The sequence below is a fragment of the Pseudomonas sp. MBLB4123 genome (assembly GCF_051904775.1).
Taxonomy (GTDB): Bacteria; Pseudomonadota; Gammaproteobacteria; order Pseudomonadales; family Pseudomonadaceae; genus Aquipseudomonas; species Aquipseudomonas benzenivorans_B.
Genome location: NZ_CP196711.1, coordinates 3489724 through 3943650 on the forward strand (window position 1 = coordinate 3489724; position 453927 = coordinate 3943650).

Below are 453927 nucleotides of genomic sequence, written 5' to 3' on the forward strand. Positions count from 1 at the left end.
GGCCCTGGGCGACAACAACATCGACGCCATGACCTATTTCGTCGGCCATCCCAACGGCGCGATCCAGGAGGCCACGACCATCACCGACGCGGTGCTGGTGCCGATCGATGGCGCCGTGGTCGACAAGCTGCTGGCCGAACGGCCCTACTACAGCCAGGCCAGGATTCCCGGCGGGCTGTACCGGGGCAACGATGCCGCGACGCCCTCGATCGGCAGCAAGGCGCTGCTCGCCACTACCGCAAAGACCGACCCGCAGCTGGTCTATCAGCTGGTCAAGGCGGTGTTCGAGAATTTCGAGCGCTTCCAGCGTCTGCACCCCACCTTCGCCGAGCTCAAGGCCGAAGAAATGATCGAGGTGGGGCTGAGCGCACCGCTGCACGAGGGGGCCGTGCGCTACTACAAGGAGCGCGGCTGGCTGCAGTGAGCCAGGTGCGTCCCGGGCACCGGTCGCGCGCCGGTGTCCGGGGCGTGCTTCGGCTTATTGCCCGGGGCCGCCTGGCTGGCGGCTGGCGGCGAGAATGGCCGCGCTGTCCACCGGCTCGTCATCCAGCGGCAGGCGCTTGAGGGTGTCGGAGGTCAGGCGCAGCTGTTCGATGTACAGCTGGCACCGGTCGCAACGGCGCGTATGCAGCATGACCGCCATACGGGTGCGCCAGTTCAGGCGGCGGTCGATGATGTCCGATCCCAGTTCCGTCATTTCCTGGCAGCTCAGCATGTCCCTACCTCCTCATAGTGTTCGAGCATCGCATGCATGCGTTGCCGGCCGCGATGCAGCAGGACGCGGACATTGCCTTCGGCCAGTTTCAGGGCCTGGGCGATCTCGCTGAATTCCAGGCCCGCGACCTCGCGCAGCAACACCACCGATTGCTGGTCCTTGGGCAGTTTGTGCAGGTGCTCGCGGATGCACTGGTACAGCTCGGCTTCGCTGAGCAAGGCCTCCGGCGAGTCGTGATGCCAGCCGGCCGGCGGATGGTTCCAGGCGCCGTCCCGGTCGAAGCGGCCCGTCAGGGGCGAGCCGCCGTCGGCGCCCCAGGCGTCCCAGGCGACTTCCCGTTTGTATTTGCGCAACAGGGCCCGCGCCTCGTTCAAGGCGATGCGCGCCAGCCAGGTGCGCAGCCTGGCGCGACCCTCGAATTGGCCGATGGCGGCGAAGGCCTTGATCCAGGTTTCCTGGGCCACGTCCCTGGCCAGGTCGGGGCCGGCCAGGGGGGTGGCCATGACGACCAGAAAGCTGTGATGGGCCTCGATGGCCGCCGCGAAGGCCTGCGGGTCCCCTCGCTGCATGCCGCGAATCAGCTGTTGCTCGTCGTCCATCGGGTCCTCCTGGGCAGCGGCTGCCGCAGTGGGTGGGTACTCCTCAATGCGATCCACCTGGATATTCGAAGGTTTCGGCTTGGCGCTTGTTACACCTTTCGTCCGGGCTGGCTTCGGGGCGCGGCGGAGGTCACTCGCCGGCCACCTCTTCCACCTTCAGCGCGCCCGTCTCGCCGGCCTCCAGCACCACATAGGCGCTGCTGCAGAACAGCGAGTTGAGGCGCTTCATGTCGCTGATCAGCTCCAGGTGCAGGGCGCTGGTCTCGATGCTCTGCACCACCTGACGATGCAGGCGGCCGACATGGGCATGGGCCAGGCGCCGCTCGCGGGCGCGGAAGCGGCGCTTCTCGCGCAGCAGCTGGCGGGCGCTCTCGGTGTCGCCGGAGAGCAGCACGTTCAGGCCCAGGCGCAGGTTGGCCATCAGCTGGGCATGCAACTCGGTCAGCTCCTCCAAGCCGCTCTCGGAGAAGGCATGGCGTTGGGCGGTCTTCTCGTCCTGCACCTTGCCGAGCATGCGCTCGATGATGTCGCCGGCCTGCTCCAGATTGACCGCCCACTCGAGTATCTCCGCCCAGCGCCGGCTGTCCCGTTCGCTGAGGGCGTCGTGCGGCACCTGGGCCAGGTACAGCTTGACCGCGCTGTACAGGGCGTCGACGTCGTCGTCCAGGCGGCGCAACTCCTTGCTCAGGGCCGGCTGGTTGCTGCGCAGCACCTCCAGCAGATGGCGCAACATGGTCTCGATCAGGTCGCCGATGCGCAGGGTCTCGCGCACCGCCCCGGCCAGCGCCAGGCTGGGAGTGCCCAGGGCGGTGCGGTCGAGGTGGCGCGGGCGGGCCACGCCGCTGTCCTCGGCGCGATCCGGCAGCAGCCAGTTGCAGAAGCGTGCCATGGGCCCGACGCTGGGCAGCAGCACCAGGCAGCGCAGGCTGTTGTAGAGCAGGTGGAAGCCGACCACCAGCTCCGCCGGGCGCCAGTTCAGGCTGTCCAGCCAGGCCACCAGCGGATCGAGCAGCGGGATCACCAGCAGCAGGCCGAGCAGCTTGTACAGCAGGCTGCCCAGCGCCACCCGGCGCCCGGCCGGGGTCTGCAGGCTGGCGGTGAGGAAGGCCAGCAGGCCGCTGCCGATGTTGGCGCCGATGACCAGGCCGATGGCCACCGGCAGGCTGATCAGGCCGGCGCCGGCCAGGGTCGCGGTGAGCAGCACGGCGGCCAGGCTGGAATAGGAGATCAGGGCGAACAGCGCGCCGACCAGGGCATCGAGCAGCAGGTCGCCGGTCAGCGAGGCGAACAGCACCTTGATGCCGTAGGCCTGGGTGATCGGCGTGGCGGCGCTGACGATCAGCTCCAGGGCCAGCAGCATCAGGCCCAGGCCGATGCCGACGCGGCCGAGCTGGCCGGCACGGCTCTGCCGCCGCGAGAGGAAGAAGATCACCCCGAGGGTGATCAGCAGCGGCGACAGCCAGCCCAGGTCCAGGGTCAGCACCCGGGCCATCAGCGCCGTGCCGACGTCGGCGCCGAGCATGATCGCCAGGGCCGGGGTCAGCGCCATCAGGCCCTGGCCGACGAAGGAGGTGACCAGCAGCGCGGTGGCGTTGCTGCTCTGCACCAGGGCGGTGACGCCGATGCCGGCGACGAAGGCCATGGGCAGGCGGTTGACGTTGTGGCTGAGCACCTTGCGCAGGTTGGAGCCGTAGACCCGCAGGATGCCGGTCCGAACGATATGGGTGCCCCAGATCAGCAAGGCGATGGCCGAGAGCAGATTGAGCAGGGTCAGCATCGTGCATCTCCCTGTCGCGGGCCGCCCAAGCAGGGGCGACAACCGGGTGCGGCGCAGGCGGCCACGGGACGAGCCTGTGGCAGGCAGCGCAGGTGCGTGGCAGGCCCGGAGGCGATGATTTTTTTCCCGGACCCTACTTAAGCTGTAGCCGGCGAATGGCCGCTGCGCCAGCCGCTGGTCGCCCTTGGGCCGGTTCAGCTGGGCGTGCGCGTGGCCAGAGCCACCAGGCCGGCGGCTCTTGGATCGGGGGCCCAGACCCCAGGCGCCGCGGCCGGCGATACGCCGCCGTGTGGCCGCGCCTGGGGCAACTCGGGCGGCATCCGTCGGGCTCCGGACAGCACCCAGCTGGCGACACAGGCTGTCGGCCGAGTCCGTCATGCTCGCCGAACTGGTAACCTAGCCCGACCGAACGGATGCGACCGCTCCCCATGCTGACGCTCTACCACGCACCAGACCTTGAGACCCTCGGCGAGCTGGCCACCACCCTGCTCGCCCAGCCGCAACGCGAGCCCTTCGCGCCGGCGCGGGTGGTGGTGCCGAGTCAGGGCATCGGCCGCTGGCTGACCCTGCAGCTGGCGCGCAGCCAGGGCATCGCCATGCAGCTGGAGGTGCAGCTGCCCGCGGCCTTCGTCTGGGAACTGTCGCGGCTGGTGCTCGGCCAGTTGCCGGAGCAATCGGCCTTCACCCCCAGCACCCTGGCCTGGCGCCTGTATGACTGGCTGTGCGAACCGGGCCAGCTGGCCCAGGCGCCGCGCCTGGCGCATTACCTGGACGGCGGCGACGAGCGTCGACGCCTGTCGCTGGCCGCCAGGATCGCCGACGTTTTCGACCAGTACCTGCTGTACCGCGACGACTGGCTGGCCGCCTGGGAGCGCGGCGAGCTGCTCGAGCTGGGCCCCGACGAGGCCTGGCAGGCGCTGCTCTGGCGCGAGCTGACCCGTGACGGCCATCCGCACCGCGCGCGCCTGCTCGACGACCTGCTGCGCCGCCTGCACGACCAGGCGCCCCTCGCCGGCCTGCCCGAGCGCCTGCTGGTGTTCGGCATCAGCGCCCTGGCCCCGCACCATCTGCGCGTGCTCGAGGGCCTGGCCCGGCACACCGAGGTGGTGGTCTTCGCCCTTAACCCCTGCCGCGAGGCCTGGGGCGAGATCCGCGATATCCGCGAACTGGCCCGCCAACCCCAGGGCGCAGCGGATGCTCAGGCCATGAGCCCGGACGACTGGTATCTGGATGTCGGCCACCCCCTGCTGGCCAGCCTCGGCAAGCAGGGCCGGGACTTCTTCGACAGCCTGTTCGCCCTGGCCTCGGCCGAGGGCGCCCAGGAGCTGGGCCTCTACTCCGAAGACGCCGAGCTGCACGACGCCAGCCTGCTGCAGGCGCTGCAGAACGACATCCTGCGGCTGCGCACCCGCGCCCCGGACGAGCGCCTGGTCCTGCGCGAGGACGACCGCTCGCTGGAGCTGCACGTGGCCCATTCGCCGCTGCGCGAGGTGGAGATCCTCCACGATCAGCTGCTCGCCCGCTTCCAGGCCGACCCGGAGCTGAGCCCGGACCAAGTGGTGGTGCTGACCCCGGACATCGAGCGCTACGCCCCCTATATCGAGGCGATTTTCTCTGCCAAGACAGGCGCGCCGCGTGAGGGCGTGCCGCGGTCGGCCGCCCCACGGATGGCCGCCCCGAGGATTCCCTTCAGCCTGGCCGACCGCAGCCTGCGCGCCGAGGTGCCGCTGATCGAGGCCTTCCTCGGCCTGCTCGCCCTGCCCGACAGCCGTTTCAGCGCCGAGGAGGTCCTGACCTGGCTGGAGCAGCCGGCCCTGGCCCGCCGTGCCGGCATCGAGGCCGAGGACCTGCCGTTGCTGCGCGACTGGCTGCGCGAGGCCGGTGTGCGCTGGGGCCGCGACGCCGGCCACCGGGCCCAGCTCGGCCTGCCGGCGGATGCCGCCTTCACCTGGCGTCAGGGCCTGGATCGCCTGCTGCTGGGTTTCGCCGCGCCGCCGCAGCTGGCCGGGGCGCGGGCGCCGCTGCTCGGCGCCAGCTGGCCGCTGGATGCCCTGGAAGGTGCCCGCGGCCAGTTGCTCGGGCGCCTGTCTGCCTTCGTCGAGCGCCTCGCCACCTTGGCGCAGAGCCTGCAGCGGCCGCGCCCGCTGGCCGACTGGGCCGAAACCCTGCGGGCGCTGATCGACGAGCTGTTCGACGAACGCGAGGCCGGCGACAGCCTGTTGCTGCTGTCCAAGGCCTGCGCCGGCCTGGCCGAGCAGGCCGCGGCCGCCGGTATCGAACGGCCGCTGGAACTGGCGCTGATCCGCCAGCAGCTGACGGCGGCGCTGGAGCAGGGCAGCGGCGCCTCGGGCTTTCTCACCGGCGCGGTGACCTTCTGCACCATGGTGCCGATGCGCAGCCTGCCGTTCCGTCAGGTCTGCCTGCTCGGCCTGGACGATGGCGCCCTGCCCCGGCGCACCCCGGCCGCCGGCTTCGACCTGATCGCACAGAAGCCCAGGCGCGGCGACCGCGCCCGGCGCCTGGACGACCGCTACCTGCTGCTCGAGACCCTGCTCTCGGCCCGCGGCGGTCTGTACCTGAGCTACGTCGGCCGCGACCCGCGCAGCAACGCCGAGCTACCGCCCTCGGTGCTGGTCAGCGAGCTGCTGGATGCGGTCGACCTCACCGCGGTCTGCGCCGACGGCAGCAAGGCCAGCAGCCATATCCGCCTGGAACACCCGCTGCAGCCCTTCGCGCCCGGCAACTTCGCCGGGGCACGCCAGGCCGGTTTCGCCGCGCCCTGGTTCCGCGCGGCCCAGCGCCTGAGCGAGCCGGTCGCGGCCCCTGCACCCTTCGCCAGCGCCCTGCCCGCGCCCGGCCCGGACGGGCCGGGCCGCGACCGGCCGGGCGGCGATCCGCTCACCCTGGAACCGAGCCAGCTGATCCACTGCTTCAAGCACCCGGCGCGCTACCTGCTGGAGCAGCGCCTGGGCCTGCGCCTGGCGCAGAGCGAGGAGGCCCTGGCCGGCGACGAGCCCTTCAGCGTCGAATGGACCAGCCAGCACGGCCTGCGTCAATTGGCCCTGCAGGCCGTCGAGCGTGGCTGGAGCGAGGCCGAGGAGCGGGCGCTGGCCGCCGCCTCCGGCTGGCTGCCGGTGGGCGAACTGGGGCAGGCCCACTGGGGGCAGATCCGCGGACCGATCCGCGCCTTCGCCCCGACCCTGTTCGACGAGCGTCCGACGGACACGCCGCAGCCGCTGCTGGTGGACATCAGCCTGGCCGGCGTGCGCATCCACGGCTGGCTCGACGGGGTGACCGCCAGCGGGCTGTTCGACTACCGCCTGCGCAGCCTCGGCGCCTGGGAGCTGGCGCCGTTCTGGCTGCGCCACCTGCTGCTCAATTGCGCCGCGACCCCGGGCATCGCCCGCGACAGCCGTCTGTTGTCGCCGAAGAACGAATGGCGCCTGGGGGCGTTGGACGATCCCCAGGCGCTGCTCGAGCCCTGGCTCGCGGCCTACCAGCGCGCGCTGTGCGAGCCCCTGCCGCTGCTGGCCAAGTGCAGCCATGGCTTCGCCCACAAGTGGCGCAACCCGGGGCGCAAGGAGCCGCTCGAGGCGGCGCGGGCCGAGGCGCGCGTCATGTGGCAGGGCAACGACTTCATGACCGGCGAGTGCCAGGACCCCTGGAATGCCCTGGCCTTCCGCGACCGCGATCCCCTGGACGAAGCGTTCGAGGCCCTGGCCGAGCAGCTCTACGGTCCGCCCCTGGATGCCCTGCAGGGCGAGGAGGACGAGGCATGAGCGGCGCCAGCCTGGACCTGTTACAGGACAGCTTCGCCGGCCGTTCGCTGATCGAGGCCAGTGCCGGCACGGGCAAGACCTGGACCCTCACCGCGCTCTATGCCCGCCTGCTGCTGGAGCGGCAGCTGTCGGTGTCGCAGATCCTGGTGGTGACCTTCACCACCGCCGCCACCGCTGAGCTGCGCGAGCGCATCCGTCTGCGCCTGGCCGAGCTGCTGGCGGTCTACGAGCAGGGGCCGGGCGAGGATGCGCTGCTCAACCGCCTGCACGCCCGCTACCCGGACGCGGCCAGCCACCGGCGCCTGCTGCTGGCGGTGCACGGCTTCGACGAGGCGGCGATCTTCACCATCCACGGTTTCTGCCAGCGCGCCCTACAGGATGCGGCCTTCGAGGCCGGCGGCGACTTCGACAACGAGCTGACCCAGGACGACCGGGAGATTCTCGACGCCCTGCTCGCCGACCTCTGGCGCCACGAGCTGGCCGCCGCCGAGCCGGAGTGGGCGGCCTTCCTGGTGCAGCAGAGGCTCACCCCCCAGGTTCTGCGCCAGCGCCTGCGCGGTCACCTGGGCAAGCCCTACCTGCGTATCGAGCCCCGGCCCGGCGCCCAGGCCGATCTGGCGCCCCTGCGCGCGGCCTGGCAGCAGGCGCGGGACGCCTGGCTGACGCACGGCGGCGCCTGGCTGGAACAGCTCAAGGCCTTCGACGGCTTCAAGAGCAACATGGTCGACGCCACCAAGCTGGGCGCCTGGCAGGCCGAACTGGACGGCTACTTCGGCGATGCGGCGGCGCTGTTCGGCAAGGTCGAGGGCCTGCGCCGGCTGAGCCGCGAGGGCCTGCTCAAGGCCAGCAAGAAGGGCGCCGCGACGCCGGCCAGCCCCCTGGCAGGCGCCCTGCAGGACCTCTGCGACGCGCTGGAGGCGGCGCTGCCGGAGGCCGAGCAGCGCCTGATCGCGCTGCAGGTGCGGCTGATCGGCCAGCTCAACGAGCAGCTGCCCCTGCGCAAGGCCGCCCAGCGCCTGCTGGCCTTCGACGACCTGCTCAACCGCCTGCAGCAGGCGCTCTATGGCGAGGGCGGCGAGCAGCTGGCGCAGACCCTGCGCGCGCAGTACCCGCTGGCCCTGATCGACGAGTTCCAGGACACCGACCCGGTGCAGTACCAGGTGTTCCGCCGTATCTACGCGAGCCAGGGCGACCTGTGCTTCGTCGGCGACCCCAAGCAGGCCATCTACGCCTTTCGCGGCGCCGACCTGGCCACCTACCTCAAGGCCCGCGACGAGGCGGCGCGGCAGTACAGCCTGGCCACCAACCATCGCTCCACCCCCGAGCTGATCGCCGCCCTCAACCAGCTGTTCGACCGGCCCCGGCCCTTCGCCGAGGAGGGCCTGGCCTATCCGCCGGTGGGCGCCAGCCAGCGGCCGCGGCCGCGCCTGGTGTTGCCGGAGGAGGCCGAGGCGCCCCTGGCGCTGGTCTGGCTGGACGACGAGTACCTGAGCAAGGGCCAGGCCGGCGCCCTGGCGGCCCGCGACACGGCGCGGCGCATCGCCGCCGTGCTCAGCGCCAGCGGCATTGGCCAGGCCTATTTCGAGCATAGCGGCGAGCGCACGCCGCTCAAGGGCGGCGATATCGCCGTGCTGGTGGCCAGCCATCGCCAGGCCGCCGAGGTGGCCGCCGAGCTGGCCGCGCGCGGGGTGCCCAGCGTGCGCCGCGGCAAGGAGAACGTCTGGCACAGCGAGGAGGCCGAGGCCCTGGCCGCGGTGCTGGCCGCCTATGCCGAACCGGGCCGCGAGGGCGCCCTGCGCTACGCCCTGGCCAGCCGCCTGCTGGGCCGCAGCGCCGCCGAGCTGGCCGCCTGCCAGGACGATGCGCGGGCCTGGGACGAGGAGCGCGAGGCCGCCGAACGCTACCATCAGCTGTGGCAGCAGCAGGGCTTCATGCGCGCCTTCCGCGCCTGGCTGGACGAGCAGCGGGTGGCCGAGCGCCTGCTGGCGCTGGTCGACGGCGAGCGGCGGCTGACCAACCTGCTGCACCTGGCCGAGCTGCTGCAGAGCGAGAGTCTGCAGCGCCCGGGGCTGGAGCAGCTGCTGGCCTGGTTCGAGGCCCAGCGCCGCGCCGAGGCCCACGGCGAGGATGCCCTGCTGCGCCTGGAGAGCGATGCCGAGCGGGTGCAGATCGTCACCATCCACACCTCCAAGGGCCTGGAATACCCCCTGGTGTTCTGCCCCTACCTGTGGGACGGCGCCCTGCTGCGCCAGTTCGAGGACATCAGCTGCCATGCCGACGACGGCACGCCGCTGCTCGACCTGGGTGGCGAGCACCTCGACCGCCATCGTGAGCGCGCCCGCCAGGAACGCTTCGCCGAGAAGCTGCGCCTGACCTACGTGGCCCTGACCCGCGCCCGCGACCGCCTGTGGCTGCACTGGGGGCCGGTGGACTGCAAGCCGAAGAAGGACGGCAGCCTCGGCGACTCGGGCCTGCACAGCAGCGCCCTGGCCTGGCTGCTGCACGGTCGCCGGCTGCCGGGGGAGGATGCCCTGGGCGAGCTGGCCGCGCACCTGCAGAGCCTGGGGCCGGCGCAGCTGCGCGGGGAGATCGAGCAGCTGGTCGCCGCCAGCCAGGGCCGCATGGCCGTACAGCCGTTGTTCGCGGGCGAGGCCAGCGCCGCCGGCGAACGCCGCGCGTCGCCACCCGAGCAGCTGGCCAGCCTGCAGCGCAGCCTGCACAGCGCCTGGCGCATCGGCAGCTTCTCCGGCCTGGCGGCCGGTATGCATATGGAGGCGCCGGACCGCGACACTCTCGCCATGCCCGCTGCCAGCGAGCCGGGCAGCGGCTTCTTCGCCTTCCCCCGTGGCGCCCGTGCCGGTACCTGCCTGCACGCCATCCTCGAGGACTGGGCGCGGGGCAAGGCGCCCCTGGCCGAATTGGTCGCGCCGGCGCTCAGCGGTCACGGCATCGATGCCGACACCTGGGGCGAGATCGCGACCCAGCAGTTGCAGCGGGTCATCGAGACCGACCTGGACGGCAACGGCCTGAGCCTTGCCGGCTTGGAGCCGGCGCGGCGCCTGCCCGAGCTGGGCTTCACCTTCCCGGTGGCCGGCCTCGAGGTGGTCCGTCTGCGCGCCATTCTCGGCGACCCGGCCCATGGCCTGCCGGCGCCGATGCGCGAGGCCGCCGTACGCCTGGAGTTCGACAGCCTCAAGGGCTTTCTCAAGGGCTTCATCGACCTGACCTTCGAACACGACGGGCGCTGGTACATCGCCGACTACAAGTCCAACTGGCTCGGCCCGGATGCCGGCCATTACCAGGGCGAGCAGTTGCTCCAGGCCCTGGCCGCCGAGCACTACTACCTGCAGTACCTGATCTACCTGGTGGCGCTGCGGCGCTTCCTGCGCCAGCGCCTGGCGGATTTCACCGATGCGCAGCTGGGCGGCGCCTACTACCTGTTCCTGCGCGGCATGCCGGGCGCCGGGGTGTACTTCGCGCGCCCGGCCGATAGCCTGCTCGATGCCCTGGATCGGCTGTTCGAGGAGGGACGCTGATGGTCATCGACGACCTGCCCCTCGGTCCCCTGCAGCGCGCCCTGGTCGCCAGCCTGCAGCGCCTCGATCCGGCCGCCGAGCCGTTGGTGCTGGCCTCGGCGGCCCTGCTCTGCGGGGTGCTGGAGCAGGGCGACGTGTGCCTGCCGCTGGCGCGCCTGGCCGGCCAGCGGCCCTGGCCGGAGCAGGACTTCGCCCTGCCGCCGCTCGGCGCATGGCGCCAAGCGCTGCAGGCCTCCTCGCTGGTCGGCGAGACGGGCGCCTTCGTCCCGCTGATCCTCGCCGGCGAGCGCCTCTACCTGGCCCGCTACGAGGCCTACGAACGCCAGCTGGCCGAGCAGCTGCTGGCCCGCGCCGGCGACCGCCCGGCGGTGGACGAGGCCCGCCTGGGCGAGAGCCTGGCCCGGCTGTTCGCCTTCAATAGCGAGCAACCGGACTGGCAGCGCCTGGCCGCGGCCCAGGCGGTGCGCCGGCGTCTGGCGGTGATCTCCGGCGGCCCCGGCACCGGCAAGACCACCACCGTGGTGCGCCTGCTCGCCGCGCTGCTGGAGCAGCCCGGCGGGGACAGGTTGGCCATCGGTCTGGCCGCGCCCACGGGCAAGGCGGCGGCGCGCATGGCCGAGGCGATCCGCACTGCCAAGACGTCCTTGCCGGTCGACGCGGCGATCAAGGCGGCCCTGCCGGAGGAGGCGCGCACCCTGCACCGCCTGCTCGGCAGCCGCGGCGACAGCCCGGCGGTGCGCCACCACGCCGGCAATCCCCTGGCCCTGGACGTGCTGGTGGTGGACGAGGCCTCCATGGTCGACCTGGCGTTGATGGCCAAGCTGGTCGAGGCCCTGCCGCCCCAGGCGCGGCTGATCCTGCTCGGCGACAAGGACCAGCTGTGCGCGGTGGAGGCCGGCGCGGTATTCGCCGAGCTGTGCGAGGGCCGCGGCTTCGACGCTCAGGCAGCCGCCGAGCTGCAGCGGATCACTGGCCAGACTGTGCCGGTGGCCGTGCCCGGTTCGCGCCTCGGTGACGCCGTGGTGCTGCTGACCCACAGCCACCGCTTCGCCGGGGACAGCGGCATCGGCGAGCTGGCCCGGCGGATCAACGGTGGCGATGTGCCCGGCACCCTCGCCCTGCTCCAGGAGGCCCGCGAGGACCTGGCCTGGAACGCCCGGCCGACCCCGCAGGAGCTGCTCGAACGCCTGGACCGCGGCTACGCGCCCTACCTGGCGGCGGCCAAAAGCGGTGAGCCGGCCGCCGCCTTCGCCGCGTTCAACGCCTTTCGCGCGCTGTGCGCCCAGCGCGAGGGCGTCTGGGGCGTGGCCGGCATCAACGAGGCGCTGGAGGCGCGGATCAAGCGCCGCGGCCAGGTCGCCGGGCGCGAGCGCTGGTACGTCGGCCGGCCGGTGATGGTGCGGCAGAACGACTACGCCCTGGGCCTGTTCAACGGCGACATCGGCCTGTGCCTGCAGAGCGACCACGGCCTGCGGGTCTACTTCGAGGGCGAGGACGGCTACCGCCCCTTCGCCCCGGCACGCCTGCCCAGCCACGACAGCGCCTTCGCCATGACCGTGCACAAGAGCCAGGGCTCGGAATTCGCCGAGGTGCTGCTGGCGCTGCCCGAGCAGCCCAGCCCGCTGCTGACCCGCAGCCTGTTCTACACCGGCATCACCCGCGCCAAGCAGAAAGTCGAGATCTGGGGTCTGGCGCCGCGCCTGGCCGAGGCGGTGAGCACCCGCGCCGAGCGGGCGGCGGGTCTGGCCGAGCGCCTGAGTTTGGCGGCGCCGCGGCCCGCGCCGGCGGCGCCCGTGGCTGGCGGGCAGGGCCAGCTCGATCTGTTCTGATTGGCCGAGGTGCGGTTCAGCCGCCCTGGCCCTGCTGCAGCTTGCGTTGCAGGTAGTCGGTGCCGAAGTCGATCTTCAGCTCGGTCCACACCGGCAAGTGGTCGGACAGCTTGTAGGTGCGCCATTCCAGATAGCGCTTCAGCGATTGCTCGGGCAGGTAGTGGGCGTGGTCCTGCTCCCGATAGACCTGGTCGAAGAAGGGGAACACCCCGGCCCTGGCCAGTTCCAGTTGATGGCTGACCTCGGGCGCCAGCAGCGAGATCTGATCCAGCGGCTTGTTCAGCTTGGCGTTGGTGTACTGCCCGAGCAGCCGGGCGGGAACCTGGAAGTCGCCGCGGCCGAGGGCGAGGAAGGTCTGGTCCTGGGTGCTGAACACGTTGAAGTCGCCGAGCAGGATGGCGTTGGGGGCCCAGCGATCCCTGGCCTTCATCCGTTGCAACAGCAGCTTGACCACCGCCTGGGCTTCCCTGACCCGTTGCGGGTCGTCGGCCCTGTCCTGGCCGTAGTAGAAGTGCTGGGTGCACAGGGTGAACTTGAACCAGCCGGCACGAAACCCCGCCAGGTAAGGTGTACGGGCGAAGGCGAAGTCGGCGACCAGGCGATCGCCTTCCTTGCGCGTCGGTGGGATGAGCTCGCCGGCCAGGCCGCCGAACGACAGCTTGCGCGAGTCGTAGATGAAGGCGTGGCGCTCGCCATTGCCCTGGCGGCCGAGGGTCACGTCCGACACCAGATAGCGCCACCAGCGGCCGAGCAGGCCCATCAGCTGGTCCAGGGCGTCGAGGTTGTCCTGGATCTCCTGGATGGCGATGATGTCGAAGCGCGACAGCACCTCGGCGATGTAGAACAGCGGCTCGGCTTCGCGACCACCGGACTTGTTGCCGCCGAACTCGCGGATGTTCCAGGTGGCGAGCAGCAGGGTCTGGTCCAGGGTCTTGCCGGGAATGGCCTGATCCAGCGCCCCCTTGAGCCGCAGCAGGCCCTCGGCCGTGCGCCGGTCGGCGGCGGTACGGGTATCGAGGCGGTTATAGAACGGCATATGGCACTCCTTGTGCTGGGGTTCCTGGCGCCCGCCCGCTGGGCCGGCGCCCTGAGGACGCTAGCCCAGCGGGCGGGTGGGGGCAAGCTAGCCGATGAGCAGCAGCAACAGCGGCAGAGTGGCCGCCGCCAGCAGGGTCTGCAGGGTGATCAGCCCGGCCATCAGCTGGCTGTCGCCGCCGAGCTGGCGGGTCAGCACGTAGGCGGTCGGGGCGGTCGGCAGGGCGAAGAACAGCAGCAGCACCGTGCTCTCCATCGCCGGCAGCTGCAGGCCGCGGGCCACGCCCCAGGCCAGCAGCGGCATGGCCAGCAGGCGCAGCAGGCTGTTGCCGGCCAGGGCCGGGATCTCCCCGCCCAGCTGCTCGGGCTTGAGCGCCGCGCCGACGCAGAGCAGGCCCAGCGGCAGGCTGGCGGCGGCCAGCAGGCTCAGCAGGCGATCGCTGCCGCCCGGCAGGCCGAGGCCGCCGAGGTTGACCAGGGCGCCGCCGAGGCAGGCGAGGATCAGCGGGTTCTTGAGGATCGGCAGCAGCAGGCCGCGGGCGCTGACGCCGCGTTCGGCGGTCAGCGACCAGACCGACAGCACGTTCACCGTCGGCACCATCAGCGCCAGCATCAGCGCCGCCAGGGTCAGGCCCTCCTGGCCGAACAGGCTGGCCACCGCGGCCAGGCCGAGGTAGGTGTTGAAGCGCAACGCGCCCTGGGTGAAGGCGCCGAAGCGCGCCGCACGCCAGCCGCGCAGGCGGCGCAGCAGCAGCAGGGCGAGCCAGGCCAGGCCCAGGCCGAGCATGACCGCCAGGGCCAGCCGCGGCAGCGCCGGGTTATCCAGGGGCGCCGTGGCCAGGCTGCTGAACAGCAGGGCGGGAAACAGGATGAAGTAGTTCAGCCGTTCGGCGCCGGGCCAGAAGGCCTCGTTGGGGAAATCCAGGCGGCGCAGGTAGTAGCCGGCGACGATCAAGGCGAACAATGGCCACAAGGCCAGCAGCAACTCCAGCACGACAGTCCCCGTCCGTGATAAACGGCCATATTGGCCAGCCGCCCAGCGCGGCGCAAGGGCCGGGCCGGGCCAACCCAGAGGAGGAGCAGGCGATGAGTGAAGTCCACAGCGGCGGCTGCCAGTGCGGCGCCCTGCGTTACCAGTTCGAGGCGCCGTTGCGCGACATCGCCCACTGCCATTGCGCGGTGTGCCGGCGCAGCGGCGGCGGCATCGTCACCACCTGGGTCACGGTGCCGCTGGCCAGTTTCCAGTGGCTGGCCGGTACGCCCAGGGAATATGCCTCCTCCGCCAGCTGTACCCGCAGCTTCTGTCCGACCTGCGGCGCCCAGTTGACCCTGTTCACCACGCTCAGCCCCGAGACCCTGGACGTGACGGTCGCCACCCTGGATCACCCCGAGCAGGCTCCGGCCGAGCGGCATATCTGGGTGCAGAGCCGCCTGCCCTGGCTGCATCTGGACGAGCAGCTGCCGCAGGAGCAGCGGGAGTCGCTGCCCTGAGCGCTGCGTTGCCCGGGCGCTCAGGGCAACTGCAGGCCGCCGCCGGCCTGGTGCAGCGCCCGCAGCTGCGCGCGTAGCGCCGCCAGGTTGGCCTCACCGGCCTGCAGTTCGGCCAGCAGCGCCGGTTCCAGCAGCTGGCGCACCTCGCGGTCGAGGTCGTCGCTGAGGCGGCGCAGCCGGTGCTGGCGGCTCTGGCTCTCGGCCTCCAGGTGCCGTCGCTCGTCGGCCTGGGGCAGGCCATAGCCGCTGTCGAGCAGCTCCGCCGGGCGGCTCAGGAAGCCGCTGCCGGCGAGGATCTGCTGCAGGGCGTCGCCGGCCTTGCGCACGCCCGGCTGCGTGGCGCGCGGGTCGCCGAGGTAACGGCGCTTGAGCTGATCCTGGGCCAGCAGCAGCTGGCGGCGCAAGGCGGCCTGTTCGAGCAGCAGCAGCGCGGCGCTGGCGCGCAGCTCGGCCCGGGGGAACCAGGCGCTGCGTTCGGCGGCCGGCAGCGCCAGCCAGTCCTCGACCCGCCGCTGCCTTATCGGCAGCAGTTCCTGCAGCACGGCGAACATCGCCTGGTAGCGGTCGCGGAAGGAGTCGAAGCGGTAGCCCAGACGCAGCGCCTCGCGCGGGTCGTCGAGCACCCCGGGGTCGGCCAGGCCGCGGGCCACCAGGCCGTCCAGCAGGCCGTTGGGCAGGATGCTGTCGAACGCCTGCAGCTGCGGCGACTGGATGCCGCTGCGCAGCAGCTTGAGGGTCTCCACCGCGCAGTTGTTGGAGATGAAGTAGTAGTCGCCGTCGTAGCTCCAGTGCTGCTCGGCGGCGCGGGTCACCAGCGCCTCCAGCTGGCGGCGTTCCAGGCGCAGCGGCACCGAGGCCAGGCTGCGCAGCTCGACCTTGGTGTATTCCTCGATCACCTGGGCCAGGGGCAGGACGAACAGCCGCGAGGGGTAGGCGCCGGTCAGGCCGTCCCAGCTGGACAGCTGCAGATCGCCGACGAAGGCGCGGTAGGACAGCACCAGGTGCTGCTCGAGGTCCAGGCGGCAATCCGGCCCGCGCGGCCGGCCGGGGGCGCAGATCACCAGGCGCAGCATGCTGTGGCCCCAGCGGCTGGCCCAACTCTGGTTGGCCTCGGCGAGCAGGTAGTCGATCTGGTAGACCCGCTCCGGGTCGAGGCTGGCCAGGGGCTGGCGGGCGAAGTCGCCGCCGGCGTTGAGGTAGGCGTAGCCCTCGCTGCAGGGCCGCTGGTGCGGCGGTGCCCAGGCGAAGTGGGTGCGCCAGTAGCGCGCCAGCGAGGGGCGGCGGCAGGCGTAGTCGGGGTCGAGGAGGAAGTATTCCAGGTTCACCGCGACGAACTCGCGCGGGTTGCTCAGTTCGTAGACATCCGGGCTGCGCACGCGCTGGGCGTTGTTGTGCTCGCGCTGGCCGCGGCTGCCGATCCGCTGCGGCCAGCCGGCCAAATCGAGCAGGTAGGGATCGTCGCTCAGGGTGAAGCGCCGCGCGGTCTGGCCGCGGCAGGCGTCGGGCAGGCCGACCGCGCCGAGGCTGGCGGCCAGGCGCCGGCAGCGCTGCAACTGGCGTCGCTCGCTCGCCGGCCAGAGCTGCGCGCGGTCGTACAGGTGGGTGAGTTCGTGCACCAGGGTGGCCAGCAGCTCGCGGCGCTGGCTGCCGTGGGGGCGGCCGGTCTGCTGGTGGGCGGCGCTGCCATCGCTCAAGGCCGGGAGCAGGGCGGCATTCAGTTCGATGCCGCTGAAGCGTCCGGCGCGGCCGTAGACCGTCGCCGGCATGCTCCGCCAGCGCACCGCCACGGGGCGATCCAGGCGCTCGCGCAGCAGGGGCGGCAAGGCGTCGAGGGCTTCGTCCAGCAGTGCCTGGCTGGCTCTGCGCTGTTGGCGGTCGAGGTCGTCGCCGTCCAGCATCAGGCGCAAGGCGGCCTCGCTGCCGGCGCTGGCGAGCAGCGCCGTGGCCAGTAGCCAGATGCGCGCCAGGTTCACAGGGCGAGGATGGCTTCGGCCAGCTCCAGGTCGGAGGCGGACCGGGTCTCGGGGGCCTGGCGGCGGATGGCGCTCAGCGCCGCTTCCAGGTGGGCGCCGCGAATGGCGCCCTGGCTGGCGACGAAGCTGGCGGCGTCGTCGCGGGCCTCGGCCACCACCTTCATGTCGCGGATCGAGGTGGTGGTGTCCGAGGTGAAGTCGAGGCTGCGGTCCAGCGCACGGACGATGATGTTGCTGGTGGCGACCAGGGTCTGCGCCTGGGCACTGCCGGCGGCCAGGATGAGGCAGGCGATGGCGGCGAACAGCGGACGGGGCATGGGTGGGCTCCGGGTAGAGGGCGGTGACGATTGGACGAGTTGGCACGCCGACGGTTCCGCGTGCAGGCAAGGGGGCGGCGATCTAGGCTCGGCCGAAGGCTAGCCCCCGGCCGGCGTGTGGCGAAACCCGGATGTGCGAGGTCAGAGGCTGAGAATCACCCTGGCCAGCTGCAGGTCGTCGGCGCGTAGGTCCGGGTTGTGCTGGCGGATATGCTTCAGGGCCGCCTCCAGGCGCACGCCACGGATGGCGCCCTGGCTGGCGACGAAGCTGGCGGCATCGTCGCGGGCGGCCAGGACCACCTTGTCGTCGCGCAGCGAGGAGGTGGCATCGGAGCTGGCCTCCGCGGTGCCGGCCAGGGAGTTGCCGATGGCATCGGTGGTGCCGACGAAGCTGGAGGCCGTGGCGCTAGCGGCCAGCGTCAGCAACGCGGTCGCACAGAGAAGATGGAAGGCTGTCATGATCTAGCTCCTTAGAAGGCAAGGGTGGCTCAGCAGGACTATGTAGAGGTCTAGCCTAGCTCAAGCTCACAGGCAGCAGGCAGTTGATGGCGCTTTGCCCTGGTTTACCGGCCGCCGTCGGGGGACGGGATGGTGTTGTCAGTAATGAATGGGATTTAGTTTTTGCCACTGATCAGGGGCGAAAACTTTGTGTAAACTGCGGCATTGTCCGATTGGTGGCCAATGTCGCTGTTTTGGTCATATTCCGCCTGAGTGGCTTCCCTGCGTATCCGCGAGAAGCCCCGATGAGGCGGGCTTCTCTTGGTATGGAAACTAATAACAATTAATTGTGCGGACCGGTGCTCGACTGCCCGGCGGTGAGAGGAGTTGTACTCGCGACATGATCATTCTTGTTGGGTCGAAGATCGATCAGGCCAGTATCCAGGCTTCGCTCGGTAAACCGGAATACAGTTATTTCTTCCTCATGAAGGATTTTCTCCCGGCGCTTGAGCAGTTCGGTAGTGTGCGTATCGTCAATAGCACCGACCAGGTCGAGGCACTGTGTGCGGAGCATCGCACAACGGGCGAGCCGGTGGTGTTCTTCAGTTTCAGTCCACCCCATCAAGTCCCGCTAGGGTTGAGTTGTCCCACTGTCGCGGTTTTTGCCTGGGAGTTCGACAGCCTCCCGTCTATTGCTTGGGATGAAAATTCGCAGAACGACTGGCGCCATGCCTTTGCCAGGCTGCAGGGTGTCATATGTACCAGCCAGGAAACCGCCAGGTTGGTCGAACAGGTTACGACCAACGGCCTCCCGGTTGCCGCTTTACCGGCGCCTATCTGGAATCGTTACGCCGATCTCGGGTCGGCAAACGGTTTACCTGTCGATCTTGGCAGTCGCCAGTTTCTTTTCCGTGGGACGGCCATCGACAGCCCCGTCCTGGGGTTGTCGGCGGACGGTCTGGTGCGTAAGCCAGAAGCGGTCGTGGAGGCCAAGCCACAGCCAGTGGAGGTGCCGCCCGGGCGCCTGGCCGAGGCCTGGCAACTGAGTAAGGCCTTGTTGCAGGGGTGGTGGCAGGAGGTGCGTCTGCCTGTAGGCTCCGCCGCCGATGCTTCGCTAACCACCGATGCTGCGCTCACCGTCAGCGTGCCCCAACCGGCGCCGGGCGAGGAGCCGGCGAGCGACCTGTCATTACAGTCGATTGAGGTGAGGGGGCTGGTCTATGTAACCGTGCTGAATCCGGCCGACAGCCGCAAGAATTGGGTCGAGCTGATTACTGCATTCTGCTGGGCCTTCAAGGAGAGCGAAGATGCCACGCTGATCGTGAAGATGACCCATCACGATCTCGAGTACTACCGCATCGTGCTGATGACCCTGTTATCGAGGTTGGCTCCGTTCCGCTGCCGCGTGCTCGTGCTGCATGGCTTTCTCGAGGATGACCAGTATCGCGCACTGATTCGTGCCTCGACCTATTACGTAAACGCCTCTTCGGGTGAAGGCTTGTGCCTCCCTCTCATGGAGTTTCTCTGCGCGGGCAAGCCGGCCATCGCGCCGGTTCACACCGCGATGGCCGATTATATCGACGATCAATTGGCATTTCCCTTGAAGTGTTCGCTGGAACCATTCTGTTGGCCCCATGACCCCACAGGCATTTTCACGACCCATCGTCATCGATTGAACTGGCAGTCGCTGGTCGAGGCGTATAGGGCCAGCTATGGGGTCGCCAAGTCTGTTCCCGATCACTATCGCGCTATGTCGCGGCAGGCCTTTTCGCGAATGCAGACGTTCGCCTCGGTCGATGTGGTGGCAGCGCCACTGGGTGCACTCCTCGAGAGCGTCATGCGAGAGCGCGAGCAGCCAGCTGTGCTATCGCTGCATGGGAGCATGGCGCCATGAAATTCTTGATCTACTCCGAGGTCACCGCCGAGCGCATAGCCAACAGCATGGGCCTGCCGGAGTACAGCTATTACTTCGTGCTGCGCGACTTTTTGCCCGTGCTCGAAGAGTTGGGCCAGGTGATAGTCGTCGAACGCCCCGAGTTGGAGGTCGATCGTCTCTACGATGAGGGCCGCGCCTTGGGTGAGCGATGCCTTTTCCTCTCGTTCTCTCCTCCACATAAGACGTTCCTGGGACTGCGCTGTCCAACCCTGCCGGTATTCGCCTGGGAGTTCGACAGTATTCCCAACGAGCACTGGCTGGATGAAGTCCAGCAGGATTGGCGTCATGTATTAAGTGCTTGCGGCAGCGGTATCACTCACTCGCAGATGGTTGTCGACGCCGTGCGCCGGGAGTTGGGGGCACAGTTTCCCATCGTTTCGATCCCGTCCCCGGTATGGGATAAGTTCACCGCCTTACGAGAGCGCCGTGGTGAGTTACCGCTGACGGCACCGATTAGGCTCCAGGTCCGCTCGGGCGTAGTGGTCGATAGTCATGACCCCAGCCTTAGCCCCTATATCTTTGGCGAGAATGCCGCGGCCAGGGTGGTTCAGGCGATTCGTGAGCATGAGAGCGCCTTGGCTCGACAGCCGTCAGGCCCGAATGCAGCAGCGGTACCGCAGATTCGACAGCAGTCCCGCTACCTCGTCACCCGCCGCTATCTGGGAGAGTGGTACCTGAAGGTGCTGTGCCCACTGTTGCCTTTCCTGCCAAAGGGGCGAGGCAAAGACGGATCGCAGGTCGAACTGGTGGGGGAGGACCAGGGTAAGCAGTTGGAGCCGCGCAATACTGTGGAGCCACCACGCCCGCCAGTGGCGGGGATGACTCCGAAGATGCCGGAGTGGCTGCCGGTAGCGTCCACTCTGGAGCTCTCGGGGGTGATCTTTACTGCGTTATTCAACCCCTACGACGGGCGCAAGAACTGGGCGGATATGCTGACTGCATTTTGCTCCGCGTTTCGCGATACCTCCGATGCCACCTTGGTATTCAAGCTGGGCCACCGTGAATACCAATCCGCCATGCACGACATGCTGATCTGGATGGCGCGCATGCCCAAATTCAAGTGCCGGGTGGTCCTGCTCCATGGATATCTGGAGGGCAGCGAGTTCGATAATCTGGTTCGGGCGAGTGCTTTCGCGGTCAATGCCTCACACGGCGAGGGCCAGTGTTTGCCCTTGATGGAATTCCTCTCCTGCGGCAAGCCAGCGATTGCGCCCCGTCATTCGGCCATGATCGACTACATCGACGAGAGCGTAGCCTTCGTGGTCGACAGTTGGCTGGACGCTACCGCTTGGTCCCACGATCCGCGCCTGGCGTACCGGACGCAGCGGCACCAGATCAATTGGGAGTCCCTGCGGGATGCCTACCTGGCTGCATATCGCTGCGCCAAGGAAGAACCCGAGCGCTATAGGCAACTTGCCCACAATGCCATTGAGCGCATGCAGCATCACTGTTCCCGTGAAGCCGCATCGCAGACGCTGTCTGCCTTTCTTCGGCTCGACCAGAAGGCCTATGCATGATGCGAATGTTTGATTGGTGGCGTCGGCTGACTGGTTTGGGTGCGACGCGCGGCGTTACGTCTCCCGTACCGACTGCGGCGTCCGACTATGTGGACTCCCGCGATTGTGGTTTGGTGGACGCAGTGCAGAGTGGCTGGTTCCTGAACTCCAGTGATGAGCTGTTTTCCGGTTTTGCCATCGGCCCGCAGGACGTGGTGTTGGATGTGGGATGCGGAGCGGGCGGGGCGACTTTATTTAGCGCCAACCGAGGGGCGCACGTGGTGTTCACTGACGTGGTGCCGGAAAAAATCGAGGCGTTACGGCAGAGACTAGTGGACAGCCCGGCCCGGGCCGTCGAAGGTCTGGTATCCGATAGCAGTCCACTTCCGCTGGCGGACGGCTATGCGACCCGGGTGATTGCCCTGGAAATGCTTGAGCATGTGGTTGATCCGGCGGCCGTACTGCGCGAGCTGCTTCGAGTGGGGCGCCCCGGTGCGTTGTATCTGCTGGCGGTGCCTGACCCGGTGGGCGAACGCATTCAGCAGGACTGCGCTCCCTCGCACTATTTCGAGCCGCCGAACCATATCCATATTTTTGAGCGAGATGCCTTCGCCCAGGTGGTCGCAGATGCTGGGTTAGTCATCGAGCGGCGTTCGTCCTATGGATTCTACTGGAGCATTTGGATGCTGATTTACTGGGCGCAGCTTCGCGCATCCGGCGAGCAGCTCGCCGGCGAAACCCATGATGTGGTGCATCCGCCCTATTCGCCGCTGCTCGACGATTGGGCCAGTCTCTGGCATCGCCTCATCCAGATACCCGAATTCAGCTCGGTCAAGCAGCATCTGGATCGCCTGATGCCGAAGAGTCAGGTCATCGTTGCGCGCAAACCTGATTGATCGGCGCTATCAAGGCCATCAGTCTCCTCACAGGAATCCAGACATGCTGAACCGGCTCAAACGCCTGTTATCCGCCACTCCCGCCCTCCTGCTTGCGCCAGAGCCGGTGCCACGGGTGCCTGCGCCCGTCGAGGCCGAGCAGATCGATATCGGTCTGGTGGATATCCACCTTAGTGGCTGGCTGCAGAACGAAACGGGAGAGCTGGTCAGAGGTTTTGCCATTGGCCCCGAAGATTCTGTGCTGGATATCGGCTGTGGCGAGGGCGGCTACGCCCTCTTCAGCGCCCGGCAAGGTGCGGAAATGATTCTCGCCGATGTCGATGCCGAGAAGCTCGAAACGGCCCGCCAGCGCTTGCAGGCGGAAACGGCGCGCAGTGTGCAGACGCTGGTAACGGACGCCAATCCAATTCCGTTGCCCGATGCGAGGGTCAGCAAGGTCGTCGCCATGGAGGTGCTGGAGCATGTCGACGATCCGGCGCAATTCATGGCGGAGCTAGTACGGGTCGCCAAGCCGGGGGCGCAGTTTCTATTGAGCGTTCCCGACGAAGTCATCGAAGGCGTGCAGCAGCACATAGCGCCGTCCGTCTACTTCGAGAAGCCCAACCATATTCGGATCTTCAAGCGGGGTGAGCTGAAGCAGCTGGCGGTCGAGGCAGGTCTAGTCGTCGAGCACAGCATGCAGTATGGCTTCTACCACTCGGTCTGGTGGTCGCTGTATTGGGCCTGTGAGAATCAACCGCTGACGCCGCCCTGGCATCCCTTGCTGGAGAACTGGTCGGAAACCTGGTCGAAGCTGCTGTCTCTGCCGGCGGGGCCGCGAATCAAGGCGGCGTTGGACGCGGTGATGCCCAAGAGCCAAGTTGTCGTCGCGCGCAAGCCTTGAGCCAAGCGATTAGGATGAACAATAGAATCGAAGATATCGAGTTGCTACGCGGTATTGCCGTGCTGTTTGTCGTGATACATCACGCCAATGCCAATCTGATCAGTTGGACAACTCCGGCATTGGCGCGCTTCTACGGTCATTTCGGTGGCTGGGTGGGCGTCGATTTGTTCTTCGCCATATCGGGTTATGTCATTGCGCGAGATCTTGTTCCGCGTCTACAAGGTCAACGGGACTCCGGTGCCATGCTGCGAATTACCTTGTCGTTCTGGATACGGCGGGTATGGCGGCTGCTGCCTTCGGCATGGTTGTGGCTCGTAGTAACGTTGATCGCGACTCTGGCGTTCAACTCATCTGGAGTCTTTGGCACGCTGCAAGCTAATCTTGCCGCCACATTGGCTGCCGTTTTGCAGGTTGCGAATGTGCGGTTCGCCCAGGCATTTATGCAATGGGAGTATGGGGCCAGTTTTGTCTACTGGAGCCTCTCCCTGGAAGAGCAGTTTTATCTGCTGTTTCCCCTCCTGATCGTGCTCAGTCGTCGTCTATTGCCCTACGCGCTGGGAGCACTGGTGTTGTTGCAGTTTTTTTCTATGCGGACACCGCTGCTCATGATGTTCCGCACAGATGCTTTGGCGTTGGGAATATTGATAGCCCTGTGGACCGGACACCCCTCCTACCAATGGTTCAGACCATCCTCTCTGATCCGTGGCTGGCGCGGACCGGTCTTCCTGCTTGCCGCACTAGTTGGTCTCGGCGCCCTCGGCGCCGATCAATACCAGATGCTATCCGTTCGCATCGGCTTGATCGCTGCGCTGTCTGCGGCACTGGTCTGGGGAGCCTCCTGTGATGGTGGCTGGCTCTGGCCCGATGGTGCTTTCAAACGGCTCATGATCTGGTTGGGGACGCGTTCATATGCCATCTACCTGATACATGTCCCGGCCTTTTTCGTTACTCGTGAGTTTTGGTTCCGCCTGTATCCGGAGCAGCAGGGTTTTGGCGACGAATTTTTTTATCCCTTCGTGATGGGCGCAGCGGTGCTGATTGTCGGACTCAGCGAACTCAACTACCGGCTGATCGAGTGTCCATTACGCGAGCGCGGCAAGCGAATTGCGCAGCGCTTGCTGCACAAGCAAGAGCTTTGCGGCCGCATGGACCTCCCGCTAAAAAGTCACTAGCAGAAACTAACCGCCAATCATGCAGCAAGGGTGACCTTCGTCATGCAATTCATTTCCTACGCGCAGAATTTCGAAGATGTGATGTTGTGGCGTGCTCTAAAGCTATTTGGGCCGGGCTTCTACTTAGATGTAGGGGCCAACCACCCAAGCCAGGACTCAGTTACCCGCTCGTTGTACGAGCGCGGTTGGCGCGGCATCAATATCGAGCCGGTGCAGCACTACCATGCGGCGCTATGTCGGGAGCGCCCGGAGGACGTGAATTTGTGCCTGGCAGTCGGTGACCGGGAGGAGGAGCTGGAGTTCTTCGAGTCGCCCGATACCGGACTGTCGACGTTGAGCCCGGAGATGGCGGCGCTGCAGACGGCTTCGGGTATTCCTTTCCTTCAGCGCAAGGTACGAACGAAACGGCTTGCCGATATCTGTGCAGAGCACGTGCCGGCGGAGGCCTCGCTGCATTTCCTAAAAATTGATGTGGAAGGTTTCGAGCGTCAGGTCCTGCAGGGCATGAATTTTCAGCGATGGCGGCCGTGGATCATTTTGATCGAATCCGCCTTCGACAAGACGCCCGAGTGGGAGGAGCTGATTCTGCAGGCGGGCTATGAATCGTCACTGTGCGATGGGATCAATCGCTACTACGTCGCGGCAGAGCGGAGCGAACTGCTGGTGCCGTTGGCGTTGCCGCCGAACATTCTCGATGAGTTCCAGCTCTGTCGAGGACACCGGCTGAGTCACCCGGCAGTGGATTCCCATGCCTCGAGCAGTTCGCTGCACGGCGAACTGCTCGAGGCCCAGCGTCGGGCCCGCTTGGCGGAATCGCAGCTGGCTGCGATCTATGGCAGCCGGTTGTGGCGCGTCGTGCGTCTGCTTGATTGGCTCCGCAGCGGCATGAGGCGACTCGGTCTCTCTAACTGAGTAGGTTGGCAGTGCACAGTCACACCGGGTGGTAATGGGGCCTCATGGGCGGCAACAAGGAGAGAGTTTCAGTGGGTAAATTGCTCGTTACTGGCTTAGGAGGCTTTGTCGGTGGTCACCTGCAGTCGCGGTTAGCCAGCCAAGATGGGGGCGATTGGCAACTCATCCCCGAGCGGCCCCATGACCTTACCGACGCGGCGACGCTGGATGCTTGGATGGCGGAGGAGTGCCCGGACGCGGTCATCCACCTGGCGGGGCAAACCTTTGTGCCTGAGGCCTTCCGTGCCCCCGAACGCACCTTGCAAGTCAACCTGTTGGGGACGCTCAATCTGCTACAGGCGCTTAAGCGCAGGGGCTTCGAGGGCACGTTCCTCTACGTCAGTTCGGGCGACGTATATGGCCAGGTCGACGAAGACGCGCTACCGATCATCGAGACGCGAGTGCCACAGCCGCGCAACCCTTACGCCGTTAGTAAAGTTTCCGCCGAACTGCTGTGTCAGCAGTGGAGCTATTCCGAGCCTTGGCGCATCATTGTGGTACGCCCGTTCAATCATGTCGGTGCGGGGCAGAGCGAGTCGTTTGTGATCTCCGGCGTGGCTCGGCAGTTGGCGCGAGTTCGCCTTGGGCTGCAGGCCCCTCGACTGGAGGTGGGTGATATCGATGTGAGCCGCGACTTTCTGGATGTGCAGGATGTCATCGAGGCTTATCTGCGGCTGTTGAAATACGGACGGAATGGTGAGGTTTACAACGTCTGTTCGGGGCAAGAGCGTCGGGTTAGAGACCTGATCATGGAAATGATCGAGGAAGCGGGAGTCGAGGTGGAGTTGGTGCAGGATCCTGCCCGCCTGCGGCGGGCCGAGCAGCGTCGCGTTGTCGGTAGCGCTGACAAGCTGAGAAGAGAGACTGGGTGGAAACCTGGCATAAATTTCAAGGAAACCCTGCGCAGAGTGCTCTCTGACTGGGACGCAAGAGAGCGATAAGAATGAATAAGAGTGCATTGATTACGGGGCTCACCGGCCAGGACGGCGCCTATCTTGCAAAACTGCTGCTGGACAAGGGATATCAGGTTCATGGTCTGGTGGCCCGACGCAGCAGCGATACACGCTGGCGCTTGCGCGAGCTGGGCATCGAGTCAGACATCGCCTATCTGGATGGCGATCTGGCGGATGCCAGTTCGGTGCAGCGCGCCATGCTCAAGGCACGCCCGGATGAGGTGTACAACCTGGGCGCGCAGAGTTTCGTCGGCAGCTCCTGGGACCAACCAATCACCACGGGCATCGTCGACGGCCTGGGCGTGACCCATGTGCTTGAGGCGATTCGCCAGTTCAGCCCGCATACCCGTTTCTACCAGGCTTCGACCAGCGAGATGTTCGGCCTGATCCAAGCCGAGCGGCAGGACGAGAATACCCCGTTTTATCCACGCAGCCCCTATGGTGTGGCCAAGCTCTATGGTCACTGGATCACCGTGAACTACCGAGAAAGCTTCGGTCTGCATGCGTCCAGCGGCATCCTGTTCAATCATGAATCGCCACTGCGTGGCATCGAATTCGTCACCCGCAAGGTCACCGATGCGGTGGCGCGGATCAAACTGGGCAAGCAGCGGGAGCTGCGTCTGGGGAATATCGACGCCAAGCGCGACTGGGGCTTTGCCGGCGACTATGTCGAGGCGATGTGGCTGATGCTGCAACAGGACCAGGCCGATGACTATGTGGTGGCCACGGGTGTAACCACTACTGTGCGGGAAATGTGCCGGATCGCCTTCGCTCATGTGGCCCTGGATTACCAAGAGCATGTGGTGATTGACCCGGCCTTCTTCCGTCCCGCGGAGGTGGAGGTGTTGCTGGGCAACCCGGGCAAGGCCGAACGGGTCCTGGGTTGGGCACCGAAGACCAGCCTGGAGTCCCTGATCCAGATGATGGTGGAAGCCGACCTCAAGCGCGTGTCCAAGGAGTGAGCCCATGCTAGTGCCCGTGATCCTCTCCGGCGGCGCCGGAACCCGACTGTGGCCCGTATCCCGTGAAGGGCAGCCCAAGCCTTTCATGTTGCTGCCGGATGGCGAATCGCTGCTGATGAAGACCTATCGGCGCGCCGCGGAGCTGGTGGTCAAGGGAGGGGAGATTGTCACGGTGACCAACCGGGACTACTACTTCCAGAGCAAGGATCACTTCTTCGCTGCTAAGTTGCCGCAGCAGCATGCGCACTTCATCCTCGAGCCGATGGGCCGCAACACCGCGCCCGCCATAGTGGCAGCGGCGCTGGTACTGCGTGAGCGGCACGGCGATGATGTGACGATGCTGGTAATGCCCGCCGACCATCTGATCAAAGGCACCGAGGCCTTGGCTGCGGCAGTCGAGCAGGCCGCCGCGCTTGCCGCGGATGGCTATCTGGTGACCTTCGGTGTTCGCCCTACGGCGGCGGAAATCGGCTTTGGTTATATCGAGGCGGGCGCCCAGTTGGATCCGTTTGGTGCAGCCGAGGTCGAGCGTTTCGTCGAGAAACCCGATCAGCAGACCGCAGAACACTACCTGGCCAGCGGCAAATTCCTGTGGAACTCAGGCATGTTTTGCTTCACCGCTGGCACCTTGCTGCGGGAGTTGGAGCAGCATGCACCGCAGCTGCTCCAACTGGCGACGGTGTGCGTTGCGGCCAGTCCGGCCCAGGAGTTGGGAGCAATGCTGCAGCAGGAGCTCAATAGCGAGCACTTTGCCGCGCTGCCGGATGTGTCGATCGATTACGCCTTGATGGAGTATTCGGCGAAGGTCGCGGTGGTGCCGGCCGCTTTCGAGTGGAGCGACATCGGTTCCTGGGGCGCGCTGAGTAGCCTGGTCGAGGCCGATGCGCAGAACAACCGTGCCGCGGGCAACGCGATCTTCGTCGACAGCCGCAACACTTTCGTGCAGAGCGAGGGGCGGCTGGTGGCCGCGGTCGGCGTCGAGGACCTGATTGTGGTCGATACGGCCGACGCGATCCTGGTGGCTCATGCAGATCGCGCTCAGGATGTCCGGCAGGTGGTGAAGCGCCTGAAGGACAACAATCACGATGCCTATCGCCTGCACCGCACCGTGAGCCGTCCGTGGGGGACTTACACCGTTCTGGAGGAAGGTCCTCGGTTCAAGATTAAGCGCATTATGGTCAAGCCCGGCGCCGCTCTCTCGCTACAGATGCACCATCATCGCAGCGAGCACTGGGTGGTGGTGCAGGGCATGGCGCGGGTGATCAATGGGGGCGAGCCGCGGCTGGTCAGTGCCAACGAGTCCACCTTCATACCGGCGGGACACCGGCATCGTTTGGAAAATCCTGGAGTCATTGACCTGGTTATGATCGAGGTGCAGAGCGGTGAATACCTCGGAGAAGACGATATCGTCCGTTTCGAGGATCAGTACGGCAGGAGCAATTGATGGCGATCGGCATGGCGCACGCGGTCTGGAACTACCGCGGATTCGTTCTTGGCAGCGTTAAGCGGGAATTCCAGACCCGTTACCGCAATTCTTTGCTCGGCGCTGCCTGGACGATTCTCAACCCGCTGTCGATGATAATTGTCTACACGGTGATCTTCTCGCAATTGATGAAGGCCCGGCTGCCCGGTGTGGACAACAGTCTGGCCTATGGTATCTACCTGTGTGCCGGGATTCTTGCCTGGGGCTTTTTCGCCGAGGTGATCGGACGTAGCCAGTCGGTTTTTCTCGAACATGCCAACCTGATCAAGAAGCTGAGTTTTCCGCGCATCTGCCTGCCGCTGATCGTGGTGCTCAATGCCGGCGTGAATTTCGCGATTATCTTCGCACTGTTTCTCGGCTTTCTGCTGGTGATGCAGAACTTTCCCGGTTGGGTGGTATTGGGGGTGATCCCGGTGCTGGTCATTCAGATCGCATTCTCGATCGGCTTGGGCATCATCCTTGGGGTGCTCAACGTGTTCTTCCGTGATGTCGGGCAATTTGTCGGCATCTTTCTGCAGTTTTGGTTCTGGTTCACGCCCATCGTCTATCCGTTGTCGATTCTCCCCGAAGGGATTCAGCCGCTGCTCGGTGGCAACCCGATGGCACCGCTGATCGCCGCGTACCAGGGCATTTTCGTGTATGGGCACTGGCCGGACTGGTCGGCGCTCTGGCCGACCGCCGTACTAGCGGCGGTGCTCTGCCTGATGGGCATGCGCCTGTTCCGCAAGCGCTCCGGCGAAATGGTGGATGAACTCTGATGGGCAGTATTCAGGTTACGCAACTGGGCAAGGCCTACAAGCAGTACCCCACGCGCTGGGCGCGCCTGGCCGAGTGGCTGATCCCCTTTTCGCCGCTGCGCCATCAGTTGACCTGGGTGCTACGTGACATCTCCTTTCGCGTCATGCCTGGCGAGGCACTGGGCATCATCGGGGTCAATGGCGCGGGCAAGAGCACGCTGCTGAAGATGATCACCGGCACTACTCAGCCGAACGCCGGGCAGATCCAGATTCAGGGTCGGGTCGCCGCCCTGCTGGAGCTGGGGATGGGCTTTCACCCGGACTTCAGCGGCCGCCAGAATGTCTTCATGGCGGGCCAGCTGTTGGGGCTGAGCATGGAGGAGCTGCACGCGCTGATGCCTGAGATCGAGGCCTTTGCCGAGATCGGCGACTATATCGACCATCCGGTGCGTACGTATTCCAGCGGGATGCAGATGCGCCTGGCCTTCAGCGTGGCGACGGCACGGCGCCCGGATGTGCTGATCGTCGACGAGGCGCTAGCGGTTGGCGACGCCTATTTCCAGCACAAGAGCTTCGATCGCATCCGCGAATTCCGCAAGGCCGGCACCACCTTGCTGATCGTCTCGCATGACCGACAGGCGATTCAGTCCCTCTGCGACCGCGCCATTCTGTTGGTTAACGGTCGCCTGGCGCTGGAGGGTGCGCCGGAAGAGGTGATGGATTTCTACAGCGCCATGCTGGCCGAGCGCGAGCAGCAGACGGTGCGGCAGGAGCGCCTGGCGAATGGCAAGGTGCGCACTATTTCTGGAACGGGCGAGGCCGGCTTTGCCGATATCGCACTGCTCAATGCACAGGGGCAACGAGTCGAAGTCATCGAGGTGGGTAGCCAGGTCACCCTTGAGGTAACGGTCGACGTTAAGGTCGATATCCCGCGCCTGGTTCTCGGTTTCATGATCAAGGATCGCATGGGCCAACCCATATACGGCATCAATACCCACCGTCTGGGGCAGGCCCTAGAGTCGGTGAGGGCCGGTGAGCGCATCGTTTATCGCTTCAGCTTCCCCGCGGCGCTGGGCAAGGGAAACTATTCGATTGCGTTGTCGTTGTCGCGATTCGACTCCCATCTGGACACCAATTACGAATGGCGAGATTTCGCCCTGGTATTCCACGTCATCAACGTCAAACAGCCAGATTTCGTCGGCTGTACCTGGCTGGATTCACGCACGGCGATCGAGCGAATGACGCCCGTTGCTGAGCTCATGGAATAACAGGAACCTGACGGCAGACCATGCGTTTTCTTATCGAATGTACCTATGTGTTCGAGCACCCGCAGGACAACTCCGGTATTCAACGGGTCGTGCGCAACATCATCAAGCAGTTGGACGAGCTGCCGGGCGGAGTCGAATGCGTGCCGGTGATGATGAATGGTGGGCAGCTATATCGCGTGTTGAGCCTGGCGCCGCTGAAGGCAGCCAAGGGTGCGCCGCTGCGCCAAGGCTGGATCATTCAATTGGATCACGCGCGAAACCGTTATTGGTGGTGGCACTCACGCCTGGAGCGCCTATGGCCGTTCCGCTCTTCTACGATGGCGCGGCGCCTGCTGTACTGGCCGTGCAAGCTGGCGAGCGCGGCGATTGTCCTGCCGCTACGCGGCCTGTTGTGGCTCAATCGCAATGCGCAGCCGGCTCCGCAGAGAGCCGTGCCGTTGCAGGTACGTGACGACGATCAGTTGCTGCTGCTCGACTCTTCCTGGCACGCCGATTTCTTTGAGCTGGCGGAGCGCCTCAAACAACAAGGCGTGGGCATTGTTTCGGTCATCTATGACCTGATCCCGTTGACCCATCCGCAGTTTTGCGATGACGGCTTGGTGAGGGTTTTCGATCAGTGGTTCGACTGGATCGCCAGGACTGCCGATGGCTTCATGGCGATCTCCAAGACCATCAGCGAGCAGGTCGAGCGTGAGCTGCACAAGCGCTTAGAGCCCGACCAGGCTGCCCGTCGTTGGCATGGCCATTTCCACCTGGGCTCCGAACTGGACCTGAATCGTGCCGGTGCGCCACTTCATTCGCAGCTACGGCGGGTCTTCGCTCAAGGCGAGCCGGTCTACCTGATGGTTAGCACCATTGAGCCACGCAAGAACCATGACTACCTGCTCGACGCCTTCGAGCGACTCTGGGCGCAGGGCTCGAGGGTGCGGCTGTGCATCATCGGCAAGGTTGGCTGGAAATGTCAGGCGCTGATCGAGCGGATTAACCGGCATCCGATGAAGGACCAGCGCCTGTTCATGTTTAACGAAGTCAACGACAAGAGCTTGGAGTTTTCTTATTCAAATGCCAGGGCGCTGGTCTTTCCTTCCTATGTCGAGGGTTTTGGCTTGCCGCTGGTCGAGGCTATGCAACGTGGCTTGCCGGCCATGGCCAGCGATATTCCGGTATTCCGCGAGATTGGCGGCGAGTTCATGGCGTACTTCGATGTAACCGACCCGCAATCGCTGGTCGAGTTGATCCTGGCGTTCGAGGCGTCGGGGCGCTTTCCCGCGTTGCGGCCGCTCGCCGACTGGCAATGGATCGACTGGCACGAGGCGGCTCGGCAGTTGATTGGCGGGACGCTGAGCGGTATTGAGCTGACCGGGAGGGCGCCTGCGGCGGTGATGCATGCGGATCGCCCTTAACGCCCGGATACTGCAGGCGCCACGTACCGGTATCGGTCAGTATCTGTCCGAGCTGATCGGCGCCCTGCACGACGAGTCGCAGCTCGAGCTGGAGTTGTTCCATGGTTGGGGCTGGAGCCGTCAGCTGCCGCCAGCGGCGCTGCCCGGCTACAGCCAGTGGGCGACGCTGGCCAAGCAGGTTCCGGGGGCGTATCGGATTCGCCGCTGGCTCGACCAGCGCCGTTTCGACCGAGGTGCTGGCCGGCGTGGGGTGCAGCTGTATCATGAACCCAGCCTATGGCCTCTGGATTTCGCCGGGCCTATGGTGATGACTCTGCACGACCTGACCCACCTGCACTACCCGGAGACGCAGCCGCGTGACCGCCTGGCGGAGATCGAGCGCCGCGTCGGGCTGGCGGTCGAGCGGGCGCAGTGCATTCTCACGGATTCGCAGTTCGTGGCGGATGAGATCAGCCGGCACTATGGCGTGGGGGGCAGTCGGCTGCAAGTCGCTCCCCTAGGCTATGCCCAGCGGTTCCACCCGCGCGAGGCTGAGTGGCTCGATGTCCGGCTGGCACCTCTCGGGCTCTCGCCTGGCGGTTATCTGCTGTGCGTGGGCACGCTGGAGCCGCGCAAGAATCTATCCCAGGCACTGCGTGCCTATGCGCGGTTGCCTGAGGCCGTGCGCGTGCGCTTCCCATTGTTGATCGTCGGTATGGCCGGTTGGCGTAGCGAAAGCTTTGCCGCCGAGTTGCAGCTGGCCTTGGCCACGGGGCAGGTGCGCGTGCTCGGTTATCAGAGCGACGAGGCCCTGGCCGAGTTGCTGGCCGGCGCGCGTTTGCTGCTGTTTCCCTCGCTGTACGAAGGTTTCGGCCTACCGGTTTTGGAGGCGATGGCCAGCGGCGTGCCGGTGGTGTTGTCGGCACGGGCGGCGTTGCCCGAGGTGGCGGGGACTGCCGGCACCTATGTCGAGCCGGGAGATGACCAGGGTTGGTGCGAGGCGATTCTCAGGCTGATCGACGATCAAGCCGAGTGGCTGGCGTGTCGGGCACAGGGCTTACAGCAGGCACAACGCTTTTCCTGGAAACGCTGTGCGCGTATCACGGCTGCCGTTTACCGGCAGACGTTGGAGCATTGAATGCGGGTTCTGCACTTCTTCAAGACCTATATGCCGGAGTCCGTGGGCGGCATCGAGCAGGTGATATACCAGATCTGCCAGAGCGGCATTCCTCATGGCATCGAGAGCCAGGTGTTGACGCTCAGTGCAGATCCGCAGCCGCGCGAGTTGATGGTGGCGGACCACCGGGTGCATCGAGCCCAGTTGGATCTGCAGTTAGCGTCCACCGGCTTTTCCTATAGCGTGCTGGGGCGTCTGAAGGCATTGGCCGCCGAGGTGGACCTGGTCAATTACCATTTTCCCTGGCCATTCATGGATATCCTGCACTTCCTCGCCCGGATCAAGAAGCCGACGGTAGTCACCTACCACTCGGACATCGTCCGTCAGCAGAACCTGCTGAAGCTCTACCGGCCTCTGATGCACCGCTTCCTGCGCAGCGCCGACCATATCGTCGCCGCTTCACCCAACTACCTCGAAACCAGCAAGGTGTTGTCGTGCTACCGGGACAAGACCTCGGTCATACCCTATGGCCTGGACAAGGCCGCCTATCCGGTGCCTTCCTCGGAGCGGCTTCGGCAGTGGCAGCAGTGCTTTGGTTCGCGTTTTTTCCTGTTCGTCGGAGTGATGCGCTACTACAAAGGGCTGCACATTTTGCTCGAGGCGGTACAGGGCACCGCCTATCCGGTGGTCATCGTCGGCGCTGGTCCGCTGGAACTGGAGCTACGAGCTCAGGCCCAGGCCCTGGGGTTGCATCACGTGCATTTTGTCGGGCGTCTAGGAGAGGAGGACAAGGTCGCCCTCCTGACACTCTGCTCGGCCATCGTGTTTCCTTCTCACCTGCGTTCCGAGGCATTCGGCATCTCCCTGCTAGAGGGGGCGATGTACGGCAAGCCAATGATCTCCAGCGAGATAGGTACCGGCACCAGCTACATCAACGTGCACGGCCAGACCGGATTGGTCGTGCCGCGGAGCAATCCCCCGGCCTTCCGCGAAGCCATGCGCACGCTGTGGGACAACCCGGCGCAGGCGACGTGGATGGGTCAGCAGGCAGCACGGCGCTACGAACAATTGTTCACGGCCGAGCGTATGGGGCTGCAGACAGCAGCCCTCTACCGTGAGCTGCTGGTGCGCAAGACTATGGCAGGTTGAAAGCCGGTTGATCGGCTCGTTGTTCGTAACGCGCTCAGCGCCAGAACGGCTTCTCCAGTTCGCGTCGACGGTCGGCTGGAGTGATGCCGCTGTCCATCAGCAGGCGCTCATCGAGCGCGGCCAGCTGGCGGCGGGTACGGGCGTTGCGCAGCCAGAGGGCCAGGGTGGCGTGCAGTCGGCCGAGCGGCTGGGTGTGGCTGGGCTGAAGGGGCAATGTGCTGGTGCTGAGGGTGCGCTCCATGACAGTCGACCTTCCCGCCTCGGGCGGGTGTGAGGTATGGGACACCATGTTCGCGCCCCCTGTGAACAGTTGGCAGCTACAGCGAGGTCAAATTGTATTGGTGCAGTCTTCGGTAATTTGGAACTGTTCTGCTGTTCGGTCGGATAACTGTTCCACAGCCGTGCGGATGGCCCGCCACAAATGACGAGCCCCGCCGACGCGGTGCGTGGGCGGGGCTCGTCTGCAGAGCGGGTCGACGCAGGCCGTGGCGCTTAACGCCAGAACGGCTTGCGCAGCTCGGCGAAACGCTGGCTCTCGCTGATGCCGGCATCGGCCAGCAGGCGGGCATCCAGGCGCGCCAGCTGGCGGCGGCTGACGATGCGGCGCTGCCACAGCAACAGGGTGGCGGCGATGCGCAGCGGCAGGGAACTGGTGGCAGGGGCAGCGCTGTGTTCGAAGAACAGGTCGGAACTGAGGGTGCGTTCCATGGTGACATCCTTCCGCTTGTGGCGGGTCTAGAGAGTGTTTTGCCTGGTGCCTATATTCCGCTTTTGCCAAGGGATTCTGTAGTCACAGCTATTGGTAATTACGGGCCTATTAGATAGTTTGCTTTGTAACTGTTATGCCTGTTTTCGTAAAAATTGTACCGCACAACAGTTGGCTATCGCGTATTTACCAGAAGTCCTGGTTGATTGACCTGTATCTATCGAATTTTTCAGTGACTGCCTGCCGGTACAGTTGCAAATTGATTGCTCGATGCCATTGACTCCGTGTTCAGAAAATATTCGCGCCTGTCGGGTGGTTTGGGGTTATCTGTACTGGCTTGGGCGGCTCTTCCGGCAATGAAAAAGGCTATGTCCCAACGATGTGTTGCAAGAACTAATCTGAAAGGCAGGCATCCGCTCGGGAGGTCTGCCCATCATGGACACTCAAGCCTTTCACCACTGGCTGGCTCAACTAGGCCAGCTCAGCCCCCAGCAGAAATCCACGCTTCATCAAGCCCTGCAGAGCCCGCCCACAACAGCGGTGCTTGATGACCTGCCGGCGCTGCAGAGTTGCCCGCATTGCCAGGCCGCTGCGAGATACCTCGCGCCCTGGGGGTGGTCGCGTGGTCTGCGTCGCTATCGCTGCCGTAGCTGCCGACGGACGTGTACCGCGTTGTCGGCAACCGGCCTTGCCCGCCTGCACTACCCCGAGCGCTGGAAAGACTATGCCCAGGCACTGATTAATGGGCTGAGCGTGCGCAAGGCTGCCAAGGCGTGCGGCATCAGTAAGAACACCGCGTTTCTCTGGAGGCACCGTTTCCTGGCGGCAGCCGCCGAGCATCACGCCACCCATGAGAGCGGGATTGTCGAAGTGGATGAAACGTTCTTTCTGGAGTCATTCAAAGGTCAGCGACGCTTACCGCGGCCGCCGCGTAAACGGGGCGGGGTCAGCGTGACCCGCGGCACGGGGAAAGATCAAATCCCGGTGATGGTGGTGCGCGACCGGGAGGGCCATACCGCCGACTTCAAGTTGGCCAAGCTCGATGCCCATCATGTCCGCGAGGCGCTGATGCCGCTGATCGACCAGGAGTCCGTGCTGTGCACTGACGGAGCGGCGGTCTATGCCAGTTTCGCCCGGGTGCAGGGCATCACCCATCAGGTCGTGCATGCTCGCCCCGGCCAGCGCGTACGCCAGGGCGCCTTCCATCTCCAGAACGTCAATGCCTACCACAGTCGACTGAAGAACTGGATGACCCGCTTTCATGGCGTGGCCACCCGCTACCTCCCGAACTATCTGGGCTGGCGCCGTATGCTGGAGCGCTATCAGCACGGCATTCGGCCGGTTCACTGCATCCAGGAGGCGGTAGGACGAACCATGCAACACGCTATTGGGACATAGCCATGAAAAAGCCCGGCACGGGGCCGGGCTTTTTCAGCGAGGGTGAGGTCAGTCGACGGCCTTGACCATGTCCTCGATGACCTTCTTGGCGTCGCCGAACACCATCATGGTCTTGTCCATGTAGAACAGCTCGTTGTCCAGGCCGGCGTAGCCGCTGGCCATCGAGCGCTTGTTGACGATGATGGTCTTGGCCTTGAAGGCCTCGAGGATCGGCATGCCGGCGATCGGCGACTTCGGATCGTTCTTCGCCGCCGGGTTGACCACGTCGTTGGCGCCGAGCACCAGCACCACGTCGGTCTGGCCGAACTCGGAGTTGATGTCTTCCATCTCGAACACCTGCTCGTAGGGCACCTCGGCCTCGGCCAGCAGCACGTTCATGTGCCCCGGCATGCGCCCGGCCACCGGATGGATGGCGTACTTCACGGTGACGCCGCGATGGGTCAGCTTCTCGGCCAGCTCCATCAGCGCGTGCTGGGCGCGGGCCACCGCCAGGCCGTAGCCGGGCACGATGACCACGCTGTCGGCGTTGGTCAGCAGGAAGGCGGCGTCGTCGGAAGAGCCGGACTTCACCGGGCGCTGCTCCTGGCTGCCGGCCGCCGGACCGGCATCGGTATCGCCGCCGAAACCGCCGAGGATGACGTTGAAGAACGAGCGGTTCATCGCCTTGCACATGATGTAGGAGAGGATCGCGCCGGAGGAGCCGACCAGCGAACCGGCGATGATCAGCATCGAGTTGTTCAGCGAGAAGCCGATACCGGCCGCGGCCCAGCCCGAGTAGCTGTTGAGCATGGACACCACCACCGGCATGTCGGCGCCGCCGATCGGGATGATGATCAGCACGCCGATGACGAAGGCCAGGGCCACCAGCAGGGCGAAGGCGCTGAGGTTGCCGGTGAAGGTGAACACCAGGCCGAGGCCGATGATCGCCAGGCCCACCGCCAGGTTGAGCAGGTGCTGGCCGGCGAACTGTACCGGTGCGCCCTGGAACAGGCGGAACTTGTACTTGCCCGACAGCTTGCCGAAGGCGATCACCGAGCCGGAGAAGGTGATGGCACCGATGGCCGCGCCGAGGAACAGCTCCAGGCGGTTGCCGGAGGGGATGGCCTCGCCCAGGGTCGCGACGATGCCCAGCGACTGCGGCTCCACGACTGCGGCGATGGCGATGAACACCGCGGCCAGACCGATCATGCTGTGCATGAAGGCGACCAGCTCGGGCATCTTGGTCATCTCGACGCGCTTGGCCATGACGGTGCCGACGCTGCCGCCGACCAGCAGGCCGACGATCACGTAGCCGATGCCGGCGGTGGCCATCTCGGCCCCCAGCTTGTAGATCAGGCCGACCGTGGTGACGATGGCGATGGCCATGCCGACCATGCCGAACAGGTTGCCGCGGCGCGAGCTGGTCGGGTGCGACAGGCCCTTGAGCGCCTGGATAAAGCAGACGGACGCCACCAGATAGAGAAGAGTGATCAGGTTCATGCTCATGGTCAGTGCTTCTCCGCGGGCGCGGCAGCCGATGCTGCCTTGGGCGCCTTCTTCTTGAACATTTCCAGCATGCGCCGGGTGACCAGGAAGCCACCGAACACGTTGACCGCGGCCAGGGCCACGGCCAGGGTGCCCATGGCCTTGCCCAGCGGGGTCACGGTCAGGGCCGCGGCCAGCATGGCGCCGACGATGACGATCGCGGAAATCGCGTTGGTCACCGCCATCAGCGGGGTGTGCAGGGCCGGGGTGACGTTCCACACCACGTGGTAGCCGACGTAGATCGCCAGCACGAAGATGATCAGGTTGTAGATGCCATCGGAAATCAGATCCATGTCCCTGCTCCTTAGCCGTTGTTGCGCACGACTTGGCCGTCGCGGCACATCAGGCACGCGGCGACGATGTCGTCTTCGAGGTTGAGGTGGAACTGGCCGTCCTTGTCGATGACCAGCTTGAGGAAGTCCAGCAGGTTGCGCGCGTACAGCGCCGAGGCATCGGCCGGCACCATGGCGGCCAGGTTGCTGTGGCCGACCAGGGTCACGCCGTGCTGGATGACCACCTGTTCGGCGACCGTCAGCGGGCAGTTGCCGCCCTGGGCCGCGGCCAGGTCGATGACCACCGAGCCCGGCTTCATCTGCTCGACGGTGCTCTCATGGAGCAGCGTCGGTGCCTTACGACCCGGAATGAGGGCAGTGGTGATGACGATATCGGCCTGCTTGGCGCGCTCGTGCACCGCCTTGGCCTGGCGCTCCATCCACGACTGCGGCATCGGCCGGGCGTAACCGCCGACGCCCTGGGCGCACTCGCGCTCCTCGTCGGTCTCGAAGGGCACGTCGACGAACTTGGCGCCGAGGGACTCGATCTGCTCCTTCACCGCCGGACGCACGTCGGAGGCCTCGATCACCGCGCCCAGGCGCTTGGCCGTGGCGATGGCCTGCAGGCCGGCGACGCCGGCGCCGAGGATCAGCACGCGGGCGGCCTTCACCGTGCCGGCGGCGGTCATCAGCATGGGCATGAAACGCGGGTAGTGGTTGGCCGCGAGCATCACGGCCTTGTAGCCGGCGATGTTGGCCTGGGACGACAGCACGTCCAGGCTCTGGGCGCGGGAGGTGCGCGGCGCGGCCTCCAGGGCGAAGGCGGTGATGCCGCGGGCGTTCATGCGCGCGATGGTCTCGTCGCTGAACGGGTTGAGCATGCCGACCAGCACGGTGCCGGTCTTCATGTGCGCCAGTTCGGCGTCGGTCGGCGCCACCACCTTGAGCACCAGGTCGGTGCCGAAGGCTGCGGCGTCGCTGCCGATGGAGGCGCCGACTGCCGCGTAGGCGCTGTCCGGGATGCTGGCGCTGACCCCCGCGCCGCTCTGTACGGTTACCTGATGGCCTTGGCCGATCAGCTTCTTGATGGTCTCCGGCGTCGCGGCTACCCGCGTCTCGCCGGCTTGGGTTTCGAGAGGAACACCGATGTGCACTTCTTTTCTCCTGCGTGATCTTTTTAGTGAACCGGCGCACTACGGATGGCACGCGGGCAATGGGGAGGATCAGCACAAACCCACCCTAGCAGATGCTGCTGCGAGGGCAGGGCGCGGCATTTTGCAGGCGAAGCGCGGGGGCTTCAAGGCGTTCTGGAGTAAAACCTGGCGATAACTACAGGTCACGCTTTGACTTCATGGCCAGTTTTCCCGGGCGAGCCCTGCTGCACCGGCGCCTGCGGATCGATTAACGGGTTTTGCGGTGGCTATCGGTATCCTCGACATGAATCAGGGTTCATCACTCTGCCGGCTGTCTCGTCCGTACAGGGTCCGCCCCACGGGTTGCTAGGGCTGGACGCGGATGCCGCGACGAAGAGCAGGGCTGGCAAAGGGTAACTCAGCGAGTAGGGCTGTAGCCTGCAAGATAATTGACTACGGGGTCAGCTCTGCTGCAGGACGGAGCCTAGCGGCCCCGCGGCGTCGGCGATGGCGTTATTGGCAAAAAGAATGTCGCCGCGCCAGGGGCGAGCTACATGCCCAGGGTCGGCGCGAGGCGCTATTACAGGCCGTTGGCCGCGGCATATTGCCGCGCCTCGGCCACCAGCCAGTCGCGCAGGCGCTGCAGGGCGGCGGACTCCACCTTGCGTTCGGGTATCACCAGGTAATACGCCTTGTCGCTGCGGCAGGCATGTTCCAGGGCCAGCACCAGGCGGCCCTCGGCCAGCTCGCGCTGGATCAGGAAGGGCGGGATCAGCGCCACGCCCATGTCGTGCATGGCCGCCTGGGCCAGCATGGAGAACAGCTCGTAGCGCGGCCCGCCGAGGTCCCGCGGCACGCTCAGCCCCAGCGAGGCGAACCACTGGCGCCAGGCATAGGGGCGGGTGGTCTGCTGCAGCAGCGGCAGCCCGGCGATCGCCTCGGCGCCGAGGCTGGTGCGGCCGCCGAGCAGGGCCGGGCTGCACACCGGCATGGCGTTCTCGCGCATCAGCGGGTGGGCGGCGGTGCCCGACCAGTCGCCGTCGCCGAAGTAGATGGCCGCGTCGAAGTCGGTGTCGGCGAACAGGAAGGGCCGGGTGCGGTTGGTCAGGTTGACCGTGACCTGCGGGTGCAGACGCTGGAAGTCCTTGAGGCGCGGCAGCAGCCACTGGGTGCCGAAGGTCGGCACCACCGCCAGCTCGATGCTCATGGCCCCCTGCTGGCCCATCACCGCCAGGGTGTCGCGTTCCACCGCGTCGAGTTGGGCGGCCACCCGCCGGGCATAGGCCAGCCCGGCCTCGGTCAGCTTGACGCCGCGCCGCGAGCGGCGGAACAGCTCGACGCCGAGAAACTCCTCGAGGCCGGCGACCTGGCGGCAGATGGCGCTCTGGGTCAGCGCCAGCTCCTCGGCGGCCTTGGTGAAGCTCTGGTGGCGGGCGGCCGACTCGAAGGCGACCAGGGCGGCGGTGCTGGGGATCTTGCGACGCATTTGTGCGGCACCCTCACTTTGTTTCGCATTCTTAGGCGTTAAAGGCCGTTACGAAGTGAGTTTATCGCACAGTTAGGTGCGAATAACTCGTTTGCCCGCAGCGCCTGGCAGGCCTAGGATCGACCGATACCCGCGTGGCTGGGGCGCCGCCGCTCCCGTCCCGCCGCTTCACCGACCCGACTCGAGGTGTTTCCCCATGGCCAAGGCAAGCTTCAACTGGATCGACCCGCTGCTGCTCGACCAGCAACTGACCGAAGAAGAGCGCATGGTGCGCGACAGTGCCCAGCAGTTCGCCGCCGACAAGCTGGCCCCCAGGGTGCTGGAGGCCTTCCGCCACGAGCACACCGATCCGGCGATCTTCCGCGAGATGGGCGAGACCGGCCTGCTCGGCGCCACCATCCCCGAGGCCTACGGCGGCAGCGGCCTGAACTACGTGAGCTACGGCCTGATCGCCCGCGAGGTGGAGCGGGTCGACTCCGGCTACCGCTCGATGATGAGCGTGCAGTCCTCCCTGGTGATGGTGCCGATCTTCGAGTTCGGCAACGAGGCGACCAAGCAGAAGTACCTGCCCAAGTTGGCCAGCGGCGGGCTGATCGGCTGCTTCGGCCTGACCGAACCGAACCACGGCTCCGACCCGGGCGCCATGGTCTGCCGGGCGAAGAAGGTCGAGGGCGGCTACCGCCTGTCCGGCAGCAAGATGTGGATCACCAACAGCCCGATCGCCGATGTGTTCGTGGTCTGGGCCAAGGACGACGCCGGCGAGATCCGCGGCTTCGTGTTGGAGAAGGGCTGGGCCGGCCTCTCCGCCCCGGCCATCCACGGCAAGGTCGGCCTGCGTGCGTCGATCACCGGCGAGATCGTCATGGACAACGTGTTCTGCCCCGAGGAAAACGCCTTCCCCGAGGTGCGCGGCCTCAAGGGCCCCTTCACCTGCCTGAATTCCGCCCGCTACGGCATCAGCTGGGGCGCCCTGGGCGCCGCCGAGTTCTGCTGGCACACCGCCCGCCAGTACACGCTGGACCGCCAGCAGTTCGGCCGCCCGCTGGCCGCCAACCAGCTGATCCAGAAGAAGCTGGCCGACATGCAGACCGAGATCACCCTGGCCCTGCAGGGCTGCCTGCGCCTCGGCCGGATGAAGGACGAGGGCACCGCCGCGGTGGAAATCACCTCGATCATGAAGCGCAACAGCTGCGGCAAGGCCCTGGACATCGCCCGCCTGGCCCGCGACATGCTCGGCGGCAACGGCATCAGCGACGAGTTCGGCGTGGCCCGCCATCTGGTCAACCTGGAGGTGGTCAACACCTACGAGGGCACCCACGACGTGCATGCGCTGATCCTCGGCCGCGCCCAGACCGGCATCCAGGCGTTCTTCTGACGCCCGATGGGTTACGCCGCCCTGCGGCCAGCCCACCCTGCGCCCGTTGCCGTTTCCAGCTCTTCACGAGGTCTACCCATGTCCGGCGCCCTGTCCCATATCCGTGTACTCGACCTGTCCCGCGTACTCGCCGGGCCCTGGGCCGGGCAGATCCTCGCCGACCTCGGCGCCGAGGTGGTCAAGGTCGAGCGCCCCGGCAGCGGCGACGACACCCGCCACTGGGGCCCGCCCTACCTCAAGGACGCCCAGGGCGAGAACACCAGCGAGGCGGCCTATTACCTCGCGGCCAACCGCAACAAGCAGTCGCTGACCCTGGACTTCACCCAGGCCGAGGGCCAGCGCATCGTCCGCGAGCTGGCGGCCAAGGCCGACATCCTCATCGAGAACTTCAAGGTCGGCGGCCTGGCGGCCTACGGCCTCGACTACCAGAGCCTCAAGGCGCTCAACCCGCGGCTGATCTACTGCTCGATCACCGGCTTCGGCCAGCACGGCCCCTATGCCAAGCGCGCCGGCTACGACTTCATGATCCAGGGCCTGGGCGGGCTGATGAGCCTGACCGGCCGCCCCGAGGGCGAGGAAGGCGCCGGGCCGGTCAAGGTCGGCGTGGCCCTGACCGACATCCTCACCGGCCTGTACTCCACCGCGGCCATGCTCGCCGCCCTGGCCAGCCGCGAGCAGACCGGCGAGGGCCAGCACATCGACATGGCCCTGCTCGACGTGCAGGTGGCCTGCCTGGCCAACCAGGCGATGAACTACCTGACCACCGGCACGCCGCCCCGGCGCCTGGGCAACGCCCACCCGAACATCGTGCCGTACCAGGACTTCCCCAGTGCCGACGGCGATTTCATCCTCACCGTCGGCAACGACGGCCAGTTCCGCAAGTTTTGCGAGGTCGCCGGCCTGACGGCTTTGGCCGACGACCCGCGTTTTTCCACCAACCAGGCTCGCGTGGCCCATCGCGCCGAGCTGATCCCGCTGATCCGCCAGGCCACGGTGTTCAAGACCACCGCCGAATGGATCGCCCAGCTGGAGGCGGCCGGGGTGCCCTGCGGGCCGATCAACGACCTGGCCCAGGTGTTCGCCGATCCCCAGGTGCAGGCCCGCGGCCTGCGCGTCGAGCTGCTCCACCCGCTGGCCGGCAGAGTGCCCCAGGTGGCCAGCCCGATCCGCCTGTCGGCCACCCCGGTGCAGTACCGCAACGCGCCGCCGCTGCTCGGCGAGCACAGCGAGCAGGTGCTGCAGCGCTGGCTCGGACTGGACGCCGAGCAGGTCGCCGCCCTGCGTCGCGCCGGGGTGGTCTGAGCCGTCTCAGCCCGGCTGGCCGTCGACCCGCGGCTGGCAGAACAGGCCGGCGTAGTGGCGCAGGAACAGGGCGAAGCCCAGCAGCCAGCAGGCGCCGGACAGCCACAGCCCGGCGGCCGGCAGCCAGGGCACCAGCAGCACCCGCAGCAGGGCCGCCAGGTGCAGGCTGGCGAAGACCCAGGTCATGGCCGGCGCCGGCTGCAGCGGCCGGCCGGTGTGGCCCAGGCTGACCCGCGCCAGCATCGCCAGGATCATCCCGCCGACCGCGCCCACCGCCAGGGCGTGATAGCCCAGGCTGGCCTGCGGCTGCAGGCCCAGGTGCCAGAGCGCCAGGCCCAGTGCGGCCAGCGCCAGCCAGGCATAGGCCAGGTGCTGCGACCACAGCAGCGGCACGCGCCAGATGCCGGGGGCGTACCAGCGCCGCAGGCGCAGGCCGTGCAGCAGTGCCAGGGCCAGCAGCGGCAGCGCCAGCCAGGGCCGTGGCTGCAGGCCCAGGCCGGCGGCCAGCAAGGCGGCGATCAGCAGCGACAGCAGCAACACCAGCAGGTCCAGGCGCGGCTGCGGCGTCGTGGCCTGCAACTGGCCCAGGCCGCGCTGGGTGAAGAAGGGAATCACCCGGCCGCCGATCAGCCCGACCAGGCTGCCGATCAGCCACAGCCCGGTGAGCGCGCCGCGCCGCTGCAGGGCCTCGTCGCCCAGGGCCAGGCCCTGGAGCAGCAGGTATTCGCAGGCGGCGAGGGCCAGCAGCACGCCGACTATGGGGTAGTTGCGCCGCTGCCGTGCCGCCCACAGCTGGCGGCCGAGCGACAGGGCCAGCAGCGGCAGAAAGGGCAGTTGCAGCGCCAGCAACAGCGGCAGCGGCGCCCCGCCCAGCCAGGCCAGGCGCGCCGCCAGCCACAGGCCGAACAGCGCCGCCAGTGGCCGTCCGGCCAGGCCCGGGCGGCCGGTCCAGTTCTGCACGGCGGTCAGCAGGAAACCGGCGATGATCGCCACGCCGAAGCCGAACGGCAGCTCGTGGCGGTGCCAGGCCAGGCTGCCGCCGACCGGCTGCCAGGCACCCAGCCAGCCCTGCAGTGCGGCCAGCCACAGGCTCAGCGCCAGCACGGCGAAGACCGCGCCGCCGAGGAAGAAGGGGCGAAAACCCAAACGCCAGAGCGGCGCGATGGCCAGCGCCTGAGCGCGATCATGCAGCAGCACAGCAGGGGCCCTCCAAACGCATGAGACGGTGCTGCGCCGCCAGGCGCAGCACATAGCCGAGCTTGAGCAGACTCGGGCCGAGGATCACCAGGCTGTGGGCGGCCACCTGAGCGGGCAGGCCCAGGTGGCCGTCCAGGCCGTAGGCGCCGAACAGGCCGGCCAGCAGCAGCGCCCGCTCGGGGCAGTCGAACAGAGTCATCATGCTTGCCTCCCGGGCCAGGGCCCCTTGGCTTAACTGTCCAGCGCGGCGGCCGGGCCGAAGAACTCGTAGTGGCTCTGGCTGGCCGGCACGCCCAGCTCGGCCAGATGGCGCTTGACCATCGCCATGAACGGCTTGGGCCCGAGGAAGTAGGCGTCCAGGTCGCGCTCGGCCGGCAGCCAGGCGTCCAGCTGCTCGCGGCTGAGCAGGCCCTGGGCGTCGGCCGCATCGCCCTCGCGCGGTTCGCTGTAGCACACGTAGTGTTTCAGCTGCGGGTGCTCGATGGCCTGGCCCGCGACCCAGTCGCCGAAGGCATGCACCCCGCCGTGGCGGGCGCAGTGGATGAAGTGGATCGGCCGGCCGCTGGCGCGCGCCGCCTCGAGCATGCTCAGCGCCGGGGTGATGCCGACGCCGGCGCTGATCAGCACCAGCGGCTTGCTCGACGGCCGCAGCACGAAATCGCCGGCCGGGGCGAACAGCTCCAGGCGCCCGCCGACCTGCAGGCGGTCGTGCAGGTAGTTCGACACCCGTCCGCCGGGCTCGCGCTTGACGCTGATGCGGTATTCGCGGCCGTTGCCCAGGGCCGACAGCGAATAGTTGCGGCGCAGCTCCTCGCCGTCCAGCCACAGGCGCAGGCCGATGTACTGGCCGGGCTGGAAGTCCAGCAGCGCACCGCCATCCTCGGGGGCCAGGTACAGCGAGACGATCTCCTCGCTCTCCACAACCCGGCGCGCCAGGCGGAAGCCGCGGGCACCGCGCCAGCCGCCGGGGGCCTCGGCATTGGCGGCGTAGGCCTTCTCCTCGGCGCCGATCAGCAGCTCGGCCAGCTGGCCGTAGGCGGCGGCCCAGGCGTCGATCACCGCGTCGGTGGCGATCTCGGCGCCGAGCACCTCGCGGATCGCCCGCAGCAGGCAGCTGCCGACTATCGGGTAGTGCTCCGGGAGGATCTGCAGCGACACGTGCTTGTTGACGATCTGCCCGACCAGCGGGCCGAGGGCCTCGAGCCGGTCGATATGCCGGGCGTACATCAGCACCGCGTTGGCCAGGGCCCGTTGCTGTTGGCCGCTGGCCTGGTGGGCCTGGTTGAACAGCGCGCGCACCTCGGGGTATTCGGCGAACATCAGCTGGTAGAAGTGGCGGGTCAGGGCCTCGCCGCCGCTTTCCAGCAGCGGCACCGTGGCTTTGATCAGGGTGCGGTGGTCGGCGCTGAGCATCGGTGATATTCCTCTGGGCTGGGGCGGCGCCTGGCGCAGTGGGCCGGGCGGGCGTGGCGTGATAACGTGGTTGCACCCTGGCTATCGCAGGACTCGTGCCAGGATTTATTTCCTTTATTTTCAATGACTTATTTATATTGCTGTCTTTATGACAGCGATGCTCGAAGAGTCTTAATGACTCGATGTGGTCCTTATGACAGCAAATGCCCTGCTCACCGCGTTGATCCCGCTGGTCGCCGACCTGTCCCGCGAGCTGCCCGAGGCCGAGCGCTACCGGCGCCTGCTCGAGGCCCTGCGCCAGTTGCTGCCCTGCGATGCGGTGGCCCTGCTCAGGCTCGACGGCGAGGTGCTGGTGCCGCTGGCGGTCGAGGGCCTCAGCGCCGACACCCTCGGCCGGCGCTTCAAGCTGGCCGAGCATCCGCGCCTCAAAGCCCTGCTGGAGCGCCGCGGGCCGACCCGCTTCGCCGCCGACTGCGGCCTGCCCGACCCCTACGACGGCCTGGTGGAGGGCCACCAGGGCCAACTGGAAGTGCACGACTGCCTGGGCTGTCCGCTGTACCTGCAGGAGCGCCCCTGGGGCCTGCTGACCCTGGATGCCCTGGACCCGGCGCGCTTCGGCAGCGTCGACCTGGACAGCCTGGCGGCCTTCGCCAGCCTGGCCGCGGCCACCGTGATGGCCAGCGAGCGGATCAACGGGCTGTTGCGCCGGGTCGAGGACGAGCACCGCCTGGCCGAGGTCTACAAGCAGGCGGCCGACCAGCATCCGGCCCGCGAGCTGGTCGGCCAGAGCGCCGCGCACAAGCGGCTGTTGCAGGAGATCGCCCTGGTCGGCGACAGCGAGCTGACGGTGCTGATCGGCGGCGAAACCGGGGTCGGCAAGGAACTGGTGGCCGAGGCCATCCACGCCGCCTCGCCACGGGCCCAGCGGCCGCTGATCAGCCTGAACTGCGCCGCCCTGCCCGACACCCTGGTGGAGAGCGAGCTGTTCGGCCACGTGCGCGGTGCCTTCTCCGGGGCGCTCAGCGAGCGCAGCGGCAAGTTCGAGCTGGCCGACGGCGGCAGCCTGTTCCTCGACGAGGTCGGCGAACTGCCGCTGGCGGTGCAGGCCAAGCTGCTGCGGGTGCTGCAGAGCGGCCAGCTGCAGCGGGTCGGCTCGGACCGCGAGCACCGGGTCAACGTGCGGGTGCTGGCGGCGACCAACCGCGACCTGGCCGAGGAGGTGCGCGCCGGACGCTTTCGCGCCGACCTCTACCACCGCCTCAGCGTCTACCCGCTGCGGGTGCCGGCGCTGCGCGAGCGGGGCCGCGACGTGCTGCTGCTGGCCGGATTCTTTCTCGAGGAGAATCGCGCGCGCCTGGGGCTGCGCAGCCTGCGCCTGGGCGGCGATGCGCAGAAGGCCCTGCTGGGCCACGACTGGCCGGGCAACGTGCGCGAGCTGGAGCACCTGATCGGCCGCGCCGCGCTCAAGGCCCTGTCGGCCTGCGCCGAGCGTCCGCGCATCCTCAGCATCGACGCCGCGGCGCTGGACCTGCCCGGCAGTCAGGAACCGCGCGAGGTGAGCGCGCCGGCGCCGGCCCAGGTGTCCGCCGGCCTGCCGCTGCGCGCCGCCGTGGATGCCTACCAGAAGCAGCTGATCGGCGCGGCCCTGGCCCGTCACGCCAACAAGTGGGCCGAGGCCGCCCGCGAACTGGGGGTGGACCGCGCCAACCTGCTGCGTCTGGCCAGGCGCCTGGGCCTGAGGTAAGCGGGCGCGGCTTTACTTTATATATGGCTATCCATATATTCTGACGTCCATATATGCCGTCGGCGATAGCCGCGCCACACTCTGCGAGATCGCCATGCACGAACCCCTGACGCCGCCGGCCCTGTTCAAATGTCTGGCCGACGACACCCGCGCGCGGCTGATGCTGCTGATCGCCGGCGAGCAGGAGCTGTGCGTGTGCGAGCTGACCTGGGCCCTGGCCGAGAGCCAGCCGAAGGTCTCGCGGCACCTGGCGCAGCTGCGCGCCGCCGGCCTGTTGGCCGACCGGCGCCAGGGCCAGTGGGTCTATTACCGCCTGCATCCGGCCCTACCGGACTGGGTGCGGACGCTGCTGCACGGCACCCTGGAGGCCAACCGGCCCTGGCTGCGCGCCGCCGAACACCGCCTCGCCGCCATGGGCGAGCGCCCCCAGCGGCTTTCCGCCTGCTGTTAATTCCGTCCCGTCCATACGAGAGAACGACATGAGCATCAAAGTAGGTATCAACGGCTTCGGCCGCATCGGTCGCCTCGCCCTGCGCGCCGCCTGGGACTGGCCCGAGCTGGAGTTCGTGCAGATCAACGACCCGGCCGGCGATGCCGCCACCCACGCCCACCTGCTCAATTTCGACTCGGTGCACGGCCGTTGGCGGCACGAGGCGGGCAGCGACGGCGACGGCCTGCTGATCGGCAACAAGCGCATCCCGGTCAGCGCCAACAAGGCCATCGCCGACACCGACTGGAGCGGCTGCGACCTGGTGATCGAGGCCAGCGGCAAGATGAAGACCGTCGCCGTGCTGCAGGCCTATCTGGACCAGGGCGTGAAGCGCGTGGTGGTCAGCGCCCCGGTCAAGGAGGCCGGCGCCCTCAATGTGGTCATGGGGGTCAACCAGGACCTGTTCGACCCGGCCGCGCACCGCATCGTCACCGCCGCCTCCTGCACCACCAACTGCCTGGCGCCGGTGGTCAAGGTGATCCACGAGGCACTGGGCATCCGCCACGGCTCGATCACCACCATCCACGACCTGACCAACACCCAGAGCATCCTCGATCAGCCGCACAAGGACCTGCGCCGCGCCCGGGCCAGCGGCATGAGCCTGATCCCCACCAGCACCGGCTCGGCCACCGCCATCGCCGAGATATTCCCGGAGCTGCGCGGCAAGCTCAACGGCCATGCGGTGCGCGTGCCCCTGGCCAACGCCTCGCTGACCGACTGCGTGTTCGAGGTCGAACGCGCCACCACGGTGGCGGAGGTCAACGCCCTGCTCGAGGCCGCCGCCGCCGGCCCGCTCCAGGGCATCCTGGGCTACGAGGAGCGGCCCCTGGTGTCCATCGACTACCGCAGCGACCCGCGCTCCTCGATCATCGACGCCCTGTCGACGATGGTGGTGGGGGGCACCCAGGTCAAGCTGTACGCCTGGTACGACAACGAGTGGGGCTACGCCAACCGCACCGCCGAGCTGGCGCGGCTGGTCGGCCTGGCCGGCTGATCGCGACTCCCGGCGCCGGCGCACCGACTATGGGGTCGGCCGCCGTACGCCCCAGCCTACGGTGGCCCCGCAGGATGGGTTGAGCGCAGCGATACCCATCGTAACTGCCCATGCACAGGACGCCTTGAATGCACGCCTTGTCCCGCCTGGCCCCCGAGGTCCGCCAGTATCTGCTGGTGACCGGCAACTACTGGGCCTTCACCCTCACCGACGGCGCCCTGCGCATGCTGGTGGTGCTGCACTTCCACGGCCTGGGCTACTCGCCGCTGCAGATCGCCGCGCTGTTTTTGTTCTACGAACTGTTCGGCGTGGTCACCAACCTGGTCGGCGGCTACCTGGGCGCGCGCCTGGGGCTCAATCGCACCATGAACCTCGGCCTGGCCCTGCAGGTGCTGGCCCTGCTGATGCTCACGGTGCCCGGCGCCTGGCTGGGCATGGCCTGGGTGATGGCCGCCCAGGCCCTGTCGGGGATCGCCAAGGACCTCAACAAGATGAGCGCCAAGAGCGCCATCAAGCTGCTGGTGGCCGATGGCGGCCAGGGCCGGCTGTACCACTGGGTGGCCCTGCTGACCGGCTCGAAGAACGCCCTCAAGGGCGTCGGCTTCTTCCTCGGCGGCGCGCTGCTGGCCCTGCTCGGCTTTCGCGGCGCGCTGCTGGCCATGGCCGCGGTGCTGGCGCTGATCTGGCTGGGCAGCGTCGTCAGCCTCGGCCGCGACCTGGGCAGGGCCCGCGCCAAGCCGAAGTTTCGCGAGCTGCTGTCCAAGAGCCGGGCGATCAACGGCCTCTCGGCCGCCCGATTGTTCCTCTTCGGCGCCCGCGACGTATGGTTCGTGGTGGCCCTGCCGGTGTACCTGAGCACGGTGTTCGGCTGGGACTTCTGGCAGGTGGGCGGCTTTCTCGCCCTCTGGGTCATCGGCTACGGCCTGGTGCAGACCCAGGCGCCACGGGTCACCGGCACGCGCCGCGGGCGCCTGCCCGACGGCCGCGCCGCCTGTGCCTGGGCCCTGGCCCTGGCCGGGCTGCCGGCGGCCATCGCCCTGGGCCTGCAGGGCGGACTGTCGGCCGAGGCGGTGCTGCTGGGCGGCCTGCTGGCCTTCGGCGCGCTGTTCGCGGTGAACTCCTCGCTGCACAGCTACCTGATCGTCTCCTACGCCCGGGAGGACGGGGTGTCGCTGGACGTCGGCTTCTACTACATGTCCAACGCCCTCGGCCGCCTAGTCGGCACCCTGCTCTCCGGCTGGGTCTACCAGGCCCACGGCCTGGCGGCCTGCCTGTGGATCTCCAGCGCCTTCGTGCTGCTGGCGGCGCTGATCTCCCTGGCCCTGCCGCGGCACGCCACGGACGGCTAGAGAGCGAATCCCTGCCGCAGAACGACGAAAGGCCCAGGTTTTCACCTGGGCCTTTCGCTTGAGATGGCGCATCCGGCGGGATTCGAACCCACGACCCCTCCTTCGGAGGGCAATGCGGTACAGGTATTTAGGTTGGCGGCAAAGGTTCAAAAGTGCCTCTAAGTACCGTCCTGAAAGGCTTTGGCCTTATCTCGCTGCCTGCAGTATATAGCTCTTAGCGGTATCTAAGGGTGGTTATCTAGGGCACAAAAAACGAAATTGGCCCCAGCGATTTTGACACCTAGCCAGCCCCTAGCTCGTCCTCCCACCTTCTCACCGAACCTGAATTTCGACAAAGCGGCTGGCGGCCTAGGGACAGCGACTTAGCCCAGCATGGTCATAGGTATTAACACTATCAGTAAGGCCTGCCGCTTTGGGCTTCCCCCGCGTCCACACAAACCCGTTTTGCTGCCCTCTGCTGTTGCTTTTACATGTAGGCAACCCAGGAGTGCGTAAGCCCCAACGTTAGCAATGCTTTTCTGGTGGGAGACTCTACCCTCGCAGGGGCCAAGGCTGTGCAAGATGCGTCGAGGTTAGTGCGGCAGCTAGCTCACTCGCCCTTGGCGTTTATCTCGGCGGAGACCTTGCCAAACGACTCCCAGTGGCCAACCAGCTCATCCACGCGATCAGGAATGCGCGGTGACTTACTGAGCACAAGACAGCGGGTTGTGCCCACATACTCCTCAAGGAGGTAGAGCGTATCCCCAACGTCGACGCCCATTTCCTGCAGAACGTCGTCGGGCAGGCGAATGGCGCCATCGCCTTCCCAGTCCTCGATCACCACATAATGTTTCATCGTGACTCCAGAAGCCGGTTGGATGAGGTGTCTGCAAGGGGAGGCGGCGGCAGGCCGCTGCCAACTCAGTCCTGCGGCGCAGGCCGGCAGCATAGCAAAGAGCGGGCAGGCTCAGAGAGTGGTAACGAACGCGCCGATCCAGCCACTGCTGCCGGCGGGCGAAAACTCACCCAAGCAGCTCAACTGCGCGAGCACCCGAAATGGGGCGTCAGGAATGCGCACAATCGATTCAGACCACGAACAGAGCGATACCAGATGCCAGGCACTTACCCGCCGCATGACGCGCCAAATGACGCTACAATCATGCCATATGTCGCACGTGGAGAAATGCGCTATGGTTTCCGCCGACACTCGCACCCGCAAGGCGGCATCCGCCGCCCGTAAGCCAACGGAATACCTTTTCCAAAGTGATTCTGACCAGCTCAGTCCGGTCATGGTCTACAGGCTCACGGTCAAAGGCTTCGACCTGAAAGACGTGCAAGACATGCTTGCGATTTCTGATCTGTATTCGACGAAGAAGATCATGAGTCGCATTGTGGGCAAGTCCATCAGGACGATCCAGCGCCAGGGCAGCAAGCAACCAGCACACCTCAATTCCCAACAGAGCGCCGTGGCCTTCCAGTACGCGAAGGTGCTGGAGCACGCGATCAATGTGTTCGGTACTCAGAAGTTGGCCGAAGAATGGCTAGGGCGCCCTTGCAAGTATCTGGACGGCGACGTGCCGCTGGACGTTATCGACAATCCGATGGGGTTTCAGGCAGTCGAGGATTATCTGGAGCGCATCGAGTACGGGGTCTATCAGTGAACCCACTTCCCTGGTCTGGCTCATGGTACGCATGGCGCCTCGACCGCGAGCTCTACAAGGACACCTGGGACAGTGGCATGGGTGCCCACAAGCTGGGTGGCCGCTGGAACCCTCCGGGGCGAAACGTTGTGTACGCATCGGCAGACCCCGCAACCGCCATCCTGGAGGTGGCGGTGCATGTCGGCTTCGATGCGCTGGATACGGTTGCGCATGTGCTCACATGCTTCGAAGTGCTCGATCATAGCCTTATCAAGGTCGTACAGCCCGAAGATGTTCCCAATCCTATCTGGCTGACGAGTGCATCCGCTTCACCTAACCAGCAGAAGTTTGCAGACGCCCTGCTGGCCGAGCATCCGTTCGTACTGATCCCATCCGCCGTCACTCGCCACTCTTGGAACTTGCTTGTCAGTCGCGAGCTGGCCGAGGGCAGGTATCGAATGATCAGCCAAGAGCGCTTCGGCCTGGATACGCGACTCGTTAAGGTCTGAGCGGCTTGGCACTGGCTGAGCCAGCAGTGTCTTTCAGGTGAATGCCCTCAGATTGCGTGACAGCTCTTCACGTAGCCGTAGCACCAGGACGTGTACCGGCCAGAACAACAGGCCCTACCTGTTCCCCTGATTGACAACGCCCCAGCCTACGGCACAGCAACCAAGCCAGTGAAAGCTCACTTGGGTTTTAAACTGACGCCGCTCTTTTGGAGTAGGAAACGACGGAATACCGCAGGGAAATACAAATATTTCCATGCCACATCCAGCTATTCCACAGACAGGACATCGAGACTGTGCTCTATAGCCACCGTGGCTGCGCTGGATTGCCGCAGGATGCCAGTGGCAGTCCCGCAAAAACCACTGAGCCACCACATCCGCTCACTGGAACCTCTTCGCCGAACTAGCCAAATACACCCAGGTTACGGCAGATCCCTCCGCCAAATCGCCGATATCCAGCGTGCGCCCCCGGAATAAATCGCGAAACCTCGACTGGGCTGGCCTTTCACTCACTCTATTCGGAATGACGCAGCCCCTGCCGGCTATTAAATGGGGCCACCTTCCAGGACAAATACGTATCATGAGGCAGCGGGTTCGCTTGGTAAGCTCGTGCTCAGAAAACCCTTGTCAATGTGGCCGTCATGGAAGAAAGCGCGCAGCAGCGTTCAGAACGCTATGTATCCGCCCGCAGCCAGCACCCCGCGTGGCTTTTGCTCGCCTCGCGTCGTGCTCCGCTCGTATTGGGTTGCCTGCGGACACTTTTCGAGCGGGCGCACGATGGGATCCCCATGGAGGATGCGCTGCAAGCGCTGTCCGAAATGCTGGCTGCTTATGCCAGCCAGGAGCTTTACGAGATCGACCCGGATGCAACGCATCTCCAAGCAGGTCGTGAACTTCGTGAATGGATCAAGCGGCGTCTGGTCGTAGAACGAGAGGGCCGTATCTACGCCACCGACGCGTTGGAGTCCGCCATCCAGTTCGTCGATTCGCTGGATAGCCGGATCATGACCTCCACGGCATCTCGCCTTTCGGTGGTCCAGCGCGAGATCGAAAACCTGGAAACGGGTCTGAACCCCAGCCCAACTGGCCGTATTGCCAGCCTGCGCCGCCGAATCCAGGATTTGGAGCACGAGCTAGCGCAGGTAGAAGCTGGCCACGTAGTCGTGCTGGATGAAGCGCAGGCGATAGAGGGCATACGCGAGGTATATAACCTGGCCACCAGCCTGCGCGCGGACTTTCGACGAGTTGAAGACTCTTGGCGCGAGGCGGATCGCGCCCTTCGACACTCCATCATCAGTGAGCAGTCTCACCGTGGAGAGATCGTCGATCGGTTGTTGGATGGGCAAGATGCTCTACTCAACACACCGGAGGGGCGTGTCTTCGAAAGCTTCCAGCAGCAACTGAGGCAGTCCGCTGAGCTGGAGGCCATGCGTGAGCGCTTGCGCACCATCCTTCGTCACCCAGCGGTTCCAAAGGCGCTGAATCGTCCACAGCAACGTGAGCTACGTTGGCTGGCGTTACGCCTGGTTCGGGAGTCGCAGGCTGTGCTCCAGGCGCGCGCCCGAAGCGAGCGCGATGTCCGCGGCTTCATGAAGACGGGGCTGGCCGCCGAGCATCATCGCGTCGGACAGTTACTCAACGACTTCTTCAATCTAGCGCTCAGCGTCGACTGGCAACGTCAGTCAGAACGCCGGAAGCCTGCATGTTTACCACCAGTTGGCGTAGCCATTACCGGTGTCCCGGCAATCGAGCGTCTCCGCTTCAAGACTCTGGATGACGATGATACGGGCGAGCTGGATCTGAGTTTGAAGCCTGCGGTGTTGGAGCAGATTGATGATGACTTCTGGGATGCCTTCGACGGGCTGGATCGTGAAGCGCTGATTCATGACACCCTGGCTGTGCTGGTGGAGCAGGGTCGCCCTGTGAGCCTCGTGGAGCTTGCGTCTTTGCTTCCACCTACTCACGACTTGGAAACCTTTGCGCTCTGGCTGGCGATGGCACGCGAGGCAGGTATCGAGGTGCTGACAGAGGAGCGTCAGCTTGTGGAGCTAGTTGACGAGGATGAGCAACGCTGGCGCTTCAATCTGCCTTATGTCGGACTCGACCACGAGGCACTCAAGGACATCGATTGGGAATTGTGAGCATGGCAGGGATCTTCGATCGAATTGCAGGCGCCTCTGGCGCCGACGAAACGGAGCTGACGGTGGAGCCCATGGCGTTGGATGACGGCATGGATGATGAACAGCCTGTCATGAGCGCCGCTGTACAGGTCGATGAGCGCCGGACGCCGCAACGGGTACGTGAGGCCGTACAGGAAATGCTCAAGTACGGGCTGCTGGAAGAAAGCCACAAGCCCAACCTGTATCGCTCAGCACTTTCCAATATCGAGGCGGTCGACAGAATCCTGGAGCCGCTCGACCTTGCCATGGGAGTCGACGAGGTTCGGGGGCTGGTGTTTGTTATCGTTCGCCAGGGTGAGGTGGCCGAGCAGGATGACTGGTCGCACCCCCTCGTGCGTCGGCAAAGGCTGAATCTGGAGCAGTCTCTGCTGATAGCCATTCTGCGACAGCATTTCATCGCCTACGAACAGGAAAGCGGTACGGGCGCCAGTCAGGCACTGGTAGCGGTTGATGAGCTGATTCCCCAATTGCAGGTTTACCTGGGCGAACTGGGCAGTGAGGCGAAGGAGCGCAATCGCATCATCACGCTGCTAGACCAGCTCAAGGGGCATGGTTTGGTGTCGGCTCTGGACGCCCATGATCGCGTCATCATTCGCCCCATCATCACTCACTTGGCGAACCCGGAGAACCTGCAGGCTCTGGTGGCATGGCTGCGCGAGCAGGTGGAGGGTGCGGCTACGCCGGCTGCCGGTGATGGGGAGGACGAGGTGTGAAGCAAGCACTACTCTGGCGTGACAGCGAGACGTTTATTCTCACCAGCATCGAACTCTATAACTGGGGCGGCTTTCAGGGCTATCACCGTGCCGAGATCGATCCTTCCGGTACCGCCGTGATCGGCCCGACGGGGAGCGGTAAAACGACGCTGGTGGATGCTTTGATGACCTTGCTGTGCGCCAATCCGCGCTACAACCTGGCCTCCACGGGTGGGCATGAGAGCGACCGCGATCTGGTGTCCTATGTGCGGGGCGTCACCGGCCCTGGGGACGGGGGGGTGGAGCAATCTCATATCGCTCGCCAGGGTAAGACGGTCACCGCCATTGCCGCCACGCTCGAGCGTGATGGTACGCAGGTTCGACTGGGCGCTGTGCTCTGGTTCGAGGGCACAAGCTCCTCGGCATCGGATCTGAAAAAGCTTTGGCTGTTAAGCGAGTCCCCCGAGCAGACTCTGGAACACTGGCTCAGCCAGCATCACGCAGGCGGTATGCGGGCTCTGCGTCAGATGGAGAAGGATGGGACGGGTATCTGGCCTTATCTCAGCAAGAAAGCCTACTTGGCCAGGCTAAGGGATTACTTCGAGGTCGGTGAAAACGCATTCACCTTGCTCAACCGCGCTGCCGGCCTGAAGCAGCTCAACAGTATTGATGAGATCTTTCGCGAGTTGGTGCTGGATGACCGCTCCGCCTTCGAGCGGGCTGCCGAGGTCGCCAGCAGCTTCGATGATCTAACTGACATCCACCGAGAGCTGGAAACCGCTAGAAAGCAGCAGCGCTCATTGCAACCGGTCGCCGATGGCTGGGAGCGTTACAGGGCCTTGCAAGAACAGCTGCAAGATAAACAAGCCCTCGAAGGCATCCTTCCAGTCTGGTTCGCCGAGCAGGGGTATCGCCTATGGTTGGCTGAAACCAACAGGCTTGAGACGGAGTACAAACAGGCCGAACTGGATCAGGAGCAATGCAGGAGTCAGCTTGAGATCCAGAAGGGTGTGGTCGATCAACATCGCCAGAGCTACCTGCGAGTAGGTGGCGCAGGGATAGATCAATTACGCGGGCGCATTGCTGATTGGGTCCGGGAATGCGATAAGCGCCGCCTGAAAGCCGAGCAATACCAACGCTTGGCCAAGGGGCTTGGACTAGCGGATGAGTTATCGGCCGCTGCTCTCAAGGAGAATCAGCAGCAGATCGCGGCACGCCTGGAAATACTGACCCAGCAAATTACTGACGCGCGTCAGAAGGCGTTCGATGCAGGTCTCGTTCAGCAGGAACTCAATGGCCGCCTGCAGCGCTTACAGCAGGATCGTGCTGAGGTTGAGAGACGGCCAGGATCGAACCTGCCCGGGCATTTTCATGCTTTTCGAGGTGATCTGGCGCAGGAGCTTGGCGTCGATGAGTCGGCCTTGCCTTTCGTTGCCGAGCTGGTGCAGGTCAAGCCCGAGGAGCTGACCTGGCGGGGTGCCATCGAGCGGGCAATCGGTAGCCACCGGCTCCGTATCCTGGTGCCGCAGGGCTCATCCCAGAACGCACTGCGTTGGGTGAACCAACGGCATAACCGCTTGCATGTGCGCTTGTTGGAGGTCAAGGAGCCGTCGTCGCGCCCTGTGTTCTTCGACGATGGGTTTACCCGCAAGCTGAGCTTTAAGGAGCATCCGTACCGAGAAGCTGTAAAGGCACTACTGGCGGACAATGACCGCCACTGCGTCGAAAGCACGGAGCAATTGCGTCATACCCCTCACGCCATGACAGCCCAGGGGCTGATGTCGGGCAAAGAACGCTTCTTCGACAAGCAGGATCAGAAGCGCCTGGATGAAGACTGGCTGACCGGCTTCGATAACCGCGACCGCCTGGCTTTCTTGGCCGAGCAGATTCACGAGATCAATGAACAGCTCGCGCCTGCCAAGCTGGCCTTGGATGCCGCGCAGGACGATGTCCGTCAGCTGGAGACTCAAGCTTCGCTGCTGAAACGCGTTGAAGAACTGCAGTTCGAGGATATTGATCTGCCGGGCGCGGAGAGTCAGCTGGAATCGCTGCGTACGCAACTGGCCACCCTGACGCGCCCCGATTCTGACCTTGCCATGGTCAAGGTCGAACTGGATGAAGCCGAGACCCTGCTGGAGTCTCTGGACCAACAGCTCCGCCAACTGATCGAGCAGTGCGTTCAGTTAAAAACACAGTTTGACCAGGCCGCATCCGCTACCCGTAAGGCATATAACGGCGCGGAAAAAGGGCTGAACGATACGCAGCGTGAACTAGCGAAAGAGCACTTCCCTACTCTGGCCCCGGAAGACCTCGGCGACATTATCGAGTTGGAGCGCAAGCATACGCGTGAGCTTCAACAGCAGCTCAAATCGCTCGGCGAAAAATTGGGTCATGAGCAAACAGAGCTAGCCAAACGAATGTCCGACGCCCTGAAGGTCGATACCGGCGCGCTTGCAGAGGTCGGGCGAGAACTGGTGGACGTACCAAGGTATCTGGAGCGTCTGCGTGTGCTGACCGAGGAAGCCCTGCCCGAGAAACTCAAGCGCTTTCTGGAATACCTCAATCGTTCCTCGGATGATGGCGTCACCCAGTTGCTCAGCTATATCGACCATGAAGTCTCGATGATTGAGGAGCGCCTGGATGACCTGAACAGTACGATGCAGCGTGTCGACTTTCAGCCCGGACGCTATCTGCGCTTGGTCGCGAAAAAGGTCATTCATGAAAGCCTTCGCACCTTGCAACAGGCTCAGCGTCAACTGAACTCGGCGCGTTTCATCGATGATGAAGGCGAGAGCCACTACAAGGCATTGCAGGCGCTCGTTGGCCTGCTCAAGGATGCTTGCGAGCACAGCAGGAATCAGGGCGCCAAGGCGCTGCTGGATCCGCGCTTCCGCCTGGAGTTCGCGGTCTCGGTGATCGATCGCGAAAGCAGGAGTGTCATCGAAACCCGAACAGGTTCTCAGGGGGGTAGTGGTGGCGAGAAAGAGATCATCGCCTCCTATGTGCTGACCGCTTCCCTCAGCTATGCGCTCTGTCCCGACGGCAGCAGCCGGCCGTTGTTCGGCACCATCGTGCTCGACGAGGCGTTCTCGCGCAGCTCCCATGCGGTTGCCGGTCGGATCATCGCAGCGCTGAGGGAATTCGGCCTGCATGCTGTCTTCATCACGCCCAACAAGGAAATGCGCCTGTTGCGCCACCATACGCGTTCGGCAGTCGTCGTTCATCGGCGCGGCGTGGAATCCAGTCTGGTTTCCTTGAGCTGGGAAGCTTTGGATGAGCATCATCAACAGCGCATCAAGGCCATGCATGAAGTCGCCCACTGACATCAGTCGCAGCCTGGCCAGACAATGGCAGCGCTCCAGCGTACGCTTGGAACGCTTGCTCAATCCCGCTAGCTGGCCGCAAAGCCTCAACATAGGCAAGCCTTCGGCACGTCTGTTCACTGACAACATCCAGGCGGTACTCCGGCATGTGGAGAACTGGCGGAGCGTGAACGTGGGTAAAGTCGACTGGGAGCCCGTCAGCTACCGAGCAGGGCTGTCCCCCATTTCCTTGCCGATGCGTTGGCACTTGCGTAGCCCCTCCGAATGGATTGCCGCGAGCGATGATCCAAGGGTCAGCCAGGAATACGCTCAACTCGAGTATCTGGTCGAGCAGGTAGACAGTGCCTTTCATGCGCTGCTGGTGGCACAACGGAGCTTGTGGTTGACGAAGCCGTCTGAAGAAGTCGTCGCCACGGCGCGACTCGCCACCCGGTTGTCGCCAGGCTGTGCCCGAGGCCGTCCGCTGCGCCTGCTTGCCGAGCACGGCGTAGACACCAAGTTTTTCGAGCGCAACGCCAGCTTGCTGACCTGGCTCCTCGACGAGCGCTTCGGAGGCGCGGCATCCGAGCAAGGCCTGACGACTTTTCTGGATGCCTTTGAAGAAAGCAGCCACTGGGTTCTGGTCGTTCCCCTTCAGCCTGAGCTGTTGCCCTTCAAGCGGCTCAGACTCACCACTGCGGAACTGGCCGAAACCCCACTTCCCGGTTCGCGATTGCTCGTGGTGGAAAATGAGCAATGCATTCACTTGCTGCCTGAGAACTTACCGGACACCCTGGCTGTGCTGGGCTCAGGACTCGATTTGCAGTGGCTAGCGTCCGCGCACCTGGCCGGGAAACAGATCGCATACTGGGGCGATATGGATACCTGGGGCTTGCTGATGCTGGCGCGAGCGAGACTCCATCAACCAGCAGTCGAAGCACTATTGATGGAGCAAGAGCTGTTTGAACAGCACTCACCGGTGAGCGCAGTCGTCGAGCCGACCAAAGCTCTGGATTCGGCCCCACCTGGTTTGCTGCCTGACGAAGCGGACTTCTATCGGTATCTGCTGGTGCAAGAACGAGGACGTCTCGAGCAGGAGTACCTGCCAAAGGAACAAGTTGAGCGCGCTATCGAGCAGTGGGCTCGAAAGATCCCTGTATAGAGCGGCTGGCGGTGGGCTCAATAGCCCTGTAATCCTGAGACCGCCTACCCTTAAACCACAGCCTTCAGATATGCCTTCTCTGACATTTCCAACGTTGATCGCTTTAGGCGGCCGGTTTTCAGCGTTGGTCTGCAACGAGTCTTTCCACCTCGTCGACGATCTCAGCTGCGGTGCAGCCCAGGGGGTTAGCTAGCTTGATCAGGGTGGTGATCGTTGGCTGGTTGATGCCCCGTTCCATCAGGCTGACGTAGTTACGCTGCAATTCCGCCTCATGGGCCAATTGCTCCTGGGTGAATCCTGCTTCGACACGCCGTCTGCGCAGGACCTTTCCGAACGCCAATCCGACTTCCACAGATGACTCCCCAAAAGGGAGGACTATCTGGGCGGCGTCATCTCTGGTCTTCACAGTATATTGTGAATTTGGTAAAACGTGACCTCATGGCATGACGTCACCCCAGCGAATTGCAGGGCTGCCTTCCTACATGCCGTCTTCGTAATCGGCTGTAATTCAGTGCAAACGATTAATTTCCGATAAATAAGCAGTTAAATAGAAGGATGTTAAAAGTATATGAGGATTATTGGCATAGCTGCTTATGTGTCATTTGCATTTTTTTTGCAATCAGGAGCCTTCGCTGGCGAAACTGGAGTTCAGCAACTTGTTAAAAGATGCGAGGCTGCTTCCAAGGCTCGCGGGTCCTCACCTGCGCTCTGTTCGTGCACGTTGGAAAGAATGCAGGAGTATGGGTTCACTGATTCGGAGATTGTTAATTTTTCTCGACGAGACTTTAAGCCAAAGGATCTACATGAAACTGAACGCCATATGGATTACAGCATTAAGATTCGATTAATAGCAGGACAATGCGGCTGATTAGCTTTTCCACAGTCGTCAGTCTGGTCGTACGTCATTGATTATGTGATTTGCCGTAAAGGATTTTATGCGGAACTTTTCTAGGTTTGTTTCATTAGCTCTTGCTAGCTCTATTTTTGCTGGTTGCGGCAGTGAGGATTTCACAGGTGCGTATCGTTATAAGATACCCGGTAGCGAGCGGGTAATGGTTCTCAACGTTCACGGTGATGAGGCCGAGATATTTGGAGAGGATGTGAACGACGGTCGCATCAAACCGCTGGTTAAAATGGATGTTTCAGTAAAAGATAAAAAGTTACTCCTTGATGATGTTAATAGTTCCGAGCGATTGGCCCTCACGCGAAATGTAGATGAGCAGAGTGTCGATTGTCTCAACTGCAAGGTGCTTGGCATCAATGACGTATCGGTTTGGAAGTATGACCCTCAAGGGCCCTATGACGTAGAGCAGATGCTGAAAGACCAAGCACTCAAGGATGAAGAAGCATTAAATGCCGAACTGCTCAAGATGCAGGAGCAAATTTATGAGCAGGCCCAACGAGACGAAGAAGCGGCCAAGCTAGGTCAATATGAAGGGGATTGGGTTTATCAAAGGACATCGAAACAAGACCCCCTTATTATCATGACTATCTGGCAAAAAAGTCAGATTAAACGCTGGTCGTTCCGCTTTGAAACCATGGATCGAATAGGGCAGGAAGTACCAGGGTTCGAGGTTTCAGATGTTGGATTGAAGATCAAAGTTGGCTCTGAGAGCCTCCTATACAGCCTCAGCCCTGATAAGAAGATATTGACCTGCACGAACTGCAACAGACCTGAGCGCTGGGTCAAAGCTGACCCCAAGAAAGACCTCAGCGATCGCCATTACGCTCGACAGATGGCTGGCAACCCATAGTCCCTCCTGGGGCTCCCTTGTCCGAACTTGGACTGGACAGGAGGCTTTCTAGGCGTTTGTCCCTCAGATTTTTTGAGGTTGTGCTAATGCTTCAAGCAGCCTGTACGTTGGTGACCAGGAGTAAGCGATGAGCATCGTGGATGCTCATCGCCGCCCCCTCCACTGCGAGCAGCGGAGCAAGGAGGCGTCATTTAGCCATGCTCACGCTATTCCCAAGCGGCCAGATTTTAAGGCAGTAGGACGGCTGCGTCGGAAATCCATAAATATTTCATCCTCATTTCCCAATCTGGGAACTGACGAAATTTGCGGCATCTGCGTTAGCGCAGCGGAACATCGAGTTACCGTGTGTCTCGTAAGTAATCGGGAGCGCACGCTGATGAGATGGTTTTTCGTGGTGATGCTTTGCGGTGGTGCAGGTCTCTGGCTAAGCGCCCAATATCAAGTTCCGCAATGGTTGCTTTGGCTGCTGCTGGCGCTGGGAACCACGATATGGGGCCTGGCCAAGTGGATGGAACAGCAGGAGGCTGAGACGGAGCGCGATCATGATCGCAGGTGCTGATCAGGATTGGGCCGTATGGGATCTCCCAATGGCCGCAGCGCTGAACTACGCGCTGTGTGGTGGACGATGGTGAGCCAGCTATCCGGGACTTTGAGTTCATGGCCAGGAGATAACGAGATTGACTCTTCCTTATGAAAGAACACGCGCCATCGTCAAAACAGAGGAGTTCCTGCGTGAACTCTCCCGTCATTCGGGGTTACCGCAGGATATCCGCAGCTATGCGAAAAGCCTGCTCAGGCACTATCCATCTGCCGACCAGATTTTCTCGCTGGGGCGCCTTGAGGAATGTCTGGTAAACGAAGCGCTTGAAGATGAATACCGACGGCGGGTGATCGCCTTCCACCAGCCGCTGCTCTGCTCGTCGCTGGAGTCGACTCGATAGCGATGTCCCGCCCAAATTTTGAACCGCCGGTGTCTCACCTCGTCGCGCAGCGGCTGAAGCATCTGCGCAAGGGGAGGCCTTTCAGCATCAGGTGTCTTGCAGAGCTTGGTTCGAGCTCGGCCATCTCCAAGGCAGTCGCCCAACTTGTTCGCCGTGGCGAGCTTGAGCATGTGTATCGTGGCATCTACATGCGGCCGAAATACAGCCAGTACACCGGTCGGGTTCATCGTCCTGGGCCTTGGGACGTGGTGAATCTGATTGCCAGGCAGAACCGTTGGAAGCTGCAGATCCACGGCGCTGATGCCGTGAGGCGATTCGGGCTGAGTACACAGATGCCAGTCATTCCGATCTATTACACGAGCGGCCCCAGCCGATCGCTATTTGTGGGGAAGGCCGAGATCAGGCTCGTGCATGCTGCTCCGATGGTGATGCAGTGCGCAGGAACCAAAGTGGGGATGACCATCAGCGCTCTGTTTTATCTCGGCAAAGGTGGTACTACGCCGGAGTGTGTTGCTGTAATCAAAAAAGCTCTTAGCCCCGAAGACCTGAGCAAAATAGTGGCCTGCAGAATGCCGAAATGGATGCGCGCAGCGCTGGAGACAACATGAGCCGGTAAGAAGCAGCCAGACACTCCGTTTGGCTGCCTATCCCTCTATCAGGGTCGGACCTGCATCTATTGCTGGCTGCCCTTCTCCATATTTATCCGCGCCCTGCGGATATAGCTCACCGACACGCTGAGCCGGCGGGCGATCTCGGCGTCGGAAAGGCCCCCGAACTCCGAGATAATTTCGGGTGTCATTTCGGGCAACGGTCGCTTGTACGCTTGTATTCCAAGCTCCCTACGCATTTTTTTGACCGGAAAATTACTGACGCCTAAACGGTCAGCGACTTCTGTATCCGGCATCATCCCCAGTAGAGCTATGGCTTCGCTAGTCCAAATGTCCTCCAGTGGTTTGAAACGCTCACGACTGATCTTTGACTCTGGGATCTTCAGCTCCGCTCTCGCACGCTTGATTCGCTTGATGGAAACACCAAATCTTTTTGCCAGTCGGTAATTGGTTTCCTTCGCCAGTTGCACAATCAAATCAGGTGACAGCTCGGTGTCTTCGGGGCAGAACCCAAGAATGTTATTTGATTGGCGAAATCGTCGAACGGTGCTGGCGCCCAGCCCAAAGCGCCTGGCCACCTCCCGATCGCTCATTTTCCCAACGCATGCTTTCCAGTCATTCATCGTGCTCTCTCCTAATACATGAGACGACCAGGCAATTATTTGCGTGGCCTTGTATTCAGAGTGCGACTTTGAATACCCCCGGCTTACCAAGCTGCATAGCGAGGCATTGTTTGTAGCACCTGGGCCAGTGCGACCAATACCAAAATCCGCGCATGCGCGGATTTTTGAATGAGCGGGCCGCATGACTCTGATCTCAACCGTCCAGTCAAGATCAGCTAGTAGGCCAGCAGGTCTGTCTCGTAGCGCCGCTTTAGAATGGCCTTGGGCATATTGGATGTATCGATATGACGATTTTTCCGCGCATGCGCGGGATTTTGAACAACTCAAAAATAAAATTGCCTGGCGCGTAGCTCTACCCCCAAAACCAGTGGCCTTGGGACTTTCACTATCAGGTAGTAATCCAAAAAGTGAGAGCCCGTAATGCTAGATACATCCAATCATTCGGCGAGTGGAGATCAGCCACACATCAGCCCTGACTCACGGCATGCACAGCTGCTAGCGTTGGCTGCAGATGCTGGGCGTGATGTTGGTGTGATAGCGGAGATGCTGAGGTTTCTAGATGTTCATCCGCAGCTAATTGATTTCCCCCGAGTCATGCAGGGGTTTGTGAATGCGCTTGATGCCATGGACGTACCGCCGGAGCTCAGCCTAGGCGCGTGCGATTTCAGAGCCTGGCGGGACGAGTGCTGTTGGATTATTTCAATCCGAAACAATCCTGATTTTATTGCGGCTTTGGGCTCCATGTTTTACCAGGGAGATGAGCGGCGTACGCGTAACCCGGTCATCGGTAGGGGTGTACAGGAGCACGCGTTCCCATACGCGACACTGTGGCACGAACCTGCGGATTCAGAAAGCGAGCAGGATTACTACCGTCTTATTGGGCAGCTGCTTGTGGCCTATCAGCAAAGGGCGGATGGCCTGGGGCTGCGCGGGCAGAGATACAGCGCTTACCTTGAACTCCGAGCGCTCTGCGCACTGCAGATACTGTCTATACCAGATGATCTCAATATATGGTCCAGCTCTGCCGTATTTGCGCAGGGCTGCCGCCAATTCGACGCCGGCAGTTCAATCGATTACCTAGCAGAGTACTACCCACCAATAGTTCGTCTCGCTCGCTACCTAGGTGGTGAGGAACCGCCAGAACGTCACGGTGGCGGTGGCCATCGTCAGCATGGCGGTTCAAATAGCGCAGGCCTAGGTGTGCTGATTAGCCAAGGGGCTACCGAGTTCCCGCTCGAGGATCCAGACGACCCTGATTTGCTCCCTGGATATATAAGCTTCGTGGCGCATCAACCGCTAGACGATGATTTAGATGAAGCACTGCCGCTGGGCGAAATAACCGCGGCGCGCGAAATATGTTTGATCGATACAAGAGGTGATGTCAGACCATATGTAGCTGAATTGCTCAGCCATGAGGGCATGCTCGCTCATATTGCTCGCAGTCGGCAGTATTTACCGTTTGGCTACAACCTGCTCACGCAGTATGAGCTAGCGAACCTCCTATTTGGAGTCACTGATGAATTTATGCTCTGTAGGGAACGTATTCGTACTGCGCCAGCATTGGCGCAGATACAGATCCGGAGGCGCTTGGAGGCACTGCTGGTGCTTCATCTCATGCTGTGGTTTGGTCGATCGGTTGAGGACTGCAAAAAGCTGTGGATAGCTGAGCGGAATGCGCGTCCGAGCAAGGTGCTGGAGTTGGTTCTGGCTGATGAGGCAGGGCCGGCGGAGTTCAGATTTTTTGCACCGACACCGGACTATGCAGCGGAAGAGCACTTGCCTCGAGAGGCCGTTCGAGAGTCTCAACCAGTAATCGCGGTACCAGATATGGTTGGGACAGCTGCGCTCGTTATGGCAGTCCGGGACCTGTCGCCGGTGAACGGTTCTGCCATTATCACCTGCAAGGTCAAAGACCTAGAGCGTGAAATCCGCACCTTGTTGAGCGAGCTTGGGGGCGAAGATCCTCGCTACACGATGCACAAGGTGCGCTCCTATCTACATCGCCAAATCATCGCGGACACTCACGATGTGGTTGCAGCCACCATGTTATCGGGCATGCCTTGCCTATCAGCTAATACGCCACTGTATTACAGCCAGTACAGCATTAACTATTTACGAGGCCTTTATCGCCAGTCAGTTCAGAAGGTTTTAAATGCGGTTTATGCCACCGTGGGCCTGGAGGCTCCAAGTGCCCCGATGCCCGCTGTTCCGGAGGCGGCTGTTGGTGCCCGCAACTGCCTAAGGTTGGATACGGTAAAAGCCAATCTCCAGGCGTTGCTGGCTGTGTTGCGTAAGCGCCCACGTAACGATATTCAGCAACTGGTTCATTGGCACAACTGTCTTTCGCTGTGGACGGTTCAGATGTTTTTTATGGCAACTGGATGTCGAGCCATTCGTAACCCGTTGAAGCAGACAGACGAATTTGGATCGCGCGGCGGGCACAGCGCGCTGGGTGACAAGGGCGCAGATGATGGACATATGAGTCGTCTCGTGGTGTTGCCTGACCTGTTAAGGCGACAGTTACAGGCCTATAAGGCTCACTGCAGTGCAATTACCGCACAACTTGAGTCTCATCTACTCCAGCTGCCGGCCCCTACTAACGGTTTTTTTATCCGGTTAGCCGACGGGGGATATCTTTTCTACGAGGAAATTCGGCCGCTCCACATCAAAGCTGTAATGCGCCAGATTGAGGGTTTCACACCTCATCCAGTGAATGGATTCCGCAAACTGTTAAGAACAGAGCTCGCCGAGCGCGGATGCCCACCTGAAACACTGTCGGCTTTCATGGGCCATTGGCTGAGTGGCGAAGAGCCACAAGATATTTACTCGAGCTTTTGCCCACGTACTTATGTCCAAGGCCTTCATACCTACTTGTTGCCACTCATGCGGGAGATCGGTTGGATGGTTCGCAACAGCCACTTGGTTGCGGAGGCTGATGTATGAACAGCTCACGACTTTCGGATGAGATGCTGTCTGTTGTCTGGAGTCCGGATAAACATGATCCAGAGTGGAAAAGTGGATATCTTCTGACGCTCCAGGAATACTGCAAAAGCTCCGGTAACAGCATCGGGGAATGGCTCTGCGGGCAACGTTCGCTGCGAAGCTTTCCCCTTAAAGAAATGCGTAATCTCGAAAATAAACTTGAAAGCACAGCATTACGCAACGTTCTACTAGATATAACAACTCGTGCGCAGCAGTTTAATCCAAATTTGCCGCTTGCTCTAAGAGCGATCGAAACGCAGCGCCGCCCTAATCCGATTAATCCAGACCTGTACACCGCAGAGAATCTGTCGGCCAGTCAAGACATGGTTGATTCGCTGGAGCGCGCCATCAGGCGTGATCTAGAACAACTCACGCCCATTGAGCGGATTGGGCTGCTTCTTCTGAGTGCTGCCTACTACGGTGCCCTGATGGACATTCCCCAGCTGAATGCGCTGACTCAGCTTGAGCCGGGTCAGGCGCTTTGGAACTCTGAAATCCCAGAATTCCGGCTGAGACTGTCAATCCGAGGTCAACCTGAAGCTGAAGACCGGCAATGGTTTGCAGACCCGATAACGCTGGCATTTCTATCGCGCTGTGCTGAAGATCTAGCCGAGAACCGGTCTTACTTGGCTCGAAAGGACGGGAAGTTAAAGTGTATTCAAGCGGCGCTGGCCACAGGAGAAATTTGCCCTGATAACCAGCCAGCCTCTCTAGAACGAGTGTTTGAGTTGCTGCATATCGAGCGTCAAACACAGTTGCCACAGCTGCTAATAAATTACGCTACAAGATCCAAATTTGTGTCGCACTCTGTTTTGTCGGACTCATGGCAGCATTTGAACGGGAATGCACCAGTACCAAGAAGCGAAGAGAAACATAAACGGAAAAAGCACCGATTTCGCAGGCCCGAACAAAATGTTCCCGAGTGGTTAACGGTATTGTGCCGAAAAGTCCGCAAGCGGCAAATTGCAGCATTCGAAAATGAGCAACCAGCTAGAGCCCTTGAAGCGCTTATTGGCGACTGGGCGTCATTTCTGCTTCACGGTCGCTCGTTCTATGGCAACCCATTACAGCCGAAAACAGTGGCCAACTATTTGCGGGATGTTGGTGTTAGGTTGGACAATATACTCTCTGTTGAATCGATCCTGGATGTTCCACTGGATGCGCTGGAGGAACTCTATGAGCAGATGCTCGAAGCTCAACCCACAGCTCCTATGAGGAGAAACCTAGCCAAGGGGCTGTTGGAATTTCATGGCTATCTACAGCAAAGATTTGCGTATCCACCTATCAGTCCCTATGCGGCATTGGGTATTGGGAAAACACCTCAGTTCGTCGATGCCCAGATCATCAGCGAGGAGCAATATAGCCTAGCGTTGCGAGATCTAGCTGCAGGCCCGTTGAGCCAGCGTTCGCCACGCCTCGCAATGGTCGCGCAGGTGATGCTGATTTTCGGTTTTCGCCTAGGTCTGCGTCGTAATGAGGCGCTGAAATTGCTGCGTCGTGATCTGCAATTACCTGCGCTGTCTGTTGAGCGTGCCGCTGCAGTAAGGCGTAGACATCTGACCCTCAAGCCGTTGTCGCCTGAGCGATTGATTGCTCCTGAACGACCGGTCAACCTGCATGTTCGACCACATGCTCAGCGTGCGTTAAAAACACGTAACTCGACAAGGACGCTACCACTTCATGTTTTGCTTGAGCCAGATGAGTTGCAGCTCATCGAGCGCCTGGCCCGGCTGCGCGATGATGAAGAGCTGAAGGGGCCATATTCGGAATTTTTGTTCTGTATCCCGGAATTCCAAACTCTATGGGTATCTGAATCGACACTGATGCCGGCTATTCATGACGCACTACGCCGTGTCACTGGGTGCAGCGATGTGCACTTTCACCACCTGAGACATTCGGCCGCGACTTGGCTGACGCTTAAGCTGGCCGCTTCAGCCCTCGGTGTTAGTCAGTCGGTTGGATTGCTGTTCTGTCAGCATGCGCAAACCATGAATTGGCTGCTGGACACAAAACGGTTCAACCGAGCCTTTCTTCACTCCCCGGAGGCCGCCAGCCGACGGGTGATCCATATCACCAGCGCTGTGCTCGGGCATGCGAGTCCCAAAACATCCCTACTGCACTATGTTCATTGCATGCCATGGTTATCGGCGCTGTGCTGGCAGTGGAATCCTGAATTTTGGCCGCCTGGCCATGTCATAGCGCAAATTGCCCAAGTCAGTTTGCCAAACAAGCCTGACGACCTACCTGCACCAGGCCTGCCTGCAGAGATTAGGCACATGCAGAGAATCATCGGCCGCATGCGGGTCTATAGGCGCAGCAACCAAGGAAAAGTTAAGCGTCCGCTGATTTGCCATCAGAGGAGTGACGGTGGATGGGCACTGACGAGAATGAATGACATTTCATCCATGCTCGCGTACCAGGCTTACGCGGAGGCATCGGGGCACTCGGTCAATATGGACTGGGTAGAGTTCTCCGAATCGGATCGATTAGCCATGTTGGAACGGGCGAGATACATCAGCCATCTCGGTAAGCATCGCCTGCAGAGCCCAGCAACCTCTGACTCAGATCATAGAATTGAGCTTGTCCCAAGACCGCCTAGGCACGGAGGTCTGGCTGGGGTAGCCGCCTATGCGGATCAACTCTATCGCCTGCTAAGCGGCCGGCATAGAGCCAAAGCTAGTCGAGTGCTGGACGACTTCGTGGAGCGCTGCTGGGCGAGTGAGACGACACTGCGCTTCTACTCCGGTAGGGATGATCAGAGTGCCCGTGAGTACCTGTGGCTGCTATCGGAACTGGGCATCCCTTTGGCTGATACTGAGTTCATCGTTTACGATGAGCGCACGTCCAGGCAAACCAAAAGCCGTTGGCGCACGGTTCTGGGAAAACCTCGTTTGAGGTTCATTGAACAAGTCCCGGAGAATCGAAGCAGTCAGAACAGCCACATAGGCATTCGAGTGATGCTGCGTTTGCCAGGTGCCAAGCCCACTGCTCAGGAGCAGAACCATCACTCCGGCGCCGCCTTGCGCTACCTGATGTTGATGGCTTCCATCGACTGGCATTTCCGTGCCTGACCAAGCCCGGATGGCATTCAGCCCGCCGGATCATCCTGCAATTCCAGCAACTCTCCCACCTGGCAGTTCAGGTACTGGCAGATCGTTTCCAGGTCCTTGAGCTCCACCCTCTGCGCGGTCTCGTGATAGAGCCGCGTGAGGGTTCCGCGGTTGATCCCCGTGTCCCTGACCACGTCACTGATCTTCAGTTTCCGCTCGCCCAGTAAGCGAGACAAATGGCACTTGACCATCACAATCTCCAAAAAATGATCTTCAGAAGATCATTTTGTCCTTGCAAAGCTCAAAATGAGCGTTATATTGATCTGCAGGAGGTCATTATGAGTGTTCAGAAGCTCATAAGAATCCGCTGTCGTTCAATTTAGCAGAGAGGGCATATCCATGTCTCACACATACCTGACTACCGAAGAGCTGGCCACGCGCATGAGGTACGACGCGCGCACCATCCGTAATCGCTTGAAAGATTCAGTCCTGCTCGAAGGAATTCACTACTTCCGTCCCTTTGGCGGCCGCAAGATTCTTTTCATCTGGGAAGCTGTCGAAGAAGACATGCAGAAATTCTCGCGGGCTTCTGGGCTGGTTCCGATGGCTGGTGGAGGCATCTGCCATGGGTAAGATTCGTGCCCGTGCCGACAACGAAAAGTTGTTCTTTGACTTCACCTACCTGGATCAGCGCTGCCGCGAGCAGACCACGTTGCCTGATACGCCTGCTAACCGGAAAAAGCTGGAGAAGATCCTTGAGCGCATAGAGGCGGAAATCACCCTCGGCTGCTTCGACTACGCAACCTACTTCCCTCAAAGCAGTAAAGTACAAGAGATCAGTCGGCTGCAGGCTGGCTGTACATCGCTGAAAACACCACTGTTCAAGGATTTTGCCGAACTGTGGTTTGAGGAGATGAGGGTCGAGTGGCGTGATACGCACGCCAAAACCGTGCGCCTTACCCTTGATAAGCATTTGCTGCCTGAGTTCGGCAAAAAAGAGGTCAGCGCCATCACCAAAGCAGAGCTTCTGTCATTCCGCTCGGCACTCGGCAAAGTCCCCGGGCAGAAAGGTCAGAGTCTGACAGCGACGCGAATCAACCACATCATGACGCCATTGCGCATGATCCTTAGTGAGGCAGCTGACCGCTTCGAGTTTACCTCGCCATATCTCAACATCAAATCACTGAAAGTCCCCAAGACAGACGTGGAACCCTTCACCTTGGATGAGGTGCTGCAGATCCTCAGCATAGTGCGTGAGGACTTCCGCAACTACTACACCGTGCGCTTTTTCACAGGCATGCGGACGGCCGAAGTTGATGGCCTGCAATGGAAGTACGTCGACTTTCAGCGGCGGCAGATTCTGATCCGTGAAACCTGGGTGGGCGGCAAGCTCGACTACACCAAGAACGACGGTTCACAGCGTGAGATCGATATGTCCGAGCCGGTCTACCAGGCGCTCCTCGGCCAGCGGGAGAAAACCGGCAGCGGACAGTTTGTCTTTAGCACCCGCGAAGGTACGCCGCACGCATACCGCAACATCAACGACCGGGTTTGGTATCCGCTGCTGCGTCACCTGGGTTTGCGCAGGCGGCGTCCCTACCAAACCCGTCATACGGCCGCGACCCTCTGGCTGGCTGCAGGCGAAAACCCGGAGTGGATCGCCAGGCAGATGGGACACTCCACCACCGAGATGCTGTTCCGCGTCTATTCGCGCTATGTCCCCAACCTGACTCGCCGCGATGGCAGCGCCTTCGACAACCTGATTAAAGCCAATCTCAAGGCCTGAGGAGCTTCCATATGAAACTGATCAAACGTGACAACGTGACCCCTCTGCATTCATCGATGGAGGCCCGCGAGCATAAGTACCTCAAGCATCTGGCTTCCGCCATGAGTCACTACCTTGAGAACCCCCATGGCACCGAGCTTATTTGCATCCTCGGCTCCGGCTACGAGAAGGATAATCGGCATGCCCTCGAAACCTGGGTCGCCTACCACCGCAACGAAGTTTTCGAGAAGCGCCTGGAGGGTCGCAGTCCGCTGGACTATCTGATCGAGAAGCTTGAGAGCCTGTTGGGTAACTAAGTTCGAAAGGGGCCGAAAGGCCCCTTCATTGTTCTACCCTGGCAGTGGCGAGACTATTCCATTCATTCGCCAATCTTCGTTTGGGTTGGGTTACCGCCCCCCCTGCCGGCCACAGCTCAACTTGAACATGTAGTCAGGCATGTAAGGACCCGGATCGACGGATTGGTTTACTATCCAGGGCGCGAACCAGAGCACATTTTTCTCCTGCCTGCTGATGGGCAAGAGGGGGCGGGAGTATAGGGACAGTGGTAAAGAAGCAGCTCATATTGGCCAGCTGGGTGGGCGGGAATGATCTCAAAGCAGTTGCTGGTGCTGAGGCTGGCCCGATTCTGGCGACCCTGAACACTGTGGCTGTTGATAAAGTTGAGCTGCTTTGTTCATACCCCGCCGAGCGCGTTGAACTCTACCTGGCCTGGCTGCGCCAGCAGGTCGATGTAGCAATCACCGCGCATTACGTTTCCCTGTCTTCTCCCGTTCATTTCGGGGAGATCTACCAGGCCGCCAGCCAGCATTTAAAACGCCTGAGTACTTCCAGTAATCAGCTTACCATTCTTCTCAGTCCCGGCACACCGGCCATGCAAGCAGTGTGGATTCTGCTGGGGAAAACACGCTATCCGGCGACCTTCTACCAGTCGTCACTTGAGCAAGGCGTGCAGCAGGTCGAAGTGCCTTTCGAGATCGCGGCCGAATATGTGCCGGCCGCCGACACCATCAGTACCGACAAGCTGGTTCAGCTCGCCGGGCTGGATGCCCCCGTGGATGCAGCCTTCGACAGCATCGTGACGCAGAGCGAGCGCATGCTAGCGCTCAAGGCTCAGGCGCAGATACTCGCGGCGAAGCAGGTCCCAGTGCTGATTTACGGCGAAACCGGCACCGGCAAAGAGCTGTTTGCCCGCGCCATTCACAACGCCGGTCCACGTTCTGCAGCGCCCTTTGTTGCGGTGAACTGCGGAGCCATCGTGCCGGAGCTGATCGACTCCACCTTGTTTGGCCACAAGAAGGGCGCATTCACTGGCGCTATTGCGGATCGGCCCGGGGTGTTCCAACAGGCCCATGGCGGAACGCTGTTTCTGGATGAGTTCGGTGAGCTAACGCCGGATGTGCAAGTGCGCCTCTTGCGCGTACTGCAGGAAGGCACCTTTACCCCGGTAGGCTCCAGCCAGGAACTCAAGGTCGATGTGCGGCTGATCACCGCCACTCACCGCAACCTGATGCAGGAAGTTGCTCACGGGCGCTTCCGTGAAGACCTGTTTTATCGCATCGCTGTGGGTGTGCTGCACCTCCCGCCGCTCAGAGAGCGCGAAGGTGATCTGCTGTTACTGTCGGAAAAGCTGCTGGCCGGCATTGCCAGTCAGGATGCCAGCCTCGGCGATAAGAAAATTTCCGCAGAAGCAAAAAATCTTATCCTTCAGTACCCATGGCGTGGCAACGTTCGCGAACTGCAATCCACCTTGTTGCGCGCGGCTCTCTGGTGTTCGGGCGATCTGATTGCTGCTCATGATATCGAGCAAGCGCTGTTCAAATTGCCCCACGCACAGGCCGATGTACTGGCCATGGATGTTTCGCAAGGCATTGATCTACAACAGGTAATCGCCGAAGTGGCCGGGCATTATCTGCGCAAAGCGCTGACGCTTACCGGCAATAATAAGACCCGTGCGGCCAGCCTGCTAGGCCTCAAAAGCCAGCAAACGCTGAGCAATTGGATGGAAAAGTACGGCATCGAATAAAAACTTGGCACGGTCCTCGCTCTAGGGCCCTCATGGACAGAATCGCCTACATGAAATCAGTCAACTTCGAGTTTCTCCGCACCGGCAATGAACTGCTGGCAAACCTCGCTGGCCTCGCCGAAGCCGTTCTGCATATCGACCCGGGCAGTGCGCTCACTCGCCTGCGCAGCTTCGCCGAAGAGCTGACCAAAGCCATCTACAAGGAAGAGCTGCTGCCGCGTATGCCGCAGTCAACCTTCTACGACCTGGTGAAAAACTCGGTGTTCACCAATTGCGTCAGCAAGCCGCTGGTTCACCAGATCAACTTCCTCCGTATCCAGGGCAACGATACTGCTCACGGCGCTGAAGGTGACCTGCGCAATGCACAACTGGCACTGAAGACCGCCCATCAGCTGGCCATGTACATGGCCATCAAGTACTACGGCACCGCACAGACCGATATTCCGCCCTTTGCCGAGGTGCAGGATCCGACCGCGACCCTCGTCCGCCTGCAGAAGACCGTCTCCAGCTACGAGAAGGAACTCAATCAGCAGCAGGAAGAGCTGCAACGCGTCATGGAGAAGCTTGAGCAGGAACGCACCCGCAATCTCGACAAGCTGGAACCACCTGCCAAGCCGGATCAGCAGAAGCGTCAGCAGCAGAGCCAGAAGGTAGCCGACAGCCTGCAGTGGAACGAGGCCAAGACCCGCGCCCTGCTGATCGACGCCATGCTGGTGCAGGCGGGCTGGGATATCAGCAATCCCTCGCAGGTCGGCCAGGAAGTGGACGTCGACTTCCCCGATAACGTTTCCGGCAAGGGCCGTGCGGACTACGTGCTATGGGGTGATAACGGTCAGCCGCTGGCCGTGATCGAGGCCAAGAAATCCGGCAATGTCAGCCTGCAGGCCGGGCGCGAACAGGCGCGCATGTATGCCGACGGCTTCGAGCGCATGGGCATGCAACGCCCGGTGATTTTCTACAGCAACGGCTACGAGACCTTCATTTGGGACGACGCGCAGTACAACACCTACCGCCCGGTGTATGGCCTCTACAGCAAGGACAGCCTCGAATACCTGATCTACCAGCGCCAATATCGCAAACCGGAGCTGGAGCGTCATAACCCGGATCTGAACATCGCTGACCGCCCCTATCAGATCGAAGCCATTAAAACGGTTGCCGCTCACTTCCAGAATCAGCGCCGCCGCGCGCTGATCATCCAGGCCACCGGCACGGGCAAGACTCGCGTGGCCATCGCCTTGGCCGAGCTCCTGCTGCGCACCGGTTGGGCTAAGCGTGTGCTGTTCCTGTGTGACCGCAAGGAGCTACGCGTACAGGCCGATGATGCCTTCAAGCAGAACCTGCCCAGCGAGCCGCGCTGCGTGATTGGTGAAACCAACAAGGTAGACCAGACCGCCCGCGTCTACATCGCCACCTACCCGGGCATGATGAACCGCTTCGCCCAGCTCGATGTGGGCTTCTTCGACCTGATCATTGCCGACGAAAGCCACCGCAGCATCTACAACAAGTACCGGGACCTGTTCGATTACTTCGATGCCCTGCAGGTAGGCCTCACCGCCACTCCGGTGAAGTTCATCAGCCGCAACACCTTCGACATGTTCGACTGCGAGACCACCGACCCGACCTTCGAGTTCGGCCTCGATGCCGCCATCAACAACGATCCGCCTTACCTGGTGCCGTTCCGCGTCAAAGACCTCACCACCGACTTCCTGCGCGATGGCATCCACTACAACGACCTGAGCGAGGAACAGCAGCGCCAGCTCGAAGAAGACCTCGGCGAGGAGGAGGCCAAACGCACCACCATCGCCGGCAAGGACATCGGTCGCAAGATCTTCAGCGAAGACACCGACCGCATCATCCTGGAAAACCTGATCAACAACGGCATCAAGGACGAGACCGGCTCACTGGTCGGCAAGACCATCGTCTTCGCCCAGCGTCAGGACCATGCCGAGCACCTGGAAAAGCTCTTCTGCAAGCTCTACCCGCAGCACGGCAGCAAGGTCTGCAAGGTCATCCACAACCAAATCCCGCACGTGGATACCCTGATCAAGGAATTCAAAAAGCCGGACAACGACTTCCGCATCGCCATCTCGGTGGACATGCTCGACACCGGCATCGACGTGCCCGAAGTGGTCAACCTGGTCTTCGCCAAACCGGTCAAATCCTGGGTGAAGTTCTGGCAGATGATCGGTCGCGGCACACGCCTGCGCCCCAACCTGTTTGGTCAGGGCAAGCACAAGACCGAGTTCCTCATCTTCGATCATTACGGCAACTTCGACTTCTTCGAGCAGGAGTACGAAGAGCCGGACGACCAGGGCGGCAAGTCGCTCCTGCAGACCACCTTCGAAGCGCGCCTGGAGCTGGCGCAGGCCGCTCTCAAGCACAACCATGCTGCTGCCTTCGATGTCGCCATCGAGCTGCTGCGTGCCGACATCAACGACCTGCCGGAGAGCAGCGTTGCCGTCAAACGCGAGTTGCGTGCCGTGCACCAGTTGCAGCAGGGCGACCAGCTGCAAAAGTTCGACGCCAAGATCCAGCACCTGCTGGCGACCACCATCGCTCCGCTGATGTCGGCTCGTGTGCTGCGCGACAAACATGCCACCGCGCTCGACAAACTCATCGCCGGTATCGAGCGCTGCCTGGTGGAACAGGCCAGCTGTTTCGAGGATGGCAAGATCACCCTGCTGGAAGAGATCGACAAGCTCGCCATCAACATCCAGGCCGTGCGCCAGAAGGATGCCCTGATCGCGGAGGTTCGCAGCGCGGACTTCTGGCTCAACGCCAACGTGGGCAAGCTGGAGCGCGCCCGGCAGGAGCTGCGGGGCATCATGAAATACCGCCAAACCGGTGGCACGGACGGTTATGCCATGCCCAGCACAGGTACCCGTGATACCGGCGTAGAGGTTAATGAGCGCAAGGTCACCATTGCCGGCGCCAACGAGGCGCTGGCTTACCGTCGCCGCCTCAAGGACATCCTCGACGGCATGCTGACCGCCAACCCGACCCTGCAGAAAATCCACAAGGGCGAGCCGATTGCCGAACAGGAGTTGAACTCGCTGACCTCGACCATCCTCACCAGCCACCCCGGCGTCAGCCTGCAGGTGCTCAACGAGTTCTATGGCCGCACCGCCAGCGAGCTGCAGTTGACCGTGCGCGAGCTGATCGGCCTGGATGTACAGGCCATCGAGCAGCATTTCGCCCAGTTCCTGCATACCCACCCCAGCCTCACGGCCCAGCAGGTGCGCTTTATGAACCTGCTGAAAAGCTACATCGCCCAGCACGGCAGCATCGTCATCGAAAAGCTCTACGACGCTCCATTCTCCAGCATTTCCCACGAAGGCATCGACGGTGTGTTTAGCCCTGCCGATGTGGGTGAGCTGGTGGCCGTGCTCAAGCCCTTCTTGCGCGGGGAAACCCCGCCCACCAGTCACTAGGAGTGCACATGCAAGCCAGTCAATGGACTACCGATATCTTCGTTATCACAGCTGTACTCGCACTGGCTTGTACGTTGCTGGGTTATTTCTTCTCGGCATTGCGTCAGGGCCGGCAACTCAGTCTGCTGGCGGCCCAGCTTGAGCGGGCTCAGCAGGCTCAAGCGACTGCAGCCGCAGACAGTGTTGCGCTAAGTAATCAGCTCAAGGCCGCAGAAGCGCGCACCCATGAGCTGCAGGTCGCAGAAAGCACCCTGAAAGCCAAGCTGCAGGCCGCCTTCGACAATGAGGCACGCCTGAATAAGGAGCAGCAAGAGAGCAAAGATGCTCGCACTGCATTACAGGTGAAGCTGGACGATACGAGCAGGCAGCATCACGAAGCTGCCAAGCGCCTAGAAACAGCCCAAGCCGAAGGCCGCGCTCTGCAAGAGCAAACCAATGATCTACGAGATCGCTTGGCTGCTGCGCAATCGATCAGCACCTCGCTGCAAAGTGAGCGCGACACCCTCAAGGACGAGCTGGCAAATCTGGATGCCAGCGCCAAGGTGGCCGCAACGGGCGAGCGAGAGGCCCGTGAGCAACTGGCTGAAACTCGCCAGAAGATGGCCACTCAGGCTCAGGACTACAACGAGCTGCTGGGGCGTTATCAGCCGCTCAGTAATCAACATGCCGAGCTCAAAACGTCTCTACAGAAGCGTGAGGAACTGGTAGCTGAGTTGCGAGACCGTCTGGCCCAGTCCCAGACCACTAACGAGCAGCTGCATGCAGATCGTGATCGCCTGAAGGATGAGCTGGCCACCGAGGGCAAGCGCGCCAAGTCGCTGGAGACCTCCGAGCGCGATGCACGCGAGCAGTTGACTGAAACCAAGCAGCACCTGACTGAGCAGGTAAAAGCGTTCGGCGAACTTCAGGGGCGTTTCAACACGCTGTCATCCGAGCACACCGAGCTCAAAACCACGCTGAGCCAGCGCGAGGAGAACTTCCAGGAGCAGATGACGCAACTGGCCGATGCGCGCAAGTCGCTGACTCAGGAGTTCGAGAACCTGGCCAACAAGATTTTCGAGGAGAAGGGCAAGACCTTCACCCAGACCAGTCAGACCAGTATCGACGGGATGCTCAAGCCGTTCCGCGAGCAGATCGAAGGCTTCCAGAAGCGCATCAACGAAGTTCACGATGCGTCCCTGCAGGGCAACACCAGTCTCAACTCTGAAATCAAAAAGGTGTTGGAAATCGGCCTGCAGATGAGCAAAGAGGCCAACAACCTCACCTCCGCGCTCAAGGGCGACTCCCAGCAGCGCGGCGCCTGGGGCGAGGCGCAACTGCGCCGCACGCTGGAAATGAGTGGCCTGATCGAAGAGGCACACTACGAAGTGCAGAGCGCCTTCAAGGATGCCGAAGGTAAGAGCAAGCAGACCGATTACCTGATCAAGCTGCCCGATGGCAAACACATCATCATCGATAGCAAGGTCTCACTGGTTGCCTACGACCGTGCTGTTTCCGCGGAGACCAGCAGTGAGTCTCAACAGGCCATGGTTGAGCACGTCAAAGCGGTTCGCCGGCACATCGATGACCTGGCTTCCAAGGATTACACCAACCTCGTTGGGATGCGCAGCCCCAGCTTCGTGCTGATGTTCATGCCCATCGAGCCGGCCTACATCGAGGCTATGAAACACAACAAGGATCTGTTCGAGTACGGCTACAAGAAGGGCATCGTCCTGGTTTCCCACACCACCCTGATCCCGATCCTGCGCACCGTTTCCAACCTGTGGATGATCGAGCGCAGCAATGCCGAAGCGCGCGAGATCAGCGAGAAGGCCGGCGAGATCTACAACCAGGTCTGCACCGTGGCCGAGCGCCTCGGTAAGCTGGGAGGCACCCTCAATACCGTGAGCAACCACTACAACGACACTGTCAAGGCACTGGCGGGCAAGCAAGGCCTGTACGGCAAGGTGGAGCGCTTCAACAAGTTGTCGGCCAAGGTCAGCAAGACGCTGCCGGCGCTGGAGCCAACCCATATGGATTTCGAAAGCGAGCGACTCTCGCTGATCGTCGAGGCGCTGGACGAAGTGGATGACTCCGCCGCAGAGCTGCCACAGCAGATAAATCACAACGGTCACGACAGCGAAGCGCTGCCGCAGGTCTAATCCCCCATTTTTTTACGAGAGAAGTACCTCGCATGCTCACCGGCAAAATCCGCAACGATATCGACAAGCTCTGGGAAAAGTTCTGGACCGGCGGCATCACTAACCCGCTGACCGTGATCGAGCAGATCAGCTACCTGATGTTCGCCCGCATGCTCGACATGCAGGAGGACGTGGCCGAGCGCAAAGCCAACCGCACCGGCAAAGCCTTCGACCGCCTGTTCCCCAATACCCCGGACGGCCAACTGCTGCGCTGGAAGAACTTCCGCAACATGAGCGGCAAGGAGCTCCACAGCCACCTCAAGCAGAAGGTCTATCCGTTCTTCGCCCAACTCGGCAGCGCCGAGGGCGAGGGTGGCGAGCGTGAAGGCCTCGGCCATATCAGCGAGTACATGCAGGACGCCGATCTGGAGATCAAGAACGAGTCCGTACTCACCTCCGCCGTGGAGATGGTCAACGAGCTGCCGCTGACCCAGAGCGACGTGAAGGGCGATATCTACGAATACCTGCTGAGCAAGCTCACCACCGCCGGCATCAACGGCCAGTTCCGCACGCCGCGCCATATCATCGACGCGATGATCGAGCTGATTGCCCCGCAGCCCACCGAAGTGATCTGCGACCCGGCCTGCGGCACCGCCGGCTTCCTGGCCCGCACCATGGAATACCTCAACCGCGTGCATTCCAGCCCGGAAGGTACTTTCAGCGACGAAGACGGCAACCGGCATTACTCCGGCGACCTGCTCGAACCCTACCGCCAGCACATCAACAGCCAGATGTTCTGGGGCTTCGACTTCGACACCACCATGCTGCGCGTCTCCAGCATGAACATGATGCTCCACGGCGTGAACGGCGCGAACATCCGTTACCAGGACTCCCTGAGCAAATCCATCAAGGAGCACTACCCACGTCAGGAACAGGACTTCTTCGATGTGGTGCTGGCCAACCCGCCGTTCAAAGGCAGTCTGGACGAAACCAACACCAACCCCGACGTGCTCGGCCTGGTAAAAACCAAGAAGACCGAGTTGCTGTTCGTCGCCCATATCCTCCGCTCGCTCAAGCTCGGTGGCCGCGCCGCCGTGATCGTGCCGGACGGCGTGCTGTTCGGCTCTTCCAAGGCTCACCAGCAACTGCGCCAGGAGCTGCTCGACAACAACCAGCTCGAAGGCATCGTCAGCCTGCCCAGCGGCGTGTTCAAACCCTACGCCGGCGTCAGCACCGCCATCCTCATCTTCACCAAGGGCGGCACCACCGAGCGTGTGTGGTTCTACGACCTGCAGGCCGACGGCTACTCGCTGGACGACAAGCGCACCGAGCTGAAAGGTGAGGGCAGCAACGACCTGCCCGACGCCATCGCCCAGTGGCACAAATACCGGCAGATGGTCGAGAGCAACATCAGCGCGAGCACCGTCAATACCCTGTTCGGCGATAAGCGCAAAAAGGCCTTTGTCGTGCCAGCCGAGGACATCGCCGCCAACAAGTACGACCTCTCCATCAACCGCTACAAGGAAGTGGAGTACCAGCAGGAACAGTACGAAGACCCGAAGGTGATTCTGCAACGGCTGAAAGGGCTGGAGCAGGAAATTCTGGCGGATCTGGATGAGCTGGAGGGAATGCTATGACTTGGCCAACGGCTAGGCTTGGCAGCCTGTTATTGGACATTCAACCGGGTTTCGCATCTGGAGAGGAGTCGGACTCTGGAGTTCTTCAGGTAAGGATGAATAATGTCAAGCCAGAAGGGGCTTGGGACTGGACAAAAAAGAGATATGTACCTGCCACGATCAGGCAAGTTGAAAGGTACTCTTTGCAGTTCGGAGATGTTCTATTTAATGCCACCAACAGCGCTGAGCAGGTCGGAAAGTCTGCCTTGTATAGTGATCATGTTGAGGAAGTGGTTTGTTTCAGTAATCACTTTCTAAGGTTAAGGGTCGATTCGGAGCGGCTTTTACCTGAATACCTCGTTCGTTTTTTGGGTTGGCTGTGGGGGCGGCGTGTATTTGAGAATATGGTTAATGCATGGGTTAACCAGGCTACTGTGAGAAGGGAGGATCTGGTCGAGTTAAGGATCCCCCTCCCTCCCTTGGCTGAACAGAGACGGATTACCGCCATCCTCGATAAGGTCGACACCATCCGCCGCAAACGCCAGCAAGCCATCCAGCTCGCCGACGACTTCCTCCGCGCTGTGTTTATGGACATGTTCGGAGATCCGGTAACCAATCCGAAGGGTTGGATGGTGAAGAAGATAAAGGAACTCTGCATGGTTCGTGGAGGTAAGCGTATCCCCAAAGGAGACTCTTTAGTTAAAGAAGATACGGGGTTCCCATATATTAAGGCTGGCAATATAAAATCCGGACAGGTTACAACCAAAAACCTTGAATATGTACCTCCGCATGTGAGGAAGGTTATTGAGCGATATACGGTTGATGAAGGGGATATATGTATTACGGTAGTTGGGGCAAACATCGGAGATGTAGGGATTGTGCCTAAAGAGCTTCATAAAGCCAGCCTTACCGAGAATGCAAATAAAATTATTATCCGAGATGGCGCTGTTCTGTCTTCCTGGTATTTGTCATTTTTTCTTCAGACTGATTTTGTTCAAAGTCAAATAAAATCAAAAACCATGGCGGTAGGGGTTCCAAAGTTAGCAATTTTTCGGATTGAAGAATTAGATTTCATTCTCCCTCCCAAAGAGCTCCAGGATAAATTTTCACATATTGTTAGTGCAATATATGGGCTGCGTGAAAGTTTGCAAAGTAGTAACTCACTATCGCAGCTAGAGTTTCAATGCCTCAACCAAAAAGCCTTTCGAGGTGAGCTGTGATAAGTCCAATGCGTTTACTTGCGCCTCCCTGTGCTTGGGGCTTCGCCCTAGCCTGGGGATGTGATTCCACCGCATACGTCTCCGGCCAGCTGTAGATAAGGAAATCCCCATGCGCCTCAAGTCCGTCAAACTCAGCCATTTTCGCGGCTACCGCACCACCACGGTTATTCCCATCGACGAAGCCATGACTGGCATCGTCGGCCGAAATGACTTTGGCAAATCGACCATCCTCGAAGCGTTGGCGATCTTCTTCGACAGCGGCGACGTCAAGGCCGACAAGAGCGATATGAACTGTTTCAGTCTGGCCGAGGGTGCCGAGCAGTTCGAGATTGCCTGTGAGTTTGACGGTCTGCCTGAGGCGCTGGTACTGGATGAGAATGCCGAGACTTCCTTGGCGCAGGAGTATCTGCTCAACGCCGAGGGTGCGCTGGAGATCGTCAAAACCTTCAAGGCCAGCACCGGCAAGCAGGAACGAACCGCCATCCGCTGCCAGCACCCTGCGGATGAGGCGCTGGCTGGGCTGCTGAGCCTAAAAATGGCCGAACTGAAAAAGCTCGGTGAGCAGCAAGGCGTTGCCGAGCAAGTGGCAGACAAACGTGTGGCTTCACAGTGGCGGCAGGCTATCCGTACGGCAGCACAGCCGATCGCCTGTCAGGAGAGGCTGCTCGACGTCAGCAAAGGGCTTTCGACCGACAGCAAATCCATCTGGGAAAAGGTCGAGGGCCAGCTGCCCACCTTCGCCCTGTTCAAGGCGGATCGTGAAAGCAGTGATGGCGACGCCGAGGCCAAAAACCCGCTGCAGCAGGCGGTCAAGGAGGCGCAGGCTGCACTGCAGGATCAGATCAGTGCGCTGGAGCAGCAGATCGAAGCCAGTGTGCTGGATGTTGCTGAGCGCACCCTCGACAAGCTGCGGGAAATGGCCCCCGAGCTGGCCAACGAGCTGACCCCGCGCTTCAAGGAAAAGCCCAAGTGGAGCTTCAGCTTCACCCTGGATGGTGAGAACGGTATCCCCATCAACAAGCGCGGCAGCGGCGTGCGCCGCCTGATCCTACTGAACTTCTTCCGCGCCGAGGCGGAGAAGGCGGTGGTGGGCACCCAGCGCAATGTCATCTACGCCATCGAAGAGCCGGAGACCTCCCAGCACCCGAACTACCAGATGATGCTGATGAAGGCGCTGCTGGAGCTTTCCAACCAGCCCAACCGGCAGATCATCGTCACCACCCACGTTCCCGCCCTGGCCGGCCTGATGCCCATCGACGGCATCCGTTACGTCACCAAGGATGAGAACGGCATCCCTATCGTCAAGATGCCCAATGACGATGTGCTCAAGGAGGCTGCCGAGAGCCTGGGCGTACTCCCCGAAACAGGGATGGAGCGGGCGAAGGGCGTCGTGCTGGTAGAAGGTAAATCAGACGTCACCTTCCTCCGCCATGCGGCCAACACCCTGAAGGCTGGCGGGCATCTCCAATCCAGTCTTGAGGATGCCGGCGTCGTTCCGATTCTGATTGGCGGCTGTGGCAGCGTGAAACACTGGGTCACCCTCAATCTCGCCGATGACCTCGGGCTCCCCTGGTGCGTATTTCTGGACTCGGACATTGGTGGCAGCCCAGAGCAGGTCGCCTCTATTGCGAAGCGCAAGCAGGAAGTAGAAGGAATAGGCAGGTCTTTCTATTCCACCCGCAAACGGGAAATCGAGAACTACCTGTGCCCTGACATGATTGATGCGCGAACCGGGGTTAGGGTGAATTTCACCGACACCTGCGACGCGAAGAAAATCATCGGTAAAGCAGTGGGTATCAAGGGCGATGATCTGATCGACAAGCTCTGGCCGCATATGACTGCTGAACAAATTCTCCAGCGCTCGATGTACCAAGAGGGTGCTGAGCAGCGCTCGGAGCTTAAGGAACTAGTCGAGAACCTGCTGGCCTTGGTCTCTTGAGCCGAACTCGGTATGAAAACCAATCGAAAGCAGATTGGTCTGCCTGCGCGGTGCAGAGGCTGCGTGAGCGTATGCATCGGCTGAGCCATTGCCATCTAAAAATTACAAATAAGACATTTGCCGGCCTTAGGCCGAGCTAGGGCATTAAAATATGCGAATTACAGAAATCGCCCTCACCAACTTTCGTTCCTTTCAGGCCACCCAAGCCATCCCGCTGGCGCCGGTGACCTTGATGTTTGGCCCTAATAGCGTCGGCAAAAGCTCGGTGCTGCAGGCGCTGTTTTATCTGCAGCAAATCCTCGCCAAAGGCCACTGCGACCCGCAGCGCATTGATGTGCTGGGCGAAAAACACATCGGCGGCTTTGCCAGTTTGGTGAATGGCGGCGATCTGAATAAGCGCATTGTAATCAAGCTTCATGTCGGAAAAGACGACAGCATCGGCGCCAGTTACAACCAGCTGTATGAGCTGATCAACGAGGATTTTGGCCTCACCGTCGACAGCCCAACCTCCGATGCCGCACGCTTTGCTGTGGAGTTGCATATCGCCTGGTCTAAATCAGCCGAAACCGCCTATGTGGCCTGCTACAAGCTGTGGCTGGACGATACGCTGATCGCTGAACTGACCAGCGATGCGGGGATGAAGCAGCCGGTGCTGGCCTGGCTCAATTACCAGCATCCCGCTTTGCTGGCCGAACTTGATTTGGACGAAGCTCCGGAGCGCGAAGCCGAAGGCTTTGTAAGCGTCTTCCATGAGCTATTAAACGCTCAGCGCCCCATTCAGCAAGTCAGCCGCCGCGATTCCTGGCATTTGCCTGAAATGACCTTTGCCCATGCCGAGCTGGGTTTTAAAGGCTTTGCTGGCGCCTTACCGCTGCTGGGCAAGCGATTGGAAACCACCGTCGAACACGACGACCCGCGTATCACCACACGGCTGCATGAAATTCTCTCGGATGTGTTGGTAGCTCCGTTAGATAACCTGCTGACACTGCTTAATCAGAGTCTGTGCATCGGCCCGCTGCGCATGGTGCCCGATGCCTTGCGCCAGCCTAATCCTTACCCCGAGCAGAAAGACTGGTACAGCGGCGCGGCTGCCTGGGATGTGGTCAGCTCGCTCAGCCGCCAGCACAAAGCGCCCGCCTTGCTGGCCGAGATTAACCAGTGGATGGGGCATCTCGGCCTGGGCTATTCACTGCGTGCAAAGTCGGTGGTGAGCAAGGTGGTGTATTCCGGTGGTGACGACAGTTTGGGCGAGTTGCGCGCCATGCTCGATGCGCATGGCGATAAGCTCGAAATCAGCTTCAGCGGTGCTGATGAGGAAGGCAATCCGTCAGAGCAGAAGGCGCCTATAGACATGGAGAAGCTGAAAGCGCTTCTGCAGGAGCTAGCGCCTGATAGCGCTGCCCCTAAGGGTGCCGTTATTGAGCAAGTGCGCAATCAATGGGCGCTGTGGGATGACTCGCGGCAGTGCGAGGTAGCCTTCTCCGAGGTTGGTGTGGGGATTTCACAGCTGTTTCCGCTGATTGTGGCGGCTGTGGTGGCGCGCCAGGGGCTTGTGACCTGCGAGCAGCCAGAGCTGCATGTACATCCACGAATTCAGGTGGGCATAGGTGATTTGCTCACCCAGGCCAATCGCCAATGCAGCTTCCTGATCGAGACCCACAGCGAACATTTGATCTTGCGGATCTTGCGGCGTATTCGCGAAAGCACAGAGGGTGAGCTGCCTGATGGCCTGAAGCCGCTGGCACCTGAGGATGTTTCAATCATCTACCTCGACACGGCAGCAGGCGGTGTAAAGGCCAAGCGTATCGAAATTGATCGCGATGGCGAGTTCACCAGCCGATGGCCCAATGGCTTTTTTGCTGAGCGCAGGGAGGAGCTTTTGTGATGATTTATGAGTATGCGCTTGAGCCGACTGTTCTAGCAGCCTGGGCATCAAATGATCGTGACTATGCGGAGTTTCTTCGCGAATACGGGTTGGGCACACCAAGGCTAGTCAGTAGCTTTCCAAAGAAAAAGGTATCAAAACTTCGTAGCTACTTGCTTCAGCATAGTCCCCAAGATACCCAGTCACTGTCTGGGCGGCGTTATACAGAAATGGTAACTAAGTTAACCGAGTCCGTTGTTATTAGGGATGTGGCCGATCATCAAACTTCCGTTTGGTCAGAAGCTGTGGTCAGCGAAGACAATCGAGCCCCATTCGGCGTGATTTTGTCTTCGTCTGCTATTTGTGCAAAAAACAACATCACTCCTGATAGCATGTATTTGCCAGGGAGCACCTGGAATCATTGTGGCCAATTAAGTATACAGCGTACCAATGCAGGGCTTTTATCCGTAGTTGGCAACCTAGTGCGCCTATCTACAAAGTATATTTTGATTATTGATCCATTTGGTTGGTCGGACGAGGCTATAGGCTTTGTCCGATATATGATTAATTCTATCCTCTCTAACCGTCTTGCGGATGAACTCCCCAAGGTGATTCTTTTCTATAAAGAGAAACGCGGGAGCAAGAATGCTGGCAGTGGAAGTCCAGCAGCTGATCACGTCAAAAATCGCATTATGCAAGATATGACCGTGGGGCTTGGAGGTCTGCAATTTGAGGTTTTTGAACTGAGGGAAGCAGCCGAAAGCGATGTTTTTCATAATCGTTGTATTTTGACGGAACATGGTGGAGTGTTAACAGGTCACGGCATTGGTGTTTCAAATAACGAAGCTCATACAGATGAAGCAATATTAATGAGGGCAGAAATTTATCAAAAGAAGCTGCTGCAATTTATTGAGGAAAAATGTTTTGATGTTGTATCAATGTCCTAATGGGCGGTTGAGATTTTTATGCAATAGCAATTACCTGGTTGCGGCTTGGTGGCAAGCTTAAGCAAGCCGGCAGTGATAATTAGCAAAATATTCTTAGGTAAAGTCATGTATGGCGAAGGTCATTCCAGGCATTGAAAGGGCCAAGCTCTCCAAGCAGCCGCCAACTGAAGGGGAGCTGTTTTTGCTTACTTACCTGGAAGAGCATTTCGACCCAGATGCTGAGGTTTATTTCCAGCCTTGCTTTAACGGTGAGCGCCCTGATGTCGTAATCATCAAGGAAGGTGTCGGCGCCATAATTATTGAGGTCAAGGACTGGGATCTTGCCAGCTATAGAGTTGATGTTAAAAACCAGTGGCGTTTGGCTAAAAATAATGCATTATTGAGGTCGCCTTTCGCTCAGGTCTTTTCATATAAGCAGAATATTTTTGAAGTGCACACAAATGGTCTGCTCGACAAAAGCATGGCCAGTGAAACATTTTACGGCCTGATAAAGGTTTATGTGTACTTTCACAATGCTACCAAAAATGAGATTGCAGCGTTTTATGAGCCGGCAATAAGTGCGTTGCGGAATGAGCTGAATAAACTTCAGCAGGAGTTTCGTGGGCAAAAAGTCGTTTATGAAAGATATGAGAGAAAGAGAATCTATCTTTCTAGTAAAATCAAACAGATAGATCGCGATGTAGGGTCTTTAGCCATTGCGCGAGACTCGTTGAAAAAGATTAGCTTTTCAGGCGGCAAGCAGAACCCTCAGTTTGAGGAGGGCGTATATGCAGAGCTTATGCGCCTGCTGCAGCCCCCATTCCATTACGCCAATGAAGGAAAGCCCATCCTCTACACAAAGCCACAGGCGCGGCTATCCGAGAGCGTAGAAGGCGCCCGGGCCAAGGTGTGCGGAGTGGCAGGGTCGGGTAAAACCTCCGTCTTGGCGAAGCGTGCCGTGAATGCGCACAAGCGCCATGGCGAGCCGGTGTTGATACTTACATTCAATCTGACGCTTCGCATGTTCATCAGAGACAAAATTAGTGAAGTTCGCGAAGACTTCAGTTGGGGTGCTTTTCATATAGTTAATTACCACAAATTTATGAGTGCGGCCCTAAGCAGTGCTGGAATCGATGTGAAGGTTCCAGAGGGTTTGGTGGACCCCAGTGCATACCTTGAAGAGCATTATTATTCGAATGAAGCTATTTTAGATAATTATGCCGTCGACAGGTACAAGACCATTCTCATTGATGAGGCTCAAGACTACAAGCCTGAGTGGCAGCGAATCATAAGAAAGAATTTCCTGGCTGAAGATGGAGAGATGGTTCTGTTTGCGGATGAGAAACAGAATATCTATGATCGTGCTGTTGATGAGGAAAAAAGAGCAAGCATAATCTCCGGTTTTGGGCGCTGGCAGCGTCTGTCTAAAAGCTTCAGATATAAGCAGGATTCTCCGGTATTGCAGTTGTCTGTAGCCTTTCAGAAGCAGTTCCTTTCAGAGAAATATGTTTTTGATGGGGATGAGTCTTATCAGCAAACCGCTTTTCTTCCAGGGATTGGGTTGAGTGCCGTAGGGACATGGTCAGCTGAGAGGTTGCTTGATGTTGCTGAACTCATTGTCGCTATTGCGAAGCGCGAAGGCATTCATCCGAATGACATCACCATTGTGTCGTCAAGGGAAGATGTTCTGAGGGAGGTCGATTTTGCTATCCGAAAAGGGCCGCGGCATCAGGAGCGTACGATTACAAGCTTTGCCTCGAAGGAAGATGTTGAGAGCGTTCGCGAAAGACGGCTTGAACGTACGAAAGAGAAAAAGGAGTTGCGTCAGTTGAACTCCAGTCGTAAGCAAGGCTTCAATCTGAATAGCGGCGTAATGAAGTTATCGACTCTTCATAGCTTTAAAGGTTTTGAATCGCCAACGGTCTTTGTGATCGTTAACGATCTGGATGGGCCGGAACTTGTGTACACAGGCTTGACCAGGGCAAAAGAAAACATTGTCCTGCTGTTGCCAGATGGTGGTCGATACTTTGATTTCTTTTCGCGATATCTCGAAGGCGTTAGCTCGTACATGCAGCATTCAAGTGCTCTCTGCTCAGCGGAGTGATGTGTGTTCTTTTTGCGCGTGGCGTTTGCTTGATTTTTTGAGATTTTTCTAGAGGTTGCATGAGAAATCATAAGGCTCGATTTTTTATTGCTGCAATCATCGCGGCGGCGCCAAGTTTGGTCTTGGGGGCTTTTTCGTTGCTTGGCTTTGCCCCTTGGGGGCGTACAAGTCTAGAGATGCTTTTTTCGTGGCGGTAATTTACTCAGTCGTTCATGTATTTTTTGCTCTGCTCATTATGGTGGTGACCAGAAAAGTCAACGCACTCTTGCCCTCAATTATATTGGGCGTACTCGTGGGTGGCGCGATTAGCTTGCCACTTGGCACGGCCATGAGAATGGAAGGCTATGAGCGAGCGGGTGAGCGTGCTGTACCACTGATCAATGCGATACAGCGTTGCATTAGTGAAACAGGAGCACCACCTCAGCGTTTGGATCAGTTGATGCCAACTTACATCACCTCGCTACCAGAAGATGTACCGCCATTTGAGATCGTTACGGGCGAGAGGGCTGCTAAGAGTTTCTATCAGAATGACTGGGCTTTGGTTTTTAACGCAGGCAGCGGTCTGAACTGGGATGCTCTTGTCTACTTGCCTAAGAAAAATTATCAGGACATCGGCTCTAAAACCCTGCTCGGAGACTGGGTTTACCTTCATGAGTAATTGACGGAGATCCGCGGGCGTCAGCATTGCTGGTAGGCTTGAATAGAGATGGGTAGCTCCCTCCATAGAAAATTGGCGGTTGATCTTGCCGAAGCCGGTCATGCACTTCTCCACTAAGTCTCGAATTTAGAATTGATAGTTGTTTTGGACGAATCCAGAGCAGAAACGGACATCTGCTCAAACTGCTTATTGTCCCGTTGGTTGCGGAGGAGCTTCAGCAGTCATGGTCGGCGGTTGAGCCAGGCCTTAAGCCGAGTCCAGATGCTACGGGAATGCGCAGTCGCACTCTGGCCACCAGTAGCGGATCCGGGGAACTCACGACGCGCTTCATGCAGCGAGCCATAATGCGCAGCTTTGGCCTTCTTATCGCGTAGACGCTCCGCCTCTATCTGGCCTTGCGACCATGGCCCCGCCTCCAAAACTCGACTCCGCTGGATCACGTAGTGCGACCGGCACTTCTGATTCCAGTTGCCTACGGAGGGATGAAGCGAGATGGACTCACCATCGAACGTCATCCGCCAGTCGGTCGGCGTGAATGGGGTCACCACGCGGTCCCCGCAACCGCAGCAGCACGAGTGCACTGCGGTTGCGTAGTCCATCGAGATGTACAAGATGCCAGGCTCCAACTCGCGTGGAACGCTTCGCACAAAACGATGTTCCAGACTCAGATGGCGCATCATGATTGGTCTCCGTTGAGCAACATGCTCCCATCGGTCGTGTACGTGCTGTGATGCTCGCTCTCTAGGTCGCGGTAGAATCCGCGGAGCTTTTTCCACTTCACGACTGCGAGGCAAGCATTTAAGGCGTTCAGGTCGGCCACCTGGATATTGGATGCGTACACGTCCTGGCCTCCGCCACCAGCGAAAGAGATGCGCCCTGCGTGGACATGCTCGCGTTTCGCCGGCGTGCTCGTCGTCACCCGCAGAATGCCGCCCAAGCTACCGTTGCTAAGTTCAAGCCCCATCCCGACGTCGATAAATGGCACACCAAGTGCTTCGAGCTTCGCCACCACGGCGCGCTTTTCCTCACCCGCGTCCATGCTGATGAACGCAAACGTGATGCCGTCAAGCAGCCCCAGCGTCTCCGTTTTCATCTTTACGGGGTGAGCCACGATCCCGCGATGCATCCGTTCATAGATGCCCTTCAGGTAGTGCACCTTTTTGGGGGCGTCCCGCAACTCCTCGAGCGATGGCGCCCCGGGCGCGCGGAACGCGTTGTGGGAAAGAAAGTCGTCATCGTCGAAGAGCCGGATTTCCCTCACCGGCGTTTTCGCGACCAGATCGAGGATGTACCCACCGGTACCACCTGCGCCGAGGATGCCCACCACCTCACCTTCCAGCTTGCTAGCTAGCGCGCCCAGGCCTACCCGGCTGGATGCTGTATCGAGATAGTTGAAGGCGCTGGGCTCATTCTCATCATCAGCGCCACGGATCAGCCGTGGGCTGATACCGGGCTGCAGGACGGCCGCCGGGCCGGCCAAGATGGTCGCGTAGGTAGCCATCTTGGCGTAGTAGTCCGGGTAGCCATCCGGGTTGGGTTTACTGGAAAAGCTGTGCCTTGCGGTGAGCCCGTAACCGAGGTCGGTGTTGGGCGACGCATGGGAGATGCCTGGCAAGGGCGTCCCATTCGCGCTGCAGGGGAAGTCGCCGTCCCAGTGGATTACGTGTGTCTCTGGCTTGCGCGTCCGGTCCCCGGCCAAGTCAAGGTTGGACACCAGCGTGCCGGTGCGCACACGACATTGAGCGTCGACATAGGGCACTTCCAGCATGACAAGGAGACTCCCCTGAATGCGAACGAAGTAGCCCTCCGTACGCAACCGGGCCAGGTCGGCATTAAGACTGAACAGTTCGTGTGACATTGAAAATTGTCCCCTGTTTTTTTACTTCAACGGAGCCACCCTCAGCGAGTTCACCAGCGCGGGGGTGCGAGGCAGCATTGCGGTATGTCATCGAGAACTTGACGTTGGTCTCTGCCGGCGCGTTCGGATGGGACAACTTGACCACCTGCTCGAAGGTGACATGCTTGTCCGGCACAATCTCTTCGACAGCATTGACCACGATGACGTAGCCCTTTTGCGGCCTTAGGGCGGTGATAAACCGCTCAATGCCAGGGTTGTCGAGATTGATCCTGTCATCCGACTCGATGAGGATGTCTTCGCCGCCCCGTACTTCCAGGAAGATGGCCTCTTCGGCCGAGGCTTCGGCTAGGTCATACAAGACGCTGCCCAACAGCTCCGGGTGACCCCAGGCCATCTGGCGATCGTTCAAAGAGAACTTGAAGTCGCGGTCGGACTTGAACGCAATGAAGCGCTCAGCCCCCTTGCCTCGCAGATCCACTGTCTCGTCGAGACGAACGTCCTCAAAATCGCCCGAGGCGAGAAGTGCATAGAGTAGATAGTCGCTTCGGCGATCGAGCCCCGCGCTGTCCAGGATTTGCCGGCCGGTGGGTACCGGGTCAGGCACGTCGATGTTGCGGAAGGTCAGTCCTTCCAAGCCGAAGCGGATGCGATAGGCGCCGGCCTCTCGCAGTGGACGATCCTCACGGATCGCGTCACCAACGTCGTCAAACGGAGAGTTTTTCATATGGTCCTCTAAAGTGTTGCGACAGAATTTTTTCTGCCTTCAACTCTCTAATCGGACCCAGCGACTGCCGCCGGTAAACTTTTTTCAGAATTGTTTTGAGAGGGTTCCAGGGGGGATAGCACCACACACGAAAAAGGCCGGGCAGTTCGGGCAAGTGGCGTCCGAAGTGTTTGTTCGGAACTGGCCGTCTCGGATGCCGCGGAAAATCTCGCCCAATTTTTCTTGGCGATTGCTCAACTCTTTGGGACTGAGTTTCAACGGCTTGCTTTCAGCATCAGCTAGGTAGACCAGTTCCAGCTCGGCACCCGGGAACTCCGCCTGGGCCGCTAGTACAAATGCAGCTGCACCGACGTCCTTGCTGTCACGGCTGGGCGCATGGCCAGTTCTCACCCGGCGTATGGCCCGCTTTCCGTCTTTCACGAGGACATCATCCGGTGTTACTTCGATCTCATGGCCGTCTAGCACAATTCGCAGCGGGGTCGGAGCTTCAACCTGCGCGCCAGCCCTCGATGCCAGGAAGTATTGGAGCATGGTGGAGGCTATCGCATGGTAGTCATCGAAATAGCCATGTTCATGAAGCCCCTGAGCCGCGAAGGCCTGAGAAAGCAGGTCCTCCCACTCAGCACTAGAGCTGCCCTGCGCGACGATCTTCCGGTAGACCTCACGAATCGCTTCATGCATACGCATAAATGAACTCATGCCGCGCCGGCCACCCACCTGAAGCAAGTGTGTGTAGAGGAATCGCCGTGCACACGATTCGTAAAGCGCGACCGCATCTGAGCTGAACCGCGGGGTTCCCGAGAAGACGATGGGTATTTGCGTATCGTCCGGGGCAGGAGGTAATACAGTAGTAGGCGTGACGGCGCGTCGTTGAGCTGGCCCAATGCGATCCAGGAACTGCGACAGCGGCCTGGTCCGCCTATTCGATGTTGAGGTCGCTCCGTAAAACGCCAGACGTGTCTTCGCCCGGGACATTGCGACGTAGAACAAGCACTCCTGCTCTTCGTTGTGGGCCGCCCGTGCAATATCCTCTGCGCTCCCTTGACCACCTGCGAGCATGCCTGCGGGTGGGGGACACTTTGATGTCCGAAGCGCCCCGGGGATAGAGTCCTTATTGACGCCGGTAATGTGAACCGCTGGAAATTCCAACCCTTTCGAGCCATGGATAGTCATCAGGCGAACCGCATCAATCCCCTGGGCAGCCGTGGGTAGTTGCCTCAAGTCTCTATCGTCCCGAAGACGCAGCAGTCTCCTCACGCGATCAGAAAGCCGCTGGATCGGGAGACCCTGGCCGTTCGGCTGCGCCCGAACGAAGTTCATGAACTGCCAGATTGCGATGCCCTGAGCCTGGTCCGAGACGCTGGCTGAAGAAGCGATGCGGGCTGCCTGTCTAGTCCGGTCGAGCAGAAGGGTTGCCAGCACGGTCCAAGGTTGGGAGGTCGCGTCGAAGCCTGCAAGAGCTGCATTGAGGGAAGACAGAGCAGTCTGACCAGCAGGTGTCAGTTCAGCTGGAGTGCTAAGTCGCCAAGCGCCAGGTTCCGCGTCGGTACCTCGTAGATGCTCGAAGACACAAACAGCGTCCTCCAAGCTCATGGCGAATTCTGGCCAGCAAGCCGTCCGGATCATCCCCATCGCGCGCCGATCCACGAGTAGCGATAGCACCGCGACGAGGTCTTTTACTTCCGGACGCTCAAACAGGCTGCCCAGGAAAAGCACTGGAATGCCGGCACGCTCGAGCTCACGTCCGACTTCCGAAAGTCGATCGTTGCCCCGGCAAAGGACTGCCTGGTCCCGATACCGATAACCTGACTTACGAAGCTCTTGAATGCCATCAGCGATAGCCGAGGTCAGCAGGGAGGCATTGTCCACTGTGATGATTTCGGGCAGATTTCCGCTTGGACCTCTATCCGCCTCAAGGGCCTCTTCTCCATCAGCTGCGGACATACCTGCAGCAAAAGCAGAAAAGGCATGGACAACTTCAGGGGTGGAACGGTAGTTGATTTTCAGGCTGTCCCGTACCGCGCCAGGGAAATCTTGGCAACCGAAGCGGGCCATGTTGAACGAAGAGGCGCCGCGGAACCGATAAATCGACTGCTTGGCGTCCCCCACCACCCAGACGTTATTGCCTGACGGCTTCAGTGTCGCAAGAAGCCGAACGCTACTGTGGTTCACGTCCTGATACTCGTCGACCAGAATATGGTCATAGTCGCTCTGCAACTGCCTTCGAACGGCTTCATCGCTCTCCAGTAGTTGAACCGGGCGCATAACCAGGTCACCAAAGTCGACACACTGAGCGAGTGTTTTGAGCTCTTCATAGCGAGCGTAGACCTTGGCAACTTCTGCCGCTTTCTCCGCAGCCTCCACCTCGCTCGGGTTACTCGCCGCGTTAGCCATTGCATTGGCTAGCGCAAGATAGCCCGCCGCATCAACAACTTCATCCTTGGCGCGTGAGACCGCGGTCAGGATTTCAGCAGCCGTCTGAGATGGATCATAAAGGTTGCGATAGTGGGTCAGGCCTAGCCGAGGAAATTCGTTTTCAAGCAGTTCTACTGCTTCGGTTCGGTCCATCAGGCGGGGATCGACCGGAAGGCCACATCGGTCGTTGAATCGTCTGAGGATGTCCAGTCCAAAGCTATGGAAGGTCCCAATGCAGAGCGCTGCGGCTTCCGCTGGCCGCTTCAGCGCGATCCGCTCGGACATCTCCGCAGCGGCCTTGTTCGAGAAGGTCAAGAGAAGGATACGTCTTGGATCTACCCCCTCATCCAACAAGCTCTCAACTCGCGCCACCAGCGTGCGGGTCTTCCCGGTGCCTGGTCCAGCTTGGAGAAGGAACGCGTCCCCGCGATGGTTGGCTGCCGTTTTTTGCTTCTCGTTGAGTGGAATTTCGACAGGCGCTTCTACTGCAACTACTGGCACAGGGGGGAGCAAAAGCGCATCAAGCATCTGCTGTGCGACGACCTCGAAGGGTGCACCCAATCGGTTTGCAATCTCCGAGCAGGTCTGGCCTTGAGTGACGTGCAAATCGAAGACTCGCGACCGTGGCAGCAGCAGCTCTCTCGCGAAGAGGTCCATCTGGACTTCTCGGCGCTGCCGTCGGCTGTAATCGACTACGCGCTCCATGCCAACTGGCGCAGCCTCAGAGGTTCGCGCTGGATCGATCTGAAATGCTGATTCCTCCTCTTCCTCACCATCGCCTAGCTCGGCGTGCCCGATTTCATGGGCGACGAGAAAGGCTTGCTCGAACGGTGTCCCTAAGTCCTCATGAACAATCAGCTGCAAGGCGGGATCAAACGTTGCGCGCGCCCCGTCCAGGATTGAAGCGCCAGGGAGGCACCTTTCAACCGTGATGCCCAGCTTCTCCGCTATGTATTCGGCGAACTGATAAGGAGACCATGGATCGCTGCCGTGTTCGACTGCTTCATGATGCAAGCGCTTCGCGTGCTGGCGAGCGAGTTCTAGTTGGTCCATGGTCAGTCATCGTCGTGGAGCAGTCGTGAAATGCGTTCCTCATCCATCCCCGCCTCTCTTAAAAGGCGTTCAAGCGGGACTTTCTCGGCCGGGGCTGGCTTGTCATCCGACTTGTTTGCACGAAGCGCTGATGCCTGCGCAGGCAAGAGGAGAAACGACTGAACAACAGAGACTGATGTTTGTAGCGCGTTAGCTAAGCGCCCGAGGAACCGGCTTGGCAACGTCGCAACATCTATTCGTCGCTCGCGAATGGCGACGCCGACCTGCATGGGTAATCCGAGAGCTTTGGCTGCTGCAGCGAAGGTCTTTGGCGAGGCGGCCTGCAGGATTTCCACCGTGACTACGGACTCGCGGAGCCGGCCCATTTTAGCGCTCACGGCGGCGAGCTCTTGTGCGCTGAGCGGAAGGTCCTCGTCGACTTGCCGGGAAAGCTCTCTGGCGAGATCGACAAGGTCGGCAGCGAACTGGGGATAGTCGGCAAGATACTTTTTGAGCACCTCGGACCCTGGCTCGAAATCCATCGCGAAAGCGTTCATGACGTCTTCGCTAGAAATTGGTGAACGCTTAATCATCACAGTTTTCCCTTGCGTTCAAGGCGCAGTCGCAGAGTCGCAAAGGCCTTGTCGCGGTGTGTACGGATGGTTTTCTCGCTCTTGCCTAGTGCTTTGCTTATGGTGACAGCAGAGGGGTCTTGCGAGTCGATGGGAATCTCTTGGCGCCACATTTCGACGATTCTTCTTTGGAGTTCAGGCAGACTATCAATCTCTTCGTCGAGCCGTAGCCGGTAAAATTTTTCGTCGAGCTCGCGGGGGTCAAAAGGGTCGTAGGCACCAATTGCCTCGTCCAGGGCGCTGTAAGCACCATCCTCATCCGTGCCCAGCTCTTCACTCTGGCTATCACGCTTCCAATGACGATCACTCGCATCCTTACGGTCTTTGGCGATGGCCGAGTTAAAGTTTATCTCGTAGTAATCCAGGCGATTGTCATACGCTGCCCGGTCGCTAAGCAGCAGATCAACGAAATGGTCGACGACATCATCTCGGATGTTTGCCTTGGTAAGTGAGGCTGTGGCCTCGCCTGCATTCTCGGCGCGAGGCAGGAGAAGGTAAACGCGCTGGAGTAGGAGCTCAGTTAGCCTTTCGCGATGCATCCCGGCTCCCACGTTCCGCACAAAGTGCACCAACACCTCCGGTGAGACAAAGCCGGGGGAGGTGCGAGAGCAAATGGACGCTCTGCGCTCAAGTTCGGAGGGGCTAACGGCCGTCAAATCATGAATTTCGGCTTCGACGGCCGGACGCCGCTGATACAGCGTTCCATCAAGTTTGATCTTGCGAAGGGGACGCGCCACGGCTACTCCTTTGTCTGCTAAAGCCTTCCGTGAGGTACTCCACAAAATGTAACACCAGAGCACTGCTTGATGCTGCTGCCAGCCGCTGCATAGACAGGTTTTTTGGTTAGTTGGCGATGACCGATGCTGCTATGCGGCTGGTGGGGCGGCGAGCTAGTACTCGCGCAGCCGCAGAGGCGCGGGATGTGAACAGGCCGTGTGGCACGGTTTAGGCACAGAATCGGCACAGCCCGAAAACCAACCTCAAAAGGGCCGTTTGGGCAGTACTCATTGCCTGTTGCGAACGTCGCCAGAATTAGCTTCGGCGCTAGGATTGGTTGGTGCGGAGTGAAGAATCGGGCCTCTGTAAAAAAAGCCCAATAAATCAAATAGATATGGCGCACCAGGCGGGATTCGAACCCACGACCCCCGCCTTCGGAGGGCGGTACTCTATCCAGCTGAGCTACTGGTGCGTATGTGTTGCGGCGGTCTATTTGACCATTAGCTGACACCCTTCTCAACTCGACGAGTATTGCCTTCGGAGGGCAGTACTCTATCCAGCTGAGCTACGGATGCGTTGCGGGGCGCAATCATACGCATCTGGCCGGCGGGCGTCCATGCCGGGCGTCGTTCGCGATTCTGCACGGAGCCCGGGCGCCACGCTGGCTCTCAAGGCCGGCGACAGCTGGCTCTATGTGCCGTTAATTTTTTCGAACAGCCTATTGCCCTTTACCCGTGGCACCCCTAGGATTCGTTTGAGATTTCAAACGCTCAGGGTGAAACTGTGTGGAACCCTGTGCGCCGTTTGCCGTCCGAAGGCGGAACAGGCCGAGGGCACCGCCATCGGCGGCGTAACGAGCATAAACTTTTCGATGGGCGCAGGCCCCCAGCAACAACCGTCCGACGCCCGGGTGTCGGGATTTGAAGGAGACTGCCATGCAACTTAAAGACACCCAGCTGTTCCGCCAGCAGGCCTATATCGACGGCCAATGGCTGGACGCGGACAGCGGTCAGACCATCAAGGTCAACAACCCGGCCACCGGCGAGATCCTCGGCACGGTGCCGAAGATGGGCGCCGCCGAGACCCGTCGCGCCATCGAGGCCGCCGACCGCGCCCTGCCGGCCTGGCGCGCGCTGACCGCCAAGGAGCGGGCGACCAAGCTGCGCCGCTGGTTCGAGCTGCTGATGGAGAACCAGGACGACCTCGGCCGCCTGATGACCCTGGAGCAGGGCAAGCCGCTGGCCGAGGCCAAGGGCGAGATCGCCTACGCCGCCTCCTTCATCGAGTGGTTCGCCGAGGAAGCCAAGCGCGTCTACGGCGACGTGATTCCCGGCCACCAGCCGGACAAGCGCCTGATCGTGATCAAGCAGCCGATCGGCGTCACCGCGGCCATCACCCCGTGGAACTTCCCTGCGGCGATGATCACCCGCAAGGCCGGCCCGGCCCTGGCCGCCGGCTGCACCATGGTGATCAAGCCGGCCTCGCAGACGCCGTTCTCCGCCCTGGCCCTGGTGGCCCTGGCCGAGCGCGCCGGCATTCCCAAGGGCGTGCTCAGCGTGGTCACCGGCAGCGCCGGCGAAGTCGGCGGCGAGCTGACCGGCAACCCCATCGTGCGCAAGCTGTCGTTCACCGGCTCCACCGAGATCGGCCGCCAGTTGATGGCCGAATGTGCCCAGGACATCAAGAAGGTGTCCCTGGAACTGGGCGGCAACGCGCCCTTCATCGTCTTCGACGACGCCGACCTGGACAAGGCGGTGGAAGGCGCGCTGATCTCCAAGTACCGCAACAACGGCCAGACCTGTGTCTGCGCCAACCGCATCTACGTGCAGGACGCGGTCTACGACGCCTTCGCCGAGAAGCTGGCCGCCGCCGTGGCCAAGCTGCAGATCGGCAACGGCCTGGACGAGGGCACCACCACCGGCCCGCTGATCGACGAGAAGGCCGTGGCCAAGGTCCAGGAGCACATCGCCGACGCGGTGGGCAAGGGCGCCAAGCTGCTCACCGGCGGCAAGCCCCATGCCCTGGGCGGCAGCTTCTTCGAGCCGACCATCCTCACCGAGGTGCCCTTGACTGCGGCGGTGGCCAAGGAGGAGACCTTCGGCCCGCTGGCGCCGCTGTTCCGCTTCAAGGACGAGGCCGAGGTGATCGCCATGTCCAACGACACCGAGTTCGGCCTGGCCTCCTACTTCTACGCCCGCGACCTGGGCCGGGTGTTCCGCGTGGCCGAGGCCCTGGAGTACGGCATGGTCGGCATCAACACCGGGCTGATCTCCAACGAGGTGGCGCCGTTCGGCGGGGTCAAGGCCTCCGGCCTGGGCCGCGAGGGCTCCAAGTACGGCATCGAGGACTACCTGGAGATCAAGTACCTCTGCCTGGGCATCTAAACGCGACTAGGCTCCACGGGGCGACTCAGCCCCTGGGGGTGTAGCGACATTACTTCCTGTGACCGGGAGGACCGCAGCAGTCGATCATCGTATGCTGCTGCGGCCCTGACCCGGTCGTTTCATCCTTGAACCACGCCGCACGATGAGCGGCGAATGAGGAACGCCATGAGCAAGACCAACGAATCCCTGATGCAACGCCGCACCGCCGCCGTACCCCGCGGCGTGGGCCAGATCCATCCGATCTTCGCCGACCGCGCGGAGAACGCCACGGTCACCGACGTCGAGGGCCGCGAGTTCATCGACTTCGCCGGCGGCATCGCGGTGCTCAACACCGGCCACCTGCACCCGAAGATCATCGCCGCGGTGCAGGAGCAGCTGACCAAGCTCAGCCACACCTGCTTCCAGGTGCTGGCCTACGAGCCCTATGTCGAGGTTTGCGAGCGGGTCGCCGCGCGGGTGCCGGGGGACTTCGCCAAGAAGACCCTGCTGGTCACCACCGGCTCCGAGGCGGTGGAGAACGCGGTGAAGATCGCCCGCGCCGCCACCGGCCGCGCCGGGGTCATCGCCTTCACCGGCGGCTACCACGGCCGCACCATGATGACCCTGAGCCTGACCGGCAAGGTCGCGCCCTATTCGGCCGGCATGGGCCTGATGCCCGGCGGCGTGTACCGCGCCCAGTATCCCTGCGAACTGCACGGCGTCAGCACCGACGACGCCATGGCCAGCATCGAGCGCATCTTCAAGAACGATGCCGAACCCCGCGACATCGCCGCGATCATCATCGAGCCGGTGCAGGGCGAGGGCGGCTTCTACGTCGCGCCCAAGGCCTTTATGCAGCGCCTGCGCGCCCTGTGCGACCAGCACGGCATCCTGTTGATCGCCGACGAGGTGCAGACCGGCGCCGGGCGTACCGGCACCTTCTTCGCCATGGAGCAGATGGGCGTGGCCGCCGACCTGACCACCTTCGCCAAGTCCATCGCCGGCGGCTTCCCCCTGGCCGGGGTGTGCGGCAAGGCCGAGTACATGGATGCCATCGCCCCGGGCGGCCTGGGCGGCACCTATGCCGGCAGCCCGATCGCCTGCGCCGCCGCCCTGGCGGTGATGCAGGTGTTCGACGAAGAGAACCTGCTGGAGCGCTCCAAGGCGGTCGGCGAGCGCCTGGTCAGCGGCCTGAAGGAGATCCAGGCCAAGCACAAGGCCATCGGCGACGTGCGCGCCCTGGGCTCGATGATCGCGGTGGAGCTGTTCGAGGACGGCGACCTGCACAAGCCCAACGCCGCCCTGACCGGGCAGATAGTCGCCAAGGCCCGCGACAAGGGCCTGATCCTGCTGTCCTGCGGCACCTACGGCAACGTGCTGCGCGTGCTGGTGCCGGTCACCGCGCCGGACGCCCAGCTGGACAAGGGCCTGGCGATCATCCAGGAGTGCTTCGACGAACTCGCCTGAATCTCACCAGACCAGGCGTTTCTTGGACCCGCTTCGGCGGGTCTTTTTTTGCCCGCATTAAGCCAGGGGCCGGTGGGTGAAAACCGGTGCTTCGCGGCATGGCGCATTCAATGCTGGCGTAACAGCTCGTGCAGAATATCCAGCGCCGGGTCGATGTCCTGCGCTTCGATGGCGCCGAAGCCGAACAGCAGCCCCGGCATGCCTGGGCCCTCGGCGTAGAAGGGGGCGAGGTCGAGCAGCAGCACGCCGCGCTCGGCCAGCTGTGCGCACAGCCGGGTGCAGTCCAGCGGCTGGCGCAGGCGTGCGGCCAGGTGCATGCCGGCCACTGCCGGCAAGGCCTCCAGCCAGGGCGCCAGATCGCCCGCGAGCCGGCGCAGCAGGTGCTGACGCCGCCGGGCGTACTCGCGCTGCAGGCGCCGCGTGTGCTGGGCGAAGGCGCCGTTGCCGATGAAGTGCGCCAGCGCCAGCTGTTGCAGGCTCTCGCTGTGCTGGTCGGCCAGCTGTTTGGCGGCCGTGAGTTCGCCGCGCAGGGCGGCGGGCATCAACAGGTAGCCCAGGCGCAACTCGGGGAACAGGGTCTTGGAGAAGGTGCCGATATAGGCGACGCGGCCTTCGCGGTCGAGGCTCTGCAGGGACTCCAGTGGCCTCCCGTCGAAGCGGTACTCGCCGTCGTAGTCGTCTTCGATGATCAGCGCCTGGCGACGGCGCGCCCACTCCAGCAGCGCCAGGCGGCGGGGCAGGCTCATCGGCTGGCCCAACGGAAACTGGTGCGAAGGCGTCACGTAGACCAGCTTGGCCTGCTCCGGCAGGCAGTCCACGCGCAGCCCTTCCCGGTCCACCGGTACGCCGAGCACGCGGGCGCCGGCGGCCTCGAAGGCCAGGCGGGCGGGTGGATAGCCGGGCTCCTCGACCACGGCCAGGTCGCCCGGTGTCAGCATCACCCGCGCCAGCAGGTCGATGGCCTGTTGCGCGCCCTGGCTGACCAGGATGTCCTGCCAGTGGCAGCGGACCGCCCGGTTGACTGCCAGGTAGCGCGAGATCGCCAGGCGCAGCTCCGGGTTGCCGAGGGCCTCGGCATAGAAGGCCGGGCTGCGCGCCTGCAAGCGCAGGGCACGCTGCAGGCAGGTGCGCCAGGCGTCGAAGGGGAAACGGCGCTTATCGGTGGTGCCGCCGGCGAAGCTGTAGCGGGCCGGCCGATGCGCGGGCATGCGCCAGCCGGCGGCGATGGCTCGCCAGCGCGGGTTGGCCTGCAGGGCCGCCGTCGGCATGGGTGGGTGCTCGGGCGGCGCCAGCTGGCTGCTGACATAGGTGCCGCTGCCGACCCTGGCCTGCAGAAAGCCCTCGGCGGCCAGCCGTTCGTAGGCTTCGCCGACGGTCTTGCGCGACACCGTCAGGCGTTCGGCGAGAAAGCGCATCGGCGGCAGGCGATCGCCCGCCGCCAGGCGGCCGTCGAGGATGGCCGCGCGCAACTGCCGGTAGAGCTGGCCGGCGAGGTCTTGGCGGCCGTCGAGGGCGAGATGCAGTTCCACGGTAATGGCTACCTGAAAAATCTAATAATTGGCTATTCGTCGGGGCCAAAGCGCGACTTAGAGTAACGCCATGGTTCGCAAGGGGCGAGCCCAGGAACGAAGAGGAATAGACCATGAGCGCCCGTATCAACTGGTACAAGCAGTCCCCGGCGGCCTACGAAGCGATGCTCGGCCTGGAGCGGGCCCTGGAGACGTCCAGCCTGGAACTGTCCCTGCTGGAACTGCTGCGCCTGCGCGCCTCGCAGCTCAACGGCTGCGCCTTTTGCGTGAACATGCATGGCAACGATGCGCGCCGGGCCGGGGAAACCGAGCAGCGCCTGCAGTGCCTGAGCGTGTGGCGCGACACCGGTTTCTTCACGCCGCGCGAGCGCGCCGCCCTGGCCTGGACCGAGAGCCTGACGCTGCTGGCCGAGCAGGGTGCTCCGCAGGCGCAGTTCGAGGCCCTGCGCGAGCACTTTACCGATAAGGAAGTGGTCGACCTGACCCTGGCCATCGGCACTATCAATGCCTGGAACCGCTTCGGGGTCGGCTTTGCCCTGGAGCCCGAATAAGGCATGCGTCACGCCGCGACTGTCGACGCGCTGCTCTGAGACCGCGCAGAGCGGGACCCGCTACGGCGGGTCTTTTTTACCCCTTGCCCGCCTGGTCGATGGGCCCCGGGTGTCCGTGCCGGGCTCGCGCGCAAACACTAGCTGACGCCGTGAAAGGCCCGGTTTAGACTGCGCGGCCTTATCCAGACGAAGTGCATGGAATTGCCCGGATCGACGCCCGAGCCGGCCCGGCTCAAGCATTCGCCCCCCGCCCTGCCGAAGCCCCGTGGCGCCCTCCGGCACGCTACGGCGGGCAGGGCATGACCGCCCAGCTCGCCGCCCCCGAGATCCTCATCGCCGAGGCCGACCCCCCGGCCCTGCCCTATATCCTCATCAGCAAGCGTCTGGATGCCGCCAGCGTGCGTGCGGTGCGGCCCCTGGCGCCGACCGCCTACCTGGGCCGGCCCTTCAATGCCGAGCGTCTGCGTTTGCGCCTGCGCGAGGCCTGCGCGAGTTGATCGCGGCCTTCTACCGGCTCTCCAGCGGGGTGTTCTCCCGCGAGGCCCTGGTCCTCAACCTGACCGGGCTGCTGCTCAATCTGCCGCCGGAGCAGACGCCGAGCGACCTGCGCAGCGCCCGTTGCGTCAGCCTGCTGCGCCTGGACCCCGAGCTGCTGCTGCTGCTGCGCCTGCCGCCGGCCTAGGGCCGGCCTGGCACGGGCTGGCCGAACAGGCTGCGGGCGAAGACCAGGGTGCCGACGCCCCAGGCGCCGTTGAGCAGGAAGCCGATCAGGAAGCGCCCCGGCAGCTGGCGCAGATCGAAGCCCAGGCCCTTGAGCGGAAACACCAGCAGCAGCGCCACGCCGGTCAGGGCGATGCCGCCGAACAACAGGGCCTTGAGCCAGGGCTGCGGCGCGCCGGGTCGCCAGCGCAACAGGCCGAGCATCAGCATGCCCCAGACACCGCCCCAGAACGCCGCGGACAGCCAGGCCGGCACTCCCAGCGGCCAGGTGGCCTGGACGCTGAACGGGGCGAACGGCACCACGCCATAGGCGTGCAGCAGGCCCAGCAGTGGCTGATGGAAGCAGGGCACGGCGAGGAAACCGGCGAGAAAGAACAGGCTCAGGCGTCCCATGGACGACCTCCTTGGCGGGGATGCGGGGGCGATTCGGTCGCTACACGATTGGTATAACAAATCGCCGGGATGTAGCGGGCGGCTTGTAACAAAAGCGCCGGAGCCTCCTCTATAGTCCATATTTGCCAAGGAGTTACCCGTGCGCGCCATGCTCCCCCTGCTGGACCGGCTGGCCTTTCCGGCGATCCGCCGCGGCCATCTGGAGGCCCTGCAGATCAACCTGACCTATCGCTGCAACCAGCGCTGCCTGCACTGCCACGTCAATGCCGGGCCGACCCGCAGCGAGGCGATGACCGACGAGAGCCTGGCGCTGCTGCACCGGGTCATCGACGCCCACCCGGTGCATACCCTGGACCTCACCGGCGGCGCGCCGGAGATGCACCCGCGCTTTCGCGAGATCGTCACCCATGCGCGTCGCGAGGGCCTGCGGGTGATCGACCGCTGCAACCTGACCATCCTGAGCGAGCCGGGCTACGAGGACCTGGCCGAGTTCCTCGCCGAGCAGGGCGTGGAAGTCACGGCATCCTTGCCCTGCTACTCGCGGGACAACGTCGACAAGCAGCGCGGCGACGGCGTGTTCGACGCCAGCATCAAGGGCCTCAAGCAGCTCAACGCCCTGGGCTACGGCCAGGACGGCAGCGGCCTGCTCCTCAACCTGGTGTACAACCCCCAGGGGCCGCGCCTGCCGCCCCCCCAGGCGGCGCTGGAGGCCGACTACAAGCGCCACCTGCTGGAGGACTTCGGCATCCACTTCAACCATCTGCTGTGCATCACCAACCAGCCGATCGCCCGCTTCGGCAGCACCCTGGTCAGCAAGGGCCAGTTCAACGCCTACATGCAGCTGCTGCGCGACAGCTACCGCCCGGAAAACCTCGACACGGTGATGTGCCGCAGCCTGGTCAGCGTCGACTGGCAGGGCTACCTGTACGACTGCGACTTCAACCAGATGCTCGAGCTGCCGCTGCAGCTGCAGGGCCGGTTGATCGGCCGCGAGCGCGCGCACCTGCGCGACCTGCTGGACGGCTCGCTGGACGGCAACCCCATCGTCACCCGCGACCACTGTTTCGCCTGCACCGCCGGCCAGGGCTCGAGCTGCGGCGGCGCCCTCGACTCTTAAGGACTGACACATGGACGGAAACAGCGTGATCGGGCTGTTCTTCTGGGGCTTTCTGCTGGCCTACGGGGTGCTGATGCTGGCCCTGGCGCCGCGGGCGGTGACGCTCGGCGGCTTCTTCAACGGCGAGGACGGCCAGGGCCGCAGCGCGGCGCCCTGGCTGCTGACCTCGAGCATCTTCATCAGCTGGATCTTCGCCAAATCGGTGACCAACGCCGCCAACCTGGGGGCCAGTTACGGCCTGGTCGGCGGCCTGGCCTACGCCACCTACTGGCTGTCGATCCCGCTCACCGGCCTGGTGATCTACCGCCTGCGCCGGCGCTTCGCCGCCAGCGGCCTGGTGGGCTTTCTCGGCAGCCACTACGGTCGCGGCGCGGCCCTGGCCTTCTCCGCGGCTATCCTGATTCGCCTGTTCAACGAGGTGTGGAGCAACACCGCGGTGGTCGGCGGCTACTACGGCGACTCCGGCAGCGCCGAGTTCATCGGCGCCGCCCTGCTGTTCACCGCGGTGACCCTGGCCTACAGCCTGCGTGGCGGGTTGCGCAGCTCGATCCTCACCGACGCGGCGCAGGCGGCGATCTTCCTCGTCGCCCTGATCTGGGTGCTGGGCCTGGTGCTGCCGCAGCATTCGCCGGCCGAGCTGGCCAGCACCAGCCACTGGGCCCTGGACGCCGGCGTCGACCTGCTGCTGGTCGCCGGCCTGCAGATCTTCAGCTACGGCTTCCACGACCCGGTGCTGACCGACCGCGGTTTCATCAGCGAGGAGCGCACCATGCGCCGCTCCTTCATCGTCGCCGGGGTGCTGGGCTTCGTCGCCATCCTCGCCTTCAGCCTGATCGGCGTACATGCCCAGCTGAGCGGCATCGCCGCCTCGGACAACGTGCCGGCGGCCCTGGCCAAGAGCCTGGGCATAGGCGCTTTGCTGGTGATGACGGTGGTGATGGTCTCGGCGGCCGGCTCGACCCTGGACTCGACCTTCTCCAGCCTGGCCAAGCTGGCCGGGCGCGAGCTGCCGTTGCTGGCCGGCCGCGACCTGGGACAGAAGGCCATCGGCGTGGGCATGGCGGTGATGGTGCTGTTCGCCCTGCTCGGCAACCTGCCGATGATCGCCGGCACCGACATCCTCAAGGCCACCACCATCAGCGGCACCATGGTCATCGGCCTGGCCCCGGTGTTCATCCTCCACGGCCTGGTGCGCCCGACCCGGCTGGGCTTCCACCTGAGCTTCTGGTGCGGCCTGGGCCTGGGCCTGGCCCTGACCCTCGGCTGGATTCCCCAGGCCTGGGCCATAGGCGAGGGCAAGTACGCCCTGCTGCTGGGCACCAACCTCTATGGCCTGGGCCTGTGCGCCCTGGGCTATCTGCTGCCGGGCCTGCTGCGAGGGCGCAGCTGATGCGGCTGGGCAACTCCATGCTCTACGGCCTGGGCCTGGTCGCCCTGGGCTATCCGCTGCCCGGCCTGCTGCGGGGGCGCCGCTGATGCGCGCCGGGCGCGACTGCCCGCTGGACTACCGCCTGCCGCGCGAGGCCTTCGCCGGCGCGCCGCTGTTCGAGTGCGCCAGCCTCTACGTGGTCGGCGGCCTGTACGGCAACCGCCAGGCCCTGGCCGCCCTGCAGCGCTTGCTGGCCGACGAGCCGGGGGCGCGGGCGGTGTTCAACGGCGATGCCCACTGGTTCGACCGCGATCCGGCGGTGTTTCGGGCCGTGGAACAGGGCCTGGCCGGCCACCTGGCCCTGCGCGGCAACGTCGAGACCGAGCTGGGTCGCGACGCCGACAGCGGCGCCGGTTGCGGCTGCGCCTACCCGATGAGCGTGGATGACGCCGTGGTGGCGCGCTCCAACGCCATCCAGGCCGAACTGAACGAAACCGTACGGGGTCTGCCGGGGATGGCCGCGCGTCTGGCGGCGCGGCCGCCCTGTGCCCTGGTCGGTGTCGGCGGCCGGCGGGTGGCCATCAGCCATGGCGACGAGCGCTCCCTGGCCGGTTGGGATTGCGCCCGTGAGGCCCTGGCCGAGCCGGCGCGTCGACAGCAGCTGGATGCCTGGTTCGCCGCCAGCGGCGTGCAGGTGCTGGCGACCAGTCACACCTGCGCCGCCGTCGCCCTCGACCTGGCCAACGGCGCGCTGATCAACAACGGCGCCGCCGGCCTGCCGAACTTCGCCGACGGTCGCTACGGCCTGCTCAGCCGCATCGCCACGCGGCCGCATCCGCAGGCGCTGTACCGCTGCGAGCGCGCCGGCCTGTTTATCGAGGCCCTGGCGCTGCACTATGACCACGACGCCTTCGTCGCCGACTTCGACCGCCAGTGGCCGGCGGGCAGTCCGGCGGCCCTGTCCTATCGCGCGCGGGTGCTGGGCGCCGGCCTGGAGCCGCCCGCGGCGGCCCTGCTCGGCGGCTTCTCCCCGTGTCACCGTTCCTGCGCACTGGAGGCGCCGAACCCATGAACCCGCGTAAATTGTTGCTGGTCGCGGTCATCCTCGGCCTGATCGCCGCCTTCTTCGCCTTCGACCTCGGCCAGTACCTCAGCCTGGAGGTGCTCAAGGCCCAGCAGGCGGCGCTGAATGCCCAGGTCGCGGCCAGTCCCTGGCAGGCCGCCGGGCTGTTCTTCCTCGGCTATGTCGCGGTCACCGCCCTGTCGCTGCCCGGCGCGGCGCTGATGACCCTGCTGGCCGGCGCCCTGTTCGGCCTGTTGCAGGGGTTCATCCTGGTGTCCTTCGCCTCCACCCTGGGCGCCAGCCTGGCCATGCTCAGCAGCCGCTTCGTGCTGCGCGACTGGGTGCAGGGGCGCTTCGGCCGGCGCCTGGCCGGCATCGACGCCGGCATCGAGCGCGAGGGGCCCTTCTACCTGTTCGCCCTGCGCCTGGTACCGCTGTTCCCCTTCTTCCTGATCAACCTGGCCATGGGCCTGACCCGCCTGCCGCTGCGCACCTTCTGGTGGGTCAGCCAGGTCGGCATGCTGCCGGGCACCCTGGTCTACGTGAACGCCGGCCGCGAACTGGGCCAGCTCGAGACCCTGGGCGGCATCCTCTCGCCCGGGCTGCTCGGCGCCTTCGTCCTGCTCGGCCTGTTCCCGCTGCTGGCGCGCAAGCTGCTGGCGCTGCTCGAGGCGCGCCGGGTCTATGCCGGCTGGAAAAAGCCCAAGCGGTTCCAGCGCAACCTGCTGGTGATCGGCGCCGGCGCCGGCGGCCTGGTCAGCGCCTATATCGCCGCCGCGGTGAAGGCCAGGGTCGGCCTGGTGGAGAAGCACCGGATGGGCGGCGACTGCCTGAACACCGGCTGCGTGCCGTCCAAGGCGCTGCTGCGTTCGGCCAAGCTGGCCCACGAGTTGCGGAAGGGCGAGGCCCTGGGCCTGAGCGGGGTGAGCGGCGAGGTGGATTTCGCCGCGGTGATGCAGCGCGTGCAGCGGGTCATCGGCGACATCGCCCCCCACGACTCGGTGGAGCGCTACACCGGCCTGGGGGTCGAGGTGATCGAGGGCGAGGCGAAGATCACCTCGCCCTGGACGGTGGAGGTGAACGGCGAGACCCTGAGCAGCCGCAACCTGATCATCGCCGCCGGGGCGCGCCCGCTGGTGCCGAAGATTCCCGGCCTGGAGCAGGTGCAGGCCTACACCTCGGACAGCATCTGGACCCTGCGCGAGCGACCGCGCTGGCTGCTGGTGCTGGGCGGCGGGCCGATCGGCTGCGAGCTGGCCCAGGCCTTCCAGCGCCTCGGCAGCCAGGTGATCCAGGTGGAGATGGCCGAGCGCCTGCTGCCGCGCGAGGACGACGATGCCAGCGCGGCGCTGCTGGCCAGCCTGCAGGCCGATGGCGTCGACGTGCGCCTGCAGCACCAGGCCGAGCGCTTCGAGCTGGTCGACGGCGAGCAGCGCATGGTGGCCCGCCGCCTCGACACCGGCGAGCAGGTGACCATCGCCTTCGACTGCCTGCTGCTGGCCCTCGGCCGGGTGGCCAACGTTAGCGGCTACGGGGTCGAGGAGCTGGGCCTGAGGCTGCGCGACAACGGCACCCTGGAGACCGACGAGTACCTGGCCACGCGCTTTCCCAACATCTACGCGGTGGGCGACGTCACCGGTCCCTACCAGTTCACCCATGTCGCGGCGCACCAGGCCTGGTACGCCGCGGTCAACGCGCTGTTCGGCCCCTTCAAGCGCTTCAAGGCGGACTACCGGGTGATCCCCTACTGCACCTTCACCGCGCCGGAGGTGGCGCGGGTCGGCCTCTCCGAGGGCGAGGCGCGGCAGCAGGGGGTGGCCTACCAGGTCACCCGCTATGGCATCGACGACCTCGACCGGGCCATCGCCGACGAGGCCGCCCACGGCTTCGTCAAGGTGCTCACCGAGCCGGGCAAGGACCGCATCCTCGGCGTGAGCATCGTCGGCGAGCAGGCCGGCGAACTGCTGGCCGAGTACGTGCTGGCGATGAAGCACGAGCTCGGCCTGAACAAGATCCTCGGCACCATCCACAGCTACCCGACCCTGGCCGAGGCCAACAAGTACGCGGCCGGCGAGTGGAAGCGCGCCCATGCGCCCCAGGCCCTGCTGCGCTGGGTCGAGCGTTTCCATACCTGGAGACGGGGATGAACCGGGCTCTGCTGTTGGCCCTGGCCCTGCTGCCGTTGCTGGCCGTCGCGGACGAGGATGGCGCGGCGGGCAATCGACTGACGCTCTGGACGGCCGGCCCGCCGACGGCCGAGTGGTCGCCGCCCTGGCGGGTGGCCGACATCCCCAAGCTCAAGGCGCCGACCCGCAGCCTGGTCGAGCGGGACGGCCGCCTGGTGCTGCACATCGACGCCGCCGCCGCCGCCGGCGGCCTGTTGCATCCGCTGGACCTGCCCGGCGACCGGCCCTGGCGGCTGAGCTGGCAGTGGCGCAGCGAGCGGCGCCTGGAGCAGGCGCGCTTCGCCACCCGCGAGGGCGACGACTATGCCGCGCGGGTCTATGTGCTGCTCGACTATCCGCTGGACAGCCTGCCGTTCCTGACCCGGCAGAAGCTGCGCCTGGCGCGCACCTTCTACGACCCCAGCCTGCCGGCGGCGACCCTGAGCTACGTCTGGGACAACCGCCGGGCGCCCGGCAGCCACGCCCGCAGCGCCTACACCGAGCAGGTCGAGATGCGCGTGCTGCGCGGCCCCGAGGCGCCGCTCGGGCAGTGGCTGAGCGAGCGCCGCGACCTGCGCGCCGATGCCGTCGCCGCCTTCGGCAGCGCGCCGTCGCGCATCCTCGGCGTGGTGTTCGCCGCCGACAGCGACAACACCGGCGAACGCGCGCAGAGCTATTTCGCCGAACCCCGCCTGCAGCCCGCCGCGCCTTGATTGAGCCTTGCGCCACGGCACCTGCTGCCGCCATCCTCTGCGCCTGGCCAGTCTTGAAGAACCGATAGCGCGATGAACCACTATGACCTGATCCTGCTCGGCGCCGGCCACGCCCACCTCGGCGTGTTGCGCCGCTGGGCCCTGGTCGAGCGGCCGCCGGGGCGCATCGCCCTGCTCAGCGCCGGCCCGCAGGCCTGGTACTCGGGCATGCTGCCGGGGCTGCTGGCCGGGCGCTTCGCCGCCGAGGACTGCCGCATCGAGCTGGACCCGCTGTGCCGCGCGGCCAAGGTCGAGCTGCTGATCGGCGAGGCCGTGGGCCTGGAGCCGGCGCAGCGTCAGGTGCGCCTGGCCGACGGCCGGGAACTGAGCGGACGCTGGCTGTCGCTGAACCTCGGCGCCGAGGTCGCCTGTCCGCCGCAACGGGGCGCGGCCATGCAGGTGCTGGCGGTCAAGCCCTTCGCCGATTTCCTCGCCGGCTGGCACGCCTGGCAGGCCGAGCCGCAGCCGCTGGCGATCCTCGGCGGCGGCGCGGCGGGGGTCGAACTGGCCCTGGCCCTGGCCGGCCAGGTGCCGGAGTTGTCGCTGTTCTGCGCCGGCCAGCTGCTCGACGGGCATAACGCCGGGCTGCACCTGCGCGCCTGGGGGCACCTGCGCCAGCGCCGGGTGCGGGTGCGCGAATACTGTCCGGTCAGCCTGATCGACGGCGAGCGCCTGCTCAGCGGCGCGGAGCCGGTCTGGCGCGGCAGTCGCCTGCTTCTGGCCAGCGGCGCCCGGGCCTTGCCCTGGCTGACCCGCAGCGGCCTGGACTGCGACGAGGGCGGCTTCGTGCGCATCGGCGCGACCCTGCAGAGCCAGTCCCATGCCGCCATCTTCGCCGTCGGCGACTGCGCCAGTCTGCCCGGCGCGCGCAAGAGCGGGGTCTACGCGGTGCGCCAGGGGCCGGTGCTGGCGGCCAATCTCGCCGCCGCGCTGCGTGGCCAGCCGCTGCGCCCTTACCGGCCGCAGCGGCACAGCCTGGCGCTGCTCGCCACCGGCGATGGCGGGGCCCTGCTGGGCTGGCGTCAGTGGAGTGCCGGCGGCCGCTTCTGCGGGCGCTGGAAGGACTATCTGGACCAGGGCTTCATCCGCCGCCATAGCCTGCCGGGCTAGCAGGCCGTTGAAAAACTACCTACGTTGGCAATACTGCGTTAAAAACGGCCTCAAAATGCTCATTTACAGCACGTAAACTCCGCTTTTCCGGCCGTTTTCGCCTTGTCTTGCCTGCCTCGCCTACGTTTTTCAACGGCCTGCCAGGGCCGGTGCTGTCGCGACCAAAGGCCAACAGCCCTCCTAGACCAAAGTGCGATGGTCGCGCCTGGCCGACCGTGCTCGAATCGTTGCGCCCGGGGGCCTCGTCGCCGGCACCGCAGAACGATAAGCACGGGGTTTGCCATGAGTAATGCCGCCATTCGCCAGTCGCGCGCCTGTCTGCTGCACGCCCTCGGCCTGATCGCCTCGCTGTGGCTCGCCGAGCGGCTGCAGTTGGCGCCCTACGCCGCCGTGCCGCTGCTCCTGGGCGCCGCCCTCTGGCCCTGGCTGGGGGCCTGGCGGCGGCGCCAGGACAGCACCGCCACGGCGGACGAGGGGCCCGGCGGCTTCGCCGAGCTGAGCCGCACGCTGTCCCGGCACACCTGCCACAACGCCCTGTCCGCCGCCCAGGTGGCCCATGCCGTGCAACAGCTGGCGGCCAAGCTGCAGTCGCAGCTCGGCGCCATCGCACAGGTCAGCCAGGGCGCCGAGGCCATCACCCACACCGAGCAGGACAGCGCGCGGCGCGCCGAGCAGACCCTGGCGGCCGCGCAGACCGTGCGCCAGAACAGCGCCAGCGGCCAGCAGGCGGTGCAGCAGGCCATCGCCCGCATGCAGCAGCTCAGCGCCCAGACCGCCGCCAGCCGCGAGCTGATCGACGGCCTGGGGGCGCGCACCGAGCAGATCGAGCAGGTCACCCAGGTGATCCAGTCGATCGCCAGCCAGACCAATCTGCTGGCCCTCAACGCGGCCATCGAGGCGGCCCGCGCCGGCGAGCAGGGCCGCGGTTTCGCGGTGGTCGCCGACGAGGTGCGCCACCTCGCCGCACGCACCGCCAGCGCCACCGAAGAGGTCGGCCAGATGGTCGCCGACATCCGCCAGCAGAGCGCCGCGGTGGTCAGCCATATCCAGCACCAGGCCCGCGAGTTGGAACAGGCCGCCGGCCAGGTCGAGCAGACCGGTACGCAGCTGCACGGCATCGCCGACCTGGCCCAGGACGTGGAGCGCCAGGTGGCGCAGATCAGCGCCGGCACGGCGAACAATCACGAGCGCCTGGCCAGCCTGGCCGTCGCCGTCGAGCAGCTGCGCGGCGACGTGCGCGCCAGCGAGGGCCAGACCCGCCGGCTCGGCGACTCGGCGGCGCAGCTGGTCGGCCAGGCCGAGGCGGTCAGCGAGAAGCTCGCCGAGGTGAGCCTGGACGACTATCACCAGCGCATCTACGACCTCGCCCGCGAAGGGGCGGCGGCCGTCGCCGCGCAGTTCGAGGCGGACGTGGCCGCCGGGCGCATCGCCCTGGACGACCTGTTCGACCGCCAGTATCAGGCCATCGCCGGCAGTGTTCCGGCCAAGTTCAAGACCCGCTTCGACGGCTATGCCGACCAGGTCCTGCCGGTCATCCAGGAGCCCTTGCTCAAGCGCCACGAGGGCCTGGTGTTCGCCATCGCCAGCACGCCGCAAGGCTATGTGCCGACCCACAACACTGCCTTCAACCATCCTCCGACCGGCGACCGCGCGGTGGATACGCTCAGGAGCCGCAGCAAGCGCCTGTTCGACGACCGCACCGGGCTGCGTTGCGGCAGTCATCAACAGGCGCTGCTGCTGCAGACCTACATGCGCGATACCGGCGAGCTGATGCACGACCTGTCGGTGCCGATCTGGGTCCAGGGCCGCCACTGGGGTGGCCTGCGTCTGGGTTACAAGCCGGAGCCCTAGGTCCTGTACGAGAAGTGCCCGCGCTCGCTGCTGCTGCGTGAAAAACCGCCTCGCCTGACCGTCCCTCGACGGCTCTTCGTCCAGAACCCGGGCGGGAGAGGCTGCCGGCAAATGTTTAGCCGATTGCAATCCGAGCGTATGAATAATCCGATTTAAAGCCCGCCCGGCGTCGTGCGAGGCTGTTCGCCATGACTTCGTCGCCCGCGTTTTTCGCCCCGTTCCGTGACTGCCCGCGCCTGCGGGAGGGCCAGCGCCTCGGCGCCGAGCGGGCCAATTCGAGGCTGCCGGCGATACTCGCCTTCTGGGCGCTGTGGCATTGCCGCCATGCGCGCCCACCGGATGCCGCTCTCGTAAGCCGTCCATGACCTCGGCCGCTCAGCGGCGGCCGCTTCATCCGTCTCGCCCGTCCTGCGCCTGCCCAGCAGCGCCGCGGTGCGGGCACCGCGCCCGCCGGGCGCTTACGAGAGTCCCCCATGTCATTCGCTGCCGTGCAAGAGGCCGAGGCATTCCTCGCCCATCACCCCGATATCGAACTGTTCGAGCTGTTCATCCTCGACGCCAATGGCGTGCCCCGCGGCAAGCTGCTGCACCGCGAGGAGCTGCTCGCCGTGTACCGCAGCGGCCGGCCGCTGCCCAGCACCATCCTCGGCCTGAGCATCCACGGCGAGGATGTCGAAGACACCGGCCTGGTCTGGGAGGTCGGCGACATCGACTGCCGCGCCTATCCGTTGGCCGGCAGCCTGGTGCGCCTGCCCTGGCGCCAGGTGCCCACCGCCGCGCTGCAGGTCGGCATGCACCCCGAAGAAGGCCTGCCGGCCACCGTGGCCGACCCGCGTCATGTGCTGGTGCAGGTGATCGAGCGCCTCGAGGCCGCGGGCTATCACCCGGTGATGGCCTGCGAGCTGGAGTTCTATCTGCTCGACCGGCAGCGCGATGCCCAGGGTCGCCCGCAGCCTGCGCGGGATGCCGACGGCGGCCGGCCGCGCAGCACCCAGGTCTACGGCCTGCGCGAACTGGAGCAGCTCGAACCCTTCCTCGCCGACCTCTACGCCGCCTGCAAGGCCCAGGGCATTCCGGCGCGCACGGCGATCTCCGAGTACGCCCCCGGCCAGGTGGAAATCACCCTGGAGCACGGTCCGGCGCTGGCCGCCATGGATCAGGCGGTGCGTTACAAGCGCCTGGTCAAGGGCGTGGCGCACCGGCACGGGATGCAGGCCTGCTTCATGGCCAAGCCCTTCGATCACCTGGCCGGCACCGGCATGCACATGCACGTCAGCCTGGCCGATGCCCGGGGCGCCAACCTGTTCGCCGGCCTGCCGGACGACCTCGACGGCCCGGCCGGCAGCCTGCTCAAGCAAGCCCTGGGCGGTCTGCTCGAGAATCTGCTGGATTCGCTGCTGCTGTTCTGCCCCAACGCCAACTCCTACCGGCGCTTCCAGGCCAACAGCTATGCGCCGCTGGCGCCGACCTGGGGTGTGGACAACCGCACCGTGAGCCTGCGCGTACCGGGCGGGCCGGCCGCCAGCCGGCATATCGAGCACCGCATCTGCGGCGCCGACGCCAACCCCTACCTGGCCGCCGCGGCGATTCTCGCCGCCATCCACCACGGCATCTGCGCGCGGCTCGACCCGGGCGCGCCGGTCGAGGGCAACGGCTATGCCCAGGCCAAGGAATTGCTGCCGACCGACTGGCTGACCTCCATCCAGGCCCTGGAGCGTTCGGCCTGGGCCCACGAGGCCCTGGGCGTGGAATTCCTGCGGGTCTACCTGGCCATCAAGCGCGCCGAGTACCGCCAGTTCATGGGCGAGGTCGGCGAGCAGGACTGGCGCTGGTACCTGGCCAACGCCTGAGGCGAATTGCGCGGCGTCGGGCGGCCAGCCTACGCCCGACCCCAATATTTCCGGGCCGCGCCTGGCGCGGCCCTACGGCGGCCCGGCCGCCCGACGACAAGGACCAGACGATGAATGCCATCACCCCTCCCGTAACCCCGGCCGCCGAGCGCTGCCCGTCCTACTACAGCGCCAGCCTCAACCAGGAAACCGCCTACCCGACCCTGCAGGGCCGCCACCGCGTCGATGTGGTGATCATCGGCGGCGGCTTCACCGGCGTGGCCAGCGCCGTCGAGCTGGCCGAGCGCGGCCTCAAGGTGGCCGTGGTCGAGGCGAAGAAGATCGGCTGGGGCGCCACCGGGCGCAACGGCGGCCAGGTCACCGGCAGCCTGTCCGGCGACGCCGCCATGCGCAAGCAGATGCGCAACGGCCTGGGGGAGGAAGTCGACGACTTCATCTGGCGGCTGCGCTGGCGCGGCCACGACATCATCGAGAACCGCGTGGCGACGTACGGCATCGCCTGCGACCTCAAGCGCGGCCACCTGCATGCGGCGATGAAGCCCAGCCACATGGCCGAGCTGGAAGACGCCTACGAGGAAGCCGTGCGCCGCGGCATGGGTGCGGAGGTTCGTCTGCTCGATGGCGCCGGGGTGCGCGAGCAGCTGGGCAGCGAGCTGTACTGCGGGGCGATCAGGAACGACCGCAACCTGCACCTGCACCCGCTCAACCTGTGCCTCGGCGAGGCCCGCGCGGCCGAGGGCCTGGGCACGCTGATCTTCGAACACTCCGAGGTGCTGGAGATCGTCCACGGCGCCAACCCGGCGGTGATCACCGCCGGCGGCCGCATCGACGCCCAGCAGGTGCTGCTGGCCGGCGACGTCTATCACAAGCTCGAACCCAAGCGCCTCAAGGGCCTGATCTTCCCGGCCATGGGCGGCATCGTCACCACCGCGCCGCTGGGCGAGCTGGCGCAGCAGATCAACCCCCAGGATCTGGCGGTCTACGACTGCCGCTTCGTCCTCGACTACCATCGCCTGACCGCCGACGGCCGCCTGCTGTTCGGCGGCGGCGCCAACTACTCGGGGCGCGACTCGCGGGACATCGCCGCCGAGCTGCGCCCGGCCATCGAGCGCACCTTCCCGGCCCTCAAGGGCGTGGCCATCGACTTCCAGTGGAGCTGCGCCATGGGCATCGTGATGAACCGCATCCCGCAGCTCGGCAAGCTGTCGGACAACGTCTGGTACTGCCAGGGCTACTCCGGCCACGGCATCGCCACCAGCCACGTCATGGGCGAGATCATGGCCGAGGCCCTGACCGGCACCCTCGGCCGCTTCGACACCTTCGCCGCCTGCCGGCAGATCAAGGTGCCCCTGGGCGAGCAGCTGGGCAACCCGATGCTGGCGGTCGGCATGTGGTACTACCAGCTGCTGGAGAAGCTGCGCTGAGTCGAGGTAGGGCGTTGAAGCTGCAGGGTGGTTTGCTAGGGCCGGGCCGATAGTTGCCAGGGGAGGGCGACTATCGGCCATTACCAGCCAGATATATGTATCTACGACATCGAGACCGACTCAGCGATTCGTGCTGCCTCATGTGGGCTCGTGTTGTATAGCTAGTTTCGTTGAGACAAAATGCCATCAGCGAGTGAGCGAGGGAGCGCGAAGGCTGTCATGAGATCGAAATTTCTCGCCTCCGCCCCCTCAATTTTGTCCAGAACATGTCAGCTGATTGAGTTAGAGATAGTAGGAGTGCAACGGGGTGCTGAGCGAAGAAGATAAAAAACTTTCAGTTGTAATTTTCAGCTTACTTAGAAATGCAACTAGTCAGCAGGTCGTAAAGGATTTCTTGAAAGGCAAAAACGTTCCGACCTCCGGTAACTGGGACGAACTTTATGAGAAGCGCATTTTGCCTGCGCTCAATCAAGCAAAATTCAGCGTAAAAGACTTACGTGAACTTCTCCAATCAGTCGAAGAGTTTGGGCGCCAGCACACCTTCCTGTATCGATGCACTCCTCAGCGGGCCAAGGCATTAATTAACCCTAATCGAGTAGTTGCGATCGCTAAAGACGAAAAGCTTGATGATCTATTTGATACGCCGCTGGATATCTATCTTCCAGAAACTCCGACTATCGTTGATATCAGAATATTGCAGCATGGCGCACATGATCCAGTCAGCTTAACAATTAAGATTGTCGAAAAACGCCTAATTAAAACCTTTCAGTCAGAAGTGATCGATCGCGAAGCGGGTGAGATAACCAAGAAGTACAGCTTTACCGAGAAGCGTGCAGTAAATGTCGCCACTTTAGATCACGAAGGGCTCCTCGAGCTTCGAATTGCATCCCAAGATAACTCTACTAAGTACACTGAATTAGTAAGGGTCATGCAGAACTGTATAAGCAAATTTATTCCGCAGGATGGCTTTAGCGCGGTCTCACTCAGTGCGGCGAAAGATAAAATCCATAAAAATCGCGCAACCCTTTCGAGTGAGTTCAGATATAGTAATTCGACAGCGGTGAACGATTTAGGAGCTGTGCTGCAAATTTCGTCTTCCTCTCAAGAGGACAACCTTTCGTCTGATAACGGATCGATGACCGCAATCGACAGCTTCTTGGCTAGTGATGGCCACGTTACGGGGACGAATGTTTACGCTAAACTACCCGGAACGACTCCTCAGCGAGAAATTCATTTGTTGCTAAGTGGCGATGTTAATGAATTTGCTGTTCCTGTAGCATGCTCCGCCGGAGATTACTCTTATGTACGCGGAAAAGTTATCGCCCTTAATTCGTAAATTTCCTCAAGATGCAGAGGCTTTACGAAGAATGGAAAAATTTCTGGAAGATTTTGAAGCCAGAAGGGCCGGCGACCTTTTTCGGATAAGACTTAGCTCGGCGAGGATGTTTGATATCCTGCAGGCGGGAAGCATTTCTCGCTTGTCTAGAGTAATCACTATATTGCTGGAAGGGGAAGTCTTTCGCAGGCAGCTCTTGGTTCGAGTCCCTTCCGGCGGAGGGATAACATTCTCATCATACGCGGAGCTTCCTGAGGTCGTTCGAGACCCTGTAAAAGATATAGAAGTCTTCGTTACTGAAGAAAACATCGAGCCCTCTTATATCCTGGTGACGAATGCGCCCCGCTGAAATTGTTGAGCTTGTTAATGAGACATGGAATAACTCAGTACCCAGCAAGAGGCTTCGACAACTTCAGCTTGTTCGGCAGCAGATTCCAGAAGAGCACCTAGAGTTATTTGACAGTCTGACAGACTCCAAGGTTTCTGGAGTACAAGACAGCCCATCCGCAACCGTCGTCATTTTAATTCATGGCATTCAAACGGATGGCGCTTGGCATAGCTTGGTTGAGAAGGAGCTGAGCACGCTTCCTTACACCAATGTTCACGGTCTTGGATATAATTTCGTATCTGCTTTTCAACTTGCTTCCCCAGTCCGCAGCGCTCCTATAAAAAAAGTCACGCAAGACATTAGGGATGCGAGATCTATGGAGCCCAATGCGAAATTCATAGTTATTGCACACAGCTTCGGTAGTTATATATTGAGCAGAATTTTGGCCACCTCTCCCGATATAAAATTCTCCCGAATAATTCTGTGCGGATGCATTATTCCAACGAGTTATCGCTGGGGCTTGTATACCAAGGAGATGGAAAGAAAGTCAATATTAAACGATGTAGGTACGCGAGACTTTTATCCGGTCTTGGCGACTTTCTCAAGCATTGGCTATGGCAGTTCAGGGAGAAAAGGGTTTCAAACTCCAATAGTTAAGGACAGATTCTTTAATTATGGTCACAGCGACTTCTTCGAACCTAAATATAATCACATTTCGACGTATTGGAAGCCGTTCATTTCTGACGGTGAAATAATCGAGTCCGAATGGGATCAAAACAAGCCGAAGCTTGGCATTGGAACAAATCTAATGTCTCACCCGTGGATTGGTCGGGTAATATTTTTCGGCACCATCCTCATAGGAATTGGCCTATTTGTAAGGTGGTGGTTTTCATAAACTATTGAATGCTGAGTTTTCGTGCCGCTAACTGGCAGTTTTTGGCCGGTTGCTGCCCGATCCGACAGGCCGCTCCGGGCCGATCTCCGCCTTGCACTCCCCGGGCGCGCTTAATGCCAGGCCCCTTAACAGGCCGTGCCGCTCCGCACCCATAAATGGCCGGTCTAGCGCACGGAGTGGTCGCCGTCCGCCAGCGGACGGCGGCTCGGCGCTGGCTGCACCGTGCGCCGGGCCGCCTCGCGGTCTTCGACGAAGCCGACCGGCGCCGAGCCGTCGGCGTTGTGCTGGAGTATCTCGCTGGGCTGGCCCTGCTCGTCGAAGAACACCTGGCCGAGGCCGGCGCCGTTCCACAGGCGTTCGCCGGCCCGGCTGCGGCTGGGGATGCGCGGCACCACCTGCAGGCGGCGGCGCTTGGTCAGCCAGTTGAGCGGCGAGCGCGGCGAGTAGAGCCAGCGGTTGAGGCGGTCGAACCAGTCCAGCAGGCGCCGTGGGAACTCGTTCTTCAGGCCGCTGCTGGTGATCTGCCAGATCTGCGGGGCGCTCTTGCGGTGGCGGATCAGCACCCGGTAGACGAAGGAGTAGTGCACGTCGCCGGACAGCACCACGTAGCAGCCCGGGGTGCGCGAGTGGCGGAAGATGTTGAGGATCACCCGGGCGGCGCCGCGATGGGCCATCCAGTTCTCCGCATCGACCAGCAGCGGGTGACCGCACCAGGTGAAGACCCGCTGCACCGCCTCGATCAGCTTGACCCCGAAGATCGGCGCCGGCGACACGATGATCGCCGCCGGGTGGTCGAGCAGCGCCTGTTGCAGCTCGCACAGGCCCTCCCAGTCGAGCAGCCCGGACGGCCGCTGGGGGTGGCGTTCGCTGCGCCAGCGCCGGGTGCGGGTGTCCAGCACCAGCAGCGCCGGCTCGGTCGGCAGCACGTAATGCCAATGGTGGAAGTGCAGCAGGCGGTCGATCAGGGCGTCCTGGGCGGCGCCGTCCAGCTGGTTGCGTCCGTTTCGCCCGGCGCCCATGGCCTGGAATTGCTCCAGCGCCTCGGCGAACACGTCCGGGTCGTTGCCCCAGCCCTGGCACAGCAGGTAGCCGATCAGCGCGTTGCCGATGATGCGCCGGGAGAAGGGGTGGCCGTAGGCGGTTTCCTCCCACTGCGCCGAGAGGTTCCAGTCGTCGGTGACGTCGTGGTCGTCGAAGATCATCAGGGTCGGCAGGTGGGCCAGGGCGCGGGCGACGCCGCCGAGGCCGTCGCGGAACGCCTCGATACGGCCCCGTTCGTCCTCGTAGCGCCGCGCCCGCTCGGCATCCAGGGTCGGCCGGCCGCTGCCGAGCAGGGTCCAGGGCGTCGGCGACCAGACCAGCAGGTACATGGCCAGCACCTCGGCCAGGGTCACCAGGTGGTTGTCGGCGCTGCTGGTGGTGAAGATCGGCTTCCTGACCCCGCCGAAGAAGCGTTCGCGCAGGCCGACGTTGCTCTGCAGTTCCGGCAGCAGTTCGCTGCGTTGGTAGTAGCCGAGCGCATGGCCGTAGAGGGCGTCGCTGTCCTCGACCAGGGCGCCCTCCAGGCGCTCGCCGAACAGCCCCAGGCGCGCGATCAGCTGGTGGATGGCGCACAGCATGGGCCCGGCGACGTCGTCGGCGTAGATCTGGTCGCCGCTCATCAGCAGCAGCGCCGGGCGCTGTTCGGGCGCCGGCCGTGCGGCCAGCAGGCGGTCGGCGCACAGCAGGCCGTCGGCCGCGGCGTGGTGCGGCTTGCGGCAGGAGCCGTGGAGCAGCTGGTCGATGCGCGTACGCAGCACGAAGTTCGGCCGCTCGGCGCCGTCGTACAGCAGGTGCGGCGCCCAGTCGGCGATGCCTTGCACGGGCGCGTCGTCGCCCTCGAGCAGCAGGTCGTAGTCGATCTGCACGTCCCGGGGTAGCGGCTGCTCGAGGCGCAGGTCGATCAGGTGGACGAAGGCCCGCTCGCCCACCTGCAGCACCCGGCAGCGGTCGGCGTCCAGCGGGTAGTCGGTTTGCCCCGCGCCGGCGTGGCTCAGGCGCAGGCGCAACGACAGCGCCCGCGAGCCGACCAGCCAGAGCACCAGGCGCTCGGATTCCAGGCGGCGCAGCAGGGGGCCGGCCAGCACCGCCGGCAAGGCGTTGGAGGGAGCGGCGCTGGGCGGCTGTGTCGGCATCGGGCTGGGGCTCCTGGGGGCGTGGGGATAGACCATGGCCTGTGGCGAGCGTTCGGCCCGTCATTGTTTCCGCGTGTGGCTGCGCCCGCCGCTTAGCGCGCCGCCTGGCGCAGGCGCGGCAGGTCGAGCAGTTCGATCTCGCCGTAACTCAGGCGCAGGATGCCCTGGGCCTCCAGCTCCTTGAGGATCTGGTTGGTGGTCTGCCGGGAGATCGCCAGCATCAGGGCCAGCTGCTCCTGGGCCAGGTGGATGACCCGACGTGGCTCGCCCTCGCCGTAATTTTCGGCGATCAGCAGCAGGCGCCGGGCCAGGCGCGGCGCGGCCGGCAGCAGGCTCATCTCCTCCAGGGCGATAAACGCCAGGCGCAGCTTCTGGCTCATCAGCAGGGCGAAGTCGCGCCAGTAGCGCGGCTCGCGTTCGAGCAGGGCCAGCAGCTCGGCCTGGGGCACCAGCAGCAGGGTGCTGGGGCACTCGGCGAAGGCGTCGTGGGTACGCGGCTGGCCGTCGAACAGGGAGATCTCGCCGAACCAGTAGGGCGGCTCGACCAGGGTCAGCAGCGCCTCCTTGCCGTCGGGGCTGACCGCGCCGACGCGCATGGCCCCTTCCAGCACCGCGTACAGCCCGCTGGGCGGGTCGCCGCGGCGGAACAGGCGCTGCCCGGCCTCCAGGCGCTGCTCCCGGGCGGCGGCCAGCAGGGCCTGCTGCAGGGCCTCGGGCAGGGCGGCGAACCAGTGGCCGCCCCGCAGGCGGGCGCGCTGGGCATCGTTCATCGGCGATCTCCGTTGATTTGTCGGCTAGCCGACAGAGGGGCGCGGTGGGCCGGGGCCATCATCATCCGACCCGCCCGCCACGAGGACAAGCCCGATGAAGACCCTGGTCGAATACCTGAGCCAGTACGCCGCCTACCACCGCGACCGGCGCAATATCGCCAGCCACTTCATCGGCATTCCGCTGATCGTCCTCGCGGTCGTGGTGCTGCTGTCGCGGCCGGGCCTGGAGGTGGCCGGCCTGTGGCTGTCGCCGGCGGCCCTGGCGGCGTTGGTGGCCGCGGCCTTCTACCTGCGCCTGGACCTGCGTTTCGGCCTGCTGATGGCCGCCCTGCTGGGGCTGTGCCTGTGGGCCGGCATGGCGCTGGCGGCCCAGGCCACCGGGCTGTGGCTGAGCGCGGGCCTGGGGCTGTTCGTGGTCGGCTGGGTCATCCAGTTCGTCGGCCACTATTACGAGGGACGCAAGCCGGCCTTCGTCGACGACCTCATGGGGCTGGCCATCGGGCCGCTGTTCGTGGTGGCCGAGGCGGCCTTCCTCCTCGGCCTGCGCCGCGAACTGGAGCGGGCGGTGGTCGAGCGCGCCGGGCCGACCCGCATCCAGGCGAAGCGGGCCTGACCCGGCGGCGTGCTTCAGCGGCTCTGCGCCATCCACTGCTGGGTCAGGGCGCGGCTGTGGCGGTCCACGGTGATGGGCGCGAAGGGCCGGCCGGACACGCTCTGCAGGGTGTTGCTCTTGCTGTTCATGTCGCTCAGGGCGGCCTTGAGGTATTCCCAGCGCACCCTGAGCTTGGCCAGGGCCGGATCGGCCTTGGCATCCAGCGCCGCCAGCTCCTGGTCGACCGCCGGCACCAGCAGGCGTTCGTCCTGGCCGAGGTAGGTGTCCGGCTGCTCGCGGGCGATCTCGAAGCTGCCGATATAGGAGCGGCTGAGGTACTGCACGGCGAGGTACTCGACCTTGGCCGACAGCTCGCTGTCACCGGCGTGCGCTAGCTGGCGCGCGGCATGCAGGAACTCGCGCAGCGCCTTGGCCAGCTCCTGGGGATAGCCCCAGGGCACGTTGTCCTCGCTGGGGCCAAAGGAAACGCCGCGGCGCAGCTGGGTAACAAGCTCCAGGTGGCTGGCGCGCAGGGCGTCGCTGCTCTGCGGCAGGCTCTGCACGGCGGCGGCGAGGGTCTGGATGTCGTTCTCCAGGCGTTGCCGGTGGCTGTTCTGGAAGCCCTCGCCGCGCAGCAGCAGCAGGCTGCTGGTGGCGCGGCTGGCATAGGCCTGGACCTGGGGGCTCGCCGCCTCGGCGACGGCCAGTGGCGGCAGGCTGACGAGGACGCCGAGCGTCCAGAGCAATAGCGGTCTGAGTAGCGACTCGAAGCGCATCCGGGGTGCTCCTTGTTGTTGTTGTGAGCAGTGCGGAACTGGGAGCCGTGGCAGGCCCCGTCCGCAAGAGTAGCGCCAGGGCCGGCTAGGGGCATGACCCGAAAGAGTGATTTCGTCGGAAAGTGGGCGCGCCTGGTTCAGTCGGACGCCAGCAGGGAGACCGACTTGATCTGCAGCCACAGCCCCTGCTGGCGGTGGATGCCCAGGCGGTCGAAGGAGTAACGGGTGATGCGGGCGATCAGCCGCTCGTCGCCGACCCTCAGGTTGACCAGCACCTGCGCCTGCTCGTCCAGCACCAGCCAGTGCTCGACCCGTGCCGGCAGCAGGTTGAGCAGGCTGCTGCCCTCGGCCCGGTTCAGGCTCAGGCTGACGTCGCGGGCCTTGACCTTGATGCGCACGCGCTGGCCCGCAGGCAGCGGGCCGTGGCTCAGCTGCAGGCGGGCGTCGCAGCCGCCGAGCTCCAGGCTCAGCAGGCGATAGGCCGGGTCATAGGCGCAGACCCGGCCCTCCACCACCGCCTCGGCGTCGTCCTCGAGGATGAACGGCAGGTCGGCGCGCAGCAGGGTCTCCTTCAGCGGGCCGCTGGCCTGCACCCGGCCCTGCTCCAGGACCACCAGGTGATCGGCCAGGCGCGCCACCTCGTCCGGCGCGTGGCTGACGTAGAGGATGGGGATCTCCAGCTCGCGGTGCAGGCGCTCCAGATAGGGCAGCACCTCCTGCTTGCGCCTGTGGTCCAGGGAGGCCAGCGGCTCGTCCATCAGCAGCAGGCGCGGGCTGGTCAGCAGGGCGCGGGCGATGCCGACGCGCTGGCGCTCGCCGCCGGACAGGCGCTCGGGCATGCGTTCGAGCAGCGCGGCGATGCCGAGCAGCTCGGCGGCCTGCTCCAGACGCACCCGGCGCTCGCCGGCGGCGATGCGCTTGAGGCCGAACTCCAGGTTGCCGCGCACCGACAGGTGGGGGAACAGGTTGGCGTCCTGGAACACATAACCCAGGGGGCGTCGGTGGGGGGCGAGGAAGCGGCCGCCTGCGCTGTCCTGCCACAGCTCGCCGTTGACCCGCAGATAGCCCTCGGTCGGCCGCTCCAGGCCGGCGAAGCAGCGCAGGCAGCTGGTCTTGCCCGAGCCGGAGGGGCCGAACAGGGCGCTGATGCCGCGACCCGGCAGGCGCAGGTCCAGGTCCAGGGCGAAGCCGGGATGCTCGATGCGAAAGCGCGCCCGGATCAGCCCGTCGCCGTTGGCTGCGGCGGCCGTGACCGCGTCGCGTCCACGTGGCCGCCAGATCATCGCCAGGCCCTGCGCGCCTGGCCGCTGGAGTAGAGCGCCAGCAGCACGATGAAGGAGAAGGCCAGCATGCCGCCGGCCAGCCAGTGGGCCTGGGTGTACTCCAGGGCCTCGACATGGTTGTAGATCTGCACCGAGGCCACCTGGGTCCGGCCGGGGATATTGCCGCCGATCATCAGCACCACGCCGAACTCGCCGACCGTATGGGCGAAGCCGAGGATGGCGGCGGTGACGAAGCCGGGCCGGGCCAGCGGCAGGACCACGCTGAAGAAGGCGTCCCAGGGCCCGGCGCGCAGGGTCGCCGCGGCCTCCAGGGGCGCGCGGCCGATGGCTTCGAAGGCGTTCTGCAACGGCTGCACGACGAAGGGCAGGGAGTAGATCACCGAGCCGATCAGCAGGCCGGCGAAGCTGAAGGTCAGGGTGCCGAGGCCGAGGCCCTGGGTCAGCTGGCCGATGAAACCATGGGGCCCCATGCTCACCAGCAGGTAGAAGCCGATCACCGTCGGCGGCAGCACCAGGGGCAGGGCGACGATGGCGCCGACCGGCCGCTTCAGCCAGGAGCCGGTGCGCGCCAGCCACCAGGCGATGGGCGTGCCCAGCAGCAGCAACAGCAGGGTGGTCAGCGACGCCAGCTGCAGGGTCAGCAGGATGGCGTCGAGGTCGGCTTGGCTCAGGGGCATGCGGGGCCTGCGCTAGAGCGAGTAGCCGTAGGCGCGGATGATGGCGGCCGCCGGCGGACTCTTGAGGTAGTCGAGCAGGGCCGCGGCGGCCGGGTTATCGGCGCCCTGTTTCAGCAGCAGGGCGTCCTGGTGGATCGGCTGGTACAGCGTCGCCGGCACCCGCCAGGCCGAGCCTTCGGCGATCTTGCCATCGCGGTAGACCTGGGACAGGGCGACGAAGCCCAGTTCGGCGTTGCCGCTGGCGACGAACTGCAGGGTCTGGCTGATGCTCTGGCCCTCGACCAGTTTGCCCGCCACGGCCTGGTGCAGGCCGAGCTTTTCCAGCACCTGGATGGCGGCCAGGCCGTAGGGGGCGGCCTTGGGGTTGGCCAGGGCCAGGTGGCGGAAGTCGCCGTCCCTGAGCACCCGGCCCTGGTCATCGACATAGCCCGGCCGCGCCGACCACAGCACCAGGGCGCCGGTGGCGTAGGTGAAGCGCGAGCCGGGCACGCCCAGGCCCTCGCGCTCCAGGCGCGCCGGGGTGCTCTGGTCGGCGGCCAGCAGCAGCGCGAAGGGCGCGCCGTTGCTGATCTGCGCATAGAGCTGACCGGTGGCGCCGTAGGCGGCGAGCACCCGGTGGCCGCTGTCGGCCTCGAACTGGCGGGCGATGGCCTGCATGGGTGCGGTGAAGTTGGCGGCCACCGCCACCTGCACCTCGCCGGCCAGGGCGCTGCCGCTCAGCAGACCGGCGGCCAGGCTGGCCAGTGCTCGCAACAGAACGTGACGCATGGGGGCTCTCCGGCTGGGCCGCGACGCTCGACGCGGCGGGACTGGGGTTCGCTGCGGCCGCCGGAACCGGCGGCGCAGGCTGCATCTTGGAAATAGCTGACTGCCGAGTCAAGCGCGGGTTGCCCTGCCATCAGGCGCGGCGCCAGACGCTGGCCAGCCACGGCTGCTGGGCGCGCGGCAGGCCGGGCGGACGGTAGTAGTGTTCCAGCTCGTCGAAGCCGGCGGCCCGCAGCAGCGCGCGCCAGTGGTCGAGGTCGTAGTAGGCGCCGTAGCGCTCGCCGTTGAAGCCCTCCCGGTTGTCGCCGCGGGGGTTGGAGCTGAACAGCACGCCGCCGGGCTTGAGGGTGGCGTGCAACTGGCCGAGCACCCGGGGCAGCTCCTGGCGGGGGACGTGGAACAGCACGGCGTTGGCGAAGATGCCGTCGAACTGCCCATCCGGCAGCTCGAGGGCCAGGAAGTCCTGGCGCCAGACCTCGCAGCCGCTGTCGGCGCGGGCCATCTCGACGAAGCGCGGGCAGCCGTCCAGGCCGACCGCGCTGTGGCCCAGGGCCGCGAAGGTGCGCAGGTCGCGGCCCGGGCCGCAGCCGAAGTCGAGGATGCGGTAGGGTGGCTCGCCGCGGATATGGCGCAGCAGGGCGGCGATGTTCTGGCTCACGTCGTGGTCGCGGGTGCCCTCGCGAAAACCCTCGGCGTGGTCCTGGTAGTGGGCCAGGGTCAGGGCGCTGATCTGCTGCAGTTGCTCGGCATCGTAGGGCATGGGACGGGGCGGCCGCTGGACGAGAGGAAGGCCTCTATTTAACCCCATCCAAGGACCGGGCGGGAGTTCGCACCACGACGCCGGAGGCCTGTAACACGGCGTCTGGCGCCACGGGTTATAGTGCGTCACCCCGCCCCCGACTGGACGCCCACCCATGGCCGAGCCCGCCGAACACGCCCCGCCGTCCTCCGTCAGCCTGCTGCAGGCCCTGGCCTTCTGGCTCAAGCTGGGGTTGATCAGCTTCGGCGGCCCGGCCGGGCAGATCGCCATCATGCACCAGGAGCTGGTCGAACGGCGCCGCTGGATCTCCGAGCGGCGCTTCCTGCATGCCCTGAACTACTGCATGTTGCTGCCGGGGCCGGAGGCCCAGCAGCTGGCCACCTACATCGGCTGGCTGCTGCACCGCACCTGGGGCGGGCTGATCGCCGGGGCGCTGTTCGTGCTGCCCTCGCTGCTGCTGCTGATCGGCCTGTCCTGGGTCTATATCGCCTTCGGCGATGTGCCGCTGGTGGCCGGGATCTTCTACGGCATCAAGCCGGCGGTCACCGCCATCGTGGTGCAGGCGGCCCTGCGCATCGGCGCGCGGGCGCTGCAGAACCACTGGCTGTGGGCCATCGCCGCGGCGGCCTTCGTCGCCATCTTCGCCCTGAATCTGCCCTTTCCGCTGATCGTCCTCGGCGCCGCGCTGCTCGGCTACCTGGGCGGCCGCCTGTTGCCGGCGCAGTTCAGCGTCGGCGGCGGCCACGGCGCGGCCAGGCCGTCCTACGGCCCGGCGCTGATCGACGACGACACGCCGACGCCGCAGCATGCGCGTTTTCGTGTCTCGCGCCTGGCCCTGATCCTCGCCGTGGGCGCCGCCCTGTGGCTGCTGCCGATGGCCCTGCTGTGCGCCCTGTACGGCTGGCAGGGGACCCTGACGCAGATGGCCTGGTTCTTCACCAAGGCGGCGCTGCTGACCTTCGGCGGCGCCTACGCGGTGCTGCCCTATGTCTATCAGGGCGCCATCGGTCACTACGGCTGGCTGAGCCCGGCGCAGATGATCGACGGCCTGGCCCTGGGCGAGACCACGCCGGGGCCGCTGATCATGGTGGTGGCCTTCGTCGCCTTCGTCGGCGCCTACCTGCAGCCGATGCTGGCCGGCGACGCGGCCTTCCTCAGCGGCGCGCTGGCCGCCTGCCTGGTCACCTGGTTCACCTTCCTGCCGTCGTTTTTGTTCATCCTCGCCGGCGGCCCGCTGGTGGAGTCGACCCATGGCGAGCTGAAGTTCACCGCGCCGCTGACCGGCATCACCGCCGCGGTGGTCGGGGTGATCCTCAACCTGGCGCTGTTCTTCGCCTACCATGTGCTCTGGCCCCAGGGCTTCGCCGGCGCCTTCGACTGGCCCTCGGCGCTGATCGCCCTGGCCGCGGCCGTGGCGCTGCTGCGCTACAAGCGCGGGGTGGTGGAGGTGCTCGGCGCCTGCGCCCTGGCCGGGCTGCTGCTGCACCTGGCCCTGGGCTGAGCAACCTTCCGGCCGCGCCGCCGGCTCAGAGAAACCAGCGGTATTCCCGGGCGCTGACCTCGTGCATGAAGGCCAGGTGGTCCTGGCGCTTGTTCTCGCAATAGACCATGACGAACTCGCTGCCCAGGCCCTGGTTGACCGCCGGGTGCGCGCGCATGGCCGCCACGGCCGAGAGCATGTCCTGAGGGAAGTCGATGCCGCTGGCACGGTCGTCGTTGAGCGGGGCGATGGGCTCGCGGGCGGCGTCCAGGCCGTGTTCCATGCCGGTGAGAATGGCGGCCAGCACCAGGTAGGGGTTGGCGTCGGCGCCGGCCAGGCGGTGTTCGATGCGCAGGTTCTTGCCGTCCGACTCGGGGATGCGGATGCACGCGTCGCGGTCCTCGAAGCCCCAGCTGGCGCGGCTGGCGGCGTTGACCATGGCGCCGTAGCGGCGGAAGGCGTTGTGGTTGGCGGCGAAGATCGGCATGCAGTGGGGCAGCAGCTCCAGGCAGCCGGCCACGGCGTGGCGCAGCGGGCGCTGCTGGTCGGCGGCCAGCAGGTTGCGGCCGTCCCGGTCGTACAGGCTGACGTGCACGTGCATGCCGCTGCCCGGGGCGTCCAGGTAGGGCTTGCTCATAAAACTGGCCCGGTAGCCGTGTTTGAGCGCCACGCCGCGGCTGCTGCGGCAGAACAGGGCGGCCCAGTCGGCGGCGCGCAGGCCGTCGTCGCAATGGCCGAAGTTGATCTCGAACTGCCCCGGGCCGAGCTCGGCGGTGATCACGTTGGCGTCCACCCCCTGCTCGTTCGCCGCCAGGACCATCTCGTCGAGCACGTCCGAGAAGCGCGACAGGCGCTCGATATGCATGTTCGGCTGGTCGTCGGCGTCGTCGCTCAGCGGGTCGCGGGGGAACTGCGGCAGGCCGTTCTCGAGCTTGCGGGCGAACAGGTAGAACTCCAACTCGAAGGCCACCACCGGGCGGATGCCGCGGGCCTCCAGGCGCGCCAGCACCCGGGCCAGCACCTCGCGCGGCTCGAACTCGATGGGCGCGTCTGTGCCGTCGGAGCTGATCAGCATCTGCCCGAGGGGCTGCTGCTCCCAGCGCACCGGCTTGAGGGTGCCGGGGATCAGGCGGCGCGGCGCGTCCGGGTCGCCGTCGGCGAAGCAGTAGTCGCCGATCGGGTAGAGGCCGCCCTGGACGCCCAACAGCACGCAGTTCTGCGGCAGTTTCAGGGGGCTGCCGGCGGCGACCTTCTCGAGCATGTCGATGGGGTAGCGCTTGCCGTAGAAGTGCCCGGGGATGTCCAGGCTGATCAGGTCGACGTAGCGCACCGCGGGGTGCTGGGCGCGGAAGGCGCGCACTTCGCTGAGCAGGTCGGGGAAACTGGGGGTCGTGGTCATGGCGTGGGGTCCTGCGGGCCTGGGTTAGCGGAACACCCAGAGCACCCGCGTCGGTTGGTCGGTGAGGTTGGCGTAGCGGAACTGGGTGTGCGGCGGCAGCTGGAAGCCGTCGTTGGGGCCGAGGCTCACCGGCTCGTCGCTGCCCTCCAGCCAGATCGTCAGCTCGCCCGCGAGGACGAAGCCGCCCTGCTCGTCGCTGTCGTTGAGGTGGCCCTCGCCGCTGTTGGCGCCGGGCTCCAGGTGGCTGTCGAGCATGGAGAAGCCGGCCGCCATGTGCGGCGACACCAGCACGTCGGTGATGCCGCCGCCGTAGTACAGGGTGCGGCGCTCGCCGGGGCGGGTCACCCAGGGCAGCGCACGCGGCTTGCTCAGGCTGTAGAAGTAGGTGGTCGGCACCCCCAGGGTCTCGCTGATCGCGGTGAGGTCGGCGACGGTCGGCCGTGACAGGCCGCGCTCGACCTGGGAGAGGAAACCCACCGAGCGGCCGATGCGCTCGGCGAGTTCGCCGAGGGTGAGGTTCTTGTGCTTGCGCAGGTCGCGAATCAGGATCGCCAGACCTTCGATTTCTTCTTGCATGTCCATGTCGTTGTCCTCGATTCGGTTGCCGGAAAACGCTGGGCGCCGTTCCTGTCCAGGGGTCAAATCACGTCGCGCAGCCGGTACCAGGCCTTGCCGGCGGCCTCCAGCGGCGCGGCCAGCAGGGCGCCGCCGGGGAAGCGCGGGTTGTCCAGGGCCTGGTACAGCGCCAGCAGCCCGTCGTCGCCGAGGATGGCATCGCTCACCGCCCGGGCGCCGGCCAGGGTCGGCAGCACGCCGTGGCCGGAGAAGCCCTGCAGCCAGTAGCGTTGGCCCTGGCGGCCGATGTCCGGGGTGCGCTTCATGCTGCAGTCGATGTGCCCGCCCCAGGCGAACTCCAGCTCGACCCCGCGCAGCTGCGGGAAGACCCGCTCCAGGTAGGGGCGGGTGGCCGCGGCGACGTCCTTGGGGATGCCGCCCAGGTAGGTGCAGCCGCCGCCGAACAGCAGGCGCTGGTCCGGGGTCAGGCGGAAGTAGTCGGGGACGAACTGGTTGTCGATCACGCAGCTGTCGTGGGGCAGCAGCGAGCGGGCCAGCTCGGGGGCCAGCGGCGCGGTGGCCACCTGGTAGGAGCCGACCGGCAGCAGGCGCCCGGCCAGGCGGCGGTCGAGGCGGTCGATATAGGCGTTGCAGGCCAGCACCAGGACGTCGCCGCGCACCTCGCCGCGCTCGGTGCGGGCGACGTAGCCGGCGGCGGTCTCGCGGTAGTCGAGCACGCGGCTCTGTTCGTAGATGCGCCCGCCGGCCCGCTCGATGGCCGCGGCCAGGCCCTGGGCCAGTTTCAGCGGGTTGAGGTGGCCGGCCTCGGGGTCGTAGAGCGCGGCCAGGTAGCGCGGGCTGGCGATCCACTCGCTCAGCTCCTCCCGGGCAATCAGGCGCAGATCGTGGTAGCCCCATTTCTCCTCGGCCTCGATCCGCGCCTGTTCCAGCTGGCCGACGCGGCGCTGCTGCACCGCGGCCCACAGGCTGCCCTGGCGGTAGTCGATGGCGAAGCCATGGCGCTGCGGCAGCTCGCGCAACTCGGCGGCGGCCCAGCGCATGCTGTCCCACAGGCGGCGGCTGCGCTCCTGGCCCAGGGCCCGCTCCAGCGGCGGCATGTCGCAGGACCAGCCGAGCAGCGCCTGGCCGCCGTTGCGCCCGGAAGCCGCCCAGGCCACCCGGCTGGCTTCCAGCAGGCACACCCGCTTGCCGGCCAGGGCCAGGCGCAGGGCGCTGTGCAGGCCGCTGAAGCCGGCGCCGACGATCAGCACCTCGCAGTCTTCGTGGCCGCTCAGGGTCGGGCGCAGGGGGATGGCGGCGGGAAAGGTGCCGGCGTAGTAGCTGGCTACATGCTGGGCGGACTGCTTGAACATGGCGGCCTCATGAAATAACTAAATATTTATTTCATGAAAATATACGCCATAAAATTCATGCAGCCAAGCCGCGGGTCGATCGACCCGCGGCAGCGTCGCTCATTCGGCCTGGCGAACCTGGTTGCGCCCGCCGTTCTTCGCCGCGTACAGCGCGCGGTCGGCGCGCTCCAGCAGTTCGCCGGCGCTGCTGTCGAGGTCGGTGCAGGCGATGCCGGCACTGAGGGTCACGGTGAACTCAACGCCCTCGGCGATGAAGCGCAGCCCGGCGAAGCGCTCGCGGATTTCGTCGAGAATCCGTTGGGCCTGCGCCGTCGAGCAATCCGGCAGCACCGCGAGAAACTCCTCGCCGCCGTAACGGCCGAGGCTGTCGATGCGCCGCAGGCGCTGGCGCAGCAGGTTGGCCAGGGCGCGGATGACGTTGTCGCCGGCGGTGTGGCCGTAGTTGTCGTTGACCTTCTTGAAGTGGTCGATGTCCAGCATCACCACGCTGGCGCGGTTGCCGCTGCGCCGGGCGCGCTCCAGCTCGATGGCCACCTGCTCCTTGATGTCGGCGTGCTTGAGCAGCCCGGTCAGGCTGTCGCGGGACAGGGCGTTGCTCAGCAGGCGGGCGCGCTGGGCGCGGGCGAACACCGTGGTGACCAGGGCGTTGTCGGACAGCGGCTTGGTGACGAAGTCGTCGCCGGCCATCATCAGTGCGTTCATCTGCCGGGCGATATCGGTTTCCGCCGACAGGTAGATGATCGGCACGCGCAGCCAGTCGTCGTTGAAGCGGATGATCTGGGCCAGCTCGGGACCGGTGCAGCCGGGCATGTTGACATCCAACAGCACCACTTCCGGGTTGAACTCGCGCATGCGCTGGAAGATGTCCGCCGGGTCCTGGGTCATCTCCACCAGCATGTTGGCGGCGCGCAGCACCAGGCTGTAGCGGCTGGCCAGTTCATGGTCGTCGTCGATGATCAGCACCCGGTAGGGCTCGCCCTGCTGCTGGGCGAAGCAGCGCTCCAGGCGGTTTTCCAGCTGGGGGATGTCCACCGGCTTGGTGAAGAAGCCGGTGGCGCCGACGCGCACCGCCTCCAGGTGGGTGGCGAAGTCGTCCTGGGTGCTGATCACCAGCACCGGCAGGGGCGCGTCGAGGCGCCGCTGCAGGGCGGCGGCGTAGGTCAGCCCGGTCTGCTGCGCGCCTTCCAGGTTGACGTCGACGATCAGGGCGTCGGGCAGGCGCTGGCCGATGGCGGCGTCCAGCGCCTCGATGGTGGCGAAGTGTTCGGCGTGGTAGCCGAAGTTGCTCAGGGTCAGGCGCATGTTCTCGCCGACGCAGGCCTCGTCCTCGAGGATGTAGATCCACTGCTCCTCGCGGTCGGCACGGCCGCTCCTGGGCATGGCCGGCGGGCTGTTGCTCGCCGGTTCGGCCTGGTACTGCTGGCTTGTCAGCTGCTGCAGGTTGTCGATGAAGCTGTGCAGGCCTTGCTGCTTCTGTTGCAGGCTGGCCAGGCACTGTTCGGCCTGCAGCTCCAGCTCGCGGGCGCGTTCGCCGAGGCTGGCGAAGCCGAAGGTGCCGGCGGTGCCGGCCAGCCTGTGCAGCTGGTCGCGCAGGTTGTTGAGGTGGCGCTGTTGCTCGTCCGGCGTGCAGGCGTGCAGCAGCTGCTGGGCCTTGTCGGCCAGCTGCGGCAGCTCCTGTTTCAGGCGTTCGGCGAACTGTTCGCCGAGCTGCTGCAGGTGGCGCTGCAGCTCGGCGCCCGCTTCGGTGCGCTCAACCATGGACCTGGCTCCAGATCTGTCGCACCTGGGCCGCCAGCTGCATCGGGTCGAAGGGCTTGATGATCACGTCGCGGGCGCCCAGGCTGCGATAGTGCTGGATCTCGGCCGGCTGCACCTTGGCGGTCATGAAGGCCACCGGGATCAGGTCGATGTCCACCAGCGTGCGCAGCCGCTCCAGGGTCTGCGGGCCGTCCATGCCGGGCATCATCACGTCCAGCAGGATGAAGTCGGGGGCGAAGCCCTGGATCTGGTCCAGGGCCTCCTGGCCGGACGAGCAGCTGAGCACCTTGAAGCCGCCGACGGCCTCCAGGGCGACCTTGGCCACGGCCTGGATCGAGGTGTCGTCTTCCACGTGCAGGATGCGGTTCAGTTCAGGCATGCCGGTTCTCCTTGGCGGGCAGTAGGCGGCCGAGCAGTTGCAGGAAGTGTTGCGCATTGCCGCGCGACTTGGCTAGGGCGGCTTCCACCCGGCCGAACTGCTCGGCAGGCAGTTCCTGGGCCGAGAGTACCACCACCGGCAGCTCGGGATGCTGCTGGTGGAGTTCTTCGAGCAGTTCCACGCCATTGCCGTCGGGCAGGCCGAGATCCAGCAGCACCAGGTCGAAGCGGCCCTGTTGCAGGCGCTGGCGCGCCTCCTTGAGGCTGCCGGCGGCGACGAACTCGGCCAGCCCACGGCCCTGCTCGGCGATCACCAGGCGCAGGTCGGCGTCGTCCTCGATGTGCAGCACCCGGGGTTGCCCCGGCAGCCCCTGCAGGGCCAGGCGAATGCGGCTCAGCAGGCGCTGCGGATCGAACGGCTTGTCCAGCCAGTCGATGGCCTGGACGCCGCCCTGCAACTTCAACCGCCCGTCTTCGCAGGCGGCAGAGATCACCAGTACCGGCAACTCGGCGGTGGCCGGGGCGTCGCGCAGCTCGCGGATCAGTTGCAGGCCGTTGCCGTCCGGCAGGCTCAGGTCCAGGGTGAGGGCGGCGAAGGGCTGCTGCGCCAGGCGTGTCCGCGCCTGCTGCAGGCTGGCGGCGAGCACCACGCGGTAGCCGGCCTGGCTCAGCAGCTGGTCCAGCAGCTGGGCGATATCCGCGTCGTCCTCGACCACCAGCAGGCAGGGGCGCGGGTCGTTCTCGCCGTCGGGGCCGGGCTCGGCGTGGGGCGCATCCAGGGTGGACAGCTCGAACCAGAAGGTGGCGCCCTGGCCTTCGACGGAGTCGAAGCCGATGCGTCCGCCCAGGCGCTCGATCAACTCCTTGCTGATGGCCAGGCCCAGGCCGGTGCCGCCTTTCTGTCGGCTGTCGGTGGCGTCGGCCTGGGAAAACTTCTGGAAGATCCGGGCGCGGAACTGCTCGGCGATGCCGGGGCCCTGGTCGGATACGCTGATCCGTACCCGCTGGCCCCGCATCGCGGCACTGAGCTGCACCTGGGCGCCGCGGGGGGAAAACTTGATGGCGTTGGAGAGGAAATTGGCCAGCACCTGCTGCACCCGCATGGCATCGGTGCGCACCCGCACTTCGGGCGCCGGGCCCTGTACCAGGTGCACGCCGTGCTGGTCGGCGTAGGCCTGGTTGCTGACCCGGCTGTCGTCGAGCAGGGTGCGCAGCGCCAGGTCCTCCAGCTCGAAGCTCATCTTGCCGGCGACCAGTTTGTCCATGTCCAGCAGGTCGTTGATCAGGTGGCTCAGGCGCAGGCTGTTGTGGTGGGCGATCTCCAGCATCTGCTGCATCTCCGCCGGCAGCTGGCCCAGGGCGCCGCCCTGGATCAGGCCGAGGGAGCCGGCGATCGAGGTCAGCGGGGTGCGCAGCTCATGGCTGACCGCGGAGACGAACTCGCGCTGCAGGCGCTCGATGCGCCTGTGCTCGGTGATGTCGTGCATCACCGCGACCGCGCCCAGCTGGCGGCCGTCCGGGGCGTACAGCGGGTCGGCGTTGGTGGTGACCAGGCGCGGCGCCTGGCCCTTGGCGACTATGCTGATCTCGCTCTGGCGCACCCGCTCGCCGCGCAAGGCGCGCAGCAGCGGGACCCGCGCGCTGTCCAGCGGGGTCAGGCCGTCGGCCTCGAACAGGTCGTAGTATTCGCCCCATTGCTCGGGGGGCAGCTGGCCGACGTCGGTGCCGTGCCATTGCCGGGCGGTCTCGTTGAACAGGGTCAGGTTGCCCTGGGCGTCGCAGGCGACCACCCCCTCGGCCAGGGCCTCGAGCAGGCGCCGGTTCATTTCCTCCTGCCGCTCCAGCTCCGCCTGCTGCTGCATGCGCGCGCTGATATCGGTGAGCACGCCGTGCCAGACCACCGAGCCATCGCCCTGACGCTGCGGGGTGGCCTTGCCTTCGACCCAGATCAGGCCCTTGCGCGGGTGCTGTACACGGTACTGCTGCTGCCATTGGCTGAGCTCTTCGGCCGAGCGCAGGATGGAGGCGGTAACGGCCGCGCGGTCGTCCGGGTGGATGGCGGCGAAGATCGCCGTGCTGCGGGCGCGCACATCCCCGGGAGCCAGGCCGTAGATGTCCTCGATGCCTGCGCTGGCATAGGGGAACAGCACCGTGCCCTGGCTGTGCAACTGGGCCTGGAACACCATGCCCGGTATCTGCGCGGCGATGTGGCGCAGGCGCCGCTGGGCCGCCGCGAGCGGGCTGAGGTCCTGGGCGATGATGACGAAGCCGAGCAGCTGGTCGACGGGGCTGTGGATCGCCGAGATGGTCAGCAGCAGCGACAGCCGGCTACCGTCCCGGTGCGGATAGGTACACTCGAGCGGCTCGTCTTGGTCGCACGCGGCGCTCGCCAGCAATGCCGCCAAGTCGCTGGCCGCGCCCGCCGGCGGCTCGTCGCCGGCGCTATGCCCGGCCAGCTGCGCGGCGCTGAGCAGGGTGGGCACCAGCGGCTGGCCGAGCAGCTGGTGCTGGCGGTAGCCGAGCAGCTGCTCGGCGGCCGGGTTGATGCTGATGATGCTGCCGGCCGGGTCGGTGGTGACGATGGCGCTGCCGGCGCTGCTGAGGATCGCCCGTTGCAGCGCGGCCTGCTCGACCTGGCGGCGATTGCTCAGGCGCAGCTCGCACAGCTGCACGACCTGTCGGGCCAGGCGCTGCAGGCCGTCGCGTTGCTGCGCCGTCAGTTGGCGCGGGCGGCTGTCGATCACGCACAGGGTGCCGAGCCTGTGGCCGCTGCCGGTGGTCAGCGGCATGCCGGCGTAGAAGCGGATATGCGGCGCGCCGGTGACCAGCGGGTTGTCGTGGAAGCGCGGATCTTCCAGGGCGTTGCCGACCTCGAAGAGCCGGTCGGCGAGGATGGCATGGGCGCAGAAGGCGAATTGGCGCGGCGTTTCGCAGGCATCCAGGCCGACCCGGCTCTTGAACCACTGCCGTTGCTCGTCGACCAGGGAAATCAGGGCGATGGGGGTGTCGCACAGCTGGGCGGCGAGCTGGGTGAGATCGTCGTAGGCCTGTTCGGCCGGGCTGTCGAGCAGGGCGTACTGGCGCAGCTCGGCGAGCCGCGCGGCTTCGTCGATGGGCAGGGGCGCGCCGCTGGGCATGGGGCTCATCTGCAGGTCCTCTGCGGGCCAAGGGGGATAGTGCGCTCCGCTCGCGGGGGCCGGCGATGCTGGGGATCAGTGCGCGGTGTCATGGTCGTTGGCCTCGGTTGTGTGCGGGCTGGACGCGTCGCGCAGGCAGCGCTCCAGGGTGCCCAGTAACTGGGCGTTGCTGAACGGCTTGTCCAGCCAGGCGATGGCGCTGCGGTCGTCGAGCAGCTTGCGGCCCTCGTCGCAATAGGCCGAGATCACCAGGATCGGCAGCGTGCGGGTGGCCGGGTTGGCGCGCACCTCGCGGATCAGGGCCAGGCCGTGGCCGTCGCTCAGGCGCAGGTCGAGGGTCATGGCGGTGTAGTGCTGTTCGGCCAGACGCGACAGGGCCTGAGCCTCGCTGAAGACGCTGTCGACCCGGTAGCCGGCATGGCCGAGCATCGCCTGCAACAGGTGGACGATGCTCGGCTCGTCCTCCACCACCAGCAGGCGCGGTGCGGTCGTGTGCTGATCAGGCGCCATCTGCTGCACCTCGAGCAGGGGCAGTTCGAACCAGAAGGTCGCGCCTTCGCCGGGCAGCGAATGGAAGCCGACGCTGCCGTCCATGCGCTCGATCAGCTCCTTGCTGATCGCCAGGCCCAGGCCGGTGCCGGCCTGCTCGCGGCGGTCCGAGCCGTCGGCCTGGGCGAACTTCTGGAAGATGCGCGCGTGGAACGCCTCGGGTATGCCGGGGCCGCGATCGCTGACGCTGACCCGCACCCGCTGGCCGCGCAACTCGCTGTGCAGATGCACGCCGGAGCCGCGCGGGGAAAACTTGATGGCGTTGGAGAGGAAGTTGGCGAGTACCTGCTGCAGGCGCACGGCATCGACCCGCACCCAGATGTCGCCCGGTTGGTCGAGGGCGAAAGACACGCCGTGCTGCTCGGCGTAGGCCTGGTTCGCGGCCAGGGCCTCCTCGATCAGCGGCTTCAGCGGCTGATTCAGCAGGTCGAAGGTCATCCTGCCGGCCTCCAGTTTCTCCATGTCCAGCAGGTCGTTGATCAGCAGGCCGAGGCGCTGGCAGTTCTGCTGGGCGATTCGCAGCATCTGCGCCATCGGCGCCGGCACTGCGCCGATGGCGCCGCCATTGACCAGGCCCAGGGCGCCGGAGATGGAGGTCAGCGGGGTGCGCAGCTCATGGCTGACGGTGGAGACGAACTCGCTCTTCAGGCGTTCGATGCGTTTGCGTTCGCTCAAGTCGAGCATGGTGCCGCTCAGGCGCTGCAGCCGGCCCTGGGCATCGCTCTGGATATAGCCGCGCAGCAGCACCGGCACCTGGTGTCCGCCGCGGTGCTGCATGCTCGCTTCGCGGCTGAACCACTCGTCGCCGGCGTCCGCCGCCTGGCGCAGGCCGTCCTGCAGGGCGTCGAGGTCGGCGGGCAGCATCAGTTTCAGCCAGTGCTGGGCGGGCTGCGGGCGCTCGTCGGGGGGGTAGCCGAGCATCTCCCAGGCGCGGGCCGAGGCGAACAGGCTGCCGGCCTGCGGGTCGATGTCCCACCAGCCGTCATTGCTGCCCTTGAGCACCAGGCGCTGGCGCTCCTCGCTCTGGCGCAGGGCCTCGGCGTTCTGGCGGATCTGCTCGGTCATCTTGCGCGCCAGGGCCTCGGCCTGCTCCCGGCGCAGGGTCAGCAGCGAGGCCAGCACGAACAGCAGCAGGCTGACGCCGAGGCCCAGCAGCATCAGGGGCCCGGCATTGTGGTAGCTGTCCTCGAAGGCCGGCAGGCTGGCGAAGGTCAGGGTCCAGCGCTGGCCGTAGAGTTCGAGCTGCAGCCGTTTGCCGAACTCGGGGGCGCGTCGAGCGTCGCCCTCCCGGGTGCTGAACAGCAGGGCCTCGGTCTGCGGCTCGGCGCCGTCGTAGATGCTGAAGTCCAGCTGCGGGGCCTGGTGGCCGAGGATGCCGGCCATCAGGTCGTCCATCCGATAGGGGCTGTAGACGATGCCGCGCAGGGCCGCCAGGCGTTGCTCGGAGCCATCCAGGGGCAGGCCCGGGCGATACACCGGCACGTACATCAGCAGCCCGGCCTGGACCTTGCCGTGGGTCTCCTGCAGCAGGGTGACCCGGGCGGTGATGCGCGTCTTGCCGCTGCGCGCGGCGAGCAGCATGGCGTCACGGCGGGTCGATTCGGACAGCATGTCGTAGCCGAAGGCGGCCAGGTTGCGACCGCTCAGGGGTTCGAGAAAGCGGATCGAGCTGTACAGCGGCCGCTCACCGGGCGGGTGCAGGCGGAAGTTGAGGAAGCCTTCGCCGCGTATCGCGGTCTCGTACTGCGCCACCTCTTCGGGTTGCAGCATCTGGGCGTAGCCGACGCCCTGGATGCCGGGGTAGTGGGCGGCCAGCGCCAGGCGCTGGTAGTAGGTGCGCCACTCGCGGCGGTCGACCTGCTGGCTGGCGTCGAACAGACCGGCGGCGCCCAGGAGGATCTGCTCGTGATCCTTCATGCGCTTGCCGATCGCCTCGCTGACCTCGCTCGCCAACTGGTCGAACTGACGCAGGGCGGCGAGGTGCTCGCGTTGCTGCAGGTACAGCCAGCTGGCCAGGTTGGCCAGCAGGGCGATGGCCAGGACCGCCCAGGCCAGGGCGTTGCGCCGGCTGAAGAGGGCCTGCAGGCTGGCGTCGCGCAGACTAGGGGAGGGGGTGTTCATGGCTGTTCCTTGGCGAGGTGCCGCTCCGGGGGGCGGCACCGGCTTCCGTGTGCTGTCTGGCAGCGCGAAGGCTGGCGCAGGGGCGGCGTCATGGCGGCTGTCCCTCGCTGGCGTCGACCCGCGGCAGTTCCAGCCAAAAGATAGCACCCTGGCCTTCCACGGAGTCGAAACCGATCTGCCCGCCCATCTGTTCCACCAGTTCCTTGCTGATCGCCAGGCCCAGGCCGGTACCGCTCTGCTGACGGCTGTCGGAGGCGTCGGCCTGGGCGAATTTCTGGAAGATCCGCGGGCGGAAGGCGGCCGCGATGCCCGGGCCGCGGTCGCGCACGTGCAGGCGTAGCCACTGCCCGCGGCGCTCGGTGAAGAGTTCCACGTCCGTCCCCCGCGGGGAAAACTTGGCGGCGTTGGCCAGCAGGTTGCTCAGCACCTGTTGCAGGCGGCGTTCGTCGACCCGCACCCAGTCCGGGCAGGCGCCGATCTGTCTGAGCCGCACCCCGTAGTCGGCGGCATAGGCCTGGTTGGCCTGCAGCGCCTGTTCGATCAGCGGCTGCAGGGCGTGGGTCCGGCAGTCGAAGAGCATGCGCCCGGCTTCGAGCTTGCCGATGTCCAGCAGGTCGTTGATCAGCAGGGCCAGGCGCTGGCTGTTGTCGCCGGCAATCTGCAGCATCTGCCGCATGGCGGCGGGGACTTCGCCGAGGGCCCCGGCATTGATCAGCTCCAGCGGGCCGCGAATGGCGGTGAGCGGGGTGCGCAGTTCATGGCTGACGGTGGACACGAATTCGTTCTGCAGGCGCAGCAGGCGCTTGCTCTCGCGAATGTCCTGCAGGTGGAGGATCCACCTGGGCTGCTCGGGGGCATCGTCGTCCAGTGCGGCGGCGCTGAGTTCGATGTCGATGGGCTCGCCCTGGGCGTCGAACAGGCACAGCTGGCGGCCGCGCGCCTGTCCTTCGCCCCCCTCGGCGAGCAGCCCGTTGAGCCCGACCTCCAGCTCGGCGCCGCCGAACTGGGCGAGACGGTGGCCGACCAGGCTGCCCGGCTCGCGTTGCAGCAGGCGGCACAGGGTGCGGTTGACGGACAGCAGGCGACCCTCTGCGTCGAGCAGGGCCAGGCCCTGGGGGGCCTGCTCGAAGGCCCGGCGGAACTGCCGCTGGCTCTGGTTGAGGGCCAGCAGCAGGCTGGCCTGGCGGTGCTGGCCGTGCAGGGTCAGGCCGATCAGCGCGCTCACTGCCAGGGCCAGGCCCCAGCCGAGCACGCGCAGCCAGAGCAGACTCGAGGGCTGGGTCTGGGCCTCGCGGGCTTCGAGCCGCCAGTGGGCGCCGGCCAGGCGTACCTGCAGGGCCACGGTAGGGGCGCCGGCCGGGTCATGGCCCTTGATCAGGCTGGCCGCCCCGGCTTCGTCGAGGCGTTCGAGGCGGATCAGCAGGTCGAGCTGGCGCGCCACCTGTTCGACCCGCGCATAGAGGCGGTCGAAGTCGATCACCGTGCTGATCAGCCCCCAATAGCTGTCGTTACCGAGGAACACCGGCACCCGGTAGATCAGCCCGTTGCCACCCTGGACCAGCTGCAACGGGCCGTCCAGTCCCGGTTCGCGGCTGGCGATGACGCGCTGCACCGCCGGCCATTGCTGGGGCTGGTCGGGGTAGTAGAGGCCCAGCGCGCGCTCGTTGCCGGCCAGGGGGTAGACGAAACTGATGCGGTTGTCCGGTGCCAGACCGATGTTGCGGATATGCCGGCCCTGGCGTAGCAGGCCATCGAGCCAGGGCTGAAGCTCGGGCGAGTGCACCTGGCCCTGGCGCGCGCCGATATAGGAGGCCAGGCCGGTGGCCAGGTGCAGGGTGGCGTTGAGCTCGCTGAGCAGCACCGCGCGCACCTCGCCGGCGCGGGCGGTGAGGCGCTGCTGGGCGGTTTCGAGCTGACGCAGGGCATATTGCTGCAGCAGCAGTTCCACGCCCAGGCCGAGCAGCAGCAGCAGGCCGAGGCTGATCGCCCAGTTCAGCGTGCGCCGTCGTCGCGACTTGGCGCTCTGGCGGGCCAGGCCCGTCATGTCGCGACCTCCGGCAGCTCGAACCAGAAGGTGGCGCCCTGGCCCTCGACCGAGTCGACGCCGATGCGCCCGCCCATGCGTTCGATGATCGCCTTGCTGATGGCCAGGCCGAGGCCGGTGCCGCCCTTGGTGCGGGTATCGGTGGAATCGGCCTGGGAGAACTTGCCGAACAGGCGCTGCTTGAAGCGTTCCGGCACCCCCGGCCCGCGGTCGCGCACGCTGACCCGCACGCCGCCCGCGCAGGGCTGCGCGTCCAGCTCGACCACCTGGCCGGGAGGGGAGAACTTCGCCGCATTGGACAGCAGGTTGGCCAGCACCTGCAGCAGGCGCTGCGCGTCGACCCGCACCCAGGGCGTGTCGGCGCCCTCGCGCAGCTCGAGGGCAACCTCCAGCTGCCGGGCATAGGGCTGGTTCTGCTCCAGGGCCTGCTCGAGCAGCGGCCGCAGGTCCTGCCCGCGCAGTTCGAAGTGCATCTGCCCGGCGGCCAGCTTGTCCATGTCCAGCAGGTCGTTGATCAGCGCGCTGAGGCGCTGGCAGTTGCCCTGGGCGATCGTCAGCATCTGCTGCATGGTGGCGGGCACCTCGCCCAGCACGCCGCCGTTGATCAGGCCGAGGGAGCCGGCGATGGCGGTCAGCGGGGTGCGCAGCTCGTGGCTGACGGTGGAGACGAAGTCGTCCTTCATCCGCTCGATGCGCTTGCGCTCGCTGATGTCGCGGATCACCGCGATAAAGCGCGGTTCGTCCTGGTGACTGATCTGCGACACGGCCAGCTCCAGGGCGAACTGCTCGCCGTTGCTGCGCTGTCCGGCCAGTTCGCGCACGCTGCCGATCAGGCGCGCCTCGCCGCTGCGGCGGTAGCGCGCCAGGTAGTCGTCGTGGGCCGAGCGCTCGGGCTCCGGCATCAGCAGCTTGACGTTCTGCCCCAGCACCTGCTCCAGGCTGTAGCCGAACAGCTGCTCGGCGGCGCGGTTGAAGGTCTCGATGCGGCCGAACTGATCGATGGTGACGATGGCGTCGAGGACGTTGTCGAGCAGGGTGCGCAGGTAGTGCTCGCGCTCGCGGATGGCCCGCTCGGCGGCGACCCGCTCGCTGAAGTCCTGCACCTGGGAGACGAAGTGCACCGGCTGGCCCTGGCCGTCGCGCACCAGGGAGACGCTGAGCAACACCCAGACGGTCTCGCCGCGCCGGTTCAGGTAGCGTTTCTCCATCTGGTAGGCGTTGATCCGGCCCTGCAGCAGGTCCTCGACGTTGTGCAGGTCGGCCTGCAGGTCGTCGGGGTGGGTGATGTGCTGGAAGTCGGTGCGCAGCAGCTCGTCGCGGCTGTAGTCGAGCATGCGGCAGAGCTCGTCGTTGACCTCCAGCCACTGGCCTTGCGGGGAGACCAGGGCCATGCCCTGGGGGGCGGTGCTGAAGGCCGTGCTGAAGCGCTGCTGGCTGAGCTTGAGCTGGTCCTCGACCGCCTTGCGCGCGCTGATGTCCCAGATGAAGCCGGAGATCCACAGCAGCTGGCCCTGGCTGTCGTACTCGCCGCGGCCCTTGCCGCGTACCCAGACCTCGTGGCCGTCGGCATGGCGCAGGCGGTAGGTCAGCTCGAAGGTTTCCTGGCGGGCGAGGGCCTCGAATATCCGGTAGGTATCCGGCAGGTCGTCCGGGTGGATCAGGCTGGCGTAGCTGCGCCGACGGTTGTCGACGAAGTCGCTGGCCGGGTAGCCGCACAGGTTGAGGATCTCCTCGCTGATATAGCGCATGGTCCACTCGACATCGTTGTCGCAGCGGTAGACCACCCCCGGCAGGTTGCTGACCATGCCGCGGAAACGGCTCTCGCTCTTCTGCAGGGCACGGGTGGCCTGCTGCAGTTCGCTGATGTCGCTGGCGATGCCGAGAAAGCCGCTGATCTCGCCGGCGCCGTCGCGGATGGCGCTGACGGTCAGGTGCACCGTGCGGGTCTGTCCGTTCTTGCGCACATAGGTCCACTGCCGGGTCTCGGGTTCGCCGCGGCGCGGGTTATGCACGAACACCTCGAAGCCTGTCACCGCGCGCCCCTCGGCCTGGGCGAGCTCGGCGCTGCGCTGTTGCATCTCGCTTTCCAGGTGGAACAGCGCCGGCGTGCTGCGGCCGACCATCTCCGCGGCCCGGTAGCCGAGCAGGCGTTCGGCGCCGGAGTTGAACAGGGTGATCAGGCCGCTGGGGTCGGTGGCGATGATCGAGACCCCGGTGGCAGAGTCGAGCACCGCCTGGAGGAAGCTGCGGGCCCGGTGGATCTCCAGGTCGCGCTGCTTGCTGTCGCTGATGTCCTGTACGGTGCCGAGCAGGCGCAGTGGCCGGCCCTGCTCGTCCGGCTGCAGGCGTCCCAGCTCGTGGATCCAGCGGATTGCGCCGTCGGGGCGGGCAATGCGGTAGACCACCTCGTGCCCGCCGCCGGCCTCGGCCAGGCGCTGGCTGGCCTCGACCAGTTCGCGGTCCTCGGGGTGCACGCACTGGTAGAAGGCCGTCATGCTGGGGCTGAAGTGCTGCGGGTCCTGGCCGAAGATGGCGAAGATGACATCGGACCAGTGTGCCTGGCCGCTGTGCAGGTCGACTTCCCAGTGGCCCAGGCGGGCGATCCGTTGGGATTCGTTGAGGCGCTCCAGCAGCGCCTGGCGCGCCTGGGCCTGGCGCTGGCGCTCGAGGGTGGCGCCGACCCAGCGGGCGAACAGCCGCAGGAACTCCCTATCGGCCTCGTCGAAATGCTGCTCGCGGGCGTGGGCGGCGGAGAAGTTGAGGGTGCCGAAGCGCCGACCGCCGACCCAGATGGCGATGCCGATATAGGTCTCCAGGGCGAACTGCCGGTAGCAGGGGTGGCCGGCATGGGACGACTGCGCCATGTGCGCGATGGCCAGTACCTCGTCGCTCTGCAGGGTGAGGCTGCAGTAGGTCTCGCCGAGGGCGAAGCGCTGGCCGTCCTGCAGGCCGCCGTCTGGCGAGACCTGGACCAGCACCCGGTAATCCTCGCCGTCGATCTGGCTGATGATCGCCAGCGGCAGCTGGTAGAAGCGCGCGCCCAGGTGCAGCGCCTGGCGCAACTGCTCCTGACTGCTGCGTTCGGGCAGTGCGGCAATCTCGTTGAGGGCGCGCAGCGCGCCCTGCTGGCGTTGCAGACGCAACTGCTCGTGTTCGCGCTGGCGGTCGCGACGCAGCGCATCGATCAGTTGGCCGAGGGTGGCGAGCAGCGGATGGAGCTGCTCGATCAGCTCGTGGGGATAGCCGTCGACCCGGTTGAGCAGGCCGAGCAGGCCGACCAGTTGCCCACGACTGAAGATCGGCAGGCCGGCGGCGGCCTGCAGGGGCGGGTGCGTCGTCGGCAGGCCGCTGGGTTGCCGGGGGGCGAGCGGCGAATTGACGATCTGTGGCTGGCCACTGTCCAGGACCTGGCCGAACAGGCTGTCCAGGTCGCGAATTTCCAGGCTTGCGGGCTGGGCCTCGGCGCACGCCGACTGGTCGGCCAGGTCGCGCAGCGCATAGGTGCGTACATAGGGCCGGCCGTCGGCGTCGTGCAGCACCTCGCCGATAAAGCCGTAGGGGCTGGCGCTCAGTTCGAGGATGCGCTGCAGCAGGTCGGCGAACACCTGGTACTGGTTTCGCGCGTCGATGTAGGCGGCCTGGGCCTGGGTAATGATGGTCAGCAACTGGCGCGCCTGCTCGCTCTGCTGGTGCTTGTCCAGCAGCGCGTGCTGGTGCCGCTGCATCAGCGCCCGGGTGCCGTTGCGGGTGGCGAACAGCAGCAGCAGGAGCAGGGCTTCGGCGCCGAGCCAGGCCAGCAGCCACTTGCCGATCAGCCGCTTCTTCTCCTCCTGGTGGCGGGCGAACAGCTCGCTGACATCGCGCCAGACCAGGGCCATGGCCTTGGCTGGCGCGGCATTCGGTTGGCGGTACGGGTAGCCGGACAGGACGATCTGGTTGAGCAGGTAGGTATGGCCGTCATCGGCGATCAGCTTGAGGGTCGTGCCGGTGTCCGGGGTCGGCAACAGCCGCTGTCGTTGCCAGCGACGCACCTCTGGGCGGGAGGCGTCCAGCAGGTACCAGAGCTGGTCCCGGGCGGGCAGGCCGCGCAGGCTCTCGCCGCTGTCCGGCGATTCGAGCAGGTTGTGACGAACCAGCAGGGCGACCCCGGCGTCCAGCTCCAGGTCGAGCTGCCGCAGGTCGTTGAGCACGCCGAGCCCCACCTCGATGGCGCCGACCGTGGTCGTCTCGTCGGCCTGCTCCACCTGCAGCGGCACGACGGCCCGCATGCCCAGGTTGCCGGGCGCCAGGCCGAGGCCGGAGCGGCTGCGGCCATCGTCGAGGACGTCGCGCAGCATCGGTCGCCCGGCGGCCTGGTGGTCGCCGAAGACCTTGGGCTGGTGTACCCGCAGCAGCACCTCGGCGCTAGGCGCCAGGTGCACATAGAGGCGGAAGGGGTGACCGGCTTGCAGGCTGCGCCAGCGTGGCGCCAGGCGGGTGTACAGCTGATTGCGGATATAGCCGAGGCGGGCGTCGCGGGGTCCCTTGCCCTCGCGCGCCAGCACCTGGGCCTGGCGCACCAGCTCCACGACCCAGGCGTCGGCGGCGATGGCATCGGCGAGTATCTGCGCCTGCTCCCGCAGGCGCTCCTGGCTGCCTTGCTGGGCCAGGCGCTGCAGTTCACCCTGGCGGGTCATCTGCAACTGCCACAGGGCTTCCCGTTCGCGTAGCGCCTGCCAGCCGAGGGCGCTGAAGAGCAGGGCGAGGAGCAGGCTGCCGCCGACCACTATCCAGTGAATGGTGTTGGCTTTGGCGGCTGGGCTCATCGACGACATCCTGGGGTGGGCGCTCCGCTCACGGCCGTGCTCAGCTCAGTCCGGCCAGGCGTCGCAGGCGGGCCAGGTCGTCGTTGTCGGGTTCGGGGTGCTGCTCGCAGACGGCCAGGCGCATGACGATGGTTTCTCGTTTGACGTTATTGCTGGCCAGACCATAGCAGGCGCCGATCAGCTCGCGTAAGGCGGTCGGCAGGCGCCAGTGGGCCTTGAGGCGAAAGGCTAGTTCGTTGCTCCACTGATCCAGTGCCTGTTGCAGCTGCTCCGTGTCCAGGGGCTGGCCGCCGTCCTTCCAGAGTTGCGCCTGCTGCAGCACGCACAGTTCGCCGATGCGGTGCAGCGTTGCGGCGCACTGCAACGGGGCAGGGTCGAGTTTGGCCTGTTCGGCGAGCCGGGTCACCCGTTCGGCGAGGCGCTCGACCTGCTCGAGGTAGGCCTGGGCCTGCAGCTTCAGCTCGCCATCCTCCAGTTCGGCGGCTGGGCGCAGGCCCAGGCCCAGGCCCAGGTTGCGGCTGGTGACCGGGCCGAGGATCTGCAGGGCCTCGGCCAGGCTCATGCAGGGGCGGTTGCTCCGGTTGTACTGGCTGTTGTTGGCGGCGGCGACCAGGCGCGCGGTCAGCGCCGCGTCGTGCCGCCAGCGTTCGCAGAGCTGCTGCAGGCTCGGCGGCTCGTCGGCATCGGCCTGCAGACCGTCGAGCATGCCGGCCTGCAGGGGCAGGTCCAGGGCGCTGGCCGGCAGGTCGCCCAGGTACGCGATGAAACTGTCGGCGGCGGGCGCCGCGGCCGCCGCCTCGGCCTCGGTGGCCGGCAGCAGTTTTTCCAGGCATTCGAGCACCTTGGGCAGCTGGAACGGTTTGCTGATGAAGGCGCTGATGCCCAGGCGGCGCATCTCCAGCACGCTGTCGCGGTCGGCCCGCCCGGTCACCATCAGCAGCGGTACCTGGGGATTGTCGCGGCGGACCTGTTCGAGCAGGTGGGTGCCCTGGTCGTCCGGCAGGTTCCAGTCGGAAATCACCAGGTCGGCGGTATGCTGCTGCCAGTCGAGCAGGGCCTCGGCGACGCTGCCCAGGCACTTGACCTGGGCGGCCGGGCGCAGGCTGAGGACGACCTGCTTGAGCAGGTCGGCGATCCAGGGGTCGTCTTCGAGAATCATCACGCGCATGGCAGCTCCTTGCTCTCTTCGGCCGGATGTCCGGTCCACCGTCGCCGCATCAGAGCGCGCCCAGTGGTTCGTTGGTGAGGGTCGCCGGGTCCGCCGCACGGCCGATCCGCTCGGCCGTGACCGGCCGGCCGAAGTGGTAGCCCTGACCGTAGTCGCAGCCGAGCTGGCGGAGGAACTCGACCTGCTCCGGCCGCTCGATGCCCTCGGCCACGACCCGCAGCTCCAGGCTTTGGCCCAGGGCGATCACCGCGCGGGTGATCGCCGCATCGTCGCTGTCGTGGGGCAGGCCGCGCACGAAGCTCTGGTCGAGCTTGAGCTTGTGCACGGGCAAGCGCTTGAGGCGGGCCAGGGAGGAGTAGCCGGTGCCGAAGTCGTCGATGGCCAGGCCCACGCCCAGCTGGCGCAGGCGTTCGAGCCGCAGCAGGGCGGCGTCGGGGTTCTCCATGACAGCGCTCTCGGTGACTTCCAGTTCCAGGCAGGCCGGGTCCAGGCCGGTCGCGGCCAGGACCCGGGTCACCTGCAGGTCCAACTCGCCGCGGTTGAACAGCCGAGCGGAGACGTTCACCGCGACGAATTCCAGCCCGGCGCCGGCCGCTTGCCAGGCGACCATCTGCCGGCACGCCCGCTCCAGCACCCAGGCATCGATGGCGCCGATCAGGCCGCTGTCTTCGGCGATCGGGATGAACTCCGCCGGCGGCACCAGGCCGCGCTGCGGGTGCTGCCAGCGCACCAGGGCCTCGACGCCGACCAGACGGCCGTCCTGCAGGTCGTGCAGGGGCTGGTAGTGCAGGCGCAGCTGTTCGTTGTCCAGGGCCTGGCGCAGGGCGCCGACCAGTTCGACCCGTTGCCGGGCGTACTGGGTGAGCGCCTGGTCATAGAAGGCGAAGCCTTCGCGGCCGTTGCTCTTGGCCTTGAACAGCGCCGAATCGGCGTTGCGCAGCACCTGCTCGACACTGTCGATGGCCTCGGGGAACAGGCTGATGCCGATGCTGGCGCCTATGTACAGCTCCCGGCCGGCGAGGAGGAAGGGGCTGGCCAGGCTGTGCAGCAGCTGCTGGGCCAGGTCGGCGGCCTGGTCGGGGCTGGCGCATGGTTCGCAGAGCAGGCCGAACTCGTCGCCGCCCAGGCGTGCCAGGGTCATGCCGTCGCTCAGCTGGGCGGCGAAACGCTCGCCGACAGCCTGCAGCAGCAGGTCGCCGACGTTGTGGCTGAGGCTTTCATTGATGTGCTTGAAGTGGTCCAGGTCGATCAGCAGCAGCGCACCGTGGGACTGCGTGCGGGTGGTGCGGTCGAAGGCGTGGGCCAGGCGCTCGGTGAACAGCAGGCGGTTGGGCAGGTTGCTCAGGGGGTCGTAATGGGCCAGCTGGTTCAGCTCCCGCTCGGAGCGTTTGAGGGCGCTGATGTCGGAAAACACCGCGACATAGTGGCCGATCCGCCCCTGCTCGTCGTGGATCGCCCGGATGCAGTGCCACTGCGGGTAGATCTCGCCGCTCTTGCGCCGGTTCCACACCTCGCCGCTCCAGCTGCCGTGGCGCTGCAGGGCCTCCCAGAGGGCGTGGTAGAACGCCCCGTCATGCCGTCCCGACTTGAGCAGACTGGGGCGCTGGCCAAGGACTTCCGCGGCGCTGTAGCCGGTGATGCGGCTGAAGGCCGGGTTGACGTGGACGATGCGCTGCTCGGCGTCGGTGACCAGCACCCCTTCCTGCGTGGACTCGAAGACCGCGGCGGCCTGGCGCAGGCTGTCTTCGCTGGCGCCGAGGTCCCGGCTGGAGCGGGTCAGCCGATGCTGCTGGACGCGCAGCAGCCCATACAGCAGGGCGCCGCTGAGCAGGACGAACAGCAGGCCCTTGACCGATTGCAGGCGGCTCAGTTGGGCATTGCTGAGCTCCAGGGCGGCGAGCCAGCTGTCGCCGAGCAGAACCCACAGGCCGGCAGCCAGCAGGTAGAGCAGGGTGAGGCGCGAGGCGCCTAAGCGTGTGTTCATGGAGGGGCGGTCAACTCCTTTGGCGTGCAGTGCAGTATAGAGACAGGCGCAGCCGCGTCATTCTTATCCAAAAGACCAACTGGTTTTCTGTCTGAGGTCAGGGATAATGCTCAGCGGCCTGATACTTTGGAACAGGCCGCGCCACTTTTGCAGAGGTACTCGACCCCATGTGGTACAACGGCTTTCTCGACCTGTCGGTCTGGCAACTGATCGCGGTCACCCTGGTGCTGACGCACGTGACCATCGTCAGCGTCACCGTCTACCTGCACCGCTACTCGGCGCACCGCGCCCTGGAACTGCACCCGCTACTGAAGCATTTCTTCCGCTTCTGGCTGTGGCTGACCACCGGCCAGAACACCCGCGAGTGGACCGCCATCCACCGCAAGCACCACGCCAAGTGCGAAACCCTCGACGACCCGCACAGCCCGGTGATCAAGGGCCTGGGTACCGTGCTGCGCAAGGGCGCCGAGCTGTACCAGGAGGAGGCGAAGAACGCGGAAACCCTGCGCATCTACGGCAAGAACTGTCCCGACGACTGGATCGAGCGCAACCTCTATTCACGCTACCCGATCGGCGGCGTGACCCTGATGGCGATCATCGACCTGGCCCTGTTCGGCGTGCTCGGCATGACCGTGTGGGCGGTGCAGATGATGTGGATTCCGGTGTGGGCCGCCGGGGTGATCAATGGCCTGGGCCATGCCGTCGGTTACCGCAACTTCGAGTGCCGCGACGCGGCCACCAACCTGCTGCCCTGGGGCATCCTGATCGGCGGCGAGGAGCTGCACAACAACCACCACACCTACCCGAACTCGGCCAAGCTGTCGGTGCGCAAGTGGGAGTTCGACATGGGCTGGGCCTGGATCAAGCTGTTCAGCCTGCTGGGGCTGGCCAGGGTGCAGCGGGTGGCGCCGATCGCCCATCGGGTCGAGGGCAAGCGCCAGCTGGACATGGACACCGCCATGGCCATCCTCAACAACCGTTTCCAGATCATGGCCCAGTACCGCAAGCTGGTGATCGGCCCGTTGGTCAAGCAGGAGCTGCTCAAGGCCGACGCCTCGGTACGCCACCAGTTCCGCCGTGCCAAGCGCCTGTTGGCCCGCGAGCCGAGCCTGCTGCAGGACAGTCAGCAGCTGCGCATCGACGCCATGCTGGCGCAGAGCCATGCGCTCAAGGTGATCTACGAGAAGCGCCTGGCCCTGCAGCAGATCTGGGCCAAGACCAGCTCCAACGGCCACGAGATGCTCGAGGCGATCAAGCAGTGGGTGCACGAGGCCGAGGCCAGCGGCATCCAGTCCCTGCGCGACTTCGCCGAGCAGCTGCAGAGCTACTCCCTGCGTCCGGCCGCCGCGCACTGAGCGGCCCGCGCCGCATCTGCCAAGCCCGCCGTACGGCGGGCTTTTTCGTTGTGACGCTCTATGCTGAGGGTATTCCCCCAGCAGTCTTCGGAGCGGCTCTATGGACGAGCACAGTCCTATCCCGGTCGAATTGGAGGAGCTGACCCTGGCGTTGTTGCATTGCCGTTCGGAAGTGGCACGCCTGCGTGAGCGCGAGCAGCTGTTCAGTACCCTGCTCGGCAGTGTCAATGCCGTGCTCTGGGCCTTCGACTGGCAGCAGCAACGGGTGATCTATGTCAGTCCGGCCTACGAGCAGATCTTCGGCCGTTCGGCCGCCTTGCTGCTGGCCGACTACGACGAGTGGCGCAACTGCATCTATCCGGATGACCTCGACTATGCCGCCGAGAGCCTGGCCAAGGTGTTGGACGTCGGTGCGGTGGAGAGCCGCGAGTACCGCATCATCCGCGGCGACGGACAGTTACGCTGGCTCAACGACAAGTGCTTCATCAGCCACCAGAGCGCCGCGGGACAGGCGCAGATCATCGTCGGCATCGCCGAGGACATCACCGAGAAGAAGCGACTGGAGGGGGAGCTGCACCGCCTGGCCACCACCGACGTGCTGACCCAGAGCAGCAACCGCCGGCACTTCTTCGACTGCGCCCTGGGCGAGTTCGAGCGCGCCCGCCAGTTCGGCACGCCCTTGGCCTTTCTGTTGCTCGACATCGATGACTTCAAGCAGATCAACGACAGGTACGGCCACCAGATGGGCGACCGGGTGCTGCAGCGCCTGGCCCAATGCGGCGCCTCGGTGTTGCGTCGTGGCGACCTGTTCGGGCGCATCGGCGGCGAGGAGTTCGCCGCCCTGTTTCCCGGCTGCGAGCCGGCACTGGCCGGGCAGATCGCCGAGCGTCTGCAGCGCGAGGTCAAGCGCCTGGGGTTCGCGCACCAGGGCAAGTCGTTCGGCATCACCATCAGCCAGGGCCTGACCAGCCTGGAGCGCAGCGATCAGAGCCTGGATGCGCTGTTCGCCCGCGCCGATGCGGCCATGTACCTGGCCAAGCGCCAGGGCAAGAACCAGATCGTCCGTGGCTAGCGCCAGCTTATGGCGATAATCCGCCTATGGCGCGCTTCGAGTGGGCGGAAAGCCGCCCACTCGCCGTGGCCCCTCGGCCCCTCGCGGCCCTGACACAGCTGCCGCCCCCTTGAGCCAGAGCCTTTCTTAGGTGCGCCTTGGCTTCTGGCACAGTATCTGCCTATGGCTCTTCAGACCCAAGCCGGCCCCCTGGGCTGGCGCACAATAACAATGAAGAGACCCGCGCCGATGAACCTCTCCTGCTGCTGTTCCATCGCCCCCAGGCCCGCTCCATTCGCCCGCGGTCGGCGGCCCGTCCCGCGCCCCTGAAGCATCCTCGCCCAGCCTCGTTCCATCGTCCCGGACAGCCTTATGACGGCCGCCCAGGGCGGGGCGCTGTGGCGATCGGATTCGGCTCGCGCCTGCCTCTTCGTTGCGAAGCCTGCGCCGGGCCGGTGTGTCACCCCTAAAACACTGGAGTAAATCACGATGAGAAAGACCACCCTGGCACTGGCCATCGCCGCCGGCACCCTGTCCCTGAGCCCGCTGGCCCAGGCCGAGTTCATCAAGGACAGCAAGGCCAGCCTGGAGGCGCGCAACTTCTACTTCAACCGCGATTTCCGTCAGGACAGCCGGCCGACCCCGAGCCAGGCCAAGCAGGAAGAGTGGGCCCAGGGCTTCATCCTGCGCATGGAGTCGGGCTATACCGAAGGCACCGTGGGCTTCGGCCTGGACGCCATCGGCATGCTCGGCTTCAAGCTGGACTCCGGCGACGGCACCGCCGGCAGCGGCCTGCTGGTGCCCGATCAGTCGTCGGGCGGCTCCCAGGACTACTCCTCCGACCTGGCCGTCGCCGCCAAGGTCAAGGCCTCCAAGAGCACCCTGCGGGCCGGCAGCATGCAGTTCAAGAACATGGCCATCGCCTCCAGCGACAGCCGCCTGACCCCGCAGGTGTTCAAGGGCGGCCACCTGGTTTCCCAGGAGATCGATGGCCTGACCCTGGATGGCGGCTACCTGCGCGAAGTCAACCACCGCAACTCCGGCGACTTCGAGGACATCGCCATCACCCGGGGCGGTCAACGCGGCATCACCACCACCGGCGGCACCACGACCGATTCCTTCCAGTTCCTCGGCGGCAGCTACAAGCTCACCCAGGACCTGACCGCGTCCTACTACCACTCCAACCTGGAGGATCTGTACAAGCAGAACTCCTTCAACCTGGTGCATGTGCTGCCGCTGGGCGACAAGCAGAGCCTGAAGACCGACCTGCGCTATGCCCGCTCCACCGACGACGGCTCGCGCAGCAACGTCGACAACAAGGCCCTCGGTGCCATGCTCACCTACGGCCTGGGCGGCCACAGCTTCGGCCTGGGCTACCAGAAGATGAGCGGCGACACCGGCTTCGCCTACATCAACGGCACCGACCCCTTCCTGGTCAACTACGTGCAGATCAGCGATTTCGCCAACAAGGACGAGAAGTCCTGGCAGGCGCGCTACGACTTCAACTTCGCCTCCATCGGCATCCCCGGCCTGACCTTCATGACCCGCTACCTGACCGGCGACAACGTCGAGCTGGGCGCCAATCGTTCCGAGGGCAAGGAGTGGGAGCGCGATACCGAGCTGATGTACGTGTTCCAGGAAGGTGCGCTGAAGAACCTCGGCGTGCGCTGGCGCAACGCCGCGGTGCGTTCCAACTTCGCCAACGACATCGACGAGAACCGTCTGATCGTCAGCTACACCCTGCCGCTGCTGTAAGGCGTGTCCCGTCCGCGACGGGATACGGACACGACCGGGTAGTTGCATCCTGCCCGGTCGTGACGAGGCACGCAGAAGCCCGCCAACTGGCGGGCTTCTGCGTTTCGGCCTGCTGGGTGAGCGCAGTTGCGGGCGGATGACCGAAGCGGGACGGTCTTGCCATATACTTTATAAAAAAATATATTGTCATTGCATTAAATGAGCGAGCCGCCATGAACGCCCCCCTACCGCCTCTGGATATGCAGCTGCTGCGCGCCAATGCCGAGGCCGCCGGCCAGCTGCTCAAGGCCCTGGCCAACCCCGACCGCCTGCTGCTGCTCTGCCAGCTCACCGAAGGCGAGCGCAGCGTGGGCGAGCTGGAGGCCCTGCTCGGCATCCAGCAACCGACCCTGTCGCAGCAGTTGGCGGTGCTGCGCCGCGAGGGGTTGGTGGCCACCCGCCGCGACGGCAAGCAGATCCACTACCGGATCAGCAGTCCGGCCGCCTCGGCGGTGCTCGACACCCTGTACCGGCTGTTCTGCGCGGGCGATGCGTCATGAGCATCGCCGGGGGCGCCACCGCCGGGGTCGCCATCGACTGGCTGCACTTCAGCCCCTGGTCGTCCCTGGCCGGCGGCGCCCTGATCGGTCTGGCCGCCACCCTGTTCGTGCTGGGCAACGGGCGCATCGCCGGTATCAGCGGCCTGCTGGGCGGCGTCCTGGAGGGCGGCGAGGGGCGCGGTGAGAAGGCCTTGTTCCTGCTCGGCCTGCTGCTGGCGCCGGCGCTCTGGAGCCTGTTCGCCACGCTGCCGGCGACCGAATTCGAGGGCGGCTGGCCGGGTGTGCTGGTGGCCGGTCTGCTGGTCGGCATCGGCACCCGCTACGGCTCCGGTTGCACCAGCGGTCATGGGGTCTGTGGCGTGGCGCGCCTGTCGCCGCGCTCGCTGGTGGCGACGCTCGTCTTCATGGCCAGTGGTTTTGCCACGGTGTTTGTCCTGCGTCATCTATTCGGAGGCTGAACGTGCGCCCACTCACCGCATTGCTCGCCGGCCTGCTCTTCGGCCTCGGCCTGCTGCTGTCCGGCATGGCCAATCCGGCCAAGGTGCTCGGCTTCCTCGACCTGGCCGGGGCCTGGGACCCGTCGCTGCTGCTGGTCATGGCCGGGGCCATCGGCGTCGCCGCCGCGCCCATGGCCTGGGCCAGGGGCCGCTCGCGCTCGCTGCTCGGCGCGGCCATGCGGTTGCCGGCCGGGCGCGAGCCGGACCGCCGGCTGATCGGCGGCAGCCTGCTGTTCGGCATCGGCTGGGGCGTCGCCGGCATCTGTCCCGGTCCGGCGCTGGTGATCCTGCCCAGCGGCCAGGGCCAAGCCGTGCTGTTCGTGCTGGCGATGCTGGCCGGGATGCTAGTGTTCTCTGTCCAGCAGCGTCGCCGCCGCACCTGAGGAGTCGTCATGTCGCCCGAAATCACCGCCTTCTTCGATTCGGCCACCTCCAGCTACAGCTATGTGGTCAGCGATCCGGGCAGCAAGCGTTGCGCCATCATCGACCCGGTGCTGGACTACGACGCGGCCGCCGGGCGCATCTCCTACGCGGGCGCCGAGCGCCTGGTCGCCCATGTGCGTGAGCAGGGCCTGACCCTGGACTGGTTGCTGGAAACCCACGTGCATGCCGACCACCTGTCCGCCGCCGCCTACCTCAAGCGGGAGCTGGGTGGCCGCCTGGCGATCGGCGCGCGGGTCACCCAGGTGCAGGACAGCTTCGCCCGGCTGTTCAACCTCGGCCGGGAGTTCGCCACCGATGGCCGTCAGTTCGACCGGCTGCTGCAGGACGGCGAGTGCCTCGGCATCGGCGGACTCGGCGTGCGGGCCCTGCATACCCCGGGGCACACCTCGGCGTGCATGAGCTACCTGATCGGCGACGTCGCCTTCGTCGGCGACACCCTGTTCATGCCCGACTACGGCACCGCCCGTTGCGACTTCCCCGGGGGCGATGCGCGGGCGCTGTACCGCTCGATCCGCAGACTGTTCGAGCTGCCCGGGGCGACCCGCCTGTTCCTGTGTCACGACTACAAGGCGCCGGGGCGCGAGCACTACCAGTACCAGACCACGGTGGCCGAGCAGCGCGCGCACAACGTGCAGGTGCGCGAGGGCATCGACGAGGACAGTTTCGTCGCCATGCGCCGCGCCCGGGATGCCGAGCTGAAGATGCCGGCGCTGATGCTGCCGGCCGTGCAGGTGAACATGCGCGCCGGCGAGCTGCCCCCTGCGGAGGACAACGGCACCCGCTACCTGAAAATCCCGTTGAACCTGTTCCGATGAAGTGGCGTCCGGACTGGCTGCGCGGCTACGACCGCCGGGTGGCCGGCCAGGATGGCCTGGCCGCATTGATCGTCACCCTGATGCTGATTCCCCAGAGCCTGGCCTACGCCATGCTCGCCGGGCTGCCGCCGCAGACCGGCCTGTATGCCAGCATCCTGCCGCTGCTGGCCTACGCGTTGTTCGGCTCCAGCCGCACCCTGGCGGTCGGTCCGGTGGCCGTGGTGTCGCTGATGACCGCCGCGGCCCTCGGTCCGCTGTTCGCCCCGGGCAGTGCCGAGTACCTGGGCGCGGCCATGCTGCTGGCCCTGCTGTCGGCCCTGCTGTTGCTGGGCATGGCGTTGCTGCGCCTGGGCTTTCTCGCCAACTTCCTCAGCCATCCGGTGATCTCGGGTTTCGTCAGCGCCTCCGGCCTGCTCATCGCCGTGGGCCAGCTCCAGCATATCCTCGGCATTGCGACGACGGGCCAGGCGCTGCCGCAGCTGTTGCCGGCGTTGTTCGAGAACTTGCCGCAGACCCATCTGCCGACCCTGGCGATCGGCGCCGGCAGTCTGCTGTTTCTCTGGTGGGCGCGGAGCCGTCTGCAGTCGCTGTTGCTGGCGTGTGGCGTCGCTCCGCGGCTGGCGGCCAGCCTGGCCAAGGCCGGGCCGGTGCTGGCCATCGTCGTGGCGGTGCTGCTGGTCGGCGCCCTGCAGCTGGAGCAGGCCGGGGTGCGGGTGGTCGGCAGCATTCCCAGTGGGCTGCCGCCTCTGACCCTACCGCCTCTGGACCTGGCGCTGATGGCGCAGTTGCTGCCGGCCGCGGCACTGATCAGCCTGATCGGTTTCGTCGAATCGGTGTCGGTGGCGCAGACCCTGGCGGCCAAGCGCCGCCAGCGCATCGCCCCGGACCGCGAACTGCTCGGCCTCGGCGCGGCCAACCTGGCGGCGGCGCTCAGCGCCGGCATGCCGGTGACCGGCGGTTTCGCCCGCTCGGTGGTCAACTTCGAGGCGGGCGCGCAGACGCCCATGGCCGGCGTGTTGACCGCATTCGGCATCGCCCTCAGCGCGCTGCTGCTGACTCCCTGGCTGCACGACCTGCCCCAGGCGGTGCTGGCGGCGGCGATCATCGTCGCGGTGCTGGGCCTGGTCGACCTCGGCGCGCTGCGCCACACCTGGCGCTATTCCCGCCAGGACGGCGCGGCGCAGGCGGCCACCCTCGGCGGCGTGCTGCTGCTCGGGGTCGAGGTGGGCATCCTGCTGGGCGTCGGCCTGTCGCTGCTGCTGTTCCTCTGGCGCACCAGTCGTCCGCACATGGCGGTGGTCGGCCAGCTGCCGGGCAGCGAGCACTTTCGCAACATCCTGCGCCATGCCGTGGTGCAGAGCCCCAGCGTGCTGTCGCTGCGGGTCGACGAGAGCCTGTACTTTCCCAATGCGCGCTACCTGGAGGAGCGCATCGGCGAGTTGATCGCCGCGCGGCCCCAGGTACGCCACCTGGTGCTGATGTGTTCGGGGGTCAACCTGATCGACGCCAGCGCCCTGGACAGCCTGGCGGCCATCGCCGAGCGCCTGCGCAGCGCCGGCGCGCAACTGCACCTGTCGGAGGTGAAGGGGCCGGTGATGGACCAGCTGCAGCGCGCGGACTTTCTCCAGGGCTTCGGCGGCCAGGTGTTCACCAGCCAGTATCAGGCGCTGCAGGCGCTGGACCCGGACTGCGCCGAGCGGGCGCTGCGACAGACGGCCTAGGTTGGCTGGCGGGGCCAACCCGGGCCCGGGGGCTCAGCGCCGTTGCGGCGCCGGCTGCTGCTGGGTGATGCAGTGGATGTTGCCGCCGCCGAGGAGGATCTCCCGGCCGGGCACCAGCACCACCCGGTGCTCGGGGAACAGGCGCTGGAGGATGGCGCGGGCCTCCTCGTCCTTGGGGTCGTCGAAGCTGGGCGCGACGATGCCGCCGTTGACGATCAGGAAGTTGACGTAGGAGCCGGCCAGGCGCACCGCCGGGCTGCGTTCCTGGCTGCCGGCGGCGAGGTCGACCCCGGCACATTCCTCGGCGCTGGCGTGAAGCGGGCCGGGAATCGGCATCTTGTGCACGATCAGCTGGCGGCCGCGGGCGTCGCGGGCCTGCTCCAGCACGGCCATGGCCGCCTGGCAGCGCGGGTAATTGGGGTCCTGCGGATCGTCGGTCCAGGCCAGCAGCACCTCGCCGGGGCGCACGTAGCAGCAGAAGTTGTCGACGTGGCCGTCGGTCTCGTCGTTGAACAGGCCGTCCGGCAGCCAGATCACCGTATCGATGGCCAACTGCTCGCGCAGCTTCAGCTCGATCGCCCCGCGGTCCAGGTGCGGGTTGCGGTTGCGGTTGAGCAGGCACTCCTCGGTGGTGATCAGGGTGCCTTCGCCGTCGACGTGGATCGAACCGCCCTCGAGCACGAAGCCCTCGGTGCGGTAGCGGGCGCAGCGCTCGATCTCGAGGATCTTGCTGGCCACCTGGTCGTCGCGGTTCCAGGGGAAATACAGGCCGCCGTCGAAGCCGCCCCAGGCGTTGAAGGCCCAGTCCACGCCGCGCACCTCGCCCTGCTCGTTGCAGACGAAGGTCGGCCCGGTGTCGCGCACCCAGGCGTCGTCCGTGCTGATCTCGACCAGGCGGATGGCCGGGTGGGCCAGGCGCGCGCGGGCGTTCTCGTACTGCCCGGCCGAGACGCAGACGGTCACCGGCTCGAATTCGGCGATGGCGCGGGCCACCGCGGTGAAGGCGGCCTGGGCCGGCTTGCCGCCCAGGCGCCAGTTGTCCGGGCGCTCGGGCCAGACCATCCAGGTCTGGGCGTGGGGTTCCCACTCGGCCGGCATGCGGAAGCCGTCGGCGCGGGGGGTGCTGTTCAGTGCAGTCATTGGGTCACCAAAACGTGGAACTGGCTAGGGTGGAGTGGCCCGCACAGGTCGGGCCGCGTAGGTTAAGCGTAGCGCTAGCCATAGTCGGGTGGCGATGGGTAGCGGCGCCGTGCGCCTCGACCCACCCTACGGGTCATCTGGCGATCAGGACTCCAGGGCGCCGTCCAGGGTCTTGAGCGGGCCGTAGAGGTTCGGCCGGCGGTCGCGGAAGCTGCCCCAGGCGCTGCGGATGTGCTCCAGCTGGTCGAGGTCGAAGCGGTGCACCAGCACGCCTTCCTCGGTCTGGTTCAGTTCCTCGACCTTCTGGCCGAACTGGTCGGCGATGAAGGAGCTGCCGTAGAAGGTGATGTGGTAGCCGTCCTGGTCCTCGCGGCCGATGCGGTTGCTCGCCACCAGCGGCATCAGGTTGGCGCCGGCGTGGCCCTGCTGCACGCGCTGCCAGTGGTCGCGGGAGCTGATGGTCGGGTCATGGGGCTCGCTGCCGATGGCGGTGGGGTAGAAGAGGATCTCGGCGCCGAGCAGGGCCATGCTGCGCGCGCACTCGGGGAACCACTGGTCCCAGCAGATGCCCACGCCGATCTTGGCGTAGCGGGTGTTCCACACCTTGAAGCCGGTGTCGCCGGGGTTGAAGTAGTACTTCTCGTGGTAGCCGGGGCCGTCCGGGATGTGGCTCTTGCGATAGATGCCGAGGTTGCTGCCGTCGGCGTCGATGATCGCGATGCTGTTGTAGCGCGCGCGCCCGGCCAGCTCGAAGAAGCTGATCGGCAGCACCACCTGGAGTTCCTTGGCGACCTTCTGGAAGTGGGCGATGGCCTCGTTGGCCTCGACCGGGGTGGCCAGCTGCAGGTAGTCCGGGTTGGGCTTCTGGCAGAAGTAGGGGGTCTCGAACAGCTCCTGGATCAGGATGATCTGCGCCCCCTGGGCGGCGGCCTGGCGCACCAGCTTCTCGGCGTTGGCGATATTGGCGGCGCGATCCCAGGAGCAGGCCATCTGGGTGGCGGCGACGGTAACGATGCGGGACATGGAACACCTCGTAGGAACGATGAGCGGTGGCCGCAATGAGTCAGCGGGCGGCCGATGACGATGCCGACTCGACGGGCGTGGGCTTGTCGAGCGGTTGTGGATTTATAACCGATAAAAATCGGCTTTTAAAGCGGAAAATTATTTAAAGAAAATATAATTATCGGTTAAGGCGGATATATATCGATATTTGTCGAAGGGAAGTGGGCCTGTCACCGGAGGCGGCAGGCAGCGCCTGGCGCCGCCTAGTCGGGTAGCAGTGGATGGGCTCGCTTCGGCAGGCAGGGCGGCAGGTAGAGGCCCAGGTAGGCGTCGAACACGCGCATGCCCTCCTCGGCCAGGCGCGGGCTGATCTGGCCGTGCAGCTGCACCGAGCGGGCGTAGACGCGGTCGCCCAGCTCCATGGCCAGGGCGAACACGTCGACATCCTCCGGCAGTGGCGGCAGGACGAAGTGGCGCTGGAACAGCGCCTGCATCAACTGGCCCAGCTCGATGTCGTGCTGGCGGTCGGCCTGGGTCACCTCGGCCAGGCCGTGCTGGGCGAGGATCAGCTGACGGGCGGCGGCATCCTCGGCGTAGATCGCCAGCATGCGCCGCTCGACGATGCGCGACAGGTCGCGCCAGGCGTCCAGCTCGGCGTGGGCCACCGGCGCCTGCAGGCTGGCGCGAAAGGCGGCGTGGATGTCCGCGGTCAGGGCTTCGAGCAGCGCCGGCACGCTGGCGAAGAAGTGGTACACCGAGGACGGCGGGATCGCCGCGCGCTCGGCCACGCTGTAGATCGACAGGCCGGCCACGCCCTGTTCGGCGAGCAGTTCGCGGGCGGCGGCGAGGATCACGGCGATGCGCGCCTGGCTGCTGGCGCGGGGTTTGCGGGCGGTGGCGGGGCGCGGCATGGCGGTCTTCTCGGCAGGGGACGGCTTATTGGACGCCAGCCGTCGTCCCGGAAGCAAGCCGCAGGCGCCCCGGCCGGGGCTCAGGGGCCGTCGCGAAAGCGCGTCCAGACCCGGTCGCGGACGACGGCGTGCTTCTCCGGCATGGCCGTCAGGGCGTACAGGCGGCGCTTGGTGTCGCGATCCGGGTAGAGCCCGGGCTGGCTGCGCAGGGCCGGGTCGAGGAACGCCTGGGAGTCGGCATTGCCGTTGGGGTAGAGGGTCTCCTCGGTGATCCGGGCGGCGACCTCGGGTTGCAGCAGGTAGTCGATGAGGCGGTGGGCCAGGTCGGCGCGGCGGGCGCTACGCGGGATCACCAGGTTGTCGATGAACAGCACCGAGCCCTCGTCCGGCACCACGAAGCGCACCGGTTGGCCGGCGTCGGCGGCGGCCAGGGCGTCGCCGACCCAGGCCATGGCCAGGCACAGGCGGCCGTGGTTGAGGTCGTCGATGTAGCGCTCGCTGTCGATGTAGCGCAGGTGGGGGCGCAGGCCGTCGAGCACGCTGGCGGCGCGCTCGATGCGGCTCGGCGCGCTGCGCGTCAGGTTGCGGCCCTGGTAGTTGAGCAGCAGCGACAGGGTCTCGTCCGGCGCATCCAGCAGGCTGATGCCGCAACTGGCCAGGCGTGCGCTCTGCGCGGCGTCGAACAGCAGGCTCCAGCTGTCCGGCAGCGGCCCGCCGAACGCGGCCTCGGCCTGCGCCGTGTTGATGGCCAGGCCCACCGCGCCCCACAGGTAGGGCACGGCATGGCGATTGTTCGGGTCCGCCGCGGCCAGCTTGCTCAGCAGCTCCTTGTCCAGGTGGGCGCGGTTGGGCAGCAGGGTGAAGTCCAGCGGTTGCAGGGTGCCGGCCGCGATCAGGCCCGGCAGTTCATCGTTCGACGGCACGGCGAGGTCGATGGCGTCGCCGCTGGCCAGGGCCTGGTCCAGTTCGGCGTCGGTGCTGAAGGTGCGGTATTCGACGCGGATGCCGGTTTCGGCCTCGAAGTCCTTGAGCACCTGTGGGGCGATGTAGTCGTTCCAGTTGTAGAAGCGGATGACCTCCTCGGCGCCGGCCAGCAGCGGCGTCAGGGCAAGCAGCAGCGAAGCAAACAAGCGGGGCATGGGCGTCTCCCTGTCAGCATGGTGGTCCACGCCATCCGGCGCGGCCGTCGGGTGCGGCAAGCGCAGGCCGGCCGTTGCCCGCCCGCGCGACAGGCGAGCAGGATGCGACGGGTCCGGCTGAATAGAACGACGCCGGCTCGAGGCCGGCGTCGGGGGTGTTGCTTACACGGTGTGCAGGTACCAGTTGTACTCGAGGTCGGAGATGGTGGTCTCGAACTCCTCCAACTCGGCTTCCTTGCACGCGACGAAGATGTCGATGTACTCGGGGCTGATGTACTTGTTCAGCACCTCGCTGTCGTCCAGTTCGCGCAGGGCATCGCGCAGGTTGTTCGGCAGGCTCTGCTCCAGCTGCTCGTAGGAGTTGCCCTCGATCGGCTCGCCCGGCTCGACCTTGTTGGTCATGCCGTGATGAATGCCGGCGAGGATCGCCGCCATCATCAGGTAGGGGTTGGCATCGGCACCGGCGACCCGGTGTTCGATGCGCACCGCATCGGCACTGCCGGTCGGCACGCGCACCGCCACGGTGCGGTTGTCCAGGCCCCAGCTCGGCGCGTTCGGCACATAGAACTGGGCGCCGAAGCGGCGGTAGGAGTTGACGTTCGGGCAGAGGAAGGCCATCGACGCCGGCATGGTGTCGAGGATGCCGCCGATGGCGTGGCGCAGCACGTCGCTCTGCAGCGGGTCCTCGGAGGTGAAGATGTTCTTGCCGGTTTCCTTGTCGAGCAGCGAGATGTGCACGTGCAGACCGTTGCCGGCCTGGCCCGGATAGGGCTTGGCCATGAAGGTCGAGTCCATCTCGTGGTCGTAGGCGATGTTCTTGATCAGGCGCTTGAGCAGCAGCGCGTAGTCGCAGGCCTTGAGCGCATCGTTGGTGTGATGCAGGTTGACCTCGAACTGCGCCGGGGCGCTCTCCTTGACGATGGCGTCGGCCGGCAGGGCTTGCTCCTTGGCGGCTTCGAGCATGTCCTGCAGGCAGTCGACATACTCGTCGAGGTCATCGATCAGGTAGACCTGGGTCGAATGCGGGCGCTTGCCGGAGATCGGCGAACGCGGCGGCTGCGGACGGCCGTTCACGTTCTCCTGGTCGATCAGGTAGAACTCCAGTTCGAAAGCGGCGCAGATGGTCAGGCCTAGTTCGTCGAACTTCTGCACCACCTGGCGCAATACCTCTCGAGGGTCGGCGAAGAAAGGCGTGCCGTCCAGCTCGTGCATGGTCATCAGCAGTTGCGCGGTGGGGCGCTTCTGCCATGGCTCGTTGCTCAGGGTATTGGGGATGGGGAAGCAGATACGGTCGGCGTCGCCGATATCCAGGCCCAGGCCGGTGCTTTCCACCGTGGAGCCGTTGATATCCAGGGCGAACAGAGAAGCCGGCAGGTTGATGCCTTTCTCGTACACCTTGTGAAGGCTGGCGCGCTCGATGCGCTTGCCGCGCACCACGCCATTCATATCTGCAATGAGAAGGTCGACGAACTGGACCTCAGGATGTTCCTTAAGGAACGCGTTCGCTTCATTAAGCTGAACGGCACGCGGGGGTACCGACATGATGCAACACCTTTTTTGTTAAAAATATCAATCATGCAACTGCACGACTGTGAGTCAATCCTAAACACCTAGCGCTGTCAAGCGAGGCGTATTCTGCCCTAAAAAAGGGCCGTGCGGCCAAATATTAGGGCGTTTCAGGGCGCGCAGCGCCAGTGCTGGCGTGCCGCCCGGCGGACTGTGTTCAATTTTTTACATGGCTATTGTGTAAAAAAATGAACAAGGCTAAGCTCGGCTCAAACCCATAACAGCAATAAAACGGGTGTCCCATGTCGCACCTGCCGTTGATCGGCGTCACCGCCTGTACCAAGCAGATCGGTCTGCATCCCTACCATATAACCGGCGACAAGTATGTTCGCGCCGTGGTCGTCGGAGCCGGTGGCCTGCCACTGATCATCCCCGCCCTGGGCGAACTGATCGACCAGCCGTCGCTGCTCGATAATCTGCACGGCCTGCTGTTCACCGGCTCGCCGTCCAACGTCGAACCCCGTCATTATAGTGGCCCGCCGAGCAGCGCCGGCACTCAGCACGATCCGGCGCGTGACCGCACCACGCTGCCGCTGATCCGTCAGGCCATCGATGCCGGCATCCCGGTGCTGGGCATCTGCCGCGGCTTCCAGGAGATGAACGTGGCCTTCGGTGGCAGCCTGCACCAGAAGGTGCATGAGCTCCCCGGGATGATGGACCACCGCGAGCCGCAGGACGCGCCGCTCGAGGTGCAGTATGCCCCCGCTCACCCGCTGCAGGTGCAGCCGGGCGGGCTGCTCGCCGGCCTCGGCTTGCCGCGCGAGATAGAAGTCAATTCCATTCATGGCCAGGGCGTTGAGCGTCTGGCGCCGGGCCTTCGCGTAGAAGCACTGGCGCCTGACGGGTTGATCGAAGCCTTCTCCGTCGAAGGTGCGCCGAGTTTCGCCCTCGGGGTGCAATGGCACCCCGAGTGGCAGGTAGGATCCAACCCGAATTATCTCGCCATCTTCCAGGCCTTTGGTGAGGCTTGCAGGAAGAGGGCGGGGCAACGCTGAGCCGACTATAAAGGAAACGGCTCTTTCCAACCCTGAGGTCTCTATGAGCGCCAAATTGGACCAGCTTTCGAGCTGGCTGAAAGAACGCAAAATCACCGAAGTCGAATGCCTGGTCAGCGATCTTACCGGTATTGCCCGTGGCAAGATTTCGCCGACCAACAAGTTCCTCGACGAGAAGGGCATGCGCCTCCCCGAGAGCGTGCTGCTGCAGACCGTCACCGGCGACTATGTCGAGGACGACGTCTACTATGAGCTGCTCGACCCGGCCGACATCGACATGGTCTGCCGTCCGGACGAGAACGCCGTGTACCTGGTGCCCTGGGCCATCGAGCCGACCGCCCAGGTGATCCACGACACCTACGACAAGCAGGGCAACCCCATCGAGTTGTCGCCGCGCAACCTGCTGAAGAAGGTGCTCAAGCTCTATGCCGACAAGGGCTGGAAGCCGATCGTCGCGCCGGAGATGGAGTTCTACCTGACCAAGCGCTGCGGCGACCCGGACTTCCCCCTGGAGGCGCCGTTGGGCCGCTCCGGGCGGCCGGAGACCGGCCGCCAGTCGTTCTCCATCGACGCGGCCAACGAGTTCGATCCGCTGTTCGAGGACATGTACGACTGGTGCGAGCTGCAGGGCCTGGACCTGGACACCCTGATCCACGAGGAAGGTCCGGCGCAGATGGAGATCAACTTCCGTCACGGCGACGCCCTGCAATTGGCCGACCAGATCCTGGTGTTCAAGCGCACCATGCGCGAGGCCGCGCTCAAGCACGATGTGGCGGCCACCTTCATGGCCAAGCCGATCACCGACGAGCCGGGCAGTGCCATGCACCTGCACCAGAGCATCATCGACCTGGAGACCGGACGGAACATCTTCTCCAACGACGACGGCTCGATGAGCGAGCTGTTCCTCCACCACATCGGCGGTCTGCAGAAGTTCATCCCCGAGGTGCTGCCGCTGTTCGCGCCGAACGTCAATTCGTTCCGCCGCTTCCTGCCGGACACCTCGGCGCCGGTGAACGTCGAGTGGGGCGAGGAGAACCGCACCGTCGGCCTGCGCGTACCGGACTCCGGCGCGCAGAACCGCCGGGTGGAGAACCGCCTGGCCGGCGCCGACGCCAACCCCTATCTGGCCCTGGCCGCCAGCCTGCTGTGCGGCTATATCGGCATGGTCGAGGGCATCGAGCCGAGCGCCCCGGTGGTGGGCCGCGGCTACGAGCGGCGCAACCTGCGCCTGCCGCTGACCCTGGAGGCGGCGCTGGAGCGCATGGAGACCTGCGAGACCGTGAAGGAATACCTGGGCGGCAAGTTCGTCAGCGGTTATGTCGCGGTCAAGCGCGCCGAGCACGAAAACTTCAAGCGGGTGATCAGCTCCTGGGAGCGTGAGTTCCTGCTGTTGTCGGTCTGAGTGAGCGGGGGCCGGTCGGATCGTCCGGCCCCCGAGCAATGCATGCAATCTGAGGTGGCTATGAGCAAACCCGTGAACAACCCGAAAACCCGCGAATGGCAGGCCATGAGCCGCGAGCACCACCTGGCGCCGTTCAGCGACTACCAGCAGCTGGCGGAGGTCGGCCCGCGCATCATCACCAAGGCCGAGGGCGTGTACCTGTGGGACAGCGAGGGCAACAAGATCCTCGACGGCATGGCCGGCCTGTGGTGCGTGGCGGTGGGGTACGGGCGCGAGGAGCTGGTCGAGGCGGCCAGCAAGCAGATGCGCGAGCTGCCGTTCTACAACACCTTCTTCATGACCGCCCACCCGCCGGTGCTGGAATTGGCCAAGGCCATCGCCGAGCTGGCTCCCGCCGGCATGAACCACGTGTTCTTCACCGGTTCCGGCTCCGAAGGCAACGACACCATGCTGCGCATGGTCCGCCACTACTGGGCGCTCAAGGGCAAGCCGAGCAAGAAGGTGATCATCAGCCGAGTCAACGGCTACCACGGCTCCACCGTGGCCGGCGCCAGCCTGGGCGGCATGAAGTTCATGCACGAGCAGGGCGACCTGCCGATCCCCGGCATCGAGCATATCCCGCAGCCTTACTGGTTCGGCGAAGGCGGCGACATGTCGCCGGACGAGTTCGGCGTCTGGGCCGCCGAGCAGCTGGAGCAGAAGATTCTCGAGGTCGGCGAAGAGAACGTCGCCGCCTTCCTCGCCGAGCCGATCCAGGGCGCCGGCGGGGTGATCATCCCGCCGGACAGCTACTGGCCGAAGATCCGCGAGATCCTCGCCAAGTACGAGATCCTGTTCGTCGCCGACGAGGTCATCTGCGGCTTCGGCCGTACCGGCGAATGGTTCGGCAGCGACTACTACGGCAACACCCCGGACATGATGACCATCGCCAAGGGCCTGACCAGCGGTTATGTGCCCATGGGCGGGCTGATCGTGCGCGACGAGATCGTCGAGGTGCTCAACCGGGGCGGCGACTTCAACCACGGCTTCACCTACTCGGGGCACCCGGTGGGCGCCGCCGTGGCCCTGGAGAACCTGCGCATCCTGCGCGACGAGAAGATCGTCGAGCGGGTCCGGGAGGAGACGGCACCCTATTTGCAGAAACGCCTGCGTGAATTGGCCGACCACCCGCTGGTGGGCGAAGTGCGCGGCGTCGGCATGCTCGGGGCCATCGAGCTGGTCAAGGACAAGGCCAGCCGCGGGCGTTTCCCGGGCGAGCTGGGCGTGGGCATGATCTGTCGCGGTCACTGCTTCGACAACGGCCTGATCATGCGCGCGGTCGGCGACACCATGATCATTTCGCCGCCGCTGGTGATCGGCAAGGCGGAGATCGACGAGTTGGTGGAAAAGGCGCGCCTGTGCCTCGACCTGACCGCCAAGGCCGTATTGAACTGAGTGCCAGACCGTTAGCGTTCCAGGCCCCTTAGGCCTGAAAGTTGTAAAGAGTGCCATGACCTTGCCAGACTGCATCCGTGCGTTGGCCAGGCTCACCGGGAGGTGGTGCAGTGAGGCTGCGCCACGTTCCGGAATACTTCTACGACAACAGGAGCTGTACGCATGAAAAGATTCGGCAAAACCCTTCTCGCGTTGTCCCTGGCGGGCGCCGTCGCCGGTGTCGCCCAGGCCGAGGACAAAGTGCTGCACGTCTACAACTGGTCGGACTACATCGCCGAGGACACCCTGGACAACTTCCAGAAGGAAACCGGCATCAAGGTGGTCTACGACGTCTTCGACAGCAACGAGACCCTGGAAGCCAAGCTGCTCTCCGGTGGTTCGGGCTACGACGTGGTGGTGCCGTCCAACCAGTTCCTCGCCAAGCAGATCAGGGCCGGCGTGTTCCAGAAGCTGGACAAGTCCAAGCTGCCGAACTGGCAGAACCTCAACCCCGACCTGATGAAGGCCCTGGAAGCCGCCGACCCGGGCAACCAGTACGCCTTCCCCTACCTGTGGGGCACCACCGGCATCGGCTACAACCCGGCCAAGGTCAAGGCCGCCCTCGGCGTGGACAAGATCGACTCCTGGGAGGCGGTGTTCAAGCCGGAGAACATGGAGAAGCTCAAGTCCTGCGGCGTCGCCATGCTCGATGCACCGGAGGAAATCTATGCCGCGGCGCTGCACTACCTGGGCAAGAACCCCATCGCGCAGAGCCCGGCGGACGTGAAGGCGGCCGAAGAGCTGCTGCTCCAGGTACGTCCCCACGTCACCTACTTCCACTCCTCCAAGTACATCTCCGACCTGGCCAACGGCAACATCTGCGTAGCGGTCGGCTGGTCCGGCGACGTGTTCCAGGCCCAGGCCCGCGCCGAGGAAGCGAAGAACGACGTGCCGGTGGCCTACGCCATTCCCAAGGAGGGCGCCGCCACCTTCTTCGACATGATGGCCATCCCGGGCGATGCCAAGAACGTCGATGAGGCCTATACCTTCCTCAACTACATCCTCACCCCGGAAGTGATCGCGCCGATCTCCGACTACGTGGCCTATCCGAACGGCAACAGCGCCGCCACGCCGCTGGTGTCCGAGGAAATCCGCAACAACCCGGGCATCTACCCGACCGAGGAAGCCTCGAAGAAGCTCTACACCTTCACCGAGCTGAGCCCCAAGGTGCAGCGCGCCATGACCCGCAGCTGGACCAAGGTCAAGTCGGGCCGCTAAACACACGCAGCCACCCAGCCTCCGGCGGGTCCGTCCGCCGGAGGCCCTAACAATAAGAAGGAAGCTTGTATGCGTTGTTCGATTCTTCCGGCCGGCCCATCGGCCGCGCCTATCGGAGGTGCGTGTTCACGCGCCGGACTGTCCGCCGCCTGGCTGCGCCGGGTCATGGCCGTTGGCTGGCCCTAAGCCGCTCAACAGCCGCAGTCTTTTCCGATAAAGTGCCGGCCCTTTTGCCCATGGGCCGCTGATGAAAGAGGACCTACGCATGCGCATTTCCCTCGGCAAGACCCTCGCCACAGGCGCCCTGACCCTCGGCCTGACGACCCTGGCCCAGGCGGCAGGAACCGTCCATATCTACAACTGGAGCGACTACATCGGCGAAACCACCCTGGCCGACTTCGAGCAGGCCAGCGGGATCAAACCGGTGTACGACGTCTTCGATTCCAACGAGACCCTGGAAGGCAAACTGCTGGCCGGCCGCTCCGGCTACGACCTGGTGGTGCCGTCCAACCATTTCCTCGGCAAGCAGATCAAGGCCGGCGCCTTCCAGAAGCTCGACCGCAGCCTGCTGCCGAACTGGGACAACCTCGACCCGGCGCTGCTCAAACAGCTGCAGCGCAACGATCCGGGCAATCAGTATTCGGTGCCCTACCTGTGGGGCACCAACGGCATCGGCTACAACGTCGAGAAGGTCAAGGCGGTGCTCGGCGTCGACAAGATCGACTCCTGGGCCACGGTCTTCGAACCGGAGAACATGCAGAAGCTCAAGGGCTGCGGCGTGGCCTTCCTCGATTCGGCCGACGAGATGATCCCGGCGGTGCTCAACTACCTGGGCCTGGACCCCAACAGCACCGAGCGCGCCGACTACCAGGCCGCCGAGGCCAAGCTGCTGGCCGTGCGCCCCTACGTCACCTACTTCCACTCCTCCAAGTACATCGGCGACCTGGCCAACGGCAACATCTGTGTGGCCGTGGGCTTCTCCGGCGACATGCTGCAGGCCGCCGACCGCGCCGAGGAGGCCGGCCGGGGCATCGAGATCCGCTACGCGATCCCCAAGGAGGGCGCCAACCTGTGGTTCGACATGCTCGCCATCCCCGCCGATGCCGGCAACGTCGAGGAGGCCCACGCCTTCATCAACTACCTGCTGGAGCCGGCGGTGATAGCCGGGATCAGCGATTACGTCGGTTACGCCAATCCCAATACCAAGGCCGGTGAGTTGATGGATCAGGACGTACGCAACGACGAGGCGGTGTACCCGCCGCAAGCGGTTTTGGACAGGTTGTATATCTCGGCGGAGCTGCCGACCAAGGTGCAAAGGCTGATGACCCGTAGCTGGACCAAGGTCAAATCAGGCCAGTAAAAATTCAAACGCCCGGCCGCAGGGGTTGGGCGCTATTTTCCGGGAGTTTTGGTAATGGCAGTTGCTTCTAGTGCCTATAAGAAGGTCCTCGAGGGCGATCAGCAGCCCAAAGAGGTACTGGTCAAGATCGAACGGGTGACCAAGAAGTTCGACGAGACGGTCGCCGTCGACGACGTCTCGCTGACCATCAACAAGGGCGAGATCTTCGCCCTGCTCGGCGGCTCCGGCTCCGGCAAGTCGACCCTGCTGCGCATGCTCGCCGGCTTCGAGCGGCCCACCGAGGGGCGCATCTTCCTCGACGGCGAGGACATCACCGACATGCCGCCCTACGAGCGGCCGATCAACATGATGTTCCAGTCCTACGCGCTGTTCCCGCACATGAGCGTGGCCGACAACATCGCCTTCGGCCTCAAGCAGGACCGCATGGCCAAGGCCGAGATCGACGCCCGGGTCGAGGAGATGCTCAAGCTGGTGCACATGACCCAGTACGCCAGGCGCAAGCCGCACCAGCTCTCCGGCGGCCAGCGCCAGCGCGTGGCCCTGGCCCGTTCGCTGGCCAAGCGACCCAAGCTGCTGCTGCTCGACGAGCCCATGGGCGCCCTGGACAAGAAGCTGCGCTCGCAGATGCAGCTGGAACTGGTGGAGATCATCGAGCGGGTCGGGGTGACCTGCGTGATGGTGACCCACGACCAGGAAGAGGCCATGACCATGGCCCAGCGCATCGCCATCATGCACTTGGGCTGGATCGCCCAGATCGGCAGCCCGGTGGACATCTACGAGACGCCCACCAGCCGCCTGGTCTGCGAGTTCATCGGCAACGTCAACCTGTTCGACGGCCAGGTGGTCGAGGACATGGAGGGCCATGCGCTGATCGACAGCCCGGACCTGGAGCGCAACATCTTCGTCGGCCACGGCGTCAGCACCTCGGTGCAGGACAAGAGCATCACCTACGCCATTCGCCCGGAGAAGCTGCTGGTCACCACCGAGCAGCCGACCTGCGAGCACAACTGGTCGCGTGGCACCGTGCACGACATCGCCTACCTGGGCGGTCACTCGGTGTTCCACGTGCAGCTGCCCAGCGGCAAGATCGTCCAGTCCTTCGTCGCCAATGCCGAGCGCCGCGGCGCGCGGCCGACCTGGGACGACGAGGTCTTCGTCTGGTGGGAGGACGACAGCGGGGTGGCGTTGCGCTCATGAACATTTCCCGAAGCATCAACCGTCGGCTGCCCAAGGGCCGCCACTTCGTCATAGGCGTGCCCTTCGTCTGGCTGTTCCTGTTCTTCCTGCTGCCCTTCGCCATCGTGCTGAAGATCAGCTTCGCCGAAGCCGACCTGGCCATCCCGCCCTATACGGAGATCTACGCCTGGGCCGACAACCAGCTGTCGCTGGTGATCAACCTGGGCAACTACATCTTCCTCAGCGAGGACGAGCTGTACCTGGCCGCCTACCTCGGCTCGTTGCAGATGGCCTTCTTCAGCACCCTGCTGTGCCTGCTGATCGGCTATCCGATGGCCTACGCCATCGCTCGCGCGCCCAAGGAAATGCAGACGGTGTTCCTGTTGCTGATCATGATGCCGACCTGGACCGCGATCCTGATCCGCGTCTATGCCTGGATGGGCATCCTCAGCAGCAACGGCCTGCTCAACAGCCTGCTGCTGAGCCTGGGCCTGATCGACACGCCGGTGCGCATCCTCAACACCAACGTCGCGGTGTACATCGGCATCGTCTACTCCTACCTGCCGTTCATGGTCCTGCCGCTCTACGCCAACCTGGTCAAGCACGACCAGAGCCTGCTGGAGGCGGCGGCGGACCTCGGCTCGAGCAACTTCAACAGCTTCTGGAAGATCACCGTGCCGCTGTCGAAGAACGGCATCATCGCCGGCTGCATGCTGGTGTTCATCCCGGTGGTCGGCGAGTTCGTCATCCCCGAGCTGCTCGGCGGGCCGGAGACCCTGATGATCGGCAAGGTGCTGTGGCAGGAGTTCTTCAACAACCGCGACTGGCCGGTGGCGGCCTCCCTGGCGGTGGTGATGCTGGCGATCCTGATCATCCCGATCATCCTGTTCAACCGTAACCAAGCCAAAGAGATGGAGGGCAGGGTATGAAGAAGCTCTCTGATACTGCGCCAAGCATCCTGTTCAACCGGCTTCCAACCTGGAACCGAGCGAAGGAAATGGAGGGTCGCGTATGAAGCGCCTGAATTTCTCCACCCTCATGCTCTGGGCCGGGCTGGTGTTCATCTACCTGCCGATGGTCATTCTGGTGATCTACTCGTTCAACGGCTCGCGCCTGGTCACGGTATGGGGCGGCTGGTCGGTGAAGTGGTACGTCGGCCTGCTCGACAACACCCAGCTGATGAATGCGGTGATGCGCTCCCTGGAGATCGCCCTGTATACGGCCATCGCCGCCGTTGCGCTCGGGACCCTGGCGGCCTTCGTGCTGACCCGGGTGACCCGCTTCAAGGGGCGCACCCTGTTCGGCGGCCTGGTCACAGCGCCCCTGGTGATGCCCGAGGTGATCACCGGTCTGTCGCTGCTGCTGCTGTTCGTGGCCATGGCCCAGCTGATCGGCTGGCCCGCCGAGCGCGGCCTGCTGACCATCTGGATCGCCCACACCACCTTCTGCACCGCCTATGTGTCGGTGGTGGTGTCGTCGCGTCTGCGCGAGCTGGACCTGTCCATCGAGGAGGCGGCCATGGACCTGGGCGCCAAGCCCTGGAAGGTGTTCTTCCTGATCACGGTGCCGATGATCGCGCCGTCCCTGGCGGCTGGCGGCATGATGTCCTTCGCCCTGTCGCTGGACGACCTGGTGCTGGCCAGCTTCGTCTCCGGTCCCGGCTCCACCACCCTGCCGATGGAGATCTTCTCCGCCGTGCGCCTGGGGGTGAAGCCGGAGATCAACGCCGTGGCCAGCCTGATCCTGCTGGCGGTGTCGCTGGTCACCTTCATGGTCTGGTTCTTCGCCCGGCGTGCCGAGGAGCGGCGCAAGCGCGCCATCCAGCAGGCCATGGACGAAACCACCGGTGCCAGCCAGCAGAAAGGCCCGGACGGCCGGCGCGATCCGTCGCAGCAAGCGGCGGTGGCCTAGCGGGGCGGGGCCTTCACGAGAGAGGGAAAAGGGTCACTGTGGTGGCCCTTTTTCTTTGGGGCCGGGCGGCCGCTGCGGCCGGCTCACGGCGCTGGCGCGTCGGACCAGTCGCAGAAGCAGCCCACCGCCAGGGTATTGCTGGCATCGACCGCGCGCCCGGCGGCCAGGGCCTCGAGGATGGGCTCGATGAAGCTGTTGCTCGCGTTGCAGGTCAGGCCTTCGCTGTAGGGGCCGAAGTAGGCCAGGCGGCCGCTGCGGTCCCAGATGGCAACCGCCGGGCTGGCCGGTATGTGCGCGACCCCGGGCAGTGTCGGCAGCGCCTGCAGCTTCTCCAGGCCGGCCGGCAGCCGACCTCGGCTGCCGGCCTTCTGCACCGCGTAGAAGGCCACGCCGCGGGGGGCGAACTGGTCGATCAGCTCGCCCAGGTGCTGCTGGTTGCCGACGTTGCAGGGGCAGGCCGGGTCCCAGAAGTGCACCAGGCGAATCGGCCCGGGCCCGGCCAGCTCGTCCGGCAGGCGCAGCTCGGCGCCGGAGAACAGCGCCGCCCGTTCGTCGAAGGGGCGCAGGTAGCGCCCCTCGAACCAGCGCACGGCGCTGAACAGGGCGGCGGCCCCGACCAGGGTGAGCAGGCAGGCGAGCAGGGTCTTGCGGCGGGGGCGGGGCATGGCGTGGCGATCGCGAAAAGGGCGCCTAGCTTGCCACGATGCGCACTTGAGCTGAACATCTGCGCGCGGCTGCGGCACAATGCCGCTGCGCCGCCGTCTCCGTCCGGCCACAGGGAGCCTTAATGCCAGAGCCTTTCAACCCCGATCACCTGCGCCCGCTGTTGCGACCACTGGCCGCGGGCACGCTGGAGTTGCCGGCGATACAGGCCTATCGGGCGTTCTACGGTATCGACCTGGGACGGCAGCATGCCCATCTGGACAGCCGTCTGGGCAGTTTCCCGGTCGCCGGCTACCAGATCGCCGCCCAGCTCTGGGCGCCGCCCCAGCCACGGGCGACCCTGTTGCTGGTGCACGGCTACTACGATCACATGGGGCTGTACCGCCATGTGATCGACTGGGCGCTGGGCATGAACTTCGCGGTGCTCGCCTGCGATCTGCCGGGCCATGGCCTGTCCAGCGGCCCCCGGGCCAGCATCGACGACTTCGCCGAATACCAGCAGGTGCTGGTCGGGCTGCTCGACGAGGCGGCGCAGCTGGGGTTGCCGCAACCCTGGCACCTGTGCGGGCAGAGCACCGGCGGGGCGATCCTGCTGGACTACCTGCTGAGCGGCGCGCCGCGCCCCGAGGTGGGCCAGAGCATCCTCCTGGCTCCGCTGGTGCGGCCACGGGCCTGGGCCTGGTCGAAGCTCAGCTATCGCCTGCTCAGCCCCTTCGTCAAGGCGATACCCCGGCGTTTCAGCGAAAACTCCCACGACGCCGAATTCATCGATTTCGTGCAGAACCGCGACCCCTTGCAGCCGCGCAACCTGCCGACCGCCTGGTTCGCCGCGCTGGCCCGCTGGGTGCCGCGGATCGAGGCGGCGCCCCGCAGCGCCGCCAGCCCGCTGATCGTCCAGGGCGAGGCGGACATGACGGTGGACTGGGGGCATAACCTCGAGGTGCTGCGGGAGAAGTTCGCCGCGCCCCAGATCCTGTGCCTGCCCGAGGCGCGCCATCACCTGGCCAATGAGGTGCCGGCCTTGCGTCAGCGCTACTTCGACTTTCTCCGCGAGCGGGTTGCCTGAGGGCTCAGATGCCCTGGGGGGCGGGCTCCAGCTCGGCGGCGCTCTGCCCCACGGCCAGCCCGGCCCGGACCGCCGCCAGGGCCGCCTGGTAATAGGCCTGGCCGGCGGTGGACTGGGCGAAGTCGACGAACTCCTCCAGTTCCGGGTCGGACAGCTCGCGGTAGACGTGCAGCAGGGTGTTGTCCAGGTCTGCGCCGATCTGCTCGATCAGGTGCTGGCGCTGGCTGTCCAGCAGGGTGTGGGCGGCGCCGCCGCCGAGTAGCCCGGGGAGCATCTGGCTGAGGCTGTCGGCGGCCACCCCGGCCAGGGCCAGGCTGATCTCGGCGCCGGCTTCCTCGGCCGGCAGGGCCTGGGCCAGGTGGCGGATCAGCAGGCGTCGGGTGGCGCTGGCCTCGCCGCGCGGCAGGCCGTCGGCGTGCAGCGCCAGTTGCTCGCGGCTGGTGGCGAGCAGCTCGGCGGCGACCACCTTGCGTCCCAGCGGCGACTGAAAGAACTGCAGCGCCGGCGCCGGGTCGGCCAGCTGCTGGCGCAGGCTGAACTGCGCGCGCTGGTCCATCGCCCGCGGGTCGAAGCGGCGGTTGCTGTTCTCCACCAGGGCCTGGTACACCGCCGGCGGCAGGGTGCGCCGATAGCGTTCCTGGGCGGCGCGCAGGGCGTCGTTGAAGTGTGCCCGTTGTTGCGGCCAGCCGGCGGCCTGGTACAGCTGCAGATGGGTGTCGGCCAGGCTCGGCAGGCTGAAGATCAGCAACAAGATGACGCAGAGGACACGCATACTGACTCCTGGGTAGCGGGCGGCTATTTTCAATGGCCGAACGATGCTTGTCGAGGCGCTCCGCCCTGCCACGCTGTAGAATCGCCGGCATGCCTACCGACGCCCATGATCTGCCCCTCTCGAACATAGTCGACGACCTAGCCGAACAGGGCTGGTCGCTGCGGCCGCTGTTCGTGCCTAATGCTCTGACCCTCGAACTGGCCGATGAGTGCCGTCGGCGGGCGGCACGGGGCGCCCTGACCCCGGCCGGCGTCGGCAAGGCCCAGGAGGTGCGCGAAGGCATCCGCGGCGATCGCATCGAATGGCTGGACGCCGGCCAGTCGGCGGCCTGCGACGGCTACCTGGCGCTGCTCGACGAGCTGCGCCTGGCCCTCAATCGCGAGTTGTTCCTGGGCCTGGAGGATTACGAGAGCCACTTCGCCCTCTATCCGCCCGGGGCCTTCTACCAGAAGCACCTGGACCGCTTCCGCGACGACGACCGTCGCGCGGTGTCGGTGGTGCTCTACCTCAACTCGGACTGGCAGCCCGAGCATGGCGGCGCCTTGCGCCTGTACCTGGCGGACGGTTCGACCCGCGACATCGCGCCCGAGGCCGGCAGCCTGGTGGTATTCCTCTCGGCGGAGATGCTCCACGAGGTATTGCCGACCAGCCGCGAGCGCCTGTCGCTGACCGGATGGTTCCGCCGCCGCGGCGCCGATCCGCTGTAACTGTGTAGAGGAGGAGCGATGCAGAAGATCTTGGTCAGCCGTTGCCTGCTCGGCCATCCGGTGCGCTACGACGGCGGCGCCCACGGCCCCTTCGGGCTGCTCGAGCGCTGGCAGGCCGAGGGTCGCGTGGTGGCCCTGTGTCCGGAGGTGGCCGGTGGCTTGCCGACGCCGCGGCCGCCGGCGGAAATCCCCGGTGGTCAGGGCGGCCAGGTGCTCGACGGCCTGCTGCCGGTGCGCAGTGTGGACGGCGAGGACTTCACTGCCGCCTTCCTCGCCGGGGCGCAGCAGGCGCTGGCACTGGTCGAGCGGCACCAGATTCGCCTGGCGTTGCTCAAGGCGCGCAGCCCCTCCTGCGGCAACCGCGAGAACTACGACGGCAGCTTCAGCGGGCGCAGGGTCGCCGGCGAGGGGGTGACCGCCGCGCTGCTGCGTCGCGCCGGTGTGCAGATCTTCAGCGAGGAGGAGCTGGCCGAGGCCGAGGCGGCGTTGCGCCGACTGGAGGCGGGTTGAGCGAGCGCTCGGCGAAAGCGAAAAGGGAGACCCATGGCCTCCCTTTTTCGTGGCGCGGCGCGGCTTAGAACAGCACGCGGCTGCGGATGGTGCCGCGCACGTGCTGCAGCTTCTCCAGGGCCAGGTCCGAGTACTCGGCGTCGACGTCGATCACCACGTAGCCGACCTTGTCGTTGGTCTGCAGGAACTGGCCGGAGATGTTGATGCCGTTGTCGGCGAACACCTTGTTGATCTCGCTCATCACCCCCGGTACGTTGGCGTGGATGTGCAGCAGGCGGTGCTTGCCCGGGTGCGAGGGCAGGGCCACCTCGGGGAAGTTGACCGAGGACACCGAGGTGCCGTTGTCGCTGTACTTGACCAGCTTCTCCGCCACTTCCAGGCCGATGTTGGCCTGCGCCTCGGCGGTGGAGCCGCCGATGTGCGGGGTCAGGATCACCCGGTCCAGGCCGCGCAGCGGGCTGGCGAACTCTTCCTCGTTGGACTTGGGCTCGACCGGGAACACGTCGATGGCGGCGCCGATCAGGTGTTCGTCCTCGATCGCCGCGGCCAGGTGGTCCAGTTCGACCACGGTGCCACGGGCGGCGTTGATCAGGATGCCGCCCTTCTTCATGGCGCGGATTTCCTTCTCGCCGATCATCCACTGGGTCGAGGGCAGCTCCGGCACATGCAGCGAGACGATGTCGCACATGCCCAGCAATTCGTGCAGGTTGCCGATCTGCGTGGCGTTGCCCAGCGGCAGCTTGGTCACCACGTCGTAGAAGTACACCTGCATGCCCATGGCCTCGGCCAGCACCGACAGCTGGGTGCCGATCGAGCCGTAGCCGACGATGCCGAGCTTCTTGCCGCGGATCTCGAAGGAGTTGGCCGCGCTCTTGATCCAGCCGCCGCGGTGGCAGGAGGCGTTCTTCTCCGGGATGCCGCGCAGCAGCAGGATGGCCTCGGCCAGCACCAGTTCGGCCACCGAGCGGGTGTTCGAGTAGGGGGCGTTGAACACCGCGATGCCGCGCTCGCGGGCCGCGTGCAGGTCGACCTGGTTGGTGCCGATGCAGAAACAGCCGACCGCCACCAGCTTGCTCGCGCAGTCGAAGACCTCGGCGGTCAGCTGGGTGCGCGAGCGGATGCCGATGAAGTGGGCCTCGGCGATCTTCTCTTTCAGTTCGTCGCCTGACAGGGCGCCCTTGTGGTACTCGATGTTGGTGTAGCCGGCGGCCCTCAGGGTGTCCACGGCATTCTGGTGGACGCCTTCGAGGAGAAGGAACTTGATCTTGCTCTTGTCGAGAGAGGTCTTGCTCATCGGAGTACCTGTTGTCCCACAAATAGTGTCAGGAAAGGCGTCAGCGGCAGCGCTGACCGGAGCCGCCAAATCGGTGCCGGGGGCACGATTCACGGGGTGCGTATGCTAGCATGATCTCCTTTTTCCATGCTTGGTTACGACCTGAATGGTTCTCAGGGCGACCATGAATCGATTGAGAGTTCACTAGATGACCCCAGCTGCCCTGATCGAAGAACTGCAGACCCTGGTCGAGCCCGGCAAGGTGCTCACCGACGCCGACTCCCTCGCCACCTACGGCAAGGACTGGACCAAACACTTCGCCCCGGCGCCCAGCGCCATCGTCTTTCCCAAGAGCATCGAGCAGGTCCAGGCCATCGTGCGCTGGGCCAACCGGCACGGGGTCGCCCTGGTGCCGTCGGGCGGGCGTACCGGGCTGTCCGCCGCGGCCGTGGCGGCTAACGGGGAAGTGGTGGTCGCCTTCGACTACATGAACCAGGTCCTCGCCTTCAACGAGTTCGACCGCACCGTGGTCTGCCAGCCGGGGGTGGTCACCCAGCAGCTGCAGGACTTCGCCGAAGACCAGGGGCTGTACTACCCGGTGGACTTCGCCTCCGCCGGTTCCAGCCAGATCGGCGGCAACATCGCCACCAATGCCGGCGGGATCAAGGTGATTCGCTACGGCATGACCCGCAACTGGGTGGCCGGGCTCAAGGTCGTCACCGGCACCGGCGAGCTGCTCGAGCTGAACAAGGACCTGATCAAGAACGCCACCGGCTACGACCTGCGCCAGCTGTTTATCGGCGCCGAAGGCACCCTCGGGTTCGTCGTCGAGGCCACCATGCGCCTGGACCGCGCGCCGCGCAACCTCACCGCCATGGTCCTCGGCACTCCGGATTTCGACTCGATCATGCCGGTGCTGCATGCCTTCCAGGGCAAGCTCGACCTGACCGCCTTCGAGTTCTTCTCCGACCGCTGCCTGGACAAGATCCTCGACCGCGGCGACGTGCCGGCGCCCTTCGAGACCCGCACGCCCTTCTATGCGTTGCTGGAGTTCGAGGCGACCACCGAGGAAGTGGCCGAGGCCGCCCTGGCCACCTTCGAGCATTGCGTCGAGCAGGGCTGGGTGCTGGACGGGGTGATGAGCCAGAGCGAACAGCAGCTGCAGAACCTGTGGAAGCTGCGCGAGTACATCTCCGAGACCATCTCGCATTTCACCCCGTACAAGAACGACATCTCGGTCACCGTCTCCAAGGTGCCGGCCTTCCTCGCCGACATCGATGCCCTGGTCAACAGCAACTACCCGGATTTCGAGGTGCTCTGGTACGGCCACATCGGCGACGGCAACCTGCACCTGAACATCCTCAAGCCGGACGCGCTGAGCAAGGACGAGTTCTTCGCCAAGTGCGCCACGGTGAACAAGTGGGTGTTCGAGGTGGTGCAGAAGTACAACGGCTCGATCAGCGCCGAGCACGGCGTCGGCATGACCAAGCGCGATTACCTGGGCTACAGCCGCTCCGAGGCGGAGATCGGCTATATGAAGGCGATCAAGGCGGTGTTCGACCCCAACGGCATCATGAACCCCGGGAAAATTTTCCCGCTCTGACCCCTAGGGTGGGATCGACCCAGGTCTTTTCCACCATGACGAACACCGGGTGGGGAACGCTGAGCGGTTTTCCGCCCTCAGGTCGAGGATCGCTCCATGAGTTATCAACACCAATACACCGACGGCACCCCGATCCACTTCCCCCTGGGCAAGGTGGTGTGCATCGGCCGCAACTATGCCGAGCACGCCAAGGAGCTGAACAACCCGGTGCCGAGCGAGCCCCTGCTGTTCATCAAGCCGGGCAGCTGCGTGGTGCCCCTGGAGGCGGGTTTCGGCATTCCCGCGGACCGCGGCGCGGTGCACTTCGAGGCGGAGATCGCCGTGCTGATCGGCAAGCCGCTGTCGCGCACGCCGGACACCGAGGAGGTGCGCGACGCCATCTCCGGCTTCGCCCCGGCCCTGGACCTGACCCTGCGCGAGGTGCAGGCCCGGCTCAAGGAGCAGGGCTACCCCTGGGAAATCGCCAAGTCCTTCGACGGCGCCTGCGTGCTGGCGCCCTTCGTGCCGGGCGATGCCGTCGAAGACCTGGGCGATATCGGCATTCGTCTGGCCATCAACGGCGAGGTACGCCAGGACGGCAATAGCCGCGACATGCTCAATCCCATCCTGCCGTTGATCCGGCACATCTGCGGCCACTTCAGCCTGCAGCCGGGCGATGTGGTACTCACCGGCACGCCGGTCGGCGTCGGCCCCCTGCACCGGGGCGACGAGCTGGTGCTGGAGCTGCCCGGGCAGTCGCGCTTCGCCAGCCGGGTGCTGTAACGGCTCATGCGTCGAGGCGCCCGCCGGGCGCCTTCTATCGCGGTAATCGAACCTTAAAGGCTCTTCGCTAGTCTGATGGTCGTCCGTTACCGAGCCCTGTCCGATGTCCCAGCCCCTGTCCCTCCTGTTATCCCCGCGCCGCCTGCTGTTGTTGGCCCTGGTCGTCCTGGCGGCGGCGTCGATCGACTACCTGCAGTGGCACAAGCGCGCCTACTTCTGGTTCAAGCAGCAGGGCCTGAGCCTCGCCGAGCAGCAGGCGAGCATCTGGTTGCCGGGCTATCGGGCGGTGCTGCAGGGCAAGCCGCTGGCGGGCCTGGAGGATGACGAGACCTCCGGGCTGACCTATCACCCGGGCAGCGACACCCTGTTCACCGTCACCGGCAAGAATCCGCAGCTGGTCGAGTTGTCGCTGGACGGCGAGGTGCTGCGGCGCATCCGTCTGACCGGTTTCGCCGACCCCGAGGGGGTCGAGCTGGTGGCCGACGGCCGCCTGGCGATCATCGACGAGCGCCAGCGCAAGCTGACCGCCTTCGATCTGCCCGATGACGCCCTGAGCATCGATGCCGCCGACTACCCGGCCGTCGACCTGGGCTTCGCCGACGCCGGCAACAAGGGCTTCGAGGGCATCGCCTGGGACTCGCGCCGCCAGCGCGTGCTGCTCGGCAAGGAGCGCTCGCCCCTGGGCCTGTTCAGCCTGCCCTTTCCCGGCGAGGACGGCGCGGTCGGCGCCCTGCAGCCCGTGCCGGCGCCCAACCTGTTCGTGCGCGACATCTCCTCGCTGAGCTTCGATGCCCGCACCGGGCATTCGCTGCTGCTCTCCGACGAGTCGCAGCTGCTGCTGGAGCTGGATGGCGAGGGCGAGCCGGTCAGCTTCATCAGCCTGGGCGGCGGCCGCAACGGCCTGGGCCGGGGCATCGAGCAGGCGGAGGGCGTAGCCATGGACGCGGCGGGCGCCATCTACATAGTCGGCGAACCCAATCTGCTGTACGTGTTCAAGCGGCCGGCGGACAGCTAGTCCGCCGCACCGCTTTGGCTGGTGCCTGGCGGCGCGGCTCAGCGCGCGAGGCGCTTGACCCCTTCGGCGGTGCCCAGCAGCAGCAGGTCGGCCGGGCGGGCGGCGAACAGGCCGTTGGTGACCACCCCGACTATGTTGTTGATCTGCGCCTCCAGCCCGACCGGATCGACGATCGACAGGTTGTGCACGTCGAGGATCTGGTTGCCGTTGTCGGTCACCACGCCCTCGCGGTACACCGGGTCGCCGCCCAGCTTGACCAGCTCGCGGGCCACGTGGCTGCGCGCCATGGGGATCACCTCCACCGGCAGCGGGAAGGCGCCGAGCACCGGCACCAGCTTGCTGGCATCGGCGATGCAGATGAAGGTCTTGGCCACCGCCGCGACGATCTTCTCGCGGGTCAGGGCGGCGCCGCCGCCCTTGATCAGGTTGAGGTGCTCGTCGCTCTCGTCGGCGCCATCGACGTAGAACTCCAGGTCGCTGACCGCGTTCAGCTCGTACACCGGGATGCCGTGGCCCTTGAGGCGCGCGGCGGTGGCCTCGGAGCTGGCCACCGCGCCGTCGAATTCCATCCGGTGCTGGGCCAGGGCGTCGATGAAGCAGTTGGCGGTGGAGCCGGTGCCGACGCCGACGACGCTCTTGGCATCGAGCTGGGGAAGGATGAAGTCGACGGCGGCCTGGGCGACTGCCTGTTTCAGTTGATCCTGGGTCATCGCGGTTTCTGCGCCTGATTGAAGTCGGGAGGCGCGAATTATAGCCGTTTGCGCCGGCAAAACCCCGCCATTCGTATGGTCGCTCGGCGCAGGCCTGGGGTAGACTCCGGGGTCCCCTAGCGCAACCGCCTGCGAACTCGCCATGCTCGAACAATACGTCAAGAAGATCCTCACCTCGCGCGCCTACGACGTGGCGGTGGAAACCCCCCTGCAAGCCGCCAACCAGCTCTCCGAGCGTCTGGGCAACCAGATCCTGCTCAAGCGCGAAGACCTGCAGCCGGTGTACTCCTTCAAGATTCGCGGCGCCTACAACAAGCTGGCCCAGCTCAGTGCAGAGGAGCAGGCCCGTGGCGTGGTCACCGCCTCGGCCGGCAACCACGCCCAGGGCCTGGCGCTGGCGGCCAAGGTGCTGGGGGTCAAGGCGACCATCGTGATGCCCAAGACCACCCCGGAGATCAAGGTCAACGGCGTGCGCTCGCGCGGCGGCCGGGTGGTGTTGCACGGCGACAGCTTTCCCGAGGCCCTGGCCTATTCGCTGAAGCTGGTGGAGGAGAAGGGCTACATCTATATCCACCCCTACGACGACCCGCACACCATCGCCGGCCAGGGCACCGTGGCCATGGAGATCCTCCGTCAGCATCCCGGCCGGCTGGACGCCATCTTCGTCCCGGTGGGCGGCGGCGGCCTGATCGCCGGCATCGCCGCCTACGTCAAGTACCTGCGCCCGGAAATCAAGATCATCGGCGTCGAGCCGGACGACTCCAACTGCCTGCAGGCCGCCCTGGCCGCCGGCGAGCGGGTGGTGCTGCCGAGCGTCGGGCTGTTCGCCGACGGCGTGGCGGTGGCGCAGATCGGCGAGCACACCTTCGCCATCTGCAAGGACCACGTCGACGAGGTGATCACCGTCAGCACCGACGAGATCTGCGCGGCGATCAAGGACATCTACGACGACACCCGCTCGATCACCGAGCCGGCCGGCGCCCTGGCCGTGGCCGGGATCAAGCGCTACGTCGAGCGCGAAGGCTGTACGGGCCAGGTGCTGGTGGGCATCGAGTCGGGCGCCAACGTCAACTTCGACCGCCTGCGCCATGTGGCCGAGCGCGCCGAGCTGGGCGAGAAGCGCGAGGCCATCATCGCCGTGACCATCCCCGAGCAGCCGGGCAGCTTCAAGGCCTTCTGCGAGGCGATCGGCAAGCGCCAGATCACCGAGTTCAACTACCGCTACCACACCGATCAGGAGGCGCACATCTTCGTCGGCGTGCAGACCCACCCGGACAGCGACCCGCGCGCGGCCCTGGTGGCCAGCCTGCGCGAGCAGGGCTTCCCGGTGGTCGACCTGACCGACAACGAGCTGGCCAAGCTGCACATCCGCCACATGGTCGGCGGCCATGCCGCGCGGGTCAGCGACGAGGTGGTGCTGCGCTTCGAGTTCCCCGAACGCCCGGGGGCGTTGTTCAACTTCCTGCAGCGCCTCGGCGGGCGCTGGAACATCTCGATGTTCCACTACCGCAACCACGGCGCCGCCGACGGCCGGGTGGTCGCCGGCCTGCAGGTGCCCCAGGCCGAGCGCCATCTGGTGCCGGCGGCGCTGGACGAGATCGGCTACCCCTACTGGGACGAGAGCGACAATCCGGCCTACAAGCTGTTTCTCGGCTGAGCCGGCACGCACGGGAGGCGTGAATGGAACCCTATCAACTGCTGAAGATTGCCCACGGCCTGCCCGCCATCCTGCTGTTGCTCGGCGTGCCGGCCCATGTGGTCATGCTGTGGAAGGCCGCCCGCGGCGGCGATGCGGCCGTGCTGCAGCGCAAGCTCCGGCGTACCCGCCTGATCAGCCTGCCGCTGCTCGGCCTGCTGGCCTTGAGCCTGCCGCTCAGCGGCTGGTGGCTGGTCGACCTGGCCGGCTGGCCGCTGGGGCAGACCTGGCTGCTGGCCAGCAACCTGCTGTTCGTCGTGCTGCTGCTCTGCGGCCTGCTGCTGGCCGGGCGCCTGAGGGCCTGGCAGGCCCTGGGGGAGGCGCCGGCCCCCGCCGGGCTGCTGCGCCTGAGCGCGCTCTACGCCGGGCTGGGCATGCTGGTGTTGCTGCTGATCCTGGGGTTGATGGGCGCCAAGCCGGCTTGAGTGAATGTTGGAGACAAGAACGCCGCCTCGAAGGGCGGCGTTCTGCGTTACGCGGGGGCGCTTTCTAGCGCAGCGAGATGATCGGCCAGCCGCGGCTTTCTGCTTCGGCGCGCAGCTTGGCGTCGGGGTCCACCGCCACCGGCCGCGTCACCCGCTCCAGCAGCGGCAGGTCGTTCAGCGAGTCGCTGTAGAAGCAGCTGTCGTCCAGGCTCAGGCCGGTTTCCGCGAGCCAGCGATCGAGCCGGGTGACCTTGCCTTCCTTGAAGCAGGGCACGTCGGTGGTGCGTCCGGTATAGCGGCCGTCGGCCATCTCGCACTCGGTGGCCAGCAGGGTGTCGACGCCCAGGCGCTTGGCGATGGGGCCGGTGACGAAGCGGTTGGTGGCGGTGATGATCAGCAGCCGGTCGCCGGCGGCACGGTGCTCGGCCAGCAGGGCCTCGCCCTTGGCCAGGATGATCGGCTCGATGCAGTCGCGCATGAATTCGCGGTGCCATTGTTCGAGCTGGGCCATCTCGCTACGGCCGAGTATCTCCAGGCTGAAGTTCAGGTAGTCGCGGATGTCCAGGCGGCCGGCCAGGTAGTCCTCATAGAAGGCATCGTTGCGCGCCTTGTAGGCCACCCCATCGAGGATGCCTCGCTCGCACAGGTAATCGCCCCAGGCATGGTCGCTGTCGCCACCGAGCAGGGTGTTATCGAGGTCGAATAGGGCCAAGCGCACGCGGATCACCTTTCTCTTGCAGAAGCCTAGGGGCGCCAGAATAGCGGCTTTTCCGGGCTATTCCTACTTGGCGGACGGCCGCGTTGCCGCTGTCGCGGGCTTTGTGGAACAATGCCGAAACATGCGTTTACGAGGTTGTACGCCGTGATCGACCCTGATGGTTTTCGCCCGAATGTCGGCATCATCCTGACCAACGATGTCGGTCAGGTGCTTTGGGCGCGTCGGATTAACCAGGACGCCTGGCAGTTCCCGCAGGGCGGGATCAACGACCATGAAACGCCGGAAGAGGCGCTGTTCCGCGAGTTGAACGAGGAGGTCGGCCTGGAGCAGGAGGATGTGAAAATTCTCGCCTGCACCCGTGGCTGGTTGCGGTATCGTCTGCCCCAGCGTCTGGTGCGCACCCACAGCCAGCCGCTGTGTATCGGGCAGAAACAGAAGTGGTTCCTGCTGCGCCTGACCGGCGCCGAGGACAAGGTGCGCATGGACCTGACCGGCAAGCCGGAGTTCGACGGCTGGCGCTGGGTCAGTTACTGGTATCCGCTGGGCCAGGTGGTGACATTCAAGCGCGAGGTCTACCGTCGCGCCCTCAAGGAACTCGCTCCGCGCCTGCTGGCGCGGGACTGACACAGACTAGAGCCGAGCCATGCTCAATACGCTGCGCAAGATCGTCCAGGAAGTAAACGCCGCCAAGGACCTCAAGGCGGCGTTGGGCATCATCGTACAGCGCGTCAGGGAGGCCATGGGCAGCCAGGTCTGCTCGGTCTATCTGCTCGACCCGGAAACCAACCGTTTCGTCCTGATGGCCTCCGAGGGCCTGAACAAGCGCTCCATCGGCAAGGTCAGCATGGCCCCCAACGAAGGCCTGGTCGGCCTGGTCGGCACCCGCGAGGAGCCGCTGAACCTGGAGAACGCCGCCGCCCACCCGCGCTACCGCTACTTCGCCGAGACCGGCGAGGAGCGTTTCGCCTCCTTCCTCGGCTCGCCGATCATCCACCACCGGCGGGTCATGGGCGTGCTGGTCGTCCAGCAAAAGGAGCGGCGTCAGTTCGACGAGGGCGAAGAGGCCTTCCTGGTGACCATGAGCGCGCAGCTCGCCGGGGTGATCGCCCACGCCGAGGCGACCGGCTCGATCCGCGGCCTGGGGCGCCAGGGCAAGGGCATCCAGGAGGCCAAGTTCATCGGCGTGCCCGGCTCGCCGGGGGCCGCGGTCGGTACCGCGGTGGTGGTGCTGCCGCCGGCCGATCTGGAGGTGGTGCCGGACAAGACCATCGACGATATCGACGCCGAACTGGCGCTGTTCAATACCGCCCTGGAGGGCGTGCGTGGCGACATGCGCAACCTCTCGGCGAAGATGGCCAGCCAGCTGCGCCCGGAAGAGCGTGCGCTGTTCGACGTCTACCTGATGATGTTGGAAGACGCCGCCCTGGGTAACGAGGTGGTCAACATCATCCGCACCGGCCAGTGGGCCCAGGGCGCCCTGCGCCAGGTGGTCGGCGAGCACGTCAACCGCTTCGAGCTGATGGACGACGCCTACCTGCGCGAGCGCGCCTCCGACGTCAAGGATCTCGGCCGCCGCCTGCTCGCCTACCTGCAGCAGGCCCGTCAGCAGAGTCTGGAATACCCGGACAACTGCATCCTGGTCAGCGAGGAGCTGTCGCCGACCATGCTCGGCGAGGTGCCGGAGGGCAAGCTGGCCGGCCTGGTCTCGGTGCTCGGCTCGGGCAACTCCCATGTGGCGATCTTCGCCCGGGCCATGGGCATTCCCACGGTGATGGGGGCGGTCGACCTGCCGTACTCGAAGATCGACGGCATCCAGCTGATCGTCGACGGTTACCACGGCGAGGTGTTCACCAACCCCAGCGAGCTGCTGCGCAAGCAGTACGCCGACGTGGTCGAGGAGGAGCGCCAGCTGACCCAGGGCCTGGATGCCCTGCGCGCCCTGCCCTGCGAGACCCTGGACGGCCACCGCATGCCGCTGTGGGTCAACACCGGCCTGCTCGCCGACGTGGCCCGGGCCCAGGAACGCGGCGCCGAGGGCGTCGGCCTGTACCGCACCGAGGTGCCGTTCATGATGAACGAGCGCTTTCCCAGCGAGAAGGAGCAGCTGGCCATCTACCGCGAGCAGCTGGCCGCCTTCCACCCGCTGCCGGTGACCATGCGCAGCCTGGATATCGGCGGCGACAAGGCGCTGTCCTACTTCCCGATCAAGGAAGAGAACCCCTTTCTCGGCTGGCGCGGCATCCGCGTCACCCTCGATCACCCGGAAATCTTCCTGGTGCAGACCCGCGCCATGCTCAAGGCCAGCGAGGGCCTGAACAACCTGCGCATCCTGTTGCCGATGATCTCCGGCATCCAGGAGCTGGAAGAGTCCCTGCACCTGATCCACCGCGCCTGGGGCGAGGTGCGCGACGAGGGCACCGACGTGCCGCTGCCGCCGGTCGGGGTGATGATCGAGATTCCCGCCGCGGTCTACCAGACCCGCGAGCTGGCGCGCCAGGTGGACTTCCTCTCGGTCGGCTCCAACGACCTGACCCAGTACCTGCTGGCGGTGGATCGCAACAACCCGCGGGTCGCCGACCTCTACGACTTCCTCCACCCGGCCGTGTTGCAGGCGCTGCGCAAGGTGATCAGCGACGCCCACGCCGAGGGCAAGCCGGTGAGCATCTGCGGCGAGATGGCCGGCGACCCGGCGGCGGCGGTGTTGCTGATGGCCATGGGCTTCGACAGCCTGTCGATGAACGCCACCAACCTGCCGAAGGTCAAGTGGCTGCTGCGCCAGATCAGCCTGGGCAAGGCCAAGGAGCTGCTGGCCCAGGTGATGAGCATCGACAACCCCCAGGTGATCCACAGCACCCTGCAGCTGGCCCTGCGCAACCTCGGCCTGGGCCGGATGATCAATCCGGCCTCGGACATCCAGGCCTGACAGCGAGCCCCTCGGTCAGTCGCGCGCGACAGGGATAGACCGCCGCTCCTCCCGCGGCGGCCGGGCCGTCAACACTCCAGGCTGGTTTCTCCAAGCGGCACGCCATGGGGGCCATAGCGGCGTTCGACCAGGTGCCGGGAACCGTCGGCGCGCACTTGCAGCGCCGTGCTGGCGAGGGTGCCGTAGCTGCGGGTGGCGATGAAGATGCCGGACAGCAGGCGCTCGGTATTGAGGCCGACGCCGGTGTCGGGCAACGCCGCATCCGGGGGTTGCTGGGCGTCGTGCAGCAGGTCCAGCAGCGCGGGCATCTGGGGTTCGATCAGGCACTCGCTGAGCAGCGCCCGGGCCTTCTCCACCTTCGGCCAGGGGGTGTTCAGGTCGGCGTTGGAGAAGCCGTAGAGCCCCTCGCTCAACTGCCGGGGGATGCCCTCGCGGGAGTTGAAGAACCACAACTGCTTGGCGTCGCCGATCAGCAGATTGAACGCCGAATAGTCGCCGGCGCGTCCGGCCAGTTCGGTGAGGAACGCCTCGGGCTCCAACTCGCCCTGCAGGAACTGCAGCGGCAGCTCGCCGCGGGAGCGGCCGTAGGGGGGCTGGCGCGGATCACGGATATTGGTCAGGGCGGCGTAGCGCCCATGGGGGCCCGCCGCCAGCCAGGTGCCGCCGGCCTGCAGGTCGCGTCCACCATAGATATCCGGGGCATCTTCCCAGGCCGCCAGGGGCAGGCTCGGGCGGTCGTAGAACTCGTCGCGGTTGGCCGCCAGGACCAGGGGAAGGGAGTGGGAGGGGCGCCAGGCGAATACGATCAGGCACATAGAAACTCCTTTCGTGACGGGACTCTGAAGTGCTGTGGCGGTCGCCGACGTGGCCGCGCTACGGCCCGGGGGACCTGAGTCCAGTTCCTGCTGATGTGGGTTCTTGTCGCAACAGTCCGTGTGGAAAACGCTCCATCAGTTGCCGACAGCTTAGGCGCTAGGGAAGGTAAGGAAAAGACCCTGTACGGCAATCCGTAGAGGCCTTGCGGGGGGCGGGGTGGGTGACTGCCCTCGGCCGCACGAGCCCCACGCGGTCAATCAGGCGTGGAGCGGGCAGGCTCGCTTCCGTTACCATGCCGCTTTGCTTGAGGGGGCATCGATGGAACTGCTGCTGTATATGCTGCTGGGGGCGGCGGCCGGCGTGCTGGCGGGACTGTTCGGGGTCGGCGGCGGCATCATCATAGTGCCGGTGCTGGTGTTGAGTTTCACCGCCCAGGGCGTCGATCCGGCCGTGCTGACCCACCTGGCGGTCGGCACCTCGCTGGCGACCATCATCTTCACCTCGATCAACTCGGTGCTGGAACATCACCGCAGGGGCGCGGTGCGGTGGTCGATCTTCGCCTGGATGACCCTGGGCATCCTGCTCGGCGCCGGCCTGGGGTCGCTGACCGCGGCGGCGATCCAGGGCCCGCAGCTGCAGCGGATCATCGGCGTGTTCGCCATCGCCGTGTCGCTGCAGATGGCCCTGGACCTGAAACCCAGGGCCAGCAGCGCTGTCCCAGGCAGGCTGGCGCTCGGCGCTGCCGGTGGGGTGATCGGCTGGGCCTCGGCGATCTTCGGCATCGGCGGCGGTTCGCTCAACGTGCCCTTCCTGACCTGGCGCAGTCTGCCCATGCAGCAGGCGGTGGCCACCTCGGCGGCCTGCGGCCTGCCGATTGCCCTGGCCAGCGCCCTGAGTTTCATGTGGCTGGGTTGGGACAATCCGCAGTTGCCGTCCTGGAGCCTGGGCTTCGTCTATTTGCCGGCGCTGGCGGGGATCGCCCTGACCAGCATGTTCTTCGCGCGTTTCGGCGCACGCCTGGCCCATCGCCTGTCGCCGCGCGTGCTCAAGCGCCTGTTCGCCCTGCTGCTGTTCAGCGTGGGCGTGAATTTTCTGATTTGAGGACCTGACATGCTGCCTTATCCGCAGATCGACCCGGTGGCCATCGCCCTGGGACCGCTGAAAATCCACTGGTACGGCCTGATGTACCTGATCGGCATCGGCGGCGCCTGGTGGCTGGCCGCGCGGCGCCTGCACGCCTTCGAGCCGAGCTGGAACCGGGAGAAGCTCTCCGACCTGGTGTTCTGGGTGGCCATGGGGGTGATACTCGGTGGCCGCCTGGGGTACGTGCTGTTCTACGACCTCGAGGCCTATCTGGCGCAGCCGAGCCTGATCCTGCAGGTGTGGAAGGGCGGCATGTCCTTCCACGGCGGCTTCATCGGCGTGCTGCTGGCCACCTGGTGGTTCGGCAGCCGTAACGACAAGGGCTTCTTCCAGCTGATGGACTTTATCGCACCGCTGGTCCCCATCGGTTTGGGCGCCGGGCGCATCGGCAACTTCATCAATGCCGAGTTGTGGGGTAAGGCCACCGACCTGCCCTGGGCCATGGTCTTCCCCACCGATCCGCAGCAACTGGCGCGCCACCCCTCGCAGCTGTACCAGTTCGCCCTGGAGGGCGTGGCGCTGTTCGCCATCCTCTGGTTCTACTCGCGCAAGCCGCGGCCGACCATGGCGGTGTCGGGCATGTTCGCCGCCTGCTACGGCGTGTTCCGCTTCATCGTCGAGTTCGTGCGGGTGCCGGACGCCCAGCTCGGCTACCTGGCCTGGGGCTGGCTGACCATGGGCCAGCTGCTCAGCCTGCCGATGATCCTCGGCGGCCTCGGCCTGATCGCCTACGCCTACAAGCGCCAGTCCGCCCGGGAGGCGAGCCGATGAAACAGTACCTCGAGCTGATGCGCCGGGTGCGCGAGACCGGCACCTTCAAGAGCGACCGCACCGGCACCGGCACCTACAGTCTGTTCGCCCAGCAGATGCGCTTCGACCTGGCCGAGGGCTTCCCCCTGGTCACCACCAAGAAGTGCCACCTCAAGTCCATCATCCACGAGCTGCTGTGGTTCCTGAAGGGCGACACCAACATCCAGTACCTGAAGGACCACGGCGTCAGCATCTGGGACGAGTGGGCCGACGAGAACGGCGAGCTGGGCCCGGTCTACGGCTACCAGTGGCGCAACTGGCCGGCGCCGAACGGCGAGTCGATCGACCAGATAGCCAGGTTGATCGAGATGCTCAAGTCCAACCCGGACTCGCGCCGGCTGATCGTCTCGGCCTGGAACCCGGCGCTGATCGAGCAGATGGCCTTGCCGCCGTGCCACGCGCTGTTCCAGTTCTACGTCGCCGAGGGCCGGCTGAGCTGCCAGCTGTACCAGCGTTCGGCGGACATCTTCCTCGGCGTGCCCTTCAACATCGCCAGCTATGCCCTGCTGACCCTGATGGTCGCCCAGGTCACCGGCCTGCAGCCCGGCGAGTTCGTCTGGACCGGCGGCGACTGCCACCTGTACGCCAACCACCTCGAACAGGCCGACCTGCAGCTGACCCGCGAGCCGCTGCCGCTGCCGACGATGAAGCTCAATCCGGCGGTGCGGGACCTGTTCGCCTTCCGCTACGAGGACTTCGAGCTGGTCGGCTACCAGGCCCATCCGCACATCAAGGCGCCGGTCGCGGTATGAGCGCCTTCCGGGCGGCCTGATGCTCGGCGCCGAGCTCAGGGCCTTTCACATGGTCGCGCGCCTGGGCAGCATCACCCAGGCGGCGAAGAAGCTCGGCCTCAGCCAGCCCACGGTCACCACCCAGGTGCGCAACCTGGAGGGTCGCTACGGGGTGGAGCTGTTCTACCGCGGCGGCCGCCGCCTGACCCTGACCGACGAAGGCGCGCGCCTGCTGCCCAGGGTGCAGGTGCTGCTGCAGCAGGAGGCCGACATCGAGTTCTACCTGCGCAACTGCAGCCAGACCCAGGGCAGCCTGCGCATCGGCGCCACCTCGCCTTACTACGTGCTCGAGCTGATCAAGCGCTTCCGCGAGCGTTTCGCGCCGATCGAAGTGACCCTGGAGATCGGCAACTCGCAGCAGGTGCTCGAGGCCCTGGAGGAGTACCGCGTCGACCTGGCCGTCTCCTCGCAGCTGACCCAGGACCCGCGTCTGACCCGCCTGCAGCTGGGGCAGGACCCCCTGGTGCTGGCCGTGCACCGCCTGCACCCGCTGGCCGGGCAAGGCTGCGTGGCGGTGACGGCGTTGAGCGGGCACTGCCTGCTGATGCGCGAGCAGGGCTCGACCACCCGGCAGATGACCGAGGCGCTGCTCGAGGTCGCCGGGGTAGTGCCGGGCGCGCAGCTGGAGATCGGCAGCCGCGAGTCGATCCGCGAGGCGGTGCTGCGCAATATCGGCATCAGCATCATCGCCCGCCACGAGGTGCCCGATCACCCCGAGCTGCGGGTGGTCGAACTGCAGGGCGCGCCGCTGATCGGCGAATACCTCTACTGCCTCAAGGAGCGCCGCCAGGCGCGGCTGCCGGCGGCCTTCCTGGCCCAGGCTCGGGACATGGCTCTCTAAGCAGCGCCCCGTCACCACAAAAAGACCGATAGCACTATCGGTGCTTTTGCCCCATCTGCCACAAAGCCTTAGCACGGGCCGCCTAGCATCCACCTCATTCGAGTCGAACGCTCCATGAGGTTGCACGATGAACGAGCAGGCCGCGGTAAGCATGCAGGTGCGGGACATCCACAAGGGCTTCGGCGCCTTCCGGGCGCTGGACGGCGTGTCGCTGCGGGTCGATGCCGGCGAGCTGGTCTGCCTGTTGGGGCCTTCCGGTTGCGGCAAGACCACCCTGCTGCGCTGCATCGCCGGCCTGGAGCGGCAGGAGCGCGGCAGCATCCTGATCGGCGCGCGCGACGTCTCCGGCCTGCCCCCCCAGGCCCGCGACTACGGCATCCTGTTCCAGTCCTATGCGCTGTTCCCCAACCTCACGGTGGCGCAGAACATCGGCTACGGCCTGGCCGGCAGCGGCCGCGAAACGCAGCGCCGGCGGGTGGCGGAGATGCTCGAGTTGGTCGGCCTGCTCGGCAGCGAGGAGAAATACCCGGGGCAGCTCTCCGGCGGCCAGCAGCAGCGCGTGGCGCTGGCCCGGGCCCTGGCGCCGGCGCCTTCCTTGCTGCTGCTGGACGAGCCGATGTCGGCCCTCGATGCCCGGGTGCGCGAGCACCTGTGCGGCGAACTGCGCCGGCTGCAGAAGCAGCTGGGCATCACCACCCTGATGGTCACCCACAACCAGGACGAGGCCATGCAGATGGCCGACCGCATCGCGGTGATGAACCAGGGCCGGGTCGAACAGTACGGCACCCCGCAGCAGATCTACCGCCAGCCCGCCACGCCCTTCGTCGCCGAATTCGTCGGCCAGGGCAACTGGCTGCCGTTCGAGCGCGGCCAGGACGGCCAGGCCCGGGTCGGCGCGCTGAGCCTGCGGGTCGAGGGTGCCCAGGCGCTCGAGCGCGGCCGCCTGTTCTGCCGGCCGGAGACCATAGTGGTCAACCCGCCGGAGCCCGGACACAACCTGTTCCGCGCGCAGATGCGCGAGGTCACCTACCTGGGTAACCGCTGCCGGATGGGCTTCGAGCTGGCCGAGTTGCCGGGCCACGGACTGTTCGCCGAGCTGGCGCCCGAGGCGATGCCGAGCCTGGCCAACCCGAACATCTGGGTGGCCCTGCCGCCGCAGAGCCTGCAGGTGTTCGCCTGAGATGGGCGGCCTGACCCTCGACTCCGTCGCCTGGCGCGGCCGCACGAGCGGCCTGGGCGATCGGCTGTTCGTCGCCGGCGGCAAATGCCTGTTGCTGTTGTTGTTGCTGCTCGCCGTGCTGCTGCCGCTGCTGGCCATGCTCTGGCGCGGCTTCGGCGGCGCGGACGGCCAGGGCGGCGGCCTGGCCGCGGCGGCCGCGCTATACGCCAGCGACAACTTCCGCTGGTTGCTGGACAACAGCCTGAAGGTGTCCGCCACCACCGCGGCGCTCGTCGTGCCGCTGGCCTATCTGTTCGCCTACGCGCTGCAGCGCACGCTGATTCCGGGCAAGGGCCTGTGGCGGGCGATCTCGCTGCTGCCGCTGCTGGCGCCGTCGATGCTGCCGGGCATCGCCCTGATCTACCTGTTCGGCAACCAGGGCCTGTTGCGCGACCTGTTCGCCGACAACATCTACGGCTTCTGGGGCATCGTCCTCGGCGAGGCCATCTACACCTTTCCCCATGCCCTGATGATCCTCATCTCGGCGCTGTCGCTGGCCGATGCCCGCCTGTTCGACGCCGCCTCGAGCATGGGCGCCTCGCCCTGGCGGGCGTTTCGCAGCATCACCTGGCCGGGCAGCCGCCAGGGCGTGTTCGCCGCCTTCTGCCTGGTGTTCACCCTGTGCATCACCGACTTCGGCGTGCCGGTGGTGGTCGGTGGCGACTACCAGGTGCTGGCGCTGGAGGCCTACAAGGCGGTGGTCGGTCAGCAGCAGTTCGGCCGCGGCGCGCTGATCGGCATGGTCCTGCTGCTGCCGGCGCTGCTCAGCTTCGCCGTCGATCTGTGGCTGCGCCGGCGTGCGCGCGACAGCCTGGGCGGCCGCGCCCAGGTCCATCATCCGCGGCCGGCGCGGGGGCGCGATGGCGCCTTCCTGCTGCTGGTGCTGCTGCTGTGCGCCGTGCTGTTGCTGGTGTTCGGCATGGCGGTGTACTCCTCGCTGGTCCGCTTCTGGCCCTACGACCTGAGCCTGGTGCTCGACCACTACGCCTTCTCCGACCTGCCCGGTGGCTGGCTCGCCTACCGCAACAGCCTGGTGCTGGCCGGCTGCACGGCGCTGTTCGGCAGCCTGCTGATTTTCACCGGCGCCTACCTGCTGGAGAAGACCCGCCAGGATCCGCTGACCCAGGCCCTGCGCCTGCTCAGCTTCGTGCCCATGGCGGTGCCCGGCCTGGTCCTGGGCCTGGGCTACGTATTCTTCTTCAACCTGCCGGGCAATCCGCTGAGCGGCCTGTACGGCAGCCTGACCCTGCTGGTGGTGTGCACCATCGCGCATTTTCTGACCACCGCGCAGATGACCGCCAGCACCGCGTTGCGCCAGCTCGACGGCGAATTCGAGGCCGCCGCGCTGTCGCTCAAGGTGCCCCTGGCCCGCCACTACCTGCGGGTGACCCTGCCGCTGTGCCTGCCGGCGCTGCTCGACATCGTCCGCTACCTGTTCGTCTCGGCGATGACCACGGTGTCGGCGGCGATCTTCCTCTACAGCCCGGACAGCATGCTCGCCGCCGTGGCCGTGCTGAACCTCGACGATGCCGGCAACGTCGGCGGCGCCGCCGCCATGTCGACCCTGATCCTGCTCACCTCGGCCGGCGTCTCGCTGCTGCTGGCCGGGGCTTCGCGCGGCCTGTTGCGCCGCTCCCAGACCTGGCGCCAACCCGCGCCGACTCACTGACCCGCCCCTGGAGACTGCCATGCACTACCAACACCCGACGCGCCTCGCCGCGGCCATCCTCGACTGGGCCGGCACCGTGGTCGACTTCGGCTCCTTCGCCCCGACCAGGATCTTCGTCGAGGCCTTCGCCAGCTTCGACGTGGAGCTCAGCCTGGAGGAGGCCCGCGGCCCCATGGGCATGGGCAAGTGGGAGCACATTCGCGCCCTGTGCGACCAGCCGCAGATCGCCGCGCGCTTCCAGCGCCGTTTCGGCCGCCTGCCCGGCGACGAGGACGTGACCGCCATCTATGAGCGCTTTATGCCGCTGCAGGTCGCCAAGGTCGGCGAGCACTCGGCGCCTATTCCCGGGGCGCTGGAGGCCATCGCCGCGCTGCGGGCGCGGGGCCTGCAGATCGGCAGCTGCTCCGGTTACCCCCGGGAGGTGATGGTCAAGGTGGTCGAGCTGGCCGCCGCCGCCGGTTATCGCCCGGACCACGTGGTCGCCTCCGACGAGGTGCCGCGGGGCCGGCCGAGCCCGGCCCAGGCCCTGGCCAATGTCGTCGCCCTGGGCCTGGACGACGTCGCCGCCTGCGTCAAGGTCGACGACACCGAGCCGGGCATCCTCGAGGGCCGCAGCGCCGGCATGTGGACCGTGGCCTTGCGCTTCTCCGGCAACTTCCTCGGCCTGAGCTGGGACGCCTACCAGGCCTTGTCGGAAGAGCGCCGCGCGGCCGAGCGCGAACGCATCGACGGGCTGTTCGCCGCGAGCCGGCCGCACTACCTGATCGACAGCATCGCCGACCTGCCCGGGGTGATCGAGCTGATCGACGCCCGTCTGGCCCGGGGCGAATCCCCGCAGCACTGCTGAGCCGAACCCTGCCCATTCCCGATAGGAGCCTCCCATGTTCAAGCGTACCGCCCTCGCCGCCCTGCTGGCCGGCATCAGCCTGCACGCCAGCGCCGCCACCGAGCTGACCGTCTACACCGCCCTGGAGGTGGAGCAGCTCAAGCCCTACCAGCAGGCCTTCGAACGGCAGCACCCGGACATCCGCATCAAGTGGGTGCGCGACTCCACCGGCATCATCACCGCCAAGCTGCTGGCCGAGAAGGATCGGCCCCAGGCCGACGTGGTCTGGGGCCTGGCGGGCTCCAGCCTGGCCATCCTCGACCAGCAGGGCATGCTCCAGGCCTACGCCCCGGCCGAGCTGGACAAGATCGGCGGGAAATACCGCGACGCCGCCAACCCGCCGGCCTGGGTCGGCATGGACGTGTGGGCCGCGACCCTCTGCTTCAACCGCATCGAGGCCGAGAAGCAGGGCCTGCCCAAGCCGACCCGCTGGGAAGACCTGACCGACCCGGTGTACCAGGGCAAGATCGTCATGCCCAACCCGGCGTCCTCCGGCACCGGCTACCTGGACGTCAGCGCCTGGCTGCAGACCTTCGGCGAACCCCAGGGCTGGGCCTACATGGACAAGCTGCACCGGAACATCGGCCAGTACACCCACTCCGGCTCCAAGCCCTGCAAGCTGGCCGCCGCCGGCGAGTTCCCGATCGGCATCTCCTTCGAGTACCCGGCGGTGCAGCTGCAGCGCAAGGGTGCGCCGCTGGACATCGTGCTGCCCAAGGAGGGCCTGGGCTGGGAGATCGAGGCCAGCGGCATCGTCAAGGGCACCGAGCGGCTGGAGGCGGCGCAGAAGCTCGCCGACTTCGCCGCCAGCCGCCAGGCCATGGAGCTGTACAAGGCCAACTTCGCCGTGCTGGCCCAGCCGGGCATCGCCGAGCCCTTCCAGGAGCTGCCGGCCGATTACGAGCAGCGCCTGATCGACAACGACTTCGCCTGGGCCTCGCAGAACCGCGACAGGATCCTCGCCGAATGGCGCCGGCGCTACGACGGCAAGTCCGAGCCGGTCGCCCAGTAGAACGGGCTAGCGGAGCCCCGCTGTTTGGGCTCCGCCAACCGCTGCCCAGAGTCGATTCGTCCGGCCGCGCTGGCGGCCATCCGCAGGGTGGAAGATCGCGCAGCGTTTTCCACTTCCGCCCGGTGGCTGTGCCGCGCGCCAACCTCCCTACGCCATCCATCTCCGACGGCCGCGACCATGGCCGTCTGCAACCTTTCAGGAGTTCTTCCATGAGTCAGCACGATTGCGACCTGCTGGTCGTCGGCGCCGGCATCCTCGGCCTGGCCCACGCCTGGGCCGGCGCCCGGCGCGGCCTGCGGGTCAAGGTGTGCGAGCGCAGCCAGGCGCCCCAGGGCGCTTCGATCCGCAACTTCGGCCAGGCCCTGGTCACCGGCCAGGCACCGGGACCGATGCTCGACCTGGCGCGCCAGTCCCGCGGCCTGTGGACCGAACTGAGTCAGGCCGCCGGCCTGCAGCTCAAGCAGCAGGGCTCGCTGCTGTTCGCCCGCAGCGAGGCCGAGCAGGCGCTGCTCGAAGCCTTCTGCACCGGCCGCGCGCAAGAGCAGGGCTACCGTGTCGAGCTGCTGCGCGGCGCCGCCTTGCAGGGCCTGTACGACGGCCGCTTCGCCCACCACCGCGCCGCCCTGCACGGCCTGGACGACCAGCAGCTGTATTCCCGCGAGGCGCTGCCGCAGATCGTCGACTACCTGGCCCGCGCGCACGGCGTGCAGTTCCATTTCTCCACCCTGGTGCGCGACGTCGAGGGCGGCCGGGTCAACACCACCGCCGGCACCTTCCGCGCGGCCCGGGTGGTGGTCTGCTCGGGGCATGACTACCAGACCCTGCTGGCCGAGCAGCTCGCGGTCCTGCAGCCGCAGGTCTGCGCCCTGCAGATGCTGCGCGCGCGTCTGCAGCGACCGCTGGCGCTGCAGCACGCGGTGCTCACCGGCCTCAGCTGCGTGCACTACGGCGCCTTCGCCGACTTGCCGGAGGCCGAGGCCGTCCGCGCGCAGATCCGCCGCGAGCAGCCGGAGCTGGAAACCCACGGCATTCACCTGCTGGCCAGCCCGACGCCCCACGGCGAGCTGATCATCGGCGACTCCCACGTCTACGGCGGCGATGTCGGGCCCTTCAACGCCGAGGCCGTCGACCGCCTCCTGATCGAGCTGGCCGAGCACACCCTGGGCGGCAAGCTGGAGGTGCTCGAGCGTTGGCAGGGCGTCTACGGCGCCCGGGGGCCGGGGCCGTTCAGCGTGCTGGCCGCCGCCGAGGGGGTGACCGCGGTGCTGATGCACACCGGTCTGGGCATGAGCGTGGGCCTGGGCCTGGGCGAGCGCACCGTCGCCGCGCTACTGGGCGAAGGCGCCTGGCCGACGGCGCAGGCGGCTTGAGGCCTGGTCGATGGCTGCTGGGAAGCCGCGGCACATTTGTTACCCTGAGGGCTTTTGCGGTTGGGGGAACTGTTGATGCCGAGGATTCTGAGTGCCGTCTTGCTGTGGGTACTGGCGCTGCCGAGCTGGGCGGCGGAGCCGTCCGGGCTGCTGTTGCGCGTGGGCATCACCGAGGTACCGCCCTTCGTCATCCAGGAACCGAACGGCAGCTGGCGCGGCATCAGCATCGACCTGTGGCAGACCGCGGCCGAGCAGGCGGGCTATCGCTACGAGCTGCGGCCCATGGCCTTCAAGGACCTGCTGCCGAGCCTGGAGGCCGGTGAGCTGGACGTGGTGGTCGGCGCCCTGACCATGACCGCCGAGCGCGAGGCGCGCTTCGACTTCACCCATCCCTTCTACCGCACCGGGCTGGCCATCGGCGTGCCGCGCGCCGGCGACGGCGGCGGCTGGGCCGCGTTCAAGGGACTGTTCTCGTGGCAGTTCGTCAGCCTGATCATCGGGCTGGCGGCCCTGCTGCTGCTGGTGGGCGGCCTGGTCTGGCTGTGCGAGCGGCGGCGCAACCAGGGGCAGTTCGGCGGCACCCCGGCCCAGGGCCTGGGTTCCGGCTTCTGGTGGGCGGCGGTGACCATGACCACGGTCGGCTACGGCGACAAGGCGCCGGTGACCCTGGGCGGGCGCCTGCTCGGCCTGGTGTGGATGTTCGCCGGCCTGATCATGGTCTCGACCTTCACCGCGGCGGTGGCCAGCGCGCTGACCGTGGGCAACCTGCAGGGCGGCATCCAGGGCGTCGACGACCTGCGCCGCGCCCATGTGGCGACCATCGACAAGACCGTCAGCGCCCGTTACCTGGACAGCCAGCGCATCCGCCACAGCGACTACCCCAACCTGCTCGGCGCCATGGCCGCGGTGCAGCGCGGCGAGGCCGATGCGGTGGTCTACGACCTGCCGATCATGCAGTACCGCAATGGCGAACTGGGTCAGGGCGGCCTGCGCCTGCTGCCCGGCACCTTCGAGAACCAGTCCTACGCCTTCGCCCTGGCCAGCGGCAGCCCCTACCGCGAGCGGCTCAACCTCGAGTTGCTGCGGGTCACCGGCGGCGAGGACTGGGACAAGCTGCTGCGGCTCTACCTGGGCACGCCCTGAGCCTGAGGCCGGGAAAAGCCTGCGGACAGCGCCATGGTCGACGAGCCTGGGGGCGCCAGGGGCTCGGCTCGTGAGCCGCGTCAGTCGTCCAGCAGGCTGGCGGCCAGATGCCGCAGTTGCGCTTCACGCTCGGCCTGCTGCAGGCGCGGCTGGGGATTGAGCGTCGACCACTGCGGGTGGGCGCGGGCCTTGCGCAGGGGGTCGGGCAGCGCGCCCTGGCGCCAGGCGCCGTCCTGCGGGGTGGCCAGTTCGATGCGCGTCTCGGCGGCATGGCCACGGGCCTCCAGGGCCTGCAGCAGCTGTTGTTGGCGCAGGGCCAGCAGGCGCAGCACGGCGTCGTCGACTGTCAGTTCGTGTTCGCCGCGCAGCTTGCCGAGCAGGCGTGCGCCGTAATTACGCGCGGTCTGCAGGCCACCGCCGGCCAGGGCACCGAGCAGCGCGGCGGCGCCGAGGGTGATGCCGCCGACCAAGAGGTCGATGCCGGCGCCGGTCGCCGCGCCGGCGGCCATGCCGCCGCCGACCTTGAAGCCGAGTTGCCTGAGGGTCTCGGGGTTGAACAGGTCGTCGCCCCAGCGGCCGTCGAGCAGCGGCAGGTCGCTTGCCCGGGCATCGTCCTGGCGGAAGGCATAGAGCCGCAGCAGGGCTTCGACGCAGCGCTGCTCGCGCTGGCGGATGCGTTCGCGCAGCTGGCCGAGCGCCTGCTGCTCCAGCGCGGCCTGGGCCGCGACGCCCTGGCGGCAGGCGGCGCAGTCGATCAGCAGTTCGGCGATCAGGCGGGTGGCGGCCCGGCGGCGGCTCAGGCGTTGCGCCTCGTGGTCGTCGATCAGCCGCTGCAGGGGCGCCTGGGCCTTGTCCAGCAGCAACGCCAGGCTCTGGTACAGGCGCCGCTCGCCGTCCAGCGGCGGCGCCACCGTGTCGAAGGCGACCCGCGCATGCAGGCCCAGGCGGGACAGGGCGTCGTTCCAGTTGCCTTCGCGGTGGCGCCCGGCGGCGCTGAAGTTGAGCACCGGCAGCAGGGGCCGGCCGGCCATGGCCAGCACCGCCAGCTCGTCGCGGTACTTGGCCAGCACCGGTTCGCGGGCGTCGATCACGTAGAGGCCGGCATCCGAGGCCAGCAGCTGGCGCAGCACCTTGGCCTCCTGTTCGAAGCGCTGGCGCGCCTCGCTGCCGTCGAGGAAACGGGCCAGGCGGGCCGGGCCGTCGAGGCGTTCGCCGGGCCGGTCCAGGCGCTCCAGGTGTTCGAGCAGGGCGATGGCGTCCTCCAGGCCGGGTGTGTCGTACAGCTCCAGCAGGGCCTGGCCGTCCACCGACAGCCGTGCGCCCTCGACGTGGCGGGTGGTGCTGGCCCGCGGCGACACCTCGCCGAACTCGACGTCGCGGGTCAGGGTGCGCAGCAGCGAGGTCTTGCCGACATTGGTGTGGCCGACCACGGCCAGCTTCAGCGGGCTAGTCATGTCCGCTCTCCAGCCAGGTCAGCGGCGCGGCCGCGCTGTGGGGCAGTTGCAGTTGCGCCAGGGCGTCGTGCCAGTCGGCCAGGCGGGCGGCGTCGAGGGCCTCCCCGGGCGGTGCCGGCAGCAGCCAGATACGGGTGCTGGCGGCGCTGCGCGCCAGTTCGCCGAGCAGCGCCAGGCTGCCGCGGTCCGGCGAGCGACGCGGGTCGCAGGCCACCAGCAGGCGCGCCGGCGGGAAACGGCTGAGCTGTTCCAGCAGGCGCTGGCGTTGTTCGCGGCTGTCGATCACCCCGGCGTCGTCGACTCCGCGGGGCAGAGCCGGTGGCCAGGGGCGCGTCTGCTCCAGTTCGACGGCCACCAGCAGTGCGCCCTGACTGTGCTGCGAGCCGGGCTCGGCGGGCACTCCGGGCGTCGGCGCCGGCGCCGGATCGCAGACGCCCAGGCGCTCGCTGCCCGGCAGCAGGCGCGCGCGCAGCAGGTCGTAGCCGGGCAACCCGGTGTCCAGGGTCAACTGCGCGCAGCCGCGGCGCCAGCGCCACAGGCACAGCAGCATCAGCAGCAGGCGCGGCAGCAGGCCGTAGACCAGCAGCGCCCCGAGCAGCCAGCTGGCCCAGCTGTGGCGCGCCGCCTCGCCGCCCAGGGCGGCGTCGCCGCTGGCGCGGATCAGCTCGGCATCCGGCAGGGCGAAGCCGAGCAGTGCCGGCAGGGCGCCGAGGCCCTGGGTCAGGGCGACGAAGGTGTCGCCGCCGAGCAGGGTGCTCTCCCAGACGAAGCCGTAGCGGCGGGTGGCGAGCAGGGCCAGCAGGCCGAGCAGGGCGGCGAGGAGCGCCAGCAGCCACAGGCCGTGCACCAGCACGCCCAGCCCCCAGCGGCCCAGGCCGGCGCGTTGCAGCAGCACCAGCAGCGCCGGCGCCAGTTGCGCGGCCTGGGCATCGCGGGCCAGCTTGTCGCTGAGCCACAGCCACAGGCGGCCCAGGGCGCTGGCGTTGTCGCCGGCCAGCAGCAGGCCCAGGGCCCAGCCGAACAACAGCAGCAGGTGGAGGCCGAGCAGGCTGCCCAGGGCCCAGAACAGGTTAACCGGGCGCTGGCCGTCGCCCAGGGCCGCGGCTGCCAGGCCGGCGCCGCTGAGCAGGGCCAGCAGCAGCAGGGCGGCCAGGGCCAGGCGCGCGCCCTGCTGCCAGTGCCGCAGCGCCTGCACTAGGCCGTCGCGCTCGGCCAGCAGCAGGGCGCGGAGCTGGATGCGTTCGGCCAGGCTGCCGCCGGCGGCCCGGACCCGGCGGTTGGCCTCGCCGTCCTCCAGGGGGCCGGCCTGCTCCTCGCGCAGGCGAATCGTCTCGCTCAACCACAGGCGTTGCAGTTTGTTCAGAGTCGGGGCGGCGCTCACACGGCATCTCATCGGCCAGTCGAGAGCTGAGCATAACCGTTGCCGCGCGCGCCGGCTAAGCGTTGTCCATCTGCCGCCGGCTGCGCCGCTATCCGCGGCTCTGCTATGCTCGCGCCATGAACAAGACCCTGCCCCTCTGCCTGATCGCCGCCCTCGCGCAGAACCGCGTGATCGGCCGCGACAACCAACTGCCCTGGCACCTGCCGGCGGACCTCAAGCACTTCAAGGCCCTGACCCTGGGCAAGCCGATCATCATGGGGCGCAAGACCTGGGATTCGCTCGGTCGGCCGCTGCCGGGTCGACTGAATCTGGTGGTCAGCCGCCAGCCGGGGCTGGCCTTGGCGGGGGCGGAGGTCTTCGCCTCCCTGGACGCCGCCCTCGCGCGGGCGGATGAGTGGGCGCGCGAGCAGGGCGTCGAGGAGCTGATGCTGATCGGCGGCGCCCAGCTCTACGGCCAGGCCCTGGCCCAGGCCGAGCGCCTGTACCTGACCCGGGTGGCGCTGGAGCCCGAGGGGGACGCCTGGTTTCCCGAATTCAGTGAGACCGACTGGCGCCGCGCCGCCGTGGACCACCAGCCGGCCACGGCAGATGCCCCGCCCCATGCCTTCGAGACCTGGGTGCGGCGCTAGCGTCGCTCGATCAGCGGACAGAAAAAAGCCCGGCCGATTGGCCGGGCTTTTTCATGGGACGGGCACTCAGCCGTCGAGCATCGCCTTGTTGCGCACCGCGCCCTTGTCGGCGCTGGTGGCCAGCAGGGCGTAGGCCTTGAGCGCGGTGGTGACCTTGCGCGGGCGGGCCTCGACCGGCTTCCAGCCCTTCTTGTCCTGGGCGTGGCGGCGGTGGGACAGCTCCTCGTCGCTGACCAGCAGGTTGATGGTGCGGTTGTGGATGTCGATCTTCACCTTGTCGCCGTCCTGTACCAGGCCGATGGCACCGCCGGCGGCGGCCTCCGGCGAGGCGTGGCCGATGGACAGGCCCGAGGTGCCGCCGGAGAAGCGGCCGTCGGTGAGCAGGGCGCAGGCCTTGCCCAGGCCCTTGGACTTCAGATAGGAGGTCGGGTAGAGCATCTCCTGCATGCCCGGGCCGCCCTTCGGCCCTTCGTAGCGGATGATGACGATGTCGCCGGCCTTGACCTCGTCGGCGAGGATGCCGCGCACGGCGCTGTCCTGGCTCTCGTAGATCTTCGCCGTGCCCTCGAACTCGAGGATCGACTCGTCGACCCCGGCGGTCTTCACCACGCAGCCGTCCAGGGCGATGTTGCCGTAGAGCACGGCCAGGCCGCCCTCCTGGGAGTAGGCGTGCTCGACCGAGCGGATGCAGCCGCTCTCGCGGTCGTCGTCGAGGCTGTCCCAGCGGGTGCTCTGGCTGAACGCGGTCTGGGTCGGGATGCCGGCCGGGCCCGCCTTGAAGAAGGTATGCACGGCTTCGTCGCGGGTCTGGGTGATGTCCCACTGGGCGATGGCGTCGGCCATGCTCGGGCTGTGCACCGTGGCCACGTCGCTGTGCAGCAGGCCGCCGCGGGCCAGCTCGCCGAGGATGCCGAAGACACCTCCCGCTCTATGGACGTCTTCCATATGGTACTTCTGGATGTTCGGCGCCACCTTGCACAGCTGCGGCACCTGGCGCGACAGGCGGTCGATGTCCTTCAGGTCGAAGTCGATTTCGGCCTCCTGGGCGGCGGCCAGCAGGTGCAGGATGGTGTTGGTCGAGCCGCCCATGGCGATGTCAAGCATCATGGCGTTCTCGAAGGCCTTGAAGTTGGCGATGTTGCGCGGCAATACGCCCTCGTCGCCTTCGCCGTAGTAGCGCTGGCACAGCTCGACCACCAGGCGGCCGGCGCGCAGGAACAGCTGCTCGCGGTCGCTGTGGGTGGCCAGGGTCGAGCCGTTGCCCGGCAGGGACAGGCCCAGGGCCTCGGTCAGGCAGTTCATCGAGTTGGCGGTGAACATGCCCGAGCAGCTGCCGCAGGTCGGGCAGGCGCTACGCTCGTACTCGGCGACCTTCTCGTCGCTGGCCGAGTCGTCGGCGGCCACCACCATGGCGTCGACCAGGTCCAGGCCGTGGCTGGCCAGCTTGGTCTTGCCGGCTTCCATCGGCCCGCCGGAGACGAACACCACCGGGATGTTCAGGCGCAGGGCGGCCATCAGCATGCCGGGGGTGATCTTGTCGCAGTTGCTGATGCAGACGATGGCGTCGGCGCAGTGGGCGTTGACCATGTACTCCACCGAGTCGGCGATGATCTCGCGCGACGGCAGGGAATAGAGCATGCCGTCGTGGCCCATGGCGATGCCGTCGTCCACGGCGATGGTGTTGAATTCCTTGGCCACGCCGCCGTGCTTCTCGATCTCGCGGGCCACCAGCTGACCCATGTCCTTGAGGTGCACGTGGCCGGGCACGAACTGGGTGAAGGAGTTGGCGATGGCGATGATCGGCTTCTTGAAGTCCTCGTCCTTCATCCCTGTGGCGCGCCACAGGGCGCGGGCGCCGGCCATGTTGCGGCCGTGGGTGGAGGTTTTCGAGCGGTAATCGGGCATGGCGGTCAATCCTGCGGAGGCTGGTCAGGTCGCGGGTACGGGGCCCGCAGATAGTACGTATGTTGAGCGCGATGGGCGCCGCTGGCAAACGGTAGTGGACGTCTGCGAGGGGGCGGGGCCGAATGGCTGGGCGGGATCACCGCTCGCTCGGCCGGGGCTCATGAGTCCGCCTGGGGTGGGGCAGGAAGACTGTGATTCTAATCCCAGGCGGCGGGCCGGCGAAAGCGCGGGCCGACGTCGGGGCTATTCGATCAGTTCGATGCCGCGCAGGCGCTCGGCACGGCGGCGCAGCAGCTCGATGGTCACCAGCAGGGCGATGGACACCAGGATCAGCAGGGTGGCGATGGCCAGGATGCTCGGGTTGATCTGCTCGCGCAGGCCCGAGAACATCTGCCGCGGGATGGTGCGCTGCTGGGGGCCGGCCATGAACAGGATCACCACCACCTCGTCGAAGGAGGTGATAAAGGCGAACAGCGCGCCGGATATCACCCCGGGGCGGATCAGCGGCATGATGATGTCGAAGAACACCCGCAGCGGCGTGGCGCCCAGGTTGATGGCGGCGCGCACCAGGGAATAGTCGAAGCCGGTCAGGGTGGCGGTGACGGTGATGATCACGAAGGGCGTGCCCAGGGCCGCGTGGGCCAGGATCACCCCCAGGTAGGTGCCGGCCAGGCCCAGGTCGGCATAGAAGAAGAACATGCCGGCGGCGGTGATGATCAAGGGCACGATCATCGGCGACAGCAGCAGGGCGGTGATCAGGCGGCGCTGGGGCATGTCGTCGCGGGCCAGGCCGACTGCGGCGCAGGTGCCCAGGCTGGTGGCGAGCAGGGTGGCGAGCACGCCGATGAAGAAGCTGTTCTGGATCGCCAGGATCCACTTCGGGTCGTCGAAGATCTCCCGATACCAGCGCAGCGAGTAGGCCGCCGGGTCCAGTCGCAGCATGCCCTCGGTGAAGCTGAAGAAGGGTTCGACGTTGAACGACAGCGGCACTATGACCAGGATCGGCAGGATCAGGAACAGCAGCACCAGCCAGGAGCTGGCCTGCAGCAGCCAGGCGCCGCAGCGGTACCAGAAGCCGAAGTAGGCGGGGATCTTGCTCATCTCTGTGCTCCTAGCCCAGCTTGATATTGCTGGCGCCGACGAAGCGGTCGTACAGCCAGTACAGCAGCAGGATCAGCCCCAGCAGCAGCGAGCCGAGGGCTGCGGCCAGCTCCCAGTTGTTCGAGCGCTGCATGTGGAAGGCGATGATGTTGCTGATCATCTGCCCGTCGGTGCCGCCGACCAGGGCCGGGGTGATGTAGTAGCCGACCGAGATGATGAACACCAGCAGGGCCCCGGCGCTGAGCCCCGGCAGGGTCATGGGGAAGTAGATGCGGATAAAGGCCGGGATGGGGCGGGCGCCGAGGGACATAGCGGCGCGCAGGTAGCTGGGGTCGATGCCGCGCATCACGCTGTACAGCGGCAGGATCATGAACGGCAGGAGGATATGGGTCATGGCCACGACCGTGGCGAACGAGGTGTAGAGCATCTCGAAGGGCTCGCCGATCAGCCCGCTGCCGAGCAGGAAGGAATTGATCACCCCGTTGGTCTGCAGCAGCGCGATCCAGGCCGTGGTGCGCACCAGCAGCGAGGTCCAGAAGGGCAGCAGCACCAGCACCAGCAGCAGGTTGGCGCGGTTCTCCGGCAGGCCGGACAGGTAGTAGGCCAGGGGGTAGCCGAGCAGGGCGCAGAGCAGGGTGATGACCAGCGCCATGTTCAGGGTCTTGGTGTACAGCTGCACATAGATCTGGGTGTCCTCACGCATCTGGATGCCGTGCTCGGGGTGCAGCTCCAGGTCCAGGGCGGTGAGGTAGTAGTCGTAGGTGTAGGCCTGGCCGGCGCGCTGGATGGCGAACCACAGCTCCGGCTTCTGCCAGTTGCGGTGGGCCTGTTGCACCGTCTCGACGCCCTGGCTGGCCAACTGCTCGGCATCGAGCCGGCGCACCTTGCGCGCGGTGGATTTGACCACGCTGGACATGCCGGCATAGGCACGGTTGAACTCCTCGGCCAGCTTGCCGGACAGGCGCTGTTCGGCCAGGCCCTGCAGTTCCATGGCGAACACGGCGAAGGTCTGCCGGTCGGGGGTGGTCTTGCCGTCCCAGCGCTCGAGTTCGGCGAGGGTCAGCGGAATCAGTTCGGCCACCGTCGGGTGGTGCACGCTGCGCCACAGCATGCTGCCGATGGGGGCGACGAAGGTCAGCAGGATGAAGACCAGCAGCGGTACGACGAACAGGAAGGCGGTGAGGCGCTTCCTGCGCAGGGCGCTGGCGGCCTGGCCGGCTTCGGTGGTGGTCAGAGCGGTCAAGGCAGGCTCCGTGTGGGGTGGGTCGGCCGCGCAGTTCAGCCGCAGGCCTGACCCACCGAGAGGTGGAAGCGACGAGGCTGGGTCAGGCCGCTACGCGGCTGACCCAGCCCGCGGAGTTACTTGAGCAGCCACTCGTTGAACTTCTCGCCGAGGGACTCGCCGTAGTCGGCCCAGAAGTCCGAGCCGGCTTGGATGCCCTTGTCCAGATGGGCGGTCGGCAGGTGCGGCGCGGCACTCTGGTCGGCCAGCGGCATGGAGGACTTGCGGGTCGGGCCGTAGGCCACGTCCGGCATGCCCGCCAGCGGTTTGGAACCGGTGGCGTAGGCGATGAACTGCTGCGCCAGCTCCTTCTTCTTCGAGCCCTTGACGATGGCCCAGGCGTCGAGGTCGTAGACGTGGCCGTCCCAGACGATGACGAAGGGCTTGTTCTCCTGGCGGATGGCGTCGTAGAAGCGCCCGTTGGCCGACTGCACCAGCACCGCGCCGCCGTCGTTGAGCAGCTGCGGGGCCTGGGACCAGGAGTCGAACCAGACGATGTCGTTCTTGATGGTGGCCAGCTTGTCCAGGGCGCGCTGCTGGCCTTCCGGGGTGGCCAGCACCTCGTAGACCTCCTCGGGCGCCACGCCGTCGGCCAGCAGCGCCCATTCCATGTTGACCTGGGGACGCTTGCGCATGGCGCGCTTGCCGGGGATCTTCTGGGTGTCGAAGAAGTCCTCGATGGCGGCGGCGGGGGTGCCGCCTATGGTGTCCTTGTTGTAGGCGAAGACCACCGACCAGACGATGTTGCCGATGGCGCATTCGCTGGCCAGGGCCTCGGGGATGAAGTCCTGGGCAGCCGGGGTGCCGTCGATGCCCGGCGGCAAGATCTCCTGCGGAATGGTTTCCAGCAGGCCCTCGGAGCAGGCGCGCTCGAGGTCGATCACCTCGAAGTCGACCACGTCCCACTGGACGTTGCCGGACTCCACCTGGGCCTTGATCTCGGCCACGCCGCCGGAGTAGTCCTCGAACAGCACCTTGACCCCGGTGTCCTTCTGGTAGGGGTCGATCACGTGTTTCTTCTGCGCCGCGCCATAGGCGCCGCCCCAGGAAACCACGGTCAGGCTGTCCTCGGCGCTGGCGGCGAAGGACGCCGTGCCCAGCGCCGCGGCCAGGGCCAATGCGGAAAAGCCGGTAGTCAGTGATCTAGTCATAGCTGTGCTCCATTGCCTGTAGTTGGGTGCTCAGGGCGCCGCCGATACGGCGGGGCGGTCCAGGGCCTGGCTGTCCTGCGGCAGCCAGGCCAGGGCGACCTCGTCCTTGGCGCTGAGTTGCGGGGCTGAACTGTCGTTCAGGTTCTTCACCACCAGCTCTGTGCCGTCGGCGGTCTCGAAGTGGTAGCGGATGTATTCGCCGACGTAGTGGCGGGTGACGAAGCGCGCCTTGACCTGGTTGCCGGTGGTGCCGAGGCGGTCGGTGAAGGTCAGCTTCTCCGGGCGCACCGACACCGTGGTGGGCAGGCCCACCTCGGTGCAGTTGGCCTTCAGGCTGTCGACCCTGGAACCGTCCTCCAGGCGCACGCCGACGGTGTCGCTGCCGACCGTCTCGATCACCCCGCGCAGTTTGTTGCTCTCGCCGATGAAGTCGGCGACGAACAGGTTGGCCGGGCGCTCGTAGAGCACATCGGGGGGCGCGCACTGCTGGACGATGCCGTTCTCGAACACGGCGATGCGGTCGCTCATGGTCAGGGCTTCGGTCTGGTCGTGGGTGACGTAGATCACGGTGAAGCCGAGCTGTTCGTGCAGGCGCTTGATCTCGAACTGCATCTGCTCGCGCAGCTTCTTGTCCAGGGCGCCGAGGGGCTCGTCCATCAGCACGATGTCCGGGGCGAAGATCAGCGCCCGGGCCAGGGCCACGCGCTGGCGCTGGCCGCCGGACAGCTGGCCGGGGTAGCGGCCGCCGAAGTCCTGCAGTTCCACCAGGGCCAGGTACTCGTCGACCTTGGCGCGGATCTGCTCCTTGGGCTGCTTGCGGATCTTCAGCGGGTAGGCGAGGTTCTCGCGCAGGGTCATGTGCGGGAACAGGGCGTACTGCTGGAACACCATGCCGATGTTGCGTTGGTAGGGGGCGATGCTGGTGACCGAGCGGCCGTTGATCAGGATCTCGCCGCTGGTCACGTCCTCGAAACCGGCGAGCATCATCAGGCAGGTGGTCTTGCCCGAGCCGGAGGGGCCGAGCAGGGTGATGAACTCGCCCTTGGCCACATCCAGGTTGAAGTCCTTGACCACCAGGGTCTTGTGGTCGTAGGTCTTCTTGACGTTGGCAAATTGCAGGAATGCGGTACTCCCAGCTTGCACAGCCATAGGCCTCCTCGTCTGCCCTCGGGCAGCGGTGCGCTTCCACAGTCCGGTCTTGCACCCGCGCCGGCGGCCGCCGCGCCATGGATGGCGTGGGGCGGCTCGATCAGGATGAGGCCGGGTCCGTGCGAATAAGCCTAGTCCAGGCTGGCATTTGCGCGAGGAGATTGCTGGCCAGTGGCCTATGCGCTGGCGGGGCCGCTCCTGCCCCGGGCCAGCCGACGCAGCTTGTCCAGCTCCCCGGCCGGCAGCGGTATGCCGTGCAGTTCGGCCTCGGCGCGGCGGCGATAGCGGCGGTCGCCCGGCTGGCGCGTCTGCCCGGCGTCGTGCATGCCGGCGATCAGCCGCTCGCAGCGCTCGGCGAAATTGCGCCCGGCACCCAGGCGCGGGTCGATGAGGATCAGCAGCTGCCCGGTCCAGGGTGTCTGCGCCCCGGGGTGGCCCGACCAGTCGAATTCGAAGGAGAAGTGCCCGCCGGTCAGGGCCGCCGCCAGCAGCTCGACCATCATCGACAGCGCCGAACCCTTGTAGCCGCCGAACGGCAACAGGGCGCCGCCCTCGAGGACCGCCTTGGGGTCGCGGGTCGGTTGGCCCTGGCGGTCGACGCCGTAGCCTTCCGGCAGCCGGTGGCCCTCGCGGGCGGCGATCTGCACGTCGCCGTTGGCGATGGCGCTGGTGGCCAGGTCGAACACCAGGGGGTGGCCGTTCGCGCGGGGGGCGGCGAAGGCGATCGGGTTGGTGCCGAACAGCGCGCTGTGGCCGCCATGGGGCACCACGCAAGCCATGCTGTTGACGAACGACAGGGCGACCAGGCCCCGCTCGGCGAAGGGCTCGACGTCCGGCCAGAGCGCGGCGAAGTGGTGCGAGTTGCGGATCGCCAGCAGGGCGATGCCGGCACTGCGCGCCTTGGCTTCGAGCAGCGGCCGGGCGGCGGCCAGGGCCGGCTGGGCGAAGCCGCCGCGGGCATCGACGCCGACGAAGGCCGGCGCCAGATCTTCGACCAGGGGCTCGGCCCGGCCGTCGACCCAGCCGCTGGCCAGGCTCGACAGGTAGCCGGGAATGCGGAACACGCCGTGGCTGTCGGCGCCGTCGCGCTGGGCGCTGGCGCAGTTGTGCGCGAGGCAGCGGGCGACCTCGGCCGAGGTGCCATGGCCCTGGAAGATGGCGGCGAGCAGATCGCTCAGCTCGGCGAAGCCGATGGTTTCCAGTGGGGTGTCGGCGGTCATGGGGGTTTCTCCTGGCGATTGTCTAGGTGTGCGGCGTTGGCGGATCACTATCCGGTCAGTGCAAGTTATCTGTCAAATGTTGACTGAATGACAGAAAACATCCATTTTGTGGGTGAACGGGGAGTCACTCATGAATCAATCGATCAAACAGCGTCTCGAGAGCAGTCTGGAGCATTCGGCCGCCTCCGGCCGGGCGATTGCCAATTACATGCTGGCCAACCTGCACGAGCTGCCGTTCCAGACCTCGGCGGCGATCGCCGACAAGCTCGGTGTCAGCGAATCGACGGTCGGGCGTTTCTGCCGCTCGCTGGGCTATGCGCACTTCAAGGCGCTGAAGAACGACCTCAAGGACGACCTCGGCGACAGTCCCTGGTTGATCGGTGATCGGCTCAAGGAATTCCAGCGCCAGAGCGGCGAGGACGGCCAGGGCCGCTCGCGCAGCCTGGAGCTGGAAATCGCCGGCCTGGTGCAGGTCTACGAGCACAGCCGCAGCCCGCAGTGGCAGGCGGTGGCCGAGCGTCTGGCGAAGACGCCGCGGGTGTTCGTCGCCGGTTTCCAGACCGAGCGCGGCATCGCCGTGTCGGCGGTACACCTGTTGCAGTACCTGCGCGACGGCGTGCAGCTGGTCGATGGTGCCTCCGGGCACTTCGGCGAGGTCTTGCTCAGCCAGCCGGGGCAGAGCGCCTTGCTGGTGTTCGAGGCCCGTCGCTATTCGCGCCACGCCCAGCTGCTGTGCCGCAAGGCGCGCGAGGCCGGCATCAAGGTGACCCTGGTCACCGACCCCTATTGCGACTGGGCCGACAGCCACGCCGACGAGGTGTTCCGGGTGCCCACCGATATCAAGCTGTTCTGGGAGTCCACGGCGGCCATGCTGTCGCTGGTTCACCTGCTGATCAACGAGGTGTTCCGTTACCTGGGCACCGAGGTCGAGGCGCGCCTGGAAGCCACCGCCGCGCTGCACAACGAGTTTGTCGGCTACACATCGTCGCCGGGATTCAGCAAGAAGCCATAACAACAAGTAGAGGTGCATGATGAATCGAGTAAAGAGCCTGGCCACGGCCTGCGTACTGTTGATCGGCGGCGTCGGTGGCGCCCAGGCCGAATCGCTACGGATCGCCACGGAAGGGGCCTATCCACCCTTCAACTATGTCGACTCGAACAACGAGTTGCACGGGTTCGACGTCGATATCGCCAAGGCCCTGTGCGCCAAGATGCAGGTCGAGTGCACCCTGGTCGCCCAGGACTGGGACGGCATCATTCCGGCCCTGATGGCCAATAAGTTTGATGCCGTGGTGGCCTCCATGGTGGTGACCGAGGAGCGGCAGAAGAAGATCGGCTTCACCGACCGCTACTACCGCACCCGCCTGGCGGTGGCGGTGCCGAAGGACTCCAGCCTGGCCGATACTCGGCCGACCACGCTCGAGGGCAAGCTGGTCGGCGCGCAGTCGTCCTCGACCCAGAGCATCTATGCCGAGGACGTCTATGGCGCGGCCGGCGCCGAGGTGAAGCTCTATCCGACCCAGGACGATGCCAACAGCGACCTGGCCAACGGCCGCCTGGATGCGGTGGTCAACGACAAGTTCCCGCTGCTGGACTGGCTGGCCAAGAGCGGCCGGGACTGCTGCAAGCTGCTCGGCGACATCCAGGGCAGCGACGACGAGGTGGCCATCGCCGTGCGCCAGGACGATCAGGCCCTGCGCGAGCGCCTGAACCAGGCGCTGGCCGACATCCGCGCCGACGGCACCTACCAGCAGATCGTCAGCCGCTATTTCGAATTCGACATCTACTGATCGGACCAGGCGCCCCACCGCCGCCGTTCGGCGGCGGTGGGGCGCCGTCCGCGTCGTTCTGCCTGAACCGCCAACCCCGAGGCTGCGATCATGCTGGAACCCTTCTCTCTACTGCTGTTCGGTGACGGCGGCTGGGGCCTGGCCCTGCTCGCCGGCGCCCTGGTGACCATTTCCCTGGCCCTGTGCTGCCTGCCGCTGGGCTTGCCGCTGGGCCTGCTGGTGGCGGTCGCGGCGCGTTCGAACAAACGCCTGCCGCGGGCCCTGTCGACCGTCTTCGCCACGGTGTTCCGCGGCCTGCCCGAGCTGCTCACCCTGCTGATCGTCTACTACGGCTGCCAGATCGCCCTGCAGAAGCTGCTGGCCCATTGGGGCTACAGCACCGAGGTCAGCATCAACGCCTTCTTCGCCGCGGTGCTCGCCTTCGGCCTGGTGTTTGCCGCGTTCTCCAGCCAGGTCTGGCTGGCGGCCTTCAAGACCCTCGGCAAGGGCCAGTACGAGGCGGCCGGCGTGCTCGGCCTGTCGCGCTGGCAGAGCTTCCGCAAGGTGATACTGCCGCAGCTGGTGCGGGTGGCCCTGCCGGGGCTGTCGAACAACTGGCTGACCCTGCTCAAGGACACCTCCCTGGTGTCGACCATCTCCCTGGTCGACCTGATGCGCCAGACCAACCTGGCGGTGAGCGCGACCAAGGAACCCATGCTGTTCTATTTCGCCGCCTGCCTGCTCTACCTGTTCTTCTCGGCGCTGTCCGGCCGGGTGTTCAGCTTCGCCGAAAGGCACTACAGCTACAGCCAGCGGAGTGCCCAGTCATGACCGTCCCCGAGTGGCTGCATCTGTTCTTCGATCCCGAGCTGTTCGAGCGCTACGGCCTGCGCATGCTCGATGGCCTGCTGGTGACCGCCAAGCTGGTGGCGATCTCCTTCAGCCTGGGCCTGCTGCTCGGCCTGCTGCTGGCGCTGGGCCGGCTGTCACGCAGCCGAGTGCTGCGCTCGGCGACCTCGGGCTACATCTACTTCTTCCGCGGCTCGCCGCTGCTGGCGCAGCTGTTCATGCTCTATTACGGCCTGGGGTCGTTCCGCGAACTGTGGCAGGACCTGGGCCTGTGGTGGTTCTTCCGCGACGCCTGGTACTGCTCGCTGCTGGCCTTCACCCTGAACACCGCGGCCTACCAGGCCGAGATCCTGCGCGGCAGCCTCCAGGCGGTAGCCCGTGGCCAGCACGAGGCCGCCGCGGCCCTGGGCCTGAGCCGGCGCACCACCTTCTGCAGGGTGATACTGCCGCAGTCGCTGCTGATCGCCCTCGGCCCCCTGGGCAACGAGCTGATCCTGATGGTCAAGGCCAGCGCCATCGCCTCCCTGGTGACCATCTACGACCTGATGGGGGTGGCCAAGCTGGGCTTCTCGCGCACCTTCGACTTCCAGCTGTACCTGTGGGCGGCGCTGCTCTACCTGCTGATCGTCGATGTCATCCGTCGCCTGTTGCGGCGCATCGAGGCCCGCCTGGGGCGGCACCTGCATACTTGAAACAGACATTCTTCTAACGGATGTGTCCGGGTAAGCGGGCACGGGGTAAGGACTTCAGCATGAGTTGCGACACTATCGTTCTGGGCGCCGGGATCATCGGCGTATCCACGGCCCTGCACCTGCAGGCGCGGGGGCGGCGGGTGGCCCTGGTCGACCTCAAGGCGCCGGGGGAAGGCACCAGCTTCGGCAATGCCGGCCTGATCGAGCGCTCCAGCGTGGTGCCCTACGCCTTTCCCCGGGAGTTCTGGCGCCTGCTGCGCTACGGCCTGAACCGCCAATCGGACGTGCGTTACAGCCCGGCCTACCTGCCGAAACTGGCGCCCTGGCTGTACAGCTTCTGGCGCCAGTCGGCGCCCCAGCCGCTGGCCGAATCGACCCGCGCCCTGCAGCCGCTGATCGAGCGCTGCGTGCTGGAGCACGATCTGCTGGTCGAGCAGGCCGGGCTGAGCCGGCTGATCCGTGCCAACGGCTGGATCGAGGTCTTCCGCTGCCCGCGCGCCCTGCGCCAGGCGCAGCGGGAAGCCGAGGCCATGACCGTCTACGGGCTGCGCTTCGACCTGCTCGACGGCGCGCAGCTGCGCGAGCGCGAGCCCAACTTGTCGGCCGAGGTGTGCGGCGGCGTGCACTGGCTGGACCCCAAGACCGTCAGCGACCCGGGCAATCTGGTCAAGGGTTATGCGGCGCTGTTCGCCCAGCGCGGCGGCCAGGTGCTCAAGGGGGACGCGCGCTCGCTGTGCCAGAACGCGGCAGGCTGGCAGCTGATGACCGCCGAGGGCCCGCTGGCCGCGCGGGAGGCGGTGATCGCCCTGGGCCCCGAGTCCAACGAGTTGCTGCAACCCCTGGGCTATCGGATTCCCCTGGGCATCAAGCGCGGCTACCACATGCACTATGCCCACGACCGCGAGCTCAAGCACTCGCTCTGCGACACCCAGGGCGGCTATGTGCTGGCGCCGATGGACCAGGGGATTCGACTGACCACCGGCATCGAGTTCGCCGCCCCCGATGCGCCGCCCAACGAGATCCAGTTGAACCGGGCCGAGGCCCTGGCGCGCAGGATATTCCCCCTGGGCGAGCGTCTCGAGCCGCAGCCCTGGCTGGGCCGGCGGCCGTGCCTGCCGGACATGCGCCCGGTGATCGGCCCGGCGCCGAAGCACCCCGGCCTCTGGCTCAACTTCGGCCACGCCCACCATGGCCTGACCCTGGGGCCGGTCAGTGGCCGCCTGCTGGCGGAGATGATGACCGGCGAGTCCCCCTTCACCGATCCGGCGCCCTTCAGCGCCGAACGTTTCGCTTAAGCACCGAGCACTACAACAATAATCGCCAGTCGCTACGCCGGGTCTGCCGGCGCGGGCGACCTGGCCGCACAGGGAGAGACCCCGCATGCTGTCATCCAGCCGTCAGACCGGCCTACCCGCACCCACCCCGAGCAGCAGCCAGGCCGCTACGCGCAGCCGTCCCGCCGTGGAAATCCAGGGCATGAGCAAGTGGTACGGTCCCTTCCAGGTGCTGCACGACATCGAGCTGAGCGTGCAGGCCGGCGAGCGCATCGTGCTGTGCGGGCCGTCCGGATCGGGCAAGTCGACCCTGATCCGCTGCATCAACCGGCTGGAGATCGCCGAACGGGGCCGCATCCTGGTCGAGGGCAGCGACCTGTCCAGCGACAGCCCCCAGGCCGCCCGGGTACGCCGGGAGATCGGCATGGTGTTCCAGCATTTCAACCTGTTCCCGCACATGAGCGTGCTGGACAACTGCACCCTGGCGCCGATCAGCGTGCACGGCCTGAACCGCCAGGCCGCGCAGGAGCGGGCGCGCCACTACCTGGCCAAGGTGGGCATCGAGAGCCAGGCGCACAAATACCCCAGCCAGCTGTCCGGCGGTCAGCAGCAGCGCGTGGCCATCGCCCGGGCGCTGTGCATGGAGCCGCGGATCATGCTGTTCGACGAGCCGACCTCGGCCCTGGACCCGGAGATGGTCAGCGAGGTGCTGGATGTGATGGTCAAGCTGGCCGACAGCGGCATGACCATGCTCTGCGTCACCCACGAGATGGGGTTCGCCCGCCAGGTGGCGCAGCGCGTGCTGTTCCTCGACGGCGGGCGCATCGTCGAGGACAGCCCGCCGGAGACCTTCTTCAACGCGCCGAAGAGCCCGCGGGCGCAGGCCTTCCTGACCCAGATCCTGCACTGAGCCGATGCTGCCGCCTGATCAGCTGTTGGGCAGCAGGCGGCAGGTCAGGCTCTTGATGTAGCGGGTCTCGGCGATGGCCGGGTGCACCGGGTGGTCCGGGCCCTGGGCGCCACGCTCGAGCAGCTGGATGTTGCGGTCCAGGTGGCGGGCGCTGGTCAGCAGGATGTTCTGCAGGTCGTCCTCGGGCAGGTGCATGGAGCAGCTGGCGCTGACCAGGATGCCGTCCTTGTTCAGCAGGCGCATGGCCTGTTCGTTGAGGCGGCGGTAGGCGGCCTCGCCATTCTTGAGATCTTTCTTGCGCTTGATAAAGGCCGGTGGGTCGGCGATCACCACGTCGAAGCGCTCCTCGGCGGCCTTGAGTTCCTTCAGGGCGGCGAACACGTCGCCCTCCACGCAGGTGACCCGCTCGGCGACGCCGTTGAGCGCGGCGTTGCGCTCGACGCCATCCAGGGCGAAGCCGGAGGCGTCCACGCAGAACACCTCGCTGGCGCCGAAGGCCGCGGCCTGCACGCCCCAGCCGCCGATGTAGCTGAACAGGTCGAGCACCCGCTTGCCCGCGACGTAGGGGGCCAGGCGCGCGCGGTTCATGCGATGGTCGTAGAACCAGCCGGTTTTTTGTCCCTCGATCACCGGCGCCTCGAACTTCACGCCGTTCTCTTCCAGGGCGACCCACTCCGGCACCTGGCCGTAGGCGGTCTCGACGTAGCGCTCCAGGCCCTCGGCGTCGCGGGCCGCGGAGTCGTTCTTGAGCAGGATGCCGCTGGGCTTAAGCACCTGGATCAGGGCGGCGAGCACCTCGTCCTTGTGCCGTTCCATGGTGGCCGAGGCCAGCTGCACCACCAGGATGTCGAAGAAGCGGTCGACCACCAGGCCCGGCAGCAGGTCGGAGTCGCCGTACACCAGGCGGTAGCAGGGCGCCGTGAACAGGCGCTCGCGCAGGCTCAGGGCGACGTTCAGCCGGTGCACCAGCAGGGACTTGTCCAGCACATGCTTGCTGTCGCGCGACAGCAGGCGCGCGCAGATCAGGTTGTTCGGGCTCAGCGCGACCACGCCCAGGGGCTTGCCGCCGGCGGCCTCGAGCAGCGCCTGGTCGCCGGCTTTGAGGCCGTGCAGCGGCGTGGCAGCGACGTCGATCTCGTTGCTGTAGACCCACAGGTGACCGGCGCGCAGGCGTCGGTCGGCGTTGGCTTTCAGGCGCAGGCTGGGCAGGTTCATGGGGGCTCTCCGGAAAAAGAGCGGGAGTATAACCCAGGCCGGGCCGGCAACGGTGCTCGCCACGGGTGGCTGCACAGCGCAATGGACAATGGCTAAACTGTGCCCCTCCTCACAGTCCAGTAGTCGCCCAGCATGGCCCACGAACTCAGCGCGGAACAGATCCAACAGGTCCTGCAGGGCATCAGCGTGCCGCCGCAGCCACAGATCATGGTCGATCTGCAGATGGAGCAGGTCATGCCCCACCCGGACCTGCGCGTCATCGCCAAGCTGATCAGCCAGGACCCGGGCCTGTCCGGCGCGCTGCTGAAGATCGTCAACTCGCCGTTCTTCGGTCTGGCCAATCGCATCGCCTCGATCCAGCAGGCGGTAAACCTGCTGGGCTGCGACATGGTGATCAACCTGATCAACGCCCAATCGATCAAGGGCGAGCTGAGCGACGAGGCCATCGTCACCCTCAACCGTTTCTGGGATACCGCCCAGGACGTGGCCATGACCTGCCTGACCCTGGCCAAGCGCATCGGCTACCAGGCGCCGGACGAGGCCTACACCCTGGGGCTGTTCCACAACTGCGGCATCCCGCTGATGGTCAAGCGCTTCCCCAACTACATGGTGGTGCTGGAGGAGGCCTACTACAACGCCCGCGGCGAGCAACGGGTGGTCGACACCGAGAACCGTCTGCTCAACACCAACCATGCGGTGGTCGGCTACTTCACCGCCAAGTCCTGGAACCTGCCGCTGCACCTGTGCGAGGCCATCGCCAGCCACCACAACGCGCTGTCGATCTTCAGCGACGACTCCGGCCGCGAGGCCCAGCTCAAGACCCTGCTGGCGATCCTGAAGATGGCCGAGCACATCTGCCAGACCCACCAGGTCCTCGGCAACCAGGAAGAGGACCACGAGTGGCAGAGCATCGAGCAACTGGTGCTCGAATATGTCGGCCTGTCCGAATACGACTTCGAGAACCTGCGCGAGAGCATCCGCGAGCTGGGCACCGTCTGACGGCCCGGGTGGGCTGCGGCGCGGCCAAGCTGCTAAGGTAGACGCCCGCCCTCCCAGCCATCCGCCCGAACGATCCGCCATGCCCGAACTGCCCGAAGTCGAAACCACCCGCCGCGGTATCGCCCCCTACCTGGAAGGCCAGCGCGTCGGCCGGGTCATAGTGCGCGAGCGGCGCCTGCGTTGGCCGATCCCGGAGGACCTGGACGTACGCCTGTCCGGCCAGCGCATCGAATGCGTCGAACGGCGCGCCAAGTACCTGCTGATCAAGGCCGAGAGCGGCAGCCTGATCAGCCACCTGGGCATGTCCGGCAGCCTGCGCCTGGTCGAGTGCGGTCTGCCGGCGGCCAAGCACGAGCACGTGGATATCGAACTGGAGTCGGGCCTGGCCCTGCGCTACACCGATCCGCGGCGCTTCGGTGCGCTGCTCTGGAGCAGCGATCCGCTGCGGCACGAGCTGCTCAGCCGGCTCGGCCCGGAGCCCCTGACCGCGCAGTTCGACGGCGAGCGCCTGTTCCAGCTGTCGCGCGGCCGGGGCATGGCGGTCAAGCCGTTCATCATGGACAACGCGGTGGTGGTCGGGGTCGGCAATATCTATGCGACCGAAGCGCTGTTCGCCGCCGGCATCGATCCGCGCCGCGAGGCCGGCTCGATCTCCCGGGCGCGCTACCTGAAGCTGGCCGAGGCGATCAAGCGCATCCTCGCCCAGGCCATCGAGTGCGGCGGCACCACATTGCGCGACTTCGTCGGCGGCGACGGCCAGCCGGGCTATTTCCAGCAGGAGCTGTTCGTCTATGGCCGCGGCGGCGCGTTCTGCAAGCAGTGTGGCAGCGGCCTGCGCGAGGTGAAGCTGGGGCAGCGTGCCAGCGTCTACTGCCCGCGCTGCCAGCGCTGAAACGGGGCGTCCGCTCCTCGGCCTTGCGGTTCGTCGCGCGGCAGTCGGGGGCGATGGCTTGTGCGGCGATTGACGGCCGTCACGCTGACAATTGCCGGGGCGCTGTTATAGTTACCCTCACTGCCTCCTAATAGCTGAAGGATCGCCCCCATGAATCTGTTTCGCTCGACCGCTGTTGTCCTGGCGCTGACCACTGGCCTGCTGGCGCTGCCGGCCCAGGCGGAAGTGATGCAGCAGAACACCAGTGGCGACCCGATGTACACCGCCAATGCACCCAAAGCCTTTTCGATGATCGGCGACTTGGTGATTGCCCGCCCGCTGCTGATCGGCGCCACCGCCATAGGTGCGGTCGCCTTCGTCGTCAGCCTGCCCTTCACCGCCTTGGGCGGCAATGTGGCCGAGGCCGGCGAGGCGCTGGTGGTGGAGCCGGGCAAATCGGCCTTCGTCCGCTGCCTGGGCTGCACCACCACGGGCTATAAGCGCGACTGATCCCGCCTGAGCCGAAAAGCCGGCAGCGATGCCGGCTTTTTTGTGGGTGCGAAACAGGCAAAAGCCGCTGGCAACTAGGGGGATACCACGCCGGTGCCGATGCCGCGTGGGTCGCTGGCGGCCTCGACGCGCCCGGCGCGCTTGTCCCAGAACAGCACCTGCTGGTTGCCATACTGGCGATTGACCGCCTTGAGTTCATGGCCGAGGCCCTCGAGTGCCGCGATCTGCGTCGGGTCGAAGGCGTCCGGTTCGTGCTCGATCACATCCGGCCGGTACTGGTGGTGGTAACGGGGCACGCTGGGCCAGCGCTCGATGGGCTGGCCGTCCAGGTACTCGAGGATGGCCAGCAGCACCATGCTCGGGATGCGGCTGCCGCCGGGGGTGCCGAAGCTGGCGAAGGCGTCCGCGCCCTCGATGAAGGTCGGGCTCATGCTCGACAGCGGACGCTTGCCGGCGGCGATGGCATTGGCCTGGCTGCCGGCCAGGCCGTAGGCATTGGCGCCTTGCACGTCGGCGGCGAAGTCGTCCATCTCGTCGTTGAGCAACACCCCGGTGCCGGGCACGGTGAAGGCGGCGCCGAACGGCAGGTTGATCGACAGGGTGGCGGCCACCGCATTGCCCTCGGCGTCCAGCACGGTGAAGTGGGTGGTGTGGTCGCCCTCGTGCCAGTCGCCGGCCGGCGGCAGGCTGCTGCTGGGGGTGGCCCGTTTCGGGTCGATGCTCGCCATCAGCCGCTCCAGGTAGGCGGGGGCGAGCAGCTGCGCGGCCGGGTCGGCGACGAAGTCCGGGTCGCCCAGCAGGCCGCGGTCGCGGTAGGCACGGCGCAGGGCCTCGACCACCAGGTGGCTGCGCTGCACGGCATCGGCCTGGCGCCAGGGCAGTCGCTGCAGCATCAGCAGGCTCTGGCCCAGGGCGATGCCGCCGGCGGAGGGCGGCGGCGCGCCGATCAGCTCGCGATTGTCGGCGAGCGTCACGCGCAGGGGCTGGCGCTCCACCACCCGGTAGTCGTCGAGGTCGCGTTGCGACCAGATGCCGCCGGCGGCGCGTACGCCGCGCACCAGGCGCTCGGCCGTTTCGCCGCCATAGAAGCCGGCGCGCCCCTCGCGGGCCAGGCGTTCCAGGGTGACGGCCAGCTCGGGCTGGCGCAGCAGGGCGAATTCCGCCGGGACCTCGCCCTGGTCGAGGAAGAGGCGCGCGCTCTCGGGGTCGTCGCGCAGGGCCGCCAGGCGCCAGCCGGCGCGCTCGCGGTAGACCCGGTCGATCGCCACGCCGTCGCGGGCCAGGCGGATGGCCGGGGCCAGGGCGTCGCGCAGCGGCAGGCGGCCGAAGCGCTGCGCCAGCTCGACCAGGGCGGCCGGCAGGCCGGGGATCGCGGCGGCCAGCGCACCGTTGAGGGACAGCGCCGGCTGCACCTCACCGTCGCGCCGGTACAGGTCCGTATGGGCGGCCAGCGGGGCCCGCTCGCGGGCGTCGAGGAAGCGGTAGTTCGGCTGCTCGCCGGCCTCGCGCAACAGGAAGAAACCGCCGCCGCCGAGGCCCGAGCCGTAGGGTTCGACCACCGCCAGGGCGGCGGCGATGGCCACCGCGGCGTCGAAGGCATTGCCGCCCTGGCTCAGGGTCTCCTGGCCGGCGACGGTGGCGGCGGGATGGGCACTGGCGATGGCGGCGCGTCCGGGCTGCTCGGCGGCCTGCACGGCGAGGGCGAACAGCAACAGCAGGGCGCCTGCGAGGGCGCGCCGGGCGAGGAAGCCGCGGTTCGGGCGGCCCACGGATCAGGCCTTGCCGGTGATGATCAGGTACTTCTCCATCAGCTCGTCCTTGCTCTCGACATGGTTCTCGTCGAGGGGGATGCAGTCCACCGGACAGACCTGCTGGCACTGCGGCTCGTCGTAGTGGCCGACGCATTCGGTGCACAGGTTCGGGTCGATCACGTAGATCTCCTCGCCCTGGGAGATCGCGCCGTTCGGGCACTCGGGCTCGCAGACGTCGCAGTTGATGCAGTCGTCGGTGATGATCAGGGACATTGAGTAGGCGCTCCAGCCGAGGCCCGCGGCCGCGGCACTATCAGACAACGGTAGGCGAATTGTGCCGGATTGTCGGAGCGGGCGCCATGTGTCGCGGGACAGGGGCTACTGTTTGAAGCGCTGGGCCAGTGCCTCGGCGACGGCCGGGTGGACGAACTTGGAGATATCGCCCCCCAGGGCGGCGATCTCCCGCACCAGGGTCGAGGAGATGTAGGAGTATTTTTCCGAGGGGGTGAGGAACAGGCTCTCCACCTCCGGCGCCAGCTGACGGTTCATGTTGGCCAGCTGGAACTCGTACTCGAAGTCGGAAACCGCGCGCAGGCCGCGCAGGAAGACGTTGGCGCCCTGTTCCCCGGCGAAGTGCGCCAGCAGGCCGGAAAAGCCCATGACTTCGACATTCGGCAGGTGCCGGGTGACTTCGCGGGCCAGCTCCACGCGCTGATCCAGGCTGAACAGCGGGTTCTTCTTCGGGCTGGCCGCCACGGCGATGACCACGCTGTCGAACAACCGCGAGGCACGCTCGACCAGATCGCCATGCCCCTTGGTGATGGGGTCGAAGGTGCCTGGGTATAACACTCGATTCATCGTGACGTCCTGACGCGGTCCGTTAGGGTGTCGGATGGTAGCGCAGCGGTGCGTGACGGCCAAGTCGCGCTGGCCGGGCGCCGGCGGGTGGCTTCGAGCGTGAGCCTGACCCAGGGACGCAGGCAAACGGCATCAGGCACTTTCCAGGCGCTCGGCCAGGCGCGTCGCCAGCTTGGCCGTGAGGGCATAGATCGACAGCTGCGGGTTGGCGCCGATGCTGGTGGGGAACAGCGAGCCGTCGTGGATCGACAGGTTGCCCAGCTGGTGGTGGCGGCCGAGGCTGTCGCAGACCGCCTGGCGCGGGTCCTCGCCCATGGCGCAGCCGCCCATCACGTGGGCGCTGCCCAGGCGGGTGCGGTACAGCGCCAGCGGCAGTTCGTCGATCAGCCGGCGCGCCTCGCCCAGGGTCTGCACATGGCCGGCGTCGGCATGCAGCGGCAGCACGGCCTTGGCGCCGGCGGCGAACTGGATCTCGGCCATGCTGTGGAAGGCCCGGCGTATGCCGTCCCAGCTGTAATCGGTCATGCGGTAGTCGAGCACCGGGCTGCCGTCGCCGCGCAACTCCACCCGGCCTTCGGCGCTGTCCGGGTGGAAGCCGTCGCGCATCAGTGCCAGCATCACATTGGTATGGGGCAGCTGTTCCATGCGCAGGGCATTGTCCAGGCCGAAGCGCCCGAGCAGGGTGGCCGCCAGGGCCGGTTGCAGGGGCGGCACCTCCAGCTTGTAGGACTGGCGCCCGGCGATGCCGTCCTCCCACTGGAACTGGTCGGAATAGACCGACTGCGGCGCGCCATAGAAGGGATTGATCACCCGCTCGAACTGCGCGGCGGAGAAGTTCACCAGGTGCAGGTAGGTGCGCTTGCCGGTGCGCCGGTGCGGGTCGGGGGCACTCGAGCGCAGGAGGATGGCCGGGGTGTTGATGCCGCCGCCGGCGAGGATGTAATGCCGGGCCTTGACCCGGATCTTGCGGCCGTTGGGCGCGACGCCGCGCGCGTCCAGGCCCAGGCACTCGATGCCGCCGACCCGGTCGCCTTCGATCAGCAGGCGCTCGGCCCGGGCCAGATAGAGCAGCTCGCCGCCCCGCTCCAGGGTCGCCGGAATGCTGGTGACCAGCATCGACTGCTTGGCGTTGGTCGGACAGCCCAGGCCGCAGTAACCGAGGTTCCAGCAGCCGCGCACGTTGCGCGGGATGATCTTCCAGTCGTAGCCGAGCTGGTCGCAGCCGGCGCGGATCACTTCGTTGTTGGGGTTCGGTGGGATGGCCCAGGGGGCGACGCCCAGGCGCTGTTCCATGCGCTCGAACCAGGGCGCCATGTCCGCCGGGCCGTGGCCCACGACCCCGTGCTCCCGGGCCCAGTGTTGCAGCGTCGGTTCCGGGGTGCGGAAGCTCGAGGTCCAGTTGACCAAGGTGGTGCCGCCGACCGCACGGCCCTGGAGGATGGTGATGGCGCCGTCCTTGCTCATGCGCCCGACGCCTTCCTGGTAGAGGCTGGTGTAGGCCTCGGTCTCCTGCATCTTGAAATCGCGGCTGGTCTTCAGCGGACCTTCCTCGATCAGCAACACCTTGAAGCCGGCGGCGCTGAGGATCTCCGCGCTGGTGCCGCCGCCGGCGCCGCTGCCGACTATGGCGATATCGGCTTCCAGGCTCAGGTCCTGCTCCAGGCGCGAGCCGTCGTGGGTTTTCCAGCCGCGGGCCAGGCCTTCGGCGAATGGATCGGGTACGGGCATGTGGTCGGTTCTCGGGCGAAGGGGAGTTCGGCGGCGGTCAGACGCTGGGTGGGCCGGGGTAGCCGCAGTGGGCCCAGGATTCGGGGCGGCCATACCAGCTCATCAGCACCAGTTGCAGCAGCGAGGCGTGGCCCATCTGCAGCAGGCCGAAGGCGCTGTTCTGCCAGCGGGCGAGGAAGGCGCGCACCTCGCTGGCCGAGGCGTTCTGCCAGCGCCCCCAGACCCCGGTCAGCGGCCCGCGGGTGACCGGCAGGGCCAGCACGTCGAACAGTTGCAGGGTGAGGTCGCGCATCTCCGGCGACAGGTGGGCGAGGCTGTAATCGAGGCTCTCGAGGGTGCCGGCCAGCGCCTGGGGCATCTTCTGCGGCGGCACCGCGCCTTCCAGCAGCACCGGAATCAGGGCCTGAAGCATGGGCAGGTCGCTGGCGCGGATCACCGCGAAGCCGGCCTGGGGCGTGCTCGCCGAGCAGCCGCTGAGGCTGGCGGCCAGGCCCGCGGTGGCGAGTGCGGCCGAGCCGAGCAGGCCGACCCTGAGCAGCTGGCGCCGGGTCGGGCCGGCGGGTTGGGTAGGGGTATCGAGCATTCTGGCAGTCGCCTCTCGGGGGTGCGATCAGCGCACGAACAGCTGGTACACCAGCTTCAGGATCGCCTTGTTGTAGGGCGGGTAGATCAAGCGCGCGGCATTGAGGCGTTGCTTGATAAACACCCCCTTGGCCTTGCTGAAGGTGAGGAAACCCTCGTGGCCGTGGTAGTGGCCCATGCCCGAGGGGCCGATGCCGCCGAACGGCAGGTCGTCCTGGGCCACGTGCAGCAGGGTGTCGTTGAGGCACACGCCGCCGGAGTGGGTCTCGTGCAGCACGCGCTGTTGCTCGCGTTTGTCGTAGCCGAAGTAGTAGAGGGCCAGCGGGCGGGGGCGCCGGTTGATATAGGCGAAGGCGTCTTCGATGCGTTCATAGGGCACCACCGGCAGCAGCGGGCCGAAGACTTCCTCCTGCATCACCTGCATGTCGTCGCCGACGTTCAGCAGCAGGCAGTGCGGCATGCGTCGGCCCTGGGCCTGGGGGTACAGCGGCAGCAGGGTGGCGCCCTTGTCTTCGGCGTCGGCCAGGTAGGCCTCGAGGCGCTGTTGCTGGCGCGGGTTGATGATCGCGGTGTAGTCCGGGTTGTCCGCCAGTTGTGGGTAGAAGCCCTGCACGGCGGTGCGGTAGGCGGCGACGAAGCCCTCGACGCGGTCCCGGGGCACCAGCACATAGTCGGGCGCCACGCAGGTCTGCCCGGCATTCAGGGTCTTGCCGAAGGCGATGCGCTCGGCGGCGTCCTGCAGCGGCACGTCGGCCGAGACGATGGCCGGCGACTTGCCGCCCAGCTCCAGGGTCACCGGGGTCAGGTTGTCGGCGGCGGCGCGCATCACATGCCGGCCTATGCCGGTGGCGCCGGTGAACAGCAGGTGGTCGAACGGCAGTTTGGAGAAGGCCATGCCGACTTCCGCCTCGCCCAGCACGACGCCGATCAGGTCCTCGGGGAAGACCTCGGCCAGCAGTTCCTTGAGCAGCTGCGCGGTGGCCGGAGTCGACTCGCTCATCTTGATCATCACCCGGTTGCCGGCGGCCAGGGCCCCGACCAGCGGGCCCATGGCGAGGAACAGTGGGTAGTTCCACGGCACTATGACCCCGACCACGCCCAGCGGCTGGTAGATCACCTTGGCCGAGGCCGGCATGAAGGGCAGGCCGACGCTGCGCCGCGAGGGCTTCATCCAGCGCTTGATGCGCCGGCGCGCGTAGTGGATGCCGTGCAGGCTGGGCATCAGCTCGGCGAGCAGGGTCTCGTCGGCCGAGCGGTTGCCGAAGTCCTGGCTGATGGCCTGGATCAGGGCGTCCTGCTGCGCGACCAGCAGCTGCCCGAGGGTCTTCAGCCACTGCCTGCGCTGTTCGGCCGGCGGCATGGGGTTGGCCTGGAAGGCCTGGCGCTGGCGGGCGAAGCTGGCCTCCATCTGGGCGATCTGCTGCTGGCTGTGTTGCAGGTTTCGTTCGAGATAGGTGACGTCGGCGACCATGTGCGGCTCCTCGGCGGTCTGGCGGTGCGCTCCGCGGTGCCGCGAAGCGAGGCGACCGGGGGATTGCCCGGCGGGCTGGAGGAATTTTTAGAGCAATTGCTCTAAAGTGTCAAACGACAGGCCGCTCGCACACCCGGGTAGCGTCCGGGGCGACGCCCCCTGTACCTTTGTCGAACCGATCGAGTCGCAGTCGAGCTGCTATGGCGCCTTCCACCAAGACCCGCGAGCGCATCGTCCAGGCCAGCCTGGCGCTGTTCAATGCCCAGGGCGAACGCAACGTCACCACCAACCATATCGCCGCCCATCTGGGCATCTCGCCGGGCAACCTGTACTACCACTTCCGCAACAAGCAGGCGATCATCGCCGAGCTGTTCGGCCAGTACGAGGCCCATGTCGATGCCTTCCTGCGCCTGCCGGAGGGGCGGGCGCTGACCATCGCCGACAAGACCCTGTACCTGGAGGCGCTGCTGGCGGCGATGTGGCGCTTCCGCTTCCTGCACCGCGACCTGGAGCACCTGCTCGACAGCGACGCGGAGCTGGCCGCGCGCTACCGGCTGTTCGCCCGGCGCTGCCTGCAGGCCGGCGGGGCCATCTACCAGGGCTTCGTCGAGGCCGGGATACTGCGCATGCAGCCGGCGCAGATCGAGGCGCTGGCGCTCAATGCCTGGATCCTCATGACCTCCTGGGTGCGCTTTCTCGGGACCACCGCCGGGCAGACCGCGGACCTCAACGAGGACTCGCTGCGCCGGGGCATCTATCAGGTGTTGGCGCTGGAGGACGGCTATATCGCCGAGCCGGCGCGCGAAGCCGTCGAGGCGCTGCACCGCCGGCTGCACGTGCCGCTGGAGCAGGTGCTCTAGGTTGCTGCCTGCGCGGTGAGCCACTGCGGGATGCGCCGCTCCAGATAGTAGGCGGGGCGGCGCAGGGTGCCCTCGACGAAGCCGACATGGCCGCCGTGGCGGTGCAGTTCGAACTCGATGCCCGGAGCCAGTTCGGCCGGCTCCGGCAGGCTGTGGCGGAACACGAAGGGGTCGTCGGCGGCCTGGATGATCAGGGTCGGGGTGCGGATGCGGCCGAGGAAGTAACGGCTCGAGGCACGCTGGTAATAGTCCTGGGCATCGCTGAAACCGTGCAGCGGTGCGGTGATGCGGCCGTCGAAGTCCCAGAAGGTGCGCAGGTCGTCCAGCGGGCCGAGCCGCTCCAGGGCCGACAGGCGCTCGGCCTGGCCCAGGTCGGCGAACAGGCGCTGCTTGCTGCGCACGTAGGCGACCATCTCGCGCATGAAGTGCGCCTGGTAGACCCGCGAGAAACCCTGGCCGATGCGGTCGGCGCACTGGTCCAGGCGAAACGGTACGGACACCGCCACGGCGCCGTGCAAGAGGCTGTCGCCACCGGCCTCGCCGAGGTGCTTGAGCAGCACGTTGCCGCCCAGGGAGTAGCCCACCGCATAGAGCGGCGCCCGGGGTCGTTGCCCGCGCAGGTGATGCAGGGTTTCGGCCAGGTCCTCGCTGGCGCCGGAGTGGTAGCCGCGCGGCAGTAGATTGGGTTCCCCCGAGCAGCCGCGCCAGTTCAGCGCCACGCTGGCCCAGCCCCGGGCGGCCAGGGCCTGTTGCAGGCCGACCACGTAGAGGGAGTCGGACGAGCCGGTCAGGCCGTGCAGCACCAGCACCAGGGGCGCGTCGGCGCTGTGCGGACCGTGCCAGTCGAGGTCGAGGAAGTCGCCGTCGGCCAGCCACAGGCGCTCGCGCCGGCGCCGCAGCACCACCGGCTTGCGGCACAGCGGATTCCACAAGGTCTGCAGGTGCGGGCCGGGTAGCCACCAGGCGGGTTGGAAGGTCGGGCTCATGGCTCAGTGTACGGCCGCTGGGCGAGGCGGGGGGGCGCCCTTACTCGCCGCGCTGCCAGAGGGCGTAGTACACCTGGCCGGCCTGTTTCTCCCGGTGCAGGCGCCAGTTACCCGGCAGGCCGAGAGTCGAAGGCGGCGTCTCGCTCTCGCTGTAGACCCAGGCGCGCTCGGCGAGCCAGCCGCGATCCTCCAGCAGCGCGCAGATCGGCGCCAGCAGGTCCTGGTGGAAGGGCGGGTCGAGGAGCACCAGGTCGAAGGGCGTGGCCGGTTGCTGCTGCAGGTAGGCCAGGGCGTCGGCCTGCAGCAACTGGCCGTTTTCGCAGCCCAGGCTCTGCAGGTGGCCGCGCAGGGCGGCCACCGAGTCCGGGTTGAGGTCCAGGGCCAGGGCGCTGCTGGCGCCGCGCGACAGCGCCTCCAGGTACAGTGCGCCGCTGCCGGCGAAGGGGTCGAGGACCCGGGCGCCCTCGACATGGGGGGCGAGCCAGTTGAACAGGGTCTCGCGCACCCGGTCAGGCGTCGGCCTTAGGCTCGGGCCATCGGGGAAGGCGAAGCGGCGCGAGCGCCACTGGCCGCCGATGATGCGCAGCTGGCCCTGGCCGCCGTGGGCCTTGGTCGGTTTGGCGGGGGACTTGCGCATCAGTGCTCCGGGACGTCAGTGGGTTGTGCGGCGGGGGTGTCCGTCGGTGGCGGCAGTTCCTGCTGCGCCACATCGGGGCCGGCGCTGACGATCACCAGGGCCTCGGGGTCGAGGTGACGGCGCAGCGCCGCCTTGACCTGTTCGACGCTCAGGGCCTTGACCTCGGCCATGAAGGTCTCCAGGTGGTCCAGCGGCAGGTCGTAGAAACCGATGCTGCCGAGCTGGCCGGCGATCGCCGCATTGCTCGCGTTGGACAGCGGGAAGCTGCCGGCCAGTTCGCGCTTGGCGTCGTCCAGCTCCTTCTGGGTCGGCCCCTTGTCCAGGTAGTCGCGCAGCAGCTCCTTGACCAGTTGCAGGGTGCCGACACTGAGCTCGGCGCGGGTCTGCAGGCTGATCATGAAGGGGCCGCGGGCCTGCATGGCGCTGAAGCCGGAGTAGACGCCGTAGCTCAGGCCGCGCTTCTCGCGCACCTCCTCCATCAGGCGGGTGCCGAAGCCGCCGCCGCCGAAGATCTGGTTGCCCAGGTAGAGGGCGGCATAGTCCGGGTCGCGTCGGTCGATGCCGAGCTGGGCGAGCATCAGGTGGGTCTGTTTGGAGGGGAAGTCGATGTGGCTGGCGCCGGCCTCGGGAGCCTCCGGCTGGGCAATGTGCGGCAGCGCGGGGCCCCGCGGCAGGGCCGCCGAGACCTGGGCGGCCAGGGCCTCGGCCTCGCTGCGCGAGAGGTCGCCGACCAGGGCGATCACCGCGTTGCCGGCGGCATAGGCCTTGGCGTGGAAGGCTTGCAGCTGGGCACGATCGATCGCCGGGATGGATTCGGCGGTGCCGTCGCTGGGGTGGGCGTAGGGGTGCTCGCCGTATAGGCGCTGGAACAGCTCGAGGCTGGCCAGCTTGCCCGGGTCCTGCTTCTGGTACTCGAAACCGGCCATCAGCTGGTTCTTGATGCGCGTCAGGGCGTCCTCGGGGAAGGTCGGCTGGCCGAGTACCTCGGCGAACAGGCGCAGCGCCGGCTCGCGAATGTCGCCTGCGCTGAGGGCGCGCAGGCTGGCCACCGCCATGTCGCGATAGGAGCCGTTGCCGAACTGGGCGCCGAGGTTCTCGAAGCCGGCGGCGATGGCGCCGACGTCCTTGCCCGGCACGCCCTCGTTGAGCATGGCGTTGGTCAGCATGGCCAGGCCCGGCACGCCGTCGTCCTGGCTGCTGCCGGCGGCGAAGATCAGGCGCAGGTCGAACATCGGCAGTTCGCGGGCCTCGACGAACAGCACCTTGGCCCCTTCGGCGGTCTGCCAGGTCTGGATCTGCAGGTCGCGGCGGTTCGGCGCCTGGCCGTTCAGTTCGACGAGGGACTCCAGCCGGTCGCGCTCGAGCGCGGCGGGAGCGGACTCGACCGCGTCCTCGCGACCGACCAGCAACAGCAGAATCGCCAGCAGCACCAGGAGCGCCAGGGCCAGCAGGCCATAACGCAGCGTATTGCGTTCACTCATCACGCGCCTCCTCGGGCAGGACATAAGCGACGCTGAGGCGGTCGCGGGTGAAGAAGGTGCGCGCGGCTTCCTGGATGTCGGCCGGGGTGACGGCCTCCAGTTCGGCCAGTTCCTGGTCGATCAGCTTCCAGGACAGGCCGACGGTCTCCAGCTGGCCGATGGCGGTGGCCTGGCTGGTGATCGAGTCACGGTCGTAGACCAGCCCGGCGATGACCTGGGCGCGTACCCGGGCCAGTTCCTCGGCCGAGGGCGGATTCTGTTGCAGGTCCTGCAGCTCGCGCCACAGGCCGGCCTCGGCCTGCTCCAGGGTCTTGCCGGTCTGGGTGTTGGGGGTGGCGGACAGCACGAACAGGCTGTCGCCGCGGGCGTAGGCGTCGTACCAGGCGGAGGCGCCGGAGACCAGCTCCTCGCCGCGCTCCAGGCGGGTCGGCAGGCGCGCGCTGTAGCCGCCGTCGAGCAGGGTGGCGATCAGGCGCAGGGCATGCACCTGGCGCGGCTGCTCGGCGGTGGCCAGACCCGGCACGTTGAAGCCCATCAGCAGGTTCGGCAGCTGGGTCTTGAGGTGCAGGGTGAGGCGCCGCTCGCCGGGTGCCGCCAGCTCGCGGGGCGCCTTGGCGGTCGGCACGGCGCGGCGCGGGATGGGGCCGAAGTAGCGCTCGGCCAGGGCCTTGACCTCGCCGGCGCCGACGTCGCCGACCACCACCAGGGTGGCGTTGTTCGGTGCGTACCAGGCCTGGTACCAGGCGCGCAGCTCCTCGACGCTCATGCGTTCGAGATCGGCCATCCAGCCGATGGTCGGGGTGTGGTAGCCGCTGGCGGGGAAGGCCATGGCCTTGAAGCGCTCGTAGGCCAGGTTCGAGGGCTTGTCGTCGGTGCGCAGGCGCCGCTCTTCCTTGATCACCTCGATCTCGCGCTGGAACTCGTCGGCCGGCAGCTTGAGGCTGGCCAGGCGGTCGGCCTCCAGTTCCAGGGCCACGGCCAGGCGGTCGCGTGCCAGCACCTGGTAGTAGGCGGTGTAGTCGTCGCTGGTGAAGGCGTTCTCCTCGGCGCCCAGTTCGCGCAGGATGCGCGAGGCCTCGCCGGGGCCGAGCTTGCGGCTGCCCTTGAACATCATGTGCTCCAGGGCATGGGACAAGCCGGTCTGGCCGGGCGTCTCGTAGCTGGAGCCGACCTTGTACCAGAGCTGGGACACCACCACCGGCGCGCGGTGGTCTTCGCGGACGATGACCTTCAAGCCGTTGTCCAGGCTGAATTCGTGGGTCGGTTGCGGGGCGGCGGCCAGTGCCATCAGGGGCAGGCAGAGCACGCCGAGGGCGGCGCCGACGGCGCGGCGGGCAATCGTATTCATTAACTGTCGACCTGTCGGGCGGGCCCGCGTGGACTTAGCGTCGGCGGGCGCGGAGGTGCTAGGATACTCATCCGTTTTACTGGCGGCCATGCCTGTTGCGCCTGCTGAAAACCGTTGTGCAGCGTCCCGTGGCTTCGCCCGGCCCGCCTGCCGCTGTTTGCAGGCCCGCCTAGCGGCGCGCCGCTCCTTTGAGATAGCCGTCCTCCATGTTTGGTTCCAACGACGACAAGAAGACTCCCGCCGCACCTGCGGCCGAGCAACCGGCCGAGAATGGCGCGGAAAAACCAGCGGAAAAGAAGGGCCTGTTCGGCTGGCTGCGCAAGAAGCCGCAGACCCCGGCCGATAACGCTAGCGCGGCGCCCGGCGCGCCCGAGCCGTCCGCTCAGGTCGAGACGCCCGCCGCGCCGCCGGCGCCAGAGGCGACCCTCGCCCCCGTGGCCGAGCGTGCAACGCCCAGCGCTCCGGCGGTGCCCCAGCCGGCCAGTACGGCGCAGGAGCCGTCCGCGGCAGAGCGTTCCCCTGCCCCTGCGGAGCCCCCTGCCGAAAACTCGCCCGAGGCCACGCCGTCCAGCACCTCGCGCTTTCGCATCAATGCCGGCAGCGAGGTGCTGCACGCGCCGACGCCTATGGCCGAGCCCGAGCCGGTCGCACCGCCTCCTCCAGTGGTCGCGGCGCCGGTCGAGCAGGCCAAGCCGGGCGACAATCAGGGCGGCTGGTTCGCCCGCCTCAAGCAGGGCCTGTCGAAGACCAGCGCCAGCCTCGGCGAGGGCATGGCCAGCCTGTTCCTCGGCAAGAAGGCCATCGACGACGACCTGCTCGACGAGATCGAGACCCGCCTGCTGATGGCCGACGTCGGCGTCGAGGCCACCACCGCGATCATCCAGAGCCTGACCCAGAAGGTCGCGCGCAAGCAGCTGACCGACAGCGGCGCGCTGTACAAGGCGCTGCAGGAAGAGCTGACCGCGCTGCTCAAGCCGGTCGAGCAGCCGCTGCACATCGACCACGCCAAGCGGCCCTACGTGATCCTGGTGGTCGGGGTGAACGGCGTCGGCAAGACCACCACCATCGGCAAGCTGGCCAAGAAGCTGCAGCTGGACGGCAACAAGGTGATGCTGGCGGCCGGCGACACCTTCCGCGCCGCGGCGGTGGAGCAGCTGCAGGTGTGGGGCGAGCGCAACCAGATCGCGGTGATCGCCCAGCACACCGGCGCCGACTCCGCCTCGGTGATCTTCGATGCGGTGCAGGCCGCCAAGGCGCGCGGCATGGACGTGTTGATCGCCGATACCGCCGGGCGTCTGCACACCAAGGACAACCTGATGGAGGAGCTGCGCAAGGTGCGCCGGGTGATCGGCAAGCTGGACGACAGCGCGCCCCACGAGGTGTTGCTGGTGCTGGACGCCGGCACCGGGCAGAACGCCATCAACCAGGCCAAGCAGTTCAACCAGACCGTCAGCCTTAGCGGCCTGGCCCTGACCAAGCTGGACGGCACCGCCAAGGGCGGGGTGATCTTCGCCCTGGCCAAGCAGTTCGGCCTGCCGATCCGCTATATCGGCGTCGGCGAAGGCATCGACGACCTGCGCAGCTTCGAGGCCGAGGCCTTCGTCCAGGCGTTGTTCGCGGAGAAATAGGGATGATTCGATTCGAGCAGGTCGGCAAGCGTTACCCCAACGGTCACGTCGGGCTGCACGAGCTGAGTTTTCGCGTGCGTCGCGGCGAGTTCCTCTTCGTCACCGGCCACTCCGGCGCCGGCAAGAGCACCTTGCTGCGCCTGATCCTGGCGATGGAGCGGCCCACCAGCGGCAAGCTGCTGCTGGCGGGGCAGGACCTGGCGCAGATCACCAACGCGCAGATCCCCTTCCTGCGCCGGCAGATCGGCGTGGTGTTCCAGAACCACCAGCTGCTGTTCGACCGCAGCGTGTTCGACAACGTCGCCCTGCCGCTGCAGATTCTCGGCCTGGGCAAGAGCGAGATCGGCCAGCGGGTCGGTGCCGCCCTGGAGCGGGTGGCCCTGGCGGACAAGGCTGAGCTGTTTCCCGGCGACCTGTCCACCGGCCAGCAGCAGCGCGTCGGCATCGCCCGGGCCATCGTCCACCGGCCGGCCCTGCTGCTGGCGGACGAGCCCACCGGCAACCTCGACCCGCGCCTGGCCGCCGAGATCATGGGGGTGTTCGAGGACATCAACCGCCTCGGCACCAGCGTGCTGATCGCCAGCCACGACCTGGCGCTGATCGCGCGCATGCGCCACCGCATGCTGACCCTGCAACGCGGTCGCCTGATCGGCGACGGGGAGGCCGTATGAGCGCGACCCGCATGCCGCCACCGCAACCGGCCCAGCGCGTCGGCGCCGCGCCGAAGAAGGCCGAGCAGAAGACCCCGGACGACGGCCCGGATTTCCGCAGTCAGCTGCACGCCTGGCTGGAGAGCCACCGCGCCAGCCTGGTCGACAGCCTGCGCCGCCTCGGCAAGCAGCCGATCGGCAGCTTCTTCACCTGCTTGGTGATGGCCGTGGCCCTGAGCCTGCCCATGGGCCTGGCGCTGTTGCTGGACAACGTCGAGAGCCTCGGCGGCTCCTGGCAGCGCGCCGCGCAGATCTCCCTGTACCTGCAGCTGGACGCCAGCGATGCCCAGGGCCAGGCGCTGCGCGAAGAGGTCGCGGCGATGGACGAGGTGGCCGAGGCCGAGTGGATCAGCCGCGAGCAGGCCCTGGACGAGTTCCAGCAGCAGTCGGGCCTGGGCGAGGCGCTCAAGGAGCTGCCGGACAACCCGCTGCCGGGGGTGGTGCTGGTCACCCCCAGGGAAATCGACAAGGCCACCCTGGAAGCCCTGCGCCTGCGCCTGGCCGAGCTGCCCCGGGTGCAGCAGGCCCAGCTCGATCTGCTCTGGGTCGAGCGCCTGACGGCCATCCTCCACCTGGGCGACCGCTTCGTCTTCGGCCTGACCCTGCTGCTGGTGCTGGCCCTGCTGCTGGTGATCGGCAACACCATCCGCCTGCATATCGAGAACCGCCGCACCGAGATCGAGGTGATCAAGCTGGTCGGCGGCACCGACAGCTACGTGCGCCGGCCCTTCCTCTATATGGGCGCGCTCTACGGCTTCGGCGCCGGGCTGCTGGCCTGGCTGGTGCTGGCCTACGGCCTGGGCTGGCTGAACGATGCAGTGGTGCGCCTGGCCGGGCTGTACGGCAGCGACTTCGCCCTGGCCGGGGTGCCGGCGGCGGACGGCCTGTCGCTGTTGCTGGGGGCCGTGCTGCTGGGTTACATCGGCGCCTGGCTGGCCGTGGCCCGGCATTTGAGCGAGCTGGCGCCCCGGTAGTAACTGATTGATTTCTTTAATATTGACTATCTGTAACGGAACTTGTATACGCGTTCCTAGTCGTAATCGGCAGTGCTACACTGCACGCGTTTCGTGAGTCGGAGGGTTCGAATGTCAACGTCCTTGCAACCTGTCCATGCCCTAGTCCCAGGCGCCAACCTGGAGGCTTACGTGCACGCGGTCAACAGCATCCCGCTGCTGAGCCCGGAGCAGGAGCGCGAGTTGGCCGAGAGTCTCTACTACCAGCAGGATCTCGAGGCCGCGCGGCAGATGGTGCTGGCCCACCTGCGTTTCGTCGTGCACATCGCCCGCAGCTATTCCGGCTACGGCCTGGCCCAGGCCGACCTGATCCAGGAAGGCAACGTCGGCCTGATGAAGGCGGTCAAGCGCTTCAATCCGGAGATGGGCGTGCGCCTGGTGTCCTTCGCCGTGCACTGGATTCGCGCCGAGATCCACGAGTTCATCCTGCGCAACTGGCGCATCGTCAAGGTCGCCACCACCAAGGCCCAGCGCAAGCTGTTCTTCAACCTGCGCAGCCAGAAGAAGCGCCTGGCCTGGCTGAACAACGACGAAGTGCATGCCGTGGCCGACAGCCTGGGCGTCGAGCCGCACGAAGTGCGCGAGATGGAGAGCCGCCTGACCGGCCAGGACATGGCCTTCGACCCGGCCAACGATGCCGACGACGACAGCGCCTTCCAGTCGCCGGCCCAGTACCTGGAAGACCATCGCTACGATCCGGCGCGCCAGCTGGAGGACGCCGACTGGAGCGACAGCGCCACCGCCAACCTGCACGAAGCCCTGGAAGGGCTCGACGAGCGCAGTCGCGACATCCTCTACCAGCGCTGGCTGGCCGAGGAGAAGGCCACGCTGCACGACCTGGCCGCCAAGTACAACGTCTCCGCCGAGCGCATCCGCCAGCTGGAGAAGAACGCGATGAACAAGCTCAAGGGCTCGATCGCGGCGTAAACGCCTCATCCGAACAAGCCGCACCCGGGTGCGGCTTTTTTCTGCCTGGAGAAAACCATGAAGATACCGCCGCTGCGCCTGCAGCACGGGCTGCTGTTCGCCGCCGTCGCCCTGCTGTTCTTCGCCTGGGGCGCCTGGCTGGTGCGTGGGCCGCAGCCGGCCGAGCCGCTGCCCTGGTTGGCCGAGTGGCAGGCGGAGGTGCTGGTGCCCCTGGCCGAGGAGCGCCTGCATCTGGCGGAGCTGAGCGTCCTGGTGGGCGGCGAGCTGTGGTTGCAGCCGCGCCCGGACGGGGCGCGCCTGCTGTATCGCGGCGAATGGCGGGCCGACGGCGAGCCCTGGCGCCTGGAGGCCGAGCTGGCGCTGAGCGAAGTCGAGCGCGAGAGCCTGATGGCGGCGGCGGGTGACGTCGAACAGCCGCTCGCCGGCGCGCTGCTGGCGCAGCTGGGTCCGTACGAGGTCGTCGGCCTGACCCTCGCCCCGCAGGGCGCCGTGAGCGTCGCGCGGCTGACCGCCAGCCTCGGCCAGCCGCGTCTGCGCCTGCAGCTGGAAGTGGGGGAGGCCTGGGTCTATCCGCGGCTGGGCCTGACCGTCCACAGCGAGGACGAGCGCTTGCGTCTGTTGCAGGTCGTGCCGCGACGCGTGCTGAGCGTGCGCTGACACGGGCCGCGCGCTTATGGCCGGTGTGGCCGCAGGGCAACTGCCCTATAGCTGTTTGAGGTAGTGGCTGCCGCCCAGTTGCCACATCTGTTGGCGGATCCAGGCGGCGCGACGGGCGACTCGGCTGTTCGGCCGGCTGGCGCTCCACTGGCGCGGGTTCGGCAGCACCGCGGCCAGCAGGCTGGCCTGCTGGCGTGACAGGTAGGGCGCGCCCTTGCCGAAGTGCTGCCGGGCTGCGGCCTCGGCACCGAACACCCCCACACCCCACTCGGCGCTGTTGAGGTAGACCTCGAGAATGCGCTGCTTCGGCCAGAGCAGTTCGATCAGCGCGGTGAACCAGACCTCCACGCCCTTGCGCAGCCAGCTACGCCCGGACCAGAGGAACAGGTTCTTCGCCACCTGCTGACTCAGCGTGCTGGCGCCGCGCACCGAACCGCCCTGGCGGTTGTGGCTGATCGCCGCACGGATGGCGGCGACATCGAAGCCCCAGTGCTCGGCGAACTTCTGGTCCTCGGCGGCGATCACCGCGACCTTCAGGTCGTCGGGCAGCTCGCTCCAGGGACGCCAGCTGCGTTGCAGGTCGATCGGCTGGCCGGCGACCCAGGACTGCACCTTGCGCTCGACCATCAGCGCCGTGCCCGGCGGCGGCACCCAGCGAAACAGCAATACCAGCAGGGCCGTGGCGGCCATGAAGTAGAGCAGCAGCTTCAGCAGTTGGCGGCGGATGGAGCGGAACATGCGAGCTTGGCCGTTGGAGGAGGGCGGGCCATTATAGCGGCCACCCTCGAATTGTCTGGAGTGCCCATGGCTCGTTTATGGTTGTTGCTGGCCGCCCTCGCCGGATTCACCGGCGTCGCCCTCGGCGCCTTCGCCGCCCATGGCCTGAAGGGTCGGCTCGGTGCCGACTACCTGGCGGTGTTTCAGACCGGCAGCCACTATCAGCTGCTGCACGCCCTGGCGCTGTTCGGCGTCGCCCTGCTGGCGCTACGGACGCCGGGGCGTCTGGTCAATCTGACCGGCGGACTGTTCGCCCTGGGCATCCTGCTGTTTTCCGGCAGCCTGTACGGCCTGGCCCTCAGCGGAGTCGGCGCGCTCGGCCTCATCACCCCCTTCGGCGGCCTGGCCTTTCTCGGCGGCTGGCTGTGCCTGGGGCTGCTGGCCTGGCGAATAACCTGACTATGGCGTCAGGAAGCTGGACGAACGGCGCCCTTTAGCCTTGGTCATCGCCGGTGATCGGGCTAGAATGCCGTCCTCCTTTCTAGTCGTGACCGCCCCGTTATGCGCATTCAGTTGAACGGTGAAGCATTCGAGCTGCCCGATGGCCAGACCGTCGCCGAGTTGCTCGCTCGCCTGGACCTGGCCGGCCGGCGTGTCGCGGTCGAGCTGAATCTGGACATAGTGCCCCGCAGCCAGCACGCCGGCACCGCCCTGCGCGACGGTGACCGGGTCGAGGTGGTGCACGCCATCGGCGGCGGCTGAGGCCGCCTTGCGCAACGTCCCCCGTCTTAGCCCCGAGGATTTTTCGATGAGCCATGTTCGCAGCGACAAGCCCTTCACCCTGGCCGGCCGCACCTACCGGTCGCGTCTGCTGGTGGGCACCGGCAAGTACAAGGATCTCGACGAGACCCGTGCGGCCATCGAGGCCTCGGGGGCGGAGATCGTCACGGTCGCCGTGCGCCGCACCAATATCGGCCAGAACCCCGGCGAGCCGAACCTGCTCGATGTGATCAGCCCGGAGCGCTACACCATCCTGCCGAACACCGCCGGCTGCTACGACGCCGAGGACGCCGTGCGCACCTGCCGCCTGGCCCGCGAGCTGCTCGACGGCCACAAGCTGGTCAAGCTGGAAGTGCTGGCCGACCAGAAGACCCTGTTCCCCAACGTCATCGAAACCCTCAAGGCCGCCGAAGTGCTGGTCAAGGACGGTTTCGACGTGATGGTCTACACCAGCGACGACCCGATCATCGCCCGCCAGCTGGCGGAGATGGGCTGTATCGCGGTGATGCCGCTGGCCGGCCTGATCGGCACCGGCCTGGGCATCTGCAACCCCTACAACCTGCGCATCATCCTCGAAGAGGCGACGGTGCCGGTGCTGGTCGATGCCGGCGTCGGCACCGCCTCCGACGCCACCATCGCCATGGAGCTGGGCTGCGAGGCGGTGCTGATGAACAGCGCCATCGCCCATGCGCAGAACCCGGTGCTGATGGCCGAGGCCATGAAGTACGCCATCGAGGCCGGGCGCCTGGCCTACCTGGCCGGACGCATGCCGAAGAAGCTCTACGCCAGTGCCTCGTCGCCGCTGGACGGCCTGATCCGCTGAGTGCTGGCCGCCTCGAACCCCATCGATTTTACGAGTACCCGATGACCGAATCCCACGACCCCTCGGCTGCGGCCGAGGAACAGCGCCCGATGCGCACCATCAAGAGCTTCGTCATGCGTGCCGGACGCATGACCGAGGGCCAGCAGCGCGGCCTGGACCAGGGCTGGCCGCAGTTCGGCCTGGAGCTGGAGGCCGGTGGCCAGGACTTCGACCGGGTGTTCGGCCGCAGTGCGCCGCGTACCTTCGAGATCGGCTTCGGCATGGGCCACTCGTTGCTGGAGATGGCCGCTTGCGCCCCGGAGCAGGACTTCATCGGCGTCGAGGTGCACAAGCCGGGTGTCGGTGCCCTGCTCAACGGCCTGATGACCCAGCGGCTCGGCAACGTCCGGGTGTACAGCTGCGACGCCCTGGAGGTGCTGCGCCAGTGCGTGGCCGATGCCAGCCTCGACCGCCTGCTGCTGTTCTTCCCCGACCCCTGGCACAAGGCCCGCCACCACAAGCGGCGCATCGTCCAGCCGGCCTTCGCCGAGCTGGTACGGCAGAAGCTCAAGGTCGGTGGCGTGCTGCACATGGCCACCGACTGGCAACCCTATGCCGAGCACATGCTCGAGGTGTTGAGCGCGGCGCCGGGCTATCGCAACCTGGCTGCCGACGGCCAGTACGTGCCGCGGCCGCCGGAGCGGCCGATCACCAAGTTCGAGCGCCGCGGCGAGCGCCTCGGCCATGGCGTCTGGGACCTGAAGTTCCAGCGCAGCGAGTAAACAGGCTTCCGGCGCCGAGCCTATCGGCGCCAGCGCAGGACGATTGCATAAGACCGGGACAACCCGGCGCCAGGACGGCTCCTCACCGTCAGTATCCATAACGCCTACCCCGGCAGCGGGGTGGGCTCGATAGGCAGTGGCGCCCGCCGCCAGCTGCCGTGAGGAGAGTGTTGTCTTGAGAAAGCTTTCATTGCTGTTGCTGGCGGCCATGGCGCTGCCCGCGCAGGCCAAGATCGACGCCGTACAGGCGGCGCGCCTGGGGCAGGACCTGACCCCGCTCGGCGGCGAACGCGCCGGCAATGCCGCCGGCACCATCCCCAGTTGGCAGGGCGGCCTGGCCCAGCCGCCGGCCGGCTACCGGCCGGGCATGCACCACCCCGACCCCTACGCCCGCGACGCGCTCCTGTACCGGGTCGGGGCGGACAACCTGGAGCAGTATCGGCCCCTGCTGTCGGCCGGGCACCAGGCGCTGCTGGCGCGCCACCCCGACTATTTCCTGCGCGTCTACCCGACCCGGCGCAGTGCCGCGGCGCCGCAACGCATCTACGATGCCACCCGCTTCAATGCGCTGAACGCCGAGCTGATCTCCGGCGGCAACGGCGTGGCCGGGGTGGCCGCCGGCATTCCCTTCCCGCTGCCGCAGGGTGGCCAGCAGGCGATCTGGAACCACATCATGCGTTATCGTGGCGACCAGATCAGCATGGTCACCAACCAGGCGGCGGTGCTGGCCAACGGCGCCTACAACCTGCTCAAGCTGGAACGCGACGTCTACTTCCTCTACGGCCGCGAAGGCGTCAGTCCTCAGGATCTGGACAACACCCTGTTCTATTACAAGTACAAGGTGGTCGCGCCGGCCAAGCTGTCCGGCTCGGCGCTGGTGGTGCAGGAGACCCTCGACCAGGTCCTGGCGATTCGCAAGGCCTGGCGTTTCAACCGCGGCGAGCGCCGCGTGCGTCGCCTGCCGATGCTGGCCTACGACAGCCTGCAGCCGGATACCAACGGCATGGCCACCGCGGACATGGTCGACTCTTATAACGGCGCGCCGGACCGTTACCAGTGGGCGTTGCTCGGCAAGCGGGAAATGCTGGTGCCCTACAACAGCTATGCGGTGCACCAGCGCGGCATCCCCTACGACAGCATCCTGCAGCGCAACACGGTCAACCCCGCTCTGCTGCGCTACGAGCTGCACCGGGTCTGGGTGGTCGAGGCCGAGTTGCGCACGGGCTTCGGTCACCCCTATGGCAAGCGCCGTTTCTATCTGGACGAGGACAGCTGGCAGATTCTCGCGGTCGACTTGTACGACAAGCACGGCGAGTTGATCGGTCTGCAGGAAAGCCACCCGATCAGCTATTACGAGGTGCCGATGTTCGGCAGCACCCTGGAAACCCTCTACGACTTCAAGGGCGGGCGCTACTTCGTCGACGGCCTGGACAACAACGAGTCGATGTACGACTTCGCCGCCGACCTGGGGCCCCGTGACTTCACCCCGCAGGCGCTACGCCGCGCGGGCAACTGAGTCGATTGGCCGCCCGAACGGGCGGCTTTTTTCTGCCGGCTGCCGAGCCGGCGTCAGCCAGGATCGCGCCCTCGTCTGGGGGGGCATACCGCGCGGCGGCAAAATAAGCGGAAAAATTTTAGGCGGCTCTGTCGATTGTGCGGTTCGCCCTTCGACCATGGAGCAGAACCGGTGGTGAGGCCCCGGCATCCGCACCGGTCCTTCAACCCTTTGCCGCAGGAGGCAAGAGCATGCGATTCATGGTGATAGTCAAGGCCAGTCAGGCATCCGAGGCGGGCGTGATGCCCAGCGAAGAGCTGTTGGCGGCGATGGGCCGTTATAACGAGGAGCTGGTGGCAGCCGGCGTACTGTTGGCCGGCGAGGGCCTGCACCCGAGCGCCAAGGGCGCGCGCGTACGATTTTCCGGTGAGCAGCGGCAGGTGATCGCCGGTCCGTTCGCCGAGACCAAGGAGCTGATCGCCGGCTACTGGCTGTTCCAGGTCGAGTCGCTGGAGGAGGCGGTCGAATGGGTCAAGCGCTGCCCCAACCCGATGCCCGGGGAGTCGGAGATCGAGATCCGCCAGCTGTTCGAGGCCGAGGATTTCGGCGCCGAACTCACCCCCGAGTTGCGCGAGCAGGAAGAGCGCATCCGCGAACAGATTGCCCGCCAGCAGTGACCCTCTGACCGAGCGACGGAGTCAAACATGAACATCAATCCCTACCTGACCTTCGATGGCGACTGCGAGGCCGCCTTCAGCTTCTATGCGCAATGCCTGGGCGGCACCCTCCAGGCGCTGCTGCGCTTCGGCGAAACCCCGGCCGGCGCCGAGGTGCCGGCGGATTGCCGCGACAAGGTCATGCACGCCTGCCTGATGTGGGGCGATCAGGCCTTGATGGGCTCGGACTGCCACCCCGCGCAGCCCTACGAGCCCATCCGCGGCTGCTGGGTGACCCTGCATCCAGGCGGCGTGGCGGAGGCCGAGCGGATCTTCGCCGCCCTGGGCGAAGGGGGCAGCGTGCAGATGCCGCTGCAGCAGACCTTCTGGGCGGAGCGCTTCGGCATGCTGGTCGACCGCTTCGGCGTGCCCTGGATGATCAACTGCGCGCCGGCTAGCTGATCGCCAGGCCTAGCTACGGTCGGCGAGCACGCCGATGAGGAAGAACGACAGCAACAGCACCGGTGCCAGGGTGTAGTTGTTGAAGTGGCCGAGGCCCTGGGCCAGCCAGGGGGTGAGGAAGACCATCGCCAGGCCGTAGCCGACCGCACAGAGCAGCACGAACAGCAGGGTGCGCAGGAAGAAGTTGAGGCCGCCGATGCTGCGCTGCACCCAGGCGTTGATGGCGGGGCCGAACAGCACCAGCAGGGTGGCCATGATCGCCAGGGAGATGTCGTACAGATGGCCACGGCTCCAGCGTGACAGGGTGGCGATCAGTTCGAGTAGCAGGTCCATGCGGGGTCCTTAGCGCCGCGGGCGCGCGATGTGCCGGTCAGGGCAGGAAGTGTTGCAGCAGGTCGTTGAGGAACAGCTGGCCCTCGCGGGTCGCGCGCAGCCGCGCCGGGTCGCCGTGCAGCAGGCCACGGCGCTCGGCCTCGCCGCGCGCCTCGGCGAGCAGCGCCTGGGGCAGGCCGGTGCGCTCGGTGAACAGGCTGCTGGCCACGCCATCGGTGAGGCGCAGCACGTTCATCAGGAACTCGAAGGGCAGCTCGTCCGGGCCCAGCACCCGCTCGCCGGCGCTGAAGCGCTTGCCGGCATCCAGGTAGTCCTTGGGCAGGCGGGTCTTCCAGCTGCGCTTGATCAAGCCCTGTGGGCTGCTCAGCTTGGCGTGGGCGCCGGCGCCGATGCCGAGGAAGTCGCCGAAGGTCCAGTAGTTGAGGTTGTGCCGCGCCGCCTTGCCCGCTTGGGCATAGGCCGACACCTCGTACTGGGCATAGCCGTGCTCGGCCAGCAGGGCCTGGCCGGCTTCCTGGATGTCCCAGAGGATGTCGTCCTCCGGCAGCGTCGGCGGCTGATTCCAGAACACCGTGTTCGGCTCCAGGGTCAGCTGGTACCAGGACAGGTGGGTCGGCGCCTGGGCGAGGGCGATTCGCAGGTCGCCCAGGGCGTCGTCCAGGGACTGCTCCGGCAGGCCGTGCATCAGGTCCAGGTTGAAGTTGTCGAAGCCGGCGGCGCGGGCCATGTCGGCGGCGCGGATGGCCTCCTCGCCGTCGTGGATGCGCCCCAGGGCCGCCAGCTTCTCGGCCTGGAAGCTCTGCACGCCGATCGACAGGCGATTGATGCCGAGCGCGCGGTAGGCGCTGAACTTGGCCTGCTCGAAGGTGCCGGGGTTGGCCTCCAGGGTGATCTCGATGTCGGCGGCGAAGGGCACGCGGCGCTCGATGCCTTCGAGCAGGCGGCCGAGGGCCAGGGCGGAGAACAGGCTGGGGGTGCCGCCGCCGAAGAAGATCGAGGTCAGCGGGCGGCCGTGGACCTGGTCCAGGTCTTCATCGAGATCGGCGAGCAGGGCGTCGACGTACGCCTGTTCCGGCAGGCTCGGGCCGGCGGCGTGGGAATTGAAGTCGCAGTAGGGACACTTCTTCACGCACCAGGGGATGTGGATATAGAGGGCCAGCGGGGGCAGCCGAAAGCCCCCGTCCGGGGAGCGCTTCATGCCAGCCCCAGGCGCTGCTTGAGCAAGGCCATGGCGCGGGCGCGGTGGCTGAGCTGGTTCTTCAGGGACGGGGGCAGTTCGGCGCTGGAGCACTGCCGTTCCTCGACCCAGAACAGCGGGTCGTAGCCGAAGCCCTGGTCGCCGCGCGCCTCGTGCAGGATGCGCCCGTGCCACAGGCCTTCGCAGAGGATCGGCAGCGGGTCTTCGGCGTGGCGCAGCAGGGCCAGGGCGCAGACGAACTGGGCGCCGCGCTGGGCATCGGGTACCGCTTTGAGGGCCTCGAGCAGCTTGGCGTTGTTGGCCGCATCGCCCTGGCCGTCGGCGTAGCGCGCCGAATAGATGCCCGGCGCGCCGCCGAGAAAGTCCACCGCCAGGCCGGAGTCGTCGGCCAGGGCCGGCAGGCCGGACACCCGCGCGGCGTGGCGGGCCTTGAGGATGGCGTTCTCCACGAAACTCAGGCCGGTTTCTTCGGGTTCGACGCTGCTGAACTCGCCGACCGAGCGCACGCGCACGACGTCGCCGAGCATGGCCTGGAGTTCCTTGAGTTTGCCGGCGTTATGGCTGGCGAGTACGAGTTCGCTGAAGGGCATCATTCGTCGGGGAAGAATTCCTGGTTGAAGTCGAAGCTGTGGGCGACGCCGTCGCCGGCCTGGACGCTGATGGTGAAGCGCAGCACCTCGCGGTTCTCGAAGGGGAACTGCGCCAGGTAGTAGATCGCCGTGCCTTCGTTGACCTGCTTGAACTTCAAGGGGTAGCTCTGTCCGAGCAGGTTCTTCACCGCGCCGTCGACATTGGCGGCCATGGGCGCGCCGGCCTTGAGCACGGAGATGTTGACCACGCCCCGGCTCTTGCTGCGCACCAGGCCGGCGGCTGCGGCGATCTCGGGCTGGAGAAAGCCGGAATTGAAGGCGATGTAGTGCACGTCCAGCTCACCGAAACTCTGCTTGCGCTCGGCAAGCGCCGGCAGGCTCAGGCACAGGGCGATAAATAGAATGGCGATGCGGCGCATGGTGGCTCTCCTGCAAGGTTGGCCCTGGAATGGCGCACGGCTCAGCCGGCGCTCTGCGCATCCAGGGCGGTGGGCCCGCTGATTCGGTAGATGCCGATCTCACCTAACAGATTAGGCCAAATCCGGCTGGCCCAGCCGTGGCGATGGTCGCGGTCCACCGCCAGGCGCTCCTGCACCCGGGCATTCTGCGCATGGCACAGGCGCTCGAAATCCTCGAAGGTGCAGAAGTGGATGTTCGGCGTGTTGTACCAGGTGTAGGGCAGGAAGTCGGAGACCGGCATGCGCCCCTTGCTGGCCAGGTACCAGCGGCAGCGCCAGTGGCCGAAGTTGGGGAAGGTGATGATGCAGGTGCGGCCGACCCGCAGCATTTCCGCCAGAACCCTGTCGGGGTAGTGCAGGGCCTGCAGCGACTGGGTCATCACCACCACGTCGAAGCTGTCGCTGGCGAAGTTGCCCAGGCCCTGGTCGAGGTTCTGCTCGACCACGTTGACGCCGCGCTCGATGCAGCGGGCGATCTTCTCTGGGTCGATCTCCAGGCCGTAGCCGCTGACCTGCTTGTTGTCGCGCAGCCAGGCCAGCAGCTCGCCGTCGCCGCAGCCGAGGTCGAGCACGCGGCTGCCGGCGGGAATCCACTCCTGGATGATGTCCAGATCCGCTCTCATGGGTGCCTCATACTGCAATTCGGTTCATATAGCTGGAGAAGGCCTGCAGGTAGCGCGGGATCGGCATGAGGAAGGCGTCGTGGCCCTGGGGGGCGTCGATTTCCAGGTAGCAGACGTTCTTGCGCGCGGCCATCAGCGCATCGACGATCTCCCGCGAGCGCGCCGGGGAGAAGCGCCAGTCGGTGGTGAAGGAAATCACGCAGAAGTCCGCCGTCGCCGTGGCCAGGGTCCGGGCCAGGTCGCCCTCGAAGGCGGCGGCCGGGTCGAAGTAGTCCAGGGCCTTGGTCATCAGCAGGTAGGTGTTGGCGTCGAAGCGCCCGGAGAACTCCTCGCCCTGGTAGCGCAGGTAGCTCTCGACCTGGAACTCGACGCTGTGAAAGTCGTAGTTGAGCTTCTCGCTCTTCAGCCCGCGGCCGAATTTTTCGCCCATGGCGTCGTCGGACAGGTAGGTGATGTGGCCGACCATGCGCGCCAGCATCAGCCCGCGCCTGGGGATCACGCCCTGTTCCTGGAAGTGCCCGCCGTGGAACTCCGGGTCGGTGAGGATGGCCTGGCGCGCCACCTCGTTGAAGGCGATGTTCTGCGCCGACAGCTTGGGCGCCGAGGCGATCGCCAGGCAGTGGCGCACCCGTTCCGGGTAGCTGATGGTCCACTGCAGGGCCTGCATGCCGCCGAGGCTGCCGCCGATTACGGCGGCCCACTGCTCGATGCCCAGGGTATCGGCCAGGCGCGCCTGGCTGTGCACCCAGTCTTCCACCGTCATCACCGGGAAGTCGGCGCCGTAGGGCTTGCCGGTGGCCGGGTTGAGGCTGGAAGGGCCGGTGGAGCCGTTGCAGCCGCCGAGGTTGTTCAGGCTGACGACGAAGAACTTGTCGGTGTCGATCGCCTTGCCCGGGCCGATGCAGCTGTCCCACCAGCCGGGCTTGCGGTCGTCCGGGCTGTGGTAGCCGGCGGCATGGTGGTGGCCGGAGAGGGCGTGGCAGATCAGCACCGCATTGCTGCGCGCCGCGTTCAGTCGACCATAGGTCTCGAAGATCAGCTGGTAGTCGGCCAGGCTGCGTCCGCAGGCCAGGGTCAGGGGCGCGGCGAACTGCACCACCTCGGGCGTCACCAGGCCAACGGAATCTGGAGGAAAGGCAGTCGGCATCGACCCTGCTCGCGAAATCGGAAGAAAAACGAAGTGCAGCAGTCTAAAGAGCGCCGCTGCCTGCGGCAAGCACAGGGGCGGCGCGCTGGGGCCGGGTCACGACTAGTCGGTGGCGCCAAGGGCGCGGCGGGCCCCCGGCAGGCTGACCACCTTGCCTTGGCGTTGCACAGGCGCCGGCCGGCGCAGGGCCCGGAGCATCTCGCCGGCCTGGGCCAGCTGCTGCTGCAATTCGTCGCGGTAGTGCGCCAGCCGCTGGGTGCGCTGGCGGCTCTGCTGGGTGTCCTGGGCCAGGGCCTTGAGCCGCAGCATATGGGTCTCCAGCAACTGCTTGTGCTCCAGGCTGTGCTGCATCAGCGGCATCAGGGCCTCGCCGGCCCAGTGCTCGGCATCCTGGCGCAGGCGCTGGTGCAGGCCGACGACCTCCTGTGCCAGGGTGGCGAAGAAGCGCCGGGTCAGGCTGCGCTGCTCGGTGAGCAGGGTCTTGAGGTGCAGGCGGAACTGGTCGGCCTTGGCCCGCAGCCGCTCGAGTTCGCGCTGGTAGCGCTCGAGGTCGAACTGCGGCGCGTCGACCCCGTGCAGCGGGTTCTCCTCGTTGTGCCGGCAGTAGATGGCGGCGACCATGCGGTTGGCCATCTCGGCCTCGTGGGCCAGGCTGTGCAGGTCGCTCTGCACCGCGCGGAAGAAGTGCAGGATGGCCTGGTTGATGCCCAGCGTGGTCCAACTGCCGGTGAGGTGGCGCCGGACCCTGTCCAGGTGCTGCTCGAGACGTTCGGGGCGCACCGCGGCGCGCAGCAGGTCGCCCTGACGTTTGAGCAGGCGCTGGTTGGTCTTCAGGCCGAGCAGGCGCCTGTGGTGCAGGCCGTGGTCTGCCTTGGTCTTGGCGGTCAGCTCGAACAGCAGCTGGCCGTTGTCCTGTTGCTGGTTGCTGAGCAGGGTCTGCTGCTCCTTGACCTTCTCCAGGCGCAGGCCGAGCACGTGCTGGCTGTTGTGTAGCAGGGCCAGCACCTGATTGACCACGCGATCCTCGAGCAGGCGCTCCTTCTGCGCGACGATGCGTTCGCACAGCAGGGTTTCCAGGCCGTTCATCTGGCTGCGGACGAGCAGCGCCGGGTCCTTGCGCACCTTGGCCAGCAGGGCCTGCTTGGCCGACAGCGGCAGCACTTCCTCGGGGCGGATGCCGAGTTGCTTGGCGGTACTGGCCTGGATTCGGCCGATGGCGTTCTGCACGAAGGCCTCGCCGGCCAGGTCGTCCCAGAGTGCGTCGATCTTGTTGAGCACGGCGAACAGGCTGGTCTGGGTGTCGTCGTCGAGCTGGCGGATATGTTGTTGCCAGATCGCCATGTCGCTGGCGCTGACGCCGCTGTCGGCCGACAGCAGGAAGATGATCGCCTGGGCGCTGGGCAGCATCGACAGGGTCAGCTCCGGCTCGCTGCCCAGGGCGTTGAGGCCCGGCGTGTCGAGGATGCGCAGGCCCTGGCGCAGCAACGGGTGGTCGAAGTTGATCAGGGCGTGGCGCCAGGCCGGTACCAGCACCTGGCCGGGCTTGCCGGTGCTCTCCAGCATGTCCGGGTGGAAACCCAGCTGAATCGCCTGTTCCACCGGCATCGGCTTGGTCCGGGCGACCTGGGCGAAGGCCTGGGCCATGTTGTCCGGGTCGCTGGGGTCCAGGGGGATGTTCACCCAGTGCCGGGGAATGCGCTTGAACTGCGAGACATTGGCCTCGGAGAGGCGCGTCTCGATGGGCAGCAGGCGGATATAGGCACGCTCCGAGCGCGGATCGAAGTACAGCTCGGTGGGACACATGGTGGTGCGCCCGGCCTGGGACGGCAGCATGCGCTGACCGTACTCGGAGAAGAACAGGGCGTTGATCAGTTCGGTCTTGCCGCGGGAGAACTCGCCGACGAAGGCCAGGGTGATGTGGTCGGTGCGCAGCAGGCGCAGGGCGCGCTCGAGTTTGGCTTCCACCGCCTCGGAGCCGAGGCGGTTGGTCACCAGCCAGCTGCGATAGCGGCTGATCTCGCGCATCAGCTCGCGCTTCCAGGTGACGTAGGCATCGACCTGCTGACTGAGACGTTCCATGCTCATCCTGGCGTTCCTCTCGGTAGCGCGCCCTCGAACGGCGGCCCGGCGCAGGTCTCGTCCGGGCCATGGGGCCGCGCTGCACGCGCAGGCCTGGCGGGCATTATGCGGGGCGGTTGGCTGGCGTCAATTGGCCAGCGCCACGCTCCCGCCTGGTGGTCGCCCAGGCGGGCCGAACGGTCGGGCCGCGGGGCGGCGCGGTTGGGCTTCAGATCGCCAGGCTGAGGCCCTGGTACATGCCGGTCATCACCGCCAGGTTGCGGATCACCAGCATGTCGATCAGGTTGAGTGCCAGGAAGGCGACGATAGGCGACAGGTCCAGACCGCCCATGCTCGGCATGAAGCGGCGGATCGGCATCAGCAGCGGCTTGCAGATCTGCTGGATCAGCTCGACCGCCGGGTTGTGGCTGCCCTGGGCGACCCAGGAGAGGATCACGCCGATGATCAGGGCGAAGAAGAACACCTTGAGGAACAGGGCGGTGACGCCGATGATCGACCAGACCAACAGCTGCAGCGGGTTGCCGGTGCCGTAGCCCATCAGCATCAGGGTCAGGGTCATCAGCAGCAGCTGGACCAGGATCGCCAGCACCAGCGAGGCCAGGTCCAGGCCGGCGAGGCCGGGGATGATCTTGCGCAGCGGCTTGAGCAGCGGCTGGGTGGCGCGCACGATGAACTGGCTGAGCGGGTTGTAGAAGTCCGCGCGCACCAGTTGCAGGATGAAGCGCAGCAGCACCACCAACAGGTACAGGCTGCCGAGGGTCTGCAGGATATAAACCGCAGCGGTGTTGAGTCCGATCATGGTTGGCTCCTTATTGGCCCAGCTGTTCGGCCAGCTCCGCCGAGCGGCGGGCGGCGGCATTCAGTGCTTGTTCGACCAGGGCCTCGAAGCCGCCGGCCTGGAAGCTGTTGATCGCCGCTTCGGTGGTGCCGGCGGGGGAGGTCACGCGGCGGCGCAGCTCGGCCGCGTCGACGTCGCTGGCCACCGCCATGCGCGCGGCGCCGAGGGCCGTGTGCAGGGTCAGCTGGGCGGCGGTGTCGCGCGGCAGGCCGAGCTTTTCGCCGGCGGCAGTCATCGCCTCGATCAACAGGAAGAAGTAGGCCGGACCGCTGCCGGACACCGCGGTGACCGCATCGATCAGCCGCTCTTCGTCCAGCCACAGGGCCAGGCCGACCGCGCTGAGCACCTGTTCGGCCTGCTGGCGCTGGGCCGCCGACACCCGGGCGTTGGCATACAGGCCGCTGACGCCCTGGCGCAGCAACGCCGGGGTGTTGGGCATGCAGCGCACGATGGCGCGCGGCCCCAACCAGTTTTCCAGGCTAGCGCAGGTGATGCCGGCGGCAACGGAGACGATCAGCTGGCCCTCTTTCAGGTGCGGCGCCAGGTCCAGGCACACGGCCTTGATCACCTGCGGCTTGACCGCCAGGACGATCAGCTCGGCGCCCTCGATGGCCTCGGCGTTGGCGGCGAAGGTGGCGATGTCGTGCTCGGCGGCGATCCTGGCGCGCTGTTCGGCGCCGTGGTCGCTGGCGCGGATGGCGTCGGGCGCGACGCCCTGGGCGAGCAGGCCGCCGATCAGGCTGGCGGCCATGTTGCCGGCGCCGATAAAGGCAATGCGTGGGTCGTTCATGTGGGCTTCCTTATTCAATGCGAGGGGGCGCCGTAGTCGCGGGCACCGAACAGGGCGGTGCCGATGCGTACCCAGGTCGCGCCCTCGCTGATGGCGGCCTCCAGGTCATGGCTCATGCCCATGGACAGGGTGTCGAGGTCGAGATTCAGCTGCTCTTGCAGCGTGCGCAGGCGGGCGAAGGCCGCGTGCTGCACGGCCGGGTCCGCGCTGGGTTCGGGAATGCACATCAGGCCACGCAGCCTGAGCCCGGGCAGCCGGGCGACCGCCTGGGCCAGGGCCGGCAGCTGCTCGGGGCTGCAGCCGGACTTGCTGGCCTCGCCGCTGACGTTGACCTGCAGGCAGAGGTTCAGCGGCGGCAGGTGTGCGGGACGCTGGGCGGACAGGCGTTCGGCGATCTTCAGGCGGTCCACCGAGTGCACCCAGGCGAAGTGTTCGGCGATGGCGCGGGTCTTGTTCGACTGGATGGGGCCGATGAAGTGCCAGGTCAGGTCCAGGTCGCCCAGTTCGGCCTGCTTGTCCAGGGCTTCCTGCAGGTAGTTCTCGCCGAAGTCGCACAGGCCGGCGGCGCGGGCCTGGCGGATCGCCGCGGCGGGTTTGGTCTTGCTCACCGCGAGCAGGCCGATCGTCGCACAATCGCGCTGCGAGGCTTGCGCCGCCTCACGGATGCGCGCTCCGACCTTTGCAATATTCTCTGCTATCGTGGACATTACTCGCGCTCTGTAGCCCCGGTCGTTCAGCGTTCGCGGCATTCTACCTGCTTGCTTGTCATTAGGGAGTCCCATGGATATCACCGAGCTGCTTGCCTTCAGCGCCAAGCAAGGCGCGTCGGACCTGCATCTCTCTGCCGGTCTGCCGCCGATGATTCGGGTCGACGGCGATGTGCGTCGAATCAACCTGCCGGCCCTGGATCACAAGCAGGTGCACGCGCTGATGTACGACATCATGAACGACAAGCAGCGCAAGGACTTCGAAGAATTCCTGGAAACCGACTTCTCCTTCGAAGTGCCCGGGGTGGCGCGCTTCCGGGTCAACGCCTTCAACCAGAACCGCGGCGCCGGTGCGGTGTTCCGGACCATTCCGTCCAAGGTGTTGACCATGGAAGACCTCGGCATGGGCGAGGTGTTCCGCAAGATCACCGACGTGCCGCGCGGCCTGGTGCTGGTCACCGGGCCCACGGGTTCGGGCAAGTCGACCACCCTGGCGGCCATGCTCGACTACCTCAACAGCACCAAGTACCACCATATCCTGACCATCGAGGACCCGATCGAATTCGTCCACGAGTCGAAGAAGTGTCTGGTCAACCAGCGCGAGGTGCACCGCGACACCCTGGGCTTCTCCGAGGCCCTGCGCTCGGCGCTGCGCGAAGACCCGGACATCATCCTGGTGGGCGAGATGCGCGACCTGGAGACCATCCGCCTGGCGCTGACCGCCGCGGAAACCGGCCACCTGGTGTTCGGCACCCTGCACACCACCTCGGCGGCCAAGACCATCGACCGGGTGGTCGACGTGTTCCCGGCCGAGGAAAAGTCCATGGTTCGTTCCATGCTCTCGGAGTCCTTGCAGGCGGTGATCTCCCAGACCCTGCTGAAGAAGATCGGCGGCGGCCGGGTGGCGGCCCACGAGATCATGATCGGCACCCCGGCGATCCGTAACCTGATCCGCGAGGACAAGGTGGCGCAGATGTATTCGGCTATCCAGACCGGCGGCTCGCTGGGCATGCAGACCCTCGACGCCTGCCTCAAGGGCCTGGTCGCCAAGGGCCTGGTCAGTCGCGAGAGTGCCCGGGAGAAATCCAAGAACCCGGAAAACTTCTGACACACTGTTTCCGTGTGCCGCCTGGTGCACGGGGATCGGCCAGCGACGGTTCGCGCGCTTCGGCGACTGGTCTTTGCTTAGGCGCGTGATGCAGATGGGCGAGACAACGCATGGAATTCGAGAAACTGCTGCGCCTGATGGTGGAAAAGGGCGGCTCGGACCTGTTCATCACCGCCGGTGTGCCGCCGTCGATGAAGGTCAACGGCAAGATCATGCCGGTCACCAAGAACCCGATGTCGCCGGAGCAGACCCGGGAAACCGTGTACGCGGTGATGAACGAGCAGCAGCGCCGGGAGTTCGCCGAGAATCACGAATGCAACTTCGCCATCAGCGCCCGCGGCGTGGGGCGTTTCCGCGTCAGCGCCTTCTACCAGCGCAACCTGGCGGGCATGGTGCTGCGCCGCATCGAGACCAACATCCCGACCCTGGATGACCTCAAGCTGCCGGAGGTGCTGAAGAAGCTGGCGCTGACCAAGCGCGGCCTGGTGCTGTTCGTCGGCGCCACCGGCACCGGCAAGTCGACTTCCCTGGCGGCGATGATCGGCTACCGCAACAAGAACAGCAGCGGCCACATCATCTCCATCGAAGACCCGATCGAATACATCCACCAGCACCAGAACTGCATCGTCACCCAGCGCGAGGTCGGGATCGACACCGAGTCCTACGAGGTGGCGCTGAAGAACACCCTGCGCCAGGCCCCGGACGTGATCCTGATCGGCGAGGTGCGCACCCGCGAGACCATGGATCACGCCGTGGCCTTCGCCGAGACCGGCCACCTGTGCCTGGCCACCCTGCACGCCAACAACGCCAACCAGGCGCTGGACCGGATCATCAACTTCTTCCCCGCCGACCGGCAGAACCAGGTGTGGATGGACCTGTCGCTCAACCTCAAGGCCATCGTCGCCCAGCAACTGGTGCCGACTCCGGACGGCAAGGGGCGGCGGGCGGTGATCGAGGTGTTGATCAACACCCCGCTGGCCGCCGACCTGATCCGCAAGGGCGAGGTGCACGAGCTCAAGGGTCTGATGAAGCGCTCCACCGAACAGGGCATGCAGACCTTCGACCAGGCGCTCTATGCCCTCTACAGCCAGGGCGAGATCACCTACGAGGATGCGCTGCTGTACGCCGACTCGGCCAACGACCTGCGCCTGATGATCAAGCTCGGCTCGGAAAGCGACGGCGACCACCTGGCCCAGCTGAGCGAGGGCCTGTCCCTGGAGACCGCACCGGAAGACCCGGGGCGGCGTTTCCGCTGAGCCGTTTGCCGCATAGACAGCCCGCACCCGCGGGCTTTTTTATCGGGCGCCCCCGCAAGCGGGGGGCCGGCCCATCCGCAGTAGCCTGCAACACAGGAGCACGGCATGGACGTAAGACAGGACACCCATAGCAAGGTCATCGGCTATCTGTTGTGGATATTCGGCTTCCTCGGTTCCCATCGCTTCTATTACGGCAAGCCGGTGACCGGCACCATTTGGTTCTTCACCCTGGGCCTGCTGTTTATCGGCTGGATCATCGACCTGTTCCTGATTCCGGCCATGGACCGCGAGGCCGATCTGCGCTTCACCGCCGGAGACGTCGACTACAACCTCGCTTGGATCCTGCTGACCTTCCTCGGCGTGTTCGGCGTGCATCGCATGTACCAGGGCAAGTGGCTCACCGGCATCCTCTACCTGTTCACCGGCGGCCTGTTCCTGGTCGGCGTGCTCTACGATTTCTGGACCCTGAACACGCAGATCTCGTTGAGAAACGCCGAGCGCAATTGACCCACGGCCAGAAAAAAGCCCGCCGATCGGCGGGCTTTTTCATGCGCGGGGCATCAGGCCTGGTAGCTGATGTGCCCGTCGACCAGGGTGTAGCGCACCGCGCCGGGCAGGCAGTGGCCGGTGAAGGGGCAGTTGCCGCCCTTGGAGTACCAGGTCTCGCCGGCCAGGGTCGAGGCTTGCGGATCGAACAGCAGCAGGTCGGCGGGGGCGCCCACCGCCAGGCGGCCCGCCGGCAGGCGCAGGGCGTCGGCCGGGCCGGCACCGAGGCGGGCGAGCAGCGTGGGCAGATCCAGCAAGCCGTCCTGGACCAGGGTCAGGGCCAGGGGCAGCAACAGCTGCACGCTGCTGATGCCCGGCTCGGTGGCGCCGAAGGGGGCCAGCTTGGCATCGCGCTCGTGGGGCTGGTGATGGCTGGCAATCGCCTGGATCACGCCGCTCTTCACCGCCTCGCGCAGGCCGTCGCGGTCGCGGCGGGTGCGCAGCGGCGGCTGCACATGGTAGAGGCTGGAGAAGCCGGCGAGGGCCTCGTCGGTGAGGATCAGCTGGTACAGGGCGACGTCGGCCGTGACCGGCAGGCCGCGGGCCTGGGCGTCGGCGATCAGCTCGGCGCCGCGGGCGCTGGTCAGCTGGCTGAAGTGGGCGCGCACGCCGGTCTGCTCGACCAGCAGCAGGTCGCGAGCCAGGGCCACGGTCTCGGCGGTCTCGGGGATGCCGGGCAGGCCGAGGAAGCTGGCGGTGGGGCCTTCGTGGGCCAGGCCGCCTTCGGCCAGGTCGTGGTCCTGGGAGTGGAAGATCACCGTCAGGTCGAAGGTGGCGGCGTATTCCAGGGCGCGGCGCAGGGTGCGGCTGCTGCGGAAGTTGTCCAGGCCGTTGCCGAAGGCCACGCAGCCGGCGTCGCGCAGCGCCACCAGCTCGGCCAGTTGCTCGCCGGCCAGTCCCTTGCTCAGGGCGCCGATGGGGAAGACCTTGGTGTGACCAGCTTCGCGGGCGCGGTCGAGGATCAGCTCGGCCACCGCCGAGGTGTCCAGCACCGGCTTGGTGAGGGGGGGGCAGCACAGGCTGGTGACGCCGCCGGCGGCGGCGGCCAGGGTCTCGCTGGCGATGCTGCCCTTGCGGCTGTAGCCCGGCTCGCGCAGGGCCACGGACAGGTCGACCAGGCCGGGGGCGGCCACCAGACCCTGGGCGTCCAGGGTCTGCTCGGCCGAGAAAGCGGCCGGTGCCTGGCCGATGCCGACCAGCTTGCCGTCTTCGATATAGAGGTCGGCCGGCTGGTCGAAGGCGCTGCTCGGGTCGATGACGCGGGCGCCGAGGATCGCGGTACGCATCAGTTGGGCTCCTCGGAGTTGAGTTGGCGCTGGGCGGTCTGCCCGCTCATGGCCATGGACAGCACGGCCATGCGGATGGCGATGCCGTAGGTGACCTGATTGAGGATCACCGACTGCGGGCCGTCGGCCACCGCCGACTCGATCTCCACGCCGCGGTTGATCGGCCCGGGGTGCATCACCAGGGCATCCGGCCTGGCCAGCGCCAGGCGCTGCTCGGTGAGGCCGAATAGGCGGTAGAACTCGCCCTCGCTGGGTAGCAGGCCGCCCTGCATGCGCTCGCGCTGCAGGCGCAGCATGATCACCACGTCGACATCCTTGAGCCCGGCGGCCATGTCGCTGTAGACGCTGACGCCGTACTGCTCGATGCCGACCGGCAGCAGGGTCTTCGGTGCGATCACGCGGATGTCCGGGCAACCCAGGGTCTTCAAAGCCAGCATATTGGAGCGGGCCACCCGCGAGTGCAGGACGTCGCCGACTATGGCCACCGAGAGATTCTCGAAGCCACCCTTGTGGCGGCGGATGGTCAGCATGTCCAGCATGCCCTGGGTCGGGTGGGCGTGGCGGCCGTCGCCGCCGTTGATGATGGCCACGTCCGGGCAGACGTGCTCGGCGATGAAGTGGGCCGCGCCGGAGTCGCTGTGGCGCACCACGAACATGTCGGCGGCCATGGCCTCGAGGTTGCGCAGGGTGTCGAACAGGGTCTCGCCCTTGCTGGTCGAGCTGGTCGATACGTTGAGGCTGATGACGTCGGCGGACAGGCGCTGAGCGGCCAGCTCGAAGGTGGTGCGGGTGCGCGTGGAGTTCTCGAAGAACACGTTGCATACGGTCTTGCCACGCAGCAACGGGACCTTCTTCACCGCGCGGGCGCCGACCTCGAGGAAGGAGTCGGCGGTGTCGAGGATCTCCGTCAGCAGCTCGCGGGGCAGGCCGTCGAGCGAGAGGAAGTGGCGCAGCTGACCTTGGTCGTTCAGCTGCAGCGGGCGCTGGGCATCAATCGGCGTCATCGCGGGGAGTCTCAGTTGGCGAGCGTCTGGAGTTCGAGGGTCAGCGGCGTGGGGCCGGACAATTTTACCCGCTGATCGCTGGCCAGCGACAGGGTGGCGCCGACCACGTCGGGACGTACCGGCAGCTCGCGGGCGTTGAGGTCGAGCAGGCTCACCAGGGTCACGCTGGCCGGGCGACCGTAGTCGAACAGCTCGTTGAGCGCGGCGCGGATGGTGCGGCCACTCATCAGCACGTCGTCGATCAGCACCAGATGCTGGCCTTCGATCTCGAACGGCAGCTCCGAGGGCTTGACCTGCGGGTGCAGGCCGCTCTGGGTGAAGTCGTCGCGGTAGAAGGATACGTCGAGGATGCCCAGTGGCTCGCGGCTGCCGAGGGTGTCGAGCAGGGCCTGGGCGACCCAGACGCCGCCGGTGCGGATACCGATGAAGCGCGGCGCGGCGATCTGTCGCTGGTTGAGGTGCTCGAGCAGGGCGCCGGCCATCTGCGGCAGCAATTCGGCGGGGTTGGGTAGGTTCATCGCAAGTTCCTTGTGGGCCCGGCCGTGACTCAGCCCGGGAGGTGTTCGGCCAGCCAGCCTTCGAGCAGCAGCGCCGCGGCCAGGGCGTCGACCGGGCGTTCGCGGTAGCCGCCGCTCTGCCCCTGCTGCAGGCGTTCGCCCTTGGCGGCATAGGTGGTCAGGCGTTCGTCGTGGGTGAAAACCTGCAGGTTGAAGCGACCGTTGAGGCGGCGGGCGAACTTCTCCGCGCGGGCGCTCATCTCGCTCGGCGTGCCGTCCATGTTCAGCGGCAGGCCGACCACCAGGGCATCCGGCTGCCACTCGCGCAGCAGTGCCTCGACCTTCTGCCAGTCCGGCACGCCGTTCTGCGCCTTGAGCACGCACAGCTCGCGGGCCTGGCCGGTGATGGCCTGGCCCACGGCGACGCCGATTTGCTTGCTGCCGTAGTCGAAGCCGAGCAGCAGGCGCAGCGGCTTGGCGCGGGGCTCGCTCATCAGGCGTGGCCGGCTTGCGAGGTGAGCAGGCTGAGGTCGACGCCCAGGCGTGCCGCCGCCGCATTCAGGCGCTGGTCGAAGGGCAGGTCGAAGAGGATGGTGCTGTCGGCCGGGCAGGTCAGCCAGGCGTTGTCGGCCAGCTCGGCCTCCAGCTGGCCGGCTTCCCAGCCGGCATAGCCGAGGGCGATCAGGTACTTGTCCGGGCCGCTGCCGTCGGCGATGGCGAACAGCACGTCCTGGGAGGTGGACAGGCCCAGTTCGCCGAGCTCCAGGGTGGCCTGGAACTGCTGGCCGGCCGGGTGCAGGACGAAGCCGCGGTCGGTCTGCACCGGGCCGCCGGAGAAGATCGGCAGGGCCTGGCAGAGCGCCGGCGGCTCGCTGTCCGGGCGCAGCTGCTCGAGCACGTCGGCCAGGTTGAGGCCGTTGGGGCGGTTGATGACCAGGCCCATGGCGCCCTGTTCGTTGTGCTCGACCAGGTAGGTGACCGTGTGTGCGAATTGCGGATCGGCCATGTGCGGCATGGCGATCAGGAAGTGGTGCTTGAGGAAGCTCGGGCTGGCGTCTTTCATGCGCGTTAGCTTAAAGCCTGCGGCCGATGGCTGGAAGCTAAAAGGCTAATCGGGGGCGCGGGCGCGACTCAGTTGCTCGACAGTCGGTCGCCCCGTTCGAAGCGCCAGGTGCGGATGATCTCCAGGCGGTCGACATCCGCCAGATCGCCGGTGAAGGGGGCGAAGGGGGCGGCCAGGCGGACGATGCGCAGGGCCGCCTGGTCGAGCACGCGCTGGCCGGAGGACTCCAGCACCTGCACCTCGTAGAGGGTGCCGTCGCGGTTGATCGATACCAGCAGGCGCAGGCTGCCGTAGATCTGCCGGCGGCGGGCGTCGTCCGGGTAGTTGAGGTTGCCGATGCGCTCGACCTTCTTGCGCCACTCGTCCTTGTACCAGGCGCCCTTGTCGCGCATGGTCGAGGCGGCGTTGAGGCGGTGGATCTTCGGGCGTTTGGCGTACTGCTGGATGTCCTGGGCCAGCTCGGCCTCCAGGCTGGCGATCTCCGCAGACAGCTGCGCGCTGTCGAACACCGGCGCCGGGCGGGCCTGGGGCGTCGGTTTGCTCTCCTCGCGCTTGACCGGGGTCTTCTGCTGTTGCGGGGCGCGGGTGGCGACCGCCGCCTTCGGCGCCTCCTGGCGGGCCGCGGGTGGCTGGGGTGCGGCGGGCGGGGTCACGCGCTTGACCTGGGTGTCCTGGAACAGCGCCTGTTCGGTGGTCTTGGGCGCCGCCTTGTGCTCCAGGGTGCCGCTGCCCAGCTGGTCGTGCTGGGCGAGGAAGTCCGCCTCCTTGGGCTGCTCCTCGCTCTTGAAGGTCGACAGGGTGACTTCCAGGGTCTTGCTGATCTGGTTGGGTTCGGCCAGGGAGAAGCCCAGGCCGAGGATCAGGGCGGCATGTAGCGCGGTGGCGAGGAACAGGGTGAACCCCAGGCGATCCGCCGGGCGGACGCCGGCGGCTGGGGTTGCGGTTGGGCGGGCGGCTGCGGTCATCGCGATTCGGGTCGGTTCAGGTTGCCGCGCAGTCTGCCGAGGGGGCGGGCAAAAGTCTATGAAGCACTGCGCGCATTGAGCTTCTCGGCGATCTTGTCCATCAGGCGTTCGCCGATGCGGGTGTCGAAGGCCGCATCGATCTCGCGGATGCAGGTCGGGCTGGTCACGTTGATCTCGGTCAGGTGGTCGCCGATCACGTCCAGGCCGACGAACAGCAGGCCCTTCTCGCGCAGGGTCGGGCCGACCCCGGCGGCGATCTCGCGGTCGCGCTCGCTGAGCGGACGGGCTTCGCCACGGCCGCCGGCGGCCAGGTTGCCACGGGTCTCGCCCTGGGACGGAATGCGCGCCAGGCAGTAGGGCACGGCTTCGCCGTCGATCATCAGGATGCGCTTGTCGCCTGCGCTGATGGCTGGCAGGTAGCGCTGCACCATGATCTGTTGCTGGCCGTGGGCGGTGAGGGTCTCGAGGATCACCGAGAGGTTGGGGTCGCCCTCGCGGTGGCGAAAGATCATCGATCCGCCCATGCCATCGAGGGGTTTGAGAATGATGTCACGCTGCTCTTTGGCAAAGTCGCGCAGAATGTCGGGTCTGCGGCTGACCAGGGTCGGCGGCGTGTACTGGGGGAATTGGGTGGCGAACAGCTTCTCGTTGCAGTCGCGCAGACTCTGCGGGCGGTTGACCACCAGCACGCCGTCCCGTTCGGCTTGCTCCAGCAGGTGGGTGGCGTAGAGAAACTCATTGTCGAAGGGCGGGTCCTTGCGCATCAGGATCACGTCCAGTTCGCCGAGCGGCAGGTCCTGCTCGGCGCCCAGTTCGAACCAGCGCTGGGGATCGTCGAACACCTGGAGCGAGCGCAGGCGGCCACGGGCCTGACCTTGAGTGAGGTAGAGGTCGCGCTGCTCCATATAGAAGAGCGACCAGCCGCGCATTTGCGCGGCCAGCAACATGGCCAGCGAACTGTCCTTCTTGAAGGCAATTTGCGTGATGGGGTCCATGACTATGCCGAGGCGAACGCTCATGGGGGATTCTCCGTGAAAGGCGGTAGCGCAGGGGCGCAGAGGCTAGCGTGTGGCGCCAGGGTGGCGCCGACTTGGCGGGCGGTCAAGGGGAAAACCCCGGCCTTCCGTGGCTTGTGGCTTGCATGGGGAGAGTGTGCTAAAAAGGCCCGACGATTGGGTTGCAGCCCATCGGTGGCAGGGTCTCAGGCGCACTGATTCAACGCGAAAATAACGACTCACCGAGGCGATGGTAGGGCAAACATGGAACAGCATTCCGAGGGTTTGAGGGTAATGGTGATCGACGATTCGAAGACGATTCGTCGTACCGCGGAAACCCTGCTGAAGAAGGTGGGTTGCGAGGTGATTACCGCGGTAGACGGCTTCGATGCCCTGGCAAAGATCGCCGACAGCCACCCGAGTATCATTTTCGTCGACATCATGATGCCGCGGCTCGATGGCTATCAGACCTGCGCCCTGATCAAGAACAACAGTGCCTTCAAATCCACGCCGGTGATCATGCTGTCTTCCAAGGACGGTTTGTTCGACAAGGCCAAGGGACGCATCGTCGGCTCCGATCAGTACCTGACCAAGCCCTTCAGCAAGGAAGAGCTGCTCGGGGCGATCAAGGCGCACGTGCCGACCTTTACCCCGGTGGATCAGGCCTCCTGACGTCCAGCTGCCAAGCACTAGACGCATCTTCATGTATTGGGAAACACCATGGCTCGAATTCTGATTGTTGATGACTCGCCGACCGAGATGTACAAGCTGACCGCCATGCTGGAAAAGCACGGGCATCAGGTGCTCAAGGCGGAGAACGGCGCGGATGGCGTCGCCCTGGCGCGCCAGGAGAAGCCCGACGCGGTGCTGATGGACATCGTCATGCCGGGGCTCAACGGCTTCCAGGCGACCCGTCAGCTGACCAAGGATGCCGACACCAGTCACATCCCGGTGATCATCGTCACCACCAAGGACCAGGAAACCGACAAGGTCTGGGGCAAGCGCCAGGGCGCGAAGGATTACCTGACCAAGCCGGTCGACGAGCAGACACTGCTGAAAACCCTCAATGCGGTATTGGCCGGCTGATGCCGCGCCGGTCCGCAATTAGATAAGAAGAAGGCCACGGCTGGCATGTCGGACGCGCAGACACCTTTTCAACTCCTCCTCGAAATCGACCAGCGTTGTCGATTGCTGGCCGCCGGCCTGCCGTTGCAGCAGACGGCGGTGCAGACCTGGAGCGGCATCGGCTTTCGCATGGGCGAGCGCCTGTTCGTCGCGCCCATGGGGGAAGTCGGCGAAGTCCTGCACGAGCCGCGTTACACCCTGCTGCCCGGGGTCAAGACCTGGGTCAAGGGCGTGGCCAACGTACGTGGCCGCCTGCTGCCGGTGATGGATCTGTGTGGCTTCTTCGGCAACGAGCTGTCGCCGCTGCGCAAACAGCGGCGGGTGCTGGTGGTCGATCACCAGGACGTGTTCGCCGGCCTGACGGTCGACGAAGTGTTCGGCATGCAGCATTTTCCGGTGGACGCCTTCTCCGAGCAGCTACCGCCGCTCGAGGCCTCCATCCAACCCTTTATCCACGGCGTTTTTCAGCGCGAGCAGCCCTGGCTGGTGTTCAGTCCACATGCGTTGGCTCAGCATCAGGGCTTTCTCGACGTGGCGTATTAACAGCTTTTCGGTGGGGCCGGCGTTGTCGGCCTTTTGGCGTTACATGGGAACCGTAGTGCGGTCGGTCCAGGCGGGGGCCAGATAATGAAAAAACTCAACACAGGCAATCTATTCGCGGGTACGCGCAGCAGCACGCTGATCTTGGGGCTGTTCATCGTCCTGATCGTTTCCATCGTGTTGCTGTTCGCGAACTTCGCCTACCTCAACACCCAGTCCAACTACGATACGGAATACATCAGCCACTCCGGTGAGCTGCGCGTACTGTCCCAGCGTATCGCCAAGAACGCCTCCGAGTCGGCGGCGGGTACCGCGGAGGCCTTCGGCCTGCTGCGCGAGGCGCGTAACGACTTCCAGGCCCGCTGGGGTTACCTGACCGACGGCAACAGCGCCAGCGGCGTTCCGGAGGCCCCCGAGGCCGTGCAGGCGCAGATGGCGGCGGTGCAGCAGGACTGGGACAGCCTGCGGCAGAACACCGACGCCATCCTGGCCAGCGAACAGACCGTACTGTCGTTGCACCAGGTGGCCGCGACCCTGGCCGAAACCATTCCGCAGCTGCAGGTCGAGTACGAGGAGGTGGTCGACATTCTCCTGGAGAGCGGTGCGCCGGCGGCCCAGGTCTCGGTGGCCCAGCGTCAGTCGCTGCTCGCCGAGCGGATTCTCGGCTCGGTGAACAAGGTGCTGGCCGGTGACGAGGACTCGGTGCAGGCCGCCGACATGTTCGGCCGCGACGCCAGCCTGTTCGGCCGGGTGCTCAGCGCGATGCTCGAGGGCAACGCGGCGATGGAAATCTCCCAGGTGACCGACGCCGAGGCGCTCGAGCGTCTGGCGGAGATTTCCGAGCTGTTCGAGTTCGTTTCCGGTTCGGTGGACGAGATCCTCGAGACCTCGCCCGAGCTGTTCCAGGTGCGTGAGTCGGCCAACACCATCTTCAGCGTGTCGCAGACCCTGCTGGACAAGGCCTCCGAGCTGGCCGAAGGCTTCGAGGAGCTGGCCGCCGGACGCGCCCTGAATACCCTCGCCGGTTACCTGCTGGGCGTCCTGGCCCTGGCCTCGATCATCCTCATCGGCCTGGTCATGGTGCGCGAGACCAACCGCCGTCTGGCCGAGACCGCCGAGAAGAACGAACGCAACCAGACGGCGATTCTGCGTCTGCTCGACGAGATTGCCGACCTCGCCGACGGTGACCTGACCGTGGCCGCGACGGTAACCGAGGACTTCACCGGGGCCATCGCCGACTCGATCAACTACTCCATCGACCAGCTGCGCGACCTGGTGGCCACCATCAACCTGACCGCCGTTCAGGTAGCCGGTGCGGCCCAGGAAACCCAGGCCACGGCGATGCACCTGGCCGAGGCCTCGGAGCATCAGGCCCAGGAAATCGCCGGGGCCTCGGCGGCGATCAACGAGATGGCGGTGTCGATCGACCAGGTATCGGCCAACGCCAGCGAGTCCTCCGCGGTAGCGGAGCGCTCGGTAGCCATCGCCAACAAGGGCAACGAGGTGGTACACAACACCATCACCGGCATGGATAACATCCGTGAGCAGATCCAGGACACCTCAAAGCGGATCAAGCGCCTCGGCGAGTCGTCCCAGGAGATCGGTGACATCGTTAGCCTGATTAACGACATTGCCGACCAGACCAACATCCTCGCCCTGAACGCCGCGATCCAGGCCTCCATGGCCGGTGACGCCGGTCGCGGCTTCGCCGTGGTTGCGGACGAAGTACAGCGTCTGGCGGAACGTTCCTCGGCCGCGACCAAGCAGATCGAGGCGCTGGTCAAGACCATTCAGACCGACACCAACGAAGCGGTAATCTCCATGGAGCAGACCACTTCCGAGGTGGTGCGCGGTGCGCGCCTGGCCCAGGACGCCGGGGTGGCCCTGGAGGAGATCGAGAAGGTATCCAAGACCCTCGCGGCCTTGATCCAGAACATCTCCAACGCCGCTCGTCAGCAGGCCTCCTCCGCCGGCCATATCTCCAACACCATGAACGTGATCCAGGAGATCACCTCGCAGACCTCCTCCGGCACCACCGCCACCGCGAAGAGCATCGGTACCTTGGCCAAGATGGCCAGTGAGATGCGTAAGTCGGTTTCCGGCTTCACCCTGCCGGAAACCGGGGAGCAGGCATAAGCGAATGCGCTGCGGCGACCGCTGGCGGTCGCCGCGCCGGGTCGATGGCCATGAGCGAGGGGCACGACATGCAGTCAGGCGTCTGGGCCTTGCAACCCGTGGCGGAGATCAGCGCCGCGGAGTTTCGCGATTGGCAGACCCTGCTCGAGGAACGCACCGGCGTGGTGATCACCGAGCAGCGTCGGGCCTTCCTGCAGACCAACCTGAGCGCGCGGATGCGCGAGCTGGGCGTGGCGGACTATGCCGCGTATTACCGGCAGGTCACGGACGGCCCGCGCGGTGCGGTGGAGTGGTCGACCCTGCTGGACCGTCTGACCGTGCAGGAGACCCGCTTCTTTCGCCATCCGGCGTCCTTCGAGGTGCTCGAGCGGCACCTGCACGAACGGCTGGCGCAGGGCCTGGAGCGGCCCTGGGCGTTGTGGAGCGTGGGCTGCTCCAGTGGCGAGGAACCCTATTCGCTGGCGATCAGCGCCGCACAGGTGCTGCGTGACAGCGAGTGGCCCGAGCATTTCGGTGTGACCGGTACGGACATCAGTCTCAATGCCCTGAGCAAGGCCCGCGAGGGCCTGTATGGGGCGCGCAAGCTCGAGCAACTGGAAGACGACCTGCGCCGGCGTTATTTCGCGGCCCAGGCCGATGGACGCTTCAAGGTTATACCGAGCCTGGCGGCACGTGTCTGTTGCGCCAGGCTCAATGTGCTGGAACTGGCCAAGGCGCCAATGTCCGGTATGGACGTCATTTTTTGTCAGAACTTGCTGATCTATTTTCGCCGCTGGCGTCGCCGCGAGATCCTCAACCGCCTGGCCGAGCGCCTGGCACCGGGAGGGCTGCTGGTGGTGGGAGTGGGTGAAGTGGCCGGTTGGCAGCATCCGGAGTTGATCCCGGTGGCCGACGAGCGAGTGCTGGCGTTTACCCGCAAGGGATAGGGCTTTATGAGTGGAGTGGCTATGGGGGATCGGCACGACTATGTCGCCCTGGAGTGGGTCAAGGGCGAAATCGCGGAGACCCTGAAGCAGGCGCGTCAGGCTCTGGAGGCGTTCGTCGAGAATCCGCAGGACTCGACGCGCATGCGTTTCTGTCTGACCTACGTGCATCAGGTTCACGGCACTCTGCAGATGGTGGAGTTCTACGGCGCGGCCCTGCTCGCCGAGGAGATGGAGCACCTGGCCCAGGCCCTGATGGAGGGCCGCGTGGCCAACCAGGGCGAGGCCCTGGAGGTGCTGATGCAGGCGATCCTGCAGCTGCCGGCCTACCTGGAGCGGATCCAGACCGCGCGGCGCGACCTGCCGATGGTGGTGCTGCCGCTGCTCAACGACCTGCGGGCGGCCCGCGGCGAGAAGCTGCTGTCGGAAACCAGCCTGTTCGCCCCCGACCTGTCGCAGCGCCCGCCGGTGCTGTCGCTCGAGTCCCTGGCGCGGCTGCGCACCGCCGAGCTGCCGGTGCTGCTGCGCAAGCTGCGGCAGATGCTGCAGCTGGCCCTGGTCGGGGTGATCCGCAACCAGGACCTGGCCACCAACCTGGGCTACATGGCGCGGGTCTTCGCCCGTCTGGAAACCCTGTGCCAGGACGCGCCGCTCGGCCCCTTGTGGCAGATCGCCTCGGGCCTGGTCGAGGGGCTGGCCAACGGCAGCGTGGTCAACGGCACCTCGGTGCGCACCCTGCTGCGCGAGGTCGACAAGGAGCTCAAGCGCCTGCTGGAGCAGGGCGCCGACGGCTTCAACCAGGCGGCCCCCGACGAGCTGATCAAGAACCTGCTGTTCTACGTGGCCAAGGCGCCGGCGCAGTCGCCGCGCATCCGCAAGCTGAAGGAGCAGTACCGCCTCGACGATGCCCTGCCGAACACCGAGGTGGTGGACGAGGAGCGGGCCCGCCTGGCCGGCCCCGACCGCGACGCCATGCGCTCGGTGGTCGGCGCCCTGTGCGAGGAGCTGGTGCGGGTCAAGGACAGCCTCGACCTGTTCGTGCGCAGCGATCGCCGCCAGGTGGCCGAGCTCGACGCCCTGCTGGCGCCGCTCAAGCAGATCGCCGATACCCTGGCGGTGCTGGGCTTCGCCCAGCCGCGCAAGGTCATAGTCGACCAGATCGACGTGGTCCACGGCCTGTCCCTGGGCCAGCGCGAGCCCAACGATGCGGTGCTGATGGATGTCGCCGGCGCGCTGCTCTACGTCGAGGCGACGCTGGCCGGCATGGTCGGCCCGGCCGAGGACAGCGGGCGCGAGGAGAGCCACCTGCCCACCACCGACGTGGCGCAGATCCACCAGCTGGTGATCAAGGAGGCGCGCAACGGCCTGGAGCAGGCCAAGGACGCGATCATCGAGTTCATCGCCTCGCAGTGGAACCACGAACACCTGGCCCGCGTCCCCGAGCTGCTGACCCAGGTGCGTGGCGGTCTCGGCATGATTCCGCTGAACCGTGCCGCTGACCTGCTGAAGGCCTGCAATCGCTATATCCATGAGCAGCTGCTGGTGCGCAAGGCCGTGCCCAACTGGCAGAGCCTCGACACCCTGGCCGACGCCATCACCAGCGTCGAGTATTACCTGGAACGGTTGGCCGAGGACCATGCCAGCCAGGGCGACCTGATTCTCGATGTGGCCGAGGAGAGCCTGGCGAGTCTCGGCTACCCCTTGACCGAGAAGCCCTCGATTCTCGATCGCGTCGAGCCGCCGCAGGAATCGCCGGCTCCACTGGCCGACCCGTTGGACGAGATCGAGGTGCTGGCCGAAGAGCCGGATCCTGCGTTCGGTTCCCCGCAGTCGCTGGATGAAGGCGGCGAGCCGCTTGAGGCGACCGCCGATGGCCAGCCTGGCCTGGAGCCTGCCGCTCTCGACGTTGAGCCTGCGACGGAAGAGCCGCAGGCGGATGAGCCGGGCCCGCTGTCCGAGCTCGTCGAGCCCGATGCGCCTGACCTCCTCGAGGCGGCGTCTGAAGCAGGCGGAACGCCGCTTGGCGACGAGCTGTCGTTGGAAGGTCTGCAGCTGGAAGAGCTGAGCCTGGACGACTTGGCGAGCCCTGTTCAGTGGGACGAGGCCGAACTGGCCGCCTTGGATATTCCCGAGGTCGAGCTGCCGAGCGCCGACCCGGTGATCGAGGTCGAGGCGCCGGTACCTGCGGCGGACGCGGCACTGTCGCTGGCCGATGTGATGGCAGCGCCGCAGCAGGCGATCAACCCGCCGGCCAGCGACGTGCCGCCCAGCCTGCTGCCACCACCGGCCGATGAGGAACCGGTCGACGAGGAACTGGCGGAGGTCTTTATCGAAGAGGCCGGTGAAGTCCTCGAGACCATCGCCCAGTACCTGCCGCAGTGGCGCGCCAATACCGACGACAAGGACGCCCTGGTCGAAGTGCGCCGTGCCTTTCACACCCTCAAGGGCAGCGGGCGCATGGTCCGTGCCCTGGTCATCGGCGAGCTGGCCTGGTCGATCGAAAACCTGCTCAACCGCGTGCTCGACCGCAGCATCCAGCCGGGTGCCGAGGTGCTGCAGGTGGTCGAAGACGTGGTGGCGCTGATGCCGGCTTTGGTCGAGGAGTTCGCCGCCAAGGCCCAGCGCCAGCGTGATGATGTCGACCGGCTCGCGGCCAGTGCCCATGCGCTGGCGAAGGGCCAAAGCCTCCCAAAAACTGACGCCCCGGTTGCACAGGTAGCCGAGCCTGCGGGCGATAGCGAGACTACCGCTGCCGAAGGCGACGGTGAGGCGCTCGACCCGCAGCTGCTGGAGATCTTCCGTAACGAGGCCGAGACCCACCTCGATACCCTGGGCAGCTTCCTGGCCGACTGCGCCCGCGAGTTGCCGCAGCCCGTTACCGACGATCTGCAACGCGCCCTGCACACCCTCAAGGGCAGTGCCTATATGGCCGGCATTCTGCCGATGGCGGAGATCGCCGCGCCCCTGGAAAAGATGGTCAAGGAGTTCAAGACCAATCTGATCCCCATGGACATGAGCGAAACGGAGCTGCTGCGCGACGCCGAGCAGCTGCTGCGGCAGGGCCTGGAGCAGCTGGAGCGCCAGCCCCTGGCGCCGCTGCCGGGCGCCGCGGAGTTCCTCGAGCGGGCCCACCGGCTGCATCAGGAGCGCCTGGGCGCCGCGGAGGCCGAACGCAAGAGCGAGCAGGGCGACGCCCGCGACCCACAGCTGATCGGCATCTTCCTCGCCGAGGGCATGGACATCCTGCTGGATGCCGAAGACCTGTTGCGGCGCTGGCGTGAACACCCCGCCGAGCGTCAGGAGCTCAGCGCCCTGCTGGAGGAGCTGACCACCCTCGGACGCGGCGCGGACATGGCCGAGTTGCCGCAGATCGAAGAGCTCTGCGAGGCTTTGCTCGATCTCTACGGCGCGGTCGACGAAGGCAGTTTGGCGGTCAGCGAGCGCTTCTTCAGCGAGGCCGAGCAGGCCCATGAAGCGCTGATCGGCATGATGGATCAGGTCGCCGCCGGCCTGCAGGTCAGTGCCCAGCCCGAGCGGGTCGCGGCACTGCGCAGCCTGCTCGCTGAGGCGCTGGACCCCGGCGCCCTGGCGTTGCTGTCGGCCGATGGTCACGGCGGCCTGGAGATCACCGAACTGGATGTCGCCGGCGCCGCAGCCGAGGGCATCGACTGGCCGCTCGACGGAGAGGGCGAGCTGGCGACCGAGGTCGAACTGGCACTCGACCAGGCGAGCGAGGAAGACGCAGCGGCAGAGGAGCCGTCCCACACCTATGAGGTGCTGGATGAGGAGATGGTGGCGATCTTCCTCGAAGAGGCGGTGGATATCCTGGACAGCGCCGGACAAGCGCTGGACCGCTGGCTCGCCGATCCGGAGCAGAAGGCGGCACTCTCGGCCCTGCAGCGCGACCTGCATACCCTCAAGGGCGGCGCGCGTATGGCGCAGATCGGCCCGATCGGCGACCTGGCCCATGAGCTGGAGTCGCTTTACGAGGGCCTGCTGGATTGTCGCTATCGTCACAGCGCCCCGCTCGCCGGGCTGCTTCAGCAGAGCCATGACCGCCTGGCCGTGTTGCTCGAGCAGCTGCAGCAACGTGCCGAACTGGCTGAGCCGCTCGACCTGATCGAGGCGATTCGTGCGTTTCGTCAAGGCCGCACGGCGGACTTGACGCCCCAGGCGGACGGCCCCGAGGCTGTTCACGAAGCCGAAGCCGAAGCCGAAGCCGAAGCCGAAGCCGAAGCCGAAGCCGAAGCCGAAGCCGAAGCCGAAGCCGAAGCCGAAGCCGAAGCCGAAGCCGAAACCGGCCTGGCGGAGGATGAGGACGTGGCCTTGGCGCCGATGGCGGATGAACAGGCCGAGGCCTTCCCGCTCGCCGAGCAGCCCGCGGCCGCCGACACCGCGCCTCAGGCGCAGGAGCCCGTGCTAGACCTGGAGATGGCGACGGAGTCCGACCCGGAGTCCTCGCACGAGCCGGGCCCGGCGGCCATCGAGCAGAGGGCGGAAGTCGAGGATGAGCGCGATCCCGAACTGGTAGAGATCTTCCTCGAAGAAGGCTTCGATATCATCGACAGTGCCGGCGCGGCCTTGCAGCGTTGGACCGAGGACACCGACAACAGCCTCGAGCTGGAGGCGCTGCAGCGCGACCTGCATACCCTCAAGGGCGGCGCCCGGATGGCGGAGATCCCCGAGATCGGCGATCTGGCCCATGAGCTGGAGTTTCTCTACGAAGGCCTGTGCGGCGGCAAATTACGCGCCGGGCCAGAGCTGTTCGGCCTGTTGCAGCGCTGTCACGACAGCCTCGCCGAGATGCTCGAGGCGGTCCGTGGGCGGCGTGCGCTGCCTAACGGCCAGGGGCTGATCGAGGCCATCAAGCGTTATCGCGCCAACCCGGACGAGCAGCTGAGCATGCCATCGGCGGTGCAGCTCAGGGCTGTCGATGCGCCCGGGGAGGTCGAGGATGCCGAGTCGGACATCCTCGACATCTTCATGGAGGAGGCCGACGACCTGCTGGAGGCCATGGAGCAGGCGCTCGGTCGCTGGGAGGCGCAGCGCGAGGATGGCGCCGCCATCGACGACATGCTGCGCGTGCTGCACACCCTCAAGGGTGGCGCCCGGCTGGCCGGGCAGAGGCGTCTGGGCGACCTGAGCCACGACCTGGAGCAGCATCTGACCGAGGCTCAGCAACAGGGGGCGCCCTGGCCGGAGAGCCTGTTCCTCGATGTGCAGTCGGGTTTCGAGGGCCTGCAGAGCGAGCTCGATCAGTTGCGCCAGCGCCTGCAGGACAGCCTGCAGGCGGAGACTGCGGCCAGTCCGCGTGACGAGGGCCGGGCCGAGGCCGCGCCGATGCGCCTGCCGGAGCTCGCTGCCCCCATAGTCGCAGCGAGCGAGCGGCCGGCCGAGGAGCCGGTGACCCGGGTGCTGCCGTTTATGCAGCGTGCCGAGCAGGCCGCCCAGGATGCCGCCGCGCGCCGCGCGCCGCAGGAGCTGGTCAAGGTGCCGGCGGACCTGCTCGAGGGGCTGGTCAACCTGGCCGGCGAGACCTCGATCTTCCGTGGCCGGGTCGAGCAGCAGGTCAGTGACTTCGGCTTCACCCTGAGCGAGATGGAGGCGACCATCGACCGGGTGCGCGACCAGCTGCGCCGCCTGGACACCGAGACCCAGGCGCAGATCCTCAGCCGCTACCAGGCCGAGGCCGAGCGCGCCGGTTATGAAGATTTCGACCCGCTGGAGATGGACCGCCACTCGCAGTTGCAGCAGCTCTCGCGCGCCCTGTTCGAGTCGGCGTCCGACCTGCTCGACCTGAAGGAGACCCTGGCCGCGCGCAACCGCGATGCGGAGACCCTGCTGCTGCAGCAGGCGCGGGTCAACACCGAGCTACAGGAAGGCCTGATGCGCACCCGCATGGTGCCCTTCGATCGTCTGGTGCCACGGCTGCGGCGCATCGTCCGCCAGGTCGCCGGCGAACTGGGCAAGCAGGTCGAGTTCGTCGTCGGCAACGCCGAAGGCGAGATGGACCGCACCGTCCTGGAGCGCATCGTCGCGCCGCTGGAGCACATGCTACGCAACGCCGTCGACCACGGCATCGAGGCCGCCGAGCTGCGTCGCGCCGCCGGCAAGGCGGAGCAGGGCCGTATCCGCCTCGACCTCGGCCGCGAGGGCGGCGATATCGTCCTCACCCTGGCCGACGACGGCGGTGGCATCAAGCTCGATGCGGTGCGGCGCAAGGCGATCGAGCGCGGCCTGATGGACGAGGATTCGGATCTCACCGATCACGAGATTCTGCAGTTCATCCTCGAGGCCGGTTTCTCCACGGCGGAGAAGGTCACGCAGATTTCCGGGCGCGGCGTCGGCATGGACGTGGTGCACTCGGAGGTCAAGCAGCTAGGCGGCTCGATGAGCATCGACTCGACGCCGGGCGAGGGCACCCGCTTCACCATCCGCCTGCCGTTCACCGTGTCGGTCAACCGGGCGTTGATGGTGCTGTCCGGCGAGGACCTGTACGCCATCCCGCTGAACACCATCGAGGGCATCGTGCGGGTTTCGCCCTACGAGCTGGAGGCCTACTACCAGCCCGATGCGCCGCGCTTCGAGTATGCCGGCCAGGCCTACGAGCTGCGCTACCTGGGCGATCTGCTGAACAACGGCCAGCAGCCCAAGCTGGTCGGCCAGAGCCTGCCGCTTCCGGTGATCCTGGTGCGCTCCAGCGAGCATGCGGTGGCGGTGCAGGTCGACAGCCTGGCGGGCTCGCGCGAGATCGTGGTGAAGAGCCTCGGTCCGCAGTTCGCCGGGGTGCATGGCATCTCCGGTGCGACCATTCTCGGCGACGGTCGGGTGGTGGTGATTCTCGATCTGCTGGCGACCATCCGCGTGATCCATGCCCACCTGTTGAGCCAGACGCAGCCGCGTCTGCTCGGCAAGGCCACGACTACCGAAGAGGTCGAGGCGGATCGGCCGACCCTGGTCATGGTGGTGGACGACTCGGTGACCGTGCGCAAGGTCACCAGCCGCCTGCTGGAACGCAATGGCATGAACGTGCTGACCGCCAAGGACGGCGTGGACGCCCTGGGCCAGCTGCAGGAGCACCGGCCCGACATCATGCTGCTGGACATCGAGATGCCGCGCATGGACGGCTTCGAGGTGGCCACCCTGGTGCGTCACGACGAGCGTCTGAAGGATCTGCCGATCATCATGATCACCTCGCGTACCGGCGAGAAGCACCGTGAGCGGGCCATGGCCATCGGCGTCAACGAGTACCTCGGCAAGCCCTATCAAGAGTCCCTGCTGCTCGACAGCATCCACCAACTGGTCAAACGGAAATGACTGAGAAAAGCGCGGCCCGTATTGCGGTCATCGCCGACACCTCGCTGCAGCGCCATGTGCTGCAGCAGGCCCTGAACGGCAGTGGTTACCAGGTTGTGCTCAACAGCGATCCGGCGCGCCTCGACGAGGACGCCCTGGGTGCCTGCGAGACCGACCTGTGGCTGGTCGATCTGGCCCAGTCGGAGGACTCGCCGCTGGTCGACAGCCTGCTCGAGCGGGTGACGGCCCCCGTGCTGTTCGGCGAGGGACATGCCCCGGAGCGGCATTCGGAGCACTACCCGCGTTGGGAACGGCGCCTGTTCGGCAAGCTGAAGAAGCTCATCGGCGACCCGTCCCAGGCGGTCGGCCCGAGCCTGGCGGCTCTGCTCACGGAGGCGCAACGCCCGGCCCGCCTGGAGTTGCCCCAGGCCCTGGCGGAGACGCCGCTGACGGCCGGCGAGCCGGCCCGTCAGGTCTGGCTGCTGGCTGCCTCGCTGGGCGGGCCGGCGGCGGTCAAGGCCTTTCTCGATGCCCTGCCCGGCGGTTTGCCGGTGGGCTTCGTCTACGCCCAGCACATCGACCCCAGCTTCGAGACGGCGCTGCCCCAGGCGGTCGGCCGGCATAGCCAGTGGCACGTCAATCCGGCCCGCCATGGCGAGCCGATCCGCTGCGGCGAGGTGGTGGTGGCGCCGATCAGTCGCGAGCTGGGTTTCAGCGACGAGCGCCTGATGCAAATATCCGAGCGCGGTTGGCCGGAGCCCTACAGCCCGTCGATCGATCAGATGATGCTCAATCTCGCCCAGCACTTCGGCAGCCAGTGCGGGGTGATCAGCTTCAGCGGCATGGGCAGCGACGGCAGCGCCGCGGCCGCCTACGTGCGCCGTCAGGGCGGGGATATCTGGACCCAGCGCGGCGACAGTTGCGCCTGCCCGAGCATGCCGGACAGCCTGCGTGAGGGCGGCTACAGCAGTTTCAGCGCCGACCCGCGGGAACTGGCTGCCGCGTTGGTCAACCACCTGGCCGAGCAGTGCCGTTAATCTGAGCCTCGTCCCGCATAGGATCTTTGCATGAACCAAGCCGTAGCCACCCAGAACTCCGTCACCAGCCTGACCGCGCTACAGGTGCCGCTGGCCGACCGCAGCCTGCTGTTGCCCAACGTGGCGGTCGCCGAGCTTATCCCCTATCGCGCACCCCAGGTCAGCGCCGGCATGCCGGCCTGGTTTCTCGGGCAGATCGCCTGGCGCGATCTGCGTCTGCCGTTGCTGTCGTTCGAGGCGGCCTCGGATGGCCAGGTGCAGATCGGCTCCGGCGCCCGGGTGGCGGTGATCAACGCCCTCGGCGGACGACCCAAGGTCAAGTTCATCGCCCTGCTGGTGCAGGGTATTCCGCACTCGGTCAAGGTCGACGCCGGTTTGCCGCGGGGCGATGCGCCGCTGGCGCCCCTGGAGTTGGAGGCCGTGGCGCTGGGCGAGGCGGTCCTGAAGATTCCCGATCTGGTCGCTCTGGAGCAGATGCTGGAGGATGCCGGGCTGATCTAGCCCAGCTCCTTCGACTCGATTCGGCGGGGCCGCCGGCGCCCCACCCATCCGGGCATGCGCGAGCCTTCTTCTGCTTCGAGGCCTTTCATGAGCCCACAAAAAAGCCCCGCGCTGTGCGGGGCTTTTTCTTTCAGGCGCCGTTAGCGGGCGCTTTCCGGACGGGCGTCGGGAGCGGCCGCGTCGCTGGTTTCAGCGGTGCTGGCGTCCTTCTTGCCGGTCCAGTAGTCGGCATTCTTGATACCGAGCTTCACCGGGTCGAACACGGGGTCCAGGCCCTGGGCCTTCTGTGCCTCGTAGTCCTTCAGGCAGGTATAGGCGATCTTGTGCATCAGGATGATGGCGCCGATGTTCAGCCAGGCCATCAGGCCTACGCCCAGGTCGCCCAGGTCCCAGGCCAGGGTCGCGCTGCGCACGGTGCCGTAGACGGTGGCGGCGATGATGCCGAACTTCAGCAGCAGGGTCAGCCAGGGGCGATTCACCTTGCGGTTGATGAAGGCGATGTTGGTTTCGGCGATGTAGTAGTAGGCCAGGATGGTGGTGAAGGCGAAGAAGAACAGGGCGATGGCGACGAAGGCGTTGCCGAAGCCCGGCATCATGTTCTCCATGGCGGTCTGCACGTAGCCCGGGCCCGCGGCGACGCCGGCGATACCGGTGAACAGCTCGCTACCGTCGGCGCCCTGCACGTTGTACTGGCCGGTGATCAGCAGCATGAAGGCGGTGGCGGAGCAGACGAACAGGGTGTCGATGTACACCGAGAAGCCCTGCACCAGGCCCTGCTTGGCCGGGTGGCTGACGGCCGCCGCCGAGGAGGCGTGCGGGCCGGTGCCCTGGCCGGCTTCGTTGGAGTACACGCCGCGCTTGACGCCCCACATGATGGCCATGCCGAGGATGGCGCCGAAACCGGCTTCCAGACCGAAGGCGCTCTTGAGGATCAGGGCGATCACGTCCGGCAGCTGGGAGATGTTCAGCAGGATGATGACCATCGCCACCAGGATGTAGCCCAGCGCCATGAAGGGCACCACCACCTGGGTGAAGTGGGCGATGCGCTTGACGCCGCCGAAGATGATCAGGCCGATCAATACGGCGAGGACCGCGGCGGTGGTGTTGGGGTCGACGCCGAAGGCGGTGTTGACGCTGGAGGCGATGGAGTTGGCCTGTACGCCCGGCAGCAGCAGGCCGCAGGCGATCACGGTGACCACCGCGAAGATCCAGGCGTACCACTTCATGCCCAGGCCCTTCTCGATGAAGAAGGCCGGGCCGCCGCGGTGTTCGCCGTTGATGCTTTCCTTGTACACCTGACCCAGGGTCGACTCGACGAAGGCCGAGCTGGCGCCGAGGAAGGCGACCATCCACATCCAGAACACCGCGCCCGGGCCGCCGAAGGTGATGGCGGTGGCCACGCCGGCGATGTTGCCGGTACCGACGCGCCCGGCGAGGGTCATGGTCAGGGCTTGGAAGGAGGTGATGCCGCGTTCATCGGTGCGCCCGGTGAACATCAGCTTGATCATTTCCTTGAAGTGGCGGATCTGCAGGAAGCGTCCGCGCAGGGAGAAGTAGAGACCGACGCCCAGGCACAGATAGATCAGTGCAGGGCTCCAGACCAGTCCGTTTAGAGTCGAGACCAGTTCGTTCATGTAGTGCTCCTTGGGGCTGAGGGCTTGCGGCGGCTTCCTTTTGGGAAGCCCCTGCCCCCGGCGAATTGTTATTGGAGGGCGGTCCGGCTCCAAGGGCCGGCCAGAGCAAGAGCGGCGCGCGGTGGTAGACCGAGGGTACGCTTTTGGCCTGCGGAGCATGCCAGAAGGGCGGGAGCTTGCCATTCACGCTAGTCACATCTTGTTACAGCGATGCGACACGTCGTGTGCCTGGACTAGAAGTCGCCCCACAGGTGCTGGACGACTGCAAGCGCCGCCACGGGAGCCGTCTCGGTACGCAGCACGCGCGGGCCGAGGCGGGCGGCGTAGAAGCCGGCGGCCTGTGCCTGGGAGACCTCGGCATCCGCCAGGCCGCCCTCCGGGCCGATCAGGAAGGCCAGGGACTCTGGCCGGGCGTGGCTGGCCAGCGGCTCGGCGACGGGATGCAGCACCAGCTTGAGCTGTGCCTCGACCCGTTGCAGCCACTCGCCCAGAGCAATGGGGGGGTGGATGACCGGCAGCACCGAGCGGCCGCACTGCTCGCTGGCGCTGATGGCCACCTGGCGCCAGTGTGCCAGGCGCTTGTCGGCGCGTTCGTCCTTCAGGCGCACCTCGCAGCGCTCCGAGACGATCGGGCTGATCTCGCTCGCGCCCAGCTCGGTGGCCTTCTGGATGGCCCAGTCCATGCGCTCGCCGCGCGACAGCCCCTGACCGAGGTGGATGCGCAGCGGCGACTCGGCCTGGCCGGCGAAGGTCTCGTGCAGCTCGACCCGCACGCCCTTCTTGCCGACTTCTATCAATGAGCCGAGGTACTCCTGGCCGCTGCCGTCGAACAGCTGCACCGTATCGCCGGCCGTGTGGCGCAGCACGCGGCCGATATAGTGGGCCTGGGTTTCCGGCAGCTGGTGCTGACCGAGGGACAGGGGAGCGTCGACGAAGAAGCGGGACAGGCGCATGGCAATGGTTACTGGTGGCGATTTCGAGGGCGCAAGCTTAAAGCCTGCGAGGGTCGGGGAGTAGGGTGGAGGGCGCTTCATCCCTCCACCGTGCGGACTCCGGGCGGACGAGCGGCGCGTCATCCGCCCCGGGTTTTCAGCCCGGATCGCGGAACTCGGTGCGGGCGCCGCGCGGCACCGCCACGCTGACCGCGTCGCGGGTGGCGATGTCGATGCCTTCGCTGGCCACCTCGGCGAGGAAGTCGATCTCGTCCTGCGTGATCACGTAGGGCGGCAGGAAGTACACCACGCTGCCCAAGGGGCGGAGCAGGGCACCGCGGCTCAGGGCGTGCTGGAACACCTTGAGGCCGCGGCGCTCCTGCCAGGGGTAGGCCGTCTTGCTCGCCTTGTCCTGAACCATCTCGACGGCCAGGGCCATGCCGGTCTGGCGCACCTCGGCGACATGGGGGTGATCGGCCAGGTGCGCGGTGGCGCTGGCCATGCGGGCAGAGAGCCGTTTGTTCGCCTCGATCACATCGTCCTGCTCGAAGATGTCCAGGGTCGCCAGGGCCGCCGCGCAGGCCAGGGGGTTGCCGGTGTAGCTGTGCGAATGGAGGAAGGCGCGCAGGGTCGAGTAGTCGTCGTAGAAGGCCTGGTAGACGGTGTCGGTGGTGAGGCACGCGGCCAGGGGCAGGTAGCCGCCGGTGAGGGCCTTGGACAGGCAGAGGAAGTCCGGACGGATGCCGGCCTGCTCGCAGGCGAACATCGTCCCGGTGCGGCCGAAGCCGACGGCGATTTCGTCGTGGATCAGGTGCACGCCGTAGCGGTCGCAGGCCTCGCGCAGCAGCTTGAGGTAGATCGGGTGATACATGCGCATGCCGCCGGCGCCCTGGATCAGCGGCTCGACTATCACCGCGGCGACCTCCCGGTGGTGCTCGGCGAGGCACTGCTCCATGTGGGCGAACATGGCCCTCGAGTGTTCCTCCCAGCCCATGCCCGCGGGGCGATGGAAGCAGTCCGGGCTGGGCACCTTGAGGGTGTCGAGCAGCAGCGCCTTGTAGGTGTCGGTGAACAGCGCCACGTCGCCGACCGACATGGCCGCCACGGTCTCGCCGTGGTAGCTGTTGCTCAGGGTGACGAAGCGCTTCTTCGCAGGCTGGCCGACGTTGAGCCAGTAGTGGAAGCTCATCTTCAGCGCCACCTCGATGCACGACGAGCCGTTGTCGGCGTAGAACACCCGGTCCAGGCCGGCGGGCGTCAGCTTGACCAGGCGCTCGGACAGCTCGACCACCGGCGCATGGCTGAAGCCGGCGAGGATCACGTGCTCCAGCTGGTCGACCTGGTCCTTGATGCGCTGGTTGATCCGCGGGTTGGCATGGCCGAATACGTTGACCCACCAGGAGCTGACCGCGTCGAGGTAGCGCTTGCCGTCGAAGTCTTCCAGCCACACCCCTTCGCCGCGCTTGATCGGCACCAGGGGCAGCTGCTCGTGGTCTTTCATCTGGGTGCAGGGGTGCCAGAGCACGGCCAGGTCGCGTTGCATCCAGTGGTCATTCAGGCTCATCGAAACGCTCTCCCAATCATCTGCGGCAAGCCTATCAGATGTCTCCGCGGCACAGGGCGCCGAGCCCCGGGGCGAGCCTGAGATGGCCGTTGATCCGCTCCGGGGCGCCGCGGGTCGTGCGGGAGGGAACTCGGGCGAGGGGCGCCCGACCAAGGACAGGTCGGGTGCGCGGAAAGCATCGTATTTCTCGATGTTTCAGAGCGAATTTTTTCGCTTTTCATCGATAGATTTGTTGTTAGTCTTGCCCGATATTATTCCGCGCACCCTCGGTGCCGGTCCTCTTTGCGGAGCTTTTCTCGATGCAGTGGCGCAATTCTGCCGATCGTTACGGCCTGGTCAGCATTTCCTTGCATTGGCTGGTGGCCGTGACCGTGTTCGGCCTGTTCGGCCTGGGGTACTGGATGGTCGGACTGGACTATTACAGTGCCTGGTACAAGACCGCGCCGGAACTGCACAAGAGCATCGGTCTGCTGCTGTTCGCGGTGATGCTCGGGCGCATGCTGTGGCGGCGGGTCAGTCCGCCACCGCAGAGCCTGCCGAGCCACGGCCGCTTGACCCGTCTGGGCAGCCGGCTTGGCCACGCCTTCCTCTATTTCGGGCTGTTCGTGCTGATGGTCTCCGGTTATCTGATCTCCACCGCCGAAGGGCGTGGCATCTCGGTGTTCGGCTTGTTCGAGGTGCCGGCGACCCTTACCGGGATTCCGCGCCAGGAGGATCTGGCCGGCCTGGTGCACGAATACCTGGCCTGGGCTCTGGTGATATTCGCCGCAGTCCACGCGCTGGCCGCGCTCAAGCACCACTTCATCGACCGCGACGCCACGCTCATGCGTATGTTCGGCGGCCGCTAGCTTCATGCAGTGAATAGCACACCCTCACAAGGAGACTCGTTATGTTGAAAAAGACCCTCGCCGCACTGGTCCTCGGCTCTGCCGTGCTCGGCGGCGGCCAGGCCCTGGCCGCCGATTATGTGATCGACACCGAGGGCCAGCACGCCTTCGTCAACTTCAAGATCAGCCACCTGGGTTACAGCTGGCTGTACGGCAGCTTCAAGGAGTTCGAAGGCGGCTTCAGCTACGACGAGAAGAACCCCGAGGCCAGCAAGGTCAAGGTCAGCCTGGACACCGCCAGCGTCGACACCAATCACGCCGAGCGTGACAAGCACATCCGCAGCGCCGACTTCCTCAACGTCGGCAAGCACCCGACCGCGACCTTCGAGTCCACCGGGGTGAAGAGCACCGGCGAGGGCGCGGCCGACATCAGCGGCAACCTGACGCTCAACGGTGTGACCAAGCCGGTGGTGATCGCCGCCACCTTCGTCGGCCAGGGCGACGACCCCTGGGGCGGCTACCGTGCCGGCTTCTCCGGTTCGACCAAGCTGAAGCTCAAGGACTTCGACATCGCCATGGACCTGGGCCCGGCTTCCGAGGAAGTCGAGCTGATCATCTCGGTGGAAGGCGTGCGCCAGTAGCCGTATAGCCGGATAGAAAAAGCCGACCCTGGGGTCGGCTTTTTCTTGGCTGTGATACGAACGACGCCGGCTGAGGCCGGCGTCGTTCGTGTCGGAGCGGCTTAGCTGTCGCGGTTGCGCGTCAGCAGGGCCGGCTTCTCGCCGCGTGGGCGGCTGTTCGCCAGTTCGTCGAGCTGCTCGGGTGTGGGGAAGCGCTCGCTGCGCGAGTTCTTGTGCACGATCACCGGCTGCTTGTCGCGTGCGCTCTTCACCACCGGCTCCTGGCGCGGCAGCTCGTCGCGGTTGAGGGCGATGCTGCTGTCGCGGGGCGGGCGAGCCCGGCCGTTGCCGTTGCGGCCCTGGCCGCCCTGGCGCTTGCCCTGCCCCTGGCTCTGGCCGCCGCCGTTGCGCGGTCCCTTGCCCTGGCCACGGGGTGCCTGGCCTGGTGTGCCGGCAGCCGCCGCGCCCGGACGGCGACCGCGATTCTGCTGTTTGTTCTGGTGCGGGCTGACGTAGTCGACCCGGTTGCCGAAGTTGTCGATCTCGTCGTCGCGGAACTCGTCCGGTGCGCGGTCGGGAGGTAAGGCAGGGATGGCCGCCGCGACCGGGCGCGCCGCGCGGGGCTGTTGCTGGCCGCGCGCCGGCTGCGACTTGGCCTTGCCGCCGTCCTTGCCCTTGTCCTTGCGCCCGCTGCCGTGGCGCTCGCCGCCGGCATTGGCGCCGCGGGGCGGGCGGGGCTTCTGCGGCTCGCGCACTTCCGGCCGCTCGGCCTCGACCTTGCTGGCGTCGAAGCCCATCAGGTCGCCGTCGGGGATCCTCTGCTTGGTCATCCGCTCGATGCTTTTCAGCAGCTTCTCTTCGTCCGGGGCGACCAGCGAGATCGCCTCGCCGCTGCGGCCGGCGCGGCCGGTACGGCCGATGCGGTGCACGTAGTCTTCCTCGACGTTGGGCAGCTCGAAGTTGACCACGTGGGGCAGTTGGTCGATGTCCAGGCCGCGGGCGGCGATGTCGGTGGCGACCAGGATGCGCACCTTGTTCGCCTTGAAGTCGGCCAGGGCCTTGGTGCGGGCGTTCTGGCTCTTGTTGCCGTGAATCGCCACGGCCGGCAGGCCATGCTTGTCGAGGTACTCGGCCAGGCGGTTGGCGCCGTGCTTGGTGCGGGTGAAGACCAGTACCTGTTCCCAGGCGCCGGCGGTGACCAGGTGGGCGAGCAGGGCGCGCTTGTGGCTGGCCTGCAGGCGGAACACGCGCTGCTCGATGCGCTCGACCGTGGTGTTCGGCGGCGTCACCTCGATGCGTTCGGGGTTGTGCAGCAGCTTGCCGGCCAGGTCGGTGATGTCCTTGGAGAAGGTCGCCGAGAACAGCAGGTTCTGGCGCTGCGCGGGCAGCTTGGCGAGGACCTTCTTCACATCATGGATGAAGCCCATGTCGAGCATGCGGTCGGCTTCGTCGAGGACCAGGATTTCCACGTGGGAGAGGTCGATGGCCTTCTGGTTGGCCAGGTCGAGCAGGCGGCCGGGGCAGGCCACCAGGACGTCGACGCCCTTGGCCAGGGCCTGCACCTGGGGGTTCATGCCGACGCCGCCGAAGATGCAGGCGCTGACGAATTTCAGATCGCGGGCGTAGGCCTTGAAGCTGTCATGGACCTGGGCGGCCAGTTCGCGGGTGGGGGTCAATACCAGCACGCGCGGCTGCTTGGGGCCGTGGCGGTGTTCGCGATCCGGGTGACCGTTGGGGAACAGTCGCTCGAGGATCGGCAGGGCAAAACCGCCTGTCTTACCTGTACCCGTCTGGGCCGCCACCATCAGGTCGCGACCTTGCAACACGGCGGGGATGGCCCGCTGTTGCACCGGAGTGGGCTGGGTGTAGCCGACGGATTCGACCGCACGGACTAAAGCCTCGGAGAGACCGAGGGAGGCAAAGGACATGTGCAATCCTGTCTAGTGAGGGCGAGGCCCTATGGGGTGTATTGCCTGGCTTGAATCGCGGCGTGAGGCGCGCAATCCCGTCCGGTACTGCTGGCCACTGGGGGCGAGCATCCGGGCGCAAGCCTGGCGGGGAGGCCCGAGTATAACAGAACAGGCGCGTTGTGGGAGGCTGCGAACCGCCCGGTGGTATGGCCTTCTCGCGAGGCCGCGAAATGTGCGATGGCTGCACGGTTCGTGCGCCCGGTTGGGAGGCGATTGGGCGTGTCGCGTGCAAAGTTGCGCCGCGTCGGAGATCATGCGCTCAGCAATCGCCGCGGACCGGCGGGCCCTTTTCGCGCCTGCTGCGCGTGCGTCTGGCCTCATCCGGAAAAATGGGGCGAAGAACCACCCGTATCCAGCCCTGCGCCATGGAGCGATGCCGCGCTCCAGGTCGGCGCAGGGCTATAACTCGATTGAGCGATCGGGCCCGCATGGCCGGGTCGGCCTCGTCATGATGGAGCGCCTGAATGGCCAAGAGAAATACCACCAATGCTTCGGTGTCGCCCAAGGGCAGCCTGGAGACCCTGTCCCAGCGTGAAGTGCAGCAGCTGCGGGAGACCGGCTGCGGCAGCGTCTACGCGCTGTTTCGCCAGTGCGCCCTGGCGATCCTCAATACCGGTTCGAGCAGCGACAACGCCAAGACCATTCTGGAGGCCTACCCGGACTTCGAGGTGCGCATTCACCAGCAGGACCGCGGCATTCGCCTGGAGCTGTTGAACGCACCGGCCGATGCCTTCGTCGATGGCGAGATGATCGCCAGCACCCGGGAGATGCTGTTCAGCGCCCTGCGCGACATCGTCTACACCCAGAGCGAGCTGGAGAACAAGCGGGTCGACTTCGAGAGCTCCCAGGGCATCACCGACTATGTCTTCCACCTGCTGCGCAACGCGCGCACCCTGCGGGCCGGCGTGGAGCCGAAGATCGTGGTGTGCTGGGGCGGCCACTCGATCAATCGCGAGGAGTACAAGTACACCAAGATCGTCGGCCACGAGCTGGGTCTGCGCGGCCTCGACGTCTGCACCGGTTGCGGCCCCGGGGTGATGAAGGGGCCGATGAAGGGCGCCACCATCGCTCATGCCAAGCAGCGCAACGTCACCGGCCGCTACCTGGGCCTGACCGAGCCGGGCATCATCGCCGCCGAGGCGCCCAACCCGATCGTCAACGAGCTGGTGATCCTGCCGGATATCGAGAAGCGCCTGGAGGCCTTCGTGCGGGTGGGCCACGGCATCATCATCTTCCCCGGCGGCGCGGGCACCGCCGAGGAGTTCCTGTATTTCCTCGGCATCCTGATGCACCCGGACAACAAGGATCTGCCCTTCCCGCTGATCCTCACCGGGCCGCGCAGCGCCGAACCCTACCTGCGGCAGCTGCACGAGTTCATCGGTGCCACCCTGGGCGAGGAGGCGCAGCAGCGTTATCAGATCATCGTCGAGGACCCGGCTCGGGTGGCCCGGGAGATGGCCCGGGGCATCAAGGCGGTCACCCAGTTCCGCCGCGAGCGCAACGACGCCTTCCACTTCAACTGGCTGCTGAAGATCGACGAGAGCTTCCAGCGCCCGTTCGAGCCCACCCACGAGAACATGGCCGGCCTCAAGCTGACCCGCGACCAGCCGGTGCATGAACTGGCGGCGCAGCTGCGTCGGGCGTTCTCGGGCATAGTCGCCGGCAATGTGAAGGTCCAGGGCATTCGCCTGATCGAACAGTACGGGCCCTATCAGATCGCCGGCGACCAGAGCATCATGCGCCCGCTGGATCGCCTGCTGCAGGCCTTCGTCGACCAGCAGCGCATGAAGTTGCCGGGCGGCAGCGCCTATGTGCCGAGCTACAAGGTGGTGGCGTAGGGGGCGGCCGGGGCTTCAAGGACTCCGCACTTCGACGGGCGTGGCGTGAGCCCCGTGGAGCGGCGCGTAACGGGCGAGCAGGGCGGCATAGGCCGGCTCGGCCTTGAAGCGCCGCAGCTCCTCGGCGAAGCGCTCGGCAAACGCCTCCAGACCGGCATCGCGGCGCAGGCCCAGGTACAGACGGTCACGGCTGACCACTCGGGGGCTGTGCCCGATCGCTTCGCCCGGCTTCATCTGGTCCAGCAGGAAGTGCCCGGCGCGGTGGTCGTTGATCACCAGGTCCACGCGGTTGCGCATCAGCTTGCCGAAGTTGGCCGCATGGTTGGGGGCGGGCTCACGGCGGAAGCGTGCGGATTCGCGAAATTCGCGATTGGCATACCAGTAGCCGGCGGATACGCCGACCTTCAGTCCGTCGAGGTCGCTCAGGCGGCGGTAGTGGTGGGGGCGTGCGGTGTTGTGGAACAGGACGAACTCGATCTCCGACAGCGGCTCGTCGGGAAACAGCATGGTGGCCTGCCGAGCGCCGGTCTGGAAGACATCGAAGATGCCGTCCACCCGGCCCTGGCCGAAGGCTGCCAGGCAGCGCTTCCAGGGCATCAGCTGCCAGTGGGCTTCGACTCCCATGCGCTGCAGGACGATGGCGGCCGCCTCGTAGTCCTGGCCGCGCAGCTGCCCATTTTCCTCGTAGATATAGGGCGGCCAGGCTTCGCTGACGATGCGCAGCGGCTGGCCCTGGGCGGTCAGGCTCAGGCCCGCGAGCAGCAAGGTGATGAGGAGTCGTTGGCATGCCGTCATCGCGCCAGAATACGCGGCTGACACGGTCGTGCAAAATGAGCCGAGAAAGCCGCTCGGCGGACGCGGGCCGCGCCTGGAAACCGGGCGTTGCCCGGCCTCCATGCGTCAGCTGGACTCAGCCCGATAGCTTGAGGTTGTTCCAGATCGCCAGGCTGGGGCCCGCCAGGTTCATGGTGTAGAAGTGCAGCCCGGGTGCGCCGCCTTGCAGCAGGCGCTCGCACATCTCGCTGACCACCTGCTCGCCATAGGCGCGGATGCTGTCGCTGTCGTCGCCGTAGGCCTCCAGCTGCTTGCGCACCCAGCGTGGAATCTCCGCGCCGCAGGCATCGGAGAAGCGCGCCAGCTTGCTGTAGTTGGTGATCGGCATGATGCCGGGCACCACCGGGATGTCCACGCCCAGCTTGCGTACCCGCTCGACGAAGTAGAAGTAGCTGTCGACGTTGAAGAAGTACTGGGTGATGGCGCTGCTGGCGCCGGCCTTGGCCTTGCGCACGAAGTTGGCGATATCGGCCTCGAAGTTGCGCGCCTGGGGATGCATCTCCGGGTAGGCGGCGATCTCGATATGGAAGTGGTCGCCGGTTTCCTCGCGGATGAAGCCGACCAGCTCGTTGGCATAGCGCAGCTCGCCGCTGGCCAGGCCCATGCCGGACGGCAGGTCGCCGCGCAGGGCGACGATGCGCTCGATCCCGGCATCCTTGTACAGGGTCAGCAGTTCGCGCAGTTCGGCCTTGCTGTCGCCGACGCAGGACAGGTGCGGCGCGGTGGCGACCTTTACCTCCTCGTTCAGCTGCAGCACCGTATGCACGGTGCGGTCGCGGGTCGAGCCGCCGGCGCCGTAGGTGCAGGAGAAGAAATCAGGCTTGTAGACGGCCAGCTGGCGCGCGGTGTCCAGCAGTTTTTCATGCCCGGCTTCGGTCTTCGCGGGGAAGAACTCGAAGCTGAAGCTGCGTTCTTGGCTCATAGAAATTTCCAGGCGTGAGGCTGATGAGGCAGGGCGCCCCGAGCGGCCCGGGGGCAGCGCGGGGCGCCTGCGGCCGGGGCTTAGTAGCGGTAGCTGTCCGGCTTGAACGGGCCTTCCACGGCCACGCCGATGTACTCGGCCTGCTTCGGCGTCAGCTGGGTGACCACGCCACCGAAGCCCTTGACCATTTCCAGGGCCACTTCCTCGTCCAGTTTCTTCGGCAGCACTTCCACGCACAGGCGTTCGGCCTTCTGCGCGGCCGGCAGGTCGGCGAACTTCTGGCCGAACAGGAAGATCTGCGCCAGCACCTGGTTGGCGAAGGAGCCGTCCATGATCCGGCTCGGGTGGCCGGTGGCGTTGCCCAGGTTGACCAGGCGGCCTTCGGCCAGGAGGATCAGGTAGTCGTCGTTGAGCGGGTCGAGGTCCAGGCCGGTGCGGTGAACCTTGTGCACCTGCGGCTTGACCTCTTCCCAGGCCCAGTTGGCGCGCATGAAGGCGGTGTCGATCTCGTTGTCGAAGTGGCCGATGTTGCACACCACTGCGCGCTTCTTCAGGGCCTTGAGCATGCCGGCGTCGCAGACGTTGACGTTGCCGGTGGTGGTGACGATCAGGTCGATCTTGCCCAGCAGCTCGGCGTCGACGCTGGCCTCGGTGCCGTCGTTGAGGCCGTTCTTGTAGGGCGAAACCAGCTCGAAGCCGTCCATGCAGGCCTGCATGGCGCAGATCGGGTCGACTTCGCTGACCTTGACGATCATGCCTTCCTGGCGCAGCGACTGGGCCGAGCCCTTGCCCACGTCGCCGTAGCCGATCACCAGGGCCTGCTTGCCCGACAGCAGGTGGTCGGTGCCGCGCTTGATGGCGTCGTTGAGGCTGTGACGGCAGCCGTACTTGTTGTCGTTCTTGCTCTTGGTCACCGAGTCGTTGACGTTGATCGCCGGGACTTTCAGGGTGCCGGCCTTGAGCATGTCGAGCAGGCGGTGCACGCCGGTGGTGGTTTCCTCGGTGATGCCGTGGATCTTCTCCAGCATCGCCGGGTATTTCTTGTGCAGGATCTCGGTCAGGTCGCCGCCGTCGTCCAGGATCATGTTGGCGTCCCAGGGCTGGCCGTCCTTGAGGATGGTCTGCTCGATGCACCACTCGTACTCGGCCTCGGTCTCGCCCTTCCAGGCGAACACCGGGATGCCGGCGGCGGCGATGGCGGCGGCGGCCTGGTCCTGGGTGGAGAAGATGTTGCAGCTCGACCAGCGCACCTCGGCGCCCAGGGCGATCAGGGTCTCGATCAGCACGCCGGTCTGGATGGTCATGTGGATGCAGCCGAGGATCTTCGCGCCCTTGAGCGGCTGCTCGGCGGCGTACTTGCGGCGCAGGCCCATCAGCGCCGGCATCTCGGACTCGGCGATGATCAGTTCGCGACGACCCCAGGCGGCCAGGGAAATATCGGCGACCTTGTAGTCGGTAAAACCGGCAGGCGTCAGTACAGCGCTCATAACTGAGTTCTCCATTCGTTGTCTGCGAATGGGCGCCGTTGATGCGTATGGATAACGCCCCATCCGAGCCTGACAAATCCTCAGCGAATGAGGCTTGCTGCAGCGCCCCTCGGACGGGTGGCGGGCACGACCGGAGCGGTGCCGGTCGCGTGAAACCTGCGGATTATAGCCAGGCTCGCGGCGAAGCCCAAGGCTTTCCGTCGCCGCCGGGCCGACATCTGCGACAAAACACCGCGCTTGGCCGGGGCGCCGCGAGTGGGGATACTGTGGCCCGCCTTCGTCGCCGAATCCGTGGTCCATGAAATTGAAAATCGCCTTACCCATCCTGCTCGCCAGCCTGGCCCTCGTCGCTTGCGGCGAGGTCGATCCGAACTCGCCCCTGGGCCAGCGCCAGACCATCTTCAAGCAGATGCTCAAGACCAGCGAAGACCTCGGCGGCATGCTGCGCGGGCGCCTCGCCTTCGACGAGCAGCGCTTCATCGAGGGCGCCGCCGAGCTGGACCGGCTGGCCCACGCGCCCTGGCAGCACTTCCCCCAGGTGCGGGAGGAGGACGGCACCCAGGCCAAGGACGAGGTATGGCAGCGCCAGGCGCGCTTCCAGCAGCTGGCCCGCGAACTGGAAGGCGCCACCGCCGCGCTGGTTGCCGCCACCACCGCCAAGCCGCTGCGCGAGCGCGAACTGGCGCCGGCCATGCAGCGCGTCGAGGATAGCTGCGAGGCCTGTCATCAGGAGTTTCGCGCGTTCTGAGCGATCGGCCCAGCTTGCTGTGAGCAACGAAAAAGCCCCGCGGATGCGGGGCTTTTTCGTGGTGCCGGGAGGCGCTTACAGGCCGGCGGCGGCGCGCAGTTCGGCGGCCTTGTCGGTCTTCTCCCAGGTGAAGGCGGTGAAGCTGTCGTCGCCGTAGCTCATCTCGAACGGCTCGCGGCCGAAGTGGCCGTAGGCCGCGGTCGGCTGGTACATCGGGTGCAGCAGGTCGAGCATCTTGGTGATGGCGTAGGGGCGCAGGTCGAAGACCTCGCGCACCAGCTTGATGATGGTGTCGTCGCTGACCTTGTTGGTGCCGAAGGTGTTGATCGAGATGGAGGTCGGCTGGGCCACGCCGATGGCGTAGGACACCTGGATCTCGCAGCGCTCGGCCAGGCCCGCGGCGACGATGTTCTTGGCCACGTAGCGGCCGGCGTAGGCGGCGCTGCGGTCGACCTTGGACGGGTCCTTGCCGGAGAAGGCGCCGCCGCCGTGGCGGGCCATGCCGCCGTAGGAGTCGACGATGATCTTGCGCCCGGTCAGGCCGCAGTCGCCCACCGGGCCGCCGATGATGAACTGGCCGGTGGGGTTGATGTGGAACTGGGTGTCCTTGTGCAGCAGCTCGGCCGGCAGCACGTGCTTGACGATCAGCTCCATCACGCCTTCGCGCAGGTCGTTGTAGCTGACGTCCGGGTTGTGCTGGGTGGACAGCACCACGGCGTCGATGCCGGTGACCTTGCCGTTCTCGTAGCGGCAGGTGACCTGGCTCTTGGCGTCCGGGCGCAGCCAGGGCAGCAGGCCGGACTTGCGCGCCTCGGCCTGGCGCTCGACCAGGCGGTGGCTGAAGCAGATCGGCGCGGGCATCAGCACGTCGGTCTCGTTGCTGGCGTAGCCGAACATCAGGCCCTGGTCGCCGGCGCCCTGGTCTTCCGGCTTGGCCCGGTCGACGCCCTGGTTGATGTCCGGGGACTGCTTGCCGATGATGTTGATGATGCCGCAGGTGGCGCCGTCGAAGCCGACGTCGGAGCTGTCGTAGCCGATGTCGATGATCACCTTGCGCACCAGTTCCTCCAGGTCGACCCAGGCGCTGGTGGTGACTTCGCCGGCGATGATCGCCACGCCGGTCTTGACCAGGGTCTCGCAGGCCACGCGGGCATACTTGTCCTGGGCGATGATGGCATCGAGCACTGCGTCGGAGATCTGGTCGGCGATCTTGTCCGGATGGCCTTCGGACACGGACTCGGAGGTAAACAGGGAGTAGTCGCTCATCTATCGGTCTTCCTAAATTAATTACCGGTGGGTGAGGGTGGCCCGTGGGCCGGTGTGTTCATCCGGCTTGGCGAAATGCCGCACCTGAATCTGGAAACCATTGCGCAGGCCCACGTACTGGCTATCGCCGGGCGTGAGCCCCGCGGCGCTGGCCCAGCGGGCCAGGTCGTCCTGTTCGAAGCCCAGCCAGAGATCGCCGCAGGCCTGCCTGGCCCAACTCTGGTCGTGGCTGCACAACTCGCTGATCAGCAGGCTGCCGCCGTGGTTTACCCGCCGCGCCAGCTGCTTGAGCGCCTCGGCCGGGGCGGCGAAATGGTGCAGGACCATGTTCAGCACCAGGCAATCGGCGCCCGGGTAGTCGTCGTTCAGCGCATCGGCCAGGCGCAGCTCGACATTGCCCAGCCCGTGCTTCTCGCAGCGCTGGCGCGCCAGCTCGAGCATCGCCGCGCTGTTGTCCAGGGCGGTGACCCGGGCGAAGCGCCGCGCCAGCTCGGGCAGGAAGCCGCCGTCGCCGGGGCCGATCTCCAGGGCCGTGGCGTCGCTCGCCAGGTCCAGGGCGTCGAGCAGCGCCAGCACGCTGTCGCGGTACTGCGGCAGGCCGGCGATCAGGTCCTGCTGGGCCTGGAAGCTGGCCGCCGTGCGGGCGAAGAAGTCGCGGCTGGTGGCCGCCCGCTGGGCATGCACCGCGGCGATGCGCGCCTGCACCTCGCCCGGCAGCAGCAGCCCGTCGGCCTCGTTGAGCAGGGCGGCATGCAGGGTGCCGCCGAGGGCGTCGCCCTGGGCCAGGGCGCGGCGATAGAAGACCGCGTTGCCCTCGCGGCGGGTGGCCACCAGGCCGGCCTGGGCCAGCACCTTGAGGTGGTGGCTCATGCCCGACTGGCCGATGGCGAAGATCTGCGCCAGCTCCAGCACGCCGAACGAGTCGTTGGCCAGGGCGCGCAGCACGTTCAGGCGCAGCGGGTCGCCGCCGGCCTTGCACAGGGCGGCCAGTTCGTCGGCGGGCTCGAAGCTCAGCTGGGGGACGCGCATGTTCATGGGGCGCGAAGTCTAGTCGGTCATTTTTCATCCAGCAACAGCCATATCAAAAAGTTTTGATATTGCTGTTGTGGCGCGATTGGCCCCGCGCAGGTCGCAGCCAGGCCGAGAAAACCGCGAGCCGCGACCATCTGTCATTGCCCCGCGGCGCCCGGCTGGGCGAAAATGGCCGCCTTTTTCGCCCTTTCATCAAGAAGCAGCCCCCGTAGGAGATTAGCGATGCCCAGCCGTCGTGAGCGTGCCAATGCCATTCGTGCCCTGAGCATGGATGCCGTGCAGAAAGCCAACAGCGGCCACCCCGGTGCCCCGATGGGCATGGCGGATATCGCCGAGGTGCTGTGGCGCGACTACCTCAAGCACAACCCGAGCAACCCCGCGTTCGCCGACCGCGACCGCTTCGTGCTGTCCAACGGCCACGGCTCGATGCTGATCTATTCGCTGCTGCACCTGACCGGCTACGACCTGGGGATCGAAGACCTCAAGCAGTTCCGCCAGATGGGCAGCCGCACCCCGGGCCATCCGGAATACGGCTACACCCCGGGCGTGGAGACCACCACCGGCCCCCTCGGCCAGGGCCTGGCCAACGCCGTGGGCCTGGCCATCGCCGAGAAGGTCCTGGCCGCGCAGTTCAACCGCGAGGGCCACAGCATCGTCGACCACCACACCTACGTGTTCCTCGGCGACGGCTGCATGATGGAGGGCATCAGCCATGAGGTCTGCTCCCTGGCCGGCACCCTGGGCCTGGGCAAGCTGATCGCCTTCTACGACGACAACGGCATCTCCATCGACGGCGAGGTCGAGGGCTGGTTCACCGACGACACGCCGAACCGCTTCGAGGCCTACGGCTGGCAGGTGATCCGCAACGTCGACGGCCACGACGCCGAAGAGATCAAGATGGCCATCGACACCGCGCGCAAGAGCGCGCAGCCGACCCTGATCTGCTGCAAGACCACCATCGGCTTCGGCTCGCCGAACAAGCAGGGCAAGGAAGACTGCCACGGCGCGCCGCTGGGCGTCGACGAGATCGCCCTGACCCGCGCCACCCTGGGCTGGGAGCACGGCCCCTTCGAGATCCCCGCGCAGATCTACGCCGAGTGGGACGCCAAGCAGGCCGGCGCCGCCGTCGAGGCCGAGTGGAACGAGCGCCTCAAAGCCTATGCCGCCGCCTATCCCGAACTGGCCGCCGAGTTCCAGCGGCGCATCAAGGGCGAACTGCCGGCCGATTTCGCCGAGCAGGCCGCCGCCTATATCCAGGAGGTCGCCGCCAAGGGCGAGACCATCGCCAGCCGCAAGGCCAGCCAGAACGCGCTGAACGCCTTTGGCCCGTTGCTGCCGGAGTTCCTCGGCGGCTCGGCCGACCTGGCCGGCTCCAACCTGACCCTGTGGAAGGGCTGCCAGGGGGTCTCGGCCGAGGACGCTTCGGGCAACTACATGTTCTACGGCGTGCGCGAGTTCGGCATGAGCGCGATCATGAACGGCATCGCCCTGCACGGTGGCTTCATTCCCTACGGCGCGACCTTCCTGGTGTTCATGGAATACGCCTGCAATGCCGTGCGCATGGCCGCGCTGATGAAGCAGCGCGTGCTGTTCGTCTACACCCACGACTCCATCGGCCTGGGCGAGGACGGCCCGACCCACCAGCCGATCGAGCAGCTGGCCAGCCTGCGCTGCACGCCGAACCTCAACACCTGGCGGCCGTGCGACGCGGTGGAGTCGGCGGTGGCCTGGAAGTGCGCCATCGAGCGCCACGACGGCCCCAGCGCACTGATCTTCAGTCGGCAGAACCTGGCGCACCAGAGCCGCGACGCCGCCCAGCTGGGCGACATCGCCCGCGGCGGCTACGTGCTCAAGGACTGCGCCGGCGAGCCGGAGCTGATCCTCATCGCCACCGGCTCGGAAGTGGGCCTGGCGGTGCAGGCCTTCGAGGCGCTGAGCGAGCAGGGCCGCAAGGTGCGCGTGGTGTCGATGCCGTCGACCAGCGTGTTCGACCAGCAGGACGCCGGCTACAAGCAGGCCGTGCTGCCGCTGCAGGTCGGTGCGCGGATCGCCATCGAGGCCGCCCACGCCGACTTCTGGTACAAGTACGTCGGCCTCGAGGGCCGGGTGATCGGCATGACCAGCTTCGGCGAATCGGCGCCGGCGGCGGCGCTGTTCGAGCACTTCGGCTTCACCCTGGAGAACGTCCTGGAAACCGCCGCCGAGCTGCTGGACGCCTGATGCCGTGTCGTGGTGGATGGCTTCGGCCATCCACCCTACATGGCTCCCCCCATGCGTAGGGTGGAAAGCCCGCGAAGCGGCTTTCCACCTGCCGGACCGATGAAGAGTGCCGCCATGCCCAACCGTCCCTACCGCATCGCCCTCAACGGCTACGGCCGCATCGGCCGCTGCGTGCTGCGCGCCCTGCACGAGCGCGGGAGCGACGCGGGCCTGGAGATCGTCGCGCTGAACGACCTGGCCGACCAGGCCAGCCTGGAATACCTGACCCGCTTCGACTCCACCCATGGCCGTTTCCCCGGCGAAGTGCGGGTCGAGGGCGATTGCCTGCACATCAACGGCGACTGCGTGAAGGTGCTGCGCGAGGAGGCGCCGGAAGGCATTGACTGGGCGGCGCTGGACATCGACCTGCTGCTGGAATGTTCCGGCCAGTACACCACCCGCGCCGACGGCGAGCGCTTCCTGGCCGCCGGTGCACCGCGGGTGCTGTTCTCCCAGCCGATGGCCGGTGAGGCGGACATCGACGCCACCATCGTCTACGGGGTCAATCAGCAGCGCCTGAGCGGCGCCGAGCGCCTGGTGTCCAATGCCAGCTGCACCACCAACTGCGGGGTGCCGCTGCTCAAGCTGCTCAACGACGCCGTGGGCCTGGAGTACGTGTCCATCACCACCATCCACTCGGCGATGAACGACCAGCCGGTGATCGATGCCTACCACCACGAGGACCTGCGCCGCACGCGCTCGGCTTTCCAGTCGGTGATTCCGGTCTCCACCGGCCTGGCCAAGGGCATCGAGCGCCTGTTGCCGGAGCTGGCCGGGCGCATCCAGGCCAAGGCCATCCGCGTGCCGACGGTCAACGTCTCCTGCCTGGACATCACCCTGCAGACCGCCCGCGACACCTCGGCTTGCGAGATCAACCAGGTGTTGCGTCAGGCTGCGGAAGGCGGGCCGCTCAAGGGCCTGATCGCCTACACCGAGCTGCCCCATGCCAGCTGCGACTTCAACCACGACCCCCATTCGGCGGTGGTCGATGGCAGCCAGACCCGGGTCTCCGGCCCGCGCCTGGTCAACCTGCTGGCCTGGTTCGACAACGAATGGGGCTTCGCCAACCGTATGCTCGATGTAGCCGAACACTTTCTTGCTGTATCCACCGCACAACCAGCCCCCGTGAAGGACTGAATATATGACCGTTCTGAAGATGACCGACCTCGACCTCGCCGGTAAGCGCGTGCTGATCCGCGAAGACCTCAACGTGCCGGTGAAAGACGGCGTGGTGACGAGCGACGCGCGCATCCTCGCGGCCCTGCCGACCCTCAAGCTGGCCCTGGAGAAGGGCGCGGCGGTGCTGGTCTGCTCGCACCTGGGGCGTCCGGAAGAGGGCGTGTTCAGCGCGGCCGACAGCCTGGCGCCGGTGGCTGACTACCTGTCCAAGGCCCTGGGCCGCGACGTGCCGCTGGTCAGGGACTACCTCGGCGGCGTCGCGGTGCAGCCCGGCGAGTTGGTGCTGCTGGAGAACGTGCGTTTCAACCCGGGCGAGAAGAAGAACGCCGACGCGCTGGCCCAGCAGTACGCCGCCCTGTGCGACGTGTTCGTCATGGACGCCTTCGGCACCGCCCACCGCGCCCAGGGCTCGACCCACGGCGTGGCCAAGTTCGCCGAAGTGGCCTGCGCCGGCCCGCTGCTGGCCGCCGAGCTGGACGCCCTGGGCAAGGCCCTGGGCAATCCGGCCCAGCCCATGGCGGCGATCGTCGCCGGCTCCAAGGTCTCCACCAAGCTGGACGTGCTCAACAGCCTCAGCCAGGTCTGCGACCAGCTGATCGTCGGTGGCGGCATCGCCAACACCTTCCTCGCTGCCGCCGGCCTGCCGGTCGGCAAGTCGCTGTACGAGGCCGACCTGGTGGAGACCGCCCGCGCCATCGCCGCCAAGGTCAGCGTGCCGCTGCCGGTGGACGTGGTGGTGGCCAAGGCCTTCGCCGAAGACGCCGAGGCGACCGTCAAAGCGGTGGCCGAGGTGGCCGAGGACGACATGATCCTCGACATCGGCCCGCAGACTGCCGCGCAGTTCGCCGAACTGCTCAAGGCCAGCCAGACCATCCTGTGGAACGGCCCGGTCGGAGTCTTCGAGTTCGACCAGTTCGGCAACGGCACCCGCGTGCTGGCCGAAGCCATCGCCGAGAGCCCGGCCTTCTCCATCGCCGGCGGCGGCGACACCCTGGCGGCCATCGACAAGTACGGCGTGGCCGAGCGCATCGGCTACATCTCCACCGGCGGCGGCGCCTTCCTCGAGTTCGTCGAGGGCAAGGTGCTGCCGGCCGTGGCCGTGCTGGAGCAGCGCGCCCGGGGCTGAGGCGGATTCGCCGCGGACCGGGAGCCGACCCCCGGTCCCATGAGACTTGAACAGTGCCTGCCCCTGGGGCAGGCTTGCACCGATTAACGACCCCCACCGGGAGAAAGAACACCATGGCACTCATCAGCATGCGCCAGATGCTCGACCACGCCGCCGAATTCGGCTACGGCGTGCCGGCCTTCAACGTCAACAACCTCGAGCAGATGCGCGCCATCATGGAAGCGGCCGACCGGACCGACTCGCCGGTGATCGTCCAGGCCTCGGCCGGCGCCCGCAAGTACGCCGGCGCGCCCTTCCTGCGCCACCTGATCCTCGCCGCCATCGAGGAGTTCCCGCATATCCCGGTGTGCATGCACCAGGACCACGGCACCAGCCCGGCGGTGTGCCAGCGCTCGATCCAGCTGGGCTTCAGCTCGGTGATGATGGACGGCTCGCTCAAGGAAGACGGCAAGACCCCGGCCGACTACGACTACAACGTGCGCGTGACCCAGGAGACCGTGGCCATGGCCCATGCCTGCGGCGTCTCGGTGGAAGGCGAGCTGGGTTGCCTGGGCAGCCTGGAAACCGGCCAGGCCGGCGAGGAAGACGGCATCGGCGCCGAGGGCACCCTGGACCACAGCCAGATGCTCACCGACCCGGAAGAGGCCGCCGACTTCGTCAAGCGCACCCAGGTCGATGCCCTGGCGATTGCCATCGGCACCAGCCACGGCGCCTACAAGTTCACCAAGCCGCCGACCGGCGACATTCTCGCCATCGACCGCATCAAGGCGATCCATGCGCGCATCCCCGACACTCACCTGGTGATGCACGGCTCGAGCAGCGTGCCGCAGGAGTGGCTGGCGGTGATCAACGAGTTCGGCGGCGACATCAAGGAAACCTACGGCGTGCCGGTCGAGGAGATCGTCGAAGGCATCAAGCACGGCGTGCGCAAGGTCAACATCGACACCGACCTGCGCCTGGCCTCCACCGGCGCCATGCGCCGCTTCATGGCCCAGCACCCGAGCGAGTTCGACCCGCGCAAGTTCTTCGCCAAGACCGTCGAGGCCATGCGCGACATCTGTATCGCCCGCTACGAGGCCTTCGGCACCGCCGGCAACGCCTCCAAGATCAAGCCGATGTCCCTGGACGCCATGTACCTGCGCTACGCCAAGGGCGAGTTGGCCGCCAAGGTCAACTAAGCCTGAGGTCGAAAAAAAGCCCGCTCTAGAGCGGGCTTTTTTGTTGCGCTTGCAGGTGAAGCCGCAGGGTTACTTGATCCAGTGCTTGCCCCAGTGGGTGATGTCGTAGGCCGCGGACTTCTGGGCGCTGAAGGCGCGGGTGCTCGGCTTCTGCTGGGCTGCGGCGATTTCGTCGTCGATGATCTTGGTCGACAGCGACAGCCAGCTGGTGGCGAAGGCGGCGGCATCGCCGTTGATCTCCAGTGCCTGCCGGTCGATGTTGAGGACGTTGTCGCAGGCCTGGTGGTAGCAGGGATCGAAGGCGACCCCGGCGTCGCCGCCGTACTTCGCCGCCTGTTCCTCGCTCTTCAGCACTTCGGCGCCGGTGAACAGGCCGCCGAAGGCGATGCCGTCGAGGAAGAACTGCGCATAGTCGGAGCGGAAGCTGATCTCGTCGCCTTCCGAAGGCAGGGCGCGCAGGCGGTAGTAGGTCTCGAACAGCTTCTCCACCGCCGCCGAGCCGGGCGGGCCTTCGAGGCCGAAGTCCGAGCCGTCGCCGTCGTAGATGAAGTAGGCGAAGTTCGGCGAGGCGATCATGTCGAAGTTCAGGTAGACCTTGACCTTGGCCTTCTCTTCGGCGCTGAGGGTCTGCACGTAGTGGGTCGAGCCGACCAGGCCGGACTCCTCGGCGCCCCACCAGGCGAAGCGTACCTTGTTGCGCGGCCGGGCCTTGCGCATCTGCAGGGCCATTTCCAGCACGGCGGCACTGCCCGAGCCGTTGTCCTGAATGCCGCCGCCTTCGAACACCGAGTCGAGGTGGGCGCCGACCATCACCACGTTGTCCGGGTTGCCCCGACGGGTCTCGGCGATGATGTTGAAGGTCTCGGTCTTCTCGCGCACCACGTCGACCAGCAGGCGCAGTTGCAGGCCGGCGGTGGTCGCCCAGGCCGCCCCCAGGTCATAGGTGGCGAACAGCACCGGAATGCCGCCTTCGTAACCATCGCCCAGGGTCGCGTTGAGCAGGCCCTTACGGTCCTCGCTGTTGCCCTGGTTGAAGATGATCGCACCGACGGCACCGGCCGCCGCGGCGTTCTCCGCCTTCTGCTCGAAGCTACAGGCGCCGCGCTGAATCAGGGCGATGGCGCCGGCGGGGAAGCCAGCGAAGTCCTCGGCCTCGCAGCCACTGGTGGAGGCGTTGTCCGGGCCCAGGGCCAGGTCTACCGGGGCGACGCTGGCAGTGAGGTTGCCGGCTTCGGTCTGCGACAGGTAGGTGAAGTCCTTCTCCCACTCATAACTGGTCGGCGTGGGCGCCACTATGGCCAGCTCGCCCGGGCCCTGGGGGTAGAACGCGGTGAAGGGGAAGGGCTGCAGGGTGACCTGGTAACCGGCCTGCTCCAGGGTCTGTTTCACGTAGTCCACCGAGGCCTGGTAGCCCGGCAGGCCCGCGGCGCGGGTGCCGCCGTTGGCCGCGGCGATGTCCTGCAGCATCTGCAGGTGATACAGGGTCTTGCTGGCCTGCATGCAGCGGGGCAGCCCCAGGGGGCTGTTGTTCAGCAGCAACGAGTTGCAGCCGGCCGAGGTCGGGCGGGCCGGGCTCCAGAATTCGTTGAGCAGGTCGCTGGGCGACGGCGGGGCGGCCTGCAGGCCGGTGGAAAGCGCGAGGGCAAGCGCCCCGCCGAGAAAACGCCAGTGGGTAACTGTTTTGTTCATGGTTCCTCCAATCCTTAGGGAGAGCGCGTTGCCAGGTCGGCTTGTGGCCCCTGGCGACTGGTCCTTAACTGCATCGATCCGGACGCGAGTCTGAAGCGTAGTCGGGGGTTTGCGGAATGTGGAGCGCACGTACCATCTCTGTGAATTGCGGCACTCTTTAGCGAGGTTGCTTGGCCGAAAGAGCCGTTGTCAGTGGGGGGCGGCCGGGACTCGGCGACCGGCGGTAGGCGTGCCGCCGGGGTGTGCGGCATACTCCGCGGCCCCGACTCTTGCTCGTGAGTGACCAGGCTGCGGCCATGACGCCACTGAAATATCTCCAGGGTTATCCCGCCCATCTGCTCGACCAGGTGCACCGGCTGATCGCCGAGCGGCGCCTGGGCGACTACCTGGGCCGGCGTTATGGCGGCCGGCATGAGGTGCAGAGCGACAAGGCGCTGTATGCCTACGCCATGGCCCTCAAGCAGGAACATCTGCGCAAGGCGCCGCCGTTGGACAAGGTGCTGTACGACAATCGCCTGGACCTGACCCACCGTGCCCTGGGCCTGCACACCGCGGTCTCGCGGGTGCAGGGCGGCAAGCTCAAGGCGAAGAAGGAGATCCGCGTCGCTTCGTTGTTCAAGGAAGCGGCTCCGGAGTTTCTGCAGATGATCGTGGTGCACGAGCTGGCGCACCTGAGGGAGAGCGAGCACAACAAGGCCTTCTACCAGTTGTGCGAGCACATGCTGCCCGGGTACCGGCAGCTGGAGTTCGACCTGCGCCTGTACCTGACCTGGCGCGAGCTGTCCTCGGCTTAGTCGGGGTTAGCCGCGCAGCATCAGGTTGAGCTGGTCGACCACCTCGGCCCAATCGGCGTCCTCGAGGATTTCCTCGCGCAGGAAGCTCGCCTGGGCCGGGCTCCAGAACGGCGCGTCGGCCAGCTTGCAGGTCGGCGCCAGGGGCGAATGGGTGCGGACGAAGCGCTCGATGCTGGCCTGCTCGGCGGGCAGGCCGAGCTGTTTGAACAGGGCCGGGAGACTGTGGATGGGGGGTTCCATGATGGGTTCCTCTGCTCGGTGAACAGGGCGCTGAAACGGCGCCGGCCGGCGCGCGGCGCTGCCTCTATCAGCCTAGCGCAGATACGGGGCGATCGGCTCAGAGGGCCCGCAGCACCTCGAAGTGCTGCAGGCCGCCGGCCACCCGGACCTCCACCTCGTCGCCCACGTCGCTGCCGAGCAGGCGCTGGCCCAGGGGCGCCCGCGGGCTGATCACCAGCACCTCCTGGTCCTGCCACTGCAGCTTCAGGCCGGCGCTGTCCGGGCCGAGCAGCAGGCATTGCACCCTGTCCTGGGCATCGGCCAGCCACACCAGGGTGCCGAGCCCGATGCCCTGTCCCGCCTCGTAGGGGCGCGGCGTAAGCCGTTGCCAGGCGCTCAGGGCCTGGCGAATTTCCTCCACCCGCCGTGCCTGCCCGGCCGCCAGGTAGGCGGCTTCCAGGCCGAGGGTGTCGTACTTGTTCTCGGCGATGTTCTCTTCGTGGGTGGCCGCCTCGTGGGCGCTCAGCGCCGCCCGTTCGGCCGAGGCCAGGTCGGCCTGGAGGCGCTCGAGGAGCAGCTGCTGCAGCTGGGCTTTGTTCAAGGTCGGCTCGCCAAGTAGAGGGGGGGGGCAATTATCGGCGATCGGCCGCGGCCTTTGCACCAAGGTCTAGTGTCGCCCCGGCGCCCCTGGCGGCATGCTGCCCAAGGAGCCAATCAGAGCGAGGGTGCGGGATGAACATGCTGCGGTCATTGGGGTTCTTCTTCCTGTTCCTACTGGTACCGCTGGGTGCCCTGCTGGCCAACTACCCGGAGCCGGTCGTCGAGTGGTTGGGCAACCTGTTCGGCGTGCCGGTCAGTCGCGGCAACCTCGGCGCCGGCTTCATGCTGCTGGCGGCGATCTGCCTGAGGCTCGACCTGGGCATTCGTCGCCGCGCCCAGGCGCGTCGAGCCGGGCTGGCCTGAGGCGGCCGGACACCGCGGGTTAGCCGGTGCGCAGCGCAGGGCGAGCTTGGCTACACTGCTGGCGACCGGCGGTGGGAGATGGCGATGCAAGCGGCAGACTCGGACTATTCGATTTACCGGCAGCTGGTCTCCCAGCTGATGAGCGACGAGGAGCAGCTGCCGAGCCTGCCGACGCTGACGCTGGAGATCCGCCGCGCTTTGGCCATGCCGGAGGAGGTGAACATCCCCCGCCTGGCCGGACTGATCGGTCAGGACCCGGCGCTCAGTGCCCTGCTGGTCAAATACGCCTCCAGCCCGTTGCTGCGCACCCGGGTGACGCCCAAGACGCTGGAGGACGTGCTGCGGGTGTTGGGCATGCAGCAGGTGGACCGGGTGGTGATGATGCACAGCATCAAGAGCCTGTTCACCCTGCACAGTGCCGGGCACAAGCGACTGTTCCTGGCGGCCTGGCACCGGCTGACCCTGCAAGGCAGCATCTGCGCCTTCCTGGCGCGTCAGGTCGGGCGCATCCCCGCCGACCATGTGGTGCTGGCCAGCCTGCTCAGCGAGGTGGGGGACTTGGCGGTGCTCTCGGCCTTCAAGGACGGCCATCTGCCGCCTAGCCCGACGCGCTACGCGGAGCTATGCCGCGCCTATGGCCGCTCGCTGGGGGTGATTCTGTTGAAGAAGTGGGCGGTGGACGAGGAATACGTGCAGATCGTGCGCGAGGTGGGCAACTGGAGCCTGCAGCGGGTGCGGCAACTGGAGCTGCTCGATCTGGTCAACCTCGGCCGCTACCACGTCCTCGACAGCGATGCCGAGCGCCCCCCGCTGGCGAGCCTGGCGGCCTATGCCAAGCTCATTGCCCCCTACAACGAACTGGCGGTCGACGGTCGCCTGTGCCTGGTCGAGCAGCACTGGGACGACATCCAGACGCTGGCCGCGACCCTGCGCTAGCCCACGCCGGTGATCAGCTCATCGCGCAGGGTGATGTCCTCGGTGGCGATCAGCTTGACCCGGCCGCGCCGTAGACGTTCTGCAGGCCCCGGGCGAGCAGGGTTTCGTGGGTGTACCAGTGCTTGGGCACGGCCAGCGGCCCCAGCCACTGGAACAGCGCCTCGACGATGTCCGCCGACATGCCGGTCAGCTGGCCGTCCTGGATGAAGCTCATCGGCGGCGCATCCTCGGTCAGCAGGCGCAACTCGGCCCGGCTCTGCGCGCCCAGCAGGCAGACCAAGAAGAGGCCGACCAAGCTGCGGTACGGGGTGGCCATGGCGTTTCTCCAGATTGCTGTCGGCCGTGCTGCGGCACCATGGGGGCACTGCATGCAGGTGCAGGCCCGGCTCACGAGAGACCAGGGGTGTCCGGCCTGGCAGCGGCGCTATCCTGGCCCCTGAGCAGATGGGCCGCCAGGGTGCGCAAGGGCCCCAGTTGGCGGCAGATCAGCGCCAGTTGGGTCTGCACCAGGCGCTGTTGCTCGTCGAGCTCCTCGGGCACCTGCTCCAGTGCCAGGGCCAGCTGCTCCTCGGCGTCGCTGTGAATCGCCACCGGACGCCGTTCGCCGAGCTGGCCGGCGATCTCGTCGAGGCTGCCGGCGATACGCTCGGCATCGGCCAGCAGCTGGTCCTGGTCGGCGCCCAGCAGCCCCTCGCCGCGGTGGGCGCCGAGGCCGGAGAGGTAACTGAGCAGGGTGTGCGAGAGGACCAGGAAGCGAAAGCCGATATCGGCCTGCTTACGGAAGTGCCCCGGCTCCATCAGCATGTTGCCGAGGGTGGAGGACAGCGCCGCGTCGGCATTGTGGGCGTTGCGCCGGGCCAGGCGGTACGCCAGGTCGTCGCGCTTGCCGCTGGCGTACTGGCGGATGATCTGGCGCAGGTAGCTGCTGTTGCAGCTGAGGGTGTTGGCGAGCATGCGTTCGAGGCGCCGGCCTTGCCAGTCCGGCAGGATCAGGAACACCGCGAGCCCGGCGATCAGGCTGCCGAGCAGGGTATCGACCAGGCGCGGCACGATCAGCCCGTAGCCGTCGCCGACCTGATTGAAGCAGAACAGCACCATCAGGGTGATCGCCGCCGTGGCCAGGGTGTAGCGGCTGCTGCGCGTGGCGAAGAAGGCCACCCCGGCGGCCACGGCGAAGAAGGCCTGCATCAGGGTGCTGGGGAACAGGTCGAACAGCGCCCAGCCGAGCACCAGGCCGAGCACCGTGCCGGCGATGCGCTGCACCAGTTTGCGCCGGGTGGCACCGTAGTTGGGCTGGCAGACGAACACCGTGGTCAGCAATATCCAGTAGCCCTGGGCCGGGTGGACCCAGTGCAGCAGGCCGTAGCCGGCGGCCAGGGCGATGGCCAGGCGCAGGGCGTGGCGGAACAGCAGCGAGGTAGGCGTGAGCTGCAGGCGCAGGCGTTCGACCACGTCCTTGAGCGACTGGGGTTCGCGGTCCAGCAGGCTGCTGTCCTGCTCATCGGCCAGGGCGTCCGGGTTGCTGGCGCTGCCGAGCAGCCGGTCGAGGGTGGCGAGGTTGCCGGCCAGGGCCTGCAGCGAGCGCAGCAGGTGGCGCCAGGCCGGGTTGCTCTGCAGGTGCAGATGGTCGAGGGAGGCGTGCAGGTCCTCCAGGGCCTCGCTGCACAGCTCGCGGTATTCGAAGGGCTGGCGCAGCTCGATGGCCTCGGCCAGGCGCTGGCAGGCCTCGCCGTGCAGGCGCAGCAGGCGCTGGCAGCGGAACAGCACGTCGCTGTGGAAGAACGCCTCGGCCAGCTCGTTGTAGGGGTAGTGCGAGGAGCTGGCGCGCTCGTGGATGTCCTGGGCGAGGAAGTACAGCTTCAGGTAACGACCGACCTTGGGATTGGCCCGGTCGTGGCCGACCCGGTGCAGGATGATCTCCTTGGTGGCGTTCAGCGCCGCCACCACCTGGCCGTTCTGCCGGGCCAGGGCCAGGCGCCGCGGCTCCACGTCGAGCTGGCGCAGCGGCTCGAACAGCGCGGCCTTGAGCTTGAGGTAACGACCCAGTTCGCGAAACAGCCGGGCCAGGCTGTGCTGCACCGGCTGATGGGCGAACAGGGCGTTCCAGATCACCGAGAGCAGGCCGTACCAGGCGGCGCCGGCCACCAGCAGCAGCGGCTCGGGGCCGAGACCGGCGCTGCCGCCGCGCTGCTCCACGCCGATCATGCTGTAGATCGCCAGGATCAGGGTTGCCCAGCCCAGGGTGGCGAAGCGCTCGCCGAGGGCGCCGAGCATGGTCAGGGCGAAGCTCGACAGGGCCAGGGCGCTGACGAACAGCCAGGGGTAGGGGAACAGCAGCTCGACCGCATAGGCCGCCGCGCTGAAGCAGCCGAGGGTCACCAGCAGCGCGGTGAGGCGGCCCTGCCAGCTGTCGTCGGTCTCGGCCAGGGCGCTGGCAACGACCCCTAGGAACAGCGGGATCAGCGCGTGCATCCAGCCCTGCGCCCAGCACAGCGCCAGGCTGCCGGCGAGGGCGATGAACACCCGCAGGCTGTAGCCGAATTTGTCCAGCGCCCAGAGGCGGCGCAGGGAGTGGCGCAGAGCGGTGGACGACATCGAAGAGCGGCCTTGTTCGCGAGACTTGGGGCGAAGACTAATGCAATAGCCGGACCGGCGACACGTTCCGCCGCCGGGTCTGGCGGGGCGGTGCCGACCTGCGCCACGCCCATGGACTATCCTCTAAGGCAGGCAGCCGCGCCCGCTCCGGGCGACTCATCCGTGGCGGCTGTCATGGAGAGCCCGTGAAGCTTGCCGCGAAGCTTGCGTTACTGCGTCCCGTGCTGCTGGCGCTGCTCGTGCTGTGGCCGGCCCTGCTGCTGGGCGCCCCGGCGACCGTGGTGACGCTGCGGGTCGAGGGTGCCATCGGCCCGGCCAGCGCCGACTACGTGGTGCGCGGCCTGAGCCGGGCGGTGGGGGACGGCGCGCAGCTGGTGGTGCTGAGCATCGACACCCCGGGCGGCCTGGATACCTCCATGCGCGATATCATCAAGGCCATCCTCGCCAGCCCCATCCCGGTGGCCAGCTTCGTCGCCCCGAGCGGTGCCCGGGCGGCCAGCGCCGGTACCTATATCCTCTATGCCAGCCATGTCGCGGCGATGGCGCCGGGCACCAACCTGGGCGCGGCGACGCCGGTGCAGATCGGCGGCATGCCCGGCTCGCCGCCCAAGCAGCCCGAGGCGCCCGACAAGGGCGAAGGGGACGAACAAACCGACAAGGGCGGCAAGGACGAGAAGGCCGCCGCGCCGGGCGATGCCCTGAGCAAGAAGCAGATCAACGATGCCGCCGCCTATATCCGTGGCCTGGCACAGCTGCGCGGGCGCAATGCCGAGTGGGCCGAGCAGGCCGTGCGCGAGGCGGTCAGCCTGGCTGCCGAGGAAGCGCTGAAGCTCAAGGTGATCGACTATGTCGCCCTCGACCTGGCCGATCTGCTCAGGCAGCTGCACGGCAAGACCTTCACCGCCGCCGGGGTCGAGGTCGCCCTGGACACCGAGGGCGCGGTGCTGATCAGCCACGAGCCGGACTGGCGCACGCGCTTGCTGGCGGTGATCACCAACCCCAGCGTGGCGCTGCTGCTGATGATGATCGGCGTGTACGGCCTGTTCTTCGAGTTTTCCAACCCGGGCACCGGGGTCGGCGGCGTGCTCGGCGGCATCTGCCTGATTCTCGCCCTGTATTCGCTGCAGCTGCTGCCGGTGAACTACGCTGGAGTGGCCCTGATCCTGCTCGGCATCGCCTTCATCGCCGCCGAAGCCTTCATGCCCAGCTTCGGCGTGCTGGGCATCGGCGGGATCGTGGCGTTCAGCTTCGGCGCGCTGATCCTGATCGACACCGATGTACCTGGGTTCGGCATTCCGCTGGCGCTGATCCTGACCCTGGCGCTGACCAGCGGCGTGGTGATCTTCGCCATCCTCAGCATGGCGCTACGCGCCCGACGGCGGACCTTGGTCGGCGGCGACAGCGAACTGCTCGGCAGCCTCGTGCGGATCAGTGCGGTGGCGCCGGACGACCCGCTGGGCGGCTGGGTGCAGCTGCAGGGCGAGCAGTGGCAGGTGGTCAGCCAGGCGCCGTTGCGCCCTGGCCAGCAGGTGCGGGTGCTGGCGCGCAAGGGCCTGCTGCTGGATGTTGCCGCAGCCGAAGAGGTGTCTAAAGGAGACTAGTCATGGGGTTTGAATTGAGCTTTTCCGCCCTGGCGGTGCTGCTGCTGGCGCTGCTGATCTCGGCGTTCCGCATCCTGCGCGAGTACGAGCGCGGCGTGGTGTTCCAGCTCGGGCGCTTCTGGCGGGTCAAGGGGCCGGGGCTGATCATCATCATCCCGGGCATCCAGCAGATGGTGCGCGTGGACCTGCGCACCATAGTCCTGGACGTGCCGACCCAGGACGTGATCTCCCGCGACAATGTCTCGGTCAAGGTCAATGCGGTGGTGTACTTCCGCGTGCTCGACGCGCAGAAGGCGATCATCCAGGTCGAGGACTTCCTCAAGGCCACCAGCCAGCTGGCCCAGACCACTCTGCGGGCGGTGCTCGGCAAGCACGAGCTGGACGAGATGCTCGCCGAGCGCGAGCGGCTCAACGTCGATATCCAGCATGTGCTCGATGCGCAGACCGACGCCTGGGGCATCAAGGTGGCCAACGTCGAGATCAAGCACGTCGACCTCGACGAGTCGATGATCCGCGCCATCGCCAAGCAGGCCGAGGCCGAGCGCGAGCGGCGGGCCAAGGTGATCCACGCCGAGGGCGAATTGCAGGCCTCGGAGAAGCTGATGCAGGCCGCCGAGATGCTCGGCCGCCAGTCCGGCGCCATGCAGCTGCGCTACATGCAGACCCTGAGCAACATCGCCGGGGACAAGAACTCGACCATCGTCTTCCCGCTGCCGATCGAGTTGCTGCAGGGCATCAAGATACCCAAGTCATAGGGCGGGCGATTGCGTCTGGCCGTTATCGACCGGGACGGTCCGGGAGGATTCCCTAACGATTAGCCTGAGCTCGCGGCGGGCCCCTGGGGGCCTAGACTCTTTCCATGGATGTCCGGTTTTTCTGCCTGGAGGTTGCTATGCGTATTGGCGTTCCCAAGGAAATCAAGAACCACGAGTATCGCGTCGGTCTGACCCCGCAGTCGGTGGCCGAGCTGACCGCCCTGGGGCATGAGCTGCTGATCGAGACCCAGGCCGGCAGTGCCATCGGCTTCAGCGATGCCGACTATCAGGCCGCCGGCGCGCAGATCGCCGCGGATGCCGCCCAGGTGTTCAACCAGGCGCAGATGATCGTCAAGGTCAAGGAGCCTCTGGCGGTGGAGCGTGCCCGCTTGCGCCCCCATCACACCCTGTTCACCTACCTGCACCTGGCCCCGGATCGGCCGCAGACCGACGAGCTGATGGCCGGCGGCGCCACCTGCATCGCCTACGAGACGGTCACCGATGCGGCTGGCCGCCTGCCGCTGCTGGCGCCTATGTCCGAGGTGGCCGGGCGCATGTCGATCCAGGCCGGCGCCAGCTGCCTGGAGAAGGCCCGCGGCGGGCGTGGCGTGCTGCTCGGCGGGGTGCCGGGGGTGGCGCCGGGCAAGGTGGTGATACTCGGCGGCGGGGTGGTCGGCAGCCACGCCCTGGCCATGGCCGTGGGGCTGGGCGCGGACGTCACCGTGCTGGACAAGAGCGCCGACGCCCTGCGCCGCCTGGACAGTCAGTACGGCAACCGCATCACCACCCTCTACTCGACCCGCGCGGCGCTGCGTGAGCAGGTGCTGGCGGCCGACCTGGTGATAGGCGGCGTGCTGATCCCCGGGGCGGCGGCGCCCAAGCTGATCAGCGCCGAGATGATCCGGCAGATGCAGCCGGGTTCGGTGCTGGTGGACGTGGCCATCGACCAGGGGGGCTGCGCCGAGACGTCCAGGGCCACCACCCATGCCGAGCCGACCTATGTGGTCGATGAGGTGGTGCATTACTGCGTGGCCAACATGCCTGGCGCGGTGGCACGTACCTCGACCCTGGCGTTGAACAACGCGACCCTGCCGTTCGTCATCGCCCTCGCCGAGAAGGGCACGCGCCGGGCCCTGGAGGAGGACCCGCACCTGTGCAACGGCCTGAACGTGGCCAAGGGCCTGATCACCTGCGGCAGCGTGGCCGAGGCCCATGGCCTGCCCTATCATTCGGCGACCAGCGTGCTGGAGCACCTGTAGCGCGGCGGCCGTCCGTGACCCGGGCGGCCGCTCTCGAGCGAGACGTCTGTTCACGGAGGAGTGCATGAGCGATTCGCGTATCGGCCGCCGCCGGCTGCTGGTCGGGCTGGGCGCCGGCGCCTGGCTGCTGAGTGCCCCGGGGGCCTTCGCCGAGCGCCTGCTGACCCCGGCGCAGACCCTCGGCCCCTTCTACCCCGACCAGTTGCCGCTGGATCGGGACAATGACCTGGTGCTGGTCGACGACCAGCTGACTCCGGCCAGCGGCACGGTGGTGCATCTGCACGGGCGCATCGTCGATGCCAACGGCCGACCGCTGGCCGATGCCCTGGTGGAGATCTGGCAGGTCGACGCCCGGGGCATCTACCTGCACAGTCGCGGCGGCGATCGCGAGCGGCGCGACCCGAACTTTCAGGGCTACGGGCGCTTTGTCACCGGCCGCGACGGCCGCTACCGCTTCCGCACCATACGCCCGGTGCCCTACCCGGGGCGCACCCCGCATATCCACTTCGCCGTGACCCTGCCCGGGCAGCCGCGTTTCGTCACCCAGTGCTATATCCGCGGCGAGCGCCTGAACGCCCGCGACGCCATCCTCAATGCCATCCGCGATCCCAAGGCGCGGGAGCGGCTGATCGTGCCCTTCGTGCCGGTGGCCGGCGCGGTGGCGCGCGAACAGGTGGCGCGCTTCGACATCGTCCTCGGCCTGACCCCGGCGTCCTGAGCGGGGCGCCGCGCTACAGCGGCCAGACCAGCAACAGCAGGGGCACGCTGACCACCACCACGATGATCTCCATCGGCAGGCCGAGGCGCCAGTAGTCGCCGAAGCGGAAGCCGCCGGGACTGAGGATCAGGGTGTTGTTCTGGTGGCCTATGGGGGTGAGGAAGGAGCAGGAGGCACCGATCGCCACCGCCATCAGCAGGGAGTCGGGGTTGACCCCGAGCTGGCTGGCCGCGCTCAGGGCGATCTGGCACATCACCGCGGCGGTGGCGGCGTTGTTCATGAAGTCCGAGAGGGTCATGGTCACCACCAGCAGCAGGGTCAGCACCACCACCGGGTTGCCCTGGGCCAGGTGTTCCATCAGCAGGCGCGCCAGCAGGTCGGCCGCGCCCGTGGCGGACATGGCCCCGGCCACCGGAATCAGGGCGCCGAGCAGGACGATCACCGGCCAGTCGATGGACTGGTAGAGCAGGCGTAGCGGCACCACCCGGGCGACCATGAACACCAGCACGCCGGCGGCGAAGGCCACCGCCGCCGACAGCAGGCCGAAGGCGGCGACCAGCACCGCCAGCAGCATCACCCCGGCGGCCAGGCCAGCCTGGCCCGGATTGGGGATGCTGATGGCGCGCTCGGCCAGCGGTACGCAGGCGTAGTCGGTGGCGAACTCGGCGATATCGCCCGGCGCGCCCTGCATCAACAGCACGTCGCCGCGCTCGATCAGGGTCGAGCGCAGGCGCTTGATCGAGCGGTGGCTCTGCCGCGAGATCGCCAGCAGGTTGATGCTGTAGCGACTGCGCAGGCGGGTGCCGCTGGCGGACAGGCCGATCAGCTGCGAGTCGGGGCGTACCAGCAGCTCCTGTAATACGCTGTCGTCGCTGCTGTCTTTCTTGTCATTGCTCTTTGCCTTGTCTTTCTTGGCGTCGCCCTTGGTTCCAGTGCGGGCCTCTTCCCCCGCGTGCTTGTCGTCCTTGGGCGGCTTGGCGGCCTCCAGCTTCAGGCCGAGCTTGCCGAGTACGTCGCCGAGGGCCTCGGGCTCGGCCTCGATCATCAGCACGTCGTCGACCTGCAGGATGCGTCTGGGGTTGGGGGCGGACAGGCGCAGCTTGTTACGCACCATGCCGACCACCTGGGCATCGGCCTCGTCGAGCAGCTGCTCCACCTCGCGCAGGCTCTTGCCCGCCGCCTTGGCGCCCTCGGTAACCCGCGCCTCGGTGATATAGGTGCCGGTGTCGAAGCTGGCGGCGCCGGCCACTTCGCGGCGCGGCACCAGGCGCCAGCCGAGCAGGGCGATGAACAGCACGCCGGTCAGCGCCACGGCGACGCCCACCGGGCTGAAGTCGAACATGGCGAAGGGGCCGGCGCCGCTCTGTGCGCGAAAACTGGAGACGATCAGGTTGGGCGGGGTGCCGATCAGCGTGGTCATGCCGCCGAGGATGGTGCCGAAGGCCAGCGGCATCAGCACGCGGCCGGGGGGCAGGGTCTGCTTGCTGGCGATGCGCAGGGCGATGGGCATCAACAGGGCGAGGGCGCCGACGTTGTTCATGAAGGCCGAGAGCAGGGCGCCGAAGCCGGTCAGCGCGGCGATCGACAGCATGGGCCCGGCGTTGGCCGGCAACAGGCGGTGGGCCAGGGCATCCACCGCACCGGTGCTCTGCAGGCCGAAGCTCAGCACCAGCACGCAGGCCACGGTGATCACCGCCGGGTGGCCGAAGCCGGCGAAGGCCTGCTGGTCCGGCACCAGGCCGGTCACCACGCAGGCCAGCAGGGCGCCGAGGGCGACGATGTCGTGGCGCCAGCGGCCCCAGAGGAACAGCGCCACGGTGGCGGCGAGGATGGCGAAGATCAGGCCTTGGTCTTGGGTCATGCGCAGGATCGGTCCTTGAACGGGGGGCGGGGGGGCAACGGCTCAGACATACTGCGCCGCCGCGTAGCCCGAGGCCCAGGCCCACTGGAAATTGAAGCCGCCGAGGTGGCCGGTGACGTCGAGCACCTCGCCGATGAAATACAACCCCGGACTCTTCAGCGACTCCAGGGTCTTGGACGACACCTCGCGGGTATCGACGCCGCCCAGGGTCACCTCGGCGGTGCGGTAGCCCTCGGTGCCGGCCGGCACCAGGCGCCAGTTGCCGAGCCTGTCGGCGATCACCTTGAGCTCGCCGGGGCTGTACTGCTTCATCGGCTTGGAGACGAACCAGCTGTCGGCCAGCAGCCCGGCCATCTTTTTGGTGAAGAGCTCGGCCAGCAGGGTCCTGAGTTCGCTGTTCGGCCGCGCCGCCTGCTGGGTGGCCAGCCAGTCGGGCAGGTCGATATGCGGCAGCAGGTCGATCTCGATGCTGTCACCCGGCTGCCAGTAGGAGGAGATCTGCAGGATCGCCGGGCCCGACAGGCCGCGGTGGGTGAACAGGATGTTCTCGCGGAAGCTCTGGCCGTTGCAGCTGACCTGGCAGTCCTCCACCGAGGTGCCGGACAGCTCGCTGCACAGGGCCTTGAGCTGCGGGTCGGTGAGGGTGAAGGGCACCAGGCCGGCGCGGGTCGGCAGCAGGCGGTGGCCGAACTGCTGGGCCACCTGGTAGCCAAAGCCGCTGGCGCCCAGGGTGGGGATCGACAGGCCGCCGGTGGCGATCACCAGGGATTCGCAGTTCACCGGCCCGGCGCTGGTGTGCAGGCGGTAGCCGGGGGCGAGTGCGGCGATCTGCTCCACCGAGGTGTTCAGGCGCAGCTCGACGCCGGCCTCGCGGCACTCGGCCAGCAGCATCTCGAGGATGTCGCTGGACTTGTGGTCGCAGAACAGCTGGCCGAGCTTCTTCTCGTGATGGGGCACGCCGTGCTTGCTCACCAGGGCGATGAAGTCCCACTGGCTGTAGCGGGCCAGGGCCGACTTGCAGAAGTGCGGGTTCTCCGAGAGAAAGTTGCCCGGCTCGCAGTACATATTGGTGAAGTTGCAGCGCCCGCCGCCGGACATCAGGATCTTCTTGCCGGCCTTGTTGGCGTGGTCCAGCAGCAGCACCCGGCGCCCGCGCCCGGCGGCGGTCAGGGCGCACATCAAGCCGGCGGCACCGGCGCCGACTATCACCACTTCAGTCACAAGCACAGCCACTTCCTCACAAGCCGACAGGCGCCGCCCGCGCGGCAGCAAATAGCGCGCATCTTACCCGATGGCGGCCGGCGGCGTGGTCCCGAGCTCAGGGGGCGACGACCGCGGCGGCGATGGCCGCCAGGGCCTGTTGCAACTGCGCCGCCGCCGGGCACTCGGCGACACCATGGCGCGCGGCGATATGGGTCGGGTCGTTGTAGCCGAGCCACACCTGGGCCGCCTGATCCTCCCAGACCAGCGCCTTGAGCGGCAGGTCGATGCCGGCGGACTGGGCGCACTCCAGCAGCGGCGTGCCGCCCTGGGGGTTGCCGAAGATCAGCAGTTCGGTGGGGCGCAGCTGCCTGCCGACTCTGGCGGCGCCGGCGGCGTGGTCGATGCGGGCGAACTGGCTGAGGCCGCGCTGCCCGACCTGTTGCACCAGTCGGTTCATGGTCTGGTCTGCGCTGTGGGGGCTCTTCAGCGCCACCAGCCCGTCCGCGGCCTGGACGAGCGAGGCGAAGGTCAGCAGGCCGAGGCCTAGCAGCGATCCTAGGGTGTTCATAGGCGGATCCTCGAATTTGCCATCAGGGGGTCGCTGTCGGTGCAGCGCTCGACTCCCCTGAGATAGGCGCGATGGTGAACGCCGACTAGTATTGATCAATCCTTTACTCTGGGCAGCTTGTCATGACCGGGTTGCGTGTCTGGTGTTTGTCGTTTGCCTTGCTGTGCTGGCCGGCCGCTGCCACGGAGGCGCTTAGGCTGGTGGCCAGCCCCTGGCCGCCGTTCAATGACAGCAGTCTGCACAACAATGGCCTGGCGTCGGACCTGGTCAGTACCGCGCTGGCCAAGGCCGGTTATGCCACGCACTACGCCGAGGTGCCCTGGGCCCGGGCCGTGAAGGGCCTGCGCCAGGGGCGTTACGATGTGCTGATCAACGCCTGGTACAGCGATGAGCGCAGCAGGTTCGGCTATTTTTCCCGTCCCTACCTGGTCAATCGCATCAGTTTCCTGCGGCGCAAGGGCGAGGCGGTGGAGTTTCGGCGGCTCGCCGACCTCTATCCCTACCGCATCGCGGTCATGCGCGACTATGCCTACTCCCACGAGTTCGATCACGACCGGCAGCTGTCCAAGGTCATCGTCAGCAGTTTCCAGAGCGGCGCCCGCATGGTCTCCGCCGGGCGGGTGGACCTGATGCTGGAGGACGAGTTCGTCGCGCGCCATCACCTCGGGCGCACGCTGCACGATATCCGCGATGGGTTGGAGTTCGTGCCGCAGCCGCTGAGCGAGAACGGCCTGCATATTCTGGTCAGCCTCGAGCGCCCCGACCACCAGCACATCGCCGAGGCCTTCGACCAGGCCATCGCGGCGATGCGCGAGGATGGCAGCTATGCCGCCGTCCTGCGCCGCCACGGCTTCTGAGGGCGCACTTGCCTCATTGCCAGATGCTGCGACCGCGGCCCTGGCGCTTGGCCTGGTACAGGCGCAGGTCGGCCTGGTGCAGCAGCGTCTCCAGGTCCGCCGGCTCGCCTTGGTACACGCCGGCGCTGAACGACAGCGGCGGCGCGCCGGCGGCATAGTGCAGAGCGGCGCAGCATTCGCGCAGGCGGTCCAGGGCGGCGGCCAGGGCGGCATCCTCGAGCGGGCTGAGCAGGGCGAACTCCTCGCCGCCGAGGCGACCGAGCAGGGCATCGGGAAAGGCCTCCGCCAGGGCCCTGGCGAACACCACCAGGGCGCTGTCGCCGCTGGCGTGGCCGTGCTCGTCGTTGATGCGCTTGAAGAAGTCCAGGTCGAGCATGGCCACGCTCAGGGGCTGGTTGCTGCGCTGGGCCTGCTGCAGCTGCTTGAGACCCTGCTCGTAGAAGGCGCGGCGGTTGTTCAGGCCGGTCAGGGCATCGTACTGCGCGGCCTGCTTGAGGGCGCGCAGCAGGTCGCGGCGCTCCAGGGTCGAGATGACCCGGCAGTTGAGCTCCTCCGGGCAGAACGGCTTGCGCAGGAAGTCGTCGGCGCCGTGTTTGATGAACATGGCGCTGAGCGAGCCCTTGGCGTCGGCGGACAGGCCGATGATGATCAGCTCGTGGCGCTTCAGCTTCTGCCGCAGCAGCTTGACCAGCTCGAAGCCGCTGAGGCCGGGCATGCTGTGGTCGACCACCAGCAGGTCGATATCCGGCTGCTCCTGGAGGATGCGCAGGGTCTCGTCGCCGTCGCGGGCGTCGAGCAGCTGGAAGCGATGGGGCGTCAGCACGTGGCGGATGTAGTGGCGGGTGGCATCGGAGTCCTCGGCGATGAGGATCTTCACCTGGCTGTTGCTTTCCAGGCGGTGCAGCAGGCGGAAGGCGTATTCGTAGGAGTGCTGGCTCTCCTTGAGCACGTAGTCGACCACGCCCTTGAGCAGCAGCTCGTCGCGCCGCTGCTCGTTGTAGGAGCCGCTCAGGACGATGCACGGCAGACGGTGACGCATCACCAGGTCGACGCTCTCGCCGTTGGGGGCATCGGGCAGGTGCAGGTCGACGATGGCGGCGAAGAACAGCTCGGCGGAGGCCTCCAGCATGACCTCGGCCTCGGCCAGGGAGGCGCAGAACAGCGGCTGCAGATCCGGCTCCTGGCGGAACAGGTGGTCGAGAATCTTCAGCACCAGGGGGCTGTCTTCGATGACCAGGATGTTGCGCACCGTCTCGTCCTCCTGTCGGTCTGGCTCAGAGCACGCGCACGCGCACGGAGCGGCCCTTGACCTTGCCCTCGTTCAGGCGCTTGAGCGCCTGCTTGGCGATGCCGCGCTCCACCGCGACCAGGGCCTGGAAGTCGAAGATGACGATCTTGCCGACCTGGGCGCCGGGAATCCCGGCCTCGCCGGTGAGGGCGCCGAGGATGTCGCCGGGGCGCAGCTTGTCCTTGCGTCCGGCGGCGATGCACAGGGTGACCATCGGCGGCTGCAGCGGTTCGCCGGCTTGCGGCTTCAGGCCGTCCAGCGGCTGCCAGCTCAGGGCGCCCTGCTGCAGCTCCTCGATGGCCCGCGCGCGGTGCGCCTCGGCCGGGGCCACCAGGCTCACCGCCAGGCCCTTGGCGCCGGCGCGGCCGGTGCGGCCGACGCGGTGGATATGGGTCTCGGAGTCGCGGGCCAGCTCGACGTTGATCACCAGGTCCAGGCCCTCGACGTCCAGGCCGCGGGCGGCCACGTCGGTGGCCACCAGTACCGACAGGCTGCGGTTGGCGAACATCGCCAGCACCTGGTCGCGATCGCGCTGCTCCAGGTCGCCGTGCAGCGCGGCGGCGCAGATGCCGTTGGCCGTCAGGTGTTCGACCAGCGCCTGGCACTGCTGCTTGGTGAAGCAGAAGGCCACGCAGGACTGCGGTCGCAGGCTGGCCAGCAGCCTGACCACCGCATCCAGGCGCTGCTCCGGGGCGATCTCGTAGAAGCGCTGTCCGATCTGGCTGTCGTCGTGCAGGGCCTCGACCTCGACCCGCTGCGGCGCGCGCATGAAGCGGGCGGCCAGCTGTTCGATGCCGGCCGGGTAGGTGGCGGAGAACAGCAGGGTCTGGCGGCGGCTCGGGGTCTGCTCGATGATCGCGGCGATGCTGTCGTAGAAGCCCATGTCGAGCATGCGGTCGGCCTCGTCGAGGACCAGGGTGTTGAGGCCGTCGAGCTTCAGGCTGCCCTTGTCCAGATGCTGTTGCACCCGTCCCGGGGTGCCGACGATGATCTGCGCGCCGTGCTCCAGGGAGCCGATCTGCGGGCCCAGGGGCACGCCGCCGCACAGGGTCAGCACCTTGATGTTGTCGCCGGCGCGGGCCAGGCGGCGGATCTCCTTGGCCACCTGGTCGGCCAGCTCGCGGGTCGGGCACAGCACCAGGGCCTGGCAACCGAAATAGCGCGCATTGAGCGGATGCAGCAGGCCGATGCCGAAGGCCGCGGTCTTGCCGCTGCCGGTCTTGGCCTGGGCGATCAGATCCTGGCCCTTGAGCATCACCGGCAGGCTGCGGGCCTGGATCGGCGTCATCTGCGCGTAACCGAGGGACTCGAGGTTGGCCAGCATGGCGGCGGACAGCGGCAGGGCGTTGAAGGCGGTGGATGTCACGGTAGAGACCCGATAGGAGCGAAATGACGCGCAGTGTAACAGGCGCGGCCGGCTAGGCGCGGTGCGACGGCGGCCCTAGAGGGTCAGGGTCAGGCTGTCGAGCAGGGCGCCGGGCAGCAGGGTCGAGCCGTTGTGGCGCTGCTGGTAGGTGCCGGTGGCCAGGCTCAGCTCGCGCTCGCGGGTCAGTGCCTCGAGGCGGCTGCCGAGCAGGCGATAGAGGCTGTCGTCGAAACGCATGCTGGCCAGCGGCGCCTGGATGCGCCCGTCCTCGACCCAGAAGCTGGCGAAGCGGGTCATGCCGGTGATGCGCGCGGCCGGTCGGTCGGAGTAGTTGAGGTACCACAGGTTGCCGATATACAGGCCGCGGTCGAGGCGCTCGAGAACCTGCGCCTGGGCCAGCTCGCCTCCGGCCATCACCAGGGCCCCGGGGGCCTCCCAAGGGCTGGCGCCATTGGCCGGCAGGCCGTATTCGGCGGCGCTGCGGGCGCTGACCAGCTGCTCCCCGGGTTGCCCGGCGCGGATCAGCTGCAGGTCGCGACGCGGATAGCCTTCGCTGGAGAAGCCGGGCAGCAGCGAGCCGGTGACCTGCTCCTGCAGGTGCACCAGGGGGCTGAGCCGGGCCTCGCCGCTGTGCAGGCGCTGCAAGGGGCTGTCCTTTTCGGCCAGGGCCTGGGCGGAGAAACCGCCCCAGCCGAGCAGTTCCAGGACCTCCTGCAGGGCGGCGGGCGCCAGATAGGCGCGGTAGTCGCCGGGCGCCAGGCTGCGCGCCGGCAGGCCCAGGTAGGTCAGCTGCTCGCGGGCCTGGGCCAGGCGTGTGGCGAAGGCCTCGGCCTGCCAGTGCTGGCCGGCGTACTGCGCCTTGACCGCCTGGCCGTTGTCGTGGAACAGGCTCCAGTCGAGGTTGAAGCTGCTCGCCTGATGCCAGCCGAAGGCGCCGCTGGAGCTGGCGAAGCCGCGGCCGATGGGACCGGCGGCATAGAAACCGACCAGGTCCAGGCCGGCCGCCTCGCGGGCGACCTGCTCGACCACCTGGGCGCAGTCCGGCAACGCCTCGAGCTGCAGGCTATGGCTCTGCCAGGGCTCGCGATTGAACTGCAGGTAGGGGTCGGCCGGCAGCAGCGGCAGGAGGGCGCGCAGCCGTTGCACGGCGTCGGCCAGGCGTCGGCGGTCCTCCGCCAGCACACCGCTCAGGGTGAGCTGTTGTTCGGCGTGGCGGCCGCCCTGGATCAGTTGCAGCTCCAGGCTGGCCTGCCGCACCTGGCCGGCCTGGCGCACCCTGGCCTGGTTGAAGCGGACGAAATCGGACTGCTCGGCGGCGTAGCCGAGGCTGAAGTCCTCGCCCGGCGCCAGGGCATCGCCCAGCCACTGGGCCAGGGCCTGGAATTGCGCGAGGGCCTGGTTCATCAGGAGGCCCCGCCGAAGACGTCGACCGCGGCGAACACGCAGGCGGGGGTGGCATGGCCGACGCGCACCACCTGGTTCGGCTCGCCCTTGCCGCAGTGCGGGGTGCCGAGCACCTCCCGGGTGCTGGCGTCGCCGACGGCCGTGAGGGACTTCCAGAACTGGCTGGAGATGCCGCGGTAATTGGGGTTCTTGACCACCCCGCGCAGCTCGCCCTGCTCGATCAGCTGGCCCCATTCGCAGCCGAACTGGAACTTGTTGCGCGCGTCGTCGATGGACCAGGACCTGTTGCTGGCCATCAGGATGCCGTGCTCGATGCCGCCGATCAGCTGCGCCAGGCTGTGTTCGCCCGGTTCGATATTGAGATTGGCCATGCGGTCGATGGGCGGGCGGTTCCAGCTGCTGGCGCGGCTGCCCGCCACCCCCGGCAGGCCGCTGCGCAGCTGCGACAGGGCGCCGCCCAGTGGGCGCAGCAGCAGGCCGTCGCGGATCAGGAACGCCTTGCGCACCGGGCTGCCGTCGTCGTCGAAGGCGTAGCTGGCCAGTTCCTCGGGCAGCGTGGGGTCGAAGGTCACGTTGAGCAGCCTGGAGCCGTATTGCAGGCGGCCGAAGTCCTCGGGCCTGACGAAGCTGGTACCGGCGAAGTTGCGCTCGTCGCCGAGGATGCGGTCCAGCTCCAGGGGGTGGCCGATGGACTCGTGCAGCTGCAGGATCATCTGGTCGGGCAGCAACAGCAGGTCGCGCGGCCCCGTCGGTGTGTTGGGCGCCAGCAGCAGCTGCAGGGCCTGCTCGGCGACCCGGGGGGCGGCGCCGACCAGGCCGAGGCGCTCGATGACCTCGGCGCCGCCCTGCTGGCCGAGGTGGGCGCCGCCGAGGTGGCGGGTCTGGCTGTCGTGGCCGTCGTAGGCGGTGACGCCCAGGTGCGGGTAGACGAAGCGCTGGGCCGAACTCAGCTCGGCGCCGGCGTTGTTCAGGTAGAGCTGCTCGACCTCGCTGATGTGCAGAGCGACCCGCCAGTTGACCAGGCGCGGGTCGGCGGGCACCGCGGCCGATTCGGCGGTCAGCAGCTGGTAGCACTCGGCGAGTGTGGGGAAGGGGCGCTCGAAGCCCGGCGAGCGGTACTCGCCGCGGGCGCCGGAGGGCGCCAGGGTGCGCTGGTCGAGCAGGGCGCAGGGGGCGATGCGCCGGGCCAGCGCGGTCGCCTGGTCGAGGGCGGCCTGCAGCCCCGGGCGCGACAGGTCGCTGGTCGCCGCATAGGCCTCGACCCCGGCCAGCCGTGCGCAGAGCATCGCCCCTTCGTCGCGGCAGAAGCGCGGCGGCTCGGCGATCTGCTTGCGTACCGCCAGCTGCCGATGGTCCTGGCGCACGTAACGCAGCGACCAGTGCTCGGCGTCGCAGTGCAAGGCGGCGAAGTGGCGTTTGAGGGCGGCAAAGGCCTCGTGCATGCGGCGGTTCCTTTCACGTGGCCCGGCGTGGGGGCGTGGTGGCGGGAAGAGACGACCCGGGAGGGTGTTCATCATTGCCGATGGTGGGGGGACGGGCAAGGGCCGTCGGGCGTACGGGCGGGGGCTGTTGCGCGGAAACGAGAACGCCGCCCGCTCGGGCGGCGTTCCGGGGACGTCGCCTTAGAGGCCGACGTGTTTCTTCACGGCGGCGACGCCGTCCTGACCGTCGTAGGTGGTGACCCCGGCCAGCCACTTGTCGAGCATCTGCGGGTTGGCCTTGATCCAGTTCTTCGCGACCTCGGCCGGGTCCTGTTTCTCCAGCACCTTCTCCATCAGCTGGCTCTCGACTTCGACGCTGAACTGCAGGTTGTTCAGCAGCTTGCCGACGTTGGCGCAGCGGGCCTCGTAGTCCGGCGGTACCACGGTGTAGACCTTGGCGGCGCCGAAGTCCGGGCCGAACACCTCATCGCCACCGGACAGGTAGGTGATGTCGTACTGGGTGTTCATCGGGTGCGGGGCCCAGCCGAGGAACACCACCGGCTCCTTCTTCTTCACCGCGCGCTGCACCTGGACCAGCATGCCGGCCTCGCTGGACTCGACCATGCGGAAGCCGCCGAGGCCGAACTGGTCGCCCTTGATCATCTGCTCGATCAGCAGGTTGCCGTCGTTGCCCGGCTCGATGCCGTAGATCTTGCCGCCGAGCTGGTCCTTGAACTTGGCGATGTCCTGGAAGCTCTTGAGGCCGGCTTCGGCGGCGTAGGTCGGCACCGCCAGGGTGTACTTGGCGCCTTCCAGGTTGGGCGTGGGTAGCACCTTGACGCCGCCGTCCTTGGTGAAGGGCTCGATCACCGAGTCCATCGAGGGGGCCCAGTAGCCGAGGAAGACGTCGATCTGACTGTTCTTCACCCCGGTGAAGGCGATGGGCACCGAAGCCATGATCTTACGCGGCTTGTAGCCCAGGCCCTCGGTCAGGGTCATGGCGACGCCGGTGGTGGCGGCGATGTCGGCCCAGCCGATCTCGGCGAAGCGCACCTGCTTGCAGCTTTCCGGTTCCTGGGCCCAGGCGCCCTGGATCAGTGCGCAGGACAGCAGGCCCATGCCTGCGGCTGTCTTGAGTTTCTTCATGGGTGACTCCCTGTGTCGTTGGAATGGTGGGTTCAGGTTCACTGGCGCTGGAAGCGCGCGTTCACCCAGCTGATCAGGCCGCCGCGGGGCGCGGTCTGCTTGGTGCCGAAACTCTCGGTGATGCGGTCGAGGATGATGGCCAGCAGCACCACGGCCATGCCGCTCTCGAAGCCTAGCCCGATATCCAGGCGTTGGATGCTCGCCAGCACGTCGTTGCCCAGGCCGCCGGCGCCGACCATGGAGGCGATGATCACCATCGACAGGGCCATCATGATGGTCTGGTTGACCCCGGCCATGATCGAGGGCATGGCGTTGGGCAGCTGCACCTTGAACAGCAGCTGGCGACCGGTGCAGCCGAAGGACTGGCCGGCCTCGACGATCTCCTTGTTGACCTGGCGGATGCCCAGGTTGGTCAGGCGCACGGCCGGCGGCATGGCGAAGATCACCGTGGCGATGATGCCGGGCACGCGGCCGAGGCCGAAGAGCATGGCGGCGGGGATCAGGTAGACGAAGGCCGGCATGGTCTGCATGAAGTCGAGGATCGGCCGGACGATGGTGGCGACGCGCTCGCTGCGGGCGGCCCAGATGCCCAGGGGGATGCCCAGCAGCAGGCTGATCAGGGTGGAGGAGAAGGTCAGGCCGAGGGTGACCACGGTCTGCTCCCAGAAGCCGGTCATGACGATGAGGATGAAGGACACGGCGGTGAAGGCGGCGAAGCGGGCGCCGATGCGCCACAGGCCGAGGCCGACGAAGATGGCGATCAGCAGCCAGGCCGGGGGCAGCATCAGCAGGGTCTCGATGCCCTCGGAGAAGCCGCTGACCACGCTGCCGACGCTGTCGAAGGCGCCGCTGTAGTTGTCCAGCAGGTGCTGGACCACGTCGTTGACCCAGCTGCCCAGGTCGAGTTTCTTGTCGCTCATGTCATTCTCCCTGCAGGCGGTTCAGCAGGCGGCCCTTGCTGATGGCGCCGCTGTAGAAGCCGTTGGCGTCGACCACCGGAATGGGGCCCTCGTTGTCCACCAGGCGCTCGATCACCTGGTCCAGGGGCATGTCCTCCGGCACCGGGACGACGGGTTTGAGCACGTCCTTGCTCAGCTTGATCGAGTTGCCGCCCTCGGTCATCAGGGCGATCTTCTCCAGGCTGATGGAGCCGGTGAAGCGCTTGTCCTGATCGACCACGAAGGCGTAGTGCTTGTCCTGGGCCTGCAACTCCTGGCACACGGTCAGGGCGCAGGGCGCCACGCCGTTGTTCACGTAGACCGGCACGCTGTCGGCCTTGAGCTGGCCGGCGGTGAGGTAGCGGTTGGTGTCGACAGTGTCGAAGAAGTTGCGCACGTAGTCGTTGGCCGGGTTGTCGACCAGCTCCTGGGGGGTGCCGACCTGGATCAGCTTGCCGCCCTCCATGATGCCGATGCGCGAGCCGATGCGCATGGCCTCCTCGATGTCGTGGGAGACGAAGATGATGGTGCGGCGGTGTTCCTTCTGCAGCTCCAGCAGCACGTCCTGCATCTCGCGGCGCTTGAGCGGGTCGAGGGCGGAGAAGGCCTCGTCCATGATCATGATCGAGGGGTCCACGGCCAGGGCGCGGGCCAGGCCGACGCGCTGCTGCATGCCGCCGGAGAGCTGGTTGGGGTACTTGTGGGCGAAGGTGTCCAGGCCGACCTGCTTGAGCACCTCCATGGCGCGCTTCTCGCGTTCCTTGCGGCCGACCCCGGCCACTTCCAGGCCGAAGGCGGCGTTGTCCAGCACGCTGCGCGAGGGCATCAGGGCGAAGGACTGGAAGACCATGCTCATGTCGCGGCGGCGCAGGTCGACCAGCTCGGACTTGGCCATCTTGGCGACGTTCTGGCCGTCGATATAGACATTGCCGGCGGACGGCTCGATGAGGCGGTTGATCAGACGGATCAGGGTGGACTTGCCCGAGCCGGAGAGGCCCATGAGGACGAAGATCTCGCCCTCCTCGACGCTGAACGACACATCGCTGACGCCGATCACCGCGCCTTTCTCGGCGAGTATCTTGTCCTTGCTCCAGCCCTGCTTGAGCAGGTCGATGGCTTCTTCTGGGTTTTGGCCGAAGACCTTGTACAGGTTCTCGACGACGATCTTTCCTGACTGCATTTGGGTTGGGCCCTCTCTTATTAGAATCCAGTTCAGTTAGTTGTAACCCGGCGCGCAAGGCATGGCGGCCGTGAGGTGATATCGATAGTGCGTGCCTGTGTGGGTTGCTGTGACTGTGAGTTCTGGCGGCGCCGCGCGCTCCCCTCGGGAGGCGGCAGCGCCACGGGTGTCCCTTGGGGGGCTAGCGCTGCGCCACGCGGCGCACCGGGGCGCCGCCCGCCACGTAGTAGGGGGCGGTGCTGCGCGGCAGCGGCGTGCGACCGCGGATCCGGTCGGCGATCTTCTCGGCCATCATGATGGTCGGGGCGTTGAGATTGCCGGTGGTGATGATCGGCATGATCGAGGCGTCGACCACCCGCAGGCCTTCCAGGCCGTGCACCCGGCCCTGGCCGTCGACCACCGCCATGTCGTCCTCGCCCATCTTGCAGGAGCAGGAGGGGTGGAAGGCGGTCTCGGCGTGCTGGCGGACGAATTCGTCCAGCTCGGCATCGCTCTTCACGTCGACGCCGGGGCTCAGCTCGCGGCCGCGGTAGGGATCGAGGGCGGCCTGCGCCATGATCTCGCGGGTGATGCGGATGCCGTCGCGGAATTCCTGCCAGTCCTGCTCGGTGGACATGTAGTTGAACAGGATGCTCGGATGCTCGCGCGGGTCCCTGGACTTGAGGTGCACGCGGCCGCGGCTGGGGGAGCGCATGGAGCCGACGTGGGCCTGGAAGCCGTGCTCCTTGACCGCGTTGCTGCCGTTGTAATTGATCGCCACCGGCAGGAAGTGGTACTGGATGTTCGGCCACGCGAATTCTTCGCGGGTGCGGATGAAGCCGCCGGCCTCGAACTGGTTGCTGGCGCCGGTGCCCCGGCCGAGGAACATCCATTCGGCGCCGATCTTCGGCTGGTTCCACCACTGCAGCGCCGGGTACAGGGAAACCGGCTGTTTGCAGGCGTACTGCAGGTACATCTCCAGGTGGTCCTGGAGGTTCTGGCCGACCCCGGGCAGTTCGTGCACCAGGGGGATGTTCAGGTCGCGCAGCAGGGCGCCGGGGCCGACCCCGGAACGCTGGAGGATCTGCGGCGAGGCGATGGCGCCGCTGCACAGCAGCACTTCGCGGCGGGCATGCACGGTCGTCGGGGTGTTGCCGTTGCCCTTGAGGTAGGCGACGCCGATGGCGCGCTTGCCGCTGAACAGGATGCGGTCGGTGAGGGCATGGGTGACGATGGTCAGGTTGGGGCGGCCGCGGGCTTGGTCCAGGTAGCCGCGGGCGGTGCTGGCGCGCCGGCCCCGGGGGGTCACGGTGCGGTCCATCGGGCCGAAGCCTTCCTGCTGGTAGCCGTTGAGGTCGTCGGTGCGCGGGTAGCCGGCCTGCACCCCGGCCTCGAGCATGGCCTGGAACAGCGGGTTGTTGCCGTTTTTAGGAGTCGTTACCGACACAGGGCCGTCGCCGCCGTGATAGGCGTTGGGCCCGATGTCGCGGGTCTCGGCCTTGCGGAAATAGGGCAGGCAGTCCAGGTAGCTCCAGTCCTCCAGGCCCTCGAGCTTGGCCCAGCCGTCGTAGTCCATGGCGTTGCCGCGGATGTAGCACATGCCGTTGATCAGCGAGGAGCCGCCCAGGCCCTTGCCGCGGCCACACTCCATGCGGCGGTTGTTCATGTGCGGCTCGGGTTCGGTCTCGTAGGCCCAGTTGTAGCGCCGGCCTTGCAGGGGAAAGGCCAGGGCGGCGGGCATCTGGGTACGGAAGTCGAGGCGGTGGTCGGGGCCGCCGGCCTCCAGCAGCAGCACGCTGACGTCGGCATCCTCGGTCAGGCGGGTGGCCAGTACGTTGCCGGCCGAGCCGGCGCCGATGATGATGTAGTCGAATTCTTGGGACATGGAACCTTCCTGCGTAGGGTGGACCAGGCGAAGCCCTCAGCCACCGGGGCGGATCTGCAGTTGAGCGGTGGACCAGGCCGGTGCGCGGCCGGTCCACCCGACGGGTTCAGAACACCGAGGCGTACTCGCCCAGCTCCACCTGCACCGACTTGACCTGGGTGTAGTGCTCGAGGGTCGCCACGCCGTTCTCGCGGCCGACGCCGGACTGCTTGTAGCCGCCCACCGGCATTTCCGCCGGCGACTCGCCCCACGCGTTGATCCAGCAGATGCCGGCCTGCAGCTGGTGGATGACCCGGTGGGCACGGGCCAGATCGCGAGTGACCAGGCCGGCGGCCAGGCCGTATTCGGTGTCGTTGGCGCGGCGGATCACTTCCTCTTCGCTGTCGTAGGCGAGGATGCTCATGACCGGGCCGAAGATTTCCTCGCGAACTATGGTCATGGCATCGGTGCAGTCGCTGAACACGGTCGGGGCGACATAGGCCCCCTGGGCGTAGGCGCCCTCGGTCACGCGCTGGCCGCCGCAGAGCAGGCGCGCGCCTTCCTTGCGGCCGGCTTCGATGTAGCTCAGCACGCTTTCCATGTGAGCGAAGCTGACCAGCGGGCCGAAGTTGGTGGCGGCATCTTCCGGGTTGCCCAGGCGGATGCGCTGCACCCGCTCCAGCACCTTGGCCTCGAAACTCGCCTGCAGTTGGCGCGGGATGAACACCCGGGTGCCGTTGGTGCAGACCTGACCGGAGCTGTAGAAGTTGGCCATCATGGCGATGTCGGCGGCGCGGTCGAGGTCGGCGTCGTCGAAGACGATCAGCGGCGACTTGCCGCCCAGCTCCATGGTCACGTCCTTGAGGGTCGAGCCGGAGGCGCTGGCCATGACCTTCTTGCCGGTGCTGGTGCCGCCGGTGAAGGAGATCTTGGCGATGCCCGGGTGCTCGGTGAGCCACTGGCCGACTTCGCGGCCGCTGCCGGTGAGCACGTTGAACACGCCGTCCGGCAGGCCGGCCTCGGTGTAGATCTCGGCCAGCTTGAGCACCGACAGCGGGGTCACCTCGCTGGGCTTGAAGATCATCGCGTTGCCGGCGGCCAGGGCCGGGGCGGATTTCCACAGGGCGATCTGGATCGGGTAGTTCCAGGCGCCGATGCCGGCGACCACGCCCAGGGGCTCGCGGCGGGTGTAGACGAAGGACGACTCGCGCAGCGGAATCTGCTGGCCTTCCAGGGCCGGGATCAGGCCGGCGTAGTACTCCAGCACGTCGGCGCCGGTGACGATGTCCACCGCCTGGGTCTCCGACAGCGGCTTGCCGGTGTCGAGGGTCTCCAGCAGGGCCAGCTCGTCGTTGCGCGCGCGGAGAATATCCACCGCCTTGCGCAGGATGCGCGAGCGCTGCATGGCGGTCATCGCCGCCCAGACCTTCTGCCCCTCGGTCGCACTGGCGACGGCGCGCTCGACGTCGTCCTTGCCGGCGCGCTGCACCTGGGCCAGCACCTCGCCGTTGGCCGGATTGACGGTTTCGAAGCGGGTGCCGCTGCTCGAGTCGACGTAGCGACCTCCGATATAGAGTTTCTGTTCGTCGAATCGGGCCATGGCGGAATCCTCTTTGATGATCGTTTACGCAAAGCGGGCGGTCTTTCTGCGCCCCGACCGGCTTGGCCGGTCGTGAAGGTGGAAGCCAGACTAGGTTATTTTTATTGAATGTTCAATCAATAAAAATATTCGGGAACGACAAGGCCTGCGCCGAATGCGACGACGCAGGTCATCTCGATGGCCGAAGAGCGGCGGGTTGGCGGCGGCAGCACGCCCGTGCTGGACGGGCTGGAGAGATCAGCGCGCGGTGGCGTCGAGGGTGCGCTCGCGCGGGGCTGTCGTGCGCTCGGCCTTGGCCAGTTGCAGGTCGAGGTAGTCGTAGGCGATCTGCACGGCCTGCTGGGTGTCGAAGGCACCGCCGGACAGGGCGCCGCGCAGCCACAGACCGTCGATCAGCGCGGCCAGGCCGCGAGCGGCGGCACGGGACTGTTGCTGCGGCAGGGCGCGCAGGAACTGGCCGCACAGGTTGGAGTACAGGCGATGGTCGTTGATCCGCTGCAGGCGGCGCAGGGCGGGGTGGTGCATGCTGGCGGCCCAGAAGGCCAGCCAGGTCTTCATGGCCGGGCCGTTGACCTGGCTGGCGTCGAAGTTGCTGTCGATGATCGCCCGCAGCTGGGCGCGCGGGCTGTCTTCCTCGAGCGCCGCGCGGCGCGCGCGCGAGGCCTGGCTCAGGGCCTGCATCAGGTGGCGCATGGTCGCGGCGAGCAGGCCGTTCTTGTCCTGGAAGTAGTGGCTGATGATGCCGTTCGATACGCCGGCCAGGCGGGCGATATAGGCGATGCTGGCCTCGCTCATGCCGACCTGGTCGACGGCTTCGAGGGTGGCGGCGATCAGCTGCGAGCGACGGATTGGCTGCATTCCAACCTTGGGCATCGGTGTCTCCAACGATTGGCGGTTCCCGGGATTGGGCGCAGTCTAGGGCGGTTTTTATTGGCCGATCAATCAATTATGCCGTTCGCGCGGCGAGTTGTCGGTGCGGGGCATGCCCGGGACGGCGCTCGGTCGTGGTCCCGGACACGAGAAAGCGGGCCGTAGCCCGCTTTCTGTTGGTGCCGGAGAGGGCTTATTTCAGCCAGCTGTCGACCCGCTCGGGGTTCTTGGCGACCCAGTCCTTGGCCGCGTCTTCCGGCTTGGCGCCGTCGCGGATGGCCAGCATCACCGAACCGATCTCCTCGCTGGTCCAGGAGAACTTCTTGAGGAAGGCCACGGCTTCCGGAGCCTTGGTGTTCAGGCTGGGATGGACCACGGTGTCGACGCGCTCGGCGTCGCCATAGACCCCTTTCGGGTCTTCGAGGAAGCGCAGCTTCCACTTGGCGAACATCCAGTGCGGTACCCAGCCGGGCACCACGATGGCTTCGTTCTTCTTGATGGCGCGGGCCAGGGCGGTGGCCATGGCCGGGCCGGAGCTGGGCATCAGCTTGAAGTCGAGGCCGTACTTCTCGACGGCTTCCTCGGTGCGGCGCATCACGCCGGCGCCGGCGTCGATACCGGTGATCTTGCCGCCGTAGGCGTCCTTGGTCTTGTTCAGCTCATCGATGCTCTTGGCTTCGACGTAGTCGGGTACCACCAGGCCGATCTTGGCATCGTTGTAGTTGGTGCCGAGGATCTCGATCTTGTCTTGAACCTTGGTCAGGTACTCGCCGTGGGTGACCGGCAGCCAGGCGGAGAGCAGGCCGTCGATATCGCCGCGGCCGACGCCCTGCCACATGATGGCGGGTTCGAGGGGCTTGAGCTCGACATCGTAGCCGAGCTTGCTTTCCAGGACTTCGGCGGCGAGGTAGCTGGTGGCGACGCTATCGTCCCAGCCGTTGACGAAACCGAAGGTCAGGGTGGGTTTGTCCGCGGCCATGGCAGTGGTCATGCCGAGCGCCAGGGCGGCGGCGAGGCCTTGGGTAAGGGTCTTGAGTTTGCGCATAGGTGTAACTCCGTCAGGGTGAGTTGCAGTTCTTGTTGGTGTTACTGGCTCGTTCTGAGTACGGGTACTGCGCCGGCCGGACTGCACTGGCAGGACGGCTGGTACGCGAGCCGCGAGGCGAATCGCTGGCTCTAGGGGGGTTGCAGGCAAGCGGCGGATGGCGCCGCGGTTTGCCCTGGCCCGCCCGGTGGTCGAGCGGGTCAGGTTCCTTCGGCCGGTTAGAGGCCGACGTGTTTCTTCACGGCGGCGATGCCGTCCTGGCCGTCGTAGGTGGTGACCCCGGCCAGCCACTTGTCGAGCATCTGCGGGTTGGCCTTGATCCAGTTCTTCGCGACCTCGGCCGGGTCCTGTTTCTCCAGCACCTTCTCCATCAGCTGGCTCTCGATCTCGACGCTGAACTGCAGGTTGTTCAGCAGCTTGCCGACGTTGGCGCAGCGGGCCTCGTAGTCCGGTGGTACCACGGTGTAGACCTTGGCGGCGCCGAAGTCCGGGCCGAACACCTCATCGCCACCGGACAGGTAGGTGATGTCGTACTGGGTGTTCATCGGGTGCGGGGCCCAGCCGAGGAACACCACCGGCTCCTTCTTCTTCACCGCGCGCTGCACCTGGACCAGCATGCCGGCCTCGCTGGACTCGACCATGCGGAAGCCGCCGAGACCGAACTGGTCGCCCTTGATCATCTGCTCGATCAGCAGGTTGCCGTCGTTGCCCGGCTCGATGCCGTAGATCTTGCCGCCGAGCTGGTCCTTGAACTTGGCGATGTCCTGGAAGCTCTTGAGGCCGGCTTCGGCGGCGTAGGTCGGCACCGCCAGGGTGTACTTGGCGCCTTCCAGGTTGGGCGTGGGTAGCACCTTGACGCCGCCGTCCTTGGTGAAGGGCTCGATCACCGCATCCATCGAGGGGGCCCAGTAGCCGAGGAAGACGTCGATCTGGTTGTTCTTCACCCCGGTGAAGGCGATGGGCACCGAGGCCAGGATCTTGCTCGGCTTGTAGCCCAGACCCTCGCTCAGGGTCATGGCCACGCCGGTGGTGGCGGCGATGTCGGCCCAGCCGATCTCGGCGAAACGCACCTGCTTGCAGCTTTCCGGCTCCTGGGCCCAGGCCGCTTGGGCCATGACGCAAGATAGAAGGCCGAGGCCGGCGATGCTCTGCAACTTCTTCATTAATGACTCCCTGTATGAATGGAAAAAGGTGAGGCGCTCACTGACGCTGGAAGCGCGCGTTCACCCAGCTGATCAGGCTGCTGCGTGGCGCGGTCTGCTTGGTGCCGAAACTCTCGGTGATGCGGTCGAGGATGATGGCCAGCAGCACCACGGCCATGCCGCTCTCGAAGCCTAGTCCGATATCCAGGCGTTGGATGCTCGCCAGCACGTCGTTGCCCAGGCCGCCGGCGCCGACCATGGAGGCGATGATCACCATCGACAGGGCCATCATGATGGTCTGGTTGACCCCGGCCATGATCGAGGGCATGGCGTTGGGCAGCTGCACCTTGAACAGCAGTTGGCGACCGGTGCAGCCGAAGGACTGGCCGGCCTCGACGATCTCCTTGTTGACCTGGCGGATGCCCAGGTTGGTCAGGCGCACGGCCGGCGGCATGGCGAAGATCACCGTGGCGATGATGCCGGGCACGCGGCCGAGGCCGAAGAGCATGGCGGCGGGGATCAGGTAGACGAAGGCCGGCATGGTCTGCATGAAGTCGAGGATCGGCCGGACGATGGTGGCGACGCGCTCGCTGCGGGCGGCCCAGATGCCCAGGGGGATGCCCAGCAGCAGGCTGATCAGGGTGGAGGAGAAGGTCAGGCCGAGGGTGACCACGGTCTGCTCCCAGAAGCCGGTCATGACGATGAGGATGAAGGACACGGCGGTGAAGGCGGCGAAGCGGGCGCCGATGCGCCACAGGCCGAGGCCGACGAAGATGGCGATCAGCAGCCAGGCCGGGGGCAGCATCAGCAGGGTCTCGATGCCCTCGGAGAAGCCGCTGACCACGCTGCCGACGCTGTCGAAGGCGCCGCTGTAGTTGTCCAGCAGGTGCTGGACCACGTCGTTGACCCAGCTGCCCAGGTCGAGTTTCTTGTCGCTCATGTCATTCTCCCTGCAGGCGGTTCAGCAGGCGGCCCTTGCTGATGGCGCCGCTGTAGAAGCCGTTGGCGTCGACCACCGGAATGGGACCCTCGTTGTCCACCAGGCGCTCGATCACCTGGTCCAGGGGCATGTCCTCCGGCACCGGGTCGATGCGTTTGAGTACGTTCAGGTCCAGGTCGCACTGGCTGTTGCCGTCGACCATCAGGGCGATCTTCTCCAGGCTGATGGAGCCGCAGAAGCGCTTCTCGCCGTCGACGATGAAGGCGTAGTGCTTGTCCTGGGCCTGTAGCTCCTGACACACCTGGTTGGCGCTGGGGGCGATGCCGTTGTGCACGTAGAGCGGCACGCTGTCGGCCTTGAGCTGGCCGGCGGTGAGGTAGCGGTTGGTGTCGACGGTGTCGAAGAAGTTGCGCACGTAGTCGTTGGCCGGGTTGTCGACCAGCTCCTGGGGGGTGCCGACCTGGATCAGCTTGCCGCCTTCCATGATGCCGATGCGCGAGCCGATGCGCATGGCCTCCTCGATGTCGTGGGAGACGAAGATGATGGTGCGGCGGTGGGTCTTCTGCAGCTCCAGCAGCACATCCTGCATCTCGCGGCGCTTGAGCGGGTCGAGGGCGGAGAAGGCCTCGTCCATGATCATCATCGAGGGGTCCACGGCCAGGGCGCGGGCCAGGCCGACGCGCTGCTGCATGCCGCCGGACAGTTCGTGGGGATACTTGTGGGCGAAGGTGTCCAGGCCGACCTGGGCGAGCACGTCCATGGCGCGCTTCTCGCGTTCCTTGCGGCCGACCCCGGCCACTTCCAGGCCGAAGGCGGCGTTGTCCAGCACGCTGCGCGAGGGCATCAGGGCGAAGGACTGGAAGACCATGCTCATGTCGCGGCGGCGCAGGTCGACCAGCTCGGACTTGGCCATCTTGGCGACGTTCTGGCCGTCGATGTAGACGTCACCGGCACTGGGTTCGATGAGGCGGTTGATCAGGCGGATCAGGGTGGACTTGCCCGAGCCGGAGAGGCCCATGAGGACGAAGATCTCGCCCTCCTCGACGCTGAACGACACATCGCTGACGCCGATCACCGCGCCTTTCTCGGCGAGGATCTTGTCCTTGCTCCAGCCCTGCTTGAGCAGGTCGATGGCTTCTTGGGGTTGCTGGCCGAAGACCTTGTACAGGTTCTCGACGACGATCTTTCCAGACTTCATGGGAGGTTTCCCCTTCAGTAGACATCCAGACCAGCTACATGGAACCCGATGAGCGCCCTCGGGCGATTCGTCAGGTGATGCCGACTGTTCTTGCCTGTGTGGGTGGTCATGATTTCCGGGTTTGGGCAACATTCTGCAGGGCGTCGCGCGGGACACTCGGACACAGTCGGGGTGCTGCGCCACCTGCCATATCGGCCGTGGGCGCTGATCGCCTGTGTCGATGAATGATCCTTGCTGTGCCGTGCTGCAAACTGCTTTCCAAACCCTCTGGCAGTGTTACGAAGCCCAATCCTTTGGGGGATCACACCTCTAATCGAGATGTACGTACGTCCGAATTTTCTTGTTGGGCCGGCGCCCAAGTGGGGGAGCCAGCGCTTATCTGTTTTCGGTCCGGAGCTGTGGGACTCCGGTCTACCGACTCCCGAAGGAGGCGGCAGCGACGAGATCGGCTGACTCAACGATATAGGCTTCGAAAGGCCGCAATTGTCGGTTTGCGACGTCGACGTGTTGGGCGACGACATGGCGGCTACCTAAAAAAACCATAACAGATTATAGGCCGCCTTGGCCAAGACGGCCGGCCGCGCGAGGCTCGTTCTAAAGCCTCGCGCAGGGGTTCAGGGGGCATGTGCCGGGGGCTGCGGCGGATTCGCCGCAGGGGAAATTTATGGCCTTTGGCCGCTATCCAGCGGGCTGCCGTCGCGCTTGGTGACGCCCTGCAGCCACTGGGCGCGGGTCTGCGGATTGGCTTTCAACCAGGCCTTGGCTTCGCGCCTCGGGGTGGTGTTCTGGTTGAGAATGGCTTCCATCAGGTCGTTTTCCATCTGCAGGCTGAAACGCAGGTTCTTCAGCAGCCGGCCGAGGTTCGGACACTGGCTGGCGTAGCCCTTGCGCACCGCGGTATAGACGGTGGCACCGCCCAGGTTGGGGCCGAAGTAGTCGTCGCCGCCGGGCAGGTAGTTCATCTTCAGCTGGTTGTTCATTGGGTGCGGCTCCCAGCCGAGGAACACCGCCGCTTTGCCGAGGTGGTCGGCGCGTTTGACGTGCAGGATCATGTCCGATTCGCTGGACTCCACCAGCTTGAAGTCGCTGAGATCGAAGGCATTCTTCTCGATCATCTGCTGGATCGTCTTGTTGGCGCTGTTGCCCGGCTCGATGCCGTGGATCTTGCCGCCCAGGGCCTTCTTGAACTTGGCGATGTCCTCGAAGCTCCTGATCCCGGCGTCGTAGCCGGTCTGGTTGACCGCCAGGGTGTACTTGGCGCCTTCCAGGTTGACCGCGATCAGCTCGATCGAGCCGTCATCCAGATAGGGGCGTATGCCCTTTTCCGAGCTGGGCATCCACAGGTCGAGGAACACATCGAGGTCATTGTTGCGCAGGGCGTCGTAGGTCTCGGGCACCGACAGGCGTTTGACCTGGGTGCGATAGCCCAGTTCGCTGAGCAGCAGGCGGGTGACGGCGTTGGTGGTGATCAGGTCGGTCCAGCCGACGTCGGCCAGGCGGACACGATCGCAGGCGGCGGGGTCCGCCGCCTGGGCCAGCAATGGGGTGCTCAGCAATGCTGCCAATAGATAGCTTCTGTAGCGTTTCATGGGCGCTTCCAAGTAACCGATGACGGGCTCCCTGCCGCTCCGGCACGGGGCGTGTGGCCCTGGGCGAGGCGGGGCGGCCGGCGCAGGGGGCGCCTGGATCATGGCGCCAGAGCCGGACTATTGCCTACGCGCGAGGTCGCGTACGGAACGCTTTTGTCGCATTTCGTGCCGCCTGTGCGGAAAAAGTGTCAGCTGGGTCACGAAAGCCCGTGGGGGTGTTCGACGAACGCGCCGCCCACTGACGGATTTGGACATGGACGAGTCGGTGTGGGACTCCGGCCTGCCCGGGAAATCTCGATGATGGCGCCATTGCAGGACCCAGTTCAGGAGATTGTCGTGGCTATTAGTGTGTTCGACCTGTTCAAGATCGGTATCGGGCCGTCCAGCTCCCATACCGTTGGCCCCATGCGTGCCGCGGCCCTGTTCGTCGGCGCCCTGCGCGAGCGTCATATGCTCGAGCGCGTCGGCCGTGTCGAGGTGCGTCTGTACGGCTCGCTGTCGGCCACCGGCGTCGGCCACGGCAGCGACACCGCGGTGATCATGGGCCTGATGGGCGAGTGGCCCGACAGCATCGACCCGAGCCAGATCGCCCCGCGCATCGAGGCGCTGCGCGAGAGTGGCCAGCTGCAGCTGGACGGTCGCCTGGCGGTGGCCTTCGACTGGCAGCGCGACATGCTGCTGCTGGAGGAGAACCTGCCCTACCACCCCAATGCCATGACCCTGGTCGCTTTCGCCGACGACGGTCATGAGCTGCACAGCGACACCTACTACTCGATCGGCGGCGGCTTCGTGGTCGATGCCGAGCAGGCCGCCGCCGGCCAGCTGGATCAGGACAGCACCCGGCTGCCCTACGATTTCTCCAGCGCCGCCGAGCTGCTGAGCCTGTGCAAGCAGCACGGCCTGCGCGTGTCCCAGCTGATGATGGAGAACGAGAAAGCCTGGCGCAGCGAGGCGGAGATCCGCGCCGGCCTGATGCGCCTGTGGCAGGCCATGCGCGACTGCGTGGACAACGGCCTGAAGCAGGAAGGCATCCTGCCCGGCGGCCTCAACGTCAAGCGCCGCGCCGCCAAGCTGCACCGCAGCCTGCAGGAGATGAGCAAGCCCAACGTGATCGGCTCGACCCTGAGCGGCATGGAGTGGGTCAACCTGTTCGCCCTGGCGGTGAACGAGGAGAACGCCGCCGGCGGACGCATGGTGACCGCGCCGACCAACGGCGCGGCGGGGATCATCCCGGCGGTGCTGCACTACTACGTGCGCTTCAGCCCGGCGGTGAGCGAGGCCGACGTGGTCGACTACCTGCTGGCGGCCGCCGCCGTGGGCATCCTGTGCAAGAAGAACGCCTCGATCTCCGGCGCCGAAGTGGGCTGCCAGGGCGAGGTCGGTTCGGCCTGCGCCATGGCCGCCGCGGGCCTGGCGGAGATCCTCGGCGCGACCCCGGAGCAGCTGGAGAACGCCGCCGAGATCGGCCTGGAGCACAACCTGGGGCTGACCTGCGACCCGGTCGGCGGCCTGGTCCAGGTGCCGTGCATCGAGCGCAACGCCATCGCCGCGGTGAAGGCGATCAACGCCGCGCAGATGGCCCTGCGCGGCGACGGCGAGCACTTCATCTCGCTCGACCGGGTGATCCGCACCATGCGCGATACCGGTGCCGACATGCACGACAAGTACAAGGAAACCTCGCGCGGCGGCCTGGCGGTCAGCGCGGTCGAGTGTTGAGGTGCCGGCCACTCCGGCCCGGGCTTTACTTGGGGGCGTGGCGCGATGCTGCCCGTCCCTTTTTTGCCAGGCGGGCTCTGTGCCCTGCACTCCTGCGGTGCGGGGCGCGGGTCGGCCAGGTGGCACCCTGGGTCTGACCCATCGGTCAGATGGCGTGCCACTGGTCGGCTAGCGGTGTTACCCCCACGAATGCTGGGGTGACAACTTCCCGCTTCGGCGGTGCTACCGAAATGCTCAAACGCCCGGAAAAGTGGCGTTTCACGTCGCAAATAGAATCGTTCTGTCGCTCCCGAGAAGGCCGCATGGCACGTAGATTGGATGTTTCATTTTTAATTGAACAGCCAATTTAGATTAGGCACGGCGTTTGCTTCGTGATGCAAACCGGTCCGGGGTTGTCTTAACTTCCGGAAGAACAAGATGAAGAGCCTCGCCACGAAGGCTCCACTACGTGCTTAGCGTGAGGGTTTCACTGATGTCGCAGTCCACTCCAGGGGCCCAGCCCCAGAACCGTGTTCCGCAGTCCATTGGCTTCCTGTTGCTGGACAACTTCACCCTGATTTCCCTGGCTTCGGCCGTGGAACCTCTGCGCATGGCCAACCAGCTCTCCGGCAATGAGCTGTATCGCTGGTACACCCTGACCCAGAGCGGCCTGCCGGTGAGCGCCAGCGATGGCCTGCAGATCACCCCCGATGCCGGCCTGGACAATGCGCCGGCCCTGGATACGGTGATCGTCTGCGGCGGCGTCGACATCCAGCACAGCGTCACCCGCGAGCACCTGCACTGGCTGCAGGTCCAGGCCCGTCATGGCCGCCAGCTGGGCGGCGTGTGCACCGGCAGCTGGGCGCTGGCCAAGGCCGGCCTGCTCGACGGCTTCGACTGCAGCGTGCACTGGGAATTCCTCGCGGCGATGCAGGAGGCCTTCCCCCGGGCGGCCATCACCACCCGCCTGTTCTCCATCGACCGCAGCCGCTACACCTCGTCCGGCGGCACCGCGCCGATGGACATGATGTTGCACCTGATCGGCCGCGAGCACGGTCGCGAGCTGGCGGCGGCGATCTCCGAGATGTTCATCTACGAGCGTATCCGCAACGAGCAGGATCATCAGCGCGTGCCGCTCAAGCACATGCTCGGCACCAACCAGCCGAAGTTGCAGGAAATCGTCGCGCTGATGGAGGCCAATCTGGAGGAGCCGATCGACCTCGACGAGCTGGCCTGCTACGTCGACGTATCGCGCCGCCAGCTCGAGCGCCTGTTCCAGAAGTACCTGCACTGCTCGCCGTCGCGCTACTACCTCAAATTGCGCCTGATCCGCGCGCGCCAGCTGCTCAAGCAGACCTCGATGTCGATCATCGAGGTGGCCTCGGTGTGCGGCTTCGTCTCCACCCCGCACTTCTCCAAGTGCTACCGCGAGTACTTCGGCATCCCGCCGCGCGACGAGCGCGCGGGGCAGACCTCCACCAGCGTGGTGGGCCTGGTGCCGATGCCGGAAGACCTGCTGCGGCCGTCCACCTCCACGTCCACGGCGATGACCGCGCTGAGTCGCGCCCAGGGCGAGTCGACCTTCGCCAGCGTCAAGCTCTATCCACATCGCCAGCAATGACCGGGCAATGAAAAAGGGGCGCTTATAGCGCCCCTTTTTCATTGCCGCTAAAAGCCTATCCGCGAGGCGCCAGGGCCGGCAACAGGTGCCGGGAAATCGCCTCGCGCACGGTCGGCAGCAGGGTGGCGTTGCCGCCCAGCAGCTCCTCGACCAGTCGGCGCAGGGCCAGGGCGCGATCCGGGCTGAGGCCCTGCACCGCGTATTCGCAGGCCTGCTCGGCGCTGACGCCGGGGGGAATGGACAGGCCCAGGGCCACCAGGCGGTCGCGGAAGTCCTCTTGGTCGATCAGGTCGGCGTGCATCATGGTCCGGTTTCTCCCTCAATTGGCGAGGCAGGACGGGCCGTGCCGCGGCATGGCCCCCTGCGCATCGGTGGCTGAGACTAGCGCAGCACACCCTCTTCGATCAGTAGCTTGAAGATAGCCTCCGCGCCTTCCTGTGGCGAGACATCTTTGAGCACCTGACCGCCGCCGCCGGAGGCCTTGGCGGTGGCCGCCTTCATCCGCTCGGCACCGGTCTTGGCCTTGATCACCTTGAGGCGCTTGGGGCGCGGACGGGCCGGTTGCAGCTGGGCCTCGGCCAGCAGCCCGTCCTCGACCACGGCCACGTCTTCGGCACGCAATTGGCCGCGGCGAGCCGGGCCGAAGGCACTCTGGCGAGCGGTCGGCGCGGCATTGTCGACGCTGGCGAGGAACGGCAGGCGTACCCGCAGGCGGCGGCGCTGGCCGCGGGGCAGGGCCTGCAGCACCTGGGCCACGCCGTTCTCCACCTTCTCCACCTCGGCCAGGCCGACCACCAGGGGCCAGCCCAGGCGCTCGGCCAGGAGGAAGGGCAGCATGCCCGAACCTTCGCCGGTTTCCGCCTGGCTGCCGGTCAGCACCAGCTGGGCGCCGGCCTCCTGCAGGTAGCGGGTCAGCGCCGGCAGGGCGTCGGCCTGCTTGGGTTGCTCGAGTACCGCCATCTCCGCCAGGCCCATGCCCAGGTAGGCACGCAGGGCCTCCTCCTGGGGATCGCCGGCGTGCAGCACCTGCAGCTTGTCGCCGGCCAGGCGCAGGCCCAGTTCGACGGCGCGCGAATCCTGTTCGGCGCGCCGGGCGCGGCCGGAGGTCGGGTGGGCGCCGACCGAGACCAGGGTGATGATGTTCAAGTCAGTCATGGCTCACCCGTAGCCCGGAATGCATCCGGGAAAAAGTTGCGAACGGCCCGGAAGCGATCCGGGCGCCGAGAGCATCAGGCCGCATCACGGGCACCTCCCTGGCGATAGGCGCTGACCTTGTCCATCAGTGCCGCAAGGATCTGCGCCGAGTCGCCGATCACCGACAGGTCGGCACGCTTGATCATGTCGCAGCCCGGGTCCATGTTCACCGCCACCACCTTGTCGCAGGCGCCGATGCCCTGCAGGTGCTGGATGGCGCCGGAGATGCCGACCGCCAGGTAGACCCGTGCGGTGACCCAGGTACCGGTGGCGCCGACCTGGCGGTCGCGCGGCATGAAGCCGTCGTCCACCGCCACCCGCGAGGCGCCCTCGGTGGCGCCGAGGATCTGGGCGGCCTGGTGGAACTGCTGCCAGTCCTTGACCCCGTTGCCGCCGGAGAGGATGAACTCGGCCTCGGCCATGGGGATCAGGGCCGGGTCCACGGCCACCGCGCCGAGGTCCTCGATGCGCGGCAGGCTGTGGGCGATCTGGCTTTCCAGCGCCAGCGGGCGCACCTCGTGGCGGGTGTCGCCGACCGGCTCGGCACATTCGGCGGCGGCCAGGATCAGCCGCGGGGCCTGGCGGGCCAGGTCCTGCTGGCCGGCACCGGCGCGGCCGATGCACTGGCCGTCGGCGACCTGCCAGACGCGGGTGGCCGGACGCTCGCCGAGCTTGGCGGCCAGGCGCCGACCCAACTCGCCGCCACCGGTGCGGCTGTCGGGCAGCAGCCAGTGGCGCGGCGCCAGCTGGCTTTCCACGGCGCTGAGGGCCAGCACGCGCTGTTCCGGGGCGTAGCCGTCGAAGGCCTCGCCGTCGATCTGCAGCAGGCGGTCGACGCCGGCGGTGTCGAAGGCGCTCTCCTTATGCTCGCCGAACACCACGGCCAGCACCGCACCGCCGTCGGCGGCCAGCTTGTGGGCCAGGCCGAGCAGGTCCTTGTCGTGGGCCGACAGGCGGCCGCCGACCATGTCCGGGACCACGGCGATGTAGAACGCCGGCTGCTCGACCAGGTGCAACGGCAGCTGCACCGCGGCCGCGGCCGCCGTGCGCTTCTGGCCGCCGCCCTGCTGGGCGCCGGAGCGGTCGATGCGCTTGATGCCGTTGGGGCCGATGAAGCCGACCGCGTGGGGGTTCTTGCGGATGACGCCGTTGGGTCCCATCCAGCTGGTCTGCGCCACCTGCATGGCCGCGTGCAGCGGGTGCAGGCGGTTGCGGGCGATCCATTCGGCGCGGGGATCGCGGCGGATAATGTCGCTCATCAGTGCACCTCCAGGGCTTCAGGCTTGGTGGGCGCCGGCTTCTTCGCCGGGGCGGGGGCCTCCAGCAGCACGTCGGCGACCAGTTCGGCGATGTCCTTGATCTCCGGGCGCGGCGCGACCACGCCTTCGAGCATCGCGGTGCACTGCGGACAGCCCACGGCGACCAGTTCGGCGCCGGTTTCCTTGATGTCGACCATGCGCATGTCGGGAATCCGCTGCTTGCCGGGGATGTCGGTGATCGGCGCGCCGCCGCCGCCGCCGCAGCAACGCGAGCGGAAGCCGGAGCGTTCCATTTCCTTCACTTCGATGCCGATGGCCTTGAGTACGCTGCGCGGCGCCTCGTACTCGCCGTTGTAGCGGCCCAGGTAGCAGGGGTCGTGGTAGGTGACGCTGCCGCCCTTGTGGGTACCGAGATTCAATTTCTGCGAGGCAATCAGTTCGTCCATATAGGTGCTGTGGTGCAGGACTTCGTAATGGCCGCCGAGGGCGCCGTACTCGTTCTTCAGCACGTGGAAGCTGTGCGGGTCGCAGGTGACGATCTTCTTGAAGCGGTACTGGCTCATGGTGGCGATGTTGCGCTTGGCCAGGGTCTGGAAGGTCGCCTCGTCGCCCAGGCGCCGGGCCACGTCGCCGCTGTCGCGCTCTTCCAGGCCGAGCACGGCGAAGTCGACGTCGGCGGCCTTGAGCACCTTGACGAAGGCGCGCAGGGTGCGCTGGTTGCGCATGTCGAAGGCGCCATCACCGACCCAGAACAGCACCTCGGCTTCCTTCTTCTCGCTCATCAGCGCCAGGTTGAGGTCCGCCGCCCAGTTCAGGCGGCCGCCCGGGGCGAAGCCGCCGGGGTTGTCGGTGGCGATCAGGTTGTCCAGCACCTCGGCGCCCTTGTTCGGGGTCGCGCCCTTCTCCAGGGTCAGGTGGCGGCGCATGTCGACGATGGCGTCGACGTGCTCGATCATCATCGGGCACTCCTCGACGCAGGCCCGGCAGGTGGTGCAGGACCACAGGGTGTCGGCCTCCACCAGGCCCTTGCCGCCCTGGACCACGATCGGCTGGTGCGGGCCGCCGCCGTGCTCACCCAGCGGGATGCCCGGGTAGGGGCTGCCGGCGAACTTGGCGTCGTTGCCGCCGGCCAGGCCGATGACCATGTCCTGGATCAGCTTCTTCGGGTTCAGCGGCTGGCCGGCGGCGAAGGCCGGGCACATGGCCTCGCACTTGCCGCACTGCACGCAGGCGTCGAAACCGAGCAGCTGGTTCCAGGTGAAGTCGGTGGGTTTTTCCACGCCCAGGGGCGCGGACACGTCGTCCAGGTTCAGCGCCTTGAGGCCGCTCGAGCGGCCGCCGCCGAAGCGCTCGGCGCGGCGGTGCCAGGCCAGGTGCAGGGCGCCGGCGAAGGCGTGCTTCATCGGCCCGCCCCAGGTCATGCCGAAGAACAGCTCGGACACGCCCCAGGCCACGCCGACCGCGAGGATGACGGCCAGGACCCAGCCGCCGAAGTCGGCCGGCAGGATGCCCGCGACGGGGAGCGTCGCGATAAAGAAGCTCACCGAGAACATCAGCAGGCTCTTCGGCAGGCGGTTCCACGGGCCCTTGGACAGGCGCGCCGGGGGATTCTTGCGGCGCTTGGCGACGAACAGCGCACCGACGAACATCAGCACCGTGGCGGCCAGCAGGGCGAAGCCGAGAATCCGGTTGTGCAGGCCGAAACCGTGCACCAGGATCGCCAGCACGGCGGCCAGGACGAAGCCGCCGGCGGTGGCCACGTGGGTCTTGGACATGTACTTGTCGCGCTCGACCACGTGGTGCAGGTCGACCAGGTAGCGGCGCGGCATGGCCAGCAGGCCGCCGATCCAGTCGACCTGGGCCGGCTTGCCGCGGCGCCACATCAGGAAGCGCTTGGCGGCGCCGAGCACGGCCAGGGCCAGGGCGGCGAACAGCAGAATGGGGAGAAGGGTGTTCAACATCATCGGGTCTCCTCAGCAGGGACCGAGAAATCAGCGCAGAGCCCGTAGGATGGGCTGGCCGCCTGGCGGCGCAACCCATCGATCGGCGTTACGGTGATGCCTGACGGCATCGTGGAGGGTTGGCCTGGGGCCAACCCTCCCGACGGAGCGACTTCCGCTTTAGAAGTCCTTGCACAGACGCAGGGCGTCGTAGATCGCCGCGTGGGTGTTGCGCTGGGCCACGCAGTCGCCGATGCGGAACAGCAGGTAGCCGTCGCCGGCTTCCGACAGGCAGGGCTGCGGCTTGATCGCGAACAGCGCCTCGACATCGATCTGGCCCTTGTTGCGCGAGCCTTCCTTCAGCGCGTAGTAGAGGGTTTCGTCCGGACGCACGCCGTTCTCCACCACCACCTGGTCGACCACCCTTTCCTCTTTTGCACCTGTGTATTCGTTCTCCAGTACCGCCACCAGCTTGTCGCCCTCGCGGTAGACCTTTTCCAGCATCATGTCGCCGGTCATGATCACTTCCTTGGGGTACACGCTGCGGTAGGCCGTGGGGAAGGAGGTGCCGCCCATGGCCACGCCCGGCTTGATGTCGTCGGTGACGATCTCCACCTGACTGCCCTTGTCGGCGAGGAAGTCCGCCGCCGACATGCCGCCGAATTCGCAGATGGTGTCGTACACCAGCACGTTCTTGCCCGGGGCGACCTTGCCGTCGAGGATGTCCCAGCTGCTGACCACCAGGCCTTCTGCGGCGCCCCAGTGCTCGTTCTGCTCGAGGAACGGATGGCCGCCGTTGGCCAACACCACCACATCAGGACGCAGGTCCATGATGGACTCGGGGTCGGCGCCGGTGCCCAGGCGCAGGTCGATGTTCAGACGGGCCAGTTCCAGCTGGTACCAGCGGGTGATGCCGGCGATCTGGTCGCGCTGCGGCGCCTTGGCGGCGGTGGTGATCTGCCCGCCGAGCTGGTCCTTCTTCTCGAACAGGGTGACGTCGTGGCCACGCTCGGCGGCGACGCGCGCCGCCTCCATGCCGGCCGGGCCACCACCGACCACCACCACCTTGCGCTTGACGCCAGTGGTCTTCTCGATGATGTGCGGCAGGCCCATGTACTCACGGGAGGTCGCGGCGTTCTGGATGCACAGCACGTCCAGACCCTGGTACTGGCGGTCGATGCAGTAGTTGGCGCCGACGCACTGCTTGATCTGGTCGACCTGGCCCATCTTGATCTTGGCGATCAGGTGCGGGTCGGCGATGTGCGCGCGGGTCATGCCGACCATGTCGACATAGCCGCCTTCCAGGATGCGCGTGGCCTGGTTCGGGTCCTTGATGTTCTGCGCGTGCAGCACCGGGACCTTGACCACTTCCTTGATGCCGGCCGCCAGATGGAGGAAGGGCTCCGGCGGGAAGCTCATGTTGGGGATGACGTTGGCCAGGGTGTTGTGGGTGTCGCAACCCGAACCGACCACGCCGATGAAGTCGAGCATGCCGGTGTCGTCGTAGTACTTGGCGATCTGCTTCATGTCCTCGTGGGACAGGCCGTCCGGGTGGAACTCGTCACCGCAGATGCGCATGCCCACGCAGAAGTCGTCGCCGACTTCCTTGCGCACGGCCTTGAGCACTTCCAGGCCGAACTTCATGCGGCCCTCGAAGGTGCCGCCCCACTCGTCGGTACGCTTGTTGACGCGCGGCGACCAGAACTGGTCGATCATGTGCTGGTGCACGGCCGACAGCTCGATGCCGTCCAGGCCGCCTTCCTTCGCGCGGCGCGCGGCCTGGGCGTAGTTGCCGATCACCCGCCAGATCTCCTCGACCTCGATGGTCTTGCAGGTGGCACGGTGCACGGGCTCGCGGATGCCGGACGGCGACATCAGGGTCGGCCAGTTGAAGCCGTCCCAGCGCGAGCGACGACCCATGTGGGTAATCTGGATCATGATCTTGGCGCCATGCTTGTGCATGGCGTCGGCCAGGTTCTGGAAGTGCGGGATGATGCGGTCGGTGGACAGGTTCACCGAGGCCCACCACTCCTGCGGGCTGTCGATGGCCACCACCGAGGAGCCGCCGCAGATGGCCAGGCCGATGCCGCCCTTGGCCTTCTCTTCGTAGTACTTGACGTAGCGCTCGGTGGTCATGCCGCCGTCGGTCGCGTAGACCTCGGCGTGGGCGGTGGACAGCACGCGGTTACGGATGGTCAGTTTGCCGATCTGGATCGGCTGGAACATTGCTTCGAAGGCCATGACTCGTTCCTCGACTTAGAGCGGCTTGACGACGAAAAGACCGTGGTCGTGGCCTTCTTCCGAAGCGCCGTAGACCTGCTCGGCCTGGGTGCGGATGCTGCTGCCCTGGGCCTGGAGAATCTGGTCCATGGCGCCGGCGAACCAGCCGGTGAACATGTAGTCGACCTTGCGCCCGCACTGGCCGTACACGTAGACGAAGGCGGAGTGGTCCAGGCGCACCTCGCAGGTGCCCTTGTCGAGGTCGATCGACTGGATCTTGAACAGGCCCCAGCCGCGCTGCGACAGGCGCTTCATGTAGTGCTCGAACACCGCCACGCCGGACAGGCCATGGCATTCGGCTTCCTTCTCGCACCAGTGCCAGGCGGACTTGTAGCCGGCCTTGTAGAGGATCTCGGCATAGGCCTCGGCGCCGAGGACTTCCTCGATGCCGATGTGGTTGTTGACGAAGAAATGCCGCGGCACGTAGAGCATCGGCAGGGCGTCGGTGGTCCAGACGCCGGTTTCGCTGTCGACTTCGATGGGCATTTCGGGGGCGTGTTTTGCCATGATCTTCAAACTCCGGAATTCGGTGGTCTAGCCCCTCTCCCGTTGGGGGAGAGGGCTGCGGTAAGTAGTAGGGGAGGGCTTACTCGCCCCAGACGTCCTTGAGTACGCGGACCCAGTTCTCGCCCATGACCTTGCGCACGGTGCGCTCGGGCATGCCGCGCTTGAGCAGGGTCTCGGTCAGGTTGGGGAACTCGCCGACGGTGCGAATGCCCAGCGGGTTGACGATCTTGCCGAAGTTGGTCAGGCGGCGGGCGTAGCCCTTGTCGTGGGTCAGGTACTCGAAGAATTCCTTGCCGTGGCCTTGGGTGAAGTCGGTGCCGATGCCGATGGCATCCTCGCCGGCGATGTTCATCACGTACTCGATGGCCTCGGCGTAGTCGTCGATGGTCGAGTCGATGCCGTTCTTCAGGAAGGGCGCGAACATGGTCACGCCGATGAAGCCGCCGTGGTCGGCGATGAACTTCAGTTCCTCGTCGGACTTGTTGCGCGGGTGCTCTTTCAGGCCGGACGGCAGGCAGTGGGAGTAGCACACCGGCTTCTGCGACTCGAGGATGACCTCCTCGGAGGTCTTCGAGCCGACGTGGGACAGGTCGCACATGATGCCGACGCGGTTCATCTCGGCGACGATCTCGCGGCCGAAGCCGGACAGGCCGCCGTCGCGCTCGTAGCAACCGGTGCCGATCAGGTTCTGGGTGTTGTAGCACATCTGCACGATGCCCACGCCGAGCTGCTTGAACACCTCGACGTAGCCGATTTGGTCCTCGAAGGCGTGGGCGTTCTGGAAGCCGTAGATGATGCCGGTCTTGCCCTGGGCCTTGGCCGCATGGATGTCGGCGGTGGTGCGCACCGGGACCACCAGGTCGCTGTTCTCGCGGATCAGCTTGTTGCTGGCGGCGATGCTGTTGACGGTGGCTTGGAAGCCCTCCCAGACCGATACGGTGCAGTTGGCCGCGGTCAGGCCGCCTTTGCGCATGTCTTCGAACAGTTCGCGGTTCCACTTGGCGATGATCAGACCGTCGATGACGATGCTGTCGGCGTGCAATTCGGTTGGGCTCATCAGGCTGTCCCCTTCTGGTTCGTGACGCCAAACCCGCTGTTGGCGCTTTGGGGGCAGCATATTCCTTGGGGGCGGGGGGACCCGATGCAAAAACGACTGGGGGTTTGCCGAAAGCGTCAATGCCGTGTCGTGATCGGATAAGGCCGCGCCCCGGTCCCGCCGCCGGCTCGCCTGCAGCCCGCGTGGCTGCCGGCCTGGGGCCTTTTGCCCGGCGCCGGGGCGGGCGTTCAGGCCGGCGGATGCTCGTGGCGATCCTGGCTGGGGCAGCTGGCGAAGCGCGCGCGGTAGCAGCGCGAGAAGTAGGAGGACGACTCGAAGCCGCAGGCCAGGCCGACCTCCAGCACGCTGAGGTCGGTCTGGCGCAGCAGCTGGCGGGCCTTGTCCAGGCGCAGGTTGAGGTAGAAGGTCGAGGGCGTCTCGTTAAGGTGCTTGCGGAACAGCCGTTCGAGCTGGCGCGGGGTGATGTTGACCAGCTCGGCCAGGGCCTGGGAGCCGAGGGGGTGTTCGCTGTTGCGCTCCATCTCGCCGATCACCTGCACCAGCTTCTTGTTGTGCAGGTCGTAGCGGCTGGCGATCTGCATGCGCTGGTGGTCCTGGCGGGTGCGGATGCGGCCCAGGACGAACTGTTCGGACACCTGCAGGGCCAGTTCCTCGCCGTGGTCGCGGCCGATCAGCGAGAGCATCAGGTCGAGGGTCGCGGTGCCGCCGGCGCTGGTGATGCGCCGGCCGTCGATCTCGAACAGCTCCTGGGTCACCGCCAGGCGCGGGTAGCGTTCCTTGAAGGCCTCGATCGCCTCCCAGTGCAGGGTCAGGCGCTGCTGTTCGAACAGCCGGGCCTCGGCCAGGACGAAACTGCCGGTGTCGATGCCGCCGAGCAGCGCCGCGCTGTGGTCGGCGCGGCGCAGCCAGGCGATCAGGCGCGCGTCGCAGTGCGCCAGCGGGTCGAAGCCGGCCACCACGAACAGGTTGTCGCTGCCGCCGGGCGCCGCCAGGGCGCCGTCGACATTGAGCGACATGCCATTGCTGCTCTGCACCGCCTCGCCGTCCGGGCTGAGCAGGCGCCAGCGGTAGGGCGTGGAGGTGAAGCGGTTGGCCACCCGCAGCGGCTCGATGGCCGACATCAGGCCCATCATGGAGAAGCCGGGTAGCAGGAGGAACCAGAATGTCTGGGGCATGAATGCGTCTCGCCGAGGCAGGGGATCAACTAAATGCCAATGCGTCAGCCTGTGCAACAAAGATCGTCGCTTTGGTTCAACAGGTGGTCGTTTTAGTGCGATTTCCCCCGTATGCGGCTGCGTACTGTGACGCCATCGGGTCTCGACTGCCCGGCACGGGACTAAGCCGCAGGGCTTGTGCATAAGAACAAGGACAAACCGTAAAGCTCATATGAGGGCGCAACAATGAAAGGTCTCAAGCGAATCGCCGGCTGCTGCCTGGTCACCCTGTTCAGCTCGTCGCTGCTGGCGGCCGAGGATGCCAGTTGCCAGAAGGCGCGCATCGGCCTGGTCGGCTGGACCGACGTGGTGGCCACCACCGCCGTGGCGGCAACCCTGCTGGAGGAGCTGGGTTATCAGACCACCCAGACCCAAGCCTCGCAGCAAATCATCTTCTCCGGCATCGGCAAGAAGCAGGTGGACTTCTTCCTCGGCTACTGGAAGCCGCTGATGGACGACAACATCAAGCCGTTCCTGGCCAAGGGCGAGGTCAAGGTGCTCGCCGAGCCGGGCCTGGCCGACGGCATCTCCAGCCTGGCGGTGCCGACCTACCTGGCCGAGGCGGGGCTGAAGACCTATGCCGACATCGCCAAGTTCCGCGAACAGCTGGACGGCAAGATCTACGGCATCGACCCGGGCACCGGCGCCAACACCACCATCCAGAAGATGATCGACACCGATCAGTTCGGCCTCGGCGGCTTCAAGCTGGTCGAGTCCAGCGAGGCGGCCATGCTCGCCGCGGTCAGCCGGGCGGTGAAGAACAACAAGCCGGTGGTGTTCTTCGGCTGGAAGCCGCACCCGATGAACATCAAGCTGGACCTGACCTACCTGACCGGCAGTGAAGACGTGTTCGGCGCCGACGAGGGCCTGGCCACGGTGTGGACAGTGGTCGCCCCGGACTACCCGCAGCGTTGCCCCAACGCCGGCCGCCTGCTGGAGAACCTGACCTTCAGCGCCGCCCAGGAGAGCCAGCTGATGGAGCCGATCATGGCCCGCGAGGATGCCAAGGCCGTGGCGCGCCAATGGCTCAAGGACAACCCGCAGGAACTCAGCCGGCTGCTGGCCGGCGTGACCACCTTCGATGGCCAGGACGGTCTCGCCGCCGTGCAGGCCGCACTCGAGTAAAAACGGGCTCGCGCCCACCTTCCCTGAACAATCGCCGTGCCGTGCGCCCCCGCCGGGCGTACGGCCCCCACTCGCCCCGAATAAGGATGCCAACCCCATGAATTACGAAGTCATCGTCACCTGTGCGGTCACCGGCGCCGGCGACACCGTCGGCAAGCACCCGGCCATCCCGGTCACCCCCAAGCAGATCGCCGACGCCGCCATCGAGGCGGCCAGGGCCGGCGCCACCGTGGCCCACTGCCATGTGCGCGACCCCAAGACCGGCAAGCCGAGCCGCGACGTCGAGCTGTACCGCGAGGTGGTCGAGCGCATCCGCGAGAGCGACACCGACGTGATCATCAACCTCACCGCCGGCATGGGCGGCGACCTGGAGATCGGCCCGGGCGAACAGCCCCTGGAGTTCGGCGCCGGCACCGACCTGGTCGGCCCGCTGACCCGCCTGGCCCACATCGAGGCCCTGCGTCCGGAGATCTGCACCCTGGACTGCGGCACCCTGAACTTCGGCGACGGCGATTACATCTACGTGTCCACCCCGGCCCAGCTGCGCGCCGGCGCCAAGCGCATCACCGAGTTGGGGGTGAAGGCCGAGTTGGAGATCTTCGACACCGGCCACCTGTGGTTCGCCAAGCAGATGCTCAAGGAAGGCCTGCTGGAGGACCCGCTGTTCCAGCTGTGCCTGGGCATCCCCTGGGGCGCGCCGGCGGACACCACCAGCATGAAGGCCATGGCCGACAACCTGCCGGCAGGCGCCAACTGGGCGGGCTTCGGCATCGGCCGCATGCAGATGCCGATGGTCGCCCAGGCCATGCTGCTGGGCGGCCACGTACGGGTCGGCCTGGAAGACAACATCTGGTTGGACAAGGGCGTCTACGCCACCAACGGCCAGCTGGTCGAGCGCGCCATCGAGATCATCCAGCGCCTCGGCGGCCGTGCCCTGACCCCGGCCGAGGGCCGCGCCAAGATGGGCCTCAAGCCGCGCGGCTGAGTCACGCCTCTCAAGCAATGGCCCGGAGTGCCTCCGGGCCGGACCGAACGACCCGCCCGGACCTGCTCCGGGCCACCTGCAGGAATCATCATGGCCTTCGTCACCGAACTGAAAACCTTCGCCGCCCTCGGCACCGGCGTGATCGGCGCCGGCTGGATCGCCCGCGCCCTGGCTCACGGCCTCGACGTGGTGGCCTGGGACCCGGCGCCCGGCGCCGAGCAGGCGCTGCGCGCGCGCATCGCCAACGCCTGGCCGGCCCTCAAGCAGCAGGGCCTGGCGCCCGGCGCCGCGCCGGAGCGGCTGCGCTTCGTCGCCACCATCGAGGAGTGCGTGAAGAACGCCGACTTCATCCAGGAGAGCGCGCCGGAGCGCCTCGAGCTCAAGTGCGAGCTGCACGCCAAGATCAGCGCCGCCGCGCGGCCGAACGTGCTGATCGGCTCGAGCACCTCGGGCCTGCTGCCCAGCGAGTTCTACGAAGGTGCCGTACACCCCGAGCGTTGCGTGGTCGGCCACCCGTTCAACCCGGTCTACCTGCTGCCGTTGGTGGAGGTGGTCGGCGGTGAGAAGACCTCGGCCGAGGCCGTGCAGGCCGCGATCGCGGTCTACGAATCGCTGGGCATGCGCCCGCTGCACGTGCGCAAGGAGGTGCCGGGCTTCATCGCCGACCGCCTGCTCGAAGCGCTGTGGCGCGAGTCGCTGCACCTGGTCAACGACGGCGTGGCCACCACCGGCGAGATCGACGACGCGATCCGCTTCGGCGCCGGCCTGCGCTGGTCGTTCATGGGCAGTTTCCTGACCTACACCCTGGCGGGCGGCGATGCCGGCATGCGCCACTTCATGTCGCAGTTCGGTCCGGCGCTCAAATTGCCCTGGACCTACCTGGAGGCGCCGGAGCTGACCGAGGGGCTGATCGACAGCGTGGTCGAAGGCACCGCGGTGCAGCAGGGCGAGCGCAGCATCGCCGAGCTGGAGCGCTACCGCGACGACTGCCTGATGGCGGTGATGGACGCGATCAAGGCGACCAAGGCCAAGCACGGCTTCGGTTTCGCCGACTAGTCACCCGCGGGCTCGCCCGGCAGGGTGCAGGGCGGGCCCGGGATACGGACCTTTAGCCACGGGGAGATACCATGTATCCAGATCTGCAAGGACAACGGGTGATGATCAGCGCCGGTGCCTCGGGCATAGGCCGGGCCACGGCCCTGGCCTTTCTCGCCGCCGGCGCCCGGGTGCACATCTGCGACATCGATGCGCGGGCCCTGGATGCCCTGCTCGGCGAGCAACCGGCCCTCGCCGGCGCCTTGGTCGATGTCGGCAACGAAGCCGAGGTCGAGCGCTGGTTTGCCGAGGCCCAGGCGCAGCTCGGCGGCCTCGACGTACTGGTCAACAACGCCGGCATCGCCGGTCCGGCCGGGCATCTCGAGGAGCTCGACAGCCAGTCCTGGCGGGCCACCTTCGACGTCAACCTGCACTCCACCTACTACTGCTGCAAGCAGGCCCTGGGGCCGATGAAGGCGGCCCGCAGCGGCGCGATCGTCAACATCTCCTCCACCGCCGGGATCATGGGCTATCCGCTGCGCACGCCCTACGCGGCGGCGAAGTGGGCGGTCACCGGCCTGTCCAAGTCCCTGGCCATGGAGGTGGGCGAGTACGGCATCCGGGTCAACGCCATCTGCCCCGGTTCGATCAGCGGCGCGCGCATGGACGGGGTGATCGCGCGCGAGGCCAGGGCCAGCGGCAAGAGCGAGGAGGCGGTGCGCGCCGCCTACCTCGGCCAGTGCTCGCTGAAGACCTTCATCGACCCCGAGGACATCGCCGCGATGATCCTGTTCCTCGCCTCCAGGGCGGGGGCCAGGATCAGCGGCCAGGCGCTGAGCGTCGACGGCGACACCCATACACTGGCCAATGCCTAGGGCGGCGGCCGGACCTTTTGCTCCAGTGCGCGCAATCGCCTTGCGTCGCGCGAACGTTTCGGGAACCCAGAAATGACCATGGCCCAACCCCTGACCAGCTACCGCACCGAGATACTGCCCGAATGGGTGGACTACAACGGCCACCTGCGCGACGCCTTCTATCTGCTGATCTTCAGCTACGCCACCGACGCGCTGATGGATCACCTCGGCCTGGACGAGGCCGGGCGCGCGCGCAGCGGGCACACCCTGTACACCCTGGAGTGCCACCTGAATTACCTCGACGAGGTCAAGTTGGGCGAGGCGGTGGAGGTGCGCACCCAGCTGCTGGCCCACGACGCCAAGCGCCTGCATGTCCATCACGGCCTGTACCGGCCGGGCGCCGCCGCGGCCCTGGCCGAGAGCGAGCAGATGCTGATGAACATCGACGGCGCCACGTCGCGCTCGGCGCCGTTCGACGCGCAGGTGCTGCCCCGTGTGCTGGCCCTGGGCGAGGCCCATCGCGAACTGCCGGCTCCGGCCTGTGTCGGCCGGGTGATCGGCCTGCCGCCGGCCCGGGCCTAGGCCGCCCAGCCCCCGCTATCGCTAACGGGCGTGAACACAACAATAACCGCAAGCATCCGCCAGGAGATCGCTATGAACGCCGTGGACCCCTCGCTCGAAGCCTCGCCCATCGCCGATTGGCGCACCTATCCCGTGGTCGCCGACCTGCTCGACGTCAAACCCCGGGAGCAGGCGCTGGATACGCTGTGGAGCGACGGCCGCCTCAGCCCCTTCCACCACCAGTGGTTGCGCGACAACTGCGCCTGCAGCCAGTGCGTGTACGGGGTGACCCGCGAGCAGCTGCTGGAGATCGTCGACGTGCCGGAGGAGCTGAGTCCGCAACGCACCCGCATCGACGAGCAGGGCCACCTGCTGATCGACTGGCAGGATGGCCATCGCAGCCGCTATCACCCCGGTTGGCTGCGCGCCCATGCCTACGACGAGGCCTCGCGGGCCGAGCGCCGCGCCCAGCGCCCGCAACCCCGGCTGTGGGGCGCCGAGCTGGCCGAGCAGCTGCCGCAGTTCGACTACCAGGCGGTGATGACGCAGGACGATGCCCTGCTGCATTGGTTGCTGGCGGTGCGCGATGTCGGCCTGACCCAGTTGCGCGAGGTGCCGGCCAGCGAGGACGTGCTGCCGAAGCTGGCCAAGCGCATCTCCTTCATCCGCGAGAGCAACTTCGGCGTGCTGTTCGACGTGCAGTCCAAGGCCGATGCCGACAGCAACGCCTACACCGCCTTCAACCTGCCGCTGCACACCGACCTGCCGACCCGCGAACTGCAGCCGGGCCTGCAGTTCCTGCACTGCCTGGTCAACGACGCGACGGGCGGCGAGAGCGTGTTCGTCGACGGCTTTGCCGTCGCCGAGGCGCTGCATCAGGAGGCGCCCGAACTGTTCCATGTCCTGTGCACGACGCCGGTGGAGTTCCGCAACAAGAGCCGCAACAGCGACTATCGCTGCCTGGCGCCGATCATCGCCCTGGACGCCCTGGGGGCGGTCAGCGAGGTGCGCATGGCCAACTTCCTGCGCGGCCCCTTCGATGCCCCGGCCGAGCGCATGCCGGCGTTCTACAGCGCCTACCGGCGCTTCATCGGCATGACCCGCGAGCCGCGCTTCCGGGTGCAGCGCCGGTTGGCGGCCGGGCAGCTGTGGTGCTTCGACAACCGCCGCACCCTGCATGCGCGCACCGAGTTCGACCCGGCCAGCGGCGCGCGGCACTTCAAGGGCTGCTATGTCGACCGCGACGAGTTGCTGTCGCGCATCCATGTGTTGCAGCGCTAGGGCGGGCGGCAGGGCAGCGGGATAAGCAAAACGGGGTCAAAGGCCGCCTTTATATTGCTTCTAATGATTTTTCATCTTCATAACAATGCAGTTCGTATCGTTATTGCGCAGTAACGGAGCGATCGCCGGGGCGCCACGAGAGGTGTAATCCGCGGCAGGCCGAAGGCGCTCGCGCACTTGCAGCGGCCCGCCATCCGCGTGTTGGCGGCCTCGCCACGTTCAACCTGCCCGGCGCCCGGTGTGCCGGGAATCCAGCGACGGAGGAGCACGAAGTGAGTCCCTGGCGCAGCAGCGTCAGGACGGAAAGTCTCTTCATTAATTTGAAGAAGTGCGACACACGGATAATTACAACAATTAGCTCAGCTTCACGTGGGAGAACAACAAAATGTCGACAGTGAAAGAGCAACCCGGACGTGCCCCAGGCACGACCGTATTCAAGGAGGAGCTGCTGTGTCAGGCAGGTCTCTTCAAGGGCATGCACAAGGGCATGACCATCGTCTCGGCAGTCATGGTCCTGGCCTTCGTCCTCTTCGCCGGGGCCAACTCGGAACTGGCCGGCAGCCTGTTCGGGGCGACGCGCAGCTGGATCGAAGGGATATTCGGCTGGTACTACCTGGTGGCCATGGTGTTCTTCATTCTGGTCTGTTGCGTGCTGGTCTTCACCCGTTACGGCGGCGTGCGCCTGGGCGATGACGACAGCCGCCCCGAGTTCAGCAACTTCGCCTGGTTCGCCATGCTGTTCTCCGCCGGTATCGGCATCGGCATCCTGTTCTTCGGCGTCGCCGAGCCGATCTTCTACCTGGATAACAGCGGCGCCTTCGGCTACCCGAACAACCCCTACGCCGACATGGCCGGCGCCACGGCCATCGACCATGCCCGCGCGGTGGATGCCCTGCGGGTGACCTACTTCCACTGGGGCTTCCATGGCTGGGCGGTGTACGCCATCGTCGGTATGGCCCTGGCCTACTTCGCCTACCGCAAGAAGCTGCCGCTGGCCCTGCGCTCGGCCCTGCACCCCTTCATCGGCGACCGCATCTACGGGCCGATCGGCCATGTGGTCGACCTGTTCGGCGTGCTCGGCTGCGTGTTCGGCATCGCCACCTCCCTGGGCCTGGGCGTCAGCCAGATGGCCGTGGGTCTGGAGCGCCTGATCGGCGTGGACCCGGGCACCACCACCCAGCTGGTGCTGATCGCGCTGATCTCCATCGTCTCGATCCTGTCGGCGCTGTCCGGCGTGGGCCGCGGCATCAAGATCATCTCCGAGTGGAACATCGTCATCTCCGCGCTGGTGGTGGCCTTCTTCCTGTTCGGCGGACCGACCACCTGGCTGCTGAGCATGTTCGGCGAGTCGGTGGGCAGCTACCTGGGCAACTTCATGCAGATGGGCCTGTGGTTCCCCGAGGAGGAGGGCCCGGCGGCCTGGCAGAACGGCTGGACCGTGTTCTACTGGGGCTGGTGGCTGGCGTGGGCGCCGTTCGTGGGCCTGTTCATCGCGCGCATCTCCCGTGGCCGTACCCTGCGCGAGTTCGTCCTCGGCGTGCTGTTCGTACCGACCTTCATCATCTTCGTCTGGCTGGGCATCTTCGGCGGCGCGGCGCTCTATCAGGAGCTGAATGCCGCAGGCGGCGCCGGCAGCGGCGAGCTGGTGAAACTGGTGAATGCCTGGAACCTGCCGGCGGCGCTGTTCAGTGCGGCCGACGGCATCGCCGGCACCGGCGCGATGGGCTGGATACTCTCGGCCATGCTGGTGTTCCTGCTGCTCAGCTGGTTCGTCACCTCCTCCGACTCCGGCACCCTGGTGCTGACCACCATCCTGTCGCTGGGCAACCAGGAGCCGCCGAAGCTGTTCCGCATCTTCTGGGGTTCGGTGATCGGCTGCGTTGCCGGGGTATTGCTGGTCGCCGGCGGACTCAACGCACTGCAGACGGCCAACATCGCCGCCGCCCTGCCGCTCAGCGTGGTGATACTGCTGATGACCTTCGGCGTGCTCAAGTCGCTGGTCATGGACTCGAGCGAAGTGCCTGAGGAGCCGGCCCTGGCCGGGCAACCGGCGGATAACGCCTAACCCCTCGTAGCTGTACGCCGTATCGCACGGGCCGCCTCTGGGCGGCCCGTGTCGTTTCCGCGTTACGGCCGGGCGGCCGCGATGACCTCGTCCAGGGCGTCGAGGGCCAGGCGCAGCAGCTTGGGCTCCAGGGCGTCGGTGGCATAGGTCACGAAGAGCGGGCGTTTGAACTCGGGGGCGCCTGTCACCCGTGACAGCGCGCCGCTGTGCAGCAGGGCGGTCACCTGGCGTTCGGGCAGATAGGCCGCGCCGCCATTGGCGAGCAACCAGGGCAGGCCCAGCTCGGCGAAGCCGCAGCTCAGCCGGCTGTTCTGCAGCTGGGGCAGGCGCTCGGAATGGGCGGCGTTGTAGCCCCAGCCCCAGTCGATATACAGGTAGTCGTCCGCGGACAGCTGCTCCAGTGTGGTGGCGCCCCTGGCAACCATCAGCAGGCGGTCCTCGCCGGCCTGTTCCACCACCAGCCCGGCGGTGCTGTCGGCCACGAAGATCAGGCCGATATCCAGAACCCCGGCAGAAACCTGGCGGACGATCTCGCCGGAATAGTCGGCCTCCAGGTGCAGGTGCAGCCCTGGCGCCTGCCGGTTCAGCGCGCTGCCCCATTCGAACAGCAGGTCGCTGGCCAGGCTGGGATGGGCGCCCAGGCGCAGCAGGCCGGCGCTGCTGTCGCGTTGCGACAGCTCGCGCCTGGCCCGTTGCCAGCGTTGCTGCAGGGCCATGGCATGGCGGTAGAACTGGCGGCCGGCGGGGGTCAGGCTCATGCCTTCATGGCTGCGGCTGAACAGCGGCTGCTGCAGTTGCTCCTCGAGCTGTTTGATGCGCGCGCTGACCGCCGACTTGGTCAGGCACAGCTGCTCGGCGCACAGGCTCAGGCGCTTGAGATCGGCCAGAGTCAGGAAGGTCTTGATCGCCTGCAGGTCCATCGGTGTCCCCGTTTGCACCCCGTACAAAAAAATCGAACGGCCAGTGCGAAACTATCCGATATGCCCGGGGCCGGCAATTTCCTAGGCTCGTTGCCTGCAGTCCTCATCCCGTAACGGCAGGTGACCATGAATACGAGCAAGCAGCGCCCCTTAAGCGGATACCGAGTCGTCGACTTCGGCCACTACATCGCCGGGCCGGCGGTGGCGATGATGCTGGCCGACCAGGGCGCCGAGGTGATCCATATCGACCCGCCTGGCGGGCCGCGCTGGGACAATCCCGCCGACGCCATCCTCAACCGCGGCAAGCAGCGCGTGAGCCTCGACCTCAAGTCCGAGCAGGACCTGCAGCTGGCCGTCGAGCTGGTCAGGCATGCCGACGTGCTGGTGGAAAACTTCCGTCCGGGGGTGATGGAGCGCCTGGGCCTGGGCGCCGAGGCGATGCGTGCCTTGAACCCGGCGCTGGTCTATCTGTCCCTGCCGGGTTTCTCCGAGAAGGATGAAGAGTGCGCGGGGCTGCCGGCCTGGGAGGGCATCATCGCCGCGGCCGTGGGCCAGTTCACCGACATGGGCCTGAGCCGGGTGCTGATGGGCATCACCCCGTCCTTCTCGCCCTTGCCCCTGGCGTCGGCCTACGCCGCGGTGCTCGGCGCCACCGCGGCGACCCTGGCGCTGTTCGCCCGGGTCACGAGCGGTCAGGGCGAGCGCATCGAGGTGCCCATCGCCGCGGCGCTGATGGAGGGGCTGGCCTACAACTCCATGCACATCGAGGGGCTGCCCGAGCGTTACAAGTCGCTGCGCGAGCGGGAGATCGAGCGCCGTCGTAGCCAGGGCCTGGCGCTGAACCTTAAGTACGAGGATCTGCAGGAGTTCCTCGATCCCTTCTACCGCACCTATGTCTGCCGGGACGGACGGCCCTTCTATTCGGTCAACTGCTCCCATGCCCGGCACCCGATCGCCTGCCTGCGGGTGTTGGGCCTGTGGGACGAGATCGCCGCCCTGGGGATTCCGACCCACAGCCCGTACCTGGACGTGGCGGACTGGCCGTCCGGCGCCGAGTGCACCCTGCTGTCCTATCCGCTGTCGCGGCAGTGGGCGGACCGGGTCTCGGAGAAGATGAAGGCGGCGTTTCTGAGCAAGCCGGCCTACGAGTGGCAACGCCTGTTCGGCGAGGCCGGGGTGCCCGGCTGCGCCCACCAGCTGACCTCCGAGTGGCTGGCCAGCGAACACGCCCTGCAGTCGAGCAGCGTGCTGCAGGTCGAGGACCCGCGTTACGGCGCCCTGCGCCAGCTGGGCAACATCTGTTGGCTGGACGGGGACGAGGCGGTCATCGACAAGCAGCCGGCGCAGGTTCCCCATCAGGATCGCGGCGCCGTGCTGCAGCTGTTGCAGAGCTGGCGCGATCGCCCCAGCACGCTGCCCGACGCCGATCCGGCCGCGCCGGCCAAGGGCTGGCTGGAGGGCGTACGCATCCTCGATCTGACCAACGTGATCGCCGGACCCACCATCGCCTCCACCCTGGCCCGTTTCGGCGCCGAGGTGATCAGCATCGATCCGCCCGAGCCGGTGCTGGATCCCTGGAACACCACGGTGTTCGGCATGCAGGCCAACCAGGGCAAACAGAGCGTGCTGCTCGACCTGAAGAGCCCTCAGGGCCAGGCGCTGCTGGACAGACTGCTGCAACGGGTGGATGTGGTCACCATCAACGCCAGCGATGTGCAGCTGCAGCGCCTGGGCCTGTCCGCCGAGCGCCTGCGGCGGCTCAACCCCGAGCTGATCCTCTGCCAGTTCGATGCCTTCGGCGGTCCGACCCCGGGACCGCGCAGCAATCACCCGGGCTATGACGACCTGGTGCAGGCGACCACCGGCATCATGGCGCGCTTCGGCGGCGGCCTGCAGACCCCGGAGGAGCACGCCCACTTCGGCACCATCGATGTGCTGGGCGGTTACTGCGCCGCCCAGGCCATCGGCGTGGCGCTGGTCAGGCGCGCCCATGGTCACGGCGGCTCGCTGGCGCGCAGCTCGCTGGTGGCGGCCGGGCAGCTGATTCAGCTGCCGTTCATGTACGACTACCCCGGACGCGGTCCCTTCGACGAGCCGAGCGGACGCGAGGTGAAGGGCGCCCATGCCTTCTATCGCTGTTATCAGGCGCTGGACGGCTGGCTGTTCCTGGCCCTGGACCGCACCACTCAGCTGGCTGCTCTGTGCCGGGCGCTGCAGTCCCCCGAGCTTGAGTTCGTCGACAACCAGGCGGCCGAGCGCTGCCTGGAGGCGTTGTTCCGACGTCAGGCGATGAGCCATTGGCAGGCGCTGCTGGCGCCGTTCGACATCGGCTGTCAGCCGCTGGGGCGGATGAGCCAGCTACGCGAGTCGTCATCGATGACCGAGGCCGGCGGCATCGACCTGAACGGACCCAGGACCGTTGCCTTCATCGCCTATCCCGAGCACCCCTGTGGGCATCGGGTCGAGCTGGTCGCGCCGAACGCCATCCGTTTGCAACGGGCCCCCGTGCGCTTGCCGGGGCGGATGGCGAAATATGGCGACCATACCTCTGCCGTGCTGCAGCAACTGGGCTGCACGGCCGGGGAGGTCGAACAGATGATCGAGCAGGGGGTGGCCGCCCGGCAGTGGAGCCTGCGCTATCTGCCGAGCTGATCGGCGCGCTGCGGGAGCGTCGGCTGCCCAGAGAGCCTAGTGTCCTCGGTTGCGAGGGGGCGGCGTAGCGGAAGGGAGGCGGGCGCGCGGTGGGCGGGGCGCGTTCGCCGCTGGTTCGGCGCAGGGAGCCGGGGCTGGCCAGGCGGCACAAAGCACGAAGGGGAGCCGGAGCTCCCCTTCAAACTGATGCGTGCTTTGTTCTTGTTATTGAACGATTTGTTGTTTTTGTTAGCGTTCCAAGCCGTCTTGTCCGATCCCATATGGAATCAAGGGCAAACGTATTTTTTTGGGTACTGGCCGCGCCTTCGTCACTGGGTGATCCGACCAGAGCAGCGAGCTACCTCGAGGTAGTTTTATTCTTATCGCCTTGGTCGCGGGGCAGGCCCCGGAATGCACACGCTTTCCAAAAAAATCTGTTTGCGACTCTTCTGTCCTGTTGTTTTTGTTGTGGCAGAGTCGAGACGCTTTTTCTTTTTGCTTTATTGTTTTTGTGCGTGAAGAGAGAGCATAAGCCGTGCCAGAAAAATAAATATCATAAAAAACAATGATTTAGTGATTTTTCACTGGCAGGCGCCGTACCTGGCAATGCCCGGTTCTGTTGCAGTCCTACCCGATTTTGTTACCGGACAGGGCGTGGGGTAACACCGAGGTGGCGGGCCGCGGTCGCGAAGGGCTGGCGGTATGCCAAAAAAAACCTCCGGGCCGAAGGCCAGGAGGTTTGGGAAATGCCCGTCAGGGCCTCAGTGTGCGATCTATCTCCGGCGGGCGACCAACCCGCCGGTCACGCGGTGTTACTCGGTGGCGACGCCTTTGAGGTAGGGCGCCGGCTCGGCGCCGAGGTTCTTCAGCATCTGACCGCTGTACCAGTCGATGAAGTTGACCACGCCGAATTCGTAGGTCTTGGAGTAGGGGCCCGGCTGGTAGGCGGTGGAGTTGATGCCGCGCTGGTTCTCTTCGCCCAGACGACGGTCCTGGTCGTTGGTGGCGTCCCAGACCTGGCGCAGGCGCTCGACGTCGTAGTCGACGCCCTCGACCGCATCCTTGTGCACCAGCCACTTGGTGATGACGATCGACTCCTGGGCGCTGACCGGCCACACGGTGAAGTTGATCAGGTGGTCGCCCATGCAGTGGTTCCAGGAGTGCGGCAGGTGCAGGATGCGCATGGAGCCCAGGTCCGGATCCTTGATGCGGCCCATCAGCTTGTTGCAGCCCGGCTTGCCGTCGATGGTCATGGACACGGTGCCCTTGAGCAGCGGCATGCGCACGATGCGGTTACGCAGGCCGAAACCGGCGTGGGCGTAAGGAATCTTTTCGGCTTCCCACCGGGCGGCGGACTCGGCCACGTGGTCCTTGAACGCCTGGTCGGCGCGCGGGTCGGTGGTGTCGTCCCACTCCAGCAGGCTGTTGAGCAGTTCAGGGTGCGCGCCGTTGCAGTGGTAGCACTCGCGGTTGTTCTCCAGCACCAGCTTCCAGTTGGCCTTCTCCAGCATGGTGCTCTGCACCGCGACCTTGGCGTTCTCCATGTCGTAGGGCTCCATGTAATGGGCCAGACCGGAGAGGAACTCGTCGATCGCCGGCGGGTTGTCCGCCAGGGAGATGAAGATGAAGCCGCCGGAGGTCTTGCAGTGCACCGGCTTGAGGCCGTACGCCTTCATGTCGAAGTCGGCGCCCATCTCGGTGCCGGCGAACAGCAGGCGGCCGTCGAGCTCGTAGGTCCACTGGTGGTAGGGGCAGACCAGCTTGGCCACCTTGCCCTTGTCGCTGGTGCACAGGCGCGAGCCGCGGTGGCGGCAGACGTTGTGGAAGGCGTGGACCACGCCTTCGGCGCCGCGGATCACCAGGATCGGGTTGTCGCCGATCTGCAGGGTCAGGTAGTTGCCCTTGGCCGGGATCTCGCAGGTCATGCCGGCGATCAGCCACTCCTTGTGGAAGATCTCCTGCATGTCGATCTGGAACAGACGCTCGTCGTTGTAGAACGGCTGCGGCAGCGAGTAGGTGCGCTCGCGGGTCTGCAGCATCTCGGCGGTGGCCTTGCGTGCGGGCTCCAGCGGATCGCCCAGGCTCAGAGTGGAAGTGACGTCCATCGGTAACTCCTCGGTGGCGGGGCACGCAGTGCGTCCACCGCATATAAAGTGGCTGTTTCGGTTGCTACGCAAGGCGGCGTGGCACCCCTCGATTATCGCCTGCCGAGTGGCGTTTTGCGCTAGGCAAAACGGGGGGCGTGCGCTCTTATCCATTTGCTTCGGCTGGAGCTGAGTTTGTCTGGGGGCGCTGAGCTAACCTTATCCATGGGCGACATGGCGGCATCCGTTTCCGACGCTGTAAACCGCGTGTTCTGCGGCAGGTCGCGATAAGTATGTGAATGTCGCTGACAGGTAAGTGGCGGTGTCGGGCGTTACGCACAATCCGCCCCATATTAGGCCGATGTCCGGCCGTGCGCGGAGAGACGTCCATGACGACGAACGACTTCCTCAATCCGGTTACCACCCAGACCTGGAGCAATGGCCGCCACCTGGTGCGTTGCGTCAAAGTAATCCAGGAAACCTGGGACGTGCGCACCTTCTGCTTCATGGCCGAACAGCCGGTGCTGTTCTTCTTCAAGCCCGGGCAATTCGTGACCCTGGAGCTGGAGATCGACGGCCAGCCGATCATGCGCTCCTACACCATTTCCAGCTCGCCCTCGGTGCCCTACAGCTTCTCCATCACCATCAAGCGGGTGCCGGGCGGCAAGGTCTCGAACTGGCTGCACGACAACCTCAAGGAAGGCGACGAGTTGCCGGTGCACGGCCCGGTCGGCCTGTTCAACGCCATCGACTTCCCCGCCGAGAAGGTGTTGTACCTCAGCGGCGGCGTCGGCATCACCCCGGTGATGTCCATGGCGCGCTGGTTCTACGACACCAACGCCAACGTCGACATGGTCTTCGTGCACAGCGCCCGCACCCCCAAGGACGTGATCTACCACCGCGAGCTGGAGCACATGGCCGCGCGGATCAACAACTTCAGCCTGCACGTGATCTGCGAGAAGCATGGTCTGGGCGAGGCCTGGGCCGGCTACCGCGGTTACCTCAACCAGAAGATGCTGGAGCTGATCGCCCCGGATTTCATGGAGCGGGAAATCTTCTGCTGCGGTCCGACGCCCTACATGCACGCGGTCAAGCGCCTGCTCGAGAGCAACGGCTTCGACATGCGGCACTACCACGAGGAGTCCTTCGGGGCGACGCCGGCGGACGTGCGCGAGGAGGTCAAGGAGCTGGCCGCCGAGGCCGCCGAGGCCGAGCCGGTGCCGCTGTCCGAGCAGCTCATGGTGGAGTTCAGCTCCACCGGCAAGAGCGTGCGCATCGAGCCGGGCGAGACCGTGCATGCCGCCGCCGCCAAGCTCGGCCTGCATATCCCCAAGGCCTGCGGCATGGGCATCTGCGGGACCTGCAAGGTGATGAAGACCGCTGGCGAGGTGACCATGGAACACAACGGCGGGATCACCGACGAAGATGTCGCCGAAGGCTACATCCTGTCCTGCTGCAGCGTGCCCCAGGGCGACGTGGTCATCGACTTCTAAGCCGGCTCCAGCCTGCCCCCCCCCAGCATTGCCGGGACCTAGCGGTTCCGGCAATTGCCTCTATGCTTGATGCATGTCCTGTTCTCTGTGGCGCCACCCTGGCGCCCTGACAGGGCATGATCGGTTCCCAGCCCGCCGCATAGCGCGCCCCATGTGCTGGCCCGGTCGTACTCGACGTGGGTGGTCCCGGCTGGGATGCCACTGCCTGACCTGCGCCCCATCGGTCCTGATGCGGAGCCTTCAGCATGAAACTCTTCTATTCCCCGGGTGCCTGCTCGCTCGCCGTGCACATCGTGCTGCGCGAGATCGGCCAGGCCTTCAGCCTCGTACGGGTCGACCTGGCGACCCACAAGACCGAGCACGGCGACGACTACTATCGCCTCAACTCGAAGGGCTATGTGCCCTTGCTGGAGTTGGACGACGGTTCCTACCTGAGCGAAGGGCCGGTGATCAATCAATACCTGTGCGACCGTGCCGGGCGCGTCGACCTGATGCCGGCCGCCGGCAGCATGGCGCGCTATCGGGTCATGGAATGGCAGGGCTTCATCACCAGCGAGCTGCACAAGGGCTTCGGCGGCCTGTTCAACCCGGCCCTGGACGAGACGGCCAAGGCGGCCATCGGGGAAGCCCTGCGCCGGCGCCTGCAGTGGGTGTCGACCCAGTTGCAGGGGCGTTCATACCTGGCCGGCGAGGCCTTCAGCGCGGCGGACGCCTATCTGTTCACCGTGGCCAGCTGGGCGGGCTACCTCGGCCTGGACATCAGTCACTGTCCCGAGCTGAACGGCTACCTGGTGCGCTTGGCCGCCCGTCCGGCCGTGCAGGCGGCACTCAAGGCCGAAGGGCTGGCCGCCTGAGGGCCGGTCGCCAGGGCATAGCTGCCCGCGCTATTTGCCGGGGCAACGCTTAACGCCAATCGGTATTTTGCCGCCCAGGGACTGATCTACCCTTGAGGGCAGTGATGGAACACACGCCGCAACACCCTCAAGGAGGATCGCATCATGCACTCGCTCGCCCATGCCATTCGCAGCAATGCCCGCTCCCTGGCCGAGGCCCAGGCCAGCTACAAGCAGAATGTGGTGGAGGTCAACACGCTGATGACCAGCGTGCTGACCTCCAGCCTGCCCACCCTCAACCAGAACCCGCCCGACTGGAACGAGTTCATCTCGGCCTACGAGCAGGCCAATGGCGACGCCCTGAACTGGGTCAACAACGTCATGGCCCGGCTGCTCGACGTGCCCCAGGAGGTGCTCGGCTACAACGGCGTCATCACCCAGGTGCTGCAGGACGCCAAGGCCCAGGCGCAGGCCCTGATCGAGCAACCCTCCAACCCCACGGCGCTGGCTACCCTCAACCAGGACCTCAATGCCCTGAGCAGTCAGCTGGCCCTGGTCACCAGCTTCATCGCCGGGGCCATCAGCGCGCTGCAGCAGAGCCGCGACAACCTGCCGGACATGGCCAGGCAGCTGCAGAGCATTGCCGACCGCTCGACCCAGGACGCCAATGCCGACCAGGCGCAGATCGACCAGCTCAACGCCGATATCGCCCAGCTCAAGGCCGACATCAAGAGCCTGACCGCCGCCATCGTCGCCCTCGGCATCGCCGATGGCGTGGCCATCACCCTGGGGGTCGCGGCCACCATCGCCCTGTGGCCGGTGGGGGCCGCGGTGTGGTTCGTGCTGGGCCCGGCGGTGGCGGTGGCCAGCACCTACATCGCCCTCGATGCCGAGAAGATCAAGGCCGACCAGGCGAGCATCCAGGCCAAGCTCGGGCAGATCACCGGTATCACCGCCGATGTCGCCACCCTGCATGTATTGGCGGGCAACTTCGCCGATCTGGCCAGCCAGAGCGAGGCCATCGAGACCAGCCTGCAGGCGATCCTGGCCGAGTGGCAAACCCTGGAGAGCGACGTCAACGCCGCGATCACCGATATCCGCAGCGCCCTCGCCGATGCCGGCGGCAGCAACTTCGACGCGGTGCTCAACGACCTGAACCAGGCCATCGCCGAATGGAACGCCGCCTATGCCCAGGCCGGCTCGCTGCAGCTCGACCTGCAGGTCAACAACGCGCAGCTGGAGTACGGCATGAACGCGGCCCAGGTGCAGGCGGTCCTGGCCAGCGGGCAGAACTTCGGCCTCATCGAGTACTACAACAATGTCCCGACCCAGGCCCGCAAGGTAGCCTGAGGCGCATGCCCAAGCCGCGCCTCCGGGCGCGGCTTTTCTTTGTCCGGTGCCGGTGCGCCCCTGGGCGGCTCGCCGAGCCTGGGCCGCTGCAGGCTGCTAAATTAGGGGCTGGCCCCTGGTACGGCGTGCAACCGTCAGGAGTCTTCCGGAAGTCAGGCACCCGCTGTTCCCCGGTGCGAGGAGGAAGGGATGAAAACGTCCGTCTATATCGCCACCAGCCTCGACGGTTACATCGCCCGTTCCGATGGCGAGCTGGACTGGCTGCCGGCCAACGGCAGCGCCGAGGATGGCGAGGATTACGGCTACCAGGCCTTCATGGACACGGTCGACATCCTGGTGATGGGGCGCTGCACCTACGAGCAGGTGCTGACCTTCGACGACTGGCCCTATGGCGAGACCCCGGTGGTGGTGCTCAGCCGCCAGGCACTGCAGATTCCCGAACACCTGACCGGCCGCGTCGAGGTCATGGCCTGTCCCCCGGCGGAGCTGGTCGAGCGTCTGGCCGAGCGGGGGGCCAAGCACCTCTACATCGACGGCGGGCAGACCATCCAGGGCTTTCTGCGGGCCGGCCTGATCCAGCAGCTGATCATCACCCGGGTGCCGATCCTGATCGGTGCGGGGGTCGCGCTGTTCGGCCCCCTGGAGCAGGACATCCGCTGGCGCCATCTCGGCACCCGCACCTTCGCCAATGGCCTGGTGCAGAGCCGCTACCGGCGCCTGGGCTGAGGGACGCCGCCGCGACTCGTCGCAGCGCCGGCGTTCTGGGACAATCGCCGGCAGCGGCAGTCCCGGCCCGCCACCGGGACCCAATCGGCACGGGCGCAAGGGACGGCACGACATGCAGCATTTCGAGAAATTCGACGAGGAACTGGCCCACGGCCTGGTATTCAGCCTGCGCCTGCTGCGTTTCTTCCTCTATGCCAGCGGGGTGTTGCTGGTGGCGCTGTTGCCCGGGGTCCTGGGCTTCCACCTGGTCGCCGGTCTGCCCCTGACCGAGGCCGGCCTCAATGCCCTGTCGATCCTCGGCGGCCTGGGGCCGGTCAGCGCTGGCGACGCTCCGGCGCTGGCCTGGTTCGCGGCCTGCTACGGGCTGTTCGCCGACACTCTGTTCCTGGTGGCCGTGGGTATCCTGCTCAGTCCGCTGTTGCACCGGATGCTGCACCGTTGGCACCTGGCCCGTTAAGCCTGCCAGGGCCTCTCCATCGCCCCCGTGAGGCCGTTGCGGACCGAACGAAAAACGTACAGCGCAGGCCGGCCCGCGGCGGCACTGGGCCGCGCCGCCCTGGGCACAGCTTATCCACAGCTAGGCCCACAGAATCTGTGTTTAAGCCTATGGCTAGCTGATTGAAATCGTTCAGAAATTGTCCGATTGGCGGGAGCCCTCGGTGGCACTGCGCTGGACGCTTGTCCACACAGCTTATCCACAGCCTCGTCCAGCAGATTTCTGGATAGCTGGGCGCTCGAGGCGAGTGGTTCAGTCGTCTTCCTGATCCGTCGCCTTGTGGCTGGCCGCCAGGCGCTGCTGCACGTCCTGTGGCACCGGGCTGTAGTGGCTCAGCTCCAGGCTGTAGGCGCCTTGCCCGGCGGTGATCGACTTGAGCCGGCCGCCGTAGCCGTCCAGCTCGGCCAGCGGCACCTGGCCGCGAACCAGCGCCAGGCCTTGGGCCTGGGCTTCGCTGCCGAGCACCTGACCGCGGCGCCCGACCAGGTCGGTGGTGATGTCGCCGAGCTTGCTCTCCGGGGTGGTGATCTCGATGTTGGCGATGGGCTCCAGGGCGATGCAACGGGCCGCGCGCAGGGCGTCGAGCATGGCCTTGCGCCCGGCGGCCTGGAAGGCGATGTCCTTGGAATCGACGGCGTGGCTCTTGCCGTCGTAGACCGTGACCTTGAGGTCCTCGACCGGGTAGCCGGCCAGCGGTCCGGCTTCCAGCACCGAGCGCACGCCTTTCTCCACCGAGGGAATGAACTGCGCGGGGATCACCCCGCCCTTTACCGTGTCGACGAACTCGAAGCCGGCACCGCGGGGCAGGGGTTCGACGCGCAGGAACACCTCGCCGAACTGGCCGGCGCCGCCGGTCTGCTTCTTGTGCCGGCAATGGCCCTCGGCCGCGCGGGTGACGGTTTCGCGGTAGGGCACCCGGGGCGGCTGGGTCTGCACCTCGAGCTTGTAGGTGCTGGTCAGGCGGTCGAGCAGGTAACGCAGGTGCAGCTCGCCCATGCCGCGCAGCACGGTCTCCTGGGTGCTGGGGTGGTAGTCGAGTCTGACGCAGGGGTCTTCGGCGAGCAGGCGGTGCAGCACCTCGGCGATGCGCTGTTCGTCGCCACGGCGCTTGGCCTCGATGGCCAGGCCCTGCATGGGCGCGGGGAAGGCCAGGGGCTTGAGGCGGATGCTGTCCTCGTCGTGGGAGTCGTGCAGCACGGCATCGAACTCCAGCTCCTCGACCTTGCTCACCGCGCCGAAGTCGCCGGGTATCAGTTGCACCACTTCCTCGTAGCGCTTGCCCTGCAGGCGCAGCAGATGGCCGACCTTGAAGGCTTTCTTGGCCTCGCCGATGAACAGCTGCATGTCGCGCTGCAGCGTGCCCTGGTGCACGCGGAAGATGCCGAGCTTGCCGACGAAGGGGTCCATCACCACCTTGAACACATGGGCCAGCACATGGCGCTGCGGTTCCGGCCGCGAGCGGAAGGGCTTGGCCGCCTCGCCCGCGCCCTTGAGGAACAGCGGCGGGTTGCCCTCGGCGGGGTTGGGCGCCAGGCGCACCAGGATGTCCAGCAGCTCGCCGACCCCGGCGCCGCTGCGCGCCGAGACGAAGCACAGGGGGATCAGGTGGCCCTCGCGCAGGGCCTGTTCGAAGGGCGCGTGCAGTTCCGTCGGCGCGATCTCGCCCTGCTCCAGGTAGCGCGCCATCAGCGCCTCGTCGACCTCCACCACCTGGTCGACCAGGGCCTGGTGCACCTCGGCCACCGAGGAGAAGTCGGCCGCGCCCTCCGGGTTGAAGAAGCAGTCGACTACCCGGCTGGCGCCGTCGGCCGGCAGGTTGAGCGGCAGCACCTCCTTGCCGAAGGCTTCGCGCAGTTCCTCGAGCAGCCCGGGCAGGTCGACCCGCTCGGCGTCGATCTTGTTCACCACCAGCATCCGGCACAGGCCGCGCTCCCCGGCCAGATCCATCATCCGCCGGGTGCTCAGCTCGATGCCGCTCTGGGCATTGACCACCACCAGGGCGGTTTCCACCGCGGCCAGGGCGGCGATGGCCTGGCCGATGAAGTCGGGGTAGCCGGGGGTGTCGATCAGGTTGATCTCTGCGCCGTCATGGTTGCAGTGGGCCAGCGCCGAGGCCAGGGAGTGGCGGTATTCGCGCTCCAGGGGGTCGAAGTCGCAGACCGTGTCGCCGCGCTCCAGGGTGCCCTGATTGGCGATGGCGCCGCTGCGCTGCAGCAGCGCCTCGACCAGGCTGGTCTTGCCGCTGTCGGCCTGGCCGACCAGGGCAACAGTGCGAATGGCGTCGACCGTATAGTTGGCCATGGCAGCCTCCCAATCCCGAGTGTCCTGAGTATAGGCAGGGCGACCGGGGCCGGGACGGGGAAAGGGGGAGCGCTCCCCGCCTCGGTGAGGCGAGGGGCGTTCGAGCCGGCCTCAGGGCTGGGTTGCCCGCGCCACGTAGTGGGCCACGGCCTCGATCTGCTCGGCGCTGAGCGAGGCGGCGAAGGCCGGCATCACCCCGACACCGCCGCGCACCGCGGCCATCACCCGCTCGGCACTGGGTTTGAGCTGGTCCAGATCGGGGCCTATGGCGCCGGCGGCAGCGGCGTCCCGCAGGCTGTGACACAGCGAGCAGGACGGTTGCGCCTGTTCGGTGAACACCTGGCGGCCCAGGGCGAAGCGGGCGTCATCCGTGTCCGCCTCGCCCGCCTGCGCCGGACCGAGCGCGCCGCCCAGGGCCAGGCCCAGGAACAGTCCCACCGCCTTAGACAATCGCAATGTCGACACCATGATCCCTCCAACCGTTGTGGCCGTAGCCGCGTTCGTTCACCAGTTCATCCTCGGGCTGGACGTTGCCCTCCACGTCGGTCGCCCGGCTCATGAGGCTGTAGTTGCCCGGCTTGAGCTCGACGATCAGCACGAAGGGGCGCCAGGCGTAGGGGCCCAGGCTCGGGCCGACGAAGGGCGCGGCCTGCCAGCTCTTGCCGCCATCGAGCGACACCTCGACGCCCTGCACCGCCTTGGCGCCGCCGAAGGCCACCCCCTGAATCGCCACCCGTCCGGCCTTGGCCTTTGCGAGCGGCCGGGTGATCCAAGACTTGACGTTCATCTCCCACATCGACGGCTGATCCGGCGCGCCGCCCTGGCCGACCGGGCGGATGCGGTAGCCGGAGGCCTGAATCTTGGCGTCGGTCTGCTCGGCGGTGAAGGCCACCTGCTTGACGTACTTGACGTTGTTCACCCCGTAGTAGCCCGGCACCACCAGGCGCAGCGGGCCGCCATGGGCCAGGGGCAGGGGCTCGCCGTTCAGCTCCCAGGCGAGCAGGGCCTGGTCCAGCGCATGCACCGGCACCGAGCGCTCGACAATCAGGCTCTTCGGATCGAGGCCGGCCGGCAGCTCCTCGCCGCCGGTGCTGGTGATATAGGGGCGACCGTCGAGCGCGCCGCCCAGGGCCTCGACCACCGCCTTCAGCGGCACGCCGCTCCACAGCACGCAGCCGGCGGCGCCGGTCTGCCACTGGGTGCCGCTGGACTCGTGATCGAAGAAGGCGCGGCCGTTGCCCGAGCACTGCAGCACGCTGGCCACGGTCGTCACGCCGAGGGTCTTGAGCTCGCCGAGGGTCAGGCTGCGCGGGTTCTTCACGCCGTCGAAGGCGACCGTCCAGGCATCGCGGTCGGCGACTATGGCGGGGGGCGGCGCCGGCAGGTTGTTGCGGATGAACAGTTGCTCGTTGGAGGTCACTATGCTGGTGCCGATGGCGTCGCGTCGGGTCTCCAGGGTCTGGGCGCTGTGCACCACCAGCGCCTCCGGGGTCTTCCAGTTGACGTAATCCGGCAGTGGCGTTTCCGCGGCCAGGGCCAGCGGGCCGAGGCCGAGCAGGCCGGTCGAGGCCAGCGTCGCGGCGCTGCCCAGCAGCACCTGGCGGCGGCGCGGATCGAAAGTGTCGTTCATCTGCGTTCTCCCTTGTTCGGGCGAGTGGCAAGTCGCGCGGTCCAGGAGGGCTCCTGGCTCCGGCGAACCCCGGGTCCAGTGGCGCGTCAGCCCCGACAGGAGGTGACGCGCCCTGGCCACTATCCAGGCGCGCGGCGCCGTTTGGATAGAGCCAGCATAGCCCTACGTGTTGCACCAGGACGGCCGTGTGCCGCAGGCCCGGTCTCTGGCGGCGCTTCGTGGGGGAGCGGCTGGGACTGTTCGAAAAACGAGCGGAATGCGCCAGGCCGCGGGGGGCCAGGGCTGCAGCCCTGTCTGTACAGCGTCTCGACAGGTTGTCCACAGAAGCATCCACGGCCTCTGTGGGTAAGGCTCCTGGCGCCGGCCGGGCATGGCGCAAGCCGCCGCCCCTGGGGCCGGGCCGAACGCCTCGAGACGGGCTGGGCAATCCCTGATCAGTCGGCCGCAGGCGCCACGGGCGGCGGCCCGTGGCGAGGCACGCACAACTTATGCACAGGGCGGTGCACAGTTTCTGTGCTTAAGTCACGACCCAAGCTTCTGATTTTGCTGAAAAAATGATCGATTCTCGGCAGCCCGCGACGGTGCTGGGCCGGGCGCTTCGCTATACAGTCTGCCCACAGCTTCATCCACAGCCGCTGTGGACAATGGCCTCCGGCAAGGGAGCGGCCTGTTCGGCGGGCGCGTGGCGCAAGCCGGCGGCGGTTCGGCCCGGTGCCGCTGGTCGGAAAATGCACAGGGCTCCGCAGGCCTTGCCAGCCGTGGCTCGCGCTCATCTGTCCACAGCTTGTCTACGCAGCCCTGCACAGTATCTGTGCGTAAGCCATTGGCTAAGTAGCTGAAATCGCTCATGAAATGATCGATATGCGGAGACGCGCGGCGGGCCTGCCCTGCAGGCTTCGCCATACAGCTTATCCACAGCTTGATCCACCGCCGCCGTGGGTAACTGGCGTGCGCGCCGTCCGTTACCCGCAGCGGGCGGCGGCGGGGCTCAGGCCGGGGTCATGGCGGCGCGGATATCCGCAGCCAGTTGCCTGACCCGCTGCTCGTCGGTGTCCCAGGAACACATGAAGCGTGCGCCGCCGGCGCCGATGAAGGTGTAGAAGCGCCAGCCCCTGGCGCGCAGGATCTCCAGGGCGCTCTCGGCCATCTGCAGGAACACCCCGTTGGCCTCCACCGGGAACATCAGGCTGACCCCCGGCACGTCCTCGACCAGTTCGGCCAGCAACTGTGCGCAGCGGTTGGCGTGGCCGGCGTAGTGCAGCCAGGCGTCGTTCTGCAGCAGGCCGACCCAGGGCGCCGACAGGTAGCGCATCTTCGAGGCCAGCTGGCCGGCCTGCTTGCAGCGGTAGTCGAAGTCCTCGGCCAGCTCCTTGTTGAAGAACAGGATGGCCTCGCCCACCGCCATGCCGTTCTTGGTGCCGCCGAAGCACAGCACGTCGACCCCGGCCTGCCAGGTCAACTCGGCCGGCGAGCAGTCGAGGAAGGCACAGGCGTTGGCGAAGCGCGCGCCGTCCATGTGCAGCTTCAGGCCCAGTTCGCGGCAGGTGGCGCTGATCGCGCGGACCTCCTCGGGGCGATAGGCGGTGCCGACCTCGGTGGCCTGGGTCAGGCTGACCACCCGCGGCTTGGGGTAGTGGATGTCCTGGCGCTTGAGGGCGATCTCGCGAATGGCGGCGGGGGTCAGCTTGCCGTTCGCGGTCTTGGCCAGCAGCAGCTTGGAGCCGTTGGAGAAGAACTCCGGGGCGCCGCACTCGTCGGTCTCGACGTGGGCGGTCTCCGAGCAGATCACGCTGTGGTAGCTCTGGCACAGGGCCGCCAGGGCCAGGGAGTTGGCCGCGGTGCCGTTGAAGGCGAAGAACACCTCGCAGTCGGTTTCGAACAGGCGGCGGAAGTGGTCGGCGGCGCGGACGGTCCACTGGTCGTCGCCATAGGCGCGGTCGTGGCCGTGGTTGGCCTCGGCCATGGCGGCCCAGGCTTCCGGGCAGATGCCGGAGTAGTTGTCGCTGGCGAATTGCTGGGACGAATCGGGCATTGCAAGTTCCTTCTTATCGGGGCGCCGGAGGGGGGCCGGCGTATGGCGCTACTCTACCTCCGCCTGGCGCCGAAGCGGCAGCCGCCGATGGGGTGTCACGGTGAACGCTCGGCGGCATGTCCGGCGAACCTGGGCTAAGGTCGTCCCAGGCCCGCCGCGCGACCCGCTTGCCCATGCCGATGCCGTCCTCTTCCCCACGGGATACCGCCCTCGACCTGCTCAAGTGGCTGGCGCTGCTGAGCATGCTGCTCGATCACCTGCGCTACGTCTGGCCGCAGCTGTACTGGTTGTATGTGCCCGGGCGTCTGGCCTTCCCGCTGTTCTGCCTGGCCATCGCCGTCAACCTGCGCCGGCTGGCACCCGGTCAGCCGCTGCCGCTGCGCTATCTCGGCCTGCTGCTGGGCTTCGCCCTGCTGTCCGAATGGCCCTACCGGCTGTTGGTGCCGGCGCCGCAGACCCTGAACATCCTGCCGACCCTGGCGCTGGGGCTGCTGCTCGCCCATGCCCTGGAGCGGCCGCGCGGCCCGCGCTGGCCCGGCCTGGGCGTGCTGTTGCTGGCGCTGCTGGCCCACCCCTGGCTGATGTTCGGCGCCGCCGGAGTCCTGCTGCCGGCGGCGTTCGTCCAGGCGCTGCGCCGGCCCCGGCATGCCTGGCCGTGGCCGCCGTTGCTGTGCCTGCTGGCCAACTACTGGCCGCCGCTGTATGGCGATGCGTGGCGCGGCGACGCTTTCGCCCTGGCGGTCGTCGCGGCCAGCGCCCTGGCGCCGCCGGTCGGAATCTGCCTGCTGCGTCGGCCCCTGGGGTTCGCGGTGGCGCCGGTGCGACGCTGGGCCTATGGTTTCTATCCGGGCCATTTCCTGGCCTTGGCGATGCTGCGCGAATACCTGCGCTAGAGCCTGCGACGGGCTGTCGCAGGGGGCGGCCGGGAACGCCTCTGGGACGGCGCATGCGCATGACCGACAGGGGCATGTCGCAAACGCAATCCCCTGTGGCGTACATAGGCATCTTAAGGTTTGGGGTGAGTCATACCATCGGCTCCACAAGGGGTCCCCCTTCCCGTTTCCACACCGATGCGCTACAGCGTGGCGCCGCAGGAGATCAGCGATGTTCAGCAAACAAGACCAAATCCAGGGCTACGACGACGAACTGCTGGCGGCGATGAACGCCGAAGAAGCGCGTCAGGAGCATCACATCGAGCTGATCGCCTCGGAAAACTACACCAGCAAGCGCGTCATGCAGGCCCAGGGCAGCGGCCTGACCAACAAGTACGCCGAAGGCTACCCGGGCAAGCGCTACTACGGTGGTTGCGAGCACGTCGACGTGGTCGAGCAACTGGCCATCGACCGCGCCAAGCAGCTGTTCGGCGCCGATTTCGCCAACGTCCAGCCGCACTCCGGCTCCTCGGCCAACAGCGCCGTCTACCTGGCCCTGCTCAACGCCGGCGACACCATCCTGGGCATGAGCCTGGCCCACGGCGGCCACCTGACCCACGGCTCCAAGGTCAGCTCCTCCGGCAAGCTGTACAACGCCGTGCAGTACGGCCTGGACACCGCCACCGGCCTGATCGACTACGACGAGGTCGAGCGCCTGGCCGTCGAGCACAAGCCGAAGATGATCGTCGCCGGCTTCAGCGCCTACTCCAAGACCCTGGACTTCCCGCGCTTCCGCGCCATCGCCGACAAGGTCGGTGCGCTGCTGTTCGTCGACATGGCCCACGTCGCCGGCCTGGTCGCCGCCGGCCTGTACCCGAACCCGATTCCGTTCGCCGACGTGGTCACCACCACCACCCACAAGACCCTGCGCGGTCCGCGTGGCGGCCTGATCCTGGCCAAGGCCAACCCGGAGATCGAGAAGAAGCTCAATGCCGCGGTGTTCCCGGGTGCCCAGGGCGGCCCGCTGATGCACGTGATCGCCGCCAAGGCGGTGTGCTTCAAGGAGGCCCTGGAGCCGGGCTTCAAGGACTACCAGCAGCAGGTGATCAAGAACGCCCAGGCCATGGCCAAGGTCTTCGTTGAGCGCGGCTATGACGTGGTTTCCGGCGGCACCGACAACCACCTGTTCCTGGTCAGCCTGATCAAGCAGGGCATCACCGGCAAGGACGCCGACGCCGCCCTCGGCCGCGTCGGTATCACCGTCAACAAGAACTCCGTGCCGAACGACCCGCAGTCGCCGTTCGTCACCTCGGGCCTGCGCATCGGCACCCCGGCGGTCACCACCCGCGGCTTCAAGGAAACCCAGTGCGTCGACCTGGCCGGCTGGATCTGCGATGTCCTCGACCACCTCGGCGATGCCGACGTCGAGGCCCAGGTGGCTAAGCTGGCTGCTGGGCTGTGCGCGGACTACCCGGTCTATCGTTGAGTTTTTCCTTTCCCGGCGGGCGCCGAGTCCGCCGGGTGGATGAGGGAGGCGGCGGGCAGTAGCCACGCCAAGGCCCGCAAGCGTTCCCTCAACCCTAACCCGCCTCGCGGCGGGCCCGGGGAACAGATTTCAGGAGCATCCCTATGCAACGTTATTCCGGCTTCGGCCTGCTCAAGCATTCCTTCAGCCATCACGAGAACTGGCAGCGCATGTGGCGCAACCCGACGCCCAAGCCGGTCTACGACGTGATCATCGTCGGCGGTGGCGGCCACGGCCTGGCCACTGCCTACTACCTGGCCAAAGAGTTCGGCGTGAAGAACGTCGCGGTCATCGAGAAGGGCTGGCTGGGCGGCGGCAACACCGCGCGCAACACCACCATCGTGCGTTCCAACTACCTGTGGGACGAGTCGGCGCTGCTGTACGAGCACGCCATGAAGCTGTGGGAAGGCCTGTCCCAGGACCTCAACTACAACGTCATGTTCTCCCAGCGCGGCGTGTTCAACCTCGGCCACACCCTGCAGGACATGCGCGACATCGAGCGCCGGGTCAGCGCCAACCGCCTCAACGGCATCGACGGCGAGGTGCTCGACGCCAAGCAGGTCGAAGAGCTGATCCCCTTCATGGATTGCAGCAAGAACACCCGTTACCCGGTGATGGGCGCCTCCCTGCAGCGCCGCGGCGGCGTCGCCCGTCACGACGCGGTGGCCTGGGGCTACGCCCGCGCCGCCGACGCCCTGGGCGTCGACCTGATCCAGCAGACCGAGGTGATCGGCTTCCGCAAGGAAAACGGCGCGTGCATCGGCGTCGAGACCACCCGTGGCTTTATCGGCGGCAAGAGGGTGGGCGTCGTGACGGCGGGCAATTCGGGGCACATGGCCAAGCTGGCCGGCTTCCGCCTGCCGCTGGAATCCCACCCGCTGCAGGCCCTGGTGTCCGAGCCGATCAAGCCGATCATCGACAGCGTGATCATGTCCAACGCCGTACACGGTTACATCAGCCAGTCGGACAAGGGCGACCTGGTCATCGGCGCGGGCATCGACGGCTACAACGGCTACGGCCAGCGCGGCTCCTACCCGACCATCGAACACACCCTGCAGGCCATCGTCGAGCTGTTCCCGATCCTCTCGCGGGTACGCATGAACCGCCAGTGGGGCGGCATCGTCGACACCACCCCTGACGCCTGCCCGATCATCGCCAAGACCCCGGTGAAGAACCTGTTCTTCAACTGCGGTTGGGGCACCGGTGGCTTCAAGGCCACCCCGGGATCCGGCCATGTCTTCGCCGCGAGCCTGGCCAAGGGCGAGATGCACCCGCTGGCCAAGCCGTTCGCCATCGAGCGCTTCCACACCGGCGCGCTGATCGACGAACACGGCGCGGCCGGGGTGGCGCACTGATATTGGCCCCCTCTCCCGACGGGAGAGGGAGGAATGTTTTCTGGAGGTACCGACCATGCTGCATATCTTCTGCCCCCACTGTGGCGAGCTGCGTTCCGAAGAGGAATATCACGCCGGCGGCCAGGCGCACATCGCGCGCCCGTTGGACCCCAATGCCTGCACCGACGAGGAGTGGGGCGAGTACCTGTTCTTCCGCGACAACCCGCGTGGCATCCACCACGAGCTGTGGGTGCACGCCGCCGGCTGCCGCAAGTACTTCAACGTCACTCGCCACACGGTGAGCTACGAAATCCTCGAGACCTACAAGATCGGCGAGCGTCCCAGCGTGACTGAGGCCAGCGTTGCCGCGAAGAAGACTGCCGGCCAAGGAGTAACCGCATGAGCCAGGTCAATCGTCTCTCCCAGGGTGGGCGCATCGACCGCAGCCAGCCCTTGACCTTCACCTTCAACGGCCAGAACTACCAGGGCTTCGCCGGCGATACCCTGGCCGCAGCACTGCTGGCCAACGGCGTCGACATCGTCGGCCGCAGCTTCAAGTACTCGCGCCCGCGCGGCATCGTCGCCGCCGGCGCCGAAGAGCCCAACGCCGTACTGCAGCTCGGCTCCACCGAGGCGGCGCAGGTGCCCAACGTGCGGGCCACCCAGCAGGCGCTGTACAGCGGCCTGGTGGCGACCAGCACCAACGGCTGGCCGAACGTCAACACCGACCTGATGGGTATCCTCGGCAAGGTCGGCGGCAAGATGATGCCGCCCGGGTTCTACTACAAGACCTTCATGTACCCGCAGAACCTCTGGCTGACCTACGAGAAGTACATCCGCAAGGCCGCCGGCCTCGGCCGTTCGCCGCGGGAAAACGACCCGGACAGCTACGACTACATGAACCAGCACTGCGACGTGCTGGTGGTCGGCTCCGGCCCCGCCGGCCTGGCCGCGGCCCTGGCCGCCGGCCGTAGCGGCGCCCGGGTGATCCTCGCCGACGAACAGGAAGAGTTCGGCGGCAGCCTGCTGGCCACCCGCGAGACCCTCGACGGCAAGCCGGCCGCCGACTGGGCCGCCGCGGCCATCGCCGAGCTGCAGGGCATGCGCGAAGTCACCCTGTTGCCGCGCTCCACGGTCAACGGTTACCACGACCACAACTTCCTCACCATCCACCAGCGCCTCACCGATCACCTCGGCGAAGTCGCGCCCATGGGCCAGGTGCGTCAGCGCATGCACCGCGTGCGGGCCAAGCGCGTGGTCCTGGCCACCGGCGCCCACGAGCGGCCGCTGGTGTACGCCAACAACGACGTGCCCGGCAACATGCTGGCCGACGCGGTGTCCACCTACGTGCGCCGTTACGGCGTGGCCCCGGGCCGCAAGCTGGTGCTGTCGACCAACAACGACTACGCCTACCGCGTGGTCCTGGACTGGCTGGATGCCGGCCAGCAGGTGGTGGCCGTCGCCGATGCGCGCAGCAATCCGCGCGGTACCTGGGTCGAGGAGGCGCGCCAGCGTGGCGTGCGCGTCCTCACCGGCAGCGCCGTGGTCGAGGCGCGCGGCAGCAAGCGGGTCACCGGTGCGCGGGTCTGCGCCATCGATCTGAACAAGCACAAGGTCACCAGCCCGGGCGAGATGCTCGACTGCGACCTGATCGTCAGCTCCGGCGGCTACAGCCCGGTGGTGCACCTGGCCTCGCACCTCGGCGGTCGTCCGGAGTGGCGCGAAGACATCCTCGCCTTCGTCCCCGGTGAAGGCTTCCAGAAGCGCCTGTGCGCCGGCGCCGTCAACGGCGTGTTCGCCCTCGGCGACGCCCTGGCCAACGGCTTCGAGGCCGGCGCCTCGGCCGCGGCCGAGGCCGGTTTCAAGGCGGTGGAAGGCAAGCTGCCGAAGACCGAGAAGCGTACCGAGGAGCCGGCCGTCGCGCTGTTCCAGGTGCCCCACGACAAGTCCACCGCACGGGCGCCGAAGCAGTTCGTCGACCTGCAGAACGACGTCACCGCGGCCGGCATCGAGTTGGCCACCCGCGAGGGCTTCGAGTCGGTCGAGCACGTCAAGCGCTACACCGCGCTGGGCTTCGGCACCGACCAGGGCAAGCTGGGCAACATCAACGGTCTGGCCATCGCCGCCCGTTCCATGGGCATCAGCATCCCGCAGATGGGCACCACCATGTTCCGCCCGAACTACACGCCGATCACCTTCGGTGCCGTAGCCGGACGCAACGTCGGCCCGCTGTTCGATCCCAAGCGCTACACCGCGCTGCACCGCTGGCACCTGGCCCAGGGCGCCGAGTTCGAGGACGTCGGCCAGTGGAAGCGCCCCTGGTACTTCCCCAAGAACGGCGAGGACCTGCACGCCGCCGTGGCCCGCGAGTGCCTGGCCGTGCGCAACTCGGTGGGCATGCTCGACGCCTCGACCCTGGGCAAGATCGACATCCAGGGCCCGGATGCGCGCGAGTTCCTCAACCGCGTGTACAGCAATGCCTGGACCAAGCTGGACGTGGGCAAGGCCCGCTACGGCCTGATGTGCAAGGAAGACGGCATGGTCACCGACGACGGCGTCACCGCCTGTCTGGCCGACAACCACTTCCTGATGACCACCACCACCGGTGGCGCGGCACGCATCATGGAGTGGCTGGAGATCTACCACCAGACCGAATGGCCGGAGCTGAAGGTGTACTTCACCTCGGTCACCGACCACTGGGCGACCCTGACCCTGTCCGGCCCCAACAGCCGCAAGCTGCTGGCCGAGGTCACCGACATCGACCTGGACAAGGACGCCTTCCCCTTCATGACCTGGAAGGAAGGCAATGTCGGCGGCGTGCCGGCCCGGGTGTTCCGCATCTCCTTCACCGGCGAGCTCTCCTACGAGGTCAACGTGCAGGCCGACTACGCCATGGGCGTGCTGGAGAAGATCGTCGAGGCGGGCAAGAAGTACGACCTGACCCCCTACGGCACCGAGACCATGCACGTGCTGCGCGCCGAGAAGGGTTTCATCATCGTCGGTCAGGACACCGACGGCTCGGTGACCCCGGACGACCTGGGTATGGGCTGGTGCGTCGGCCGCAACAAGCCGTTCTCCTGGATCGGCTGGCGCGGCATGAACCGCGAGGACTGCCTGCGCGAGGACCGCAAGCAGCTGGTCGGCCTCAAGCCGGTCGACCCGAACAAGGTGCTGCCGGAAGGCGCGCAGCTGGTATTCGACCCGAAGCAGTCGATCCCCATGACCATGGTCGGTCACGTGACCTCCAGCTACATGAGCGCGGCGATGGGTTACTCCTTCGCCATGGCCCTGGTCAAGGGCGGTCTCAAGCGCATGGGCGAGCGGGTGTTCGCGCCGCTGGTCGATGGCAGCGTGATCGAGGCGGAGATCTGCAGCCCGGTGTTCTACGACCCGAAGGGCGAGCGGCAGAACATCTGAGTCTCCAGTACCCAACCCTGGGGCCGTTCGGCGGCCCCAGAGGTCAATCAGACTTTAGCGACAGGTTAACAACATGACCGCGATCAACGTCTACAAGCAGCGCCCCGATGCCGGCCAGGCCGAATCCCCGCTGTTCCACGCCGGTCTCGACGAGCTGGCACGCAAGGGCAAGAACAAGAGCAACGCCGGGGTGATCCTGCGCGAGAAGAAACTGCTCGGCCACCTGATCCTGCGCGGCGACGCCGACGACGCCCAGTTCGCCGGTGGCGTGCACAAGGCCCTGGGCCTGGAGCTGCCGGTGGCCCTGACCCTGGTGGCCAAGGGCGAGATCTCGCTGCAGTGGCTGTCCCCCGACGAGTGGCTGCTGATCGTGCCGAGCGGCGAGGAGTTCGCCACCGAGCAGAAGCTGCGTGCGGCCCTCGAAGGCCAGCACATCGCCATCGTCAACGTCAGCGGCGGCCAGACCGTGCTGGAGCTTTCCGGCCCCAAGGCCCGCGAAGTGCTGATGAAGTCGAGCATCTACGACGTGCACCCGAGCAATTTCCCGGTCGGCAAGGCGGTCGGTACCGCCTTCGCCAAGAGCCAGCTGGTGATCCGCCACACCGCCGAGGACACCTGGGAACTGCTGGTGCGCCGCAGCTTCTCCGACTACGTCTGGTTGTGGTTGCAGGATGCCAGCGCCGAGTACGGCCTGGCGATCAAGGAATAGGTTGGGATGAGGCGCGCAGCGACGGTACCCGCGGCTGCGCGCCTGACATCGGCTGAGACGGCCGCTGGCCATCGCTTCGCTCAACGCCACCCTGCTGCCCTGTGCATTGGAGATCGATATGAGCCGCACGCCTGATACCTGGATTCTCACCGCCCACTGTCCGAGCGTGCTCGGCACCGTGGATGCGGTGACACGACTGCTCTACGAGCAGCAGTGCTACGTCACCGAACATCACTCGTTCGATGACCGCTTGTCGGCACATTTCTTTATCCGCGTCGAGTTCCGCGCCCCGGCCGGCTTCGACGAGACGACCTTCCGCGCGACTCTCGACGAGCGTCTGGCGCCCTTCGACATGCACACCGAGCTGACGCCGCCGGGCTATCGGGCCAAGGTGGTGCTGATGGTGTCCAAGGCCGACCACTGCCTCAACGACCTGCTCTACCGTCAGCGCATCGGCCACCTGGCCATGGACGTGGTCGCCGTGGTGTCCAACCACCCGGATCTGGAACCCCTGGCGCGCTGGCACGACATCCCCTATTACCACTTCCCCCTCGACCCCAACGACAAGCCGGCGCAGGAGCGCAAGGTGTTGCAGGTGATCGAGGACACCGGCGCGGAACTGGTGGTGCTCGCCCGCTACATGCAGGTGCTGTCGCCGGAGCTGTGCCGCAAGCTGGACGGCTGGGCGATCAATATCCACCACTCGCTGCTGCCCGGCTTCAAGGGCGCCAAGCCCTACCATCAGGCGTACCAGAAGGGCGTGAAGATGGTCGGCGCCACCGCCCACTACATCAACAACGACCTCGACGAGGGGCCGATCATCGCCCAGGGCGTCGAGTCGGTGGACCATGCCCACTACCCGGAAGACCTGATCGCCAAGGGCCGCGACATCGAGTGCCTGACCCTGGCCAAGGCCATCGGCTACCACATCGAGCGGCGGGTGTTCCTCAACGCCAACCGCACCGTGGTGCTGAGCGCCTGACGAATACTGGCGCCGGGCAGGCCCGGCGGCAGGGCAACACAGTGGAGAGGCAGTACCGCACGGCCTGTCGGCGGTCTCTCCAGCAGCTGAACAACGTTCCCAATGCAAGGCCGCGTGGCCGATGGCCGCGCCTTTGTATTCCAACAACAAAGGAGAACAACGCATGTCTGGTAATCGTGGTGTCGTCTATCTCGGCGCAGGCAAGGTCGAGGTACAGAAAATTGACTATCCGAAAATGCAGGATCCGCGCGGCAACAAGATCGAACACGGTGTGATCCTGCGCGTCGTGTCCACCAACATCTGCGGCTCCGACCAGCACATGGTCCGCGGTCGTACCACCGCCCAGGTCGGCCTGGTACTGGGCCACGAGATCACCGGCGAGGTGATCGAGAAGGGCCGTGACGTCGAGCGCATGCAGATCGGCGACCTGGTTTCCGTGCCGTTCAACGTCGCCTGCGGCCGTTGCCGCAGCTGCAAGGAACAGCACACCGGCGTCTGCCTGACCGTCAACCCGGCCCGTGCCGGTGGCGCCTACGGCTACGTCGACATGGGTGACTGGACCGGTGGCCAGGCCGAGTACGTGATGGTGCCGTACGCCGACTTCAACCTGCTCAAGCTGCCGGATCGCGACAAGGCCATGGAGAAGATCCGCGACCTGACCTGCCTGTCCGACATCCTGCCGACCGGCTACCACGGTGCCGTGACCGCCGGCGTGGGCCCGGGCAGCACCGTCTACATCGCCGGTGCGGGCCCGGTCGGCATGGCCGCCGCCGCCTCGGCGCGCCTGCTCGGCGCCGCCGTGGTCATCGTCGGTGACGTCAACCCGGTGCGCCTGGCCCATGCCAAGGCCCAGGGCTTCGAGATCGCCGACCTGTCCCAGGATACCCCGCTGGCCGATCAGATCGCCGCGCTGCTGGGCGAGCCGGAAGTCGACTGTGCGGTCGACTGCGTGGGCTTCGAGGCCCGCGGTCATGGCCACGATGGCGTGCAGCACGAGGCTCCGGCCACCGTGCTCAACTCGCTGATGGAGGTCACTCGCGTGGCTGGCGGCATCGGTATCCCGGGTCTGTACGTGACCGACGATCCGGGTGCAGTCGACTCCGCGGCCAAGAAGGGTGCCCTGAGCATCCGCTTCGGCCTGGGCTGGGCCAAGTCGCACAGCTTCCACACCGGCCAGACCCCGGTGATGAAGTACAACCGCCAGCTGATGCAGGCGATCATGTGGGACCGCATCAACATCGCCGAAATCGTCGGCGTCGAAGTGATCAGCCTGGACGACGCGCCGAAGGGCTACCACGAGTTCGATGCCGGCGTGCCGAAGAAATTCGTCATGGACCCGCACAAGCTGTTCAGCGCCGCCTGAGTCTAGGGGCGAAAGAAAGGGCGGCCTCGGGCCGCCCTTTTTTATGGCTATGTCCCAATAGCGTGTTGCATGGTTCGTCCTACCGCCTCCTGGATGCAGTGAACCGGCCGAATGCCGTGCTGATAGCGCTCCAGCATACGGCGCCAGCCCAGATAGTTCGGGAGGTAGCGGGTGGCCACGCCATGAAAGCGGGTCATCCAGTTCTTCAGTCGACTGTGGTAGGCATTGACGTTCTGGATATGGAAGGCGCCCTGGCGTACGCGCTGGCCGGGGCGAGCATGCACGACCTGATGGGTGATGCCCTGCACCCGGGCGAAACTGGCATAGACCGCCGCTCCGTCAGTGCACAGCACGGACTCCTGATCGATCAGTGGCGCCAGCGCTTTGCGTACATGCACAGCATCGAGCTTGGCCAGTGTGAAGTCAGCGGTGTGCCCCTCCCGGTCGCGCACCACCATCACCGGGATTTGGTCTTTCCCCGTGCCGCGGGTCACGCTGAACCGCCCCGTTTACGCGGCGGCCGCGGTAAGCGTCACTGACCTTTGAATGACTCCAGAAAGAACGTCTCGTCCACTTCGACAATCCCGCTCTCATGGGTGGCGTGATGCTCGGCGGCTGCCGCCAGGAAGCGGTGCCTCCAGAGAAGCGCGGTGTTCTTACTGATGCCGCACGCCTTGGCAGCCTTGCGCACGCTCAGCCCATTAATCAGTGCCTGGGCATAGTCTTTCCAGCGCTCGGGGTAGTGCAGGCGGGCAAGGCCGGTTGCCGACAACGCGGTACACGTCCGTCGGCAGCTACGGCAGCGATAGCGACGCAGACCACGCGACCATCCCCAGGGCGCGAGGTATCTCGCAGCGGCCTGGCAATGCGGGCAACTCTGCAGCGCCGGCAGGTCATCAAGCACCGCTGTTGTGGGCGGGCTCTGCAGGGCTTGATGAAGCGCGGATTTCTGCTGGGGGCTGAGCTGGCCCAGTTGAGCCAGCCAGTGGTGAAAGGCTTGAGTATCCATGATGGGCAAACCTCCCGAGCGGATGCCTGCCTTTCAGATTAGTTCTTGCAACACATCGTTGGGACATAGCCTTTTTTATGCCGAAACGAAAGTCGGCCCGGCTACTCGCCCATCCGCTGGGCTTCGCCCAGGGGGGCGGTCTCGCCGTGCAGCTCCTCGCGTAACCGGGCGATGCGCTCGTCCTTCTCCCGCCACAACTGGGTCACCCAGTCCTGCATCTGGCGCCGGAACGCCGGGTCGTTCTGGTAGTCGCCCTGGTACAGCGCCGGGTCGAGGGCGTGGCTGCGAATGTCCACCACCACCCTGGGGACCTGGCCGCTGATCAGCGCCCAGAACCCGGGAATCCGCGTGCCCGGGTAGACCAGGGTCACGTCCAGCACCGCGTCCAGCTGCTCGCCCAGGGCGGCGAGGACGAAGGCCACGCCGCCGGCCTTGGGCTTGAGCAGGTAGCGATAGGGCGAGCCCTGCTCGGCATGCTTGGTCGGGGTGAAGCGGGTGCCTTCCAGGTAGTTGACCACGGTCACCGGCAAGTCCCGGAACTTCTCGCAGGCGCGCTTGGTGATGGCCAGGTCCTGGTCCGCCAGCTCCGGGTGCTTGGCCAGCAGGGCCTTGGAATGGCGCTTCATGAAGGGGTAGTCCAGCGCCCAGAAGGCCAGGCCGAGAAAGGGCACCCAGATCAATTGCTGCTTGAGGAAGAACTTGAAGTAGGGCGTCTTGCGGTTGAACGCCTGGACCAATGCCGGGATGTCGACCCAGGACTGGTGGTTGCTGATCACCAGGTAGGAGGTGTCCTGGCGCAGCTCGGCGCTGCCGCGAATGTCCCATTCGGTCGGCAGCAGGGCGGCGAAGATCAGCTTGTTCAGTTCCGCCCAGGTCTCGGCCACCCACATCACCCCGCGCGAGCAGGCGGCCTTGGCGGCCCGGCCAGGCAGGGCGAACTTGCCCAGGGCGATCAGCAGCAGCGGACCGATCAGCACCAGGGTATTGAGCAGAAGCAGCAGGGTGACGCAGAGGCCGGTCAGCAGGCGGCGCATGGCAACTCCTTGTGGTGCGCGGCGTGGGTCCGGCCATGATAAGCAGGCCGGTCGCGGCGTCCAAGCCGCAGCACCGGCTGTGCGCGACAAAAGCCCGGGCCTGGGCGGTGCCATCCTCGGCAATGGCTTATGCTTATGCCGTTCATTGGTCCTCGCCGTGGTCGTTGCCGTGCTCAAACGCATTCCTGTCACCGCATTGCTCGAAGGCATGTACATCCATGAACTGTGCGGCTCCTGGATGGAGCACCCGTTCTGGAAGACCCGCTTCCTGCTGGGCAGCGACAAGGACCGGCAACGCATACTCGACAGCGGCATCCGCGAGGTGTGGATAGACACCGGCCGCGGCCTGGATCTGCCGAGCGGCGAGACGGTCGAGCAGGTCCAGGCCGAGACCGAGGCGGTCTTGCTCGCCGCCGCGCCGACGGCGGTCACGGAGGGGGGGCGGAAGGTCGCCCAGCGCGCCCTGGAAGAGGAGATCCAGCGGGCGGCCAGGCTGTGCGACAGCTCCAAGCGCGCGGTGATGGCGATGTTCGGCGACGCGCGCATGGGCCGGGCCATCGAGGTCGGGCGGGCGGGGGAGCTGGTCGATGATATTTCCGCTTCCATCCTGCGCCAGCCCAATGCACTGATCAGCCTGGCGCGCCTCAAGCATGCCGACGAGTACACCTATATGCACTCGGTGGCGGTCTGTGCGCTGATGATCGCCCTGGCGCGGCAGCTCGAGTTGTCCGAGGCGCTGGTGCGCGAGGTCGGCATGGCCGGGCTGCTGCACGACATCGGCAAGATGTGCATCCCCCCGACGGTGCTGAACAAGCCGGGCAAGCTCACGGACAGCGAGTTCGCCACCATGCGCGAGCACCCCGAGGCCGGCGCCCGCCTGTTGATCGACAGTCAGCAGGTCAGTGCGTTGGTGCTGGACGTCTGCCTGTATCACCATGAGAAGGTCGACGGCAGCGGTTACCCCCATGGCCTGGCAGGCGAGCAGATCAGCCTGCTGGCGCGCATGGCGGCGGTCTGCGACGTGTACGACGCGGTCACCTCGGATCGCCCCTACAAGGCCGGTTGGGAGCCCGCCGAGTCGATCCGCAAGATGGCCGGCTGGAAGGGCCACTTCGACGAGCAGGTGTTTCAGGCCTTCGTCAGAACCGTGGGCATCTACCCCACCGGCTCGCTGGTGCGTTTGCAGAGCGGGCGCCTGGGGGTGGTGCTGGAGCAGCACGAGCAGTCGCTGCTGACGCCTATGGTCAAGGTGTTCTTCTCGGCCAAGAGCAAGCAGCCGATCCCTCAGGAGGTCATCGACCTGAGCAAACTCGTCGGCCGCGAGCGCATCGTCGGTCGCGAGTCGGCCGCCGACTGGGGCTTTCGCAACCTCGATGAACTCTGGACGGGGTTGCCGCAGGGCTGATCCGGCCGCGCCGTCCTCCTCGGTTCCCGCGTTCGGCTCCGCGACGGGTCGTGGCCTGCCGCGCAGTATCCTCGATGCTCAAGCGTCGCATCGACATGGCTTGGCCTATGCTGCAGGCGGATGCCGGCGAACTGACGCCAGTTACGCGGCGTGATTCTTGCTTCAAGGGGTTCGTTGACGCATTCGCTGTCGGGATGCGGGGGACTCGACGAGGTGTCGCTATGACCGGAATACTCACACCAGGCGTCCGCCTGTTGGAGCGCTTCAGCTTCGCGCGCAAATTCCAGCTGTTGTTTGTCCTGTTCGTGCTGCCGCTGGCCTATGCGCTATGGGGCATCAGCAGCGACCATCTGGCACGATTGGACCTGCTCGATCGCAAGATCGAGGGCATGCGTGGGGTGCAGGGGCTGTCCGGCGTGCAGCGGGCTCTGATCGAGCAGCAGACCCTGTTGTCGCGCTGGAAGGGCACCGATGCCCAGGCCGAGCCCTTGCTCAAGCAGCGCGCCGGCGGGCTTGATCAGGCCCTGGAGCAGGCCGCGCTCGCCTTGGCCGACAGCCGGCCGAGTAGGATGGCGACCGACCTGCTGGCCGAGCTGCAGGGCTCGCGTCCGCAACTGACGGCCGAGGTACTGGGCAAGATGGCGTTACCCGATGCCTTGGAGCGTTACCAAAGCACCCTGATGCAACTGGCCGTGCTGCGTGAGCAGCTGGCCACGGACAGCGGCCTGATTCTTGCCGCGGACCTCGACACGGCCCTGCTTACGGAGCAGCTGACCCTGACCCTGCCGCTGATGCTGGAGCGGCTCGGCAGCTTCGTGGCGCATGGCTATGGTGCGGTGCTGTCGCAGCGCTTCACCCTGCAGAACCGCCTGCTGATCGGCGAGCTGCGCCGCGGGCTGGAGGAGTCGCAGAGCCAGCTGATCAAGGCGCAGACCAGCTTGGAGCAGAGTGCCCCGGATGTGATGCTGTCGTTGCAGGAGCCCTTCGCACAGGCCCGGCGCGACCTTGAGCAGTTCCTGGCCGAGGTCGATCGCGACATGTTCGAAGCCAGCCCCATGAGCCTCAGTCCTGAGCAGCTGGTGCAGCGTACCGAGGCGTTGCAGAGCGCCTTGCAGGCGCTGCAGCAGGCGCTTTATCAACAGTTTGACACGAGTCTGGGCGACTACCGTCGGGACGCGCAGTTGGCCATGGCCCGAGTGATCGGTCTGTTCGCCGGGCTGACCCTGCTGGCGCTCTATGTGCTGCTGTGCCTCAACGCCTCGATCCGCCGCAGCACCGCGGGGATCATCGACGCGGCCCAGGGCCTGCGCGATGGCGACCTGCGCGTGCAGATGCAGGTGCACGGCGCGGATGAGCTGGCGAACATCGCCCTGGCCCTGAACACCGCGGTGGACCAGTTGCGCGGCTCGCTGCAGGGGGTCGATCAGGAGAGCCAGCAGCTCGGCGGCACGGTGCAGTCGCTCAGCCGCCAGGCCCAGGATGCCCTGGCCGCGGTCGAGCAGCAGCGCGGCCAGGTCAGCCAGATCGCCGCGGCTGCCACGCAGATGGCCGCCACCGCCCAGAGCGTGGCGCAGAGCTGCGAAGCGGCGGCGATGGAGGCCGGGCACACCCGCGACATCGCCAACCAGAGCAACCAGCGCAGCGTGCGCACCAGCGCCAGCATGCGCCAGCTGAGCAGCCGCCTGGGCAGCAGTGCGGCGACCCTGCAGCAGCTGCGCGAGCAGACCGAGCAGATCACCCGGGTGGTCGACGTGATCAAGGGCATCGCCGAGCAGACCAACCTGTTGGCGCTCAATGCCGCGATCGAGGCGGCGCGGGCCGGTGACCAGGGCCGCGGCTTCGCCGTGGTCGCCGACGAAGTGCGCTCGCTGTCCCAGCGCACGCAGAACTCCACCGCCGAAATCGCCGAGACCGTGGCCAACCTGCACAAGGTGGTCGGTCAATCGGTGACCCTGATGGAGGAGGCCGTACGCCAGGCCGAAGGCGACGTCGGCAGCGTGCTGGCCATGGGCGAGGACCTGGCCGGCATCGTCGAGTCGGTGCAGCGGGTCAGCGACCGCCTGGCGCAGATCGCCACCGCCGCCGAGCAGCAGGCGGCCACCGCCGATGAGGTCAGCGGCAATATCCAGCGGGTCGACCAGGGGGCCAGCGCCCTGCTCGACGGCGCTCAGGCGGTCAGTGGCGTCGCCGAGCAGCTGCGCCGTGGCAGCGACGGCCTGGCGCAGAACACCGGGCGGTTCCAGTTGGATTGAGCCGCGCGGCGCCCCGCTTGACGCGTGCGACGCCGCTGGCGCAGTCTGCCGGCCGAGACCGCCGCGCCGCAGGACGCCCATGCCGCACATTCTGATAGTCGAAGACGAAGCCGCGATTGCCGACACCCTGGTCTACGCCCTGCAGGCCGAGGGCTTCGCCACCACCTGGCTGAGCCTGGCCGGCGAGGCGCTGGAGCGTTTGGCAGGCGAGGCCTTCGACCTGCTGATTCTCGATGTCGGCCTGCCGGACATCAGCGGCTTCGAGGCCTGCCGGCGCCTGCGGCGTTTCTCCGAGGTGCCGGTGATCTTCCTCACCGCCCGGGATGCCGAGATCGACCGGGTGGTGGGCCTGGAAATCGGCGCCGACGACTATGTGGTCAAGCCCTTCAGCCCGCGGGAAGTGGCCGCGCGGGTCAGGGCCATCCTCAAGCGGGTCGGGCCGCGATCGGTTGGGCCGCATTCGGTCGGGCCGGGTTCGGTCGAGCCGCGCCCGGCCGGGCCCGCGGCGCTCGCAGAGGGTGCCTTTCGGGTCGATACCCAGCGCTTTCAGATCCACTACCTGGGCCAGGCGCTGACCCTGACCCGCCACGAGTTCCGCCTGCTGCAGGCCCTGCTGGCACAGCCCGAGCGGGTGTTTTCCCGCGAGCAGCTGCTCGACGCCCTGGGCGTGGCCCGCGATGTCGGCTACGAGCGCAGCATCGACAGCCATATCAAGAGCCTGCGCGCCAAGCTGCGCCGGGTCGCCGCCGACCGCGAGCCGATCCAGACCCACCGCGGTCTGGGCTACAGCTGCAGTCCGGAGCGCTGAGATGCCCCTGGGCGTACGCATCTTCCTGGTCTACTTCCTGTTCGTCGGCCTGGCCGGCTGGTTCGTGTTGAGCACGGTGATGGACGAGATACGTCCCGGGGTGCGCCAGTCCACCGAGGAGACCCTGGTCGACACCGCCAACCTGCTGGCGGAGATCCTGCGCGAGGAGGTCAAGGCCGGCCGCCTGGCCCACAGTCGCCTGCCCGAGCTGCTCCAGGCCTATGGCCAGCGCCGGCCCGGGGCGCAGATCTGGGGCGTGGAGAAGAGCCGGGTCAACCACCGCATCTATGTCACCGACGCCGCCGGCATCGTCCTGCTCGATTCCAGCGGAGACGCGGTGGGGCAGGACTACTCGCGCTGGAACGACGTGTTCCTCACCCTCAAGGGCCAGTACGGCGCCCGCTCCAGCCGCGAGGACCCGAATGACCCGGACTCCTCGGTGATGTACGTGGCGGCGCCGATCAAGGACGGCGAACGGATCATCGGCGTGGTCTCGGTGGCCAAGCCCAATCGCACCCTGCAGCCCTATATCGAGCGTTCCCAGCAGCGCCTGGGCTGGCTCGGCGCCGGACTGATCGGCCTCGGCCTGCTGATCGGCGCGCTACTGTCCTGGTGGCTGAGCGCCTCACTGCGCCGGCTGACCCGCTATGCCCAGGCCGTCAGCGCCGGGCAGCGCGCCGAGTTGCCCAGCCTGCACGGCGGCGAGCTGGCGCAACTGGCCGAGGCGGTCGAGCGCATGCGCACCGAGTTGGAGGGCAAGGCCTACGTCGAGCGCTATGTGCACACCCTGACCCACGAGCTGAAGAGCCCCCTGGCGGCCATCCGCGGCGCCACCGAGCTGCTGGACGGGGACATGGCGGCCGAGCAGCGCCGGCGCTTCGTCGGCAATATCGACCAGGAGGCCGGGCGCATGCAGCAGCTGATCGAACGCCTGCTGCACCTGGCCCAGGTGGAGCAGCGCCAGGGGCTGGAGGAGCGGGTCCGGGTGCCGCTGCAGGAGCTGTTCGCCGCGCTGCTGCAGGCCCAGCAGGCCCGCATCCAGCGCGGCGCACTGCGCATCGACAACCGCCTTCCCGCCGAACTGGCGGTGCGCGGCGAGCGCTTCCTGCTGCGCCAGGCCCTGGCCAACCTGCTGGACAACGCCCTGGACTTCACCCCGGCCGGCGGGCTGATCGACTGCAGCGCCGAAGCCTGCGGCGAGCGGGTCGAGCTGCGCCTGTTCAACCAGGCCGAGGCCATTCCCGACTACGCCCTGGCGCGGCTGAGCGAGCGCTTCTACTCCCTGCCGCGCCCCGGTGGCGGGCGCAAGAGTAGCGGCCTGGGGCTGAATTTCGTCGAGGAGGTGGCGCAGCTGCACGGCGGCGTGCTGCGCATCGGCAATGTCGCAGGCGGGGTCGAGGTCGTCTTGAGTCTGCCCCGCGCCTGAGCCCCGGGCGCTACAGCAGCAATACGCTGGCCAGGCCGAGGAAGGCGAAGAAGCCGACGATGTCGGTGACCGTGGTGAGAATCACGCTGCCGGCCAGTGCCGGGTCGATGCCCATGCGCTCGAGCAGCAGGGGCAGGCCCCAGCCGGCCAGCGCCGCGCACAGCAGGTTGATCAGGATGGCGCTGCCCAGCACCGCCCCCAGCCCCCAGTTGCCGAACCAGAGCACGGCCAGCAGGGCGATGACCGCCGCCCAGAGCACGCCATTGAGCACCGAGATGCCCAGCTCGCGGTTGAGCAGGATGCGCAGGTTGCCCTTCTGCACCTGGCCCAGGGCCAGGCCGCGGATCACCAGGGTCAGGGTCTGGCTGCCGGCGATGCCGCCCATGCTCGCCACTATGGGCATGAGCACTGCCAGCGCCACCAGCTGCTCGAGGGTGGCCTGGAACAGGCCGATCACCCAGGCGGCGCAGAAGGCGGTGATCAGGTTGATGCCCAGCCACACCGCGCGGCGGCGCGAGCTGACCAGCACCGGGGCGAAGATGTCCGCCTCGTCGTCGAGACCGGCCATCTGCATCAGGGTGCGCTCGGAGTCTTCGCGCATCAGGTCGGCCACGTCGTCCAGGGTGATGCGGCCGATCACCCGGTTATCCTCGTCCACCACCGGCGCGGACAGCAGGTCGAGCTCCTTGAACCGCTGGTCGACCTCGCTGCCGCTGGCGCTGGCGGCGATGCCGACGATGGCGCTGTCCAGCAGCTCGGCGACGGGGCGGTCGAGGTCGGCGGTGACCAGCACGCTCAGGCGCAGCCCGCCCCGGTAGTGGCCCTTGCGGTCGACCACCATCAGCAGGTCGGTCTGCGGCGGCAGCGTCTCCAGCAGGCGCAGGTAGCGCAGCACGGTGCTGACCTTGACGTCGGCGCGGATCTGGATCACGTCGGCGTTCATCAGGCCGCCGGCCGAGTCTTCGGGATAGGCCAGCATCGACTCCAGCTGGCTGCGCTGGCTGGCGCTGCTGGCGCGCAACAGCTTGGTGCCCAGCTCGCCGGGCAGGGTCTGGATCAGGTCGACCCGGTCGTCGAGTTCCAGGTGGGCGGCCGAGGCGATCAGGTCGTCGAGGTCGAGCTCCAGGGCCAGGGCCACCCGAATCTCGTCGTGCAGGTAGATCAGCACCTTGCCGGCCCGTTCGGTCTCGACCATGCTCCAGACGCTGCGGCGCTCCTCCGGCGGCAGCGCCTCGAGCAGGCCGGCGACCTTGGCCGGGTGCATGCGATGGAGAATCTTGCCGACCCGCTTGAGCTTCTTCAGGCCCAGGGCGTCGCGGATGGCCTCCAGGTGGTTGATCTCGCTCTTGCCGCTGTCCAGCGTCGAGTCCTGGTTGGCCTGCGGCGCATCGGCCGACTCCCCGGCCAGCTGCCGGCGCAACTTGATGCTCAGGTGCGGCAGGACGCGTCCCTCGCGCGCCGGGTCGATCTGCTGCCACAGCGCCAGGCGCTGCTCGGCCTCGAGCAGTTCGAGCATGGCGGCGACCTTGGCCGGATGCATGCGCCCCAGCAGCTTGCGCACGCGCTTGTTCTTCCCGGCTTCGAGGGCCTGGATGATCTGTTCGCTGTCGCTGCGGCTCGCTGCGTCTTTAACGTGGCGCGCCTCGGGGTCGGTGGTCGTCATAGGGGCCAAGGCCGGGCAAAGGGTGGCAGGGTGTCACTGGCGCAGGACATTGTCGCAGTAGGGAGTATGGCCCAGCTACGGCGCTGGATGGCGAGACGGAGCGTTTGCGGCGTCGCGTCCTGGCCGCGCGGCGAGACTACAGAGGTTTGCACGACGCGAACAAGGTCTCCGGGCCGGTTGGCCAGGCACTCCGTCCTGCTCGGCGCCGGCGGCGAATGGCAGGCCCGGGCAGGGGGGCGGCGGCTTCGTCGAGCAAGTTGGCTATTATTGAAGTCGCTGCGGCTCGCCGGCCGCGGCGCCTACCCCTCCACTCCGGGAAGCCTTGTATGAAGACAGTCGCCGAGATTCTCCGCAGCAAGCTGCACGCCGCGGTCTACAGCGTAAGCCCCGAGACGTCGGTGCTCGATGCCATCAAGCTGATGGCCGAGAAGGGCATCGGCGCCCTGGTGGTGTTACAGAACGGGCGCCTGGCGGGCATCGTCAGCGAGCGCGATTACGCCCGCAAGGTGGCCCTGCTGGAGCGTTCGGCCTTCTCCGCCCAGGTCAGCGAGATCATGACCGCCGAGGTGGTCACCGTCGGTCCCAGCCAGTCGGCCCAGGAGTGCATGCAGCTGATGACCGACCGCCACCTGCGCCACCTGCCGGTGATGGCCGAGGGCGAGTTGATCGGTCTGCTGTCGATCGGCGACCTGGTCAAGGAGACCATCGCCGAACAGGCCCGCCTGATCCAGCAGTTGGAGCAGTACATCCGCGGCGAGTAGCCGCCCGCGGTTTTCTCGAGGCGCCCGGTTGCAGGCGGTGGCCGGGCGCCTCCCCCGAGTCTCCACACAATCTCCACCGTTGCGGCATAAAACCTCCCCATGGCCTGGCCAGACTCTCCCCACCCTAGTCATTGCGGAGAGCCGTACCATGAACCGACCCCTGGCCTTCAAGCTGGGCGCCATCGCCCTGTTGATCCTGCTGTTGCTGATCCCCCTGTCGATGATCGGCGGCCTGGTCTCCGAGCGTCAGCTGCAGCGCGATGCCGTCTTGCAGGACATCGCCCGCAGTTCCAGTTATCGCCAGCAACTCACCGGGCCGATCCTGGTGCTGCCCTACACCAAGGTGCTGCACGAGTGGAAAACCCAGGCCAAGACCGGCGAGCGCTACCTGGAGGAGCGTCAGGTACGCGGGCGCCTGTACTTCCTGCCGGAGCGCTTCGAGCTCAATGGCCAGGTGGTCACCGAACTGCGCGCGCGCGGCATCTACCAGGCGCGCCTGTACCACAGCGACAACCAGGTCAGCGGCCTGTTCAAGCTGCCGGCGCGCATGGGGCTGGGCGATGACCTGGGCCTGTACCAGTTCGAGAGGCCGTTCCTGGCGGTGGGCATCAGCGATATCCGTGGCATCGGCAACGCCCTGCAGTTGCGCCTGAACGGCGCCAGCCTGGATTTCCAGCCGGGCAGCGGCGACGAGCGCCTCGGCGCCGGGGTGCATGTGCCGTTGCCGGCGCTGGACAGCCAGGGCGGGCAGCGCCTGGAATTCGCCTTCGACCTCAAGCTGCAGGGCACCGAGCAGCTCAGCGTGGTGCCGGTCGGGCGCGACAGCCGGGTCAGGCTGCAGGCCGACTGGCCACACCCGAGCTTCGTCGGCGAGTACCTGCCGAACCAGCGCGAGGTGAGCGACCAGGGCTTCACGGCGCAGTGGCAGACCAGCTTCTTCGCCACCAACCTGGAGCAGAGCCTGCAGGCCTGCGTGCGCAAGGACAATTGCCAGGAACTGTTCGGCCGGCGCTTCGGGGTCAGCTTCGTCGACCCGGTGGACCAGTACCTGAAGAGCGACCGGGCGATCAAGTACGCCCTGCTGTTCATCAGCCTGACCTTCGCCGTGTTCTTCCTCTTCGAGGTGCTCAAGCGCCTGGCCGTGCACCCGCTGCAGTACGCCCTGGTCGGCCTGTCCCTGGCGCTGTTCTACCTGCTGTTGCTGTCGCTGTCCGAGCACCTGGGCTTCGCCCTGGCCTATGGCCTCTCGGCCTCGGCCTGCGTGGCGCTGAACGCCTTCTATGTCAGCCATGTGCTGCACAGCCGGCAGCGCGGCGGTGCCTTCGGCGCGCTGCTGGCGGCGCTCTATGCCTTGCTCTACGGCCTGCTCAGCGCCGAGGACTATGCCTTGCTGATGGGCTCGCTGCTGGTCTTCGGGGTGCTCGGCTGCGTGATGGTGCTGACCCGCAACCTGGACTGGTATGGCGTCGGCAAGAGCGGCGCCAGCGCGCCGGCCAGCACCCTTTGATCCATGTTCGGCGCGGCTCTGGCCGCGCCCTCTCGGGAGACCGTGACGATGCGCCTGTTCCTGCAATTTTCCGCCTGCCTCGCCCTCGGCGTGGTGGTCGCCGCGCTGCTGCTGATCGGCCTGATGTTCTGCGGCCAGTTCGGCCTGATCGACGGCCTGCTGTTCACCGGCAAGCCGCTGGCGCAACTGAGCCTGGCCGTGCTGCCCGAGCCGTTCTGGGTCGGCTTGAGCGGGGTGGCGGACGCCCCGCGCAACCCCTCGGTACAGTCCTTTCTGGCGCTCTGCGCGGCCCTGGGCCAGGTCGGCATGCTGCTGGCGCTGGGCTTCATGCGCCTGTGGTACCGGGCATGAGCGGTCATGTCGGCTTGCGCGAGGAGGCGCGCCTGGGGCATCTGCTGGCGCGGCGCATCGCCCGCTTGTTCATGCCGGACGGCAAGCCCGCGCGGGCACAGCGGAGGGAGAGCCCGCCATGTCGCTGAAATCGCGTGCGGCGTGGCACTTCATGGCGGGACTGATGGCCGGTAGCACCCTGGCTTATCTGCTGGCCGTGCTGCTGGGCTTGCTGATGCCGTCCTGGCCGTTCAATGCCTTCTTCACGCCGCTGGCCGCGCTGGGCCTGGCTCTGCAGGCACCTTACCTGTGGCGCCCGGTTGAGCCTTGCGGAGCCCGTTGGTGCCAGGGCGCCTCTCTGGGCGCTGCTGTACTAGCGCTGGTCTGGCTGTTCTACTGCTACGGATGGCCGACATGAATCAAGTGACGGCTGGGCTGTGGCTGGTCGGCAGGCTGCTGTACCGCGCGCTCATGCTCTGGCTGTGGTTGCTGCTGCTGTTCTACCTGGGTTTCAAGCTGGCCGAGTATGGCCAGGCAATCGATGCGTTGCCGGCGCAGCTGGAGGTGGAGGGCGTGATACTGATCGGCGGCGAGAGTGGTATTCGCGAGGGCTGTGGTGTGGCGGTGTTGCGCCTGTCGTCCGCCATGCGTGTGCGCCTGCAGCGCGAGGGCCTTGCGGCGCTGCAGGAGGCGCGCCAGGCGCGCGGCTACCCGGAAAGGGACTACTACCGCTACCAGGCCTGGCAGACCACGCCGGCCAAGGGCGCTGCGGAGGGGCTTTCGCCCATTATGCTTGGGCTGCAGTGCGCCGATGCCGATGACGAACTGACGGCGCGAATCAGCAGGGCCAGCCAGGAGGCGGGGGGCTACTACAGCCAGAAGGACGAGGGCGCCCTGCTGTTATTGCCGCGCGAGGGGCTGGTTGTCTTCGGCTACTTCGGCTGAGTCGCCTGCAGCGACGGCCGCCGGCTGACCTCGGCATACCAGGCCGCCAGCTGCGGGCAGCGCTGGCGCCAGCCCAGTTCGGGCTGGCGCAGGTCCAGGTAGCCGATGGCGCAGGCCAGGCCGATGGCGGCGATGTCGAAGCGGCTGCTCAACTCGGCGATCGCCTCGTTCTCGAAGTGCTGCAGGCTCTGGTCGATCTTCGCCCGCTGGCCGTCCAGCCACTCGGGCCAGCGCTTGTCCGCCGGGCGCAGGAAGGTCTCGTAGCGCATCAGCACCGCGGCGTCGAGGATGGCATCGGCCAGCGCGGCCAGGCTCAGGCGGCGCCAGCGGGCGCTGCCGCCGGGGGGGATCAGCGGCTCGCCGACGTGCTGCTGGTCGAGGTATTCGAGGATCACCCGGCTATCGACCAGCACGTTGCCGTCGGCCAGGCGCAGGGCGGGGATCTTGCCGGCCGGGTTCTGCGCGTTGACCGTCGCGCTGGGGGCGGTCGGGCTCAGCTGCACCTCCTGCAGGGCGACCCGGTCGAGCTGGCCGGTCTCGTGCAGCAGCACCAGGGCCTTGCGCACGAAGGGCGAGGCGGGTGAGTAGAGCAGGGTCATGCTGGGGCTGGACATGGGCACTCCTCGATCGGGGTTGCCGGCAGAGTAGCAGTGCCCCGGCGGCAGCACTAGCCGCCTAACCGCCTCGCGGCGGCGCATGCGACTTTGGTCGAACGGCCTCGCCGGGGAAGGGGCGCAAGGCCCCAGGCGCCGCCTGGCGTGGGCCTGGGCGCCGCCGCACTCGACCAAAGTCTCACAGCCGTTTGCCAAGGGGGCTGCTAAGTTGCAAGTGTCAAAACAACAAAAACCCTCGAGGAGTCCCTCATGTCCGCTAGCAAGCAAGAGGCCGCGACGGCCTACTGGAAGGACAACCTGCGGTTGATGCTGATACTGCTGGCCATCTGGTTCACGGTGTCGTTCGGCTGCGGGATCCTGTTCGTCGAGCAGCTCAACCAGATCCAGTTCTTCGGCTTTCCCCTGGGCTTCTGGTTCGCCCAGCAGGGTTCCATCTACGTGTTCGTGGCGATGATCTTCTTCTACGTGTGGAAGATGAATCAGTACGACCGCAAACACGACGTCCACGAAGACTGAAGGCGCCGAGCATGGATACCCAAACCCTGATCTACCTGTTCGTCGGCGCGACCTTCGCGCTCTATATCGGCATCGCCCTGTGGACCCGTGCCGGCTCCACCAGCGAGTACTACGTCGCCAGCAAGGGCGTGCATCCGGTGCTCAACGGCATGGCCACCGGCGCCGACTGGATGAGCGCGGCGTCCTTCATCTCCATGGCGGGGATCATCTCCTTCGTCGGCCTGGACGGCAGCGTCTACCTGATGGGCTGGACCGGCGGCTACGTGCTCCTGGCCATGTGCCTGGCACCCTACCTGCGCAAGTTCGGCAAGTTCACCGTGCCGGACTTCATCGGCGAGCGCTACTACTCGCAGACCGCGCGGCTGGTGGCGGTGGTGTGCGTGATCTTCATCTCCTTCACCTACGTGGCCGGGCAGATGCGCGGCGTCGGCATCGTCTTCTCCCGTTACCTGGAAGTGGACATCAACACCGGCGTGATCATCGGCATGTGCATCGTGTTCTTCTACTCGGTGCTCGGCGGCATGAAGGGCATCACCTACACCCAGGTGGCGCAGTACTGCGTGATGATCTTCGCCTACATGGTGCCGGCGATTTACATCTCCATGCTGATCACCGGCAACCCGATCCCGCAGCTGGGCTTCGGCAGCGAGGTGGTGGGCACCGGCCAGTCCGTGCTCGAGCGCCTCAACGGCCTGGGCACCGAGCTGGGCTTCGGCACCTACACCGACGGCAGCAAGTCGACCATCGACGTGTTCTTCATCACCATGGCGCTGATGGTCGGCACCGCCGGCCTGCCCCACGTGATCGTGCGCTTCTTCACCACCCCGACCGTGCGCGATGCGCGCAAGTCGGCCGGCTATGCGCTGCTGTTCATCGCCATCCTCTACACCACCGCCCCGGCCGTGGCCGCGTTCGCCCGCACCAACCTGCTGACCACCATTCCGGGGATCAGCTACGAAGAGGCGCCGCAGTGGATCAGCAACTGGGAGAAATCCGGTCTGATCGCCTGGCTGGACAAGAACGGCGACGGCAAGATCCAGTACGGTCCGGGCGCACCCTTCGTCGGCAACCCGAGCTTCGCCGACGAGCGTGGCGAGCATGGCCAGCGTCTGGTGACCAACGCCCCGACCGAGGCGGCCACCGAGCTGTACGTGGACCGCGACATCATGGTCCTGGCCAACCCGGAAATCGCCAACCTGCCGGGCTGGGTGATCGCCCTGATCGCCGCCGGTGGCCTGGCCGCCGCGCTGTCCACCGCCGCCGGCCTGCTGCTGGTGATCTCCACCTCGATCTCCCACGACCTGCTCAAGAGCAACATCATGCCGAACATCAGCGAGAAGGGTGAGCTGCTCGCCGCCCGTATCGCCGCCGGTGTGGCGGTGGTGGTGGCCGGTCTGTTCGGCATCTACCCGCCGGCCTTCGTGGCGCAGGTGGTGGCGTTCGCCTTCGGCCTGGCGGCGGCCTCGTTCTTCCCGGCCATCGTCATGGGCATCTTCTCCAAGAAGATGAACAAGGAAGGGGCGATCGCCGGCATGGTGGTGGGCCTGGCCTTCACCTTCAGCTACATCGTCTACTACAAGTTCATCAACCCGAGCGCGGGCCCGAACGAGTGGTGGTTCGGCATCTCCCCCGAGGGCATCGGTACCCTGGGCATGATCTTCAACTTCGTGGTGTCGATCATCGTGGCCAAGCTGACCTCGGCGCCGCCGGAGCACATCCAGCACATCATCGAGGACATCCGCATCCCCCGTGGTGCCGGTGCCGCGATCGACCACTAAGCCAGCGTGCTGCTCCGCAACCTACAACGCCCCGGAAACGGGGCGTTGTCTTTTCTGGCCGCCGCGGCGCGGCGCTGTACGAAAAACGAGCGCCGGGCCGCAGGCCCGGTCGGCCCTGGCCTGCGCCGCCGAGGGCACAGCTTATCCACAGGGCGATGCACAGATACTGTGTCTAACTGCCGAGCTATCTCGTTGAATTGGCTCAATAAATGACCAGATTGCGGGAGCCCTTGCGGCGCCTGGCCCGCAGGCCTGTCGCTACAGCTTGTCCAGAGGCTGTCCACAGCGCTATCCACCGCCGCTGTGGGTAACGCGCCGGCTAGGCCTCGACATGCTCGATGGTGCCCAATATCTGCCGCGGGCTGGCCAGGGCGGCGGCCATGGTCCAGCGCCGGTAGCGGTCGTTGCCGATGCGCAGCATGCCGGTGTGGTTGTTCTTGTCGGCGTCGAGCAGCGGGTCGGGGTCGTAGAAGCCGAGGCTGTAGCGCAGCTGCTCGACCTCCTCGGGGGCGCCGGTGAGCAACAGCCAGCCGGGGCCTATGCCCTGCTGCGCGGCGTAGTCCCTGAGCACCTCCGGGCTGTCCAGCTCCGGCTGCAGGCTCAGCGAGTAGAGAAACACGTCGCGCCCGACCCGCTCGCCCAGCAGCCTGTACACCTGGCGCAGGTTGGCCGTGGCGGCGGGGCAGATACCGGCGCAGGCGACGTACATCATGTTGATGGCGACCACCTTGTCGCGCACCAGGTCGTCGTAGAAACGCACCGTCTGGCCCGTGTGGGTCTGCAGCAGGGTATTGGGCAGGCGCCGGTCGCCGGTCCTGGTGCGGCCTGCGGTGTGCAGGCCGAGCGCGGCGACGCCCAGGGCGCCCATGCCCAGCAATAAGCCTCTGCGTGTGTTCATCTGCCTTGCACCTCGTGCATGGGGTCCCGGCGCCGGTCAGGCGTCGTCCGCGTCTTCGCCCTCGACGTCCCAGCGCACCATCATCGCGTGGTCCTCGTGGATCACGTTGTGGCAGTGCATGACGTACTTGCCGGTGAAGTCGCGGAAACGCACCAGCACCCTGATGGTCATGGTCTGGTCGAGTTCGAACACGTCCTTGCGCCCGCGTTCATGGGGCGGTATCGGGATCTCGACGTCATCCTCGCTCTTGCTGAGGATGCGTCCTTCCTCCAGGTGCAGGTGGATGGGGTGCGACCAGCCGCCGGACTCGCCCACCAGCTCCCAGATCTCCGCGCTGCCCTTCTTGATCTTGGCCCTGGGGTTGTGCACGTCGAACAGCCGGCCATTGACCGTCCACAGGCCGCTCTTGCGGTCGAACTCCCAGCGCCGCACCTTGAGCTTGGCGAGCTCCTCGGCGCTGGGCAGCTCCGGCAGCGGCCGCAGCGTGGCCGGCACCTGGCTCAGGTCCTGCTGCGCGGGGTAGGCGTCGACGATGAACTTCAGCACCCGGGTGCCCGGCGCCCTGACGTCCTTGGGCTTGCGCGTGCTCTCCTGGCGCAGGCGGTTGACCAGGTAGAGCTCGGTGCCGATCGGGTAGCGGGAGAAGTCCACCACTATGTCGGCGCGCTCGGCCACGGCCAGGCGCACGCTGCGCTGGTCGAGCAGCGGCGCCGGCAGCAGGTTGCCGTCGTTGGCGATATAGGTGAAGCGCTGCGGTCTGTCCCGGGCGTCGACCAGGTAGAACTCGTAGAAGCGGCTGGGCCCGCTGTTGAGCAGGCGCAGGCGGTACTTGCGCGCATCCACGCGCAGCACCGGCTCGATCTTGCCGTTGACCGTCACCTTGTCGCCCAGTACGCCCTCGACGTGGAACTCGTCCCAGAACAGGTAGCCCTGCGGGTCGAAGCGCTTGTCGCCGAAGGCCAGGGGGTAGTCGTAGCGGCCGCTGGGCAGGCGCAGGGCCGTCGTGCTCGGATCGCTCTCGTCGCCCGAGTCGATAGGGTCGAACAGCAGGTAGAAACCCGCCAGGCCGCGGTAGACGTTCGGCGCGGTGAAGTCCTCGGTGTGGTCATGGAACCAGAGGGTGCCGAGGGCCTCGTTGGGGTCGCCGATGCCCCCGCCGTGCTTGGCCCGCCAGTCGTCGTAGCCGGCATAGACGTTGGGGTAGAAGTGGTCCTTGAAGCGCCCCTTGCCGCCGTTGGGCCCGGTTTCCTTGAGGGTCGGTCCGGCCTTGTCCTCGCGGTAGTAGTCCCCCGGGTAACCGTCGCAGCCGGAGGACATGTGCAGGTTGTGCAGGTGGGTGGAGATCTCCGGGCTGCCGAAGCCCACGTGATCCTTGGGCAGCTCGTTATGGAAGCGGCAGACCACCGGCTTGCCGTAGCGGGCCAGGATGGTGGACGGCAGGGTCGCCTCGTCGCCCGCGCTGACGTAGGTCCAGGCGGTCTGGGTGGGCAGGTCCGGGTGAAAGCGCCAGGGCACGGCCTTGGCCCTCAGCTCATAGAGGGTCGGGGCGCCGAGGGCGGCGACGAGCTCGTCGAAGCGCTGGTGGGATTCGCGCCCGGCCTCCTCGTCGTCGTATTTCGGCTCGGCCTCGGCGGCCGGGACCAGGACGTCGGCGGGCCGCACCGGGACTATCGCCCTGGGCAGTTCTTCCAGCCAGGGCCGGGTCCGCGGGCTGGGCGGAAACACCGGCTGCGGCGTGGTCACCCACAGCGCGGCCTGGCCATGGCGTGGGTGCAGCAGCGGCGTCGCCATGGCCGCCGCCGACAGCTTGAGGAAGCGGCGCCTGGAAGGCCCCTCGGCCGAGTCGTCGGCAGGGGCGCGGTCGGTGTTCGTGCGCTTCTCGTTCATCACGGCTCTCCCCGTTTCCGCCGGGAACCCGACGAAAATCCTCTCATTCGACTCATGGAGAACGGCGGTGAGACGAAACTGCGCAGCGGCCCCTCCAGCATGGCGCGTGGGGACAACCAACACGTGCTAGCCCTCTAACTAAAGCCAGGGGCCTCGGGTCTGTCAATTTGCTGGCGAGTTTCCGGTTGTGGGTTGTCTGGTTTTGTAACTGGCTGATTTAGATGGGTTAAAAGGTTTTTAATGCCTTTTTTTGGCCGGCGGCGGCGCCCTAGTGCGAAAACTGTCTAGGTCGGCCAGGGGGCCGGACTAGAGCGCCAGCTGATGGGCGCGTTGACGCCGGCGCCAGCCGGCCAGGCGTTGTTGCAGGGCCGGCAGGCTGTCCAGTCGCTGGCGCCGCGCCTGGCTGAACAGGATCAGCGCCAGCTCGGCGGTGATCAGGGCGTCGGCGCTGGCATGGTGGCGCTGGTGCACCTGCAGGCCGAAGTGGCGAGCCCAGTCGTCCAGGCCGCCGCGGCGGATAGTCGCCTGGGGACAGAGCAGCGGCGCCAGCTCGGCGACATCGAAGAAAGGATGGCGCAGGCGCTGGCCCAGGTGCTGCTTGAGGGCGCGGCCGAGCATGCGCTGGTCGAAGGCGGCGTGGAAGGCCAGCAGCGGGCTGTCGCCGACGAATTCCATGAAGTCCAGCAGGGCTTCGGCCGGTTCGCTGCCGGCGGCGATGCTGCTGGGCGTCAGGCCGTGGATCAGCACGCTGGCGCCCAAAGGCTGGTCGCAGCTCAGGGTGCACTCGAACTGCCGGGCCAGGTCGATGGCGCCGTTCTCGATCAGTACCGCGCCGATCGACAGCACCTGATCGCGCTTGGTGTCCAGGCCGCTGGTCTCCAGATCCAGCACCACCAGGCGTTGCTCGGCCAGCGGCCGAGCGTCCAGCGGCGCCGGCGGCGCCAGCCGCGCACGACGCTCCAGATGCTCTGCGCGCAGGGCCGGACCGCGACCGGTCAGCCAGCGGAACTGGCTCATAGCTGATACCTCAGGGCCAGGCTGCTCTGCAGGCGCTGGGCCTGGCGGAAGGATTCGCGCAGGATGCGCCGGTCCAGGTGGTTGAGGCTGTCCGGGTCGAGGCGGTTGGAGTAGGGCTGGTGCTCGCGGGCCTGCAGCTGGTGCTGCTGCATGCGGGTCTGCTGGATGAAGTGATAGGCCTCCTCGAAGGCCGCGCCATCGAGTCGTTCGATGACCTTCTTGGCGATCAGTTCGCGCAGCCGCTCCAGGGTGTTGCAGCTCTCGATGCCGTGGGCCAGGGCGAGCAGCCGGGCGCCGTCGACGAAGGGCGTCAGGCCCTGCACCTTGAGGTCGAGGGTGTCCTTCTCGGCGCCCTTGCGCGCCACCACGAAGTCGCGGAAGCGGCCAATGGGCGGGCGCTGGCGCAGGGCGTTCTCGGCCATCATGCGCTGGAACAGGCTGTGCCCGTGGATGCGCCGCAGCAGTTCCTCGCGGACCTGCGCGCAGCCTTCCGGCGGGCCCCAGACCACGCGCATGTCGAAGTAGATGCTCGAGGCCAGCAGGTTCTCCGGCGTGGCTTCGTCGATGAAGCCGGCGAAGCGCCGCGACCATTCCTGGCGCGACAGGCACAGCTCGGGGTTGCCGGCCATGATGTTGCCCTTGCACAGGGTGAAGCCGCAGCGGGCCAGGCGCTGGTTGATCTCGGCGGCCAAGGGCAACAGGCGTCGGCGCATCTCGGCGGCCGCGGTCTTGTCCGCGGCTTCGAACAGGATGCCGTTGTCCTGGTCGGTGTGCAGGGTCTGTTCGCGGCGCCCCTCGCTGCCGAAGCACAGCCAGGTGAAGGGCACGCCGGGATCGCCCAGGTCCTCGAGGGTCAGCTCGATCACCCGGCACACCGTGTGGTCGTTGAGCAGGGTGATGATATGGGTGATCTGGGTCGAGCTGGCGCCGTGGGCCAGCATGCGGTCGACCAGCAGGCGGATGTCGTCGCGCAGGGCGGTCAGGGTCTCGACCCGCCCGGCATGGCGGATGGTGCGCGCCAGGTGCACCAGGTCGACCCGTTGCAGGGAGAACAGATCGCGCTCGGAGACCACGCCGCACAGGCGCTCGTGTTCGACCAGGCAGACGTGGGCGATGTGCCGCTCGGTCATGGCGATGGCCGCGTCGAAGGCGCTGGCATCCGGCGGCAGGTGGAAGGGGGCCGGGGTCATCAGGCGCTCGATCGGTTGCTCCAGCGACTCGCCGGCGGCGATCACCCGGCGCAGGTCACGCAGGGTGAAGATGCCCAGGGGCCTGTGGGCCGGGTCGAGTACGACGATGCTGCCGACGTGCTGCTCGTGCATCTGCTTGACCGCCTCGCGCAGCGGCGTATCCGGCGCGCAGCCGATCGGCTGGCGCATGGCCAGTTCGCCCAGGCGGGTATCCAGCGAATACTGCGCGCCGAGGGTCTCCACCGCGCGCAACTGCACCTGCTGGTTGACCTGGTCGAGCAGGCTGCTGACCCCGCGCAGGGCGAAGTCGCGCAACGGGTTGGATACCGCGAACAGCTTGACGAAGGCGGCCTTGGGCAGCAGCAGGCAGAAGCAGTCTTCCGCGGCCAGGTGCTCGGTGCGGGTGGCGCGCTCGCCGATCAATGCGGCCAGGGGGAAGCATTCGCCGCTGGTGATCTCGAAGGTGGTCTCGCTGCCGCGGCGTGCCGAGTGCGGCCGCTCGCCGTGCACCCGGCCCTGCTTGACGATATAGAAGTGCTCCACCGGGCCGTCGGCCGGCTTGATGATGGTTTCGCCCTCGCCATAGAAGCGCAGCTGGCAGCGCTCCACCAGGTAGGCCAGGTGGGCCGTGTCCATCTGGTTGAAGGGCGGGAACTTCTGCAGGAACTCCATGGTGCCGTGGATGTTCTGCATCACCGCGGCCTTGCCCGCCTGGGCGAAGTCATCCGCTGTGCTCATGGGCGCTCTCGACGGGTCACTGAGGGGCTATGGTCGGCGCTGCGCGGCCGGTTGCCCATTGGACCTAAGTCTAGCGCCAATAAAAAACCGCCCCGGAGGGCGGTTCTTGCCGTGCAGCTGCGCGGAGTTACAGGTCGTTCTTTGCCTTGAACTCGCGGCGGCGGCGGTGCAGCACCGGCTCGGTGTAGCCGTTGGGCTGCTTGGCGCCCTCGATCACCAGCTCCAGGGCGGCCTGGAAGGCGATGTTGCCGTCGAAGTCCGGCGCCATCGGCCGGTACAGCGGGTCACTCGCGTTCTGCCGGTCGACCACCGGGGCCATGCGCTTGAGGCTCTCGACTATCTGCGCCTCGCTGGCGATGCCGTGGCGCAGCCAGTTGGCCAGCAGCTGGCTGGAGATGCGCAGGGTGGCGCGGTCTTCCATCAGGCCGATGTCGTTGATGTCCGGCACCTTGGAGCAGCCGACGCCCTGGTCGATCCAGCGCACCACGTAGCCGAGGATGCCCTGGGCGTTGTTGTCCAGCTCGTTCTGGATTTCCTCGGCCGACCAGTGGGTCTCGGCGGCCAGGGGGATGCTCAGGATGTCGTCGACCGAGGCCGGGGTGCGCTGGGCCAGTTCGGCCTGGCGGGCGAACACGTCGACCTGGTGGTAGTGCAGGGCGTGCAGGGTGGCGGCGGTCGGCGACGGCACCCAGGCGGTGTTGGCGCCGGCCAGCGGATGGGCGACCTTCTGCTCGACCATCGCCGCCATCAGGTCGGGCATGGCCCACATGCCCTTGCCGATCTGCGCGCGGCCCTGCAGGCCGCAGGCCAGGCCGACGTCGACGTTGTTGTTCTCGTAGGCGCCGATCCACTTCTCGCCCTTCATCGCCGCCTTGCGCACCATGGCGCCGGCCTCCATGGAGGTGTGGATCTCGTCGCCGGTGCGGTCGAGGAAGCCGGTATTGATGAACACCACGCGCTCGCTGGCCGCCTGGATGCAGGCCTTGAGGTTGACCGTGGTGCGGCGCTCCTCGTCCATGATGCCGACCTTGAGGGTGTGGCGCGGCAGGCCGAGGACGTCCTCGACGCGGCCGAACAGCTCGTCGGTGAAGGCGACCTCTTCCGGGCCGTGCATCTTCGGCTTGACGATGTACACGCTGCCGGTGCGGGTGTTGTGGCGGCTGGTGTTGCCGTTGAGGTTGTGGAGGGTGATCAGGCTGGTGACCAGGCCGTCCATCATGCCTTCCGGCACCTCGAAGCCCTGGCCGTCGACGATGGCGTCGATGGTCATCAGGTGGCCGACGTTGCGCACGAACAGCAGGGAGCGGCCGTGCAGTGTCAGCTCGCCGCCGTCCGGCTGGGTATAGACGCGGTCCGGGTTCATGGTGCGGGTGAAGGTCTGGCCGCCCTTGGATACCTGTTCGGTCAGGTCGCCCTTCATCAGGCCCAGCCAGTTGCGGTAGACCACCACCTTGTCGTCGGCATCGACCGCGGCGACCGAGTCCTCGCAGTCCATGATGGTGGTCAGGGCGGCTTCCATCAGCACGTCCTTGACCCCGGCGGCATCGGTGCTGCCGATCGGGCTGTTGGCGTCGATCTGGATCTCGAAGTGCAGGCCGTTGTGCTTGAGCAGGATGGCGAACGGCGCGTGGGCGTCGCCCTGGAAGCCGACCAGCTGGGCATCGTCGCGCAGGCCGCTGTTGCTGCCGCCCTTGAGGCTGACCAGCAGGCGGCCGCCTTCGATGCGGTAGCCGATGGCATCGGCGTGGGAGCCGGCGCCCAGCGGCGCGGCCTGGTCGAGGAAGGCGCGGGCGAAGGCGATGACCTTGTCGCCGCGGACCTTGTTGTAGCCCTTGCCCTTCTCGGCGCCGCCTTCCTCGCCGATCACATCGGTGCCGTACAGCGCGTCGTACAGCGAACCCCAGCGGGCGTTGGAGGCGTTCAGGGCGAAGCGCGCGTTCATCACCGGCACCACCAGCTGCGGACCGGCCAGGCGGGCGATTTCCTCGTCGACGTTCTGGGTGCTGACCTTGAAGTCGGCAGGCTCCGGCAGCAGGTAGCCGATCTCCTCGAGGAAGGCCTTGTAGGCCGCGGCGTCGTGGGCCTGACCGGCGCGGGCCTGGTGCCAGGCATCGATCTGCGCCTGCAGCTGGTCGCGCTTGGCCAGCAGGGCGCGGTTCTTCGGCGCCAGCTCGTTGATCACGGCTTCGACGCCGTTCCAGAAGGCGTCGGCGGCGATGCCGGTCCCGGGGATGGCTTCGTTGTTCACGAAGTCGAACAGCACTTTGGCGACCTGCAGGCCACCGACTTGAACGCGTTCAGTCATCACTTGCCTCACTCTGCTCAGCTCTTCAGCTTTACTCAATAGCCGCTTGGAACCTGGGGTTTACGTCTTGTAGTCCGTGGCGCGGCATACTACATCAAGATATCGGGAAAATCAGCGGGTGCGCGTCGCTCCGCGACCGGAAAGTGCCGTGCAGTCACGTCATGGGATTTTTGTGCACAAGATTTGTAATTATTGTTTCATAAAAATGTTTGAACGGTACACGGATAATTGCCGGCGTCGGCGGCGGGTTGCTGGGGCCTATACTGCGGGCTTATTGCACGGAGTTGAGCGATGCATATACAGCCGGCCACCATGGACGACCTCGACGAGCTGAGCGGGCTGTTCGCCGCCTATCTGCAGTTCTACGAGGTGGACAAGCCGCTGTCTGCGATACGCAGTTTCCTGGCCGAGCGCCTGGAGCGTGGCGATTCGGCGCTGCTGCTGGGGCGCGACCCGGCCGGTGGGGCGCTGGGGTTCGTCCAACTCTATCCGTTCAGCGCTTCCCTGGCGCTGCGCCCGGCCTGGCTGCTGAGCGACCTCTACGTGGCCCCGGCGGCGCGCCGGCGCGGCGTCGGCGAGGCCCTGATGAATGCCGCCCGCGGTCATGCCGAGGCGTCCGGCGCCTGCGGTTTGCAACTGGAGACGGCGAAGGGCAATCTGGCCGGGCAGGCACTGTACGAGCGCCTGGGCTATGTGCGGGACGAAATGTTCTATACCTATTGGCTAGGCCTGCCCGAGCGAGGTGGCTGATGCCGCGGGCGCTGCCTGCGCCCGATCAAGACGAGGGGGCTTTCCATGGATCATCTGGTACTTACCGTCATCGCCCAGGATCAACCGGGCGTGGTCGAGCGGGTCGCCCAATGCGTGAACACGCATGGCGGCAACTGGCTGGAGAGCCGCATGTCGCGTATGGCCGGGCAGTTCGCCGGGATACTGCGCGTCGCCGTGCCGAGCGAGGCCCGCGCCGAACTGGTCGATGAACTGCAGGGGCTGGCCGCCCAGGGTATTCGCGTGCTGCTGGCGGAGGGCGGCAGCGAGCCGTCGGGCGGCTGGAAACCCATCCACCTCGACCTGGTCGGCAACGACCGGCCGGGGATCATCCGCGATATCACCCGGCTGCTCACCGAGCAGGGGGTCAACCTGGAGAGCCTGGTCACCGAGGTGATGCCGGCGCCCATGAGCAGCGAGCCGCTGTTCCATGCCGAGGCACTGCTGGCGGTGCCGCAGGGGCTGTCCCTGGAGGCGTTGCAGGCCAAGCTGGAGACCCTGGCCGACGATCTGATGGTCGAGCTCAACCTGCGCGCCGAAGCCTAGAGGCCACGATATCCACGGCCACGGTGGGCAGCGCTGTGGATAACCTGGGGAGCACCGACGCTGGCGCTAGTGCCCCGTGGCGTGCCGTGAGTCGATTAAAAAACCAGCAATTTCAACGGCTTGTTCACAAAGGCCGGGGATTGTTCTGTGGATAAGCACGGGATGACTGGCCCGGGCCCAGGCCGGGCGCGGCCTGGGCCCGGCTGGGTGTTTTCTGATCAGGCGCCGCGTGCCGCATGGGCGGCCTGGCGAACATCGCTGGGCTCGGCGTCCGGGGCGTGGTGTCCTGGGATCAAGCCCGGCCCCGGCGTCTCAGGGTCAGCCAGGCGTCCAGGCTGTACAGCGCCAGGCCGGCCCAGATGCAGACGAAGGCCAGCAGCCGGCTCGGGTCGAAATGCTCGCCGAACACCCACACCGCCAGCAGCAGCACCAGGGTCGGGGCGATGTACTGCAGGAAGCCCAGGGTGGTGTAGGGCAGGTGGCGGGCGGCGGCGTTGAAGCACACCAGCGGCACCAGGGTGATGGGCCCGGCGGCGATCAACCAGAGCGCCTCCGAGGTGCTCCAGAAGGGCGCCTGGCTGCTCATCGCCGCGGGATGCAGCAGCAGCCAGCCGAGGGCCAGCGGCAGCAGCAGCCAGGTTTCCACCACCAGGCCGGGCAGGGCGGCGACCGGCGCCTGCTTGCGGATCAGCCCGTAGAAGCCGAAGGTCAGAGCCAGGGCCAGGGACACCCAGGGCAGGCTGCCGACCTGCCACACCTGCTGTACCACGCCCAGGGCGGCCAGGCCCACGGCCAGCCATTGCAGGCGGCGCAGGCGCTCGCCGAGCAGCAGCAGTCCGAGCAGTACGTTGACCAGCGGGTTGATGTAGTAGCCCAGGCTGGCCTCGAGCATGCGCTCGTTGTTCACCGCCCAGACGTAGATCAGCCAGTTGCTGGCGATCAGCACGCCGGAGGCCGCCAGCACGGCCAGGCGCCGGGGGTTGTCGCGCAACTCGCGCAGCCAGCCCGGGTGTTTCCACAGCAGCAGCAGGGCCGCGCCGAACAGCGCGGACCAGAGCGCGCGATGCACGACGATCTCCAGAGCCGGAACGCTCTGGATGGCTTTGAAGTAGAGGGGGAACAGGCCCCAGATGATGTAGGCGGTGAGGCCGAGAATGTACCCGCGGCGCGGGTTGGCGGTGGCCATGCAGAGTCCTTGCTTAGGCAGCTAACAAAGCCTTGGATTCTAGTCGGGTCATTCACCGGCTGTCTGTGGCGGCGGCGCTTTTCTTCCAGGGCCCAGCGCGCCGTCTGTAAAACCTTCGTTACAGCCTCGGCCGCCTGTTTCAGAACAGTCTCAGCGGTTCCTCGTCCAGCGCCGCCAGCTGCTCGCGCAGCATCAGCACCTGCTCGCCCCAGTAACGCTCCGTGCCGAACCAGGGGAAGCTGTGGGGGAAGGCCGGGTCGTCCCAGCGCCGGGCCAGCCAGGCGCTGTAGTGCATCAGGCGCAAGGCGCGCAGGCCTTCGATCAGCGGCAGCTCGCGGGGGTCGAAGTCGTGGAACTCCTGGTAGCCGTCCATCAGCTCGGACAGTTGGCCGAGGCGCTCGTGGCGCGGGCCTGCCAGCATCATCCACAGGTCCTGCACGGCAGGGCCCATGCGGCAGTCGTCGAGGTCGACCATGTGGAAGGTCTCGTCGCGGCACAGCAGGTTGCCGGGGTGGCAGTCGCCGTGCAGGCGGATCGCCTGCACCGGGGTGTTGGCGAACAGGCCGTCGAGCCGCTTGAGCAGATCCCGGGCCACCGACTCGTAGGCCGGCAGCAGGCTGCGCGGAATGAAGCCGCCGTCGAGCAGGGTGGCCAGCGAGGCGTGGCCGTAGTTGTCCACGCCGAGGTGTTCGCGGTGGCTGAACGGCCGGGTCGAGCCGACCGCGTGCAGGCGGCCGAGCAGCTGGCCGAGGCGATACAGCTGATCCAGATTGCCCGGCTCCGGGGCGCGGCCGCCGCGACGGGGGAACAGGGCGAAGCGGAAGCCGGCGTGCTCGAACAGGGTCTCGCCGTCGCGCATGAGCGGTGCCACCACCGGCACCTCGCACTCGGCCAGTTCGAAGCTGAAGCCGTGTTCCTCGCGGATCGCCGCGTCGCTCCAGCGCTGCGGGCGGTAGAACTTGGCGATCAGCGGCGCCTGGTCCTCGATGCCCACCTGGTAGACGCGGTTCTCGTAGCTGTTCAGCGCCAGGACCCGGGCGTCGCTGAGGTAGCCGAGGCTCTCCACGGCATCCAGGACCAGGTCGGGGGTGAGGGCGTCGAAGGGGTGGGACATGGTCGGCTCCGGAGCGGGGATCGCCCAGTGTACCCCCAGCGCGCAGGGGATGCCCGCTCAGCCGTCCCCGGGCTTGGGCGTGCGGGCCAGGCAGTAGACATCGACCCGCGCCGCACCGGCTTTCTTCAGCAGGCGCGCCAGGCTCTCGGCGGTGGCGCCGGTGGTCAGCACATCGTCGACCAGGGCCAGGTGCAGCCCGGCGACCCGGCTCTCGGCCGCCAGGGCGAAGGCGTGGCGCAGGTTGCGCCGGCGCGCGGCGGCGTTCAGCTGTTGCTGCGCCGGGGTATCGCCGATGCGCTGCAACCAGTGCCCTTGCCGCGGCAGTCGCAGCTCTTCGCTCAGCCACTGGGCGAGCAGCTGCGCCTGGTTGAAGCCGCGTCGACGCTGCCGCGCGTTGGCCAGGGGCACCGGCAGCAGCAGGTCGGGGCGAGGTAGGCCTTCCGCGAAGGCGTGACGCAGATGATGTGACAAAAGCTCGCCGAGCAGACGTCCTAATGGCCACTGCGCCTGGTGCTTGAAACGGGTGATCAGGCTGTCCACCGGGAAGGCATAGCGCCAGGGCGCCGTCACCCGATCGAAACTCGGCGGCCGGCGCTGGCAGGCGCCGCAGATCAGTCCGGCACCCGGCAACGGCAGGGCGCAGACCTGGCAGTGCTCGCCCAGCCAGGGCAGTTCGCCCTCGCAGCTGCTGCACAGGGCCTGGGCCAGGTCCGCGGGCTCATCGCATAGCGTGCAGTGCTGTTTGTTTTTTAACCATCGGTAAACCGATAGCGCCTTGCCAGGTTGACAGTGCATGGGCCTTCCATAAAGATGCCGAACATCCGTGTCGTGCCTGCTGACTCTAGCAGGCCGTTGCCCCCAACAAGGAATCATCCATGAGCGCTACCACCGCCGCCCACCTGCGTCACGATTGGACCCCAGCCGAGGTCAAGGCGCTCTTCCAGCAACCCTTCAACGACCTGCTGTTCCAGGCGCAGACGGTGCACCGCGCGCACTTCGACGCCAACCGCGTGCAGGTCTCCACGCTGCTGTCGATCAAGACCGGCGCCTGCCCGGAAGACTGCAAGTACTGCCCGCAGTCCGGCCACTACAACACCGGCCTGGACAAGGAAAAGCTGATGGAGGTGCAGAAGGTGCTGGAGGCGGCGGCCGAGGCCAAGGCCATCGGCTCCACCCGTTTCTGCATGGGCGCGGCCTGGAAGCACCCGTCGGCCAAGGACATGCCCTACGTGCTGAAGATGGTCGAGGGGGTCAAGGCCCTGGGCCTGGAAACCTGCATGACCCTGGGCAAGCTGAGCAAGGAGCAGACCCAGGCCCTGGCCGAGGCCGGCCTCGACTATTACAACCACAACCTGGATACCTCGCCGGAGTTCTACGGCAATATCATCACCACGCGGACTTACTCGGAACGCCTGGAGACCCTGGCCCACGTGCGCGAGTCGGGGATGAAGATCTGCTCGGGCGGCATCCTCGGCATGGGCGAGTCGCTGGACGACCGCGCCGGCCTGCTGATTCAGCTGGCCAACCTGCCGGAGCATCCGGAGTCGGTGCCGATCAACATGCTGGTCAAGGTCCAGGGCACGCCGCTGGCCGAGGAGCAGGACGTCGACCCCTTCGACTTCATCCGCATGCTCGCCGTGGCGCGGATCATGATGCCCAAGTCCCACGTGCGCCTGTCCGCCGGTCGCGAGGCGATGAACGAGCAGATGCAGGCCCTGGCCTTCTTCGCCGGTGCCAACTCGATCTTCTACGGCGAGAAGCTGCTGACCACCGCCAACCCCCAGGCCGACAAGGACATGCAGCTGTTCGCCCGCCTCGGCATCAAGCCCGAGGAGCGCCAGGAGCACGCCGACGAGGTGCACCAGGCCGCCATCGAGCAGGCCCTGGTGGAGCAGCGCGATTCCGAGCTGTTCTATAACGCCGCGGTCTGAAGTCGGGCGGTGGATGAGCCTCGCCTCACCCACCCTATGTAGTTCTTTGTCGGGTGGATAACCCGCCTGCGGTTATCCACCGGGTCTTGCCATGAGTTTCGATCTCGCCTCCCGCCTCGCCGAGCGCCGCGCCGCCCAGCTGTATCGCCAGCGGCCGTTGCTCGATTCGCCGCAGGGCCCGCAGGTCAGGGTCGACGGCCGCGAGCTGCTGGCCTTCTGTTCCAACGACTACCTCGGCCTGGCCAATCACCCCCAGGTGATCGAGGCCTGGCAGGCCGGTGCCCGGCGCTGGGGCGTCGGTGGCGGCGCCTCGCACCTGGTGATCGGCCACAGTACCCCGCACCACGAACTCGAGGAGGCCCTGGCCGCCTTCACCGGGCGGCCCCGGGCACTGCTGTTCTCCACCGGCTACATGGCCAACCTCGGCGCGGTCACCGCGCTGCTCGGTCAGGGCGACACGGTGCTGGAAGACCGTCTCAATCACGCCTCCCTGCTGGACGCCGGGCTGCTGTCCGGTGCCCGCTTCTCCCGCTACCTGCACAACGATGCCGCCAGCCTGGCCGGCCGCCTGGCGAAGGCGAGCGGCAACACCCTGGTGGTGACCGACGGGGTGTTCAGCATGGACGGCGACCTGGCCGACCTGCCGGCGCTCTGCGCCGAGGCGAAGAAGCGGGACGCCTGGGTGATGGTCGACGACGCCCACGGCTTCGGCCCGCTCGGCGCCAACGGCGGTGGCATCGCCGAGCACTTCGGCCTGGGCGTGGACGAGGTGCAGGTGCTGGTCGGCACCCTGGGCAAGGGCTTCGGCACCGCCGGCGCCTTCGTCGCCGGCAGCGAGGAACTGATCGAGACCCTGGTGCAGTTCGCCCGCCCCTATATCTACACCACCAGCCAGCCGCCGGCGCTGGCCTGCGCCACCCTCAAGAGCCTGGAGTTGCTGCGCGGCGAGCACTGGCGCCGCGAGCACCTCAATGCGCTGATCGCGCGCTTCCGCGAAGGTGCGCGAGCAATAGGTTTGCAGCTGATGGACAGCGCCACGCCGATCCAGCCGATCCTGGTCGGCGATAGCGGCCGCGCCCTGCGCCTGTCCCAGCTGCTGCGCGAGCGCGGCCTGCTGGTGACCGCGATCCGCCCGCCGACCGTGCCGGCCGGCCGCGCGCGCCTGCGCGTGACCCTGTCGGCGGCCCACAGCCTGGCGCAGCTGGAGCTGCTGCTGGAAGCCCTGGCCGAGTGCTGGCCGCGGGTGGCAGCCGGGGACGAGGAGGGTGGCCATGCGTGACCGGCTGATTCTGCTGCCCGGCTGGGGCCTGGGGACGGCGCCGCTGGCGCCGCTGGCCGAGGCCCTGCACGGGCTCGATCCTCACCTGCGGGTCGAGATCGAGCCGTTACCGTCGCTCGATAGCGGCACCCCCGAGGACTGGCTCGACGAACTGGACGCCAACCTGCCCCAGGACTGCTGGCTGGGCGGCTGGTCCCTCGGCGGCATGCTCGCCGCTCAGCTCGCCGCGCGCCGCGGCGCGCATTGCCGCGGCCTGCTGTGCCTGGCCAGCAATCCGCGCTTCGTCGCCGAGGCGCAGTGGCCGGCGGCGATGCCGGCGAACACCTTCGCCGCCTTCCGCCAGGGCTGCGCCGAGGATGGACGGGCGACGCTGAAACGCTTCGCCCTGCTCTGCGCCCAGGGCGCGGGCGATGCCCGCGGACTGTCGCGCCTGCTGCTCGGCGCGGCGCCTCACGACAGCAGCGACACCTTGCTGGCCTGCCTCGACCTGCTCGCCGCGTTGGACGGCCGCGCCGCGCTGCAGGCCTTCGTCGGCCCGCAACTGCACCTGTTCGCCGGCGGCGATGCGCTGGTGCCGGTCGGTGCGGCGGCGGCCCTGCTGGAGTTGCTGCCGGATGTCGAGATCGGCCTGATCGACACGGCCAGCCATGCCTTCCTGCTGGAGCGCCCCCACGAGGTGGCGGCGGCGATCCAGGCCTTCCTGCACGAGGCCGGCGATGACTGATCAGGCCCAGGCGGGGCTGCCGGACAAGCGCCAGGTCGCCGCGTCCTTCTCCCGGGCGGCGGGCAGCTACGACAGCGTCGCCGCGCTGCAGCGCAGCGTCGGTGCGCAGCTGTTGGCGCGACTGCCAGCGGACCTGGCGCCGCGTCGCTGGCTCGATCTGGGCTGCGGCACCGGCCATTTCAGCCGCGCCCTGGGCGCGCGTTTCGCCGCCGCCGAGGGCGTGGCCCTGGATATCGCCGAGGGCATGCTGCGCCACGCCCGGCCCCTGGGCGGGGCGCGGCAGTTCATCGCCGGCGATGCCGAGTGCCTGCCGCTGCGCGACGAGTCCTGTGATTTGCTCTATTCCAGCCTGGCGCTGCAGTGGTGCGGGGACTTCCAGGCGGTGCTGGGCGAGACCCGTCGGGTGTTGCGCCCAGGCGGCGTGTTGGCCTTCAGCAGCCTGTGCGTCGGCACCCTGCAGGAGCTGCGCGCCAGCTGGCAGGAGGTGGACGGCTTCGTCCACGTTAACCGCTTCCGCCGCTTCGACGACTACCGGCAGCTGTGCGGCGCCAGCGGCCTGGGGCTGCTGAGCCTGGAGAGCCGGGCCGAGGTGCTGCACTTTGCCGACCTGCGCAGCCTGACCCATGAGTTGAAAGCCCTGGGTGCCCACAACCTCAACCCCGGCCGCCCCGGCGGCCTCACCGGGCGGGCACGCATCCTGGCGCTACGCGAGGCCTACGAGGGCTTCCGCCAGCCCCAGGGCTTGCCGGCCACCTACCAGGTGGTCTATGGCGTGTTGCGCAAGGAGCCTTATTGAGATGGCCAGGGCCTACTTCGTCACCGGAGCCGACACCGTGTTGTTTGCTAGAGAATCGGTAAGACCAGCAGTTGGAGGGTGTTGATATGACTCGAGCCTATTTCGTCACCGGCACCGACACAGAGATCGGCAAGACCACCGTCGCCGCCGGCCTGCTGCATGCCGCGCGCAATGCCGGCCTGAGTACGGCGGCAGCCAAGCCGGTGGCCTCCGGCTGCGTGCGGAGCGAACAGGGTCTGCGCAACGAGGATGCCCTGGCCCTGCTCGGCGAGTGCAGCCTCGCCTTGGGTTACGAGGAGGTCAATCCGCTGGCCTTCGAGCCGGCCATCGCCCCTCACCTGGCGGCCCGCGAGGCCGGCGTGGTGTTGGATGTGGCGGCGCTGCGCGCACCGGTGCAGGCGATCCTCGGCAAGGGCGCCGACTTCACCCTGGTCGAGGGGGCCGGCGGCTGGCGGGTGCCCCTGGCCGGTCGCGAGACACTATCGGACTTGGTGATCGCCTTGCGCCTGCCGGTGATCCTGGTGGTCGGCGTGCGCCTGGGCTGCATCAACCAGGCGGTGCTGACGGCGGAGGCGATCGCCCGCGACGGCCTGCAACTGGCCGGCTGGGTGGGTAATCTGGTCGACCCGCAGACCTCGCGCCTGGAAGACAACCTGGCGACCCTGGCCGAGCGCCTGCCGGCGCCTTGCCTGGGACAGGTGCCACGCCTGGCCCAGCCGCTGCCGGCGGCGGTGGCCGAGTACCTCGACCTGGCAGCCCTCGGCCTGACGTTATAAGCCGGCCTTCTGCCATCGCCAACCGATAGTGGGGCGGTCGGACTTTTTCTGCTTCAATGCACTGTCACAGGGTCTTTCTCAGCGGGAGCTAATCCATGGAAATCTCCGCTCACAACGCCTTCAGTGCAGGCATCGGCACTATCCAAGCCGGGCAGCGGCGCGTCGACCAGGCGGCCACGCAGATCGCCGAAGCCTCGCTCGCCACGTCGCAGCCGCAGCCGGATCGAGTCGACGCCACGTCCGAGGCTGGCGCCCGTGCTCCTGCCGACCTGGCAGAAAGCCTGGTGGCCTTGCGGGTCGGCCAGCATGAGGCACAGCTCGGCGCACGCCTGGTCAAGACCGCCGATGAAGTGCTGGGGACTCTGCTCGACACCCAGGCCTAGGCATTTGTCCGCAGGCACGGCAGGGCTTCAAGCCGGACGCTTTTCCACTCTTCGCAGATCCTGGCTCTAAGATCGGCGCCCATCCAGGAGGGAGCGATGCAGATCGGCGGTGTTAGCGCTTTCCCCAGGCAGGAAGCCGCCCCGCGTTTGGCGCCGTCATTCCCCTCCCGCGTCTCGCCCGAGCCCTCCGCTACCGCTCGTGAACCTGCCCAGGTCCCTGCGTCCGCCTCGACTCGGGATGCACCGGACTCCTCGGGGCGTGATGCCCGGCAACAGCGCCAGGACCAGCAGCGGCTCGCCGAACTGGCCAGCCGCGACCGGGACGTACGTGCCCACGAGCAGGCCCATGCCGCAGTCGGTGGCCCCTATGCCGGTGCGCCGAGTTACAGCTACAGCCGCGGCCCGGACGGCCGGCTTTATGCCGCTGCCGGCGAGGTCGCCATCGATCTCGCCGTCGTAGCCAATGATCCCGCAGCCACTGTGCGCAAGATGGAAGTGGTCGTGCGTGCCGCCCTGGCCCCGGCCGAGCCTTCCGCACAGGACCTGCGGGTGGCGGCGCAAGCCCAGGCGCAGATGGTCCAGGCCCGTGCCGAGCTGCAGCGTGGCTCGGGGTCGCCGCAGCTCGCCCAGGCAAGCGCCCAGTCATCCGTCAATGTGCAGCACTACCTGGAGCAGGACCGGCCATCGTCCCCTGGCGCTCTCGTCGACCTCAGGGTCTAGCCTGGCAGCCGGGGATGCTTGACAAGGGGAGGGCGTAAACGTATGTTTCAAACATGCGTTTGATTGCTTGTCGGCCAACCTGCCGTGCGAGCAGTCGGGAATGACCCGCAACCGACCGTACTTTTGGTCGCCCACACACTCAGAGTCCACCGCAGAGGTTAACCGCTATGCCTGATTACAAGGCCCCCTTGCGTGATATCCGTTTCGTTCGCGATGAGCTGCTCGGCTACGAGGCGCACTATCAGAGCCTGCCTGGCTGCCAAGACGCTACTCCGGACATGGTCGATGCCATCCTCGAAGAGGGCGCCAAGTTCTGTGAGCAGGTGCTGTCTCCGCTGAACCGTGTGGGCGACATCGAGGGCTGCACCTGGAGCGAGTCCGGCGTTAAGACGCCGACCGGCTTCAAGGAAGCCTACAAGCAGTTCGTCGAAGGCGGTTGGCCGAGCCTGGCCCATGACGTCGACCACGGTGGCCAGGGCCTGCCGGAGTCCCTGGGCCTGGTCATCAGCGAGATGGTCGGTACCGCCAACTGGTCCTGGGGCATGTACCCGGGCCTGTCCCACGGTGCGATGAACACCCTGGATGCCCACGGCACCGACGAGCAGAAGCACACCTACCTGACCAAGCTGGTCTCCGGCGAGTGGACCGGCACCATGTGCCTGACCGAGCCGCACTGCGGCACCGACCTGGGCATGCTGCGCACCAAGGCCGAGCCGCAGGCCGACGGCAGCTACAAGGTTTCCGGCACCAAGATCTTCATCTCCGCCGGTGAACACGACATGGCCGACAACATCGTCCATATCGTCCTGGCCCGCCTGCCCGACGCCCCGGCCGGCACCAAGGGCATCTCGCTGTTCATCGTGCCCAAGTTCCTGCCCAACGCCGAAGGCGGCGTCGGCGAGCGCAATGCGGTCACCTGTGGTTCGATCGAGCACAAGATGGGCATCCACGGCAACGCCACCTGCGTGATGAACTTCGACGGCGCCACCGGCTTCCTGATCGGCCCGGCCAACAAGGGCCTGAACTGCATGTTCACCTTCATGAACACCGCTCGCCTGGGCACCGCGCTGCAAGGCGTGGCCCACGCCGAGATCGGTTTCCAGGGTGGCCTGAAGTACGCCCGCGAGCGCCTGCAGATGCGTTCCCTGACCGGCCCGAAGGCGCCGGACAAGGCCGCCGACCCGATCATCGTCCACCCCGACGTGCGGCGCATGCTGCTGACCATGAAGGCGTTCGCCGAAGGCAACCGCGCCATGGTGTACTTCACCGCCAAGCAGGTCGACATCGTCAAGTACAGCCAGGACGAGGAAGAGAAGAAGCAGGCCGATGCCCTGCTGGCCTTCCTGACCCCGATCGCCAAGGCCTTCATGACCGAAGTGGGCTTCGAGTCCGCCTCCCACGGCATGCAGATCTACGGTGGCCACGGCTTCATCAGCGAGTGGGGCATGGAGCAGAACCTGCGCGACTGCCGCATCTCCATGATGTACGAAGGCACCACCGGCGTGCAGGCCCTCGACCTGCTGGGCCGCAAGATCCTGATGACCCAGGGCGAGGCGCTCAAGGGCTTCACCAGGATCGTGCACAAGTTCTGCCAGGCCAACGAAGGCAACGACGCGGTCAAGGCCTTCGTCGAGCCCCTGGCCAAGCTGAACAAGGAGTGGGGCGAGCTGACCATGAAGGTCGGCATGGCCGCGATGAGGGACCGCGAGGAAGTCGGTGCCGCCTCGGTGGATTACCTGATGTACTCCGGCTACGCCTGCCTGGCCTACTTCTGGGCCGACATGGCGCGCCTGGCCGCCGAGAAGCTGGCGGCCGGCGAAGGCGATGCCGCCTTCTACAAGGCCAAGCTGCAGACCGCGCGCTTCTACTTCCAGCGCATCCTGCCGCGTACCCGTGCCCACGTCGAAACCATGCTGTCCGGTGCCGGCAACCTGATGGACATGAGTGAAGAGGACTTCGCCCTGGGCTACTAAGCCGCGGCGCGCGTTCTGTCGAGAAGCCGCTGCCCTTACCGGCAGCGGCTTTTTTGTGGGCATGTGTTTCGGGACGACGGCGCGCGCTGTTGGTCGCCTTGCGCATCGCCGCCAGTGCTTAAGTGCCCGGGCTTAGGCAAAATGCCGGCTTTCCGTCGAACGCGTCGTCGCCCTGGAGCTTGCCGTGTCGCGCTTTGCTGCTGTGCGTTTCAGCCACTTCCTGCCGTCGCTGCTGCTGCTCGCCGGTGGCCTGTTGGCGGCCGCGCTGCCGAGCCTGAGCGAGTTCTTCACCTCGCTGTTCAACGTGCTGCCGACCCTGCTGCTGTTGCTCGGCGGCAGTTTCTGCCTGGTCTATGGCCGCCAGCGCGAGCTGTTCCTGCTGCTGGTGCTGTACCTCGGTTATTTCCTCCTGGATGTCCAGCTCGATCATTACCGCGCCGAGGGGCGGGTGCGCGACGATGCGGCGCTGGTCTTCCATCTGTGCAGCCTGTTGCTGCCGCTGCTCTATGGCCTCTACGCGGCGTGGCAGGAGCGCACCCACCTGTTGCAGGATCTGGTCGCCCGCGCCGCGGTGCTGCTGGCGGTGGGCGGTGTCGCCCTGGCGCTGGCGCAGCGCTACCCGGAGGCCCTGCTGCACTGGCTGGCGCTGATTCGCTGGCCTTCCTGGCATGGGGAGTGGATGAGCCTGGTGCAGCTCGCCTATCCGCTGTTCCTGCTCGGTTTCGTCCTCCTGCTGGTGCAGTATCTGCGCGCGCCGCGGCCTCTGCATGCGGCGCAGTTGCTGGGGCTGGGCGGTCTGCTGTGGATGCTGCCGAAGATCTTCAGCCTGCCCCATGCCCTCAATGTGATGAGCAGCCAGGTCATGCTGATGCTGGTCGCGGCGGTCGCCCACGAGGCCTATCAGATGGCCTTTCGCGACGAGCTGACCGGCCTGCCGGGGCGCCGCGCGCTGAACGAGCGCCTGCAGCGTCTGGGCCGTACCTATGTGATCGCCATGGCGGACGTCGATCACTTCAAGAAATTCAACGACAGCCACGGCCACGATGTCGGCGATCAGGTGTTGCGCCTGGTCGCCAGCCGGCTGCGCAAGGTCGGCGGCGGGGGCAAGGCCTACCGCTACGGTGGCGAGGAGTTCGCCCTGGTGTTTCCCGGCCGAACCCTGGACGAGTGCCTGCCGCACCTGGAGGCGGTGCGCCAGGCGGTGGAGGCCTATCGCCTGCAGCTGCGCGACAAGCAGCAGCGGCCCAAGGACGACCGCCAGGGGCGCCAGCGCCGTGGCGGTGCCGCCGCCGCCGAGGTGTCGGTGACGGTGAGCCTGGGCGTGGCCGAGCGCGATGATGAGTCGCGCACGCCCGAGCAGGTGATCAAGGCCGCCGACCAGGCCCTGTATGCGGCGAAGAGTGCCGGGCGCAACCGGGTTTCCCGACACGGCAAGGTCCGTCGCGGTGCCGTGCGGGTAAGCCCCAGGCTCGATTGAGCCGGCCGCAGGCAGCGGTGTGGCAAGGACCTGGTGTTGCCCCGGACTAGCTCCGGATGAGGGCGCTAGCGGCCAGCTGCAAGCCCTGCACCAGCGCCTCGGTGGCACTGAATTGCGGGCTATGGCCGCTGTCGAGGCTGGCGCGGTAGTGGGGCGGCAGTTGCTCCTGCATGGCGCGTTGCACGGTCAGCGGCAGGGCCTGGTCGGCGGTGCATTCCAGGTAGGCGCGGGGCAGCTCGGCCCAGCGTGAGCTCAGGCGCAGCTCGTGGGCCAGCGGCGCGGTCGGCTCCGCGCACAGCAGCGGCTGTACCTGGGCGAAGCCGGCCGCCGGTACGTCCTGGGCGACGGCGCGGTGCTGATGTTCCGCAGCGATGCTGACGCTGTGTCCGTCGGCGGCGAACTGCAGGTGGTCGAGGGCCACCGAGCCTCGCACCCCGGCGGAGGCCTGGAGGAAGGAGCAGCCACTGGGCAGCATGAAGGCGCACAGGTAGATCAGCCCGGCAATCCGTTCGGCATGGTCCTCGCCAGCTTGGCTGATGAGCATGCCGGCGAAGCTGTGGCCGACCAGCACCAGCGGATGTCGGGCGCTGTCGATGGCCTGCTCGATGCTGGCCAGGTAGTCGGCGAAGCGGATATCGGCGGCCGCGACGGAAGACGACGGGCCATGCCCGGGCAGCTCGACGCAGAGCACTTCATGGCCGCGGTCCCGTAGCGGCTGCCGCACGGGTTGCCAGATCCAGCTGCCGGTCCAGGCGCCATGGACCAGGATATAGCTCAGCGGAGCCTGCGGGGTGGATGGTGTCATGACCTCAGCCCTCCTGAACCTGAGATTCGAGCAGGGCGAACTGGTCGGCACTGAGGCGCCAGACACCGTCCTGGCACAGCTGCCAGCGTTCCCGGGTGATCACGCCGCTGCCGATGTTCATCGTCCATTCGGCGCTGAGTTCGACCTCGCCGACGCTGAGCACCTGCAAGCTCAACTTGTGGTAGCGCAGGTCGCGGGCACCCTGCTCGATCAGCGCGCACCAGAATTTCTCGATTTCGCCGCGTCCGCTGCAGTGGGCCAAGGGCTCGGCGTGCATCGTCGCGTCTGCCGTATAAGCGGCGGCACAGGCCTGGCCGTCCTGGCGATTGAACTGGTCGATCCAGGCCTGGCTGGCGTCGAGTACCGCGAGCGCGCTGAGGTGATGGGTGTGCATGCTGGAACTCCTGGGGTTGAGGGCACAGACGGCAGGTTACGGGTAAATCTGAAATTGATAATCTGGCCTCTTGTTGAATGACTGTTTGGTAAAAATGAACAATCTGGCGGTGGTAACCCGTGCGCCGGCCTTCCTCGAGGTGGTCAACCAGGGCTCGTTCACCCGCGCCGCGCAGGTGCTGGGGCAGAGCAAGGCCGCGGTCAGCCAACAGGTGTCGCAGCTCGAGGCGATCCTGGGGGTGCGCCTGCTGCTGCGCAGCACCCGACGCTTGAGCCTGACCCCGGCCGGGCAGCAGTTCGCCGAACGCTGCCGGACACTGGCACAGCTGACCCAGTTGGCCATCGACGAGCTGCAGGAGCAGGGGCGTGCGCCCAGCGGCAAGCTGACCCTGAGCCTGCCCCATGCTTTCGAGCAGGTGTTGCCGGGGATCCTTGGCGAGTATTTGCAGCGCTTTCCACAGCTGCTGCCGCAGTTGCTGGTCAGCGATGAGCGCCTGTCGCTGCTGGAGCAGGGCATCGACCTGGCGATCTCGGTGGGCGACCTGCCCGATAGCAACGAGCGCGCCTTGCCGGTCGGCGAGTTGCAGGCATGGCTCTGTGCGGCGCCGGCCTACCTGGCCCGTCGGGGCATGCCGGAAAACCTCGTGCAGCTACGGGACCATCGGCTGCTCTGCGCCCATTGGCAGCAGCAGGCCAGAGCCTGGCACCTGGTGGATGGCCAGGGCGAACGGCGGCAGCTGGAGATCCTTGAGTCGGCCTACGCATCGAGCCTGCAGGCGGTGCTGGCCATGGCGGAGCAGGGCCTGGGGGTGGCGTTGTTGCCGCTGCTGGTGGCCCAGCCGTCGTTGCAACAGGGGCGTTTGCAGCGCCTGTTACCGGAGTGGATGGCACAGCCGCGACCGATCTATGTACGCCATGCCTATGCGACGAACCTGCCGGCGCACCTGCGCCACTTCGTCACGCTGCTCAAGGCGCACTTGCAGGGTATTGCGCGCACCGCCGGGTAGCGGTGCAACGCCGGCAGCCTCGCCGGCGTGCAGTGGAGCGCTGGGGCGGTCCTGATTCCCCAGCGCTTCGGCTAGCCGCTTAGGGCTTCTGCTCGATGCCGGCCTGGACCACGTGGCGGTCATTGTGACCGCCTACGCGCAGCACGCCGAGGTTGAACAGCTGGTCCTTCTGGGTGGCGGCATCCTGCTTCTGGGTCAGCTCGTCCTTGATGCCGAACAGCAGGTCCACCGGCGACTTGGACAGGTTGAGGCCGAGGTCGGCGCGGTAGTCCTTGCTGTCGAGGGTGCGGCTGCTGACAGTCGAGCCGCCCAGGTCGACCTTGCCGTCGCTGGCCTTGAGGGTCGCGCCGGTCAGTTGGGTCGCGCCGCCGACCTGCAGATCGATCCCTTGGCTGGCGCCGATGCCCGAGGCCGAGGTGACGGCGTCCTTGTCGACATGGCTGACGTCCAGGTACAGGGTCGGGGTCAGCGCGGCCGTGTTGCTCTTGTCGCCGAACAGCAGGTTGCCCACCTTGTCCGCCACGGTCTTGCCGGCGCCGGTCTTGTCGTTCACCGCGTAGCTGCCTTCCTTGCTGCTGCCGAGCTTGTCCTTGAGCTGGCCCAAGCCGTCGGCGGCGGCGCTGGCCTTGTCGGCCAGGTAGCCCTTGGCCTGGTCCAGCTTGCTGCCCAGGGCGCCGCGGGGCTCTGGGTTGACGTCGTAGCTGCCGCTGCGCGAGAGCTTGTCGGCCAGCTTGTCCTTGGCGATGCCGGCCTGGCTGACCAGGCTGTCCTTGGCGTCACCCAGTTTGCCGGCGACCTTGTCCACGCCGTTCTCCAGCTTGCCGCGATGGTTGTCGAAGGCGGCCTGGCTCTTCTCCTTGAGCGGGTCGGCCAGGGGGCCGGTGTGCTTGCCGAGCTTCTCCACCAGGCCGGGCTGGTTCTTCTCGCCGGCCAGGCGCAGGTCGATGCCCAGCTTGAGGCGCTGCTCGCTGTCCTTGCGGCTCTCGACGCTCAGGTCGCCGCCGATCCGGCCCTCGACCCGCTCCGCCTCGATGCTCGCACCGGCCAGGCGGGTATCGCCCTGGCTGTTCAGCGTCACCCGCTCGGCCTGGATCTGGCTGTTGTGCTGGGTGGTGCTGTCGAGCCGGTCGACATCGATCTTGACCCGGCCGTAGACGCCGTAGTTGTCCTGGTCGGTGTCCTTGCTGGCGCCCTGGCTCTGGTAGGTCTTGCCGCCGCTACCGCCCAGGCCGAGGCCCAGGCCCCAGTTGTTCTTGTGCTCGGTGGACTGCGCCGACTCCTGCAGGATGCCGCCCTGGCGGGCCTCCAGCGCGACGCTCTGGGCGTTGATCCGAGTGCCTTGCAGGTGCAGCGCCTGGGCGTCTGCGGCCGCAGCGCTCAGCTCGACCCGACCCTGGCTGTGCAGCGTGCCGCCGCTGGCCGTCAGGCTGTTCTCCTGCACCCGGCCGATGGCGAACTGGCCGCCGGCGCTGGCGCCGGAGTTGCTGGTTTCGGCGCCCTTGGTCTTGCTCGCGCCGAGACTCAGGCCGCCGCCGAGGTTGCTGCCCTCGGCCTTGTGGCTGTTGGTGGCCGCCAGGAAGTCCAGGCTGCCGCCGGCCTTCAGGGTCACGTCAGCCACCGGCTTCTCGGCGCTGCCGATCTGGCTACCTTGTAAGCTTAGGTTGCCGCCGCTGCTGATAACGATGGCACCGTTGCCGGCGAGCGTGGCGACCTGGGCCTGGCTGTCCTGACTGCTCAGGCGCTGGTCGTTGACCAGGAAGCTGGCCGAAACGCTGCCGCCCTTGCCGCCCGAACCCTTGCTCATGCCGGCCTGCAGGCTGGCGTCGCCCTTCAGGCTGTGGTTGCTGCTGGTTTGCCGGTCGTTGGCCTGGTTCAGCGCCAGGTCGCCGCCGGCCTGCAGCTGCACGCCGCCCTGGCCGCCGTCGAAACGGCTGCCCTCGTAGGCGCCGTCGGTGCCCAGCTGGATCTGGATGCCCTGGCTGCCACTGAGGCTGCCGACCACCGCGCGACTGCTGCTGGCGCTGGTCTCGGCGGAACCGCCGATGCCGCTCAGGCGGCCGTTGATGTCCTTGCCGGTGGTGGTGTAGACGCGCAGGTTGGCCTTGGCATCGAGGCTCTCGGCGCTGGCGCTGCTGCTATCGCTGGCGGCGTTCAGGCGGTGGCTGTCGGCCGTGATCTGCACCTGGCCCTGATCGGCGCGGTACTGGGTGCCTTGGTCCTGCAGCTGGCCGGCGACGACCACTTGCACCTGGCCGCCATTGAACTGGCTGACCTGGGCGCTGCTGCTCTGTTGCCGGCTGTTCTTCTCCTGATAACCGCCTTCCAGGTCGAGGCCCAGGTTGGGCTGCTCGAAGGCGTCCAGCAGGCCGGGCTGATAGAAGTTGCGCTGGGCGACGCCCTCCACCGCCTTCTCGATCGGCCGGGCGATGCCCCGGTACTCGAGATTGGCGCCGATATCGACGCTCCAGCCGTGCTCCTTGCGGGTGCCGCTCTGGGTATCGCTGGCCGCCTGGTTGTCCACCTGGCCGGCGCTGACCTGCAGGCTGCCCGCGGCATCGAGTTGTGCGCCCTGGGTGGTCAGGGTGCCCGTGCCGCTGTCGATGCTCAGCGCACCGGCGGAATTGAGCGTGCTGACCTTGGCCGTGGTGCTGTCGCTCGTGGTGTCGACGTTCTGGCGGCCGCCTTCCCAGCCGCTGCCGGCACGGTCCAGGCCGCCGGTGTAGTAGAAACCCACGCCGGTGGTGGTCTGGCTGCTGTCGCTGTGGCTGCTGTCCTGGGCCGCGAGCAGTTTGACGTCCTTAGCGGCCAGGCTGGCGCCGCCTGAGCCGGCGTCGAGCTTCGAGCCCTGCAGGGTCAGCTCGGCCTGGCTGGCCAGTTCTACCGTGCCGCCCTTGAGTTCGCTGCCCTGATGGGTCGTGGTGTCGCTGTTGCGGGTTTCCTCGACCTGCTCGTAGCGGATGCCGGCGCGATACTGTCGCGAGCCCTTCTGCGTGTCGGTCGCGGCCTGGGTTTCCTTGGCATAGGCGGAGAAGCCATGGCTGTCGGTGGTGACGGTGGTCTGTTCGGTGTTCTTCGCCGCCAGCACGTCGATGTTGCCCACCGCGTCGAGCTTGAGCTTGTCGGCGGCCTCGACCAGGGCGCCGACCACGGACAGGTCCGAGGCGCTCTTGAGCTGCAGGTTGCTGTCCGAGCGCAGCTCGCTGCGCACCACCGTGCTACTGGCGACGCGGCTGCGTTGCTCGTCCTTGACCAGGCCGAACAGCTTGCTGTCCTTGTCATGCTGATTGCTCAGGGAGCTGTCCTGCACGCCGTCGATGGTCAGGCTGCCACGCTGGCTGATCACGCTGGCGTCGGTCTTGCCGCGCACCTGGCTGCCGCTGATGCGCACGTCGTCGGCGGCGATCAGCAGCTTGCCCTGGGCATTGACCTCGCTGCGCTGGTTGAGGGTTTGGGCCTTGTCGCCGCTGCCGTTCTTGCCGAAGAAGCTGCCGCCGACGAGGTCGCCGGAGTAGCGGCTGTTGCTGTTGCTCTGGCTGCGCTTGGCCGTGTCGATCTCGACCTTCTGCTTGCCGCCGAGGATCAGGTCGCCGCCGCTCTGCACCACGGCCCCCTCCAGGCGCAGGTCGGCGCCGCTCTGCACCGCAGCGTCGCCGCCGGCCTTGAGCTGGCTGGCGATGCTGCGTTCGCTACGGGAGCTGTTGTCCCAGTTGGCCTTCCACAGGTGTTTGCGATGGTTGCCACGATCGCGGCGTTCGCTGACCTCGGTGGTCGCGGCGAGCGTCAGGTCGCCGCCGCTGTCGACCTTGAGTTGCTTGCCGGCCGTGACGCTGGCGCCTTGCAGGCGGGTGTCGGCGCCGGCCTGCAGGCTGGCATCGCGACTGGCGCTGATGCTGCTGCCGTGCTGGCGGGAGTCGCGCTCGGTGAGGGTCTGGTCGTAGGTCTCGTAGGTGATGCCCCAGAACTTCTTCTTCCAGTTGTTGCGCGACTCGCGTAGTTGCTTGCTCTCCAGGCTGCTCAGGGTCAGGTTGCGCCCGGCGCTGAGTTGCACGTCGCGCCCGCTGACCTCGGTGGTGGCGAGGCCAAGGTCGCTGGCGGCCTTGAGCGCCACGTCGCCCTGGCTGCTGCGTACGCTGGCCGTGCGGCCATTGAGGCTGTTGTCCTGAGCCGCTTGGCCGCTGATGGTCAGGCCGCCGGCGGAGGCGATGCTGACGCCGTCGCGGCCGTCGAGCTGGGTCGGGCCGACCTTGACCCCAGCACCCTCGGCGGTGCTGAGGATGTTGATCCGTCCGGCCTGCATGGCGCCGAACAGGCTGGCGTCGATGCGCTGGCCGTCGGCGGAAGTGGCCGGGGCGCTGGCATGCACCTGGCCGTCGGCGTAGCCGACCTGGTTGCGCCCGGCGATCAGGTTCAGCTCGTCCCGGGCGCGGATCTGTCCCTGGCTGTCGATCTGCGGGGCCAGCAGGTCGAGGCGGCCGCCGTCGTTGCGCAGGCCCTGCGCCTGGACGCTTAGCTTGCCGTCGGCGTGCTGCGTGTTCAGCCCTTGCAGCTGGCCGTCCTGCAGTTCGGGCGTGCCCACCACCAGGCTGGCGCGTGGTGCGTTGATAAAGCTGGCGCCGTTGACGCTGATGCCGTTGGGGTTGGCCAGCACATAGTCGGCCGGGCGGCCGAAGATCTCCTGGGCGCCGTTGATCTGCGAGGCGTTGCGGCTGATCACCTCGTTGAGAATCACGCTGGCGGCCTGGCTCTGCAGCTGCGGGTTGGCGCCCAGCTGGCCGGCCAGGGCCGACTGGCCACCCTGCAGGGCGTTGTTCAGCACCAGGCCCTGGCGGTCGACGTTGTAGTCGAAGAACTGGTTGTGCGACAGCCCCGCACCATTGGGCGCGACGATGTCGATCACCGGTACGCCCTGCTGGTTGTGGAGCTGCGGCGTGCCGCCGGGGCCGTTGGCCGCGGTCAGGCCGGCGGCGAAGGCCGCTTGCAGCGGTTGCAGGAGTGCCAGGCTGGCGATGGCCCAGCGCAGTTTGCCTCGCGGGGAGAGCGGGAATGCGGCAGTGTCGTTTCGCATAAACACCTTCGGGTTGTAGAGAGGGATAAGGAGTGCGCGTTGTCGTGGGCCGCAGGCGTCGCGCGTCGACCGGCGGCTCTGTTGGTCGATGGGCTAGAGCGACAGGCTCAGGCGCATCAGCCAGATCTCCGGTTCATGAATGAAGGTTCGCGGGCTGTGCAGGCTGCGTTGGTAGTCCAGATCCAATTGCAGGGCCCGCCAGTTCAGGCTCAGGCCCGTACTGGCGCCGGCCAGCCGCTGGGCTGCGCTGCCGTGGTCGGCCTTGACCCAGCCACCATCCAGGCCCAGGCGCGGTGTCAGCAGCAGGCCGTGCTCGAGCTGCTGTGGCAGCCGCAGGGTGTTGCGCCAGATCGCCGCGCTGGCGCCGGACGCGGCGTTGCGACGAAAGCCCCGTACCGCCGAGTCGTCGCTGGCCAGCACCTGCTCGATGGCCGGCAGCGGGTCGGGGCTGTACTGCAGCGACAACTGGCTGTGCCATTGCCAGGGCTGGGCGCCGAACAGGCCGTTGCGCCATTGCCCGAGACCGGCGCGCCACTTGCGAAACTGCGGCCGAGGCAGGTCGTCGAACCGGCGCTCGTCGTCGCGGTCGGCGTCGAACCAGGTCAGCCCCTGGGCGTATCCCAGGTCGAAACTCCAGGTGGCGCTGTCCAGCCAGAACAGGCTGATGCCGGCCTCGGCCACGGTCAGGGTCGGGCTCTGGATCTCCAGGCGCTGGTTGAGGAACAGGCTCTCGACGCGTTTGTGCGCCAGCTGCAGGTTGCCGCTCAGTTGATGGCGCTGGCCGCGCCACAGCACGCGGTCCAGGCGCAGGCTGAGCTGGTCGGTGCGGCCCTCGCTGTCGACGGTCCGCTGGCTCAGGCGCACCGGCGCCCAGTACTCGGCGCGGCTGGCGAACAGGGCCAGGCTCCAGTAGCCGTAGGGCACGCCGTAGTAGAGGCTCTGGCTGCGGCTGAAGCGGGCGTCGCCGTTGAGCGTGTCGCTCAGGCTCAGGTTGAGGTAATCGTTGAGCCCCAGCGGGCTGTCCAGGCCCAGGCTGAGTCTGCCCCGATCGCGCCCGGTACTGGCGCTGCCGAGGTTGTCCAGGCCCAGCTCCAGGCCCCAGCGCTTCACCAGGGCGCGGGGGCGGATGATGATCCGCGAGCCGCCGGGCAGGCTGCCGGGGGCGATGTCGGCCGTCAGGTCGAAGGCGCGCAGGCGATTGAGCTGGTCCAGGCCCTGTTCCAGGTCGCGCAGGTTCAGCGGCTTGCCGAGCATGCCGGGGAAGGCCCCGCGCAATGACAGGGGCAGGCTCTGGTCGGCCAGTTCGATGGACTCGACGAACCCTTCCTCGATCAGAATGTCCAGCGACTGACCGGCGGCGGGCGGGCTGCTCAGGTAGGGGCGGCTGGCGATGTAGCCGGCTTCGACGTAGAGGCGGGTGATGGTCCCGAGCAGTCGATTGATCTGGTTCACGCCCATGCAGGGGGCGATCAGTGGCCGCAGCCGAGCCTGCAGGGTGGCGTTGTCGAGCAGGGTCACGCCGCCGATGCGGGTGCCGCGCAACGGCCAGCACTGGTCGTCCCGGGCCGGCGTGACGGGCTCGATGGTCTCGGCGGCGCTGCCGAATGCTCCGCGTTCGAGCTGGCGCTGACGTTGCTCCAGCTGCAGTTGTTGCAGATCGCGCTGCTGTTGCTGCTGTTGACGCAGATTCTCGGTCGTCGGGGCCTGCGGTTGTGCGGCCTGCAGCGGGGCGCCGAGGGACAGACCGAGGCAGGCCGCCAGCAGCGCTGGGCGCGAGCGGCAGAGTGGCCGGCAGAGAAATGGCCGCATGCGAACTTCCTTGTCGTGGCGCTTGGGTCACCATGGGACGGGTCGGTCGGATGGTCGCCTGGTATAGACCAAGTGCGCCCCTGACTTAAGTTGAGTCCGGGCAAGCGGGTTGCGGGTAATGTGAACGGGGGCAAAGTTGTGTGGGCGCGAGACGGCTCGGTGCGCCGGTGCCGAGAGACGGCCTGGGCGGGGCTGGCGCAGGGATATGATGGGACTGTGTGTGAATGATTGGTCACCACGTGACCCTATGTATCACTTTTGTTGCTGGGGTAAACTCCGAGGCCTGATTCAAGCCCGTTGGTTCGTTCGAGGATTGCCCCCATGGCTGACTACCAAGCTCCCCTGCGCGACATGCGCTTCGTGCTCAACGAAGTGTTCGAAGTTTCCAAGCTATGGGCCGAGCTGCCGGCCCTGGCCGAAGTGGTGGACGAAGACACCGCCAATGCCATCCTCGAGGAAGCCGGCAAGGTCACCGCCGGGGTGATCGCACCGCTGAACCGCAGCGGCGACGAGGAAGGCTGCAGCTGGGACAACGGTGCGGTGAAGACCCCGGCCGGCTTCCCCGAGGCCTACCAGACCTACGCCGAAGGCGGCTGGGTCGGCGTCGGCGGCGATCCGCGCTTCGGCGGCATGGGCATGCCCAAGGTGATCTCGGCCCAGGTCGAGGAGATGGTCAACTCGGCCAACCTGTCCTTCGGCCTCTATCCGATGCTGACGGCCGGCGCCTGCCTGTCGCTCAACGCCCACGCCAGCGAAGAACTCAAGGACAAGTACCTGCCGCAGATGTACGCCGGCACCTGGGCGGGTTCCATGTGTCTGACCGAGCCGCACGCCGGCACCGACCTGGGCATCATCCGCACCAAGGCCGAGCCCCAGGCCGACGGCAGCTACAAGATCAGCGGCACCAAGATCTTCATCACCGGCGGCGAGCACGACCTGACCGAGAACATCATCCACCTGGTGCTGGCCAAGTTGCCGGACGCCCCGGCCGGGCCCAAGGGCATCTCGCTGTTCCTGGTGCCCAAGTTCATGGTGGGCGCCGACGGCAGCCTGGGCGAGCACAACAGCCTGTCCTGCGGCTCCATCGAGCACAAGATGGGCATCAAGGCTTCCAGCACCTGCGTGATGAACTTCGACGGCGCCACCGGCTGGATAGTCGATGCGCCGAACAAGGGCCTGGCGGCCATGTTCACCATGATGAACTACGAGCGCCTGGGCGTCGGCATCCAGGGCCTGGCCACCGGCGAGCGTTCCTACCAGAGCGCCATCGAGTACGCCCGCGAGCGCATCCAGAGCCGCGCGCCGACCGGCCCCCAGGCCAAGGACAAGGCCGCCGACCCGATCATCGTCCACCCGGACGTACGGCGCATGCTGCTGACCATGAAGGCGCTGAACGAGGGCGGTCGCGCCTTCTCCAGCTACGTGGCCCTGCAACTGGACACCGCCAAGTTCAGTGAAGACCCGGCCACGCGCAAGCGCGCCGAGGAGCTGGTGGCGCTGCTGACCCCGGTGGCCAAGGCCTTCCTCACCGACATGGGCCTGGAAACCACCCTCCACGGCCAGCAGGTGTTCGGCGGCCACGGTTTCATCCGCGAGTGGGGCCAGGAGCAGCTGGTGCGCGACTGCCGCATCACCCAGATCTACGAGGGCACCAACGGCATCCAGGCCCTGGACCTGGTCGGGCGCAAGGTGATCGGCAGCGGCGGCGCCTTCTACAAGCACTTCGCCGAAGAGGTCAAGGCTTTCACCGATTCGGCCGACAGCAGCCTGGCCGAGTTCACCGAGCCGCTGAAGGCCGCCATCGCCAACCTGGAGCAGGTGACCGCCGACCTGCTGGAGCGGGCCAAGGCCGACCCCAACGAGATCGGCGCCGCCTCGGTCGAGTACCTGCACGTGTTCGGCTACACCGCCTACGCCTACATGTGGGCCCTGATGGCCCGGGCCGCCCTGGGCAAGGAAGGCCAGGACGACTTCTACGCCAGCAAGCTGGGGACCGCGCGCTTCTACTTCGCGCGCATCCTGCCGCGCATCCACTCGCTGACCGCCTCGGTCAAGGCCGGCAGCGAGAGCCTGTACCTGCTGGACGCATCGCAGTTCTAAGCGGTCTTCGGCAACAAGAAAGCCCCGGCCCCGTGCCGGGGCTTTTTGGTTTTCCAGGCTCAGCGCCCGACGCGCCGTCGGCGAAGCTCGTTTAATCATCCCCCCTGAAACTAAAAAACCTATAGCCACTGTGTTCTGCCCCGCAGGCCCCGGGCTTGTGGCACGGGCAGCTTTTTCCTCGCCAGCGACGACAAAAATCATAATTTCGCGAATCCCCGGGCCTGACCAGAATGCGGCCAACACCCACAGACAGCCGCAACCGATCAGGATCAGAGGAAGCAAGCCATGACCGATCTCAACCAAGCCTGGCCGCCGTGCGCCGGCCAGGCCCTGGAAACCCTGGAAATCGACACCCTGGTGGTCGGCGCCGGCCAGGCCGGCGTGGCCATTAGCGAGCACCTCAGTGCGCTCGGCGTGCCCCATCTGGTGCTGGAGAAGAACCGCATCGCCGAGGCCTGGCGCACGGGGCGCTGGGATTCGCTGGTGGCCAACGGTCCGGCCTGGCACGACCGCTTCCCGGGGCTGGAGTTCGACGACCTCGACGCCGATGCCTTCGCCTCCAAGGAGCGCGTGGCGGCCTATTTCGAGGCCTATGCCGAGAAGTTCGCCGCGCCCATTCGCACCGGCGTCGAGGTGAGGAGGGTGGTGCGCAATGCCGACCGCCCGGGCTTCACCATCGAGACCTCCCAGGGCGTGATCCGCGCCCAGCGGGTGGTCGCCGCCACCGGTCCCTTCCAGCGCCCGGTGATTCCGGCCATCGCACCGCAGGATGAGGGGCTGTACCAGATCCACTCCGCCACCTACTTCAACCCGCAGCAGCTGCCCGAGGGCGCGGTGCTGGTGGTGGGGGCCGGCTCCTCGGGCGTGCAGATCGCCGACGAGCTGATGCGGGCCGGGCGCCGGGTCTACCTCTCGGTCGGCCCCCACGACCGCCCGCCGCGCACCTACCGCGGCCGCGACTTCTGCTGGTGGCTGGGCGTGCTCGGCCTGTGGGACGCCGAGGAAGTGCAGCCGGGTCGGGAGCACGTGACCATCGCCGTCAGCGGCGCCCGCGGCGGCGAGACCATCGACTTCCGCCGCCTGGCGGGCGAGGGCATGACCCTGGTCGGCCTGACCCAGTCCTTCGACGGCGGCGTGGTGACCTTCCGCGACGACCTGGTCGGCAACCTGGCCGCGGGCGACGCGAACTACCTGGCCCTGCTGGATGCGGCCGACGCCTATGTCGCCCGCAACGGCCTGGACCTGCCGGAGGAGCCGGAGGCGCGCCGCCGCTACCCGGATGCCGAATGCGTGCGCGAGCCGATTCGCCAGTTGGACCTGGCCGAGGCCGGCATCCGCTCGATCATCTGGGCCACCGGCTATGCCGTGGACTTCGGCTGGCTGCAGGTCGACGCCTTCGACGCCCAGGGCAAGCCCCAGCACCAGCGCGGCGTGTCCCGCGAGCCGGGGGTGTACTTCCTCGGTCTGCCCTGGCTGTCGCGCCGCGGCTCCTCGTTCATCTGGGGCGTGTGGCACGACGCCAAGCACATCGCCGGGCATATCGCCACCCAGCGCAGCTACCTCGCCTACCGCGATGTCACGCAGCGCCAGAACGCCTGACTCCACCCACAGATTGAAGGACGCACAGCCATGCCGACCCATACCCGCATCCGCATGTTCAACACCCAAGACACCTATCCCAACCAGAGCCTGGACAACGACCTGTGCCAGGCCGTGCGCGCCGGCAACACCGTCTATGTACGCGGCCAGGTGGGCACCGACTTCGAAGGCCGCCTGGTCGGCCTGGGCGATGCCCGGGCCCAGGCCGAGCAGGCCATGAAGAACGTCAAGCAACTGCTGGAGGAGGCCGGCAGCGACCTCAGCCATATCGTCAAGACCACCACCTACCTGATCGACCCGCGCTACCGCGAGGCGGTCTACCAGGAGGTCGGCAAATGGCTCAAGGGCGTGTTCCCCATCTCCACCGGCCTGGTGGTGAGCGCCCTGGGCCAACCGCAGTGGCTGATGGAGATCGACGTGATCGCCGTCATTCCCGACGACTGGCAACGGTGAGGCGCGCGCCATGACCTTCTCCATCGTCGGCCGCTGCGCCGAAACCGGCCAGCTGGGCATCGCCATCAGCTCCTCGAGCATCGCCGTGGGCGCGCGCTGTCCCTGGCTGCGCGCCGGGGTCGGCGCGGTGGCCAGCCAGAACATCACCCTGCCGGCCCTCGGCCCGCAGATCCTCGATGCGCTGGAGAGCGGCCTGGAGCCGGCCGCGGCCCTGGACCAGGCGCTGACCCGCAACGGCTACAGCCAGTATCGCCAGGTGGCGCTGCTCGACAGCCAGGGCCGCAGCGCCGTGTTCACCGGCAGCCAGGCCCTGGGCGTGCACAACGCCCAGGCCGGCGAGCAGTGCGTGGCCGCCGGCAACCTGCTGGCCGACCGCGGGGTGGTCGAGGCCATGGTGCACGCCTTCGAACAGGGCTCCGGGCCGCTGGCCGAGCGCCTGCTGGCCGCCCTGCAGGCGGCCATGGCCGCCGGCGGCGAGGCCGGCCCGGTGCACTCGGCGGCGCTGCAGGTGGTCGACGACCTGACCTGGCCGCTGGTCGACCTGCGGGTGGACTGGGCCGAGCAGGACCCCATCGGCGAGCTGGAGCGGCTGTGGCGCGCCTACCGGCCGCAGATGCGCGACTACGTGACCCGCGCCCTGGACCCGACCCGCGCGCCGAGCTACGGGGTGCCCGGGGATGAGTGAGATGAGCAGCCGCGAGCTGCTGGCCGAGCTGGTGGCCTTTCCCACGGTCAGCCGCGACTCCAACCTGGCGCTGATCGCCTTCATCCGCGCCTACCTCGAGGGCCTGGGGCTGACCTGCGAGCTGGACTACAACGCCGAGCGCAGCAAGGCCAACCTCTATGCCCGCCTCGGCCCGGAGGGCCCGGGCGGGGTGATGCTGTCCGGGCACAGCGACGTGGTGCCGGTGGACGGCCAGGCCTGGACGGTCGAGCCGTTCCGCCTGAGCGAGCGCGACGGCCGCCTGTACGGCCGCGGCACGGCGGACATGAAGGGCTTCATCGCCTGCGTGCTGGCCAGCCTGCCGCGTTTTCTCGCCCGGCCGTTGCGCCGGCCGCTGCATCTGGCCATCTCCTACGACGAGGAGGTCGGCTGCCTGGGCGTGCGCAGCCTGGTCGCGACGCTGGCCGCGCGGCCGGACAAGCCGGCGTTGTGCCTGATCGGCGAGCCCACCGAACTGCGCCCCGTGCTCGGCCACAAGGGCAAGCTGGCCATGCGCTGCCAGGTGCGCGGCGCCGCCTGCCATTCGGCCTACGCCCCCCTGGGGGTCAACGCCATCGAGTACGCCGCGCGGCTGATCGGCAAGCTGGGCGAGATCGGCCAGCACCTGGCCGCCCCCGAGCGTCAGGATGCGCGCTTCGACCCGCCGTTCTCGACCGTGCAGACCGGGCTGATCCAGGGCGGCCGGGCGCTGAACATAGTGCCGGCCGACTGCCAGTTCGACTTCGAGGTGCGCGCCCTGCCGGCGGACGATCCGCAGCAGGTCGCCGACGCGCTGCGCGACTACGCCGAGACCGAGTTGCTGCCGCAGATGCGCGCGCGCAGCGACGCCAGCGCCATCGACCTGCAGCCGCTGTCCGCCTACCCGGGCCTGGCCACCGCGCCGGACGGCGAGGCGGCCGAGCTGCTGGCGCTGCTCAGCGGCCGCCGCGACTTCGGCACCGTGGCCTTCGGCACCGAGGGCGGGCTGTTCGCCGAGGCCGGCATCCCCACGGTGGTCTGCGGCCCCGGCAACATGGAACAGGGCCACAAGCCGGACGAGTTCGTCACTCAGGCCCAGCTGGATGGCTGCGATGCCATGCTGGTGCGGCTGGCCGAGTGGTTGCAGCGCTGAACCCCTGTCACCCTTTGGCCCGCCCCCGGCTTTACGGCTAGGGTGCGGGTACTTTTTTACACCGTGGGCGTTTCGGCGCTGGCCAGGCGCGACAGGCAGGCAAGGGGTATGCCGCCTATGGCGCTACGCAAATAGGCGTAGGGTGGAAAACCGCAAAGCGTTTTCCACCGCTTTCGGCCAGGAGGATTGTGTACAGGCGGCAAAGTGTGCCGACGTAAAACAACCCAGCTGTAGCGGGCCCAAGATCCGCTCGATTGGCTACTGTCGAATTCGACGCACAGCCACGGTGGCTGGCGGTGAGCGACGGGAGCACAGGACGATGCCGGAAGCGCACACACTGGGGCTGTTCGTTGGCGCGGTGACCCTGCTGTTGCTGGTGCCGGGGCCCAACATGTTGTTCGTCATGAGCCACGGCATGCACTACGGCTGGCGTGGCGGAGTGGCGGCCGCGTTGGGCATCGCCCTGGCGGACCTGATCCTCACGCTGCTCACCGCCGCAGGGGTGACCGGAATGGTGGCGGCCTGGCCGCCATCCTTCGACCTGATCCGCTACTGTGGCGCCGCCTACCTGTTATGGATGGCCTACCGGGCCCTGCGTAGCGAGGGTTCGGGGGCAGGGCAGGCCAGTGACCGGACGCCTCTGCAGGCGGTGATGCTGCGCGCCATGCTCAACAGCCTGCTCAATCCCAAGGCGCTGCTGTTCTTCATCCTGTTCCTCCCGCAGTTCGTGGTCCCGGCAAACGGAGCGCTGGCCGCACAACTCCTGTTGCTGGGCGGTCTGTTGACGCTGCTGGCCCTGCTCTTTCACCTGGCCCTGGGTCTGCTCGGCGGCACCTTCGGCCGCGCCCTCGGCGGTTGGCGTCGGGCCCGGAGCCTGCAGCGTTGGGGGCTGGCGGGCGTCCTCGGCGGCTTGGCGCTGCGCCTGCTGGTGATGCCGCGCCCCGGCTGAGCAGCGCGCCCCGGCCGTGTCAGGCCGGAGCCACTGACATTTGCGGCGATCCTCACCGCCACCACTTTCTTGCCGTCGTAGCAGGGTAGCCTGGATACAATGGGCGCCCGATCATCCCGGGCCATTGAATATGGCCGCACCGGACAAGGAACCCGCCGCCATGGCCTCCCCAGATAAACAGCAAAAACGCGCCCAGCGGGCCAAAGCCAAGGCCAGGCAGAACCGTTCGGGCAAGTCCAAGGCCAAGGCCAGTGTCGTACATCCGCTGCTGGCCAATCCGCTGATCGACGAGCCGTTCGATGATGTCGAAATCGACCTGAGCACCTTCGACTTCAAAGACATCGAAGAGAACGGTTTCGACCCGGCGGACTTCGACGACCTGTTCCGGGCGATGAAAGTCGGCGAAGGCATCAGCCTGCTGGCGATGTGCCTGGTGTTCCTGCAATACCCGGTGTTGGAACTGGTGGTCGCCGAGGAAGAGGAGGACGCGGCGATCGACTTCATGATGGGCCTGCTGATCACCTACCGCGGGATCTTCCACGATGAAGACGAAGACACGGCAGTGGAATGGATAGGCGGCGACGCCTTCCAGACTGCCTACAACGAAGCGTCGATGATCCTGCAGAAGAAGAACGCGCGCGGCACCCCAGGCGCCCGCGCTTAAACCAGGGAAAGGGGGCAGACCCGACTCAGGAGAGGGCGATCTGCCCCCTGTCGCTATCGGGCTTGAGTTCTTGATAGCCATCAACAGCTAGGCCGGCCTGCCGGTTTCGCCTGGGACGACACCGTCGAAACCCGGCTGGCCAAGGTCGAGTTCATCGACGAACACATCGACCACAGGCACCGGGTTGGTGTCCGCCACGAGTCATCCTGGCTCTCGGGAAGCCGCGCGCCTTGGCCTCGCTGCTCTCCCTGGATAAAGCGCTTCATGGGCGCCCCCCGCGGATCTCGAATCCATCAAATCACGGCAAGGGCGATGCCGAGGTTTTTACACGGCCCGGCCCCGAAGAAGACCATGGTCCAAGGCCTCGCGGAGGCTATCGAAGCCCTGGGCGCCGTCCTGAACGAAGACGAAAATGAGCAGCGGGCGAAGACAGAAACCGCCAGCATCAAGGGCATCGGGAGTCGAACGAAGCCGCTCAGGCACAGGCAGAGAATAACTACAGACCACCTTCGGGTGGCCTTTTTGCTTTAGCGGGCAATACTTCTCTTTATAAGTTGTCGCGGGGCTGGTGGCGTGCCCGCGGGGAGGTGCTAGTGAACAAGCTATCAATTGTGGGTGCCGGCATGGTGGGTGAGGCGGCGGCTCAGATCATCGCCCGGGAAGAGTTCTGCCGTGAGTTGACGTTGATTGATGTGCAGGGTGAGTTGGCCCAGGGCAAGGCGCTGGACGTCTGGCAGGCGGCAGTTGAGTCAGGCTCCGATACCCGGGTGTACGGCGGGGCCAATGCCGAATTGCTGCAGGATTCTGATCTGGTGGTGATCACGGCGGGTGTGCCGCGCAAGCCCGGTCAGTCGCGTCAGGATGTATTGAGCACCAACCTGCCAATTCTCGATGGCATCATGCTGAATGTTAAGCGGCATGCTCCGGCGGCCACCGTGCTGGTGGTGTCGAACCCGGTCGACGTGCTGACCTATCGGGCCTGGTCTCTCAGCGGGCTGGGACGCGACAAGGTGTTCGGGCAGGCGGGAGTGCTGGATACAGCGCGCATGAAGACTTTCATCGCCGAGGCGACGGGGTTTTCGGCTCGGGATATCACGGCGCTGGTGCTGGGCGGGCATGGCGATAGCATGGTGCCGCTGATGCGCTACTGCACGGTCGGTTCGGTGCCGCTGTCCCACTTCCTGTCCAGTCAGCAGATAGAGCAAATTGTGCAGCGCACCCGCCAGGGTGGCGGCGAGATTCTGGGTTTGAAGAAGCTGGGGAGCGCCTGCGATGCGCCGGGCGTGGCCATTGCGCAGATGGTGGATGCTATCGCCAATGGGCGAAACCGCATTCTGCCGGCGGTCGCGATTCTCGAGGGCGAGTACGGGCGAACAGGCATTGCCATGGGCGTCCCCTGCGTGTTGGCAGAGGAGGGGGTGGCGCGGGTGATCGAGTTGCCTCTGGATGCGCAGGAGCAGGCGATGTTCGACCGCTCTGCAGATCAGGTGGTGCGTGATATTGCTGAAATGAATGCCTTGTGAACGTGGGCGCAAGGGGGGAGCCACTCGGCAATACGCTCGAATCGTCAAAGCCTGGGTAACAGCCATTGGCCTCGATCCGGCCATGTGATGAGTCCGATCAGGCGACAACTATCCTGACACCGGGGGAGCCCCTGGGTAGTGAAGATCGGGATCAACTCTCTCTATCGCCCTTAGAACAGGGCTTTTTCCAGCTATGTAGGGTGGACAACCTCTAGTTGGCCACCGGCAGCTTTGGGGGCATTTCCGCCAGTCTCCGAGGGCAGCCCGCTCGGGCGGAACGGCTTTGCACGGGCGCGATGGCGAAAGCGGAACGGCTTGACCCCAGCGCCTATGCCCCGCCCGCGCCTGCCGGTGCCAGCTGCTCCTTGCAGAACTCGACGAACAGCTGCGCCGGCTTGGTCAGCTGGGCGCGTTTGAGCCAGGCGGCCACCAGGCCGGAGCCGGTGACCTCTTCGGCGACTTCCACCGCCACCACCTTCTTGCCGTCATAGGTGCATTCCGAGTGCGGGCGGGTCACCAGCAGGGAGAAGCCGAAGCCCTGGCCGACCATGCCGCGCACCATCTCGATGGACGGCGAGCTGAAGACGATGTTCGGCGTCAGGCCCAGCTCCTCGAACAGGCTGACGAAGTAGGTGCGACTCGGCTGCACGTCGAGCAGGATCATCGGCTCCAGGCACAGGTCGCGCAGCGACACCTGGGCCTGGCCGGTGAAGCGATGGCCCTCGGGCAGCAGGGCATAGGGCTTGGCCGGCGTCATCAGCGGCTCGCACTCGATGGTGCCGTCGAGGTCGTGGGCGTAGAGGATCGCCAGGTCGAAGCGCCCGGCGGTCAGGCCCTGCACCAGTTCCTGCTGCTCGCCGTCGCGCAGGCGGATCTCCACCCCGGGGTAGAGCGCGTTGAAGCCGGCGATCAGCCGCGGCAGGTAGAGCGGCGCCACCGTTTCAAAACAGCCGATATCGATCTGCCCGGCCACCACGTCGTTGTCCGCCAGGGCGTTCTGCTCGAACTCGTGGGCCATGCGCAACAGCTCCTGCGCCTTGCGGTAGAAGCGTGCGCCGCCGGGGGTTAGCGAAACCCCTTGTGCGTGGTGGCGGATAAACAGCTGCACGCCGAAGCTCTCCTCCAGGCCCTTGATCGCCGTGGAAATCGACGGCTGGGCGATGTACAGCTTGCGCGAGGCCTCGGCCACGCTGCCGCACTCCACCGTGGTCACGAAATACTTGAGCTGGCGCAGGGTATAGGTCGCCATGGCTACCTCTGGTCGCGGCTCTGCAAAGCCGTCTTGTCATGGAATCCGAGGCCCCAACATACCCCAGGCCGGCTGTGGGGCTGCCCAGTTTTTTCATGGCCTGCGAGCATATATTTACTAATTTTCCTGAGCCCGATGCTGGGCCACCATCGACCTCGACCACCACTGAGACCGCCGCGTCGGTCGGGACGAGGAACGATGTTGCAACTGAGCGACTGGCAGCAGCGGGCTGCCCAACAAGGCTTTATCACCCAGGCACTGATCGACGGCCAGCTGCGCCCGGCGGCCTCCGGCGTCACCTTCGTCGCGATCGATCCGGCCACCAACCGGCGCCTGGCCGAGGTGGCGGCCTGTGGCGAGCTCGAAATCGACGCCGCGGTGCGCAGCGCCCGCCGCGCCTTCGAGCAGGGCCCCTGGCCGCGCATGGCGCCGCGCGAGCGCAAGGCGGTGCTGCTGCGCCTGGCCGAACTGATCCTGGCCCACCGCGAGGAGCTGGCCCTGCTCGACTCGCTGAACATGGGCAAGCCGGTGCGCGACGCCTACGACCTCGACGTGCCCGGCGCGGCCCAGGTGTTCGCCTGGTACGCCGAGAGCCTGGACAAGCTCTACGACCAGGTGGCGCCCACCGCCGACAGCGCCCTGGCCACCATCCGCCGCGAGCCCCTGGGGGTGATCGGCGCGGTGGTGCCCTGGAACTTTCCCCTGGACCTGGCCGCCTGGAAGCTGGCGCCGGCCCTGGCGGCCGGCAACTCGGTGGTGCTCAAGCCCGCCGAGCAGTCGCCGTTCTCCGCCCTGCGCCTGGGCCAGCTGGCCCTGGAGGCCGGCCTGCCGGCCGGGGTGCTGAACGTGGTGCCGGGCCTGGGCGAGACCGCCGGCAAGGCCCTGGGCCTGCACACGGACGTCGACTGCCTGGCCTTCACCGGCTCCACCGAGGTGGGCAAGCACTTTATGGCCTACGCCGCTCAATCAAACTTGAAGCAGGTGTGGCTGGAGTGTGGCGGCAAGAGCCCCAACCTGGTGTTCGCCGACTGCCAGGACCTGGACCTGGCGGCGGAGAAGGCCGCCTTCGCCATCTTCTTCAACCAGGGCGAGGTCTGCTCGGCCAACTCGCGGCTGCTGGTCGAGCGCTCGATCCACGATGAGTTCGTCGAGCGCCTGCTGGCCAAGGCCCGCGACTGGCAGCCGGGCGACCCGCTGGACCCGGCCAGCGCCATGGGCGCCATAGTCGAGGCGCGGCAGAGCGAACGCATCATGGCCTGCATCGACCAGGCCCAGGGCGAGGGCGCGCGCCTGGCCTGCGGCGGCCGGCGGGTGTCGATCAACGGCTCGGACAACTTCATCCAGCCGACCATCTTCACCGGCGTGCGCGCGGACATGCGCCTGGCCCGCGAGGAGGTGTTCGGCCCGGTGCTGGCGGTCAGCGCCTTCGACAGCGAGGAGGAGGCCGTGCGCCTGGCCAACGACAGCGTCTACGGCCTGGCCGCCTCGCTGTGGAGCGACGACCTCAACCGCGCCCACCGCGTGGCCCGCCGCCTGCGGGTCGGCACCGTATCGGTCAACACGGTGGACGCCCTCGACGTCTGCGTGCCGTTCGGCGGCTGCCGGCAGTCCGGCTTCGGCCGCGACCTGTCGCTGCAGGCCTTCGACAAGTACAGCCACCTGAAAACCACCTGGGTCCAGCTGCGCGGCTGAGTCGCGCGGGCCCTTCACGTTCCCCCTGGCACAACAACAAGATCGCAGGAGAACTCCCCCATGTACGATCCCGATATCAGCCTCTCTCCACCGCTCGCCGAAGGCGCTCCGCTCGCCGCCCGGCGCAAACCCAGCCTGGGCCTGGGGGCCCTGCTCGCCGTGGCCATCGGCCTGGTGGTGTCCCAGGGCGTCATGGTGCTGATGCTGCAGGGCGCCGGCATCGCCGGCCTGGGCTTCCTCATCCCGCTGGCGCTGGCCTTCCTGCTGGCGCTGACCTATATCTGTTCCTTCTCCGAGCTGGCCCTGATGATCCCCCGCGCCGGCAGCCTGAGCAGCTACACCGAGGTGGCCCTGGGGCACTTCCCGGCGATCCTCGCCACCTTCTCCGGCTACGTGGTGGTGGCGATGTTCGCCCTGTCCGCCGAGCTGCTGCTGCTCGACCTGATCGTCGGCGAGGTCTATCCGGGGCTGCTGCCGCCGATGAGCGTGGCCTTCGGCGTGCTGGTCCTGTTCACCCTGCTCAACCTGCTGGGCATCGACATCTTCGCCCGCCTGCAGTCGGTGCTGGCCCTGGTGATGGTGGTGGTGCTGCTGACCCTGGGCCTGACCGCCATGACCGAGAGCGGCAGTCAGCCGGCGCTGACCCAGGCCCTGACCCACGACTGGAACCCGCTCGGTGCCGGGGTGCTGACCCTGGTGGCCCTGGCCATCTGGGGCTTCGTCGGCGCCGAGTTCGTCTGCCCGCTGGTGGAGGAGGCGCGCGAGCCGGAGCGCAGCATCCCCTGGTCGATGATGCTCGGCGCCGGGGTGATCTTCATCACCATCGCCCTGTATGCCATCGGCGCGCTGTTCTACGTGCCGCAGGACGAGCTGGCCGGCGCGGCGCTGCCGCACTACCTGTTCGCCACCGCCCTGCTCGGCGAGGGCGGCAAGGTCTTTCTGGTGATCGCCGCGACCGCCGCCACCTGCAGCACGCTGAACACCTCCCTGGCGGCGATCCCGCGCATGCTCTACGGCATGGCGGTCAACGGCCAGGCCTTCCCGCAGTTCAAGCGGCTCAGCCAGCGCACCAACACGCCCTGGGTGGCGGTGCTGTTCGTCGCCCTGATCACCGGCGCGCCGGTGCTGCTGATGGGCGACCGGCCGGACGCGATCAACCTGCTGCTGCTGGCCGCGGCGATCGCCTGGCTGCTGGCCTACATCATCTGCCACCTGGACGTGATCGCCCTGCGCCGGCGCTATCCCGAGCTGGCGCGGCCGTTCAAGACGCCCTTCTACCCGCTGCCGCAGCTGCTCGGCATCGCCGGCATGCTGGTGTCGATCTACTACGTGTCGCCGGCGCCGGAGATGACCGCGTCGATCTTCACCAGCGCCGGCGTGGTGCTGGGCCTGGTGGCGCTGATCGCGGTGCTGTGGATCAAGCTGGTGATGCGCAAGCCGCTGTTCACCCCGGAGCCGCTGGACCAGGTGCTGGCGCGCAAATGATTTCCCGCCGGGGCACGGCCCCGGCCTTCGATAACCCCAGACAGGCGAGGTCGCTGCCATGACAGTCTTGCAAACCCCCACCCGCTCCACCCGTGACTACCAGGAACTGGACGCGGCTCACCACATCCATGCCTTCGTCGATCAGAAGGCGCTGAATGCCGAAGGCCCGCGGGTGATCGTCCGTGGCGAGGGCCTGCACCTGTGGGACAGCGACGGCAAGCGCTACCTGGACGGCATGTCCGGCCTGTGGTGCACCAACCTCGGCTACGGTCGCCAGGACCTGGCCGCCGCGGCCAGCCGCCAGCTGGAGCAGTTGCCCTACTACAACATGTTCTTCCACACCACCCACCCGGCGGTGGTGGAGCTGTCCGAGCAGCTGTTCAGCCTGCTGCCCGGCCACTACAGCCACGCCGTGTACACCAACTCCGGCTCGGAGGCCAACGAGGTGCTGATCCGCACCGTGCGGCGCTACTGGCAGATCCTCGGCCAGCCGCAGAAGAAGGTGATGATCGGCCGCTGGAACGGCTACCACGGTTCCACCCTGGCCAGCACCGCCCTCGGCGGCATGGGCTTCATGCACGAGATGGGCGGTATGCTGCCGGACTTCGCCCATATCGACGAACCCTACTGGTACGTTGCCGGCGGCGAGTTGAGCCCGGCCGAGTTCGGTCGCCGCTGTGCCCTGCAGCTGGAGGCGAAGATCCTCGAGCTGGGCGCGGAGAACGTCGCCGCCTTCGTCGCCGAGCCGTTCCAGGGCGCCGGCGGCATGATCTTCCCGCCGCAGAGCTACTGGCCGGAGATCCAGCGCATCTGCCGCCAGTACGACGTGCTGCTGTGCGCCGACGAGGTGATCGGCGGTTTCGGTCGCACCGGCGAGTGGTTCGCCCACCAGCACTTCGGCTTTGAGCCCGACACCCTGTCGATCGCCAAGGGCCTGACCAGTGGCTACATCCCCATGGGCGGCCTGGTGCTGTCCAGGCGCATCGCCGAGGTGCTGGTGGAGCAGGGCGGGGTCTATGCCCACGGCCTGACCTATTCCGGCCACCCGGTGGCGGCGGCGGTGGCCATCGCCAACATCAAGGCGCTGCGCGACGAGGGCGTGGTCGAGCGGGTCAAGACGGACACCGGCCCCTACCTGCAGCAGTGCCTGCGCCAGGTGTTCGCCGATCATCCGCTGGTCGGCGAGATCCAGGGCACGGGGCTGGTCGCCGCCCTGCAGCTGGCCGAGGACAAGGCCAGCCGCCAGCGCTTCGCCAACGAGACGGACATCACCTGGCGCTGCCGCAGCATCGGCTTCGAGGAAGGGCTGATCATCCGCGCCACCGGCGGGCGGATGATCATGGCGCCGGCCCTGGTGGCGAGCCGCGACGAGCTCGACGAGCTGGTGGCCAAGACCAAGTTGGCGGTGGATCGCACCGCCATGGAGCTCGGCGTGCTCTAGGCCGCAGCCAGTATCCGCGGGGCCTGGCCGTGCTGTAAGCCTTGGCTTACAGCACGTGCCGCAGATCGCCACTATTGGGCCGGCGCGGCGCGGCGTAATCTGCACCCCATGGACGTCGCGCAGGAAGCGCAAATCAAATCACAGGGACACGCTGGATTGCCGCCAGGATGGCGCGCCGATCACGGATGTCAGGAAACAGTCTGCAAAAGGCCCCGCTCAAGCGGGGTTTTCTTTTTTTGGGCGCTCGCCCAGCCCCTCGGCCCTTGCCACGCAACGCTCGACGGTCTGTGCTCAGGCCGCCTGTTGCCGCGCCTGCAGCTCGGCGAACCAGTCCAGGGCCTCGTCCCACAACACCTGGGCGGCAGGGCGGAAGTAGCCCATATGGCCGATGGCGCCGAGGCGGCCGTCCTGCACCCGGATGTCCCGCGCCTGGTAGGGCGCGTTGCTGTAGGCCGCCATGAAGGCATCGCGCGAGCGCGGCGGCGCCCACAGGTCGTCCAGGGCGTTGGCCGCCACTATGGGCGTGTCGACCTCGGCGAAGCGCGCGGCCAGGTCCGGCATTTGCGGGTCCTCGAAGAAATAGCGCGGGTAGCCGCACCAGCGCTTCCACTTGCGGTACACCCCCATGGGCAGGTCCTCGCCCATACCCAGCTTGCTCCAGGCCAGGTAGCCCTTGTAACGGGTCATCAGCGGGCCGATCAGCCGCCACATGGCCAGCACCCGGACCTGCTCCAGCCTGGGCATCCAGCCGTGCCAGCCGGCGCCGGTGCCGAAGGTGTAGAAGCCGGCCACCCGCTCGTGGTTGGGCAGCAGGCCGAAGGCATGGCCACCGAAGGAGTGGCCGACCATGAACAGCGGCCGCTGCCCGTCGAGGTGCCGGTCGACGGCGGCGGCCAGGTCGAGATGGGCCCAGTCCAGGTAGTCCATCTCGAAGCCGCGCAGGCTGTCCGGCTTGGACTGGCCGACGCCGCGGTAGTCCAGGGTCAGGGTCTCGAAGCCGCGGCGGGCGGCGTGTTCGGCGAAGCGCCGGTAGAAACCCTGGGGCACGCCGGTGGCGCCGGCCACCAGCAGCTGCGCCACCGGCCGGGGGGCATGGTAGCGGGTGGCGCCCAGGGAATAGCCGTCACGGGCTGGCAGGCGCAGGCTCTCGCTGAGGATGCTCGGGCTGTCGGCGTTCATGCTGCATCTCCTCCCGGAGGTTGTTGTCGGGCCAGGTTGAACAGGGCGTCGGCGGCGCGCCTGAGCGGTTCGGTGCTGCCGGCCACGCGGGCCTGGAGCAGGCCGCCTTCGTACAGGGCGACGAACAGCGCGGCCAGGTTGTCGGCCTGCTCGCGCGCGTGGCCGTGCCGGTGCAGCTGCCGGGCCAGCGCCTGGCGCAGGGTGGCGAAGCAGTGCTCCAGGGCGGCGCGAATCTCGAGGTCTTCCGGGCCGCTTTCCAGGGCCACCGTGGCCAGCGGGCAGCCGCGCTCGAACTGGCTGTTCTGCAGTTGCTGCAGGGCGCCCTGCAGCCAGCTGTGCAGGGCCTGCAGCGGATCGGGCTGCTGGGCGAACAGGCGGGCGACGAACTCGTCGATGCGCCGGCCGATATGCTCGATGGCAGCCACCGCCAGTTCGCTCTTGCCACCCGGGAAGTGGTGGTACAGGCTGCCCTTGGGCGCACCGGCGGTCTTCAGCAGTTCGTTCAGGCCGACGCCATGCAGGCCCTTGCGTTGCAGGGCGTCGGCCATGGCCTGAATCAGTTTGTCACGGGTCGTGGTCTTGGTCATGGGGAATATATAGACCAGTCGGTCTAGCGGCGGCAAGAGGTTTCCTTATCATTCATCCGCTGTATGGTCGTGGATCAGGGGCGCTGTGGGCGTGCTGCAAGGGCGATCAAGCGGCGCCCGCGCCCGGCCCGGATACTGGCCCCAGCTTCTGTGAGAGCCACCTATGGACCCCGTTGGCAAAGCCCTCTGGCTGATCGAAACCGAACTGGATCAACCCCTCGACCTGCAGCGCGTCGCCGAGGTCTGCGGCCTGTCGCGCTTCGTCCTGGCGCGGACCTTCGCCCGGGCCACCGGCTGGCCGGTGATGCGCTATGTGCGGGTGCGGCGCCTGAGCCGGGCGGCGCATCGGCTGGCGGCGGGGGCGACGGATATCCTCGCGCTGGCCCTGGAGGTCGGCTATGGCTCGCATGAGGCGTTCACCCGCGCGTTCCGCGAACAGTTCGGGCTGACCCCCGAGGCGTTACGGGCCAGCGGCAATCTCGGTGCAATCGCTTTGCGGGAGGCCATGCGCATGCCAGCGACAACGACTTTCGAACTATCCGAACCGCGCTTCGTGGAGGAGGGCCCCTTGCTGATCGCCGGGCTCGGCGAGCGCTTCAGCGTCGACCAGAGTCAGGGCATCGCCGCGCTGTGGCAGCGCTTCGTGCCGCATATCGGCAGGGTGCCGGGGCAGCTGGGCGGGGAGACCTTCGGCCTGTGCTGCAACCCGGACGAGGACGGCGGCTTCGAGTATATCGCCGGGGTCCGGGTGGACCGCCTCGACAGGTTGCCGCCGGGCTTCAGCCGCCTGCAGTTGCCGGCGCGGCGTTATGCGGTGTTCCTCCACCGTGGGCACATCTCCGCCATCCACGAGACCTTCGCCGCGATCTTCCAGCGCTGGCTGCCGGCCAGCGGCCTGGAGGTGGCGGATGCGCCGGAGTTCGAGCGCTACAGCGCCGACTTCGATCCGTTGGCCGGCACCGGCCGGGTGGAGGTCTGGGTGCCGCTCGCGGGCTGAGGGCGGCGCGGCTCAGCGGGTCATCTTCTTGACGAACACCACCACGAACAGGGCCATGGTGAAGCTGCCGACGAAGGCCTCGAAGGCGGCGAGCGGCCGGGCCAGGCCGTGGGGGCTGATGTCGCCGTAGCCCAGGGTGGTGAAGGTGACCACGCTGAAATAGAGGCAGTCGAGCAGGTCCATGAGGTTGGCCAGCAGCCCCTGGCCCAGATCCAGCCCCAGGCGCTGGCCGCCCTGCTCGACCCCGGCCAGGAAGTACAGCAGGCCGCAGAGGCCGATCAGGCCGAGGGAGAACAGCACCACGTTGAGCGGCTTCTCGCCGTAGCCGCTGAACAGGTCGACCAGCCAGGACAGCAGGCGCTGTCCGGAATAGCGCGGCAGTTGCAGGCGCCGCACCACCATCTCGCGGTGGAAGAACAGCCCGGCCTGCTCGAACAGCCCGGCCCGTTCCAGGTGCAGGCGCAGGTTGCGGTAGGTCTCCTCGGCTTCCTGGAAGTACTGCAGGGCGGCGGCCGGGTTGCCGCGCTGGGCCAGTTCGCGGCCCTTGCGCTCCTGCAGCAGCTGGCGGTCCCAGATGACGTTGTCCAGCCGCGCGCCGTCCAGGCGCACGCCCAGCAGGTTGCAGTCGCGCAGGTCGGCGCAGTGCAGGTTGGCGTGGCGCAGGTCGGCCTTCATCAGCGAGCTGCCGCGCAGGTCGAGGGCGAACAGGTGGGCGTTCTGCAGGTTGGCGCGGTACAGGTCGGCCTGGTGCAGGATGTAGCCGTGGTGGCCGCCGTGGTTGACCAGGTTGACGCCGTTCAGCTCGGCGCCCTTGAGCTGGAAGCCCGGCATCGGCCGACCGCTGCGCGCCCGCAGTTCCAGGGCGGCGCAGAGGTCGCCGTGTTCACGCTTGTCCAGGGTGGCGTCCAGCCAGAAGCTTTCCTCCTGGTGCATGGCGGCCATCTGTCGCCCTCCGGGTCGCCCTGCCGCGGGCGGGGTCATCCCTTGGCGTGCTGCTCCACCCACTGCGCATAGGCATCGATGAACTTCTGCAGGAACGGCTTGATGCCGTCGCCGAGCATGCCGGCCTCCTCGAAGAAACTGCCGGCGCCGCCCAGGTAGGCCTCGGGCTGCTGCATCATCGGCACGTCGAGAAAGACCATGGACTGGCGCAGGTGCTGGTTGGCGCCGAAGCCGCCGATGGCCCCCGGCGAGGCGCTCAGCACCGCCCCGGGCTTGCCGCTGAAGGCGCTCTGGCCATAGGGGCGCGAGCCGACGTCGATGGCGTTCTTCATCGGCGCCGGCACCGAACGGTTGTATTCCGGGGTGACGAACAGCAGGGCATCGGCCGCCTTGAGCTTGCCGCGAAAGGCGGTGTAGGCCTCGGGCGGGCGCTCGCCGTCGATGTCCTCGTTGTACAGCGGCAGGTCGCCGATCTCGACGATTTCCAGCTGCAGCGAGGCCGGCGCCAGTTCGGCCAGGGCCAGGGCCAGCTTGCGGTTGATCGAAGCCTTGCGCAGGCTGCCGACCAGCACGGCGACGTGATGGACCTTGCTCATGGGGACACCTCGCTCCTGTCTATGGGGGGCCAACGCAGTGGGCCTGAACTGAAACTATAGACCGCCGCCCGGCGCCTCCGGCGTCTCGACCGCGAAGGCCTGCAGCAGATCGTCGACGAAGGCTAGCTGCGCCTCGCTCGGCTGCCGCCCGCGGTGACTGGCCAGGTGGAACTGCACGTTGAAGCCGAGGGCCTCGGGCAGCAGGGCGCGCAGCCGGCCGCGGGCCTCCCAGGGGGCGGCGATGTGCCGGGGCAGGTAGCCGATATGGGCGCCGGACAGGACGAAGGCCAGGGTGCCCTCGACCTGTTCGCTGCGGGCGCTGCTGGCGACGGCCTGCCAGGGCTCGTCGGGCAGGATGTAGCGGTAGGGGTGGTGCACGCCGTCGGCCTCCCGCAGCTGCTCGGGCCTGACCTCGGCCCGGGCGAACAACGGATGCTCGGCGGCGCAGTACAGGGCCTGGCGCTCCTCGAACAGCAGGCGGTAGTCCAGCGCGTTCTGGGCGCCGGAGAAGTAGCCGATGGCCAGCTGCAGCTGGTCCTGCAGCAGGCGCCGCTCCAGCTCAGCGGGCATGGCGCTGAGCAGCTCGATCTGCACGTCCTGGTTGCGCCGGCGAAAGGCGCCGATGGCGGCGCCGACCCGGACCAGCACGTCGTCGTCGAGGGCCTCGGACAGGCCGATGCTGAGGGTGCCGAGCAGCTTGTCGGCCATGCCCTGGGCCTCGCCCCTGAAGGTCTCGAGGGCGGCGAACAGCTTGCGCGCGGCGAGCAGCACCTGCTCGCCCTTGGGGGTCAGGCGAAAGCCCGACTTGCCCCGTTCGCACAGGCGAAAGCCCAGGCGCGTCTCCAGCTTGGCCATCTGCGTGCTGATGGTCGACTGGCCGATGCCCAGCTCACCCTGGGCGGCGCTGAAGCCGCCGCTCTCCACCACGGTGAGGAACAGGCGCAGGAGCTGCAGGTCGAGGTCGCGGACTTGGCTGAGCATGGTTTTCAAACATCGATTCATGTCGATGTCAGAGTAGATCACTTCGTATTTATTCAAAGCAAGCGCCGGCGCAGGATGGGCCTACCGAGCCAATCCGAACGAGGTAATCGCCATGCGTCTTGCTGCGAGCTTGCTGCTCCTGGCCTGCGCCCTGCCGCTGCAGGCCGAGGAACAGGTGCTGAACATCTACAACTGGGCCGACTACGTGGCGCCCCAGGCGCTCGAGCGCTTCCAGCGCGAGAGCGGTATCCGCGTCAAATACGACACCTTCGACAGCAGCGAGGTGCTCGACAGCAAGCTGCTGACCGGGCGCAGCGGCTACGACGTCGTGTTTCCCGCCTCCAGTGGCCTGGCGCGGGCGATCCACGCCAAGGCGCTGCAGCCAGTCGGTGAGTTGAGCAATGCCGGCAACCTCGATCCGGAGCTGCTGGCCAAGCTGGCCCGGGTCGACCCGGGCAACCGCTATGGCGTGCCCTACACCTGGGGCACGGTGGGCCTGGGCATCAATCGCCAGGCGGTCGAGCAGCGCCTGCCCGGCGTGGCGCTGGACAGCCTCGACCTGCTGTTCAAGCCCGAATATGCCGGCAAGCTGAAGGACTGCGGCGTCGCCGTGCTGGACTCGCCCCAGGAGGTGATCGCCATCGCCCTCAATTACCTGGGCAAGGCCCCCTACAGCAACGACGCGGCCGACCTGGAGGCGGTGCAGCAGCTGCTCGCCGCTCTGCAGCCGAACCTGCGCTATGTCGGCAGCGGCAAGCATATCGACGACCTGGCCAAGGGCGAGATCTGCCTGGCGCTGACCTATACCGGCGATGCCGGCATGGCCGCCGTCCGCGCCGCCGAGGCGAATCAGCCGTTCGAGGTGCTGTTCCGCATTCCCCAGGAGGGCACGCTGATCTGGTTCGACACCATGGCCATACCGGTGGATGCGCCCCATCCCGAGGCGGCCCGCGCCTTCATCGACTACATGCTCAAGCCCGAGGCCATCGCCGAGCTGACCAACGCGCTGTATTTCGCCAACGCCAACGCCGCCGCCATGCCCCTGCTGGACGAGGCGGTGCGCGGCGACCCGGACATTTACCCGCCGGAGGCGGTGCGCGCCAAGTTGTTCCCCGAGCAGATCCAGCCGCTTAAGGCACAGCGCCAGCGTACCCGCCTGTGGACCGCCTTCCGCACCCAGTATTGAGGAGACCCAGACCATGGATCACAGCTTCGACAACGACCAGGCCATCACCCGCGACAGCCTCTACGGCACCGCCGCCGAGCCGACCTACGCCGGCATCACCAGCTTTATGCGCCGGCGCTATACCAGAGATTTGCGCGGGGTGGACCTGGCCATCAGCGGCGTGCCCTTCGACACCGCCACCACCAACCGCCCCGGCAGCCGCTTCGGCCCGCGGGCGATCCGCGCCGCCTCGGTGCAGTCGGCCTGGGCCCGGCACTTTCCCTGGGAGTTCGACCCCTTCGACCTGCTGGCCTGCGTCGACTACGGCGACTGCTACTTCGACCACGGCCGCCCCGAGGCGGTGCCGGCGGCGATCCAGGCCCATGCCGAGCAAATTCTCGAGGCCGGTTGCGCCCTGCTCACCCTGGGCGGCGACCACTTCATCAGCTACCCGCTGCTCAAGGCCCACGCCAAGCAGCACGGCGCCCTGTCGCTGATCCACTTCGACGCCCACAGCGACACCTGGCCGGACGAGGAGGGCGCGCGCATCGACCACGGCACCATGTTCTACCACGCCGCGAAGGAGGGGCTGGTCGACCCGGCGCGCTCGGTGCAGGTCGGCCTGCGCACCACCAACGACGACGTCATGGGCTTCCAGGTGCTGGATGCCCGCGAGGTGCACCGCAGCACGCCGGCGCAGATCGCCGAGCGCATCCGCGCCCGGGTCGGCGACAACCCCGTGTACCTGACCTTCGACATCGACTGCCTCGACCCGGCTTTCGCCCCCGGCACCGGCACCCCGGTGTGCGGCGGCCTCTCCAGCCACCAGGCCCTGGAGATCCTGCGCGGCCTGCGCGGCATCAACCTGGTGGGCATGGACGTGGTGGAGGTGGCGCCGCCCTATGACAACGCCGAGGTCACCGCCCTGGCCGGCGCCACCCTGGCCATGGAGATGATCTGCCTGTACGCCGCGCGGCATAAGCGCGGCGAGCGCTAGGCGCGGCCCTCAGCGGTCCAGCAGGCGGTCGGTCTGGGCCAGCAGGCTGTGCCACAGGGCGCCGGCGTCGCGCTGTTCGAGCAGGGCGGCGGCCTGGCCGCACCAGAGCGCCAGCAGGTCGTCGCGGCCCTGGGCCAGGGCCGCCGGCTTGAGCGCCGCGGCGAACTGGCCCTGGACCGGATAGCCGGGCAGGCGCGCCTGGTGCGCGTTCAGCTCCTCCAGCAGGCGGTTGCGCAGGCCCCGGGCCAGGCGTCCGCTGAAGGCGCGGGTCAGCGCCGTATCGCTGGCCTGGGGGCCGAACAGCGCCTGGCGGTGCAGCTCGCTGGCGCCGGACTCGCGGCAGGCGAGGAAGGCGGTGCCGATCTGCACGCCCTGGGCGCCCAGGCACAGGGCAGCGGCGATGCCGCGGCCATCGGCGATGCCGCCGGCGGCGATCACCGGGATGCGCACCGCATCCACCACCTGGGGGATCAGCGCCAGGCCGCCGATCAGGCCGTCCTCGGGCGGGCGCAGGAAGGCCACCCGGTGGCCGCCGGCCTCGCAGCCGCTGGCCACCAGCATGTCTACCCCGGCCGCCTCCAGGGCCTTGGCTTCCGCCACCGTGGTGGCGGTGCCCAGGGTCAGGATGCCGCGGCGGCGGCACTGCTCCAGCGCCTCGGCGCTCGGCACCCCGTAGACGAAGCTGAACACCGCCGGGCGCGCCTGCAGCACGGCCTCCAGCTGCTCCTCGAAGCTCGGCCAGGGGGCCGCCGCGGGGGGCGGCGGCTCCAGGCCCAGCTCGGCGAAGTAGGGGCGAAACAGCGTCAGGGTGGCGTCGAATTCGTCCGCCTCCAGGCCGTGCTGCTCGCTGGGGTGGGGCAGCCAGAGGTTGAGGGCGAAGGGCTTGGCCGTGCGTGCGCGGATGGCCGCCGCGGTCTGCCCGATGGCCGCGCCGTCCAGGTGGTGCACGCCGAACGAGCCGAGGCCGCCGGCCTCGCTCACCGCGGTGCTCAGCGCCACCGAGGACAGGCCGCTGCCGAACGGCCCCTGGATGATCGGCGCCGCCAGCTGCAGGCACCGGGAAACTGCGGTATCGCGCCACATGTTCGTTACCTCGCGCGTCAAGGTTGCAGGCCTTCGGCCGCCAGGGCCGCCCGTACCGCCGGCAGTTCGCCGATGCCGGCCAGGTAGCGCTGCAGCGGCGCCAGGCCGCTCAGGTCGAGGCCGACCAGGGCGCCCCAGCGGGCCACGGTGAACAGGTAGGCGTCGGCCAGGGTGAAGCGCTCGCCGCACAGGTAGGCGCGCGCGCCCAGGCTGTCGCTCAGCCAGGCGAACTTGTGCAGCAGGGCCGTGCGCAGCAGCGCCTTGGCGCCCTCGTCCAGGGCCGGATTGAACAGCGGCGAGAAGGACTTGTGCAGCTCGCTGCCGATATAGGCCTGCCACTCCAGCACCCGGTAGCGCGCCGGGTCGCCGCTGGCCGGCAACAGGTCGTGGCGGCCGGCCCGTTCGCAGAGGTACTGGGCGATCACCGGTCCCTCGCTGAGCAGCTGGCCGTCGTCCAGCTGCAGCAGCGGCACATAGCCTTTGGGGTTGAGGGCGCGGAAGTCCTCGCCCGCGGCGGTGCGGTGGCTGGCCAGGTCGACCCGCTCCAGGGTGCAGGGCAGGCCGGTTTCGTGCAGCAGGATGTGGGCGACCAGGGAGCAGGTGCCGGGGGTGTAGAACAGCTTCATGGGGTTTTCTCCGCAGGGGTGGATAAACACAGCGGATTCAGGTTATTTGTGACGGCCTATCCGATAAATACCGGGCCTGGCATTTAACCTGATACAGGATGTAATCAATCATGCAGCGACAATTCGGCGGAGTGCTGCTCGGCAGCATGGAGCTGTTCTGCCTGGCGGCCGAGCTGGGCAGCTTCACCGCCGCCGCCCAGGCGGCCGGAATCACCCCGGCGGCGGTCAGCCGCTCGGTGGCGCGGCTGGAGGCGCGGCTGGGGGTGCGCCTGTTCACCCGCACCACCCGCCGGGTCAACCTGACCGAGGCGGGCAGCGACTACTTCCAGCAGTGCCGCCAGGCCCTGGCCCAGCTCGGCGAGGCCGAGCGCCTGGTCAGCGGCCGGCAGAGCGAGCCGGCCGGCCTGCTGCGCATCAGCCTGCCCACCACCTACGGTCACTACCGGGTGCTGCCGCTGCTGCCGGCCTTCCGCGCCCGCTACCCGCAGGTGCGTGTCGAGGTGGAGCTGAGCAACCGCAACGTCGACTTCACCAGCGAGGCGTTCGACCTGGCCATCCGCGCCCGCGCCCAGGCCGACTCCAGCCTGATCGCCCGGCCCCTGGAAGACGCGCCGCTGGTGGTGGTGGCCAACCCGGACTACCTGCGCCAGGCCGGTACGCCGCAGAGCCCGGCGGAGCTGGACGGGCACCAGTGCATCCAGTTCCGCCTGCCCAGCAGCGGCCGCCCGGTGCCCTGGCTGTTCCGCGAGCAGGGTCGCGAGGTTGAGCGCTACACCCAGGGCGACTACTGCTGCGCCCAGGACGTGCTGGCCTGCGCCACCCTGGCGCGCAGCGGAGCCGGGCTGACCCAGCTGATGCGCTTCATCGTCGCGGAGGACCTGCGCGCCGGACGGCTGCTGCAGGTGTTGCAGGACCATGGCGGCTGCAGCCGGCCGTTTTCCCTGATCTATCCCAGCGGCCGCCATCTGCCGCTGCGGGTGCGGGTGTTCATCGACTTCCTGCTGCAGGCCGTCGGGCGCTGAGGGCATGGCAGCGCCTGTCTCTGCGGCCAACGGCGCCGTGCCGTGGCGGAGGCAAGCCGAGAAAGCGAAAAAGAGCGCGGGCCCAAGGGGCGGACCCGCGCTTTCGCTCAAGGCTTACAGGCACTGTTCCAGGCCCAGGCGCCCTGGCAGGAACAGCCGTGGGTCCATCGACCTGGGCGCCCGCACTATGGGGGCGAAGTCCATGCGCGCGAGGATGTCGCGCTCCAAGTCCACGCCGGGGGCGATCTCGACCAGCTCCAGGCCGCCCAGGGTCAGGGCGAACACGCAGCGCTCGGTGACGTAGAGCACCGCCTGGCCGCGCTCGGCGGCGGTGCGGCCGGCGAAGGTGCGCTGTTCCACCTCGGCGACGAACTTGCGCAGCCGGCCGTCCTCGACGATGCGCAGGCGGCCGTCCTCGACGCGGATGTCCTGGGGCCCGGCGCTGAAGGTGCCGACGAACACCACGCGCTTGGCGTTCTGGCTGATGTTGATGAAGCCGCCGGCGCCGGCCAGGCGCGAACCGAACCGGGACACGTTGAGGTTGCCGGTGGCGTCGGCCTGGGCCAGGCCGAGCACCGCCAGGTCGAGGCCGCCGCCGTCGTAGAAGTCGAACTGGTAGGGCTGATCGATCAGTGCGCTGTGGTTGCTGGCCGCGCCGAAGTCCAGCCCCGAGGCCGGAACGCCGCCTATCACCCCGGGTTCGGCGGTCAGGGTCAGGCGCTCGATCACCCCTTCCTCGGCGGCCACCGCCGCCACGCCCTCGGGCATGCCGATGCCGAGGTTGACCACGGCGCCGGCCGTCAGCTCCAGGGCGGCGCGGCGGGCGATCAGCTTGCGCACGTCCAGCGGCAGCGGCGTCAGGCTGTCCATCGGCACCCGGGTCTCGGCGGCGAAGGCCGGGTTGTAGGCGGTGGCGAAGGTCTGCTGGTGGTTCTCCGGTTCGGCCAGCACCAGGCAGTCGACCAGGATGCCGGGCACCTTCACCGCCCGGGCGTTCAGCGAGCCGCGCTCGACCAGGCGCTCGACCTGGGCGATCACCAGGCCGCCGCTGTTGTGCGCGGCCATGGCGATGGCCAGGCTCTCGATGGTCAGCGCCTCGCGCTCGAAGCTGAGGTTGCCGTCGGGGTCGCTGCTGGTGGCGCGGATGATGGCGACATCGATGGGGAAGGTCGGGTAGAACAGGTAGTCCTCGCCGTCGATGGGTAGGCGCCGCACCAGCTCGGCGGTGGTGCAAGCATTGAGCTTGCCGCCGCCGAACTGCGGGTCGACGAAGGTGCCCAGGCCGACCCGCGACAGCTGCCCCGGTTTGCCCGCGGCGATGTCGCGAAACAGCTGGGAGATCACCCCCTGGGGCAGGTTGTAGGCCTCGATGCGGTCGTCCACCGCCAGCCGCTGCAGCCCCGGCACCAGCCCCCAGTGGCCGCCGATCACCCGCCGCACCAGGCCCTCGTGGGCCAGGTGGTCGAGGCCGCGGCCGCGGCCGTCGCCCTGGCCGGCGGCATACACCAGGGTGAGGTCGCGCGGCGCCTGCTCGGCCAGGAAGCGCCGCTCCAGGGCGATGGCGACCTGCTCGGCGAAGCCGATGCCGACGAAGCCGCCGCTGGCCAGGTTGGCCCGGTCGGGGATGCGCGCCACCGCCTCGGCGGCGCTCATGATCTTGCTCATTGCACGAACCTCAGAAACTGCCGAACAGGGTGCCCAGGGTGATGACCACCACCAGGGCGACCATGGGGAAGGCCACGGTGTTGACGAAGATGAACTTGTAGGACTCGCGGTGGCTGAGCTTGCAGATCGCCAGCAGCGAGATCACCGCGCCGTTGTGCGGCAGGGTGTCCATGCAGCCCGAGGCCATGGCGGCGACCCGGTGCAGCAGCTCGGGGCTGATGCCGGCGGCGGTGGCCAGGGTCAGGTACTGCTCGCCGAGAGTCTTCAGGGCGATGGACATGCCGCCGGAGGCCGAGCCGGTGATGCCGGCGAGGATGTTCACCGCCACCGCCTCGGACACCAGCGGGTTGCTCGACACCCCCAGCACCAGGTCGCGGATCACCACGAAGCCGGCCAGCGAGGCGATCACCGTGCCGTAGCCCACCTCGGCGGCGGTGTTGAGGATCGGCAGCATGGAGCCGAAGGCGCCGTCGTTGACGCTCTGCTTCAAGTCCAGCCAGCGCTTCCAGTGCAGCGCCACCAGCAGCAGGATGGCGGCCGACAGGGCGACGATGATCGACCAGATGCCGATCAGCGACTTGGCATCCTGCAGGCCGCCGTACTCCGGCTTGGCCAGGAAGCTAGCGTCGATGTGCGGCAGCACCTGCTTGGCCATGACGAAGTTCAGGGCTATCACCAGCAGGATCGGCAGCAGCGCCAGCCAGAAGCCGGGGATGGCGCCCCTGTCCTGCGTCACGGCTTCGTCGGCGTGCGCGCCGTAGCCCTCGCCGGCGGCCATCAGCTTGCGCGCCTGGGCGCTCAGCCACCAGCTGCCGAGGGCGAACATGATCAGCCCGGCGATCAGCCCCAGGCCCGGCGCGGCGAAGGCGTCGGTGCCGAAGAAGGGGTTGGGGATGGCGTTCTGGATCGCCGGGGTGCCGGGCAGCGCGGTCATGGTGAAGGTGAAGGAACCCAGGGCGATGGCGCCGGGGATCAGGCGCTTGGGGATGCCTGCCTCGCGGAACAGCGCGGCGCCGATCGGGTACACGGCGAAGGCCACCACGAACAGCGACACCCCGCCGTAGGTGAGGATGCCGCAGGCCAGCACTATGGCGAGGATGGCCCGCTGGCTGCCGACCTTGGCGACTATGCCGTGGGCGATGGCGCGGGCCGAGCCGGAGTCGTCCATCAGCTTGCCGAACAGCGCGCCGAGCAGGAACAGCGGGAAGAACTGGATGACGTAGCCGCCCATGGCCTTCATGAACACCTGGGTGTAGGTGGGCAGCAGCAGGGCGATGTCGCCGGCGAACAGCAGGGCCAGCAGCGCCAGCAGCGGGGCGAGGATCAGCACGTTGAGGCCGCGGTAGGCCAGGTACATCAGCAGGGCGAGGGAAATGAGGATACCTAGGGTTCCCATGGGTGATTCCTTTTGTTGTTGTTCTAGCGGCGCGTGGCCGTTGGGTGGCAAGGCACGATGCGAGCAGTGCGCCTTTAGCGGCTATAGAGCCAGAGTCGTGCCAGGTGCGATGGCGGCTCGCGTCGAATGTCGCCGAACCGCTCTGCAATGGCCCTCTCGGCGGGATTGACGGAGTCCTTTGGGCGGCGCGTCCGGGTGCCTGGCTGTCCAGAATTCTGGAATTTGTCCAAAATTCTGGAGTTCCCCTGGGGCTTTATTCCAGAATACTGGACTCGCGGGGCCTCAATCGCGCCGGCCCAGCCCATGCTGCGCCAGCTTGGCGTACAGGCCGGCGCGGGAAATGCCCAGGCGCGCGGCCGCCAGCCGGCGGTTGCCGCCGCTGGCGCTCAGGGCGCGTTCGATGGCGCTGCGCTCGGCGGCGGCCAGGCTCTGCGCCAGCGGCTCGATCTCGGCGGCCGGGGGCGGCGCGCTCGCCGGAGCCGGCGCGGCGGCGCTCGGCGGCTGCCCCAGCAGGGCGCCCAGGCGCGCCGCATCGAGCAGGCCGTCCTCGGCGTCGAGCTGGGCCCGTTCGAGCAGGTTGCGCAGCTCGCGCACGTTGCCGCTCCAGGGCTGGGCGGCGAGCAGGGCCAGGGCGTCCGCGGCGGGCTCCATGGGCGCCTGGGCGGAGCGGTTGGCGATGTCGTCGAGCAGGTGCTCGACCAGCGCCGGGATGTCCTCGCGGCGCTCGCGCAGCGGCGGCAGGCGCAGGGCCAGGACGTTGAGGCGGTAGTAGAGGTCGTCGCGGAACTGGCCGGCGGCGACCCGTGCCTCCAGGTCGATATGGGTGGCGGCGATCACCCGCACGTTCAGCGCCCTGACCTGGTTGGAACCGAGCGGCTCGATCTCCTGTTCCTGCAGCACCCGCAGCAGCTTGGCCTGCAAGGCCAGCGGCAGGTCGCCGATCTCGTCGAGGAACAGGGTGCCGCCGTTGGCCAGCTCGAACTTGCCCTGGCGCGCCTTGCGCTCGGCGCCGGTGAAGGCCCCCGGAGCGGTGCCGAACAGCTCGGCCTCCACCAGGGTCTCGGGAATGGCGGCGACGTTGACCGCGACGAAGGGGCCGTTGGCCCGCGGCGACAGGTTGTGGATGCCCTGGGCCAGCAGTTCCTTGCCGGTGCCGGTCTCGCCGCGCAGCAGCACCGTGGCGTCCAGCTGCGCGGCGCGGCGGGCCTGGCGCTTGACCTCGGCCGCCGCCGCGCTGGCGCCGACGAAGCCGGCGATGGTGTAGCGGGCGCGGCGCGCCTTGGCCAGCTCCTGCTGGGTCGCCAGCAGCTGGCTCTGCAGGCCGTTGTACTTGGCCATCAGCGGCCTGAGATGGCGCGCACGGTCGAACAGCACGAAGCCCAGGGCGCCGACCAGGGTGCCGTCCGCGTCGCGCAGGGGGATGCGGGTGACCACGAAGTGCTCGTCGCCGAAGGCCATCAGGTCGAGCATGCTCGGCAGGCCGCTCTCCACCACCTCGCGCAGGCGACTGGCCGGCAGCACCTGCTCGACCTCCTTGCCCAGCACGCTGCGCGGGTCGTCGATGCCGATCTTTTCCGCGTACTTGTCGTTGATCCAGACGATGCGTGCCTGGCGATTGACTGCGATGGTGCCCTCGCACTGGGCGTTCAGGTGATCGAACAGCAACGGCATGGCCAGGGCGCGGAAACGCTCCGGGGAGGCGCCGATGATCAGGCCGTGCTGGTCGAGATCGTCGCGGGAGATCGCCATGGCTGGGAGGTCCGGCAGGGAGAA

383 protein-coding genes, 1 tRNA gene, 4 pseudogenes and 1 riboswitch (1 of these 389 only partly in view) are annotated in these 453927 nt (G+C 66.7%); of the genes and pseudogenes, 218 read left to right on the top strand and 170 right to left on the bottom strand.

Annotation, left to right across the window (positions count from 1 at the left end):
* Positions 1 to 424: the end of a TAXI family TRAP transporter solute-binding subunit gene (locus ACSX1C_RS16190; protein ID WP_439886985.1), read on the top strand. 551 nt of this gene lie to the left of the window's left edge; 424 of the gene's 975 nt are visible here — the last part of the coding sequence; the start codon falls outside the window, past its left edge; the stop codon is at positions 422 to 424.
* A 54-nt stretch (positions 425 to 478) separates the two neighbouring features.
* Here ACSX1C_RS16190 and ACSX1C_RS16195 read toward each other — a convergent pair whose 3' ends face one another.
* The 3 genes from ACSX1C_RS16195 to ACSX1C_RS16205 all read right to left on the bottom strand — a co-directional run bounded on the left by ACSX1C_RS16195 (position 479) and on the right by ACSX1C_RS16205 (position 3091).
* Positions 479 to 715, bottom strand: coding sequence for an anti-sigma factor (locus ACSX1C_RS16195; protein ID WP_439886986.1), 237 nt, complete (start codon positions 713 to 715; stop codon positions 479 to 481).
* Positions 709 to 1314: an RNA polymerase sigma factor gene (locus tag ACSX1C_RS16200; RefSeq protein WP_439886987.1), complete on the bottom strand. Its 606-nt coding sequence runs from the start codon at positions 1312 to 1314 to the stop codon at positions 709 to 711. The genes ACSX1C_RS16195 and ACSX1C_RS16200 overlap by 7 nt, the downstream gene beginning before the upstream one ends.
* 130 nt (positions 1315 to 1444) lie before the next feature.
* Complete coding sequence (locus ACSX1C_RS16205; protein ID WP_439886988.1) at positions 1445 to 3091, bottom strand: Na/Pi cotransporter family protein; 1647 nt, start codon at positions 3089 to 3091, stop codon at positions 1445 to 1447.
* A 428-nt stretch (positions 3092 to 3519) separates the two neighbouring features.
* On the opposite strand from ACSX1C_RS16205, the gene recC reads away from it, so the two are divergent.
* The 3 genes from recC to recD are packed head-to-tail and all read left to right on the top strand — an operon-like array spanning position 3520 to position 12235.
* On the top strand, positions 3520 to 6870 hold the full coding sequence (gene recC / locus ACSX1C_RS16210; protein WP_439886989.1) for an exodeoxyribonuclease V subunit gamma: 3351 nt from the start codon (positions 3520 to 3522) through the stop codon (positions 6868 to 6870).
* Positions 6867 to 10406: an exodeoxyribonuclease V subunit beta gene (gene recB / locus ACSX1C_RS16215; RefSeq protein ID WP_439886990.1), complete on the top strand. Its 3540-nt coding sequence runs from the start codon at positions 6867 to 6869 to the stop codon at positions 10404 to 10406. The genes recC and recB overlap by 4 nt, the downstream gene beginning before the upstream one ends.
* The gene (recD, locus tag ACSX1C_RS16220; RefSeq protein WP_439886991.1) at positions 10406 to 12235 is read left to right on the top strand and encodes an exodeoxyribonuclease V subunit alpha; all 1830 of its coding nucleotides are present in this window, start codon (positions 10406 to 10408) and stop codon (positions 12233 to 12235) included. The genes recB and recD overlap by 1 nt, the downstream gene beginning before the upstream one ends.
* A 16-nt stretch (positions 12236 to 12251) precedes the next feature.
* On the opposite strand, the gene ACSX1C_RS16225 is transcribed toward recD, so the two are convergent.
* Together ACSX1C_RS16225 and ACSX1C_RS16230 are read right to left on the bottom strand one after the other, a co-directional pair.
* On the bottom strand, positions 12252 to 13271 hold the full coding sequence (locus tag ACSX1C_RS16225) for an endonuclease/exonuclease/phosphatase family protein (RefSeq protein ID WP_439886992.1): 1020 nt from the start codon (positions 13269 to 13271) through the stop codon (positions 12252 to 12254).
* An 87-nt stretch (positions 13272 to 13358) separates the two neighbouring features.
* Positions 13359 to 14264, bottom strand: coding sequence for an AEC family transporter (locus ACSX1C_RS16230; protein WP_439886993.1), 906 nt, complete (start codon positions 14262 to 14264; stop codon positions 13359 to 13361).
* 92 nt (positions 14265 to 14356) lie between these two features.
* On the opposite strand from ACSX1C_RS16230, the gene ACSX1C_RS16235 reads away from it, so the two are divergent.
* Positions 14357 to 14761 (top strand): GFA family protein, encoded by a 405-nt coding sequence (locus ACSX1C_RS16235; RefSeq protein WP_318644182.1) that lies wholly within the window; start codon positions 14357 to 14359, stop codon positions 14759 to 14761.
* A 20-nt stretch (positions 14762 to 14781) separates the two neighbouring features.
* Here ACSX1C_RS16235 and ACSX1C_RS16240 read toward each other — a convergent pair whose 3' ends face one another.
* From ACSX1C_RS16240 to ACSX1C_RS16250, 3 genes are all read right to left on the bottom strand, one after another.
* Positions 14782 to 16734, bottom strand: coding sequence for a DUF7844 domain-containing protein (locus tag ACSX1C_RS16240; protein ID WP_439886994.1), 1953 nt, complete (start codon positions 16732 to 16734; stop codon positions 14782 to 14784).
* The gene (locus ACSX1C_RS16245; protein WP_439886995.1) at positions 16731 to 17051 is read right to left on the bottom strand and encodes a DUF2388 domain-containing protein; all 321 of its coding nucleotides are present in this window, start codon (positions 17049 to 17051) and stop codon (positions 16731 to 16733) included. The genes ACSX1C_RS16240 and ACSX1C_RS16245 overlap by 4 nt, the downstream gene beginning before the upstream one ends.
* A 141-nt stretch (positions 17052 to 17192) precedes the next feature.
* Positions 17193 to 17510, bottom strand: a complete 318-nt coding sequence (locus tag ACSX1C_RS16250; RefSeq protein ID WP_439886996.1) for a DUF2388 domain-containing protein — start codon at positions 17508 to 17510, stop codon at positions 17193 to 17195.
* Between the two features lie 379 nt (positions 17511 to 17889).
* Here ACSX1C_RS16250 and ACSX1C_RS16255 point away from each other — a divergent pair, with 379 nt between their 5' ends.
* The 14 genes from ACSX1C_RS16255 to ACSX1C_RS16320 all read left to right on the top strand — a co-directional run bounded on the left by ACSX1C_RS16255 (position 17890) and on the right by ACSX1C_RS16320 (position 33874).
* On the top strand, positions 17890 to 19383 hold the full coding sequence (locus ACSX1C_RS16255) for a glycosyltransferase (protein ID WP_439886997.1): 1494 nt from the start codon (positions 17890 to 17892) through the stop codon (positions 19381 to 19383).
* Entirely contained in the window at positions 19380 to 20942 is a 1563-nt protein-coding gene (locus ACSX1C_RS16260) for a glycosyltransferase (protein WP_439886998.1), read from the top strand. Before ACSX1C_RS16255 ends, ACSX1C_RS16260 begins: the two co-directional genes overlap by 4 nt.
* Positions 20942 to 21817 carry a class I SAM-dependent methyltransferase gene (locus ACSX1C_RS16265; protein ID WP_439889433.1) on the top strand — a complete coding sequence of 292 codons (876 nt, stop codon included), beginning with the start codon at positions 20942 to 20944 and terminating at the stop codon, positions 21815 to 21817. The genes ACSX1C_RS16260 and ACSX1C_RS16265 overlap by 1 nt, the downstream gene beginning before the upstream one ends.
* A 43-nt stretch (positions 21818 to 21860) precedes the next feature.
* Positions 21861 to 22700: a class I SAM-dependent methyltransferase gene (locus ACSX1C_RS16270; protein WP_439886999.1), complete on the top strand. Its 840-nt coding sequence runs from the start codon at positions 21861 to 21863 to the stop codon at positions 22698 to 22700.
* A gap of 14 nt (positions 22701 to 22714) precedes the next feature.
* Positions 22715 to 23872 carry an acyltransferase family protein gene (locus ACSX1C_RS16275; protein ID WP_439887000.1) on the top strand — a complete coding sequence of 386 codons (1158 nt, stop codon included), beginning with the start codon at positions 22715 to 22717 and terminating at the stop codon, positions 23870 to 23872.
* A 42-nt stretch (positions 23873 to 23914) separates the two neighbouring features.
* Positions 23915 to 24784 (top strand): FkbM family methyltransferase, encoded by an 870-nt coding sequence (locus ACSX1C_RS16280; protein ID WP_439887001.1) that lies wholly within the window; start codon positions 23915 to 23917, stop codon positions 24782 to 24784.
* 71 nt (positions 24785 to 24855) lie between these two features.
* Positions 24856 to 25764, top strand: a complete 909-nt coding sequence (locus ACSX1C_RS16285) for a GDP-mannose 4,6-dehydratase (RefSeq protein WP_439887002.1) — start codon at positions 24856 to 24858, stop codon at positions 25762 to 25764.
* Positions 25765 to 25766: 2 nt separating this feature from the next.
* Positions 25767 to 26738 carry a GDP-mannose 4,6-dehydratase gene (locus ACSX1C_RS16290; protein WP_439887003.1) on the top strand — a complete coding sequence of 324 codons (972 nt, stop codon included), beginning with the start codon at positions 25767 to 25769 and terminating at the stop codon, positions 26736 to 26738.
* 4 nt (positions 26739 to 26742) lie between these two features.
* Positions 26743 to 28182, top strand: coding sequence for a mannose-1-phosphate guanylyltransferase/mannose-6-phosphate isomerase (locus tag ACSX1C_RS16295; RefSeq protein ID WP_439887004.1), 1440 nt, complete (start codon positions 26743 to 26745; stop codon positions 28180 to 28182).
* Complete coding sequence (locus tag ACSX1C_RS16300) at positions 28182 to 28979, top strand: ABC transporter permease (RefSeq protein WP_439887005.1); 798 nt, start codon at positions 28182 to 28184, stop codon at positions 28977 to 28979. The genes ACSX1C_RS16295 and ACSX1C_RS16300 overlap by 1 nt, the downstream gene beginning before the upstream one ends.
* Entirely contained in the window at positions 28979 to 30226 is a 1248-nt protein-coding gene (locus ACSX1C_RS16305; RefSeq protein ID WP_439887006.1) for an ABC transporter ATP-binding protein, read from the top strand. The genes ACSX1C_RS16300 and ACSX1C_RS16305 overlap by 1 nt, the downstream gene beginning before the upstream one ends.
* A 20-nt stretch (positions 30227 to 30246) precedes the next feature.
* Positions 30247 to 31629: a glycosyltransferase family 4 protein gene (locus ACSX1C_RS16310; RefSeq protein ID WP_439887007.1), complete on the top strand. Its 1383-nt coding sequence runs from the start codon at positions 30247 to 30249 to the stop codon at positions 31627 to 31629.
* Complete coding sequence (locus ACSX1C_RS16315) at positions 31613 to 32746, top strand: glycosyltransferase family 4 protein (protein ID WP_439887008.1); 1134 nt, start codon at positions 31613 to 31615, stop codon at positions 32744 to 32746. The genes ACSX1C_RS16310 and ACSX1C_RS16315 overlap by 17 nt, the downstream gene beginning before the upstream one ends.
* Positions 32747 to 33874 carry a glycosyltransferase family 4 protein gene (locus tag ACSX1C_RS16320; RefSeq protein ID WP_439887009.1) on the top strand — a complete coding sequence of 376 codons (1128 nt, stop codon included), beginning with the start codon at positions 32747 to 32749 and terminating at the stop codon, positions 33872 to 33874. It abuts the gene before it with no gap.
* Between the two features lie 34 nt (positions 33875 to 33908).
* On the opposite strand, the gene ACSX1C_RS16325 is transcribed toward ACSX1C_RS16320, so the two are convergent.
* The gene (locus ACSX1C_RS16325; protein ID WP_439887010.1) at positions 33909 to 34115 is read right to left on the bottom strand and encodes a DUF1127 domain-containing protein; all 207 of its coding nucleotides are present in this window, start codon (positions 34113 to 34115) and stop codon (positions 33909 to 33911) included.
* A gap of 251 nt (positions 34116 to 34366) precedes the next feature.
* Entirely contained in the window at positions 34367 to 34582 is a 216-nt protein-coding gene (locus ACSX1C_RS16330; RefSeq protein WP_439887011.1) for a DUF1127 domain-containing protein, read from the bottom strand.
* 433 nt (positions 34583 to 35015) lie between these two features.
* Between ACSX1C_RS16330 and ACSX1C_RS16335 the strand changes: the two genes are divergently transcribed.
* A complete protein-coding gene (locus ACSX1C_RS16335; RefSeq protein ID WP_439887012.1) occupies positions 35016 to 35978 on the top strand; it encodes an IS1595 family transposase in 963 nt (320 codons plus the stop codon).
* Between the two features lie 48 nt (positions 35979 to 36026).
* Here the strand turns inward: ACSX1C_RS16335 and ACSX1C_RS16340 are convergent, their stop codons facing one another.
* From ACSX1C_RS16340 to ACSX1C_RS16355, 4 genes are all read right to left on the bottom strand, one after another.
* On the bottom strand, positions 36027 to 37463 hold the full coding sequence (locus ACSX1C_RS16340; protein ID WP_439887013.1) for an NAD(P)(+) transhydrogenase (Re/Si-specific) subunit beta: 1437 nt from the start codon (positions 37461 to 37463) through the stop codon (positions 36027 to 36029).
* A gap of 2 nt (positions 37464 to 37465) precedes the next feature.
* Complete coding sequence (locus tag ACSX1C_RS16345) at positions 37466 to 37795, bottom strand: NAD(P) transhydrogenase subunit alpha (RefSeq protein WP_439887014.1); 330 nt, start codon at positions 37793 to 37795, stop codon at positions 37466 to 37468.
* Positions 37796 to 37806: 11 nt separating this feature from the next.
* Positions 37807 to 38928 (bottom strand): Re/Si-specific NAD(P)(+) transhydrogenase subunit alpha, encoded by a 1122-nt coding sequence (locus ACSX1C_RS16350; RefSeq protein ID WP_439887015.1) that lies wholly within the window; start codon positions 38926 to 38928, stop codon positions 37807 to 37809.
* Positions 38929 to 39487: 559 nt separating this feature from the next.
* Positions 39488 to 40393, bottom strand: coding sequence for a LysR family transcriptional regulator (locus tag ACSX1C_RS16355; protein ID WP_439887016.1), 906 nt, complete (start codon positions 40391 to 40393; stop codon positions 39488 to 39490).
* Positions 40394 to 40589: 196 nt separating this feature from the next.
* Here ACSX1C_RS16355 and ACSX1C_RS16360 point away from each other — a divergent pair, with 196 nt between their 5' ends.
* Complete coding sequence (locus ACSX1C_RS16360) at positions 40590 to 41768, top strand: acyl-CoA dehydrogenase (RefSeq protein WP_439887017.1); 1179 nt, start codon at positions 40590 to 40592, stop codon at positions 41766 to 41768.
* Positions 41769 to 41846: 78 nt separating this feature from the next.
* A complete protein-coding gene (locus ACSX1C_RS16365) occupies positions 41847 to 43070 on the top strand; it encodes a CaiB/BaiF CoA transferase family protein (RefSeq protein ID WP_439887018.1) in 1224 nt (407 codons plus the stop codon).
* 6 nt (positions 43071 to 43076) lie between these two features.
* Here ACSX1C_RS16365 and ACSX1C_RS16370 read toward each other — a convergent pair whose 3' ends face one another.
* Genes ACSX1C_RS16370 through hmpA form a run of 3 tightly spaced genes read right to left on the bottom strand, consistent with a single transcriptional unit; the run spans position 43077 to position 45680 of the window.
* A complete protein-coding gene (locus ACSX1C_RS16370; protein ID WP_439887019.1) occupies positions 43077 to 44267 on the bottom strand; it encodes an NnrS family protein in 1191 nt (396 codons plus the stop codon).
* Positions 44254 to 44469, bottom strand: a complete 216-nt coding sequence (locus ACSX1C_RS16375; protein ID WP_439887020.1) for a transmembrane sensor/regulator PpyR — start codon at positions 44467 to 44469, stop codon at positions 44254 to 44256. Before ACSX1C_RS16375 ends, ACSX1C_RS16370 begins: the two co-directional genes overlap by 14 nt.
* 29 nt (positions 44470 to 44498) lie before the next feature.
* Entirely contained in the window at positions 44499 to 45680 is a 1182-nt protein-coding gene (gene hmpA / locus ACSX1C_RS16380) for an NO-inducible flavohemoprotein (protein ID WP_439887021.1), read from the bottom strand.
* A gap of 193 nt (positions 45681 to 45873) precedes the next feature.
* On the opposite strand from hmpA, the gene norR reads away from it, so the two are divergent.
* From norR to arsJ, 4 genes are all read left to right on the top strand, one after another.
* Positions 45874 to 47424, top strand: a complete 1551-nt coding sequence (gene norR, locus ACSX1C_RS16385) for a nitric oxide reductase transcriptional regulator NorR (RefSeq protein ID WP_439887022.1) — start codon at positions 45874 to 45876, stop codon at positions 47422 to 47424.
* Positions 47425 to 47518: 94 nt separating this feature from the next.
* On the top strand, positions 47519 to 47875 hold the full coding sequence (locus ACSX1C_RS16390; protein WP_439887023.1) for a metalloregulator ArsR/SmtB family transcription factor: 357 nt from the start codon (positions 47519 to 47521) through the stop codon (positions 47873 to 47875).
* A gap of 28 nt (positions 47876 to 47903) precedes the next feature.
* On the top strand, positions 47904 to 48908 hold the full coding sequence (locus tag ACSX1C_RS16395; protein ID WP_439887024.1) for an ArsJ-associated glyceraldehyde-3-phosphate dehydrogenase: 1005 nt from the start codon (positions 47904 to 47906) through the stop codon (positions 48906 to 48908).
* A 128-nt stretch (positions 48909 to 49036) separates the two neighbouring features.
* Positions 49037 to 50257, top strand: coding sequence for an organoarsenical effux MFS transporter ArsJ (gene arsJ, locus ACSX1C_RS16400; RefSeq protein WP_439887025.1), 1221 nt, complete (start codon positions 49037 to 49039; stop codon positions 50255 to 50257).
* A gap of 589 nt (positions 50258 to 50846) precedes the next feature.
* Here the strand turns inward: arsJ and ACSX1C_RS16405 are convergent.
* A complete protein-coding gene (locus tag ACSX1C_RS16405) occupies positions 50847 to 51092 on the bottom strand; it encodes an AbrB/MazE/SpoVT family DNA-binding domain-containing protein (RefSeq protein WP_439887026.1) in 246 nt (81 codons plus the stop codon).
* Positions 51093 to 51426: 334 nt separating this feature from the next.
* Here ACSX1C_RS16405 and ACSX1C_RS16410 point away from each other — a divergent pair, with 334 nt between their 5' ends.
* From ACSX1C_RS16410 to ACSX1C_RS16435, 6 genes are all read left to right on the top strand, one after another.
* Complete coding sequence (locus ACSX1C_RS16410; protein ID WP_274304743.1) at positions 51427 to 51897, top strand: antitoxin Xre/MbcA/ParS toxin-binding domain-containing protein; 471 nt, start codon at positions 51427 to 51429, stop codon at positions 51895 to 51897.
* Positions 51894 to 52385: an RES family NAD+ phosphorylase gene (locus ACSX1C_RS16415; protein ID WP_439887027.1), complete on the top strand. Its 492-nt coding sequence runs from the start codon at positions 51894 to 51896 to the stop codon at positions 52383 to 52385. The genes ACSX1C_RS16410 and ACSX1C_RS16415 overlap by 4 nt, the downstream gene beginning before the upstream one ends.
* A gap of 638 nt (positions 52386 to 53023) precedes the next feature.
* Positions 53024 to 54523 carry a DUF3375 domain-containing protein gene (locus ACSX1C_RS16420; protein ID WP_439887028.1) on the top strand — a complete coding sequence of 500 codons (1500 nt, stop codon included), beginning with the start codon at positions 53024 to 53026 and terminating at the stop codon, positions 54521 to 54523.
* A gap of 2 nt (positions 54524 to 54525) precedes the next feature.
* Positions 54526 to 55275 (top strand): DUF4194 domain-containing protein, encoded by a 750-nt coding sequence (locus tag ACSX1C_RS16425; RefSeq protein WP_439887029.1) that lies wholly within the window; start codon positions 54526 to 54528, stop codon positions 55273 to 55275.
* Entirely contained in the window at positions 55272 to 58577 is a 3306-nt protein-coding gene (locus ACSX1C_RS16430) for an ATP-binding protein (protein ID WP_439887030.1), read from the top strand. The genes ACSX1C_RS16425 and ACSX1C_RS16430 overlap by 4 nt, the downstream gene beginning before the upstream one ends.
* Positions 58528 to 59718 (top strand): Wadjet anti-phage system protein JetD domain-containing protein, encoded by a 1191-nt coding sequence (locus ACSX1C_RS16435; RefSeq protein WP_439887031.1) that lies wholly within the window; start codon positions 58528 to 58530, stop codon positions 59716 to 59718. The genes ACSX1C_RS16430 and ACSX1C_RS16435 overlap by 50 nt, the downstream gene beginning before the upstream one ends.
* Positions 59719 to 59836: 118 nt before the next feature.
* Here the strand turns inward: ACSX1C_RS16435 and ACSX1C_RS16440 are convergent, their stop codons facing one another.
* On the bottom strand, positions 59837 to 60070 hold the full coding sequence (locus ACSX1C_RS16440) for a helix-turn-helix domain-containing protein (protein WP_105446919.1): 234 nt from the start codon (positions 60068 to 60070) through the stop codon (positions 59837 to 59839).
* Positions 60071 to 60770: 700 nt separating this feature from the next.
* Here ACSX1C_RS16440 and ACSX1C_RS16445 point away from each other — a divergent pair.
* The 4 genes from ACSX1C_RS16445 to ACSX1C_RS16460 all read left to right on the top strand — a co-directional run bounded on the left by ACSX1C_RS16445 (position 60771) and on the right by ACSX1C_RS16460 (position 63021).
* Positions 60771 to 61472, top strand: a complete 702-nt coding sequence (locus tag ACSX1C_RS16445) for a hypothetical protein (protein WP_439887032.1) — start codon at positions 60771 to 60773, stop codon at positions 61470 to 61472.
* A gap of 127 nt (positions 61473 to 61599) precedes the next feature.
* Positions 61600 to 62031 (top strand): hypothetical protein, encoded by a 432-nt coding sequence (locus ACSX1C_RS16450; RefSeq protein WP_247722936.1) that lies wholly within the window; start codon positions 61600 to 61602, stop codon positions 62029 to 62031.
* A gap of 118 nt (positions 62032 to 62149) precedes the next feature.
* The gene (locus ACSX1C_RS16455; RefSeq protein WP_023131001.1) at positions 62150 to 62413 is read left to right on the top strand and encodes a BPSL0761 family protein; all 264 of its coding nucleotides are present in this window, start codon (positions 62150 to 62152) and stop codon (positions 62411 to 62413) included.
* Positions 62414 to 62415: 2 nt separating this feature from the next.
* Positions 62416 to 63021, top strand: a complete 606-nt coding sequence (locus ACSX1C_RS16460) for a DUF6088 family protein (protein WP_247722938.1) — start codon at positions 62416 to 62418, stop codon at positions 63019 to 63021.
* Positions 63022 to 63086: 65 nt separating this feature from the next.
* Here ACSX1C_RS16460 and ACSX1C_RS16465 read toward each other — a convergent pair whose 3' ends face one another.
* The gene (locus ACSX1C_RS16465; RefSeq protein ID WP_108116130.1) at positions 63087 to 63644 is read right to left on the bottom strand and encodes a hypothetical protein; all 558 of its coding nucleotides are present in this window, start codon (positions 63642 to 63644) and stop codon (positions 63087 to 63089) included.
* Between the two features lie 420 nt (positions 63645 to 64064).
* On the opposite strand from ACSX1C_RS16465, the gene ACSX1C_RS16470 reads away from it, so the two are divergent.
* Positions 64065 to 66587: a hypothetical protein gene (locus tag ACSX1C_RS16470; RefSeq protein ID WP_439887033.1), complete on the top strand. Its 2523-nt coding sequence runs from the start codon at positions 64065 to 64067 to the stop codon at positions 66585 to 66587.
* On the top strand, positions 66584 to 69697 hold the full coding sequence (locus ACSX1C_RS16475; RefSeq protein ID WP_439887034.1) for a hypothetical protein: 3114 nt from the start codon (positions 66584 to 66586) through the stop codon (positions 69695 to 69697). The genes ACSX1C_RS16470 and ACSX1C_RS16475 overlap by 4 nt, the downstream gene beginning before the upstream one ends.
* Positions 69698 to 69714: 17 nt before the next feature.
* Here the strand turns inward: ACSX1C_RS16475 and ACSX1C_RS16480 are convergent, their stop codons facing one another.
* Positions 69715 to 69927, bottom strand: coding sequence for a helix-turn-helix domain-containing protein (locus tag ACSX1C_RS16480; protein WP_128723350.1), 213 nt, complete (start codon positions 69925 to 69927; stop codon positions 69715 to 69717).
* 148 nt (positions 69928 to 70075) lie between these two features.
* On the opposite strand from ACSX1C_RS16480, the gene ACSX1C_RS16485 reads away from it, so the two are divergent.
* The 13 genes from ACSX1C_RS16485 to ACSX1C_RS16545 all read left to right on the top strand — a co-directional run bounded on the left by ACSX1C_RS16485 (position 70076) and on the right by ACSX1C_RS16545 (position 89363).
* Positions 70076 to 70309 carry a hypothetical protein gene (locus tag ACSX1C_RS16485; RefSeq protein ID WP_034021807.1) on the top strand — a complete coding sequence of 78 codons (234 nt, stop codon included), beginning with the start codon at positions 70076 to 70078 and terminating at the stop codon, positions 70307 to 70309.
* A complete protein-coding gene (locus ACSX1C_RS16490) occupies positions 70302 to 71462 on the top strand; it encodes an Arm DNA-binding domain-containing protein (RefSeq protein WP_439887035.1) in 1161 nt (386 codons plus the stop codon). Before ACSX1C_RS16485 ends, ACSX1C_RS16490 begins: the two co-directional genes overlap by 8 nt.
* An 11-nt stretch (positions 71463 to 71473) precedes the next feature.
* Positions 71474 to 71758, top strand: a complete 285-nt coding sequence (locus ACSX1C_RS16495; RefSeq protein WP_439887036.1) for a hypothetical protein — start codon at positions 71474 to 71476, stop codon at positions 71756 to 71758.
* A gap of 245 nt (positions 71759 to 72003) precedes the next feature.
* Positions 72004 to 73485 (top strand): sigma-54 interaction domain-containing protein, encoded by a 1482-nt coding sequence (locus ACSX1C_RS16500; protein WP_439887037.1) that lies wholly within the window; start codon positions 72004 to 72006, stop codon positions 73483 to 73485.
* A gap of 50 nt (positions 73486 to 73535) precedes the next feature.
* The gene (locus ACSX1C_RS16505; RefSeq protein ID WP_439887038.1) at positions 73536 to 76916 is read left to right on the top strand and encodes a DEAD/DEAH box helicase family protein; all 3381 of its coding nucleotides are present in this window, start codon (positions 73536 to 73538) and stop codon (positions 76914 to 76916) included.
* 8 nt (positions 76917 to 76924) lie between these two features.
* Positions 76925 to 79057: a DNA recombination protein RmuC gene (gene rmuC / locus ACSX1C_RS16510; protein WP_439887039.1), complete on the top strand. Its 2133-nt coding sequence runs from the start codon at positions 76925 to 76927 to the stop codon at positions 79055 to 79057.
* Between the two features lie 32 nt (positions 79058 to 79089).
* On the top strand, positions 79090 to 80673 hold the full coding sequence (locus ACSX1C_RS16515; protein WP_439887040.1) for a type I restriction-modification system subunit M: 1584 nt from the start codon (positions 79090 to 79092) through the stop codon (positions 80671 to 80673).
* 95 nt (positions 80674 to 80768) lie between these two features.
* Positions 80769 to 81872 (top strand): restriction endonuclease subunit S, encoded by a 1104-nt coding sequence (locus ACSX1C_RS16520; RefSeq protein ID WP_439887041.1) that lies wholly within the window; start codon positions 80769 to 80771, stop codon positions 81870 to 81872.
* A gap of 109 nt (positions 81873 to 81981) precedes the next feature.
* A complete protein-coding gene (locus ACSX1C_RS16525) occupies positions 81982 to 83811 on the top strand; it encodes an AAA family ATPase (protein WP_439887042.1) in 1830 nt (609 codons plus the stop codon).
* Between the two features lie 151 nt (positions 83812 to 83962).
* Positions 83963 to 85696, top strand: a complete 1734-nt coding sequence (locus ACSX1C_RS16530) for an AAA family ATPase (RefSeq protein ID WP_439887043.1) — start codon at positions 83963 to 83965, stop codon at positions 85694 to 85696.
* Complete coding sequence (locus ACSX1C_RS16535; protein WP_439887044.1) at positions 85693 to 86622, top strand: hypothetical protein; 930 nt, start codon at positions 85693 to 85695, stop codon at positions 86620 to 86622. Before ACSX1C_RS16530 ends, ACSX1C_RS16535 begins: the two co-directional genes overlap by 4 nt.
* Positions 86623 to 86731: 109 nt before the next feature.
* Positions 86732 to 88705 (top strand): UvrD-helicase domain-containing protein, encoded by a 1974-nt coding sequence (locus tag ACSX1C_RS16540; protein WP_439887045.1) that lies wholly within the window; start codon positions 86732 to 86734, stop codon positions 88703 to 88705.
* A gap of 187 nt (positions 88706 to 88892) precedes the next feature.
* Positions 88893 to 89363, top strand: a complete 471-nt coding sequence (locus ACSX1C_RS16545; RefSeq protein WP_439887046.1) for a hypothetical protein — start codon at positions 88893 to 88895, stop codon at positions 89361 to 89363.
* A gap of 221 nt (positions 89364 to 89584) precedes the next feature.
* Here ACSX1C_RS16545 and ACSX1C_RS16550 read toward each other — a convergent pair whose 3' ends face one another.
* From ACSX1C_RS16550 to ACSX1C_RS16580, 7 genes are all read right to left on the bottom strand, one after another.
* Positions 89585 to 90043 carry a DUF6527 family protein gene (locus tag ACSX1C_RS16550; protein WP_439887047.1) on the bottom strand — a complete coding sequence of 153 codons (459 nt, stop codon included), beginning with the start codon at positions 90041 to 90043 and terminating at the stop codon, positions 89585 to 89587.
* Positions 90040 to 91221, bottom strand: a complete 1182-nt coding sequence (locus ACSX1C_RS16555; RefSeq protein ID WP_125940331.1) for a ThiF family adenylyltransferase — start codon at positions 91219 to 91221, stop codon at positions 90040 to 90042. The genes ACSX1C_RS16550 and ACSX1C_RS16555 overlap by 4 nt, the downstream gene beginning before the upstream one ends.
* Positions 91196 to 91945, bottom strand: a complete 750-nt coding sequence (locus tag ACSX1C_RS16560; protein ID WP_125940332.1) for a multiubiquitin domain-containing protein — start codon at positions 91943 to 91945, stop codon at positions 91196 to 91198. The genes ACSX1C_RS16555 and ACSX1C_RS16560 overlap by 26 nt, the downstream gene beginning before the upstream one ends.
* A gap of 84 nt (positions 91946 to 92029) precedes the next feature.
* Positions 92030 to 95413 carry a UvrD-helicase domain-containing protein gene (locus ACSX1C_RS16565; protein ID WP_439887048.1) on the bottom strand — a complete coding sequence of 1128 codons (3384 nt, stop codon included), beginning with the start codon at positions 95411 to 95413 and terminating at the stop codon, positions 92030 to 92032.
* A 2-nt stretch (positions 95414 to 95415) separates the two neighbouring features.
* The gene (locus ACSX1C_RS16570; RefSeq protein ID WP_125940334.1) at positions 95416 to 95985 is read right to left on the bottom strand and encodes a hypothetical protein; all 570 of its coding nucleotides are present in this window, start codon (positions 95983 to 95985) and stop codon (positions 95416 to 95418) included.
* Positions 95985 to 96761 (bottom strand): RNA polymerase sigma factor, encoded by a 777-nt coding sequence (locus ACSX1C_RS16575; protein WP_439887049.1) that lies wholly within the window; start codon positions 96759 to 96761, stop codon positions 95985 to 95987. The genes ACSX1C_RS16570 and ACSX1C_RS16575 overlap by 1 nt, the downstream gene beginning before the upstream one ends.
* A 375-nt stretch (positions 96762 to 97136) precedes the next feature.
* Positions 97137 to 97213, bottom strand: a tRNA-Arg gene (locus ACSX1C_RS16580).
* A 463-nt stretch (positions 97214 to 97676) separates the two neighbouring features.
* Between ACSX1C_RS16580 and gabD the strand changes: the two genes are divergently transcribed.
* Complete coding sequence (gene gabD, locus ACSX1C_RS16585) at positions 97677 to 99125, top strand: NADP-dependent succinate-semialdehyde dehydrogenase (RefSeq protein ID WP_439887050.1); 1449 nt, start codon at positions 97677 to 97679, stop codon at positions 99123 to 99125.
* Positions 99126 to 99290: 165 nt separating this feature from the next.
* A complete protein-coding gene (gabT, locus tag ACSX1C_RS16590) occupies positions 99291 to 100571 on the top strand; it encodes a 4-aminobutyrate--2-oxoglutarate transaminase (protein WP_439887051.1) in 1281 nt (426 codons plus the stop codon).
* 107 nt (positions 100572 to 100678) lie between these two features.
* On the opposite strand, the gene ACSX1C_RS16595 is transcribed toward gabT, so the two are convergent.
* Entirely contained in the window at positions 100679 to 102100 is a 1422-nt protein-coding gene (locus tag ACSX1C_RS16595; protein ID WP_439887052.1) for a PLP-dependent aminotransferase family protein, read from the bottom strand.
* 113 nt (positions 102101 to 102213) lie between these two features.
* On the opposite strand from ACSX1C_RS16595, the gene ACSX1C_RS16600 reads away from it, so the two are divergent.
* The 3 genes and pseudogenes from ACSX1C_RS16600 to ACSX1C_RS16610 all read left to right on the top strand — a co-directional run bounded on the left by ACSX1C_RS16600 (position 102214) and on the right by ACSX1C_RS16610 (position 103333).
* A complete protein-coding gene (locus tag ACSX1C_RS16600) occupies positions 102214 to 102651 on the top strand; it encodes a carboxymuconolactone decarboxylase family protein (protein WP_439887053.1) in 438 nt (145 codons plus the stop codon).
* 356 nt (positions 102652 to 103007) lie between these two features.
* A pseudogene (locus ACSX1C_RS16605) lies at positions 103008 to 103127 on the top strand (histidine kinase); the annotation flags it as partial.
* 17 nt (positions 103128 to 103144) lie between these two features.
* Positions 103145 to 103333 (top strand): hypothetical protein, encoded by a 189-nt coding sequence (locus tag ACSX1C_RS16610; protein ID WP_439887054.1) that lies wholly within the window; start codon positions 103145 to 103147, stop codon positions 103331 to 103333.
* Here ACSX1C_RS16610 and ACSX1C_RS16615 read toward each other — a convergent pair.
* Positions 103330 to 103764, bottom strand: coding sequence for a hypothetical protein (locus ACSX1C_RS16615; protein WP_439887055.1), 435 nt, complete (start codon positions 103762 to 103764; stop codon positions 103330 to 103332). The two genes, ACSX1C_RS16610 and ACSX1C_RS16615, sit on opposite strands and share 4 nt — an antisense overlap.
* Before the next feature lie 148 nt (positions 103765 to 103912).
* Between ACSX1C_RS16615 and arsS the strand changes: the two genes are divergently transcribed.
* The 12 genes from arsS (at position 103913) to ACSX1C_RS16675 (ending at position 119024) form a co-directional block, all read left to right on the top strand.
* Positions 103913 to 104881, top strand: a complete 969-nt coding sequence (gene arsS, locus ACSX1C_RS16620) for an arsenosugar biosynthesis radical SAM (seleno)protein ArsS (protein ID WP_439889434.1) — start codon at positions 103913 to 103915, stop codon at positions 104879 to 104881.
* 10 nt (positions 104882 to 104891) lie between these two features.
* Positions 104892 to 106271 carry a sodium:solute symporter gene (locus tag ACSX1C_RS16625; RefSeq protein ID WP_439887056.1) on the top strand — a complete coding sequence of 460 codons (1380 nt, stop codon included), beginning with the start codon at positions 104892 to 104894 and terminating at the stop codon, positions 106269 to 106271.
* Positions 106272 to 106356: 85 nt separating this feature from the next.
* The gene (locus tag ACSX1C_RS16630) at positions 106357 to 107322 is read left to right on the top strand and encodes a hypothetical protein (RefSeq protein ID WP_439887057.1); all 966 of its coding nucleotides are present in this window, start codon (positions 106357 to 106359) and stop codon (positions 107320 to 107322) included.
* Positions 107319 to 109460 (top strand): FAD-dependent oxidoreductase, encoded by a 2142-nt coding sequence (locus ACSX1C_RS16635; protein ID WP_439887058.1) that lies wholly within the window; start codon positions 107319 to 107321, stop codon positions 109458 to 109460. The genes ACSX1C_RS16630 and ACSX1C_RS16635 overlap by 4 nt, the downstream gene beginning before the upstream one ends.
* A complete protein-coding gene (locus ACSX1C_RS16640; RefSeq protein WP_439887059.1) occupies positions 109457 to 110191 on the top strand; it encodes a DUF3047 domain-containing protein in 735 nt (244 codons plus the stop codon). The genes ACSX1C_RS16635 and ACSX1C_RS16640 overlap by 4 nt, the downstream gene beginning before the upstream one ends.
* A gap of 72 nt (positions 110192 to 110263) precedes the next feature.
* Entirely contained in the window at positions 110264 to 111340 is a 1077-nt protein-coding gene (locus ACSX1C_RS16645) for an FAD-dependent oxidoreductase (RefSeq protein ID WP_439887060.1), read from the top strand.
* Between the two features lie 282 nt (positions 111341 to 111622).
* A complete protein-coding gene (locus tag ACSX1C_RS16650) occupies positions 111623 to 113191 on the top strand; it encodes a methyl-accepting chemotaxis protein (protein ID WP_439887061.1) in 1569 nt (522 codons plus the stop codon).
* Positions 113192 to 113664: 473 nt separating this feature from the next.
* A complete protein-coding gene (locus ACSX1C_RS16655; protein ID WP_439887062.1) occupies positions 113665 to 115041 on the top strand; it encodes a glutamine synthetase family protein in 1377 nt (458 codons plus the stop codon).
* A gap of 110 nt (positions 115042 to 115151) precedes the next feature.
* Positions 115152 to 116465: an NAD(P)/FAD-dependent oxidoreductase gene (locus tag ACSX1C_RS16660; protein WP_439887063.1), complete on the top strand. Its 1314-nt coding sequence runs from the start codon at positions 115152 to 115154 to the stop codon at positions 116463 to 116465.
* Between the two features lie 307 nt (positions 116466 to 116772).
* The gene (locus ACSX1C_RS16665) at positions 116773 to 117801 is read left to right on the top strand and encodes a hypothetical protein (protein WP_439887064.1); all 1029 of its coding nucleotides are present in this window, start codon (positions 116773 to 116775) and stop codon (positions 117799 to 117801) included.
* The gene (locus ACSX1C_RS16670; RefSeq protein WP_439887065.1) at positions 117767 to 118150 is read left to right on the top strand and encodes a hypothetical protein; all 384 of its coding nucleotides are present in this window, start codon (positions 117767 to 117769) and stop codon (positions 118148 to 118150) included. Before ACSX1C_RS16665 ends, ACSX1C_RS16670 begins: the two co-directional genes overlap by 35 nt.
* Positions 118137 to 119024, top strand: a complete 888-nt coding sequence (locus ACSX1C_RS16675; protein ID WP_439887066.1) for a hypothetical protein — start codon at positions 118137 to 118139, stop codon at positions 119022 to 119024. The genes ACSX1C_RS16670 and ACSX1C_RS16675 overlap by 14 nt, the downstream gene beginning before the upstream one ends.
* A gap of 164 nt (positions 119025 to 119188) precedes the next feature.
* On the opposite strand, the gene ACSX1C_RS16680 is transcribed toward ACSX1C_RS16675, so the two are convergent.
* A complete protein-coding gene (locus ACSX1C_RS16680; protein WP_439887067.1) occupies positions 119189 to 121198 on the bottom strand; it encodes an alkaline phosphatase D family protein in 2010 nt (669 codons plus the stop codon).
* A 92-nt stretch (positions 121199 to 121290) separates the two neighbouring features.
* Positions 121291 to 121968 carry a Crp/Fnr family transcriptional regulator gene (locus ACSX1C_RS16685; RefSeq protein ID WP_439887068.1) on the bottom strand — a complete coding sequence of 226 codons (678 nt, stop codon included), beginning with the start codon at positions 121966 to 121968 and terminating at the stop codon, positions 121291 to 121293.
* Between the two features lie 94 nt (positions 121969 to 122062).
* Here ACSX1C_RS16685 and ACSX1C_RS16690 point away from each other — a divergent pair, with 94 nt between their 5' ends.
* Entirely contained in the window at positions 122063 to 122581 is a 519-nt protein-coding gene (locus ACSX1C_RS16690) for a DUF962 domain-containing protein (protein WP_439887069.1), read from the top strand.
* A 14-nt stretch (positions 122582 to 122595) separates the two neighbouring features.
* On the opposite strand, the gene ACSX1C_RS16695 is transcribed toward ACSX1C_RS16690, so the two are convergent.
* The 5 genes from ACSX1C_RS16695 to ACSX1C_RS16715 all read right to left on the bottom strand — a co-directional run bounded on the left by ACSX1C_RS16695 (position 122596) and on the right by ACSX1C_RS16715 (position 126821).
* Positions 122596 to 123336 (bottom strand): hypothetical protein, encoded by a 741-nt coding sequence (locus ACSX1C_RS16695; RefSeq protein ID WP_439887070.1) that lies wholly within the window; start codon positions 123334 to 123336, stop codon positions 122596 to 122598.
* Positions 123337 to 123473: 137 nt separating this feature from the next.
* Positions 123474 to 124619, bottom strand: coding sequence for a molybdenum ABC transporter ATP-binding protein (modC, locus tag ACSX1C_RS16700; RefSeq protein ID WP_439887071.1), 1146 nt, complete (start codon positions 124617 to 124619; stop codon positions 123474 to 123476).
* Positions 124616 to 125296, bottom strand: a complete 681-nt coding sequence (gene modB, locus ACSX1C_RS16705) for a molybdate ABC transporter permease subunit (RefSeq protein WP_439887072.1) — start codon at positions 125294 to 125296, stop codon at positions 124616 to 124618. The genes modC and modB overlap by 4 nt, the downstream gene beginning before the upstream one ends.
* A gap of 12 nt (positions 125297 to 125308) precedes the next feature.
* Positions 125309 to 126064, bottom strand: coding sequence for a molybdate ABC transporter substrate-binding protein (gene modA, locus ACSX1C_RS16710; RefSeq protein ID WP_439887073.1), 756 nt, complete (start codon positions 126062 to 126064; stop codon positions 125309 to 125311).
* Positions 126065 to 126194: 130 nt separating this feature from the next.
* Positions 126195 to 126821 carry a class I SAM-dependent methyltransferase gene (locus ACSX1C_RS16715; RefSeq protein WP_439887074.1) on the bottom strand — a complete coding sequence of 209 codons (627 nt, stop codon included), beginning with the start codon at positions 126819 to 126821 and terminating at the stop codon, positions 126195 to 126197.
* Between the two features lie 154 nt (positions 126822 to 126975).
* Here ACSX1C_RS16715 and chrA point away from each other — a divergent pair, with 154 nt between their 5' ends.
* Positions 126976 to 128322, top strand: a complete 1347-nt coding sequence (gene chrA / locus ACSX1C_RS16720) for a chromate efflux transporter (RefSeq protein WP_439887075.1) — start codon at positions 126976 to 126978, stop codon at positions 128320 to 128322.
* A 25-nt stretch (positions 128323 to 128347) separates the two neighbouring features.
* On the opposite strand, the gene ACSX1C_RS16725 is transcribed toward chrA, so the two are convergent.
* The 11 genes from ACSX1C_RS16725 to dibA all read right to left on the bottom strand — a co-directional run bounded on the left by ACSX1C_RS16725 (position 128348) and on the right by dibA (position 149572).
* A complete protein-coding gene (locus ACSX1C_RS16725) occupies positions 128348 to 129700 on the bottom strand; it encodes a glutamine synthetase family protein (protein WP_439887076.1) in 1353 nt (450 codons plus the stop codon).
* Positions 129701 to 129724: 24 nt separating this feature from the next.
* The gene (locus ACSX1C_RS16730; protein WP_439887077.1) at positions 129725 to 130282 is read right to left on the bottom strand and encodes a helix-turn-helix domain-containing protein; all 558 of its coding nucleotides are present in this window, start codon (positions 130280 to 130282) and stop codon (positions 129725 to 129727) included.
* A 56-nt stretch (positions 130283 to 130338) separates the two neighbouring features.
* The gene (locus tag ACSX1C_RS16735) at positions 130339 to 131628 is read right to left on the bottom strand and encodes an NAD(P)/FAD-dependent oxidoreductase (protein ID WP_439887078.1); all 1290 of its coding nucleotides are present in this window, start codon (positions 131626 to 131628) and stop codon (positions 130339 to 130341) included.
* 99 nt (positions 131629 to 131727) lie between these two features.
* A complete protein-coding gene (locus tag ACSX1C_RS16740) occupies positions 131728 to 133386 on the bottom strand; it encodes a diguanylate cyclase (RefSeq protein WP_439887079.1) in 1659 nt (552 codons plus the stop codon).
* Positions 133379 to 133765 (bottom strand): response regulator, encoded by a 387-nt coding sequence (locus tag ACSX1C_RS16745; RefSeq protein WP_439887080.1) that lies wholly within the window; start codon positions 133763 to 133765, stop codon positions 133379 to 133381. The genes ACSX1C_RS16740 and ACSX1C_RS16745 overlap by 8 nt, the downstream gene beginning before the upstream one ends.
* Positions 133758 to 136901, bottom strand: a complete 3144-nt coding sequence (locus ACSX1C_RS16750; protein ID WP_439889435.1) for a response regulator — start codon at positions 136899 to 136901, stop codon at positions 133758 to 133760. The genes ACSX1C_RS16745 and ACSX1C_RS16750 overlap by 8 nt, the downstream gene beginning before the upstream one ends.
* Before the next feature lie 75 nt (positions 136902 to 136976).
* Positions 136977 to 139571, bottom strand: a complete 2595-nt coding sequence (locus ACSX1C_RS16755; protein ID WP_439887081.1) for a hybrid sensor histidine kinase/response regulator — start codon at positions 139569 to 139571, stop codon at positions 136977 to 136979.
* Between the two features lie 88 nt (positions 139572 to 139659).
* Positions 139660 to 141615, bottom strand: a complete 1956-nt coding sequence (locus tag ACSX1C_RS16760; protein WP_439887082.1) for an ATP-binding protein — start codon at positions 141613 to 141615, stop codon at positions 139660 to 139662.
* Entirely contained in the window at positions 141612 to 146420 is a 4809-nt protein-coding gene (locus tag ACSX1C_RS16765) for a PAS domain S-box protein (RefSeq protein ID WP_439887083.1), read from the bottom strand. The genes ACSX1C_RS16760 and ACSX1C_RS16765 overlap by 4 nt, the downstream gene beginning before the upstream one ends.
* 40 nt (positions 146421 to 146460) lie before the next feature.
* Complete coding sequence (locus ACSX1C_RS16770) at positions 146461 to 147588, bottom strand: HDOD domain-containing protein (protein WP_439887084.1); 1128 nt, start codon at positions 147586 to 147588, stop codon at positions 146461 to 146463.
* Between the two features lie 49 nt (positions 147589 to 147637).
* Positions 147638 to 149572 carry a phosphodiesterase DibA gene (dibA, locus tag ACSX1C_RS16775; protein WP_439887085.1) on the bottom strand — a complete coding sequence of 645 codons (1935 nt, stop codon included), beginning with the start codon at positions 149570 to 149572 and terminating at the stop codon, positions 147638 to 147640.
* 167 nt (positions 149573 to 149739) lie between these two features.
* Between dibA and desA the strand changes: the two genes are divergently transcribed.
* From desA to ACSX1C_RS16815, 8 genes are all read left to right on the top strand, one after another.
* A complete protein-coding gene (desA, locus tag ACSX1C_RS16780; RefSeq protein ID WP_439887086.1) occupies positions 149740 to 150927 on the top strand; it encodes a delta-9 fatty acid desaturase DesA in 1188 nt (395 codons plus the stop codon).
* Between the two features lie 100 nt (positions 150928 to 151027).
* A complete protein-coding gene (locus ACSX1C_RS16785) occupies positions 151028 to 151999 on the top strand; it encodes a GGDEF domain-containing protein (RefSeq protein WP_439887087.1) in 972 nt (323 codons plus the stop codon).
* Between the two features lie 468 nt (positions 152000 to 152467).
* On the top strand, positions 152468 to 153733 hold the full coding sequence (locus ACSX1C_RS16790; protein WP_439887088.1) for an OprD family porin: 1266 nt from the start codon (positions 152468 to 152470) through the stop codon (positions 153731 to 153733).
* 212 nt (positions 153734 to 153945) lie between these two features.
* On the top strand, positions 153946 to 154272 hold the full coding sequence (locus ACSX1C_RS16795; RefSeq protein WP_439887089.1) for an ArsR/SmtB family transcription factor: 327 nt from the start codon (positions 153946 to 153948) through the stop codon (positions 154270 to 154272).
* The gene (locus ACSX1C_RS16800) at positions 154269 to 154730 is read left to right on the top strand and encodes a YeeE/YedE family protein (protein WP_439887090.1); all 462 of its coding nucleotides are present in this window, start codon (positions 154269 to 154271) and stop codon (positions 154728 to 154730) included. The genes ACSX1C_RS16795 and ACSX1C_RS16800 overlap by 4 nt, the downstream gene beginning before the upstream one ends.
* A gap of 2 nt (positions 154731 to 154732) precedes the next feature.
* Positions 154733 to 155152 carry a DUF6691 family protein gene (locus ACSX1C_RS16805; RefSeq protein WP_439887091.1) on the top strand — a complete coding sequence of 140 codons (420 nt, stop codon included), beginning with the start codon at positions 154733 to 154735 and terminating at the stop codon, positions 155150 to 155152.
* 9 nt (positions 155153 to 155161) lie between these two features.
* Positions 155162 to 156028: an MBL fold metallo-hydrolase gene (locus tag ACSX1C_RS16810; protein WP_439887092.1), complete on the top strand. Its 867-nt coding sequence runs from the start codon at positions 155162 to 155164 to the stop codon at positions 156026 to 156028.
* Positions 156025 to 157749, top strand: a complete 1725-nt coding sequence (locus tag ACSX1C_RS16815) for a SulP family inorganic anion transporter (RefSeq protein WP_439887093.1) — start codon at positions 156025 to 156027, stop codon at positions 157747 to 157749. Before ACSX1C_RS16810 ends, ACSX1C_RS16815 begins: the two co-directional genes overlap by 4 nt.
* Before the next feature lie 33 nt (positions 157750 to 157782).
* Here the strand turns inward: ACSX1C_RS16815 and aguA are convergent, their stop codons facing one another.
* The 5 genes from aguA to ACSX1C_RS16840 form a co-directional block, all read right to left on the bottom strand.
* Positions 157783 to 158889: an agmatine deiminase gene (gene aguA, locus ACSX1C_RS16820; RefSeq protein ID WP_439887094.1), complete on the bottom strand. Its 1107-nt coding sequence runs from the start codon at positions 158887 to 158889 to the stop codon at positions 157783 to 157785.
* A gap of 144 nt (positions 158890 to 159033) precedes the next feature.
* Positions 159034 to 159912 (bottom strand): N-carbamoylputrescine amidase, encoded by an 879-nt coding sequence (gene aguB / locus ACSX1C_RS16825; protein WP_439887095.1) that lies wholly within the window; start codon positions 159910 to 159912, stop codon positions 159034 to 159036.
* A 242-nt stretch (positions 159913 to 160154) separates the two neighbouring features.
* Complete coding sequence (locus ACSX1C_RS16830) at positions 160155 to 160802, bottom strand: TetR/AcrR family transcriptional regulator (RefSeq protein WP_439887096.1); 648 nt, start codon at positions 160800 to 160802, stop codon at positions 160155 to 160157.
* 80 nt (positions 160803 to 160882) lie between these two features.
* Complete coding sequence (locus ACSX1C_RS16835; RefSeq protein WP_439887097.1) at positions 160883 to 161941, bottom strand: extracellular solute-binding protein; 1059 nt, start codon at positions 161939 to 161941, stop codon at positions 160883 to 160885.
* A gap of 162 nt (positions 161942 to 162103) precedes the next feature.
* On the bottom strand, positions 162104 to 163483 hold the full coding sequence (locus tag ACSX1C_RS16840; protein WP_439887098.1) for a glutamine synthetase family protein: 1380 nt from the start codon (positions 163481 to 163483) through the stop codon (positions 162104 to 162106).
* A 266-nt stretch (positions 163484 to 163749) separates the two neighbouring features.
* Between ACSX1C_RS16840 and ACSX1C_RS16845 the strand changes: the two genes are divergently transcribed.
* The 8 genes from ACSX1C_RS16845 (at position 163750) to ACSX1C_RS16880 (ending at position 173042) form a co-directional block, all read left to right on the top strand.
* Complete coding sequence (locus tag ACSX1C_RS16845; protein WP_439887099.1) at positions 163750 to 164502, top strand: gamma-glutamyl-gamma-aminobutyrate hydrolase family protein; 753 nt, start codon at positions 163750 to 163752, stop codon at positions 164500 to 164502.
* A 43-nt stretch (positions 164503 to 164545) separates the two neighbouring features.
* A complete protein-coding gene (locus tag ACSX1C_RS16850; protein ID WP_318644104.1) occupies positions 164546 to 165904 on the top strand; it encodes a glutamine synthetase family protein in 1359 nt (452 codons plus the stop codon).
* 60 nt (positions 165905 to 165964) lie between these two features.
* Complete coding sequence (locus tag ACSX1C_RS16855; RefSeq protein ID WP_439887100.1) at positions 165965 to 167338, top strand: aspartate aminotransferase family protein; 1374 nt, start codon at positions 165965 to 165967, stop codon at positions 167336 to 167338.
* Between the two features lie 162 nt (positions 167339 to 167500).
* Positions 167501 to 168595 carry a polyamine ABC transporter substrate-binding protein gene (locus tag ACSX1C_RS16860; RefSeq protein ID WP_439887101.1) on the top strand — a complete coding sequence of 365 codons (1095 nt, stop codon included), beginning with the start codon at positions 167501 to 167503 and terminating at the stop codon, positions 168593 to 168595.
* Positions 168596 to 168860: 265 nt separating this feature from the next.
* The gene (locus tag ACSX1C_RS16865) at positions 168861 to 169955 is read left to right on the top strand and encodes a polyamine ABC transporter substrate-binding protein (RefSeq protein WP_439887102.1); all 1095 of its coding nucleotides are present in this window, start codon (positions 168861 to 168863) and stop codon (positions 169953 to 169955) included.
* Between the two features lie 54 nt (positions 169956 to 170009).
* Entirely contained in the window at positions 170010 to 171152 is a 1143-nt protein-coding gene (gene potA / locus ACSX1C_RS16870; protein WP_439887103.1) for a polyamine ABC transporter ATP-binding protein, read from the top strand.
* 26 nt (positions 171153 to 171178) lie between these two features.
* Positions 171179 to 172060 (top strand): ABC transporter permease subunit, encoded by an 882-nt coding sequence (locus ACSX1C_RS16875; protein WP_439889436.1) that lies wholly within the window; start codon positions 171179 to 171181, stop codon positions 172058 to 172060.
* Positions 172061 to 172142: 82 nt separating this feature from the next.
* Positions 172143 to 173042 carry an ABC transporter permease subunit gene (locus tag ACSX1C_RS16880; protein ID WP_439887104.1) on the top strand — a complete coding sequence of 300 codons (900 nt, stop codon included), beginning with the start codon at positions 172143 to 172145 and terminating at the stop codon, positions 173040 to 173042.
* A gap of 83 nt (positions 173043 to 173125) precedes the next feature.
* Here the strand turns inward: ACSX1C_RS16880 and ACSX1C_RS16885 are convergent, their stop codons facing one another.
* Positions 173126 to 173707, bottom strand: a complete 582-nt coding sequence (locus ACSX1C_RS16885) for a DUF6436 domain-containing protein (RefSeq protein ID WP_439887105.1) — start codon at positions 173705 to 173707, stop codon at positions 173126 to 173128.
* A 122-nt stretch (positions 173708 to 173829) separates the two neighbouring features.
* Here ACSX1C_RS16885 and ACSX1C_RS16890 point away from each other — a divergent pair, with 122 nt between their 5' ends.
* A complete protein-coding gene (locus tag ACSX1C_RS16890) occupies positions 173830 to 174771 on the top strand; it encodes an alpha/beta hydrolase (protein WP_439887106.1) in 942 nt (313 codons plus the stop codon).
* 4 nt (positions 174772 to 174775) lie between these two features.
* Here ACSX1C_RS16890 and ACSX1C_RS16895 read toward each other — a convergent pair whose 3' ends face one another.
* Positions 174776 to 175543: a hypothetical protein gene (locus ACSX1C_RS16895; protein WP_439887107.1), complete on the bottom strand. Its 768-nt coding sequence runs from the start codon at positions 175541 to 175543 to the stop codon at positions 174776 to 174778.
* Between the two features lie 89 nt (positions 175544 to 175632).
* Here ACSX1C_RS16895 and ACSX1C_RS16900 point away from each other — a divergent pair, with 89 nt between their 5' ends.
* Positions 175633 to 176250 carry a 2OG-Fe(II) oxygenase gene (locus ACSX1C_RS16900; protein WP_439887108.1) on the top strand — a complete coding sequence of 206 codons (618 nt, stop codon included), beginning with the start codon at positions 175633 to 175635 and terminating at the stop codon, positions 176248 to 176250.
* 18 nt (positions 176251 to 176268) lie between these two features.
* Positions 176269 to 176760 carry a DUF523 domain-containing protein gene (locus ACSX1C_RS16905; protein WP_318644094.1) on the top strand — a complete coding sequence of 164 codons (492 nt, stop codon included), beginning with the start codon at positions 176269 to 176271 and terminating at the stop codon, positions 176758 to 176760.
* A gap of 64 nt (positions 176761 to 176824) precedes the next feature.
* Here the strand turns inward: ACSX1C_RS16905 and serA are convergent, their stop codons facing one another.
* Complete coding sequence (gene serA, locus ACSX1C_RS16910) at positions 176825 to 178054, bottom strand: phosphoglycerate dehydrogenase (RefSeq protein WP_439887109.1); 1230 nt, start codon at positions 178052 to 178054, stop codon at positions 176825 to 176827.
* Between the two features lie 187 nt (positions 178055 to 178241).
* Here serA and ACSX1C_RS16915 point away from each other — a divergent pair, with 187 nt between their 5' ends.
* From ACSX1C_RS16915 to ACSX1C_RS16925, 3 genes are all read left to right on the top strand, one after another.
* Entirely contained in the window at positions 178242 to 179636 is a 1395-nt protein-coding gene (locus ACSX1C_RS16915) for an FAD-binding oxidoreductase (RefSeq protein ID WP_439887110.1), read from the top strand.
* Between the two features lie 96 nt (positions 179637 to 179732).
* Positions 179733 to 180398 (top strand): fumarylacetoacetate hydrolase family protein, encoded by a 666-nt coding sequence (locus tag ACSX1C_RS16920; protein ID WP_439887111.1) that lies wholly within the window; start codon positions 179733 to 179735, stop codon positions 180396 to 180398.
* Positions 180399 to 180501: 103 nt separating this feature from the next.
* Positions 180502 to 181413, top strand: coding sequence for an SdiA-regulated domain-containing protein (locus ACSX1C_RS16925; protein ID WP_439887112.1), 912 nt, complete (start codon positions 180502 to 180504; stop codon positions 181411 to 181413).
* Positions 181414 to 181451: 38 nt separating this feature from the next.
* On the opposite strand, the gene rpiA is transcribed toward ACSX1C_RS16925, so the two are convergent.
* On the bottom strand, positions 181452 to 182123 hold the full coding sequence (gene rpiA / locus ACSX1C_RS16930) for a ribose-5-phosphate isomerase RpiA (protein WP_439887113.1): 672 nt from the start codon (positions 182121 to 182123) through the stop codon (positions 181452 to 181454).
* 142 nt (positions 182124 to 182265) lie between these two features.
* On the opposite strand from rpiA, the gene ilvA reads away from it, so the two are divergent.
* Together ilvA and ACSX1C_RS16940 are read left to right on the top strand one after the other, a co-directional pair.
* Entirely contained in the window at positions 182266 to 183780 is a 1515-nt protein-coding gene (gene ilvA, locus ACSX1C_RS16935; protein WP_439887114.1) for a threonine ammonia-lyase, biosynthetic, read from the top strand.
* Between the two features lie 23 nt (positions 183781 to 183803).
* Positions 183804 to 184244, top strand: a complete 441-nt coding sequence (locus ACSX1C_RS16940) for a DUF2269 family protein (protein WP_439887115.1) — start codon at positions 183804 to 183806, stop codon at positions 184242 to 184244.
* Positions 184245 to 184308: 64 nt separating this feature from the next.
* Here ACSX1C_RS16940 and ACSX1C_RS16945 read toward each other — a convergent pair whose 3' ends face one another.
* Positions 184309 to 184962: an HAD family hydrolase gene (locus ACSX1C_RS16945; protein ID WP_439887116.1), complete on the bottom strand. Its 654-nt coding sequence runs from the start codon at positions 184960 to 184962 to the stop codon at positions 184309 to 184311.
* 144 nt (positions 184963 to 185106) lie between these two features.
* Here ACSX1C_RS16945 and ACSX1C_RS16950 point away from each other — a divergent pair, with 144 nt between their 5' ends.
* Both ACSX1C_RS16950 and ptsP read left to right on the top strand, forming a co-directional pair.
* A complete protein-coding gene (locus ACSX1C_RS16950; RefSeq protein ID WP_318644084.1) occupies positions 185107 to 185586 on the top strand; it encodes an RNA pyrophosphohydrolase in 480 nt (159 codons plus the stop codon).
* 19 nt (positions 185587 to 185605) lie between these two features.
* Positions 185606 to 187885 (top strand): phosphoenolpyruvate--protein phosphotransferase, encoded by a 2280-nt coding sequence (gene ptsP / locus ACSX1C_RS16955; RefSeq protein ID WP_439887117.1) that lies wholly within the window; start codon positions 185606 to 185608, stop codon positions 187883 to 187885.
* 68 nt (positions 187886 to 187953) lie between these two features.
* Here the strand turns inward: ptsP and ACSX1C_RS16960 are convergent, their stop codons facing one another.
* Positions 187954 to 188700 (bottom strand): NRDE family protein, encoded by a 747-nt coding sequence (locus ACSX1C_RS16960; RefSeq protein WP_318644082.1) that lies wholly within the window; start codon positions 188698 to 188700, stop codon positions 187954 to 187956.
* 319 nt (positions 188701 to 189019) lie between these two features.
* Between ACSX1C_RS16960 and ACSX1C_RS16965 the strand changes: the two genes are divergently transcribed.
* The 10 genes from ACSX1C_RS16965 (at position 189020) to ACSX1C_RS17010 (ending at position 199585) form a co-directional block, all read left to right on the top strand.
* Entirely contained in the window at positions 189020 to 189802 is a 783-nt protein-coding gene (locus ACSX1C_RS16965; RefSeq protein ID WP_439887118.1) for a sulfite exporter TauE/SafE family protein, read from the top strand.
* Positions 189803 to 189811: 9 nt separating this feature from the next.
* A complete protein-coding gene (gene lgt, locus ACSX1C_RS16970; protein WP_439887119.1) occupies positions 189812 to 190615 on the top strand; it encodes a prolipoprotein diacylglyceryl transferase in 804 nt (267 codons plus the stop codon).
* Complete coding sequence (locus tag ACSX1C_RS16975; RefSeq protein WP_439887120.1) at positions 190612 to 191406, top strand: thymidylate synthase; 795 nt, start codon at positions 190612 to 190614, stop codon at positions 191404 to 191406. The genes lgt and ACSX1C_RS16975 overlap by 4 nt, the downstream gene beginning before the upstream one ends.
* A gap of 19 nt (positions 191407 to 191425) precedes the next feature.
* Positions 191426 to 192286, top strand: coding sequence for a LysR substrate-binding domain-containing protein (locus ACSX1C_RS16980; RefSeq protein ID WP_318644078.1), 861 nt, complete (start codon positions 191426 to 191428; stop codon positions 192284 to 192286).
* A gap of 127 nt (positions 192287 to 192413) precedes the next feature.
* The gene (locus tag ACSX1C_RS16985) at positions 192414 to 193466 is read left to right on the top strand and encodes a putative 2-aminoethylphosphonate ABC transporter ATP-binding protein (RefSeq protein WP_439887121.1); all 1053 of its coding nucleotides are present in this window, start codon (positions 192414 to 192416) and stop codon (positions 193464 to 193466) included.
* A 1-nt stretch (position 193467) separates the two neighbouring features.
* Positions 193468 to 195174 carry a putative 2-aminoethylphosphonate ABC transporter permease subunit gene (locus tag ACSX1C_RS16990; protein ID WP_439887122.1) on the top strand — a complete coding sequence of 569 codons (1707 nt, stop codon included), beginning with the start codon at positions 193468 to 193470 and terminating at the stop codon, positions 195172 to 195174.
* Positions 195175 to 195193: 19 nt separating this feature from the next.
* Positions 195194 to 196021 (top strand): phosphonoacetaldehyde hydrolase, encoded by an 828-nt coding sequence (phnX, locus tag ACSX1C_RS16995; protein ID WP_439887123.1) that lies wholly within the window; start codon positions 195194 to 195196, stop codon positions 196019 to 196021.
* 34 nt (positions 196022 to 196055) lie between these two features.
* On the top strand, positions 196056 to 197072 hold the full coding sequence (locus ACSX1C_RS17000) for a putative 2-aminoethylphosphonate ABC transporter substrate-binding protein (RefSeq protein ID WP_439887124.1): 1017 nt from the start codon (positions 196056 to 196058) through the stop codon (positions 197070 to 197072).
* Positions 197073 to 197281: 209 nt separating this feature from the next.
* Positions 197282 to 198442, top strand: coding sequence for a TIGR03364 family FAD-dependent oxidoreductase (locus ACSX1C_RS17005; RefSeq protein ID WP_439887125.1), 1161 nt, complete (start codon positions 197282 to 197284; stop codon positions 198440 to 198442).
* A gap of 75 nt (positions 198443 to 198517) precedes the next feature.
* Positions 198518 to 199585 carry a transporter substrate-binding domain-containing protein gene (locus tag ACSX1C_RS17010; RefSeq protein ID WP_439887126.1) on the top strand — a complete coding sequence of 356 codons (1068 nt, stop codon included), beginning with the start codon at positions 198518 to 198520 and terminating at the stop codon, positions 199583 to 199585.
* 80 nt (positions 199586 to 199665) lie between these two features.
* On the opposite strand, the gene ACSX1C_RS17015 is transcribed toward ACSX1C_RS17010, so the two are convergent.
* On the bottom strand, positions 199666 to 201039 hold the full coding sequence (locus tag ACSX1C_RS17015) for a GTPase/DUF3482 domain-containing protein (RefSeq protein WP_439887127.1): 1374 nt from the start codon (positions 201037 to 201039) through the stop codon (positions 199666 to 199668).
* On the bottom strand, positions 201032 to 202432 hold the full coding sequence (locus tag ACSX1C_RS17020) for a DUF2868 domain-containing protein (RefSeq protein ID WP_439887128.1): 1401 nt from the start codon (positions 202430 to 202432) through the stop codon (positions 201032 to 201034). Before ACSX1C_RS17020 ends, ACSX1C_RS17015 begins: the two co-directional genes overlap by 8 nt.
* A 104-nt stretch (positions 202433 to 202536) precedes the next feature.
* Between ACSX1C_RS17020 and ACSX1C_RS17025 the strand changes: the two genes are divergently transcribed.
* Positions 202537 to 203049 carry a dihydrofolate reductase gene (locus ACSX1C_RS17025; protein ID WP_439887129.1) on the top strand — a complete coding sequence of 171 codons (513 nt, stop codon included), beginning with the start codon at positions 202537 to 202539 and terminating at the stop codon, positions 203047 to 203049.
* 66 nt (positions 203050 to 203115) lie between these two features.
* On the opposite strand, the gene ilvD is transcribed toward ACSX1C_RS17025, so the two are convergent.
* The 6 genes from ilvD to ACSX1C_RS17055 all read right to left on the bottom strand — a co-directional run bounded on the left by ilvD (position 203116) and on the right by ACSX1C_RS17055 (position 210857).
* Entirely contained in the window at positions 203116 to 204954 is a 1839-nt protein-coding gene (gene ilvD / locus ACSX1C_RS17030) for a dihydroxy-acid dehydratase (protein ID WP_439887130.1), read from the bottom strand.
* Positions 204955 to 205197: 243 nt separating this feature from the next.
* Positions 205198 to 206055, bottom strand: coding sequence for an ABC transporter permease (locus ACSX1C_RS17035; protein ID WP_439887131.1), 858 nt, complete (start codon positions 206053 to 206055; stop codon positions 205198 to 205200).
* Positions 206056 to 206065: 10 nt separating this feature from the next.
* Positions 206066 to 207298 carry an ABC transporter permease gene (locus ACSX1C_RS17040; RefSeq protein ID WP_439887132.1) on the bottom strand — a complete coding sequence of 411 codons (1233 nt, stop codon included), beginning with the start codon at positions 207296 to 207298 and terminating at the stop codon, positions 206066 to 206068.
* A 116-nt stretch (positions 207299 to 207414) separates the two neighbouring features.
* A complete protein-coding gene (locus tag ACSX1C_RS17045; protein WP_439887133.1) occupies positions 207415 to 208488 on the bottom strand; it encodes an ABC transporter substrate-binding protein in 1074 nt (357 codons plus the stop codon).
* A gap of 30 nt (positions 208489 to 208518) precedes the next feature.
* Positions 208519 to 209637: an ABC transporter ATP-binding protein gene (locus ACSX1C_RS17050; protein ID WP_439887134.1), complete on the bottom strand. Its 1119-nt coding sequence runs from the start codon at positions 209635 to 209637 to the stop codon at positions 208519 to 208521.
* A gap of 176 nt (positions 209638 to 209813) precedes the next feature.
* Positions 209814 to 210857: an Ldh family oxidoreductase gene (locus tag ACSX1C_RS17055; protein ID WP_439887135.1), complete on the bottom strand. Its 1044-nt coding sequence runs from the start codon at positions 210855 to 210857 to the stop codon at positions 209814 to 209816.
* A 130-nt stretch (positions 210858 to 210987) separates the two neighbouring features.
* On the opposite strand from ACSX1C_RS17055, the gene ACSX1C_RS17060 reads away from it, so the two are divergent.
* The 6 genes from ACSX1C_RS17060 to ACSX1C_RS17085 all read left to right on the top strand — a co-directional run bounded on the left by ACSX1C_RS17060 (position 210988) and on the right by ACSX1C_RS17085 (position 216351).
* Positions 210988 to 211869, top strand: coding sequence for a MurR/RpiR family transcriptional regulator (locus ACSX1C_RS17060; RefSeq protein ID WP_439887136.1), 882 nt, complete (start codon positions 210988 to 210990; stop codon positions 211867 to 211869).
* A 19-nt stretch (positions 211870 to 211888) separates the two neighbouring features.
* A complete protein-coding gene (locus ACSX1C_RS17065) occupies positions 211889 to 212647 on the top strand; it encodes an ABC transporter substrate-binding protein (RefSeq protein WP_439887137.1) in 759 nt (252 codons plus the stop codon).
* A 90-nt stretch (positions 212648 to 212737) separates the two neighbouring features.
* Positions 212738 to 213457 carry an ABC transporter permease gene (locus ACSX1C_RS17070; protein ID WP_439887138.1) on the top strand — a complete coding sequence of 240 codons (720 nt, stop codon included), beginning with the start codon at positions 212738 to 212740 and terminating at the stop codon, positions 213455 to 213457.
* Positions 213454 to 214167 carry an ABC transporter permease gene (locus ACSX1C_RS17075; protein ID WP_439887139.1) on the top strand — a complete coding sequence of 238 codons (714 nt, stop codon included), beginning with the start codon at positions 213454 to 213456 and terminating at the stop codon, positions 214165 to 214167. Before ACSX1C_RS17070 ends, ACSX1C_RS17075 begins: the two co-directional genes overlap by 4 nt.
* A 59-nt stretch (positions 214168 to 214226) precedes the next feature.
* Positions 214227 to 215462: an NAD(P)/FAD-dependent oxidoreductase gene (locus tag ACSX1C_RS17080; RefSeq protein ID WP_439887140.1), complete on the top strand. Its 1236-nt coding sequence runs from the start codon at positions 214227 to 214229 to the stop codon at positions 215460 to 215462.
* 181 nt (positions 215463 to 215643) lie between these two features.
* Positions 215644 to 216351, top strand: coding sequence for an amino acid ABC transporter ATP-binding protein (locus tag ACSX1C_RS17085; protein ID WP_439889437.1), 708 nt, complete (start codon positions 215644 to 215646; stop codon positions 216349 to 216351).
* A gap of 18 nt (positions 216352 to 216369) precedes the next feature.
* On the opposite strand, the gene ACSX1C_RS17090 is transcribed toward ACSX1C_RS17085, so the two are convergent.
* Positions 216370 to 217566: a class I SAM-dependent rRNA methyltransferase gene (locus ACSX1C_RS17090; RefSeq protein ID WP_439887141.1), complete on the bottom strand. Its 1197-nt coding sequence runs from the start codon at positions 217564 to 217566 to the stop codon at positions 216370 to 216372.
* Between the two features lie 186 nt (positions 217567 to 217752).
* On the opposite strand from ACSX1C_RS17090, the gene ACSX1C_RS17095 reads away from it, so the two are divergent.
* The 3 genes from ACSX1C_RS17095 (at position 217753) to ACSX1C_RS17105 (ending at position 219946) form a co-directional block, all read left to right on the top strand.
* Positions 217753 to 218565, top strand: coding sequence for an HDOD domain-containing protein (locus tag ACSX1C_RS17095; protein WP_439889438.1), 813 nt, complete (start codon positions 217753 to 217755; stop codon positions 218563 to 218565).
* A 79-nt stretch (positions 218566 to 218644) separates the two neighbouring features.
* Positions 218645 to 219457: a bifunctional DNA-formamidopyrimidine glycosylase/DNA-(apurinic or apyrimidinic site) lyase gene (gene mutM, locus ACSX1C_RS17100; RefSeq protein WP_439887142.1), complete on the top strand. Its 813-nt coding sequence runs from the start codon at positions 218645 to 218647 to the stop codon at positions 219455 to 219457.
* Positions 219458 to 219607: 150 nt separating this feature from the next.
* Positions 219608 to 219946, top strand: coding sequence for a multidrug transporter (locus tag ACSX1C_RS17105; RefSeq protein ID WP_439887143.1), 339 nt, complete (start codon positions 219608 to 219610; stop codon positions 219944 to 219946).
* A 74-nt stretch (positions 219947 to 220020) separates the two neighbouring features.
* Here the strand turns inward: ACSX1C_RS17105 and ggt are convergent, their stop codons facing one another.
* The 6 genes from ggt to ACSX1C_RS17135 all read right to left on the bottom strand — a co-directional run bounded on the left by ggt (position 220021) and on the right by ACSX1C_RS17135 (position 226336).
* Positions 220021 to 221715, bottom strand: coding sequence for a gamma-glutamyltransferase (gene ggt / locus ACSX1C_RS17110; RefSeq protein WP_439887144.1), 1695 nt, complete (start codon positions 221713 to 221715; stop codon positions 220021 to 220023).
* A gap of 3 nt (positions 221716 to 221718) precedes the next feature.
* Positions 221719 to 221970 (bottom strand): YfhL family 4Fe-4S dicluster ferredoxin, encoded by a 252-nt coding sequence (locus ACSX1C_RS17115; protein ID WP_025163485.1) that lies wholly within the window; start codon positions 221968 to 221970, stop codon positions 221719 to 221721.
* Positions 221971 to 222075: 105 nt separating this feature from the next.
* The gene (gene coaD / locus ACSX1C_RS17120; RefSeq protein WP_439887145.1) at positions 222076 to 222555 is read right to left on the bottom strand and encodes a pantetheine-phosphate adenylyltransferase; all 480 of its coding nucleotides are present in this window, start codon (positions 222553 to 222555) and stop codon (positions 222076 to 222078) included.
* Between the two features lie 132 nt (positions 222556 to 222687).
* Entirely contained in the window at positions 222688 to 224283 is a 1596-nt protein-coding gene (locus ACSX1C_RS17125) for a GMC family oxidoreductase N-terminal domain-containing protein (protein ID WP_439887146.1), read from the bottom strand.
* Positions 224284 to 224320: 37 nt separating this feature from the next.
* On the bottom strand, positions 224321 to 224866 hold the full coding sequence (locus tag ACSX1C_RS17130; RefSeq protein WP_439887147.1) for a twin-arginine translocation pathway signal protein: 546 nt from the start codon (positions 224864 to 224866) through the stop codon (positions 224321 to 224323).
* A gap of 27 nt (positions 224867 to 224893) precedes the next feature.
* Positions 224894 to 226336 (bottom strand): coniferyl aldehyde dehydrogenase, encoded by a 1443-nt coding sequence (locus ACSX1C_RS17135; RefSeq protein ID WP_439887148.1) that lies wholly within the window; start codon positions 226334 to 226336, stop codon positions 224894 to 224896.
* Between the two features lie 200 nt (positions 226337 to 226536).
* On the opposite strand from ACSX1C_RS17135, the gene ACSX1C_RS17140 reads away from it, so the two are divergent.
* On the top strand, positions 226537 to 227196 hold the full coding sequence (locus tag ACSX1C_RS17140; RefSeq protein ID WP_439887149.1) for a TetR/AcrR family transcriptional regulator: 660 nt from the start codon (positions 226537 to 226539) through the stop codon (positions 227194 to 227196).
* Here the strand turns inward: ACSX1C_RS17140 and ACSX1C_RS17145 are convergent.
* Genes ACSX1C_RS17145 through ACSX1C_RS17160 form a run of 4 tightly spaced genes read right to left on the bottom strand, consistent with a single transcriptional unit; the run spans position 227193 to position 231648 of the window.
* Entirely contained in the window at positions 227193 to 228182 is a 990-nt protein-coding gene (locus ACSX1C_RS17145; protein WP_439887150.1) for a hydrolase, read from the bottom strand. The genes ACSX1C_RS17140 and ACSX1C_RS17145 overlap by 4 nt on opposite strands.
* Positions 228183 to 228222: 40 nt before the next feature.
* Positions 228223 to 228819, bottom strand: coding sequence for a 16S rRNA (guanine(966)-N(2))-methyltransferase RsmD (rsmD, locus tag ACSX1C_RS17150; RefSeq protein WP_439887151.1), 597 nt, complete (start codon positions 228817 to 228819; stop codon positions 228223 to 228225).
* Complete coding sequence (locus tag ACSX1C_RS17155) at positions 228819 to 230300, bottom strand: M16 family metallopeptidase (protein WP_439887152.1); 1482 nt, start codon at positions 230298 to 230300, stop codon at positions 228819 to 228821. The genes rsmD and ACSX1C_RS17155 overlap by 1 nt, the downstream gene beginning before the upstream one ends.
* Positions 230293 to 231648, bottom strand: coding sequence for a M16 family metallopeptidase (locus ACSX1C_RS17160; RefSeq protein ID WP_439887153.1), 1356 nt, complete (start codon positions 231646 to 231648; stop codon positions 230293 to 230295). Before ACSX1C_RS17160 ends, ACSX1C_RS17155 begins: the two co-directional genes overlap by 8 nt.
* Positions 231649 to 231854: 206 nt before the next feature.
* Here ACSX1C_RS17160 and ftsY point away from each other — a divergent pair, with 206 nt between their 5' ends.
* The 5 genes from ftsY to ACSX1C_RS17185 all read left to right on the top strand — a co-directional run bounded on the left by ftsY (position 231855) and on the right by ACSX1C_RS17185 (position 236583).
* Complete coding sequence (ftsY, locus tag ACSX1C_RS17165) at positions 231855 to 233276, top strand: signal recognition particle-docking protein FtsY (protein WP_439887154.1); 1422 nt, start codon at positions 231855 to 231857, stop codon at positions 233274 to 233276.
* A gap of 2 nt (positions 233277 to 233278) precedes the next feature.
* Entirely contained in the window at positions 233279 to 233947 is a 669-nt protein-coding gene (gene ftsE, locus ACSX1C_RS17170; protein WP_439887155.1) for a cell division ATP-binding protein FtsE, read from the top strand.
* The gene (ftsX, locus tag ACSX1C_RS17175) at positions 233944 to 234960 is read left to right on the top strand and encodes a permease-like cell division protein FtsX (protein ID WP_439887156.1); all 1017 of its coding nucleotides are present in this window, start codon (positions 233944 to 233946) and stop codon (positions 234958 to 234960) included. The genes ftsE and ftsX overlap by 4 nt, the downstream gene beginning before the upstream one ends.
* 111 nt (positions 234961 to 235071) lie before the next feature.
* On the top strand, positions 235072 to 235926 hold the full coding sequence (gene rpoH / locus ACSX1C_RS17180) for an RNA polymerase sigma factor RpoH (RefSeq protein WP_318644039.1): 855 nt from the start codon (positions 235072 to 235074) through the stop codon (positions 235924 to 235926).
* 57 nt (positions 235927 to 235983) lie between these two features.
* Positions 235984 to 236583, top strand: coding sequence for a hypothetical protein (locus ACSX1C_RS17185; RefSeq protein WP_439887157.1), 600 nt, complete (start codon positions 235984 to 235986; stop codon positions 236581 to 236583).
* Between the two features lie 45 nt (positions 236584 to 236628).
* Here ACSX1C_RS17185 and mtgA read toward each other — a convergent pair whose 3' ends face one another.
* A complete protein-coding gene (gene mtgA / locus ACSX1C_RS17190; RefSeq protein ID WP_439887158.1) occupies positions 236629 to 237321 on the bottom strand; it encodes a monofunctional biosynthetic peptidoglycan transglycosylase in 693 nt (230 codons plus the stop codon).
* Between the two features lie 66 nt (positions 237322 to 237387).
* On the opposite strand from mtgA, the gene ACSX1C_RS17195 reads away from it, so the two are divergent.
* The 7 genes from ACSX1C_RS17195 (at position 237388) to ACSX1C_RS17225 (ending at position 242277) form a co-directional block, all read left to right on the top strand.
* Positions 237388 to 237759 (top strand): DUF423 domain-containing protein, encoded by a 372-nt coding sequence (locus ACSX1C_RS17195; RefSeq protein WP_439887159.1) that lies wholly within the window; start codon positions 237388 to 237390, stop codon positions 237757 to 237759.
* Positions 237760 to 237861: 102 nt separating this feature from the next.
* A complete protein-coding gene (thiS, locus tag ACSX1C_RS17200) occupies positions 237862 to 238062 on the top strand; it encodes a sulfur carrier protein ThiS (protein ID WP_439887160.1) in 201 nt (66 codons plus the stop codon).
* Positions 238063 to 238108: 46 nt separating this feature from the next.
* On the top strand, positions 238109 to 238903 hold the full coding sequence (locus ACSX1C_RS17205; protein WP_318644034.1) for a thiazole synthase: 795 nt from the start codon (positions 238109 to 238111) through the stop codon (positions 238901 to 238903).
* Between the two features lie 89 nt (positions 238904 to 238992).
* Positions 238993 to 239664 (top strand): tRNA (guanosine(46)-N7)-methyltransferase TrmB, encoded by a 672-nt coding sequence (gene trmB, locus ACSX1C_RS17210; protein ID WP_439889439.1) that lies wholly within the window; start codon positions 238993 to 238995, stop codon positions 239662 to 239664.
* Between the two features lie 208 nt (positions 239665 to 239872).
* Positions 239873 to 241180, top strand: coding sequence for a DUF1329 domain-containing protein (locus ACSX1C_RS17215; RefSeq protein ID WP_439889440.1), 1308 nt, complete (start codon positions 239873 to 239875; stop codon positions 241178 to 241180).
* 230 nt (positions 241181 to 241410) lie between these two features.
* Entirely contained in the window at positions 241411 to 241836 is a 426-nt protein-coding gene (locus ACSX1C_RS17220) for a YciI family protein (protein WP_318644033.1), read from the top strand.
* 27 nt (positions 241837 to 241863) lie between these two features.
* Positions 241864 to 242277 (top strand): VOC family protein, encoded by a 414-nt coding sequence (locus ACSX1C_RS17225; protein WP_439887161.1) that lies wholly within the window; start codon positions 241864 to 241866, stop codon positions 242275 to 242277.
* Between the two features lie 9 nt (positions 242278 to 242286).
* Here the strand turns inward: ACSX1C_RS17225 and ACSX1C_RS17230 are convergent, their stop codons facing one another.
* The 10 genes from ACSX1C_RS17230 to ACSX1C_RS17275 form a co-directional block, all read right to left on the bottom strand.
* Positions 242287 to 242610, bottom strand: a complete 324-nt coding sequence (locus tag ACSX1C_RS17230; RefSeq protein ID WP_213641720.1) for a DUF3392 domain-containing protein — start codon at positions 242608 to 242610, stop codon at positions 242287 to 242289.
* Between the two features lie 37 nt (positions 242611 to 242647).
* Positions 242648 to 243808 carry a radical SAM family heme chaperone HemW gene (gene hemW, locus ACSX1C_RS17235; protein ID WP_439887162.1) on the bottom strand — a complete coding sequence of 387 codons (1161 nt, stop codon included), beginning with the start codon at positions 243806 to 243808 and terminating at the stop codon, positions 242648 to 242650.
* Positions 243805 to 244401, bottom strand: a complete 597-nt coding sequence (gene rdgB / locus ACSX1C_RS17240) for an RdgB/HAM1 family non-canonical purine NTP pyrophosphatase (RefSeq protein WP_369958561.1) — start codon at positions 244399 to 244401, stop codon at positions 243805 to 243807. The genes hemW and rdgB overlap by 4 nt, the downstream gene beginning before the upstream one ends.
* Positions 244398 to 244817, bottom strand: coding sequence for a DUF4426 domain-containing protein (locus tag ACSX1C_RS17245; RefSeq protein WP_439887163.1), 420 nt, complete (start codon positions 244815 to 244817; stop codon positions 244398 to 244400). Before ACSX1C_RS17245 ends, rdgB begins: the two co-directional genes overlap by 4 nt.
* Positions 244818 to 244858: 41 nt before the next feature.
* A complete protein-coding gene (gene metW / locus ACSX1C_RS17250) occupies positions 244859 to 245479 on the bottom strand; it encodes a methionine biosynthesis protein MetW (protein ID WP_439887164.1) in 621 nt (206 codons plus the stop codon).
* A 7-nt stretch (positions 245480 to 245486) separates the two neighbouring features.
* Positions 245487 to 246626: a homoserine O-succinyltransferase MetX gene (gene metX, locus ACSX1C_RS17255; protein WP_439887165.1), complete on the bottom strand. Its 1140-nt coding sequence runs from the start codon at positions 246624 to 246626 to the stop codon at positions 245487 to 245489.
* Positions 246627 to 246728: 102 nt separating this feature from the next.
* A complete protein-coding gene (locus tag ACSX1C_RS17260; protein ID WP_439887166.1) occupies positions 246729 to 248711 on the bottom strand; it encodes a dynamin family protein in 1983 nt (660 codons plus the stop codon).
* A gap of 202 nt (positions 248712 to 248913) precedes the next feature.
* Positions 248914 to 249504: a YggT family protein gene (locus tag ACSX1C_RS17265; protein ID WP_439887167.1), complete on the bottom strand. Its 591-nt coding sequence runs from the start codon at positions 249502 to 249504 to the stop codon at positions 248914 to 248916.
* Positions 249505 to 249514: 10 nt separating this feature from the next.
* A complete protein-coding gene (proC, locus tag ACSX1C_RS17270) occupies positions 249515 to 250333 on the bottom strand; it encodes a pyrroline-5-carboxylate reductase (RefSeq protein ID WP_439887168.1) in 819 nt (272 codons plus the stop codon).
* A gap of 14 nt (positions 250334 to 250347) precedes the next feature.
* The gene (locus tag ACSX1C_RS17275) at positions 250348 to 251040 is read right to left on the bottom strand and encodes a YggS family pyridoxal phosphate-dependent enzyme (protein ID WP_439887169.1); all 693 of its coding nucleotides are present in this window, start codon (positions 251038 to 251040) and stop codon (positions 250348 to 250350) included.
* A gap of 73 nt (positions 251041 to 251113) precedes the next feature.
* Between ACSX1C_RS17275 and pilT the strand changes: the two genes are divergently transcribed.
* From pilT to ACSX1C_RS17290, 3 genes are all read left to right on the top strand, one after another.
* Positions 251114 to 252148: a type IV pilus twitching motility protein PilT gene (gene pilT, locus ACSX1C_RS17280; protein WP_318644021.1), complete on the top strand. Its 1035-nt coding sequence runs from the start codon at positions 251114 to 251116 to the stop codon at positions 252146 to 252148.
* Positions 252149 to 252258: 110 nt separating this feature from the next.
* Complete coding sequence (locus ACSX1C_RS17285) at positions 252259 to 253404, top strand: PilT/PilU family type 4a pilus ATPase (RefSeq protein WP_439887170.1); 1146 nt, start codon at positions 252259 to 252261, stop codon at positions 253402 to 253404.
* A gap of 105 nt (positions 253405 to 253509) precedes the next feature.
* Positions 253510 to 253911 (top strand): NINE protein, encoded by a 402-nt coding sequence (locus tag ACSX1C_RS17290; RefSeq protein ID WP_439887171.1) that lies wholly within the window; start codon positions 253510 to 253512, stop codon positions 253909 to 253911.
* A 53-nt stretch (positions 253912 to 253964) separates the two neighbouring features.
* Here the strand turns inward: ACSX1C_RS17290 and ACSX1C_RS17295 are convergent, their stop codons facing one another.
* From ACSX1C_RS17295 to gshB, 7 genes are all read right to left on the bottom strand, one after another.
* Positions 253965 to 255236 carry a dihydroorotase gene (locus ACSX1C_RS17295; RefSeq protein ID WP_439887172.1) on the bottom strand — a complete coding sequence of 424 codons (1272 nt, stop codon included), beginning with the start codon at positions 255234 to 255236 and terminating at the stop codon, positions 253965 to 253967.
* Positions 255236 to 256240 carry an aspartate carbamoyltransferase catalytic subunit gene (locus ACSX1C_RS17300; protein WP_318644017.1) on the bottom strand — a complete coding sequence of 335 codons (1005 nt, stop codon included), beginning with the start codon at positions 256238 to 256240 and terminating at the stop codon, positions 255236 to 255238. The genes ACSX1C_RS17295 and ACSX1C_RS17300 overlap by 1 nt, the downstream gene beginning before the upstream one ends.
* A gap of 11 nt (positions 256241 to 256251) precedes the next feature.
* Positions 256252 to 256758, bottom strand: coding sequence for a bifunctional pyr operon transcriptional regulator/uracil phosphoribosyltransferase PyrR (gene pyrR / locus ACSX1C_RS17305; RefSeq protein WP_439887173.1), 507 nt, complete (start codon positions 256756 to 256758; stop codon positions 256252 to 256254).
* Positions 256759 to 256787: 29 nt separating this feature from the next.
* Positions 256788 to 257231, bottom strand: a complete 444-nt coding sequence (ruvX, locus tag ACSX1C_RS17310; RefSeq protein ID WP_439887174.1) for a Holliday junction resolvase RuvX — start codon at positions 257229 to 257231, stop codon at positions 256788 to 256790.
* Positions 257231 to 257800 (bottom strand): YqgE/AlgH family protein, encoded by a 570-nt coding sequence (locus tag ACSX1C_RS17315; RefSeq protein WP_439887175.1) that lies wholly within the window; start codon positions 257798 to 257800, stop codon positions 257231 to 257233. Before ACSX1C_RS17315 ends, ruvX begins: the two co-directional genes overlap by 1 nt.
* Positions 257801 to 257868: 68 nt before the next feature.
* Positions 257869 to 258765 (bottom strand): energy transducer TonB, encoded by an 897-nt coding sequence (locus ACSX1C_RS17320; protein WP_439887176.1) that lies wholly within the window; start codon positions 258763 to 258765, stop codon positions 257869 to 257871.
* A gap of 56 nt (positions 258766 to 258821) precedes the next feature.
* Positions 258822 to 259784, bottom strand: a complete 963-nt coding sequence (gene gshB / locus ACSX1C_RS17325) for a glutathione synthase (protein ID WP_439887177.1) — start codon at positions 259782 to 259784, stop codon at positions 258822 to 258824.
* A 240-nt stretch (positions 259785 to 260024) separates the two neighbouring features.
* Between gshB and pilG the strand changes: the two genes are divergently transcribed.
* From pilG to ACSX1C_RS17365, 8 genes are all read left to right on the top strand, one after another.
* Positions 260025 to 260432 (top strand): twitching motility response regulator PilG, encoded by a 408-nt coding sequence (gene pilG, locus ACSX1C_RS17330; protein ID WP_318644011.1) that lies wholly within the window; start codon positions 260025 to 260027, stop codon positions 260430 to 260432.
* A 48-nt stretch (positions 260433 to 260480) separates the two neighbouring features.
* Positions 260481 to 260846, top strand: coding sequence for a response regulator (gene pilH, locus ACSX1C_RS17335; protein ID WP_213641699.1), 366 nt, complete (start codon positions 260481 to 260483; stop codon positions 260844 to 260846).
* 45 nt (positions 260847 to 260891) lie between these two features.
* Positions 260892 to 261428 (top strand): chemotaxis protein CheW, encoded by a 537-nt coding sequence (locus tag ACSX1C_RS17340; RefSeq protein ID WP_318644010.1) that lies wholly within the window; start codon positions 260892 to 260894, stop codon positions 261426 to 261428.
* An 84-nt stretch (positions 261429 to 261512) separates the two neighbouring features.
* The gene (locus ACSX1C_RS17345; RefSeq protein WP_439887178.1) at positions 261513 to 263561 is read left to right on the top strand and encodes a methyl-accepting chemotaxis protein; all 2049 of its coding nucleotides are present in this window, start codon (positions 261513 to 261515) and stop codon (positions 263559 to 263561) included.
* A 68-nt stretch (positions 263562 to 263629) separates the two neighbouring features.
* Positions 263630 to 264487, top strand: a complete 858-nt coding sequence (locus ACSX1C_RS17350) for a protein-glutamate O-methyltransferase (RefSeq protein WP_439887179.1) — start codon at positions 263630 to 263632, stop codon at positions 264485 to 264487.
* Between the two features lie 21 nt (positions 264488 to 264508).
* On the top strand, positions 264509 to 271801 hold the full coding sequence (locus ACSX1C_RS17355; protein ID WP_439887180.1) for an Hpt domain-containing protein: 7293 nt from the start codon (positions 264509 to 264511) through the stop codon (positions 271799 to 271801).
* Positions 271798 to 272817, top strand: a complete 1020-nt coding sequence (locus tag ACSX1C_RS17360; protein WP_439887181.1) for a chemotaxis protein CheB — start codon at positions 271798 to 271800, stop codon at positions 272815 to 272817. Before ACSX1C_RS17355 ends, ACSX1C_RS17360 begins: the two co-directional genes overlap by 4 nt.
* Positions 272818 to 272847: 30 nt before the next feature.
* On the top strand, positions 272848 to 273318 hold the full coding sequence (locus ACSX1C_RS17365) for a chemotaxis protein CheW (RefSeq protein WP_318644005.1): 471 nt from the start codon (positions 272848 to 272850) through the stop codon (positions 273316 to 273318).
* 140 nt (positions 273319 to 273458) lie between these two features.
* Here the strand turns inward: ACSX1C_RS17365 and ACSX1C_RS17370 are convergent, their stop codons facing one another.
* From ACSX1C_RS17370 to ACSX1C_RS17380, 3 genes are all read right to left on the bottom strand, one after another.
* Positions 273459 to 274952: an alanine/glycine:cation symporter family protein gene (locus tag ACSX1C_RS17370; protein WP_439887182.1), complete on the bottom strand. Its 1494-nt coding sequence runs from the start codon at positions 274950 to 274952 to the stop codon at positions 273459 to 273461.
* Between the two features lie 233 nt (positions 274953 to 275185).
* The gene (locus ACSX1C_RS17375; RefSeq protein WP_439887183.1) at positions 275186 to 275905 is read right to left on the bottom strand and encodes a 16S rRNA (uracil(1498)-N(3))-methyltransferase; all 720 of its coding nucleotides are present in this window, start codon (positions 275903 to 275905) and stop codon (positions 275186 to 275188) included.
* A 136-nt stretch (positions 275906 to 276041) separates the two neighbouring features.
* Complete coding sequence (locus tag ACSX1C_RS17380; protein ID WP_439887184.1) at positions 276042 to 277448, bottom strand: adenosylmethionine--8-amino-7-oxononanoate transaminase; 1407 nt, start codon at positions 277446 to 277448, stop codon at positions 276042 to 276044.
* Positions 277449 to 277747: 299 nt separating this feature from the next.
* Between ACSX1C_RS17380 and ACSX1C_RS17385 the strand changes: the two genes are divergently transcribed.
* Both ACSX1C_RS17385 and ACSX1C_RS17390 read left to right on the top strand, forming a co-directional pair.
* Positions 277748 to 278296, top strand: a complete 549-nt coding sequence (locus tag ACSX1C_RS17385; RefSeq protein WP_318644001.1) for a cytochrome b — start codon at positions 277748 to 277750, stop codon at positions 278294 to 278296.
* Between the two features lie 41 nt (positions 278297 to 278337).
* Positions 278338 to 278916: a YceI family protein gene (locus tag ACSX1C_RS17390; RefSeq protein ID WP_439887185.1), complete on the top strand. Its 579-nt coding sequence runs from the start codon at positions 278338 to 278340 to the stop codon at positions 278914 to 278916.
* A gap of 101 nt (positions 278917 to 279017) precedes the next feature.
* On the opposite strand, the gene ACSX1C_RS17395 is transcribed toward ACSX1C_RS17390, so the two are convergent.
* The gene (locus ACSX1C_RS17395) at positions 279018 to 280823 is read right to left on the bottom strand and encodes a DEAD/DEAH box helicase (protein ID WP_439887186.1); all 1806 of its coding nucleotides are present in this window, start codon (positions 280821 to 280823) and stop codon (positions 279018 to 279020) included.
* A gap of 506 nt (positions 280824 to 281329) precedes the next feature.
* Here ACSX1C_RS17395 and ppnN point away from each other — a divergent pair.
* The gene (gene ppnN / locus ACSX1C_RS17400) at positions 281330 to 282703 is read left to right on the top strand and encodes a nucleotide 5'-monophosphate nucleosidase PpnN (protein WP_439887187.1); all 1374 of its coding nucleotides are present in this window, start codon (positions 281330 to 281332) and stop codon (positions 282701 to 282703) included.
* 15 nt (positions 282704 to 282718) lie between these two features.
* On the opposite strand, the gene ACSX1C_RS17405 is transcribed toward ppnN, so the two are convergent.
* From ACSX1C_RS17405 to ahcY, 3 genes are all read right to left on the bottom strand, one after another.
* A complete protein-coding gene (locus tag ACSX1C_RS17405) occupies positions 282719 to 283468 on the bottom strand; it encodes a substrate-binding periplasmic protein (RefSeq protein WP_439887188.1) in 750 nt (249 codons plus the stop codon).
* Between the two features lie 145 nt (positions 283469 to 283613).
* Positions 283614 to 284459 carry a methylenetetrahydrofolate reductase [NAD(P)H] gene (gene metF / locus ACSX1C_RS17410; protein WP_439887189.1) on the bottom strand — a complete coding sequence of 282 codons (846 nt, stop codon included), beginning with the start codon at positions 284457 to 284459 and terminating at the stop codon, positions 283614 to 283616.
* Between the two features lie 80 nt (positions 284460 to 284539).
* Positions 284540 to 285946 (bottom strand): adenosylhomocysteinase, encoded by a 1407-nt coding sequence (gene ahcY, locus ACSX1C_RS17415; RefSeq protein ID WP_439887190.1) that lies wholly within the window; start codon positions 285944 to 285946, stop codon positions 284540 to 284542.
* A 23-nt stretch (positions 285947 to 285969) separates the two neighbouring features.
* A riboswitch (S-adenosyl-L-homocysteine riboswitch) is annotated at positions 285970 to 286063 on the bottom strand.
* A 181-nt stretch (positions 286064 to 286244) separates the two neighbouring features.
* Here ahcY and ACSX1C_RS17420 point away from each other — a divergent pair.
* Complete coding sequence (locus tag ACSX1C_RS17420) at positions 286245 to 286694, top strand: c-type cytochrome (protein WP_439887191.1); 450 nt, start codon at positions 286245 to 286247, stop codon at positions 286692 to 286694.
* A gap of 75 nt (positions 286695 to 286769) precedes the next feature.
* Here ACSX1C_RS17420 and metK read toward each other — a convergent pair whose 3' ends face one another.
* Positions 286770 to 287960, bottom strand: a complete 1191-nt coding sequence (gene metK, locus ACSX1C_RS17425; RefSeq protein WP_439887192.1) for a methionine adenosyltransferase — start codon at positions 287958 to 287960, stop codon at positions 286770 to 286772.
* Positions 287961 to 287981: 21 nt separating this feature from the next.
* Positions 287982 to 288995 carry an ArsR/SmtB family transcription factor gene (locus tag ACSX1C_RS17430; protein ID WP_439887193.1) on the bottom strand — a complete coding sequence of 338 codons (1014 nt, stop codon included), beginning with the start codon at positions 288993 to 288995 and terminating at the stop codon, positions 287982 to 287984.
* 219 nt (positions 288996 to 289214) lie between these two features.
* Here ACSX1C_RS17430 and tkt point away from each other — a divergent pair, with 219 nt between their 5' ends.
* The 4 genes from tkt (at position 289215) to fba (ending at position 294734) form a co-directional block, all read left to right on the top strand.
* Positions 289215 to 291212 carry a transketolase gene (gene tkt / locus ACSX1C_RS17435; protein WP_439887194.1) on the top strand — a complete coding sequence of 666 codons (1998 nt, stop codon included), beginning with the start codon at positions 289215 to 289217 and terminating at the stop codon, positions 291210 to 291212.
* A 114-nt stretch (positions 291213 to 291326) separates the two neighbouring features.
* Positions 291327 to 292388, top strand: coding sequence for an erythrose-4-phosphate dehydrogenase (gene epd, locus ACSX1C_RS17440; RefSeq protein WP_439887195.1), 1062 nt, complete (start codon positions 291327 to 291329; stop codon positions 292386 to 292388).
* Positions 292389 to 292392: 4 nt separating this feature from the next.
* A complete protein-coding gene (locus tag ACSX1C_RS17445; protein ID WP_439887196.1) occupies positions 292393 to 293556 on the top strand; it encodes a phosphoglycerate kinase in 1164 nt (387 codons plus the stop codon).
* Between the two features lie 113 nt (positions 293557 to 293669).
* The gene (fba, locus tag ACSX1C_RS17450) at positions 293670 to 294734 is read left to right on the top strand and encodes a class II fructose-bisphosphate aldolase (protein ID WP_213641677.1); all 1065 of its coding nucleotides are present in this window, start codon (positions 293670 to 293672) and stop codon (positions 294732 to 294734) included.
* Between the two features lie 69 nt (positions 294735 to 294803).
* On the opposite strand, the gene ACSX1C_RS17455 is transcribed toward fba, so the two are convergent.
* A complete protein-coding gene (locus ACSX1C_RS17455; protein WP_439887197.1) occupies positions 294804 to 296423 on the bottom strand; it encodes a M28 family metallopeptidase in 1620 nt (539 codons plus the stop codon).
* Between the two features lie 296 nt (positions 296424 to 296719).
* Here ACSX1C_RS17455 and ACSX1C_RS17460 point away from each other — a divergent pair, with 296 nt between their 5' ends.
* Positions 296720 to 297217 (top strand): YgjP-like metallopeptidase domain-containing protein, encoded by a 498-nt coding sequence (locus ACSX1C_RS17460; RefSeq protein WP_439887198.1) that lies wholly within the window; start codon positions 296720 to 296722, stop codon positions 297215 to 297217.
* 6 nt (positions 297218 to 297223) lie between these two features.
* Here ACSX1C_RS17460 and ACSX1C_RS17465 read toward each other — a convergent pair whose 3' ends face one another.
* Complete coding sequence (locus tag ACSX1C_RS17465; RefSeq protein ID WP_439887199.1) at positions 297224 to 297457, bottom strand: DUF2789 domain-containing protein; 234 nt, start codon at positions 297455 to 297457, stop codon at positions 297224 to 297226.
* Positions 297458 to 297554: 97 nt separating this feature from the next.
* On the bottom strand, positions 297555 to 298037 hold the full coding sequence (locus ACSX1C_RS17470) for a GreA/GreB family elongation factor (protein ID WP_439887200.1): 483 nt from the start codon (positions 298035 to 298037) through the stop codon (positions 297555 to 297557).
* Between the two features lie 131 nt (positions 298038 to 298168).
* Between ACSX1C_RS17470 and ACSX1C_RS17475 the strand changes: the two genes are divergently transcribed.
* Together ACSX1C_RS17475 and ACSX1C_RS17480 are read left to right on the top strand one after the other, a co-directional pair.
* On the top strand, positions 298169 to 298399 hold the full coding sequence (locus ACSX1C_RS17475; protein WP_439887201.1) for a hypothetical protein: 231 nt from the start codon (positions 298169 to 298171) through the stop codon (positions 298397 to 298399).
* An 84-nt stretch (positions 298400 to 298483) separates the two neighbouring features.
* Positions 298484 to 299335: an HDOD domain-containing protein gene (locus ACSX1C_RS17480; RefSeq protein ID WP_439887202.1), complete on the top strand. Its 852-nt coding sequence runs from the start codon at positions 298484 to 298486 to the stop codon at positions 299333 to 299335.
* Positions 299336 to 299384: 49 nt separating this feature from the next.
* On the opposite strand, the gene ACSX1C_RS17485 is transcribed toward ACSX1C_RS17480, so the two are convergent.
* Positions 299385 to 299651 carry a hypothetical protein gene (locus tag ACSX1C_RS17485; RefSeq protein WP_439887203.1) on the bottom strand — a complete coding sequence of 89 codons (267 nt, stop codon included), beginning with the start codon at positions 299649 to 299651 and terminating at the stop codon, positions 299385 to 299387.
* 71 nt (positions 299652 to 299722) lie between these two features.
* Complete coding sequence (gene yccS, locus ACSX1C_RS17490; RefSeq protein WP_439887204.1) at positions 299723 to 301930, bottom strand: YccS family putative transporter; 2208 nt, start codon at positions 301928 to 301930, stop codon at positions 299723 to 299725.
* A 212-nt stretch (positions 301931 to 302142) separates the two neighbouring features.
* Here yccS and ACSX1C_RS17495 point away from each other — a divergent pair, with 212 nt between their 5' ends.
* The 4 genes from ACSX1C_RS17495 to ACSX1C_RS17510 all read left to right on the top strand — a co-directional run bounded on the left by ACSX1C_RS17495 (position 302143) and on the right by ACSX1C_RS17510 (position 306263).
* Positions 302143 to 303531 carry an NfeD family protein gene (locus tag ACSX1C_RS17495; protein WP_439889441.1) on the top strand — a complete coding sequence of 463 codons (1389 nt, stop codon included), beginning with the start codon at positions 302143 to 302145 and terminating at the stop codon, positions 303529 to 303531.
* Between the two features lie 2 nt (positions 303532 to 303533).
* Entirely contained in the window at positions 303534 to 304286 is a 753-nt protein-coding gene (locus tag ACSX1C_RS17500) for a slipin family protein (RefSeq protein ID WP_439887205.1), read from the top strand.
* A 137-nt stretch (positions 304287 to 304423) separates the two neighbouring features.
* The gene (gene ald, locus ACSX1C_RS17505; protein WP_439887206.1) at positions 304424 to 305545 is read left to right on the top strand and encodes an alanine dehydrogenase; all 1122 of its coding nucleotides are present in this window, start codon (positions 304424 to 304426) and stop codon (positions 305543 to 305545) included.
* Between the two features lie 64 nt (positions 305546 to 305609).
* Positions 305610 to 306263 (top strand): intradiol ring-cleavage dioxygenase, encoded by a 654-nt coding sequence (locus ACSX1C_RS17510; protein ID WP_439887207.1) that lies wholly within the window; start codon positions 305610 to 305612, stop codon positions 306261 to 306263.
* A 13-nt stretch (positions 306264 to 306276) separates the two neighbouring features.
* On the opposite strand, the gene ACSX1C_RS17515 is transcribed toward ACSX1C_RS17510, so the two are convergent.
* The 3 genes from ACSX1C_RS17515 to ACSX1C_RS17525 form a co-directional block, all read right to left on the bottom strand.
* Positions 306277 to 308124, bottom strand: a complete 1848-nt coding sequence (locus ACSX1C_RS17515; protein WP_439887208.1) for an SLC13 family permease — start codon at positions 308122 to 308124, stop codon at positions 306277 to 306279.
* A 42-nt stretch (positions 308125 to 308166) separates the two neighbouring features.
* A complete protein-coding gene (locus tag ACSX1C_RS17520) occupies positions 308167 to 309351 on the bottom strand; it encodes an NAD(P)/FAD-dependent oxidoreductase (RefSeq protein ID WP_439887209.1) in 1185 nt (394 codons plus the stop codon).
* Positions 309352 to 309442: 91 nt separating this feature from the next.
* Positions 309443 to 309895, bottom strand: a complete 453-nt coding sequence (locus tag ACSX1C_RS17525) for a DUF302 domain-containing protein (RefSeq protein ID WP_439887210.1) — start codon at positions 309893 to 309895, stop codon at positions 309443 to 309445.
* Between the two features lie 122 nt (positions 309896 to 310017).
* Between ACSX1C_RS17525 and ACSX1C_RS17530 the strand changes: the two genes are divergently transcribed.
* Positions 310018 to 310752, top strand: a complete 735-nt coding sequence (locus ACSX1C_RS17530; protein ID WP_439887211.1) for a substrate-binding periplasmic protein — start codon at positions 310018 to 310020, stop codon at positions 310750 to 310752.
* Positions 310753 to 310765: 13 nt separating this feature from the next.
* Here ACSX1C_RS17530 and ACSX1C_RS17535 read toward each other — a convergent pair whose 3' ends face one another.
* From ACSX1C_RS17535 to choX (ACSX1C_RS17605), 15 genes are all read right to left on the bottom strand, one after another.
* Positions 310766 to 312001 (bottom strand): diguanylate cyclase domain-containing protein, encoded by a 1236-nt coding sequence (locus tag ACSX1C_RS17535; protein ID WP_439887212.1) that lies wholly within the window; start codon positions 311999 to 312001, stop codon positions 310766 to 310768.
* Positions 312002 to 312026: 25 nt separating this feature from the next.
* Entirely contained in the window at positions 312027 to 313406 is a 1380-nt protein-coding gene (gene dbpA / locus ACSX1C_RS17540) for an ATP-dependent RNA helicase DbpA (RefSeq protein WP_439887213.1), read from the bottom strand.
* Between the two features lie 75 nt (positions 313407 to 313481).
* Entirely contained in the window at positions 313482 to 314810 is a 1329-nt protein-coding gene (locus ACSX1C_RS17545; RefSeq protein ID WP_439887214.1) for a TldD/PmbA family protein, read from the bottom strand.
* Positions 314810 to 316252 (bottom strand): TldD/PmbA family protein, encoded by a 1443-nt coding sequence (locus ACSX1C_RS17550; protein ID WP_439887215.1) that lies wholly within the window; start codon positions 316250 to 316252, stop codon positions 314810 to 314812. Before ACSX1C_RS17550 ends, ACSX1C_RS17545 begins: the two co-directional genes overlap by 1 nt.
* Positions 316253 to 316432: 180 nt before the next feature.
* The gene (locus tag ACSX1C_RS17555) at positions 316433 to 317377 is read right to left on the bottom strand and encodes a choline ABC transporter substrate-binding protein (protein WP_439887216.1); all 945 of its coding nucleotides are present in this window, start codon (positions 317375 to 317377) and stop codon (positions 316433 to 316435) included.
* A 38-nt stretch (positions 317378 to 317415) separates the two neighbouring features.
* On the bottom strand, positions 317416 to 318297 hold the full coding sequence (locus ACSX1C_RS17560; RefSeq protein WP_439887217.1) for an ABC transporter permease: 882 nt from the start codon (positions 318295 to 318297) through the stop codon (positions 317416 to 317418).
* 1 nt (position 318298) lies between these two features.
* A complete protein-coding gene (locus ACSX1C_RS17565) occupies positions 318299 to 319495 on the bottom strand; it encodes a quaternary amine ABC transporter ATP-binding protein (protein ID WP_439887218.1) in 1197 nt (398 codons plus the stop codon).
* Positions 319496 to 319676: 181 nt separating this feature from the next.
* On the bottom strand, positions 319677 to 321359 hold the full coding sequence (gene betA, locus ACSX1C_RS17570) for a choline dehydrogenase (protein WP_439887219.1): 1683 nt from the start codon (positions 321357 to 321359) through the stop codon (positions 319677 to 319679).
* 106 nt (positions 321360 to 321465) lie between these two features.
* Positions 321466 to 322938 carry a betaine-aldehyde dehydrogenase gene (betB, locus tag ACSX1C_RS17575; RefSeq protein ID WP_439887220.1) on the bottom strand — a complete coding sequence of 491 codons (1473 nt, stop codon included), beginning with the start codon at positions 322936 to 322938 and terminating at the stop codon, positions 321466 to 321468.
* Between the two features lie 237 nt (positions 322939 to 323175).
* On the bottom strand, positions 323176 to 323811 hold the full coding sequence (gene betI / locus ACSX1C_RS17580; protein ID WP_439887221.1) for a transcriptional regulator BetI: 636 nt from the start codon (positions 323809 to 323811) through the stop codon (positions 323176 to 323178).
* Between the two features lie 190 nt (positions 323812 to 324001).
* A complete protein-coding gene (locus tag ACSX1C_RS17585) occupies positions 324002 to 324853 on the bottom strand; it encodes a glycine betaine ABC transporter substrate-binding protein (RefSeq protein WP_439887222.1) in 852 nt (283 codons plus the stop codon).
* A gap of 218 nt (positions 324854 to 325071) precedes the next feature.
* The gene (locus tag ACSX1C_RS17590) at positions 325072 to 326016 is read right to left on the bottom strand and encodes a choline ABC transporter substrate-binding protein (protein WP_439887223.1); all 945 of its coding nucleotides are present in this window, start codon (positions 326014 to 326016) and stop codon (positions 325072 to 325074) included.
* Between the two features lie 37 nt (positions 326017 to 326053).
* Positions 326054 to 326935 carry an ABC transporter permease gene (locus ACSX1C_RS17595; protein WP_439887224.1) on the bottom strand — a complete coding sequence of 294 codons (882 nt, stop codon included), beginning with the start codon at positions 326933 to 326935 and terminating at the stop codon, positions 326054 to 326056.
* A 1-nt stretch (position 326936) separates the two neighbouring features.
* Complete coding sequence (locus tag ACSX1C_RS17600; RefSeq protein WP_318643960.1) at positions 326937 to 328133, bottom strand: quaternary amine ABC transporter ATP-binding protein; 1197 nt, start codon at positions 328131 to 328133, stop codon at positions 326937 to 326939.
* Between the two features lie 662 nt (positions 328134 to 328795).
* Positions 328796 to 329722 carry a choline ABC transporter substrate-binding protein gene (gene choX, locus ACSX1C_RS17605; protein WP_439887225.1) on the bottom strand — a complete coding sequence of 309 codons (927 nt, stop codon included), beginning with the start codon at positions 329720 to 329722 and terminating at the stop codon, positions 328796 to 328798.
* 336 nt (positions 329723 to 330058) lie between these two features.
* Here choX (ACSX1C_RS17605) and ACSX1C_RS17610 point away from each other — a divergent pair, with 336 nt between their 5' ends.
* Both ACSX1C_RS17610 and ACSX1C_RS17615 read left to right on the top strand, forming a co-directional pair.
* Positions 330059 to 331438: an L-serine ammonia-lyase gene (locus ACSX1C_RS17610; RefSeq protein ID WP_439887226.1), complete on the top strand. Its 1380-nt coding sequence runs from the start codon at positions 330059 to 330061 to the stop codon at positions 331436 to 331438.
* 472 nt (positions 331439 to 331910) lie between these two features.
* Positions 331911 to 333038 (top strand): GlxA family transcriptional regulator, encoded by a 1128-nt coding sequence (locus ACSX1C_RS17615; RefSeq protein ID WP_318643957.1) that lies wholly within the window; start codon positions 331911 to 331913, stop codon positions 333036 to 333038.
* A 55-nt stretch (positions 333039 to 333093) separates the two neighbouring features.
* Here ACSX1C_RS17615 and ACSX1C_RS17620 read toward each other — a convergent pair whose 3' ends face one another.
* From ACSX1C_RS17620 to ACSX1C_RS17655, 8 genes are all read right to left on the bottom strand, one after another.
* Positions 333094 to 333342 (bottom strand): hypothetical protein, encoded by a 249-nt coding sequence (locus ACSX1C_RS17620; RefSeq protein ID WP_439887227.1) that lies wholly within the window; start codon positions 333340 to 333342, stop codon positions 333094 to 333096.
* A 77-nt stretch (positions 333343 to 333419) separates the two neighbouring features.
* Positions 333420 to 334193: an electron transfer flavoprotein subunit beta gene (etfB, locus tag ACSX1C_RS17625; protein WP_439887228.1), complete on the bottom strand. Its 774-nt coding sequence runs from the start codon at positions 334191 to 334193 to the stop codon at positions 333420 to 333422.
* A 74-nt stretch (positions 334194 to 334267) separates the two neighbouring features.
* On the bottom strand, positions 334268 to 335491 hold the full coding sequence (gene etfA, locus ACSX1C_RS17630; protein ID WP_439887229.1) for an electron transfer flavoprotein subunit alpha: 1224 nt from the start codon (positions 335489 to 335491) through the stop codon (positions 334268 to 334270).
* Positions 335491 to 337452 (bottom strand): dimethylglycine demethylation protein DgcB, encoded by a 1962-nt coding sequence (gene dgcB / locus ACSX1C_RS17635; RefSeq protein WP_439887230.1) that lies wholly within the window; start codon positions 337450 to 337452, stop codon positions 335491 to 335493. The genes etfA and dgcB overlap by 1 nt, the downstream gene beginning before the upstream one ends.
* Positions 337453 to 337611: 159 nt before the next feature.
* The gene (gene dgcA, locus ACSX1C_RS17640) at positions 337612 to 339672 is read right to left on the bottom strand and encodes a dimethylglycine demethylation protein DgcA (RefSeq protein WP_439887231.1); all 2061 of its coding nucleotides are present in this window, start codon (positions 339670 to 339672) and stop codon (positions 337612 to 337614) included.
* 15 nt (positions 339673 to 339687) lie between these two features.
* The gene (locus tag ACSX1C_RS17645; RefSeq protein ID WP_439887232.1) at positions 339688 to 340218 is read right to left on the bottom strand and encodes a DUF5943 domain-containing protein; all 531 of its coding nucleotides are present in this window, start codon (positions 340216 to 340218) and stop codon (positions 339688 to 339690) included.
* A 79-nt stretch (positions 340219 to 340297) separates the two neighbouring features.
* The gene (locus ACSX1C_RS17650) at positions 340298 to 341275 is read right to left on the bottom strand and encodes a dipeptidase (protein WP_318643950.1); all 978 of its coding nucleotides are present in this window, start codon (positions 341273 to 341275) and stop codon (positions 340298 to 340300) included.
* A gap of 227 nt (positions 341276 to 341502) precedes the next feature.
* The gene (locus ACSX1C_RS17655; RefSeq protein WP_439887233.1) at positions 341503 to 342450 is read right to left on the bottom strand and encodes a GlxA family transcriptional regulator; all 948 of its coding nucleotides are present in this window, start codon (positions 342448 to 342450) and stop codon (positions 341503 to 341505) included.
* A 225-nt stretch (positions 342451 to 342675) separates the two neighbouring features.
* Between ACSX1C_RS17655 and choX (ACSX1C_RS17660) the strand changes: the two genes are divergently transcribed.
* The 7 genes from choX (ACSX1C_RS17660) (at position 342676) to ACSX1C_RS17690 (ending at position 350395) form a co-directional block, all read left to right on the top strand.
* Positions 342676 to 343614, top strand: a complete 939-nt coding sequence (gene choX / locus ACSX1C_RS17660; RefSeq protein WP_439887234.1) for a choline ABC transporter substrate-binding protein — start codon at positions 342676 to 342678, stop codon at positions 343612 to 343614.
* A gap of 97 nt (positions 343615 to 343711) precedes the next feature.
* Positions 343712 to 344599, top strand: coding sequence for a 3-keto-5-aminohexanoate cleavage protein (locus ACSX1C_RS17665; RefSeq protein ID WP_439887235.1), 888 nt, complete (start codon positions 343712 to 343714; stop codon positions 344597 to 344599).
* Positions 344600 to 344689: 90 nt separating this feature from the next.
* Positions 344690 to 345655, top strand: coding sequence for an L-carnitine dehydrogenase (locus ACSX1C_RS17670; RefSeq protein ID WP_439887236.1), 966 nt, complete (start codon positions 344690 to 344692; stop codon positions 345653 to 345655).
* A 71-nt stretch (positions 345656 to 345726) separates the two neighbouring features.
* Complete coding sequence (locus tag ACSX1C_RS17675; RefSeq protein WP_439887237.1) at positions 345727 to 346509, top strand: SDR family oxidoreductase; 783 nt, start codon at positions 345727 to 345729, stop codon at positions 346507 to 346509.
* 78 nt (positions 346510 to 346587) lie between these two features.
* On the top strand, positions 346588 to 347070 hold the full coding sequence (locus ACSX1C_RS17680) for a thioesterase family protein (protein ID WP_439887238.1): 483 nt from the start codon (positions 346588 to 346590) through the stop codon (positions 347068 to 347070).
* A gap of 72 nt (positions 347071 to 347142) precedes the next feature.
* On the top strand, positions 347143 to 348330 hold the full coding sequence (locus tag ACSX1C_RS17685) for a gamma-butyrobetaine dioxygenase (RefSeq protein ID WP_439887239.1): 1188 nt from the start codon (positions 347143 to 347145) through the stop codon (positions 348328 to 348330).
* 385 nt (positions 348331 to 348715) lie between these two features.
* On the top strand, positions 348716 to 350395 hold the full coding sequence (locus ACSX1C_RS17690; RefSeq protein ID WP_439887240.1) for a BCCT family transporter: 1680 nt from the start codon (positions 348716 to 348718) through the stop codon (positions 350393 to 350395).
* 62 nt (positions 350396 to 350457) lie between these two features.
* Here the strand turns inward: ACSX1C_RS17690 and ACSX1C_RS17695 are convergent, their stop codons facing one another.
* Positions 350458 to 351315: a LysR family transcriptional regulator gene (locus ACSX1C_RS17695; protein ID WP_439887241.1), complete on the bottom strand. Its 858-nt coding sequence runs from the start codon at positions 351313 to 351315 to the stop codon at positions 350458 to 350460.
* Positions 351316 to 351441: 126 nt separating this feature from the next.
* Between ACSX1C_RS17695 and ACSX1C_RS17700 the strand changes: the two genes are divergently transcribed.
* Complete coding sequence (locus ACSX1C_RS17700; RefSeq protein ID WP_439887242.1) at positions 351442 to 353967, top strand: CoA transferase; 2526 nt, start codon at positions 351442 to 351444, stop codon at positions 353965 to 353967.
* Between the two features lie 791 nt (positions 353968 to 354758).
* On the opposite strand, the gene gbcA is transcribed toward ACSX1C_RS17700, so the two are convergent.
* Positions 354759 to 356051, bottom strand: a complete 1293-nt coding sequence (gbcA, locus tag ACSX1C_RS17705) for a glycine-betaine demethylase subunit GbcA (RefSeq protein ID WP_439887243.1) — start codon at positions 356049 to 356051, stop codon at positions 354759 to 354761.
* A 368-nt stretch (positions 356052 to 356419) separates the two neighbouring features.
* Between gbcA and gbcB the strand changes: the two genes are divergently transcribed.
* From gbcB to ACSX1C_RS17730, 5 genes are all read left to right on the top strand, one after another.
* The gene (gbcB, locus tag ACSX1C_RS17710; RefSeq protein WP_439887244.1) at positions 356420 to 357523 is read left to right on the top strand and encodes a glycine-betaine demethylase subunit GbcB; all 1104 of its coding nucleotides are present in this window, start codon (positions 356420 to 356422) and stop codon (positions 357521 to 357523) included.
* A 245-nt stretch (positions 357524 to 357768) separates the two neighbouring features.
* Positions 357769 to 358377 (top strand): glutathione transferase GstA, encoded by a 609-nt coding sequence (gstA, locus tag ACSX1C_RS17715; RefSeq protein WP_439887245.1) that lies wholly within the window; start codon positions 357769 to 357771, stop codon positions 358375 to 358377.
* Between the two features lie 144 nt (positions 358378 to 358521).
* Entirely contained in the window at positions 358522 to 359706 is a 1185-nt protein-coding gene (locus tag ACSX1C_RS17720; RefSeq protein ID WP_439887246.1) for a hypothetical protein, read from the top strand.
* A gap of 189 nt (positions 359707 to 359895) precedes the next feature.
* Positions 359896 to 360432, top strand: a complete 537-nt coding sequence (locus tag ACSX1C_RS17725) for a dihydrofolate reductase family protein (RefSeq protein WP_439887247.1) — start codon at positions 359896 to 359898, stop codon at positions 360430 to 360432.
* A gap of 112 nt (positions 360433 to 360544) precedes the next feature.
* On the top strand, positions 360545 to 360889 hold the full coding sequence (locus tag ACSX1C_RS17730; protein WP_318643936.1) for a hypothetical protein: 345 nt from the start codon (positions 360545 to 360547) through the stop codon (positions 360887 to 360889).
* Between the two features lie 291 nt (positions 360890 to 361180).
* Here the strand turns inward: ACSX1C_RS17730 and fusA are convergent, their stop codons facing one another.
* The 4 genes from fusA to ACSX1C_RS17750 form a co-directional block, all read right to left on the bottom strand.
* Positions 361181 to 363229 carry an elongation factor G gene (gene fusA, locus ACSX1C_RS17735; RefSeq protein WP_439887248.1) on the bottom strand — a complete coding sequence of 683 codons (2049 nt, stop codon included), beginning with the start codon at positions 363227 to 363229 and terminating at the stop codon, positions 361181 to 361183.
* A 111-nt stretch (positions 363230 to 363340) separates the two neighbouring features.
* Entirely contained in the window at positions 363341 to 363685 is a 345-nt protein-coding gene (gene sorU / locus ACSX1C_RS17740) for a SorU family sulfite dehydrogenase c-type cytochrome subunit (protein WP_439887249.1), read from the bottom strand.
* The gene (sorT, locus tag ACSX1C_RS17745) at positions 363672 to 364859 is read right to left on the bottom strand and encodes a SorT family sulfite dehydrogenase catalytic subunit (RefSeq protein WP_439887250.1); all 1188 of its coding nucleotides are present in this window, start codon (positions 364857 to 364859) and stop codon (positions 363672 to 363674) included. The genes sorU and sorT overlap by 14 nt, the downstream gene beginning before the upstream one ends.
* 988 nt (positions 364860 to 365847) lie before the next feature.
* Positions 365848 to 366891 carry a threonine aldolase family protein gene (locus tag ACSX1C_RS17750; RefSeq protein ID WP_439887251.1) on the bottom strand — a complete coding sequence of 348 codons (1044 nt, stop codon included), beginning with the start codon at positions 366889 to 366891 and terminating at the stop codon, positions 365848 to 365850.
* Positions 366892 to 367070: 179 nt separating this feature from the next.
* Here ACSX1C_RS17750 and ACSX1C_RS17755 point away from each other — a divergent pair, with 179 nt between their 5' ends.
* From ACSX1C_RS17755 to fdhA, 8 genes are all read left to right on the top strand, one after another.
* Positions 367071 to 367784 carry a TraX family protein gene (locus ACSX1C_RS17755; protein WP_439887252.1) on the top strand — a complete coding sequence of 238 codons (714 nt, stop codon included), beginning with the start codon at positions 367071 to 367073 and terminating at the stop codon, positions 367782 to 367784.
* Between the two features lie 211 nt (positions 367785 to 367995).
* Positions 367996 to 369249 (top strand): serine hydroxymethyltransferase, encoded by a 1254-nt coding sequence (gene glyA / locus ACSX1C_RS17760; protein ID WP_439887253.1) that lies wholly within the window; start codon positions 367996 to 367998, stop codon positions 369247 to 369249.
* Between the two features lie 143 nt (positions 369250 to 369392).
* Entirely contained in the window at positions 369393 to 370643 is a 1251-nt protein-coding gene (locus tag ACSX1C_RS17765; protein WP_439887254.1) for a sarcosine oxidase subunit beta, read from the top strand.
* Between the two features lie 55 nt (positions 370644 to 370698).
* Positions 370699 to 371025 carry a sarcosine oxidase subunit delta gene (locus ACSX1C_RS17770; protein ID WP_439887255.1) on the top strand — a complete coding sequence of 109 codons (327 nt, stop codon included), beginning with the start codon at positions 370699 to 370701 and terminating at the stop codon, positions 371023 to 371025.
* The gene (locus tag ACSX1C_RS17775; RefSeq protein WP_439887256.1) at positions 371022 to 374039 is read left to right on the top strand and encodes a sarcosine oxidase subunit alpha; all 3018 of its coding nucleotides are present in this window, start codon (positions 371022 to 371024) and stop codon (positions 374037 to 374039) included. Before ACSX1C_RS17770 ends, ACSX1C_RS17775 begins: the two co-directional genes overlap by 4 nt.
* 73 nt (positions 374040 to 374112) lie before the next feature.
* Positions 374113 to 374748, top strand: a complete 636-nt coding sequence (locus ACSX1C_RS17780) for a sarcosine oxidase subunit gamma (protein WP_439887257.1) — start codon at positions 374113 to 374115, stop codon at positions 374746 to 374748.
* A gap of 118 nt (positions 374749 to 374866) precedes the next feature.
* Positions 374867 to 375730, top strand: coding sequence for a formyltetrahydrofolate deformylase (gene purU, locus ACSX1C_RS17785; protein ID WP_439887258.1), 864 nt, complete (start codon positions 374867 to 374869; stop codon positions 375728 to 375730).
* A 163-nt stretch (positions 375731 to 375893) separates the two neighbouring features.
* Positions 375894 to 377093 (top strand): formaldehyde dehydrogenase, glutathione-independent, encoded by a 1200-nt coding sequence (gene fdhA, locus ACSX1C_RS17790; RefSeq protein ID WP_439887259.1) that lies wholly within the window; start codon positions 375894 to 375896, stop codon positions 377091 to 377093.
* A gap of 47 nt (positions 377094 to 377140) precedes the next feature.
* Here the strand turns inward: fdhA and ACSX1C_RS17795 are convergent.
* Both ACSX1C_RS17795 and ACSX1C_RS17800 read right to left on the bottom strand, forming a co-directional pair.
* Positions 377141 to 378102: pseudogene (locus ACSX1C_RS17795) on the bottom strand (IS1595 family transposase).
* A gap of 101 nt (positions 378103 to 378203) precedes the next feature.
* Positions 378204 to 379136: an acyltransferase gene (locus ACSX1C_RS17800; RefSeq protein ID WP_439887260.1), complete on the bottom strand. Its 933-nt coding sequence runs from the start codon at positions 379134 to 379136 to the stop codon at positions 378204 to 378206.
* 169 nt (positions 379137 to 379305) lie between these two features.
* On the opposite strand from ACSX1C_RS17800, the gene ACSX1C_RS17805 reads away from it, so the two are divergent.
* The 4 genes from ACSX1C_RS17805 to creC all read left to right on the top strand — a co-directional run bounded on the left by ACSX1C_RS17805 (position 379306) and on the right by creC (position 385027).
* Complete coding sequence (locus tag ACSX1C_RS17805; RefSeq protein ID WP_439889442.1) at positions 379306 to 380541, top strand: HD-GYP domain-containing protein; 1236 nt, start codon at positions 379306 to 379308, stop codon at positions 380539 to 380541.
* Between the two features lie 221 nt (positions 380542 to 380762).
* Complete coding sequence (locus tag ACSX1C_RS17810) at positions 380763 to 382793, top strand: methyl-accepting chemotaxis protein (protein ID WP_439887261.1); 2031 nt, start codon at positions 380763 to 380765, stop codon at positions 382791 to 382793.
* Positions 382794 to 382872: 79 nt separating this feature from the next.
* Positions 382873 to 383601 (top strand): two-component system response regulator CreB, encoded by a 729-nt coding sequence (creB, locus tag ACSX1C_RS17815; RefSeq protein ID WP_439887262.1) that lies wholly within the window; start codon positions 382873 to 382875, stop codon positions 383599 to 383601.
* 1 nt (position 383602) lies between these two features.
* Entirely contained in the window at positions 383603 to 385027 is a 1425-nt protein-coding gene (creC, locus tag ACSX1C_RS17820) for a two-component system sensor histidine kinase CreC (RefSeq protein WP_439887263.1), read from the top strand.
* A gap of 10 nt (positions 385028 to 385037) precedes the next feature.
* On the opposite strand, the gene mgtE is transcribed toward creC, so the two are convergent.
* Entirely contained in the window at positions 385038 to 386690 is a 1653-nt protein-coding gene (mgtE, locus tag ACSX1C_RS17825; RefSeq protein ID WP_439887264.1) for a magnesium transporter, read from the bottom strand.
* 326 nt (positions 386691 to 387016) lie between these two features.
* Between mgtE and ACSX1C_RS17830 the strand changes: the two genes are divergently transcribed.
* The 5 genes from ACSX1C_RS17830 to ACSX1C_RS17850 all read left to right on the top strand — a co-directional run bounded on the left by ACSX1C_RS17830 (position 387017) and on the right by ACSX1C_RS17850 (position 390233).
* Positions 387017 to 387451: a CBS domain-containing protein gene (locus ACSX1C_RS17830; RefSeq protein ID WP_318643918.1), complete on the top strand. Its 435-nt coding sequence runs from the start codon at positions 387017 to 387019 to the stop codon at positions 387449 to 387451.
* 148 nt (positions 387452 to 387599) lie between these two features.
* Positions 387600 to 388958, top strand: a complete 1359-nt coding sequence (creD, locus tag ACSX1C_RS17835; protein WP_439887265.1) for a cell envelope integrity protein CreD — start codon at positions 387600 to 387602, stop codon at positions 388956 to 388958.
* A 48-nt stretch (positions 388959 to 389006) separates the two neighbouring features.
* Positions 389007 to 389309: a hypothetical protein gene (locus tag ACSX1C_RS17840; protein ID WP_318643916.1), complete on the top strand. Its 303-nt coding sequence runs from the start codon at positions 389007 to 389009 to the stop codon at positions 389307 to 389309.
* A 118-nt stretch (positions 389310 to 389427) separates the two neighbouring features.
* Positions 389428 to 389706 (top strand): hypothetical protein, encoded by a 279-nt coding sequence (locus ACSX1C_RS17845; RefSeq protein ID WP_439887266.1) that lies wholly within the window; start codon positions 389428 to 389430, stop codon positions 389704 to 389706.
* Positions 389703 to 390233 carry a hypothetical protein gene (locus tag ACSX1C_RS17850; protein WP_439887267.1) on the top strand — a complete coding sequence of 177 codons (531 nt, stop codon included), beginning with the start codon at positions 389703 to 389705 and terminating at the stop codon, positions 390231 to 390233. The genes ACSX1C_RS17845 and ACSX1C_RS17850 overlap by 4 nt, the downstream gene beginning before the upstream one ends.
* Here ACSX1C_RS17850 and ACSX1C_RS17855 read toward each other — a convergent pair.
* On the bottom strand, positions 390221 to 390847 hold the full coding sequence (locus ACSX1C_RS17855; RefSeq protein ID WP_439887268.1) for a glutathione S-transferase: 627 nt from the start codon (positions 390845 to 390847) through the stop codon (positions 390221 to 390223). The genes ACSX1C_RS17850 and ACSX1C_RS17855 overlap by 13 nt on opposite strands.
* Before the next feature lie 249 nt (positions 390848 to 391096).
* Here ACSX1C_RS17855 and ACSX1C_RS17860 point away from each other — a divergent pair, with 249 nt between their 5' ends.
* Positions 391097 to 391363, top strand: a complete 267-nt coding sequence (locus tag ACSX1C_RS17860) for a DUF4212 domain-containing protein (protein WP_318643912.1) — start codon at positions 391097 to 391099, stop codon at positions 391361 to 391363.
* A gap of 11 nt (positions 391364 to 391374) precedes the next feature.
* Positions 391375 to 393141, top strand: coding sequence for a sodium:solute symporter family protein (locus ACSX1C_RS17865; RefSeq protein WP_439887269.1), 1767 nt, complete (start codon positions 391375 to 391377; stop codon positions 393139 to 393141).
* A gap of 319 nt (positions 393142 to 393460) precedes the next feature.
* Here the strand turns inward: ACSX1C_RS17865 and ACSX1C_RS17870 are convergent, their stop codons facing one another.
* From ACSX1C_RS17870 to ACSX1C_RS17890, 5 genes are all read right to left on the bottom strand, one after another.
* Positions 393461 to 394039: an SCO family protein gene (locus tag ACSX1C_RS17870; protein WP_439887270.1), complete on the bottom strand. Its 579-nt coding sequence runs from the start codon at positions 394037 to 394039 to the stop codon at positions 393461 to 393463.
* A gap of 36 nt (positions 394040 to 394075) precedes the next feature.
* Positions 394076 to 395926: a multicopper oxidase family protein gene (locus tag ACSX1C_RS17875; RefSeq protein WP_439887271.1), complete on the bottom strand. Its 1851-nt coding sequence runs from the start codon at positions 395924 to 395926 to the stop codon at positions 394076 to 394078.
* Between the two features lie 306 nt (positions 395927 to 396232).
* Positions 396233 to 396943, bottom strand: coding sequence for a 3'-5' exonuclease (locus ACSX1C_RS17880; protein WP_439887272.1), 711 nt, complete (start codon positions 396941 to 396943; stop codon positions 396233 to 396235).
* Positions 396940 to 398871: a putative nucleotidyltransferase substrate binding domain-containing protein gene (locus ACSX1C_RS17885; protein ID WP_439887273.1), complete on the bottom strand. Its 1932-nt coding sequence runs from the start codon at positions 398869 to 398871 to the stop codon at positions 396940 to 396942. Before ACSX1C_RS17885 ends, ACSX1C_RS17880 begins: the two co-directional genes overlap by 4 nt.
* A 127-nt stretch (positions 398872 to 398998) precedes the next feature.
* Positions 398999 to 401176, bottom strand: coding sequence for a malate synthase G (locus ACSX1C_RS17890; RefSeq protein WP_439887274.1), 2178 nt, complete (start codon positions 401174 to 401176; stop codon positions 398999 to 399001).
* Between the two features lie 291 nt (positions 401177 to 401467).
* Here ACSX1C_RS17890 and ACSX1C_RS17895 point away from each other — a divergent pair, with 291 nt between their 5' ends.
* Positions 401468 to 401926 carry a GNAT family N-acetyltransferase gene (locus ACSX1C_RS17895; RefSeq protein WP_439887275.1) on the top strand — a complete coding sequence of 153 codons (459 nt, stop codon included), beginning with the start codon at positions 401468 to 401470 and terminating at the stop codon, positions 401924 to 401926.
* A gap of 45 nt (positions 401927 to 401971) precedes the next feature.
* Positions 401972 to 402490, top strand: a complete 519-nt coding sequence (locus ACSX1C_RS17900) for a glycine cleavage system protein R (RefSeq protein ID WP_439887276.1) — start codon at positions 401972 to 401974, stop codon at positions 402488 to 402490.
* Positions 402491 to 402782: 292 nt separating this feature from the next.
* Here ACSX1C_RS17900 and rarD read toward each other — a convergent pair whose 3' ends face one another.
* The 3 genes from rarD to ACSX1C_RS17915 form a co-directional block, all read right to left on the bottom strand.
* A complete protein-coding gene (gene rarD, locus ACSX1C_RS17905) occupies positions 402783 to 403676 on the bottom strand; it encodes an EamA family transporter RarD (protein ID WP_439887277.1) in 894 nt (297 codons plus the stop codon).
* A 139-nt stretch (positions 403677 to 403815) separates the two neighbouring features.
* Positions 403816 to 404790 carry a serine/threonine protein kinase gene (locus ACSX1C_RS17910; protein ID WP_439887278.1) on the bottom strand — a complete coding sequence of 325 codons (975 nt, stop codon included), beginning with the start codon at positions 404788 to 404790 and terminating at the stop codon, positions 403816 to 403818.
* 57 nt (positions 404791 to 404847) lie between these two features.
* Positions 404848 to 405585: a ComF family protein gene (locus ACSX1C_RS17915; protein ID WP_439887279.1), complete on the bottom strand. Its 738-nt coding sequence runs from the start codon at positions 405583 to 405585 to the stop codon at positions 404848 to 404850.
* A gap of 80 nt (positions 405586 to 405665) precedes the next feature.
* Between ACSX1C_RS17915 and bioB the strand changes: the two genes are divergently transcribed.
* The 9 genes from bioB to ACSX1C_RS17960 all read left to right on the top strand — a co-directional run bounded on the left by bioB (position 405666) and on the right by ACSX1C_RS17960 (position 414849).
* Complete coding sequence (gene bioB / locus ACSX1C_RS17920; RefSeq protein ID WP_439887280.1) at positions 405666 to 406721, top strand: biotin synthase BioB; 1056 nt, start codon at positions 405666 to 405668, stop codon at positions 406719 to 406721.
* Between the two features lie 91 nt (positions 406722 to 406812).
* Positions 406813 to 408000: an 8-amino-7-oxononanoate synthase gene (bioF, locus tag ACSX1C_RS17925; RefSeq protein ID WP_439887281.1), complete on the top strand. Its 1188-nt coding sequence runs from the start codon at positions 406813 to 406815 to the stop codon at positions 407998 to 408000.
* Positions 407993 to 408724 (top strand): alpha/beta fold hydrolase, encoded by a 732-nt coding sequence (locus tag ACSX1C_RS17930; protein WP_439887282.1) that lies wholly within the window; start codon positions 407993 to 407995, stop codon positions 408722 to 408724. The genes bioF and ACSX1C_RS17930 overlap by 8 nt, the downstream gene beginning before the upstream one ends.
* Positions 408717 to 409520 carry a malonyl-ACP O-methyltransferase BioC gene (gene bioC, locus ACSX1C_RS17935; protein ID WP_439887283.1) on the top strand — a complete coding sequence of 268 codons (804 nt, stop codon included), beginning with the start codon at positions 408717 to 408719 and terminating at the stop codon, positions 409518 to 409520. Before ACSX1C_RS17930 ends, bioC begins: the two co-directional genes overlap by 8 nt.
* Before the next feature lie 86 nt (positions 409521 to 409606).
* Positions 409607 to 410296, top strand: coding sequence for a dethiobiotin synthase (gene bioD / locus ACSX1C_RS17940; protein WP_439887284.1), 690 nt, complete (start codon positions 409607 to 409609; stop codon positions 410294 to 410296).
* A 95-nt stretch (positions 410297 to 410391) separates the two neighbouring features.
* Positions 410392 to 410679: a hypothetical protein gene (locus tag ACSX1C_RS17945; protein ID WP_439887285.1), complete on the top strand. Its 288-nt coding sequence runs from the start codon at positions 410392 to 410394 to the stop codon at positions 410677 to 410679.
* Positions 410680 to 410826: 147 nt separating this feature from the next.
* The gene (locus tag ACSX1C_RS17950) at positions 410827 to 411399 is read left to right on the top strand and encodes a putative metalloprotease CJM1_0395 family protein (RefSeq protein ID WP_439887286.1); all 573 of its coding nucleotides are present in this window, start codon (positions 410827 to 410829) and stop codon (positions 411397 to 411399) included.
* A gap of 167 nt (positions 411400 to 411566) precedes the next feature.
* Positions 411567 to 413372 (top strand): phenylacyl-CoA dehydrogenase, encoded by a 1806-nt coding sequence (locus ACSX1C_RS17955; RefSeq protein ID WP_439887287.1) that lies wholly within the window; start codon positions 411567 to 411569, stop codon positions 413370 to 413372.
* Positions 413373 to 413556: 184 nt separating this feature from the next.
* A complete protein-coding gene (locus tag ACSX1C_RS17960; RefSeq protein WP_439887288.1) occupies positions 413557 to 414849 on the top strand; it encodes a diguanylate cyclase in 1293 nt (430 codons plus the stop codon).
* Between the two features lie 46 nt (positions 414850 to 414895).
* Here ACSX1C_RS17960 and ACSX1C_RS17965 read toward each other — a convergent pair whose 3' ends face one another.
* Positions 414896 to 415654 (bottom strand): alpha/beta fold hydrolase, encoded by a 759-nt coding sequence (locus tag ACSX1C_RS17965; protein ID WP_439887289.1) that lies wholly within the window; start codon positions 415652 to 415654, stop codon positions 414896 to 414898.
* Positions 415655 to 415658: 4 nt separating this feature from the next.
* Positions 415659 to 416048 carry a nuclear transport factor 2 family protein gene (locus tag ACSX1C_RS17970; RefSeq protein ID WP_439887290.1) on the bottom strand — a complete coding sequence of 130 codons (390 nt, stop codon included), beginning with the start codon at positions 416046 to 416048 and terminating at the stop codon, positions 415659 to 415661.
* A 94-nt stretch (positions 416049 to 416142) separates the two neighbouring features.
* Between ACSX1C_RS17970 and ACSX1C_RS17975 the strand changes: the two genes are divergently transcribed.
* On the top strand, positions 416143 to 417054 hold the full coding sequence (locus tag ACSX1C_RS17975) for a LysR substrate-binding domain-containing protein (RefSeq protein WP_439887291.1): 912 nt from the start codon (positions 416143 to 416145) through the stop codon (positions 417052 to 417054).
* Positions 417055 to 417133: 79 nt separating this feature from the next.
* Here ACSX1C_RS17975 and ACSX1C_RS17980 read toward each other — a convergent pair whose 3' ends face one another.
* Both ACSX1C_RS17980 and ACSX1C_RS17985 read right to left on the bottom strand, forming a co-directional pair.
* Positions 417134 to 422119: a hemagglutinin repeat-containing protein gene (locus tag ACSX1C_RS17980; protein WP_439887292.1), complete on the bottom strand. Its 4986-nt coding sequence runs from the start codon at positions 422117 to 422119 to the stop codon at positions 417134 to 417136.
* Between the two features lie 93 nt (positions 422120 to 422212).
* Entirely contained in the window at positions 422213 to 423928 is a 1716-nt protein-coding gene (locus ACSX1C_RS17985; RefSeq protein ID WP_439887293.1) for a ShlB/FhaC/HecB family hemolysin secretion/activation protein, read from the bottom strand.
* A 321-nt stretch (positions 423929 to 424249) separates the two neighbouring features.
* Between ACSX1C_RS17985 and ACSX1C_RS17990 the strand changes: the two genes are divergently transcribed.
* The 7 genes from ACSX1C_RS17990 to ACSX1C_RS18020 all read left to right on the top strand — a co-directional run bounded on the left by ACSX1C_RS17990 (position 424250) and on the right by ACSX1C_RS18020 (position 431528).
* Positions 424250 to 426028 carry an acyl-CoA dehydrogenase C-terminal domain-containing protein gene (locus tag ACSX1C_RS17990; protein WP_439887294.1) on the top strand — a complete coding sequence of 593 codons (1779 nt, stop codon included), beginning with the start codon at positions 424250 to 424252 and terminating at the stop codon, positions 426026 to 426028.
* Positions 426029 to 426313: 285 nt separating this feature from the next.
* Entirely contained in the window at positions 426314 to 427627 is a 1314-nt protein-coding gene (locus ACSX1C_RS17995; RefSeq protein WP_439887295.1) for a flavin-containing monooxygenase, read from the top strand.
* A 30-nt stretch (positions 427628 to 427657) separates the two neighbouring features.
* On the top strand, positions 427658 to 428080 hold the full coding sequence (locus tag ACSX1C_RS18000; protein WP_439887296.1) for a RidA family protein: 423 nt from the start codon (positions 427658 to 427660) through the stop codon (positions 428078 to 428080).
* 10 nt (positions 428081 to 428090) lie between these two features.
* Positions 428091 to 428765, top strand: a complete 675-nt coding sequence (locus tag ACSX1C_RS18005) for a DUF1028 domain-containing protein (RefSeq protein ID WP_439887297.1) — start codon at positions 428091 to 428093, stop codon at positions 428763 to 428765.
* The gene (gene argE, locus ACSX1C_RS18010; protein WP_439887298.1) at positions 428758 to 429915 is read left to right on the top strand and encodes an acetylornithine deacetylase; all 1158 of its coding nucleotides are present in this window, start codon (positions 428758 to 428760) and stop codon (positions 429913 to 429915) included. The genes ACSX1C_RS18005 and argE overlap by 8 nt, the downstream gene beginning before the upstream one ends.
* Positions 429916 to 430234: 319 nt before the next feature.
* Positions 430235 to 430864: a LysE family translocator gene (locus ACSX1C_RS18015; protein ID WP_439887299.1), complete on the top strand. Its 630-nt coding sequence runs from the start codon at positions 430235 to 430237 to the stop codon at positions 430862 to 430864.
* Positions 430865 to 431024: 160 nt separating this feature from the next.
* On the top strand, positions 431025 to 431528 hold the full coding sequence (locus ACSX1C_RS18020) for a hypothetical protein (RefSeq protein ID WP_439887300.1): 504 nt from the start codon (positions 431025 to 431027) through the stop codon (positions 431526 to 431528).
* A gap of 90 nt (positions 431529 to 431618) precedes the next feature.
* On the opposite strand, the pseudogene ACSX1C_RS18025 reads toward ACSX1C_RS18020, so the two are convergent.
* Positions 431619 to 431794 (bottom strand): annotated as a pseudogene (locus ACSX1C_RS18025) (IS5/IS1182 family transposase); the annotation flags it as partial.
* 327 nt (positions 431795 to 432121) lie between these two features.
* Here ACSX1C_RS18025 and ACSX1C_RS18030 point away from each other — a divergent pair.
* Both ACSX1C_RS18030 and ACSX1C_RS18035 read left to right on the top strand, forming a co-directional pair.
* A complete protein-coding gene (locus ACSX1C_RS18030) occupies positions 432122 to 433051 on the top strand; it encodes a malate dehydrogenase (RefSeq protein WP_439887301.1) in 930 nt (309 codons plus the stop codon).
* 19 nt (positions 433052 to 433070) lie between these two features.
* Positions 433071 to 433136: pseudogene (locus ACSX1C_RS18035) on the top strand (integrase); the annotation flags it as partial.
* A gap of 243 nt (positions 433137 to 433379) precedes the next feature.
* Here ACSX1C_RS18035 and ACSX1C_RS18040 read toward each other — a convergent pair.
* Positions 433380 to 434300: a LysR substrate-binding domain-containing protein gene (locus tag ACSX1C_RS18040; protein WP_439887302.1), complete on the bottom strand. Its 921-nt coding sequence runs from the start codon at positions 434298 to 434300 to the stop codon at positions 433380 to 433382.
* Between the two features lie 198 nt (positions 434301 to 434498).
* Between ACSX1C_RS18040 and ACSX1C_RS18045 the strand changes: the two genes are divergently transcribed.
* The 3 genes from ACSX1C_RS18045 to ACSX1C_RS18055 are packed head-to-tail and all read left to right on the top strand — an operon-like array spanning position 434499 to position 438918.
* The gene (locus ACSX1C_RS18045; RefSeq protein WP_439887303.1) at positions 434499 to 435992 is read left to right on the top strand and encodes an aldehyde dehydrogenase; all 1494 of its coding nucleotides are present in this window, start codon (positions 434499 to 434501) and stop codon (positions 435990 to 435992) included.
* 60 nt (positions 435993 to 436052) lie between these two features.
* Entirely contained in the window at positions 436053 to 437477 is a 1425-nt protein-coding gene (locus ACSX1C_RS18050) for an APC family permease (protein ID WP_439887304.1), read from the top strand.
* A gap of 58 nt (positions 437478 to 437535) precedes the next feature.
* Complete coding sequence (locus ACSX1C_RS18055) at positions 437536 to 438918, top strand: aspartate aminotransferase family protein (protein ID WP_439887305.1); 1383 nt, start codon at positions 437536 to 437538, stop codon at positions 438916 to 438918.
* Between the two features lie 291 nt (positions 438919 to 439209).
* On the opposite strand, the gene ACSX1C_RS18060 is transcribed toward ACSX1C_RS18055, so the two are convergent.
* Together ACSX1C_RS18060 and ACSX1C_RS18065 are read right to left on the bottom strand one after the other, a co-directional pair.
* Positions 439210 to 440097, bottom strand: coding sequence for an alpha/beta hydrolase family protein (locus tag ACSX1C_RS18060; RefSeq protein WP_439887306.1), 888 nt, complete (start codon positions 440095 to 440097; stop codon positions 439210 to 439212).
* Positions 440094 to 440720, bottom strand: a complete 627-nt coding sequence (locus ACSX1C_RS18065) for a TetR/AcrR family transcriptional regulator (RefSeq protein ID WP_439887307.1) — start codon at positions 440718 to 440720, stop codon at positions 440094 to 440096. Before ACSX1C_RS18065 ends, ACSX1C_RS18060 begins: the two co-directional genes overlap by 4 nt.
* A 127-nt stretch (positions 440721 to 440847) precedes the next feature.
* Between ACSX1C_RS18065 and ACSX1C_RS18070 the strand changes: the two genes are divergently transcribed.
* Positions 440848 to 441681, top strand: a complete 834-nt coding sequence (locus ACSX1C_RS18070) for an AraC family transcriptional regulator (RefSeq protein WP_439887308.1) — start codon at positions 440848 to 440850, stop codon at positions 441679 to 441681.
* Positions 441682 to 441693: 12 nt separating this feature from the next.
* Here the strand turns inward: ACSX1C_RS18070 and ACSX1C_RS18075 are convergent, their stop codons facing one another.
* From ACSX1C_RS18075 to ACSX1C_RS18085, 3 genes are read right to left on the bottom strand one after another with little or no spacing between them, the layout of a single operon-like run.
* Positions 441694 to 442623 carry an ion channel gene (locus ACSX1C_RS18075; RefSeq protein WP_439887309.1) on the bottom strand — a complete coding sequence of 310 codons (930 nt, stop codon included), beginning with the start codon at positions 442621 to 442623 and terminating at the stop codon, positions 441694 to 441696.
* A gap of 35 nt (positions 442624 to 442658) precedes the next feature.
* On the bottom strand, positions 442659 to 443219 hold the full coding sequence (locus ACSX1C_RS18080) for an NADPH-dependent FMN reductase (protein ID WP_439887310.1): 561 nt from the start codon (positions 443217 to 443219) through the stop codon (positions 442659 to 442661).
* Positions 443220 to 443273: 54 nt separating this feature from the next.
* Complete coding sequence (locus ACSX1C_RS18085) at positions 443274 to 444200, bottom strand: LysR family transcriptional regulator (RefSeq protein WP_439887311.1); 927 nt, start codon at positions 444198 to 444200, stop codon at positions 443274 to 443276.
* A 112-nt stretch (positions 444201 to 444312) separates the two neighbouring features.
* On the opposite strand from ACSX1C_RS18085, the gene ACSX1C_RS18090 reads away from it, so the two are divergent.
* Both ACSX1C_RS18090 and speB read left to right on the top strand, forming a co-directional pair.
* Positions 444313 to 445386 carry a polyamine ABC transporter substrate-binding protein gene (locus ACSX1C_RS18090; RefSeq protein ID WP_439887312.1) on the top strand — a complete coding sequence of 358 codons (1074 nt, stop codon included), beginning with the start codon at positions 444313 to 444315 and terminating at the stop codon, positions 445384 to 445386.
* Between the two features lie 13 nt (positions 445387 to 445399).
* Entirely contained in the window at positions 445400 to 446362 is a 963-nt protein-coding gene (speB, locus tag ACSX1C_RS18095) for an agmatinase (protein ID WP_439887313.1), read from the top strand.
* Between the two features lie 9 nt (positions 446363 to 446371).
* Here speB and ACSX1C_RS18100 read toward each other — a convergent pair whose 3' ends face one another.
* Together ACSX1C_RS18100 and gstA (ACSX1C_RS18105) are read right to left on the bottom strand one after the other, a co-directional pair.
* Positions 446372 to 447445 (bottom strand): NAD(P)H-dependent flavin oxidoreductase, encoded by a 1074-nt coding sequence (locus ACSX1C_RS18100; RefSeq protein ID WP_439887314.1) that lies wholly within the window; start codon positions 447443 to 447445, stop codon positions 446372 to 446374.
* Between the two features lie 17 nt (positions 447446 to 447462).
* The gene (gene gstA / locus ACSX1C_RS18105; protein ID WP_439887315.1) at positions 447463 to 448071 is read right to left on the bottom strand and encodes a glutathione transferase GstA; all 609 of its coding nucleotides are present in this window, start codon (positions 448069 to 448071) and stop codon (positions 447463 to 447465) included.
* Positions 448072 to 448181: 110 nt separating this feature from the next.
* On the opposite strand from gstA (ACSX1C_RS18105), the gene ACSX1C_RS18110 reads away from it, so the two are divergent.
* Positions 448182 to 449093 carry a LysR family transcriptional regulator gene (locus ACSX1C_RS18110; RefSeq protein ID WP_439887316.1) on the top strand — a complete coding sequence of 304 codons (912 nt, stop codon included), beginning with the start codon at positions 448182 to 448184 and terminating at the stop codon, positions 449091 to 449093.
* Positions 449094 to 449207: 114 nt separating this feature from the next.
* Here ACSX1C_RS18110 and ACSX1C_RS18115 read toward each other — a convergent pair whose 3' ends face one another.
* From ACSX1C_RS18115 to ACSX1C_RS18125, 3 genes are all read right to left on the bottom strand, one after another.
* Positions 449208 to 450758: an acyl CoA:acetate/3-ketoacid CoA transferase gene (locus ACSX1C_RS18115; RefSeq protein WP_439887317.1), complete on the bottom strand. Its 1551-nt coding sequence runs from the start codon at positions 450756 to 450758 to the stop codon at positions 449208 to 449210.
* Positions 450759 to 450768: 10 nt separating this feature from the next.
* On the bottom strand, positions 450769 to 452154 hold the full coding sequence (locus ACSX1C_RS18120; protein WP_439887318.1) for a GntP family permease: 1386 nt from the start codon (positions 452152 to 452154) through the stop codon (positions 450769 to 450771).
* 282 nt (positions 452155 to 452436) lie between these two features.
* Positions 452437 to 453903, bottom strand: a complete 1467-nt coding sequence (locus ACSX1C_RS18125; RefSeq protein WP_439887319.1) for a sigma-54 interaction domain-containing protein — start codon at positions 453901 to 453903, stop codon at positions 452437 to 452439.
* Positions 453904 to 453927 lie beyond the last annotated feature (24 nt).

What these genes read in the sequence shown, in the direction of transcription:
- glyA (WP_439887253.1), top strand. Translation starts at nt 367,996, where the DNA reads ATGTTCAGCAAACAAGACCAAATCCAGGGCTACGACGACGAACTGCTG.
- modB (WP_439887072.1), bottom strand. Translation starts at nt 125,296, where the DNA reads ATGCCCCTGAGCCAAGCCGACCTCGACGCCATCCTGCTGACCCTGCAG.
- ACSX1C_RS16650 (WP_439887061.1), top strand. Translation starts at nt 111,623, where the DNA reads ATGAGTAATGCCGCCATTCGCCAGTCGCGCGCCTGTCTGCTGCACGCC.
- ACSX1C_RS16615 (WP_439887055.1), bottom strand. Translation starts at nt 103,764, where the DNA reads ATGGGACGCCTGAGCCTGTTCTTTCTCGCCGGTTTCCTCGCCGTGCCC.
- ACSX1C_RS16985 (WP_439887121.1), top strand. Translation starts at nt 192,414, where the DNA reads ATGAACGAGCAGGCCGCGGTAAGCATGCAGGTGCGGGACATCCACAAG.
- ACSX1C_RS17065 (WP_439887137.1), top strand. Translation starts at nt 211,889, where the DNA reads ATGAATCGAGTAAAGAGCCTGGCCACGGCCTGCGTACTGTTGATCGGC.
- ACSX1C_RS16655 (WP_439887062.1), top strand. Translation starts at nt 113,665, where the DNA reads ATGTCATTCGCTGCCGTGCAAGAGGCCGAGGCATTCCTCGCCCATCAC.
- ACSX1C_RS17720 (WP_439887246.1), top strand. Translation starts at nt 358,522, where the DNA reads ATGCACTCGCTCGCCCATGCCATTCGCAGCAATGCCCGCTCCCTGGCC.
- ACSX1C_RS16305 (WP_439887006.1), top strand. Translation starts at nt 28,979, where the DNA reads ATGGGCAGTATTCAGGTTACGCAACTGGGCAAGGCCTACAAGCAGTAC.
- ACSX1C_RS18060 (WP_439887306.1), bottom strand. Translation starts at nt 440,097, where the DNA reads ATGAACGCCGACAGCCCGAGCATCCTCAGCGAGAGCCTGCGCCTGCCA.
- proC (WP_439887168.1), bottom strand. Translation starts at nt 250,333, where the DNA reads ATGAACGACCCACGCATTGCCTTTATCGGCGCCGGCAACATGGCCGCC.
- ACSX1C_RS16425 (WP_439887029.1), top strand. Translation starts at nt 54,526, where the DNA reads ATGGCAGGGATCTTCGATCGAATTGCAGGCGCCTCTGGCGCCGACGAA.
- ACSX1C_RS17695 (WP_439887241.1), bottom strand. Translation starts at nt 351,315, where the DNA reads ATGGACCTGCAGGCGATCAAGACCTTCCTGACTCTGGCCGATCTCAAG.
- pilH (WP_213641699.1), top strand. Translation starts at nt 260,481, where the DNA reads ATGGCTCGAATTCTGATTGTTGATGACTCGCCGACCGAGATGTACAAG.
- ACSX1C_RS17260 (WP_439887166.1), bottom strand. Translation starts at nt 248,711, where the DNA reads ATGAGCATGGAACGTCTCAGTCAGCAGGTCGATGCCTACGTCACCTGG.
- ACSX1C_RS17900 (WP_439887276.1), top strand. Translation starts at nt 401,972, where the DNA reads ATGGATCATCTGGTACTTACCGTCATCGCCCAGGATCAACCGGGCGTG.
- ACSX1C_RS16375 (WP_439887020.1), bottom strand. Translation starts at nt 44,469, where the DNA reads ATGATGACTCTGTTCGACTGCCCCGAGCGGGCGCTGCTGCTGGCCGGC.
- rpoH (WP_318644039.1), top strand. Translation starts at nt 235,072, where the DNA reads ATGTCAACGTCCTTGCAACCTGTCCATGCCCTAGTCCCAGGCGCCAAC.
- ACSX1C_RS17070 (WP_439887138.1), top strand. Translation starts at nt 212,738, where the DNA reads ATGCTGGAACCCTTCTCTCTACTGCTGTTCGGTGACGGCGGCTGGGGC.
- ACSX1C_RS16625 (WP_439887056.1), top strand. Translation starts at nt 104,892, where the DNA reads ATGGACGGAAACAGCGTGATCGGGCTGTTCTTCTGGGGCTTTCTGCTG.
- ftsX (WP_439887156.1), top strand. Translation starts at nt 233,944, where the DNA reads ATGAGCGCGACCCGCATGCCGCCACCGCAACCGGCCCAGCGCGTCGGC.
- potA (WP_439887103.1), top strand. Translation starts at nt 170,010, where the DNA reads ATGGCAGTTGCTTCTAGTGCCTATAAGAAGGTCCTCGAGGGCGATCAG.
- ACSX1C_RS18015 (WP_439887299.1), top strand. Translation starts at nt 430,235, where the DNA reads ATGCCGGAAGCGCACACACTGGGGCTGTTCGTTGGCGCGGTGACCCTG.
- ACSX1C_RS17125 (WP_439887146.1), bottom strand. Translation starts at nt 224,283, where the DNA reads ATGCCCGTACCCGATCCATTCGCCGAAGGCCTGGCCCGCGGCTGGAAA.
- ACSX1C_RS17770 (WP_439887255.1), top strand. Translation starts at nt 370,699, where the DNA reads ATGCTGCATATCTTCTGCCCCCACTGTGGCGAGCTGCGTTCCGAAGAG.
- ACSX1C_RS17995 (WP_439887295.1), top strand. Translation starts at nt 426,314, where the DNA reads ATGACCGATCTCAACCAAGCCTGGCCGCCGTGCGCCGGCCAGGCCCTG.
- ACSX1C_RS17055 (WP_439887135.1), bottom strand. Translation starts at nt 210,857, where the DNA reads ATGACCGCCGACACCCCACTGGAAACCATCGGCTTCGCCGAGCTGAGC.
- ACSX1C_RS16275 (WP_439887000.1), top strand. Translation starts at nt 22,715, where the DNA reads ATGAACAATAGAATCGAAGATATCGAGTTGCTACGCGGTATTGCCGTG.
- sorT (WP_439887250.1), bottom strand. Translation starts at nt 364,859, where the DNA reads ATGAACGACACTTTCGATCCGCGCCGCCGCCAGGTGCTGCTGGGCAGC.
- ACSX1C_RS16450 (WP_247722936.1), top strand. Translation starts at nt 61,600, where the DNA reads ATGAGCATCGTGGATGCTCATCGCCGCCCCCTCCACTGCGAGCAGCGG.
- rmuC (WP_439887039.1), top strand. Translation starts at nt 76,925, where the DNA reads ATGCAAGCCAGTCAATGGACTACCGATATCTTCGTTATCACAGCTGTA.
- ACSX1C_RS16365 (WP_439887018.1), top strand. Translation starts at nt 41,847, where the DNA reads ATGTCCGGCGCCCTGTCCCATATCCGTGTACTCGACCTGTCCCGCGTA.
- ACSX1C_RS17365 (WP_318644005.1), top strand. Translation starts at nt 272,848, where the DNA reads ATGAACCAAGCCGTAGCCACCCAGAACTCCGTCACCAGCCTGACCGCG.
- bioD (WP_439887284.1), top strand. Translation starts at nt 409,607, where the DNA reads ATGACTCGAGCCTATTTCGTCACCGGCACCGACACAGAGATCGGCAAG.
- pyrR (WP_439887173.1), bottom strand. Translation starts at nt 256,758, where the DNA reads ATGAACCTACCCAACCCCGCCGAATTGCTGCCGCAGATGGCCGGCGCC.
- ACSX1C_RS18070 (WP_439887308.1), top strand. Translation starts at nt 440,848, where the DNA reads ATGGACCCCGTTGGCAAAGCCCTCTGGCTGATCGAAACCGAACTGGAT.
- ACSX1C_RS17680 (WP_439887238.1), top strand. Translation starts at nt 346,588, where the DNA reads ATGGCCCAACCCCTGACCAGCTACCGCACCGAGATACTGCCCGAATGG.
- ACSX1C_RS17800 (WP_439887260.1), bottom strand. Translation starts at nt 379,136, where the DNA reads ATGCGCCGCCTGCTGACCGGCCTCTGCGTCACCCTGCTGCTTCTGCTC.
- ACSX1C_RS17545 (WP_439887214.1), bottom strand. Translation starts at nt 314,810, where the DNA reads ATGAACCAGGCCCTCGCGCAATTCCAGGCCCTGGCCCAGTGGCTGGGC.
- ACSX1C_RS16885 (WP_439887105.1), bottom strand. Translation starts at nt 173,707, where the DNA reads ATGCCCCGCCCCCGCCGCAAGACCCTGCTCGCCTGCCTGCTCACCCTG.
- ACSX1C_RS18100 (WP_439887314.1), bottom strand. Translation starts at nt 447,445, where the DNA reads ATGTGGCGCGATACCGCAGTTTCCCGGTGCCTGCAGCTGGCGGCGCCG.
- ACSX1C_RS18000 (WP_439887296.1), top strand. Translation starts at nt 427,658, where the DNA reads ATGCCGACCCATACCCGCATCCGCATGTTCAACACCCAAGACACCTAT.
- ACSX1C_RS16830 (WP_439887096.1), bottom strand. Translation starts at nt 160,802, where the DNA reads ATGCCGCGCCCCGCCACCGCCCGCAAACCCCGCGCCAGCAGCCAGGCG.
- ACSX1C_RS16645 (WP_439887060.1), top strand. Translation starts at nt 110,264, where the DNA reads ATGAACCACTATGACCTGATCCTGCTCGGCGCCGGCCACGCCCACCTC.
- ACSX1C_RS17130 (WP_439887147.1), bottom strand. Translation starts at nt 224,866, where the DNA reads ATGCTCGATACCCCTACCCAACCCGCCGGCCCGACCCGGCGCCAGCTG.
- betI (WP_439887221.1), bottom strand. Translation starts at nt 323,811, where the DNA reads ATGCCCAAGGTTGGAATGCAGCCAATCCGTCGCTCGCAGCTGATCGCC.
- ACSX1C_RS17115 (WP_025163485.1), bottom strand. Translation starts at nt 221,970, where the DNA reads ATGTCCCTGATCATCACCGACGACTGCATCAACTGCGACGTCTGCGAG.
- ACSX1C_RS18020 (WP_439887300.1), top strand. Translation starts at nt 431,025, where the DNA reads ATGGCCTCCCCAGATAAACAGCAAAAACGCGCCCAGCGGGCCAAAGCC.
- ACSX1C_RS16420 (WP_439887028.1), top strand. Translation starts at nt 53,024, where the DNA reads ATGGAAGAAAGCGCGCAGCAGCGTTCAGAACGCTATGTATCCGCCCGC.
- trmB (WP_439889439.1), top strand. Translation starts at nt 238,993, where the DNA reads ATGCGCACCATCAAGAGCTTCGTCATGCGTGCCGGACGCATGACCGAG.
- ACSX1C_RS17360 (WP_439887181.1), top strand. Translation starts at nt 271,798, where the DNA reads ATGACTGAGAAAAGCGCGGCCCGTATTGCGGTCATCGCCGACACCTCG.
- ACSX1C_RS16395 (WP_439887024.1), top strand. Translation starts at nt 47,904, where the DNA reads ATGAGCATCAAAGTAGGTATCAACGGCTTCGGCCGCATCGGTCGCCTC.
- ACSX1C_RS17015 (WP_439887127.1), bottom strand. Translation starts at nt 201,039, where the DNA reads ATGACTAGCCCGCTGAAGCTGGCCGTGGTCGGCCACACCAATGTCGGC.
- ACSX1C_RS17895 (WP_439887275.1), top strand. Translation starts at nt 401,468, where the DNA reads ATGCATATACAGCCGGCCACCATGGACGACCTCGACGAGCTGAGCGGG.
- ACSX1C_RS16555 (WP_125940331.1), bottom strand. Translation starts at nt 91,221, where the DNA reads ATGTCACACGAACTGTTCAGTCTTAATGCCGACCTGGCCCGGTTGCGT.
- ACSX1C_RS16835 (WP_439887097.1), bottom strand. Translation starts at nt 161,941, where the DNA reads ATGCCCCGCTTGTTTGCTTCGCTGCTGCTTGCCCTGACGCCGCTGCTG.
- creD (WP_439887265.1), top strand. Translation starts at nt 387,600, where the DNA reads ATGAACCGACCCCTGGCCTTCAAGCTGGGCGCCATCGCCCTGTTGATC.
- ACSX1C_RS17445 (WP_439887196.1), top strand. Translation starts at nt 292,393, where the DNA reads ATGACCGTTCTGAAGATGACCGACCTCGACCTCGCCGGTAAGCGCGTG.
- recC (WP_439886989.1), top strand. Translation starts at nt 3,520, where the DNA reads ATGCTGACGCTCTACCACGCACCAGACCTTGAGACCCTCGGCGAGCTG.
- serA (WP_439887109.1), bottom strand. Translation starts at nt 178,054, where the DNA reads ATGAGCAAGACCTCTCTCGACAAGAGCAAGATCAAGTTCCTTCTCCTC.
- hmpA (WP_439887021.1), bottom strand. Translation starts at nt 45,680, where the DNA reads ATGCTCAGCGCCGACCACCGCACCCTGATCAAAGCCACGGTGCCGCTG.
- argE (WP_439887298.1), top strand. Translation starts at nt 428,758, where the DNA reads ATGAGTGAGATGAGCAGCCGCGAGCTGCTGGCCGAGCTGGTGGCCTTT.
- ACSX1C_RS17915 (WP_439887279.1), bottom strand. Translation starts at nt 405,585, where the DNA reads ATGCACTGTCAACCTGGCAAGGCGCTATCGGTTTACCGATGGTTAAAA.
- ACSX1C_RS16895 (WP_439887107.1), bottom strand. Translation starts at nt 175,543, where the DNA reads ATGCGTGTCCTCTGCGTCATCTTGTTGCTGATCTTCAGCCTGCCGAGC.
- gshB (WP_439887177.1), bottom strand. Translation starts at nt 259,784, where the DNA reads ATGAGCGTTCGCCTCGGCATAGTCATGGACCCCATCACGCAAATTGCC.
- ACSX1C_RS17985 (WP_439887293.1), bottom strand. Translation starts at nt 423,928, where the DNA reads ATGCGGCCATTTCTCTGCCGGCCACTCTGCCGCTCGCGCCCAGCGCTG.
- ACSX1C_RS16470 (WP_439887033.1), top strand. Translation starts at nt 64,065, where the DNA reads ATGCTAGATACATCCAATCATTCGGCGAGTGGAGATCAGCCACACATC.
- ACSX1C_RS17990 (WP_439887294.1), top strand. Translation starts at nt 424,250, where the DNA reads ATGGCTGACTACCAAGCTCCCCTGCGCGACATGCGCTTCGTGCTCAAC.
- ACSX1C_RS17385 (WP_318644001.1), top strand. Translation starts at nt 277,748, where the DNA reads ATGCAGTGGCGCAATTCTGCCGATCGTTACGGCCTGGTCAGCATTTCC.
- epd (WP_439887195.1), top strand. Translation starts at nt 291,327, where the DNA reads ATGCCCAACCGTCCCTACCGCATCGCCCTCAACGGCTACGGCCGCATC.
- ACSX1C_RS17885 (WP_439887273.1), bottom strand. Translation starts at nt 398,871, where the DNA reads ATGAGCACAGCGGATGACTTCGCCCAGGCGGGCAAGGCCGCGGTGATG.
- ACSX1C_RS17215 (WP_439889440.1), top strand. Translation starts at nt 239,873, where the DNA reads ATGGCGCTGCCCGCGCAGGCCAAGATCGACGCCGTACAGGCGGCGCGC.
- ACSX1C_RS17970 (WP_439887290.1), bottom strand. Translation starts at nt 416,048, where the DNA reads ATGCACACCCATCACCTCAGCGCGCTCGCGGTACTCGACGCCAGCCAG.
- fdhA (WP_439887259.1), top strand. Translation starts at nt 375,894, where the DNA reads ATGTCTGGTAATCGTGGTGTCGTCTATCTCGGCGCAGGCAAGGTCGAG.
- ACSX1C_RS16300 (WP_439887005.1), top strand. Translation starts at nt 28,182, where the DNA reads ATGGCGATCGGCATGGCGCACGCGGTCTGGAACTACCGCGGATTCGTT.
- ACSX1C_RS16745 (WP_439887080.1), bottom strand. Translation starts at nt 133,765, where the DNA reads ATGCCTGAACTGAACCGCATCCTGCACGTGGAAGACGACACCTCGATC.
- ACSX1C_RS17455 (WP_439887197.1), bottom strand. Translation starts at nt 296,423, where the DNA reads ATGAACAAAACAGTTACCCACTGGCGTTTTCTCGGCGGGGCGCTTGCC.
- creB (WP_439887262.1), top strand. Translation starts at nt 382,873, where the DNA reads ATGCCGCACATTCTGATAGTCGAAGACGAAGCCGCGATTGCCGACACC.
- ACSX1C_RS17350 (WP_439887179.1), top strand. Translation starts at nt 263,630, where the DNA reads ATGCAGTCAGGCGTCTGGGCCTTGCAACCCGTGGCGGAGATCAGCGCC.
- ACSX1C_RS17965 (WP_439887289.1), bottom strand. Translation starts at nt 415,654, where the DNA reads ATGACACCATCCACCCCGCAGGCTCCGCTGAGCTATATCCTGGTCCAT.
- ACSX1C_RS17725 (WP_439887247.1), top strand. Translation starts at nt 359,896, where the DNA reads ATGAAAACGTCCGTCTATATCGCCACCAGCCTCGACGGTTACATCGCC.
- ACSX1C_RS16445 (WP_439887032.1), top strand. Translation starts at nt 60,771, where the DNA reads ATGGTTCTCAACGTTCACGGTGATGAGGCCGAGATATTTGGAGAGGAT.
- ACSX1C_RS16760 (WP_439887082.1), bottom strand. Translation starts at nt 141,615, where the DNA reads ATGACGGGCCTGGCCCGCCAGAGCGCCAAGTCGCGACGACGGCGCACG.
- ACSX1C_RS17830 (WP_318643918.1), top strand. Translation starts at nt 387,017, where the DNA reads ATGAAGACAGTCGCCGAGATTCTCCGCAGCAAGCTGCACGCCGCGGTC.
- ACSX1C_RS16730 (WP_439887077.1), bottom strand. Translation starts at nt 130,282, where the DNA reads ATGGACATGCAAGAAGAAATCGAAGGTCTGGCGATCCTGATTCGCGAC.
- tkt (WP_439887194.1), top strand. Translation starts at nt 289,215, where the DNA reads ATGCCCAGCCGTCGTGAGCGTGCCAATGCCATTCGTGCCCTGAGCATG.
- ACSX1C_RS16925 (WP_439887112.1), top strand. Translation starts at nt 180,502, where the DNA reads ATGTCCCAGCCCCTGTCCCTCCTGTTATCCCCGCGCCGCCTGCTGTTG.
- ACSX1C_RS17620 (WP_439887227.1), bottom strand. Translation starts at nt 333,342, where the DNA reads ATGATGCACGCCGACCTGATCGACCAAGAGGACTTCCGCGACCGCCTG.
- ACSX1C_RS17855 (WP_439887268.1), bottom strand. Translation starts at nt 390,847, where the DNA reads ATGTCCAGCCCCAGCATGACCCTGCTCTACTCACCCGCCTCGCCCTTC.
- gbcB (WP_439887244.1), top strand. Translation starts at nt 356,420, where the DNA reads ATGACGACGAACGACTTCCTCAATCCGGTTACCACCCAGACCTGGAGC.
- rdgB (WP_369958561.1), bottom strand. Translation starts at nt 244,401, where the DNA reads ATGATGCCCTTCAGCGAACTCGTACTCGCCAGCCATAACGCCGGCAAA.
- ACSX1C_RS18125 (WP_439887319.1), bottom strand. Translation starts at nt 453,903, where the DNA reads ATGGCGATCTCCCGCGACGATCTCGACCAGCACGGCCTGATCATCGGC.
- ACSX1C_RS17810 (WP_439887261.1), top strand. Translation starts at nt 380,763, where the DNA reads ATGACCGGAATACTCACACCAGGCGTCCGCCTGTTGGAGCGCTTCAGC.
- fusA (WP_439887248.1), bottom strand. Translation starts at nt 363,229, where the DNA reads ATGGCCAACTATACGGTCGACGCCATTCGCACTGTTGCCCTGGTCGGC.
- metK (WP_439887192.1), bottom strand. Translation starts at nt 287,960, where the DNA reads ATGAGCGACTACTCCCTGTTTACCTCCGAGTCCGTGTCCGAAGGCCAT.
- ACSX1C_RS17945 (WP_439887285.1), top strand. Translation starts at nt 410,392, where the DNA reads ATGGAAATCTCCGCTCACAACGCCTTCAGTGCAGGCATCGGCACTATC.
- ald (WP_439887206.1), top strand. Translation starts at nt 304,424, where the DNA reads ATGCGTATTGGCGTTCCCAAGGAAATCAAGAACCACGAGTATCGCGTC.
- ACSX1C_RS17975 (WP_439887291.1), top strand. Translation starts at nt 416,143, where the DNA reads ATGAACAATCTGGCGGTGGTAACCCGTGCGCCGGCCTTCCTCGAGGTG.
- rpiA (WP_439887113.1), bottom strand. Translation starts at nt 182,123, where the DNA reads ATGACCCAGGATCAACTGAAACAGGCAGTCGCCCAGGCCGCCGTCGAC.
- norR (WP_439887022.1), top strand. Translation starts at nt 45,874, where the DNA reads ATGACAGCAAATGCCCTGCTCACCGCGTTGATCCCGCTGGTCGCCGAC.
- ACSX1C_RS16225 (WP_439886992.1), bottom strand. Translation starts at nt 13,271, where the DNA reads ATGCCGTTCTATAACCGCCTCGATACCCGTACCGCCGCCGACCGGCGC.
- pilG (WP_318644011.1), top strand. Translation starts at nt 260,025, where the DNA reads ATGGAACAGCATTCCGAGGGTTTGAGGGTAATGGTGATCGACGATTCG.
- ACSX1C_RS17980 (WP_439887292.1), bottom strand. Translation starts at nt 422,119, where the DNA reads ATGCGAAACGACACTGCCGCATTCCCGCTCTCCCCGCGAGGCAAACTG.
- ACSX1C_RS16715 (WP_439887074.1), bottom strand. Translation starts at nt 126,821, where the DNA reads ATGCCCTACGATGCCGAGCAACTGCAGCAGATCAGCGCCCTGACCCTG.
- ACSX1C_RS17665 (WP_439887235.1), top strand. Translation starts at nt 343,712, where the DNA reads ATGAATTACGAAGTCATCGTCACCTGTGCGGTCACCGGCGCCGGCGAC.
- ACSX1C_RS17875 (WP_439887271.1), bottom strand. Translation starts at nt 395,926, where the DNA reads ATGAACGAGAAGCGCACGAACACCGACCGCGCCCCTGCCGACGACTCG.
- ACSX1C_RS16280 (WP_439887001.1), top strand. Translation starts at nt 23,915, where the DNA reads ATGCAATTCATTTCCTACGCGCAGAATTTCGAAGATGTGATGTTGTGG.
- ACSX1C_RS16515 (WP_439887040.1), top strand. Translation starts at nt 79,090, where the DNA reads ATGCTCACCGGCAAAATCCGCAACGATATCGACAAGCTCTGGGAAAAG.
- ACSX1C_RS18120 (WP_439887318.1), bottom strand. Translation starts at nt 452,154, where the DNA reads ATGGGAACCCTAGGTATCCTCATTTCCCTCGCCCTGCTGATGTACCTG.
- hemW (WP_439887162.1), bottom strand. Translation starts at nt 243,808, where the DNA reads ATGAAGCGCTCCCCGGACGGGGGCTTTCGGCTGCCCCCGCTGGCCCTC.
- ACSX1C_RS17320 (WP_439887176.1), bottom strand. Translation starts at nt 258,765, where the DNA reads ATGACCGCAGCCGCCCGCCCAACCGCAACCCCAGCCGCCGGCGTCCGC.
- ACSX1C_RS17010 (WP_439887126.1), top strand. Translation starts at nt 198,518, where the DNA reads ATGCCGAGGATTCTGAGTGCCGTCTTGCTGTGGGTACTGGCGCTGCCG.
- ACSX1C_RS17275 (WP_439887169.1), bottom strand. Translation starts at nt 251,040, where the DNA reads ATGTCCACGATAGCAGAGAATATTGCAAAGGTCGGAGCGCGCATCCGT.
- choX (WP_439887225.1), bottom strand. Translation starts at nt 329,722, where the DNA reads ATGAAACGCTACAGAAGCTATCTATTGGCAGCATTGCTGAGCACCCCA.
- ACSX1C_RS16290 (WP_439887003.1), top strand. Translation starts at nt 25,767, where the DNA reads ATGAATAAGAGTGCATTGATTACGGGGCTCACCGGCCAGGACGGCGCC.
- ACSX1C_RS16265 (WP_439889433.1), top strand. Translation starts at nt 20,942, where the DNA reads ATGCGAATGTTTGATTGGTGGCGTCGGCTGACTGGTTTGGGTGCGACG.
- ACSX1C_RS17290 (WP_439887171.1), top strand. Translation starts at nt 253,510, where the DNA reads ATGGACGTAAGACAGGACACCCATAGCAAGGTCATCGGCTATCTGTTG.
- ACSX1C_RS16480 (WP_128723350.1), bottom strand. Translation starts at nt 69,927, where the DNA reads ATGGTCAAGTGCCATTTGTCTCGCTTACTGGGCGAGCGGAAACTGAAG.
- modA (WP_439887073.1), bottom strand. Translation starts at nt 126,064, where the DNA reads ATGCGTCACGTTCTGTTGCGAGCACTGGCCAGCCTGGCCGCCGGTCTG.
- ACSX1C_RS18090 (WP_439887312.1), top strand. Translation starts at nt 444,313, where the DNA reads ATGCGTCTTGCTGCGAGCTTGCTGCTCCTGGCCTGCGCCCTGCCGCTG.
- phnX (WP_439887123.1), top strand. Translation starts at nt 195,194, where the DNA reads ATGCACTACCAACACCCGACGCGCCTCGCCGCGGCCATCCTCGACTGG.
- gstA (WP_439887245.1), top strand. Translation starts at nt 357,769, where the DNA reads ATGAAACTCTTCTATTCCCCGGGTGCCTGCTCGCTCGCCGTGCACATC.
- ACSX1C_RS16795 (WP_439887089.1), top strand. Translation starts at nt 153,946, where the DNA reads ATGAACGCCCCCCTACCGCCTCTGGATATGCAGCTGCTGCGCGCCAAT.
- ACSX1C_RS17085 (WP_439889437.1), top strand. Translation starts at nt 215,644, where the DNA reads ATGAGCAAGTGGTACGGTCCCTTCCAGGTGCTGCACGACATCGAGCTG.
- ACSX1C_RS16725 (WP_439887076.1), bottom strand. Translation starts at nt 129,700, where the DNA reads ATGACCACGACCCCCAGTTTCCCCGACCTGCTCAGCGAAGTGCGCGCC.
- ACSX1C_RS16740 (WP_439887079.1), bottom strand. Translation starts at nt 133,386, where the DNA reads ATGGTTGAGCGCACCGAAGCGGGCGCCGAGCTGCAGCGCCACCTGCAG.
- ACSX1C_RS18050 (WP_439887304.1), top strand. Translation starts at nt 436,053, where the DNA reads ATGTACGATCCCGATATCAGCCTCTCTCCACCGCTCGCCGAAGGCGCT.
- ACSX1C_RS16520 (WP_439887041.1), top strand. Translation starts at nt 80,769, where the DNA reads ATGAATAATGTCAAGCCAGAAGGGGCTTGGGACTGGACAAAAAAGAGA.
- ACSX1C_RS16565 (WP_439887048.1), bottom strand. Translation starts at nt 95,413, where the DNA reads ATGGACCAACTAGAACTCGCTCGCCAGCACGCGAAGCGCTTGCATCAT.
- ACSX1C_RS18080 (WP_439887310.1), bottom strand. Translation starts at nt 443,219, where the DNA reads ATGAGCAAGGTCCATCACGTCGCCGTGCTGGTCGGCAGCCTGCGCAAG.
- ACSX1C_RS17185 (WP_439887157.1), top strand. Translation starts at nt 235,984, where the DNA reads ATGAAGATACCGCCGCTGCGCCTGCAGCACGGGCTGCTGTTCGCCGCC.
- ACSX1C_RS17140 (WP_439887149.1), top strand. Translation starts at nt 226,537, where the DNA reads ATGGCGCCTTCCACCAAGACCCGCGAGCGCATCGTCCAGGCCAGCCTG.
- ACSX1C_RS17265 (WP_439887167.1), bottom strand. Translation starts at nt 249,504, where the DNA reads ATGATCGGACTCAACACCGCTGCGGTTTATATCCTGCAGACCCTCGGC.
- ACSX1C_RS16915 (WP_439887110.1), top strand. Translation starts at nt 178,242, where the DNA reads ATGACCCCAGCTGCCCTGATCGAAGAACTGCAGACCCTGGTCGAGCCC.
- ACSX1C_RS17135 (WP_439887148.1), bottom strand. Translation starts at nt 226,336, where the DNA reads ATGGTCGCCGACGTCACCTATCTCGAACGAAACCTGCAACACAGCCAG.
- ACSX1C_RS17155 (WP_439887152.1), bottom strand. Translation starts at nt 230,300, where the DNA reads ATGAGTGAACGCAATACGCTGCGTTATGGCCTGCTGGCCCTGGCGCTC.
- aguA (WP_439887094.1), bottom strand. Translation starts at nt 158,889, where the DNA reads ATGACTGCACTGAACAGCACCCCCCGCGCCGACGGCTTCCGCATGCCG.
- ACSX1C_RS17245 (WP_439887163.1), bottom strand. Translation starts at nt 244,817, where the DNA reads ATGCGCCGCATCGCCATTCTATTTATCGCCCTGTGCCTGAGCCTGCCG.
- ACSX1C_RS17585 (WP_439887222.1), bottom strand. Translation starts at nt 324,853, where the DNA reads ATGCGCAAACTCAAGACCCTTACCCAAGGCCTCGCCGCCGCCCTGGCG.
- ilvA (WP_439887114.1), top strand. Translation starts at nt 182,266, where the DNA reads ATGCTCGAACAATACGTCAAGAAGATCCTCACCTCGCGCGCCTACGAC.
- modC (WP_439887071.1), bottom strand. Translation starts at nt 124,619, where the DNA reads ATGATCTGGCGGCCACGTGGACGCGACGCGGTCACGGCCGCCGCAGCC.
- ACSX1C_RS16460 (WP_247722938.1), top strand. Translation starts at nt 62,416, where the DNA reads ATGTCCCGCCCAAATTTTGAACCGCCGGTGTCTCACCTCGTCGCGCAG.
- metF (WP_439887189.1), bottom strand. Translation starts at nt 284,459, where the DNA reads ATGAGCCAAGAACGCAGCTTCAGCTTCGAGTTCTTCCCCGCGAAGACC.
- ppnN (WP_439887187.1), top strand. Translation starts at nt 281,330, where the DNA reads ATGGCCAAGAGAAATACCACCAATGCTTCGGTGTCGCCCAAGGGCAGC.
- ACSX1C_RS17230 (WP_213641720.1), bottom strand. Translation starts at nt 242,610, where the DNA reads ATGGACCTGCTACTCGAACTGATCGCCACCCTGTCACGCTGGAGCCGT.
- ACSX1C_RS16850 (WP_318644104.1), top strand. Translation starts at nt 164,546, where the DNA reads ATGAGCGCCAAATTGGACCAGCTTTCGAGCTGGCTGAAAGAACGCAAA.
- ACSX1C_RS16960 (WP_318644082.1), bottom strand. Translation starts at nt 188,700, where the DNA reads ATGTGCCTGATCGTATTCGCCTGGCGCCCCTCCCACTCCCTTCCCCTG.
- ilvD (WP_439887130.1), bottom strand. Translation starts at nt 204,954, where the DNA reads ATGCCCGATTACCGCTCGAAAACCTCCACCCACGGCCGCAACATGGCC.
- ACSX1C_RS16250 (WP_439886996.1), bottom strand. Translation starts at nt 17,510, where the DNA reads ATGACAGCCTTCCATCTTCTCTGTGCGACCGCGTTGCTGACGCTGGCC.
- ACSX1C_RS16355 (WP_439887016.1), bottom strand. Translation starts at nt 40,393, where the DNA reads ATGCGTCGCAAGATCCCCAGCACCGCCGCCCTGGTCGCCTTCGAGTCG.
- ACSX1C_RS17340 (WP_318644010.1), top strand. Translation starts at nt 260,892, where the DNA reads ATGTCGGACGCGCAGACACCTTTTCAACTCCTCCTCGAAATCGACCAG.
- ACSX1C_RS16195 (WP_439886986.1), bottom strand. Translation starts at nt 715, where the DNA reads ATGCTGAGCTGCCAGGAAATGACGGAACTGGGATCGGACATCATCGAC.
- ACSX1C_RS16770 (WP_439887084.1), bottom strand. Translation starts at nt 147,588, where the DNA reads ATGCGCGTGATGATTCTCGAAGACGACCCCTGGATCGCCGACCTGCTC.
- etfA (WP_439887229.1), bottom strand. Translation starts at nt 335,491, where the DNA reads ATGAGCGACATTATCCGCCGCGATCCCCGCGCCGAATGGATCGCCCGC.
- ACSX1C_RS16320 (WP_439887009.1), top strand. Translation starts at nt 32,747, where the DNA reads ATGCGGGTTCTGCACTTCTTCAAGACCTATATGCCGGAGTCCGTGGGC.
- ACSX1C_RS16975 (WP_439887120.1), top strand. Translation starts at nt 190,612, where the DNA reads ATGAAACAGTACCTCGAGCTGATGCGCCGGGTGCGCGAGACCGGCACC.
- ACSX1C_RS16880 (WP_439887104.1), top strand. Translation starts at nt 172,143, where the DNA reads ATGAAGCGCCTGAATTTCTCCACCCTCATGCTCTGGGCCGGGCTGGTG.
- ACSX1C_RS17220 (WP_318644033.1), top strand. Translation starts at nt 241,411, where the DNA reads ATGCGATTCATGGTGATAGTCAAGGCCAGTCAGGCATCCGAGGCGGGC.
- ACSX1C_RS16490 (WP_439887035.1), top strand. Translation starts at nt 70,302, where the DNA reads ATGGGTAAGATTCGTGCCCGTGCCGACAACGAAAAGTTGTTCTTTGAC.
- ACSX1C_RS17510 (WP_439887207.1), top strand. Translation starts at nt 305,610, where the DNA reads ATGAGCGATTCGCGTATCGGCCGCCGCCGGCTGCTGGTCGGGCTGGGC.
- ACSX1C_RS16765 (WP_439887083.1), bottom strand. Translation starts at nt 146,420, where the DNA reads ATGAGCCCAGCCGCCAAAGCCAACACCATTCACTGGATAGTGGTCGGC.
- coaD (WP_439887145.1), bottom strand. Translation starts at nt 222,555, where the DNA reads ATGAATCGAGTGTTATACCCAGGCACCTTCGACCCCATCACCAAGGGG.
- dibA (WP_439887085.1), bottom strand. Translation starts at nt 149,572, where the DNA reads ATGAACACACGCTTAGGCGCCTCGCGCCTCACCCTGCTCTACCTGCTG.
- ACSX1C_RS17525 (WP_439887210.1), bottom strand. Translation starts at nt 309,895, where the DNA reads ATGAACACCCTAGGATCGCTGCTAGGCCTCGGCCTGCTGACCTTCGCC.
- ACSX1C_RS16465 (WP_108116130.1), bottom strand. Translation starts at nt 63,644, where the DNA reads ATGAATGACTGGAAAGCATGCGTTGGGAAAATGAGCGATCGGGAGGTG.
- ACSX1C_RS17670 (WP_439887236.1), top strand. Translation starts at nt 344,690, where the DNA reads ATGGCCTTCGTCACCGAACTGAAAACCTTCGCCGCCCTCGGCACCGGC.
- ACSX1C_RS16360 (WP_439887017.1), top strand. Translation starts at nt 40,590, where the DNA reads ATGGCCAAGGCAAGCTTCAACTGGATCGACCCGCTGCTGCTCGACCAG.
- bioC (WP_439887283.1), top strand. Translation starts at nt 408,717, where the DNA reads ATGACTGATCAGGCCCAGGCGGGGCTGCCGGACAAGCGCCAGGTCGCC.
- ACSX1C_RS16255 (WP_439886997.1), top strand. Translation starts at nt 17,890, where the DNA reads ATGATCATTCTTGTTGGGTCGAAGATCGATCAGGCCAGTATCCAGGCT.
- ACSX1C_RS17755 (WP_439887252.1), top strand. Translation starts at nt 367,071, where the DNA reads ATGCCGTCCTCTTCCCCACGGGATACCGCCCTCGACCTGCTCAAGTGG.
- ACSX1C_RS18045 (WP_439887303.1), top strand. Translation starts at nt 434,499, where the DNA reads ATGTTGCAACTGAGCGACTGGCAGCAGCGGGCTGCCCAACAAGGCTTT.
- ACSX1C_RS17840 (WP_318643916.1), top strand. Translation starts at nt 389,007, where the DNA reads ATGCGCCTGTTCCTGCAATTTTCCGCCTGCCTCGCCCTCGGCGTGGTG.
- metW (WP_439887164.1), bottom strand. Translation starts at nt 245,479, where the DNA reads ATGAGAGCGGATCTGGACATCATCCAGGAGTGGATTCCCGCCGGCAGC.
- ACSX1C_RS17675 (WP_439887237.1), top strand. Translation starts at nt 345,727, where the DNA reads ATGTATCCAGATCTGCAAGGACAACGGGTGATGATCAGCGCCGGTGCC.
- ACSX1C_RS18040 (WP_439887302.1), bottom strand. Translation starts at nt 434,300, where the DNA reads ATGGCGACCTATACCCTGCGCCAGCTCAAGTATTTCGTGACCACGGTG.
- ACSX1C_RS16940 (WP_439887115.1), top strand. Translation starts at nt 183,804, where the DNA reads ATGGAACCCTATCAACTGCTGAAGATTGCCCACGGCCTGCCCGCCATC.
- bioF (WP_439887281.1), top strand. Translation starts at nt 406,813, where the DNA reads ATGAGTTTCGATCTCGCCTCCCGCCTCGCCGAGCGCCGCGCCGCCCAG.
- ACSX1C_RS16235 (WP_318644182.1), top strand. Translation starts at nt 14,357, where the DNA reads ATGAGTGAAGTCCACAGCGGCGGCTGCCAGTGCGGCGCCCTGCGTTAC.
- ACSX1C_RS16270 (WP_439886999.1), top strand. Translation starts at nt 21,861, where the DNA reads ATGCTGAACCGGCTCAAACGCCTGTTATCCGCCACTCCCGCCCTCCTG.
- ACSX1C_RS16295 (WP_439887004.1), top strand. Translation starts at nt 26,743, where the DNA reads ATGCTAGTGCCCGTGATCCTCTCCGGCGGCGCCGGAACCCGACTGTGG.
- ACSX1C_RS17060 (WP_439887136.1), top strand. Translation starts at nt 210,988, where the DNA reads ATGAATCAATCGATCAAACAGCGTCTCGAGAGCAGTCTGGAGCATTCG.
- speB (WP_439887313.1), top strand. Translation starts at nt 445,400, where the DNA reads ATGGATCACAGCTTCGACAACGACCAGGCCATCACCCGCGACAGCCTC.
- recB (WP_439886990.1), top strand. Translation starts at nt 6,867, where the DNA reads ATGAGCGGCGCCAGCCTGGACCTGTTACAGGACAGCTTCGCCGGCCGT.
- metX (WP_439887165.1), bottom strand. Translation starts at nt 246,626, where the DNA reads ATGCCGACTGCCTTTCCTCCAGATTCCGTTGGCCTGGTGACGCCCGAG.
- ACSX1C_RS16310 (WP_439887007.1), top strand. Translation starts at nt 30,247, where the DNA reads ATGCGTTTTCTTATCGAATGTACCTATGTGTTCGAGCACCCGCAGGAC.
- ACSX1C_RS16965 (WP_439887118.1), top strand. Translation starts at nt 189,020, where the DNA reads ATGGAACTGCTGCTGTATATGCTGCTGGGGGCGGCGGCCGGCGTGCTG.
- ACSX1C_RS16670 (WP_439887065.1), top strand. Translation starts at nt 117,767, where the DNA reads ATGTACGCGGAAAAGTTATCGCCCTTAATTCGTAAATTTCCTCAAGAT.
- ACSX1C_RS17930 (WP_439887282.1), top strand. Translation starts at nt 407,993, where the DNA reads ATGCGTGACCGGCTGATTCTGCTGCCCGGCTGGGGCCTGGGGACGGCG.
- ACSX1C_RS16640 (WP_439887059.1), top strand. Translation starts at nt 109,457, where the DNA reads ATGAACCGGGCTCTGCTGTTGGCCCTGGCCCTGCTGCCGTTGCTGGCC.
- ACSX1C_RS16980 (WP_318644078.1), top strand. Translation starts at nt 191,426, where the DNA reads ATGCTCGGCGCCGAGCTCAGGGCCTTTCACATGGTCGCGCGCCTGGGC.
- ACSX1C_RS16495 (WP_439887036.1), top strand. Translation starts at nt 71,474, where the DNA reads ATGAAACTGATCAAACGTGACAACGTGACCCCTCTGCATTCATCGATG.
- thiS (WP_439887160.1), top strand. Translation starts at nt 237,862, where the DNA reads ATGCGCATTCAGTTGAACGGTGAAGCATTCGAGCTGCCCGATGGCCAG.
- ACSX1C_RS18115 (WP_439887317.1), bottom strand. Translation starts at nt 450,758, where the DNA reads ATGAGCAAGATCATGAGCGCCGCCGAGGCGGTGGCGCGCATCCCCGAC.
- pilT (WP_318644021.1), top strand. Translation starts at nt 251,114, where the DNA reads ATGGATATCACCGAGCTGCTTGCCTTCAGCGCCAAGCAAGGCGCGTCG.
- ACSX1C_RS16785 (WP_439887087.1), top strand. Translation starts at nt 151,028, where the DNA reads ATGGACGAGCACAGTCCTATCCCGGTCGAATTGGAGGAGCTGACCCTG.
- fba (WP_213641677.1), top strand. Translation starts at nt 293,670, where the DNA reads ATGGCACTCATCAGCATGCGCCAGATGCTCGACCACGCCGCCGAATTC.
- ACSX1C_RS17565 (WP_439887218.1), bottom strand. Translation starts at nt 319,495, where the DNA reads ATGCAGTCAGGAAAGATCGTCGTCGAGAACCTGTACAAGGTCTTCGGC.
- ACSX1C_RS17750 (WP_439887251.1), bottom strand. Translation starts at nt 366,891, where the DNA reads ATGCCCGATTCGTCCCAGCAATTCGCCAGCGACAACTACTCCGGCATC.
- purU (WP_439887258.1), top strand. Translation starts at nt 374,867, where the DNA reads ATGAGCCGCACGCCTGATACCTGGATTCTCACCGCCCACTGTCCGAGC.
- ACSX1C_RS17890 (WP_439887274.1), bottom strand. Translation starts at nt 401,176, where the DNA reads ATGACTGAACGCGTTCAAGTCGGTGGCCTGCAGGTCGCCAAAGTGCTG.
- ACSX1C_RS17045 (WP_439887133.1), bottom strand. Translation starts at nt 208,488, where the DNA reads ATGACTAGATCACTGACTACCGGCTTTTCCGCATTGGCCCTGGCCGCG.
- ACSX1C_RS17690 (WP_439887240.1), top strand. Translation starts at nt 348,716, where the DNA reads ATGTCGACAGTGAAAGAGCAACCCGGACGTGCCCCAGGCACGACCGTA.
- ACSX1C_RS16560 (WP_125940332.1), bottom strand. Translation starts at nt 91,945, where the DNA reads ATGAAAAACTCTCCGTTTGACGACGTTGGTGACGCGATCCGTGAGGAT.
- mtgA (WP_439887158.1), bottom strand. Translation starts at nt 237,321, where the DNA reads ATGTTCCGCTCCATCCGCCGCCAACTGCTGAAGCTGCTGCTCTACTTC.
- ACSX1C_RS17880 (WP_439887272.1), bottom strand. Translation starts at nt 396,943, where the DNA reads ATGAGCCAGTTCCGCTGGCTGACCGGTCGCGGTCCGGCCCTGCGCGCA.
- ACSX1C_RS18005 (WP_439887297.1), top strand. Translation starts at nt 428,091, where the DNA reads ATGACCTTCTCCATCGTCGGCCGCTGCGCCGAAACCGGCCAGCTGGGC.
- ACSX1C_RS16475 (WP_439887034.1), top strand. Translation starts at nt 66,584, where the DNA reads ATGAACAGCTCACGACTTTCGGATGAGATGCTGTCTGTTGTCTGGAGT.
- gabT (WP_439887051.1), top strand. Translation starts at nt 99,291, where the DNA reads ATGAGCAAGACCAACGAATCCCTGATGCAACGCCGCACCGCCGCCGTA.
- ACSX1C_RS16660 (WP_439887063.1), top strand. Translation starts at nt 115,152, where the DNA reads ATGAATGCCATCACCCCTCCCGTAACCCCGGCCGCCGAGCGCTGCCCG.
- ACSX1C_RS16435 (WP_439887031.1), top strand. Translation starts at nt 58,528, where the DNA reads ATGAGCATCATCAACAGCGCATCAAGGCCATGCATGAAGTCGCCCACT.
- dgcA (WP_439887231.1), bottom strand. Translation starts at nt 339,672, where the DNA reads ATGGCCTTCGAAGCAATGTTCCAGCCGATCCAGATCGGCAAACTGACC.
- ACSX1C_RS17000 (WP_439887124.1), top strand. Translation starts at nt 196,056, where the DNA reads ATGTTCAAGCGTACCGCCCTCGCCGCCCTGCTGGCCGGCATCAGCCTG.
- ACSX1C_RS17590 (WP_439887223.1), bottom strand. Translation starts at nt 326,016, where the DNA reads ATGAAGAAGTTGCAGAGCATCGCCGGCCTCGGCCTTCTATCTTGCGTC.
- ACSX1C_RS16865 (WP_439887102.1), top strand. Translation starts at nt 168,861, where the DNA reads ATGCGCATTTCCCTCGGCAAGACCCTCGCCACAGGCGCCCTGACCCTC.
- ACSX1C_RS17550 (WP_439887215.1), bottom strand. Translation starts at nt 316,252, where the DNA reads ATGCACGAGGCCTTTGCCGCCCTCAAACGCCACTTCGCCGCCTTGCAC.
- ACSX1C_RS17515 (WP_439887208.1), bottom strand. Translation starts at nt 308,124, where the DNA reads ATGACCCAAGACCAAGGCCTGATCTTCGCCATCCTCGCCGCCACCGTG.
- ACSX1C_RS16340 (WP_439887013.1), bottom strand. Translation starts at nt 37,463, where the DNA reads ATGAGCATGAACCTGATCACTCTTCTCTATCTGGTGGCGTCCGTCTGC.
- ACSX1C_RS16920 (WP_439887111.1), top strand. Translation starts at nt 179,733, where the DNA reads ATGAGTTATCAACACCAATACACCGACGGCACCCCGATCCACTTCCCC.
- ACSX1C_RS16990 (WP_439887122.1), top strand. Translation starts at nt 193,468, where the DNA reads ATGGGCGGCCTGACCCTCGACTCCGTCGCCTGGCGCGGCCGCACGAGC.
- ACSX1C_RS17370 (WP_439887182.1), bottom strand. Translation starts at nt 274,952, where the DNA reads ATGAACGAACTGGTCTCGACTCTAAACGGACTGGTCTGGAGCCCTGCA.
- ACSX1C_RS18075 (WP_439887309.1), bottom strand. Translation starts at nt 442,623, where the DNA reads ATGGCCGCCATGCACCAGGAGGAAAGCTTCTGGCTGGACGCCACCCTG.
- ACSX1C_RS16690 (WP_439887069.1), top strand. Translation starts at nt 122,063, where the DNA reads ATGAAGACCCTGGTCGAATACCTGAGCCAGTACGCCGCCTACCACCGC.
- ACSX1C_RS17300 (WP_318644017.1), bottom strand. Translation starts at nt 256,240, where the DNA reads ATGACGCCGATTGATGCCCAGCGCCCGCTGCAGCTGAACGACCAAGGT.
- ACSX1C_RS16550 (WP_439887047.1), bottom strand. Translation starts at nt 90,043, where the DNA reads ATGATGCGCCATCTGAGTCTGGAACATCGTTTTGTGCGAAGCGTTCCA.
- gstA (WP_439887315.1), bottom strand. Translation starts at nt 448,071, where the DNA reads ATGAAGCTGTTCTACACCCCCGGCACCTGCTCCCTGGTCGCCCACATC.
- ACSX1C_RS17685 (WP_439887239.1), top strand. Translation starts at nt 347,143, where the DNA reads ATGAACGCCGTGGACCCCTCGCTCGAAGCCTCGCCCATCGCCGATTGG.
- ACSX1C_RS16810 (WP_439887092.1), top strand. Translation starts at nt 155,162, where the DNA reads ATGTCGCCCGAAATCACCGCCTTCTTCGATTCGGCCACCTCCAGCTAC.
- ACSX1C_RS16695 (WP_439887070.1), bottom strand. Translation starts at nt 123,336, where the DNA reads ATGCGCTTCGAGTCGCTACTCAGACCGCTATTGCTCTGGACGCTCGGC.
- ACSX1C_RS17005 (WP_439887125.1), top strand. Translation starts at nt 197,282, where the DNA reads ATGAGTCAGCACGATTGCGACCTGCTGGTCGTCGGCGCCGGCATCCTC.
- ACSX1C_RS17080 (WP_439887140.1), top strand. Translation starts at nt 214,227, where the DNA reads ATGAGTTGCGACACTATCGTTCTGGGCGCCGGGATCATCGGCGTATCC.
- ACSX1C_RS16675 (WP_439887066.1), top strand. Translation starts at nt 118,137, where the DNA reads ATGCGCCCCGCTGAAATTGTTGAGCTTGTTAATGAGACATGGAATAAC.
- ACSX1C_RS17480 (WP_439887202.1), top strand. Translation starts at nt 298,484, where the DNA reads ATGCAAGCGGCAGACTCGGACTATTCGATTTACCGGCAGCTGGTCTCC.
- ACSX1C_RS17205 (WP_318644034.1), top strand. Translation starts at nt 238,109, where the DNA reads ATGAGCCATGTTCGCAGCGACAAGCCCTTCACCCTGGCCGGCCGCACC.
- ACSX1C_RS16750 (WP_439889435.1), bottom strand. Translation starts at nt 136,901, where the DNA reads ATGCCCAGCGGCGCGCCCCTGCCCATCGACGAAGCCGCGCGGCTCGCC.
- ACSX1C_RS16800 (WP_439887090.1), top strand. Translation starts at nt 154,269, where the DNA reads ATGAGCATCGCCGGGGGCGCCACCGCCGGGGTCGCCATCGACTGGCTG.
- ACSX1C_RS17775 (WP_439887256.1), top strand. Translation starts at nt 371,022, where the DNA reads ATGAGCCAGGTCAATCGTCTCTCCCAGGGTGGGCGCATCGACCGCAGC.
- ACSX1C_RS17285 (WP_439887170.1), top strand. Translation starts at nt 252,259, where the DNA reads ATGGAATTCGAGAAACTGCTGCGCCTGATGGTGGAAAAGGGCGGCTCG.
- ACSX1C_RS17035 (WP_439887131.1), bottom strand. Translation starts at nt 206,055, where the DNA reads ATGAGCAAGATCCCCGCCTACTTCGGCTTCTGGTACCGCTGCGGCGCC.
- ACSX1C_RS16325 (WP_439887010.1), bottom strand. Translation starts at nt 34,115, where the DNA reads ATGGAGCGCACCCTCAGCACCAGCACATTGCCCCTTCAGCCCAGCCAC.
- ACSX1C_RS16845 (WP_439887099.1), top strand. Translation starts at nt 163,750, where the DNA reads ATGTCGCACCTGCCGTTGATCGGCGTCACCGCCTGTACCAAGCAGATC.
- ACSX1C_RS16505 (WP_439887038.1), top strand. Translation starts at nt 73,536, where the DNA reads ATGAAATCAGTCAACTTCGAGTTTCTCCGCACCGGCAATGAACTGCTG.
- etfB (WP_439887228.1), bottom strand. Translation starts at nt 334,193, where the DNA reads ATGACTGACTTGAACATCATCACCCTGGTCTCGGTCGGCGCCCACCCG.
- mgtE (WP_439887264.1), bottom strand. Translation starts at nt 386,690, where the DNA reads ATGACGACCACCGACCCCGAGGCGCGCCACGTTAAAGACGCAGCGAGC.
- ACSX1C_RS17845 (WP_439887266.1), top strand. Translation starts at nt 389,428, where the DNA reads ATGTCGCTGAAATCGCGTGCGGCGTGGCACTTCATGGCGGGACTGATG.
- ACSX1C_RS17225 (WP_439887161.1), top strand. Translation starts at nt 241,864, where the DNA reads ATGAACATCAATCCCTACCTGACCTTCGATGGCGACTGCGAGGCCGCC.
- ACSX1C_RS16530 (WP_439887043.1), top strand. Translation starts at nt 83,963, where the DNA reads ATGCGAATTACAGAAATCGCCCTCACCAACTTTCGTTCCTTTCAGGCC.
- ACSX1C_RS17315 (WP_439887175.1), bottom strand. Translation starts at nt 257,800, where the DNA reads ATGAAAGACGCCAGCCCGAGCTTCCTCAAGCACCACTTCCTGATCGCC.
- ACSX1C_RS17560 (WP_439887217.1), bottom strand. Translation starts at nt 318,297, where the DNA reads ATGAGCGACAAGAAACTCGACCTGGGCAGCTGGGTCAACGACGTGGTC.
- aguB (WP_439887095.1), bottom strand. Translation starts at nt 159,912, where the DNA reads ATGTCCCGCATCGTTACCGTCGCCGCCACCCAGATGGCCTGCTCCTGG.
- ACSX1C_RS17195 (WP_439887159.1), top strand. Translation starts at nt 237,388, where the DNA reads ATGGCTCGTTTATGGTTGTTGCTGGCCGCCCTCGCCGGATTCACCGGC.
- ACSX1C_RS17430 (WP_439887193.1), bottom strand. Translation starts at nt 288,995, where the DNA reads ATGAACATGCGCGTCCCCCAGCTGAGCTTCGAGCCCGCCGACGAACTG.
- ahcY (WP_439887190.1), bottom strand. Translation starts at nt 285,946, where the DNA reads ATGAGCGCTGTACTGACGCCTGCCGGTTTTACCGACTACAAGGTCGCC.
- ACSX1C_RS16405 (WP_439887026.1), bottom strand. Translation starts at nt 51,092, where the DNA reads ATGAAACATTATGTGGTGATCGAGGACTGGGAAGGCGATGGCGCCATT.
- ACSX1C_RS17160 (WP_439887153.1), bottom strand. Translation starts at nt 231,648, where the DNA reads ATGAATACGATTGCCCGCCGCGCCGTCGGCGCCGCCCTCGGCGTGCTC.
- ACSX1C_RS17730 (WP_318643936.1), top strand. Translation starts at nt 360,545, where the DNA reads ATGCAGCATTTCGAGAAATTCGACGAGGAACTGGCCCACGGCCTGGTA.
- ftsE (WP_439887155.1), top strand. Translation starts at nt 233,279, where the DNA reads ATGATTCGATTCGAGCAGGTCGGCAAGCGTTACCCCAACGGTCACGTC.
- ACSX1C_RS17485 (WP_439887203.1), bottom strand. Translation starts at nt 299,651, where the DNA reads ATGGCCACCCCGTACCGCAGCTTGGTCGGCCTCTTCTTGGTCTGCCTG.
- ACSX1C_RS17530 (WP_439887211.1), top strand. Translation starts at nt 310,018, where the DNA reads ATGACCGGGTTGCGTGTCTGGTGTTTGTCGTTTGCCTTGCTGTGCTGG.
- recD (WP_439886991.1), top strand. Translation starts at nt 10,406, where the DNA reads ATGGTCATCGACGACCTGCCCCTCGGTCCCCTGCAGCGCGCCCTGGTC.
- betA (WP_439887219.1), bottom strand. Translation starts at nt 321,359, where the DNA reads ATGTCCCAAGAATTCGACTACATCATCATCGGCGCCGGCTCGGCCGGC.
- ACSX1C_RS17050 (WP_439887134.1), bottom strand. Translation starts at nt 209,637, where the DNA reads ATGGCTGTGCAAGCTGGGAGTACCGCATTCCTGCAATTTGCCAACGTC.
- ACSX1C_RS17955 (WP_439887287.1), top strand. Translation starts at nt 411,567, where the DNA reads ATGCCTGATTACAAGGCCCCCTTGCGTGATATCCGTTTCGTTCGCGAT.
- ACSX1C_RS16815 (WP_439887093.1), top strand. Translation starts at nt 156,025, where the DNA reads ATGAAGTGGCGTCCGGACTGGCTGCGCGGCTACGACCGCCGGGTGGCC.
- ACSX1C_RS16890 (WP_439887106.1), top strand. Translation starts at nt 173,830, where the DNA reads ATGCCAGAGCCTTTCAACCCCGATCACCTGCGCCCGCTGTTGCGACCA.
- ACSX1C_RS16330 (WP_439887011.1), bottom strand. Translation starts at nt 34,582, where the DNA reads ATGGAACGCACCCTCAGTTCCGACCTGTTCTTCGAACACAGCGCTGCC.
- ACSX1C_RS16680 (WP_439887067.1), bottom strand. Translation starts at nt 121,198, where the DNA reads ATGCCGACACAGCCGCCCAGCGCCGCTCCCTCCAACGCCTTGCCGGCG.
- ACSX1C_RS17700 (WP_439887242.1), top strand. Translation starts at nt 351,442, where the DNA reads ATGAATACGAGCAAGCAGCGCCCCTTAAGCGGATACCGAGTCGTCGAC.
- ACSX1C_RS16485 (WP_034021807.1), top strand. Translation starts at nt 70,076, where the DNA reads ATGTCTCACACATACCTGACTACCGAAGAGCTGGCCACGCGCATGAGG.
- ACSX1C_RS17475 (WP_439887201.1), top strand. Translation starts at nt 298,169, where the DNA reads ATGAACATGCTGCGGTCATTGGGGTTCTTCTTCCTGTTCCTACTGGTA.
- ACSX1C_RS16540 (WP_439887045.1), top strand. Translation starts at nt 86,732, where the DNA reads ATGGCGAAGGTCATTCCAGGCATTGAAAGGGCCAAGCTCTCCAAGCAG.
- ACSX1C_RS16685 (WP_439887068.1), bottom strand. Translation starts at nt 121,968, where the DNA reads ATGAACGATGCCCAGCGCGCCCGCCTGCGGGGCGGCCACTGGTTCGCC.
- ACSX1C_RS17860 (WP_318643912.1), top strand. Translation starts at nt 391,097, where the DNA reads ATGTCCGCTAGCAAGCAAGAGGCCGCGACGGCCTACTGGAAGGACAAC.
- desA (WP_439887086.1), top strand. Translation starts at nt 149,740, where the DNA reads ATGTGGTACAACGGCTTTCTCGACCTGTCGGTCTGGCAACTGATCGCG.
- ACSX1C_RS16245 (WP_439886995.1), bottom strand. Translation starts at nt 17,051, where the DNA reads ATGCCCCGTCCGCTGTTCGCCGCCATCGCCTGCCTCATCCTGGCCGCC.
- ACSX1C_RS17780 (WP_439887257.1), top strand. Translation starts at nt 374,113, where the DNA reads ATGACCGCGATCAACGTCTACAAGCAGCGCCCCGATGCCGGCCAGGCC.
- bioB (WP_439887280.1), top strand. Translation starts at nt 405,666, where the DNA reads ATGAGCGCTACCACCGCCGCCCACCTGCGTCACGATTGGACCCCAGCC.
- ACSX1C_RS17645 (WP_439887232.1), bottom strand. Translation starts at nt 340,218, where the DNA reads ATGGCAAAACACGCCCCCGAAATGCCCATCGAAGTCGACAGCGAAACC.
- ACSX1C_RS18110 (WP_439887316.1), top strand. Translation starts at nt 448,182, where the DNA reads ATGCAGCGACAATTCGGCGGAGTGCTGCTCGGCAGCATGGAGCTGTTC.
- mutM (WP_439887142.1), top strand. Translation starts at nt 218,645, where the DNA reads ATGCCCGAACTGCCCGAAGTCGAAACCACCCGCCGCGGTATCGCCCCC.
- ACSX1C_RS16630 (WP_439887057.1), top strand. Translation starts at nt 106,357, where the DNA reads ATGCGCGCCGGGCGCGACTGCCCGCTGGACTACCGCCTGCCGCGCGAG.
- ACSX1C_RS17420 (WP_439887191.1), top strand. Translation starts at nt 286,245, where the DNA reads ATGAAATTGAAAATCGCCTTACCCATCCTGCTCGCCAGCCTGGCCCTC.
- chrA (WP_439887075.1), top strand. Translation starts at nt 126,976, where the DNA reads ATGGCCGAGCCCGCCGAACACGCCCCGCCGTCCTCCGTCAGCCTGCTG.
- ruvX (WP_439887174.1), bottom strand. Translation starts at nt 257,231, where the DNA reads ATGAGCGAGCCCCGCGCCAAGCCGCTGCGCCTGCTGCTCGGCTTCGAC.
- ACSX1C_RS18055 (WP_439887305.1), top strand. Translation starts at nt 437,536, where the DNA reads ATGACAGTCTTGCAAACCCCCACCCGCTCCACCCGTGACTACCAGGAA.
- ACSX1C_RS16315 (WP_439887008.1), top strand. Translation starts at nt 31,613, where the DNA reads ATGCGGATCGCCCTTAACGCCCGGATACTGCAGGCGCCACGTACCGGT.
- ACSX1C_RS17865 (WP_439887269.1), top strand. Translation starts at nt 391,375, where the DNA reads ATGGATACCCAAACCCTGATCTACCTGTTCGTCGGCGCGACCTTCGCG.
- ACSX1C_RS16735 (WP_439887078.1), bottom strand. Translation starts at nt 131,628, where the DNA reads ATGTTCAAGCAGTCCGCCCAGCATGTAGCCAGCTACTACGCCGGCACC.
- ACSX1C_RS17145 (WP_439887150.1), bottom strand. Translation starts at nt 228,182, where the DNA reads ATGAGCCCGACCTTCCAACCCGCCTGGTGGCTACCCGGCCCGCACCTG.
- betB (WP_439887220.1), bottom strand. Translation starts at nt 322,938, where the DNA reads ATGGCCCGATTCGACGAACAGAAACTCTATATCGGAGGTCGCTACGTC.
- ACSX1C_RS17390 (WP_439887185.1), top strand. Translation starts at nt 278,338, where the DNA reads ATGTTGAAAAAGACCCTCGCCGCACTGGTCCTCGGCTCTGCCGTGCTC.
- ACSX1C_RS17375 (WP_439887183.1), bottom strand. Translation starts at nt 275,905, where the DNA reads ATGCGCCTGTCCCGCTTCTTCGTCGACGCTCCCCTGTCCCTCGGTCAG.
- ACSX1C_RS16900 (WP_439887108.1), top strand. Translation starts at nt 175,633, where the DNA reads ATGCCTACCGACGCCCATGATCTGCCCCTCTCGAACATAGTCGACGAC.
- ACSX1C_RS16335 (WP_439887012.1), top strand. Translation starts at nt 35,016, where the DNA reads ATGGACACTCAAGCCTTTCACCACTGGCTGGCTCAACTAGGCCAGCTC.
- ACSX1C_RS16905 (WP_318644094.1), top strand. Translation starts at nt 176,269, where the DNA reads ATGCAGAAGATCTTGGTCAGCCGTTGCCTGCTCGGCCATCCGGTGCGC.
- ftsY (WP_439887154.1), top strand. Translation starts at nt 231,855, where the DNA reads ATGTTTGGTTCCAACGACGACAAGAAGACTCCCGCCGCACCTGCGGCC.
- rsmD (WP_439887151.1), bottom strand. Translation starts at nt 228,819, where the DNA reads ATGCGCAAGTCCCCCGCCAAACCGACCAAGGCCCACGGCGGCCAGGGC.
- ACSX1C_RS16200 (WP_439886987.1), bottom strand. Translation starts at nt 1,314, where the DNA reads ATGGACGACGAGCAACAGCTGATTCGCGGCATGCAGCGAGGGGACCCG.
- ACSX1C_RS16570 (WP_125940334.1), bottom strand. Translation starts at nt 95,985, where the DNA reads ATGATTAAGCGTTCACCAATTTCTAGCGAAGACGTCATGAACGCTTTC.
- ACSX1C_RS17105 (WP_439887143.1), top strand. Translation starts at nt 219,608, where the DNA reads ATGAATCTGTTTCGCTCGACCGCTGTTGTCCTGGCGCTGACCACTGGC.
- choX (WP_439887234.1), top strand. Translation starts at nt 342,676, where the DNA reads ATGAAAGGTCTCAAGCGAATCGCCGGCTGCTGCCTGGTCACCCTGTTC.
- gbcA (WP_439887243.1), bottom strand. Translation starts at nt 356,051, where the DNA reads ATGGACGTCACTTCCACTCTGAGCCTGGGCGATCCGCTGGAGCCCGCA.
- ACSX1C_RS16860 (WP_439887101.1), top strand. Translation starts at nt 167,501, where the DNA reads ATGAAAAGATTCGGCAAAACCCTTCTCGCGTTGTCCCTGGCGGGCGCC.
- ACSX1C_RS16205 (WP_439886988.1), bottom strand. Translation starts at nt 3,091, where the DNA reads ATGCTGACCCTGCTCAATCTGCTCTCGGCCATCGCCTTGCTGATCTGG.
- ACSX1C_RS17595 (WP_439887224.1), bottom strand. Translation starts at nt 326,935, where the DNA reads ATGAGCGACAAGAAACTCGACCTGGGCAGCTGGGTCAACGACGTGGTC.
- ptsP (WP_439887117.1), top strand. Translation starts at nt 185,606, where the DNA reads ATGCTCAATACGCTGCGCAAGATCGTCCAGGAAGTAAACGCCGCCAAG.
- creC (WP_439887263.1), top strand. Translation starts at nt 383,603, where the DNA reads ATGCCCCTGGGCGTACGCATCTTCCTGGTCTACTTCCTGTTCGTCGGC.
- ACSX1C_RS16755 (WP_439887081.1), bottom strand. Translation starts at nt 139,571, where the DNA reads ATGAACACCCCCTCCCCTAGTCTGCGCGACGCCAGCCTGCAGGCCCTC.
- ACSX1C_RS17020 (WP_439887128.1), bottom strand. Translation starts at nt 202,432, where the DNA reads ATGAGATGCCGTGTGAGCGCCGCCCCGACTCTGAACAAACTGCAACGC.
- ACSX1C_RS17910 (WP_439887278.1), bottom strand. Translation starts at nt 404,790, where the DNA reads ATGTCCCACCCCTTCGACGCCCTCACCCCCGACCTGGTCCTGGATGCC.
- ACSX1C_RS17090 (WP_439887141.1), bottom strand. Translation starts at nt 217,566, where the DNA reads ATGAACCTGCCCAGCCTGCGCCTGAAAGCCAACGCCGACCGACGCCTG.
- ACSX1C_RS16600 (WP_439887053.1), top strand. Translation starts at nt 102,214, where the DNA reads ATGAGCGCCCGTATCAACTGGTACAAGCAGTCCCCGGCGGCCTACGAA.
- ACSX1C_RS17345 (WP_439887178.1), top strand. Translation starts at nt 261,513, where the DNA reads ATGAAAAAACTCAACACAGGCAATCTATTCGCGGGTACGCGCAGCAGC.
- ACSX1C_RS17380 (WP_439887184.1), bottom strand. Translation starts at nt 277,448, where the DNA reads ATGAGCCTGAATGACCACTGGATGCAACGCGACCTGGCCGTGCTCTGG.
- ACSX1C_RS16840 (WP_439887098.1), bottom strand. Translation starts at nt 163,483, where the DNA reads ATGTCGGTACCCCCGCGTGCCGTTCAGCTTAATGAAGCGAACGCGTTC.
- ACSX1C_RS16345 (WP_439887014.1), bottom strand. Translation starts at nt 37,795, where the DNA reads ATGGATCTGATTTCCGATGGCATCTACAACCTGATCATCTTCGTGCTG.
- ACSX1C_RS17075 (WP_439887139.1), top strand. Translation starts at nt 213,454, where the DNA reads ATGACCGTCCCCGAGTGGCTGCATCTGTTCTTCGATCCCGAGCTGTTC.
- ACSX1C_RS17460 (WP_439887198.1), top strand. Translation starts at nt 296,720, where the DNA reads ATGACGCCACTGAAATATCTCCAGGGTTATCCCGCCCATCTGCTCGAC.
- ACSX1C_RS17025 (WP_439887129.1), top strand. Translation starts at nt 202,537, where the DNA reads ATGAACAAGACCCTGCCCCTCTGCCTGATCGCCGCCCTCGCGCAGAAC.
- lgt (WP_439887119.1), top strand. Translation starts at nt 189,812, where the DNA reads ATGCTGCCTTATCCGCAGATCGACCCGGTGGCCATCGCCCTGGGACCG.
- ACSX1C_RS17870 (WP_439887270.1), bottom strand. Translation starts at nt 394,039, where the DNA reads ATGAACACACGCAGAGGCTTATTGCTGGGCATGGGCGCCCTGGGCGTC.
- ACSX1C_RS17850 (WP_439887267.1), top strand. Translation starts at nt 389,703, where the DNA reads ATGAATCAAGTGACGGCTGGGCTGTGGCTGGTCGGCAGGCTGCTGTAC.
- dgcB (WP_439887230.1), bottom strand. Translation starts at nt 337,452, where the DNA reads ATGTTGAACACCCTTCTCCCCATTCTGCTGTTCGCCGCCCTGGCCCTG.
- ACSX1C_RS17355 (WP_439887180.1), top strand. Translation starts at nt 264,509, where the DNA reads ATGGGGGATCGGCACGACTATGTCGCCCTGGAGTGGGTCAAGGGCGAA.
- ACSX1C_RS17465 (WP_439887199.1), bottom strand. Translation starts at nt 297,457, where the DNA reads ATGGAACCCCCCATCCACAGTCTCCCGGCCCTGTTCAAACAGCTCGGC.
- ACSX1C_RS17500 (WP_439887205.1), top strand. Translation starts at nt 303,534, where the DNA reads ATGGGGTTTGAATTGAGCTTTTCCGCCCTGGCGGTGCTGCTGCTGGCG.
- ACSX1C_RS17555 (WP_439887216.1), bottom strand. Translation starts at nt 317,377, where the DNA reads ATGAAGAAACTCAAGACAGCCGCAGGCATGGGCCTGCTGTCCTGCGCA.
- arsJ (WP_439887025.1), top strand. Translation starts at nt 49,037, where the DNA reads ATGCACGCCTTGTCCCGCCTGGCCCCCGAGGTCCGCCAGTATCTGCTG.
- ACSX1C_RS17600 (WP_318643960.1), bottom strand. Translation starts at nt 328,133, where the DNA reads ATGAAGTCTGGAAAGATCGTCGTCGAGAACCTGTACAAGGTCTTCGGC.
- gabD (WP_439887050.1), top strand. Translation starts at nt 97,677, where the DNA reads ATGCAACTTAAAGACACCCAGCTGTTCCGCCAGCAGGCCTATATCGAC.
- ACSX1C_RS16790 (WP_439887088.1), top strand. Translation starts at nt 152,468, where the DNA reads ATGAGAAAGACCACCCTGGCACTGGCCATCGCCGCCGGCACCCTGTCC.
- ACSX1C_RS17615 (WP_318643957.1), top strand. Translation starts at nt 331,911, where the DNA reads ATGTCGCAGTCCACTCCAGGGGCCCAGCCCCAGAACCGTGTTCCGCAG.
- ACSX1C_RS16525 (WP_439887042.1), top strand. Translation starts at nt 81,982, where the DNA reads ATGCGCCTCAAGTCCGTCAAACTCAGCCATTTTCGCGGCTACCGCACC.
- ACSX1C_RS16390 (WP_439887023.1), top strand. Translation starts at nt 47,519, where the DNA reads ATGCACGAACCCCTGACGCCGCCGGCCCTGTTCAAATGTCTGGCCGAC.
- ACSX1C_RS18085 (WP_439887311.1), bottom strand. Translation starts at nt 444,200, where the DNA reads ATGCTCAGCCAAGTCCGCGACCTCGACCTGCAGCTCCTGCGCCTGTTC.
- arsS (WP_439889434.1), top strand. Translation starts at nt 103,913, where the DNA reads ATGCTCCCCCTGCTGGACCGGCTGGCCTTTCCGGCGATCCGCCGCGGC.
- ACSX1C_RS16260 (WP_439886998.1), top strand. Translation starts at nt 19,380, where the DNA reads ATGAAATTCTTGATCTACTCCGAGGTCACCGCCGAGCGCATAGCCAAC.
- ACSX1C_RS17395 (WP_439887186.1), bottom strand. Translation starts at nt 280,823, where the DNA reads ATGTCCTTTGCCTCCCTCGGTCTCTCCGAGGCTTTAGTCCGTGCGGTC.
- ACSX1C_RS16410 (WP_274304743.1), top strand. Translation starts at nt 51,427, where the DNA reads ATGGTTTCCGCCGACACTCGCACCCGCAAGGCGGCATCCGCCGCCCGT.
- rarD (WP_439887277.1), bottom strand. Translation starts at nt 403,676, where the DNA reads ATGGCCACCGCCAACCCGCGCCGCGGGTACATTCTCGGCCTCACCGCC.
- ACSX1C_RS17765 (WP_439887254.1), top strand. Translation starts at nt 369,393, where the DNA reads ATGCAACGTTATTCCGGCTTCGGCCTGCTCAAGCATTCCTTCAGCCAT.
- ACSX1C_RS16855 (WP_439887100.1), top strand. Translation starts at nt 165,965, where the DNA reads ATGAGCAAACCCGTGAACAACCCGAAAACCCGCGAATGGCAGGCCATG.
- ACSX1C_RS17295 (WP_439887172.1), bottom strand. Translation starts at nt 255,236, where the DNA reads ATGCGTACCGCGATCCTCGGCGCCCGCGTCATCGACCCGAGCAGCGCC.
- ACSX1C_RS17655 (WP_439887233.1), bottom strand. Translation starts at nt 342,450, where the DNA reads ATGCCCCAGACATTCTGGTTCCTCCTGCTACCCGGCTTCTCCATGATG.
- yccS (WP_439887204.1), bottom strand. Translation starts at nt 301,930, where the DNA reads ATGTCGTCCACCGCTCTGCGCCACTCCCTGCGCCGCCTCTGGGCGCTG.
- ACSX1C_RS17650 (WP_318643950.1), bottom strand. Translation starts at nt 341,275, where the DNA reads ATGAGCCCAACCGAATTGCACGCCGACAGCATCGTCATCGACGGTCTG.
- ACSX1C_RS16635 (WP_439887058.1), top strand. Translation starts at nt 107,319, where the DNA reads ATGAACCCGCGTAAATTGTTGCTGGTCGCGGTCATCCTCGGCCTGATC.